The sequence below is a fragment of the Pseudomonas sp. L7 genome (assembly GCF_046605565.1).
GTDB classification, from domain to species: domain Bacteria; phylum Pseudomonadota; class Gammaproteobacteria; order Pseudomonadales; family Pseudomonadaceae; genus Aquipseudomonas; species Aquipseudomonas wayambapalatensis.
This window is the reverse complement of the sequence record NZ_CP176784.1, coordinates 3392502-3836139: the sequence shown is the minus strand read 5'-3', so window position 1 is coordinate 3836139 and position 443638 is coordinate 3392502. Positions and strand designations below refer to the sequence as shown.

General features: G+C 62.3%; 437 protein-coding genes, 6 tRNA genes, 3 rRNA genes and 4 pseudogenes (2 of these 450 only partly in view). 272 read left to right on the top strand and 178 right to left on the bottom strand.

Annotated elements, in window-relative coordinates:
- The 25 genes from ACK3BK_RS17660 to ACK3BK_RS17540 form a co-directional block, all read left to right on the top strand.
- On the top strand, positions 1-1523 hold the 3' portion of the coding sequence (locus ACK3BK_RS17660) for a fused response regulator/phosphatase (RefSeq protein WP_186666421.1). Its footprint begins 169 nt before the window's first position; 1523 of the gene's 1692 nt are visible here — the last part of the coding sequence; its start codon lies off the left edge, out of view; its stop codon occupies positions 1521-1523.
- A gap of 49 nt (positions 1524-1572) precedes the next feature.
- Positions 1573-1920 carry an Hpt domain-containing protein gene (locus tag ACK3BK_RS17655; RefSeq protein ID WP_411382988.1) on the top strand — a complete coding sequence of 116 codons (348 nt, stop codon included), beginning with the start codon at positions 1573-1575 and terminating at the stop codon, positions 1918-1920.
- Between the two features lie 72 nt (positions 1921-1992).
- Entirely contained in the window at positions 1993-3390 is a 1398-nt protein-coding gene (locus ACK3BK_RS17650) for a flagellar hook-length control protein FliK (protein ID WP_411382987.1), read from the top strand.
- A gap of 260 nt (positions 3391-3650) precedes the next feature.
- A complete protein-coding gene (gene fliL / locus ACK3BK_RS17645) occupies positions 3651-4148 on the top strand; it encodes a flagellar basal body-associated protein FliL (protein WP_186666417.1) in 498 nt (165 codons plus the stop codon).
- Positions 4149-4159: 11 nt separating this feature from the next.
- Positions 4160-5128 (top strand): flagellar motor switch protein FliM, encoded by a 969-nt coding sequence (gene fliM, locus ACK3BK_RS17640; protein ID WP_054891873.1) that lies wholly within the window; start codon positions 4160-4162, stop codon positions 5126-5128.
- A gap of 45 nt (positions 5129-5173) precedes the next feature.
- The gene (fliN, locus tag ACK3BK_RS17635) at positions 5174-5641 is read left to right on the top strand and encodes a flagellar motor switch protein FliN (RefSeq protein WP_186666415.1); all 468 of its coding nucleotides are present in this window, start codon (positions 5174-5176) and stop codon (positions 5639-5641) included.
- Complete coding sequence (gene fliO / locus ACK3BK_RS17630; protein WP_186709799.1) at positions 5642-6094, top strand: flagellar biosynthetic protein FliO; 453 nt, start codon at positions 5642-5644, stop codon at positions 6092-6094.
- Complete coding sequence (fliP, locus tag ACK3BK_RS17625) at positions 6094-6849, top strand: flagellar type III secretion system pore protein FliP (RefSeq protein WP_186666411.1); 756 nt, start codon at positions 6094-6096, stop codon at positions 6847-6849. The genes fliO and fliP overlap by 1 nt, the downstream gene beginning before the upstream one ends.
- A gap of 22 nt (positions 6850-6871) precedes the next feature.
- The gene (gene fliQ, locus ACK3BK_RS17620; protein ID WP_054891869.1) at positions 6872-7141 is read left to right on the top strand and encodes a flagellar biosynthesis protein FliQ; all 270 of its coding nucleotides are present in this window, start codon (positions 6872-6874) and stop codon (positions 7139-7141) included.
- A gap of 7 nt (positions 7142-7148) precedes the next feature.
- Positions 7149-7925 carry a flagellar biosynthetic protein FliR gene (gene fliR, locus ACK3BK_RS17615; RefSeq protein WP_186666409.1) on the top strand — a complete coding sequence of 259 codons (777 nt, stop codon included), beginning with the start codon at positions 7149-7151 and terminating at the stop codon, positions 7923-7925.
- Positions 7926-7927: 2 nt separating this feature from the next.
- On the top strand, positions 7928-9070 hold the full coding sequence (gene flhB, locus ACK3BK_RS17610; RefSeq protein ID WP_065862046.1) for a flagellar biosynthesis protein FlhB: 1143 nt from the start codon (positions 7928-7930) through the stop codon (positions 9068-9070).
- A gap of 162 nt (positions 9071-9232) precedes the next feature.
- Positions 9233-11362: a flagellar biosynthesis protein FlhA gene (flhA, locus tag ACK3BK_RS17605; protein WP_411382986.1), complete on the top strand. Its 2130-nt coding sequence runs from the start codon at positions 9233-9235 to the stop codon at positions 11360-11362.
- A gap of 11 nt (positions 11363-11373) precedes the next feature.
- Positions 11374-12684: a flagellar biosynthesis protein FlhF gene (gene flhF, locus ACK3BK_RS17600; protein ID WP_411382985.1), complete on the top strand. Its 1311-nt coding sequence runs from the start codon at positions 11374-11376 to the stop codon at positions 12682-12684.
- 75 nt (positions 12685-12759) lie between these two features.
- The gene (gene fleN / locus ACK3BK_RS17595) at positions 12760-13593 is read left to right on the top strand and encodes a flagellar synthesis regulator FleN (protein ID WP_016393812.1); all 834 of its coding nucleotides are present in this window, start codon (positions 12760-12762) and stop codon (positions 13591-13593) included.
- Entirely contained in the window at positions 13590-14330 is a 741-nt protein-coding gene (fliA, locus tag ACK3BK_RS17590; protein ID WP_411382984.1) for an RNA polymerase sigma factor FliA, read from the top strand. Before fleN ends, fliA begins: the two co-directional genes overlap by 4 nt.
- A gap of 104 nt (positions 14331-14434) precedes the next feature.
- Entirely contained in the window at positions 14435-14809 is a 375-nt protein-coding gene (locus tag ACK3BK_RS17585) for a chemotaxis response regulator CheY (RefSeq protein WP_104881405.1), read from the top strand.
- 18 nt (positions 14810-14827) lie between these two features.
- Complete coding sequence (locus ACK3BK_RS17580; protein WP_186666404.1) at positions 14828-15616, top strand: protein phosphatase CheZ; 789 nt, start codon at positions 14828-14830, stop codon at positions 15614-15616.
- A gap of 12 nt (positions 15617-15628) precedes the next feature.
- The gene (locus ACK3BK_RS17575) at positions 15629-17860 is read left to right on the top strand and encodes a chemotaxis protein CheA (protein ID WP_411382983.1); all 2232 of its coding nucleotides are present in this window, start codon (positions 15629-15631) and stop codon (positions 17858-17860) included.
- 45 nt (positions 17861-17905) lie between these two features.
- On the top strand, positions 17906-19027 hold the full coding sequence (locus ACK3BK_RS17570; protein WP_186666402.1) for a chemotaxis response regulator protein-glutamate methylesterase: 1122 nt from the start codon (positions 17906-17908) through the stop codon (positions 19025-19027).
- Positions 19027-19767 (top strand): flagellar motor protein, encoded by a 741-nt coding sequence (locus ACK3BK_RS17565; protein WP_186666401.1) that lies wholly within the window; start codon positions 19027-19029, stop codon positions 19765-19767. The genes ACK3BK_RS17570 and ACK3BK_RS17565 overlap by 1 nt, the downstream gene beginning before the upstream one ends.
- Before the next feature lie 3 nt (positions 19768-19770).
- Positions 19771-20658 carry a flagellar motor protein MotD gene (gene motD, locus ACK3BK_RS17560; RefSeq protein ID WP_186666400.1) on the top strand — a complete coding sequence of 296 codons (888 nt, stop codon included), beginning with the start codon at positions 19771-19773 and terminating at the stop codon, positions 20656-20658.
- Positions 20659-20708: 50 nt separating this feature from the next.
- Positions 20709-21497, top strand: coding sequence for a ParA family protein (locus ACK3BK_RS17555; protein WP_186666398.1), 789 nt, complete (start codon positions 20709-20711; stop codon positions 21495-21497).
- On the top strand, positions 21497-22396 hold the full coding sequence (locus ACK3BK_RS17550; RefSeq protein ID WP_186709802.1) for a CheW domain-containing protein: 900 nt from the start codon (positions 21497-21499) through the stop codon (positions 22394-22396). Before ACK3BK_RS17555 ends, ACK3BK_RS17550 begins: the two co-directional genes overlap by 1 nt.
- A 67-nt stretch (positions 22397-22463) precedes the next feature.
- On the top strand, positions 22464-22943 hold the full coding sequence (locus ACK3BK_RS17545; protein WP_016393802.1) for a chemotaxis protein CheW: 480 nt from the start codon (positions 22464-22466) through the stop codon (positions 22941-22943).
- A gap of 1 nt (position 22944) precedes the next feature.
- The gene (locus tag ACK3BK_RS17540; protein ID WP_186709803.1) at positions 22945-23340 is read left to right on the top strand and encodes a DUF2802 domain-containing protein; all 396 of its coding nucleotides are present in this window, start codon (positions 22945-22947) and stop codon (positions 23338-23340) included.
- Between the two features lie 39 nt (positions 23341-23379).
- Here ACK3BK_RS17540 and ACK3BK_RS17535 read toward each other — a convergent pair whose 3' ends face one another.
- Entirely contained in the window at positions 23380-26109 is a 2730-nt protein-coding gene (locus ACK3BK_RS17535) for a dermonecrotic toxin domain-containing protein (protein ID WP_411382982.1), read from the bottom strand.
- 128 nt (positions 26110-26237) lie between these two features.
- On the opposite strand from ACK3BK_RS17535, the gene ACK3BK_RS17530 reads away from it, so the two are divergent.
- Positions 26238-26612, top strand: a complete 375-nt coding sequence (locus tag ACK3BK_RS17530; RefSeq protein WP_411382981.1) for a hypothetical protein — start codon at positions 26238-26240, stop codon at positions 26610-26612.
- 58 nt (positions 26613-26670) lie between these two features.
- Here ACK3BK_RS17530 and ACK3BK_RS17525 read toward each other — a convergent pair whose 3' ends face one another.
- On the bottom strand, positions 26671-27015 hold the full coding sequence (locus ACK3BK_RS17525) for an EscU/YscU/HrcU family type III secretion system export apparatus switch protein (protein WP_186666388.1): 345 nt from the start codon (positions 27013-27015) through the stop codon (positions 26671-26673).
- Positions 27012-28568, bottom strand: coding sequence for a flagellar hook-length control protein FliK (locus tag ACK3BK_RS17520; RefSeq protein WP_411382980.1), 1557 nt, complete (start codon positions 28566-28568; stop codon positions 27012-27014). Before ACK3BK_RS17520 ends, ACK3BK_RS17525 begins: the two co-directional genes overlap by 4 nt.
- A 238-nt stretch (positions 28569-28806) precedes the next feature.
- Between ACK3BK_RS17520 and ccmA the strand changes: the two genes are divergently transcribed.
- From ccmA to ACK3BK_RS17435, 17 genes are all read left to right on the top strand, one after another.
- Complete coding sequence (ccmA, locus tag ACK3BK_RS17515; protein ID WP_186666384.1) at positions 28807-29439, top strand: cytochrome c biogenesis heme-transporting ATPase CcmA; 633 nt, start codon at positions 28807-28809, stop codon at positions 29437-29439.
- On the top strand, positions 29436-30104 hold the full coding sequence (gene ccmB, locus ACK3BK_RS17510) for a heme exporter protein CcmB (RefSeq protein ID WP_186666383.1): 669 nt from the start codon (positions 29436-29438) through the stop codon (positions 30102-30104). The genes ccmA and ccmB overlap by 4 nt, the downstream gene beginning before the upstream one ends.
- Positions 30105-30150: 46 nt before the next feature.
- The gene (locus ACK3BK_RS17505) at positions 30151-30918 is read left to right on the top strand and encodes a heme ABC transporter permease (protein WP_186666382.1); all 768 of its coding nucleotides are present in this window, start codon (positions 30151-30153) and stop codon (positions 30916-30918) included.
- The gene (gene ccmD, locus ACK3BK_RS17500) at positions 30915-31091 is read left to right on the top strand and encodes a heme exporter protein CcmD (protein ID WP_054895614.1); all 177 of its coding nucleotides are present in this window, start codon (positions 30915-30917) and stop codon (positions 31089-31091) included. The genes ACK3BK_RS17505 and ccmD overlap by 4 nt, the downstream gene beginning before the upstream one ends.
- Positions 31088-31543 (top strand): cytochrome c maturation protein CcmE, encoded by a 456-nt coding sequence (gene ccmE / locus ACK3BK_RS17495; RefSeq protein WP_411382979.1) that lies wholly within the window; start codon positions 31088-31090, stop codon positions 31541-31543. Before ccmD ends, ccmE begins: the two co-directional genes overlap by 4 nt.
- 11 nt (positions 31544-31554) lie before the next feature.
- Positions 31555-33528 (top strand): heme lyase CcmF/NrfE family subunit, encoded by a 1974-nt coding sequence (locus ACK3BK_RS17490; protein WP_411384489.1) that lies wholly within the window; start codon positions 31555-31557, stop codon positions 33526-33528.
- Positions 33525-34061 carry a DsbE family thiol:disulfide interchange protein gene (locus ACK3BK_RS17485; RefSeq protein WP_411382978.1) on the top strand — a complete coding sequence of 179 codons (537 nt, stop codon included), beginning with the start codon at positions 33525-33527 and terminating at the stop codon, positions 34059-34061. The genes ACK3BK_RS17490 and ACK3BK_RS17485 overlap by 4 nt, the downstream gene beginning before the upstream one ends.
- Positions 34058-34534 carry a cytochrome c-type biogenesis protein CcmH gene (locus ACK3BK_RS17480; RefSeq protein WP_186666379.1) on the top strand — a complete coding sequence of 159 codons (477 nt, stop codon included), beginning with the start codon at positions 34058-34060 and terminating at the stop codon, positions 34532-34534. The genes ACK3BK_RS17485 and ACK3BK_RS17480 overlap by 4 nt, the downstream gene beginning before the upstream one ends.
- Positions 34527-35711: a c-type cytochrome biogenesis protein CcmI gene (gene ccmI / locus ACK3BK_RS17475; protein WP_186710968.1), complete on the top strand. Its 1185-nt coding sequence runs from the start codon at positions 34527-34529 to the stop codon at positions 35709-35711. The genes ACK3BK_RS17480 and ccmI overlap by 8 nt, the downstream gene beginning before the upstream one ends.
- A gap of 12 nt (positions 35712-35723) precedes the next feature.
- A complete protein-coding gene (locus ACK3BK_RS17470) occupies positions 35724-36149 on the top strand; it encodes a hypothetical protein (protein WP_065862031.1) in 426 nt (141 codons plus the stop codon).
- Positions 36150-36252: 103 nt separating this feature from the next.
- The gene (locus tag ACK3BK_RS17465; protein WP_411382977.1) at positions 36253-37191 is read left to right on the top strand and encodes a 2-hydroxyacid dehydrogenase; all 939 of its coding nucleotides are present in this window, start codon (positions 36253-36255) and stop codon (positions 37189-37191) included.
- A gap of 38 nt (positions 37192-37229) precedes the next feature.
- A complete protein-coding gene (locus ACK3BK_RS17460) occupies positions 37230-38018 on the top strand; it encodes a PhzF family phenazine biosynthesis protein (protein WP_186719880.1) in 789 nt (262 codons plus the stop codon).
- A 118-nt stretch (positions 38019-38136) separates the two neighbouring features.
- Complete coding sequence (locus tag ACK3BK_RS17455; RefSeq protein ID WP_411382976.1) at positions 38137-38541, top strand: GFA family protein; 405 nt, start codon at positions 38137-38139, stop codon at positions 38539-38541.
- A 198-nt stretch (positions 38542-38739) separates the two neighbouring features.
- Positions 38740-39078, top strand: a complete 339-nt coding sequence (locus tag ACK3BK_RS17450) for an FKBP-type peptidyl-prolyl cis-trans isomerase (RefSeq protein ID WP_186666370.1) — start codon at positions 38740-38742, stop codon at positions 39076-39078.
- Between the two features lie 174 nt (positions 39079-39252).
- Positions 39253-39912, top strand: coding sequence for a hypothetical protein (locus ACK3BK_RS17445; RefSeq protein ID WP_054894750.1), 660 nt, complete (start codon positions 39253-39255; stop codon positions 39910-39912).
- A gap of 116 nt (positions 39913-40028) precedes the next feature.
- Positions 40029-40529, top strand: a complete 501-nt coding sequence (locus ACK3BK_RS17440) for a hypothetical protein (protein ID WP_411382975.1) — start codon at positions 40029-40031, stop codon at positions 40527-40529.
- The gene (locus tag ACK3BK_RS17435; protein ID WP_411382974.1) at positions 40516-40761 is read left to right on the top strand and encodes a hypothetical protein; all 246 of its coding nucleotides are present in this window, start codon (positions 40516-40518) and stop codon (positions 40759-40761) included. Before ACK3BK_RS17440 ends, ACK3BK_RS17435 begins: the two co-directional genes overlap by 14 nt.
- 79 nt (positions 40762-40840) lie before the next feature.
- On the opposite strand, the gene ACK3BK_RS17430 is transcribed toward ACK3BK_RS17435, so the two are convergent.
- The 3 genes from ACK3BK_RS17430 to ACK3BK_RS17420 all read right to left on the bottom strand — a co-directional run bounded on the left by ACK3BK_RS17430 (position 40841) and on the right by ACK3BK_RS17420 (position 43992).
- Positions 40841-41569, bottom strand: a complete 729-nt coding sequence (locus ACK3BK_RS17430; protein ID WP_411382973.1) for an aspartate/glutamate racemase family protein — start codon at positions 41567-41569, stop codon at positions 40841-40843.
- 17 nt (positions 41570-41586) lie between these two features.
- Positions 41587-43122: an NCS1 family nucleobase:cation symporter-1 gene (locus ACK3BK_RS17425; protein WP_186666365.1), complete on the bottom strand. Its 1536-nt coding sequence runs from the start codon at positions 43120-43122 to the stop codon at positions 41587-41589.
- A gap of 432 nt (positions 43123-43554) precedes the next feature.
- On the bottom strand, positions 43555-43992 hold the full coding sequence (locus ACK3BK_RS17420) for an Lrp/AsnC family transcriptional regulator (protein WP_063545655.1): 438 nt from the start codon (positions 43990-43992) through the stop codon (positions 43555-43557).
- A gap of 132 nt (positions 43993-44124) precedes the next feature.
- Between ACK3BK_RS17420 and ACK3BK_RS17415 the strand changes: the two genes are divergently transcribed.
- Complete coding sequence (locus tag ACK3BK_RS17415) at positions 44125-45015, top strand: DMT family transporter (protein ID WP_186666364.1); 891 nt, start codon at positions 44125-44127, stop codon at positions 45013-45015.
- Between the two features lie 41 nt (positions 45016-45056).
- Entirely contained in the window at positions 45057-45986 is a 930-nt protein-coding gene (locus ACK3BK_RS17410) for a class I SAM-dependent methyltransferase (protein ID WP_288376072.1), read from the top strand.
- Positions 45987-46018: 32 nt separating this feature from the next.
- Here ACK3BK_RS17410 and ACK3BK_RS17405 read toward each other — a convergent pair whose 3' ends face one another.
- From ACK3BK_RS17405 to hemN, 4 genes are all read right to left on the bottom strand, one after another.
- Entirely contained in the window at positions 46019-46567 is a 549-nt protein-coding gene (locus ACK3BK_RS17405) for an adenine phosphoribosyltransferase (RefSeq protein WP_411382972.1), read from the bottom strand.
- Positions 46568-46640: 73 nt separating this feature from the next.
- On the bottom strand, positions 46641-47174 hold the full coding sequence (locus ACK3BK_RS17400) for a hypothetical protein (RefSeq protein WP_411382971.1): 534 nt from the start codon (positions 47172-47174) through the stop codon (positions 46641-46643).
- A 174-nt stretch (positions 47175-47348) separates the two neighbouring features.
- On the bottom strand, positions 47349-48083 hold the full coding sequence (gene fnrA / locus ACK3BK_RS17395) for a Crp/Fnr family transcriptional regulator FnrA (protein ID WP_054894758.1): 735 nt from the start codon (positions 48081-48083) through the stop codon (positions 47349-47351).
- 190 nt (positions 48084-48273) lie between these two features.
- A complete protein-coding gene (hemN, locus tag ACK3BK_RS17390) occupies positions 48274-49656 on the bottom strand; it encodes an oxygen-independent coproporphyrinogen III oxidase (protein ID WP_186666358.1) in 1383 nt (460 codons plus the stop codon).
- A gap of 221 nt (positions 49657-49877) precedes the next feature.
- Here hemN and ACK3BK_RS17385 point away from each other — a divergent pair, with 221 nt between their 5' ends.
- A complete protein-coding gene (locus ACK3BK_RS17385) occupies positions 49878-51107 on the top strand; it encodes a hypothetical protein (RefSeq protein ID WP_411382970.1) in 1230 nt (409 codons plus the stop codon).
- Positions 51108-51130: 23 nt separating this feature from the next.
- On the opposite strand, the gene ACK3BK_RS17380 is transcribed toward ACK3BK_RS17385, so the two are convergent.
- The 17 genes and pseudogenes from ACK3BK_RS17380 to ccoN (ACK3BK_RS17300) all read right to left on the bottom strand — a co-directional run bounded on the left by ACK3BK_RS17380 (position 51131) and on the right by ccoN (ACK3BK_RS17300) (position 69129).
- Positions 51131-51814 carry a sulfite exporter TauE/SafE family protein gene (locus ACK3BK_RS17380; protein WP_411382969.1) on the bottom strand — a complete coding sequence of 228 codons (684 nt, stop codon included), beginning with the start codon at positions 51812-51814 and terminating at the stop codon, positions 51131-51133.
- Positions 51807-52028, bottom strand: coding sequence for a cbb3-type cytochrome oxidase assembly protein CcoS (gene ccoS, locus ACK3BK_RS17375; protein ID WP_186666356.1), 222 nt, complete (start codon positions 52026-52028; stop codon positions 51807-51809). Before ccoS ends, ACK3BK_RS17380 begins: the two co-directional genes overlap by 8 nt.
- A 54-nt stretch (positions 52029-52082) precedes the next feature.
- Positions 52083-54527 (bottom strand): heavy metal translocating P-type ATPase, encoded by a 2445-nt coding sequence (locus tag ACK3BK_RS17370; protein WP_411382968.1) that lies wholly within the window; start codon positions 54525-54527, stop codon positions 52083-52085.
- Between the two features lie 148 nt (positions 54528-54675).
- Entirely contained in the window at positions 54676-55206 is a 531-nt protein-coding gene (locus ACK3BK_RS17365; protein WP_186666353.1) for a FixH family protein, read from the bottom strand.
- Positions 55207-55221: 15 nt separating this feature from the next.
- Entirely contained in the window at positions 55222-56637 is a 1416-nt protein-coding gene (gene ccoG, locus ACK3BK_RS17360) for a cytochrome c oxidase accessory protein CcoG (protein WP_065862014.1), read from the bottom strand.
- A 290-nt stretch (positions 56638-56927) separates the two neighbouring features.
- The gene (gene ccoP, locus ACK3BK_RS17355) at positions 56928-57908 is read right to left on the bottom strand and encodes a cytochrome-c oxidase, cbb3-type subunit III (RefSeq protein ID WP_186666351.1); all 981 of its coding nucleotides are present in this window, start codon (positions 57906-57908) and stop codon (positions 56928-56930) included.
- Positions 57905-58102: a CcoQ/FixQ family Cbb3-type cytochrome c oxidase assembly chaperone gene (locus ACK3BK_RS17350; RefSeq protein ID WP_054894780.1), complete on the bottom strand. Its 198-nt coding sequence runs from the start codon at positions 58100-58102 to the stop codon at positions 57905-57907. The genes ccoP (ACK3BK_RS17355) and ACK3BK_RS17350 overlap by 4 nt, the downstream gene beginning before the upstream one ends.
- A gap of 5 nt (positions 58103-58107) precedes the next feature.
- Positions 58108-58716, bottom strand: coding sequence for a cytochrome-c oxidase, cbb3-type subunit II (gene ccoO, locus ACK3BK_RS17345; protein ID WP_054894766.1), 609 nt, complete (start codon positions 58714-58716; stop codon positions 58108-58110).
- Positions 58716-60158 carry a cytochrome-c oxidase, cbb3-type subunit I gene (gene ccoN / locus ACK3BK_RS17340; RefSeq protein WP_054894767.1) on the bottom strand — a complete coding sequence of 481 codons (1443 nt, stop codon included), beginning with the start codon at positions 60156-60158 and terminating at the stop codon, positions 58716-58718. The genes ccoO (ACK3BK_RS17345) and ccoN (ACK3BK_RS17340) overlap by 1 nt, the downstream gene beginning before the upstream one ends.
- A gap of 530 nt (positions 60159-60688) precedes the next feature.
- On the bottom strand, positions 60689-61810 hold the full coding sequence (locus tag ACK3BK_RS17335; protein WP_186666350.1) for a DUF6708 domain-containing protein: 1122 nt from the start codon (positions 61808-61810) through the stop codon (positions 60689-60691).
- Positions 61810-64473 (bottom strand): T6SS effector BTH_I2691 family protein, encoded by a 2664-nt coding sequence (locus ACK3BK_RS17330; protein WP_411382967.1) that lies wholly within the window; start codon positions 64471-64473, stop codon positions 61810-61812. Before ACK3BK_RS17330 ends, ACK3BK_RS17335 begins: the two co-directional genes overlap by 1 nt.
- Before the next feature lie 9 nt (positions 64474-64482).
- Positions 64483-65370 (bottom strand): DUF4123 domain-containing protein, encoded by an 888-nt coding sequence (locus tag ACK3BK_RS17325; protein ID WP_411382966.1) that lies wholly within the window; start codon positions 65368-65370, stop codon positions 64483-64485.
- An 89-nt stretch (positions 65371-65459) separates the two neighbouring features.
- Positions 65460-65708 (bottom strand): annotated as a pseudogene (locus ACK3BK_RS17320) (contractile injection system protein, VgrG/Pvc8 family); the annotation flags it as partial.
- 239 nt (positions 65709-65947) lie between these two features.
- Entirely contained in the window at positions 65948-66889 is a 942-nt protein-coding gene (gene ccoP, locus ACK3BK_RS17315) for a cytochrome-c oxidase, cbb3-type subunit III (protein ID WP_411382965.1), read from the bottom strand.
- On the bottom strand, positions 66886-67077 hold the full coding sequence (locus tag ACK3BK_RS17310) for a cbb3-type cytochrome oxidase subunit 3 (protein WP_054894769.1): 192 nt from the start codon (positions 67075-67077) through the stop codon (positions 66886-66888). The genes ccoP (ACK3BK_RS17315) and ACK3BK_RS17310 overlap by 4 nt, the downstream gene beginning before the upstream one ends.
- A 5-nt stretch (positions 67078-67082) precedes the next feature.
- Complete coding sequence (gene ccoO, locus ACK3BK_RS17305) at positions 67083-67691, bottom strand: cytochrome-c oxidase, cbb3-type subunit II (RefSeq protein ID WP_186666343.1); 609 nt, start codon at positions 67689-67691, stop codon at positions 67083-67085.
- 13 nt (positions 67692-67704) lie between these two features.
- On the bottom strand, positions 67705-69129 hold the full coding sequence (gene ccoN, locus ACK3BK_RS17300; RefSeq protein ID WP_054894771.1) for a cytochrome-c oxidase, cbb3-type subunit I: 1425 nt from the start codon (positions 69127-69129) through the stop codon (positions 67705-67707).
- Positions 69130-69178: 49 nt separating this feature from the next.
- On the opposite strand from ccoN (ACK3BK_RS17300), the gene ACK3BK_RS17295 reads away from it, so the two are divergent.
- Entirely contained in the window at positions 69179-69871 is a 693-nt protein-coding gene (locus ACK3BK_RS17295) for an alpha/beta family hydrolase (protein WP_411382964.1), read from the top strand.
- A 41-nt stretch (positions 69872-69912) separates the two neighbouring features.
- Here ACK3BK_RS17295 and ACK3BK_RS17290 read toward each other — a convergent pair whose 3' ends face one another.
- Both ACK3BK_RS17290 and ACK3BK_RS17285 read right to left on the bottom strand, forming a co-directional pair.
- Positions 69913-70197 (bottom strand): pyrimidine/purine nucleoside phosphorylase, encoded by a 285-nt coding sequence (locus ACK3BK_RS17290; protein WP_054894773.1) that lies wholly within the window; start codon positions 70195-70197, stop codon positions 69913-69915.
- Positions 70198-70271: 74 nt separating this feature from the next.
- Positions 70272-70811 carry an exonuclease domain-containing protein gene (locus tag ACK3BK_RS17285; protein WP_186666339.1) on the bottom strand — a complete coding sequence of 180 codons (540 nt, stop codon included), beginning with the start codon at positions 70809-70811 and terminating at the stop codon, positions 70272-70274.
- Positions 70812-71016: 205 nt separating this feature from the next.
- Between ACK3BK_RS17285 and ACK3BK_RS17280 the strand changes: the two genes are divergently transcribed.
- Positions 71017-71817, top strand: coding sequence for a substrate-binding periplasmic protein (locus tag ACK3BK_RS17280; RefSeq protein WP_411382963.1), 801 nt, complete (start codon positions 71017-71019; stop codon positions 71815-71817).
- Between the two features lie 64 nt (positions 71818-71881).
- Entirely contained in the window at positions 71882-72904 is a 1023-nt protein-coding gene (locus tag ACK3BK_RS17275) for a GNAT family N-acetyltransferase (protein ID WP_411382962.1), read from the top strand.
- A gap of 74 nt (positions 72905-72978) precedes the next feature.
- Here the strand turns inward: ACK3BK_RS17275 and ACK3BK_RS17270 are convergent, their stop codons facing one another.
- The gene (locus ACK3BK_RS17270) at positions 72979-73512 is read right to left on the bottom strand and encodes an RNA polymerase factor sigma-70 (RefSeq protein ID WP_186666333.1); all 534 of its coding nucleotides are present in this window, start codon (positions 73510-73512) and stop codon (positions 72979-72981) included.
- Positions 73513-73829: 317 nt separating this feature from the next.
- Here ACK3BK_RS17270 and ACK3BK_RS17265 point away from each other — a divergent pair, with 317 nt between their 5' ends.
- Positions 73830-86783 (top strand): non-ribosomal peptide synthetase, encoded by a 12954-nt coding sequence (locus ACK3BK_RS17265; protein WP_411382961.1) that lies wholly within the window; start codon positions 73830-73832, stop codon positions 86781-86783.
- Positions 86784-86831: 48 nt separating this feature from the next.
- Here ACK3BK_RS17265 and ACK3BK_RS17260 read toward each other — a convergent pair whose 3' ends face one another.
- The 5 genes from ACK3BK_RS17260 to ACK3BK_RS17240 all read right to left on the bottom strand — a co-directional run bounded on the left by ACK3BK_RS17260 (position 86832) and on the right by ACK3BK_RS17240 (position 95225).
- Positions 86832-89744: an RHS repeat-associated core domain-containing protein gene (locus ACK3BK_RS17260; protein WP_411382960.1), complete on the bottom strand. Its 2913-nt coding sequence runs from the start codon at positions 89742-89744 to the stop codon at positions 86832-86834.
- 111 nt (positions 89745-89855) lie between these two features.
- Complete coding sequence (gene dsbG, locus ACK3BK_RS17255; RefSeq protein ID WP_411382959.1) at positions 89856-90614, bottom strand: thiol:disulfide interchange protein DsbG; 759 nt, start codon at positions 90612-90614, stop codon at positions 89856-89858.
- A gap of 1 nt (position 90615) precedes the next feature.
- On the bottom strand, positions 90616-91452 hold the full coding sequence (locus ACK3BK_RS17250) for a TlpA disulfide reductase family protein (RefSeq protein WP_186708392.1): 837 nt from the start codon (positions 91450-91452) through the stop codon (positions 90616-90618).
- Positions 91452-93182 (bottom strand): protein-disulfide reductase DsbD, encoded by a 1731-nt coding sequence (gene dsbD / locus ACK3BK_RS17245; protein WP_411382958.1) that lies wholly within the window; start codon positions 93180-93182, stop codon positions 91452-91454. The genes ACK3BK_RS17250 and dsbD overlap by 1 nt, the downstream gene beginning before the upstream one ends.
- 114 nt (positions 93183-93296) lie before the next feature.
- Positions 93297-95225, bottom strand: a complete 1929-nt coding sequence (locus tag ACK3BK_RS17240) for a transglycosylase SLT domain-containing protein (protein WP_186708388.1) — start codon at positions 95223-95225, stop codon at positions 93297-93299.
- A 235-nt stretch (positions 95226-95460) separates the two neighbouring features.
- On the opposite strand from ACK3BK_RS17240, the gene ACK3BK_RS17235 reads away from it, so the two are divergent.
- Entirely contained in the window at positions 95461-97392 is a 1932-nt protein-coding gene (locus ACK3BK_RS17235) for an ATP-binding cassette domain-containing protein (protein WP_186666325.1), read from the top strand.
- A 60-nt stretch (positions 97393-97452) separates the two neighbouring features.
- Here ACK3BK_RS17235 and ACK3BK_RS17230 read toward each other — a convergent pair whose 3' ends face one another.
- Positions 97453-97893, bottom strand: a complete 441-nt coding sequence (locus tag ACK3BK_RS17230) for a universal stress protein (RefSeq protein ID WP_186666323.1) — start codon at positions 97891-97893, stop codon at positions 97453-97455.
- 109 nt (positions 97894-98002) lie between these two features.
- On the opposite strand from ACK3BK_RS17230, the gene ACK3BK_RS17225 reads away from it, so the two are divergent.
- The 7 genes from ACK3BK_RS17225 (at position 98003) to ACK3BK_RS17195 (ending at position 106202) form a co-directional block, all read left to right on the top strand.
- Complete coding sequence (locus ACK3BK_RS17225) at positions 98003-98440, top strand: hypothetical protein (RefSeq protein ID WP_186666321.1); 438 nt, start codon at positions 98003-98005, stop codon at positions 98438-98440.
- Positions 98441-98911: 471 nt separating this feature from the next.
- Entirely contained in the window at positions 98912-101059 is a 2148-nt protein-coding gene (gene fadB, locus ACK3BK_RS17220; RefSeq protein ID WP_186666319.1) for a fatty acid oxidation complex subunit alpha FadB, read from the top strand.
- Positions 101060-101089: 30 nt separating this feature from the next.
- Entirely contained in the window at positions 101090-102265 is a 1176-nt protein-coding gene (fadA, locus tag ACK3BK_RS17215; protein WP_186708386.1) for an acetyl-CoA C-acyltransferase FadA, read from the top strand.
- A gap of 79 nt (positions 102266-102344) precedes the next feature.
- On the top strand, positions 102345-102596 hold the full coding sequence (locus ACK3BK_RS17210; protein WP_186708384.1) for a DUF1653 domain-containing protein: 252 nt from the start codon (positions 102345-102347) through the stop codon (positions 102594-102596).
- A gap of 100 nt (positions 102597-102696) precedes the next feature.
- Positions 102697-105306, top strand: a complete 2610-nt coding sequence (topA, locus tag ACK3BK_RS17205) for a type I DNA topoisomerase (protein ID WP_186708382.1) — start codon at positions 102697-102699, stop codon at positions 105304-105306.
- 89 nt (positions 105307-105395) lie between these two features.
- Positions 105396-105917 (top strand): DUF6586 family protein, encoded by a 522-nt coding sequence (locus ACK3BK_RS17200; protein WP_411382957.1) that lies wholly within the window; start codon positions 105396-105398, stop codon positions 105915-105917.
- Positions 105918-105968: 51 nt separating this feature from the next.
- A complete protein-coding gene (locus ACK3BK_RS17195; RefSeq protein WP_186666313.1) occupies positions 105969-106202 on the top strand; it encodes a hypothetical protein in 234 nt (77 codons plus the stop codon).
- A 49-nt stretch (positions 106203-106251) separates the two neighbouring features.
- Here ACK3BK_RS17195 and sulA read toward each other — a convergent pair whose 3' ends face one another.
- Positions 106252-106728, bottom strand: coding sequence for an SOS-induced cell division inhibitor SulA (gene sulA, locus ACK3BK_RS17190; protein WP_186666312.1), 477 nt, complete (start codon positions 106726-106728; stop codon positions 106252-106254).
- A 13-nt stretch (positions 106729-106741) separates the two neighbouring features.
- Complete coding sequence (gene lexA, locus ACK3BK_RS17185; RefSeq protein ID WP_054894445.1) at positions 106742-107350, bottom strand: transcriptional repressor LexA; 609 nt, start codon at positions 107348-107350, stop codon at positions 106742-106744.
- A 241-nt stretch (positions 107351-107591) separates the two neighbouring features.
- Between lexA and ACK3BK_RS17180 the strand changes: the two genes are divergently transcribed.
- From ACK3BK_RS17180 to nagZ, 3 genes are read left to right on the top strand one after another with little or no spacing between them, the layout of a single operon-like run.
- Positions 107592-108305 (top strand): TetR/AcrR family transcriptional regulator, encoded by a 714-nt coding sequence (locus tag ACK3BK_RS17180; protein ID WP_186666311.1) that lies wholly within the window; start codon positions 107592-107594, stop codon positions 108303-108305.
- Positions 108306-108345: 40 nt separating this feature from the next.
- Positions 108346-108867 (top strand): L,D-transpeptidase, encoded by a 522-nt coding sequence (locus ACK3BK_RS17175; RefSeq protein WP_186719916.1) that lies wholly within the window; start codon positions 108346-108348, stop codon positions 108865-108867.
- Positions 108868-108892: 25 nt separating this feature from the next.
- A complete protein-coding gene (gene nagZ, locus ACK3BK_RS17170; RefSeq protein WP_411384488.1) occupies positions 108893-109891 on the top strand; it encodes a beta-N-acetylhexosaminidase in 999 nt (332 codons plus the stop codon).
- A gap of 31 nt (positions 109892-109922) precedes the next feature.
- Here nagZ and ACK3BK_RS17165 read toward each other — a convergent pair whose 3' ends face one another.
- The 3 genes from ACK3BK_RS17165 to mfd all read right to left on the bottom strand — a co-directional run bounded on the left by ACK3BK_RS17165 (position 109923) and on the right by mfd (position 117269).
- Complete coding sequence (locus ACK3BK_RS17165; RefSeq protein WP_411384487.1) at positions 109923-112823, bottom strand: DEAD/DEAH box helicase; 2901 nt, start codon at positions 112821-112823, stop codon at positions 109923-109925.
- Between the two features lie 411 nt (positions 112824-113234).
- Positions 113235-113810 (bottom strand): CsiV family protein, encoded by a 576-nt coding sequence (locus ACK3BK_RS17160; RefSeq protein WP_411382956.1) that lies wholly within the window; start codon positions 113808-113810, stop codon positions 113235-113237.
- Positions 113811-113819: 9 nt separating this feature from the next.
- Positions 113820-117269, bottom strand: a complete 3450-nt coding sequence (gene mfd, locus ACK3BK_RS17155) for a transcription-repair coupling factor (RefSeq protein WP_411382955.1) — start codon at positions 117267-117269, stop codon at positions 113820-113822.
- A 167-nt stretch (positions 117270-117436) separates the two neighbouring features.
- Here mfd and ACK3BK_RS17150 point away from each other — a divergent pair, with 167 nt between their 5' ends.
- From ACK3BK_RS17150 to sthA, 3 genes are all read left to right on the top strand, one after another.
- Positions 117437-118900 (top strand): glyceraldehyde-3-phosphate dehydrogenase, encoded by a 1464-nt coding sequence (locus ACK3BK_RS17150; RefSeq protein ID WP_186666302.1) that lies wholly within the window; start codon positions 117437-117439, stop codon positions 118898-118900.
- A gap of 132 nt (positions 118901-119032) precedes the next feature.
- The gene (locus ACK3BK_RS17145; protein ID WP_411382954.1) at positions 119033-120031 is read left to right on the top strand and encodes an FAD:protein FMN transferase; all 999 of its coding nucleotides are present in this window, start codon (positions 119033-119035) and stop codon (positions 120029-120031) included.
- Between the two features lie 202 nt (positions 120032-120233).
- Positions 120234-121628, top strand: a complete 1395-nt coding sequence (gene sthA / locus ACK3BK_RS17140) for a Si-specific NAD(P)(+) transhydrogenase (RefSeq protein WP_186666298.1) — start codon at positions 120234-120236, stop codon at positions 121626-121628.
- Between the two features lie 48 nt (positions 121629-121676).
- On the opposite strand, the gene ACK3BK_RS17135 is transcribed toward sthA, so the two are convergent.
- Both ACK3BK_RS17135 and ACK3BK_RS17130 read right to left on the bottom strand, forming a co-directional pair.
- Positions 121677-122393: a glycerophosphodiester phosphodiesterase gene (locus ACK3BK_RS17135; protein WP_125929357.1), complete on the bottom strand. Its 717-nt coding sequence runs from the start codon at positions 122391-122393 to the stop codon at positions 121677-121679.
- Between the two features lie 31 nt (positions 122394-122424).
- Positions 122425-123009, bottom strand: coding sequence for a PilZ domain-containing protein (locus tag ACK3BK_RS17130; RefSeq protein WP_186666294.1), 585 nt, complete (start codon positions 123007-123009; stop codon positions 122425-122427).
- A 93-nt stretch (positions 123010-123102) separates the two neighbouring features.
- Between ACK3BK_RS17130 and ACK3BK_RS17125 the strand changes: the two genes are divergently transcribed.
- Genes ACK3BK_RS17125 through ACK3BK_RS17115 form a run of 3 tightly spaced genes read left to right on the top strand, consistent with a single transcriptional unit; the run spans position 123103 to position 126345 of the window.
- Positions 123103-124353: a lipoprotein-releasing ABC transporter permease subunit gene (locus ACK3BK_RS17125; protein ID WP_065861986.1), complete on the top strand. Its 1251-nt coding sequence runs from the start codon at positions 123103-123105 to the stop codon at positions 124351-124353.
- A 7-nt stretch (positions 124354-124360) separates the two neighbouring features.
- A complete protein-coding gene (gene lolD, locus ACK3BK_RS17120; protein WP_186666292.1) occupies positions 124361-125044 on the top strand; it encodes a lipoprotein-releasing ABC transporter ATP-binding protein LolD in 684 nt (227 codons plus the stop codon).
- A 56-nt stretch (positions 125045-125100) separates the two neighbouring features.
- Positions 125101-126345, top strand: coding sequence for a lipoprotein-releasing ABC transporter permease subunit (locus tag ACK3BK_RS17115; protein WP_186708366.1), 1245 nt, complete (start codon positions 125101-125103; stop codon positions 126343-126345).
- Positions 126346-126368: 23 nt separating this feature from the next.
- Here the strand turns inward: ACK3BK_RS17115 and ACK3BK_RS17110 are convergent, their stop codons facing one another.
- Positions 126369-127706 carry a heavy metal sensor histidine kinase gene (locus ACK3BK_RS17110; protein WP_411384486.1) on the bottom strand — a complete coding sequence of 446 codons (1338 nt, stop codon included), beginning with the start codon at positions 127704-127706 and terminating at the stop codon, positions 126369-126371.
- Positions 127703-128383, bottom strand: a complete 681-nt coding sequence (gene cinR / locus ACK3BK_RS17105) for a two-component system response regulator CinR (RefSeq protein WP_186666289.1) — start codon at positions 128381-128383, stop codon at positions 127703-127705. Before cinR ends, ACK3BK_RS17110 begins: the two co-directional genes overlap by 4 nt.
- Before the next feature lie 207 nt (positions 128384-128590).
- Between cinR and ACK3BK_RS17100 the strand changes: the two genes are divergently transcribed.
- Together ACK3BK_RS17100 and queF are read left to right on the top strand one after the other, a co-directional pair.
- Positions 128591-129085, top strand: coding sequence for a plastocyanin/azurin family copper-binding protein (locus ACK3BK_RS17100; protein ID WP_411382953.1), 495 nt, complete (start codon positions 128591-128593; stop codon positions 129083-129085).
- A 67-nt stretch (positions 129086-129152) separates the two neighbouring features.
- The gene (gene queF, locus ACK3BK_RS17095) at positions 129153-129983 is read left to right on the top strand and encodes an NADPH-dependent 7-cyano-7-deazaguanine reductase QueF (protein WP_186666287.1); all 831 of its coding nucleotides are present in this window, start codon (positions 129153-129155) and stop codon (positions 129981-129983) included.
- Between the two features lie 82 nt (positions 129984-130065).
- Here queF and ACK3BK_RS17090 read toward each other — a convergent pair whose 3' ends face one another.
- Together ACK3BK_RS17090 and ACK3BK_RS17085 are read right to left on the bottom strand one after the other, a co-directional pair.
- A complete protein-coding gene (locus tag ACK3BK_RS17090; RefSeq protein ID WP_063545619.1) occupies positions 130066-130329 on the bottom strand; it encodes a DUF4404 family protein in 264 nt (87 codons plus the stop codon).
- A 123-nt stretch (positions 130330-130452) separates the two neighbouring features.
- Complete coding sequence (locus tag ACK3BK_RS17085) at positions 130453-131016, bottom strand: phosphonoacetaldehyde phosphonohydrolase-related protein (protein ID WP_186666286.1); 564 nt, start codon at positions 131014-131016, stop codon at positions 130453-130455.
- Between the two features lie 199 nt (positions 131017-131215).
- Here ACK3BK_RS17085 and ACK3BK_RS17080 point away from each other — a divergent pair, with 199 nt between their 5' ends.
- The 6 genes from ACK3BK_RS17080 to rssC all read left to right on the top strand — a co-directional run bounded on the left by ACK3BK_RS17080 (position 131216) and on the right by rssC (position 134986).
- Complete coding sequence (locus ACK3BK_RS17080) at positions 131216-131923, top strand: VacJ family lipoprotein (protein WP_186666285.1); 708 nt, start codon at positions 131216-131218, stop codon at positions 131921-131923.
- A 168-nt stretch (positions 131924-132091) separates the two neighbouring features.
- Entirely contained in the window at positions 132092-132280 is a 189-nt protein-coding gene (locus ACK3BK_RS17075; protein WP_411382952.1) for a LysR family transcriptional regulator, read from the top strand.
- Positions 132281-132300: 20 nt separating this feature from the next.
- The gene (locus tag ACK3BK_RS17070; RefSeq protein ID WP_186719934.1) at positions 132301-132564 is read left to right on the top strand and encodes a LysR substrate-binding domain-containing protein; all 264 of its coding nucleotides are present in this window, start codon (positions 132301-132303) and stop codon (positions 132562-132564) included.
- Between the two features lie 9 nt (positions 132565-132573).
- Positions 132574-132990: an aldo/keto reductase gene (locus ACK3BK_RS17065; RefSeq protein ID WP_411382951.1), complete on the top strand. Its 417-nt coding sequence runs from the start codon at positions 132574-132576 to the stop codon at positions 132988-132990.
- A 332-nt stretch (positions 132991-133322) separates the two neighbouring features.
- Positions 133323-134507 (top strand): two-component system response regulator RssB, encoded by a 1185-nt coding sequence (rssB, locus tag ACK3BK_RS17060; protein ID WP_186666280.1) that lies wholly within the window; start codon positions 133323-133325, stop codon positions 134505-134507.
- Positions 134504-134986 (top strand): anti-sigma factor antagonist RssC, encoded by a 483-nt coding sequence (rssC, locus tag ACK3BK_RS17055; protein WP_054894422.1) that lies wholly within the window; start codon positions 134504-134506, stop codon positions 134984-134986. Before rssB ends, rssC begins: the two co-directional genes overlap by 4 nt.
- A gap of 27 nt (positions 134987-135013) precedes the next feature.
- Here rssC and ACK3BK_RS17050 read toward each other — a convergent pair whose 3' ends face one another.
- The 3 genes from ACK3BK_RS17050 to dusA form a co-directional block, all read right to left on the bottom strand.
- A complete protein-coding gene (locus ACK3BK_RS17050) occupies positions 135014-136906 on the bottom strand; it encodes an alkaline phosphatase D family protein (protein ID WP_411382950.1) in 1893 nt (630 codons plus the stop codon).
- 202 nt (positions 136907-137108) lie between these two features.
- A complete protein-coding gene (gene tal / locus ACK3BK_RS17045) occupies positions 137109-138035 on the bottom strand; it encodes a transaldolase (protein WP_411382949.1) in 927 nt (308 codons plus the stop codon).
- Between the two features lie 195 nt (positions 138036-138230).
- Positions 138231-139169, bottom strand: coding sequence for a tRNA dihydrouridine(20/20a) synthase DusA (gene dusA / locus ACK3BK_RS17040; RefSeq protein ID WP_411382948.1), 939 nt, complete (start codon positions 139167-139169; stop codon positions 138231-138233).
- 174 nt (positions 139170-139343) lie between these two features.
- On the opposite strand from dusA, the gene ACK3BK_RS17035 reads away from it, so the two are divergent.
- Together ACK3BK_RS17035 and ACK3BK_RS17030 are read left to right on the top strand one after the other, a co-directional pair.
- Positions 139344-140465 carry a tyrosine-type recombinase/integrase gene (locus tag ACK3BK_RS17035; RefSeq protein WP_411382947.1) on the top strand — a complete coding sequence of 374 codons (1122 nt, stop codon included), beginning with the start codon at positions 139344-139346 and terminating at the stop codon, positions 140463-140465.
- A gap of 13 nt (positions 140466-140478) precedes the next feature.
- Complete coding sequence (locus ACK3BK_RS17030; protein WP_411382946.1) at positions 140479-141300, top strand: hypothetical protein; 822 nt, start codon at positions 140479-140481, stop codon at positions 141298-141300.
- On the opposite strand, the gene ACK3BK_RS17025 is transcribed toward ACK3BK_RS17030, so the two are convergent.
- The gene (locus ACK3BK_RS17025; RefSeq protein ID WP_411382945.1) at positions 141301-141576 is read right to left on the bottom strand and encodes a pyocin activator PrtN family protein; all 276 of its coding nucleotides are present in this window, start codon (positions 141574-141576) and stop codon (positions 141301-141303) included. It abuts the gene before it with no gap.
- A complete protein-coding gene (locus ACK3BK_RS17020) occupies positions 141573-141839 on the bottom strand; it encodes a hypothetical protein (RefSeq protein WP_411382944.1) in 267 nt (88 codons plus the stop codon). The genes ACK3BK_RS17025 and ACK3BK_RS17020 overlap by 4 nt, the downstream gene beginning before the upstream one ends.
- A 190-nt stretch (positions 141840-142029) precedes the next feature.
- On the opposite strand from ACK3BK_RS17020, the gene ACK3BK_RS17015 reads away from it, so the two are divergent.
- Positions 142030-143511, top strand: coding sequence for a hypothetical protein (locus ACK3BK_RS17015; RefSeq protein ID WP_411382943.1), 1482 nt, complete (start codon positions 142030-142032; stop codon positions 143509-143511).
- On the opposite strand, the gene ACK3BK_RS17010 is transcribed toward ACK3BK_RS17015, so the two are convergent.
- Positions 143489-144619, bottom strand: a complete 1131-nt coding sequence (locus tag ACK3BK_RS17010; RefSeq protein WP_411382942.1) for an acyltransferase family protein — start codon at positions 144617-144619, stop codon at positions 143489-143491. The two genes, ACK3BK_RS17015 and ACK3BK_RS17010, sit on opposite strands and share 23 nt — an antisense overlap.
- A 939-nt stretch (positions 144620-145558) precedes the next feature.
- Here ACK3BK_RS17010 and ACK3BK_RS17005 point away from each other — a divergent pair.
- Both ACK3BK_RS17005 and ACK3BK_RS17000 read left to right on the top strand, forming a co-directional pair.
- A complete protein-coding gene (locus ACK3BK_RS17005; RefSeq protein WP_186720091.1) occupies positions 145559-145744 on the top strand; it encodes a hypothetical protein in 186 nt (61 codons plus the stop codon).
- Between the two features lie 137 nt (positions 145745-145881).
- Positions 145882-147123 carry a M20/M25/M40 family metallo-hydrolase gene (locus ACK3BK_RS17000; RefSeq protein ID WP_186720022.1) on the top strand — a complete coding sequence of 414 codons (1242 nt, stop codon included), beginning with the start codon at positions 145882-145884 and terminating at the stop codon, positions 147121-147123.
- A gap of 153 nt (positions 147124-147276) precedes the next feature.
- Here ACK3BK_RS17000 and ACK3BK_RS16995 read toward each other — a convergent pair whose 3' ends face one another.
- From ACK3BK_RS16995 to ACK3BK_RS16985, 3 genes are all read right to left on the bottom strand, one after another.
- Complete coding sequence (locus ACK3BK_RS16995; RefSeq protein WP_063545600.1) at positions 147277-147516, bottom strand: DUF3077 domain-containing protein; 240 nt, start codon at positions 147514-147516, stop codon at positions 147277-147279.
- Positions 147517-147529: 13 nt separating this feature from the next.
- Positions 147530-147778 carry a hypothetical protein gene (locus ACK3BK_RS16990; RefSeq protein ID WP_411382941.1) on the bottom strand — a complete coding sequence of 83 codons (249 nt, stop codon included), beginning with the start codon at positions 147776-147778 and terminating at the stop codon, positions 147530-147532.
- 491 nt (positions 147779-148269) lie between these two features.
- Positions 148270-151587: a type III effector HrpK domain-containing protein gene (locus tag ACK3BK_RS16985; protein WP_411382940.1), complete on the bottom strand. Its 3318-nt coding sequence runs from the start codon at positions 151585-151587 to the stop codon at positions 148270-148272.
- Between the two features lie 475 nt (positions 151588-152062).
- Between ACK3BK_RS16985 and ACK3BK_RS16980 the strand changes: the two genes are divergently transcribed.
- From ACK3BK_RS16980 to ACK3BK_RS16960, 5 genes are all read left to right on the top strand, one after another.
- Positions 152063-152545: a formate dehydrogenase subunit gamma gene (locus ACK3BK_RS16980; RefSeq protein WP_411382939.1), complete on the top strand. Its 483-nt coding sequence runs from the start codon at positions 152063-152065 to the stop codon at positions 152543-152545.
- The gene (locus tag ACK3BK_RS16975; protein WP_411382938.1) at positions 152542-154092 is read left to right on the top strand and encodes a formate dehydrogenase beta subunit; all 1551 of its coding nucleotides are present in this window, start codon (positions 152542-152544) and stop codon (positions 154090-154092) included. Before ACK3BK_RS16980 ends, ACK3BK_RS16975 begins: the two co-directional genes overlap by 4 nt.
- The gene (fdhF, locus tag ACK3BK_RS16970; protein ID WP_411382937.1) at positions 154089-156977 is read left to right on the top strand and encodes a formate dehydrogenase subunit alpha; all 2889 of its coding nucleotides are present in this window, start codon (positions 154089-154091) and stop codon (positions 156975-156977) included. The genes ACK3BK_RS16975 and fdhF overlap by 4 nt, the downstream gene beginning before the upstream one ends.
- Positions 156974-157177: a formate dehydrogenase subunit delta gene (locus ACK3BK_RS16965; RefSeq protein WP_065861968.1), complete on the top strand. Its 204-nt coding sequence runs from the start codon at positions 156974-156976 to the stop codon at positions 157175-157177. Before fdhF ends, ACK3BK_RS16965 begins: the two co-directional genes overlap by 4 nt.
- A gap of 274 nt (positions 157178-157451) precedes the next feature.
- A complete protein-coding gene (locus ACK3BK_RS16960) occupies positions 157452-159263 on the top strand; it encodes an ABC transporter ATP-binding protein/permease (protein ID WP_186666248.1) in 1812 nt (603 codons plus the stop codon).
- Positions 159264-159330: 67 nt separating this feature from the next.
- On the opposite strand, the gene ACK3BK_RS16955 is transcribed toward ACK3BK_RS16960, so the two are convergent.
- The gene (locus tag ACK3BK_RS16955; protein WP_411382936.1) at positions 159331-160995 is read right to left on the bottom strand and encodes an electron transfer flavoprotein-ubiquinone oxidoreductase; all 1665 of its coding nucleotides are present in this window, start codon (positions 160993-160995) and stop codon (positions 159331-159333) included.
- A gap of 545 nt (positions 160996-161540) precedes the next feature.
- On the opposite strand from ACK3BK_RS16955, the gene ACK3BK_RS16950 reads away from it, so the two are divergent.
- From ACK3BK_RS16950 to ACK3BK_RS16910, 9 genes are all read left to right on the top strand, one after another.
- Positions 161541-162290: an electron transfer flavoprotein subunit beta/FixA family protein gene (locus ACK3BK_RS16950; protein ID WP_186711010.1), complete on the top strand. Its 750-nt coding sequence runs from the start codon at positions 161541-161543 to the stop codon at positions 162288-162290.
- Entirely contained in the window at positions 162291-163220 is a 930-nt protein-coding gene (locus ACK3BK_RS16945) for an electron transfer flavoprotein subunit alpha/FixB family protein (RefSeq protein ID WP_186666242.1), read from the top strand.
- Positions 163221-163303: 83 nt separating this feature from the next.
- Complete coding sequence (locus tag ACK3BK_RS16940) at positions 163304-164125, top strand: substrate-binding periplasmic protein (RefSeq protein ID WP_411382935.1); 822 nt, start codon at positions 163304-163306, stop codon at positions 164123-164125.
- Between the two features lie 9 nt (positions 164126-164134).
- Positions 164135-164488 (top strand): DUF4398 domain-containing protein, encoded by a 354-nt coding sequence (locus ACK3BK_RS16935; protein ID WP_411382934.1) that lies wholly within the window; start codon positions 164135-164137, stop codon positions 164486-164488.
- Positions 164485-165300, top strand: a complete 816-nt coding sequence (locus tag ACK3BK_RS16930) for an OmpA family protein (protein ID WP_411382933.1) — start codon at positions 164485-164487, stop codon at positions 165298-165300. The genes ACK3BK_RS16935 and ACK3BK_RS16930 overlap by 4 nt, the downstream gene beginning before the upstream one ends.
- Positions 165301-165479: 179 nt before the next feature.
- Complete coding sequence (locus ACK3BK_RS16925; protein WP_186666236.1) at positions 165480-166922, top strand: PLP-dependent aminotransferase family protein; 1443 nt, start codon at positions 165480-165482, stop codon at positions 166920-166922.
- Positions 166923-166982: 60 nt separating this feature from the next.
- Positions 166983-167435: a hypothetical protein gene (locus ACK3BK_RS16920; RefSeq protein ID WP_411384485.1), complete on the top strand. Its 453-nt coding sequence runs from the start codon at positions 166983-166985 to the stop codon at positions 167433-167435.
- 107 nt (positions 167436-167542) lie between these two features.
- Complete coding sequence (locus ACK3BK_RS16915) at positions 167543-167797, top strand: YkgJ family cysteine cluster protein (protein ID WP_186666234.1); 255 nt, start codon at positions 167543-167545, stop codon at positions 167795-167797.
- Positions 167798-167825: 28 nt separating this feature from the next.
- Positions 167826-168434: an START domain-containing protein gene (locus tag ACK3BK_RS16910; protein WP_411382932.1), complete on the top strand. Its 609-nt coding sequence runs from the start codon at positions 167826-167828 to the stop codon at positions 168432-168434.
- A 71-nt stretch (positions 168435-168505) separates the two neighbouring features.
- Here ACK3BK_RS16910 and gltA read toward each other — a convergent pair whose 3' ends face one another.
- On the bottom strand, positions 168506-169795 hold the full coding sequence (gltA, locus tag ACK3BK_RS16905; protein WP_054894257.1) for a citrate synthase: 1290 nt from the start codon (positions 169793-169795) through the stop codon (positions 168506-168508).
- Positions 169796-170146: 351 nt separating this feature from the next.
- On the opposite strand from gltA, the gene sdhC reads away from it, so the two are divergent.
- The 11 genes from sdhC (at position 170147) to ACK3BK_RS16850 (ending at position 184177) form a co-directional block, all read left to right on the top strand.
- Complete coding sequence (gene sdhC, locus ACK3BK_RS16900; protein ID WP_023628897.1) at positions 170147-170533, top strand: succinate dehydrogenase, cytochrome b556 subunit; 387 nt, start codon at positions 170147-170149, stop codon at positions 170531-170533.
- Positions 170527-170895: a succinate dehydrogenase, hydrophobic membrane anchor protein gene (sdhD, locus tag ACK3BK_RS16895; protein ID WP_054894255.1), complete on the top strand. Its 369-nt coding sequence runs from the start codon at positions 170527-170529 to the stop codon at positions 170893-170895. The genes sdhC and sdhD overlap by 7 nt, the downstream gene beginning before the upstream one ends.
- A gap of 3 nt (positions 170896-170898) precedes the next feature.
- On the top strand, positions 170899-172671 hold the full coding sequence (sdhA, locus tag ACK3BK_RS16890; RefSeq protein ID WP_054894254.1) for a succinate dehydrogenase flavoprotein subunit: 1773 nt from the start codon (positions 170899-170901) through the stop codon (positions 172669-172671).
- An 11-nt stretch (positions 172672-172682) separates the two neighbouring features.
- Positions 172683-173387, top strand: a complete 705-nt coding sequence (locus tag ACK3BK_RS16885; protein ID WP_012315348.1) for a succinate dehydrogenase iron-sulfur subunit — start codon at positions 172683-172685, stop codon at positions 173385-173387.
- A gap of 244 nt (positions 173388-173631) precedes the next feature.
- A complete protein-coding gene (locus tag ACK3BK_RS16880; protein WP_186666232.1) occupies positions 173632-176463 on the top strand; it encodes a 2-oxoglutarate dehydrogenase E1 component in 2832 nt (943 codons plus the stop codon).
- Positions 176464-176505: 42 nt separating this feature from the next.
- Positions 176506-177726, top strand: a complete 1221-nt coding sequence (gene odhB, locus ACK3BK_RS16875) for a 2-oxoglutarate dehydrogenase complex dihydrolipoyllysine-residue succinyltransferase (protein WP_186666231.1) — start codon at positions 176506-176508, stop codon at positions 177724-177726.
- Between the two features lie 95 nt (positions 177727-177821).
- On the top strand, positions 177822-179258 hold the full coding sequence (lpdA, locus tag ACK3BK_RS16870; RefSeq protein ID WP_054894251.1) for a dihydrolipoyl dehydrogenase: 1437 nt from the start codon (positions 177822-177824) through the stop codon (positions 179256-179258).
- A 170-nt stretch (positions 179259-179428) separates the two neighbouring features.
- Positions 179429-180595, top strand: a complete 1167-nt coding sequence (gene sucC, locus ACK3BK_RS16865) for an ADP-forming succinate--CoA ligase subunit beta (RefSeq protein ID WP_011534748.1) — start codon at positions 179429-179431, stop codon at positions 180593-180595.
- On the top strand, positions 180595-181479 hold the full coding sequence (gene sucD, locus ACK3BK_RS16860; RefSeq protein WP_016393102.1) for a succinate--CoA ligase subunit alpha: 885 nt from the start codon (positions 180595-180597) through the stop codon (positions 181477-181479). Before sucC ends, sucD begins: the two co-directional genes overlap by 1 nt.
- Before the next feature lie 388 nt (positions 181480-181867).
- Positions 181868-183181 carry a branched-chain amino acid transport system II carrier protein gene (gene brnQ / locus ACK3BK_RS16855; RefSeq protein ID WP_411382931.1) on the top strand — a complete coding sequence of 438 codons (1314 nt, stop codon included), beginning with the start codon at positions 181868-181870 and terminating at the stop codon, positions 183179-183181.
- Positions 183182-183427: 246 nt separating this feature from the next.
- On the top strand, positions 183428-184177 hold the full coding sequence (locus tag ACK3BK_RS16850; RefSeq protein WP_186707981.1) for a DUF599 domain-containing protein: 750 nt from the start codon (positions 183428-183430) through the stop codon (positions 184175-184177).
- 82 nt (positions 184178-184259) lie between these two features.
- On the opposite strand, the gene ACK3BK_RS16845 is transcribed toward ACK3BK_RS16850, so the two are convergent.
- Positions 184260-184535, bottom strand: coding sequence for a hypothetical protein (locus tag ACK3BK_RS16845; RefSeq protein WP_054894248.1), 276 nt, complete (start codon positions 184533-184535; stop codon positions 184260-184262).
- A 155-nt stretch (positions 184536-184690) separates the two neighbouring features.
- Between ACK3BK_RS16845 and ACK3BK_RS16840 the strand changes: the two genes are divergently transcribed.
- From ACK3BK_RS16840 to ACK3BK_RS16825, 4 genes are all read left to right on the top strand, one after another.
- A complete protein-coding gene (locus ACK3BK_RS16840; protein ID WP_186666228.1) occupies positions 184691-185167 on the top strand; it encodes a PaaI family thioesterase in 477 nt (158 codons plus the stop codon).
- Positions 185164-185622 (top strand): PaaI family thioesterase, encoded by a 459-nt coding sequence (locus ACK3BK_RS16835; RefSeq protein ID WP_186666227.1) that lies wholly within the window; start codon positions 185164-185166, stop codon positions 185620-185622. The genes ACK3BK_RS16840 and ACK3BK_RS16835 overlap by 4 nt, the downstream gene beginning before the upstream one ends.
- A gap of 88 nt (positions 185623-185710) precedes the next feature.
- Positions 185711-187618, top strand: a complete 1908-nt coding sequence (gene htpG, locus ACK3BK_RS16830) for a molecular chaperone HtpG (RefSeq protein WP_411382930.1) — start codon at positions 185711-185713, stop codon at positions 187616-187618.
- Between the two features lie 196 nt (positions 187619-187814).
- On the top strand, positions 187815-188540 hold the full coding sequence (locus ACK3BK_RS16825; RefSeq protein ID WP_151925645.1) for a dienelactone hydrolase family protein: 726 nt from the start codon (positions 187815-187817) through the stop codon (positions 188538-188540).
- Between the two features lie 125 nt (positions 188541-188665).
- Here the strand turns inward: ACK3BK_RS16825 and ACK3BK_RS16820 are convergent, their stop codons facing one another.
- Positions 188666-189529 (bottom strand): pirin family protein, encoded by an 864-nt coding sequence (locus ACK3BK_RS16820; protein WP_411382929.1) that lies wholly within the window; start codon positions 189527-189529, stop codon positions 188666-188668.
- 118 nt (positions 189530-189647) lie between these two features.
- Here ACK3BK_RS16820 and ACK3BK_RS16815 point away from each other — a divergent pair, with 118 nt between their 5' ends.
- Positions 189648-190652: an amidohydrolase family protein gene (locus ACK3BK_RS16815; RefSeq protein ID WP_411382928.1), complete on the top strand. Its 1005-nt coding sequence runs from the start codon at positions 189648-189650 to the stop codon at positions 190650-190652.
- 78 nt (positions 190653-190730) lie between these two features.
- On the opposite strand, the gene fabB is transcribed toward ACK3BK_RS16815, so the two are convergent.
- The 5 genes from fabB to ACK3BK_RS16790 form a co-directional block, all read right to left on the bottom strand.
- Positions 190731-191951, bottom strand: a complete 1221-nt coding sequence (gene fabB, locus ACK3BK_RS16810) for a beta-ketoacyl-ACP synthase I (RefSeq protein WP_028690472.1) — start codon at positions 191949-191951, stop codon at positions 190731-190733.
- An 11-nt stretch (positions 191952-191962) separates the two neighbouring features.
- A complete protein-coding gene (gene fabA / locus ACK3BK_RS16805; RefSeq protein ID WP_054894238.1) occupies positions 191963-192478 on the bottom strand; it encodes a 3-hydroxyacyl-[acyl-carrier-protein] dehydratase FabA in 516 nt (171 codons plus the stop codon).
- Between the two features lie 214 nt (positions 192479-192692).
- The gene (locus ACK3BK_RS16800; RefSeq protein WP_186666222.1) at positions 192693-194609 is read right to left on the bottom strand and encodes a response regulator; all 1917 of its coding nucleotides are present in this window, start codon (positions 194607-194609) and stop codon (positions 192693-192695) included.
- A complete protein-coding gene (locus ACK3BK_RS16795) occupies positions 194606-195496 on the bottom strand; it encodes an ABC transporter substrate-binding protein (RefSeq protein ID WP_411382927.1) in 891 nt (296 codons plus the stop codon). Before ACK3BK_RS16795 ends, ACK3BK_RS16800 begins: the two co-directional genes overlap by 4 nt.
- On the bottom strand, positions 195496-197607 hold the full coding sequence (locus ACK3BK_RS16790; protein WP_411384484.1) for a TonB-dependent receptor plug domain-containing protein: 2112 nt from the start codon (positions 197605-197607) through the stop codon (positions 195496-195498). The genes ACK3BK_RS16795 and ACK3BK_RS16790 overlap by 1 nt, the downstream gene beginning before the upstream one ends.
- Before the next feature lie 239 nt (positions 197608-197846).
- Between ACK3BK_RS16790 and ACK3BK_RS16785 the strand changes: the two genes are divergently transcribed.
- The 3 genes from ACK3BK_RS16785 to sixA are packed head-to-tail and all read left to right on the top strand — an operon-like array spanning position 197847 to position 199712.
- Positions 197847-198872 (top strand): NAD(P)H-dependent glycerol-3-phosphate dehydrogenase, encoded by a 1026-nt coding sequence (locus tag ACK3BK_RS16785; RefSeq protein WP_186666218.1) that lies wholly within the window; start codon positions 197847-197849, stop codon positions 198870-198872.
- 37 nt (positions 198873-198909) lie between these two features.
- Entirely contained in the window at positions 198910-199257 is a 348-nt protein-coding gene (locus tag ACK3BK_RS16780) for a DUF4389 domain-containing protein (protein ID WP_411382926.1), read from the top strand.
- Positions 199254-199712, top strand: coding sequence for a phosphohistidine phosphatase SixA (sixA, locus tag ACK3BK_RS16775; RefSeq protein ID WP_186720038.1), 459 nt, complete (start codon positions 199254-199256; stop codon positions 199710-199712). The genes ACK3BK_RS16780 and sixA overlap by 4 nt, the downstream gene beginning before the upstream one ends.
- Before the next feature lie 91 nt (positions 199713-199803).
- Here sixA and ACK3BK_RS16770 read toward each other — a convergent pair whose 3' ends face one another.
- Positions 199804-201756 (bottom strand): hypothetical protein, encoded by a 1953-nt coding sequence (locus tag ACK3BK_RS16770; protein WP_411382925.1) that lies wholly within the window; start codon positions 201754-201756, stop codon positions 199804-199806.
- 212 nt (positions 201757-201968) lie between these two features.
- On the opposite strand from ACK3BK_RS16770, the gene ACK3BK_RS16765 reads away from it, so the two are divergent.
- From ACK3BK_RS16765 to ACK3BK_RS16715, 11 genes are all read left to right on the top strand, one after another.
- Entirely contained in the window at positions 201969-202757 is a 789-nt protein-coding gene (locus ACK3BK_RS16765; protein ID WP_186666210.1) for an alpha/beta fold hydrolase, read from the top strand.
- On the top strand, positions 202754-203608 hold the full coding sequence (locus tag ACK3BK_RS16760; RefSeq protein ID WP_186666208.1) for an alpha/beta fold hydrolase: 855 nt from the start codon (positions 202754-202756) through the stop codon (positions 203606-203608). The genes ACK3BK_RS16765 and ACK3BK_RS16760 overlap by 4 nt, the downstream gene beginning before the upstream one ends.
- A gap of 107 nt (positions 203609-203715) precedes the next feature.
- Positions 203716-204510 carry a DUF4892 domain-containing protein gene (locus ACK3BK_RS16755; RefSeq protein WP_411382924.1) on the top strand — a complete coding sequence of 265 codons (795 nt, stop codon included), beginning with the start codon at positions 203716-203718 and terminating at the stop codon, positions 204508-204510.
- A gap of 12 nt (positions 204511-204522) precedes the next feature.
- The gene (locus ACK3BK_RS16750) at positions 204523-205569 is read left to right on the top strand and encodes an AI-2E family transporter (protein ID WP_186666204.1); all 1047 of its coding nucleotides are present in this window, start codon (positions 204523-204525) and stop codon (positions 205567-205569) included.
- A 182-nt stretch (positions 205570-205751) separates the two neighbouring features.
- Complete coding sequence (kdpF, locus tag ACK3BK_RS16745) at positions 205752-205841, top strand: K(+)-transporting ATPase subunit F (RefSeq protein WP_082421007.1); 90 nt, start codon at positions 205752-205754, stop codon at positions 205839-205841.
- A 9-nt stretch (positions 205842-205850) separates the two neighbouring features.
- Entirely contained in the window at positions 205851-207545 is a 1695-nt protein-coding gene (gene kdpA, locus ACK3BK_RS16740; protein WP_411382923.1) for a potassium-transporting ATPase subunit KdpA, read from the top strand.
- Between the two features lie 10 nt (positions 207546-207555).
- Positions 207556-209607 carry a potassium-transporting ATPase subunit KdpB gene (gene kdpB, locus ACK3BK_RS16735; protein WP_411382922.1) on the top strand — a complete coding sequence of 684 codons (2052 nt, stop codon included), beginning with the start codon at positions 207556-207558 and terminating at the stop codon, positions 209605-209607.
- 13 nt (positions 209608-209620) lie between these two features.
- Entirely contained in the window at positions 209621-210184 is a 564-nt protein-coding gene (kdpC, locus tag ACK3BK_RS16730; RefSeq protein WP_411382921.1) for a potassium-transporting ATPase subunit KdpC, read from the top strand.
- A gap of 147 nt (positions 210185-210331) precedes the next feature.
- Positions 210332-212986 carry a DUF4118 domain-containing protein gene (locus ACK3BK_RS16725; RefSeq protein WP_411382920.1) on the top strand — a complete coding sequence of 885 codons (2655 nt, stop codon included), beginning with the start codon at positions 210332-210334 and terminating at the stop codon, positions 212984-212986.
- Entirely contained in the window at positions 212983-213684 is a 702-nt protein-coding gene (locus ACK3BK_RS16720; protein ID WP_186666194.1) for a response regulator, read from the top strand. The genes ACK3BK_RS16725 and ACK3BK_RS16720 overlap by 4 nt, the downstream gene beginning before the upstream one ends.
- 139 nt (positions 213685-213823) lie before the next feature.
- Positions 213824-215176: a spinster family MFS transporter gene (locus ACK3BK_RS16715; RefSeq protein ID WP_411382919.1), complete on the top strand. Its 1353-nt coding sequence runs from the start codon at positions 213824-213826 to the stop codon at positions 215174-215176.
- A 95-nt stretch (positions 215177-215271) separates the two neighbouring features.
- On the opposite strand, the gene ACK3BK_RS16710 is transcribed toward ACK3BK_RS16715, so the two are convergent.
- From ACK3BK_RS16710 to gloB, 7 genes are all read right to left on the bottom strand, one after another.
- The gene (locus ACK3BK_RS16710; RefSeq protein WP_411382918.1) at positions 215272-216879 is read right to left on the bottom strand and encodes an ABC transporter ATP-binding protein; all 1608 of its coding nucleotides are present in this window, start codon (positions 216877-216879) and stop codon (positions 215272-215274) included.
- 1 nt (position 216880) lies between these two features.
- Positions 216881-217900: an ABC transporter permease gene (locus ACK3BK_RS16705; RefSeq protein ID WP_186666185.1), complete on the bottom strand. Its 1020-nt coding sequence runs from the start codon at positions 217898-217900 to the stop codon at positions 216881-216883.
- Position 217901: 1 nt separating this feature from the next.
- The gene (locus ACK3BK_RS16700) at positions 217902-218975 is read right to left on the bottom strand and encodes a microcin C ABC transporter permease YejB (RefSeq protein WP_186666183.1); all 1074 of its coding nucleotides are present in this window, start codon (positions 218973-218975) and stop codon (positions 217902-217904) included.
- 1 nt (position 218976) lies between these two features.
- The gene (locus ACK3BK_RS16695; protein ID WP_186708004.1) at positions 218977-220818 is read right to left on the bottom strand and encodes an extracellular solute-binding protein; all 1842 of its coding nucleotides are present in this window, start codon (positions 220816-220818) and stop codon (positions 218977-218979) included.
- Positions 220815-222644, bottom strand: coding sequence for an extracellular solute-binding protein (locus ACK3BK_RS16690; protein ID WP_186708006.1), 1830 nt, complete (start codon positions 222642-222644; stop codon positions 220815-220817). The genes ACK3BK_RS16695 and ACK3BK_RS16690 overlap by 4 nt, the downstream gene beginning before the upstream one ends.
- Positions 222645-222836: 192 nt before the next feature.
- Complete coding sequence (locus tag ACK3BK_RS16685; protein ID WP_186708008.1) at positions 222837-224270, bottom strand: lytic transglycosylase domain-containing protein; 1434 nt, start codon at positions 224268-224270, stop codon at positions 222837-222839.
- A 100-nt stretch (positions 224271-224370) separates the two neighbouring features.
- Complete coding sequence (gloB, locus tag ACK3BK_RS16680; protein ID WP_186708010.1) at positions 224371-225150, bottom strand: hydroxyacylglutathione hydrolase; 780 nt, start codon at positions 225148-225150, stop codon at positions 224371-224373.
- Between the two features lie 86 nt (positions 225151-225236).
- Between gloB and ACK3BK_RS16675 the strand changes: the two genes are divergently transcribed.
- The 4 genes from ACK3BK_RS16675 (at position 225237) to ACK3BK_RS16660 (ending at position 229663) form a co-directional block, all read left to right on the top strand.
- Positions 225237-225995: an SAM-dependent methyltransferase gene (locus ACK3BK_RS16675; RefSeq protein ID WP_186666175.1), complete on the top strand. Its 759-nt coding sequence runs from the start codon at positions 225237-225239 to the stop codon at positions 225993-225995.
- A gap of 46 nt (positions 225996-226041) precedes the next feature.
- Positions 226042-226488 (top strand): ribonuclease HI, encoded by a 447-nt coding sequence (gene rnhA / locus ACK3BK_RS16670; RefSeq protein WP_186666174.1) that lies wholly within the window; start codon positions 226042-226044, stop codon positions 226486-226488.
- A 148-nt stretch (positions 226489-226636) separates the two neighbouring features.
- Positions 226637-227338, top strand: a complete 702-nt coding sequence (gene dnaQ / locus ACK3BK_RS16665) for a DNA polymerase III subunit epsilon (protein WP_411384483.1) — start codon at positions 226637-226639, stop codon at positions 227336-227338.
- Positions 227339-227410: 72 nt separating this feature from the next.
- Entirely contained in the window at positions 227411-229663 is a 2253-nt protein-coding gene (locus ACK3BK_RS16660; protein WP_411382917.1) for an Orn/Lys/Arg decarboxylase N-terminal domain-containing protein, read from the top strand.
- On the opposite strand, the gene ACK3BK_RS16655 is transcribed toward ACK3BK_RS16660, so the two are convergent.
- Positions 229647-229865 carry a hypothetical protein gene (locus tag ACK3BK_RS16655; RefSeq protein ID WP_054894341.1) on the bottom strand — a complete coding sequence of 73 codons (219 nt, stop codon included), beginning with the start codon at positions 229863-229865 and terminating at the stop codon, positions 229647-229649. The genes ACK3BK_RS16660 and ACK3BK_RS16655 overlap by 17 nt on opposite strands.
- Before the next feature lie 156 nt (positions 229866-230021).
- On the opposite strand from ACK3BK_RS16655, the gene ACK3BK_RS16650 reads away from it, so the two are divergent.
- The gene (locus ACK3BK_RS16650; RefSeq protein WP_288375965.1) at positions 230022-230582 is read left to right on the top strand and encodes an NADPH-dependent FMN reductase; all 561 of its coding nucleotides are present in this window, start codon (positions 230022-230024) and stop codon (positions 230580-230582) included.
- An 84-nt stretch (positions 230583-230666) separates the two neighbouring features.
- On the opposite strand, the gene phnX is transcribed toward ACK3BK_RS16650, so the two are convergent.
- Together phnX and ACK3BK_RS16640 are read right to left on the bottom strand one after the other, a co-directional pair.
- Complete coding sequence (phnX, locus tag ACK3BK_RS16645; protein ID WP_186720052.1) at positions 230667-231494, bottom strand: phosphonoacetaldehyde hydrolase; 828 nt, start codon at positions 231492-231494, stop codon at positions 230667-230669.
- Positions 231495-231529: 35 nt separating this feature from the next.
- Positions 231530-232636, bottom strand: a complete 1107-nt coding sequence (locus tag ACK3BK_RS16640; RefSeq protein WP_186666168.1) for a 2-aminoethylphosphonate--pyruvate transaminase — start codon at positions 232634-232636, stop codon at positions 231530-231532.
- Positions 232637-232746: 110 nt separating this feature from the next.
- On the opposite strand from ACK3BK_RS16640, the gene ACK3BK_RS16635 reads away from it, so the two are divergent.
- The 10 genes from ACK3BK_RS16635 to ACK3BK_RS16590 all read left to right on the top strand — a co-directional run bounded on the left by ACK3BK_RS16635 (position 232747) and on the right by ACK3BK_RS16590 (position 254034).
- A complete protein-coding gene (locus tag ACK3BK_RS16635) occupies positions 232747-233610 on the top strand; it encodes a LysR substrate-binding domain-containing protein (RefSeq protein ID WP_411382916.1) in 864 nt (287 codons plus the stop codon).
- A gap of 85 nt (positions 233611-233695) precedes the next feature.
- Positions 233696-238168 (top strand): NEL-type E3 ubiquitin ligase domain-containing protein, encoded by a 4473-nt coding sequence (locus ACK3BK_RS16630; protein ID WP_411382915.1) that lies wholly within the window; start codon positions 233696-233698, stop codon positions 238166-238168.
- A gap of 69 nt (positions 238169-238237) precedes the next feature.
- Positions 238238-239275 carry an AraC family transcriptional regulator gene (locus ACK3BK_RS16625; RefSeq protein ID WP_411382914.1) on the top strand — a complete coding sequence of 346 codons (1038 nt, stop codon included), beginning with the start codon at positions 238238-238240 and terminating at the stop codon, positions 239273-239275.
- Positions 239276-239329: 54 nt separating this feature from the next.
- Positions 239330-243784: an NEL-type E3 ubiquitin ligase domain-containing protein gene (locus ACK3BK_RS16620; protein ID WP_411382913.1), complete on the top strand. Its 4455-nt coding sequence runs from the start codon at positions 239330-239332 to the stop codon at positions 243782-243784.
- 100 nt (positions 243785-243884) lie between these two features.
- Positions 243885-248339 (top strand): NEL-type E3 ubiquitin ligase domain-containing protein, encoded by a 4455-nt coding sequence (locus ACK3BK_RS16615; RefSeq protein WP_411382912.1) that lies wholly within the window; start codon positions 243885-243887, stop codon positions 248337-248339.
- A 139-nt stretch (positions 248340-248478) separates the two neighbouring features.
- The gene (locus tag ACK3BK_RS16610; RefSeq protein ID WP_186720058.1) at positions 248479-250125 is read left to right on the top strand and encodes an AMP-binding protein; all 1647 of its coding nucleotides are present in this window, start codon (positions 248479-248481) and stop codon (positions 250123-250125) included.
- 12 nt (positions 250126-250137) lie between these two features.
- Positions 250138-250905, top strand: coding sequence for an SDR family NAD(P)-dependent oxidoreductase (locus ACK3BK_RS16605; protein ID WP_411382911.1), 768 nt, complete (start codon positions 250138-250140; stop codon positions 250903-250905).
- Positions 250906-250917: 12 nt separating this feature from the next.
- Complete coding sequence (locus ACK3BK_RS16600; RefSeq protein ID WP_411382910.1) at positions 250918-252111, top strand: acetyl-CoA C-acyltransferase; 1194 nt, start codon at positions 250918-250920, stop codon at positions 252109-252111.
- Positions 252112-252119: 8 nt separating this feature from the next.
- The gene (locus tag ACK3BK_RS16595; protein WP_186666155.1) at positions 252120-253247 is read left to right on the top strand and encodes an acyl-CoA dehydrogenase; all 1128 of its coding nucleotides are present in this window, start codon (positions 252120-252122) and stop codon (positions 253245-253247) included.
- Positions 253248-253260: 13 nt separating this feature from the next.
- On the top strand, positions 253261-254034 hold the full coding sequence (locus ACK3BK_RS16590) for an enoyl-CoA hydratase (RefSeq protein WP_186666154.1): 774 nt from the start codon (positions 253261-253263) through the stop codon (positions 254032-254034).
- Between the two features lie 36 nt (positions 254035-254070).
- Here the strand turns inward: ACK3BK_RS16590 and ACK3BK_RS16585 are convergent, their stop codons facing one another.
- A complete protein-coding gene (locus tag ACK3BK_RS16585) occupies positions 254071-258600 on the bottom strand; it encodes a hypothetical protein (RefSeq protein WP_411382909.1) in 4530 nt (1509 codons plus the stop codon).
- A gap of 372 nt (positions 258601-258972) precedes the next feature.
- Between ACK3BK_RS16585 and ACK3BK_RS16580 the strand changes: the two genes are divergently transcribed.
- Together ACK3BK_RS16580 and ACK3BK_RS16575 are read left to right on the top strand one after the other, a co-directional pair.
- On the top strand, positions 258973-259377 hold the full coding sequence (locus ACK3BK_RS16580) for a TraR/DksA family transcriptional regulator (RefSeq protein ID WP_186666151.1): 405 nt from the start codon (positions 258973-258975) through the stop codon (positions 259375-259377).
- 187 nt (positions 259378-259564) lie between these two features.
- Positions 259565-259759 carry a hypothetical protein gene (locus ACK3BK_RS16575; RefSeq protein WP_411384482.1) on the top strand — a complete coding sequence of 65 codons (195 nt, stop codon included), beginning with the start codon at positions 259565-259567 and terminating at the stop codon, positions 259757-259759.
- Here the strand turns inward: ACK3BK_RS16575 and ACK3BK_RS16570 are convergent.
- The gene (locus tag ACK3BK_RS16570) at positions 259756-259953 is read right to left on the bottom strand and encodes a hypothetical protein (RefSeq protein ID WP_186666683.1); all 198 of its coding nucleotides are present in this window, start codon (positions 259951-259953) and stop codon (positions 259756-259758) included. The genes ACK3BK_RS16575 and ACK3BK_RS16570 overlap by 4 nt on opposite strands.
- Before the next feature lie 314 nt (positions 259954-260267).
- On the opposite strand from ACK3BK_RS16570, the gene ACK3BK_RS16565 reads away from it, so the two are divergent.
- Positions 260268-260738, top strand: a complete 471-nt coding sequence (locus tag ACK3BK_RS16565; protein WP_186666150.1) for a hypothetical protein — start codon at positions 260268-260270, stop codon at positions 260736-260738.
- A complete protein-coding gene (locus tag ACK3BK_RS16560; RefSeq protein WP_411382908.1) occupies positions 260735-260947 on the top strand; it encodes a hypothetical protein in 213 nt (70 codons plus the stop codon). Before ACK3BK_RS16565 ends, ACK3BK_RS16560 begins: the two co-directional genes overlap by 4 nt.
- A gap of 30 nt (positions 260948-260977) precedes the next feature.
- On the opposite strand, the gene ACK3BK_RS16555 is transcribed toward ACK3BK_RS16560, so the two are convergent.
- From ACK3BK_RS16555 to ACK3BK_RS16525, 7 genes are all read right to left on the bottom strand, one after another.
- Entirely contained in the window at positions 260978-261343 is a 366-nt protein-coding gene (locus tag ACK3BK_RS16555) for a Na+/H+ antiporter subunit G (RefSeq protein WP_186666148.1), read from the bottom strand.
- Entirely contained in the window at positions 261340-261618 is a 279-nt protein-coding gene (locus tag ACK3BK_RS16550; RefSeq protein ID WP_054894322.1) for a K+/H+ antiporter subunit F, read from the bottom strand. The genes ACK3BK_RS16555 and ACK3BK_RS16550 overlap by 4 nt, the downstream gene beginning before the upstream one ends.
- Positions 261615-262103 carry a Na+/H+ antiporter subunit E gene (locus ACK3BK_RS16545; RefSeq protein WP_186708040.1) on the bottom strand — a complete coding sequence of 163 codons (489 nt, stop codon included), beginning with the start codon at positions 262101-262103 and terminating at the stop codon, positions 261615-261617. The genes ACK3BK_RS16550 and ACK3BK_RS16545 overlap by 4 nt, the downstream gene beginning before the upstream one ends.
- Positions 262100-263776, bottom strand: a complete 1677-nt coding sequence (locus ACK3BK_RS16540; RefSeq protein WP_186666146.1) for a monovalent cation/H+ antiporter subunit D — start codon at positions 263774-263776, stop codon at positions 262100-262102. Before ACK3BK_RS16540 ends, ACK3BK_RS16545 begins: the two co-directional genes overlap by 4 nt.
- Positions 263773-264117, bottom strand: a complete 345-nt coding sequence (locus tag ACK3BK_RS16535; RefSeq protein WP_186666145.1) for a Na+/H+ antiporter subunit C — start codon at positions 264115-264117, stop codon at positions 263773-263775. Before ACK3BK_RS16535 ends, ACK3BK_RS16540 begins: the two co-directional genes overlap by 4 nt.
- Positions 264117-267029, bottom strand: coding sequence for a monovalent cation/H+ antiporter subunit A (locus tag ACK3BK_RS16530; protein ID WP_411382907.1), 2913 nt, complete (start codon positions 267027-267029; stop codon positions 264117-264119). Before ACK3BK_RS16530 ends, ACK3BK_RS16535 begins: the two co-directional genes overlap by 1 nt.
- Positions 267030-267179: 150 nt before the next feature.
- A complete protein-coding gene (locus ACK3BK_RS16525) occupies positions 267180-268130 on the bottom strand; it encodes a DMT family transporter (RefSeq protein ID WP_186708042.1) in 951 nt (316 codons plus the stop codon).
- Between the two features lie 83 nt (positions 268131-268213).
- On the opposite strand from ACK3BK_RS16525, the gene ACK3BK_RS16520 reads away from it, so the two are divergent.
- Complete coding sequence (locus ACK3BK_RS16520) at positions 268214-268777, top strand: helix-turn-helix domain-containing protein (protein WP_186666142.1); 564 nt, start codon at positions 268214-268216, stop codon at positions 268775-268777.
- A 9-nt stretch (positions 268778-268786) separates the two neighbouring features.
- Here the strand turns inward: ACK3BK_RS16520 and ACK3BK_RS16515 are convergent, their stop codons facing one another.
- Positions 268787-269335 (bottom strand): cysteine hydrolase family protein, encoded by a 549-nt coding sequence (locus ACK3BK_RS16515; RefSeq protein WP_186666141.1) that lies wholly within the window; start codon positions 269333-269335, stop codon positions 268787-268789.
- 85 nt (positions 269336-269420) lie between these two features.
- On the opposite strand from ACK3BK_RS16515, the gene ACK3BK_RS16510 reads away from it, so the two are divergent.
- Positions 269421-270404, top strand: a complete 984-nt coding sequence (locus ACK3BK_RS16510; RefSeq protein WP_186708046.1) for a GlxA family transcriptional regulator — start codon at positions 269421-269423, stop codon at positions 270402-270404.
- On the opposite strand, the gene soxR is transcribed toward ACK3BK_RS16510, so the two are convergent.
- Complete coding sequence (gene soxR, locus ACK3BK_RS16505) at positions 270374-270865, bottom strand: redox-sensitive transcriptional activator SoxR (protein ID WP_411382906.1); 492 nt, start codon at positions 270863-270865, stop codon at positions 270374-270376. The two genes, ACK3BK_RS16510 and soxR, sit on opposite strands and share 31 nt — an antisense overlap.
- 87 nt (positions 270866-270952) lie before the next feature.
- Here soxR and ACK3BK_RS16500 point away from each other — a divergent pair, with 87 nt between their 5' ends.
- Positions 270953-271333: an antibiotic biosynthesis monooxygenase gene (locus ACK3BK_RS16500; RefSeq protein ID WP_186666137.1), complete on the top strand. Its 381-nt coding sequence runs from the start codon at positions 270953-270955 to the stop codon at positions 271331-271333.
- Between the two features lie 159 nt (positions 271334-271492).
- Positions 271493-273301 carry an aminopeptidase P family protein gene (locus ACK3BK_RS16495; protein ID WP_186666135.1) on the top strand — a complete coding sequence of 603 codons (1809 nt, stop codon included), beginning with the start codon at positions 271493-271495 and terminating at the stop codon, positions 273299-273301.
- Positions 273302-273347: 46 nt separating this feature from the next.
- On the opposite strand, the gene ACK3BK_RS16490 is transcribed toward ACK3BK_RS16495, so the two are convergent.
- Positions 273348-273629, bottom strand: a complete 282-nt coding sequence (locus ACK3BK_RS16490; protein ID WP_054894309.1) for a hypothetical protein — start codon at positions 273627-273629, stop codon at positions 273348-273350.
- Between the two features lie 184 nt (positions 273630-273813).
- Entirely contained in the window at positions 273814-274701 is an 888-nt protein-coding gene (rhtA, locus tag ACK3BK_RS16485) for a threonine/homoserine exporter RhtA (protein WP_186666133.1), read from the bottom strand.
- A gap of 618 nt (positions 274702-275319) precedes the next feature.
- On the opposite strand from rhtA, the gene ACK3BK_RS16480 reads away from it, so the two are divergent.
- The 5 genes from ACK3BK_RS16480 (at position 275320) to rrf (ending at position 280455) form a co-directional block, all read left to right on the top strand.
- A 16S ribosomal RNA gene (locus tag ACK3BK_RS16480) occupies positions 275320-276856 on the top strand.
- Between the two features lie 77 nt (positions 276857-276933).
- Positions 276934-277010: transfer RNA gene (locus ACK3BK_RS16475), tRNA-Ile, on the top strand.
- Positions 277011-277016: 6 nt separating this feature from the next.
- Positions 277017-277092 (top strand) — tRNA-Ala (locus tag ACK3BK_RS16470).
- A gap of 221 nt (positions 277093-277313) precedes the next feature.
- Positions 277314-280206 (top strand): 23S ribosomal RNA (locus ACK3BK_RS16465).
- 133 nt (positions 280207-280339) lie between these two features.
- Positions 280340-280455 (top strand): 5S ribosomal RNA (gene rrf / locus ACK3BK_RS16460).
- The 16S, 23S and 5S rRNA genes sit together here with 2 tRNA genes alongside, the layout of an rRNA operon.
- A gap of 93 nt (positions 280456-280548) precedes the next feature.
- Here the strand turns inward: rrf and ACK3BK_RS16455 are convergent.
- Entirely contained in the window at positions 280549-281412 is an 864-nt protein-coding gene (locus ACK3BK_RS16455) for a universal stress protein (RefSeq protein WP_411382905.1), read from the bottom strand.
- 152 nt (positions 281413-281564) lie between these two features.
- Here ACK3BK_RS16455 and ACK3BK_RS16450 point away from each other — a divergent pair, with 152 nt between their 5' ends.
- Complete coding sequence (locus tag ACK3BK_RS16450; protein ID WP_411382904.1) at positions 281565-282182, top strand: tRNA-(ms[2]io[6]A)-hydroxylase; 618 nt, start codon at positions 281565-281567, stop codon at positions 282180-282182.
- A gap of 30 nt (positions 282183-282212) precedes the next feature.
- Here ACK3BK_RS16450 and ACK3BK_RS16445 read toward each other — a convergent pair whose 3' ends face one another.
- Positions 282213-282533 carry a YqjD family protein gene (locus ACK3BK_RS16445; RefSeq protein ID WP_411382903.1) on the bottom strand — a complete coding sequence of 107 codons (321 nt, stop codon included), beginning with the start codon at positions 282531-282533 and terminating at the stop codon, positions 282213-282215.
- A 128-nt stretch (positions 282534-282661) separates the two neighbouring features.
- Here ACK3BK_RS16445 and ACK3BK_RS16440 point away from each other — a divergent pair, with 128 nt between their 5' ends.
- A complete protein-coding gene (locus ACK3BK_RS16440; RefSeq protein WP_186668813.1) occupies positions 282662-282925 on the top strand; it encodes a hypothetical protein in 264 nt (87 codons plus the stop codon).
- Between the two features lie 3 nt (positions 282926-282928).
- Here ACK3BK_RS16440 and ACK3BK_RS16435 read toward each other — a convergent pair whose 3' ends face one another.
- Positions 282929-283417: an LEA type 2 family protein gene (locus tag ACK3BK_RS16435; RefSeq protein WP_186668815.1), complete on the bottom strand. Its 489-nt coding sequence runs from the start codon at positions 283415-283417 to the stop codon at positions 282929-282931.
- 185 nt (positions 283418-283602) lie between these two features.
- On the opposite strand from ACK3BK_RS16435, the gene ACK3BK_RS16430 reads away from it, so the two are divergent.
- From ACK3BK_RS16430 to ACK3BK_RS16415, 4 genes are read left to right on the top strand one after another with little or no spacing between them, the layout of a single operon-like run.
- Positions 283603-283923 carry a hypothetical protein gene (locus ACK3BK_RS16430; RefSeq protein ID WP_151926147.1) on the top strand — a complete coding sequence of 107 codons (321 nt, stop codon included), beginning with the start codon at positions 283603-283605 and terminating at the stop codon, positions 283921-283923.
- Positions 283924-283948: 25 nt separating this feature from the next.
- On the top strand, positions 283949-285097 hold the full coding sequence (locus ACK3BK_RS16425) for a PQQ-dependent sugar dehydrogenase (RefSeq protein ID WP_186668817.1): 1149 nt from the start codon (positions 283949-283951) through the stop codon (positions 285095-285097).
- Between the two features lie 54 nt (positions 285098-285151).
- Entirely contained in the window at positions 285152-286252 is a 1101-nt protein-coding gene (gene zapE, locus ACK3BK_RS16420; RefSeq protein WP_186722406.1) for a cell division protein ZapE, read from the top strand.
- An 11-nt stretch (positions 286253-286263) separates the two neighbouring features.
- Complete coding sequence (locus tag ACK3BK_RS16415) at positions 286264-286845, top strand: DinB family protein (protein ID WP_186668821.1); 582 nt, start codon at positions 286264-286266, stop codon at positions 286843-286845.
- A 78-nt stretch (positions 286846-286923) separates the two neighbouring features.
- Here the strand turns inward: ACK3BK_RS16415 and ACK3BK_RS16410 are convergent, their stop codons facing one another.
- The 6 genes from ACK3BK_RS16410 to yegQ all read right to left on the bottom strand — a co-directional run bounded on the left by ACK3BK_RS16410 (position 286924) and on the right by yegQ (position 292887).
- Complete coding sequence (locus ACK3BK_RS16410; RefSeq protein ID WP_411382902.1) at positions 286924-287922, bottom strand: alpha/beta fold hydrolase; 999 nt, start codon at positions 287920-287922, stop codon at positions 286924-286926.
- 75 nt (positions 287923-287997) lie between these two features.
- The gene (locus ACK3BK_RS16405; RefSeq protein ID WP_411382901.1) at positions 287998-288435 is read right to left on the bottom strand and encodes a YqaA family protein; all 438 of its coding nucleotides are present in this window, start codon (positions 288433-288435) and stop codon (positions 287998-288000) included.
- Positions 288435-288863 (bottom strand): DUF411 domain-containing protein, encoded by a 429-nt coding sequence (locus ACK3BK_RS16400; protein ID WP_288375260.1) that lies wholly within the window; start codon positions 288861-288863, stop codon positions 288435-288437. The genes ACK3BK_RS16405 and ACK3BK_RS16400 overlap by 1 nt, the downstream gene beginning before the upstream one ends.
- 12 nt (positions 288864-288875) lie before the next feature.
- The gene (locus ACK3BK_RS16395; RefSeq protein WP_411382900.1) at positions 288876-289682 is read right to left on the bottom strand and encodes a copper resistance protein B; all 807 of its coding nucleotides are present in this window, start codon (positions 289680-289682) and stop codon (positions 288876-288878) included.
- A complete protein-coding gene (locus ACK3BK_RS16390; protein ID WP_411382899.1) occupies positions 289675-291402 on the bottom strand; it encodes a copper resistance system multicopper oxidase in 1728 nt (575 codons plus the stop codon). The genes ACK3BK_RS16395 and ACK3BK_RS16390 overlap by 8 nt, the downstream gene beginning before the upstream one ends.
- Positions 291403-291552: 150 nt before the next feature.
- On the bottom strand, positions 291553-292887 hold the full coding sequence (yegQ, locus tag ACK3BK_RS16385; RefSeq protein ID WP_411382898.1) for a tRNA 5-hydroxyuridine modification protein YegQ: 1335 nt from the start codon (positions 292885-292887) through the stop codon (positions 291553-291555).
- Positions 292888-293019: 132 nt separating this feature from the next.
- On the opposite strand from yegQ, the gene ACK3BK_RS16380 reads away from it, so the two are divergent.
- Positions 293020-294081, top strand: coding sequence for an AI-2E family transporter (locus tag ACK3BK_RS16380; protein WP_186709855.1), 1062 nt, complete (start codon positions 293020-293022; stop codon positions 294079-294081).
- Between the two features lie 6 nt (positions 294082-294087).
- On the opposite strand, the gene ACK3BK_RS16375 is transcribed toward ACK3BK_RS16380, so the two are convergent.
- The 4 genes from ACK3BK_RS16375 to ACK3BK_RS16360 all read right to left on the bottom strand — a co-directional run bounded on the left by ACK3BK_RS16375 (position 294088) and on the right by ACK3BK_RS16360 (position 298870).
- Positions 294088-295017, bottom strand: coding sequence for a class I SAM-dependent methyltransferase (locus ACK3BK_RS16375; RefSeq protein WP_411382897.1), 930 nt, complete (start codon positions 295015-295017; stop codon positions 294088-294090).
- A 9-nt stretch (positions 295018-295026) separates the two neighbouring features.
- Positions 295027-296250: a YcaO-like family protein gene (locus ACK3BK_RS16370; RefSeq protein WP_186722415.1), complete on the bottom strand. Its 1224-nt coding sequence runs from the start codon at positions 296248-296250 to the stop codon at positions 295027-295029.
- A gap of 48 nt (positions 296251-296298) precedes the next feature.
- Positions 296299-296448 (bottom strand): hypothetical protein, encoded by a 150-nt coding sequence (locus ACK3BK_RS16365; protein WP_186668837.1) that lies wholly within the window; start codon positions 296446-296448, stop codon positions 296299-296301.
- 373 nt (positions 296449-296821) lie between these two features.
- A complete protein-coding gene (locus ACK3BK_RS16360) occupies positions 296822-298870 on the bottom strand; it encodes a TonB-dependent receptor family protein (protein WP_411382896.1) in 2049 nt (682 codons plus the stop codon).
- A 134-nt stretch (positions 298871-299004) separates the two neighbouring features.
- On the opposite strand from ACK3BK_RS16360, the gene ACK3BK_RS16355 reads away from it, so the two are divergent.
- Positions 299005-299625 carry a TetR/AcrR family transcriptional regulator gene (locus ACK3BK_RS16355; RefSeq protein WP_186668841.1) on the top strand — a complete coding sequence of 207 codons (621 nt, stop codon included), beginning with the start codon at positions 299005-299007 and terminating at the stop codon, positions 299623-299625.
- Between the two features lie 69 nt (positions 299626-299694).
- Here ACK3BK_RS16355 and preA read toward each other — a convergent pair whose 3' ends face one another.
- The 3 genes from preA to hydA form a co-directional block, all read right to left on the bottom strand.
- Positions 299695-300969, bottom strand: a complete 1275-nt coding sequence (gene preA, locus ACK3BK_RS16350) for an NAD-dependent dihydropyrimidine dehydrogenase subunit PreA (protein WP_186668843.1) — start codon at positions 300967-300969, stop codon at positions 299695-299697.
- Complete coding sequence (locus ACK3BK_RS16345; protein ID WP_411382895.1) at positions 300970-302337, bottom strand: NAD(P)-dependent oxidoreductase; 1368 nt, start codon at positions 302335-302337, stop codon at positions 300970-300972. It lies immediately after the preceding gene.
- A gap of 131 nt (positions 302338-302468) precedes the next feature.
- Positions 302469-303908: a dihydropyrimidinase gene (hydA, locus tag ACK3BK_RS16340; protein WP_186709863.1), complete on the bottom strand. Its 1440-nt coding sequence runs from the start codon at positions 303906-303908 to the stop codon at positions 302469-302471.
- Between the two features lie 618 nt (positions 303909-304526).
- Here hydA and ACK3BK_RS16335 point away from each other — a divergent pair.
- Together ACK3BK_RS16335 and ACK3BK_RS16330 are read left to right on the top strand one after the other, a co-directional pair.
- The gene (locus ACK3BK_RS16335) at positions 304527-306017 is read left to right on the top strand and encodes an NCS1 family nucleobase:cation symporter-1 (protein ID WP_186668847.1); all 1491 of its coding nucleotides are present in this window, start codon (positions 304527-304529) and stop codon (positions 306015-306017) included.
- 59 nt (positions 306018-306076) lie between these two features.
- Complete coding sequence (locus ACK3BK_RS16330; protein WP_186722418.1) at positions 306077-307360, top strand: Zn-dependent hydrolase; 1284 nt, start codon at positions 306077-306079, stop codon at positions 307358-307360.
- 130 nt (positions 307361-307490) lie between these two features.
- On the opposite strand, the gene sodC is transcribed toward ACK3BK_RS16330, so the two are convergent.
- Positions 307491-308009, bottom strand: coding sequence for a superoxide dismutase [Cu-Zn] SodC (gene sodC, locus ACK3BK_RS16325; protein WP_411382894.1), 519 nt, complete (start codon positions 308007-308009; stop codon positions 307491-307493).
- A 348-nt stretch (positions 308010-308357) separates the two neighbouring features.
- Here sodC and ACK3BK_RS16320 point away from each other — a divergent pair, with 348 nt between their 5' ends.
- Together ACK3BK_RS16320 and tagF are read left to right on the top strand one after the other, a co-directional pair.
- A complete protein-coding gene (locus ACK3BK_RS16320; protein ID WP_411382893.1) occupies positions 308358-308555 on the top strand; it encodes a hypothetical protein in 198 nt (65 codons plus the stop codon).
- A 40-nt stretch (positions 308556-308595) separates the two neighbouring features.
- Positions 308596-309393: a type VI secretion system-associated protein TagF gene (gene tagF, locus ACK3BK_RS16315; RefSeq protein ID WP_411382892.1), complete on the top strand. Its 798-nt coding sequence runs from the start codon at positions 308596-308598 to the stop codon at positions 309391-309393.
- A gap of 126 nt (positions 309394-309519) precedes the next feature.
- Here tagF and ACK3BK_RS16310 read toward each other — a convergent pair whose 3' ends face one another.
- On the bottom strand, positions 309520-309936 hold the full coding sequence (locus tag ACK3BK_RS16310) for a RidA family protein (RefSeq protein WP_411382891.1): 417 nt from the start codon (positions 309934-309936) through the stop codon (positions 309520-309522).
- 399 nt (positions 309937-310335) lie between these two features.
- On the opposite strand from ACK3BK_RS16310, the gene ACK3BK_RS16305 reads away from it, so the two are divergent.
- A complete protein-coding gene (locus ACK3BK_RS16305) occupies positions 310336-310656 on the top strand; it encodes a hypothetical protein (protein ID WP_186668856.1) in 321 nt (106 codons plus the stop codon).
- A gap of 189 nt (positions 310657-310845) precedes the next feature.
- Here ACK3BK_RS16305 and ACK3BK_RS16300 read toward each other — a convergent pair whose 3' ends face one another.
- From ACK3BK_RS16300 to ACK3BK_RS16290, 3 genes are all read right to left on the bottom strand, one after another.
- Positions 310846-311103 carry a DUF2790 domain-containing protein gene (locus ACK3BK_RS16300; protein WP_411382890.1) on the bottom strand — a complete coding sequence of 86 codons (258 nt, stop codon included), beginning with the start codon at positions 311101-311103 and terminating at the stop codon, positions 310846-310848.
- Positions 311104-311212: 109 nt separating this feature from the next.
- Positions 311213-311683 carry a cyanase gene (cynS, locus tag ACK3BK_RS16295; protein WP_054895305.1) on the bottom strand — a complete coding sequence of 157 codons (471 nt, stop codon included), beginning with the start codon at positions 311681-311683 and terminating at the stop codon, positions 311213-311215.
- Positions 311684-311722: 39 nt separating this feature from the next.
- Positions 311723-312382: a carbonic anhydrase gene (locus tag ACK3BK_RS16290; RefSeq protein WP_186668860.1), complete on the bottom strand. Its 660-nt coding sequence runs from the start codon at positions 312380-312382 to the stop codon at positions 311723-311725.
- A 110-nt stretch (positions 312383-312492) separates the two neighbouring features.
- Between ACK3BK_RS16290 and cynR the strand changes: the two genes are divergently transcribed.
- The 4 genes from cynR (at position 312493) to ACK3BK_RS16270 (ending at position 315437) form a co-directional block, all read left to right on the top strand.
- Positions 312493-313380, top strand: coding sequence for a transcriptional regulator CynR (cynR, locus tag ACK3BK_RS16285; RefSeq protein WP_411382889.1), 888 nt, complete (start codon positions 312493-312495; stop codon positions 313378-313380).
- 494 nt (positions 313381-313874) lie between these two features.
- Entirely contained in the window at positions 313875-314132 is a 258-nt protein-coding gene (locus ACK3BK_RS16280) for a hypothetical protein (protein WP_186709872.1), read from the top strand.
- Between the two features lie 188 nt (positions 314133-314320).
- Positions 314321-314692 (top strand): DUF3077 domain-containing protein, encoded by a 372-nt coding sequence (locus tag ACK3BK_RS16275; RefSeq protein WP_411382888.1) that lies wholly within the window; start codon positions 314321-314323, stop codon positions 314690-314692.
- 265 nt (positions 314693-314957) lie between these two features.
- Complete coding sequence (locus ACK3BK_RS16270) at positions 314958-315437, top strand: carboxymuconolactone decarboxylase family protein (protein WP_153773441.1); 480 nt, start codon at positions 314958-314960, stop codon at positions 315435-315437.
- Here the strand turns inward: ACK3BK_RS16270 and ACK3BK_RS16265 are convergent.
- A complete protein-coding gene (locus ACK3BK_RS16265; protein WP_186668864.1) occupies positions 315430-316866 on the bottom strand; it encodes a PLP-dependent aminotransferase family protein in 1437 nt (478 codons plus the stop codon). The genes ACK3BK_RS16270 and ACK3BK_RS16265 overlap by 8 nt on opposite strands.
- 89 nt (positions 316867-316955) lie before the next feature.
- Between ACK3BK_RS16265 and ACK3BK_RS16260 the strand changes: the two genes are divergently transcribed.
- The 3 genes from ACK3BK_RS16260 to ACK3BK_RS16250 all read left to right on the top strand — a co-directional run bounded on the left by ACK3BK_RS16260 (position 316956) and on the right by ACK3BK_RS16250 (position 318691).
- A complete protein-coding gene (locus ACK3BK_RS16260) occupies positions 316956-317438 on the top strand; it encodes a GNAT family N-acetyltransferase (protein WP_186668865.1) in 483 nt (160 codons plus the stop codon).
- Positions 317439-317466: 28 nt separating this feature from the next.
- Positions 317467-318132 carry an FMN-dependent NADH-azoreductase gene (locus tag ACK3BK_RS16255; RefSeq protein ID WP_411382887.1) on the top strand — a complete coding sequence of 222 codons (666 nt, stop codon included), beginning with the start codon at positions 317467-317469 and terminating at the stop codon, positions 318130-318132.
- A 109-nt stretch (positions 318133-318241) separates the two neighbouring features.
- Complete coding sequence (locus ACK3BK_RS16250; protein ID WP_012314951.1) at positions 318242-318691, top strand: carboxymuconolactone decarboxylase family protein; 450 nt, start codon at positions 318242-318244, stop codon at positions 318689-318691.
- 221 nt (positions 318692-318912) lie between these two features.
- Here ACK3BK_RS16250 and ACK3BK_RS16245 read toward each other — a convergent pair whose 3' ends face one another.
- The 9 genes from ACK3BK_RS16245 to ACK3BK_RS16205 all read right to left on the bottom strand — a co-directional run bounded on the left by ACK3BK_RS16245 (position 318913) and on the right by ACK3BK_RS16205 (position 327623).
- The gene (locus ACK3BK_RS16245; RefSeq protein ID WP_411382886.1) at positions 318913-319443 is read right to left on the bottom strand and encodes a PP2C family protein-serine/threonine phosphatase; all 531 of its coding nucleotides are present in this window, start codon (positions 319441-319443) and stop codon (positions 318913-318915) included.
- A 159-nt stretch (positions 319444-319602) separates the two neighbouring features.
- Positions 319603-319770: a hypothetical protein gene (locus ACK3BK_RS16240; protein WP_411382885.1), complete on the bottom strand. Its 168-nt coding sequence runs from the start codon at positions 319768-319770 to the stop codon at positions 319603-319605.
- Complete coding sequence (locus tag ACK3BK_RS16235; protein ID WP_186668870.1) at positions 319746-320303, bottom strand: hypothetical protein; 558 nt, start codon at positions 320301-320303, stop codon at positions 319746-319748. Before ACK3BK_RS16235 ends, ACK3BK_RS16240 begins: the two co-directional genes overlap by 25 nt.
- Before the next feature lie 402 nt (positions 320304-320705).
- A complete protein-coding gene (locus ACK3BK_RS16230; RefSeq protein ID WP_411382884.1) occupies positions 320706-322034 on the bottom strand; it encodes an OprD family porin in 1329 nt (442 codons plus the stop codon).
- 467 nt (positions 322035-322501) lie between these two features.
- Positions 322502-323854, bottom strand: coding sequence for a glycerol-3-phosphate transporter (gene glpT, locus ACK3BK_RS16225; protein ID WP_186668874.1), 1353 nt, complete (start codon positions 323852-323854; stop codon positions 322502-322504).
- A 289-nt stretch (positions 323855-324143) separates the two neighbouring features.
- Positions 324144-325436 (bottom strand): PQQ-dependent sugar dehydrogenase, encoded by a 1293-nt coding sequence (locus ACK3BK_RS16220; protein WP_186711431.1) that lies wholly within the window; start codon positions 325434-325436, stop codon positions 324144-324146.
- Positions 325433-325861 carry a DUF2231 domain-containing protein gene (locus ACK3BK_RS16215; protein ID WP_065861821.1) on the bottom strand — a complete coding sequence of 143 codons (429 nt, stop codon included), beginning with the start codon at positions 325859-325861 and terminating at the stop codon, positions 325433-325435. Before ACK3BK_RS16215 ends, ACK3BK_RS16220 begins: the two co-directional genes overlap by 4 nt.
- 101 nt (positions 325862-325962) lie before the next feature.
- On the bottom strand, positions 325963-326928 hold the full coding sequence (locus tag ACK3BK_RS16210; protein ID WP_411382883.1) for a ribonuclease Z: 966 nt from the start codon (positions 326926-326928) through the stop codon (positions 325963-325965).
- A gap of 77 nt (positions 326929-327005) precedes the next feature.
- Positions 327006-327623: a dihydrofolate reductase family protein gene (locus tag ACK3BK_RS16205; RefSeq protein ID WP_411382882.1), complete on the bottom strand. Its 618-nt coding sequence runs from the start codon at positions 327621-327623 to the stop codon at positions 327006-327008.
- A 199-nt stretch (positions 327624-327822) separates the two neighbouring features.
- Between ACK3BK_RS16205 and ACK3BK_RS16200 the strand changes: the two genes are divergently transcribed.
- A complete protein-coding gene (locus ACK3BK_RS16200; protein ID WP_186668879.1) occupies positions 327823-328635 on the top strand; it encodes a crotonase/enoyl-CoA hydratase family protein in 813 nt (270 codons plus the stop codon).
- Positions 328636-328671: 36 nt separating this feature from the next.
- Positions 328672-329502, top strand: a complete 831-nt coding sequence (gene nudC / locus ACK3BK_RS16195; protein ID WP_411382881.1) for an NAD(+) diphosphatase — start codon at positions 328672-328674, stop codon at positions 329500-329502.
- A gap of 8 nt (positions 329503-329510) precedes the next feature.
- On the opposite strand, the gene ACK3BK_RS16190 is transcribed toward nudC, so the two are convergent.
- The 3 genes from ACK3BK_RS16190 to ACK3BK_RS16180 form a co-directional block, all read right to left on the bottom strand.
- The gene (locus ACK3BK_RS16190; protein ID WP_186668882.1) at positions 329511-330290 is read right to left on the bottom strand and encodes a TSUP family transporter; all 780 of its coding nucleotides are present in this window, start codon (positions 330288-330290) and stop codon (positions 329511-329513) included.
- Between the two features lie 93 nt (positions 330291-330383).
- Positions 330384-332078: a P-loop NTPase fold protein gene (locus ACK3BK_RS16185; protein ID WP_411382880.1), complete on the bottom strand. Its 1695-nt coding sequence runs from the start codon at positions 332076-332078 to the stop codon at positions 330384-330386.
- Between the two features lie 74 nt (positions 332079-332152).
- Positions 332153-333052, bottom strand: a complete 900-nt coding sequence (locus ACK3BK_RS16180) for a LysR family transcriptional regulator (RefSeq protein ID WP_063545475.1) — start codon at positions 333050-333052, stop codon at positions 332153-332155.
- 106 nt (positions 333053-333158) lie between these two features.
- Between ACK3BK_RS16180 and ACK3BK_RS16175 the strand changes: the two genes are divergently transcribed.
- From ACK3BK_RS16175 to ACK3BK_RS16115, 13 genes and pseudogenes are all read left to right on the top strand, one after another.
- Positions 333159-334022, top strand: a complete 864-nt coding sequence (locus ACK3BK_RS16175; RefSeq protein ID WP_411382879.1) for a VOC family protein — start codon at positions 333159-333161, stop codon at positions 334020-334022.
- Positions 334019-334726 (top strand): class II aldolase/adducin family protein, encoded by a 708-nt coding sequence (locus ACK3BK_RS16170; RefSeq protein ID WP_411382878.1) that lies wholly within the window; start codon positions 334019-334021, stop codon positions 334724-334726. The genes ACK3BK_RS16175 and ACK3BK_RS16170 overlap by 4 nt, the downstream gene beginning before the upstream one ends.
- Positions 334727-334747: 21 nt before the next feature.
- Positions 334748-336208, top strand: coding sequence for a 2-hydroxymuconic semialdehyde dehydrogenase (locus ACK3BK_RS16165; RefSeq protein WP_411382877.1), 1461 nt, complete (start codon positions 334748-334750; stop codon positions 336206-336208).
- 10 nt (positions 336209-336218) lie between these two features.
- Positions 336219-337001, top strand: a complete 783-nt coding sequence (dmpE, locus tag ACK3BK_RS16160; protein ID WP_411382876.1) for a 2-oxopent-4-enoate hydratase — start codon at positions 336219-336221, stop codon at positions 336999-337001.
- A gap of 12 nt (positions 337002-337013) precedes the next feature.
- On the top strand, positions 337014-337817 hold the full coding sequence (gene dmpH, locus ACK3BK_RS16155) for a 2-oxo-3-hexenedioate decarboxylase (protein ID WP_411382875.1): 804 nt from the start codon (positions 337014-337016) through the stop codon (positions 337815-337817).
- A gap of 14 nt (positions 337818-337831) precedes the next feature.
- A complete protein-coding gene (locus ACK3BK_RS16150) occupies positions 337832-338029 on the top strand; it encodes a tautomerase family protein (RefSeq protein WP_411382874.1) in 198 nt (65 codons plus the stop codon).
- 16 nt (positions 338030-338045) lie between these two features.
- Positions 338046-338981, top strand: a complete 936-nt coding sequence (locus ACK3BK_RS16145) for an acetaldehyde dehydrogenase (acetylating) (RefSeq protein WP_402765084.1) — start codon at positions 338046-338048, stop codon at positions 338979-338981.
- Between the two features lie 4 nt (positions 338982-338985).
- Positions 338986-339999: a 4-hydroxy-2-oxovalerate aldolase gene (gene dmpG / locus ACK3BK_RS16140; RefSeq protein WP_411382873.1), complete on the top strand. Its 1014-nt coding sequence runs from the start codon at positions 338986-338988 to the stop codon at positions 339997-339999.
- A gap of 61 nt (positions 340000-340060) precedes the next feature.
- Entirely contained in the window at positions 340061-341416 is a 1356-nt protein-coding gene (locus tag ACK3BK_RS16135) for an MFS transporter (RefSeq protein WP_411382872.1), read from the top strand.
- 112 nt (positions 341417-341528) lie between these two features.
- A complete protein-coding gene (locus ACK3BK_RS16130) occupies positions 341529-342860 on the top strand; it encodes an OprD family porin (protein WP_411382871.1) in 1332 nt (443 codons plus the stop codon).
- 112 nt (positions 342861-342972) lie between these two features.
- A pseudogene (locus ACK3BK_RS16125) lies at positions 342973-343956 on the top strand (methyl-accepting chemotaxis protein); the annotation flags it as partial.
- 42 nt (positions 343957-343998) lie between these two features.
- A complete protein-coding gene (locus ACK3BK_RS16120; protein ID WP_411384481.1) occupies positions 343999-344862 on the top strand; it encodes a methyl-accepting chemotaxis protein in 864 nt (287 codons plus the stop codon).
- Positions 344863-345052: 190 nt separating this feature from the next.
- Positions 345053-345403, top strand: a complete 351-nt coding sequence (locus tag ACK3BK_RS16115; RefSeq protein ID WP_186668884.1) for a hypothetical protein — start codon at positions 345053-345055, stop codon at positions 345401-345403.
- Between the two features lies 1 nt (position 345404).
- Here the strand turns inward: ACK3BK_RS16115 and ACK3BK_RS16110 are convergent, their stop codons facing one another.
- Positions 345405-346103: a YoaK family protein gene (locus ACK3BK_RS16110; protein WP_186722285.1), complete on the bottom strand. Its 699-nt coding sequence runs from the start codon at positions 346101-346103 to the stop codon at positions 345405-345407.
- Positions 346104-346358: 255 nt separating this feature from the next.
- Here ACK3BK_RS16110 and ACK3BK_RS16105 point away from each other — a divergent pair, with 255 nt between their 5' ends.
- Positions 346359-348452: a TonB-dependent siderophore receptor gene (locus ACK3BK_RS16105; protein ID WP_186668886.1), complete on the top strand. Its 2094-nt coding sequence runs from the start codon at positions 346359-346361 to the stop codon at positions 348450-348452.
- Positions 348453-348483: 31 nt separating this feature from the next.
- On the opposite strand, the gene ACK3BK_RS16100 is transcribed toward ACK3BK_RS16105, so the two are convergent.
- Positions 348484-348855, bottom strand: a complete 372-nt coding sequence (locus ACK3BK_RS16100; protein ID WP_411382870.1) for a GFA family protein — start codon at positions 348853-348855, stop codon at positions 348484-348486.
- 84 nt (positions 348856-348939) lie between these two features.
- Between ACK3BK_RS16100 and ACK3BK_RS16095 the strand changes: the two genes are divergently transcribed.
- Positions 348940-349761 (top strand): class I SAM-dependent methyltransferase, encoded by an 822-nt coding sequence (locus ACK3BK_RS16095; protein ID WP_411382869.1) that lies wholly within the window; start codon positions 348940-348942, stop codon positions 349759-349761.
- On the opposite strand, the gene ACK3BK_RS16090 is transcribed toward ACK3BK_RS16095, so the two are convergent.
- The 4 genes from ACK3BK_RS16090 to ACK3BK_RS16075 form a co-directional block, all read right to left on the bottom strand.
- Positions 349762-350529 carry an SDR family oxidoreductase gene (locus ACK3BK_RS16090; RefSeq protein ID WP_186668889.1) on the bottom strand — a complete coding sequence of 256 codons (768 nt, stop codon included), beginning with the start codon at positions 350527-350529 and terminating at the stop codon, positions 349762-349764.
- A gap of 24 nt (positions 350530-350553) precedes the next feature.
- Positions 350554-351621, bottom strand: a complete 1068-nt coding sequence (locus ACK3BK_RS16085) for a phosphotransferase family protein (RefSeq protein ID WP_411382868.1) — start codon at positions 351619-351621, stop codon at positions 350554-350556.
- 201 nt (positions 351622-351822) lie between these two features.
- Positions 351823-352140 (bottom strand): SCP2 sterol-binding domain-containing protein, encoded by a 318-nt coding sequence (locus tag ACK3BK_RS16080; RefSeq protein WP_027920549.1) that lies wholly within the window; start codon positions 352138-352140, stop codon positions 351823-351825.
- A gap of 53 nt (positions 352141-352193) precedes the next feature.
- Positions 352194-352907: a histidine phosphatase family protein gene (locus ACK3BK_RS16075; protein WP_411382867.1), complete on the bottom strand. Its 714-nt coding sequence runs from the start codon at positions 352905-352907 to the stop codon at positions 352194-352196.
- Between the two features lie 199 nt (positions 352908-353106).
- Between ACK3BK_RS16075 and sohB the strand changes: the two genes are divergently transcribed.
- Both sohB and ACK3BK_RS16065 read left to right on the top strand, forming a co-directional pair.
- A complete protein-coding gene (gene sohB, locus ACK3BK_RS16070) occupies positions 353107-354132 on the top strand; it encodes a protease SohB (RefSeq protein WP_411382866.1) in 1026 nt (341 codons plus the stop codon).
- Between the two features lie 145 nt (positions 354133-354277).
- Positions 354278-354351 (top strand) — tRNA-Cys (locus ACK3BK_RS16065).
- Between the two features lie 101 nt (positions 354352-354452).
- On the opposite strand, the gene ACK3BK_RS16060 is transcribed toward ACK3BK_RS16065, so the two are convergent.
- Genes ACK3BK_RS16060 through ACK3BK_RS16015 form a run of 10 tightly spaced genes read right to left on the bottom strand, consistent with a single transcriptional unit; the run spans position 354453 to position 358408 of the window.
- Entirely contained in the window at positions 354453-355502 is a 1050-nt protein-coding gene (locus tag ACK3BK_RS16060) for a site-specific integrase (RefSeq protein WP_125929500.1), read from the bottom strand.
- A 1-nt stretch (position 355503) separates the two neighbouring features.
- Positions 355504-355749, bottom strand: a complete 246-nt coding sequence (locus ACK3BK_RS16055) for a DUF4224 domain-containing protein (RefSeq protein ID WP_411382865.1) — start codon at positions 355747-355749, stop codon at positions 355504-355506.
- A gap of 39 nt (positions 355750-355788) precedes the next feature.
- Complete coding sequence (locus ACK3BK_RS16050) at positions 355789-356340, bottom strand: hypothetical protein (protein ID WP_411382864.1); 552 nt, start codon at positions 356338-356340, stop codon at positions 355789-355791.
- Positions 356341-356393: 53 nt separating this feature from the next.
- Positions 356394-356591, bottom strand: a complete 198-nt coding sequence (locus tag ACK3BK_RS16045) for a hypothetical protein (RefSeq protein WP_411382863.1) — start codon at positions 356589-356591, stop codon at positions 356394-356396.
- A 43-nt stretch (positions 356592-356634) separates the two neighbouring features.
- A complete protein-coding gene (locus tag ACK3BK_RS16040; RefSeq protein ID WP_411382862.1) occupies positions 356635-356820 on the bottom strand; it encodes a hypothetical protein in 186 nt (61 codons plus the stop codon).
- Positions 356817-357233: a phage protein NinX family protein gene (locus ACK3BK_RS16035; RefSeq protein WP_411382861.1), complete on the bottom strand. Its 417-nt coding sequence runs from the start codon at positions 357231-357233 to the stop codon at positions 356817-356819. The genes ACK3BK_RS16040 and ACK3BK_RS16035 overlap by 4 nt, the downstream gene beginning before the upstream one ends.
- Positions 357230-357451: a hypothetical protein gene (locus ACK3BK_RS16030; RefSeq protein WP_411382860.1), complete on the bottom strand. Its 222-nt coding sequence runs from the start codon at positions 357449-357451 to the stop codon at positions 357230-357232. Before ACK3BK_RS16030 ends, ACK3BK_RS16035 begins: the two co-directional genes overlap by 4 nt.
- A gap of 56 nt (positions 357452-357507) precedes the next feature.
- Positions 357508-357762, bottom strand: a complete 255-nt coding sequence (locus tag ACK3BK_RS16025; RefSeq protein WP_411382859.1) for a hypothetical protein — start codon at positions 357760-357762, stop codon at positions 357508-357510.
- Positions 357759-358115 carry a hypothetical protein gene (locus ACK3BK_RS16020; protein WP_411382858.1) on the bottom strand — a complete coding sequence of 119 codons (357 nt, stop codon included), beginning with the start codon at positions 358113-358115 and terminating at the stop codon, positions 357759-357761. Before ACK3BK_RS16020 ends, ACK3BK_RS16025 begins: the two co-directional genes overlap by 4 nt.
- Positions 358112-358408, bottom strand: coding sequence for a hypothetical protein (locus ACK3BK_RS16015; RefSeq protein ID WP_411382857.1), 297 nt, complete (start codon positions 358406-358408; stop codon positions 358112-358114). Before ACK3BK_RS16015 ends, ACK3BK_RS16020 begins: the two co-directional genes overlap by 4 nt.
- A gap of 100 nt (positions 358409-358508) precedes the next feature.
- Between ACK3BK_RS16015 and ACK3BK_RS16010 the strand changes: the two genes are divergently transcribed.
- Positions 358509-358751, top strand: coding sequence for a hypothetical protein (locus ACK3BK_RS16010; RefSeq protein ID WP_411382856.1), 243 nt, complete (start codon positions 358509-358511; stop codon positions 358749-358751).
- Positions 358752-358891: 140 nt separating this feature from the next.
- Positions 358892-359224 (top strand): hypothetical protein, encoded by a 333-nt coding sequence (locus ACK3BK_RS16005; protein ID WP_411382855.1) that lies wholly within the window; start codon positions 358892-358894, stop codon positions 359222-359224.
- Here the strand turns inward: ACK3BK_RS16005 and ACK3BK_RS16000 are convergent.
- A pseudogene (locus ACK3BK_RS16000) lies at positions 359208-361040 on the bottom strand (DNA cytosine methyltransferase). The gene ACK3BK_RS16005 and the pseudogene ACK3BK_RS16000 overlap by 17 nt on opposite strands.
- Positions 361041-361169: 129 nt before the next feature.
- On the opposite strand from ACK3BK_RS16000, the gene ACK3BK_RS15995 reads away from it, so the two are divergent.
- Positions 361170-361994 (top strand): hypothetical protein, encoded by an 825-nt coding sequence (locus ACK3BK_RS15995; protein WP_411382854.1) that lies wholly within the window; start codon positions 361170-361172, stop codon positions 361992-361994.
- 144 nt (positions 361995-362138) lie between these two features.
- Positions 362139-362399 (top strand): hypothetical protein, encoded by a 261-nt coding sequence (locus ACK3BK_RS15990; protein ID WP_411382853.1) that lies wholly within the window; start codon positions 362139-362141, stop codon positions 362397-362399.
- 30 nt (positions 362400-362429) lie between these two features.
- On the opposite strand, the gene ACK3BK_RS15985 is transcribed toward ACK3BK_RS15990, so the two are convergent.
- The gene (locus ACK3BK_RS15985; protein ID WP_411382852.1) at positions 362430-363014 is read right to left on the bottom strand and encodes a hypothetical protein; all 585 of its coding nucleotides are present in this window, start codon (positions 363012-363014) and stop codon (positions 362430-362432) included.
- A gap of 153 nt (positions 363015-363167) precedes the next feature.
- On the opposite strand from ACK3BK_RS15985, the gene ACK3BK_RS15980 reads away from it, so the two are divergent.
- On the top strand, positions 363168-363500 hold the full coding sequence (locus ACK3BK_RS15980; RefSeq protein ID WP_411382851.1) for a hypothetical protein: 333 nt from the start codon (positions 363168-363170) through the stop codon (positions 363498-363500).
- Here ACK3BK_RS15980 and ACK3BK_RS15975 read toward each other — a convergent pair.
- The 11 genes from ACK3BK_RS15975 to ACK3BK_RS15925 form a co-directional block, all read right to left on the bottom strand.
- The gene (locus tag ACK3BK_RS15975) at positions 363481-363996 is read right to left on the bottom strand and encodes a hypothetical protein (RefSeq protein WP_411382850.1); all 516 of its coding nucleotides are present in this window, start codon (positions 363994-363996) and stop codon (positions 363481-363483) included. The two genes, ACK3BK_RS15980 and ACK3BK_RS15975, sit on opposite strands and share 20 nt — an antisense overlap.
- Positions 363971-364336: a hypothetical protein gene (locus tag ACK3BK_RS15970; RefSeq protein ID WP_411382849.1), complete on the bottom strand. Its 366-nt coding sequence runs from the start codon at positions 364334-364336 to the stop codon at positions 363971-363973. Before ACK3BK_RS15970 ends, ACK3BK_RS15975 begins: the two co-directional genes overlap by 26 nt.
- A 66-nt stretch (positions 364337-364402) precedes the next feature.
- Positions 364403-364921 carry a hypothetical protein gene (locus tag ACK3BK_RS15965; RefSeq protein ID WP_411382848.1) on the bottom strand — a complete coding sequence of 173 codons (519 nt, stop codon included), beginning with the start codon at positions 364919-364921 and terminating at the stop codon, positions 364403-364405.
- A 7-nt stretch (positions 364922-364928) separates the two neighbouring features.
- Positions 364929-365546, bottom strand: coding sequence for a lambda exonuclease family protein (locus tag ACK3BK_RS15960; protein ID WP_411382847.1), 618 nt, complete (start codon positions 365544-365546; stop codon positions 364929-364931).
- Positions 365530-366285, bottom strand: a complete 756-nt coding sequence (locus ACK3BK_RS15955; RefSeq protein ID WP_411382846.1) for an ERF family protein — start codon at positions 366283-366285, stop codon at positions 365530-365532. The genes ACK3BK_RS15960 and ACK3BK_RS15955 overlap by 17 nt, the downstream gene beginning before the upstream one ends.
- A 266-nt stretch (positions 366286-366551) precedes the next feature.
- Positions 366552-366728, bottom strand: a complete 177-nt coding sequence (locus ACK3BK_RS15950) for a hypothetical protein (RefSeq protein WP_411382845.1) — start codon at positions 366726-366728, stop codon at positions 366552-366554.
- Positions 366725-366916 carry a hypothetical protein gene (locus ACK3BK_RS15945; RefSeq protein ID WP_186720876.1) on the bottom strand — a complete coding sequence of 64 codons (192 nt, stop codon included), beginning with the start codon at positions 366914-366916 and terminating at the stop codon, positions 366725-366727. The genes ACK3BK_RS15950 and ACK3BK_RS15945 overlap by 4 nt, the downstream gene beginning before the upstream one ends.
- Entirely contained in the window at positions 366913-367224 is a 312-nt protein-coding gene (locus ACK3BK_RS15940; protein WP_411382844.1) for a hypothetical protein, read from the bottom strand. The genes ACK3BK_RS15945 and ACK3BK_RS15940 overlap by 4 nt, the downstream gene beginning before the upstream one ends.
- A gap of 317 nt (positions 367225-367541) precedes the next feature.
- Positions 367542-367820: a hypothetical protein gene (locus ACK3BK_RS15935; RefSeq protein WP_411382843.1), complete on the bottom strand. Its 279-nt coding sequence runs from the start codon at positions 367818-367820 to the stop codon at positions 367542-367544.
- A gap of 774 nt (positions 367821-368594) precedes the next feature.
- Complete coding sequence (locus tag ACK3BK_RS15930) at positions 368595-368780, bottom strand: hypothetical protein (protein WP_411382842.1); 186 nt, start codon at positions 368778-368780, stop codon at positions 368595-368597.
- On the bottom strand, positions 368777-368965 hold the full coding sequence (locus tag ACK3BK_RS15925; RefSeq protein WP_411382841.1) for a hypothetical protein: 189 nt from the start codon (positions 368963-368965) through the stop codon (positions 368777-368779). Before ACK3BK_RS15925 ends, ACK3BK_RS15930 begins: the two co-directional genes overlap by 4 nt.
- 884 nt (positions 368966-369849) lie before the next feature.
- Between ACK3BK_RS15925 and ACK3BK_RS15920 the strand changes: the two genes are divergently transcribed.
- The 3 genes from ACK3BK_RS15920 to ACK3BK_RS15910 all read left to right on the top strand — a co-directional run bounded on the left by ACK3BK_RS15920 (position 369850) and on the right by ACK3BK_RS15910 (position 371361).
- Positions 369850-370176, top strand: a complete 327-nt coding sequence (locus ACK3BK_RS15920) for a DUF1654 domain-containing protein (RefSeq protein WP_411382840.1) — start codon at positions 369850-369852, stop codon at positions 370174-370176.
- Between the two features lie 259 nt (positions 370177-370435).
- On the top strand, positions 370436-370813 hold the full coding sequence (locus tag ACK3BK_RS15915; RefSeq protein WP_127644207.1) for a helix-turn-helix domain-containing protein: 378 nt from the start codon (positions 370436-370438) through the stop codon (positions 370811-370813).
- Positions 370813-371361, top strand: coding sequence for an ImmA/IrrE family metallo-endopeptidase (locus ACK3BK_RS15910; protein ID WP_411382839.1), 549 nt, complete (start codon positions 370813-370815; stop codon positions 371359-371361). The genes ACK3BK_RS15915 and ACK3BK_RS15910 overlap by 1 nt, the downstream gene beginning before the upstream one ends.
- A 431-nt stretch (positions 371362-371792) precedes the next feature.
- Here the strand turns inward: ACK3BK_RS15910 and ACK3BK_RS15905 are convergent, their stop codons facing one another.
- Positions 371793-372635, bottom strand: a complete 843-nt coding sequence (locus ACK3BK_RS15905; RefSeq protein WP_411382838.1) for a helix-turn-helix transcriptional regulator — start codon at positions 372633-372635, stop codon at positions 371793-371795.
- Positions 372636-372731: 96 nt separating this feature from the next.
- Between ACK3BK_RS15905 and ACK3BK_RS15900 the strand changes: the two genes are divergently transcribed.
- From ACK3BK_RS15900 to ACK3BK_RS15845, 12 genes are all read left to right on the top strand, one after another.
- Entirely contained in the window at positions 372732-372980 is a 249-nt protein-coding gene (locus ACK3BK_RS15900; RefSeq protein ID WP_039615333.1) for a transcriptional regulator, read from the top strand.
- Between the two features lie 30 nt (positions 372981-373010).
- On the top strand, positions 373011-373199 hold the full coding sequence (locus tag ACK3BK_RS15895) for a hypothetical protein (protein ID WP_411382837.1): 189 nt from the start codon (positions 373011-373013) through the stop codon (positions 373197-373199).
- Between the two features lie 285 nt (positions 373200-373484).
- Complete coding sequence (locus tag ACK3BK_RS15890; protein ID WP_411382836.1) at positions 373485-374228, top strand: phage antirepressor KilAC domain-containing protein; 744 nt, start codon at positions 373485-373487, stop codon at positions 374226-374228.
- Positions 374225-375034 (top strand): hypothetical protein, encoded by an 810-nt coding sequence (locus ACK3BK_RS15885; RefSeq protein WP_411382835.1) that lies wholly within the window; start codon positions 374225-374227, stop codon positions 375032-375034. Before ACK3BK_RS15890 ends, ACK3BK_RS15885 begins: the two co-directional genes overlap by 4 nt.
- Positions 375024-375830 carry an ATP-binding protein gene (locus ACK3BK_RS15880; RefSeq protein ID WP_411382834.1) on the top strand — a complete coding sequence of 269 codons (807 nt, stop codon included), beginning with the start codon at positions 375024-375026 and terminating at the stop codon, positions 375828-375830. The genes ACK3BK_RS15885 and ACK3BK_RS15880 overlap by 11 nt, the downstream gene beginning before the upstream one ends.
- 169 nt (positions 375831-375999) lie before the next feature.
- The gene (locus ACK3BK_RS15875; RefSeq protein WP_112898639.1) at positions 376000-376221 is read left to right on the top strand and encodes a hypothetical protein; all 222 of its coding nucleotides are present in this window, start codon (positions 376000-376002) and stop codon (positions 376219-376221) included.
- Positions 376214-376612 carry a recombination protein NinB gene (locus ACK3BK_RS15870; RefSeq protein WP_411382833.1) on the top strand — a complete coding sequence of 133 codons (399 nt, stop codon included), beginning with the start codon at positions 376214-376216 and terminating at the stop codon, positions 376610-376612. Before ACK3BK_RS15875 ends, ACK3BK_RS15870 begins: the two co-directional genes overlap by 8 nt.
- Positions 376612-376914, top strand: coding sequence for a nuclease domain-containing protein (locus tag ACK3BK_RS15865; protein WP_411382832.1), 303 nt, complete (start codon positions 376612-376614; stop codon positions 376912-376914). Before ACK3BK_RS15870 ends, ACK3BK_RS15865 begins: the two co-directional genes overlap by 1 nt.
- Positions 376911-377270 carry an endodeoxyribonuclease RusA gene (locus tag ACK3BK_RS15860; RefSeq protein ID WP_112898636.1) on the top strand — a complete coding sequence of 120 codons (360 nt, stop codon included), beginning with the start codon at positions 376911-376913 and terminating at the stop codon, positions 377268-377270. Before ACK3BK_RS15865 ends, ACK3BK_RS15860 begins: the two co-directional genes overlap by 4 nt.
- Positions 377267-377389, top strand: coding sequence for a hypothetical protein (locus ACK3BK_RS15855; protein WP_411382831.1), 123 nt, complete (start codon positions 377267-377269; stop codon positions 377387-377389). Before ACK3BK_RS15860 ends, ACK3BK_RS15855 begins: the two co-directional genes overlap by 4 nt.
- Complete coding sequence (locus tag ACK3BK_RS15850; protein ID WP_411382830.1) at positions 377386-378075, top strand: hypothetical protein; 690 nt, start codon at positions 377386-377388, stop codon at positions 378073-378075. The genes ACK3BK_RS15855 and ACK3BK_RS15850 overlap by 4 nt, the downstream gene beginning before the upstream one ends.
- 160 nt (positions 378076-378235) lie before the next feature.
- On the top strand, positions 378236-378625 hold the full coding sequence (locus tag ACK3BK_RS15845; RefSeq protein ID WP_411382829.1) for a hypothetical protein: 390 nt from the start codon (positions 378236-378238) through the stop codon (positions 378623-378625).
- Positions 378626-378721: 96 nt separating this feature from the next.
- Here ACK3BK_RS15845 and ACK3BK_RS15840 read toward each other — a convergent pair whose 3' ends face one another.
- Both ACK3BK_RS15840 and ACK3BK_RS15835 read right to left on the bottom strand, forming a co-directional pair.
- Positions 378722-379426, bottom strand: coding sequence for a type II toxin-antitoxin system HicB family antitoxin (locus tag ACK3BK_RS15840; protein WP_411382828.1), 705 nt, complete (start codon positions 379424-379426; stop codon positions 378722-378724).
- A gap of 47 nt (positions 379427-379473) precedes the next feature.
- Positions 379474-379656, bottom strand: coding sequence for a type II toxin-antitoxin system HicA family toxin (locus ACK3BK_RS15835; RefSeq protein ID WP_411382827.1), 183 nt, complete (start codon positions 379654-379656; stop codon positions 379474-379476).
- A gap of 96 nt (positions 379657-379752) precedes the next feature.
- On the opposite strand from ACK3BK_RS15835, the gene ACK3BK_RS15830 reads away from it, so the two are divergent.
- Genes ACK3BK_RS15830 through ACK3BK_RS15815 form a run of 4 tightly spaced genes read left to right on the top strand, consistent with a single transcriptional unit; the run spans position 379753 to position 380832 of the window.
- Entirely contained in the window at positions 379753-380076 is a 324-nt protein-coding gene (locus ACK3BK_RS15830) for a peptidase M48, Ste24p (RefSeq protein WP_151924332.1), read from the top strand.
- A gap of 1 nt (position 380077) precedes the next feature.
- Positions 380078-380341 carry a hypothetical protein gene (locus ACK3BK_RS15825; RefSeq protein ID WP_411382826.1) on the top strand — a complete coding sequence of 88 codons (264 nt, stop codon included), beginning with the start codon at positions 380078-380080 and terminating at the stop codon, positions 380339-380341.
- Positions 380342-380389: 48 nt separating this feature from the next.
- Complete coding sequence (locus tag ACK3BK_RS15820; protein WP_411382825.1) at positions 380390-380581, top strand: hypothetical protein; 192 nt, start codon at positions 380390-380392, stop codon at positions 380579-380581.
- Entirely contained in the window at positions 380578-380832 is a 255-nt protein-coding gene (locus ACK3BK_RS15815) for a hypothetical protein (RefSeq protein WP_411382824.1), read from the top strand. The genes ACK3BK_RS15820 and ACK3BK_RS15815 overlap by 4 nt, the downstream gene beginning before the upstream one ends.
- 31 nt (positions 380833-380863) lie before the next feature.
- Here the strand turns inward: ACK3BK_RS15815 and ACK3BK_RS15810 are convergent, their stop codons facing one another.
- Positions 380864-381064 (bottom strand): hypothetical protein, encoded by a 201-nt coding sequence (locus tag ACK3BK_RS15810; protein WP_411382823.1) that lies wholly within the window; start codon positions 381062-381064, stop codon positions 380864-380866.
- Between the two features lie 403 nt (positions 381065-381467).
- Between ACK3BK_RS15810 and ACK3BK_RS15805 the strand changes: the two genes are divergently transcribed.
- Genes ACK3BK_RS15805 through ACK3BK_RS15785 form a run of 5 tightly spaced genes read left to right on the top strand, consistent with a single transcriptional unit; the run spans position 381468 to position 386324 of the window.
- A complete protein-coding gene (locus tag ACK3BK_RS15805) occupies positions 381468-382091 on the top strand; it encodes a putative metallopeptidase (protein ID WP_411382822.1) in 624 nt (207 codons plus the stop codon).
- A 31-nt stretch (positions 382092-382122) separates the two neighbouring features.
- Positions 382123-382584 carry a DUF2280 domain-containing protein gene (locus ACK3BK_RS15800; RefSeq protein ID WP_411382821.1) on the top strand — a complete coding sequence of 154 codons (462 nt, stop codon included), beginning with the start codon at positions 382123-382125 and terminating at the stop codon, positions 382582-382584.
- On the top strand, positions 382571-383866 hold the full coding sequence (locus ACK3BK_RS15795; protein WP_411382820.1) for a terminase large subunit domain-containing protein: 1296 nt from the start codon (positions 382571-382573) through the stop codon (positions 383864-383866). Before ACK3BK_RS15800 ends, ACK3BK_RS15795 begins: the two co-directional genes overlap by 14 nt.
- A gap of 2 nt (positions 383867-383868) precedes the next feature.
- Positions 383869-385248 (top strand): DUF4055 domain-containing protein, encoded by a 1380-nt coding sequence (locus ACK3BK_RS15790; protein WP_411382819.1) that lies wholly within the window; start codon positions 383869-383871, stop codon positions 385246-385248.
- Positions 385248-386324 carry a hypothetical protein gene (locus ACK3BK_RS15785; protein WP_411382818.1) on the top strand — a complete coding sequence of 359 codons (1077 nt, stop codon included), beginning with the start codon at positions 385248-385250 and terminating at the stop codon, positions 386322-386324. Before ACK3BK_RS15790 ends, ACK3BK_RS15785 begins: the two co-directional genes overlap by 1 nt.
- Before the next feature lie 43 nt (positions 386325-386367).
- Here ACK3BK_RS15785 and ACK3BK_RS15780 read toward each other — a convergent pair whose 3' ends face one another.
- A complete protein-coding gene (locus ACK3BK_RS15780) occupies positions 386368-386871 on the bottom strand; it encodes a hypothetical protein (protein ID WP_411382817.1) in 504 nt (167 codons plus the stop codon).
- A 174-nt stretch (positions 386872-387045) separates the two neighbouring features.
- Between ACK3BK_RS15780 and ACK3BK_RS15775 the strand changes: the two genes are divergently transcribed.
- Genes ACK3BK_RS15775 through ACK3BK_RS15745 form a run of 7 tightly spaced genes read left to right on the top strand, consistent with a single transcriptional unit; the run spans position 387046 to position 390694 of the window.
- The gene (locus tag ACK3BK_RS15775; RefSeq protein WP_411382816.1) at positions 387046-387792 is read left to right on the top strand and encodes a DUF6651 domain-containing protein; all 747 of its coding nucleotides are present in this window, start codon (positions 387046-387048) and stop codon (positions 387790-387792) included.
- 9 nt (positions 387793-387801) lie between these two features.
- Positions 387802-388770, top strand: coding sequence for a major capsid protein (locus tag ACK3BK_RS15770; protein WP_411382815.1), 969 nt, complete (start codon positions 387802-387804; stop codon positions 388768-388770).
- 42 nt (positions 388771-388812) lie between these two features.
- Entirely contained in the window at positions 388813-389109 is a 297-nt protein-coding gene (locus ACK3BK_RS15765) for a hypothetical protein (protein WP_411382814.1), read from the top strand.
- On the top strand, positions 389109-389480 hold the full coding sequence (locus tag ACK3BK_RS15760; RefSeq protein ID WP_411382813.1) for a hypothetical protein: 372 nt from the start codon (positions 389109-389111) through the stop codon (positions 389478-389480). The genes ACK3BK_RS15765 and ACK3BK_RS15760 overlap by 1 nt, the downstream gene beginning before the upstream one ends.
- Before the next feature lies 1 nt (position 389481).
- Entirely contained in the window at positions 389482-389868 is a 387-nt protein-coding gene (locus tag ACK3BK_RS15755) for a glutamate 5-kinase (protein ID WP_411382812.1), read from the top strand.
- Positions 389868-390284 carry an HK97 gp10 family phage protein gene (locus ACK3BK_RS15750; RefSeq protein WP_186668976.1) on the top strand — a complete coding sequence of 139 codons (417 nt, stop codon included), beginning with the start codon at positions 389868-389870 and terminating at the stop codon, positions 390282-390284. The genes ACK3BK_RS15755 and ACK3BK_RS15750 overlap by 1 nt, the downstream gene beginning before the upstream one ends.
- Positions 390281-390694 (top strand): hypothetical protein, encoded by a 414-nt coding sequence (locus ACK3BK_RS15745; RefSeq protein ID WP_411382811.1) that lies wholly within the window; start codon positions 390281-390283, stop codon positions 390692-390694. The genes ACK3BK_RS15750 and ACK3BK_RS15745 overlap by 4 nt, the downstream gene beginning before the upstream one ends.
- Here the strand turns inward: ACK3BK_RS15745 and ACK3BK_RS15740 are convergent.
- Positions 390663-391280: a hypothetical protein gene (locus tag ACK3BK_RS15740; RefSeq protein WP_186668980.1), complete on the bottom strand. Its 618-nt coding sequence runs from the start codon at positions 391278-391280 to the stop codon at positions 390663-390665. The two genes, ACK3BK_RS15745 and ACK3BK_RS15740, sit on opposite strands and share 32 nt — an antisense overlap.
- A 131-nt stretch (positions 391281-391411) precedes the next feature.
- Between ACK3BK_RS15740 and ACK3BK_RS15735 the strand changes: the two genes are divergently transcribed.
- From ACK3BK_RS15735 to ACK3BK_RS15650, 18 genes are all read left to right on the top strand, one after another.
- Entirely contained in the window at positions 391412-392572 is a 1161-nt protein-coding gene (locus ACK3BK_RS15735) for a phage tail tube protein (protein ID WP_411382810.1), read from the top strand.
- 69 nt (positions 392573-392641) lie between these two features.
- Entirely contained in the window at positions 392642-393115 is a 474-nt protein-coding gene (locus ACK3BK_RS15730; protein WP_411382809.1) for a hypothetical protein, read from the top strand.
- Positions 393116-393246: 131 nt separating this feature from the next.
- Positions 393247-393378, top strand: coding sequence for a hypothetical protein (locus ACK3BK_RS15725; protein WP_411382808.1), 132 nt, complete (start codon positions 393247-393249; stop codon positions 393376-393378).
- Positions 393379-393449: 71 nt separating this feature from the next.
- The gene (locus ACK3BK_RS15720; RefSeq protein WP_411382807.1) at positions 393450-393797 is read left to right on the top strand and encodes a hypothetical protein; all 348 of its coding nucleotides are present in this window, start codon (positions 393450-393452) and stop codon (positions 393795-393797) included.
- 56 nt (positions 393798-393853) lie between these two features.
- A complete protein-coding gene (locus ACK3BK_RS15715; RefSeq protein WP_411382806.1) occupies positions 393854-397237 on the top strand; it encodes a phage tail tape measure protein in 3384 nt (1127 codons plus the stop codon).
- Between the two features lie 18 nt (positions 397238-397255).
- On the top strand, positions 397256-397840 hold the full coding sequence (locus ACK3BK_RS15710) for a hypothetical protein (protein ID WP_411382805.1): 585 nt from the start codon (positions 397256-397258) through the stop codon (positions 397838-397840).
- A complete protein-coding gene (locus tag ACK3BK_RS15705; RefSeq protein WP_151924361.1) occupies positions 397840-398442 on the top strand; it encodes a hypothetical protein in 603 nt (200 codons plus the stop codon). The genes ACK3BK_RS15710 and ACK3BK_RS15705 overlap by 1 nt, the downstream gene beginning before the upstream one ends.
- A 2-nt stretch (positions 398443-398444) precedes the next feature.
- Positions 398445-398843, top strand: coding sequence for a DUF6950 family protein (locus ACK3BK_RS15700; protein WP_411382804.1), 399 nt, complete (start codon positions 398445-398447; stop codon positions 398841-398843).
- Positions 398840-401779: a DUF1983 domain-containing protein gene (locus tag ACK3BK_RS15695; protein ID WP_411382803.1), complete on the top strand. Its 2940-nt coding sequence runs from the start codon at positions 398840-398842 to the stop codon at positions 401777-401779. The genes ACK3BK_RS15700 and ACK3BK_RS15695 overlap by 4 nt, the downstream gene beginning before the upstream one ends.
- Positions 401780-401783: 4 nt before the next feature.
- Positions 401784-402179 (top strand): hypothetical protein, encoded by a 396-nt coding sequence (locus tag ACK3BK_RS15690; RefSeq protein ID WP_411382802.1) that lies wholly within the window; start codon positions 401784-401786, stop codon positions 402177-402179.
- Positions 402180-402908, top strand: coding sequence for a hypothetical protein (locus ACK3BK_RS15685; RefSeq protein WP_411382801.1), 729 nt, complete (start codon positions 402180-402182; stop codon positions 402906-402908).
- 21 nt (positions 402909-402929) lie between these two features.
- Entirely contained in the window at positions 402930-403754 is an 825-nt protein-coding gene (locus ACK3BK_RS15680; RefSeq protein ID WP_411382800.1) for a hypothetical protein, read from the top strand.
- Positions 403755-403756: 2 nt separating this feature from the next.
- The gene (locus ACK3BK_RS15675; protein ID WP_411382799.1) at positions 403757-404299 is read left to right on the top strand and encodes a tail fiber assembly protein; all 543 of its coding nucleotides are present in this window, start codon (positions 403757-403759) and stop codon (positions 404297-404299) included.
- 59 nt (positions 404300-404358) lie between these two features.
- The gene (locus tag ACK3BK_RS15670) at positions 404359-404841 is read left to right on the top strand and encodes a hypothetical protein (protein ID WP_411382798.1); all 483 of its coding nucleotides are present in this window, start codon (positions 404359-404361) and stop codon (positions 404839-404841) included.
- The gene (locus ACK3BK_RS15665; protein WP_411382797.1) at positions 404838-405200 is read left to right on the top strand and encodes a hypothetical protein; all 363 of its coding nucleotides are present in this window, start codon (positions 404838-404840) and stop codon (positions 405198-405200) included. The genes ACK3BK_RS15670 and ACK3BK_RS15665 overlap by 4 nt, the downstream gene beginning before the upstream one ends.
- A 155-nt stretch (positions 405201-405355) precedes the next feature.
- Entirely contained in the window at positions 405356-405613 is a 258-nt protein-coding gene (locus ACK3BK_RS15660) for a hypothetical protein (protein WP_411382796.1), read from the top strand.
- 710 nt (positions 405614-406323) lie between these two features.
- Positions 406324-406737, top strand: coding sequence for a hypothetical protein (locus ACK3BK_RS15655; protein WP_411382795.1), 414 nt, complete (start codon positions 406324-406326; stop codon positions 406735-406737).
- 17 nt (positions 406738-406754) lie between these two features.
- Positions 406755-406961: a hypothetical protein gene (locus ACK3BK_RS15650; RefSeq protein WP_186711818.1), complete on the top strand. Its 207-nt coding sequence runs from the start codon at positions 406755-406757 to the stop codon at positions 406959-406961.
- Here ACK3BK_RS15650 and ACK3BK_RS15645 read toward each other — a convergent pair.
- Positions 406955-407620, bottom strand: a complete 666-nt coding sequence (locus ACK3BK_RS15645; protein ID WP_411382794.1) for an SOS response-associated peptidase — start codon at positions 407618-407620, stop codon at positions 406955-406957. The genes ACK3BK_RS15650 and ACK3BK_RS15645 overlap by 7 nt on opposite strands.
- A 107-nt stretch (positions 407621-407727) precedes the next feature.
- Here ACK3BK_RS15645 and ACK3BK_RS15640 point away from each other — a divergent pair, with 107 nt between their 5' ends.
- Together ACK3BK_RS15640 and ACK3BK_RS15635 are read left to right on the top strand one after the other, a co-directional pair.
- The gene (locus tag ACK3BK_RS15640; RefSeq protein ID WP_411382793.1) at positions 407728-408021 is read left to right on the top strand and encodes a hypothetical protein; all 294 of its coding nucleotides are present in this window, start codon (positions 407728-407730) and stop codon (positions 408019-408021) included.
- Positions 407990-408229: a hypothetical protein gene (locus ACK3BK_RS15635; protein WP_411382792.1), complete on the top strand. Its 240-nt coding sequence runs from the start codon at positions 407990-407992 to the stop codon at positions 408227-408229. Before ACK3BK_RS15640 ends, ACK3BK_RS15635 begins: the two co-directional genes overlap by 32 nt.
- 1022 nt (positions 408230-409251) lie before the next feature.
- Here ACK3BK_RS15635 and ACK3BK_RS15630 read toward each other — a convergent pair.
- Positions 409252-410034, bottom strand: a complete 783-nt coding sequence (locus ACK3BK_RS15630) for an EAL domain-containing protein (protein WP_411382791.1) — start codon at positions 410032-410034, stop codon at positions 409252-409254.
- Between the two features lie 347 nt (positions 410035-410381).
- On the opposite strand from ACK3BK_RS15630, the gene ACK3BK_RS15625 reads away from it, so the two are divergent.
- Positions 410382-410675: a hypothetical protein gene (locus tag ACK3BK_RS15625; RefSeq protein WP_054892102.1), complete on the top strand. Its 294-nt coding sequence runs from the start codon at positions 410382-410384 to the stop codon at positions 410673-410675.
- Between the two features lie 233 nt (positions 410676-410908).
- Complete coding sequence (locus ACK3BK_RS15620) at positions 410909-411778, top strand: GyrI-like domain-containing protein (RefSeq protein WP_411382790.1); 870 nt, start codon at positions 410909-410911, stop codon at positions 411776-411778.
- A gap of 10 nt (positions 411779-411788) precedes the next feature.
- On the opposite strand, the gene ACK3BK_RS15615 is transcribed toward ACK3BK_RS15620, so the two are convergent.
- Together ACK3BK_RS15615 and ACK3BK_RS15610 are read right to left on the bottom strand one after the other, a co-directional pair.
- The gene (locus tag ACK3BK_RS15615) at positions 411789-412115 is read right to left on the bottom strand and encodes a DUF2388 domain-containing protein (RefSeq protein WP_411382789.1); all 327 of its coding nucleotides are present in this window, start codon (positions 412113-412115) and stop codon (positions 411789-411791) included.
- A gap of 63 nt (positions 412116-412178) precedes the next feature.
- Positions 412179-412499, bottom strand: a complete 321-nt coding sequence (locus ACK3BK_RS15610) for a hypothetical protein (RefSeq protein ID WP_411382788.1) — start codon at positions 412497-412499, stop codon at positions 412179-412181.
- 416 nt (positions 412500-412915) lie between these two features.
- On the opposite strand from ACK3BK_RS15610, the gene ACK3BK_RS15605 reads away from it, so the two are divergent.
- Positions 412916-413110, top strand: coding sequence for a hypothetical protein (locus ACK3BK_RS15605; RefSeq protein ID WP_054892098.1), 195 nt, complete (start codon positions 412916-412918; stop codon positions 413108-413110).
- Between the two features lies 1 nt (position 413111).
- Here ACK3BK_RS15605 and ACK3BK_RS15600 read toward each other — a convergent pair whose 3' ends face one another.
- The 3 genes from ACK3BK_RS15600 to ACK3BK_RS15590 all read right to left on the bottom strand — a co-directional run bounded on the left by ACK3BK_RS15600 (position 413112) and on the right by ACK3BK_RS15590 (position 414033).
- Positions 413112-413525, bottom strand: coding sequence for a DoxX family protein (locus ACK3BK_RS15600; RefSeq protein ID WP_411382787.1), 414 nt, complete (start codon positions 413523-413525; stop codon positions 413112-413114).
- A gap of 104 nt (positions 413526-413629) precedes the next feature.
- Positions 413630-413714 (bottom strand) — tRNA-Leu (locus tag ACK3BK_RS15595).
- A 106-nt stretch (positions 413715-413820) separates the two neighbouring features.
- Positions 413821-414033 (bottom strand): hypothetical protein, encoded by a 213-nt coding sequence (locus ACK3BK_RS15590; RefSeq protein ID WP_054892096.1) that lies wholly within the window; start codon positions 414031-414033, stop codon positions 413821-413823.
- A 136-nt stretch (positions 414034-414169) separates the two neighbouring features.
- On the opposite strand from ACK3BK_RS15590, the gene ACK3BK_RS15585 reads away from it, so the two are divergent.
- Genes ACK3BK_RS15585 through ACK3BK_RS15575 form a run of 3 tightly spaced genes read left to right on the top strand, consistent with a single transcriptional unit; the run spans position 414170 to position 417158 of the window.
- Positions 414170-415318: a two-component system sensor histidine kinase NtrB gene (locus tag ACK3BK_RS15585; RefSeq protein ID WP_411382786.1), complete on the top strand. Its 1149-nt coding sequence runs from the start codon at positions 414170-414172 to the stop codon at positions 415316-415318.
- Between the two features lie 22 nt (positions 415319-415340).
- On the top strand, positions 415341-416786 hold the full coding sequence (locus tag ACK3BK_RS15580) for an ATPase domain-containing protein (protein WP_186669029.1): 1446 nt from the start codon (positions 415341-415343) through the stop codon (positions 416784-416786).
- Between the two features lie 12 nt (positions 416787-416798).
- Positions 416799-417158, top strand: coding sequence for a response regulator (locus ACK3BK_RS15575; protein WP_411382785.1), 360 nt, complete (start codon positions 416799-416801; stop codon positions 417156-417158).
- A gap of 70 nt (positions 417159-417228) precedes the next feature.
- On the opposite strand, the gene csrA is transcribed toward ACK3BK_RS15575, so the two are convergent.
- The 7 genes from csrA to ACK3BK_RS15540 form a co-directional block, all read right to left on the bottom strand.
- On the bottom strand, positions 417229-417426 hold the full coding sequence (gene csrA / locus ACK3BK_RS15570) for a carbon storage regulator CsrA (protein WP_186669031.1): 198 nt from the start codon (positions 417424-417426) through the stop codon (positions 417229-417231).
- A 264-nt stretch (positions 417427-417690) separates the two neighbouring features.
- Complete coding sequence (locus ACK3BK_RS15565; protein WP_186669032.1) at positions 417691-418704, bottom strand: DNA topoisomerase IB; 1014 nt, start codon at positions 418702-418704, stop codon at positions 417691-417693.
- A gap of 56 nt (positions 418705-418760) precedes the next feature.
- A complete protein-coding gene (gene modC, locus ACK3BK_RS15560) occupies positions 418761-419852 on the bottom strand; it encodes a molybdenum ABC transporter ATP-binding protein (protein ID WP_411382784.1) in 1092 nt (363 codons plus the stop codon).
- A gap of 1 nt (position 419853) precedes the next feature.
- Positions 419854-420534: a molybdate ABC transporter permease subunit gene (modB, locus tag ACK3BK_RS15555; RefSeq protein WP_063545336.1), complete on the bottom strand. Its 681-nt coding sequence runs from the start codon at positions 420532-420534 to the stop codon at positions 419854-419856.
- Complete coding sequence (gene modA / locus ACK3BK_RS15550; protein WP_411382783.1) at positions 420534-421292, bottom strand: molybdate ABC transporter substrate-binding protein; 759 nt, start codon at positions 421290-421292, stop codon at positions 420534-420536. The genes modB and modA overlap by 1 nt, the downstream gene beginning before the upstream one ends.
- Before the next feature lie 167 nt (positions 421293-421459).
- Complete coding sequence (locus ACK3BK_RS15545) at positions 421460-421630, bottom strand: hypothetical protein (protein WP_172964765.1); 171 nt, start codon at positions 421628-421630, stop codon at positions 421460-421462.
- Between the two features lie 8 nt (positions 421631-421638).
- The gene (locus tag ACK3BK_RS15540) at positions 421639-421941 is read right to left on the bottom strand and encodes a DUF1883 domain-containing protein (protein WP_186669038.1); all 303 of its coding nucleotides are present in this window, start codon (positions 421939-421941) and stop codon (positions 421639-421641) included.
- A gap of 163 nt (positions 421942-422104) precedes the next feature.
- On the opposite strand from ACK3BK_RS15540, the gene ACK3BK_RS15535 reads away from it, so the two are divergent.
- From ACK3BK_RS15535 to ACK3BK_RS15480, 12 genes and pseudogenes are all read left to right on the top strand, one after another.
- Positions 422105-422464, top strand: coding sequence for a hypothetical protein (locus tag ACK3BK_RS15535; protein WP_411382782.1), 360 nt, complete (start codon positions 422105-422107; stop codon positions 422462-422464).
- A gap of 145 nt (positions 422465-422609) precedes the next feature.
- On the top strand, positions 422610-423260 hold the full coding sequence (locus ACK3BK_RS15530; RefSeq protein ID WP_411382781.1) for a c-type cytochrome: 651 nt from the start codon (positions 422610-422612) through the stop codon (positions 423258-423260).
- A pseudogene (locus tag ACK3BK_RS15525) lies at positions 423257-424168 on the top strand (c-type cytochrome). Before ACK3BK_RS15530 ends, ACK3BK_RS15525 begins: the two are co-directional and overlap by 4 nt.
- A gap of 95 nt (positions 424169-424263) precedes the next feature.
- Positions 424264-425625, top strand: a complete 1362-nt coding sequence (locus ACK3BK_RS15520) for a UDP-glucose dehydrogenase family protein (protein ID WP_411382780.1) — start codon at positions 424264-424266, stop codon at positions 425623-425625.
- 48 nt (positions 425626-425673) lie between these two features.
- Positions 425674-426513 (top strand): UTP--glucose-1-phosphate uridylyltransferase GalU, encoded by an 840-nt coding sequence (galU, locus tag ACK3BK_RS15515; RefSeq protein WP_013973181.1) that lies wholly within the window; start codon positions 425674-425676, stop codon positions 426511-426513.
- 101 nt (positions 426514-426614) lie between these two features.
- Complete coding sequence (gene gorA / locus ACK3BK_RS15510; RefSeq protein ID WP_186669048.1) at positions 426615-427970, top strand: glutathione-disulfide reductase; 1356 nt, start codon at positions 426615-426617, stop codon at positions 427968-427970.
- 221 nt (positions 427971-428191) lie between these two features.
- Positions 428192-428716: a fimbrial protein gene (locus ACK3BK_RS15505; protein WP_186669050.1), complete on the top strand. Its 525-nt coding sequence runs from the start codon at positions 428192-428194 to the stop codon at positions 428714-428716.
- 58 nt (positions 428717-428774) lie between these two features.
- Positions 428775-429527, top strand: coding sequence for a molecular chaperone (locus ACK3BK_RS15500; protein ID WP_411382779.1), 753 nt, complete (start codon positions 428775-428777; stop codon positions 429525-429527).
- 32 nt (positions 429528-429559) lie between these two features.
- Positions 429560-431983, top strand: coding sequence for a fimbria/pilus outer membrane usher protein (locus ACK3BK_RS15495; RefSeq protein WP_411382778.1), 2424 nt, complete (start codon positions 429560-429562; stop codon positions 431981-431983).
- Positions 431984-432135: 152 nt separating this feature from the next.
- On the top strand, positions 432136-432699 hold the full coding sequence (gene ahpC, locus ACK3BK_RS15490) for an alkyl hydroperoxide reductase subunit C (protein WP_004375926.1): 564 nt from the start codon (positions 432136-432138) through the stop codon (positions 432697-432699).
- 125 nt (positions 432700-432824) lie between these two features.
- Positions 432825-434387 carry an alkyl hydroperoxide reductase subunit F gene (ahpF, locus tag ACK3BK_RS15485; RefSeq protein ID WP_411382777.1) on the top strand — a complete coding sequence of 521 codons (1563 nt, stop codon included), beginning with the start codon at positions 432825-432827 and terminating at the stop codon, positions 434385-434387.
- Between the two features lie 196 nt (positions 434388-434583).
- Positions 434584-434775, top strand: a complete 192-nt coding sequence (locus tag ACK3BK_RS15480; RefSeq protein ID WP_186669057.1) for a hypothetical protein — start codon at positions 434584-434586, stop codon at positions 434773-434775.
- 1 nt (position 434776) lies between these two features.
- Here the strand turns inward: ACK3BK_RS15480 and ACK3BK_RS15475 are convergent, their stop codons facing one another.
- The 3 genes from ACK3BK_RS15475 to nhaR all read right to left on the bottom strand — a co-directional run bounded on the left by ACK3BK_RS15475 (position 434777) and on the right by nhaR (position 437730).
- Positions 434777-435424 carry a YceH family protein gene (locus ACK3BK_RS15475; protein ID WP_186722228.1) on the bottom strand — a complete coding sequence of 216 codons (648 nt, stop codon included), beginning with the start codon at positions 435422-435424 and terminating at the stop codon, positions 434777-434779.
- Positions 435425-435491: 67 nt separating this feature from the next.
- The gene (gene sstT, locus ACK3BK_RS15470; protein WP_411382776.1) at positions 435492-436703 is read right to left on the bottom strand and encodes a serine/threonine transporter SstT; all 1212 of its coding nucleotides are present in this window, start codon (positions 436701-436703) and stop codon (positions 435492-435494) included.
- 133 nt (positions 436704-436836) lie between these two features.
- Positions 436837-437730 (bottom strand): transcriptional activator NhaR, encoded by an 894-nt coding sequence (nhaR, locus tag ACK3BK_RS15465; protein ID WP_186722224.1) that lies wholly within the window; start codon positions 437728-437730, stop codon positions 436837-436839.
- A gap of 137 nt (positions 437731-437867) precedes the next feature.
- On the opposite strand from nhaR, the gene ACK3BK_RS15460 reads away from it, so the two are divergent.
- Complete coding sequence (locus tag ACK3BK_RS15460) at positions 437868-438107, top strand: hypothetical protein (protein ID WP_186669063.1); 240 nt, start codon at positions 437868-437870, stop codon at positions 438105-438107.
- Positions 438108-438122: 15 nt separating this feature from the next.
- Positions 438123-438875, top strand: a complete 753-nt coding sequence (locus tag ACK3BK_RS15455) for a TerC family protein (RefSeq protein ID WP_186669064.1) — start codon at positions 438123-438125, stop codon at positions 438873-438875.
- A 62-nt stretch (positions 438876-438937) separates the two neighbouring features.
- Here the strand turns inward: ACK3BK_RS15455 and ACK3BK_RS15450 are convergent, their stop codons facing one another.
- On the bottom strand, positions 438938-439117 hold the full coding sequence (locus tag ACK3BK_RS15450; RefSeq protein WP_186669065.1) for a hypothetical protein: 180 nt from the start codon (positions 439115-439117) through the stop codon (positions 438938-438940).
- A gap of 159 nt (positions 439118-439276) precedes the next feature.
- On the opposite strand from ACK3BK_RS15450, the gene ACK3BK_RS15445 reads away from it, so the two are divergent.
- The gene (locus ACK3BK_RS15445) at positions 439277-440014 is read left to right on the top strand and encodes a peptidase C39 family protein (RefSeq protein ID WP_411382775.1); all 738 of its coding nucleotides are present in this window, start codon (positions 439277-439279) and stop codon (positions 440012-440014) included.
- Between the two features lie 99 nt (positions 440015-440113).
- Here ACK3BK_RS15445 and ACK3BK_RS15440 read toward each other — a convergent pair whose 3' ends face one another.
- The gene (locus ACK3BK_RS15440) at positions 440114-441397 is read right to left on the bottom strand and encodes an NAD(P)/FAD-dependent oxidoreductase (protein WP_186710153.1); all 1284 of its coding nucleotides are present in this window, start codon (positions 441395-441397) and stop codon (positions 440114-440116) included.
- 204 nt (positions 441398-441601) lie between these two features.
- On the opposite strand from ACK3BK_RS15440, the gene ACK3BK_RS15435 reads away from it, so the two are divergent.
- The 4 genes from ACK3BK_RS15435 (at position 441602) to ACK3BK_RS15420 (ending at position 443245) form a co-directional block, all read left to right on the top strand.
- A tRNA-Val gene (locus ACK3BK_RS15435) sits at positions 441602-441678 on the top strand.
- Between the two features lie 138 nt (positions 441679-441816).
- A tRNA-Val gene (locus ACK3BK_RS15430) sits at positions 441817-441893 on the top strand.
- Positions 441894-442046: 153 nt separating this feature from the next.
- Complete coding sequence (locus tag ACK3BK_RS15425; protein ID WP_186669068.1) at positions 442047-442616, top strand: SPOR domain-containing protein; 570 nt, start codon at positions 442047-442049, stop codon at positions 442614-442616.
- 203 nt (positions 442617-442819) lie between these two features.
- Positions 442820-443245 (top strand): GTP pyrophosphokinase, encoded by a 426-nt coding sequence (locus tag ACK3BK_RS15420; RefSeq protein ID WP_186669069.1) that lies wholly within the window; start codon positions 442820-442822, stop codon positions 443243-443245.
- 49 nt (positions 443246-443294) lie between these two features.
- On the opposite strand, the gene ACK3BK_RS15415 is transcribed toward ACK3BK_RS15420, so the two are convergent.
- Positions 443295-443638, bottom strand: the 3' portion of a protein-coding gene (locus ACK3BK_RS15415; protein ID WP_186710151.1) for a MarR family winged helix-turn-helix transcriptional regulator. It continues 112 nt past the right edge of the window; the window shows 344 of its 456 coding nt (coding positions 113-456); its start codon lies beyond the right edge, outside the window — the gene reads right to left on this strand; it ends in the stop codon at positions 443295-443297.

Sequence of the window (443638 nt, the reverse complement as noted above, 5' to 3'; positions counted from 1 at the left end):
ATGCCTTGATGCCGGTGATGGATGGCTTCGAGGCGGCGCGACGGATCAAGGCCATGGCCGGTGAAGCGCTGGTGCCGATCATCTTCCTCACCTCGATGAACGAGGAGCAGGGGCTGGTGCGTTGCCTGGAGGCCGGCGGCGACGATTTCATGGCCAAACCCTACAGTGCGGTGATTCTGGCCGCCAAGATCGGCGCGATGGATCGCCTGCGCCGGCTGCAGGCCACGGTGCTGGAGCAGCGCGACGAACTGGCCCGTCACCACCATCACCTGCTTAACGAGCAGCGCGTGGCCAAAGCCGTGTTCGACAAGGTCGCCCATTCCGGTTGCCTGAGAAGCAGCAATATCCGCTACCTGCAGTCGCCCTACGCATTGTTCAACGGCGACCTGCTGCTGGCTGCGTTCACACCTTCGGGCGACATGCATGTACTGCTGGGTGATTTCACTGGACACGGCCTGCCGGCGGCTGTTGGGGCGATGCCCCTGGCCGAGGTGTTCTATGGCATGACCGCCAAGGGCTATGGCCTGGTCGAGACGCTGCGCGAGATGAACGCCAAGCTCAAGCGCATCCTGCCGGTGGACATGTTCTGTTGCGCGCTGCTGCTGAACCTGAGCTTCGAGCGTGGCACGGTCGAGGTGTGGAACGGCGGCATGCCCGATGGCTATCGCTTGTCGGCCGCCGGCGAGGTGCTGTCGGTGCTGCAATCGCGGCATTTGCCGCTGGGTATCCTTGCGCCCGAGCAGTTCGACGACCGCACCGACATACTGCCGCTGACGGCGGGGGAGCGAGTGTTCCTGCTCTCCGATGGCGTGGTCGATACCGGCGATGCAAAGGATCGATTGTTTGGCGTGGAGCGTTTGCGTGAGGTGTTGGCGGCCAACCGAGACCCTGGGCAGCTGTTCGATGAAGTGATGCAGGCACTGGAGCGTTTTGGCGGTGTGCCGCGAGACGATATCAGCTTGTGCGATATCCGCATGGCCGAGCCAGGTGGCCTGGCACCCGTGGCGCCGGTGTATTCCGACAGCGGTCGTTCCAGCCCACTGGACTGGTCGTTGTCCCTGGTGCTGCATGCCGACAGCCTGAAGCGGTTCAATCCGGTTCCCTATCTGTTGCAGTTTCTTCAGGAAATCCACGGTCTGCGCCCCAGCAGTGCGGTGTTGCACAGTGTGCTCGGTGAGCTTTACTCCAACGCACTGGAGCACGGAGTCTTGGGCCTGGACTCGCGGCTCAAGCAGGATGCCGCGGGATTTGCCGAGTACTACCGCGAGCGCGGCCGGCGTCTGACAGCTTTGTCCGAGGGCTTCGTGCGAATAGCGCTGAGAGTGGAACCGATGGCGGCAGGTGGGCGTCTCACAGTGGAAATCAGCGACAGTGGCACGGGTTTTGATATCGAGAAGGTGTTGGCACGCCCGGCGTCGGAAAAAGGTTTGAGTGGGCGTGGGCTGCATCTGGTACAGCGCTTGGGCGTCCGGGCTCAATGGCTCGACCAGGGGCGGCGGGCGCGGGTTGAGTTCGGCTGGTGAGCGGCCCCGGCGATTGAGGCATAATCAAGCTTGATCAAGGAGTGAGCAAGTGACAGACGAGCATATCGATCACAAGGTCCTGAGCGACCTGCGGGAGGTCATGGAAGATGGCTACCTGCAGTTGCTGGAAACCTTCCTGGAAGACTCCGTGCGTCGACTCAGCCTGTTGCACGAGGCCAAGGATGCCCACGAGCTGGGTATGGCCGCCCACAGCTTCAAGGGCAGCAGCAGCAACATGGGCGCAGTGGGCTTGGCAGGTCTGTGCCAACAGCTTGAGGAGCGTGTGCGGCAACAGCCTCTGTACGGCATCGAAGACCTGATCAATCAGATTGACCAGGAATTTGTCGAGGTCCAGCGCTTCTACCGCAGCGAGCGTGAGCGGGTTTCTGCAGGCTGATGGCAAAACTGGCGCGAGTTTTGCCTGTCTTCACCCAGATACTATTTCGGTTCACTGGCGTGGAGAGTTTCAATGCCTGTCGCATCCAATCCCTTGTTGCAAGCCGGCCTCGCCAATGCGAACTCGCGGGCGACCAGTTCCGCGACGGACAAAACCTCGCAGGCAGCAGGCAATCAGGGCGGCGGCTTCGATCAGTTGATGGCGCGCCAGCAGCGTGACACGACGCCGGTGCGCAACGACAAGGCCTCGCAACCTGCATTCAAGGATAAGCCTGACTTCAGCGCCGGCGGCAAAGTCGGCAATGACAAATCCCCGTCGGTTGCCGCCAATGGCAAGAATTTGCCAGCCAGCAGCAACAAGGCCGCGCCAACCAGTGACAAGAACACGTCGAGCGACAGCACCCAGCAGGCTGGTGGCGATGATCGACAGGTTTCCACGCCTGGCGACAGTGCGCAGTCAGGCAACTCGAACTCGCTGGATGCCAACCTGGTCGCAGGGCAGGTGACCGATGCCCTGGCGGGCGCGCAGCTGATCCAGGCTCAGGCCGAGGCTGTGGCGCCCGTGCTGCAGGCCGCGATCCAGCAGCCTGCAGCGCAGGCCGAACCCTTACCCCCTGCGCTCACCGAAGAGGCCGCCAGCGACAGCGACTTCGATCCCGAAGCCGATGCCTTGGCAAACATGCCGACACTGCGCCTGGCCCTGGAGCAGAACGCCCAGGCCAAAGGGACCACTTCGGCCCATTCGTCCACTGCGGGCGACAAGGCCGCGGCCCAGGATGACAGTGCCCAGGCCAACGTCAATACCTTGGCGAGCCTGGCGGTCAAGCCTGAGGGCGAATCCGAGCGCGGCCAATCACAGCCTGGCGAAAAAGGCTTCTCCGAGCTGTTGTCCAGTGGCCTGAGGGACGTCAAGCATGCTGACAGTGACACCCGTGTGGACGATTTCGCCAATCGCCTGGCCAACCTGACCCAGGCCGTCACACCCAAGACCGCGCACGCCGTGCCGCCGACCAACCCGCTGCACCAGCCGCTGGCGATGAACCAGGGCGCCTGGGCGGAGGGCCTGGTCAACCGGGTCATGTATCTGTCCAGCCAGAACCTCAAGTCGGCCGATATCCAGCTCGAACCTGCCGAGCTCGGCCGCCTGGACATTCGTGTCAATGTCGCGGCGGACCAGGCTACCCAGGTCACCTTCATCAGTGGTCACGCCGGCGTGCGCGATGCACTGGACAGCCAGCTGTACCGCCTGCGCGAACTGTTCGCCCAGCAGGGGCTGGCCCAGCCTGACGTCAACGTCGCCGATCAGTCGCGCCAGCAGCAACAGCAAGCCCAGCAGGGTGGGTCGAACCTGTCCGGTGTCGCAGCGCGTCGGGCCGGGGAGGCGGGGGAGGATGCCGAGCTGGCCGACGCTTCCCGGCCGGTGGAACAGCAGGTTGTGATCGGCGACAGTGCGGTCGATTACTACGCCTGATCGCTCGGGGGTTGCGTCTGACACCGGTGCGGGCTTTTGTGAGCAACTGTCTTGCTCAAAATCTAGAAGCCAGCCCAAATCCCTGTGGGAGCGGGCTTGCCCGCGAAAAATACACCGCGCTGCCTGGCACGGGCTACGCCCGTGTTCGCGGGCAAGCCCGCTCCTACCACCTCCTCAAGCCCCCTCGGCCAAATCTGGCATAACACTTGCTCAGCCACGTCATCCTTTCTTGAAACCCCGATGGACGACGGATTATTGGCATGGCGAAGAGCGACGCAGTCAAAGACCCCGCCACTAAAGGCAAACTGAAGATGATCCTGCTGCTGGTGCTGGCCTTGCTGCTGGCCGTGGGCCTGTCGGTGGGCGCCACCTGGTTCATCATGCACAAGAGCGAGCCTGCGCCTGCAGCCGATCCTGCCGTGGCCAGCGTCAAGCAAGCGGCGATCTACGAGCCCCTGGCGCCGGCCTTCGTGGTCAATTTCAACCAGAACGGCCGCCAGCGCTACATGCAGGTGAGTATCACCCTGCAGGGCCGCAACCAGGCTGACCTCGATGCGCTGAAGGTGCACATGCCGGTGATTCGCAACAATCTGGTGATGATGTTCTCCGGGCAAGGTTTCGACAGTCTGGCCAGCAGTGCCGTGGGCCAGGAAATGCTGCGCCAGAAGGCCACTGCGGTGGTCCAGGAAGTGGCGCAGAAGGAAGTCGGCAAGCCGGTCATCGACCAGTTGCTGTTCACCAATTTCGTATTGCAGTAGGAGCACACTCGATGGCCGTGCAGGACCTGCTGTCCCAGGATGAGATCGATGCCCTGCTGCATGGGGTCGACGATGGGCTGGTACAGACCGAGAGCGCTGCCGAGCCCGGTGGCGTCAAGAGCTACGACCTGACCAGCCAGGACCGGATCGTCCGCGGTCGCATGCCGACCCTGGAGATGATCAACGAGCGCTTCGCCCGTTACACCCGCATCAGCATGTTCAACCTGCTGCGTCGCTCCGCCGACGTGGCGGTGGGCGGTGTGCAGGTGATGAAGTTCGGCGAGTACGTGCATTCGCTGTACGTGCCGACCAGCCTCAACCTGGTCAAGATCAAGCCGCTGCGCGGCACCTCGCTGTTCATCCTCGACGCCAAGCTGGTGTTCAAGCTGGTGGACAACTTCTTCGGTGGCGACGGCCGTCACGCCAAGATCGAAGGCCGAGAGTTCACGCCGACCGAGCTGCGCGTGGTGCGCATGGTCCTGGACCAGTGCTTCGTCGACCTCAAGGAAGCCTGGCAAGCGATCATGCCGGTGAACTTCGAGTACATGAACTCCGAGGTCAACCCGGCCATGGCCAACATCGTCGGGCCCAGCGAGGCGGTGGTGGTCTCGACCTTCCACATCGAGCTCGATGGCGGCGGCGGCGACCTGCACGTGACCATGCCGTACTCGATGATCGAGCCGGTGCGCGAGATGCTCGATGCCGGTTTCCAGTCCGACCTGGACGATCAGGACGAGCGTTGGGTCAAGGCCCTGCGCGAGGACGTGCTGGACGTCAATGTGCCGCTCTCGGCCACCGTTGCCCGTCGTCAGCTCAAGCTGCGCGACATCCTGCACATGCAGCCGGGCGATGTGATTCCGGTAGAGCTGCCCGAACACCTGGTACTGCGCGCCAACGGCGTGCCGTCGTTCAAGGCGCGTCTGGGCTCGCACAAGGGCACCCTGTCGCTGCAGATCATCGACCCGATCGAGCGCCGCTGACGGCGAGCCGGTCGCACTAAGAATTGAAAGCCTGTCGAGGACTTTATGGCTAACGAAAACGAGATCACCTCCCCAGAGGAACAGGCCCTGGCCGATGAGTGGGCGGCAGCCCTGGAAGAAACCGGTGATGCGGGCCAGGCGGACATCGATGCGCTGCTGGCAGCCGACAGTGGCCGCTCCTCCGGCGCAGGTCGCCTGCCCATGGAAGAGTTCGCCAGTTCCCCGCGACCGAGCGAGAACGTCGGCCTGGAAGGTCCTAACCTGGACGTGATCCTGGACATTCCAGTGAGCATCTCCATGGAAGTGGGCGCCACGGAAATCAGCATTCGCAACCTGCTGCAACTGAACCAGGGTTCGGTCATCGAGCTCGATCGCCTGGCCGGCGAGCCCCTGGACGTACTGGTCAATGGCACGCTGATCGCCCATGGCGAAGTGGTGGTGGTCAACGAGAAGTTCGGCATCCGCCTGACCGACGTGATCAGCCCCAGCGAACGCATCAAGAAGCTGCGCTGAGTGAAGGGCCTGATACGCGGCGTCGCCGCCCTGGGCACATTGCTCGCCAGCGAGGTGGTGATCGCCGCGGCTGATCCCGCGCCGGTGCCGGCCAGCACGGCGACGCCGGGCGGCATGGGCGGGCAACTGGCGCAGATGGTCTTTGGCCTGCTCGTGGTGGTGGGCGCCATCTTCCTGCTCGCCTGGCTGTTGCGCCGCCTGCAGGTGGCGCAGCCGCGCGGCGGGCAGGTGATCGAGATCGTCGGCAGCCGTGCCCTCGGCCCGCGCGACCGCCTGCTGCTGGTGCAGGTGGGCAAGGAGCAGATCCTGATCGGCCACAGCCCTGGCAGCATCGAAGCATTGCACGTCATGGCCGAGCCCGTGGAAGTGCCTGCCGGCGCGCGCCAGGCGGCACCGGAATTCGCCCAGCGGCTGCTCGAGCTGATGGGCAAGGACCAGAAGGACAAGAAGTGATGAGCGGCGCGCTGCGCTTACTGTTGACCCTGGCGCTGCTTCTGGCCGCGCCCGTGGCCCTGGCCGCCGATCCGTTGTCGATCCCGGCCATCACCCTGTCCAATGGGCCGAACGGCCAGCAGGAATATTCGGTCAGCCTGCAGATCCTGCTGATCATGACGGCGCTGAGCTTCATTCCAGCGTTCGTCATCCTGATGACCAGCTTCACCCGCATCATCATCGTCTTCTCCATCCTGCGCCAGGCCCTGGGCCTGCAGCAGACACCGTCGAACCAGTTGCTCACCGGCATGGCCCTGTTCCTGACCATGTTCATCATGGCGCCGGTGTTCGATCGGGTGAATCGTGACGCCTTGCAGCCCTACCTGAACGAACAGATGACCGCCCAGCAGGCGATCGACAAGGCCCAGGGGCCGCTGAAGGACTTCATGCTGGCGCAGACCCGGCAAAGCGACCTGGACCTGTTCATGCGCCTGTCCAAGCGTACCGACATCGCCGGTCCCGACCAGGTGCCGCTGACCATTCTGGTGCCAGCCTTCGTCACCTCCGAGCTCAAGACCGCGTTCCAGATCGGTTTCATGATCTTCATCCCGTTCCTGATCATCGACATGGTGGTCGCCAGTGTGCTGATGGCGATGGGTATGATGATGCTGTCGCCGCTGATCATCTCGCTGCCGTTCAAGATCATGCTGTTCGTCCTGGTCGATGGCTGGGCGTTGATCATGGGTACGCTGGCCGGCAGTTTCGGCGGCGTCTGAGGCCGCTCAAGGAGAATTTTCGATGACCCCGGAAGTAGCCGTCGACCTATTTCGCGATGCGCTCTGGCTGACGGCCCTCATGGTGGCGGTGCTGGTGGTGCCCAGCCTGCTGGTCGGCCTGCTGGTGGCGATCTTCCAGGCGGCCACGCAGATCAACGAACAGACCCTGAGCTTCCTGCCGCGTCTGCTGGTGATGCTGATCACTCTGATCGTGGTCGGTCCGTGGCTGGTGCAGAAGTTCATGGAATACATGACCGGCCTGTACAGCGGCATTCCGCAGTTGATCGGATGATGAACCCATGCTCGAGCTGAGCGCCGCGCAGATCGGCACCTGGGTCGCCACTTTCATCCTGCCGCTGTTTCGCGTGGCAGCGGTGCTGATGACCATGCCGGTGTTCGGTACGCGCATGCTGCCGGCGCGGATCCGCCTGTACGTGGCGGTGGCGATCACCGTGGTGATCGTGCCGGGCCTGCCGCCGCTGCCCGAGTTCGAGCCGTTGAGCGTGCGCGGCGTGCTGCTGTGCGCCGAGCAGATCATCGTCGGTGCGCTGTTCGGGTTTTCGCTGCAGATGCTGTTCCAGGCCTTCGTCGTTGCCGGGCAGATCGTCGCGATCCAGCTGGGTATGGCGATGGCCTCGATGGTCGATCCGGCCAACGGCGTCAACGTGGCGGTGGTCGGGCAGTTCCTGACCATGCTGGTGAGTGTGCTGTTCCTGCTGATGAACGGCCACTTGGTGGTGATCGAGGTACTGACCGAAAGTTTCACCACGCTGCCGGTGGGCAATGCCCTGGTGGTCGCGCATTTCTGGGAGATCGCCGGGCGTCTGGGCTGGGTGCTGGGTGCGGGCCTGGTGTTGATCCTGCCGGTCATCGCAGCGCTGCTGGTGATCAACATTGCCTTCGGTGTGATGACCCGCGCCGCACCTCAGTTGAACATCTTCTCCATTGGTTTCCCGCTGACCCTGGTGCTGGGGCTGGCCATCTTCTGGGTCGGGCTTGCCGACATCCTCTCGCATTATCAGCAGCTGGCCAGCGAGGCCTTGCAGTGGCTGCGTGAACTGGCACGGGCGCCCTGAGCATGGCAGAGAGCGAGAGCGGTCAGGACAAGACAGAGGAACCCACCGAGAAGCGCAAGCGCGACGCACGGGAAAAGGGTGACATCGCCCGTTCCAAAGAGCTCAACACCTTTGCTGTGACCCTGGGCGGTGCCGGGGCCTTGCTGGCCTTTGGTGGGCACCTTGCCGAAACCCTGATGACGCTGATGCGCGTGAACTTCACCCTGTCGCGTGAAGTGATTGTCGACGAGCGGGCCATGGGCGCCTTCCTGATGGCCTCGGGCAAGATGGCCATCTGGGCCACCCAGCCGGTTCTGGTGCTGCTGTTCGTCGTATCGTTCGTGGCCCCGATCGCCCTGGGTGGCTTTCTGTTTTCCGGCTCCTTGCTGCAGCCCAAGTTCAGCCGGATGAACCCGCTGTCCGGGATCAAGCGCATGTTCTCGCTGAACTCGCTGACCGAACTGCTCAAGGCGGTGGCCAAGTTCTTCCTGGTGCTGGTGGTGGCGCTGGTGGTGCTGGCCAACGACCGCGAGGCGCTGATGGCGATTGCCAAGGAGCCGCTCGAGCAGGCGATCATCCACAGCGTGCAGGTGGTGGGCTGGAGCGCCTTGTGGATGGCGGCGGGTCTGCTGCTGATCGCCATCGTCGATGTGCCGTTCCAGCTCTGGCAGACGCACAAGAAGCTGAAGATGACCAAGCAGGAAGTGCGCGACGAATACAAGGATACCGAGGGCAAGCCAGAGGTGAAGCAGCGCATTCGCCAACTGCAGCGCGAGGCGTCGCAGCGCAGGATGATGGCGGCGGTGCCCGAGGCCGATGTGATCATCACCAACCCTACGCACTATGCCGTGGCGCTCAAGTACGACCCGGAGAAGGGCGGTGCGGCGCCGTTGCTGTTGGCCAAGGGCACTGACTTTTTGGCCTTGAAGATCCGCGAGATCGGCCAGGAGCACAAGGTGCAGATTCTCGAATCGCCGGCGTTGGCGCGGGCGATCTACTACTCGACCGAGCTCGAGCACGAGATTCCGGCCGGGCTGTACCTGGCGGTGGCGCAGGTGCTCGCTTACGTGTTCCAGATTCGCCAGTACCGTTCCGGCAAGGGCAAGCCGCCGGAGCCGTTGAAGAAAGATCTGCCGATTCCGCCGGACCTGCAGCGCGACAATTGATCCTGTGGGGTCGGGCTTGCCCGCGAAAAGACCACCGCGATGACCGCGAAAACACCGCAACAGAGCGCCTGGCCCCGCACCCAGGCAAAGTTGGAAAGCTTCTTGCAAAGCCACGCCCAAGCGCCGTCCAGGCGTCAAAGTTTTGCTTGAAGAGGATACCCGGTGGATCGCGCTCAGTTAATCAGCAACGCCCGTAACAACCTGGCCGGTCTCGGTCGGGGGAACCTGGGTGTGCCGCTGTTGCTGCTGGTGATGCTGGCAATGATGATGTTGCCCATCCCGCCGTTCCTGCTCGATGTGTTCTTCACCTTCAACATCGCGCTGTCGATCGTGGTCCTGCTGGTCTGCGTCTATGCCCTGCGCCCGCTGGACTTCGCCGCCTTCCCGACCATCCTGCTGGTGGCGACCTTGCTACGCCTGGCGCTCAACGTCGCCTCGACCCGCGTGGTCATGCTCCACGGCCAGGAGGGTCACGGTGCGGCGGGCAAGGTGATCCAGGCCTTCGGCGAAGTGGTGATCGGCGGCAACTATGTGGTCGGTGCGGTGGTGTTCGCCATCCTCATGATCATCAACTTCGTCGTGGTGACCAAGGGTGCCGGGCGTATCTCCGAGGTGAGCGCGCGCTTCACCCTCGACGCCATGCCCGGCAAGCAGATGGCGATCGACGCCGACCTCAACGCCGGCTTGATCGACCAGGCCCAGGCCAAGGCGCGTCGCGCCGAGGTGGCCCAGGAGGCCGAGTTCTACGGTTCGATGGACGGTGCCAGCAAGTTCGTGCGTGGCGACGCCATCGCCGGCCTGCTGATCCTGTTCATCAACCTTATCGGCGGCATGCTCATCGGCATGCTGCAGCATGGCATGACCTTCAGCGACGCCGGTAAGGTGTACGCTTTGTTGACCATCGGTGACGGTTTGGTGGCGCAGTTGCCCTCGCTGCTGCTGTCCACTGCGGCCGCGATCATGGTCACCCGCGCCTCGGGCTCCGAGGACATGGGCAAGCTGATCAACCGGCAGATGTTCGATTCGCCCAAGGCCCTGGCTGTTTCCGGCGCACTGATGGTGGTGATGGGGCTGGTGCCGGGGATGCCGCACATCGCCTTCCTCAGCCTCGGCCTGATGGCCGGTGGTGGCGCCTACCTGGTGTGGAAGAAACAACAGAAGGCCAAGCAGGTGGCTCTGCAGGAGGCTCAGCGCCAACAGGACCTGCTGCCATCGCCTCAGCGCGCCATGGAAACCAAGGAGCTGGGCTGGGACGACGTGACCCCGATCGACATGATTGGCCTGGAGGTCGGCTATCGCCTGATTCCGCTGGTCGACCGCAACCAGGGCGGCCAGTTGCTGGCGCGGATCAAGGGCGTGCGCAAGAAGCTCTCGCAGGACCTGGGTTTTCTCATGCCCACCGTACACATTCGCGACAACCTCGACCTGCAGCCCAGTGCCTATCGCCTGACGCTGATGGGGGTGATCCTGGCCGAGGCCGAGATCTACCCGGACCGCGAGCTTGCGATCAACCCTGGGCAGGTGTTCGGCACCCTCAATGGTATCGCCGCGCGCGACCCGGCCTTTGGCCTGGAGGCGGTGTGGATCGATGTGGCCCAGCGCGCCCAGGCGCAGTCCTTGGGGTACACGGTGGTCGATGCCAGCACCGTGGTCGCCACTCACCTCAACCAGATTCTGCAGAAGCACTGCCACGAGCTGATCGGCCATGAAGAGGTTCAGCAGTTGCTGCAGGTGCTGTCCAAGGCATCGCCGAAACTTGCCGAGGAATTGGTGCCGGGTGTCATTTCCTTGTCGGGGTTGCTCAAGGTCCTGCAGGCCCTGCTTGCCGAGCAGGTGCCCGTGCGTGACATCCGCAGCATTGCCGAGGCCATCGCCAACAATGCCGCCAAGAGTCAAGATACCGCCGCGTTGGTGGCTTCGGTGCGGGTCGGCTTGTCCCGCGCCATCGTGCAAAGCATTGTCGGCGTTGAGTCCGAGCTGCCTGTGATCACCCTTGAACCAAGGTTGGAACAGATCTTGCTCAATAGTTTGCAAAGGGCCGGGCAGGGTCAGGAAGACGGTGTTCTTCTTGAACCGAGCATGGCCGAGAAGTTGCAGCGTTCGCTGATCGAGGCGGCGCAGCGCCAGGAGATGCAAGGCCAGCCGGCCATCCTCCTGGTCGCCGGCCCGATCCGTGCCATGCTGTCGAGATTCGGTCGTCTGGCCGTGCCCAACCTGCATGTGCTGGCGTACCAGGAAATACCGGACAACAAGCAAGTCACCATCGTTGCCACCGTGGGCCCTAATGGCTGAGGTAGTGGGTTATGCAAGTTAAGCGTTTTTTCGCCGCCGATATGCGTCAGGCCATGAAACTGGTCCGTGATGAGCTTGGCGCCGATGCCGCGATCATCGGCAACCGGCGTATCGCCGGCGGTGTCGAACTGACGGCCGCGCTGGACTACAAGCTGTCCGCCCTGGCCCCACGCGTGCCGAATGTCGAGCTCGAGGACGAGCTGCGCAAGACCCATTCGCGCATCGCCACCGCCCAGGCCGAGCTGGACGGGCGTGGTGACGCCGAGCTCGGCAACCGGCAACTGTTTGCCGGCCTGTCGCTGACCGCGTCCGAGCCACTGGTCGAGCCGCATGTGGAAGCGCCGGTGCCTGCGCCGGCCCCGGCAGCTCCGGCGGTGGACAAGCGCGTATTCGATGCCATGCGTTCGGAGCTTTCGGGCCTGCGCGAGCTGCTCGAAGTGCAGCTCGGCTCGCTTGCCTGGGGCCAGTTGCAGGGCAGCAAGCCGCAGCAGGCCAACCTCTGGCGTCGCTTGCAGCGCCTGGGCCTGTCTGGCCCGATCGCCCGTGAACTGCTCGACCTGGCCGGTGAAATCGAAGACCCGCGCCAGGCCTGGCGCATGGTCCTGGCGCACCTGGCGCGCCTGATCGAGGTGCCTGAGGTCGAGCCGATCGAGGAGGGCGGGGTCATCGCCATGGTCGGCCCGGCCGGCATGGGCAAGACCACCACCCTGGCCAAGCTTGCGGCACGCTACGTGCTCAAGTACGGCTCGCAGCACCTGGCGCTGGTGAGCATGGACAGCTATCGCATCGGTGCCCAGGAGCAGCTCAAGACCCTCGGGCGCATCCTCAATGTGCCGGTGACCTATGTCGATCCGGGCCAGTCGCTGGCCCAGGCCCTGGAACCACTGCTGCGCAAGCGCGTGGTGCTGATCGATACCGCGGGCCTTCAGGCCAGCGATCCGGCCCTGCGCATGCAGCTCGAGTCGCTCGCCAGCCGCGGCATCGCCGCCAAGAACTACCTGGTACTGGCCACCACCAGCCAGAAGCAGGTGCTGACCGCCGCCTATCACAGCTACAAGCGCTGTGGCCTGGCCGGTTGCATCCTGACCAAGCTCGATGAAACGGGCAGCCTCGGCGAAGTGCTGAGCCTGGCCATCAGTCACGAACTGCCCGTGGCCTATCTCACCGATGGTCCGCGCATTCCGGACGACCTGCAGCTGCCGCGCAAGCACCAGTTGGTGAGCCGTGCGGTCAGCGTGCAGTTGCAGGAAGAGCCCAGCGAAGAGGCCATGGCCGACATGTTCGCTGATCTCTACCACAATCCCGATAAGCGGGCGGGTTGAAGATGAACGGCGCAGGGGGTCGACAGCGGCCCTTCAAGTGGGCGGGTCCCACGCGAGACAAGGTAAAGAACAGACATGGGTAGCATGCATCCCGTACAGGTGATCGCCGTCACCGGTGGCAAAGGTGGCGTCGGCAAGACCAACGTTTCAGTGAACCTGTCCCTGGCGCTGGCCGAACTCGGCCGCCGGGTCATGCTGCTGGACGCCGACCTGGGTCTGGCTAACGTCGACGTGCTGCTGGGGCTGACCCCCAAACGTACCCTGGCCGACGTCATCGAAGGACGCTGCGAGCTGCGCGACGTGCTGCTGCAGGGGCCGGGCGGCGTACGCATCGTGCCGGCGGCTTCGGGCACCCAGAGCATGGTGCACCTGGCGCCGGCCCAGCATGCCGGGCTAATCCAGGCGTTCAGCGAGATCGGCGACAACCTCGACGTATTGGTGATCGACACCGCTGCGGGTATCGGTGACTCGGTGGTCAGTTTTGTCCGCGCCGCGCAGGAGGTGCTGCTGGTGGTGTGCGACGAGCCTACCTCGATCACCGATGCCTACGCCCTGATCAAGTTGCTCAACCGCGATTACGGCATGAATCGCTTCCGCGTCCTGGCCAACATGGCGCAGAGCCCGCAGGAAGGGCGCAACCTGTTTGCCAAGCTGACCAAGGTCACTGACCGCTTCCTCGACGTGGCCCTGCAGTACGTCGGCGCCGTGCCCTACGACGAGTGCGTGCGCAAGGCGGTGCAGAAGCAGCGCGCAGTGTACGAGGCCTTCCCGCGCTCCAAGTGCGCCCTGGCCTTCAAGGCCATTGCGCAGAAGGTCGACAGCTGGCCGCTGCCGGCCAACCCGCGTGGGCACCTGGAGTTCTTCGTCGAGCGCCTGGTGCAGCCTACCAGTGCGGGGCCGGTGCTATGAACGCGAGCGGATTCAAGATGTACAGCAAGGCGTCCAAGGACGCCCAGTACGAGCTGGTCGAGCGCTATGCCCCGCTGGTCAAGCGCATCGCCTACCACCTGTTGGCGCGCCTGCCGGCCAACGTGCAGGTCGAGGACCTGATCCAGGCCGGCATGATCGGCCTGCTGGAAGTGGCCAACAAGTACGACGCCAGCAAAGGCGCGAGCTTCGAGACCTATGCCGGCATCCGCATCCGTGGCGCCATGCTCGACGAGGTGCGCAAGGGCGATTGGGCGCCGCGTTCGGTGCACCGCAACACGCGCATGGTCAGTGACGCGATTCGCGCCGTCGAAGCAAGAACCGGTCGTGACGCTAAAGATCACGAGGTTGCTGCCGAACTCCAATTGGGTCTCGACGATTATTACGGGATTCTGAACGATACCTTGGGCAGCCGCCTGTTCAGTTTCGACGACCTGCTGCAGGACGGCGAACACGAAGGGCTGCACGAGGACGGTGCCAGCGGCCAGGTCGAGCCGTGGCGGGATCTGGAAGACGAACGCTTCCAGGCCGCACTGACCGACGCGATCGCCAACCTGCCGGAGCGCGAGCGCCTGGTCCTGGCGCTGTACTACGACGAAGAGTTGAACCTCAAGGAAATCGGGGAAGTGCTGGGGGTCAGCGAGTCGCGTGTCAGCCAGTTGCACAGCCAGTGCGCAGCGCGTCTGCGCAGCCGGTTGGGTGAATGGCGGGCACGGTGAACCCGGGTTCGATGCAGTCGTTTTACGTGGTGCCGAATTGATTGAGCGCGCGCTTGCCAGACGAGCGCGTTTAAGACTGCTTGGAGGTCTAATTGAACAAAGATATGAAAATCCTCATCGTTGACGACTTCTCGACGATGCGGCGGATCATCAAGAACCTGTTGCGTGATCTGGGCTTCACCAACACCGACGAGGCCGACGATGGCACCACGGCCCTGCCGATGCTCGAAAGCGGTCATTACGACTTCCTGGTGACCGACTGGAACATGCCCGGCATGTCCGGTATCGACCTGCTGCGCAAGGTACGTGCCCACGACCGTCTCAAGGGCATGCCGGTGCTGATGGTGACCGCCGAGGCCAAGCGCGACCAGATCATCGAAGCGGCCCAGGCCGGCGTCAACGGCTACGTGGTCAAGCCTTTCACCGCGCAGGTACTCAAAGAAAAGATCGAGAAGATCTTCGAACGCGTCAACGGCTGAGCCATGTCTGGGGGCGCTATGGAATCAAGAAACGATTCTCTGGGGGAGTTCGAGTCGACCCTGAAGAAGCACGCCGAGCAGCTGGTGCAAAGCCTGGAGCGCGGCCAGTTCGGCGAGGCGGTGCAGCTGATCCACCAGCTCAACCAGACCCGTGACCGTGGCCTTTACCAGGAGGTCGGCAAGCTCACCCGCGAGCTGCACAGCGCCATCGTCAGTTTCCAGATCGATCCGCGCATGCCGCAGGCCGAGGAAGTGTCGCAGATCACCGACGCCACCGAACGGCTGTCCTACGTGGTCCGGCTGACCGAGAACGCGGCCAATCGCACCATGGACCTGGTCGAACAGAGCACGCCGGTGCTCAACGACCTGGCGAGCGAGGCCCAGACCTTGTCCGTCGACTGGCAGCGCTTCATGCGTCGCGAGGTGGCGGCGCCGGAGTTTCGTGAGCTGGTCAAGCGCGTCGACAGTTTCCTGACGCACAGCGCCGAAGGTAACCGCAAGGTGGCCGGCCACCTCAACGATATTCTCCTGGCTCAGGACTATCAGGACCTGACCGGGCAGGTGATCAAGCGGGTGACCGCACTGGTCACCGAAGTCGAAAGCAATCTGCTCAAGCTCGTGTTGATGGCCAGTCAAGTCGACCGCTTTGCCGGTATCGAACATGACCACGATCAATTGCGTGCTGAAAAAGATGAAGAAAAACATCCAACTCGGGGTGAAGGTCCGCAGATTCATGCCGATAAGCGTGAAGACGTCGTGTCCGGTCAGGACGATGTCGATGATCTGCTGTCCAGCCTGGGTTTTTAGGGAGCACGTTTAATGAGCTTCGGCGCCGATGAAGAAATCCTTCAGGATTTCCTGGTAGAAGCCGGCGAAATCCTCGAGCAACTGTCCGAGCAACTGGTCGAGCTGGAAAGCCGACCTGACGATGCGGATTTGCTCAATGCGATCTTTCGCGGTTTTCACACTGTAAAAGGGGGCGCCGGCTTCCTTCAGCTCAATGAGTTGGTGGAGTGCTGCCACATTGCCGAGAACGTCTTCGACATCCTGCGCAAGGGAGAGCGCAGGGTCGATGCCGAACTGATGGATGTGGTGCTCGAAGCGCTGGATACGGTCAACAGCATGTTTGGCCAGGTTCGCGAGCGCAGCGACATCACCCCGGCCACGCCAGAGCTGCTCGCCGCGCTGTCGCGCCTGGCCGAACCGGCCAGCGCCGATGCCGTGGCACCGGTTGTCGTGGCCGCGGCCGTCGTCGAGGCACCGGCTGCCGAGGCGGACATCACCGATACCGAATTCGAACAACTGCTCGATTCCCTCGACGCGGTCAAGGCCCAGGCCGAGGCGGCCGAGCAGTCGCAGGGCGAAGCCGTTTCCGGCAGCGCTGACGAGATCACCGACGCCGAGTTCGAATCGCTGCTCGACCAGTTGCATGGCAAGGGTCAGTTCTCGCCGGAAGTCGCGGCGAGCGAGCCGGAGGCTGCAGTCGCGGCGCCGGCCGGTGACGAGATCACCGACGAAGAGTTCGAGGCGCTGCTCGACCAGTTGCACGGCAAGGGCGCTTTTGCCGCCGATGCACTGCCGAGCGTCGAAGCCACCGCCAGCACTGCCACTGCACCGGCGGCCGAACCTGTCGGCGACCATATCACCGACAACGAGTTCGAGGCCCTGCTGGACCAACTGCATGGCAAGGGCAAGTTCAGTGGCGATGCCGTTGCGGCTGAAGCGCCTGCCGTTGCCGTGGCGGCCGCACCTGCTGCCAAGGCTGAAAACAAGCCCGTCGCCAAACCGGCGCCTGCACCCGCGCCAGCCGCCAAGCCTGCCGCCGCTGCGGCCCCGGCACGCGCTGCAGCCCCGGCTGCCGACAAGCACGGCGCCAGCGAGGCGGAAACCACGGTGCGGGTCGATACCGCGCGCCTGGATGAAATCATGAACATGGTCGGCGAACTGGTGTTGGTGCGTAACCGCCTGGTGCGCCTGGGCCTGAACAGCGGCGACGAGGCCATGTCCAAGGCCGTGTCCAACCTGGACGTGGTCACCGCCGACCTGCAGACCGCGGTCATGAAGACCCGCATGCAGCCGATCAAGAAGGTCTTCGGCCGCTTCCCGCGCCTGGTGCGCGACCTGGCCCGCCAGCTCAAGAAAGAAATCAACCTGGAGCTGGTCGGCGAAGAGACCGACCTGGACAAGAACCTGGTCGAGGCCCTGGCCGACCCGCTGGTGCACTTGGTGCGCAACGCGGTCGACCATGGCGTCGAGACCCCCGAAGAGCGCGAGGCCTCCGGCAAGGCGCGCACCGGTCGGGTGGTCCTGTCGGCGGAGCAGGAGGGTGACCACATCCTGCTGTCGATCTCCGACGACGGCAAGGGCATGGACCCGAACGTCCTGCGCGCCAAGGCGGTCGAGAAGGGCCTGATGGACAAGGATGCAGCCGACCGCCTGAGCGAGTCGGATTGCTACAACCTGATCTTCGCCCCGGGCTTCTCGACCAAGACCGAGATTTCCGACGTGTCCGGCCGCGGTGTGGGCATGGATGTGGTGAAGACCAAGATTTCCCAGCTCAACGGCTCGATCAACATCTTCTCGGCCAAGGGCCAGGGCTCGAAGATCATCATCAAGGTGCCACTGACGCTGGCAATCATGCCGACGCTGATGGTGATGCTGGGCAACCAGGCGTTCGCGTTCCCGCTGGTCAACGTCAACGAGATCTTCCACCTCGACCTGTCGCGCACCAACGTGGTCGATGGCCAGGAAGTGGTGATCGTGCGCGACAAGGCGCTGCCGCTGTTCTACCTCAAGCGCTGGCTGGTCCAGGACCAGCAGCATGAGGAGCAGCTCGAAGGGCATGTGGTGATCCTGTCGGTCGGCACTCAGCGTATCGGCTTCGTGGTCGACCAGCTGGTGGGCCAGGAAGAGGTGGTGATCAAGCCGCTGGGCAAGATGCTGCAGGGCACCCCGGGCATGTCCGGCGCCACCATCACCGGTGACGGTCGTATCGCGCTGATCCTCGACGTCCCGAGCATGCTCAAGCGTTACGCCGCCCGGCGTATTTGATTTCGGCGGCGCGGCCTGGCGGTTGCGCCGCCTAATGGAGTGTTTATGGCAGTCAAGGTCCTGGTGGTGGATGATTCCGGTTTCTTCCGCCGCCGTGTCTCGGAAATCCTCTCGGCGGACCCGACCATCCAGGTGGTCGGCACCGCGACCAACGGCAAGGAAGCGATCGACCAGGCGCTGGCGCTCAAGCCTGATGTGATCACCATGGACTACGAGATGCCGATGATGGACGGCATTACCGCCGTGCGGCACATCATGCAGCGCTGCCCGACGCCGGTCCTGATGTTCTCTTCGCTTACCCACGAAGGCGCGCGTGTCACCCTCGATGCGCTGGACGCAGGGGCGGTCGATTACCTGCCGAAGAACTTCGAGGATATTTCGCGCAATCCCGAGAAGGTCAAGCAGATGCTGTGCGAGAAGGTCCACACCATCTCGCGCAGCAATCGCCGTTTCAGCAGTTTCGCCAGTCACGCGCCAAGCCCGGTTGCCAGTGCCGCGCCCAGCACCAGCCATGCTCCGACCAGCACCCTGGGCAGCACTGCCCCGGTTCGTGCTGCGGCACCGGTGCGCGCCGCTGCCAGCCATTCGCCGACGCCCAAGCGCAAGCCCTACAAGCTGGTGGCGATCGGGACCTCCACAGGTGGCCCGGTGGCCCTGCAGCGGGTGCTGACGCAACTGCCCGCCAGCTTCCCGGCACCCATCGTGCTGATCCAGCACATGCCGGCGGCGTTCACCAAGGCCTTTGCCGAGCGCCTCGACAAGCTGTGCAAGATCAGCGTCAAGGAGGCCGAGGACGGTGATGTGCTGCGTCCAGGCCTTGCACTGCTGGCCCCGGGTGGCAAGCAGATGATGGTCGATGGCCGTGGCACGGTGAAGATCCTGCCGGGTGACGAACGCCTGAACTACAAGCCCTGCGTGGACATCACCTTCGGCTCGGCGGCCAAGACCTACGGTGACAAGGTGCTTTCGGTCGTGCTGACCGGCATGGGCGCCGACGGACGCGAAGGTGCTCGCCTGCTCAAGCAGGGCGGCAGCACCGTATGGGCCCAGGACGAGGCGAGCTGCGTGATCTACGGCATGCCCATGGCCATCGTCAAGGCCAACCTGGCTGACGCCGTGTACAGCCTGGACGAGATCGGCAAGCACCTGGTAGAGGCCTGTGTCTGATGGATGTTCTCAGCGTTATCGGCCTGATCCTGGCGTTCGTCGCCATCGTCGGTGGCAACTTCCTCGAAGGCGGGCATGTCGGCGCGCTGCTCAACGGCCCGGCCGGGCTGATCGTGATCGGCGGCACCCTGGCCGCAGCGCTGCTGCAGTCGCCGCTGTCGGCGTTCAAGCGTGCGTTGCAGATCCTGCGCTGGATCTTCTTCCCGCCACGGGTCGATCTGGCCGGCGGTATCGACCGTGTCGTCAACTGGAGCCTGACCGCGCGCAAGGAAGGCCTGCTGGGGCTGGAGGGCGTCGCCGATGCCGAACCGGACCCGTACGCACGCAAAGGTTTGCAGCTGCTGGTCGATGGCGCTGAGCCTGAGTCGATCCGCAGCATTCTGGAGGTCGATTTCCTCACCCAGGAGAGCCGTGACATCCAGGCGGCCAAGGTCTTCGAGAGCATGGGCGGCTACGCGCCGACCATCGGCATCATCGGTGCGGTGATGGGCTTGATCCATGTGATGGGCAACCTGGCAGACCCGTCGCAACTGGGTAACGGCATTGCCGTGGCCTTCGTCGCCACCATCTATGGTGTGGCCAGTGCCAACCTGATCCTGCTGCCGGTGGCCAACAAGCTCAAGGCCATCGTCATGCGCCAGTCGCGTTATCGCGAGATGCTGCTCGAGGGGCTGCTGTCGATCGCCGAAGGCGAGAACCCACGCTCGATCGAGCTGAAGCTGCAAGGCTTCATGGAGTAAGCCATGCGTCGTCGTCGCCATACCGAGGAGCACGAGAACCACGAGCGCTGGCTGGTCTCGTACGCTGACTTCATCACCTTGCTGTTCGCCTTTTTCGTGGTGATGTACTCGATCTCCTCGATCAACGAGGGCAAGTACAAGGTCATTTCCCAGGCGCTGATCGGGGTGTTCAACGACCCCGAGCGCAGCCTCAAGCCGATCCCGATCGGCGATGAACGTCCGCTGACGATCAAGCCGGCAGAACCCTTGATCAAGGACAGTGACCAGGTCGATGCGGGCCTGGGGCAGACCAGCGTCGATCCGCTCAAGACCATCACCGACCAGGTGGACGATGCCTTCGGCGACCTGATCAAGTCGAACCAGATGACCGTGCGTGGCAATGAGTTGTGGGTGGAGATCGAACTCAACTCGGCCTTGTTGTTCGGCAGCGGCGACGCCATGCCCAGCGATATCGCCTTCGAGATCATCGAGAAGGTGGCCAGGATTCTCAAACCCTTCGCCAACCCGGTGCATGTCGAAGGCTTCACCGACAATCTGCCGATCCGTACCGCCCAGTACCCGACCAACTGGGAACTGTCCTCGGCGCGGGCCGCGAGCATCGTGCGGCTGCTGGCGATGGAAGGGGTGAACCCGGCGCGCATGGCCTCGGTGGGTTACGGCGAGTATCAGCCGGTCGCCAGCAACGATACCGCTGACGGCCGGGCGCGCAACCGCCGGGTCGTGCTGGTGATTTCGCGCAACCTCGAGGTGCGCCGCAGCCTGACTGGCTCCGGCAGTGCCAATGCCACCCCGGACGCGGCGTTGCGCCGTGCTGGCACACAAAGTGCACCAGCTACGCCAGCCACGACGGTCGGGAGCAATCCCGTCAAATCTCCGTCACCGAATCTATAAAACCGTTCCCGGCGGGACATTTCGCCCATGCTGGGAGGAAGCAACGCACGATGAGAGTCTGGGCAGTAGCCAATCAAAAAGGTGGCGTCGGCAAGACCACCACTACCATCGCCCTGGCCGGCCTGCTGGCCGAGGCGGGCAAGCGCGTGGTCGTCGTCGACCTCGACCCGCACGGCTCGATGACCAGCTATTTCGGGCACAATCCCGACGCTCTGGAGCACAGCTGCTACGACCTGTTCCTGCACAAGGGCGTGGTGCCCGAAGGGCTGCCGGGGCAATTGCTGCTGCCGACCAGCCATGAGCGCATTTCGCTGCTGCCTTCAAGCACTGCACTGGCGGTGCTGGAGCGCCAGTCGCCGGGCCAGAATGGCCTGGGCCTGGTAATCGCCAAGAGTCTGGCGCAGCTGTGGCAGGATTTCGACTTTGCCCTGATCGACAGCCCGCCCTTGCTGGGCGTACTGATGGTCAACGCCCTGGCGGCCAGCCAGCAGCTGGTGATCCCGGTGCAGACCGAGTTCCTCGCGGTCAAGGGCCTGGAGCGCATGGTCGGCACCCTGGCGATGATCAACCGTTCACGCAAGCAGGCACTGCCCTTCCAGATCGTCCCGACCTTGTTCGACCGCCGTACCCAGGCCTCGCTCGGCACGCTCAAAGTGCTGCGCGACACCTACGGCGAGCAGGTCTGGCAAGGTTATATTCCGGTCGATACGCGCCTGCGCGATGCCAGCCGCAACGGTGTCACACCCTCGCAGTTCGACGGCAAGAGCCGCGGTGTGACCGCCTACCGGGCGCTGCTCAAGCACCTGCTGACGTACCGCAACGCATTGCAGGTGGCCTGATGAACCGCGCTCCGCAGATCACCAGCAAGCCGCAACTCGCCCTGCAGTCCTACCTCGACGGTCTGTTGCAGGAAGCCACTGAACCGGCCTCGGTGCCCGAGGCGCCGCTGCCGGTTGCGCAGGCAGAGGCACCTGAGCCCAGCGACGAATTCGCCGCGGCCGTGCGCGAAGAGCAGGCCCGTGATGCGCGCCGCGAACCCGCTCCGGTGGTAGCGCTCAAGCCGTTCGCCGAGCCTGTGGCCAATGTACTGCCCACGGTGTTGCCGCCGGTGCAGCCGGTGGTCAGCGTGGTCGACGACCAGGTGCTGGCCGAGGCGGCCATCCCGGTGCTGACCGAAGCACAGGCCATCGAGCCGGTCGCACCGCTGGTCGAAGTTCACCTGCCGGCGCCTGCTGCACCGGTTCCACCGGCCACCGCCGATGGTCGTCCGGCCTGGGCAGCGGAGCCTTTCGAATGCCTGCTGTTCGACGTGGCCGGGCTGACCCTGGCGGTGCCGCTGGTGTGCCTGGGCTCGATCTACAGCCTGGCCGGCCAGGAGCTCACGCCGCTGTTCGGCCAACCGGACTGGTTCCTCGGCATCCTCAGTTGCCAGGCCGGCAACCTGAAGGTGCTGGACACCGCGCGTTGGGTCATGCCAGACCGCTACCGTGACGATTTCCGTCAAGGCCTGCAGTACGTGATTTCCGTGCAGGGCTACGAGTGGGGGCTGGCGGTGCATCAGGTCAGCCGCTCGCTGCGCCTGGATCCGGCCGAGATCAAGTGGCGCAGCCAGCGTGGCCAGCGCCCGTGGTTGGCCGGTACGGTGATCGAACACATGTGTGCCTTGCTCGACGTTGCCGAGCTGGCCGAATTGATCGCCAGCGGTGCGGTCAAGCAGATGAATACCAAACACAACTGAATCGGCGCCGCAGCTGCCGCGGCGACAACGAGCACACCGCCAACGGCGGATTGAGAGGGCTAGGGGAATGAAAAAGTCGTCTGCACAGGGTTCCGAAGATCCGATCCTGCAGTGGGTCACCTTCCGTCTGGACAACGAGTCCTACGGCATCAACGTCATGCAGGTGCAGGAAGTCCTGCGCTATACCGAGATCGCTCCGGTGCCGGGTGCGCCGAGCTATGTGCTCGGTATCATCAACCTGCGCGGCAACGTGGTCACCGTGATCGACACCCGTCAGCGTTTCGGCCTGATGCCGTCCGATGTCACCGACAATACCCGTATCGTGATCATCGAGGCGGACAAACAGGTCGTCGGCATCCTGGTCGACAGCGTGGCCGAAGTGGTCTATCTGCGCCAGTCGGAGATCGAGACGGCGCCGAATGTCGGTAACGAAGAGTCGGCCAAGTTCATCCAGGGCGTCTGCAACAAGAACGGCGAGCTGCTGATCCTGGTCGAGCTGGACAAGATGATGACCGAGGAAGAGTGGTCGGAGCTGGAGAACATCTGAGGTGATCTTCGAGGCTGCGGTAATCCTTCTGGCGCTGCTGTGGGCGCTGAGCCTGTGGTTTTTCCTCAACTACAGCAAGCGCCAGCGCGAGATGGCCAGCCAGCAGGCCCAGGGCGATGCGCTACGTGACCAGCGCATCAAGGACCTGGCCAAACGTCTGGATGATTACCAGAACGTCACCGTGCGCATGGGCGAGGCCATTCACGAACTGCGCGCGGCGGTCTCGCCGCTGCCTGATAGGCTGCTGCAACTGGAGCAGCGCGATCCCAACAATGTCACCTTCTCCCAGGCCGCCAAGCTGGTGGGGATGGGCGCGAGCGTTTCCGAACTCACCGAAAGCTGCGGGCTGACCCAGGCGGAGGCTGAGTTGATGAGCAAGTTGCATCGTCGGGAATAACGGTAAAACAAGGCGATCAATCGATCGCCTTGTTTCATTTCACGTTCGTGCCCACGAGTTGCTGCCTCCCACCTTCGCCACACGACCCAGTGGCAGCAGTTCGTCGGTCAGTTTCTGAGCCTGCGGCAGGTCGACGAACAGGTACGAGTTGACCCGCGGGATACCGCACAAGTTGTTGATCTGGCGCAAGGTTGCCAATCCCGGCAGGCGTTGGTCGACGACTTGGGTGAGCAGGGCGGGGCCGGTGAGCTCGCTCAACTGCTGGGCGTAGCGGTAAAAGCCGAGAGGGTCTTCGGCCACGCTGGGTTTGCTGTCGTAGAAATCGGGGCGGGCCAGGTAGCGGGTGTGCATCTCTTCGCTGATCGCTTCCAGCGTCGGGTTGCCCGGATGGCTGCCGATCAAGCTGTTGTTGAAGAGGCAGTTCATGCCCATCTTTTCGTTGGACATCGCAGGTGCCAGCAACAGGCCGTCGGGGGTGGTGCGCAGCTCGACTTGATCGACGGCTGGTGCAGGCTTGCCATCGACGATCTCGCCAGGCGTGAATAGCGTATCGTCCACGTCAATGTATACGCCACCTTCGTGATAGAGCATCTGGTAGCGCAGCACATCTGCGGCCGAGGCATAGTTGCGCGCCACGCCGCCATTGCCGTCGAGGGCCGCCTGGTACTGCGCGTGGTACTTGCTCTGGCTGAAGCTGCGGAAGAACGCTTGCTCTTCCAGCGGCAGAACCTGTACGCCGGGAGCTTGTTCGTTGAGCAGGCGCAGATTTTCCTCGAAGGCCGCAGGGGACGCATTGGACAGGAACAGGCGTAGCCGATATTCGCTGTTCTGCAGGTGGCTGGCGTTGTTGGCCAGGTTGTGAATCAGGTCCTGGTCCATCACGTTGCCGCCGACCCATAGTGAAGAGAAGGTCTTGGGAATGGGCAGGCGATTCTCGGCAAGGGTCGGAAGTTGCACCGGCAAGGGAAGGTCGATACCCAGTGCGCGCAAGGTGCTGGTGCGCATGGCGTCGGTGACCTCGCGCGGACCTTCGACGGGCTCCAGGTCTTTGCTGTGGGGCAGGGCAACATGGCGGATCGGTTCAATGCTGTTCTCATCGCCTTCGATGATGAAGGCATTCTTTTCCATGTCATAGATCATGCGCACGTTGTAGCCGCCTATGCTGGCGTCCAGGTCGTCCAGCGAACCGTCGTACTTGGGGACGCGGATCACCGAGTCGGCGACGGTCTGATCGGCCCCCGGCAGTGGCGTGACCGAGCTGTGGTTGTGGAAGTAGGGGGCGGCATCCAGTTCCGGCAGGCGTGGCGGGGTGATCGGGCTCAGTGGGTAGCCGATCTGCTCGTTCAGGCGCCGAGGAGGGACGAAGCTTTCGCTCTTGACCTCGAACAAGGTCGTGCTCTTGGCCACACCCTGGGCAACCAGCGGCAGGGCATTGAACAGGCCCCAGGCAAGGTTGCTAACGCCTGCTTGCTGGTCCTGAAGATGCTTGCCGTTGATGACCTGGTCCAGGCCCAACCCTGCCTGTGCCAGCCCGCCGATGGCGATCAAAGGTGCCAGTCCGGGAACCACCAGGGTCAGGGGGGCGACCAGGTTCAGGGTGGTGTTCAGATAGCCTTGCCACCTTTTCTTCGTCACCTCGCTGTCGCTGGTGATGAGGAAGTCCGCATCGTCGTAGGTACGCTGGCGTTGGCGCTTGGCCAGGGCCTGGAACAGGTCGCCCTTGATCTTGGGATTGTACTTGCCGGGTCGGTAGTTGACGTAGGTCCGTGGCGGCCAGGTTCCGTCGTCGTTGAAAAAACCATGCTCCGGTGGCAGGTTGTGTCTGGCGGGGTAGGCGCCAAGCCCTTCCAGGGCAGTGTCCAGACCGCTGAAATCAATGCCCTGAGGGCCATCGGCGAGGCGGAAGTGGCGCTTGAGTGCGTTACGTTTACCGGCGTCCTTGCACTGTTCGCCGATCCAGTCCTTCATCGCCTCTTCGCTGGCGAATTCAAGCAGCGGCGAGCTGTTGCCAGGCATGTACAGCACGGTGAGGTCGCTTGCCACATCATTGATGTACAACAGGTCGGTGGAAGCATAGCCATAGATGCTCAGGGTGCTCAGGCGCAGCCTGCCGCGCGGTAGCAACTTGGCTGCGCGCCAGATCAGCCGCCTTGCCGGATCGCTTAGGCTGCCTTCGCTGACCTGCTTGTTGCAGGCGGCGATGAAGTTGAGCTTGCAGGATTGGCCATAGGTTTGCAGATGGGCGGCCCAATAGGTGTCGAGCAATGCCTTGTACTGCGTGTGGTAATCCAGGGCCTCGATATGGCTTTGCAGGGTTTCGGCGGAGATTGTCAGCAGCGTCGTGGAGTCGAAGCGCGAATCATCGGTGCGGCGGAACAGGCCATTGAAGACGCGGTACCAGTCACCGTTGTGGCCAATCGGTGGAGAAGGCAAGGTGTCGACGATGCGGATCTTGCCTGCAGGCAAGGTTCCGGCCCATGGGTGTTCGAACAGCGCGTCGAACACATTGTTGTTTGACTCACCCTGCCAATTCATCAGCACCGCTTCGATCAGACTGACGCGCTGGATCACCTGCGCCAGGGGTATGCCGGAACCTGGTTCACGGACATGCAGGGTCACGACCTCGATCTGATCGGGCGCCAGTTGCACGCCTTGGGCGCGCAGCCAGGTCTGTATGCTGCGGCCGACTTCATGGTCGGGACGCGGAAGGTTAGCCAGATGGTCGCGTACGTACTGCACGCCGGCGGGGTTGATTCGAGTCGAAAGCATGACATCACCTTTTGGGCAGGGGGAGACCCAGCGTGGCGCTTTCGTGGCGACGGCAGTGTTAGATATCTGCGACCCTGCCTGTGGACGGGCATGCCATCCGCAGGTGGGCAGCGCTTTGGCGCCAACGGTTGCAGGGCGAGGGCCTCGCTGGCTTCTTCCACGGGCTGCAGCATCTGGCCAAAGGTGACGAAGCCTGGCCGACCGTAGCTGAACAGTGCATCGGGCCGGAAACGGGCGTTGCCCAGCAATGGCAGCGCATTGAACAGACCAAAGGCTTGCGCCGTCACGCCAGCGGCCTTGTCCGCGAGCGTGTTGCCGTTGCTTGCCTTGTCCAGCCCCAGGCCGAACTGGGCCAGCCCTCCTGCGGCCAGCAGCGGGGTGAGTGCTGGAACCACCATGGCCACGGGGGCGAGCAGGGTCATGGCGGCATTGAGGTAGCTGCTCCAGCGCGCCTTGTCGATCTGGTGATTGCTGACGATCTGGCTGTCGGCATCGGCGTATGACCTTTGCTGCTGGCGCTTGCCAAGTTCATCGAACAGCGGTTCGGTAATGGGCGGGGTGTTAGATACTGCTGGCGTCGGGAAGGGGCAGGTGCGGTCCGGGGGTGATATCGCGCTCGCCTGGGGGCGTGTCGTCGAAATTCGCCGGTAGTTTGCCGCGCAACTGCCAGGCGAAGGCGATGATCTCGGCGATGGTCAGGTACAGGGCCTCGGGGATCTGTTCGCCCAGTTCCAGCCGGGCCAGCAGGCGCACCAGTTCGGCGTTTTCGTAGATCGGCACTTCATGTTCGCGGGCCAGGGCGAGAATCGCCTCGGCCAGTTCATCCTCGCCTTTGGCGCTCAAGGTCGGTGCCTGTGCACCGTCGTAACTCAGGGCGATGGCCTGGCGAGGGGCTTTGTTGTTCATGCGGTTTCGTCCACCCAGCGTTGTTCCAGTCGTGTGCGCGGGCCTTGCGGCGGGGTGCCGGGGTGACAGGCAAGGTCACCCACATCGAGGCCACGGGCGAGCAGGCGTGCGCGCAGGCTGCCGAGCTGGCTGTCGATCAGTTGTGCGGTCTGTGGACGCTCGGCCCACAGCTGGCCGCTGAGGCGGCCCTGGCTCAGTTGTGCCTGTACTTGCAGCGGGCCCAGTGGTGGCAGGTCGAAGGCCAGTTCGATGCGCCACAGCGACTGCAGCGGATCACGCTGCTCGCGCTGCGGGTCGGCCTGCTGCTGTGGGGTGTCCTCGCGTTGCAGCTTGGCCTGCAGCGGGATGAACTCCTGGCCGTGGCGCAAGGGGATCTCGGTTTGCCAGGTGGTCTGCTGGTTGCCGCTCTCGGTGGTGCCGGTCTGCTGCAGGCTGGCCAGTTGATGGCTTTGTACGCGCGAGATGGCGGCGGCGGCCAGGCGCAGCAATTGCTGCAGGTCGCCTTTTTCTTCCAGGCTCTGCAGCAGTCGCGAGGGCAGGGGGAAGGCACCAGGTTGAGGGCGGCTGCTGACCTGGTCGAGCATGCCCAGGGCACTGCGGGCCATGCCCGGCAGGACCTGAGCCAGGGCGGTGGCGGCCAGGGCCGGGTTGAAGGTCGGGTTGCTCGGAACACCTGGCAGGATCTGCGCCACCAGGCGCACCAGTTGTGCCTTGAGGTCCGGCGTGACAGCGGCGCCCAGCCCGCCGAGCAGCTTGGCTTCGAGAAACGCACCGCTGTTGTTCAGCGCCTGGGCGATGCTCTTGGCATCGCCCAGTTGCGTAGGGTCAGGCAGGCTGGCCAGCAGGCGTGCCGCCGTGGCACTCAGCTCGCTGTTGCCGGCAGGGGCACTGGCGATCTGCTGCAAGGCATTGAGCAAGGTTGGCAGCGAAGCCTGGCGGCTTTGTTGGGTCAGCAGCTGTTGGGCGATGGTCAGTTGATCCTGACGGCCACTCAGGGGTACGAAGCGCAGCGACTGGTCGCCTTGCACCAGCGCGCTGAGCAGGCTGCCGACCGCCAACGGGCGTGGGCTGTCGAGGGTCAGGGTGGCGCCGGCCTGGCTGCTGTTGAGCAGGCTCACCAATGAGCGGAACGCTGTGGCGCCCGGCAGCGCCTGGCTGGTCAGGACCTTGCCCTGCAGCAGGGTGCCGATCGGTATCTTGCCGGTGTCGAGCTGCGTGAGGGTAGCGATGTTGCTGGCGCTGGCCTGCTGCAAGACGACCGCCAGGCGGTTGCCGTCGGCTTGGCCGAGGGTGATCTGGCTGCCGGGGGGCAGCGGCTGGTTGGCGCTGGCCTGCACCTGGGCCTGGTTGCCGTTGGGCAGGCTCAGGCGCAACAGCATCATGAAGTCCTGGCCCACCTGGCGCAGGTTCAGCACTTCGGCCTGGGCAGTCTGGCCCGGGGGGATCAGGCCGGGTTGCGGTTGACTCAGGCGCAGCAGCTCACCGGTCAGGCTGGCCTTGGCCACCTGCGCCGCGAATGCGCTTTGTGCGCCGAGACTATTGATTTCCGTCATGATTGTATACAACCTGTCGAGCCAGCCCTCTTGGCAGCGGGGTGGCACATGTAATAATGCCGGGCGCGCTGCCACTGCCAGTATAACGGCCAGGGGCGGGGCGACTTGAGACAAGGGTGTTGATCTGCGGTGTTTCATTCGCGGGCAAGCCCGCTCCCACAGGGCCTCTGTGGGGGTGGGATTGCCCGCGAAGAAGGCGCCACCGCTCGACACGCCACGAACAGCATAAGGCGAAACCGTGACCCTCCACCTCCAAGCCGCGAACCTTGCCTGCGAGCGCGACTGGCGACTGCTCTTCGAGCACCTGGACTTCGAACTGCGCCCCGGCGACATGCTGCAGGTCAGCGGCCCCAATGGCAGCGGCAAGACCAGCCTGCTGCGCCTGCTGGCCGGGTTGATGCAGCCGACTGCCGGGCAGATCCTGCTTGACGGCCGTGCGCTGGGCGACCAGCGCCATGCCCTGGCCAGCATCCTGCTTTGGATTGGGCATGCTGCCGGGATCAAGGAACTGCTGACGGCCGAAGAGAACCTTGCCTGGCTCTGTGCCCTGCATCGCCCCGCGACCCGCGAGGGCATCTGGACGGCACTCGAGGCAGTCGGCCTGCGCGGGTTCGAGGACGTGCCTTGTCACACGCTCTCGGCCGGCCAGCAGCGCCGTGTCGCCCTGGCCCGCCTGTACCTGGACTGCCCGCCGCTGTGGATCCTCGACGAACCCTTCACCGCCCTCGACAAACAAGGGGTGGCCCAGCTCGAAGCGCACCTGGCCGCGCACTGCGAGCAGGGGGGCACGGTGGTGCTGACCACCCATCACAACCTCGAGCGCAGGCCGTCGGGCTACCGCGAACTCAACCTGGGGCAGTGGGCGGCATGAGCGTATTCCTTCTGTTGCTGCGCCGCGAAGCACGCCTGTTGTTCCGTCGCCCGGCGGAGTTGGCCAACCCGCTGGTGTTCTTTGCCATCGTCGTGGCGCTGTTCCCGCTGGCGGTCGGCCCCGAGACACAATTGTTGCAAACCTTGTCGCCGGGACTGGTCTGGGTCGCGGCCTTGCTGGCGGTATTGCTGTCGCTGGACGGCCTGTTCCGCAGCGATTTCGAGGACGGTTCGCTGGAGCAATGGGTGCTGTCACCGCATCCACTGCCATTGCTGGTGCTGGCCAAGGTGCTGGCGCATTGGACCTTTTCCGGGCTGGCGCTGGTATTGTTGGCGCCACTGCTGGCGCTGATGCTGGGGCTGCCGGTCGCCTGCCTGCCGGTGCTGCTAGGCTCGCTGCTGCTCGGCACCCCGGTGCTGAGCTTGCTGGGAGCGGTGGGGGCGGCGCTGACGGTCGGGCTCAAGCGCGGTGGTTTGCTGCTGGCGTTGCTGATTCTGCCGTTGTATATCCCTGTATTGATCCTGGGCAGTGGTGCATTGCAGGCGGCGTTGCAGAATATGCCCGCGACCGGACACCTGCTCTGGCTGGCCAGCCTGACCGCCCTGGCCGTGACATTGGCACCCTTTGCGATAGCGGCCGGCCTGAAGATCAGCGTCGGCGAATAACGAGTCCCGGGCACCGAAGCCCGGCAAAGACCCTGGATGTACCCTGATGAAAATGAGCTGGACGTGGTTCCACAAACTGGGTTCCCCAAAATGGTTCTATGCCATCAGCGGGCGCATGCTGCCGTGGCTGACCATCGCTGCCGTGCTCCTGTTGCTGGTGGGCATCGCCTGGGGCCTCGCTTTCGCGCCACAGGACTACCAGCAGGGCAACAGTTTCCGGATCATCTACATCCACGTGCCGGCGGCGATGTTGGCGCAGTCCTGCTATGTGCTGCTGGCCGTTGCCGGTGTGGTGGGGCTGGTGTGGAAGATGAAGCTGGCCGACGTCGCCCTGCAGTGCGCCGCTCCCATCGGCGCCTGGATGACCGCAGTGGCGCTGGTCACCGGGGCCATCTGGGGCAAGCCGACCTGGGGTAGCTGGTGGGTGTGGGACGCGCGCCTGACCTCGATGCTGATCCTGCTGTTCCTGTACTTCGGCATCATCGCCCTGGGCCAGGCCATCAGTAACCGCGACAGCGCCGCCAAGGCGTGCGCGGTGCTGGCCATCGTCGGCGTGGTCAACATCCCGATCATCAAGTACTCGGTGGAGTGGTGGAACACCCTGCACCAGGGCGCCACCTTCACCCTCACCGAAAAGCCGGCCATGCCTGCCGAGATGTGGCTGCCGCTGTTGCTGACGGTGCTGGGCTTCTACTGCTTCTTCGGCGCCGTGCTGCTGCTGCGCATGCGTCTTGAAGTGCTCAAGCGCGAAGCGCGTGCCAGTTGGGTGCGCGACGAAGTGCTGAACAGCCTGGGCCGGGAGACCGTGCGATGAGTTTCGCCTCTTTCAGTGATTTCCTCGCCATGGGCCATCACGGCCTGTACGTGTGGTCGGCCTATGGCATTTGCCTGACGGTACTGGCAATCAATGTCGCCCTGCCGCTGCAGGCCCGCCGCCGCTACCTGCAAGAAGAGGCGCGCCGTCTGCGCCGGGAGAACCACCAGTGAATCCGCAGCGCAAGAAACGCCTGTTGCTCATCCTCGGCCTGCTGCTCGGCGTCGCCGTGGCCCTGGGCTTTGCCTTGAGCGCCCTGCAGCAGAACATCAACCTGTTCTACACCCCTACCCAGATCGCCAATGGCGAGGCGCCGCAGGACACACGCATTCGCGCCGGCGGCTTGGTCGAGAAGGGCTCGGTGCAGCGCTCGGCCGACTCGCTCGACGTACGCTTCGTGGTCACCGACTTCAACAAGTCGGTGCCGATCACCTACCGCGGTATCCTTCCGGACCTGTTCCGCGAAGGGCAGGGCATCGTTGCCCTGGGCAAGCTCAACGCCGAGGGTGTGGTGGTGGCTGACGAAGTGCTGGCCAAGCACGACGAGAAGTACATGCCGCCCGAGGTGACCAAGGCGCTCAAGGAAAGCGGCCAGGCCGCCACTGCCGGCGAGGTCAAGCCATGAACGCTGCCCTGGTGATCCCCGAGCTTGGCCAGTTGGCGATGATCCTGGCGATCTGTTTTGCCGTGGTGCAGGCCAGCGTGCCGCTGCTCGGTGCCTGGCGCGGCGACCGCCTCTGGATGGGCCTGGCGCGCCCCGCGGCCTGGGGCCAGTTCGCCTTCCTCGCCTTTGCCTTCGCCTGCCTGACCCATGCCTTCATGACCGACAACTTCTCGGTCGCCTATGTCGCCCACAACTCCAACACCGCACTGCCCTGGTACTACAAGTTCAGCGCCGTGTGGGGTGCCCACGAAGGCTCGCTGCTGCTCTGGGCGTTGATCCTGGGGGGCTGGACCTTCGCCGTATCGGTGTTCTCGCGCCAGTTGCCGCAGGTGATGCTGGCGCGGGTGCTGGCGGTGATGGGCATGATCAGCACAGGTTTCCTGTCGTTCCTGATCATCACCTCCAATCCCTTCACCCGCCTGCTGCCGCAGGTGCCCACCGACGGTCGCGACCTCAATCCGCTGCTGCAGGACTTCGGCCTGATCGTCCATCCGCCGATGCTGTACATGGGCTACGTGGGTTTCTCTGTGGCATTCGCCTTCGCCATCGCGGCGCTGCTCGGTGGCCGCCTGGATGCGGCCTGGGCACGCTGGTCGCGGCCCTGGACCATTGTCGCCTGGGCCTTCCTCGGCATCGGCATCACCCTCGGCTCCTGGTGGGCCTACTATGAGCTGGGCTGGGGCGGCTGGTGGTTCTGGGATCCGGTGGAAAATGCCTCGTTCATGCCATGGCTGGTCGGTACTGCGCTGATCCATTCGCTGGCGGTGACCGAAAAGCGCGGGGTGTTCAAGAGCTGGACCGTGCTGCTGGCCATCGCGGCATTCTCGCTGAGCCTGCTGGGTACCTTCCTGGTGCGTTCCGGGGTACTGACCTCGGTGCACGCCTTCGCCGCCGACCCGTCGCGCGGTGTGTTCATCCTGATCTTCCTGCTGTTCGTGGTCGGCGGCTCGCTGACCCTGTTCGCCCTGCGCGCTCCGGTGGTCAAGAGCCACGTGGGCTTTGGCCTGTGGTCGCGCGAGACGCTGCTGCTGGCCAACAACCTGGTGCTGGTGGTGGCCGCCTCGATGATCCTGCTGGGCACGCTCTACCCGCTGGTGCTCGACGCCCTGACCGGCGCCAAGCTGTCGGTCGGCCCACCTTACTTCGATGCGTTGTTCCTGCCGTTGATGGCGCTGCTGATGGTGGTGCTGGCAATCGGTGTACTGGTGCGCTGGAAGGATACGCCTGGCAAATGGCTGTTCGGCATGCTGACGCCGGTGCTGATCGGCAGCGCGATCCTGGCGCCGGTCGCCGGGCTGATCGTCGACGACTTCGACTGGCCGGCGCTCAGCGTCTTCGCCCTGGCCGCCTGGGTGGTGCTCGGCGGTGTGCGCGACATCCTCGACAAGACCCGTCACAAAGGCCTGCTCAAGGGCCTGCGCGGCCTGCACCGCAGCTACTGGGGCATGCACCTGGCCCACCTGGGGCTGGTGGTGTGTGCCCTGGGCGTGGTGTTGTCGAGCAACAACAGCGCCGAGCGCGACCTGCGCATGGCGCCGGGCGAAAGCGTCGAGCTGGGCGGTTATCACTTCCTGTTCGAGGGCGCCAAGCACTTCGAGGGGCCGAACTTCATTTCTGACAGGGGCACCATCCGTGTGTCGCGTGAGGGGCGTGAAGTGACGGTGTTGCACCCGGAAAAACGCCTGTACACCGTCCAGCAATCGATGATGACCGAGGCCGGTATCGATGCAGGCTTTACCCGCGACCTCTATGTCGCCCTGGGCGAGCCATTGGAGAACGGTGCCTGGGCAGTACGGGTACACATCAAGCCCTACGTGCGCTGGATCTGGCTGGGCGGCCTGCTGACCGCGCTGGGCGGTCTGCTCGCGGCGCTGGACCGGCGTTATCGGGTCAAGGTCACGGCGCGGGTGCGCGAAACATTGGGCCTGTCTGGAGCGGCGGCATGAAGCGTTGGATCATGGTAGTGCCATTGGCGGTGTTCCTGCTGATGGCCGTGTTTCTGTACAAGGGGCTGTTCCTCAAGCCCGACGAACTGCCGTCGGCGATGATCGGCAAGCCCTTCCCGGCATTTTCGCTGCAGAGCGTGCAGGGCGACCGGACCCTGACCCAGGCCGACCTGCAGGGACGGCCGGCGCTGGTCAACGTCTGGGGCACCTGGTGCCCGTCGTGCAAGGTCGAGCACCCTTATCTGAACCAACTGGCCGAGCAAGGCGTGGTGATCCACGGGATCAACTACAAGGATGACAACGCCGCCGCGCTCAAATGGCTGGCCGAATTCCACAACCCTTACCAGCTCGATATCCGCGACGAGCAGGGCACCCTGGGCCTGGACCTGGGAGTGTACGGCGCGCCGGAAACCTTCCTGATCGACGCCAAGGGCGTCATTCGCTACAAGCATGTCGGCGTGGTCGATGCCACGGTCTGGCGCGAGCAACTGGCGCCGCTGTACCAGGGGCTGGTCGATGAGGGGCAGCCATGAAGCGTTGGCTTGCCGCCGCCGTACTCGGCTTGAGCCTGGCCGGCATGGCCAGGGCGGCTATCGATACCTATCAGTTTCGCGACGATGCCGAGCGCGAGCGCTACCAGCAACTGACCAAGGAACTGCGCTGCCCCAAGTGCCAGAACCAGGACATTGCCGACTCCAATGCACCGATCGCCGCCGACCTGCGCCGGGAGATCTTCCGCATGCTCGGCGAAAACCAGAGCAACCAGCAGATCATCGACTTCATGGTCGATCGCTATGGCGACTTCGTACGCTACAAGCCAGCGCTGACGGCGCGTACCTGGCTGCTCTGGTTCGGCCCTGGCGTGTTGCTGGCTGGCGGCTTCGTGGTGCTGGCGGTGATCGTCCGTCGGCGCCGCAGCCCGGTGGCGCAAGGCACCTGCGAACTCTCCGTGGACGAACGCGAACGTCTCGCCAAACTGCTGGATAAAGAACAGACCCATGACTGAATTCTGGCTGAGTGCGGGCCTGCTGTTGCTCGCCGCCCTGGCTTTCCTGATGATCCCGATCCTGCGTGGCCGCCGCCAGCAGGCCGAAGAAGACCGCACCGCGCTCAACGTGGCCCTGTACCAGGAGCGGGTCGCCGAGTTGACTGCACAGCAGGAGGCCGGGGTGCTCGACGCCGGGCAACTGGCCAAGGGTCGCGACGAGGCGGCCCGTGAACTGCTGTCCGACACCGAAGGGAGCGAGGCGCCGCGTCAGGGGCATCTGGGCAAGACCCTGCCGCTGGTGGCTGCCGTGCTGGTACCGGTGATGGCGTTGGGGTTGTACCTGCATTTCGGCGCCGCCGACAAGGTCGAGCTGACCCGTGAGTTCGCCGACGCGCCGAAAACCATGCAGGAGATGACCACGCGCCTGGAGCGTGCCGTGCAGGCCCAGCCGGACTCTGCCGAGGGCCTGTATTTCCTGGGCCGCGCCTACATGGCCGACCAGCGTCCTGCCGATGCCGCCAAGGCCTTCGAACGTGCGGTCGCCCTGGCTGGTCGTGAGCCCGAGCTGCTCGGGCAGTGGGCCCAGGCGCAGTACTTCGCTGCCGACAAGCACTGGAGCCCACAACTGCAGAGCCTGACCGACGAAGCGCTCAAGGCCGACCCGAACGAGGTCACCAGCCTGGGGCTGCGCGGCATCGCTGCCTTCGAGGGCGAACGCTATCAGGAAGCGATCGACTACTGGCAGCGCCTGCTGGCGCAACTGCCCGAAGGCGATGCCTCGCGCGCCGCCCTGCAGGGTGGGATCGACCGCGCTGCCGACAAGCTCAAGGCTGACGGCGGCAAGCCGGTGCAGACTGCGAGCCTGACCGTGCGCGTCGAGCTGGCCGCAGCGCTCAAGGACAAGGTCAAGCCGGACGACACCGTGTTCATCTTCGCCCGCGCCAGCAACGGCCCGCCGATGCCGCTGGCGGCCAAGCGAGTGACGGTGGCGCAGTTGCCGATCGAAGTGCAGTTGTCGGATGCCGACGCGATGATGCCGCAGATGAAACTGTCGGACTTCGCTGAAGTCCAACTGGTTGCGCGCGTATCGCGTGCCGGCCAGCCGACCCAGGGCGAGTGGATCGGCCAGAGCGCGCCGCTGGCTACCCGTGGCCAGCCAACCCAGCAGCTGACCATCGACCGCCCCGACCGATAAGAGATTGCCGCCATGAACCGCAGCGTACGCCTGACCTTGATCACCCTGGCCCTGGGGCTTTCCGCCTGTACGGTGCATCAGCCAGGCGAGCGCGAGTCGCTGCCACCGATCGAGACCACCCCTCCACCGCACCAGGGGCCGGTGGTCAAGCCGCTGCCGGGCGGCCAGCCCGCACCGCAGCCTGGTGCGCCGTCCGGTATTCCCAAGCCGATGCCACGCACCTCCGCGAGCTTCGCGCCGCCGCCGGGCGGTGCCAGCCATTGGGATCCGAAGCTTGGCGTCTATGTGCTGGAGAAGCAGCCCAACACCTTCTATCGTCAGCGCACCTACTACCGTTATGACAAGGGCTGGAGCTGGTCGCTGAGCCCCAATGGCCCCTGGCAGGAGACTGACAGCAGCGGTGTGCCGGGTGGGTTGGGCAGGGCCTTCGCGCAGTAAGCATCCTTCATGCCTCTGTCGTGGGCGCGTCCCCGCGATAGAGGCCCTCGCAGTCTCCAACCGAACTGGCATAATCCCCCTCTGAATCGAACCGGAGGGTGGCATGAGCAAGACAGTCCTGGTACTGGTGGAAACCGTCGACGATTACCTGCCGCTGCTGGAGCAGGCCGGTTACCACCTGATTCGTGCCCCATCCGCGCAACGGCGTGCGCAAGCCATCGCCGAGCATGCCGAACAGATCGACGCTGTCCTCACCCGTGGCCCGCTGGGCCTGACCGGCGCGGAAATCCAGGCACTGCCCAAACTCGAAATCATCTGCGTGATCGGCGCAGGCTATGAGCAGGTCGACCTGGCCGCCGCCAAGACCCGTGGCATTACCGTCACCAACGGTGCTGGCGCCAACGCAGGCCCGGTCGCCGATCACGCCATGGCCCTGTTGCTGGCGATGTTGCGCGACATTCCCCGGGCTGATGCGAGCACCCGGCGCGGTGAATGGAACCGGGTCATCAGCCCGTCGGTGAGCGGCAAGCGCCTTGGCATCATCGGCCTTGGTGCCATCGGCCAGGCTATCGCCAAGCGTGCGGCGCAGGGCTTCGACATGAGCGTCAGCTACCACAGTCGAACGCCGCGTGCCGATGTGCCCTACACCTGGTACGACAGCCCGTTGCAACTGGCCCAGGCCGTGGACATCCTGGTGATCGCCACCCCGGGTGGTGCCGGTACCTTGCACCTGGTCGATGCCCCGGTGCTCGCGGCGCTGGGGGGCGAGGGGTATCTGGTCAATATCGCCCGCGCGAGCGTGGTCGATACCCAGGCGCTCGTGCAGGCATTGCAGGCGGGCATCATCGCTGGCGCCGCATTGGATGTCTTCGATGACGAGCCTGCCGTGCCCGAGGCACTCAAGGTGTTGGGCAATACCGTGCTGACCCCGCATGTCGCCGGCCAGTCGCCGGAAGCGGCGCGCGATACCGTTACCCTGGTGCTGCGCAATCTCCAGGCATTCTTCGCTGGCGAGCCGGTGCTCACGCCAGTACTGTCGTAACCCCCAGCTTTCGATCCCGCCTGACAAGGAGTGTGTGCATGCAACTTGAGATCTTCCAGGTCGATGCTTTTTCGGCCAAACCTTTTGGCGGCAACCCGGCGGCGGTGATCCCGCTGGAGAGCTGGCTGCCGGACGATGTGCTGCAGCGCATCGCCGAAGAGAACAACCTGTCCGAGACGGCCTACTTCGTGCGTAACGGCGAAGGCTATGACCTGCGCTGGTTCACCCCGGCCGTGGAGGTCGACCTGTGCGGCCACGCCACGCTGGCTTCGGCCTGGGTGTTGTTCGAGCAACTGGGCGAACAGGCCGAAGTGCTACGTTTCAATACCCGCAGTGGCGAGTTGCGGGTCAGGCGCGATGCTGATGGCCTGCTGGCCATGGACTTCCCGGCCAAGCAACCGGCGAAGGTAGATTTCCCCGATGGCCTGCTCAAGGCCTTGGGCCTGTCGAGCGCCCGCGCGCTGTACCGCTCGGATGACTTCGTGGTGGTAATCGACGACGCAGCCTTGATCGATCCGCTCAAGCCCGATTTCGTCGCGCTGTCGGCTTTCGATGTGCGTGGCATTGCCGTGACCGCGCCGGGCCGTGGCTTCGACTTCGTTACCCGCTGGTTTGGCCCACGCGTAGGGGTCAACGAGGATCCGGTGACCGGTTCGGCGCACACGACGCTGGCGCCTTACTGGTCCGAGCGCCTCGGCAAGCGCAGCCTCAGCTGCGAGCAGGGCGGGGTGCGCAAGGGGCAGTTGCAGTGCGAGGTGCCGGGGAATGGCCGGGTGATCATCAGCGGGCGTGGGGCACTGTATATGCGAGGGACAGTGTTCATCTGAGGCGAGGATGGCTTTGCGGGCCTCTTGTGCGGCGGTTCGCCGCTGCGACTTGCCCGCCAAAAGGTCTGTAGCTGCACCGCTATACTTTGCAGCTTCCCCACCCGTCAGGAGCCCCCCCATGTCTCACACCAAGCACGGCGCCTGCCTCTGCGGCGCCATCCGCCTGGCCGCCACGGTCGACAACCTCGAAGTCAACGCTTGCCACTGCAGCATGTGCCGCACCTGGGCCGGAGGCCCGATGCTCGCGGTGCACTGCTCCCAGCCGCCCCGTTTCGAAGGTGCTGATCCCAGTGTCTACCGTTCCTCGGAATGGGCCGAGCGGTGCTTTTGCGGGCAGTGTGGCACCCACCTCTATTACCGGCTGATCGACAAGAATGAGTACGCCTTGCCGGTCGGCCTGCTCAAAGGCGATGACTGGCAGTTCACGATGCAGATCTACGTTGAACAGCGCCCGAGCTGGTATTGCTTCTCCAATGAGACCCAAGACCTCACCGGCGAGCAGGTCATGCAGCTGTTCAGCTAAGCCTGTGTCGCAACAACTCGGCGAAGCCGTGGGACTTCATGCCGGACTGCCCCTACCTGGCTGGAGATGGCAGCCATCGTGAAGGTGATCGGTGGCGTCCGGTGGTCGATGTGCCAGCACAACGTCACTCCCGGACTTGCCAAACCTTTGCATTCCTGAGAAAAGGGCGGCCTCGAAATCTGCCGCAAGGAAATGACCGTGACTCAGGAACTGCACATCACCGAGATCCAGGAAGGCGAGGGCAAGGCCGTGGTCAAAGGCGCCCTGATCACCACCCAGTACACCGGCTGGCTGGCCGACGGCAGCGAGTTCGACTCGTCCTGGTCGCGCGGCAAGCCGTTCCAGTGCGTGATCGGCACCGGCCGGGTGATCAAGGGCTGGGACCAGGGGCTGATGGGCATGCGCGTGGGCGGCAAGCGCAGGCTGCAAGTACCTGCGCACCTGGGCTATGGCGAGCGCTCCGTGGGCAGCATTCCGCCGAACTCGGACCTGACCTTCGAGATCGAGCTGCTCGAGGTGCTGACGCGGGATGATTGATGTCCAGTTGTTGCGAGGGTGACGTAATTCGGCAACATCGATGGTCCAACATGGCTGCTGCCAGGGAGGGCCAGCATGGAAGAGCCCATCAGGCGGCCGGTGCCTTGCACCGCCGCCGGCAAGGATGGTGCACAGGCAAGGATGCTCCCCGTCCTTAGCCGAACGAGCCCTGCCATGAAGTGGATGCAATACCTGCGACGCCGTCACCTGTTTCTCGGTCTCACCCTCGCTGCGGTGCTGATACCGCTGACCCTCGATGTGGTGCAAAGCCGCGACCAGCACGGTGACGGAACCCAGACACTGGTGTTCCTGCGCCATGCCGAGAAGCCCGGCGAGGGGCTGGGACAACTGAACTGCCAGGGCCTCAACCGCGCCATCGACCTGGCCACGTTGCTGCCTGAGCGATTCGGCGCTGCCGATTACGTGTTCGCCGCCGACCCCGGCCGACATGTCGAGGAGGGCAGCGAGGATAAACGCTACAGCTACATCCGCCCGCTCATGACCATCAGCCCCAGCGCCATCCGCCTCGGGTTGCCGGTCAATATCGACTTCGGCGCCAACGACTATGACGACCTCGCCGAAGAACTGCTGCGCGCCAAGTACCGCAACGCCACGGTCTACACCGCGTGGTCCCACGGCTACCTGCCCGACCTGATCAACGCCGTGGCCGGGAAGGCTCTGGGCGAGAAGCGCGTCATCACCTCGGACTGGGACGGCGACGACTTCGACACCCTCTATGTGATCACCCTGACCTGGCATGACGGCAAGGCCACGATGCTCAGTCGCAACGTACGCCAGGAGCTCGATGGCGGATCCGAAGTTTGCCCGACTTGATTCAGATGTTTCTGACTCGCTCGCGGTATCCGGGCTGACTTATTTCCAGATGACGACAAGGCACTGTCCACGGGTTTCCGGAAATCCGATTTCGGGCGTGGGGAGTGCGAGGTTGCATGGAAATCGATCGAGCTTATCGGTTTATCGGTCATCGCGGCGTGACCTTCGATGTCATCGAGTTCACTGTCAGGGCCGATAACTGCTGCTGGCTCAATACGCTGCATATTCCGACAGCGGGCCGACATCAATATCGCGTGGTCGGCAAGGTGAAGGAGGTGTACGAACGGATGCAGGCCGGGCAGTTGCCCTGTGTGATGGCGGTGGTGGTTTCATTGCCGTTGACGCGCGAGCAGGGGGATGCTCTGAACTCACAGCGCTGGACAGTCGCTGCTCTGGTGTCGGCAGGGGGGGCTGCAGTCACCGGGACGTTCGCCCCGGCGTTGGTAGTTGGTGCGGCAAAGATGGGCACATTCGCTTTTGTCTCCGACCGTCTGCCAACGTTTCACGCGGGGGATGTCTTGGTATCAGTCGAGGCCAAGGTCCAGGGCGGTATTGGTCCGCAACGCAGTTCTACTTCCCTGTTACTGAAAGCTGGGGTTGACCATGTCGTTCGATGATCTGCTGCAGCCGATTTTGATCATGATCGTCTGGTGGACACTGGATCGCTGGACCGTATCACCCTGGCGCGGATGGGTAGGGCTGGCCCTTCTAGCGGGTGGCTTGGCCAGCTTTTTCTGGACCGAAATGTGGAGAGTTTTTGGTCACGAAATAATCATGTGGAAGTCAACCGCTGTATCTATCGGCATTTTTCTCATGCTGCGCAGCAACCGGCATGTCGACAAGTCGTAAGCATCACTGGGAGAGTGGGTCAGCTTGTGACAAGGCCGCCGCGCCTTCAGGATGACGATACGGCGGCCTCGAGCTGAATTTATCGTCCCAACCGCATCGGCCAGCCCACCACCTTCTTCACCCGTGGCGTCGCATAGGTGCGCACTTTCGACGTGCTCAACCCCAGTCGCACCAGCGATTCGGCGATGGTCACCGCCGCACTCACGCCATCGACCACCGGCACGCCGGTACGCTGGCGAATATGCTCGTCAAGCCCGGCCATGCCGCCGCAGCCCAGGCAGATCACCTCGGCCTTGTCGTCACGCACGGCGCGCTCGGCCTCTTCGACGATGGCCTCCACGGCGCGCTGCGGATCAGCTTCCAGTTCCAGCACCGCCAGGCCGCTGGCCCGTACCGAGGCGCAGCGGTCATACAGCCCTGACAGCTTCAGGCGATCCTCGATCAGCGGCACGGTGCGGTCCAGCGTGGTGACCACCGAATAGGCATGGCCCAGGTACATCGCGGTGCTGGCGGCGGCATCGGTGATGTCCACCACCGGGACATTGAGCAGCTCCTGCAAACCTTCGCGCCCATGCTCGCCATAGCCGGCCTGGATCACGGCGTCGTAGGGCTGGTCGTAGGCCAGCACCCGATCCATCACGGCGATGGCGGCCAGATAGCTCTCGAAGTTTCCCTCCACCGACTCCGCGCCGAACCAGGGCGTCAGCCCGACGATCTCGGTACCAGGCGCTGCAACGCTGCGTGCCTGTTCGGCGATGGCCTCGGTGATGGCTTCGGTGGTGTTGACGTTGGCGATCAGAATACGCATGAACGAATGTCCCTTGATCAATGGCTGCTGTGGTCGACGGCGATGGCTTCGCCGCTGACGTCGAGGTATTGGCGATTGCGCGGCGCGATGAGCAGGTAGAGTGCGGCCGCGGTCCCTGCGCCGATCAACCAGGAGAACGGCGCGACACTGTGGAAGTGCGGTACCAGTGCCAGGACGATGGCCAGCAGGGCCGATGGAATGAAGGCCGCGACCGCGCGCAGGTTGACGCCGCGGGAGTAGTGATAGGCACCGGCCGGGTTCTCGCTGTACAGCTCCGGCACGTTGATCCGGCCTTTGCGCAGCAGCCAGTAGTCGGACATGATCACCCCGTACAGCGGGCCGAGCAGGGCGCCCAGGCCAGACAGGAAGTACACGATCACCAGCGGGCTGTTGTACAGGTTCCATGGCAGGATCAGCACCGCCACGGTGGCGCTGATCAGCCCGGCACGACGGAAGTTCAGGTGGCGTGGCGCCAGGTTGCTGAGCACGAAGGCCGGGGCGACGAAGTTGGCCATGATGTTCACCGCGACGGTGACGATCAGGAAGGCCAGGCAACCCAGCACCAGGAACAGCGTGTTGGGGATGGTGGCGACGATCTGCGTCGGGCTGTCGATTACCTGGCCGTTGATCTGGAACTGTGCGCCACACAGCACCACAGTGATCACCGCAAATACCAGGATGTTCACCGGCAGGCCCCAGAAGTTGCCGACGCGGATGGTCCGCCGGCACGGCGAGGAACGGGCGAAATCGCAGAAGTTGAGCACCAGGGTGCCGTAGATTGCCAGCCACAGCGCGCCGCCGGCAAAGATGTTGCGCCACATCTCGTAGCCGGTCAGTGGATCGGCCACCGACCAGGCGATGCGCGCATCGTTCTTGAAGAACATCCAGGCGGCGAGGCTCGCCACGGTCAGCAGGATCACCGGCCCGGCGAAACCTTCGTAGCGGCGCACCATCTCCATGCCGTAGGCGAGGATCACCAGTTGCACGATCCAGATTGCCACGAAGCACACCCAACCCAGGCTCGATAGCCCGAGAATACTGTCGTGGTCATAGGCGGCAACCTGTGGCCACACGGCGGTGAGCAGCACGCGTAGCACCACCGAGGCCAGGTAGGTCTGGATGCCGAACCAGGCGATGGCGATCACCGCGCGGATCAGCGCAGGAATCTGTGCGCCATGGATACCAAAGGCGATGCGGCTCATGACCGGGAACGGCACGCCGGTCTTCTGGCCCATGTAGCCGGAGAGGTTCATGAAGAAGTACACCAGCACAGCACCGATCGCCAGGGAGACGAGAATCTGCCAGCCGCCAAGGCCCAGAGCGAACAGCCCCATGGCGAAGGAATAATTGGCGATGTTGTGCACGTCGTTGGTCCACAGCGCGAAGATGCTGTAGCCACCCCAGCGGCGGCCCTCGATGCGGGTGGGCGCCAGGTCCCGGTTGTGCAGACGTGGGCTCAGCTCGTACGGCCCGGCGGGATTTTCCAGCGTGGTGGCGGTGGGGCTGGTGCTGGCAACGGAAAGTTCAGGGGCAAGGTCGAGACTGCTACTCATTCCGGCGGCTCCTGATGCGCTAGGACTGCGATGAGGCGGGCTTGCGCACGGGCTCGCCTTCTCGTCTGTGCAGCATTGGCATCACTGGGTTCTGGGCGCTAGCGGCCTGCGGGGCAGGCGCTGCGTGTTCTTGTGTATTTATGTTTTGTTCAAGTTGTATACAAAACACAAGTTCACTCAAGCCAGTTCCATGCCAGAGAGGGCACAGTTTCTGAGTTGCTATTACTTTGACTTTCTCCTTTTTTTTTCTAACGTTATGAAAATAAAGAACTATAAGTTGACCATTTGATCAGTATTTATTTTGCATTCACTTATTAGTTGATTTTAGAGTCAATTTTTATCGGCTTTCCGGTGTAACGTGTTGGGGCATGTCCGTAACCAGTGCACACAAAAATGGCACTCTAGGTGACATTCTTGTGTACAAGTCTTGGGTCATGCCATCGGCGGCAGGCGCCGCTTGACCGGTGTCTTCTTGATGATCGCGGTGTTGGTCTCGGCGAGGGTGTTGAGCCGGTCAAGAAGGGTGTCCAGCTGTTCCATCGAGCGCACATGCAGGCGGGCGATGAAGCAGTCCTCGCCGGTAACCTTGTCGCATTCGGTGAACTCGGGAATGGCAACGATCTGCCGCTCGACTTCCTGCAATTGCCCCGGCAGCGGCCGGATTCGCACAATGGCCTGTAACTGGTAACCGAAACAGCGTGGGTCGATTTCCACGGTGTAGCCGCGCAGCACGCCGCGTTCTTCCAGGCGGCGCAGCCGCTCGCTGACGCTGGGGGCGGAGAGGCCGCTGATCTGCGCCAGGGCCTTGAGCGAGCGGCGCGAATCCTCCATCAGGGCATTGATCAGCAGTTGGTCGATATCGTCGGTCATACTTGCCTCGTGAGGTAAAAGTGTAAAACTGCCTTGATAGTAAAGGCGATTGGTGATTCTGGCCTTGTTTATCCGCTGGAGTGCCAATATCCGCGCCAGCATACTGTTGCCATCTTCGACAGGAGGCATGAGATGGACAGTTCGATTCGTCGCGGCTCACTGGAAATGGTTGCCGCCATGCTGATATCCGGCACCATCGGCTGGTTCGTGCTGGTGTCCGGGCAGCCGGTGCTGGATGTGGTGTTCTGGCGTTGTGTCCTGGGCGCTGGCACCTTGCTGCTGATCTGCGCGTTCATGGGCTTTCTCAAGCCCGGCATCCTGACCCGCACCACTTTTCTGCTGGCGGTGCTCAGCGGGGTCGCCATCGTTGGCAACTGGTTACTGCTGTTCGCCTCCTATTCACGGGCCTCGATCGCTATCGGCACCGCCGTGTACAACGTCCAGCCGTTCATGCTGGTGGGCCTGGCGGCGGTGTTTCTCGGTGAGCGGATCACCGCAGCCAAGCTGACCTGGCTGGGGCTGGCCTTTGTCGGCATGCTGGCGATCGTCAGCGCTCACGGGCAAGGGCAGGGCGGCGATGAGTACCTGCTGGGCATTGGGTTGGCATTGGGGGCGGCGTTGCTCTACGCCCTGGCGGCTTTGATCATCAAGCGCTTGAGCGGGACACCGCCGCACCTGATTGCCTTGATCCAGGTAAGCACCGGGGCACTGCTGCTGGCGCCTTGGGTCGGGTTCGGCGGTCTGCCGGCAGCGCCTGCCGCGCTGGGTAGCCTGGTGACACTGGGGGTGGTGCATACCGGGTTGATGTACGTGCTGCTGTACAGCGCCATCCAACGCCTGCCCACGGCGCTGACCGGCGCCCTGTCGTTCATCTACCCGATCGCCGCGATCCTGGTGGACTGGGTGGCGTTCGGTCATCGCTTGGCGCCGCTGCAGTGGTTGGGCGTGGCGCTGATCCTGCTGGCGGCGGCAGGGATGCAGCAGGGGTGGTGGTTCAGGTCGCGCAGGGCGGCCCCGGCCTGACAAAGCAGGTAGAATGACGGTTTTTCGCTATGCGGCCCGCCATGACCTCCCCGATTCACACCCTGGAGCAGCACCTGCTCACCGCCCTCGACCCCGCGCCTGTCGAAACCCGTCGTTTGTTCCACGGCCGTGGCCGCTGCTGGCCGGGCCTGGAGCAGATCACCGTCGACTGGCTCGACGGGGTGCTGCTGGTCGCGCTGTTCCGCGAGCCGCCCGATGGCCAGTTGGCCGAACTCGAGGCGATGCTGCGCGCCCTCGCCGAGCGCCCGCAATGGAGCGGCCAGGCGATCCTGCTGCAGCATCGCTACCTGCCCGACAGCCCGGGCCAGTGGCTGCTCGGCGAGCCCTGCCAGCAGCGCGAAGTGATCGAGGACGGCTTGAAGTACCTGCTGGACCTGGGGGTGCGGCAGAACAACGGCCTGTTCCTGGACATGCGCTACGGCCGCCGCTGGGTGCGTGAGCAGGCGGCGGGCAAGCGGGTGCTGAACCTGTTCGCCTATACCTGCGGATTCTCCGTGGCAGCCATTGCTGGAGGCGCGCAGCAGGTGGTGAACCTGGACATGGCCAAGTCGGCACTGTCGCGTGGGCGTGAGAACCATCGCCTCAATGGCCACGATGCTTCATGTGTCGCTTATCTCGGGCATGAGCTTTTCAAGTCGTGGGGCAAGGTGCGCAAGTACGGCCCGTACGACCTGATCATCATCGACCCGCCGACCTTCCAGCGTGGCAGCTTCGTGCTCACCCAGGACTACGCCAAGATCCTGCGTCGTCTACCTGAGCTGTTGAGTGAAGGCGGGACGGTGCTGGCTTGCGTGAACGATCCGGCGATCGGCCCGGAGTTTCTCATCGACGGCATGGCGCAGCAGGCGCCGCAGCTGGTCTTTGTCGAGCGCCTGGAGAACCCGCCGGAGTTTCCCGATGCGGACCCGCAGGGCGGGTTGAAGGCGCTGGTGTTCCGCCAGCTGGGCTGAACCCGAGGGGGTCGGGTTCGGCCCGATGGCGATCAGTATTCGGACAGCGAAAACTCGGTCAGGCAGAAGGTTGGAACGCCGGCAGCTTGCAGGCGGCGCGAGCCTTCGAGTTCGGGCAGGTCGATGATCGCTGCGGCCTCGAACACCTTGGCCCCGGTACGTCGCACCAGGTTGGCGGCCGCCAGCAGGGTGCCGCCGGTAGCGATCAGGTCATCGAAGATCAGCACTGAATCGCCATCGCATAGGCTGTCGGCGTGCACTTCCAGGAAGGCTTCGCCGTATTCGGTTTGATAGGGCTCCGACAGCACGTTGGCTGGCAGTTTGCCCTGCTTGCGGAACAGGATCAGTGGCTTGTTCAACTGGTGGGCGATGATCGAACCGATGAGGAAACCGCGTGCGTCCATGGCCCCGATGTGGCTGAACTCGGCTTCGACATAGCGCTCGATGAACCGGTCGGCGACATAGCGCAGTCCGCGTGGCGACTGGAACAGCGGGGTGATGTCACGAAAGATCACACCTGGCTTGGGAAAGTCCACTACCGGGCGGATCAGGGCTTTGAGGTCGAAGGTGTCGCTGTGCATGGGGCGGGTATCCTGGAAAAACGTGGCGTCAGTATACCTTGCCAATCAATCCGCCACGTGCCCGGTTCTGGCGCTATTCCTTCGGCGATGCTTCATACCATTTGAACATATCGAAATGAACCGAACCTGCGAGCGTCGAGTGGAATTCGATTGCATCCAGCTCTCCCGGCAGATTCACGTGTGTGAGATCGCCAGGAGCGCCTCCATCGTAGATGACCACGGTATCGCCGTTGAAGACTTTGATCTGGACGAATGTAGTAAAGTTGCCAGGTGTCAACTTTTTGAGTTCGAAATCCAATGGGGTGTCAGGGTGCTCGATGGCAAAGTCCTCTTCGGTATAGTCGGTCACGACGTAATAATTCCATTCAAGATCTTTCACCTTCATGCCGAAGTCGATGCGCACGACGCTATCATCGCCGACCACGAGTTCTTTATTGCCCACTCTATCCAATTTTGCTTCCATGATCCCTGAGTCCTTGGCGTGCTTGCCACGCCGCGGCAAAGAAAACCAATGCGTTGAGTATTTGGTGGTCTTGTACTGGACATCGGTTTGGAAGACCATAAATTTCGATGATTCGAAGCTTTCAGAGGTCTTGACGGTGATCATTGTGGTACTTCCCTTTTGGATAAGCTGCAAGGATCATTTCTCGATCTCTAGCTTCTGGCAACTGACAAAGTTGATAGTTGGCTGTCAGGGAAATATGTGCTGCGGAGGGGCAAAAAAATCGAGTCCGCAGCGGGACTCGATTTGTTTCAAGTAATGGCAGTCTGCGCTTGAGCTTCAGACCTCCATCGCACCACCAGCCAGCGCACACAGCTGGATCGGGTCGAGGATGTGCACTTCCTTGCCTTCGGCCTTGAGCAGGCCGTTCTGCTGGAAGCGGGTGAACACGCGCGACACGGTTTCCACCGCCAGGCCCAGATAGTTGCCGATTTCGTTGCGCGACATGCTCAGGCGGAACTGGTTGGCCGAGTAGCCACGAGCGCGGAAGCGTGCCGAGAGGTTGACCAGAAAGGTGGCGATGCGTTCGTCGGCGGTCTTTTTCGACAACAGCAGCATCATCTGCTGGTCGTCACGGATCTCGCGGCTCATCACCCGCATCAGTTGGCGGCGCAGTTGTGGCAGTTGCACGGAGAGCTCGTCGAGGCGTTCGAAGGGGATTTCGCAGACCGAGGTGGTTTCCTGGGCCTGGGCCGACACCGGATAGGCTTCGGTGTCCATGCCCGAAAGCCCGACCAGTTCGCTGGGCAGGTGGAAGCCGGTGATCTGTTCTTCGCCCGCATCGCTGAGGCTGAAGGTCTTGAGGGCGCCGGAGCGTACAGCGTAGACCGAGCCGAAATTGTCACCCTGGCGGAACAGGAACTCGCCCTTCTTAAGTGGCCGGCCGCGTTTGACGATTTCATCCAGTGCGTCCATGTCTTCAAGATTGAGCGACAGGGGCAGGCACAGGGGGGCCAGGCTGCAATCCTTGCAATGGGCCTGGCTGTGGGGGCGCAGTTTGACTGGCTCGGACATTTCTTTCGATCCTTGTGATAAAGCACACATAAGCTGTAAGGGTAACCTACAGCTGGATTAGAGGCCAGCCTGCACTTTTTTGGTGCGGCTCGGCGGCGATCTGCGCAGGTGGGCGCGGATGCCTTCGACCATCCATGGTGTGCCTGACAAAGGCGAGCTGTCCATGCGGTGTAACGTCCCGGCAAATCGACTAGATGACCCGGGAAAATCGCTGGCGATTCTGCAGTGCCAGGTAGGCATCGAACACCATGCATACCGAGCGCACCAGCAGGCGGCCGGCCGGCAAGACCTTGATGCCTCGCGTGTCCAGCGTAATCAGGCCATCTCGCTGCATGGCCTGCAGTTGCGGCCAGACCTCATGGAAATATCCGCGAAAGTCCAGGGTGAATGCCTGCTCGATCTGCTCGAAATCCAGTTCGAAGTGGCAAATCAACTGCTGGATCACGGCCCTGCGCACACGATCATCCTGGTTGCACAACAGGCCGCGCTGGGTCGCCAGTTGGGCGCTGGAGAGGGCGTCCTGGTAGGTGTTCAGGTCGCTGCTGTTCTGGCAGTAGAGGTCACCGATCTGACTGATGGCCGAAACGCCCAGCCCCACCAGGTCGCAATGACCGTGGGTGGTGTAGCCCTGGAAGTTGCGCTGCAGGGTGCCTTCTTCCTGGGCGATGGCCAGTTCATCGTCGGGCAGGGCGAAGTGGTCCATGCCGATATAGCGATAGCCGGCGGCGGTGAGTTGCTCGATGGTGTTGTGCAGCATCTCCAGCTTGACGGCCGGGGCCGGCAGCTCGGTGGCGTCGATGCGTCGCTGGGGCATGAAGCGTTCGGGCAGGTGCGCGTAGTTGAACACCGACAGGCGGTCTGGCTGCAGGCGAATCACCTCCTCGACGGTGCGTGCGAAACCTTCCGGGGTCTGGCGCGGCAGGCCGTAGATCAGGTCGAGGTTCACCGAGCGGAATTGCAGGGTGCGTGCAGCTTCGACCAGGGTGCGAGTCTGTTCCAGGCTCTGCAGGCGGTTGATCGCTCGTTGCACGGCCGGGTCGAGGTCCTGCACGCCGAGGCTGACGCGGTTGAAGCCCAGCTCGCGCAGCAGCCCCATGGTCGACCAGTCGGCCTCGCGCGGGTCGAGTTCGATCCCGTAGTCGCCGGAGTCATCGTCCAGCAGGTTGAAGTGCTGGCGCAGGCTGGTCATCAGTTGGCGCAGTTCCACATGGCTGAGGAAGGTGGGGGTGCCGCCGCCGAAATGCAGTTGTTCGACGCGTTGCTTGGGGTCGAGGTGGCAGGCGACCAGCTGGATTTCCTGCTCCAGGCGTTGCAGGTAGGGGGCGGCGCGGGCGCGGTCCTTGGTGATGACCTTGTTGCAGGCGCAGTAGTAGCAGATGTTGGCGCAGAACGGCACGTGCACGTACAACGACAGCGGGCGCACCGCACGGCGGCTCTCGCGCAGGGCGTGCAGCAGGTCGAACGAGCCCACTTCGCCATGCAGTTGCACAGCGGTCGGATAGGAGGTGTAGCGTGGTCCGGCCAGATCGTAGCGACGGATCAGGTCGGCGTCCCAACGTAGGTCGTCGAGCATGTGGGCAGTCCCCGGATAGAGCAGCAGTGCCCGGAGTCTAGATATATCTGTAGTAAGGGGGCTTGACCTGTATCAAGCTGCTTGATTGAGGCAGGACTGTAACGTGATGGCAACTCGCTGAATTGGAGGTGATATCGTATCGCCATTTCGCAATGGTCGTTTCGATGGTCGAGGCAGTTTGGCCGATGCGGTTACACCACAGTAACAGGGAGCGGTAGTGCATGTCGGTAGATGGAATGAATGTGCCTGTGGACCTTCCACCGGGAGGTTTTTACGCCCAGCTGGACAAAATAGATGCTATTCAGGACTACGCTCCCGGGCGCAGATGTGCAAGGTTCGTGGGTATCTCGCCGAGTGACTTCAGTTCTGGTGCATTTCTTGGAGAGTCGGGTTGCCAGACGTATATTCTCGATGTTTCCTCGAAGGTTTTGGCGAAAGCGATGCGCTTCCCAGCGTTCAACCCTATCCCTAACCGGGCGTTGCCAGACGGGGCCTTCGACGTCCTGGAGGACTTCTGGTTCTACATCAAAATAGAACCGTCTACCGAGATCACCGACAGTTATGCCTATCCTGCCTTCACCGAAGCCAGTGCTTCCTACTTCAATGTGATGACTGTACAGATCGTGGGCGGGCTGAAGTTGCCGCTCCTTGAGGCGAGCCATCCAGAACACAAGGTCGTGCGTGCTAGCCGTGCAACGCTATCGGCTTTTCATGTTGGACAAGGCATGTGCTCGCTATACAGCTACGGGGATCAGCGTTATCTGCTGGATGCCGGCGCAGGCACACCGATCAAGCGTGAGGTGTATCGACGGCGCCGGTTTCAGGATGGCACGCCGTTCATCAACGAACTGCGCACCGCTCTAGGGGAGAACGAGGTGATCGTGATCATTTCCCATGCAGATTCTGACCACTGGCGTTTACTGGAGTGGGACCTCGATTTGCTGAATCAGGCGAAGGTGATCTATTTCCCGATGGGTGTGACTAACCTGATCAGCCGCTCGAAGCAATTGATGGGCAAATTGCAGGCGTTGGCCGATCACACTTTCCGTTTCGATTCGGTAAACGCATTGAGCGTCTACAGAACGTCCCGTGCCAACACCGACAACAATGGCTCCGCGTTGGTGGCTGAAGCCAAGTGCAATGGTCGCAATGCATTGGTTCCGGGTGATTATGTCTATGAGCGGATCAAAAGTGATTCGGGGGCCGACCTTGCAGCGTTGGCCCATCAGGCCTACCACGCGGTAGTCGTTCCTCATCATGGGGATAGCGCAAGCTCACGGGAGGTTCCGACTGCCCATAAGTCTGCAGGTCCGATTGCGTTTTTCTCTGCCGGGACTCATCCAACGTACCGGCATCCACGGCAGGTTTCCCTTGATGCACACACATTGGCGGGCTATCAAGTGGTTAACAACCCCGGATGCCCTCATATCCTGCGCCACCCACTTCTGTGACCAACCTTGCTCGCCCGCTTCAGTCAATGCCCCATCAGCCAGTGCTGGTGCGGCCCGGGCAGGGTCCACAGGCCGAACAGCATGACCATCACACCGCCCGCCAGGCGTACGCTACGCCGTCGCAGCAGGGCATTGACCCGTTCGGCGGCCAGGCCCGTGGCCAGCAGCACCGGCCAGGTACCCACCCCGAACGCCAGCATCAATGCTGTACTGTGCAGCGCATTGCCCTGGCTCGCTGCCCACAGCAGTGTGCTGTAGACCAGCCCGCAGGGCAGCCAGCCCCACAAGGCACCCAGCAGCAGGGCCCTGGGCAGGCTCGAGACCGGGAGCAGGCGCGACGCCACCGGCTGGATGTGCCGCCACAGGCCCCTGCCCAAGGCCTCGATACGGGTCAGCCCGCTCCACCAGCCAGCCAGGTACAGACCCATGGCGATCAGCAGCAGGGCCGCCACCACACGCAGCACCTGCGCCATCGGGCTGCTGGCCAGGGCCCAGCCGGCCAGGCCCAGCAGCAGGCCGGCGGCCGCGTAGCTGAGCACGCGGCCGAGGTTGTAGGCGATCAGCAGGCGCAGGCGGCGGGCGCGTTGTTCGGGCGGGATGGCCAGGGTCAGGGCACCCATCAGGCCGCCGCACATGCCCAGGCAGTGGCCGCCGCCGAGCAGGCCGAGCACCAGGGCAGAACCGAGCAAGGGGAGCAGGTCAGGCACGCGGGGCCGGATCCTTGTCGTCGGGTTGCTCGGGCGTGGTCGCTTCGGGTTTCACCGCGGCCTGGTGGCGCGGATCCTGGTCGTCGAACAGGATGCTGTGGGCAGGGCCTTCGAGATCGTCGTACTGGCCGCTGTCCACGGCCCAGAAGAAGATGTATACCGCCACGCCAACGAGCAGCAGGGCCGCGGGGATCATCACGTAGAGGGCGGGCATTGGGGTGTCCTCTTCAGACTGCAAAAGCCATGTCATGCACGATCGAACTCCTGCTCAGGCCATGACCGGACTGGGGGCAGCATTGGCCGCCTGCACTGTCGGCATACGCGTCAGGCGCAGGGCATTGAGCACCACGATCAGCGAGCTCACCGACATGCCGATCGCCGCCCACACCGGGGTGATCCAGCCCAGCGCGGCGAAGGGCAGCATGAGCCCATTGTACAGCGTTGCCCATAGCAGGTTCTCGAGGATGTTGCGCCGGGTCCGGCGCGCGAGTTCGAAGGCTTGCGCCAGGGCCTGCAGGCGGTTGGACAGCAGCACCGCGTCAGCGCAGGTCTTGGCCAGGTCGGTGGCCGAGCCCATGGCGATGCTGATGTCGGCCGCCGCCAGTACCGGGACGTCGTTGACGCCATCGCCGAGCATCAGCACCTTGCGTCCTTGCGCCTGCAGAGCCTTGACCCGCGCCAGCTTGTCGTCCGGGCGCAGGCCGCCGATGGCCTGGTCGATGCCCAGTTGCGCGGCGACTTCTGCGACCATCGGTGAACTGTCGCCCGACAGCAGCAAGGTCTGCCACCCGCGCGCCCTGCACACGGCCAGCAACTCGCTGGCATCGTCACGCAGGCGATCGTCAAGGCTGAACCAGGCCAGGGGGCCCATGCAGTTTCCCAGCAGCAGCCACTGCCCGCGTGGCTCGGGTACGGCCGGCACTTCGGCGCCGCTCAGGGCGCAGACGAAGGCAGCCTGCCCGATGCGCAGGCGCTGCTGCCCGACCTGACCTTCAAGGCCCAGGCCAGGTACGGCCTGGACATCGTCGGCAGGTTCGGCACTGCGCCCGAAAGCACGCGCGATCGGGTGTTCCGAGCGGTTCTCCAGGGCGGCGGCCAGGGCCAGGCAGCGGTCGGGTGCAAGGCTGCCCAGCGGGCGGATACTGCGCAGGGCCAGGCGTCCTTCGGTCAGGGTGCCAGTCTTGTCGAACACCACGGTGTCGATCTGGTTCAGCCCTTCGAGCACGTGGCCGCGGGTCACCAGCAGGCCAAGTTTGTGCAGGGTGCCGGTGGCCGTGGTCAGTGCCGTCGGAGTGGCGAGCGAGAGTGCGCAGGGGCAGGTCGCGACCAGCATCGCCAGGACGATCCAGAATGCGCGCTCGGCATCCAGGTGCCACCACCACAGACCGATGGCCAGCGCGGCAGCCAGGCTGAACAGCAGGAACCACTGCGAGGCGCGGTCGGCGATCTGTGCCAGGCGTGGCTTTTCCGATTGCGCGCGCTCGAGCAGGCGCACGATGGCCGACAGGCGCGAATCCTGGCCGAGGGCGTCGACCTCTACGGTCAAGGCGCTCTCGACATTGAGCGTGCCGCCGGTGACCCGGTCGCCAGCCCGTCGGGCCTGGGGCAGGTATTCACCGGTGAGCAGCGATTCGTCGATGCTCGAGCGGCCTTCGAGGATGCGGCCGTCAGCGGGAATCACGGTGCCCGGCAGGACCTGCACGCGATCGCCGCAGTCCAGCTCTGCCAGCAGGATACGTTCGGCACGGCCCTGCGCGTCGAGGCGCAGGCACGAGGCCGGCAGCAGGTTGACCAGTTGCGCAGTGGCCGCTGCCGTGCGCTCGCGGGCGCGCCGCTCCAGGTAGCGGCCGGTGAGCAGGAACAGGGCGAACATGCCCACGGTGTCGAAGTACAGCTCGCCGCTGCCGGTGATCGCGGTCCAGATCCCGGCGCCGTAGGCCAGGCCGATGGCCAGCGATACCGAGACATCCATCGTCAGGTGGCGGGTACGCAGGTCACGAGCAGCGCCTTTGAAGAACGGTGCACAGCTGTAGAACACGATCGGCGTGGTCAGGAACAGCGCGACCCAGCGCAGGATGGTGTGCAGTTCGGGCGACAGGTCGATGTTGAATTCCGGCCAGGTGGCCATGGTCGCCATCATCGCCTGGAACCACAACAGGCCAGCCACGCCGAGCCGGCGCAGCGCCGTGCGGTTTTCCCGGGCCAGTTGTTCGGCGGCCTGGTCGGGTTGATAGGGGTGGGCGGCGTAGCCGATGCCGCGCAGTTCGGCGATCAGCCGCGAGAGCGGCAGTTGCCCGTCGTTCCAGCTGACGTGCAGACGGTGATTGGACAGGTTCAGGCGCGCCTCGCCAACGCCTTCGAGATTGCGCAGATGCTTCTCGATCAGCCAGCCGCAGGCGGCGCAACTGATACCTTCGATCATCAAGGTGGTTTCGGCCAGGGTGCCCTGGTGCTGCACGAAGTTCTGCTGGACGTCGGCGCGGTCGTACAACGCCAGTTCGTCCTGCAATTGCCGTGGCAGTGCCTCGGGATTGGCGCTGGTCTCGCTGCGGTGCTGGTAGTAGTGCTCGAGCCCACCTGCGACGATGGCCTCGGCCACCGCCTGGCAGCCAGGGCAGCAGAACTGCCGGGGCTGGCCAAGCACCACGGCGCTGAAGCGGTTGCCGGCGGGGACGGGCAGGGCGCAGTGGTAGCAGGGGGTGGGTTGGGTCATTGGTGTCATACCTGACCTTGGGCAGCAGTGCAAAACCTGTGGGAGCGGGCTTGCCCCGCGATAGCGTGAGCCCAGGCAATGCTGTTGTCCGGGCGACCGCCATCGCGGGGCAAGCCCGCTCCCACGGGGTCGGAACTGATGTGGCCTTTCATTCTTGGTGCTCGGCGCCCTGCAGGGCTTCATCGCCCAACTCCAGGGGCACGCCGTGCTCGACCTTCTCTTCCTCGAACAACCGCCACACCTGGCCCTTCTCGTTGCCGAGCAGCTCGACGAAGCGCCGGCCCTCGACCTTGTCTTCGAGCTGACCGACATAGCGCCCGGCCTCGGCACGGGCGAGCTGGACCTTGCGGTCCTTGTCCGGCTGGGTCGGCGAGATCAGGTTCAGCTCCAGGGTCTGCGGATCGCTGTTGCCGGTCAGGCGCAATGCCACCTCGCCGGTCAGCTCGTCCAGGTGCACGCTGGCCTTGAGATTCAGCGTCTGGGCCAGCAGTTCGCGGTCCAGCGAGCGGTTGATGCCTTTGCCAGCCTCGTAGTAGTTGTCGTTGACCAGGTTGTCCGGGTTGCGCACGGCGATGCTCACCATGGTCAGGCTCAGGCACACCGAGGTGGTGAGGATGCCGATGATGATCCAGGGCCAGAGGTGCTTGTACCAGGGGCTGTTGGCGGTGGCGGCAGTCATTGTCGAACGTCTCTCTCAGCGGATCTGTGGGCCGATGAAGCGGCTCTTGGCTTCAACCTGTGTGCCGTTGTCGTCGGCATCCTTAAGGATGAAGGTGATGTCGTTGGTGCTCGAGGGCAATTTCTCGGGTGCGACCGACAGCTGGACCGGCAGGCTGACGATATCGCCGGCGGCCACGCGGATCTCGCGTTGCCCGGACAGTTGCAAGCCAGGCAGGCCGGCGGCGTCGAGCACGTAGACGTGGTCGCGCTGGTCCTTGTTCATCACCTTGAGGCTGTAGACGTTCTCGATCCAGCCCTGGGCGTTCTCGCGGTACAGCACGCGGTCCTTGCTGACGTCGAAGCCCACCAGCGAACGGGTGGCGAAGGCAGTGGCCAGGGCGCCGATCATCACCAGCAGCACCAGGGCGTAGCCAATCAGGCGCGGGCGCAGCATGTGGGTCTTCTGCCCGGAAAGGTTGTGTTCGGTGGTGTAGCTGATCAGCCCGCGCGGGTAGTCCATCTTGTCCATGATGCCGTCGCAGGCGTCGATGCACGCGGCGCAGCCGATACATTCGATCTGCAGGCCGTCGCGGATATCGATGCCGGTAGGGCAGACCTGCACACACATCGTGCAGTCGATGCAGTCGCCCAGGCCCTGGGCCTTGTAGTCGACGCCTTTCTTGCGCGGACCACGGGCTTCGCCGCGGCGTGGGTCGTAGGAGACGATCAGCGTGTCCTTGTCGAACATCACGCTCTGGAAGCGTGCATAGGGGCACATGTACACGCACACCTGTTCGCGCAGCCAGCCGGCGTTGCCATAGGTGGCGAGGGTGAAGAAGCCGACCCAGAAATAGGCCCAGCCATCTGCCTGGCCGGTGAAGAACTCGATGACCAGTTCGCGGATCGGCGAAAAGTAGCCCACGAAGGTCAGGCCGGTGACGAAGCCGATCAGCAGCCACAGGCTGTGCTTGGCCAGCTTGCGCAGGAACTTGTTGCCGCTCATGGGGGCCTTGTCCAGCTTCATGCGCTGGTTGCGGTCGCCCTCGGTGACTTTTTCGCACCACATGAAGATCCAGGTCCACACGCTCTGCGGGCAGGTATAGCCGCACCAGACGCGGCCGGCGTACACGGTGATGAAGAACAGGCCGAAAGCGGCGACGATGAGGATGCCCGACAGCAGGATGAAGTCCTGCGGCCAGATGGTGGCGCCAAAGATGTAGAACTTGCGTTCGGGCAGATTCCACCAGACGGCCTGGTGCCCGCCCCAGTTCAGCCACACGGTGCCGAAGTAGAGCAGGAATAGCAGGGCACCACCGACCATGCGCAACCTGCGGAATACGCCGGTGAAGGCGCGGGTATAGATTTTCTCTCGGGCGGCGTAGAGGTCGACGGAATCCTTTCCTTTATTGGCAGGCGGGGTGACGTCATGTACCGGAATCTGCTTGCTCATCATCAAGTCCCACGGCAGTGGAGAAATGCCAGGGCCAGTGCATGCCGGCCGTGGTCGCGCGCCTGTGTTGGCGCTCTGCGGCCCATGATACGCCTGTGATGGCAGGGTAGGGCTTGGCTGCGACGTTTAGTCGCGTTGGGTGGTCGTTTGAATCGTGTTATGGCGAGTGTCAATTGATCCAGGTCAGCCAGTGGTGCATTTGCCGGCCTCATCGCGGGCAAGCCCGCTCCTACAAGTACCGCACCCGCCTTGTGGGAGCGGGCTTGTCCCGCGATGAGGCCAGCCCAGGCTTACTCAGCCGGTTGAGCCGGCTCCGCCTGCTGCGACAGGCTGTACACATAAGCCGCCAGCAGGTGCACCTTGTCGTTGCCCTGGATTTCAGCCTGCGCTGGCATCTGCCCCTGACGGCCGTAACGAATGGTCTGCTGCAATTGGGCGAAGCTTGAGCCGTAGATGAACGCCTGCGGGTGAGTCAGGTTGGGTGCGCCCATGGCGGGGGTGCCCTTGCCTTCAGGGCCGTGGCAGGCCACGCAGTTGGCGGCAAAGATCTTCTGTCCGTTGGCCGCGTCGGCCTTGATGCCCTCGGGCAGGCTGCGCCCGTCCAGGTTGGTCAGCACGAAGGCGGCGACATCCGCCACGCCCTGCTCGCCGATCACCTCGGCCCAGGCCGGCATCACACCATGACGGCCATTCATGATGGTGGTCTTGATGGTTTCCGGCTCGCCGCCCCAGCGCCAGTCGCTGTCGGTCAGGTTGGGGAAGCCGTAGGCTCCCTTGGCGTCCGAGCCATGGCACACCGAGCAGTTGGAGGCGAACAGGCGTGCGCCCATCTTGAGGGCCTGCGGATCCTTGGCGACGTCTTCCAGCGGCATGGCGGCGAACTTGGCGAAGATCGGCCCGAAGCGGGCATCGGCCTTGGCCATTTCCTTTTCCCATTCGTGCACGCCGGTCCAGCCCGACTGGCCATTGCTGAACTCGGTCTGCTTGTCGTTATCCAGGTAGCTGTAGCCTGGCAGGATGCCTTTCCAGTTGCCCAGGCCCGGGTACAGCGCCAGGTAGCCGAGGGCGAAGACGATGGTGCCGACGAACAGCCAGAACCACCATTTGGGCAGCGGGTTGTCGTACTCCTCGATACCGTCGAACGCATGGCCGACGGTTTCGTCGGTGATCTCTTCGCGCTGGCCCTTGCGGGTCGACAGCAGTAGCCAGGTCAAGGCGAAGATGGTGCCCAGGGTCAGGACGGTGACGTACAGACTCCAGAAGGTTGTCATTGTTGTTTGCTCCCAGAAGCATTCTTTTGCGCGTGCTCGACATGCCGGCTGGCCTCGGGATCATCCGCGAAGGGCAACTGCGTGGCCTCGTCGAAATCCTTCTTGCGCCGCGGGCTGAACACCCACAGCGCCAGGCCCACGAAGGCCACCAGCACGACGACGGTGCCCAGGCCGCGAATCATCCCGATATCCATCAGCGTCACCGTTTGCTCTTGATGAGGGTGCCAAGGCCTTGCAGGTACGCCACCAGGGCGTCCATCTCGGTCTTGCCCTTGACCGCGTCGCGGGCACCGGCGATGTCTTCGTCGGTGTAGGGCGTGCCGAGGGTGCGCAGCACTTCGAGCTTCTTGGCCGTATCCTTGCCATCGAGGTGGTTTTCCACCAGCCACGGGTAGGCGGGCATCTTCGACTCCGGCACCACGTTGCGCGGGTTGTACAGGTGCGCGCGGTGCCAGTCGTCCGAGTAGCGCCCACCGACGCGGGCCAGGTCCGGGCCAGTACGCTTGGAGCCCCAGAGGAAGGGGTGGTCCCACACGCTTTCACCGGCCACCGAATAGTGGCCATAGCGTTCGGTCTCGGCGCGGAACGGGCGGATCATCTGCGAGTGGCAACCTACACAGCCTTCGCGGATGTAGATGTCGCGGCCTTCGACTTCCAGCGCGGTGCGCGGCTTCATGCCTTCGACCGGCTTGTTGGTGACGTCCTGGAAGAACAGCGGGACGATTTGCGTCAGGCCGCCGATGCTCACGGCAATGACCATGAAGAAGGCCAGCAGGCCTATGTTCTTCTCGACTGCTTCATGCTTCATCAGTGCGCTCCCACGACGACGATCTTGGCGGCTTCATCGGCCTGCGCCGGATTGGCAGCGCGTACCGTGCGCAGCACGTTGTAGGCCATCAGCAACATGCCCGAGGCGAAGAACGCACCGCCCAGTGCGCGGACGATATAGCCCGGATGGCTGGCCTGCAGCGCTTCGACGAAGGAGTAGGTGAGGGTGCCGTCATCGTTGATCGCACGCCACATCAGGCCCTGGGTGATGCCGTTGACCCACATTGAGGCGATGTACAGCACGGTGCCGATGGTTGCCAGCCAGAAGTGCGCGTTGATCAGGCCGACGCTGTGCATCTGCTCGCGGCCGTACAGCTTCGGAATCATGTGGTACACCGCGCCGATGGAGATCATCGCCACCCAGCCCAGGGCGCCGGCGTGGACGTGGCCGATGGTCCAGTCGGTGTAGTGCGACAGCGAGTTGACCGTCTTGATCGCCATCATCGGCCCTTCGAAGGTCGACATGCCGTAGAAGGCCAGGGAGACCACCAGGAAGCGCAGGATCGGGTCGGTGCGCAGTTTGTGCCAGGCACCGGAGAGGGTCATCATGCCGTTGATCATGCCGCCCCAGCTCGGGGCCAGGAGGATGATCGACATCACCATGCCCAGCGACTGCGCCCAGTCGGGCAGGGCGGTGTAGTGCAGGTGGTGGGGGCCGGCCCAGATGTACAGGGTGATCAGCGCCCAGAAGTGCACGATCGACAGGCGGTAGGAGTAGATCGGCCGCTCCGCCTGCTTGGGCACGAAGTAGTACATCATCCCCAGGAAGCCGGTGGTGAGGAAGAAGCCCACGGCGTTGTGGCCATACCACCACTGGATCATCGCGTCGGTTGCACCGGCGTAGGCTGAGTACGACTTGAACAGGCTGACCGGCAGCGAGATGTGGTTGACGATGTGCAGCATCGCGGTGACCACGATGAAGGCGCCGTAGAACCAGTTGCCCACGTAGATGTGCTTGGTCTTGCGCTTGACGATGGTGCCGAAGAACACCACGGCATAGGTGACCCAGACGATGGCCAGCAGGATTGCGATGGGCCATTCGAGCTCGGCGTATTCCTTGGTGGTGGTGTAGCCCATCGGCAGGGTGATCAGCGCGCCGAGGATCACCGCCTGCCAGCCCCAGAAGGTGAAGGCGGCCATGCCGTCGGAGATCAGCCGGGTCTGGCAGGTGCGCTGCACCACGTAGTAGCTGGTGCCGAACAGGGCACAGCCGCCGAAGGCGAAGATCACCAGGTTGGTGTGCAGCGGGCGCAGGCGTCCGAAGCTGGTCCAGGGCAGGTCGAAGTTGAGCTGCGGCCACACCAGTTGCGATGCAATGAAGACGCCGAGGCCCATGCCAAGGATCCCCCAGACCACCGTCATGATGGCGAACTGGCGGACGACCTTATAGTTATAAGCAGTCGGACTGATTGCTGTGCTCATGCTAAGGTTCCACGGTTTGGGTGTTCTTGTTGGTGGAAAAATCGGCGCCAGTCTCGATAGCCGCAATGGCTATGGCAACGCAAGGTACCCTGCGCCGACCCGTGTCCATACCCTTCCCACCACCGTCCCGTGGCGTTTCGGGTCGAACGATTGTACACAAATAAATATCTGTAATGTGTACCGTTTTTCACCTTTTTCTGATCGATCGGTCAAGCTTTTTTTCGGATGCCTTTTTGGCGCGCAGCGTCAGGCAATGCGCCGCGTCGATGGCATCGCTGCAACGCGAGGCCACTTTGGCAACAAGCTTAGTTCCGTTCGGAGGGGGTGCAAGGGAGGGGGAGTGGGGTAGGGGCGTTAGAGTCTGCGTAAGCATTGTTGTTTTCGAGCGCGGGTGCGATGGCTGTGGGGGCTTGCTCGCGAACACTCGCGTAGTCGGTGCCATCCATCAAGTAGCCAGCATGGCAGGGCTCGCCCCCACGTACCCGGATAGACCGATTAGCGACAGTAGCGCCCCATTGGGTGCAGTTCCCTTATTCAGGGGCTGTTTTGGCCTTGCGGGGTTTCTGCTCCGGGCGCTTGCCCGGCTTCAGGTGCCAGCGGTCGGCGTTGGCGAGCAGGCGCTGCTGAATGTCAGGCGGGTAGTCACTCAATGTGGTGAGCGGGGGCACCGGTTTACCCGGTAGCCCGGCCTCGCGGATGATCTTCGGCCAGCGTGGACGCCAGCAGAGCATCAGGCTGAGCCAGTGTGAGGTACCGATGATCACGAAGGCAGGCCAGACCAGCAGCAGGGCAACCTTGAAGGGCCACCTGCTATTGCGAAAGAAACGGCCCATGCCTTCGAACTGGGCACTGAAGGCCTGGATGGGCGATGGGAAGCGTGTGCTCAGGCGCGGGCGCGGGACGGAGTCGGGGCCTTCTTCCATGTAGCGGCGGATGAACTCCCATTCGTCCCGCAGTTCGCTGCCGCCTTGGCCTTGTTTGCCTAGCAGGGCCATTTCCATGTGAGGTAGTCCTGTCAAATGAGGGTGCCAAGCCAGAACGAGTCGCATACCCATGCTAAGACGATCATCCTTTGGGTTAGTGGCGGTGCTTCCTGTTGTTTTCCAGGCAAATGTAACAATGCCGCCGCAGTAGCCAGGGCGGTGCAAATGAACTTGCTGAGTTTTACGGTTGAACCGTATTAGTAAGTGGCGGCTTGTCAGCATTTCCAGGCGAGTCAGTCGAAAGCCGTACCGAGCGTAAAAATATCCTGTGCTGCCACCCAGTGCTAGTAGAAACGTAGTCAGTGATAGCGTCAGTACGCTGAAGTCTGGGAGCTGTGTGATGATGAGTGATATGAATCCGAAGGTTATTATTGACCATGCCCAAGCTGCAGGTGCCAACATTCCTAATGTAGCCATGGTTATTAAGCCACGTTTTTCCTCTGATCCGCCGCAGCGCATTTCCATGATGTTGTCGTCGAACTCGAATACCGGCCCGCGGCTGCTCGGATTATCACTGACGGGTCTAAGATGTAAGTCAGATGTAAAATCCTCTTCGTAATTATCTTTGGCAGCTCGCAATTGGGTGCGCGTTTGGATTGATTCCGCCATTTCGCGGTCCGCCGATGACTCGATGTGCATTCTCCAGAACATCCATTCAATTAGGTGCATTACATGACCTCATTGAGCGCTTTGTAGAGTTCTGAAAGTTCATGGGTGCTATCGAAAGGTTTTTTTTGTCTATCCCGTCGGTAGACGCTTTTTTTGCACCATTTCTCCAGTGCATCATCGTCAAAAATAAAAATGATCACTGTAATTGCAATGCCAATCCAGAATGTGCCGAGTACGAGTCTGGCCAATATGAGGCGAGCGGCTTGAGTTCCTAGCCTTGCGGAAAGCGCGCTAAATGAACTGGCTACGCTGCTTAAAAGTGTGTTGGAGGTGGTTCTGGCTAGATGTTGGAACAGCGGTTGGGCAATGGCTATGGCTGTGCCCATCTCAGCTAACGATAAACCCACGACGGCGAAAGCGCGCGTAAGGTATGCAGTAGCTAATATTTGGCTACTGCTTCTGGAAGTATTTGAAGGTTCTATAGACTTAGAGTGCTCAATCCCATCCGCAAAATCCCACCAGGCCAACACCAACCCCCCCATCCCCGCTAACCCTGCCCCCCACAACTTCAACCGCCCCAACGCCACCGTTGCCCCGCCGCCAGTCACGCTTTGTGCGCCATAGCGTGTCATGACCATTTCCAAATAACTAACCCCGATCTCGAACCCGGCAGCCGCCGTGCTCATCGCTGCTGCCAGTAGCTCGGTTTTCAGGCGCATGTCGCTATCTGGTAGCTGTCGCGCCTTGAAGGCCATCAACATCCCCTCGATCAGGGTGATGACCCCGGATACCCGAACCTTGTAGAAGTTACTCTTGTGCGCCTGCATCAGCCCTTCGGCCCAGGCCTGATCGAGGTAGCGGGTGATCTGGCCGGCACTGCGTTGTGGGTTGATGGTCTGGTTGAGCTCCGCTGCTTGCGCGAGGCGCACATTTACGGCGGCTTCGTGCACGGAGGCAAATAGCGTGACTCGCAGCCCTTGGTGCAAGGCGCGGTCCAGATTGTTCGGCGCCGCGGTGCGCAGCACTTGGCGCCCGAGCGCGACATACCAGGCATACAAGCCAACGCTAGCCCTGCCGTTTTGTGCCTGGCGCTGTTCGTACAGTGTGTTCAGTCGGGTAAAGGCGTTGGCCGCTGCATGGGCCTGGCGGGCGAGGGCTTCCGGCAGGTCGAAGGAGGTCTCTGAACCGGATGCGGCCTTGGCGGCGTCGCGCAACTGTGCCAGCTCCTCGCGCAGGGTCTGTTGGTTGAAGGCGATGCTGCGCATGGCCAGGTTGTCTCGCTCGGTGGGGTCGCTGCGCCACCAGTGGTCCAATACCTTGGTGCCGAGCTCGCTGAGTTCCATGCCGACCACGCACTGCCCGGTCTGTTCGGCGAAAGCCAGGCCGTCTGTAGGGTCTGCGTCGTCGTAACGGTCCAGGGCCTGGAGAAAACGCTCGTTGATCACCCAGCGCAGGTGGTCCAATGCGCGTGCCTCGGCGGCGTGCTTGGCCGACTGCGTGACCTTGTGGAAGTGTTCGATCTGAAGGCGCATGGCGGCGCGGTCCACCAGGGGGCCGTACTTCTCATCGAACTGCCGGTTGAATTCGCCCGCTTGCTGGCGGGCGTTTACCCGGGCTCGGGTGTCTCGCTCGAATTTTTCGAGAAGGGGCTTGAGCTGGGCATCGTGGGCATCCGCGTCTTTTCTCGCCTGCTCCGTGAAACCGTGGTACTCCGCAGGCATTACCGGTTGAAGACGCAGGGTTTCTGCCATGACCTCGCGTTTGACAATCTGTTCGGCGCGCATTTCGGGATAGAGCTTTTCGATTTTTAGAAACGACTGCGCCACCAACAGCCGGCGCTCATTGTCGACGCCCGGCTCCACGCTGCGCTGCAGCCAATCGCTGCGCACCTGGTCGACTGCTGCATTGCGCCAGGCGTTGAGTTCCTGGGTGATACCGATAATGTCATCGACCACCATGGCGGCGCCGCGGGGGTTGTTGCGGTTAGGTGACGGGGCGAAGGCCTGGCGCGTGGCCTGCAACGACAGTAGCTGGTCCTGGTTGAACGGCTGCTGCTTCAGCAGCGCCCGCAGTTGAGGGTCTTGTTGAGCCTTGAAGTCGGCGATGCACTCCAACTGGTCGTACTTGAGCACTGACGGTGGTGAGGGTAGCTCCACCGGCTGAACGAGAGTCTCGACGTCGATGCTCGGCAAGCTGTCGCGGTAACCATCCTCGATCAAGCGGTAATTGTCGAGCATGCGTGGTGTCAGCGGGGTGGGGCTGTAGAGTGGGCGCAGCTCCTGCATGCTGTCGAGGTCGTACAGGGTTATCGTCCAGCCAAAACTCTTGATCAGATCATCGAGGGTCGCGCTGGGCAGGACCTCCCAGGGGGCGTCAGCGCTGATCGCGCGCAGCGATCCGTTGGCCAAGACGCGATACTGGCTGTGCCAGTGATAGGCCGGGTCGCCATAGCGCTTGAGCAACAGGTACAGAAACCCTTCGCGCAACGGGCGCAGCGCGTAGCTGGAATGACTGAGAGGTTGTACGTCGGGGTAAGGTGTCAGCGGCGCTGTAAGCGTGGGTAGCCGGCTGCGTTGCGCAGCTTCGCCACCGACTGCTGCGAAGCGTAGCGGCAGCAGTTGGAAGCTGCGCGTGCATGAGGCCACCGGGCTGTTGCTCAGAGCAGGTTTGTACGTGGCATTGACCTGTTTGCAGAGTTCGAGTGTTTCCAGCAGGGTGCTCATCAATTGGCCTCAGCGCGTGGATGCAGGCAGGAGGGTCTGCAGGTTGTCGACAAGCGCGGTCTGTTGCTCACAGGTTGCGCTCAGGGCTTGCTGCCAGGCAGGTGTGTCGGCGAGGTTGTCACCGTTGCACGCGAGCATCAGCACGTAGGTGATCAGGTCCTTGTCCCGCGTCAGACCATGTTCGCGGGCTTGGCGCAGGTAGAGGTCGATGAGGCCGATCTGTGTGCCGGGGCAGGCCCGATCGAATGCCGGAGCGGTGTTTTCCTTGCGCAGCAGTTTGGCCAGGTGATAGCTCAGCGGGTCCCCGGCCAGCGCAGCCCAGCTATCGGCATCGAGGTGTATCGCAGGCACCGCGAGTGATTCTGGCTGATCGGCGCCAGTAAGCGACCTCCAGCTCTGTTCATTTGGATTGAGGGTAGGTTCCGGGAACCACCAGCGGTGAATGGGTGCGAACAGTTGCCTGACGCCGGGCAGGTCTCGGCGGTTGTCCAGCACCTTCAGCACCGTGGCGGTGTGATAGCGAAGCAGGTAGCGATGCCCGTCCGGCCCGGTCGCTACCGCGGCCTGGCTGAGGTGCCTGGCCAGTTGTTCGGGTGCAAGTGCGCTGATGATCCAGCCGCAAACCGCGCGCTCGGCACATTCATCGAGTGCTCCCAGAAAATCGTACTGTGCGGACACGTCGGCACCTGGCCTGGCCGAGAACAGCCAGGGCCCTGCTGCCTGCAGGTTGGCGAACTGTGCCTGTTGCAGCAGCGGCCAGCAGTACGTCGAGACGTGTTCCTGAACCTTGTCGCGCGCAGAGGGGGTGAGGGAGGCTATGTCGATAATGCCGCTGAGCCGATAGCTGTTGGACTTTCGCAGTGTCGTGACGATTGACTGGATGAACGGGCTGAGCATCAGGCACCCTCCATGGGGATCAGGCTGCGGCCCTCGGCGGTCGACTTGAGCGGTGTGCTGGTAGTGCGTGCCCTGGTCGGAGGCGGCTTCTCGCCTTGGCTGAAGCTGCTGACCAGGCCGTGAACGTGGCGTACCGGCCGTTCGCCTTTCCAGAGGGTGAACAGCACGGGCTTGTCGAGCAAGTGACCGAAGTCGACGTCGTTGTCGTGGCTGACCAGTTCCAGCAGCAGTTGGTGAGGTGTGCTGACTGCTTCATTCAGGGTGAATGACACCACCTCGAATTGGGTGTCGCCAAGTATTGGCGAGAAGGTGTAATGAATGTCGGATTGGTACGGCATGGAACTCCCTGTCCGGTGTTGTTCGAAGTGCCATGCAGCGCGCTTGAACCTGTTGAGCTCGGGGAGAGACCGTAAAAGATGAGTCCGGGGAAGTATTGTCAGTAGATTCCTAGATTGATGTAGGAGGCGTCGCTCCAGCAGCTTCTGAAGCGTGGGGACGGTTTGCCCCCGCAATGGCCTTGGCAAACAAGACACATCGCGGGGCAAGCCGCAGCGGCGTGCTGCCGCACCGGTGGGTGTTACTTGGCGGTTACTGTCTCTGGGACCTGGTCGTGCGACAGGCTATACACATAAGCCGCCAGCAGGTGCACCTTGTCGTTGCCCTGGATCTCGGCCTGAGCCGGCATCTGGCCCTGGCGGCCGTAACGAATGGTCTGCTGCAACTGGGCGAAGCTCGAACCGTAGATGAACGCCTGCGGGTGGGTCAGGTCGGGGGCGCCCATGGCGGGGGTGCCTTTGCCTTCCGGCCCATGGCAGGCCACGCAGTTGCTGGCGAAGATTTCCTTGCCCTTGGCCACGTCGGCTTTGATCCCTTCAGGCAAGCTGCGCCCGTCCAGGTTGCTCAGCACGAAGGCGGCCACATCCGCCACGCCCTGCTCGCCGATCACCTCGGCCCAGGCTGGCATCACGCCATGGCGGCCGTTCATGATCGAGGCCTTGATGGTCTCGGGTTCACCGCCCCAGCGCCAGTCCTTGTCAGTCAGGTTGGGGAAACCATAGGCCCCTTTGGCGTCCGAGCCATGGCACACCGAGCAGTTGGAGGCGAACAGGCGGGCGCCCATCTTCAATGCCTGCGGATCCTTGGCCACTTCCTCCACCGGCATGGCGGCGAACTTGGCGAAGATCGGTCCGAAGCGGGCATCGGCCTTGTCCATTTCTTTCTGCCATTCGTTGACCTGGGTCCAGCCGTTCTCGTAGCCGGGCAGGATGCCTTTCCAGTTACCCAGGCCCGGGTAGAGGATCAGGTAGCCCACCGAGAACACCAGGGTGCCGACGAACAGCCAGAACCACCATTTGGGCAGCGGGTTGTCGTATTCCTCGATCCCGTCGAAGCTGTGGCCCATGGTCTGGTCGCTGGTGTCGTGGCTCTGGCCCTTGCGTGTGGCGAGCAGCAACCAGGTCAGGCCGATCAGGCTGCCGATGGTCAGTACGCTGATGTACGTACTCCAGAAGGTGGTCATTGCCCGTTACTCCTCATGGCAGGTTCCTGCCCGGCAGGGGGCAGGCGGTCGTCGTCGAAGGGCAGCAGGCGCGCTTCGGCGAAATCACGGTCGCGGCGGCGGTTGAACACCCAGAGCGACAGGCCGATGAAGGCGATCATCACCACCAGGGTGCCGAGGCCGCGGATCATGCCGATGTCGAATTCCATCGTGTTCACCTCTTGTTCTTGATCGAGGTGCCCAGCACCTGCAGGTAGGCGACCAACGCATCCATCTCGGTCTTGCCCTTGACCGCGTCGCGGGCGCTGGCGATGTCCTCGTCGGTGTAGGGCACGCCGAGGGTGCGCAGTACACGCAGCTTGGTGTCGGTGTGGCTGTTGTCGACCGGTTGTGCGACCAGCCACGGGTAGGCCGGCATCTTCGATTCCGGTACCACGTTGCGCGGGTTGTACAGGTGCGCGCGGTGCCAGTCGTCGGAGTAGCGTCCACCGACGCGGGCCAGGTCCGGGCCGGTGCGCTTGGAACCCCAGAGGAAGGGGTGGTCCCACACGCTTTCACCGGCCACCGAGTAGTGGCCATAGCGTTCGGTCTCGGCGCGGAACGGGCGGATCATCTGCGAGTGGCAGCCCACGCAGCCTTCGCGGATGTAGATGTCACGGCCTTCCAGTTGCAGCGCGGTGTATGGCTTCATGCCCTCGACCGGCTTGTTGGTGACGTCCTGGAAGAACAGCGGGACGATCTGCGTGAGGCCGCCGATGCTGACGGCGAACACCATCAGCAAGGCCAGCAGGCCGACGTTTTTCTCGATGACTTCATGTTTCATCAGGCGTGTCTCCTCAAGCCAGCTGGGCGTTCGCAGGGGCGGCGTCGAGCGCTGGCGAACGCACGGTGCGCCAGGTGTTCCAGGCCATCAGGAACATGCCGCTGAGGAAGATCGCCCCGCCGACGAAGCGCACGATGAAGCCGGGGTGGCTGGCCACCAGGGTTTCGACGAACGAGTAGGTGAGCGTGCCGTCGCTGTTGACCGCGCGCCACATCAGGCCCTGGGCGATGCCGTTGACCCACATCGAGGCGATGTAGAGCACGGTGCCGATGGTCGCCAGCCAGAAGTGCGCGTTGATCAGGCCGATGCTGTGCATCTGCTGCTTGCCGAACACCTTGGGAATGGTGTGGTACAGCGCGCCGATGGAGATCATCGCCACCCAGCCCAGGGCGCCGGCGTGGACGTGGCCGATGGTCCAGTCGGTGTAGTGGGAGAGGGCGTTGACGGTCTTGATCGCCATCATCGGGCCTTCGAAGGTCGACATGCCGTAGAACGCCAGCGACACCACGAGGAAGCGCAGGATCGGGTCGCTGCGCAGTTTGTGCCAGGCACCGGAGAGGGTCATCATGCCGTTGATCATCCCACCCCAGCTCGGTGCGAGCAGGATCAGCGACATGATCATGCCCAGTGACTGGGCCCAGTCGGGCAGGGCGGTGTAGTGCAGGTGATGAGGGCCGGCCCAGATGTACAGGGTGATCAGCGCCCAGAAGTGCACGATGGACAGGCGATAGGAATACACCGGTCGCTCGGCCTGCTTGGGCACGTAGTAGTACATCATCCCCAGGAAGCCTGCGGTCAGGAAGAAACCTACGGCGTTGTGGCCGTACCACCATTGCACCATGGCGTCGGTGGCCCCGGCGTAGACCGAGTACGACTTGGTCAGGCTGACCGGCATCTCCAGGTTGTTGACGATGTGCAGGATCGCCACGGTGAGGATGAAGGCACCGAAGAACCAGTTGCCCACGTAGATGTGCTTGGTGGTGCGCTTCATCAGCGTGCCGAAGAACACGATGGCGTAGCAGACCCAGACGATGGTGATCAGGATGTCGATCGGCCATTCCAGTTCGGCGTATTCCTTGGAGCTGGTGTAGCCCAGTGGCAGGCTGATCGCTGCCAGCAGGATCACCAGTTGCCAGCCCCAGAAGGTGAATGCGGCCAATTTAGGCGCGAAGAGGATGGTCTGGCAGGTGCGCTGCACCGAATAATAGGAGGTGGCGAACAGGGCACAGCCACCGAAGGCGAAGATCACTGCGTTGGTGTGCAGCGGTCGCAGACGGCCGAAGCTGGTCCAGGGGAGGTCGAAGTTGAGGCTCGGCCACACGAGTTGCGCGGCGATGAAGACACCGAGCCCCATGCCGACGATGCCCCACACCACCGTCATGATGGCGAATTGGCGGACCACCTTGTAGTTGTAGGCGGTACTGCTGGTTGTGTTCATGTATGGGTTCCCATCCACGGTTATAGGCAGGCTAAACAGCGAGGCAAGCATGAAAGATGGGCAATGTGCCGGTATTGACGGGGATCAATGGGCCCAAGTGGGAAATGTCCCAGGCTTGCGCGTCGATCCTCCGCAAATCCGGGGCGATCATGGGCGTTCCTGCACACTGATCCTGGCCCACGGCGCGGGGGCGCCGATGGACAGCGCGTTCATGGACGAGATTGCGCAAAGGCTGGCGGGGCTTGGGGTCGGGGTGATCCGCTTCGAATTTCCCTACATGGCCGAGCGCCGCATAAACGGCGGCAAGCGTCCGCCCAATCCGCAGAAGGTGCTGCTCGAGTGCTGGCGCGAGGTGTATGGGCAGGTGCGACCATTGGTCACGGGCACCTTGGCCATTGGCGGCAAGTCGATGGGCGGACGGATGGCCAGTTTGCTGGCCGATGAGTTGGAGGCGGATGCGCTGGTGTGCCTGGGGTATCCGTTCTATGCCGTGGGCAAGCCGGAGAAACCGCGGGTCGAGCATCTGGCCGGGCTGAAGACGCCCACGCTCATCGTCCAGGGCGAGCGGGATGCGCTGGGCAATCGCGAGGCGGTTCAGGGGTATGAACTGTCAACGGCGATCGAGGTGAACTGGCTGGTGGCGGGGGATCATGATCTGAAGCCGCTGAAAGCTTCAGGGTTCAGCCATGAGCAGCATCTGCAGGCGGCGGCTGAGAAGGTGGCGGGGTTTCTGAAGGGTTAGCGCTGGATTCTTCGCGGGCAAGCCCGCGAAGAGCCTGATGCTTAGTCGCGATACTCGCACAGGTAAGCGGTATCGACCTTCACCTGCAGCTGGAACTTGCTGTCGGCCGGCACATTGAACTTGTCGCCTGCGTTGAAGGTTTCCCAGTTGTCGCTGCCCGGCAGCTTGACGATCAGGGCGCCGGACACCACGTGCATGATCTCGCGCTTGGCGGTGCCGAACTCGTATTCGCCCGGGGCCATCACGCCCACGGTGGCCGGACCTTCTTCGCCTGCGAAGGCGATCGACTTGACGGTGCCGTTGAAGTACTCGTTGACCTGGAACATGGGCGACTCCTGAACAGAAGGGCTGAAAAAAGGCTGGCCAGTATGCCCAAGCCCTGCGCGGTCGTCATCTGCTTTCAGGTGAGGCTCAAGGGCAGCAACCGTGCGGTATTGCGTGCATCCTCCAGCGCCCGGTGCTGTTGCCCGACGAACTGCATGCCGGCCAGTTGCAGTGCACCGTTCAGGCCGGTGGGACGCTGCAGGTGACGGGCCTTGGCGAAGCGCTGCTTGAGATTGATGTGCGGCAATTGCGCCAGCAGGCTGTTGACCTGGTGCTGCTGCCATTCCTGCAGCAACTGCTGGCGGTCGTAGTCGCCCCAACTGACCCAGGCCTGCAACTGCGCCCGATGATGGCCCAACCAGCGCTCGAACTGCTCCCAGATCTCGGCGAACGACGCCGCGCTGTCGATACTGGCCTGGCCGATGTGCGTCAGCTCACGGCAGAAGGGTGTCAGTTGCGGACGCCGCCGCGGCTTGACGAAGCGCTGGAAGTGATCGACCTCGCGACCTTCGCGGGTGACCAGGCTTGCGCCGATTTCAATGATTTCCATCTCGGTGACCGGCCAGCCACCGTCGTCGGTGGTGGCTTCCAGGTCGATGACCAGCCAATGGCCCATACCAGGCTCCCTTGCAAGACGCTGTGGTCCGCGGCGTCGGACGAGAGAGCAGGGCCGCGGGCCCCTAGAGCGTAGCCAATCCAGAAACCTTACGGCATCCCCTGGCAGAATGCCGCTATTTTGGCATAACCAGCGGTTGTGCCCTGACAGGAAAACGCCTAGCTTAGGCGCATCAAGGTCCAAACCCGTTATTTGAGTGCCTCACTTGACGCCACCGCCCGCCCTCAAGGCCCTGTCATCCCTGATGATGCTCGCTGCACTGTGGCTGGCCGGGCCGGCCTGTGCCGCCGACGTGGTGGAGGTGCGGATCGGGGCCGCGCATTTCCCGCCTTACACGGTGCGTCCGGAGCAGGGTGCCGATACAGGGTTGCTGCCGCAGTTCGCCGAGGCGCTGAACCAGCTCCAGGCTGGTTACCGTTTCGTTCTGGTGCCAACCTCGATCCCGCGCCGCTTCGGTGATTTCCAGCAAGCGCGCACCGACATGGCGATCTTCGAGAACCCGCAATGGGGTTGGCAGCAGATCCCGCACACGGCGGTCGACATGGGCCTGGAAGATGCCGAGATCTTCGTCGCCCATCGTCAGGCCGGGCGTGACCAGCATTATTTCGATGACCTCAAAGGCAAGCGCCTGGCGTTGTTCAACGGCTATCACTACGCGTTTGCCGATTTCAATCCCGACCCCGAATACCTGAAGAAGACCTTCCGGGCCATCCTCTCCTATTCCCATGACAGCAACCTGTCGATGGTGCAGCGCGAGCGTGCGGACATTGCCCTGGTGACCCGCTCGTACCTGAGTGACTACCTCAAGCGCAACCCGGCCAAGGACAGCGAGCTGCTGGCCTCGGAGCGGGTCGATCAGGTCTACCATCACTACGCACTGCTGCGCCCTGACGCGCCGATCCGCGCCGAAGCCTTCGCCCAGCTGATGCAGCGCCTGCGCGACAGCGGTGAGCTGGCGGCGCTTTTCGGCCCTTATCGGATCACCGTGCAAACGCCGCGCAATTAAATTCCCGGGCGGCGATCACGTTCAGACACTTGAGTGTGATCCCATTTTTCCGTGAGCCATGACCATGCCTTTCGATGCCGCTTCGACGCCGCTTTCCCTTCCGCGATGGCACAGCCTGCAAGGTGACGAGACCGCTTCCCGGTTGAGTCTGACCCTGGAGGGCCGCCCGCTGATCCAGGTGCGCCTGGTGCCCGCCGACCCCGTGCAGGTTCACCTGGAAACCGTCTGCCCGGATCGCGGCGCCCAGGCCCTGTGGGCCGCCTGCTACTGGCTGCTGTCGCGCGATCCCGCCTGCCAGCGCCTGGCCTGGCATTTGCCGAAGACGCCAGCGTGGCTGCCGGCGCTGCTGGCGAGCGGCTTGCTGGTCGCCAGCGAGCAAGCGGACGTATTGATCTGCGAGCGAGCGCTGTTCTGGCAGTTGCCGCAGCCCTGGCTTGGCGAGGTACAGAGCGGTGTCTACCCGCAGCAGATGCAGATCAGCAACGGCAAGCGCCATCCGCGCCGCGCGCCCAAGCCCCGGGGCGAGGTGTATCGCCGTTTCGATGCGCGCCTGGGGGCGTGGGTGTCGCTGCGCACCCTGGAAGTCGAGCAGGACCTGGCGCGCTTCAACCGTTGGCAGAACGAGCCGCGGGTCGCGCACTTCTGGCAGGAACAGGGCAGCCTGGAGCAGCACCGCGAATACCTGAGCAAGCTGGATGCAGACCCGCACACCCTGACGCTCATCGGCTGTTTCGACGATGAGCCGTTCGCCTACTTCGAAGCCTATTGGGCCAAGGAAGACCGCATCGCGCCGTTCTATCCGGCCGATGACTACGACCGCGGTATCCACATGCTCGTGGGCGAACAGGCGCACCGTGGCCCGCACAAGGTGGCGAGCTGGATGTCGGCGCTGGTGCACTACCTGTTCCTCGACGACCCGCGCACCCAGCAGGTGGTCGCCGAGCCGCGCGCCGACAACGGCAAGATGATCGGCTACATGCACGATCAGTGCTTCCACTGCGAGAAAGAGTTCGATTTCCCGCACAAGCGGGCGGCGTTGATGATCCTGGGGCGTGAGCGATTCTTCGATCGCTGCGCGCTGGTCTAGCGGCACGCAGGGCGTGGGCCGCTGGGCGGCCCGGCCACGCTGGGCAGGTGCTGTGCGCTGTACCTGTGAGGCGGTCAGCCCTCGGCCTGGCGGCTGTTCTTGCGGCAGTGGATCAGCGCGTCGCGGATCATGAAGTTGACCAGCGTCGGCGAGACCCCGAGCTCCTTGGCGATGTCTTTTTGCGGCACGCCGTGCAGGCGGTACATCTCGAACGCGTAGCGCGTGCGCTGGGGCAGCTCGTTGAGCGCTTCGGCGATGTGTTCGAGGGTCGCAAGGTTGATGTGGGTGGATTCTGGCGAGGCATTCTGGATCACCACATTCATGCCTTCTTCCTCGCTACCCGAGTACTTCAGCTCCATCGCCTGCTTGCGGTAGTGATCGATGGCCAGGTTGCGCACGATCTGGAACAGATAGCTGAGCTGGGCCTTGAACGAGGACGTGATCTGCGGCGCGGAACCGAGCCGGAAGAAGGCATCCTGCACCACATCCTCGGCGCGCGACCGACAGCCCGTGATACGGGCGGCAATCTTGACGAGGATGCTGCGATTGTCGACGAACGCCTGGAGTAATGGTGAATCGCACTTACTTGTGGATAGTTGTTCCGCCATGGAAATCACCTTGTCTCTGTGGGGAAAGGGAGCACACCGTTTGGCGATGCTTCCTACGACGTGCGACAAACTATTCATAATGATAATGATTGTCAAATACAGAAGTAAGTGAGTCTCTATTCGATTGCGGTCTAAGCTCCACCCCCTCCATGACCACTGTGTGAACGTCGTCCGCAGGCCAGCGACGTTTCTAATTATTTCTCCGGCCCATCCGTTCCCCTGTGTACATCCGGCCGCCGACTGCCGCCCGCCCTGCGTGCCTGGCGCACCTGGCCCGGCCCCGGCCCGACTTACCCAGACACTGGCAGGAACACTCCATGACGGACGCCTTCGAACTCCCGCTCACGCTGGTCCAGGCCCTGGCGCAACGCGCCGCGGCGACCCCGGACCGGATCGCCTTGCGCTTTCTGGCCGACGATCCCCGCGAACAGGCGGTGCTCAGCTACCGCGAGCTGGACCAGCGCGCCCGTACCATCGCCGCCGCCCTGCAGGCCCGTGCCGCATTCGGCGACCGCGCGATCCTGCTGTTCCCCAGTGGTCCGGACTATGTCGCGGCGTTCTTCGGCTGCCTGTATGCCGGGGTGATCGCAGTGCCGGCCTATCCGCCGGAGTCTTCGCGCCAACACCATCAGGAGCGCCTGCTGTCGATCATCGACGATGCCCAGCCGCGTCTGCTGCTGACGGTAGAAGCGCTTCATGACAGTTTGCAGGGCCTCGACGCCCTGGCGACGGACGCAGCCCCAGGCCTGCTGGCGGTGGACCGCCTGGCCCCGGAATTGGCCGACGACTGGCGTGAGCCGGCGCTGGCCGGCGAGCACATCGCCTTCCTGCAGTACACCTCCGGCTCCACCGCACTGCCCAAGGGGGTGCAGGTCAGCCATGGCAATCTGGTGGCTAATGAGCAGTTGATCCGCCAGGGCTTCGGCATCGACCTCAACCCCGACGACGTGATCGTCAGCTGGCTGCCGCTGTACCACGACATGGGCCTGATCGGCGGCTTGCTGCAACCGATCTTCAGCGGCGTGCCCTGTGTGCTGATGTCGCCGGGCTACTTCCTTGCCCGGCCCCTGCGTTGGTTGCAGGCGATCAGCGAATACGGCGGCACCATCAGCGGCGGTCCGGATTTCGCCTATCGCCTGTGCAGCGAGCGGGTCAGCGAAGCGGCCTTGGCCGGGCTCGATCTGAGCCGCTGGCACGTGGCCTACTCTGGTTCCGAGCCGATCCGCCAGGACAGCCTCGAAACCTTCGCCAGCAAGTTCGCCGCCTGCGGCTTCCAGGCGAGCAGCTTCTTCGCCAGCTACGGGCTGGCCGAAGCCACGCTGTTCGTCAGCGGCAGCCGACGCGGCCAGGGCATCGGCGCGCTGGAGCTCGATGCCGAGGCCTTCGCCGCCAACCGCGCCGAGTCTGGCAAGGGCAGCGTGCTGATGAGCTGCGGCTATCCGCAGCCGGGCCATGCGGTGCGTATCGTCGAACCGCAGCAACTCGCTGTGCTGGGCGATAACCGGGTGGGTGAAATCTGGGCCGGTGGCCCAAGCATTGCGCTGGGCTACTGGCGCAACCCCGAGGCCACGGCGCGTACCTTTGTCGAGATGGACGGCCAGACCTGGCTGCGCACCGGCGACCTGGGCTTCATGCGCGATGGCGAGGTGTTCGTCACCGGGCGACTGAAGGACATGCTGATCGTGCGTGGCCAGAATCTCTATCCGCAGGATCTGGAGAAGACCCTCGAACGTGAGGTCGAGGTGTTGCGCAAGGGGCGCGTGGCGGTGTTCGCCGTGGACGACCGGGGCGAAGAGGGCATCGGCGTGGCGGTGGAAGTCAGCCGCAACGTGCAGAAGGCAATGCCCCCCGAGGCGCTGATCAAGACCCTGCGCCAGGTCATCGCCGACGCCTGCCGCCAGGCGCCGGCGGTGGTGTTGCTGCTCAATCCGGGGGCACTGCCCAAGACCTCCAGCGGCAAGCTGCAGCGCTCGGCTTGCCGCCTGCGCATGAACGACGGCAGCCTCGATTGCTACGCCCGCTTCCCGGCCGATGAAGCATCCGCCGAGCAAGGCACCTCAGGCGATGCCCTGCAGGCGCGCATCGCGACAGTGTGGCGCGAACTGCTCAAGGTGGAGGCGGTGGCGGCGGACGATCACTTCCTGCTGCTGGGCGGCAACTCCATCGCCGCCACCCAGGTCACCGCGTGGCTGTCCGACGAGCTGGGCATCACGCTCAGCCTGCGTACCTTGTTCGAGGCGCCGGTATTGGCCGACTACAGTGCCGCGGTGGCTTGCGTGCTGGAGCAGGGCGGGCAGGGCACCGGTGCCATCGCCATCCTCGACCGCGCCAAGGCATTGCCGCAGTCGCTGGCGCAGAACCGCTTGTGGTTGCTGTGGCAACTTGAGCCCCAGTCCGCTGCCTACAACATTCCAGCCGGCCTGCACCTGCGTGGCGAGTTGGACGAGGCGGCGCTGCAGGCGAGCTTCCAGGCGCTGGTCGAGCGCCACGAGTCCCTGCGCACCCGTTTCAGCGAATTGGATGGCGAGGCCCTGCAGCATGTGCTGGCGCACGCCGAATTTACCTTGCAGCGTGCCGATCTCGAGGGGCTGGACGCCAGCGAGATCGCCAACCGTCGCGAACATGAGGCCCGCCAGCCGTTCGATTTGCGCGAGGGCCCGCTGCTGCGCGTGACCCTGGCACGCCTGGGCGATGAGGAGCACCAACTGTGGGTGACCCTGCATCACATCGTCGCCGACGGTTGGTCGCTGAATATCCTGCTCGAAGAGTTCGCCCGACTCTACGCCGCACACTGCCAGGGCCAGCAGGCCAGCCTTGCGCCGCTGGCGCTGGGTTACGCCGACTACGGCACCTGGCAGCGCCAGTGGCTGGCAGAGGGCGAGGCTGCGCGCCAGTTGGAATACTGGACGGCGCAACTGGGCGACGACTTGCCGGTGCTCGACCTGTGCACCGACCATCCGCGCTCGGCACTGCGCGAGCAGCGTGCCGCGCGCCTGAACATGAAAGTGCCAGCCAAGCTCGGCGAAGCGCTCAAGGGCCTGGCCCGTGACCAGCAGGCGAGCCTGTTCATGGTCCTGCTGGCGGGCTGGCAAGCCTTGCTGCAGCGATACAGCGGCCAGTCCGACATCCGCGTCGGCGTCCCCAACGCCAACCGCCCGCGCCTGGAGACCCAGGCCATGGTCGGCTTCTTTATCAACACCCAGGTCATGCGTGCCGAGTTCGACGGCCGTACGCCGTTCGACCAGTTGCTGGCCCAGGTGCGCGAACGCACCCTTGGCGCCCAGGCGCACCAGGACCTGCCATTCGAACAACTGCTCGAAGCACTGCCACAGGCTCGCGAGCAGGGCCTGTTCCAGGTCATGTTCAACCACCAGCAGCGCGACCTGTCCGCGCTGCGTCGCCTGCCCGGCCTGCTTGCCGAACAACTGCCCTGGCACAGCCGCGAGGCCAAGTTCGACCTGCAACTGCACAGTGAGGAAGATCACCAGGGCCGGCTGACACTGGCCTTCGACTACGCCGCCGAGCTGTTCGAAGCCAGCACGGTCAAGCGTCTGGCCCAGCACCTGCTGGCGCTGCTCGAGCAGGTCTGCGCGCAGCCGCAACTGGCTGTGGGCGAGGTACAACTGCTGGATGAGCCAGCCCGCGCACAACTGCTCGCCTGGGGCCAGGCGCCGGTCGAGCCCGCCAAGACCTTGCTGGTCGAGCAGCTCAACGAACAGGCACGCCTGACACCGGAGCGCATCGCCCTGGTGTGGGAGGGCGGTCAGCTCGACTACGCCAGCCTGCACCAGCAGGCCAACCGTCTGGCCCACTACCTGCGTGACAAGAGTGTCGGCCCGGACACATGCGTGGCCATCGCTGTAGAACGCTCGCCGCAACTGCTGGTCGGCCTGCTGGCGATCCTCAAGGCGGGCGGCGCCTATGTGCCGCTGGACGTCGACTACCCGGCCGAACGCCTGGCCTACATGCTCGCCGACTGTGGCGCGGGCCTGCTGCTGAGCCAGAGCAACTTGCTCGAGCGCCTGCCCCAGGTCGAGGGCGTCAGTACCATCGCGCTGGACCAGTTGCACCTGGACACCTGGCCCAGCCAGGCCCCAGGCCTGCACCTGGAAGGCGAGCACCTGGCCTATGTGATCTATACCTCCGGCTCCACCGGCCAGCCCAAGGGCGTGGGCAACACCCACGCGGCCCTGGCCGAACGCCTGCAATGGATGCAGGCCACCTATGCGCTGGACGAGCACGACGTGCTGATGCAGAAGGCACCGATCAGCTTCGACGTGTCGGTGTGGGAATGCTTCTGGCCGCTGGTCACCGGCTGCCGCCTGGTGCTGGCCGGCCCCGGTGAACATCGCGATCCACAGCGCATCGCCGCGCTGGTGCAGCAGCATGGCGTGACCACGCTGCACTTCGTACCGCCGCTGTTGCAGGTGTTTGTCCAGGAACCGCTGGCCGCAGGCTGCACCAGCCTGCGGCGGCTGTTCTCCGGTGGCGAGGCGTTGCCTGCCAGCCTGCGCGACCGAGCCCTGGCGTTGCTGCCCCAGGCGCAGTTGCACAACCGTTATGGCCCGACCGAGACCGCGATCAACGTCACCCACTGGCACAGCCAGGGCGAGGATGGCGAGCGCTCGCCCATCGGCCGTCCGCTGGCCAATGTGCTGTGCCGTGTGCTGGATGATGAATTCGAACTGACCGCACCGGGCGTGCCGGGCGAGCTGTGCCTCGGTGGCGCAGGCCTGGCCCGTGGCTACCTCGGGCGCCCGGGCCTGACCGCCGAGCGCTTCGTGCCGCAGCCCGATGGCGACGGCCAGCGTCTGTACCGCAGCGGCGACCGCGCGCGCTGGCTGGTGCACGACGGTGCGCTGGAATACCTCGGGCGCCTCGACCAGCAGGTCAAGGTGCGCGGCTTCCGCGTTGAGCCTGAAGAGGTCCAGGCGGTGCTGCTGGCCCAGCCAGGTGTCGAGCAGGCGCTGGTGCTGATCCACCGGGACGCCGTCGGCGCGCAGTTGGTCGGCTACTACAGCGGTGTCGAGCAGAGTGCCGCCTTGCTCGCTACCCTCGGCGCGCAACTGCCTGCCTACATGGTGCCGGCGCAGTTGATTCACCTCGCGCAGATGCCACTAGGCCCGAGCGGCAAGGTCGATCGCAAGGCGTTGCCGACGCCGGTCTGGCAGCAACGCCAACACGTCGAACCGCAGTCCGCGCTGGAGCAGCAGGTGGCGGCGATCTGGCGCGAGGTGCTGAACCTGCCCCGGGTAGGCCTGCAGGACGACTTCTTCGCCCTTGGTGGCCACTCGCTGCTGGCCACCCAGATCGTTTCGCGCTGCCGTCAGGCCTGCGACGTCGAACTGCCGCTCAAGGCGCTGTTCGAGGCCAGTGAGCTGGGCGCCTTCTGCGCCGAGATCGCGCGGATCCGCGCCAGCGGTGGGTGCAACCTGCAGGGCGAGATCGCCCGTGTCGACCGCCGTCAGGCCGTGCCGCTGTCGTACTCGCAGCAGCGCATGTGGTTCCTCTGGCAGATGGAACCGGACAGCCCCGCATACAACGTCGGCGGCATGGCGCGTCTACGCGGCGCGCTGCATGTGGACGCCTTCGAACGTGCCCTGCAGGCGTTGATCGTACGCCACGAAACCCTGCGCACCACCTTCCCCAGCATCGACGGCAAGCCCTACCAGTGCGTGGCCGACGACAGCAGCCTGCACCTGGACTGGCAGGACTTCAGCACGCTGCCGGCCGACAATCGCCAGCAACGCCTGCAGCAACTGGCTGACGAACAGGCGCACCAGCCGTTCGACCTGGAGCGTGGTCCGTTGCTGCGCGCCTGCCTGGTCAAGGTGCAGGAGCGTGAGCACTATTTCGTCCTGACCCTGCACCATATCGTCACCGAGGGTTGGGCGATGGACATCTTCGCCCGCGAGCTGGGCGAGCTCTACGAAGCCTTCGTCGACGAACGCGAATCGCCGCTGCCTCCGCTGCCAGTGCAGTACCTGGACTACAGCGTCTGGCAGCGCCAGTGGCTTGAAGGCGGCGAGGGCGCGCGCCAGCTCGACTACTGGAAAGCACGCCTGGGCGACGAGCACCCGGTGCTGGCACTGCCGACCGACCGCCCGCGCCCGGCGGTGCAGAGCCATCGCGGCGAGCTGTACCGCTTCGACCTCGACCCGGCGCTGGTCGAGCGTGTGCATGCGTTCAACAGCCAGCGTGGGCTGACCCTGTTCATGACCATGACCGCCTCGCTGGCCGCCCTGCTGCACCGCTACAGCGGCCAGCGCGACCTGCGTATCGGCGCGCCGGTGGCCAATCGCATCCGTCCGGAAAGCGAGGGGCTGATCGGTGCCTTCCTCAACACCCAGGTGCTGCGTTGCCAACTGGATGGGCAGATGAGCGCCGCCGCGTTGCTCGAGCAGATGCGCCAGACCATCATCGACGGCCAGTCGCACCAGGACTTGCCGTTCGAACAATTGGTCGAAGCCCTGCAGCCGCCGCGCAGCAGTGCCTACAACCCGTTGTTCCAGGTGATGTGCAACGTGCAGCGCTGGGTTTTCCAGCAAAGCCGCACACTGGCGGGCATGCAGGTGGATTACCTGGTCAACGACGCCAGCGCCACCAAGTTCGACCTGTACCTGGAAGTCACCGACCTGGACGGCCGACTGGGCTGCTGCCTGACCTACAGCCGCGACCTGTTCGATGAGCCGCGCATCGCGCGCATGGCCGAACACTTGCAGCAGTTGCTGGCTGCGATGCTGGACGATCCGCAGCAGCGCCTGTGCGAACTGCCGATGCTGTCGGGCGCCGAGCAGCAGGAGCTGGTCGGTCAACTTCAGGGCGAGCAGGACTTCGACCTCGACCAGACCCTGCACGGGCTGTTCGCCGCCCAGGTCGAGCGCACGCCCCAGGCACTGGCGCTGACCTTTGCCGGCCAGCACCTGAGCTACGCCGAACTCGATCAGCAGGCCAACCGCCTGGCCCGTGCCCTGCGTGAGCGGGGTGTCGGCCCGCAGGTGCGGGTGGGCCTGGCGCTGGAGCGCTCGACGCAGATGGTGGTCGGCCTGCTGGCGATCCTCAAGGCCGGTGGTGCCTATGTGCCGCTCGATCCGGAATACCCGCTCGAGCGCCTGCACTACATGATCGAGGACAGCCGCCTGGGCCTGCTGATCGGCCAGCGCGACTTGCTCGCGACCCTCGGCGAGCTGCCGGCCAGTGTGCTCACCTGGAGCCTGGAGGACGACGCCGCATCGCTGTCCGCCTACAGCGATGCGCCACTGGACAACCTCAACCTGCCGCAGCACCAGGCGTACCTGATCTACACCTCCGGCTCAACCGGCAAGCCCAAGGGCGTGATGGTCAGCCATGGCGAGATCGCCATGCACTGCCAGGCGGTGATCGCCGACTTCGGCATGCGCAGCGACGATTGCGAGCTGCATTTCTATTCGATCAACTTCGATGCGGCCAGCGAACGCCTGCTCACGCCGCTGCTGTGCGGTGCACGGGTGGTGCTGCGTGCCCAGGGGCAATGGGGCGCAGAAGAGATCTGCGACCTGGTGCGCGAGCAGCAGGTGAGCATTCTCGGTTTCACCCCGAGCTACGGTAGCCAGTTGGCGCAATTCCTGGCCGCGCGTGGCGAGCAACTGCCGGTGCGTCTGGTGATCACCGGCGGCGAGGCGCTGACGGGCGAACACCTGCAGCGCATCCGCCAGGCCTTTGCCCCGCAGCAGTTCTTCAATGCCTACGGCCCGACCGAAACCGTGGTCATGCCGCTGGCATGCCTGGCACCCGTAACCTTGTCAGCCGATGCGGGCAGCGTGCCGATTGGTCGCATGATCGGGGCGCGCACCGGCTACATTCTCGACGAGGACCTGGCGCTGTTGCCCCAGGGTGGCATTGGTGAGCTGTATGTCGGTGGCGCGGGCCTCGCCCAGGGCTATCACGACCGTCCGGGGCTGTCGGCCGAACGTTTCGTCGCCGACCCCTTCAGCCATGGCGGTGGCCGGCTGTATCGCACCGGCGACCTGGTGCGCCTGCGCGCCGACGGGCTGGTCGAGTACATCGGCCGCGCTGACCAGCAGGTGAAGATCCGTGGTTTCCGCATCGAGCTGGGCGAGATCGAAAGCCGCCTGCAGGAGCACGCCGCTGTCGAGGAGGCCGTGGTCCTGGCCCTCGACCTGCCGGGCGGCAAGCAACTGGTGGGCTACCTGGTCTGTGATCAGGCCAAAGGTGGCAGCGAGGCCCAGGCGCACCTGCGCGAGGCGGTGAAGGCCCATGCCCGCCAGCACCTGCCTGACTACATGGTGCCTGCGCACCTGGTGCTGCTCGAGCGCCTGCCGCTGATGGGCAATGGCAAGCTCGACCGGCGGGCGCTGCCAGCGCCGGACCTCGCGCAGGCACACCAGCTTTACCAGGCGCCGACCAATGAGCTGGAGACACAGTTGGCGCAGATCTGGTGTGAGGTGCTCAACGTTTCCCGCGTGGGGGTACAGGACAACTTCTTCGAACTGGGCGGTGACTCGATCCTGTCGATCCAGGTGGTCAGCCGCGCCCGTCAGTTGGGCCTGCAGTTCACCCCGCGCGACCTGTTCCAGCACCAGACCATCCAGACCCTGGCAGCCGTGGTCACCCATGGCGCGGCGCCGACGCATGTGGAGCAGGGGGCGCGTCAGGGCCGTATCGGTCTGACGCCGATCCAGCATTGGTTCTTCGACAGCGAGGTGCCACAGCCACAGCACTGGAACCAGGCGGTGCTGCTGCAAGCACGCAAGCCGCTGCACGCCGAACGGCTGGAGACTGCACTGGCGGCGCTGGTGCAGCATCACGACAGTCTGCGCCTGCGCTTCCTCCAGGCCGCAGATCGCTGGCAGGGCGAATACGACCAGGCGAGTGCCCAGCCGCTGCTGTGGACGGCGACAGTCGCTGACTTCAGTGATTGCCAGGCGCTCTATACCGACGTGCAGCGCAGCCTCGACCTGCAGCAAGGGCCCCTGTTGCGCGGCCTGCTGCTGACCGATGGCGCAGGCGAGCAACGCTTGCTGCTGGCCATCCACCACCTGGTGGTCGACGGCGTGTCCTGGCGTGTGTTGCTCGAAGACCTGCAGGCGCTGTATCGCGGTGAAACCCTGGCGGCCAAGACCCATGCCATGGGCGACTGGTCGGCGCGCCTGGCCAGCTATGCCGGCAGCGATTCGCTGCGTGACGAGCTGGACTGGTGGGAGGGGCAACTGGGACGTGTGCGCCGCGAACTGCCGTGCGATCACCCGCAGGGCGGCAACCTGCACCGCCATGCCCGCACCCTGGCTATCGAGCTCGACACCGAGCAGACCCGCCAACTGCTGCAGCAGGCACCAGCGGCCTATCACACCCAGGTCAACGACTTGCTGCTGACCGCCCTGGCCCGCACCCTGAGCCACTGGAGCGGCGATGAGCAGGTGCTGGTACAGCTTGAGGGGCATGGTCGCGAAGGGCTGTTCGAAGACATCGACCTGACCCGCAGCGTCGGCTGGTTCACCAACGCCTATCCGCTGAGCCTGAGCCCGGCAGCCGGTAACGACGATGCCGCGCGCAGTGCTTCGATCAAGGGCATCAAGGAACAACTGCGCCAGGTGCCGCACAAAGGGCTGGGGTATGGCGTGCTGCGCTACCTGGCCGATACTGCGGGGCGTGAGCGCATGGCGGCGTTGCCACAGGCACGCATCACCTTCAACTACCTGGGGCAGTTCGATCAGCAGTTCGACACCAATGCCGTGTTCCAGCCGCTGGATACCCCGGTGGGCCTGGCCCATGACCTGGATGCTCCACTGCCCAACTGGCTGAGCGTGGATGGCCAGGTCTATGGTGGTGCCTTGCAACTGCGCTGGACCTTCAGTGCCGAGCGCTACGACGAAACGACCATCGCCGAGCTGGCCGAAGCCTATCGCCAGGAACTGCTGGCGCTGGTCGCCCACTGTCTGGGCGAGGGCAACGGTAGCTTCACGCCGTCGGACTTCCCGCTGGCCCAACTGACCCAGGAGCAGATCGATACCTTGCCGGTGCCGGCAGCCGAAATCGAGGATGTCTACCCGCTGACGCCGATGCAGGAGGGGCTGCTGCTGCACACCCTGCTCGAGCCGGGCACCGGCATCTACTACATGCAGGACCGCTACCGCATCAACAGTGCGCTGGACCCCGAGCGCTTCGCCCAGGCCTGGCAGGCGGTGGTCGCACGCCATGAGGCGCTGCGCGCATCGTTCAGCTGGAACGCGGGTGAAGCGATGCTGCAGATCATCCACAAGGCGGGCAAGACCCAGGTGGACTACCAGGACTGGCGCGAGCTGGACGACGCCAGCCAGGAGCAACGCCTGCAGGCCCTGCACAAGCAGGAGCGCGAAGCCGGATTCGAGTTGCTGCGCGAGGCACCGTTCCACCTGCGCCTGGTGCGCGTGGCCGATGAGCGCTACTGGTTCATGATGAGCAACCATCACATCCTCATCGATGCCTGGTGCCGCTCGTTGCTGATGAACGATTTCTTCGAGATCTACCAGGCGCTGGGCGAAGGCCGTGCCGCGCAGCTGCCGGTGCCGCCGCGCTATCGCGACTACATCGGCTGGCTGCAGCGCCAGGACCTGGACGAAGCACGCCAGTGGTGGCAGGCCAACCTGGCCGGCTTCGAACGCGCCACGGCGATCCCCAGCGACCGCCCGCTGCGCCATGACCACGCCGGGGACGGCATGATCGTCGGCGATTGCTACACCCGCCTCGAGGTGAGCGAGGGGGCGCGTCTGCGTGAACTGGCGCAGGCTCATCAACTGACCGTCAACACCTTTGCCCAGGCGGCCTGGGCACTGGTACTGGCCCGCTACAGCGGCGAGCGCGACGTGGTGTTCGGGGTGACCGTTGCCGGGCGCCCGGTGAGCATGCCGCAGATGCAACGCACGGTCGGCCTGTTCATCAACAGCATCGCCTTGCGTGTGCAGTTGCCGGCAGCCGGCGAGCGCCAGAGCGTGCGTCAGTGGCTGCAGGGCTTGCTCGATCGCAACATGCAGTTGCGCGAATACGAGTACCTGCCGTTGGTGGCGATCCAGGAATGCAGCGAGCTGCCCAAGGGGCAGGCGCTGTTCGACAGCCTGTTCGTGTTTGAAAACGCGCCGGTCGAGAGCAATGTGCTCGACCACGCCCAACACCTGAACGCAAGCTCCGACTCGGGCCGTACCCACACCAACTTCCCGCTGACGGCGGTGTGCTACCCGGGCGATGACCTGGGCCTGCACCTGTCGTTCGACCAGCGTTACTTCGACTACCCGACCGTCGAGCGCCTGCTGGCCGAGTTCAAGCGCCTGTTGCTGGCGCTGGTCGAAGGTTTCGAGGGTGAGGTGCAGGCACTGCCACTGCTGGGGGCCGAGGAGCAGCGCTTCCTGCTCGAGGACTGCAACCGTACCGAGCACGCCTATACCCTGGAGCAGAGTTACGTCGAGCTGTTCGAGGCGCGCGTCGCAGCGCACCCCGAGCGTATCGCTGCCCGTTGCCTGGAGGCGTCCTACGACTATGCCGGGCTCAACCTGGCCGCCAACCGCCTGGGGCATGCCCTGGTCGCGGCCGGTGTGAACATCGATCAGCCCGTCGCCTTGCTGGCCGAGCGTGGCCTGCCGCTGCTGGGCATGATAGTTGGCAGCTTCAAGGCCGGTGCGGGGTACCTGCCGCTGGATCCGGGCCTGCCCTCGGCGCGTCTGCAGCGTATCGTCGAGCTCAGCCGCACGCCAGTACTGGTGTGCAGCGCCGCCTGTGCCGAGCAGGCGGGTCAGTTGCTCGACGAGCTGAGCGGGGCGGTACGGCCGAAGCTGCTGGTGTGGGAGGATATCCAGGCCAGCCAGGTCGCGGGCCACAACCCCGGTATCTACAGCGGGCCGGACAACCTGGCCTATGTGATCTATACCTCAGGCTCCACCGGGCTGCCCAAGGGCGTGATGGTCGAGCAGCGCGGCATGCTCAACAACCAGCTGAGCAAGGTGCCGTACCTGGCGCTGGACGAACACGACGTGATCGCCCAGACCGCCTCGCAGAGCTTTGACATCTCGGTGTGGCAATTCCTGGCAGCACCGCTGTTCGGGGCCAGTGTCGAGATCGTGCCGAATGCCATTGCCCACGATCCACAGGGCTTGCTGGCGCATGTCCAGGCCCGTGGCATCACTGTGCTGGAAAGCGTGCCTTCGTTGATCCAGGGCATGCTGGCCAACGACCACCAGGCGCTGGATGGCCTGCGCTGGATGCTGCCGACCGGCGAGGCGATGCCGCCTGAGCTGGCCGCCCAGTGGCTGGAGCGCTATCCGCAGATCGGCCTGGTCAACGCCTATGGCCCGGCCGAATGCTCTGACGATGTGGCGTTCTTCCGCGTCGATGCCGATTCGACCCGCGGCAGCTACCTACCCATCGGCACCCCGACCGACAACAACCGCCTGTACCTCTACGGCGAAGAGCAGACCCTTGTGCCGCTGGGCGCGGTGGGCGAGCTGTGCGTGGCTGGCACGGGCGTCGGTCGCGGATATGTCGGCGATCCGGTGCGCACGGCCCTGGCGTTCATCCCGCATCCACACGGTGCTCCGGGCGAGCGGCTGTATCGCACCGGCGATCTGGCGCGGCGCCGTGCCGATGGTGTGCTCGAATATGTAGGGCGCATCGACCACCAAGTGAAGATCCGCGGCTACCGTATCGAGCTTGGCGAGATCGAAGCCCGCCTGCACGAGCAGCCGCAGATTCGCGATGCGGCAGTCGGTGTCCAGGAGGGCGTCAATGGCAAGCACCTGGTTGGCTACCTGGTAGCCCATCAGGGCGTGGTGACCGATGCCGGCCTGCTCGAGCAGATCAAGCAGCGCCTGCGCGCCGAGTTGCCGGAGTACATGGTGCCGCTGCACTGGGGCTGGTTCGATAACCTGCCGCACAACGCCAATGGCAAGCTCGACCGCAAGGCACTGCCGGTCATCGAGATCGGTGGCCAGCACAGCCAGGATTACCTGGCTCCGCGCAGCGAGCTGGAAGAGACCCTGGCCGCTATCTGGGGCGAGGTGCTCAAGGCTGAGCGGGTCGGGGTGCGCGACAACTTCTTCGAACTGGGCGGGCACTCGTTGCTGGCCACGCAGATTGCCTCACGCGTACAGAAGCGTCTGCAACTGAACGTGCCACTGCGGGCGATGTTCGAGTGCGGCACCGTGGAAGAGCTGGCGGCGTATGTCGAAGGGTTGCAGGGCAGTGCGTTGAATGAGGATAAGGTGGATCGGTTGAGTGATCTGATGGCGGAGTTGGAAGGTTTGTAACAGGCCACGACACCAGCGCGGGCAAGCCGCTCTGGTGTCGTGCTGTATTTAACGCGGTGCGTTGTTGATGCTCTTTCTACGCATGCTACGCCTGGAATCGCCCAGTCTTTTTCTTACCGTCGAAGAGTTACTTGACAGCGTCGAAGAGTTACTTGACCGCGTTGAAGAGCTACTGGATAGGCTTGAGCGCCGACTGGAGTTTGAATCATCGTTGGGGGTGTCAGGAAATAGTGTCTCCAGGTTGAGAGTATTCTCTTCGCTCGATGTGCTGTGCGTGCGAGCCAGTGTCGTCCCTTGTTGAGTATCATTTGTATCGGGGTCGTCAATATTGATGGCGAGGTGCTGCGGTGCAGAGAAGTCCTCTTCTGCGTTGGTATGTGCCGATGGAGCAGGCAGGGCGGCCATCTCTATAGCGTCGTGCGTATTCGGGCGCTGTTCCCCATGTCTGGGAGAGTGTGGTCTGCTAATGGCGTTCTGGTGAACGAAGTTTTCGCCCCCCGCGGGGTTTTGATTATCGGGTGATTGAGCATCATTTTCGAACGGGGGAGCCTCGTCAGATTCCAACTGAGTACGGCGAATTTGTTCAGCTTCACGTTGTTTCTTAAACAGCCGATATTGTGCAGAATGTTGGGTCCCGATCGCTGTCATGGAGGAAAACAAGGTTAAATATTGCACGGAGGAATCATTGGGGGAGATCCAGCCTAAGAACATTAAAGTAATCACAATAAAGATGTTAAGCACCCTTAGTCCGCTGGATGCAACATGGAGGCGGCCACCCGATTCTCTCCAGTGCTTCCATAAGGGAGCTGTCAGTGATGTTCCGTTTCTCTCTGCATCTTTGAGTTGGTAGTAGAGGGGTTGGTTGTTCGTAATAAGCGTCGCTATGTTCAGCAGAAGCAGCCAGATGGCAAATATTTCTAAGAGTACAGTCATAAGGGTCTCTGCTGGAGACATCCCCGTAGCGTCACGAAAGCGCAGTGGATTATTTCTATTCGTCCGATACAGATTCGGGCCATCAATAAGCCCACCGGGATCGGCACTCAGCCATCGGCCCAACCCCGTCTGATAGTATCGCCAGCCGTAGTAGTAAAGACCGCTGGCATCGAGCCCCTTGCCGGCATGACGCGACGTACGTTGGGTTAATCCGTCGACTTCCGCTGCTTGCTCATCCAGACCAGCTGTTTCGCCATAGGGGGTGTATTCCTCACGCGAGACGATGTTTCCCACCTCGTCCGTTTCTCCCGCACTGCTGCCCAGATGGTCGCTAAACCCATAGCGCAGGTTAACATCGGTATTCAGGCGATTTTGAATCCAACGCACCTGCTCTATTTCGATGATTACCACATGCTTGAGTGCCAGGGGCTGGCCTTCGAGCGTGCGCAGGCGTACTTCGCAGTCATCGACGTAGGTCGTCAGGGTGGTCTGAATTCCGTTGGCCGTGTGCACAGTACTGATCTTGCGACGTCGGGTGCCGCCATTGGCGTATCGGTATTGCTCGATATCATCTGCCGCACCGCTGGCGCGTTTGACCAGCGGCACCTGGCCCAACTGGTGATCGGCCAACCAAGCCAGTGCCCGGCCATCGACCAATTGTTTCTGCAGGCCGCCAGGCAGGAAGCCGTTGTCTGGTGTCAGTCCGTGGCTCTGGGGCATTGCGCGGTTGCTCTGGGTCGACACACGCAGGTGCTGGGTGCGCTGGCCGGCACCACCGTTGTGACTCAAGGTGACCAGGTTGTCACCGTCGTCGTATTCATAGCGTTCGCTGTAGGGTGTCCAGACTTTGCCGCCCTGGCGGTCGGACGGTCCGAAGGAGGGGGACCAGTAGGTGCCGACCGGGCTGCGCTCGCGCCCGCTTGCCTCGATCAGGCGGTAGAGGGTGTCGTAGGTGTATTTGCGCAGGCCGTCGGCCTGCTGGTTGTCATGCCACTGAGGGTCGGCACCTTGGTCATCGAGGGCGAGGATGTTGCCTGCGGGATCGTAGCCATAGTGCAGGTCGCTGATCAGCAGATAGCCCAGCGCATGGTTACTTGGGCGCTCCGTGCGATGTTGAATCAGGCGCTGACTGGTGGGCGAGTAGTCGTAGAGGTCGACCACACCATTGCCAGACATCTGCGCCACGACCAAGCCATCGGCCCTGCGTGTGACAGCCGCGAGCGCCACGGCCTCCTTGGCACCCTGACGCAAATGCATCTGGCGTACTGCGCCACTGACGTCCAGTGTCTTCGAGCTCGTTACCCCGGCCGCGTTGGTGCGTACCAGCATATCGCCCGCTGCGTTGTATCGGTTAAGGGTAATCAGTACGTCCTCTTCCAGATCATCTTCACTGCTGCCCGCCCAATCGGGTTGTTCAGCTTGAGGCTGCAGCAGTTGTTGCCGGGTTTCGAGAGGTGCGCTGGTCAGTGATAGCAAGGCTGTGAGAGTCAGGCCTGCGTTGTCGAAATGCTTGAGCGTCGCGCCTGCCAGGTTGCGCTGGCGTTCGGGGGCAGTGGCGGGTGCATACACCAGGCGCTCGCGCATACGGGCGATGCCAGCGGCCGGATGTTCGAAGATCGCGCTTTTGCGCCCGCCTTGTTCAGGGGCTTCGTAGGTATGTCTGTGGTGGGTGCCCTGGGCGTTGCAGGTCCACAGCGGCCGACCAGTGGCATCATCAAGCGACAGTGAGGTATCGCCGTCGGTCGTATGCAGCTTCAATTGTTGGCCGCCGAGGCTGGTTACCGTCGTAGCATCGGCCAGCGTCGGTGCCCCTGCCGATACCTGCAGCGCTCGGGCACCGAACTGGCGGACGGTGCGGGTCAGTGGGTCTGCATGGGTGCGGCTACGCAGCAGTTTTGCTGCGGGTATGTCTGCTCCATCCTGTGGGGAGCGCAGCAGGCGCAGCGTCACCGTAGCGCCTGCGGCACTGGACAGCACCGTTACGTCCGGTGTTTCGGCATGGTAGCGCGCAGCGTTGATGGCAGGCATCGGCAATCCCTCGTCTCATCGCCTCCAGTTCACCGATCGCGCAGACGCGAGCGTTCGATAAGGCGAGTCTAGGGAGGCTGCGTCGGTCTTGCACCTGACAGATTTATCAGGTCAACGCTTGCCCAGAATCTTGCCGAGCATTTCCGGGCGCGGCGCGCCCTGTTGGCTCTGCAGTTGTCCGTGTTCATCCTGGTAGAAGATCGCGGGCGTCGCACCCAACCCCATTTCTTCCATCAACGCCTGGTTGGCTGCGAGTTGCTTCTGTGTGGCTTCGGGAATTGTGTCCAGTGCCTTGAGCGTGCTGGCCTTGCCGGCGCTTTCGTGGTCTTGCAGTGCCTTGGCAGGGTCTTTTGCCGACAACAGCGCTGCGGATTTGCCCGGGCTGTCCGGGCGGATGATGCCGACCATGATATGGCGCAGTTGCACCTTGCCCGACTCGACCCAGGGCCGCGCCTGTTGCCAGAACATGTTGCAGTACGGGCAGTTGGGGTCGCTGAACAGGTAGACGATACGTGGCGCATCGGTCTTGCCGTCCTGGATCCAGGCGGTCTTTTCCATCTTCGCCCAGATTTCCTTGCTCATCGGTGTGTAGACCAACTTGTCCAACGGTTCGGCGCTCAGGTCCTGGCCTTGTTCATCGAAAAGGCTGCCAACCAGCACGTGCTTGCCGTCGGGCGTCAAGTACAGGGCGATGCCGTTGTTGTGGTACTCGGCGGCATAACCGCGCAGGCCATTGGGCGCGTCGAAAGTACCCTTGATTACCGCGCCCTTGGCTTCCATCTGCTGGATCGCCTTTGGCCAGGGCTCGGCCTGCGCCAGGGGCGCGACGAGCAGGGCCAGGGAGAGGGGCAGGAGAGCAGTCAGTCGCATGTCATTTTCCTTGTACGGCGGGGGCGGGCGCTACGGCCCGCTCTAAAGGCTCCAGGGCGTTGTGCAGGCTGGCGCGGGATAGCTCGCCGAGGTGGCTGCCGACCAGGCGTCCCTCGGCGTTGTAGAACAGGGTGGTGGGCAGGGCCATGGAGCCGACCCGTTGCGCCAGTTGCCCGCTGCCGTCGAACAGCACGTGATTCAGGCTCAGACCGGTCGTGGCCAGGAAGGTACTGACGCTCTCTGGTGTTTCGCCTTGGTTGACGAACAGGAAGGTCACGTCGGGGTAGTCGCTCTGGGCCTGTTGCAGCACAGGCATCTCACGCCTGCACGGTGGGCACCAGGTGGCCCAGATGTTGATGACCAGTGGTGTGCCGCGGTAGCTGTGCAGGGCCACCGATTCGCCGCTGGCGTTTTGCAGGCTCAGTTCGGGCAGCTCGGTGCCTTTGCTGTACAGGTGGCTGCCCAGGCTCGCCAGCCCCCAGAACAGTGCGCCGCTGAACAGCGCCCAGCCCAGCGGGCGGCGCAGCCCCGGTCGGCGGCGACCCTGCCACAAGGCAGCAGCGATGAGTCCCGCCAGGCCACTCCAGAGCTGGAAGCCGCCATCGCGAATGTCGATGATCTGCACAGGGTCATCGCGGTACATCGCCCAGTACTCCAGGACGAAGCCCGCACGGGCGCAGAGGAGCCCGACCAGAAACAGGTTGAACAGCGCCGATTCGGGGCTCTCGCCGCCACGGCGAGCGACCCACCAGCCGACCAGGCAGGCGATGCCCAAAGCTGCAAGCAACAGCAGGTGGTTCAAGGCCATGGTCAGCGGCCCCAAGGTTACCGTCAGCATCAGCCTTGACTCCTGGTCTGGGCCCAGTGTTGCAGGAATGCAGCGGCGTCGATTTCACCGGTGATGCGTCGGGCGCGCCGCTCGTCACCTTCCGGGCCGATCCAGATCAGGCTGGGCGGGCCTGGAACCTGGTAGCGCTGCAGCAATTCGCGGCTGGCAGGGGTGTCGGCGGTGACGTCCAGGCGCAGCATTTGCACGCCGTCGAGGCTGGCCTGGACATCGCCGCGGGCGAACACCTGTTTCTCCATCACTTTGCACGATACGCACCAGTCGGCGTAGTAGTCGACCAGCACCCACTGGTTGCGTGCCTTGGCGGCATCCAGTTCACGCTGCAGGTCCTGTGGGGTGTTGACGGTGATGACCCGTGCATCGTGGACATTACCGGCGGTTGTCGTGCCGCCGCCGGTGAAGGGCTGCAGCGGTTGCCAGAGATCGTTGCCTCCTGCGGCGGCACCGACCAGCAGCAGGCCACCCCAGAGGCTACCGAGTAACGGTAGGGCGCGCAGCGCCGGTAGACGCTGCAGGGCAGGCCAGGCCGCCCAGGCCAGGGCAATCAGCCAGGCGCCGACCAGTGCCAGCAGCAGCGGCTCGGGCAGCAGGCTGCGTAAGGTGTACAGGGCCATGGCCAGGAAGACGAAGCCGAACACGCCCTTGACCAGGTTCATCCAGGCTCCGGGGCGTGGCAGGTAGCGGTTGCCCAGGGTGACCAACAGCAGCAGCGGTACGCCCATGCCCAGCCCCAGGCTGAACAGCACCAGTGCGCCTTGCACCACATCGCCGCTCTGGGCGATATAGAGCAGGGCACCGGCCAGTGGCGCGGTCATGCACGGCCCCATCAGCAGGCCAGAGAGCGCGCCAAGCAACGCTGCGCCATACAGGTTGCCGCCACGTGTTCCCTGACCTGCACGATCGAGGCGATCACGCACGGCGGCGGGCAGTTGCAGTTCGAAGGCGCCGAACATCGGCAGGGCGAGCAACACGAACAGACCCGCCAGGCTGCCCAACAGCCAAGGTTGTTGCAGCCACGCCTGGAGGCTCGCGCCGAGCAATGCCGCGACCACACCCAAGGCGGCGTACACCAGCGCCATGCTCAATACATAGACCCCGGCCAGCACCCAGCCGCGTCGGGCACTTGCGCCATTGCCCATGACCAGTCCGGCGAGGATGGGCAGCATCGGCAGGGAGCAGGGGGTGAACGCCAGCAGCAGTCCCAGGCCGAAGAAGGCCAGCAGGCTCCAGGCCAGGCTGCTGTGTTGCAGGCCGCTGGCCAGGGCCTGGTCGCTGGCTTGTCCGCTGTCGGCTGCGGCTGGCGCAGAGAGCGCAGGCTGGCCGCCCAGGTCGATCACCGTAGTTTGCGGTGGATAGCACAGCCCGGCATCGGCGCAGCCCTGCCAGCCCAGTCGCAGTTCTCCAGTGGCATTGGCGGGCAGCAGCAATTGGAGTTCGGTGCGGTAGACGGCGCTATCACCGAAGAACTCATCGTGATGGTTGAGGGCAGGAGGCAGTTGCGGTTGCTGATCGACGGGAATGCCGTCGAATTTGAGGCGCTTCTGGTAGAGGTAGTAGCCGTCCTTGATCTGGAAATAAAGGCGCATCTGCCCGGAGGGCAGGCGATCCTGACTCAGGACGAAAGCCTGGTTCACCGGCAGGAAATCCGACTTGGGAGCGAAGGGATTGGCCTGGAGCGGGCCGGCGAGCAGGAATGTCAGGAAGAGCAGGAGAACACGCATGTCGACGCCTTGGCAGTGCATTGAGTGCACCATGCTGGAGCAGGCTGATTAACCGAAAGTTAACCCGGTTCGACATGAGGCCCTGCCGGTTGTTCCGGCAGGGCCTTGGTCGGGTCACATGTCGTCGAAGTAGCGCTCGTGCCAGTCCACCAACGGTTGTGGTGCGTTCAGTTTCTGGCCATAGATCACCGAGTAGGACAGCACGTTCTGCACATACTGACGTGTCTCGTCGAACGGAATCGACTCGACCCAGACATCGAAGCTCAGGTGCTTGGCGCCCTTGAGCCACTGACGTACGCGACCGGGGCCTGCGTTGTAGGCGGCCGACGCCAGCACGCGGTTGCCGTTGAACTGGCCGTGTACCTGGCTCAGGTAGGCGGCGCCGAGCTGGATGTTCTTGTCCGGATCGAGCACCTGCGCAGGTGAGGCCAGGGGGATGCTGAACTTGCGCGCGGTCTCCTTGGCGGTTCCTGGCATCAGTTGCATCAGGCCGCTGGCGCCCACCGGCGAGCGGGCATCGTCCATGAAGGCACTTTCCTGGCGGGTGATGGCGAACACCCAGCTGGAGTGCAGGCCGCGGACCTTGGCTTCACGTACCAGGGTATCGCGGTGAGCCATCGGGAAGCGGATGTCCAGGTCGTCCCAGTACTTGGCCTGGCTGATGGTGCGAATGGCCGGGAAGTACCAGCGCAGGTCGTAGGCCAGGCGGGCCTGGGCGACCATTTCGTCACGGTTGAAGTGGCGGCTGACGTGGTACCACTCGCGGCGCCCTTCGACGATCTGGCCACGGGCGTGGAACTCCAGGGCGCGGCGCACGCCGGGGGTGTTGCGCACCTTGTTGATCAACTGCTGGCTTAGCACCAGAGGCTTGTTGTTGAGCTGGTAAGGTGTCTGCGCGCGGTCGGCAGCAAGGAAGCCATAGAAGTCGCGCTCACGCGAGACATTCTTGTAGAGCAGTGGGATCTGCGGGTTGTTCGGTTGTGCCAGCTCCAGGCTGCGCGCCTGCCAGTAACGCCAACGGCTGCTGTCGGCCAGATCCTGGGGCAGGCGGCGGCTCAGTTCGTAGGCTTCTTCCCAGCGCCCGAGACGCAGGAGCAGGCGCATGCGCCATTCGCTGACGGTGTTGTCGCGCAGTTCCGGGTCGTAGCGGGTCATCAGGTCGAGGGCGCGCGGATCGTAGCGCCGCGCTAGCGTGAGGCCGATCTCGCGGGCGATGGCGACCTTCTCGTCGCGGGAGAAATGCATGCGTTGTGCGTAGTCGTCGAGCAGTGCCATGGCTTGCTCGGGATCCTGCCGCGCCAGGCGGCGCAGGCCGAGGCTGACCACATCGGACATCGCCTCGTTGACCGGGGTGAAGCGCGAAGGCTGCTTGAGCAGCTCGGGCTTTTGCGCCACGTCGACCAGCAGCTTGCCCTGTGGGCCGAGTGTGGTGAGCGTTTGCACCAGGTTGTTGGCCAGGCTGTAGTTGCGCGCCTCGGCCGCCAGTTTGGCGCGCTGCCAGCGGCGAGCCTCGGTGAGCTGGCCTTCTGCGGCCCACAGGCCGAACAGGGTATCGCAGGCCGCAGGTTGCGACTTGCCGACGTTCCACAGTTTTTCGGCGGTGGCGAAGCCTTCGGCGCGCAGCCCGTTGGTCAACTGGTACTGGCCGTTGAGGCAGTCCAGTTCTGTGAAGTTCAGCTTCGGGTCATAGTATTTGGCGAAGGTCTTCCAGTCGCCGCGTTCGGCCTGCCAGCGCAACCAGCGCAGTTTCATCCAGTTGGCCTGGGGCAGGTCGCCGTGCTTGGCGAGGAAACCTTCGATTTCCTCGTTGCTGGCAGTCTTCAGCCGCGCGGTGAGTTCGTCGTAGGCCAGGTAGGGTGTGAGCGGATAGTCGCTGAGCGCTTGGGCATAGCGCAGGTAGGGGCCCTTGTCGCCTTTGGCGAGGGCACGCTTGGCCTCGTCGTAGTACTGGCGCTGCTGGGTGATGTCGATGGCCTGTGCAGCACTCGCGGTCGTGGCGGTGAGCACCAGGCAGGAAACGAATTGGAACAGGCGGCTGCGCATGATACGTCCGGGCAGTTGAACCATGAAAAGTGACGGCGAAGCCAGCACTGTTGAAATCTTGTTTCCTTAGCTTAGCCGTTTGCCGGCGGTGGATGAAAGCATTGGGCTTGTATCGAATCGTTAACGCCGACCACGCGTCGCCAAGCGCGCGCCGTCATCGCATCTGGAATGTCACGCAGGGGCGAAGTAGGCGTGAAAGTCAGGTAGAATGCGCGCCCGGTTTTTGGAGATGATCATGACCCTGCTCAAATTCAGCGATGTGTCCCTCGCGTTCGGCGCCATGCCGCTGCTGGACAAAGTGTCCTGGCAGATCGCCCGTGGCGAGCGGGTGTGCATCATCGGCCGCAACGGCACCGGCAAGTCGAGCATGCTGCGCCTGGTCAAGGGTGAGCAGAAACCCGACGAAGGGGAAATCTGGCGTGCGCCGGCACTGAAGATCGGTGAGCTTCCGCAGGAGTTGCCGGTGGCCGACGATCGCAGTGTGTTCGATGTGGTCGCCGAGGGCCTCGACGGCGTCGGTGCGCTGCTCGCCGAATATCACCACCTGAGCCAGAACATCCAGAATGATGCCGACCTGGACAAGCTGATGCATGTCCAGCACGAGCTGGAGGCCCGCGACGGCTGGCGTCTGCAGCAGGTCGTGGAGAGCACCTTGAGCCGCCTGCAGTTGCCGGCCGACAAGACCCTCGCCGAGCTGTCCGGCGGCTGGCGCCGTCGCGTGCTGCTGGCTCAGGCCCTGGTGTCCGAGCCTGACCTGCTGCTGCTCGACGAACCGACCAACCACCTGGACATCGGTGCCATCGCCTGGCTCGAAGAGGCCCTGAGCGGCTTCAACGGCGCCGTGTTGTTCATCACTCACGACCGCTCGTTCCTGCAGAACCTGGCCACGCGGATCCTCGAGCTGGACCGCGGCGGGCTGATTGACTGGAACGGCGACTACGCCAGCTTCCTGGTGCACAAGGAGGCTGCGCTGGCCGCCGAGGAAACCGCCAATGCGCTGTTCGACAAGCGCCTGGCCCAGGAAGAGGTCTGGATCCGCCAGGGCATCAAGGCCCGGCGTACCCGTAATGAAGGTCGTGTGCGTGCCCTCAAGGCCCTGCGCGTGGAGCGCAGCGAGCGTCGCGAGCGCCAGGGCAGGGCGAACATCCAGATCGAGGTCGCCGACAAGTCCGGCAAGCAGGTGATGGTGCTGGAAAACGTCAGCTTCGCGCACCCTCAGGGGCCGAAGCTGGTCAAGGATTTCTCCATGGTCCTGCAGCGCCAGGACCGCATCGGCCTGCTCGGCGCCAACGGCACCGGCAAGACCACCCTGCTCAAGCTCATGCTGGGTGACCTGGAGCCGACCGCCGGCAAGGTCGATCGCGGCACCAAGCTGGAGGTGGCCTACTTCGACCAGATGCGTCACCAGCTCGACCTCGAGAAGACGGTGATCGACAACCTCGCCGAAGGTCGCGACTTCATCGAGATCGATGGTCAGAATCGCCACGTGTTGAGCTACCTCGGAGACTTCCTGTTCAGCCCCCAGCGTGCACGCACGCCGGTCAAGGCGCTGTCTGGTGGTGAACGTGCGCGTCTGTTGCTGGCCAAGCTGTTCAGCAAACCGGCCAACTTGCTGGTGCTGGACGAGCCGACCAACGACCTGGACGTCGAGACGCTCGAGCTGCTTGAGGAAGTGCTGTCCAACTTCAAGGGTACGGTACTGATGGTCAGCCACGACCGGGCCTTCCTCGACAACGTGGTCACCAGCACCCTGGTGTTCGAGGGTGAGGGCAAGGTGCGTGAGTACGTGGGTGGCTATGAAGACTGGATCCGCCAGGGGGGCTCGCCGAAGCTGCTGGGCGTGACCGAGAGCAAGGGCGGCAAGTCCGAGCTCAACAGTGCGGTGGTCGAGAAGGTTGCGGTCGAGGTCGCCCCGGAGCCCGTGGCGCCTGTGGTGGCCGACAGCAGCAAGAAAAAGCTGAGCTACAAACTGCAGCGTGAGCTGGAGATGCTGCCTGGGCAGATCGATGCGCTGGAGCAGAAGATGGCGGTGCTGCAGGAAGAGGTGAATGCGCCTGGCTTCTATCAGCGGCCGATTGGCGAAACGTCGGACGTGCTGGCCAAGCTCGAGACGTTGCAGGCTGAGCTGGATGTGCTGGTCGAGCGCTGGGCCGAGCTGGAAGGTTGAGTCGATCGAGCCGGCCCTATCGCGGGACAAGTCGCAGCGATAGGGCCGGCTCGGGCTATATCATTCTTTCTTCTGCAACCGCACCGCCAGCACATCGCACGGTGCTCCATGCAGGACGTCATTGGCCGTGGAGCCCAGTAGCAGCGCCAGGCCATGGCGGCCATGGCTGCCGACCACGATCAGGTCGCACTTCTGATCCTTGGCCAGTTGGTGGATTTCCTGGCGCGGCTGGCCGTAGGTCAGGTGCGAATCGCCGCGATTGATGTCTGGATATTTGTTGAACAGGCGATCCATGCGTTCCTTGGCCTGGTCGAACTGCTGTTGCTGCAGTTGCGACAGGTCCATCGGCACGTCGCCACCAAATGCCATGGCCATCGGCTCGACGATATGCACCAGCGAGACCTTGGCGTTCGACGGTTTCGCCAGTGCCATGGCACGTTTGATCACTGGGTCGCATTCTTCGGTCAGGTCGACGGCAACCAGAAGATGTTCGTAGGACATGAGCGGCACTCCTGACAATCGCAATAGTGAAAGTATGGTCGCTTTCTGGCAGGCCTTGCGTGAAAAAGACTAACCCGCTCATTTGCAACGCTTTATGGGAACTACAGATATGACGGTATGGCTGGTGGTGTCAATCCTTGCGCTGATTCTCAGCCCGCTGGCCTGGTTGCGACCGTCGCGCAAGCAGAGCGAACAGATGAGCCTGCGCCTGGAGGGGCGGCGCATGGGTCTGGCCATGCAGCTGGCGCCCCAGGAGTGGCCGCACTGGCTGGAAAACCAACCGCCAAGCCCGTGCCCACAGTACTACCGCGGGCGGCGCAAGGGGCGAGAGGATAGCTGGTGCTACTGGCAGGTCAGCCCGGGCGTGTGGTGGAACAAATGGCGCGAACCCTGCCAGGAGCCACGTCTGGCGGAGTGTTTTGCGCGGTTGCCGGCCAGTGTCTACAAGGTGGAGGCCGATACCCGCATGATCGCCTTGTACTGGAGCGAGCGCGGCGAAAAATCTGTATTGCAGGATATTGCCCACACCCTCGAAACCCTCGCCTGAGGCATGCGCAAAAAAAAGTGGGAGCAGGGCAACCCTGATCCCACAGTGGTGAAGCTGGCCAGGCAGGCCGGGAAAACATTCGATTCGAGGGCAGTGTAGACCCTTGTCTCCAATGTGCACATGAAAAATCAGCAGGCTGGCAGCGCAACTGACCCCACCAGCCATTGGCCGATCGTCGTCATGAATGATCGACAATCACTGTCATCATGTTTTATCCCCTGGTGTTACAAAATGACTGGAAAGTCGCGTTTTCCGGGTGCTTTCGAGCATTTGACAACGCCGACCTTTTCGGAGAATGTGTGCGTACCCAAATCAAACGGGCGTATGAATTGAGCGTTTGTATGTTCACATCGCTCGTACAGAATCCCGACTAGCGCGCTGACGGGTGTGCCTGGGGGAGGGGCGTAAAGCCGGCCTTCCTGCCAGTGATCGGCGTGTACAGTTCAGCTTCCATATCGTGGAGATCAGTTGATGATTTACGAAGGTAAAGCCATCACGGTTAAGGCTCTTGAAAGCGGCATCGTCGAACTGAAGTTCGACCTCAAGGGTGAGTCCGTCAACAAATTCAACCGCCTTACCCTGAACGAGCTGCGTCAGGCCGTAGACACCATCAAGGCCGACGCCTCCATCAAGGGTGTGATCGTCAGCAGCGGCAAGGACGTGTTCATCGTCGGTGCCGACATCACCGAATTCGTCGACAATTTCAAGCTGCCCGAAGCCGAGCTGGTGGCCGGCAACCTGGAAGCCAACCGTATCTTCAGCGACTTCGAAGACCTCGCGGTGCCAACCGTCGTGGCCATCAACGGCATCGCCCTGGGCGGCGGCCTGGAAATGTGCCTGGCGGCGGATTACCGCGTCATGTCCAGCAGCGCCAAGATCGGCCTGCCGGAAGTCAAGCTGGGCATCTACCCGGGCTTTGGCGGCACCGTTCGCCTGCCGCGTCTGATCGGCTCGGACAATGCCATCGAGTGGATCGCCTCGGGCAAGGAAAACCGCGCCGAAGACGCCCTGAAAGTGGGCGCCGTCGATGCCGTGGTCGCCCCTGAGCTGCTGCAGGCCGGTGCCCTGGACCTGGTCAAGCGCGCCATCAGCGGAGAGCTGGACTACAAGGCCAAGCGTCAGCCCAAGCTCGAGAAGCTCAAGCTCAACGCCATCGAGCAGATGATGGCCTTCGAAACCGCCAAGGGCTTTGTCGCCGGTCAAGCCGGCCCGAACTACCCGGCTCCGGTCGAAGCCATCAAGACCATCCAGAAGGCCGCCAACTTTGGCCGTGACAAGGCCCTGGAAGTCGAAGCCGCAGGCTTTGCCAAGCTGGCCAAGACCTCGGTCGCCGAGAGCCTGATCGGCCTGTTCCTGAACGATCAAGAGCTCAAGCGCAAAGCCAAGGCCCATGACGAGATCGCCCGTGACGTGAAGCAGGCTGCCGTACTCGGCGCCGGCATCATGGGTGGCGGTATCGCCTACCAGTCGGCGGTCAAGGGCACGCCGATCCTGATGAAGGATATCCGTGAAGAAGCCATCCAGCTGGGCCTGAACGAAGCGTCCAAGCTGCTTGGCAAGCGCGTCGAGAAAGGTCGCCTGACCCCGGCGAAGATGGCCGAGGCACTCAATGCCATTCGCCCGACCTTGTCGTATGGCGATTTCGCCAACGTCGACATCGTCGTCGAGGCCGTGGTCGAGAACCCGAAGGTCAAGCAGGCGGTGCTGGCCGAGGTGGAAGGGCAGGTCAAGGAAGACGCGATTCTGGCGTCGAACACCTCGACCATTTCGATCAACCTGCTGGCCAAGGCCCTCAAGCGTCCGGAAAACTTCGTTGGCATGCACTTCTTCAACCCGGTGCACATGATGCCGCTGGTCGAAGTCATTCGTGGCGAGAAGTCCAGTGAAGTGGCGGTCGCCACCACCGTGGCCTACGCCAAGAAGATGGGCAAGAACCCGATCGTGGTCAACGACTGCCCGGGCTTCCTGGTCAACCGCGTACTGTTCCCGTACTTCGGCGGCTTCGCCAAGCTGGTCAGCGCAGGCGTCGATTTCGTGCGCATCGACAAGGTCATGGAGAAGTTCGGCTGGCCGATGGGCCCGGCCTACCTGATGGACGTGGTCGGCATCGACACCGGCCACCATGGTCGCGACGTGATGGCTGAAGGCTTCCCGGATCGCATGAAGGACGATCGCCGCTCCGCCGTCGACGCCCTGTACGAAGCCAATCGCCTGGGGCAGAAGAACGGCAAGGGCTTCTATGCCTACGAAACCGACAAGCGCGGCAAACCGAAGAAAGTCGCCGACGCGTCCGTGCTGGACGTGCTCAAGCCGGTGATCTTCGAGCAGCGTGAAGTCAGTGACGAGGACATCATCAACTGGATGATGGTGCCGCTGTGCCTGGAGACCGTGCGCTGCCTGGAAGATGGCATCGTCGAAACTGCAGCCGAGGCGGACATGGGCCTGGTCTACGGCATCGGTTTCCCTCCCTTCCGCGGTGGTGCGCTGCGCTACATCGATTCGATCGGTGTTGCCGAGTTCGTTGCCCTGGCCGACAAGTACGCCGATCTGGGTCCGCTGTACCACCCGACTGCGAAGCTGCGTGAAATGGCCAAGAACGGCCAGCGCTTCTTCAACTGAACGGCCACGAGCTAGAGCGAGATTATTGATATGAGCCTGAATCCAAGAGACGTGGTGATTGTCGACTTCGGTCGCACGCCGATGGGCCGTTCCAAGGGTGGCATGCACCGCAACACCCGCGCCGAAGACATGTCGGCGCACCTGATCAGCAAGCTGCTGGAGCGCAACGACAAGGTCGATCCGAAGGAAGTCGAGGATGTGATCTGGGGCTGCGTCAACCAGACCCTGGAGCAGGGTTGGAACATCGCGCGCATGGCGTCGCTGATGACCCCGATCCCGCACACCTCCGCCGCCCAGACCGTCAGCCGGCTGTGCGGCTCGTCGATGAGCGCGCTGCACACCGCTGCCCAGGCGATCATGACCGGCAACGGCGATGTATTCGTGGTCGGTGGTGTCGAGCACATGGGGCACGTCAGCATGATGCACGGCGTCGACCCGAACCCGCACCTGTCCTTGCACGCCGCCAAGGCTTCCGGGATGATGGGCCTGACTGCGGAGATGCTCGGCAAGATGCACGGCATCACCCGTGAGCAGCAGGACCTGTTCGGTCTGCGTTCGCACCAGTTGGCTCACAAGGCCACCGTCGAAGGCAAGTTCAAGGATGAGATCATCCCGATGCAGGGCTATGACGAGAACGGCTTCCTCAAGGTCTTTGACTACGACGAAACCATTCGTCCCGAGACCACCCTCGAGGGCCTCGCTGCGCTCAAGCCGGCGTTCAACCCCAAGGGTGGCACTGTCACCGCCGGTACCTCGTCGCAGATCACCGACGGTGCCTCGTGCATGATCGTCATGTCCGGCCAGCGTGCCATGGACCTCGGTATCCAGCCATTGGCCGTGATTCGTTCGATGGCAGTAGCCGGTGTGGATCCGGCGATCATGGGTTATGGGCCGGTGCCTTCGACTCAGAAAGCCCTCAAGCGCGCGGGTCTGACCATCGCCGACATCGATTTCTTCGAGCTCAACGAAGCCTTCGCCGCACAGGCCCTGCCAGTGCTGAAGGATCTGAAAGTGCTCGACAAGATGGATGAGAAGGTTAACCTGCACGGCGGCGCCATCGCCCTGGGCCACCCGTTTGGTTGCTCCGGTGCACGGATTTCCGGCACCCTGCTCAATGTCATGAAGCAGAATGGCGGTACGCTGGGTGTGGCGACCATGTGTGTCGGCCTGGGTCAGGGCATCACCACTGTCTTCGAACGCGTCTGATCGCTTCGCGGGACAGCAGCCGGGGCCTAGTGCCCCGGTTTTTTGTTTTTTACAGGATTTGTTCAAGAGGGTGGGCGGCATGCAGATACAACCAGGCGTATATCGGCATTACAAAGGGCCTGAGTACCGTGTCTTCAGCGTTGCGCGGCACTCGGAGAGCGAAGAGTGGATGGTGTTCTACCAATGCCTGTATGGTGACTATGGGTTCTGGGTGCGTCCACTTTCGATGTTCCAGGAGTCGGTCGAGGTTGACGGCGAGCAGGTGCCACGCTTTGCTTTGGTCAAGGCCGAAGAGGGGCTCGCGGCACTGGCCGGGAAGCCCTGCGAGTGATCGACCGCGCTTGACCTCACTGTTTTGCCACTATATATAGCGGTGCCGCGTCCGGCACCTGACGCGTTTTTCATCTTCAGATTCAGGAATACTCCGATCCATGGGCAAATCGCTGGTCATTGTGGAATCCCCGGCCAAGGCCAAGACCATCAACAAGTACCTGGGCAGCCAGTACGTGGTGAAGTCGAGTATCGGCCATATCCGAGACCTCCCCACCAGCGGTTCGGCCAGTACGGCCAAGGAACCGGCGGCCAAGCGCGGCAAGACCGCGGGTGAGGCTCCGGCGCTGACGCCAAAGGAGAAAGCCCGGCGCCAGTTGGTGGCGCGCATGGGCGTCGACCCGGAGGCCGGCTGGAAAGCCAAGTACGAGATCCTTCCCGGCAAGGAGAAGGTGATCGATGAGCTGCGCCGCCTGGCCAAGGATGCCGACACCATCTATCTCGCAACCGACTTGGATCGCGAGGGGGAAGCCATTGCCTGGCACCTGCGCGAAGCCATCGGGGGAGATGACAGCCGTTACAAGCGCGTGGTGTTCAACGAAATCACCAAGAAGGCCATCCAGGAGGCGTTTTCGCAGCCTGGCGACCTGGATATCGCTCGGGTCAACGCCCAGCAGGCGCGGCGCTTCCTCGATCGCGTGGTGGGCTACATGGTTTCGCCGCTGCTGTGGTCCAAGATCGCCCGTGGCCTGTCTGCCGGTCGTGTGCAATCGGTAGCAGTGAAACTGGTGGTCGAGCGTGAGCGCGAGATCCGTGCGTTCAATCCCGAGGAGTATTGGGAGGTCCATGCTGACCTGGGTACTGCGAAGAACGCCAAGGTGCGCTTCGAAGTGGCGCGCGAGAACGGCGAAGCCTTCAAGCCGTTGAACGAAGCGCAGGCCATGGCGGCGCTGGAGAAGCTCAAGGCTTCCAGCTACAGCGTGATCAAGCGTGAGGATCGCCCGACCAGCAGCAAGCCGTCGGCGCCCTTCATCACCTCGACCTTGCAGCAGGCGGCAAGCAATCGCCTGGGCTTCGGGGTAAAGAAGACCATGATGATGGCCCAGCGTCTGTATGAAGCCGGTTACATCACCTATATGCGTACCGACTCGACCAACCTGTCGACCGATGCCGTTGAAATGGCGCGCAGCTACATCGAAAGCGAGTTTGGCAAGCAGTACCTGCCGGCCGCTCCGGTCGTCTACGGCAGCAAGGAAGGGGCACAGGAGGCGCACGAAGCGATTCGTCCGTCCGACGTCAACACCCATCCGACCAAACTCAGCGGCATGGAACGCGATGCCGAGCGCCTGTACGAGCTGATCTGGCGCCAGTTCCTGGCCTGCCAGATGCCACCGGCGCAGTACCTGTCCACGAGCGTCACCGTGGCGGCTGGCAACTTCGAGTTGCGTGCCAAGGGGCGTATTCTCAAGTTCGACGGTTACACCCGCGTATTGCCTCAGCAGGCCAAGCCGGGCGAGGACGACGTGCTGCCGGAAATGGGGCAGGGCGAGACGCTCAAGTTGATCCAGCTCGATCCGAGCCAGCATTTCACCAAGCCGCCAGCGCGCTTCACTGAAGCGAGCCTGGTCAAGGAAATGGAAAAGCGCGGTATCGGTCGTCCGTCGACCTATGCAGCGATCATTTCCACCATCCAGGACCGCGGTTACGTGACCCTGCACAACCGCCGCTTCTACTCCGAAAAGATGGGCGACATCGTCACCGAGCGTTTGTCGGAAAGCTTCTCTGATCTGATGGACTACGGTTTCACCGCCGGCATGGAGGAGAACCTCGATGATGTGGCCCAGGGTGAGCGTGACTGGAAGAACGTGCTCGATGAGTTCTACGGCGATTTCAGCAGAAAGCTGCTGGCGGCCGAGTCCGCCGAGAATGGCATGCGTGCCAACCAGCCGACCCTGACCAACATTCCATGCAAGGAATGTGGTCGCCCCATGATGATCCGTACCGCGTCCACCGGAGTGTTCCTCGGCTGTTCGGGCTATAGCCTGCCACCGAAAGAGCGCTGCAAGGCTACTGTGAACCTGGTGCCGGGCGACGAAATCGCGGCGGATGACGAAGGTGAGTCCGAGTCGTTGGTGCTGCGCGGCAAGCACCGCTGCCCGATCTGTTCGACGGCGATGGACGCCTATCTGCTCGACGAGAAGCACAAGCTGCATATCTGCGGTAACAACCCGGATTGCGCCGGCTACGAGATCGAGGAAGGCAGCTACCGTATCAAGGGGTACGAAGGGCCGAGCCTTGAGTGCGACAAGTGCGGCAGCGAGATGCAGCTCAAGACCGGCCGCTTCGGCAAGTTCTTCGGTTGCACCAACCCGGCGTGCAAGAACACCCGCAAGCTGCTCAAGAGCGGTGAGGCGGCGCCACCGAAGATGGACAAGGTGGAGATGCCGGAGCTCAAGTGCGAGAAGGTCGATGACACCTACGTGCTGCGTGACGGTGCCTCGGGCTTGTTCCTGGCGGCAAGCCAGTTCCCGAAGAATCGCGAGACCCGTGCGCCATTGGTGCTTGAGATCATCCCGCACAAGCACGAGATCGACCCCAAGTACCACTTCCTCTGCGATGCGCCGCAGAAGGATCCGGACGGTCGTCCGGCGGTGATCCGCTATAGCCGCAAGACCAAGGAGCAGTACGTGCAATCCGAGGTAGACGGCAAGCCGACAGGCTGGAAGGCGTTCTACGACGGCAAGGCGTGGAAGGTCGAAGACAAGCGCTGATTCTTCGGTGTTTTGATCAGGGCCGCTTTGCGGCCCTAATCATTTATGATGCAGCTATTCGTCTTGCTGCCTATGGGAGGTCATCCGAAATGGCCCAGGAACTCTACACCCGCACCAACCAGAAACTGTTCTTTGCAGGCCTGGCCCTCGAGTCCATGACCAAGGCAGGGCAGAGCCAGGCCATGAACGCCCAGGGCCTGATCCAAGCTGAGCGCGAAGCGGCGTTGTTCCATCTGTATGGGGCGTTGCTCGGGCTGTGTCACGAGATTGCTGGTTTCTATCGCCTGCCGCAGGCGAAGGCGTCCCGTGCGGAGCTGTTGCTTGACGATGAAACGCTGAAGACCGTTGCCATTCCGGAAATGGCCGAGATGCTTGAGCTGGCACGCCAGCCGCAAACCTGGCTGGCGCAGTTGATCAAGGCTTATGCCGATTTGTTCCAACCACCGGTCGCGAAGAAAGTCGCCAAGACCGATGTCACCCAGCCGTTGATTCAGGCCGTCAATCTCGATGAAGTCGAGGAAATCGTGCTGTCTCGGGAACAGTTGGAAGAATGGCGGCAGAACCTCAAAGGGCTTGTAAGACGTTTCCGAGAAGCGTTGAGTGAGTGCTGACAATCTGCGCGGCTGGTACACTACTCGCCTTTCGTGAACAGCAGGCCCTTTATGTCAACGTCCTTTCTAGAAATTGTCGAATTGCCTGATGGCCGGATCGAACTGCGCCGTGCCGAGGACGAGGGTTCGCTGGTTACCCTGGATTTCTCCGAAGATGCCAAGGCATTTCTTCAAGGGCAGCATGTAGAAGTGGCCAAAGCCATGCTCAGCGTTGGTGTGCAGATGGCAGGTAAATTGATCGAAGGCGACTTCGAGCGTGATGAGGGGCCGCGTGTTCTGCATTGAGCACGCCAGTTGAGCCATCATTGCAGATCGTACAGGCAAAGCCTGAACATCAGCCGAGGCGGATGTTCAGGCTTTGTGCGTTTCCGCAGGTGGCGGCACGAACGAGCTGTTGGCGGATGCTGGTATTGACGTTGCCGAGCCAGCTGACCACGGTGTGACTATGGCCCAGGCGTAGCGCTTCGCAGGCCAGTTGCAGGGCGCTTTGGTTGCTTCCGGGGTGCAGCAGCAGGATGCGTTCGCGATTCAGGCCCGCCTCACGCAGCCAGGTTTGGGTGAGGCTGGCCGGCGGTGCGATCAGTGTCAGCCAGCGCGCATCATCTTCTTCGCTCAGCTCGCGCAGGATAGGGGCCAAAAGGCTCTGGCAGTGCCCTGGCGCGCCGCGCAGGGACAGTTCACTGAACAGTTCAGGTTGGCCGGGCTTGCGCGGTTCCTCTCGACTTTTCAGGCCTGGCAGTACCGGCTGTGCGAGAAAGGCTTCGAACAATGGCAATTGTGCGGGCTGCGATAAATGGGCGGACTGCTGCATGACGCCTCCTGGATCAGCGGCGAATGACGCCGACGCTCAAGCCCTCGATCACCAGCTCCTGATCTTTCAGGTCGACTTCGATGGGGGCGAATTCGGGGTTTTCGGCAATCAGCCAGACCTTGCTGCCCTCGCGCTTGAAGCGCTTGACGGTAACTTCGTCACCGATGCGGGCGACCACGATCTGGCCGTTGCGGGCTTCGCGGCAGGTGTGCACGGCGAGCAGGTCGCCGTCGACGATGCCGATATCCTTCATGCTCATGCCGTGGACGCGCAACAGGTAGTCGGCGCGGGGATGGAAGAAGGCTGGATTGATGTTGCAGGATTCCTCGATGTGCTGCTCGGCGAGGATCGGGGCACCTGCTGCAACACGACCGATGATCGGCAGGCCGCTGTCGTCAGGCTTGGCTTCGAGGCCAGGGATGCGAATGCCGCGGGAGGCGCCAGGCGTCATCTCGATGGCGCCTTTGCGCGCCAAGGCCTTGAGGTGCTCTTCGGCGGCATTGGGCGACTTGAACCCTAGCTCTTGTGCGATTTCTGCGCGGGTAGGCGGGAAACCGTTGTCTTCGAGGCAACGTTTGATGAAGGCCAGGATCTCGGCTTGGCGTGGCGTCAGTTTCAGCATGGCGAGTGGCTCTGTCTTTTTATACAGTGACTGGGATTATATACAGTACAAGGGCTGCTGCAAGCTCCACGCTTCAAGAAAATCGCCGCGATCTGCCAGGCGTTGTGCCCAGCCCTTGATATTTGTGGCTTGCAGCTTGAGCCCCGGCGCTTTAAAAAGGGCGACCGTCGGGTCACCGAACCTTGACATGCGCGTGCTTGAAACGTATGTTTCAAACAACTGTTTGTCAGGCGGATAAGTCATGGCCCAATCGGAAACCGTTGAACGCATTCTCGATGCTGCCGAGCAGCTGTTCGCGGAAAGAGGTTTCGCGGAAACTTCGTTGCGTTTGATCACCAGCAAGGCCGGGGTCAACCTGGCGGCGGTGAATTACCATTTCGGCTCCAAAAAGGCGCTTATCCAGGCGGTATTCTCGCGCTTCCTCGGTCCTTTCTGCGCCAGCCTGGAGCGTGAGCTCGAGCGCCGCCAGGCGCGCCCGGAGCAGAAGCCGACGCTCGAAGAGCTGCTGGAGATGCTGGTGGAGCAGGCCCTGGCCGTGCAACCGCGCAGCAACAACGACCTGTCGATCTTCATGCGTCTGCTGGGTCTGGCCTTCAGTCAGAGTCAGGGCCACCTGCGCCGCTACCTTGAAGACATGTACGGCAAGGTGTTCCGGCGCTACATGCTGTTGGTCAACGAAGCTGCTCCGCGCATTCCCCCCATCGAGCTGTTCTGGCGCGTGCATTTCATGCTGGGTGCCGCGGCGTTCAGCATGTCCGGTATCAAGGCGCTGCGCGCCATCGCTGAAACCGATTTTGGCATCAACACTTCGATCGAGCAGGTCATGCGCCTGATGGTGCCGTTCCTCGCCGCCGGCATGCGTGCCGATACCGGGGTGACCGACGAGGCCATGGCGGCCGCGCAACTGCGACCACGCAGCAAGAGCGCAGTCAGCGGTACGCCAGCCAAGGCTTGAGCACTGGGCGCAGCAGGGCGCTTCGGCTAAGCTAGCGCCCATGCCCGACCTTGATTTCCTGCACATCTCCCTCGCAGACCAACGCCTTTACGGATTTTTCCGGGGGACGTTGTGCGTGCGCCTGGATGTTTCCACTGCGCGTCTGGGAGCGGGTGAACTCAAGGGTTCCGGCTGCACACCGCGTGGCCTGCATCAGGTCAGGGCGAAGATCGGCGCTGGATTGCCGCAAGGGGCTGTGCTCCGCAGCCGACGCTGGACCGGCGAAGTCTGGTCGTGCGCTCTGCATGAGCAATTTCCAGGCCGAGACTGGATTCTCACCCGAATCCTCTGGCTCAGTGGCTGCGAACCGGGCGTCAACCGCCTGGGTCGAGTCGATACCTTTAGTCGTTACATTTACCTGCACGGCACGCCGGACAGCGAACCGCTGGGCGTGCCGTTGTCCCATGGCTGCGTGCGCCTGCGCAACCGCGAGCTGTCGGATCTGTTCGAGCGCGTACCGCTCCATTGTCCGGTGCGCATAGACGAGGCTGCCTGCCCGCAATGGGCCTCTCTGGATATTTAATGAAGGACACCCTATGACTGCCAGCCTGCAAGGCTCCCTGATGGTGGATATCGCCGGTCAATGGTTGACCCCCGAGGATCGTCACCTCCTGCGCCAGCCCGAAGTGGCCGGTCTGATCATCTTTGCCCGTAACATCGACAGCCCACGCCAGGTGCGCGAGCTGTGCGCCTCGATCCGTGCTATTCGTCCTGACCTGATCCTGGCGGTCGATCAGGAAGGTGGTCGGGTCCAGCGTCTGCGCCAGGGCTTCGTACGTTTGCCCGCCATGCGTGCCATCGCCGACAACGCCAACGCCGATTACCTGGCCGAACAATGCGGTTGGCTGATGGCGACCGAAGTTCTCGCGGTCGGCCTGGACCTGAGCTTTGCGCCGGTGCTTGACCTCGATCACCAGCGCAGCGCGGTGGTTGGTAGTCGTGCCTTCGAGGGCGATCCACAGCGCGCCACGCAACTGGCCGGTGCTTTTATTCGTGGCATGAACGCCGCAGGCATGGCGGCCTGTGGCAAGCACTTCCCGGGGCACGGTTGGGCCGAGGCCGACTCGCACGTGGCGATCCCGACCGATGAGCGCAGCCTGGCGCAATTGCGCGAGGCTGACCTGGTGCCGTTCACCCGTCTCAGTGGGCAACTGGCAGCGGTGATGCCGGCCCACGTGATCTACCCCCAGGTCGACAACCAGCCGGCAGGTTTCTCGCGGCGCTGGCTGCAGGACATCCTGCGTGGTGAGCTGGGCTTCGAGGGGGTGATCTTCAGTGACGACCTGTCCATGGCCGGTGCGCATGTGGTGGGCGATGCGGCCAATCGCATCGAGGCGGCGTTGAGCGCCGGTTGCGACATGGGCCTGGTGTGCAATGACCGGGCGGCGGCGGAGCTTGCACTGAGCGCGGCGCAGCGCTTGAAGGTGCGGCCTTTGCCACGTATCGCCGGCATGCGCGGGCGGGGCTTTGCGCGCACCGACTACCGGCAGCAGCCGCGTTGGCTCGAGGCGCTGGGGGCTTTGAAGGACGCGCAGTTGGTGGATTGACCGGGGTGTCTGCGAAGTAGGCGCCCCGTATTCAGCGCCCTCGCTTGCCCGGCAACGGCGCGAACAGTGCTTCGATCTCGTCATCCCCGAGCCGCCACTGACCGGCCTGCTCACCATCGAGCAGGCCGGCCGCGAGGGCGGCTTTCTCTTGCTGCAACTGCTGGATCTTTTCTTCCACCGTGCCGCGGGTGATCAGCTTGTAGACGAACACCGGCTTGTCCTGACCGATGCGGTAGGCGCGGTCGGTTGCCTGGTTCTCGCTGGCCGGGTTCCACCAGGGATCGTAGTGAATCACCGTGTCGGCAGCGGTCAGGTTCAGGCCAGTACCGCCGGCCTTGAGGCTGATCAGGAACACTTCGCTGTCGCCGCTCTGGAACTGTTGAACCGGCGCGCGGCGGTCGCGGGTGTCTCCGGTCAGCAGGCTGTAGCGAATGTCGCGCTTTTCCAGCTCCTGTTCGATCAGTGCGAGCATCGAGGTGAACTGGGAGAACAGCAACACTCGGCGGCCTTCACTGAGCAGTTCCTCGAGCATTTCCATCAAGCTGCCCAGCTTGCCCTTGTCGGCTTGATTGCCCTTGGCTTCCACGCCCTTGACCAGGCGCAGGTCGCAGCACACCTGGCGAAGCTTGAGCAGGGCATCGAGGATGACGATCTGGCTGCGTGAGGCGCCGTTACGGGCGATTTCATCGCGCACCTTCTTGTCCATCGCCACGCGCACGGTTTCGTAGGTGTCACGCTGTGCATCGCTGAGGTCCACCCAGTGAACCATCTCGCTCTTGGCCGGCAGCTCGCGGGCCACCTGCTCCTTGCTGCGGCGCAGCAGGAAAGGGCGGACCCGGCTGGCCAGGTGGGCCAGGCGCTCGCGGTCGCCATGACGTTCGATGGGGGTGCGGTAATCCTGGTTGAAACGTTTCTGATCGCCCAGCCAGCCGGGCATCAGGAAGTGGAAAATCGACCATAGCTCACCCAGGTTGTTCTCCATGGGCGTGCCGGTCAGGCACAGGCGCTGGTTGGCCTGCAGCTCCCGGGCGGCCTGGGCGGCCTTGCTGGTGCTGCTCTTGATGTTCTGTGCTTCGTCCAGCACCAGCACGTGCCAGGCTTGGGCCTGCAGTTGCTCGAGGTCGCGTGGCAGCAGGGCGTACGTGGTCAGGATCAGGTCGTACTCGTGCAGTGCGCCGAAGAACCGGGTGCGGCCCGGGCCGTGAAGGGCCAGGACACGCAGGTCGGGTGCGAAGCGCTGGGCTTCGTCCAGCCAGTTGGGCACAAGGCTGGTGGGCATCACTGCCAGGGCGGGATGGGCCAGGCGCCCGGCTTCTTTTTCCAGCAGCAGGTGGGCAAGGGTCTGCAGGGTCTTGCCCAGGCCCATGTCGTCGCCGAGGATGCCGCCGGTGCCCATCTCGCGCAGGGCATGCAGCCAGTTCAGGCCCTGCTGCTGGTAGGGGCGCAAGGTCGCGGCCAGGCCTTTGGGTGGCTCGACCTCCAAATCGCGCGCATCGCGCAGGCGTCGACCCAGGTCACGCAGTTGTTCGCCACCTTCCCATTGCAGGGGCAGGTGCTCGATATCGTTAAGGCGTGCGGCATCGGCGCGTTCCATGCGCAGCGTCGGGCCGGTGGCATCCTCGTGCAGGTACAGCTCGCCGAGGGTGCCCATGACTGCCTTGATCCGCCCGTAGGGCAAGGCAACACGCATGGCCGGACTGTCCAGGCGGCCGCGGTTGAGGTCGATCAACAGGTGTTCATCGTCGCCGCGCCGCGCAAGTTCGCTGGGGCGCAGCAGTTCGGGGCTGCTGCGCAGCAACTGCAGGACAATCGGCAGCAGGCTGTGGCGCTGGCCGTCGACGACGATGCCCAGTTCCAGGTCGAACCATTCGTGGCCGGGGGCTTCCTGAATGTTGGCGTACCAGTCTTCCACGTCGTGGAGGTTGAAGGCGAAGTCGCGGTGGACATCCACCTTCCAGCCTGCCTCGCGTAGTCGCAGCAGCTCTTCGCGGGCAAAACGCAGCCAGGTTTCGTCGTCGGGCAGTTGGAACATCTCGCCGGCGCTGTCGGGCAGGGCCTTGCTCTGGCGCGTGGCAGGCTTGAAACCGAGCTTGCGCAGGGTGTCGCGCAGGCGTTTTTCATGCTGCGGCTGGCGGCGAATGCGTTGGCTGGTGCTGTCTACCAGGCGGCTCAGCGGCTTGTCGTCGGGGCCGCTGGTGCGCAACCCGTCGTAGTCGAACGAGAGCGCGGCGCGGTGTTGCATCTGGCGCTGCATGCGTCCGGTCTTGGGCATGTAGGCGCTGAATTCGAGGCTGCCAAGGGTCAGGTGGGGGATGGGCTCGATGTTGTCGAGCAGTTCCTGCTTCACCGTTGTCGGGGTTGGCAGTTGGTGGTTCAGGGCGTTGAGTTTGTGGCTGAGTGGCACGATCAGGTGTTCCGGTACATCGGGTGCGAGCGAGAGCTGGATGGCGGTGTGCGGGTCGAGACTGTGGGCGACGGTACCGACTTCTCTGGTCATGACATCGAAGTAAAACAACGGCACCAGCGGCAGGACGCAAAGCAGCGGTTTGTCGGCGCTGTACCACATGCCGCGGTATTCGCCGCTGTCCAGGCGCACCCAGCGAAATTCCGCCTGGCGCTCCTGGCCGCGGCGCAGCAGCGGCAATTCTTCCATGAACATCAGGCGTCCGGTTTCCAGCACCCGTTGCAGTAGCTCGCCGCCTTCCTGGCCCTTGAGCACGTAGCCGCGCTCCTGGCCGTAGGGTGCGTTCTGTGCCGACAACTGGCGCAGGATGCGCAGATCTTCTTCCTTGACGAACTTGGGCGGCTCGTAGAGCAGTTCGTACAGCGAGTGCACCCGGCTGTAGCGTATGCCGTCATCGCTGCGAGTGCCCTTGCGAACGCGCAGGGCGCAGCCCTGATCGCCCAGCAACATGAGCTGGTAGCAGACCATGCGTCCGCGTTTGTCTTCGCCAGGCTGGTGGGTGCTGGGGCGTTGCTCAAGGCCCTGCAGCCAGTGTTGCAGGTGATGGGGCAGGTGATCGCTGGCCGCCGGTTGTGCCGTATGGCGGTGGGCGAGCGTGTAGAGCACGGCGGCGCAGTGCTTGCAATTCTCGCCGACCGGGCAGGTGCACTGACCGCGAACATGGCAGTGTCCGGCGGAGGTGAAGGTGATGATGATCCGTTGACGATAACGGCTGTCGCCGCTGCCGCTGCAGGTTGCCTCGATGCGCGCATCGCCGTGGGAGAGGATCTCTACCCTGCCTTGCTCGGCATAGCGTTCACCACGCTGCAGGGCACCGGCGTCGAATTCGCGCTTCCAGCTTGGATTTTCCGCAACCTGCTTCTGCACGTCACTCACGTGTCACTGCTCCATCATTTCCGGATCCAGTGTCGGCAGCTTGCGCATCCCGGCCGGTGCAACCTTGATCAACAGCGCCAGGTGCCCGCCGTCGAGGAAGGTCAGCTGGCCGTTCTTCACATTGCTGTTGCTTTGCTTGAATTGCTCGCTGCGCAGCACGCTGCCGTTGCCGTCCAGTTCGTTGACCCAGAAGTTGGCCTCGATGCGCGTGAAGCGGCCCTCGGCGATGCTCAGGTTGCCCTCGATGGGGAAGTGCCCGAACTGCTCTTCGCCTGCGCCCACGGCAATGCGGCTGGGCTCGCTGCCCACCTGCTGCTGCCAGGCCTTGTGCAGCAGCACAGTGTAGTCGGCAGTGGCTTGCAGGCGGGTGGCTTCGTCAGCCAGTGCCAGCGGGCGCTCGGCGTCCTTGGTCAGGCGCGGCGCGTCGGCGCTCCAGTTTTCGGGGGCGAACGGGCTGGTCACGGCAGGCACGGCGTTCTGCCGCAGGAGGAGGATTTCCACCTGATAAGGGCCTTCGGCGAAGGCCGTTACTGGCGCGATGAGCGTCAGCAACAAGGTCAGGCAACGAATGGCGCGCATGGAGCTTCCTTAATTTGACTGTGGGGCCAGGCGCTCGAACAGCGCCTCCAGGGTATTGAAGCGTTCTTCCGGGCGTTCCATCGGCACCAGGAAGCGGAACTGGGTCGCGCCTTCGAACTTATAGCGCTTGGGCTGGCCCTGGATCAGTTTGATCAGGGTCAGCGGATCGACCGGTGTTTCGGCCTCGAACTCAAGCTTGCCGCCATTGGGGCCGGCATCGACCTTCTTGATGCCAAGCTTCTCGGCCTGCAGCTTGAGCAGCGTCAGGCGCATGAGGTTCTTGGTCGGCTCGGGCAGCAGGCCGAAGCGGTCGATCATCTCCACTTGCAGGTCCTTGAGCCCTTCTTCGTCGGCCGCCGAGGCGATGCGCTTGTACAGGATCAGGCGGGCGTGCACATCGGGCAGGTAGTCTTCGGGGATCAGCGCCGGCAAGCGCAGGTTGATCTCCGGGCCGCCGCCCAGTGGTTGCTCGAGATTGGGTTGGGTGCCCTTGCGGATCGCCTTGACCGCACGTTCGAGCATTTCCATGTAGAGGGTGAAACCCACTGCCTGGATCTGCCCGCTCTGGCCTTCGCCGAGCAACTCGCCGGCGCCGCGGATCTCCAGGTCGTTGGTGGCCAGCACGAAGCCTGCGCCCAGGTCCTGGGTGTTGGCGATCGCCTCCAGGCGCTTTTCGGCATCGCCGCTGATCTGTTGGCGTGGCGGGGTGAGCAGGTAGGCGTAGGCCTGGTGGTGGCTGCGTCCGACCCGGCCGCGCAGCTGGTGCAACTGGGCCAGGCCGAACTTGTCGGCACGTTCGATGACGATGGTGTTGGCGCTCGGGACGTCGATGCCGGTCTCGATGATGGTCGAGGCGATCAGCACGTTGAAGCGCTTGTGGTAGAAATCGCTCATCACCTGTTCGAGTTCGCGCTCGCGCATCTGCCCGTGGCCAATGCCGATGCGGGCCTCGGGCACCAGTTCGGCGAGGTCGGCGGCGCATTTCTCGATGGTCTTCACATCGTTGTGCAGGTAATAGACCTGACCGCCACGCAACAACTCACGCAGCAGCGCTTCCTTGACCGTGCTCTTGTTCTGCTCCATGACGAAGGTGCGCACCGACAGGCGTCGCGCCGGCGGAGTGGCGATGATCGACAGGTCGCGCATGCCGGCCACGGCCATGTTCAGGGTGCGCGGGATTGGCGTGGCGGTGAGGGTGAGGATGTCCACCTCGCTGCGCAGCGCCTTGAGCTGTTCTTTCTGGCGTACGCCGAAACGGTGCTCTTCGTCGATGATCGCCAGGCCCAGGTCCTTGAAGCGTACGTCGTCCTGCAGCAGCTTGTGGGTGCCGATGAGGATGTCGATCTTGCCTTCGGCAAGGTCTGCGGCGGCGGCGGCCACTTCCTTGGCGGACTTGAAGCGGCTCATCACTTCGACCGTCACCGGCCAGTCGGCAAAGCGATCACGGAAGCTGTTGTAGTGCTGCTGGGCGAGCAGGGTGGTGGGGACCAGGACCGCGACCTGGCGACCGCTGTGCACCGCGATGAAGGCTGCGCGCATGGCCACTTCAGTCTTGCCGAAGCCGACATCGCCACAGACCAGTCGGTCCATGGGCTTGGCCGCAAGCATGTCGAGGCGCACGGCCTCGATGGCGGCCTGCTGGTCGGGCGTCTCCTCGAACGGGAAGCCGGCGCTGAAGGTGGCGTAGTCGGCGGCCGGGTCGGCGAAGGCGTAGCCCTTGCGCGCAGCACGGCGGGCATAGATGTCGAGCAGCTCGGCGGCCACGTCGCGCACCTGTTCGGCGGCCTTGCGCTTGGCCTTCTGCCAGGCTTCGGAGCCAAGTCGGTGCAGTGGCGCCAGGGCGTCGTCGCTGCCGGTATAGCGGGCGATCAGGTGCAGGTTGGCCACCGGCACATAGAGCTTGGCGCCCTCGGCGTATTCCAGGGTGAGGAACTCGGCGGCCTGGCCGTCTATTTCCAGGGTGGCCAGGCCCAGGTAGCGGCCCACGCCGTGATCGATGTGCACCACAGGGGCGCCTTCGCGCAGCTCGGTGAGGTTCTTGATCACTGCGTCGTTGGCCGCTTCGCCGCGCTTGTCGCGACGTCGGCGCTGCATCACGCGCTGGCCGAACAACGGGCTTTCAGCCACAAGGGCCAGGCTCGGGTCATCCAGCAGCAGGCCGTCATCGAGCGGGGCGATGGTGATCGCCAGGCGCTCGCTGCCAGTGATGAAATCGTCCCAGCCCTCGACGGTGTGCGGGCGCAGCTTCAGGCGTTCGAGCAGCTCCAGCAGTACCTCGCGGCGGCCTGCCGATTCGGCGGTGAACAGCACGCGGCCGGGGAACTGGTCGAGGAAGTTCGACAGCTCAGCCAGCGGCTGGTTGGCCTTGGCCTCGATGGCAAGGTTGGGCAGGGCGCGGGCCGGGAAGCGCTCGCGGCCAGCGCCTGGCTCGAGTTCGTCGGCGCTGACCACCACGCGCGGCCATTGCTTGAGGCGGGCGAAGCAGTCCTCGACCGGCATGAACAGCTCGGCCGGTGGCAGCAAGGGGCGGCTGAGGTCGCCGCGGCGCTCTTCGTAGCGCCCGCGTACGTCGTTCCAGAAGTGTTCGGCGGCCTGCTCGACACCGGGCAGGGAGAATACCTGGGTGTCTGCCGGCAGGTAGTCGAAGAGTGTCGCGGTCTCTTCGAAGAACAGTGGCAGATAGTATTCGATGCCGGCCGGGATGATGCCGCTGGTCAGGTCCTGGAAGATCGCACTGCGCCGGAAGTCGACGTCGAAGCGCTCTCGGAAACGGGCCTTGAAGCGTGTCACCTCATCCTTGTGCATAGGGAATTCGCGGGCCGGCAGCAGGCGGATCGAGTCGACCTTGTCGACCGAGCGCTGGGTCTCCGGGTCGAAGGTGCGCAGGGTCTCGATCTCGTCGTCGAACAAGTCGATGCGATACGGCGCCTTGCTGCCCATGGGGAACAGGTCGATCAGCGCGCCGCGCACGGCAAATTCACCATGCTCGTAGACCGTGTCGACGCAGCGGTAGCCGCTGGCTTCCAGGCGGGTGCGCATCTGCTCGACGTCGATCTTCTGGCCTACGTCCAGCACCAGGCTGCTGCCCAGCAGGAAGCGGGTCGGGGCCAGGCGGTGCAGGGCGGTGGTGATCGGCACCACGAGAATGCCGTGGTCCAGCTCTGGCAGTCGATAGAGGCTGGCGATGCGCTGGGAGATGATGTCCTGGTGCGGCGAGAACAGGTCGTAGGACAGGGTTTCCCAGTCGGGGAACGGCAGCACCGGGAGCTGCGGGGCGAAGAAACGCAGCTCCTGTTCCAGGCGGTCGGCGGCCTGGCTGTCGGCAGTCAGCAGCAGGGTGAAGCGCCCGGCGCTGCTGGCGGCCTCGGCGATGGCGAGACTGAGGGCGGCACCGGGCAGGTTGCCCCAGGTTTGTTTGCCGGCCGTGGCCGACAGTTGCGGAAGGCGCAGAACTGACACGGAAGATCCGACTCCAAGCGTTGCGGCAAAGAGGTCAATTGTACCGGCGACGCTGCTCGCTGTCAGGCTCGAAAGGCCATGGCGGCTGGCTTTGCGGGTAGCGACAGGCGCTCATTGCCCGATACGCATCGGGGCGTCATAATGTAGCCCCTTTTTTCTGTCCCTACATGTGGAAGGTTCCCGTGACTCAGAAGCCCGACCAGTGTCTTGGTGAGTGGATCGATCGTGAAGCCCTGGCTGAAGCGATGATCCCGCTTATCGGTCAGCTCTACCGCAACAACAATGTGGTGAGCTCGATCTATGGCCGCAGCCTGATCAACCGTTCGGTTATCTCGATCCTCAAAGCGCATCGCTTTGCACGTCACCGTCAGACCGACGAGACCGAACTGTCCGTACACGAGACATTCCCCCTGCTCAAAGCCATGAGCGAGCTGAAACTGGGCGCCGCCTCGGTCGACCTGGGCAAGCTGGCCAACAAGTTCAAGCAGGAAGGCAACGGTCGCACTGCCGAGCAGTTCGTCCGTGAAGAGCTGGCTGATGTGGTTGGCCAGCAGAACGCTTCGGCGCGCAAGGGCACCGACGTCGTCCTGTACGGCTTCGGCCGCATCGGCCGCCTGCTGGCGCGCATCCTGATCGAGAAGACCGGTGGCGGCGACGGCCTGCGCCTGCGTGCCATCGTCGTGCGCAAGGGCGCCGAGAACGACCTGGTCAAGCGTGCCAGCCTGCTGCGCCGCGATTCGGTCCACGGCCCGTTCGATGGCACCATCACCATCGATGAAGCCAACAACACCATCACCGCCAACGGCAACCTGATCCAGGTCATCTACGCCAAGAGCCCGAGCGAAGTCGACTACACCCAGTACGGCATCGAAAACGCACTGATCGTCGACAACACCGGCGTCTGGCGTGATGCCGACGGCCTGGGCCAGCACCTGGCCTGCCCGGGCGCTGCCCGTGTGATCCTCACCGCTCCTGGCAAGGGTGCGCTGAAGAACATCGTGCACGGCATCAACCATGGCGATATCGCCGCCGATGACAAGATCATCTCCGCGGCGTCCTGCACCACCAACGCCATCGTGCCGGTGCTCAAGGCCATCAACGACCAGTACGGCATCGTCAACGGCCACGTCGAGACCGTTCACTCGTTCACCAACGACCAGAACCTGATCGACAACTTCCACAAGGGCAGCCGTCGCGGTCGTGCCGCGCCGCTGAACATGGTCATCACCGAAACCGGCGCCGCCACTGCCGCTGCCAAGGCACTGCCAGTGCTCAAGGGCAAGTTGACCGGCAACGCCATTCGCGTACCGACACCGAACGTGTCGATGGCCATCCTGAACCTGAACCTGGAAAAGGCCACCAACCGCGAAGAGCTCAACGAGTACCTGCGCCAGACCGCCATGCACTCGGAACTGCACAAGCAGATCGACTACGTCAGCTCCCAGGAAGTGGTTTCGACCGACTTCGTCGGCTCGCGCCACGCCGGTGTGGTCGATGCCGAAGCGACCATCTGCAACGATAACCGTGTTGTCCTGTACGTCTGGTACGACAACGAATTCGGTTACAGCTGCCAGGTCGTTCGCGTGATGGAAGAAATGGCCGGTGTGAACCCGCCAGCGTTTCCACGCTGATAGGCTTGTAAGGCGATGAAAAAACGGGAACCTTCGGGTTCCCGTTTTTTTTATGTTGTGTCTGTGCCGGCCCGGCAAAGGTAAACGTTCGTCCCGCCACAGAGGCGGCACAGGCAACCGAGAATCTGAATCTTGCGCAAAGCCTTCCTGCTTATCCTGATGCTGCTATCGGCCTGCGACCAGCAACCCACGCTGGAGCGCCTGGGCGGCCCGACCATGGGCAGCAGCTACAGCATCCAGTATGTTCGCAGCCCCGGCGGCCCGGCGCCGAGCCAGGTGCGCGAGGCAGTCGAAACCATCCTGCATGGCATCGACGCGTATTACTCCACCTACCGTGACGACTCCGTTGTCAGCCGTTTCAACCAATTGCCGGCCAATCAATGTCTGACCATCCCGCAGGGCATGCTCGAGCTGGTCACCTTCGGCCAGCACCTGGCCGATGTGAGCGAGGGGGCGTTCGACCTCAGTGTCGAGCCACTGCTCAACCTGTGGGGTTTCGGCCCGCAGGCGCGTCAGGAGCAGGTGCCCGACCCTCAGGCGCTGGCCTTGGCCCGTCAGCGCGTAGGTTATCGTCACCTGCACATCGATGGAGAGCGCCTGTGCAAGGATGTCGCGCTGGAGCTGGACTTCAACAGTATCGCTGCCGGTCACGCAGTCGATCTGATCGCCGAGCGCCTGCGGACGATGGGTATCGACAGCTTTGTCGCCGAAGCCACCGGGGAATTGCAGGCCGCAGGCCGCAAGCCTGATGGCAGCCCCTGGCGCATTGCACTGGAGCTGCCGCGCGAGGATCGCCAGATCGCTCGCCAGGTGATAGCCATCGATGGCCTGTCGGTGTCGACCTCGGGTGACTACCGCAACTATTTCGAGGACAATGGCCGGCGCTATTCGCACACCTTCGATGCCCGCCTGGGGCGTCCGGTGGTGCACGATCTGGCTGCGGTCACCGTGCTGGACCGCTCGGCGCTGATCGCCGACGGTTACTCGACGCTGCTGTTGATTCTCGGGCCCGAGCGCGGCTGGGATTTTGCTGTGGCCCACGGCATCGCTGCCGTATTGGTGACCCGGGTCGAGGGTGGTTTCGTCTCCCGTTCCACGCCAGGTTTCCAGCGGGTGTTGAAAGGCGGGTGAAAGGCAGGGCACGGATGATCGCGGCCACGGAAACGGCGAAATGACATGTAGTGCAGGCAAAGATGGCCTACGACGCGACCAAGGGTTAATGTGCGCGGCGTTCACGCTTGATTAGACTGCACCCGAATTTTTTCATGGCGCCCCGGCGGCATGATGAGCCCCGCGGCCAGCCGGCCGGCGGGCCAGTTCTGAAGGAGTACGCATGGCTGTCTACAACTACGACGTAGTGGTGCTGGGTTCCGGCCCGGCCGGAGAAGGCGCGGCAATGAACGCCGCCAAAGCGGGGCGCAAGGTCGCAATGGTCGACAGCCGTCGCCAGGTCGGCGGCAACTGCACCCACCTGGGCACCATCCCGTCCAAGGCACTGCGTCACTCGGTGCGGCAGATCATGCAGTTCAACACCAACCCGATGTTCCGCGCTATTGGTGAGCCGCGCTGGTTCTCCTTCCCCGACGTGCTCAAGAGCGCCGAGAAGGTGATTTCCAAGCAGGTTGCCTCGCGCACCGGCTACTACGCGCGCAACCGCGTCGACGTGTTCGTCGGCACCGGCAGCTTCGCCGACGAGCAGACCGTCGAAGTGGTCTGCCCCAACGGTGTGGTCGAGAAGCTCAACGCCAAGCACATCATCATCGCCACCGGCTCGCGCCCTTATCGCCCGGCCGACATCGACTTCCACCACCCGCGCGTCTATGACAGCGACACCATCCTCAGCCTGAGCCACACGCCGCGCAAGCTGATCGTCTATGGTGCCGGGGTGATCGGTTGCGAATACGCCTCGATCTTCAGTGGCCTGGGTGTGCTGGTCGAATTGGTCGACAACCGTGGTCAACTGCTGAGCTTCCTGGATTCGGAAATCTCCCAGGCGCTGAGCTACCACTTCAGCAACAACAACATCACCGTACGCCATAACGAGGAGTACGAGCGTGTCGAGGGCCTGGACAACGGGGTGATCCTGCACCTGAAGTCGGGCAAGAAGATCAAGGCCGACGCCTTGCTGTGGTGCAACGGCCGTACCGGCAACACCGACAAGCTGGGCCTTGAGAACATCGGCATCAAGGTCAACAGCCGCGGCCAGATCGAGGTCGACGAGAACTACCGCACCAGTGTGCCGAACATCTACGGTGCCGGTGACGTGATCGGTTGGCCGAGCCTGGCCAGCGCCGCCCACGACCAGGGCCGTTCGGCGGCAGGTAGCATCGTCGACAACGGCAGCTGGCGCTTCGTCAACGACGTGCCGACCGGCATCTACACCATTCCGGAGATCAGCTCGATCGGCAAGAACGAGCAGGAGCTGACCCAGGCCAAGGTGCCATACGAAGTGGGCAAGGCGTTCTTCAAGAGCATGGCGCGTGCGCAGATCGCCGGCGAGCCGCAGGGCATGCTGAAGATCCTGTTCCACCGCGAAACCCTGGAAATCCTTGGCGTGCACTGCTTCGGTTACCAGGCTTCGGAGATTGTCCACATCGGCCAGGCGATCATGAACCAGCCGGGTGAGCTGAACAATCTCAAGTACTTCGTCAACACCACCTTCAACTACCCGACCATGGCCGAAGCCTATCGGGTAGCTGCCTACGACGGTCTGAACCGGCTTTTTTGAGCGGCTCCGGCCGGTGGCCTGAGCCGGTCGGGGAGACCGATTTCAGCCCTACCCGAGGGTGGTCTTGGCCAAACCGGGAAAGTCTGTAATCAGGCTGTCCACGCCAAAATCGGCGAGTCGGCGCATCAGCGCCGGCTCGTTGACCGTCCACACCGACACATGCAAACCCTGCTTCTGCGCCTTGAGCAGGCGTTCGGGGGTGCACAGTGTCCAGTTCAGCGCGAGCATCTCGCAGCCATAGTTCTGTGCGACTTTCAGCGGGTCGAGCCAGGCGTACTCGGCAACCAGCCCGCGCGCGATGTCGGGCACCAGTTCCTGCGCTGCCCCCAGCACTTCCCGCGAGCTCGAGGTGATGGTCACCTTGTCGAGCAGGCCGTATTGTTGTGCCAGCTCGCGAATGGCCAGCACCGTGCTTGCTGCACGGGTGCGCGAAGCACTCTTGACCTCCAGCTGCCAGTGGGCAAAGGCGCATTTCTCGAACAGTTCTTCAAGGCGCGGAATAGGGCAGGGCTGCACATGTCCGGGGCCGCCCTTGCGCGCGTCGTAGGTAACCAGGTCCGCTGCCGAGTGTTCGACGACCTTGCCGCGTCGCCCAGTCGTGCGCTTGAGGGTCGGGTCATGGATCACCATCAGCTCGTTGTCGGCCGACAGGTGCAGGTCCAGCTCGCAACGGTCGACGCCGTGCGACAGGCACTGGCGGAAGCTGGTCAGGGTATTCTCGGGCGCTTCGCCCTTGGCGCCGCGATGGCCGTAGATCAGGGTCACGTTCGTTCCTTCAGGTCAAAAGGGAAAAGGCTCAGGATTGCGGATTGTTCTGTTCGATCTGCTGACGCCGCTGCTGTTGCTGGCGCTGCAGGATGTAGCGGGCCAGGAGCTGGCGCTGGGCATCGGTCATGTCGATGAACTCGGTGCCAACCTCGAAATCGCCTTCGGGGCGCGGGTCGCAGTGGGTGACGCGGCCACGCAGCAACAGGCCGTGGGCGCGTGGCATCAGCACCATCTTCACCTTGACCCGGGTGCCGGGCGCGATCTGCTGCGCCTGGGCGAACTCGACACCGCCTTCGGAGATGATCACCCGCTGCGGCTGGCCGATCTCGCCGATCAGCGTGTGCGCGACTACCGCGCTGAGCAGGTCGAGGCGTTTGTTCTGGGCGCGCAGGAAGGCAGCCAGGGTACGGTCCTTGTCGCTGAGCTGGCGCAACAGGTGCTGGGATTCGAAGTCCGACAGGTGCAGCTCGCTGAGCAGGTTGAACAGCGGTGAATCATCCTGCAACAGTTCTGGCTCAAGGGCTTCGGCGGCGCTCAGGGGGCTGATTTCCAGTGCGATCCTGTCTTCGATGCGGTAGTATTCCCGGCGATCTTCTTCGTCTAATGTCGTCATGGCGAACCCATGGTTGCGGCGGTGGTCCGAGTGTAAAGCCGCCGTAGGCGCCTCGCCACCAGGACGTTCCCTTTCATCCGAACAAGCCCCGACATGTTCAGACCTCTCTTCGTATTCATCGGTACGCGCTACACCCGTGCCAAGCGACGCAACCATTTCGTCTCGTTCATTTCCCTGACCTCGATGATCGGCCTTGCCCTGGGCGTGGTAGTGATGATCGTGGTGCTGTCGGTGATGAATGGCTTCGATCACGAGATGCGCACCCGCGTCCTTGGCATGGTTCCCCACGCCACCATCGAGGGCGACCAGCCCATCGGCGACTGGCAGGCCCTTGCTCAACAAGTAAAGCAGAATCCGCACGTGCAGGCGGTCGCGCCCTTCACGCAGATGCAGGGGCTGCTCACCCATGACGGCAAGGTGCAGAAGATGCTGCTCAACGGCATCCAGCCGGATCGCGAGCGTGAGGTGTCGATCATCGACAACTTCCTGCAGCAGGGCAGCCTCGACCAGTTGGCGCCCGGCGAATGGGGCATCCTCATCGGTGACAAGGCCGCCACCAAGCTGGGTGTGAAGGTCGGCGACAAGGTCACGTTCGTCGCGCCCGAGGTGAGCATCACCCCGGCCGGGATGTTCCCGCGCATGAAGCGCTTTACCGTGGTCGGCACCTTCCATGTCGGCGCCGGCGAGATCGACGGCTACCTGGGGCTGACCAACCTCTCCGACCTTTCGCGCCTGCACCGCTGGAAGGCCGACCAGGTGCAAGGCCTGCGCCTGAAGTTCGATGACCTGTTCAAGGCGCCGCGTGAGGCCTGGAGCATCGTCCAGCAGCTGGGCGAGCACCAGTATTACGCCCGCGACTGGACCCGCACCCAGGGCAACCTGTACCAGGCGATTCGCATGGAGAAGTCGATCATCGGCCTGCTCCTGCTGCTGATCGTCGCGGTGGCAGCGTTCAACATCATTTCCACCCTGGTGATGGTGGTCAATGACAAGCGTGGCGACATTGCCATCCTGCGTACGCTTGGCGCCACGCCCCGGCAGATCATGGCGATCTTCATGGTCCAGGGCACGGTGATCGGCGTGGTCGGCACACTGATCGGCGCGGTGGTCGGGATCATCGCCGCGCTCAACGTCAGTGCGGCGATCGCTGGCGTCGAGACCCTGATCGGGCACAAGTTCCTCAATGCCGATGTGTACTTCATCGATTACCTGCCGTCGCAGATCATCGCCCAGGACGTGTGGATGGTCTGCGGTGCGGCGCTGGTCCTGAGTTTCCTCGCCACCCTGTATCCGGCCTGGCGTGCAGCGCGCACCCAGCCTGCAGAGGCGCTACGTTATGAGTGAGTCGCGCATGAGTGATAAAGCCGTACTGAGTTGCCGCAACTTGGGCAAGTCCTATGACGAGGGCCCGGAGTCGGTGCAGGTGTTGTCGGGCCTGAGCCTGGAACTGCACCCGGGTGAGCGGGTGGCCATCGTCGGTAGCTCCGGCTCTGGCAAGAGCACGCTGCTCAACCTGCTGGGCGGCCTCGATACGCCAACCCAAGGCAGCGTCTGGCTAGCCGGGGAAGAACTTTCGGCGCTTGGCGAGCGTGATCGCGGCTTGCTGCGCAACCGCGCCCTGGGTTTCGTCTATCAGTTCCACCACCTGCTGGCAGAATTCACGGCACTGGAAAACGTCTGCATGCCGCTGCTGATCGGTCGTACACCCATCCCGGAAGCACGTCAGCGGGCTGAGGCGCTGCTCAAGCGTGTAGGCCTTGGCCATCGACTGAATCACAAACCTGCCGAGCTGTCCGGCGGTGAGCGCCAGCGCGTGGCGATTGCCCGTGCGCTGGTCAACCAGCCGGGCCTGGTGATGCTCGACGAACCCACCGGCAACCTCGACCACCACACCGCCCTGGGGATCCAGGAACTGATGCAGGAACTGTCGACGGCGTCGCGCACGGCGTTCCTGGTGGTGACCCACGACCTGAGCCTGGCACGCAAGATGGACCGTGTGCTGAGCCTGGAAGACGGTCGTCTGGTCTCGATCTGATTGCATGGGGCCGCCTGCGCGGCCCCGATCCACTGTTCAACTGGGTGTTCGCGTACATGTTCAGACCCTTGCCCTTGTTCATCGGTGCCCGCTACACCCGTGCCAAGCGCCGCAATCACTTCATCTCGTTCATCTCCATGACCTCGATGATCGGCCTTTCCCTGGGCGTGCTGGCGATGATCGTGGTGTTGTCGGTGATGAACGGTTTCCAGCGTGAGATGAGCTCGCGCGTGCTGGGGCTGGTGCCCCATGCCAGCATCCTTGGCGTACAGCCGCTGGATAACTGGCAAAGTGTTGCCGAAACCGCGCTGAAGAACCCGGCGGTTATCGCCGCGGCGCCTTTGACGGAAATGGAAGGCATGCTCTCCTACAAGGGCGCGATGCAGCCGATCCAGGTCAGCGGTATCGACCCGGCGCAGGAGGGCAAGGTCTCCATCGTCGGCCAGCATATCGTCCAGGGGGCCTTGCAAGCCCTGCAGCCGGGTGAGTATGGCGTGGTGCTCGGGGAACTGACGGCCCGTCGCTTTCGTCTGAACACCGGCGACAAGGTCACCCTGATCGTCCCGGAGGTGAGCAGTGCGCCTGGTGGTATCACCCCGCGCATGCAGCGCCTGACCGTGGTCGGCATCTTCAAGGTCGGTGCCGAGCTGGATGGTTCGCAGGCCTACATCCACATGGCCGACGCCGGCGAGATGCAACGCTGGGCGCCGGGCCAGGTGCAGGGCGTACGCCTGAAGCTGCACGACCTGTACGCTGCACCGCAGGTGTCCAAGGCGATCGCTTCGGGCCTGGGCGATGCCTACCGCGCCGATGACTGGTCGCACACCCAGGGCAGCCTGTTCAGTGCGATGAAGATGGAAAAGACCATGATCGGACTGCTGCTGCTGATGATCATTGCCGTGGCAGCGTTCAACATCATCGCCACCCTGGTGATGGTGGTGAACGACAAGGGCGCCGACATCGCGATTCTGCGCACCATCGGGGCGACGCCGGCGCAGATCATGGGCACCTTCATGGTCCAGGGCAGCCTGATCGGTATCGTCGGCACCCTGATCGGCGGGGTGTTGGGCGTGATCGGTGCGCTCAACGTCAGCGCCATCGTCGGTTGGCTGGAACGCACCAGCGGCCAGCATATCTTCACCTCCGACATGTACTTCATCAGCAGCCTGCCGTCGCAGTTGCAGTGGGGCGATGTCGCGATCATCTGTATCGCGGGCTTGGTGATGAGCTTCCTGGCCACGTTGTATCCGGCCTATCGCGCGTCGCAGATCGAGCCTGCAATGGCATTGCGCTACGAGTGACGTGTGGCCCACGCCAGCCTGCCTCAGCCTGTCTGGGGCAGGTCGATCACAAAGCGTGTCCATCCCCCTTCAAAGCGAGCCTGAATCCCCCCGCCATGGGCCAGTACGGTGGATCGGGTGATCGCAAGTCCCAGCCCGGCATGCTCGCTGCTTCCTTCATGGCGCATCGGATCCTCCCGATAGAAGCGGTCGAACAGGCGCGGCAGCGCCTGCGCTGCTATCGCGGGGCCGGTATTGGCGATCTCTATGTGCAATCCCGGTGACAGCGTCACCTCGATGGTCCCACCAGGCGGGGTGAAGCGCAGCGCGTTGTCCAGCAGGTTGGACAGGGCTCGGCGCAGCATGTGCCGGTCGCCCGCTGTTTGCGCTTCGCCGCGGCGCAGCAGGGTGATGCCGGCATCCTCGGCCAGTGGCGCGTAGTACTCCAGCAGTGCGTCGGTCTCGGTCGCCAGGTCCAGGGCCTGTCGGCTGGGCATCAGCAGACCGTGGTCGGCCTTGGCCAGGAACAGCATGTCGTTGACCATCTGCGCCATGTGCTGCAGTTCTTCGAGGTTGCCGTGAAGGGCTTCGCGGTATTCCTCCAGGCTGCGGGGGCGGGTGAGGGTGACCTGGGTGTGGGTCAGCAGATTTGACAGCGGCGTGCGCAGCTCATGGGCGATGTCGGCGGAAAACGCCGAGAGGCGCTGAAAGGCATCATCCAGGCGTTGCAGCATGGCGTTGACGGTCTGGCCGAGCTCGGCGAGTTCTTCAGGCAGTTGCGCCACTGGCAGGCGTGTGGTGAGCGAGCGCGCATTGACGCTGGCGGCCACCGCGCCCATCTGGCGCAACGGTCGCAAGCCTCGGCGTGCAGCCCAGGCGCCGAGGAGGGCTGTGGCCAGCGCGCAGAGCCCGACGGTCAGCCAGATCAACTGCTGCATGCGTTGCAGAAAGTGCTGATGGTGGGTGATGTCGAGAAACAAGGTGATCTGAGCGTTTGGCAAGGCCTGGCACAGGCTGCGGTAGTCCATGCCGTCACTGTGCAGGGTGGCCAGGCCCGGCTGGCGGGGCTCCTGCGGCAAGCCTTCGCGGCTGTCGAACCACAGCGTACCGTCGTTGCCGCGAATGCGCAGGGCCAGGTCCGACTGGTGGCTGAGCTCGCTGCGCAGCGCCGGCAGGTGGTCGTCCAAGGCTGCGCGGGAGTCGACATCGGCCAGGTGCGCACGCAATTGCGAGAGGCGAGCGCTGAGCAACTGCTGGTCGAGTTCGATGAAGTGGCGCTCACTGGCATGGCTGAACAGCAACCCGGCGCTCAGCGAAACGGCGGCGGTGCAGGCCGCGAACAGCAGGGCCAGGCGCCCGCCGAGGGAGAGTCGGGGCATCAGTCGTGGCGCTCCTCGAGCACGTAGCCCATGCCGCGCACGGTATGGATCAGCTTGTTGGCGTGGTTGTCGTCGATCTTCAGGCGCAGGCGACGGATCGCAACTTCGATCACGTTGGTGTCGCTGTCGAAATTCATGTCCCACACCTGCGAAGCGATCAGCGATTTGGGCAGCACCTCGCCCTGGCGCCGCAGCAGCAACTCGAGCAGGGCGAATTCCTTGGCGGTCAGGTCGATGCGGCTGCCGGCGCGCTCGGCGCGGCGACGGATCAGGTCCAGGCGCAGGTCGGCCAGGGCCAGGGTGGTGTCCTGGGAGGGGCTGGCACCGCGGCGCAGCAGGCTACGTACCCGGGCCAGCAGTTCGGAGAAGGCAAAGGGTTTGACCAGATAATCGTCGGCACCCAGCTCCAGGCCATGGACGCGGTCTTCGACAGCGTCACGCGCGGTAAGGAACAATACCGGCGTGTCCAGCCCGGCCTGGCGCACAGCCTGAAGGATCTGCCAGCCATCCCGGCCCGGCAGCATGACATCCAGGATCAGCAGGTCGTGGTCGCCGGTGAGCGCGAGGAATTGACCCGTTTCGCCGTCGCCGGCCAGCTCCGTGGCAAAACCGGCTTCGCTCAGGCCCTGGCGCAGGTATTGGCCGGTCTTGGCCTGGTCTTCGACGATCAGCAGTTTCATGCACTGTCCATTGTCAAAAAGGTAAGCGCACAAGCACTCCAGTTTTCATAGAACAGCCCGGAGTGTCGTGCCGCAGCATTGGCTCAAATGATACGTGACGATCGGCAAGCGCGCCCAAGCTGACAAACTTGTAATCTGCCTGTCAGCTAGCCGCCAGTCCTATGGCCCTAGAGTGGCTCCATCTCTAGCGCACAAACCGGAGTTGCCATGAAACACCTGATTCTCGCCGCTACCCTCGCCGTGGCCAGCCTGCCGGTCTTCGCCGATGCCGCCAAGACCTTCGGCTTCGGCGAGCCGGCTCCGGCCTCCAAGGCCACCCGTACCGTCGATGTGGTGCTCAAGGATATCGCCTTCGAGCCCAAGAGCCTGCAGGTCAAGGCCGGCGAGACGGTGCGCTTCGTGGTGATCAACGAAGGCAAGCTGGCTCATGAGTTCAACCTGGGTGACAAGGCCATGCACGTCGAGCACCAGAAGGAGATGGCGGCCATGGCGGGCATGGACCATGGCAACATGGCCGGGATGGACCACAGCCAGATGGGCCATGGCGGCAACGGGCATGATCAGGGCAACACTGTGCTGGTCCAGCCCGGGCAGCGCGCCGAGCTGACCTGGACCTTCCGCAAGTCGGCACCCATCGAGTTCGCCTGCAATGTGCCGGGCCACTATCAGGCGGGCATGGTCGGTCAGTTGACCATCGAGTGACTTCATCCCCAAGGCGGGCTGCAAAACCGGTAGAATGGCGCCATTCCCGCGCTTTCAGGTCAGATACATGCATCCCGCCGCCGAACACTCCCCGCTGGGCAAGTCCAGCGAATACATCGCCACCTACACTCCGTCGCTGCTGTTTCCGATCCCACGCACGGCCAAATGGGCCGAGCTGGGTGTGACCGCGCAGACCCTGCCGTGGCAGGGCGTGGACTACTGGAACTGCTTCGAACTGTCGTGGTTGCTGCCCTCCGGCAAACCGGTGGTGGCCATCGGCGAGTTCGCCATTCCGGCCGACTCGCCGAACATCATCGAGTCCAAGTCGTTCAAGCTCTACCTCAACTCGTTGAACCAGACGGTGTTCGCATCGATCGGCGAGCTGCAGGCATGCCTGGAGAAGGACCTGTCCGCTGCGGCAGGCAAGCCTGTGAGTGTTCAGGTTCGAACGCTGGGTGAAGTCGAGCAGCAGGGGGTGGTGGCCTTGCCGGGCCAGTGCATCGATGCGCTGGATGTGAGCATCAGCAACTACGAGCAACCCCAGCCTGAGCTGCTGAGCTGCAACTCGGAGCGTATCGTCGAAGAAACGCTGCACAGCCACCTGCTCAAGTCCAACTGCCCAGTCACCGGCCAGCCTGACTGGGGGAGTGTGGTGGTCGAGTACAAGGGCAGCGCGCTGGATCATGCCAGCCTGCTGACCTATCTGGTGAGCTTCCGCCAGCATGCCGACTTCCATGAGCAGTGCGTCGAGCGGATCTACCTGGACCTGTTGCGCCTGCTGAAGCCTGAGCATCTGACGGTGTATGCGCGTTATGTGCGCCGGGGTGGGTTGGACATCAACCCGTACCGCAGCAACGGGCCGATCAGTGCGCGCAACGGGCGGTTGGTGCGGCAGTAAGGTCAATGCTTGGCGCCCCAACCAGCGCGAGGCCGCTCCTGCAGAGCGTGCGCTGACTGCAGGGCGGCGCCGGGCGGTGAAATCAGATCCCCATGCTGTGCAGCGAGTTGGCAATGCTGCGCAGCGTCGCCGTGAGGTCCGGGTGATCGGCTTCGAAGCGCTCGATGGCCAGGTTCACGCCATCGACCAGGTTGTTGTCTGGCGTGGCCTCTTCGAGCTTCAGTTGCGCTTCGATCTGTCGCGCTTCTTCATGCAGGCTGGCGAGTTCTTCTTCCGACAGCGGTACGTTTCGATCCAGTTGCTCGCGCAGGCTGTTGAGGCGCTCTTGCAATTCGCGGGCGGGCATTGGCTGTTCTCCATCAATGACTTGGCAAGCCATGGACCTCGGCGAAGCGGCAAAGGTTCTGGCCTGACTTCAAGCGTAATCCACTTGCCGGCGCTTTGCATGACCGGCATCAACGACGCTGTGTCAGGGTTTTTCACCCTTGCGCCGCCGCTGAGCGATGTCCGCGAGGCAGGTTTCCAGTGATTCCAGGTGGTCGATCACCGAATGCACGCCCAGGCCGAACAGCTCGAGGGTGGCTTTGCCGCGGGCCAACTCCTGCTCCTGTACGCTCATGGCTTGCCACAGATTCGATGCCTGGTCGCACGACGGGCTGCAGGCGGCGAGGCCGACCGTCCACAATCCGGCGTTCAGGCCCGACTGCAACAGGCGCGGCTCGCCACTGACCAGTACGCAGCCGTCGAGGCGATCACTGTTCAATGACATCAAGGCATGCCAGCAGGCATTCGGTGAAGGCCATGGCGAACCGTTGGCGACCTGGCCGGGCAGCCAGTCCGGGAGCACGCTGGCCAGACGCTCGCCTTGATGGTTGTGCAGATCGTCCAGCCAGATGCAGGGTACTTGCTGGCGCCGCAGCTGTTCTAGGGTGTCCAGGGCGCCAGGGGCGGGCAGGGGGCTGCCGTTCGCGGTCTGGACCAGGCAGCCGCGCAGGCCGAACAGCACAGCAGTGAGGGCAGGTGCTTCGTGCATGGCAACATCCCTGAAATACACCGCAGGCTAAACGCCCTTCATGACGGTCGGATGACAGTTGGAAGATGAAACTCTTGTTCACAAAATGTTGAACAAAGGTGTGTAATGCTGGCTGCCTGCCAGATTGCCTTTATACTGGCGCACTATCCAGCAGCGCCTTCAGGCGGCTGCCACCGTGAAATCCGATGGAGAAACATCTATGCAGAGGATCGGTGCCGGTGTGATCGAGCGAATCACCCAGGCCTGTGTCTGTGCCAGCCTGTTGCTGGCGCCTGTGGCCGCCACCCAGGCGGCGACCGAGGAAGATCCTTGGGAAGTGGTCAATCGACCGATCTTCAGGTTCAACGACACCATTGATACCTACGCCCTCAAGCCGTTGGCCCAGGGCTATCAGGCCGTCACCCCGCAGTTCCTCGAGGACGGCATTCACAATGTCTTCCTGAACCTGGGCGACGTCGGCAACCTGGTCAACAATGTCCTGCAGCTCAAGCCTCGCGCCGCAGGCATCGACACGGCGCGGCTGATCGTCAACACCACATTCGGCCTGGGTGGCTTCATCGACGTCGGCACCCGCATGGGGCTGCAGCGCAACGACGAAGATTTCGGCCAGACCCTCGGCTACTGGGGCGTGCCCAGCGGGCCATACGTGGTCATTCCGCTGCTTGGGCCAAGCACGGTGCGTGACGGCCTGTCCAAGTACCCGGACTCCTTCACCGAACCCTACCGCTATATCGATCATGTACCGACCCGCAACTCGATCTTCGCCCTGAACGTGATCGATACCCGCGCCAGCCTGCTGTCGGCAGAGAAGCTGATGCAGGGCGACAAGTACATTTTCATCCGCAACGCCTACCTGCAGAACCGCGAGTTCAAGGTCAAGGACGGCGAAGTCGAAGACGACTTCTGAGTCAGGCGAACAGAAGAAGGCGACCGCAAGGGTCGCCTTCTTCGTTTTGGCGCAATGTGAGAATGGGGCATTGGGGGCACTGAATCCTTTTCACGCCTGGTGCGTTCAGCTTCTCTCCGATTGGCGGCACAATGGCGGTCGTTCTCATTCTCAAGGGTGGCTGGCCCCATGGCGGCATTCAAGCGCTCCGATCTGGCGGACCTGAACGTGTTCTTCACCATTGCTCGCCGCGGCAGTTTCGTCGATGCCGCCAACGAACTCGGGCTGACCGCCTCGGCGTTGAGCCACACGATGAAGAAGCTCGAAGATCGCCTCGAAGTCCGCCTGCTCAATCGTACCAACCTTCAGTGGCACTGACGGCCGCCGGCAGCGATCTCATGCAGTCCCTGGCCCAAGGCTTCGAGGCCATCGGCCACGGCCTCAATACCCTCGAAGACTACCGCAAGGCGCCAGTCGGCCGCCTGCGTCTGAACATTCCCCATGACGCCGGGCGCCTGCTGATCCTGCCGGTGCTTGATCAGTTTTTGTCGCGCTTTCCCCAGGTGCACCTCGACCTGGTGATGGACGACCGCATGCTCGACATCGTTGCCGAAGGCTTCGATGCCGGTATCCGCTTCGGTGCAACCGTGCCCAGGACATGATCGCAGGGGTTGCTCGGCACGCTCGACGATCTGGGCGTGGGTTGCATCGCCTTCTCGCCGTTGGCCCAGGGCATGCTCACCGACAAGTATCTGCAGGGCGTGCCGAGTGAATCGCGCGCCACCCGTGGCGGTTCGCTGCCCTCGCGCATGCTCGGCGATGACAACCTGGCGCGCATCCGCAGCCTCAATGATATCGCCCAGGCCCGCGGCCAGACCCTGGCGCAGATCGCGATTGCCTGGGTGCTGCGTGACTCGCGGGTGTCCTCGACGCTGATCGGCGCTCGCACACTGGCGCAACTCGACGACTCCCTCGATGCGGTGGGCAATCTGCAGTTCACCGCCGACGAGCTGGCCGCCATCGACCGTCATGCCACCGATGGTGGTGTCGACCTGTGGAGTGTGTCGTCGAACATCGGTCGTCGCTGAACCCTGATCCTTTCAAGACTTGCCCTCGAGTGGCTCCAGGCATTTACATCCTGTAATTGTCTGGCCGCTCAAGGGCTTTTCTATGCCCAACCGTACGCCAAACGGCCCCGCCAAATAACCGCTGGTGATTAGCACAGCGAACTCGACCCTCGTATGCTTGAAACGCCCCGCGGATGGGAGTACCGTCTGCGCCTTACAGGGCACCACTGCGATTTGCTGGACAGGTTTTCTTGTCCTACACCTCAAAGAGAAGTGGTCACAGAGTATTCCAGTAGCCGTCCGTCGCCCTTGCCGATGCCCGCTACGCCAACCAATCGGCGCCGTTCGCCCACATGCAGAAAACCAGTGCAACGCTGCTGATCATCGATGACGACGACGTGGTTCGTGCAAGCCTCGCCGCCTATCTGGAAGACAGTGGCTTCAGCGTCCTCCAGGCCGGTAATGGCCAGCAGGGGCTCCAGGTCTTCGAAGAACACCAGCCCGACCTCGTGATCTGCGATCTGCGCATGCCGCAGATGGGCGGCCTCGAACTGATCCGCCGGATCACCGAGCACGCTCCGCAGTTGCCCGTGATCGTGGTGTCCGGTGCCGGCGTCATGAGCGATGCGGTCGAGGCCTTGCGCCTGGGCGCGGCCGACTACCTGATCAAGCCGTTGGAAGACCTTGCCGTGCTCGAGCACTCGGTGCGCCGTGCGCTCGACCGTTCGCGCCTGGTGCTCGAAAACCAGCGCTACCGCGACAAGCTCGAAGCTGCCAACCGGGAGCTGGAGGCCAGTCTGCACCTGTTGCAGGAAGACCAGACCGCCGGCCGCCAGGTGCAGATGAACATGCTGCCGGAAAAGCCGTGGACCGCGGGCGACCTGTCGTTCGACCACCAGATCATTCCCTCGCTCTACCTCTCCGGCGATTTCACCGATTATTTCCGCGTCGACGAGCGCCGCATTGCCTTCTACCTGGCCGACGTATCCGGCCATGGGGCGTCCTCGGCATTCGTCACCGTGCTGCTCAAGTTCATGACCACCCGCCTGCTGTTCGAATTCAAGCGCAACGGCAAGATGCGCGAGTTCAAGCCGTCGCAGGTGTTGGCGCACATCAATCGTGGCCTGATCAACTGCAAGCTGGGCAAGCATGTGACCATGGTCGGCGGGGTGATCGACGAGGAGACCGGCCTGATGACCTACAGCGTCGGCGGCCATCTGCCGCTGCCGGTGCTCTACACCCCGGGCCAGGCCCGCTACCTGGAGGGCCGTGGCCTGCCGGTGGGGCTGTTCGATGAAGCCACCTACCAGGACCATGTGCTCGAGCTGCCGCCGCGCTTCAGCCTCACGCTCATGTCCGACGGCATTCTGGACCTTTTGCCCGGGGATACACTCAAAGATAAGGAAGCGGCCTTGCCGGAAATCGTCAAGACCGCGGGGGGCAGCCTGGACGGGCTGCGCCAACGATTCGGATTGGCTACGCTTGGGGAGATGCCGGATGATATCGCCCTATTGGTGTTGAGCAGGAACCTTCAATGAGTACCGGTAGAATCCAGTTCGCCGAGCAGAGCGGTACCTTCGTACTGAAATTCGTCGGTGAAGTGCGCCTGACCCTGTGTTCGGCGCTGGATGCGACGATCGAGAAGATCTTCACCGCACTGAACTTCTCGGCCATCGTCATCGACCTGACCGAAACCGAGAGCATCGACAGCACCACCCTGGGCCTGCTGGCCAAGTTGTCGATTCTGTCGCGGCAGAAGGTCGGCCTGTTGCCGACCGTGGTCACCACCAATCCGGACATTTCCCGGTTGCTGCAGTCGATGGGGTTCGACCAGGTATTCAACATCGTCGACCGTCCGCTGCCATGCCCGGATTGCCTGAGCGACTTGCCATCGCAGGATCAGAACGAAGAAGTGGTGCGCTCCAAGGTGCTGGAAGCGCACAAGATTCTCATGGGGCTGAACGATTCCAACCGCGAAGCGTTTCGTGACCTGGTGAGTGCGCTGGAGCGTTCCTGACTCGGCGCCAACGGCGCCCTGTATCCGCTAGCGCTCCACCTCATGGCTGTGCACGAACTCCGTCGCTTCACCTCCTTCGGCACTCAGCTGGACAACCCGCACCGGCCGCCCCTGCTCGTCGAAGAATACCTGCCCCAGGCCCGCGCCATTCCACAGCCGCTCCCCGGCCTTGCTTCGGCTTGGCACGCGTGGCACCACCTCCATCGATCGGCGCTTTGTGAACCAGTTGAGTGGCGAGCGTGGTGAGTACAGCCAGCGGTTCAGGCGGTCGAGCACATCCAGCAGGCGCACTGGAAAGGTGTTCTTGATCCCGCTGCTGGTGACCTGCCACAGGTGTGGGCTGCGTTGGCGGTGGCGGATCAGCACCTCGTAGACGAATGAATAATGCACATCCCCGGACAGGATCACGTAGTGCCCTGGCGTGCGGGAATGACGGAAGATATTCAGGATCACCTGCGCGGAGCCGCGATGGGCCATCCAGTTCTCGGCGTCCACCAGCAGCGGGTAGCTCAGCGCAGTGAACACCCGCTGCACCGTCTCGATCAGCTTGACCCCGAAAATCGGCGCCGGTGACACGATGATTGCCGATGGATGATCGAGCAGGGCCTGCTGCAGTTCGCACAGCGCCTCCCAGTCGAGCAGCCCGGACGGTTTGCCCAGCTTGCTTTCGCTGCGCCAGCGCCGGGTGCGGGTGTCCAGCACGCGCAACGGTGGGTTGCTGGGCAGGTCGTACTGCCAGCCCTGGAAACGCAACAGGTCGCCGATCAGTGTATCCAGGGCCTCACCGTCCAATGCGCCCTGCGGTGCATTTGCAGTCAGTGCCTGCAACCCTTCGACCAGCGTCGTACAGCCCTCGGGGTCATTGCCCCAGCCTTGGCACAGCAGGTAGCCGAGCAGGGCGTTGCCGATGATCCGGCGCGAGAAGGGGTGGCCATAGGCGGTCTGTTCCCATTGCGCCGACAGGTTCCAGTCATCGGTGATGTCGTGGTCGTCGAAGATCATCAGGCAGGGCAGGTGGGCCATGGCGCGCGCCACTTGACCCAGGCCGTCGCGGAACGCCTCGATCAGCGGCAGTTCGTTCTGATAGCGCTGCTGGCGCGCGGCAGTGAGCCCCTCGGGCGCCTCCAGCTCCACCAGTGTCCAGGGCGTGGGCGACCAGACCAGCAGGTACATGGCCATGACCTCGGCAAAGGTCACCAGGTGGTTGTCGGCATTGCTCGACGAGAAGATCGGCTTGCGCTTGCCCCGGAAGAAGCGTTGGCGCAGCGGCTCATTGCCCTGCTGGGCGGGCAGCAGGTCGGCGCGATGGTAGTAGCAGGCGGGGTGACGATAGAGCGCCTGGCTGCTGTCGACCAGCGCGCCGTCGAGGGGCTCGTCGAATAGCTTCAGGCGTTCGATCAACCCGTGGATGGCCTTGAGCGTGGGGCCGGCGACATCGTCTGCATAGACCTGGTCGCCGGTCATCATCAGCAGTGCCGGGCGTTGTTCGGGAGGGGGATTGTCGAGCAGCAGGCGGTCGGCGCAGAGCAGGCCGTCGGCGGCGGGGTGATGGGGTTTGCGGCACGAGCCGTGCAGCAACGGATCGATACGTTTGCGCAGAACGAAGCTCGGGCGGCAGGCACCTGGGTAGAGCAGGTGCGGTGCCCAGTCGGCGATGCCCTGGCCATTGTCCAGGTGCAGGTCGTAGCCCAGCGCGACGTCCTCGGGCAGTGCCTGGTCGATGTGCACTTCCAGCAGATGGACGAAGGCATGCTGGCCGATCGGAACGACCCGACACTCCAGGTGGGTACTGACCTGCGCGCCGTCCAGCACGAATCGAGGGTTCAGCGGGCGCGAGCCGACCAGCCAGATGGCCAGGCGTTGCGGCTCCAGGCGGCGCAGCACGGGGCCGGCGAGGACGAGGGGGAGGGTGGTGGTCATTGCTTCCATCTGTTGGGAGGCTGCCGGCCCCATCGCGGGACAAGCCCGCTCCCACAGCGGCACCTATCCCATGGCAGGGAACATGCTTCTGTGGGAGCGGGCTTGTCCCGCGATAGGCCGGCAGCCTCTTTTTCGAATACACAAACGCAAACGGGCGGGAAATACTCAGTACTTCCCGCCCGTTCCACAACTCGGATATGTATCAGCCTTTGTCGGCCATCAACGCCTCGAGCTTCTCCTGGTCGCGCGCAAACTGGCGAATGCCTTCGGCCAGCTTCTCGGTGGCCATGGCATCTTCGTTCATCGCCCAGCGGAACTGGCTCTCGTTCAGCACCTGCTTGGCTTCGCCAGCATTGCGTGGTGTGAGGATGCGCGGCAGCTCGCCTTGGTCGTCGCTCAACTGCTGCAGCAGTTCAGGGCTGATGGTCAGGCGATCGCACCCGGCCAGTTGCTCGATCTGCCCGACGTTACGGAAGCTTGCGCCCATGACCACGGTGTCGTAGCCGTTGGTCTTGTAGTAGTCGTAGATGCGTGTCACCGACTGCACGCCTGGATCCTCGGCGCCGACGTACTCCTTGCCGGTGCTCTTCTTGTACCAGTCGTAGATCCGGCCCACGAACGGCGAGATCAGGAACACCCCGGCGTCGGCACAGGCCTGGGCCTGGGCGAAGGAGAACAGCAGCGTGAGGTTGGTCTGGATGCCTTCCTTTTCCAGCTTCTCGGCGGCGCGGATGCCTTCCCAGGTAGAGGCCAGCTTGATCAGTACGCGATCCTTGGAAATGCCGGCAGCTTTGTACAGGTCGATCAACTGGCGAGCCTTGTTCAGCAACGCCGGCTCATCGAACGACAGGCGTGCATCGACCTCGGTGGAGATACGGCCGGGGATGACCTTGAGAATGCCCGCGCCCACGGCTACCGCGAACTTGTCGCAGGCCAGGTCGACGTTGCCTTTGGCGTCGGCCTTGACCTGTTTGAGCAGGTCGGCGTAACCCGAGATGGCCGCGGCCTTGAGCAGCAGCGAAGGGTTGGTGGTGGCATCGACCGGCTTGAGACGGGTGATGGCATCCAGGTCCCCGGTGTCGGCGACCACGGTGGTGAACTGCTTGAGTTGTTCCAGCTTTGAGGTCATGGGCGTGCTCTGTCCTGATGCTCTGTCCTGTGAGTGTCTTGACATTACCCGAGCCCTGACGGCCACTCAAGGCCAAACACAGGCTAAGGCAATCCTGCGTCATGCGGGCGCGGGCTGGCCCCGTGCTGGCCACATGGCAGCCCCAGGATGGGGCCGTCGAATCCCCCTTCGAGTCCAACCCCCGCCCAGGGTTCCCTAGCGTCCGACCAGCAACTCTGCCGCCTGCTCGACCACCTTCAGCGGCTCGGCCGCCTTGTGAATGTCTGCCGACAGCAACTGGCGGAACCGGCGCGCCCCCGGGAAGCCCTGGCCCAGGCCGAGGATATGCCGGGTGATGTGATGAATGGCCCCGCCACTCTCCACATGCGCCACAAGGTACGGCATCAGCCGCGCCATCGCCTCGCTGCGCGTCACGACGGGGACGTCGCTGGCGAACAGTTGTTGATCCACCTCGGCCAGCAGGTACGGGTTGTGGTAAGCCTCGCGCCCCAGCATCACGCCGTCGAAGGTCTGCAGGTGGGTGCGGCATTCGTCGAGGGTCTTGATCCCGCCGTTGAGCACCAGCTCAAGGTCCGGGAAGTCCTGTTTCAACTGCGCCGCCACCTCGTAGCGCAGCGGCGGCACCTCGCGGTTCTCCTTTGGCGACAGGCCTTCGAGGATCGCGATCCGCGCATGCACGGTAAAGCTGCGACAGCCGGCGTCGCGCACCTGGCCGACAAAGTCGCACAGCTCGGCATAGCTGTCGCGGCCATTGATGCCGATGCGGTGCTTGACCGTCACCGGAATCTCGACCGCATCGATCATCGCCTTGACGCAGTCGGCCACCAGCGCCGGATGGCCCATCAGGCAGGCCCCGATCATGTTGTTCTGCACCCGGTCGCTGGGGCAGCCGACATTGAGGTTGACCTCGTCGTAACCCGCTTCCTGGGCCAGGCGAGCACAGGCGGCGAGTTCAGCCGGGTTGCTGCCGCCCAACTGCAAAGCCAGCGGGTGCTCGGACTCGTCATGACGCAGGAAACGCGCGGCATCGCCGTGGAGCAGGGCGCCGGTGGTGACCATTTCGGTGTAGAGCAGGGCGCGTTGGGAGAGCAGGCGCAGGAAGTACCGACAGTGGCGGTCGGTCCAGTCCATCATGGGTGCAACGCTGAACCGGCGGGACGGCTCAGGGGGCGTGATCTGTGGCTTATGGCCTGGTTTTGCTGTGTTTGCGTTCAACGTGTTTCGTACCGATTTTCGGGGGTTTTGAGGCGTTTTTACCAAGCGCTTGGTGCAATGTACCAATCGACACTACACGTGTACCAATTCCCTATGGCAACGATCAGACTGCGCAAGAAAGCCGATGGCACCACCAGCTACACCGTCCAGATTCGCATCAACCGCGACAAGGTCACAGTCTACCAAGAGAGCCAGACGTTCGCCCGCAAACAGGCGGCTGTGGCATGGGTGAAGCGACGCGAGACCGAATTGTCGGAGCCGGGCGCAATCGAGCGGGCGAACCGTGTGGGGCGTCCGATTGCGGCGATGATTGACCGGTACCTGGTAGAAGCGGAGAAAGCCCGGCCGCTAGGCGTGACCAAGCGACAGACACTCAGAGCCATCCAGAAAACCTACCTCGCTGAAGTAGTCGACTCCAATATCACCCAGCAGGTGCTGGTCGACTACGCATTGTGGCGAATGAGTCCCGAGGGTGGTGGAGTCAAACCGCAGACGGCAGGTAATGACTTGGCGCTCCTTGGGTCGGTTCTGTCGCTGGCCAGGGCAGCGTGGGGTTACGAGATCGACGCGCGAGCTATGCCTGATGCTCGTCTTGTCCTCAAGCAATTCGGCTACAACATGCGTAGCCGCGAGCGGGATCGACGTCCGACAATGGATGAGCTCGACAAGGTACTAGAGCATTTCTTCGAGATGCTGAAGCGTAGGCCAACCGCTATTCATATGCCCAAGGTGGTAGCGTTCGCGATCTTCTCGACACGAAGAATGGATGAGATCACCCGTATCCGCTGGGAGGATCTGGACGAACACCGTCAGGCGGTGAAGGTGCGTGACATGAAGAACCCTGGCCAGAAGATCGGCAATGATGTCTGGTGTCACTTGCCAGATGAGGCATGGCAGATCTTGCAGAGCATGCCGCGTCGGTGTCCTGAGATATTTCCGTTCAACACGGACTCAGTCGGCATGTCTTGGGCGAGAGCTTGCAAGGTGGTCGGGATAGATGGGCTCCATTTTCATGACCTTCGCCATGAAGGAGTGAGCCGGTTGTTTGAAATGGATTGGGATATCCCGAGAGTATCGAGTGTTTCCGGACATCGTGATTGGAATTCTCTTCGTCGGTATACTCACTTAAGAAGCCGAGGTGATAAATACCGGGGCTGGGTGTGGTTGAAGGAAATCATTGAAAGTGAGGTAGTGCTCGGTGCTAGGTCTAGATGACAAGGAGAAAGTGGTGAAGGTAGCTAAGCAATTGTTCAGGGAGTTTTCATTGCCTTTTAGTGTTGCGCTGGCATGGACGGTATATTCGTCGTGGGGGAAATCTTTTGAGTTGGTGTCCGCCGTTTCGATATTCGGTCCGGCATTTTTTCTTGCTAGTTGGCTAGTTGGTCAAATATTCAGGGTTCGCAAACAGGCAGGGGTTGAGCGGAGTTTAGGTGATGTTGAGTCGCGGCTTATTAATTTAACGACGAGCTTAGGTGGCGTGGAGGGAAGGCTAGAAAATATCTCTACAGGTCTAGAGAAGAATGTGCAGGAGTTGGTCGGGCATATCAATGGTGGCGACAGTTTTTGTTGTGTTATGCCTAATGGTGTTAAAGATGGTAAGCGTCAATGGCTTGTGCGGCAGTGTGGTGTGTACCCATTGTTTAATCTTAGGATGAGAATTGTTGATATTGAAGATTTAACAAAGCAAATAGAGGAGACGTTTGTTTGGGATGAGTTCTCTGTGGGCGGAACTGCTATAGTCAACAGTATCCCAAGGGCTTCAGGGGATCGCCAAGAAATTAATGTTTTCTTCCATTCTAGGAATGGTAGGGTTGCGCAAGAAATTCGATTTGATAGTGTCGCGGGGCAACAGGTCTATGCTTATCGACTGTCGCGCGACTATGAGACGCTGATTCAATACCTTCCGGATGGCTTTGCATTACGTGAGGAAGATAAACGTGACTGGCTGCCTGATGTAGGGGTCAGTGGCTCCCAGAAGGAGTGGGCGATTGAATATGCGTTTCAGAGGATTAGGGAAGGCGCCGGTCAGTCCGACGCCTTGGGCGAATGATCAGCTTGCTCTCACCGGCTTGTGCAGTTGAGATATTTCCTTGAGGGCGGCCTCGCGTTGGTGATCCAGATATTGCGCCAGGTCATATAGGTGGACACCTCTGGCGCTCTTCTGGCTGCTTTCGAGACGAGTGATAGGTAGTTTAATCTGGCCAGCCAGAACCTTCCTTTGGAACATGTCAGCGGTCAAATGGGTGAAGTAATCTTTGCAGACTTGGTCAAGTGGGATGATTGCGAGCCCGTTGTACTGGGCCATCAAAACAAACGCTGTATTCATGCGCGCCTCCCAGAGTTCCGGAAACTGTGGTACGCCTCGCCCCGTTCAATAGTTGGGATCGGAAGCCAGCCAATGGGTGTTACAAGGCCTTCGGTAGAGCGATCCTGTTCCCGATCCATGCTGGCGAATTGCCGGTTGTCGAATTCGGTATGGTCAAAGCCGCTGGCGCCGACCGTGGTTTCATAATCGGCATCTGCGGTTGGGTGGCCGGTTAAGTAAACGTACAGAAATACGAGCGTTTCGTCTTTTGGTGCGGTCGCCATATTGCGCCACTCCCACGGCTCGGCCTGAGTCACGGTAGGTGGGAGCAGAATGTTGCTGTCGGGCTTGCAGCCCTTGGCGTTTACAGGGCGGTGGCTCTGGAAAAGAGGCAATCTTCAGCGAGAGATATCGACCGTTGGAGGCATGTTGTCTGCGCAACACATTAATGTGTGGGAATTTGCGAGCCTGATCGTGAATAAGCCTGATCCTAATAGTCCCGACACGTGGGATTGGACTCCCGCAGTACAGGCCGCGGCTGATAGTATCCCATTTGATGATATTGCACCTTCAAATAAGTCCTTGTTTTTGTTTTTTCCACCAGGTCAGTACCGGATAACTTCTGTTGTTTTCCCAGAAAAGGTAAACGTTACTACGGGTGGTGCTGTTTTTCGACCATTTGATAGACAGGCATCATTATCGCATCTTATGAAATTCATGGGGCACAACACCTGCTACGATGTGACTATAGATATGGAGTTCGCCGTTGACTATGCTTCAGCAATTTGGATTAGAGGCCGCTACACTCAGTTCTTCGGATGCGTAATTTGGAAAGCAAGATATGCATGGATGACTGGCGACATTGCTTGGTCGTCAGATCCTAGCCAAGGCCATCTAGGCGATTCTGAAAATATTCTTCACGGATGTAATACAATTTGGAGTATTACTGTTATCAGGGCGTATGGGCAAAACACAATACTGCACTTGAATGATTGCCTTATGTATACACTCATATCTGCGATGGGGCAGGTAGAGCCTGACCACCCTGATTTACCCTATTGGAATTCTACGCCTGAATACACCATTATAAATTGCGGTGCGCTAATATATTTTAATGGCGGCGCTGTTTGTAATTTCAGTGGGGTTAGTCCGATATTCCTATCTCAGATTCAACCAGTGAGCAATCCTGCCTACAAGAACTCGTTCGGCAGGTTTTATTCCAAGAATACCCACATGGAAATAGGCGTTCTATTCAGGTGCGATTCTGTCGGGTCTTATACTGCTGACGACAATTCAACAAGATGTCTGGAGTTGAGTGGTTGTCATGGATATATGGCTTCTACTGGCGGAAACAGGATTGACTTAGGGTCTGCTTGCAAGCAATCAGTTTGGGTTTCGGATGATTGCAATTTTTATGGTAATATAGGAAACAATATAATCTATTCTGCCAATGCTTCTGCAGGTGTTCATGTTGGAGCAAACTCGTTCAGTAACTATGATGTGGATTATTTCCAGGCCCTTCACATCGCGCGACCTGTAGGCTACGAAAATTTTTGCCCTGTTAATGTCACAAGCTCAGGTCAAACTATAAACTCGACATCTTCCCCTGTTATCATGACTAGCCGAGACTCATCAGATCTTTGGATATCGTTTGAGGTAGATTGGTACTCGACATCAAGCGGATCGTTCACGCCTAAATCAAATATGCGTAATGTGTCATTCATCATAAGTCTTCTGTACCCTTCGGGTGCACAAAGCGATATGACGACTTACTTTCTGATTGTGGACGGTGTGGAGGTTGATGTTTGCACTGTTTATGGTGCTACACCAAGGGCTACGCTCAGGGCTAGGTCAATTCGTGCTGGCTCGATCGTAACAGTTAATGCCACTTGCACCCCGCCGAGGGCCGCAAGTGGCAGTATTAGCTCAAGGCTCACTGTGTTTGGGAATGTCTGACCTGATTCATGGAGAGCTTCTTAGGCTTCAAGAGCTCCCCAATCGGGAGCTCTACATACTTATAAGTCAGTATGGCCGCCGCTTGGCAAATTACTAAATTCAATGCAAGAAGAACTATCAGGTTAATGCTGTTAACTATTCCTGACGTTGTTACAATGTACGATATCCAAGGAAGAAGCATCCAGTGGACTAAGTAGAGGCTGTAAGAAGAATTCCCTAAAATGTCTAGGGCCCTTGGTGTGGATATATATTTTTCCAGGCTTATCGCCGACCACACTAGTAGGAATGCAAATGTTCCCCATATAATTGACCTGTGGTAAGCGCCACCAAAACCTGAAAATACGTCTTGCATTTCAGAAGCTAGGAAGCTTGGTATTGTTGTGAGAAGAATCACAATCGACATTTTCTTTCCAAGCAAGATTTCATTTCTAATGATTCGATAAAGTAGCATCCCAATAAGGAACTCTATCATCATTGGGTTAGCCATTATCATTAATGGTCTAAGTGTTGCGTGGTCGCTTGTCATTCCATATTTTGTCATCGAAGCCACGGCTAAGCTTGATGTAAGAAGAATTGAGGCAAAAGCAAGTATTAGGGAGTCGCACTTTCTAATTCCTATTGCCAAAGACGATGCAATTGTAATATAAAATGCAAACTCAAACTGTAGTGTCCATCCTACATCTAGCACTGGTGCAATAAATGCATGCGAAAACGTCAGTGATTGTAGGGCTAAGGATGTATCTACTTTGCTGCTATTGTACGCTCGCGAAATTTCTACATCGCTTGAGATTGGACTGCCGTTGATTATTGATGCGACAATAAATACCAGCACTGTTGCTACAAAGTAAAGAGGCCAAACCCTATATAGTCTTTTCTTTATAAATTGAGTCCATGACATGGAAGGGGTGTTGGTGTTTGATGTTGATGTGGGGTACAGAATTAGCAGCATTATGAAGCCGCTTATTACAAAAAATATGTCTACTCCAAATCCACCGAGCTTAAGGAGTGAAGGGTTTGCGCCTAACTCAGTTACAGCGACAAGAGGGTAGTGCGCGAATACAACCATTGCCGCAGCTATGAAGCGCAGAAACTGAACATTTCTGATCACTGAAATTTTCCTTTACCTTGAAGGTTTCCTTCTGCCGCGGATCATACAGTGCCTCTAGGTGGTTCGGGAAATTTGTAGGGGCGTGATGGGTGCGCTGCAGCGCGAGCAGGCATAGCGCTCGGCAACCAGTGCGACCTTTCCACCGATCCCGAGAACCACGCGGCCAAGCTTGTGAGCATGGCTTTTGAGTGTCGGCGCCGGAGTCAGGTCGACGATGTGCAGCTGTCTGACATGCTGGAGATGGCCGAGGCGGCCAGGTGGTTCGGCTTGAGCGAACACGAGGAGATGTATGCGTGTGGTTTGTTTGGCAGCCACGATGTGCCTGACTATGCGTGGGGGTGTGGATTGTCCCCGGAGTTTCGAGAAGAACCGGCAGTGGCAAACCGGAGTGCTGCCTTTTTCCTGCCCAAAAAATAGCCACTTACGCGGCTATCCCATCACCCTTGCTTAATTTTTGTTACAGCAAAAACTCGGCATACCTACAAGCCCCGGAAATACTGGGCCTTTTCAATTAATCGACCCGATCCATCATGGGTGCAACGCTGAACCGGCGGGAGGGTTCAGGGCGCGTGGTTTGTGGGTTTGAGGCTTGTGATGCAGTCCGTTCGTTCAACGTATTCAGTACCGATTACCGACAATTTTATGGCGTTGTACCATTCGCTCGGGACCCTGAACCAACAGAGCCGCGACAGGAGGCGTTCAAGACGCCAGTTTACCAAGAGCACCAGGTATTGGCCTGTAGAGCCTTGCTTGCCGCGGCCCCGATGGTCAGTCCGTCAGGGAAACATTGCCCGCGAAACCCCCTACGGCCTGGATAGCTTCCCGCTGACTTTGCCGAGCATCCGCCTTACGATAGATTGTTCGCCTCAATCAACTCGCGCCATGTCGAAACCCACAAACAGCCGGCATCCGAAGGGAAGACTCATGCATCCATACGACATGCCCCAAGCCGAAGCGGAGAAGATTCACGTCGAGATTGCCAAACTGATGGCAGAGACTCGCAAGCTCAATACCGAAGCAGGCAAATTGACCCGAGAAACCTTCTGGTACCCGATCGGCATCGCCACCGGTCTGGTGACAGCAGTGGCGGGCATCACCGCACTGACAATCAAGGTCTTTGCCTGAATTCCCAGCCCCGCAATCGCGGGGCTTCGTGGATCAAGGCCAATGGCCTGCACTTCATCAAATGGTCTACAAAGCTGGCGCCAGCGCCATCGATGGTCAAAGCTGCAGGTTCCCCTTGCATTGATAAAGGACTTCGCATGCCCATCCGACGCTCATCGATCGCCGCTGCCATCGCCTTGTCATTCCTGTCGTTTTCCGCACTCGCCGCCAACCTGGCTCCCGACGCGCTATTGAAAAAGGCCGAAGCCGAGCAGAAGGCCTATCTCGCCACCGTCAAGCAACTGGTCAATGTCGATACCGGAACCGGCCAGGCGCCGGGGCTGAAAACCGTCAGCGCCCTGCTGGTCGAGCGGCTCAAGGCGTTGGGTGCCGAGGTCAAAACCAGCCCGGCCAGCCCGTCGGCGGGTGACAACATCGTTGGCACCTTCAAGGGCACCGGCAGCAAGTCGTTCTTGCTGATGGTCCACTACGACACGGTGTTCCTGCCCGGCACTGCGGCCAAGCGGCCGTTCAAGGTCGAGGGCGAGCGTGCCTATGGTCCTGGCGTGGCCGATGCCAAAGGGGGTGTGGCGATGATCCTGCACTCGCTGAAGCTGCTGCAGGACGAGAAGTTCAAAGGCTTCGGCACCTTGACCGTACTGTTCAACCCGGATGAGGAAACCGGCTCCAGCGGCTCGAAGGCGATCATCGCGGAACTGGCGCGCAAGCATGACTACGTGTTCTCGTACGAGCCGCCGGACAAGGACGCGGTAACAGTCGCGACCAATGGCATCAATGGCGTATTTCTCGAAGTGAAAGGCAAGTCTTCCCACGCAGGGTCCGCACCCGAGGCTGGGCGTAATGCCGCCATGGAGTTGGCCCACCAGATGCTGCAGTTGAAGGACCTCGGCGACCCGGCCAAAGGCACCACGGTCAACTGGACGATGGTCAGGGCGGGCGACAAGCGCAACATCATTCCCGCCAGCGCCACGGCCGAGGCGGACATGCGCTACTCGGACCTGAGCGAGAGCGACCGGGTGCTGGCCGACGCGCAACGGCTCGTACAGAAGAAACTCATCGAGGGCACCGAAGTGACGGTGCGCCTCGACAAGGGCCGCCCGCCGCTGGCGAAGAACGCCGGCTCTGAGCAGTTGGCGAAAACTGCCCAGACGCTCTACGCGAAGATCGATCGCAATATCGAGCCGATTGCCATGCGTTTCGGGACTGATGCGGGCTATGCCTACGTGCCCGGCAGCGAGAAGCCGGCAGTGCTTGAAACCATGGGCGTGGTGGGGGCGGGATTGCATGCCGATGACGAGTACATCGAGCTGTCGAGCATCGCGCCGAGGCTTTATCTGACAGTGGCATTGATCCAGCAATTGTCCGAGGCGGCGAAGTAAGCGCGCGTAGGATCAAGTGGATATTGTCCTGCGATGACCAGCATGCCGGTTCCATTTGCCGAGGTGTCTGCTTCGTGGGCAAGTCGGGGCGCCGAACCGCCGCCCCTACAGGGGCGGGCAGTGTATTGCAGGCTTTGTGGCCGCGGCGGTTACTCAAGGCGACTGATTTCTGGCGACTTCCAGGTCGTTCATCAATGCTTTGGCCATGGCGCTCAGATACCTCAGGGCGACCATGGCCGCAGGCGTGATTGATTCATCACCCATTTCGCTCAGGTCGCGCACGCATCCCAGTAGTAGCGAGACTTCGTCGAAAGCCTGGCCGACGGGAATGCCGGGTTGCACGCGGAAAATCCCTAGCGCAGTGGCGATGCCGGGTGTGGTGCCTTCATTCATCGGCAAACCTCTTTCACATCCGCCTCAGTGCATGTTCGATCAAGGCGCGAGCCGTTTCTGCGGCGTGCGCTGCGTTGGCGAGCATGTTCAGGCCAGGAGTACCGGCCAGGGCCCGGCAGTGTTCGTCGAGGGTTTCGCTGACGCCGCGCAACAGTTCGCTGGCGTGAGCCAAGGCGTCGGGCGGAATGAGGTCGGAATGGATGGAGAAGTAGAGGTTGTTGACGAGTCTGAGGCGGGGTGGATCGGGGACGATCTTTTTCATGGCTAACTCCCATTAAGCAAAGTAGCCACCTTCATCATCCCTCTCACAGGACAAGGGTGGCAGCGGTGCGTGGGGTGAGAGACCGGCGAGAGTTAGCAAAAACCGGCCAGGCAGAAGCCTGCCCACGCACTGCTGCCATAGCAGTGCCGCCAACTCTTCAGTAAAGCCGGGCTCTCACCCCCCCCGGTCACCATAAGGGCGACCCGGGGAAATTAGCCCTGATGCTTATCTTCAACAACAGAGAAACGGCTGCGTGCTGCGTAGGCTAGTTCCCAGGCGGCGTTGAGCTGAAGTATTGGCGGGTAGACTCCGAATTTTCTGGGTGTAGTGGAGGGCAGCGGCGGTTCGGCGGGCCGATTTGTCCCGGGAACACGGGTGTAGTCCGTGCAAGGGCGCGCGGTGTCTTTTTCGCGGGCAAGCCCGCTCCCACAAGGCCCGCGCAGGTTTTGAGAACCCTGTATCGCGGGCCTGCAGGCGCGGGCAGCCTTGCCTCAGCCGTAGGCGAAGTTGTACTCCTCGTCGCGATCTTCCTTGGTGATCGGCCCGCCGGTGAGGTCGTACTTGTCCAATACCGGCTTGAGTTCGCCGAAGAACTGGTCCTGCATCTTCTCGCGCTTGGCCACTTCGATGATCGGCAACACGATCCCGGCCACCAGCCCGATACCCGCCGTGGCCCAGCCCAGCACGCCGGAGAAGGCACCGGCGATGGCGCCGACGTCGGCCAGTCCGAACAGGCCCGCACCGCCTTCGATGATCGAGGTGATCGCCGCACCGGTACCCAGCGCGCCGGTGGTCAGCGAGAAGCCGGCACCGACCTTGTCACCGGCGAAGGCACTGTTGACGCCGCTGATCAGGCCCAGCACGCCGCCGATGAAGCTGCCCGCACCGCCGATGACCTTGCCCAGGTTGCCCAGGCGGTTGATACCATCGGTGTTCTGCACCATCTTGCCTGTCGGGAACTCGCCGATCGGCGCGGGTTTGGACGGGTCTACCGGGGTGGGTTTCCAGACCATGCCATAACCGGCTTCCTTGGCGTACTTGGTGCCGCCCTCGATGATCAGGCCAGCGAACTGCATGCCTGCCGAAACGCGCGAGGCGTTGTCAGTCGGGCTGTTGCCACCAGTAGAGGAACGTGCGGCAAGCACGCCGCCGGCGAGCAGGGCGCTGCCAATGTGCAGCAGGCCTTGCTTGTAGGACTCGCTGACATTGAGCTTCAGACCGTCGATCGACTTGGGCAGGACGTCGCTGATCTTCTCGCCCTGGCGGTTGGTATCCCACACCGAGCGCAGCATCGAGATTACGTCCTGCGGACGGATCGGCGTACCGCTGGAGTCCTTGAACATGTCAGGGTCGTCGGCCATGGCCTTGTCGATGATGGCCTTGGCCTTGTTTTCATCGAAGTTGCCGCTACCGTCGCCAAAGATATCCTTGAGCGTGGTGTTGTCGGCACCGTCGATCAGCGAATCGGACACGGTCTGGTTGATGCGTTGGCCGACTTCGGAGGCTTCCTGCGGCGTCACCTTGTCGCCGAGGAACTCTTTGAACAGCGCGGCGTTGGAGGCGTACTGGCCGATGACGGTCATCGGGTCGCCGCCCTTGGACAGGCCATCCTCCAGGTCCTTGCCGTTGAGGATGTGCTCGCGGAAATATTGCTCGATATCGCCGGACTTGCCTGACTTGTCGGCGATCGATGCCAGGTCGACGCTGCCGTCGCCACCCAGGGCCAGGTCGGTCAGGGTGGCATCGGTACCGGCCAGGGCGAGGGCGTCAGGCAGCGAGAGCGGGTTGCCGTTGGCATCCTTGGTGGCCAGGGCGGTGTTGATGATGTTGCCGCTGTTGATCTGGCTGTCCTGGCTGTGCTGCAGCGCCTTCTTCATCGCCGGGTCGGCGTTGATGATGTCGCGCATGCCCGGGCCTTGATTTGCGGCCATGTAGGCCTTGACGTCCGCGTCGTTGCCCAGCTTGGAGATGGCATCGTCCAGCTGCTTCATGACCTTGGACTTGGTCGGGTTGAGGTGGTACTGGCTGTCGGCGGTGATACCGGCATACAGGTCGCCGTCGACCTTGTCGCTGGCCTGCAGGCGCGCACGCGCGTCCGTGATCTCCAGCATGGCCGCGGCCTTGGTCTTGCCGTCGTAGTTCTCGGGATGCTCGAGCACGTCCTTGGTCAGCTTGGAGGTGTCCACGTCAGCCAGAGAGCCGCGAATCGAGGCGTTGCTGAGCATCATCAGCACGCCGTGGTCGTCCTTCGGTGCCTGGTTTTCCAGCCAGGCGCCGATGTTCTTCTGCTGGACGATGCCGTCGGAGGAGGCGGTGGCGGGGTGGTCGCCGGCCGAGTCCATCACATGCCACATGCCCGGGTTGGACCAGTAGCCTGCGGCGCCGGTCAGTTCCGGGCTCAGGCCGCTGTCGGACTTGATCGCGTTGAGGTTGTCGGTGGTCAGGCTGCCGTTGTTGGCACGCTGGTTGGCGCCTTCCATCTGCGGGCCGGCGCTGCTGACCAGCGAGATGTTGGCCATGACGATGGCTGCGGACTTGGCGTTTTCCTTGGCCAGGTCGGAGGCACCCGGGTTTTTCGAGAGGAACTTCGAATACGCAGACGAGGCAGCCGACAGGTCCTTGTTCTGCTGGCTGATGAACTTGTCGACATCGGCGTGGGTGATGACCCCATCGCTCTTGCCCAGGCCGCCGCTGTCCAGGGCGTTCATCAGGCTCGGGCTGCCTGCCAGGTACTTGAGCGTGGCCTGCGCCTCGGGCGGCAGGTCGCTGGGTGGGTTGGCGAAGTCGATCTTGCGGTCGTGCAGGCCCCATTTGTCCCAGTTGTCGCTGAGCATCTTGGATGCGGCGCGCGGACGCTCCAGGTCTTTTTCGGCCTGGGTGGGCTTGTCGCCGCCCTTGTTGCCGGTGATGGTGTCCCAGTCGCGTACGCCGCTGGCGTACTTGGAGTTGTCGATCCAGCTGGTGTCGACTGCGCCGCCGACACCGAAGATGCCGTTGGACTCCTTGCTCATCGAGGCATAGAGATCCGGGCTGATGCCTTGGGAAACGATGATCTTCTCGCCGCTCTCGGTTTCGTAGCGGATCAGGCCGTGGCCCAGCTCCTCGGGCGTACCGATGGCGTTGATGCCGTCGGCGGGCTCGTCTGCCCTGGCCAGGCGATAGCCTTCCTGCTCGCTCTTGTTGATCAGGGTGAGGGCTTCGCCATCGGACTTCACCTGGTCGAACAGGGCATGGTTGGTCTCGTTGGCGACGATCACCTTGTCGCCGGACTGCGTTTCATAACGAATCAGGCCGGGGCCAACTTCGTCGGCAGGGCCGATGAACTTGTAGTCGTCCATGCCTGGGGGCACATCGCCGGACTGGGCGATGCGATAGCCCTCGGCCTTGCTCTTGTTAAGGGCGTCCACGGCGTCGGTCTTGCTGGCCATGCCTTCGAACAGGTAGGGGGTCATCTGCTTGATGATGATGATGTCGCGGCCGTCGCGGGTCTTGAGGTCCAGGACGTTGTCGGACAGCTTGGTGATCGAGGCGATGTTGGCCAGCGGGATGCCAGTGTTGCCGATATCGGCAAGGTTGGGGTCGTTGAGGTGCTTGATGACTTCCGGGTCGTTGGTGGCCAGTGCGGCGGCGATCTCTGCTTCCTTCTTGTTGTCGACCGCAGCGGCGACGATGAAGCGCTTATTGCCAGCAGGTGGGGTATCTGAAGTTTCCTTGAAGTTGGAAAGCGAGCGAGTGACTGCGGTTTCGAAGCGGGCCAGGGGGTTGTCGGAAGAGGCTGAGCCGGGGGCGTCGGTGTTGGTGGTTTTCATGGTGCCGGACCGTATTGATGCGGGAGGCTTCCGACGATAGGCAGGCAAGAAGTCATATTTGTTTCAAGTTGTAAAAGAACATTGCGAAGTGTGATTTTATTATCGTTTTAACGCGGCTGTGAAAGAGTAAGTGTACGCGTGGCCAAGTTGTGAAAGAGCCATGGGGTGTGGGTCTTGTAGTATTTGACAATGTTAAAAGTTGTGAGATTTTGAAATTTTATACTTGGTAATTACACAGTCTCATGGCCCGAGCGTCGGTTTCAGGACGCGCCCTGTCGTTTGCACGCTACCGTTTCCCGGCAACGGTGCCATCCTTATCAGGATGTCCGACGACCGAGTGCGCACAGACGCACCGGCTTGGACGAGGAAGGCGACCGTGATCCTGTGACCGTGACAGGCCCGGAACGCCACAGCAGAACACCGCCGGACACCTGCCCGCACCCTCGGGCGGATCCGGGTTGCCGAGGTCCGCTGTATGCCTGAAGAGACGCTTGACCTGCCCTTGATCCAGCGTGTGCTGGACAACCACAAGGAGGTGCCCGGTGCGCTGTTGCCGATCCTCCACGCCATCCAGCAAGGCCTGGGCCATGTACCCGATGAAGCAGTCCCCGAGATCGCCCATGCGCTGAACCTCAGCCTCGCCGAGGTGCGTGGGGTGATCAGCTTCTACCATGATTTCCGCACTTCGCCCCCGGCACGCCACACCCTGCGCCTGTGCCGCGCCGAGTCGTGCCAGAGCCGCGGCGCCGAAGCCCTGGCCGCGCAACTGCGCGAACAGCTCGGGCTGGACGACCATGGCACCACTGCCGACGGAGCATTGAGTCTGCGCCCGGTGTACTGCCTCGGCGCTTGCGCCTGCTCGCCAGCGCTGGAGCTGGACGGCCAGGTGCATGCGCGGCTCACGCCCGAGCGTCTGCACGCTTTGGTGAAAAGCTGCAGGGTGGAGGCGGGCGCATGATCAAGCTGTGTATTTCCTGCGATTCGCTGGCTCGCGCAGTGGGCGCCGACCAGGTCGCCGAGGCGTTCGAACGTGAGGCTGCACAGCGGCAACTGCCGCTGCAGATCCAGCGCACCAGCTCGCGTGGCCTGTATTGGCTCGAGCCATTGCTGGAGCTGGAAAGCGCCGAAGGGCGCCTGGGCTTCGGGCCGGTCATGCCGGAAGATGTGCCGGACCTGCTGGAGGCTCTGGACAAGGGGGGCGAGCATCCACTGGCATTGGGCCCTGTCGAACAGATCCCCTATCTGAAGACCCAGCAGCGCCTGCTGTTCGCCCGCGCCGGTATCACCCGCCCGTTGTCGCTGGACGACTATCAGGCCCATGGCGGCTTCGAGGGCTTGCGCAAGGCTGCATTGATGGACGGCGATGCAGTGGTTGCCGCAGTGCTCGATTCCGGCCTGCGTGGTCGGGGCGGGGCCGCGTTCCCGGCCGGCATCAAGTGGCGCACCGTGCGCCAGGCGCCGGCCGGGCAGAAGTACATTGTCTGCAATGCCGACGAAGGCGACTCCGGCACCTTCGCCGACCGCATGCTGATGGAGGGCGATCCCTTCCTGCTGATCGAAGGCATGATCATCGCCGGCCTCGCTGTCGGCGCAAGCAAGGGCTACATTTATGTGCGCTCCGAATACCCGGACGCCATCCGTGTGCTCAACGAGGCCGTGATGCTGGCCCGCGAAGCGGGTTATCTGGACGTCACTGGCAGCGGCGTGGCGTTCGAGCTCGAGGTGCGTGTGGGCGCTGGCGCCTATATTTGCGGCGAGGAGACGGCGCTGCTGGAGTCGATCGAAGGCAAGCGCGGCATCGTGCGCGCCAAGCCGCCACTGCCGGCGCTCGAGGGCCTGTTCGGCCAGCCGACGCTGGTGCATAACGTCCTGACCTTGGCTTCTGTGCCGATCATCCTGGCAAAAGGTGCCGCGTTCTATCGCGACTTTGGCATGGGCCGTTCACTGGGCACCTTGCCGTTCCAACTGGCGGGCAATGTGCGCCAGGGTGGGCTGGTCGAGCGGGCTTTTGGCCTGACCCTGCGTGAGCTGGTCGAGGGGTATGGCGGTGGTACCGCCAGTGGTCGTCCGTTGAAGGCCGCGCAGGTCGGCGGCCCGCTGGGCGCCTGGGTGCCGCCGTCGCAGTTCGATACGCCGCTGGACTACGAGGCCTTCGCTGCCATCGGCGCGATGATCGGCCATGGCGGTGTGGTGGTCGCTGACGACACACTGAACATGGCTGGCATGGCGCGCTTCGCCCTGCAGTTCTGCGCCGAGGAGTCCTGCGGCAAGTGCACGCCGTGCCGGATCGGGTCGACCCGCGGGATGGAAGTGGTGGATCGCCTGATCGCCAGCAGCGATCCTGCTGCGCGCGAGGATCAGGCCCACCTGCTGCGTGACCTGTGCGACACGATGCAGTACGGCTCGCTGTGCGCCATGGGCGGGATGACCGCTTACCCCGTGGCCAGCGCCCTCAAGCATTTTCCTGCCGATTTCGGTCTGGCCAGCCCGGAGGCCGCCCAATGATCCATTATTTCGACCCCGCCAACAGCGATATCGACCTGGGCACGCCTGCCCGCGACAGTGAAGTACAGGTCAGCCTGAACATCGACGGCCGCGCGATCAGCGTCCCAGCAGGCACCTCGGTGATGCGCGCTGCCGCGCTGCTGGGCACCAGCATCCCCAAGCTGTGCGCCACCGACAGCCTCGAAGCCTTTGGCTCATGCCGCATGTGCATGGTCGAGATCGACGGCATGCGCGGCTATCCGGCTTCATGCACCACGCCGGTCAGCGAAGGCATGGTGGTGCGTACCCAGACGCCGCGGCTGGCCGACCTGCGGCGCAATGTCATGGAGCTGTACATCTCCGATCACCCACTGGACTGCCTGACCTGCTCGGCCAACGGCAACTGCGAGCTGCAAACGGTCGCCGGCCAGGTGGGCCTGCGCGAAGTGCGCTATGGCTATGACGGGGCCAACCATCTCAACGAGGCCAAGGACGTCTCCAACCCGTACTTCGACTACGAGCCCAGCAAGTGCATCGTCTGCAGCCGCTGCGTGCGTGCCTGCGAAGACATTCAGGGCACCTTCGCCCTGACCATCAGTGGCCGAGGTTTCGAGTCGCGGGTGGCGGCGGCCGGGGGCGAGAATTTCCTCGCCTCCGAGTGCGTGTCGTGCGGCGCCTGCGTGCAGGCCTGCCCGACGGCGACCCTGACCGAGAAGAGCCTGGTCCAGCTCGGCCAGCCGGAGCGCGCGGTGATCACCACCTGTGCCTATTGCGGGGTGGGCTGCTCGTTCCGCGCCGAGATGAAGGGCGATCAACTGGTGCGCATGGTCCCGGACAAGAACGGCGGCGCCAACCACGGCCACGCCTGCGTCAAGGGGCGCTTCGCCTGGGGCTACGCCACTCACCCGGATCGCATCACCACGCCGATGATCCGCAAGCGCCTTGAAGACCCGTGGCAGGAAGTCAGCTGGGATGAGGCGCTGGCCTATGCCGCCAGTGAGTTCCGACGCATCCAGCTCAAGTACGGGCGCGATTCGATCGGCGGTATCACCTCCAGCCGTTGCACCAACGAAGAAGCCTATCTGGTGCAGAAGCTGGTGCGTGCCGCCTTTGGCAACAACAACGTGGACACCTGCGCGCGGGTCTGCCATTCGCCGACTGGCTATGGCCTGAAGCAGACCCTGGGCGAGTCCGCCGGAACCCAGAGCTTCGACTCGGTGATGCAGGCCGACGTGATCCTGGTGATCGGCGCCAACCCGACCGACGCTCACCCGGTGTTCGGTTCGCAACTCAAGCGCCGCCTGCGCCAGGGGGCACGGCTGATCGTCATCGACCCGCGCCGCATCGACCTGGTCGACTCGCCCCACGCCCGCGCCGAGTTGCACCTGCAACTGCGTCCGGGCACCAACGTCGCCATGCTCAATGCCCTGGCCCATGTGATCGTCGATGAAGGGCTGCTCGACCAGGCATTCATCGATGCGCGCTGCGAGAGTGCCGAGTTCACGCGTTGGCGTGAGTTCGTCGGCCTGGCCGAGAATTCACCCGAGGCGGTTGGGCCGGTGTGCGGCGTGCCTGCCGAGCAGATCCGCGAGGCGGCGCGGGTGTATGCGGGCGCCGGCAATGCGGCGATCTATTATGGCCTGGGCGTCACCGAACACAGCCAGGGCAGCACCGCGGTGATGGGCATCGCCAACCTGGCCATGGCAACCGGCAACATCGGTCGCGAAGGCGTGGGCGTCAATCCGTTGCGTGGTCAGAACAACGTCCAGGGCTCGTGCGACATGGGCTCCTTCCCCCATGAATTGCCGGGCTACCGGCACATCTCCAACGAAGCGGTGCGCAGCGAATTCGAGCAGGCCTGGGGCGTGACCTTGCAGCCCGACCCGGGGCTGCGTATCCCCAACATGTTCGAGGCCGCGCTCGACGGCAGCTTCAAGGCGCTGTACTGCCAGGGCGAGGATATCGCCCAGAGCGACCCGAACACCCAGCACGTCACCGCGGCACTGATGGCCATGGAGTGCGTGGTGGTGCAGGACATCTTCCTCAACGAAACCGCCAAGTTCGCCCATGTGTTCCTGCCGGGCAGTTCGTTCCTGGAAAAGGACGGCACCTTCACCAACGCCGAACGCCGTATCTCGCGGGTGCGCAAGGTGATGGAGCCGCTGGCCGGCAAGGCCGACTGGGAGGCGACCGTGGCCCTGGCCAACGCCCTGGGCTATCGCATGGACTACCGGCACCCGTCCGAGATCATGGACGAAATCGCCCGCCTGACGCCGAGCTTCCACCGCGTCAGCTATGCCGAGATCGACCGCCGCGGCAGCCTGCAATGGCCGTGCAACGAGGCCGCGCCCGACGGCACCCCGACCATGCACATCGACCAGTTCGTGCGCGGCAAGGGGCGATTCATGCTCACCGGTTATGTGCCCACCGACGAGAAGGTCAATGCCCGTTATCCGTTGTTGCTGACCACCGGCCGCATCCTCAGCCAATACAACGTTGGCGCCCAGACCCGTCGCACCCACAACGTTGCCTGGCACGATGAGGATCGCCTGGAGATCCACGCCAGCGATGCCGAAAGCCGCGGCATCCGCGACGGCGACTGGGTTGGCGTGGGCAGCCGTGCGGGGCAGAGCGTTTTGCGTGCGCGGGTCAGTGCGCGGGTGGCGCCGGGCGTGGTGTACACCACCTTCCACTTCCCTGAGTCTGGCGCCAACGTGATCACCACCGACAACTCCGACTGGGCCACCAACTGCCCCGAGTACAAGGTCACGGCGGTTGAGGTGGTGCGAGTCTTCCAGCCCTCGGAATGGCAGAAGCGCTACCAGCATTTCAGTGACGAACAGCAGCGCCTGCTCAAGGAGCGGCGTAAGGCCGAAGGCCAGGAAAAAGCCGAGGTGCGCCAATGAGCAGTGACAACCTGGTCAAGATGGCCAACCAGATCGCCCACTATTTCGACAGCGAGCCTGATCGTGCGCTGGCGGTGCAGGGGGTGAGACAACACCTGAACAGCTTCTGGACCCCGGCGATGAGGCGTCAGTTGAGCGAGTGGATCGAGGCCCACGCGGGGGAGGGGCTCGATTCGAAGGTGCGGGAGGCGTTGGGGTAACTGTGGGAGCGGGCTTGCCCGCGAAAAAGACACCGCGCTGCCTGGCACGGGCTACGCCCGTGTTCGCGGGACAAGTCGGGGCGCCGAACCGCCGCTCCCACAGGGGGATTGGGCTGGCCTTTAGATTTTGAACAAGACAGTTGCCCCTACACGGATCGAGTCGGATTCGTTGCATGTGCGATCGGGCTGGCAAGCCCAACATGAAACCTCCGTCATCTTCGCCAACCCCGGCCGGTGCTAGGCTCGAGTAAATACTCGCCACGGAAACCCCACCATGGAAATGAACTGGCACCAGGCCCTGCAAGAGAGCCTGAGCTGGCTTGCAGTCGCTTCATTGATCACACTTGTCGGCTTCACCGCCGCCGCTTTCCTGGCGGTGCGCTTCACCCGCTGGGGCCAGCAGTTCTGGCAGTTGGCGGGTGAGTACTTCAGTTTCAGGCGCAGCTGGCGCCCGCTGCTCGTATTTGCACTGTTGTTGTTCCTGGCGCTGTTCTCGGTGCGCATGAACGTGCTGTTCTCGTTCTGGTACAACGGTTTCTATAGCGCCCTGCAGGGCCTGGACCAGACGGCGTTCTGGTACCTGCTTGGGGTATTCGCGGTACTGGCAACCATTCATGTGCTGCGTTCACTGTTCAACTACTACGTCACCCAGTCGTTCAACATCCACTGGCGGGTCTGGCTGACCGAGCGCCTGACTGCCGACTGGATGCATGGCGATGCCTACTACCGCGGGCAATTCTTAGATGAGCCGGTGGACAACCCTGACCAACGTATCGAACTGGACGTCAACGCCTTCGTTACCGGCTCGGTGTCGCTGGCCCTCGGGGCAGTGAGTGCGTTGGTCTCGCTGGTGGCGTTCACCGGCATTCTCTGGGGGCTGTCGGCACCACTGGCGGTTGCCGGGGTGGAGGTGCCGCGGGCGATGGTGTTTGCGGTCTATGTCTATGTGCTCATCGCCACCTGGATCGCTTTCCGCCTCGGGCGGCCGTTGATTCGCCTGAATTTCCTCAACGAAAAGCTCACGGCGAACTTTCGCTACGCACTGATGCGCTTGCGCGAGAATGCCGAGAACATTGCCTTCTACCAGGGCGCGCAGGTCGAGCGGGGCACGTTGCTCGGGCGCTTCTTCGCCTTGATCGGCAATGTCTGGGCGTTGGTCTGGCGGAGCCTGAAGTTCAATGGTTTCAACCTGGGTGTCAGCCAGGTCGCGGTGGTGTTCCCGTTCATCCTGCAGGCGCCGCGTTTCTTCAGCGGAGCGATCAAGCTGGGTGATGTGATGCAGACGTCGCAGGCGTTCGGACAAGTGCAGGATTCGTTGTCGTTTTTCCGTGAGTCCTACGACACCTTTGCCAGCTACCGCGCGACCCTCGATCGTCTCACCGGTTTTCTCGATGCCAACCACCAGGCCAGCGAGCTGCCGCACGTGGCTACCCGCGAGCTGCCGCGGGCCTTGGATATCGCCGGCCTGCAGGTGCTGCGCCCGGATGGCCACCGCTTGATCGCCGACCTGAGTCTGAAGCTGCAGGCCGGGCAGGCCTTGCTGATCAAGGGGCCTTCGGGCAGCGGCAAGACCACGCTGCTTCGGGCCCTGGCGGGATTGTGGCCTTATGCAGAAGGGGCGGTCGCGCGGCCGTTGGGTGAGCAGGCGCTGTTCCTGTCGCAGCGGCCGTACCTGCCGTTGGGGGATCTGCGCACCGCCATCGCCTACCCGGCCCAGGTCGGCCAGGAGCAGGATGCGCGGATGCAACAGGCATTGCGGCAAGTGAACCTGGCGCATCTGGCTGAGCGCCTCGAGGAAAGCCGCGACTGGACGCGCATCCTGTCGATCGGCGAGCAGCAGCGCCTGGCGTTTGCGCGAGTATTGTTCAACCAGCCGCATGTGGTGTTCCTCGACGAGTCCACCTCGGCGATGGATGAAGGCTTGGAACATGCCTTGTATTCGCTGCTGCGCAACGAAATGCCGGAAACCTTGCTGGTGAGTGTCGGGCATCGCAGCACGCTGGCCGGGTTCCACAGCCACCGGCTGGAGGTCGATGGCCAGGGTGGATGGGCGTTGTTCGAGCAGGACGCGGTGGTGCTGTCCTGAGCATCAGCCGTAGACGAAAAAGCCCCCTGGCATCGCTGCCAGGGGGCTTTTTCATATGGCGCAGGCCTTACATGTTGGGGTAGTTAGGGCCGCCGGCACCTTCTGGGGTGACCCAGGTGATGTTCTGCGACGGATCCTTGATGTCGCAGGTCTTGCAGTGCACGCAGTTCTGCGCGTTGATCTGGAAGCGCTTGCTGCCGTCTTCCTGGGTGACCACCTCGTAGACACCGGCCGGGCAGTAACGCTGCGCGGGTTCGTCGTACAGCGGCAGGTTGGTGGCGATCGGCACGTTCGGATCGGTCAGCTTCAAGTGGCAGGGTTGCTCTTCTTCATGGTTGGTGCTGGAGAGGAACACCGAGCTGAGTTTGTCGAAGCTGAGCTTGCCGTCGGGCTTGGGGTAGTCGATCTTCTTGGCGTCGGCGGCCAGCTTCAGGCAGGCGTAGTCCGGCTTGGTGTCGTGCAGGGTGAAGGGCATCTTGCCGCCGAACCAGTTCTGGTCGATATAGTTGAACGCTGCTCCGAACAGCGGGCCGAACTTGTGCATGGCCGGGCCGAAGTTGCGGCTGGCGTACAGCTCCTCATACAGCCAGCTGGCCTTGAATGCCTCGACGTAGCTGTTGAGGGCGTCGCCGCCTTCGCTGCCGGCGAACAGGGCGTCGGCCACTGCATCGGCGGCCAGCATGCCGGACTTCATTGCAGTGTGGCTGCCCTTGATCTTGGCGAAGTTCAAGGTGCCCAGATCGCAACCGATCAGCGCGCCACCGTTGAACACCATCTTCGGCAGCGAGTTCAGGCCGCCCTTGCAGATGGCGCGGGCGCCGTAGCTGATGCGCTTGCCGCCTTCCAGATATTGGCTGATCACCGGGTGGTGCTTCAGGCGCTGGAACTCGTCGAACGGCGACAGGTAAGGGTTGGCATAGGAGAGGTCGACGATCAGGCCGACCACCACCTGGTTGTTCTCCAGGTGATAGAGGAACGAGCCGCCGGTGTTCTCGGCGCTGACTACATCCAGCGGCCAGCCGGCGGTGTGCACCACCAGGCCCTGTTCGTGCTTGCTCGGGTCGATCTCCCAGATTTCCTTGATGCCGATACCGTAGTGCTGCACATCGGCTTCGCTGTCCAGGTCGAAGCGCTTGATCAGCTGCTTGCCAATGTGGCCGCGGCAACCTTCGGCGAACAGCGTGTACTTGGCGCGCAGCTCCATGCCGGGGGTGTATAGGCCGTCCTTGGGCTGACCTTCGCGGTCGACACCCAGGTCGCCGGTGACGATGCCACGGACCACGCCGTTTTCGTCGAACAGCGCTTCCTGGGCGGCGAAGCCGGGATAGATTTCCACGCCCAGGTTCTCGGCCTGCTGGGCCAGCCAGCGGCACAGGTTGCCCAGCGAGATGATGTAGTTGCCCTGGTTGTGCATGGTCTTGGGCACGAACAGGTCCGGCACCTTGACCGAACTGCCCTGGTCCTTGAGCACATAGATGTCGTCGCGCTTGACCTCGGTGTTCAGCGGCGCGCCGAGTTCTTTCCAGTCGGGGAACAGCTCGTTCAGCGCGCGGGGTTCGAAGACCGCACCGGAGAGGATGTGGGCGCCGACCTCGGAGCCTTTCTCGACCACGCAGACGCTGATCTCGTTACCGGCTTCGGCGGCCTTCTGCTTCAGGCGGCAGGCGGCAGACAGGCCCGCCGGGCCTGCGCCGACGATGACCACGTCGAATTCCATGTATTCGCGTTCCACAGGTTCTCTCCTACTCAAGGCTCATCGCGTTGCTTGTCTTATCTTATGGGTGTCGGATGCCCGCTCACGGTCGGGGCAGCTGTAGCCGTGCCGGTGGCGGACTACACCGTTTTGTCTTGGCCGCGCATTATATCTACACCACTTGGCGGGTCCAATACAAACGTTTGTTTGAATTTGCCGCAGCCCAGTAAAATCACAGGAGGGCGGCTGGAGGCTGGCCAATTTGCCGTATTGACCGGATTGGGTGTTACGGTCAAGATACGAGCGGTTTTACGCTCGCCGTAGGCTGACCGTCGGGCGCAGGTGCACCTCTAAAAACCAGGCGTAGAGCAGGGAATACAGGCCGAAACCCTTTTTGTAGTGGAGTCTACACGCCACGACAGAAAATGACCCGCGGGTTTTGCCCCGCCAGTCCGCACAGGACTGATCGGTCATGGCAAATTTCGCTCGACCCGGAACGTTTTCAGAGGTGTCCTTGTACCCACGCGCATTCGCCGGGCACGCCCCAGGCGACATTCTTTTCACCGGAGAGTAACGAGGAATCCATGAAGGTTCTTGTAGCTGTCAAACGAGTGGTCGACTACAACGTCAAGGTTCGCGTCAAGGCGGACAACTCCGGCGTCGACCTTGCAAACGTCAAGATGTCCATGAACCCCTTCTGCGAAATCGCCGTGGAAGAAGCCGTACGCCTGAAAGAGAAGGGCGTTGCGACCGAGATCGTCGCCGTTGCCGTCGGCCCGACCGCTGCCCAGGAGCAACTGCGTACCGCCCTGGCACTGGGTGCCGATCGTGCCATCCTGGTCGAGACCGCCGAGGAGCTGAACTCCCTGGCCGTGGCCAAGGCGCTGAAGGCCATCGTCGATAAAGAGCAGCCACAGCTGGTCATCCTCGGCAAGCAGGCCATCGACAGTGACAACAACCAGACCGGCCAGATGCTGGCTGCGCTGACCGGCTACGCCCAGGGCACCTTCGCCTCCAAGGTCGAAGTGGCTGGCGACAAGCTGAACGTCACCCGCGAGATCGATGGCGGCCTGCAGACCGTCGCGCTGAACCTGCCGGCGATCGTCACCACCGACCTGCGCCTGAACGAGCCGCGCTACGCGTCGCTGCCGAACATCATGAAGGCCAAGAAGAAGCCGCTGGAGACTGTGACTCCAGACGCGCTGGGCGTATCCACCGCCTCCACCACCAAGACCGTGAAAGTCGAAGCGCCTGCTGCACGCAGCGCCGGTATCAAGGTTAAGTCGGTGGCCGAACTGGTCGAGAAGCTGAAGAACGAAGCGAAGGTAATCTAAATGACTATCCTGGTTGTCGCTGAACACGAGAACGGTGCCGTTGCCCCGGCTACCCTGAACACTGTCGCTGCTGCCGCCAAGATCGGTGGTGATGTGCACGTGCTGGTCGCAGGCCAGAACGTCGGTGGCGTCGCCGAGTCCGCTGCCAAGATCGCGGGCGTTGCCAAGGTGCTGGTTGCGGACAACGCCGCCTACGCCCACGCCCTGCCTGAAAACGTAGCGCCCCTGATCGTCGAGCTGGCCAAGGGCTACAGCCACGTGCTGGCTCCGGCCACCACCAACGGCAAGAACATCCTGCCACGCGTTGCTGCGCTGCTGGACGTCGACCAGATCTCCGAGATCGTCTCGGTCGAATCCGCCGACACCTTCAAGCGCCCGATCTATGCCGGTAACGCCATTGCTACCGTGCAATCGAGCGCTGCGGTCAAGGTCATCACCGTGCGTACCACCGGCTTCGACGCCGTGGCCGCCGAAGGTGGTTCGGCTGCGGTGGAAGCCGTGGCTGCTGCCCATGATGCTGGCAAGTCGGCCTTCGTCAACGAAGAGCTGGCCAAGTCCGATCGTCCCGAGCTGACCGCTGCCAAGATCGTCGTCTCCGGCGGCCGTGGCATGGGCAACGGTGACAACTTCAAGCACCTGTACGCCCTGGCCGACAAGCTCGGTGCTGCGGTCGGTGCTTCCCGTGCCGCCGTCGACGCGGGCTTCGTGCCGAACGACATGCAGGTCGGCCAGACCGGCAAGATCGTCGCGCCGCAGTTGTACATCGCCGTCGGTATCTCCGGCGCGATCCAGCACCTGGCGGGCATGAAGGACTCCAAGGTGATCGTCGCGATCAACAAGGACGAAGAAGCCCCGATCTTCCAGGTGGCCGACTACGGCCTGGTTGCCGACCTCTTCGAGGCGGTGCCTGAGCTGGAAAAGCTGGTCTGATCCGAGCGCTTCACTTATAAAGAAGCCCGACCCTCGTAACAGGGGTCGGGCTTTTTTTTGCATGGCTGGCAAGGAGTAGGGTAATGGCGTTTGGCAGAACGGGTCGGTTGCTGGCCTGCATGGTGGCCTTGGCATCCTCGCAGGCGATGGCCGCCGGCAAATGTGAAAAGCTGGTGGCCACCGGCAGCCCGGATGCACCGCCGTACTCCTGGCAGGACCCGAAAGACTCTCGGCACCTGATCGGTGCCAACGTCGACCTGCTGCGTCAGGTGGCGGACGAGTTGGGGGTGCGGGTCGAGGTGCTGCATGCCGGGCGCCGCGAGCAGGCGCTGGAAGAGGTGCGCAGCGGGCGGATGGACCTGTTGCTGGATACGCCGATGCAAGTCGGCCAGTTGACCGCGCTGGACTACATCCATCCACCCCTGCAGCTCAACGAGTACTTGGTCTGGACCCGCCACGACTCCACACTGGATTTCGAGGGTCCTGCGGATCTGGCCCGCTATCAGGGCAGCCTTTCGGAGAAGGCCCGGCTGACCCCGGCGTTCGAAGCGTTCGCCAAGTCCCAGCTTAAGCTGGTGCCTGCGCAGAATCTTACCCAGGCCTTCCAGAAGTTGGTGCTGGGGCAGGTCGATTACGTATTGGCGGGGCGCTATTCGGGGATGGCCATGACCCAGAGCCTGGGCATGAGCAACGACCTTGTCGCGCGCGGCCTGCCAGTGGATCGTCCGGGGCTGTACCTGGCCGTGTCGCACAATTCGGCCTGTAACGATGCCTGGCTGCGTGGGCAACTGGCTAAAAAGCTGACAGAATTGCCGATCTCTGGCGCCTCCGAGTCGGTGCTGCAGCGGAATGTGGAGCGCTGGAAAGCGCAGATGCAGATGACCGGGGACGCCCCCAAACAGTAGGAAGAATGCGTGAGAACCCAACCACTGATCCTGGTCCTGGCTTTAGCAGCCCTGGCCGGTTGTGCCAACGATCCGGCTCCTCATGAGCAGATGCGCCTGTCCGAGCAGGCGCTGGAGCAGGCCAAGGCTGTCGGCGCGACTGAGCAGGTCGAGGCGTTCAAGCTGGCCGAAGACAAGTTCGCTCGGGCCAAGACCAACATGGCCAGCGAAGATTTTCGTGATGCGCGCATGCGCGCCGAGCAGGCCGAGCTGGATGCACGCCTGGCCGAGGCTCAGGTGTTGACCCAGAAAAGCGAAGAGCAGTTGAAGGTGACCGAGTCGCGGATCAAGCGCCTGCGCAAGCAGCTGGAGGTACAGCCATGAGCCGTACATTCAAGCCCGGCGCCGCCTTGGTCGTGCTGGCGTTGGCCGTCGGCCTGCAGGGTTGCGCGAGCCAGCGCAGCGAGTCGGCGCTGGACGATGCCACGGCTGCGTTCCAGAAGGTCAAGGACAACTCCGACGTGCTGCGCAGTGCGCCGCGTGATGTGATCCGTGCAGGTGAGTCGCTGGCGCGAGCAGAGCGCCTGGCCAGTTATGTAGGCAGTGGCACTGACGTACGCCACTATGCCTACCTCAGCCAGCGCTACAGCGAGATCGCCCGCGAGCACGCCAATCTGGCGCTGAACCAGGAACGCCTGGCCAAGCTCGACCTGGAGCGCCAACGTCTGCAGTTGGCGCTGCGTGAAGCGAAGCTGGCCAGCGTGCAGCAGCAGGGCAAGTGGGTCGAATCGCAGATCGCCGCCCTGGCATCGGAGCAGGCCGATCGCGGCCTGGTGATGACGCTGGGGGACGTGCTGTTCGACACCGGCGAGGCGGAACTCAAGAACTCCGCCAGTCGCACGGTGCTCAAGCTGGTGCAGTTCCTGCAGCTCAATCCGCGCCGCGTGGTACGAATCGAGGGCTACACCGACAGCACCGGGGCGGCTGAAGACAACCTGAAGCTGTCCCGTGACCGCGCGCAGTCGGTGGCTGACATGCTGGTCGACCTGGGCATCGACGAGAAACGCATCGAGGTCGAGGGGTATGGCGACCAGTACCCGGTCGAGGTCAACGCCTCGGAGCGGGGCAGGGCGCAGAACCGCCGTGTGGAGATCGTGTTCTCCGATGAGAAGGGCAAGCTCGCGCCGCCGCGCTGAGGGCTGTTCGGGTGCTGCCTGGCACCCGTGCTGACGGTTCGTCTGTTCGCCGCTGTCAAGCAAGTGTAATGTCGACTATTCTCGGAACTGTCCCAGTACACTTTGCAACTGTTACGGTATTCTGTCTCGACTGTGAGTCGTACAAGAACAACGAACCCGTCCGCGCTTCGAGAATCACCATGACCAACCTGCTGTTGTATCAGCGCATTGCCCAGCAACTGGCCGATGACATCCGTCGCGGTGTCTACCAGCCAGGCGAGCGCGTGCCCTCCGTGCGCAAGATGAGCGCCCAGCTCAATGTCAGCCATGCCACGGTGCTGCAGGCCTACGCCAACCTCGAGGATCAGGGCCTGATTCGCGCCCGTCCGCAGTCTGGCTACTATGTCCACCAGACACCCGCCCTGACCGCGCAGACCCCGGATATCGCCCGGGTCGAACGCCCCGGGTTGGTTACCCGTGCCAGTATCATCCAGCAAGTGCTCACTGAAGCACGCCGCGACGGTGTGTTCCCTTTCGGGGCTGCTGTTCCGCATGTGGACTACCTGCCGGTTCGAGCGCTGCACCAGCAGATCGCCAAGGTGACGCGGTTCCACAGCCCGCGTGCCTTCAGCTACATGTTCAGCCCGGGGTTCGAGCCGCTGCGTCGGCAGATCGCCATTCGCATGCGTGACGCTGGCGTGCTGGTCGACCCGCGCGAGGTGATCGTCACCCATGGCTGTGTCGACGCCCTGCAGATGGCGCTGCGCGTGTTGACGCGTCCTGGCGACCTGATCGCCGCAGAGTCACCGACCTACTATGGGCTTCTGCAGTTGGCGGACCTGCTGGGTCTGAAGGTGATCGAGATCCCCAGCGACCCGTCCACCGGCATCAGCCTCGAGGCGCTGCAACTGGCCGCCAACCAGTGGTCGATCAAGGCCCTGGTGCTGACGGCGCGCCTGAGCAACCCTCTGGGCGGGACCATTCCGGAAGAGCGGCAGAAACAGTTGCTGCGCCTGGCGTCAGACTTCGATATCCAGATCGTCGAGGACGATATCTATGGCGAGCTGATGTTCGAGCAGGGGCGAACCAAGGCGCTGAAGGCGTTCGACCGGCTGGATCGGGTGATTTACTGTTCGAGTTTCTCCAAGACGCTGTCGCCAGGGGTGCGCGTCGGCTGGATGATTCCTGGGCGCTACCAGGACGAAATCCAGCGCCTGCAGACCTTCACTACGCACTCGGCCTGCAGTGTCACCCAGATGGGCGTAGCGGCCTATCTCGAGAACGGCGGCTACGACCGTCACCTGCGCTTCATCCGTCAGGAGTACCGCAAGAACCTCAGCGCCTATCAGCTGGCGGTGCAGCAGCACTTCCCGGAAGGCACGCAGATGACTCGGCCTACGGGTGGGTTCATTCTCTGGGTCAGCCTGCCGGGGCGAGTCAATACTCAGGAGCTGCATGTGCGGGCGCTGGAGCAGGGCATCAGCATCGCGCCTGGCCTGATCTTCAGCAACACCGAGCAATTCAATCACTGCATCCGCCTCAATTGCGGGATTCCCTGGAGCAAGGAGGCAGAGCGGGCGGTGATGACCTTGGGGTTGCTGGCCCAACAATTGTGTCGAGAGTCTGCTGTCTCGATTTTGTAGCTTGTCATAAGGGCAGGGAACAGGGAGCATAGGCATTTTGATGCCATGCTCTTGATGCCCATGAATGCGTTTCGCCCTACTGCCCTGATGCTGTGTCTTGCGCTGTCCTGGTTGCCGGGGGCATCTGTGCAGGCTGCGCAGACGCATGCAAAGAGCGAAGTGTCCCAGGGCAAGACCGCCAAGCAAGCGGTAAAAACCCCGGCGAAGGCGGTCAGCAAGCCGGCAAGCAAGCCTAAGCCAAAGAGCAAGCCGGTCAGCAAGCCACTGCCCAATCCCAAGCTCGATCTCAGCCTGCCGAGCGAGATGGTGAAGAACCTCAAGCCGGATGTCGGCAATGCCCCGTTGACGCGCAAGCCCTTGCTGCCGTCGATGTTCCCCGACAAACCCGCATCCGATGACAGCCCGTTTCAGCTCAATGGCCGGCTGATCAGCAACGAGATGCAGCTGCAGTTGCGCAACGACAGTCGCCGTGATGTCGAGGGTGCTGCCATCGATTTCGAATTTCGCAACTGACTACCGAGTCACTTCGGATTTCATCGGCTCGGTAATTTCAAACATATGTTTGAGCGGTTAGTATCCAGGGATGTCCGTCCCGTTCAGCTCCAGGGAGTCCAGTTGTCATGAAATGCCGTGAGGGCTGCGGTGCCTGCTGCATTGCCCCGTCCATCAGTTCGCCGATCCCCGGCATGCCCCAGGGCAAGCCGGCGGGTGAGCGTTGCCTGCACCTGTCCGTGGACAATCTTTGCGCCTTGTTCGGCAAGCCCGAACGGCCAAAGGTCTGTGGCGGGTTCAAGGCGGAGGTGGATGTCTGCGGTAGCGATCGCGACGATGCGATCAGGATCATTGGCTGGCTGGAGCAGATGACGGCGGCGTGACGTTTGGATCTTCGACAAAAGGAACAAGATGATGAGATCGATCAAGCGCGTTGTACTGCTGTGTGGCATGGGGGTCTTGCTGGCGCCGACGGCCTGGGCCGAGAATTGGCAGGTGGCCAAGGACGAGGCGGGCATCAAGGTGTCCCTCAGCGAGGTGGCGGGCTCCAAGTACAAGGCCTATCGCGGGGTGACCTTGATCAAGGCGCCACTGGCCAAGGTCAAGGCGTTGCAGGAGGATGTAGTCGGCGCCTGTGCCTGGGTGCATGAGTGCAAGTCGCAGAAGTTGCTCAAGCATGAAGGTGACCAGAGCTGGACCTACACCCAGTTCAATACGCCATGGCCTGTGACGCCGCGCGATTCGATCCTGCATGTCACCACGGTGCAGGAGGCTGATGGCAGCCTTACCCGCAAGCTCGAGGGTGAGCCGAAGTACCTGCCGGAGGAAAAGGGCTTCGTGCGCGTGGCGCAGGTCGAGGGCTTCTGGAAGCTGGTGCCCAAGGGTGACAGCACCGAGGTGACCTACCAGGTGCACACCGAGCCGGGTGGTAGCGTGCCTTCGTGGTTGGCCAACAAGTTCGTGGTGGATGCGCCGTTCAATACGCTGAAGGGCTTGCGTGAGCGGGCCGAGAAGAACTGAGGTTCTTTCGTCTAATGGCCCAATGAAAAAGGCTGCCCGAGGGCAGCCTTTTTGCGTTCAGCCTGGGCGGCTTACTTGCGGTCTTTCAGTGCGGTGATGTCGCGCTGCGGCTCGCCGGTGTACAGCTGGCGCGGACGGCCGATCTTGTACGGGCCAGAGAGCATTTCCTTCCAGTGCGAGATCCAGCCCACGGTACGTGCCAGGGCGAAGATCACGGTGAACATGCTGGTTGGAATGCCGATCGCCTTGAGGATGATCCCCGAGTAGAAGTCGACGTTCGGGTACAGCGAGCGCTCGATGAAGTACGGATCGGTCAGGGCGATCTCTTCCAGGCGCATCGCCAGTTCCAGTTGCGGGTCGTCCTTGATGCCCAGCTCGCGCAGGACTTCGTCGCAGGTCTGCTTCATCACGGTGGCGCGCGGGTCGCGGTTCTTGTAGACGCGGTGACCGAAGCCCATCAGCTTGAACGGATCGTTCTTGTCCTTGGCCTTGGCGATGAACTTGTCGATGTTCGAGACATCGCCGATTTCATCGAGCATGGTCAGGACCGCTTCGTTCGCGCCGCCGTGGGCAGGGCCCCACAGTGCAGCGATACCGGCGGCGATACAGGCGAACGGGTTGGCACCCGAGGAGCCGGCCAGGCGCACGGTGGAGGTGGAGGCGTTCTGCTCGTGGTCGGCATGGAGGATGAAGATCCGGTCCATCGCCTTGGCCAGCACCGGGCTGATCGGTTTGATCTCGCACGGGGTATTGAACATCATGTGCAGGAAGTTTTCCGCGTACGACAGGTCGTTGCGCGGGTACATCATGGGCTGGCCCATGGAGTACTTGTACACCATCGCTGCCAGCGTCGGCATCTTCGCGACCAGGCGCACGGCGGAGATTTCGCGGTGCTGCGGGTTATTGATGTCCAGCGAGTCGTGATAGAACGCCGACAGGGCGCCGACCACGCCGCACATGACGGCCATCGGGTGGGCGTCGCGGCGGAAGCCGTTGAAGAAGGACTTCAGCTGCTCGTGGACCATGGTGTGGTTCTTCACGGTGCTGACGAACTGGGCTTTCTGCTCTGCGTTCGGCAGTTCGCCGTTGAGCAGCAGATAGCAGGTTTCCAGGTAGTCCGATTGCTCGGCGAGCTGTTCGATCGGGTAGCCGCGGTGCAGCAGCACGCCCTTGTCGCCGTCGATGTAGGTGATCTTCGACTCGCACGAGGCGGTCGCCATGAAACCAGGGTCGAAGGTGAAGTGACCGGATGCCCCCAACCCGCGGACGTCGATAACATCGGGACCAACGGTGCCGGTTAAAATGGGCAGCTCTACGGGGGCTGCGCCCTCGATGACCAACTGCGCTTTTTTGTCAGCCATGTGGCCTCCTATTAATGCTTGAAATCATCAGACAGACCCCCCACGCAGGGCCCGCACCACTATAGAGGGATAAATTCGAATGTCAATTTGCCTAAAGGCTGGTTGAAACACCCTCCAAGCCCATGATTTTCACGAAATTGCCGCCCATTTACGCCTTTTGTTCGCTAAAGGCAATGCGCTATTCGGGCGAGCCCCTCACGTTGTCATAAGCAGCCTAACTGTCTATACTCGGCAGCCGACTCCCAGGGGCTTTCCAGCCCGCCCTGCTGGGTGTCGTGTTCTCTTCGGTGGTGGGTACCTGACCAGTACACTTACCAACAACTTTGCCCTGTTCGCTAGGGGCTCTTCAGTGTGAAAAAAGCCGTGAAAAGCCAACGACCTGTAAACCTAGACCTAAGGACCATCAAACTCCCGATCACCGCGTACACGTCCATTCTTCACCGTATTTCCGGCGTCATCCTGTTCCTCGGCCTTGCCATCATGCTGTACGCATTGGGCAAGTCGCTGGGTTCCGAGGAAGGCTTTGCCGAGGTGAAGGCGTGTCTGACCAGTCCGCTGGCCAAACTGGTGACCTGGGGCCTGCTGTCCGGCCTGCTGTATCACCTCGTCGCAGGTGTTCGCCACCTGATCATGGACATGGGTGTCGGTGAGACGCTGGAAGGCGGCAAGCTGGGCTCGAAAATCGTGATCGTCATCTCCGTGGTGCTGATCGTTCTGGCGGGAGTTTGGGTATGGTAACTAATGTCACGAACCTGTCGCGTTCGGGCCTCTATGACTGGATGGCGCAGCGCGTCTCGGCGGTCGTTCTCGCGGCTTACTTCATCTTCCTGATCGGCTACCTCGCGATCCACCCGGGCATCGACTATGCCCAGTGGCACGCTCTGTTCTCCAACAACGCGATGCGGATCTTCAGTCTGCTGGCACTTGTCGCGCTGGGCGCTCACGCCTGGGTCGGCATGTGGACCATCGCCACCGACTACCTGACGCCGATGTCGTTCGGCAAGTCGGCGACTGCGATTCGTTTCCTGTTCCAGGCGGTATGCGGCGTTGCGATGTTCGCTTACTTCGTCTGGGGTGTGCAGATTCTCTGGGGTATCTGATTCATGGCTAACATTCCAACCATTTCCTTCGACGCCATCATCATCGGTGGCGGCGGTGCGGGCATGCGCGCCGCACTGCAGCTGGCTCAAGGCGGCCACAAGACCGCAGTAGTCACCAAGGTGTTCCCGACCCGTTCGCACACCGTTTCCGCCCAGGGCGGCATCACCTGTGCTATCGCTTCGGCCGACCCGAACGACGACTGGCGCTGGCACATGTACGATACCGTCAAGGGTTCCGACTACATCGGTGACCAGGACGCTATCGAATACATGTGTCAGGAAGGCCCGGCTGCGGTCTTCGAGCTGGACCACATGGGCCTGCCGTTCTCCCGTACCGAAACCGGCCGTATCTACCAGCGTCCGTTCGGTGGCCAGTCCAAGGACTTCGGCAAGGGCGGCCAGGCCGCGCGTACTTGCGCCGCGTCCGACCGTACCGGCCACGCCCTGCTGCACACCCTCTATCAGGGCAACCTGAAGGCGGGCACCACCTTCCTCAACGAGTACTACGCCGTTGACCTGGTCAAGAACCAGGACGGCGCTTTCGTCGGTGTGATCGCGATCTGCATCGAAACCGGCGAAACCATGTACATCAAGTCCAAGGCCACCGTTCTGGCCACTGGCGGTGCGGGCCGTATCTACGCTTCCACCACCAACGCCCTGATCAACACCGGTGACGGTATCGGCATGGCCCTGCGTGCAGGCGTACCGGTACAGGACATCGAGATGTGGCAGTTCCACCCGACCGGCATCGCCGGCGCCGGTGTACTGGTCACCGAGGGTTGCCGCGGTGAGGGTGGCTACCTGATCAACGCCCACGGCGAGCGCTTCATGGAGCGTTACGCGCCGAACGCGAAGGACCTGGCTGGCCGCGACGTGGTCGCCCGTTCCATGGTCAAGGAAATCATCGCCGGCAACGGCGTGGGCCCGAACAAGGACCACGTACTGCTGAAGCTGGACCACCTGGGCGAGGAAGTGCTGCACAGCCGCCTGCCAGGTATCTGTGAACTGTCCAAGACCTTCGCCCACGTCGACCCGGTGGTCGCGCCGGTTCCGGTCGTACCGACCTGCCACTACATGATGGGCGGCGTTGCCACCAACATTCATGGCCAGGCCATCACCATGGACGCCGAAGGCAAGGATCAAATCATCCCAGGCCTGTTCGCTGTGGGTGAAGTGGCGTGCGTATCGGTTCACGGTGCCAACCGCCTGGGCGGCAACTCGTTGCTCGACCTGGTGGTCTTCGGTCGCGCTGCCGGCCTGCACCTGGAAAAAGCACTGAGCGACGGCGTCGAGTACCGCGACGCGAGCGACACCGATGTCGACGTTGCCCTGAACCGCCTGAACAAGCTCAACGAGCGTACCACTGGCGAAGACGTTGCAAGCCTCAAGCGCGAGCTGCAGAGCTGCATGCAGAACTACTTCGGTGTATTCCGTACTGGCGAATACATGCAGAAGGGTATCGAGCAGCTGGCCGGCCTGCGTGACCGCATTGCCAACGTCAAGATCAACGACAAGTCCCAGGCCTTCAACACCGCGCGTATCGAAGCGCTGGAGCTGCAGAACCTGCTGGAAGTTGCCGAAGCGACCGCCATCGCGGCCGAAGCCCGTAAAGAGTCCCGCGGCGCTCACGCCCGTGAAGACTTCGAAGACCGTGATGACGAGAACTGGCTGTGCCACACCCTGTACTACCCGGGTGAGAAGCGCGTTGCCAAGCGCGGCGTCAACTTTGCGCCGAAGACAGTTCCTGCCTTCGAACCAAAAGTCCGGACTTACTAAGGGTGGCCGCTATGTTGAAAGTCGAAGTTTATCGTTACAACCCGGACACCGACTCGGCGCCCAAGATGGAGTCGTTCGACGTCGATACCGGTGGCAAGGACCTGATGGTGCTGGACGTACTGGCACTGATCAAGGAGAAGGACGAGGGCTTCTCGTACCGTCGCTCCTGCCGTGAAGGCGTTTGCGGTTCCGATGGCATGAACATGAACGGCAAGAACGGCCTGGCCTGCATCACCCCGCTGTCGGGTGTGGTCAAGGGCAACAAGCTGGTCCTGCGTCCGCTGCCAGGTTTGCCAGTCATTCGTGACCTGGTCGTCGATATGAGCATCTTCTACAAGCAGTACGAGAAGGTGAAGCCATTCCTGCAGAACGACACTCCGGCTCCGGCCATCGAGCGTCTGCAGTCGCCGGAAGATCGCGACAAGTTGGACGGTCTGTACGAGTGCATCCTGTGCGCTTGCTGCTCGACCTCCTGCCCATCGTTCTGGTGGAACCCGGACAAGTTCCTGGGCCCCGCCGCGTTGCTGCAGGCCTATCGTTTCCTGGCCGACAGCCGTGACACCAAGACGCAAGAGCGTCTGGCGTCGCTGGATGACCCGTTCAGCGTATTCCGCTGCCGCGGGATCATGAACTGCGTGAACGTCTGCCCGAAGGGTCTGAACCCGACCAAGGCGATCGGCCACGTACGTAACATGCTGCTGCAAAGCGGCACCTGATTCGAAAATGTTGCACCAGCAGTAAGCCGAAGCGCGGGTGGTGAGCCCGCGCCGAGGTAAAACCCGAGCAAGGGCCCAAAAAGCCCGCGCTCATTACCTATGAAGATATGAGACCAGCAGGGGCTTCCGGGCTGGTACCCGGAAAATCTGCAGGATCCAGGTGGCGTGGTTAGTCGCTGTGTTCGGACTTTTCCAGGTTTGCGTGGCTCTTGCCGATCCGTCCCCTAACCGAGGGTGACCAAGCATGCAAGAAAGCGTGATGCAGCGCATGTGGGAAAGCGCCCACCTTTCAGGTGGTAACGCTGCATATGTGGAAGAGCTCTACGAGCTCTACCTGCACGACCCTAACGCTGTGCCAGAAGAGTGGCGCACCTACTTCCAGAAGTTGCCCGCCGACGGCAGCACCGCTACCGACGTATCGCACTCTACGATCCGCGACCATTTCGTACTGCTGGCAAAGAACCAGCGCCGCGCCCAACCGGTTTCCGCCGGGAGCGTGAGCAGTGAACACGAGAAGAAGCAGGTTGAAGTGCTGCGACTGATCCAGGCCTATCGTATGCGCGGCCATCAGGCTGCCCAGCTCGACCCGTTGGGGTTGTGGCAGCGCCCTGCGCCCGTAGACCTGTCGATCAATCACTACGGCTTGACCAATGCCGACCTTGATACGACCTTCCGTGCCGGCGACCTGTTCATCGGCAAAGAGGAAGCGAGCCTACGCGAAATCTTCGAGGCGCTGCAGAAGACATATTGTCGCACCATTGGCGCCGAGTTCACCCACATCGTCGATTCCGAGCAACGCAGCTGGTTCCAGCAGCGCCTCGAAAGCGTTCGTGGCCGTCCTGACTTCTCCGTTGACGTGCAGACTCACCTGCTCGAGCGCGTTACCGCGGGCGAAGGCCTGGAAAAATACCTGGGCACCAAGTACCCGGGTACCAAGCGCTTCGGTCTGGAAGGCGGCGAAAGCCTGATTCCGATGCTGGACGAAATGATTCAGCGTTCCGGCTCCTACGGCACCAAGGAAGTCGTGATCGGCATGGCCCACCGTGGCCGTCTGAACGTGCTCGTCAACACCTTCGGCAAGAACCCGCGCGAGCTGTTCGACGAGTTCGAAGGCAAGAAGATGAACGAGCTGGGCTCCGGTGACGTGAAGTATCACCAAGGCTTCTCCAGCAACGTCATGACCCCTGGTGGTGAAGTCCACCTGGCAATGGCGTTCAACCCGTCCCACCTGGAAATCGTCTCGCCAGTGGTAGAGGGTTCGGTTCGTGCCCGCCAGGACCGCCGCAACGACACCGTTGGCGACAAGGTCCTGCCGATCTCGATCCACGGCGACGCGGCCTTCGCAGGCCAGGGCGTGGTCATGGAAACCTTCCAGATGTCGCAGACCCGCGGTTTCAAGACCGGCGGTACCGTGCACATCGTGATCAACAACCAGGTCGGCTTCACCATCAGCAACCCGCTGGACGCGCGCTCCACCGAGTACGCCACCGACGTGGCCAAGATGATCCAGGCGCCGATCCTGCACGTGAACGGCGACGATCCGGAAGCTGTGCTGTTCGTGACACAACTGGCCATCGACTACCGCATGCAGTTCAAGCGTGACGTGGTGATCGACCTGGTCTGCTACCGTCGTCGCGGCCACAACGAGGCCGACGAACCGAACGGCACCCAGCCGCTGATGTACCAGCAGATCACCAAGCAGCGCACCACCCGTGAGCTGTACGCCGACGCGCTGATTCAAGCCGGTCGCATCGACGCCGAGCGCGCCCAGGCCAAGATCGACGAATACCGCAACGCGCTGGACAACGGCCTGCACGTGGTCAAGAGTCTGGTCAAGGAGCCGAATCGCGAGCTGTTCGTCGACTGGCGTCCGTACCTGGGCCATGCCTGGACTGCGCGTCACGACACGCGCTTCGACCTCAAGACCCTTCAGGAACTGTCGGCCAAGCTGCTCGAGCTGCCAGAAGGTTTCGTCGTCCAGCGCCAGGTCGCCAAGATCTACGAAGACCGTCAGAAGATGCAGGCCGGTGGCTTGCCGATCAACTGGGGTTATGCAGAGACCATGGCCTACGCCACCCTGCAGTTCGAAGGTCACCCTATCCGCATGACCGGCCAGGACATCGGCCGTGGCACCTTCTCGCACCGTCACGCGGTGCTGCACAACCAGAAGGACGCCAGCACCTACGTTCCGCTGAAGAACCTGTTCCCAGGCCAGCCGAAGTTCGAACTGTACGACTCCTACCTGTCGGAAGAAGCCGTACTGGCCTTCGAATACGGCTACTCCACCACCACGCCGAATGCGCTGGTGATCTGGGAAGCCCAGTTCGGTGACTTCGCCAACGGTGCGCAGGTGGTGATCGACCAGTTCATCACCAGCGGCGAGCACAAGTGGGGTCGTCTGTGCGGCCTGACCATGCTGCTGCCGCACGGCTACGAAGGCCAGGGCCCCGAGCACTCCTCGGCCCGTCTGGAGCGTTACCTGCAGCTGTGCGCCGAGCACAACATCCAGGTGTGCGTGCCGACCACGCCGGCGCAGATCTACCACCTGCTGCGTCGTCAGGTCATCCGCCCGCTGCGCAAGCCGCTGATCGTGCTGACGCCAAAGTCGCTGCTGCGCCACAAGCTGGCCATCTCGACGCTGGAAGATCTGGCAGAAGGCTCGTTCCAGACCGTGATCCCGGAAATCGATGCCATCGATCCGGCCAAGGTCGAGCGCCTGGTGCTGTGCAGCGGCAAGGTCTACTACGACCTGCTGGAAAAACGTCGTGCCGAAGGCCGCGAAGACATCGCCATCGTGCGTATCGAGCAGCTGTATCCGTTCCCTGAGGACGACCTGGTCGAGATCCTGGCGCCTTACACCAACCTCAAGCATGCAGTGTGGTGTCAGGAAGAGCCGATGAACCAGGGTGCCTGGTACAGCAGCCAGCATCACATGCGCCGTATCCTGGGCCGCCACAACAAGGCGCTGGTCCTGGAATACGCCGGTCGCGACGCTTCTGCCGCGCCAGCCTGTGGTTACGCATCGAAGCACGCCGAGCAGCAGGAAAAACTGCTGCAAGACGCGTTCACTGTCTAACGCCTTCGCGCACCTGAAACCGAATTTAAGGAAACACTGATAATGGCTATCGAGATCAAAGCCCCAACCTTCCCGGAATCGGTTGCCGATGGCACCGTTGCCACCTGGCACAAGAAGCCGGGCGAAGCCGTCAAGCGTGACGAGCTGATCGTCGACATCGAGACCGACAAGGTCGTCCTGGAAGTTCTGGCCACCGCTGATGGCGTGCTGGGCGACATCGTCAAGGGCGAGGGCGACACCGTCCTGTCCGACGAAGTCCTGGGTTCGATCGTTGAAGGTGGCGCCGCTGCTGCTGCGCCTGCTGCTGCCGCTGCTCCGGCTGCCGCTCCGGCCGCCGCCGCCGATGCAGGTGAGGACGACCCGGTTGCCGCGCCTGCCGCGCGCAAACTGGCCGAAGAGAACGGTATCGACCTGGCCACCGTTTCCGGTACAGGCAAAGGCGGTCGTATCACCAAGGAAGACGTGGTGGCTGCAGTCGCCAACAAGAAGTCGGCCCCTGCCGCACCTGCTGCCAAGCCGGCTGCCGCTGCCGCTGCTCCGGTTGTCGTCGCTGCTGGCGATCGCACCGAGAAGCGTGTGCCGATGACCCGTCTGCGCGCCAAGATCGCTGAGCGTCTGGTCGAAGCCCAGTCGAGCATGGCCATGCTGACTACCTTCAACGAAGTCGACATGACCGAAGTCATGGCCCTGCGTTCGAAGTACAAGGACCTGTTCGAGAAGACCCACAACGGCGTACGCCTGGGCTTCATGTCGTTCTTCGTCAAGGCCGCCACCGAGGCGCTGAAGCGCTTCCCGGCAGTCAACGCTTCGATCGATGGCAACGACATCGTTTACCATGGCTACGCGGACGTCGGCGTTGCCGTCTCCAGCGACCGTGGCCTGGTGGTACCGGTGCTGCGCAATGCCGAGTCGATGTCGCTGGCCGAGATCGAGAACGGCATCGCCACCTTCGGCAAGAAGGCCCGTGACGGCAAGCTGTCGATCGAAGAGATGACCGGCGGTACCTTCACCATCACCAACGGTGGTACCTTCGGTTCGATGATGTCGACCCCGATCGTCAACCCGCCGCAGGCCGCGATCCTGGGTATGCACAACATCATCCAGCGTCCGATGGCGATCAATGGCCAAGTGGTCATTCGCCCGATGATGTACCTGGCGCTGTCCTATGACCACCGCCTGATCGACGGCAAGGAAGCGGTAACCTTCCTGGTGACCATCAAGAACCTGCTGGAAGATCCGTCCCGTCTGCTGCTGGACATCTAATCACGCAGCTGCACGCTGCAGGCGACAGGCTCCCGACCGGAGCAGGTCGCCTTGCCGCGTGCGGCTTGTAGCTTGAAGCTGATAAGGAATCTTTTATGACCCAGAAATTCGACGTAGTGGTGATTGGTGCGGGTCCTGGCGGCTATGTTGCTGCCATCAAGGCTGCCCAACTTGGTCTGAAGACTGCCTGTATCGAGAAGTACACCGACGCCGAGGGCAAGCTGGCCCTGGGCGGCACCTGCCTGAACGTAGGTTGCATTCCTTCCAAGGCGCTGCTGGACAGCTCCTGGAAATACAAGGAAGCAAAAGAGAGCTTCAACGTCCACGGCATCTCCACTGGCGAAGTGAAGATGGACGTCGCCGCGATGGTTGGTCGCAAGGCCGGCATCGTCAAGAACCTGACCGGTGGCGTTGCCACCCTGTTCAAGGCCAACGGCGTTACTTCGATCCAGGGCCACGGCAAGCTGCTGGCTGGCAAGAAAGTCGAAGTCACCAAGGCTGACGGTACCACCGAAGTCATCGAAGCCGAGAACGTGATCCTGGCCTCCGGCTCGCGTCCGATCGACATTCCGCCGGCTCCGGTCGACCAGAATGTGATCGTCGACTCCACCGGCGCCCTGGAATTCCAATCGGTACCCAAGCGCCTGGGCGTGATCGGCGCTGGCGTCATCGGCCTGGAGCTGGGCTCGGTCTGGGCTCGCCTGGGTGCTGAAGTGACCGTGCTGGAAGCGCTGGACACCTTCCTGATGGCTGCCGACACCGCCGTGTCGAAAGAAGCTCAGAAGACCCTGACCAAGCAAGGCCTGGACATCAAGCTGGGCGCGCGCGTCACCGGCTCGAAAGTCAACGGCGACGAAGTCGAAGTGACCTACACCAACGCCGAAGGCGAGCAGAAGATCGTCTTCGACAAGCTGATCGTTGCGGTCGGCCGTCGTCCTGTGACCACCGATCTGCTGGCTGCCGATAGCGGTGTGAACATCGACGAGCGTGGCTACATCTTCGTCGACGACTACTGCGCCACCAGCGTGCCGGGCGTCTACGCCATCGGCGACGTAGTTCGCGGCATGATGCTGGCACACAAGGCCTCGGAAGAGGGCATCATGGTCGTCGAGCGCATCAAGGGCCACAAGGCTCAGATGAACTACGACCTGATCCCTTCGGTTATCTACACCCACCCGGAAATCGCCTGGGTCGGCAAGACCGAACAAGCATTGAAAGCCGAAGGCGTTGAGGTTAACGTGGGCACCTTCCCGTTCGCGGCCAGCGGCCGTGCGATGGCTGCCAACGACACCGGTGGCTTCGTCAAGGTCATCGCCGATGCCAAGACCGACCGCGTCCTGGGTGTTCACGTGATCGGCCCATCGGCTGCCGAGCTGGTTCAGCAAGGCGCGATCGCAATGGAATTCGGCACCAGTGCCGAGGACCTGGGCATGATGGTCTTCAGCCATCCGACCCTGTCCGAAGCGTTGCATGAAGCAGCGCTGGCTGTGAATGGCGGTGCCATTCACGTGGCCAACCGTAAGAAGCGTTAATTATAAAAACCACGGCGGGCTGCCCGTCGTGGGTCTTGCGTGCAAGATCCACCGCGGAATGTCCGCCGGACCGGGCCACCGGAAAAATCCGGGGTTAACGGTCACAGGTGGCGCGGCTCTGGAAACAGCGCAGCGCCGAAGCGCAGTACCTAACGAAGACGGTAAAAAGCATGAATCTTCACGAGTATCAGGGTAAACAGCTGTTCGCTGAGTACGGCCTGCCAGTTTCCAAGGGTTTCGCTGTCGATACCCCTGAGCAAGCCGCAGAAGCCTGCGACAAGATCGGCGGTTCCGAGTGGGTTGTAAAAGCCCAGGTCCACGCTGGTGGTCGCGGTAAGGCGGGCGGCGTCAAGCTGGTTCGCAGCAAGGAAGACGCCAAGGCGTTCGCTGCGCAGTGGTTGGGCAAGAATCTGGTGACCTACCAGACTGACGCCAACGGTCAACCAGTCTCCAAGATCCTGGTCGAATCCTGCACTGACATCGCCAAAGAGCTGTACCTGGGCGCTGTAGTGGATCGTTCGAGCCGTCGTATCGTGTTCATGGCTTCCACCGAAGGTGGCGTGGACATCGAGAAAGTCGCTCACGAAACTCCTGAGAAGATCCTCAAGGCTACCATCGACCCGCTGGTCGGCGCTCAGCCGTTCCAGGGTCGCGAGCTGGCTTTCCAGCTGGGCCTGGAAGGCAAGCAAGTACAACAGTTCGCCAAGATCTTCGTAGGTCTGGCCAAGCTGTTCAAGGACCATGACCTGGCCCTGCTGGAAGTGAACCCGCTGGTGATCAAGGCCGACGGCGACCTGCACTGCCTCGATGCCAAGATCAACATCGACGCCAACGCCATGTACCGTCAGCCTAAGCTGAAGACCTTCCACGACCCGTCCCAGGACGACGCCCGTGAAGCCCACGCTGCCAAGTTCGAACTGAACTACGTAGCGCTGGAAGGCAACATCGGCTGCATGGTCAACGGTGCCGGTCTGGCCATGGGTACCATGGACATCGTCAACCTGCACGGCGGCAAGCCAGCCAACTTCCTCGACGTTGGTGGTGGTGCTACCAAGGAACGCGTTACCGAAGCGTTCAAGATCATCCTGTCCGACAGCAATGTCGCGGCCGTTCTGGTCAACATCTTCGGTGGTATCGTTCGTTGCGACATGATTGCCGAAGGCATCATCGGTGCAGTGAAAGAAGTCGGCGTGAAAGTACCGGTCGTTGTCCGCCTCGAAGGCAACAACGCCGAACTGGGCGCTAAAGTACTGGCAGAAAGCGGTTTGAACATCATTGCGGCAACCAGCCTGACCGACGCTGCTCAACAAGTTGTCAAAGCTGCGGAGGGCAAGTAATGAGCGTCCTGATCAATAAAGACACCAAAGTCATCTGCCAGGGCTTCACCGGCTCGCAGGGTACTTTCCACTCCGAACAAGCCATCGCCTACGGCACCAAGATGGTCGGCGGCGTCACCCCAGGCAAGGGTGGCACCACCCACCTGGGCCTGCCGGTGTTCAACACCGTCAAGGAAGCTGTGGAAGCTACCGGCGCTGACGCTTCGGTCATCTACGTTCCGGCTCCGTTCTGCAAGGACTCGATCCTGGAAGCGGCCTTCGGCGGCATCAAGCTGATCGTCTGCATCACCGAAGGTATTCCTACCCTCGACATGCTGGACGCCAAGGTCAAGTGCGACGAGCTGGGTGTCACCCTGATCGGCCCTAACTGCCCAGGCGTCATCACTCCGGGCGAGTGCAAGATCGGCATCATGCCAGGCCACATCCACTTGCCAGGCAAGGTCGGTATCGTTTCCCGTTCCGGCACCCTGACCTACGAAGCGGTCAAGCAGACCACCGACGCCGGCTTCGGCCAATCGACCTGCGTCGGCATCGGCGGCGACCCGATCCCAGGCTCCAACTTCATCGACATCCTGAAGCTGTTCCAGGAAGACCCGAAGACCGAAGCGATCGTCATGATCGGTGAGATCGGCGGTTCGGCTGAAGAAGAAGCTGCTGCCTACATCAAGGCCAACGTCACCAAGCCTGTCGTTTCCTACATCGCTGGTGTTACCGCTCCTGCGGGCAAGCGTATGGGCCACGCTGGCGCCATCATCTCCGGCGGTAAAGGCACTGCAGACGAGAAATTCGCTGCACTGCAGGACGCTGGCGTGAAGACCGTGCGTTCCCTGGCTGACATCGGCAAGGCCCTGGCCGAGCTGACTGGCTGGGAAGCCAAGAAGTAAGTAACACGCTATACCCCCCACGCGCACAAAGGCCACCTTCGGGTGGCCTTTGTCGTTCTGGGTCGTCCTGCGATGGGCCCGGAAATGACAACTCAGATTATTCGATCGGGCCCATAGGATTTTTCCAGCAGACGATGGTTTCAATCCGAGGATAATCCAGCCATCCTCGGTCACGCAGACGACAAACACATACGCACATCGGACAACCAGCACCATTGCAGTGCGTTTGCCCGGCAAATTCTGTAACCTACGCGCTCACTCTGTGCCCGTACCCCAAAAGGGAACGACACGCTAAACGGGTCTGGCTCATCAAGCCGGGCAGCATTTCCCTCATCCATGTGGAAATCCCTTCTCGAATCCCGATTTCAGCAGTGTGGTACTTCCTTAAATGAAAGTGTTAAAAGGCCAGGATATCCTGGCGCTTGGCTTTATGACGTTCGCGCTTTTCGTCGGTGCGGGCAATATCATCTTCCCGCCTATCGTTGGCCTGCAGTCCGGTCCGCACGTGTGGATGGCGGCGCTGGGCTTCCTGGTCACCGCCGTGGGTCTGCCAGTCATTACCGTGGTTGCCCTGGCGAAGGTCGGTGGCGGGATGGATGCCCTGAGCAGCCCGATCGGCAAGTTCTTCGGCGGCCTGTTGGCGGCAGTCTGCTACCTCTCGGTCGGCCCGCTGTTCGCTACCCCGCGCACCGCCACCGTTTCGTTCGAGGTGGGTGTGGCGCCACTGACCGGTGAAAGCCCGCTGGCGCTGTTCATCTACAGCCTGGTGTACTTCGCTGTGGTGCTGGCCGTGTCGATGTATCCGGGCAAGCTGCTCGATACCGTCGGTCGCTTCCTGGCACCGCTGAAGATCATCGCCCTGGCGGTGCTCGGCATTGCTGCCTTCGCGCTGCCAGCGGGCTCGATTGGTGACGCGCAGCCGGCTTACGTCGCAGCTCCGTTCTCCCAAGGCTTCATCAATGGCTACCTGACCATGGATACCCTCGGTGCCCTGGTGTTCGGCATCGTCATCGTCAACGCCATCCGTTCGCGCGGTGTGGAGTCGCCCAAGCTGATCACTCGCTACGCCATCATCGCCGGTCTGATCGCCGGTGTCGGCCTGGCGCTGGTGTACATCAGCCTGTTCCGCCTCGGCGCCGGCAGCCATGAGATCGCTGCGAACGCGAGCAACGGTGCTGCGGTTCTGCATGCCTACGTGCAGCACACCTTCGGCTCGCTGGGCAGTGGTTTCCTGGCCGTGCTGATCGCGCTGGCCTGCCTGGTCACTGCCGTGGGCCTGACCTGTGCCTGTGCCGAGTACTTCAGCCAGATCCTGCCGCTGTCGTACCGTGCCCTGGTGGTGATCCTGGCGGGCTTCTCGCTGCTGATCTCGAACCTGGGCCTGACCAAGCTGATCATGTTCTCGATCCCGGTGCTGACCGCCATCTACCCGCCTTGCATCGTGGTCGTGGGCCTGAGCTTCGTGAAGGACCTGTGGAACTCGCCGGTACGCATTCTCGCGCCGGTCATGCTCGTTTCGCTGCTGTTCGGCATGGTCGATGCGATCAAGGGCAGCGGCCTGGCGCACATCCTGCCGGACGCGGTGGCGCACTTGCCGCTGAGCGAGCAGGGCCTGGCCTGGCTGGTGCCTTCGGTGATCGCCCTGGCCGCCGCGGTGGTCTGTGATCGTCTGCTCGGCAAGCCACGCGAGGCGCTGGCCTGATGGGTGAAGCCTGCAGCAGGTGCTGGCCACAAGCCTATTGGCACTTGCTGGATGTTTGAACCCGAAGCCCCGTATCCGAAAGGATGCGGGGCTTTTTGCTGGCTACTGTTTCTGTAGGAGCGGGCTTGCCCGCGAACAGGCCCGCCCTGGCAAGATGGTTTTCACAACCTCAGTGTGCCTTTCATCGATAGCCAGCGTCGAATCCGCAGGCCAATCTCTTTATGCCCCGCCTTACGGAAACCCTGCATGACCTTCATCCAAAGCAATCTCCACAACCTGCTGGCCGTCGCCTGGTTTGCGCTGTGCTGGGGCGGCTACACCCGCTACGCCACCTGGAAGGGGCGCGACACTGCGTGCCTGGCCAGCGTCCTGCATCTCTACCGGGAAGATTGGATGCGTCGCATGCTGCTGCGCGACAACCGCATCGCCGACGCCAGCGTGATCGGCAACCTGGAGCGCAACGCGTCTTTTTTTGCCTCGAGCACTCTGATCATCCTGGCAGGCATCCTCACCGTGCTCGGCGCCTCCGATCGTGCGCTGTCGCTGTTAGCCGACCTGCCGCTGGTGCAGCAGGCCTCGCAGGGGATGTCGGAGATCAAGCTGCTGTGCCTGGCGCTGGTGTTCGTCTATGCCTTCTTCACCTTCAGCTGGTGCATGCGCCAATACAATTTCGCTGCGGTGCTGGTGGGGTCGGCGCCGATGATTGGTGAGCGGCAGGTCAGCGAGCTTGAGCGCAAGGCCTTCGCCTCGCGGGCGGCGCGGGTACTGTCGCTGGCGGCCAACCAGTTCAACCTTGGATTGCGTTCTTACTATTTCGGCATGGCCATGCTGAGTTGGTTCGTCAGCCCGTGGATGTTCATGCTGCTGAGTATCGGTGTCGTATTCATTCTGTACCGACGGGAGTTCCACTCCCATGTACTGGAAGTGATGGTCTTCACTCCCACCGAAAGTGTGCAGAGTGAAGCGGGCAAGGACACTTCGGTGAATATGAATTGATCAACGCTGACTGAAGCGTTTCATCAGTTAATTGCAGGTACAAAAAAACCCGACGCAAGTCGGGTTTTTCCGTTCAGCATAATTACTGCTTGGCAGGTTCGGCCGGAGCAGTGGAAGGCGCCGGGGTGGAAGGCTGGGCTTCCTCGGCGGCTTTCTGCTGCGCTTCGGCCTGATCTTTGGCGGCTTCGGCGTTTTCCTTGGCGGCCTCGTTCACTTTATCCTGAGCCTCGCCCATCTTCTCCTGGGCTTGCTCGGCATGTTGCTGTGCGTCCTGGGCTTTGTCTTCGCTCGCCTTGTCGCAAGCAGCCAGGCCCATGGCAGCGGCCAGCATCAGAGCAAAAGCAAAAGGTTTACGCATGGGGTGTTTCTCCTTGGTGGAATAACTTACTTGAAACCTTCGAGTCCATCCGCCAGCCATAAGTTCAACGCAGGTTGCAGATATATAACACCCCGTTCTATATCGACTTTTCCCAGGGTTTGTGAAATGTCGAGTCGGCAAGGAGTACGCGGACCATGAGTGAGACGGCCTTGATGGCGATGGCTGGACGTTTTCTTTCAGCGCTAAGGCATTGCCAGGTGTTGCAGATGCGTGTCCATCACGCTGATGCCGAGGGCATGACCCTGATACTGCCCTGGTCGGAAGCGATCGTTGGCAATCCACAGACTGGCGCCGTCCATGGCGGCGTGCTGACCACGCTGATGGACACCACCTGCGGCATGGCCACCCTTTGTGTACTGCCGCAGTTCGAAGTCTGCCCGACCCTGGACCTGCGTATCGACTACATGCATCCTGCGCAGCCTGGCAAGGACATCCATGGCCATGCCCAATGTTATCGCGTCACCCGTGATGTGATCTTCACCCGCGGTACGGCCTATCAGGACGACCCTGCTCAGCCGATCTGTCAGGTGGTCGGCACCTTCATGCGTCTTGGGCAGGAGGCCCGAGGTGGTATCCGTTTCGGCAGCGGCCTCAAGGAGGGCAGGGCATGATTCCCGAGGATGTTCGCAAGCAGCTGATTCAGGCCCATGCCCGCGGCGACTATGCGCCGTTGCTGGCGCTGATTCCCTACGCCGCGCTTATCGGCATCGAATGCGAGCGCCAGGGCGATGACCTGCTGTTCCGCCTGCCGGCCAATCAGGACAACATCGGCAACCCCTTGCTGCCGGCCATCCATGGAGGTGTCATTGCAGGTTTCATGGAGCTTTCGGCGGCGCTCTATTTGTTGATCTTCAGCGAAAGCCTCAGTATTCCCAAGATCATCGACTTCTCCATCGACTACCTGCGCGCCGGGCACTACCGCGACACTTATGCCCAGTGCCAGCTATGGCGCCAAGGCCGTCGAGTGACCAACGTGGCGATCACCGCCTGGCAAGGCGATCGCGACTCGCCCATCGCCACCGCTCGGGCGCATTTCAAGATCGAACCGCATAAGCCCTTGAAATAGTCGGACATGCCCCCATCTGTTGAGCATCTGCCCGGCCATGCGCAATTGCCGTCGGGTGCAATGACCAACAGATCGGAGTTTGAAGACGATGAGTGTGGAGACTCAAAAAGAAACCCTGGGCTTCCAGACCGAGGTCAAGCAACTGCTGCACCTCATGATCCATTCGCTGTACTCGAACAAGGAGATCTTCCTGCGCGAGCTGATCTCCAACGCTTCCGACGCTGCTGACAAACTGCGTTTCGAAGCCCTGGCCAAGCCTGAGCTGCTCGAAGGCGATGCCGATCTGAAGATTCGCGTCAGCTTCGACAAGGACGCTGGCACCGTGACGCTGGAGGATAACGGCATCGGCATGAGCCGCGCCGATGTCATCGCGCACCTGGGCACCATTGCCAAGTCCGGCACTGCCGACTTCATGAAGAACCTCACCGGTGACCAGAAGAAGGATTCGCACCTGATCGGTCAGTTCGGTGTGGGCTTCTACTCTGCCTTCATCGTCGCCGACAAGGTCGATGTCTTCAGCCGTCGTGCCGGCGCACCCGCAGCCGAAGGCGTGCACTGGTCGTCCAAAGGCGAGGGCGACTTCGAAGTCGCCACCATCGACAAGCCGCAGCGCGGCACTCGCATCGTCCTGCACTTGAAGAAGGACGAGCAGGAGTTCGCCGACGGCTGGCGTCTGCGCAACGTGGTCAAGAAGTACTCCGACCACATTGCCCTGCCGATCCAGTTGCCCAAGGAGCATGCTGCTGCCGCCGAAGGCGAAGAACAGCCGGCCGAGGAATGGGAAACCGTCAACCGCGCCAGCGCCCTGTGGACCCGTTCGCGTACCGAGATCAAGGACGAGGAATACCAGGAGTTCTACAAGCACATCGGCCATGACTTCGAGAACCCGCTGGCCTGGAGCCACAACAAGGTCGAAGGCAAGCTTGAGTACAACTCGCTGCTGTACGTACCGGCCCGCGCCCCCTTCGACCTGTACCAGCGCGAAGCGCCGCGCGGCCTGAAACTGTATGTGCAGCGCGTGTTCATCATGGACCAGGCCGAGTCGTTCCTGCCGCTGTACCTGCGCTTCATCAAGGGTGTGGTCGACTCCAACGACCTTTCGCTGAACGTGTCGCGCGAAATCCTGCAGAAAGACCCGATCATCGACTCGATGAAGTCGGCCCTGACCAAGCGTGTATTGGACATGCTGGAGAAGCTGGCCAAGAACGAGCCCGAGCAGTACAAAGGCTTCTGGAAGAACTTCGGCCAGGTGCTGAAGGAAGGCCCGGCAGAAGACTTCGCCAACAAGGAGAAGATCGCAGGTCTGCTGCGCTTTGCCTCCACCCACGACGACAGCGGCGAACAGAGCGTCAGCCTGGCGGACTACCTGGCCCGCGCCAAGGAAGGCCAGGACAAGATCTACTACCTCACCGGTGAGTCGTATGCGCAGGTGAAGAACAGCCCGCACCTGGAAGTCTTCCGCAAGAAAGGCATCGAAGTGCTGCTGCTGACCGATCGCATCGACGAGTGGCTGATGAGCTACCTGAGCGAGTTCGAAGGCAAGGGCTTCGTTGACGTCGCTCGTGGCGACCTGGACCTGGGCAAGCTGGATTCCGAAGAGGACAAGAAGGCCCAGGAAGAAGTCGCCAAGGACAAGGAAGGGCTGGTCGAGCGTCTGAAGAGTGCGCTAGGTGACAGCGTGGCTGAAGTCCGCGTTTCCCACCGCCTGACCGACTCGCCGGCGATCCTGGCCATTGGCGAGCAGGACCTGGGCTTGCAGATGCGCCAGATCCTCGAGGCCAGCGGGCAGAAGGTGCCGGATTCCAAGCCGATCTTCGAGTTCAACCCGACTCACCCGCTGATCGAGAAGCTCGACAACGAGCAGAGCGAGGACCGCTTCTCGGAGCTGTCGCACATCCTGTTCGACCAGGCGGCCTTGGCTGCCGGTGACAGCCTGAAGGATCCAGCGGCCTATGTACGTCGCTTGAACAAGCTGCTGGTCGAGCTGTCTGCCTGAGTTCGAGCTTCATGAAAAAACCCGCTTCGGCGGGTTTTTTTGTGCCCGTTCACACTTATCAATTGCAGGCTCGCTTTTTTCTAATGTGACCTTTCTGGCAATCATGAAGATCGTCCGCATCGGCTAGCCTTTTGCACCGGGGTCCGTACACACTAGGGTCGTGATACCGAACAGTTCCAGGTTCAGGAGGAGTTTGATGAGCAAGGTAATCGTCGAGTCGCTGGTCTATCACGTTTCCGGCAAGGGCTATGAAAGCCGTCTGGTTTATGAGCCGGGGGCGCTGGGGCGGCCGGGGCTGGTGATGGCGCCGAATTGGATGGGCATCGGTGAAGGCGCCGAGCGAATCGCCAAGGAAGTGGCCGAGAAGGGCTATGTGGTGCTGATCGCTGATCTGTACGGCCAGGGCGTGCGTCCGTCGAACGCCGATGAGGCGGGTGCGGCGATGATGCCGTTGAAGAATGACCGGGCCGAGCTGCGCAAGCGCATGCAGGAGGCCCTGGCGCAACTGCTCGGGCAGTCCAAGGCGCTGTTGGCGCCGGGCAAGGTCGGTACTTTCGGTTTCTGCTTCGGTGGCTGCTGCGCCCTGGAGCTGGCGCGTACTGGCGCCGACCTGAAGGCGGCGGTGTCGTTCCACGGCACCCTGGACACGCCGAACCCTGAAGACGCCAAGCGCATCAAGGGCTCGGTGCTGGTGCTCCACGGTGCTTCCGACCCGCTGGTGCCCCGAGAGCAATTGCCGGCGTTCGAGGCTGAAATGAACGCGGCCAAGGTCGATTGGCAACTGTTGAGCTATGGCGGCGCGGTGCATTCGTTTACCGACCCGAATGCCAACGTGCCGGGCAAGATGCAGTACGACCGTCGTACCTCGGAGCGGGCCTTCCGCGCGATGCACAATCTGCTGGAAGAAGTGTTTACACACTGACAGCGTATTGGGGCTGCTATGCAGCCCTTCGCGGGCAAGCCCGCTCCCACGGGTGCGGCGCTGCTTGTCAGGGTTGCTCCATCCTTGTGGGGGCTTGCCCGCGAACGGCCGCAAAGCGGCTCAACCTATCGAGGTAGCTCGATCCGGGAGGTCTCCCCCGGCACCTGTGGCCAGTCACCTGCCGCCCAGCGTGCCCGGGCCTGTTCGATCAGCTGCGGATCGCTGGCAACGAAGTTCCAGTTCATCCGCCGAGGTCCGTCCAGCGGTGCGCCGCCTATCAGCACCAGCTGGCACTCGCCTTCGGCATACAGCTCCACTTCTTCGCCCTCCGGCAACACGACCAGGCTGCACGCCTCCACCTCCTTACCATTGAGCACCAGCTCGCCATCGAGCAGGTACAGTGCCCGTTGTGCGTGCTCGTTCGGCACGATCAACGAGGTTGCCGCCTGCATCTGCACCTGGGCGTAGAGGGTAGGAGAGAGCACCGGTACTGGCGACTCCAGACAGAATCCGGTGCCGGCGATCAGGCGGATGCGTACCCCGAGGTTGTCACTTACCGGCAAGCTGCTTGCGGGGTGGTGGCTGTAGCTGGGATCGCCCTGTTCGTGGGTCTTGGGTGATGCCAGCCAGACCTGCAGGCCGTGCAGTCGCGAGCCTTTGGCGAAGGCTTGTGCCGGCGTACGCTCTACATGGGCCACGCCGCGCCCGGCAGTCATCCAGCTGACGTCACCGGGTAGCACGCGCTGGTCGGAGCCCAGGCTGTCCTTGTGCAGGATCTCGCCTTCGAACAGGTAGGTCAGGGTCGACAAGCCGATATGCGGGTGCTGGCGGATGTCCATGCCGCTGCCGGGGACAAAGTCAGTATCCAGCATGTGGTCGAAGAATACGAAGGGGCCGACGCTGCGGCACTGAGCCGAGGGTAGCGGGCGCAGGATCGGTTGGCCCTCCACCGATTCGGCGCGTGGGCGGATGATCAGGGGGCTGCTCATGGTCGGGCTCCGGACGGGCAGGGGGTGCGCCTAGCATAGCGGGTCGCGGCGGCGTGCTGAACCGTCTTGCAGGCGCGCGGGTCTACCCTGTTCCTGACTGGAACAAGGAAGCTGCTCCATGATTGCCAGAGTGCTGGCCTGCATTGTGTTATCCGGGTGCCTGTGCCAGGCGGCGCAAGCGCGCGACTATCGCTACAGTGACGCCCATCTGCATTACGTCGACTTCTTCCAGGAAACCGAAGGCATGCCTGCACTGCTGAAAGCCATGGATGAAGCCGGCGTCGAGCACACGATGATTTCCGGTATTCCGGTGGCGAAGAAATGGCATGAGGATGAACCCAAGCGCCCACGCTATTACGCGGGTGACGACGCTGATGCCTACTGGTTCAGTGCTACCGATATCCATGTAGTGGCAGCGGTGCAGAAGTTGCCGGCCGAGCAGCAGAAACGCTTTCATCCGTTCCTGTCGGGTTTCAACCCGGTGGACAAGAACGCGGTCAGCCACATCGAGCGGATGCTCGAATTGCACCCAGGGTTCTGGCAGGGCATCGGTGAGGTGTTCACCCGGCATGATGACCTCACGGCGCTGACCAGCGGTGACACGCCGCGGGCCAACAACGAAGCAATGGCGCGCATTTACCATCTGGCGGCCGAGCGAGACTTGCCGGTGCTGGTGCATTCGAACATCACCTCCAAGCGCGAGCGTAACCCGCTGTACCTGGCGGAGATCGAAGAGCCGCTGCGCAATCACCCGCATACGCGTTTCATCTGGGCCCATGCCGGTACCAGCATGGAGATTCATCGTCACCAGACGCAGATGGACTTCATCCTGCCAACGCTGGAGCGCATGCTCGAGGCTTATCCGAACCTGTATATCGACCTCTCGTGGAGTGTGCTGCGGCCTTACCTGCTGGATGAGCGAGGCGCCCCGCGCAAGGCGTGGCTGGCGTTGGTCGAGCGCTTCCCGGAGCGGTTCATGCTGGGTTCGGATGTGGTCGGCAAGTTCGGCAGTGTCGGTGAGCAGATGCACGGATTCGAGCCGTTTCTGGACGCGTTGCCTGAGGCGGTTGCGCGCAAGGTGGCGCGGGATAATTTCCTTGCGGTACTGCCCAAGCAGCGTTGAGCTACCGGCTTTTTCGCGGGCAACACAAATGAAAACGCCCCGAATCAGTCGGGGCGTTTTTGTTGTCGCAGCAGCGTCTTACTTGCCAGTCCAGCGCTTGAGCACCAGGGTGGCATTGGTGCCGCCGAAGCCGAAGCTGTTGCTCATGACCGTATCGATCTTGGCGTTTTCTTCGGTTTTACGCAGTACCGGCAGGTCAGCGACCTCTGGGTCCAGTTCGTCGATGTTGGCGGAGCCGGCGATGAAGTTGTTTTCCATCATCAGCAGGCAGTAGATCGCTTCGTGCACGCCAGCGGCGCCCAGCGAGTGGCCAGACAGGCTCTTGGTCGAGCTGATCTTGGGTGCCTTGTCGCCGAACACTTCGCGCACGCCTTTCATTTCAGCGACGTCGCCGACCGGCGTCGAGGTGCCGTGGGTGTTCAGGTAGTCGATCGGGGTGTCGACGGTGGACAGCGCCTGCTGCATGCAGCGGATCGCGCCTTCGCCGCTTGGAGCGACCATGTCGTAACCATCGGAAGTCGCGCCGTAGCCGACGATTTCGGCGTAGATCTTGGCGCCACGGGCCAGAGCGTGCTCCAGCTCCTCGACCACCACCATGCCGCCACCGCCGGCGATGACGAAGCCATCACGGTCGGCGTCGTAGGCGCGCGAGGCCAGCTCAGGGGTTTCGTTGCGCTTGGTCGACAGGGCGCCCATGGCATCGAACAGGAACGACTGGCTCCAGTGCTCTTCTTCACCGCCGCCGGCGAAGACGATGTCCTGCTTGCCCCACTGGATCTGCTCCAGCGCGGTGCCGATGCAGTGTGCGGAGGTGGCGCAGGCCGACGAGATCGAGTAGTTGATGCCCTTGATCTTGAACGGGGTGGCCAGGCACGCCGATACGGTGCTGCCCATGGTGCGGGTGACACGGTATGGGCCGACACGCTTGACGCCTTTCTCGCGCAGGGTGTCCAGTGCTTCCATCTGGTTCAGGGTCGAAGCGCCGCCGGAACCTGCAACCAGGCCGGTGCGCGGGTTGGACACCTGCTCTTCGGTCAGGCCTGCGTCCTTTATCGCGTCTTGCATCGCCAGGTAGGCGTAGGCGGCGGCGTGACCGACGAAGCGATAGACCTTGCGGTCGATCAGCTCCTCCAGGTTCAGGTCGATGGAGCCGGAAACCTGGCTACGCAGCCCCATTTCCTTGTATTCCGGGTTGTAACGGATACCCGGACGGCTGTTGCGCAGGTTTTCGGTGACGGTAGCTTTGTCATTGCCCAGGCACGAAACGATGCCCAGACCAGTGATAACGACGCGGCGCATGCGAATAACCCTTAGAAATTGTCAGTGGAGGTGAACACGCCGACCCGCAGGCCTTCGGCGGTGTAGATCTCGCGACCGTCGACGCTGACCGAGCCATCGGCGATGGCCATGTTCAGCTTGCCCTTCAGGACGCGCTTGATGTGGATGTTATAGGTGACTTTCTTGGCGGTAGGCAGCACCTGGCCGAAGAACTTCACTTCGCCCGAACCCAGTGCGCGACCGCGGCCCGGCAGGCCCTGCCAGCCGAGGAAAAAGCCAACCAGCTGCCACATGGCGTCAAGGCCCAGGCAGCCCGGCATCACCGGATCGCCTTCGAAGTGGCAGGCGAAGAACCACAGGTCTGGAGTGATATCCAGCTCGGCGACCAATTCACCTTTGCCGAACTTGCCGCCTTCCTCACTGATGTGGGTGATGCGGTCTACCATCAGCATGTTCGGGGCGGGCAGTTGCGCATTACCGGGGCCGAACAGCTCACCGCGACTGCAGCGCAGCAGGTCTTCCCGAGTAAAGGCGTGTTGTTTGGTCATGCGAGCTCCTCAATAACCCCCTGTGGCAGGGGATGAATCTTCCCGGCCGACCCAAAATCCTACGGATTCCAGGGCAGCAGCCTACAGGTAGACTATTGCGTTGTGGTGAAAGTCACAGCGCACCTGGCAAAAGAAGTACAGGTGTGCACTGAAAGTTTTATTCTCAAGGCCAACGACGGCCCTGTCCAGTCTTTAAGACTGCCGCACTTTATCATTAATCGCCAGTCGCGGCTGTCCGCCCGGGCAACCAGCGCTGCAGAATACGTTGCAGATCGGTGCGTTTGAACGGTTTGCTCAGGTAATCGTTCATTCCTGCCGCCAGGCAGCGTTCACGATCGCCCTGCAGGGCATTGGCGGTCAAGGCGATGATCGGCAGTTGTGCGCCGTGCTGGCGGATGCGGCGTGTGGCTTCGTAGCCGTCCATCTGCGGCAGGCGACAATCCATGAGGATTGCCGCAAAACTTTGCTGGCCCGCCATTTCCACCGCCTGCGCGCCGTCCAGTGCCACGCTGACCTCGAAGCCCAGACTGCGCAGCATGGCTTCGATGACGCTCTGATTGACCGGGTTGTCTTCCACCAGCAGGATCCGCTGGCCTTCGCCACCCGGCAGTGCGTCATGCTCGTGACCGAGCAGGCGCGCTGCTGGCTTGCTCGACAGCATCAGAGGGACTTCCAGGGTGAAGGTCGAACCCATGCCCTCGCGGCTTTCGCCGCGCAACTTGCCGCCCATGCGCTCGGCCAGGGTACGGGCGATGGACAAGCCCAACCCGGTGCCGCCGTAACGCCTTGAAATAGAACTGTCGGCTTGCTGGAAGGCGACGAACATCGTTTCCAGGCGATCGCTGTCGATTCCTATGCCGGTATCGCGCACCGCGCAGGTCAGCCAGAGCAGTTGGCGGTCGAGCATTTGCCAGCGGCTCTCGATCTCCACTTCGCCGCGCTCGGTGAACTTCAGCGCGTTGCCCACCAGGTTCAACAGGATCTGCCGAATGCGTGTCGGATCGCCGATCACCTGCAGGCGGTCCATGCCTGGCGGCAGGTGCAGGCGCAGGGCCAGGTTGCGCTGTTGGGCGCTGTGCTGGAACGACTGCACGCTGCTGGCAATCAGCTCGCCAAGGTTGAAATCGATGTGCTCCAGTTCCAGGCTGGTGCGTTCGATTCGCGAGAAGTCGAGGATGTCGTTGATCACCTTGAGCAGGTGGCCGGTGGACTCGCTGGCCACCGCCGTGTATTCGGCCTGCTCGTCGGTCAGTGTAGTGGTTTCCAGCAGCTGTAGCATGCCGAGTACGCCGTTCATCGGGGTCCGCAGCTCGTGGCTCATCATCGCCAGGAAGTCCGACTTGGCGCGGTTGGCCTGCTCGGCCTCTTCACGAGCCTGAGTCAACTGGGCGATGGCCTGTTTCTGCTCGTGGCTGGCCTGGTCGAGGGCGCTGGCAAGGTTGTTGATGTGCCGTGCCAGGTGACCCAGTTCGCTGTCGTCGACCACCGGCAATGGCGCGTTGAATTCACCCTGCTGGATGGCTTCGACCGCATGGCCCATGTCACTGATCGGCTTGGACAGGCTTCTGGCCAGGCGCCGGGCGAGGAGGAAGGTAAACAGCAAGGCGAACAGGGCGAGAATGCCGGCCTTGATCACGATCTCCTGCTGGCGTTCGCTGAAGGCGTCGTCGGACATGCCGACGATCACTCGCCCCAGGTAATCGTCGCCAATGCTGGGTGGCGTCTTGCCTTCCTGCAGGAAGTCGTTGTCCAGGCGGATCTGTTGCAGGCGAATGGGCGCCTGGAACACTTCGACGCGCTGGGCGCGGTTGATGCTTTCACCCGACTGCTCGACGTAGACCAGGATGTGGTTGCGGCTGTCCTGCACCTCGAGGAAACGCACGTGCGGGATGCTCAGGGTCGCCCGCATCAAGCTTTCGAGCACCTCGTTGTTGCCTGAGATCACCCCGTATTCGGAGGCTGGCGCCAGTTGGTTGGCGATCAGTTGACCGGTGTGGTTGAGCTCCTGCCGCAAGTCCTGGATACGCACGAAGGTGAAGAAGCTGATCAGCAGCAGGGTCAGCAGCAGCGCGGGGCCCAGGCTGATGATCTGGGTGCGTGTGTGGATATCCCAACTCAGGCGCTTGGTCATGGGGTGGATTCTCCTTCGGCCAGGGCCAGGGCGGCGGCGTTCGGATCGATGGGTTCCAGGCCCAGGGCGCGGGCTACCTGCTGGTTGCCGCTGACCCCGTAGTGTTTGGGGTAGAGGCTGCGGGGCCAGTGTGTCGGCGGCTGGTCGAGCAAGTCGTCGAGCACCGCCAGCCAGTCGTTCTGATCGCTGTAGGTGCTGGCAAGGGCGCCAGCGCGAACGAAGCCGGCGTTGGGGCCAATCAGCGCCATCTGTCGGCCATAGCTGCTGAGCAGGACGTTCTTGGCGGTCTTGGAGTTGTACAGGTCGGGGTCGTCGATTCCCAACAGGACGTCGCTGCTGCCCAGCAGGTGCTGCAGCGGGCGACTGTCACGCAGGTCGGCCCAGTCCTGGGCGACGATCTCCAGGCCCAGGCCACGCGCAGCCTGGCGCAATTCGTCGATCAGAAAGCGGCTGCCGGGGCCGTACAGTACGCCAATGCGTCGCGCTTGCGGCATCAGGTAGCGGGTCAGGCGCAGTTGCCGTGGTAGCGGCGGGTCGCTCCACAGCAGGCTCAGGTAGGAGGGGCGCGACTTTCCCAGGCGCTGCTCGGCCTGAACGCGACTGACCCGCATGGCCAGCGCCGCGGGACCTGCGGTTTCGCCCATGCGCCAGTCGAGTGCGGCGTTGTCCAGCAGGATCAGTCGGGTCTCGGGTTTGACCAACGCTGGGCGGGGCAGTTGCGCCACGGTCTGGAACCGCACATGGTCGTGAGGGCGGCGGGCCTCCAGTGCGGCAACGAAACTGCGCACACCGGGCTGGTCTTCGGCACCCACCAGCAGAATTTCGCTGGCCGAAAGCGCGCCCATCGGCCACAGGCACAGCAGCAGCAGGCGCAACAGGCGCAACATCAGAACTCCAGCTCCGCGCTGAAACTCAGGCGGTGGCGGCTGTCGTAGCGGTTCTGCTCGACGGTGGTGGGCTGGTCATCCAGGCGTTGCTGCCACAGCGCCGCCAGCTCCAGCGAGCTGCCATACACCCGCAGGCGCTTGGCCACGCGCAGGTCGACACGCTCGTAGCGATACTGGTTGAGGGCGTCGTCGCCATAATAGAAGAGGGCACTCGACCATCCCTGGCCCCAGTCGCGCATCCACCCGGCCGAGCCACTGTTGCGAGCGCTGAGGCGGCGGTCGTCGGGGTTGCTGGCCCAGGCGTCGACGTAGGCATAGGTCAGGCGCAGGCGGTCGCGCATGCCCAGGCGCCAGTCCAGTTGCGTCTCGGTGCCGCTGAAGCTGGCCTTGTTGGCGTTGCTGGCGATGTACTGGTTGTTTTTCAGTGGCTCGCTGATCATCCCGGTGATTTCGTCGTAGAACAGCTTGACGTCCAGGCTCAGGTCGAGGTCGGCGAAGTAGCCGTTGTAGCCCAACTCGCGTGAACGCATGCGCTCCTGGTCGAGGTTGCCCGGGCCACGGGTCTTGACGAAGTATTCACCATTGTGCAAACCCAGCACGTTGGGCGTGAGGTTCTTGACCGTGTAGCTCCAGTTGACGTTGTTCTCGAACATGTCAGGCGAACGTACGGCCTCGGAGTACACCGCGCGCAGGCCGTGGCGCGGGGTGATCAGGTAGTTGACCGCCACGCGCGGGGTCAACGAGCTGCCGGACAGCTCGCTGTCCTCGAACATGGCCCCACCCTGGAGGATCCAGTGTTCGTCGGCGCGCCATTCGAGCTGCCCGAACAGGCGCCAGGTGCGGTCGTCGAGGCTGCCGTTGAAGTAGGTCTGCGAGTCGGCGCGGTCATAGCGGTAGTTGAAGCCGCTGAGCAGGCGCAGGGTGTCGGTGAGGCTGAGGGTATCCTGGATTTCCAGGTCGTAGCGGGTTTCGCGGGTGCTCTGGTCGACATCACCGCAGACCTCACGGTTACCGCCGCTGTCCCATTGACTCTTGATCTGGTTGCGCAAGCCCTGCAGCACTGGGTCGCTGTTGTTGGGCGGATTGTTGGCGTTGCGCGCGACCTGTTCGGCGTAGTCCGGGTTGAGCTGCCACAGCCGGGTCAGCTCGGGGCTGAAGGCCAGCGTCGCATCGCAGGCACGCCATACTTGCTGGCGGTCGAACTGTTGCGCCGAGCCCTGTACGTACAGGCTGTGTTCGGGGCTGAAATCGATGTTCCAGCGCACTGAGCCTGCGTAATCCTTGGCGTTGAGGTCGGCGTTGTCGCCGCGCCCGGTGACGAAGGGGAACACCGGGGTATAGGTGTAGGGGCGTTGGTTGCTGCCTTCCTTGGCCGCCAGTTGCCATTCGAGCGTCTGGTCGGGCGCCAGGGTGTGGCTGGCGCTGAGGTTGAAGCGCGTCAGCCGACGGCTGTCGCGGTAGTCCTGGCCGTATTGGTTCTTGTCGAAGCCATCGTCCTGCATGCCGGACATCGACAGGCGCAGATCGCCGCCTTCCCAGCCGAGGCCCTGGCTGGCGTAGAAATCATTGATGCCATCCTGGCCCTGGGTGATCTTCAGTCGCGTGCCGTGGCTGTCGGCGGGGCTGCGGGTGAGGATGTTGACCACGGCCATCAGGGCGTTGGCACCATAGCTGACGGTATTGGGGCCGCGGAACACTTCGATGCGTTCGATATCCTCGATCGCCAGCGGGATATCGCTCCAGTCCACGGTGGCGAGGCCTGCTCGATACACCGAACGGCCGTCGATCAGCACCTGCATGCGCCGGGCGTCGTTGACGTTACTGCCGTGGTAGTTGACGGTCGGCTGGTTACCGGCGCCGTAGCCGATCATCATGCCGGGCACCAGGCGCAGCAGCTCGGGGATGTCTCGTGCACCGCTGGCGCGGATCAGTTCGCTGTCGAGCACGGTCATGCTGCCGGGCACTGCCGCCGGGGATTGTTTCAGGCGTGTGGCGGTCAGAACCTGCGGCAGGTTCTGGTTGTCGATGAACAGGTCATCGGCCATGGCCGAACCACCGAGCAGGACGGTCAGCAAGAGCAGGCGAGGGGCAGGAGGCGTGCCTGGGAACACGTGACGGCCTTGTTTGCGGGATAAACCAGGCATGGTAACCGACCGTGGGGGTTTTTCCAGTGATCTGCGCTGGATTTGCCGCCCTCTTCTCGGATGAATCCCCTCTTGCGGGGCATACGTTCGTGCGCCATGCCGGCGGGTTTACCCGTGAAGAGGCCGGTGCTGACACTGGTTCTGTCGCAGACGAGCCGTATAATGCCCCCGTCGCCACTCAACTTAATGGCTTTAACGGATTGAATATGACTGAACAGCAACCTGTTGCAGTTCTGGGAGGCGGGAGCTTCGGCACCGCCGTGGCGAACCTGCTGGCGGAAAACGGCAATCCAGTACGTCAATGGATGCGCGATCCCGAGCAGGCCGAGGCCATGCGCACCAACCGCGAGAATCCTCGCTATCTCAAAGGCATTCGCCTGCATGACGCTGTCGAGCCGGTCAATGACCTGCTGGCGACCCTGCAATCGAGCGACCTGGTCTTCGTTGCGCTACCGTCGAGCGCCTTGCGCAGCGTACTGGCGCCGCATGCCGAGTTGCTGCGCGGCAAGTGCCTGGTCAGCCTGACCAAGGGTATCGAGGCGCAGACATTCAAGCTGATGAGCCAGATTCTCGAAGAGATCGCCCCCCAGGCGCGTATCGGCGTACTGTCCGGGCCGAACCTGGCCCGTGAGATCGCCGAGCATGCGTTGACCGCTACTGTGGTTGCCAGTGAGGACGAGGCGCTGTGCCAGCGCGTGCAGGATGTCTTGCACGGGCGTACCTTCCGCGTCTATGCCAGCGCCGACCGATTCGGTGTGGAGCTTGGGGGCGCGCTGAAGAACGTCTACGCGATCATCGCCGGCATGGCCGTGGCGCTGGAGATGGGCGAGAACACCAAGAGCATGCTGATCACCCGGGCGCTGGCCGAGATGACCCGTTTCGCCGTGAGCCAGGGCGCCAACCCCATGACCTTCCTGGGTCTGGCAGGGGTGGGCGACCTGATCGTCACCTGCTCCTCGCCCAAGAGCCGCAACTACCAGGTCGGGCACGCCCTGGGGCAGGGGTTGAGCCTGGAAGAGGCGGTCAGCCGCCTGGGCGAAGTGGCCGAAGGGGTGAACACCTTGAAAGTACTCAAGGCCAAGGCCCAGGAAGTGCAGGTCTACATGCCGTTGGTGGCCGGGCTGCACGCGATCCTGTTCGAAGGGCGAACCCTGGCCCAGGTGATCGAGCACCTGATGCGGGCCGAGCCCAAGACCGACGTCGATTTCATTTCCACCAGCGGTTTCAACTGAGCCTTAAGCGGCCTCTAATCAGAGCAAGGAGCGACACATGAACGATACGCCTGAGCGCGCCCAGCGCGAGTCGATCATCCTGCGGGTGCTGTGGATGCTGGTGTTCCTGGTGGTCTGGCAACTGGCCGAGTTGCTGCTTGGCGGGCTGGTGCTGGTGCAGCTGATCTACCGCCTGGTGTATGGCGCGCCGAGTGCCAGCCTGATGAACTTCGGCGACAGCCTCAGCCAGTACCTGGCGCAGATCGGCCGCTTCGGCACCTTCCACACCGACCAGAAGCCCTGGCCGTTTGCCGACTGGCCGACGCCCCGCGCGCCTGAGGGCGAAGCGCCCCACACAGTGGCTGCGGCGCCGCACCCGGTGCGTGACGAGGAGCCGAAACTGTGAAGCTGTGGATTCTGCGCCACGGCGAAGCGGAGCCGCGGGCCAATACCGATGCCGAGCGTCGTCTCACGGCCCATGGTCGCGAGCAAGTGCTGCACAGTGCTGCACATCTGCTGGGCCAGCCGCTGCAGGCGATCATCGCCAGCCCCTATGTGCGCGCCCAGCAGACCGCCGCCCTGGTGCACGACACCCTTGGCTTTGCCGAACCGGTGCGCACCGTGCCGTGGTTGACCCCCGAGAGCAATGTTCGGCAGGTGATCGGCGAAATCGAGCGGCTGGCGCTGGAACATGTATTGCTGGTCAGCCATCAGCCATTGGTGGGCGCGCTGGTGGGGATGCTGGAGCATGGGCATTTGCAGCAGCCGGCACGGATGAGCACTGCGGACCTGGCAGAACTCGAGGGGGAGTTGTCACCTTTCGGTGTGATGACATTGCTGAGCCCGAGCTTCAACCCCTGAGTTCATCTGCAGCTCCTGCGCTTGCGTGGTGGGAGGCCGATCGCGATGATGCGTTCGGCCATCTTCGTATGCAGCATGGACCTGGTGAGCCTCAGCGATTGAATATTCCCCAGCCCACAGCCGTATCTCCACCGATATTCGTTGCACGCAAGGAAACCCTGTTGCCGTTGGCAACGTCTATCGCATAGCGTCTGCCTGTTCCCGCCGAGTCCGCACTCCACGCCCGATCACCGATGCCTGGGTTGTTGTTGTAGCTAGCGCGCATTGCATCCCATTCTCCAAGCGTAGGTAATGCTCCGCCTCTCTGTGTGGCCAGATCTCGGCACCAATACCACACATTGACTGAGCCCATGCCTTCAATCCGTCTGACATTGGATACGGTCACCGGATAGCTGGCACTGGCACCAGCGGTATCGGTCACGATCACATTGGCCGTCCCGCTGCCATAAGACACCGCTCGCCCAGTGGAAGGGTTGACCTCGATCACGTTGCCGTTGCTCGTCGAGTAGGTGTAGGGCGGTTGGCCGCCGCTGGCGGTGCGCTGCACGAAAGCGTTGGCGGGGGGGTGGGTCACCGGGTTGCTGTTGCGGTGGATCACGCCATTGAGTGTTGCCGTTGAGGTATCGATGGTCAGGGGCGGCGTCAGTGCGTTGATCCGCAGGTTCACGACAGGCGAGGGGACCGCAGCCCCTCCCGAGCCTCGGGTGACCAGGTACTGCACGGTTACCGTTCTGCCAGCATTGGCGTCTACCTGAGTCTTGGGAACAGAAAACGTGAGCCGACTTACGCTGCCGACAGTCTGTGGGGAGCCAGCGATTCCCGCAAAAGTCACCGACACCACATCACCGATGGCCATACCGCCGTAGACCTCGACCAGGACGGGCAGGCCGGTGGACGGGACATCTCCAGGTGGTAGTACATCGCCTGGTGCCAGGGGAATCACCGGTTTTGCAAGGACCAGCTCCTGGACCCTGTGTACAGTCCATACATCGGATTCAGGATTGTCTGCGTAGCGCCCTCGGACTTTGAAATCGTAGGTTTTCACGCTCAAGTTTGTCCGAGTGCTCGTCCAGCTGCCGTTCGCTGCGACAGGCTCGGTACTTATCACGCTAGCGCCATCAAGTACCTCGACCTGCTGGTTGGCTGATGCCTGACCGCTCAACACCAGGCTTGGCGAGGTTGTCGAACTGCCGTTTGGCACCTCTGTTCCCTTGTCGTCTTTTACGGAAACGATAGTGGGCCTGACCACAATGATCTTCTCGAGCGTGTAGAGCGCGTTTGGGAATACTCGGGCCTGCCCCTCGTTACTGGTGGCGTCGAATGCTACCGAAACTGTCGCCGTGAGGCTGGAGGCGCTGCTGAGCTTCTCCAGCTCGGTGCGCGGCAAGACCAGGTCCAGCCCTGCTGTTACCTGTTCAGGGACGACCTCTTCGCCTCGGGCCAGGTAGACCGTATGGGCCGAGCCATTTTCGAGGGTCCCGTCCACACGGATCCACACCCGTTGACCCACCGCTATCAATGGCCATGGTTCAACCTTGACCTGTGCATTGCCGGTGAAATTGTTGAGATCGAGTACCCTGGTGGTCGCGTTGGCCTGGGGAATCACAGGGGCAGGCAAATCGCTTTGCGCCAGGGTTCCCACCGCCAGCAGCATTGGCAAGGATAATCTTGCAGCCTGGCCACTGCGTGCTACTGCGTAGCGGAGGGTGACCGTCTTGCCCTGGCTGGCAGCCACCACGCTGACAGGCGCCTGGAAATCGACATAACCAAAGAGGCTTCCGGGTTGTTGGTCGCTCTGCCAACTGTCCGTAGCAGTGCTCCCGGACCAGTCTGCCGCCAGAGTGTCGCTGGGCAGCATGGCCGGATACTGTGCTCTTACGGTAGCGCCGTTGAGCGCGTCGATGGGGTCGAGCCTGTCGTCCGTTGCCTGCAGTACGGAAGGTGCGGGGTAATCTGTCTCAGCCCTGCGTGTGACCTTGAAAGTCAAAGGCTTCGAGACCAGGCCTTGTGCATGCAGTTGCTGCTCGTCCTCAGCGGTTGACATCGTCGACTCCTCAGGTTTCCAGCGGTTCATGGCGCAGTCTGAACGAGGCAGGAAACGAGTGAAACTGACAGAAATACCAGGTATCGCGCTGGCTCAGCGGGGTGTTGCGTCGCCTTGACCTGATTGCCCTCGCCGATGACCTTTCCGAACGTTGCCGCCAACCGGCAGGTTGCTGACAATGGGCTATCACTCTCCAGTCGGACCAGGCGGTCATGTCGCAGCAGATCTTCTTCGCCCATGCCAACGGTTTTCCTTCGGCCACCTACGGCAAGCTGTTCGCGGCCCTGGCCCCGGACTACCAGGTCTGCCACCTGGAGCAGCACGCCCACGACCCGCGCTTTCCGGTGGATGACAACTGGCAGAACCTGGTCGACGAGCTGCTGCATCATCTGGCGCAGCAGCCGGCCCCGGTCTGGGGCGTCGGTCATTCCCTCGGTGGTGTGCTGCACCTGCATGCCGCCCTGCGCCGACCCGAGCTCTACCGCGGTGTGGTGATGCTCGACTCGCCCGTGCTCACTCGCGCCGACCAATGGCTGATCCGCACTGCCAAACGCTTCGGTTTCATCGACCGCATCACGCCGGCCGGGCGAACCGAAGGACGGCGCGAGGCGTTTCCTGATCGCGACAGCGCGCGCAGTTACTTCGCCAGCAAGGCGCTGTTCCGCCAGTTCGATCCCGATTGCCTCGAAGCCTATCTCGAGCACGGTTTGCAAACAGTGGATGAGGGGGTGCGTTTGCGCTTCGACCCCAGCACCGAAATGCGCATCTACCGCAGCATTCCCCATGTCAGTCCGGCCCCTGCGCGCCAGTTGCAAGTACCGCTGGCCATGGTGCGTGGCGATCGCAGCCGGGTGATCCGCAAGCACCACGCCCTGGCGGTGCGGGCGATGCCACGGGGGGAATATCACAGCGTCCCCGGCGGGCATATGTTTCCGCTGGAGCGGCCCACCGATACTGCCAGTCTGATCAAGGGCCTGTTCGATCGCTGGAGCCAGGCATGAGCGCGCAGGTCGAGGAGATTCGTCTGAGTCTGGGCCATATCGAACTGGCCGCACACCTGTTCGGTCCTGCCGACGGCCTGCCGGTGATCGCTCTGCACGGCTGGCTCGACAATGCCAACAGCTTCGCCCACCTGGCCCCGCGCCTGAAAGGCCTGCGCATTGTCGCGCTCGACCTGGCCGGGCATGGCTACTCACAGCATCGTCCGGCCGGGGCGAGCTACAACCTGGCCGATTATGCCCATGATGTGCTGCGGGTTGCCGAGCAACTGGGCTGGGAGCGCTTTGGCCTGCTCGGGCATTCGCTGGGGGCGATCATCTCGGTGCAGTTGGCTGGCGCACTGCCCGAACGGATCAGCCATCTGGCGTTGATCGATGGCGTCATCCCGCCCACGGTCGCCGAGCAGGATGCCGCCGAGCGCCTGGGCATGGCGCTGCAGGCGCAGTTGCGCCTGGAGGGCAAGCGCAAGTCGGTGTACCCGACCCTGGAGGCGGGGGTGCAGGCGCGAATGAAAGGCATGGTTGCGGTCAGTCGCGAAGCTGCCGAACTGCTGGCCCAGCGTGGGCTCATGCCAGTGCCGGGTGGTTACAGCTGGCGCAGCGACAGCCGTCTGACCTTGCCGTCGCCGGTGCGCCTGAACGAAGCCCAGGCCATGGCGTTCGTACGGCGGGCGAGCTGCCCGGCCTGCCTGGTCGTCGCGGGGGATGGCATGTTGGCGCGCCACACAAGCCTGCTGGAGCAGCTACCCTTCGAGCAGGTGACCTTGCCCGGTGGCCACCACCTGCACTTGAATGACGAGCAGGGCGCGGCCCTTGTCGCAGACTGTTTCAATCGCTTCTTTGGCTTTGCTTGACTTGCACCGGACAAGTGTCGAGGCTTGGCGGGTTGAACAGGGAGACAACCATACATGCCAGACATTCACGATCTTCGCCACGGCGCCCGGCGCCGCAAGGATGGCCGATGAGCGCGCCGTTTTTCCTCCGCAGCGCCATCGCCGCCTGCTTCACACTTGCCAGCCCGCTGTTGTGGGCCGGCAGCCTGCCGGTGCCGGCTGACGCCAAGGTGGTCGACCAGCGCCCTGCCGTTGAGCAGGAACGGGTCTACCCGATGGGACCGATGCGCAAGATCAGCGGCCGCCTGCGGGTCGAGGGCAAGGTCGAAAGCCGTGGCCAGGTCAGTTCGGTCACCTATGAACTGCCGGTGGAGCGCACTGCCCGCGAGGCCTTTACCAGCGCCCGTGAAGAGCTGCAGCGCGACGGTGGTTATCCACTGTTCTGGTGCCAGGGCCGTGACTGCGGCGAGGCCAGCATCTGGGCCAACGATGTGTTCAACAACGCCCGCCTCAATGGCGGCGACGAGCAGCAGGCCTTCATTCTTTTGCGCCGCTCGGCCGAAGAGGCCGACACGCTGGTCGCCCTGTACAGCGCCACCCGCGGCAACCGCCGCGCCTACCTGCATGTCGAAGAGTTCGTCGCTGACAGCCCGCTGGGCGAAGTACTGCCGACGGCCGCCACGGTGCTGCGCGAGATGCGCGATACCGGCAAGCTCGACTACCCTGACCTGAGCGCGCCACAGCCTGCCTGGGTTTCGCTGTTGGCCCGCAGCCTGAACCTGGACAGCACCCTGCGCGCCAGCCTCAGCGGCCAGGCGGCGGAAGCCTGGCGCGAGCAACTGGTCAAGGCCGGTGTACGCAGTGCCCGTCTCGAAGTGGGTACGGCGCCTACCGATGGTCTGCATCTGGAACTGATTCGTTGAACGAGGGCCATCATGGCCAACAATGACCGTCTGCTGATCCAGATTCTGTTGCTGGCGCTGTTGGGCGCCGCCCTGTGGGTCATGGCGCCGTTCATCTCGGCGTTACTCTGGGGGGCGATCCTGGCCTTTGCCAGCTGGCCGCTGATGCGCTTGCTGACGCGTTGGCTGGGCGGGCGCGAAACCCTCGCGGCCAGCATCCTCACGACGGTGTGGATCCTGGTGGTCGCGCTGCCGCTGGTGTGGCTGGGCTTCAACCTGGCCGACCATGTGCGCGACGCCACCAACTTCGTGCGTGACGTACAGGTGGAGGGTTTGCCGGATGCGCCGGACTGGGTGCGTGGCATTCCCTTCATCGGCGAGCGCCTGGTCAACTGGTGGGAGTCCCTCGACCAGCAGGGCGCGGCCTTGATCGCGTCGGCCAAACCGTACTTCGGCCAGGTTGGCAATTGGTTCCTGGCGCGTAGCGCGCAGATCGGCAGCGGCGTGCTGGAACTCACGCTCAGTATCGTCTTCGTGTTCTTCTTCTACCGCGACGGTCCACGCCTGGCCGCGTTCGTGCAGCGCTTGCTGCAGCGCCTGGTCGGCGAGCGTGCCGAGTACTACATCGACCTGGTGGCCGGCACCGTGCAGCGGGTGGTCAACGGCGTAATCGGTACCGCCGCGGCGCAAGGGCTGCTGGCTCTGATCGGCTTTCTCATCGCCGGCGTGCCCGGGGCGATCGTGCTGGGCCTTGTGACCTTCATGCTCAGCCTGATCCCGATGGGCCCGCCACTGGCCTGGATTCCGGCCACCGGCTGGCTGGTGTGGAAGGGCGAGTACGGGATGGCGGTGTTCCTCGGGATATGGGGCACCTTCATCATCAGTGGCGTGGACAACGTGCTCAAACCGTACCTGATCAGCCGCGGTGGGAACCTGCCGCTGGTGATCGTGCTGCTCGGCGTGTTTGGCGGGTTGATCGCGTTTGGCTTCATCGGCTTGTTCATCGGACCGACCTTGCTGGCCGTCGGTTACAGCCTGTTGCTGGACTGGAGCCGGCATTCGGGGCAGGTCAAACCGTAAGCTGTTGCGGTCTCTTCGCGGGCAAGTCCGGGGCGCCGCGAAAAGGCCGCGACAGGCAGTCCGAAACCTGATCTTTACGCATTCTTTATGCCCTGACCCGCCCCCCGATCTCGTCTCTTTACGCCCCTCCCTCCGACAATTCCTCCAAAGCGGCCGACGCCGCAAGACGGGGAGATTCACAGATGAACATGCTCGACGGAGTGTCACTGCTGCTGGCAGTGGCGTTGTCCATTTACCTGCTGGTGGCGCTGCTGCGCGCCGATCGCAGCTAGGGAGCGGCCATGCACAGCTACGACTTCGCATTGCTGCTGGCGTTCCTGGCCCTGGTGCTGCTGCCAGCACCCTGGCTTGGGCGGTTCTACTACAAGGTCATGGAGGGCCAGCGTACCTGGCTGTCGCCGATCCTCGGCCCGGTAGAGCAGGGTTGTTACCGGTTGTCCGGGGTACGCGCCGAACAGGAGCAGAACTGGAAGCAATACACCCTGGCGCTGCTGGCCTTCAACCTGATGGGCTTCCTGGTGCTGTTCGCCGTGCTCCTGCTGCAGGGTTCGTTGCCGCTCAACCCGCAGCATCTGCCGGGCCAGGAATGGTCGCTGGCATTCAACACCGCCGTCAGCTTCATGACCAACACCAACTGGCAGGCCTACAGCGGTGAGGCTTCGCTCAGCTACCTGAGCCAGATGATCGGCCTGACCGTGCAGAACTTCGTCAGCGCTGCCACCGGCCTTGCCGTGCTGGTCGCCCTGTGCCGTGGTATCGGCCGGCGCTCAACCCACAACCTGGGCAACTTCTGGGTCGACATGACCCGTGCCACCCTCTACGGCCTGCTGCCACTGTGCATCGTGCTGGCGTTGCTGCTGGTGTGGCAGGGTGTGCCACAGACCTTCGCCGACTACGCCCACGCCGTCACCCTGCAAGGTGCCGACCAGAGCATCCCGCTGGGCCCTGCCGCCAGCCAGATCGCGATCAAGCAATTGGGCACCAACGGCGGCGGCTTCTTCGGCGTCAACTCGGCGCATCCGTTCGAGAACCCCACGGCCTGGAGCAACCTGTTCGAGGTGGCTTCGATCATTCTGATTCCGGTGGCACTGGTGTTCACTTTCGGCCACTACGTCAAGGACCTGCGCCAGAGCCGCGCGATCCTGGCCTGCATGTTGGGCCTGTTCCTGATCGGCGGTGCGGTCGGCCTGTGGGCCGAGTACCAGCCCAACCCGGCCCTGGACAGCGCTCAGGTGCAGCAAAGCGCGCCGATGGAAGGCAAGGAAAGCCGCTTTGGCACCACCGCTAGCGTGCTGTGGGCCGTGACGACGACCTCCGCCTCCAACGGTTCGGTCAACGCCATGCACGACAGCCTCAATCCGCTTACCAGCATGGTGGCGATGGTCAACATGATGGTTGGCGAGGTGATCTTCGGCGGCGTCGGCTCGGGCCTCTACGGCATGCTGCTGTTCGTGCTGATCGCGGTGTTCCTGGCCGGGTTGATGATCGGTCGCACACCCGAATACCTGGGCAAGAAGTTGCAGGCCCGTGAAGTGCAATTGTTGGTCGCGACACTGCTGGTGATGCCGGTTGGCGTGCTGGTGCTCGGCGCCATCGCCGCCAGCCTGCCGGGGCCTGCAGGCGCGGTGAGCAACCCGGGGGCGCATGGCTTCAGCCAGTTGCTGTATGCCTACACCTCCGGCACCGCCAACAACGGTTCGGCCTTCGGCGGCTTCGGTGCCAACACGGTGTTCCACAACCTGATGATCGGCCTGGCCATGCTGATCGGGCGCTTCGGCTACATCCTGCCGGTGCTGGCCCTTGCAGGCAGCCTGGCTGCCAAGAAAAGCGCGCCGCAGGGCCAGAACAGCTTCCCCACCCATGGCCCGCTGTTCGCCGGCCTGCTGTTGGTGACCATCCTGCTGGTCGGTGGGCTGACCTTCCTGCCGGTGCTGGCCCTGGGGCCGATCGCCGAACAGCTGAGCCTGGGTTTCTGAGGATCCGAACATGAACATGCCCATTTCTGAAGTGAAAGCTACCCGCGCCGTCGACCAGACCCGCTTCGCCGCGCTCTGGCGCACGGCCCTGGTACAGGCCTTCGTCAAGCTCGATCCGCGCCAGCTCAGGCGCTCGCCTGTCATGCTGGTGGTCGCCCTGACGGCTGTGCTGACCACGGTCCTGTGTCTGGTGCCCGGCAGTGGTGTGAGCACCGGCGTGGCGGTGCAGATCGCCCTGTGGCTGTGGTTCACCGTGCTCTTCGCCAACTTTGCCGAAGCCTTGGCGGAAGGCCGGGGCAAGGCCCGTGCCGATAGCCTCAAGGCCGGCAGCCATGGCCTGATGGCCCAGCGCCGCCTGGCCAATGGCAGCTTCGAAACCGTCGCTGCCACCGCATTGCGCAAGGACGATGTGGTGCGCGTGGTGGCCGGTGAGCTGATCCCGGGTGATGGCGAGGTGCTCGAAGGCATCGCCGCCGTCAACGAGGCGGCGATCACCGGCGAGTCGGCGCCGGTGATCCGCGAGTCCGGTGGCGACCGTTCGGCGGTGACCGGCAATACCCGGCTGGTTTCCGACTGGCTGCTGATCCGCATCACCAGCAACCCTGGTGAGTCGACCCTGGACCGCATGATCGCCCTGGTCGAAGGCGCCAAGCGCCAGAAGACCCCCAACGAGATTGCCCTGGATATCCTGCTGATCGGCCTGACCCTGATTTTCCTGATCGTAGTGGTGACCTTGCAGCCGTTCGCCCATTTCGTGGGTGGCAGCCTGCCACTGATCTTCCTCGCCGCGCTGCTGGTGACGCTGATTCCGACGACCATTGGTGGCCTGCTGTCGGCCATCGGTATCGCGGGTATGGATCGCCTGGTGCGCCTTAACGTCATCGCCCGCTCCGGGCGTGCGGTGGAGGCTGCGGGCGACGTGCACACGTTGATGCTCGACAAGACCGGCACCATCACCTTCGGTAACCGCCGCTGCAGCGCCCTGCACGCAGCGCCCGGTGTTACCGCCAAGGAGCTGGGGGAGGGAGCCTTGCTTGCCTCGCTGGCCGACGATACGGCCGAGGGCAAGTCCATCGTCGACTACCTGCGCCAGTTGCACGATTTCGACGAACCCGCTGCCGCGCAGTACAGCGCCATCGCTTTCAGCGCCGAGACGCGTCTTTCGGGTATCGACTTCGGGCAGCGCCACTACCGCAAGGGTGCCGTGGACGCGGTGCTGGCGTTCGTCGGCCTGCAACGCCTGGAAATGCCGGCTTCGTTGGCCCGTGAAGTCGAGCGCATCGCCCAGAGTGGTGGCACACCCTTGCTGGTATGCGTCGACCGCCACCTGCTGGGGGTGATCCACCTCAAGGACGTGGTCAAGCCCGGCATCCGTGAGCGTTTCGCCGAGTTGCGCAAGCTGGGTATCCGCACCGTGATGGTGACCGGTGACAACCCACTGACCGCCGCAGCCATCGCCGCCGAGGCCGGTGTCGATGACGTGCTTGCCGAGGCCACCCCCGAGAAGAAGCTGGCGCGCATTCGCCAGGAGCAGAATGACGGCCGCCTGGTCGCCATGTGCGGCGACGGTGCCAACGATGCTCCGGCCCTGGCCCAGGCGGATGTCGGCATGGCCATGAACGACGGTACCCAGGCGGCGCGCGAGGCGGCCAACATGGTCGACCTGGACAGCGATCCGACCAAGCTGCTGGATGTGGTCCAGGTCGGCAAGGAACTGCTGGTGACCCGTGGTGCACTGACAACGTTCTCCATCGCCAACGACGTGGCCAAGTACTTCGCCATCCTGCCGGCGCTGTTCGCCTCGATCTACCCGCAACTGGGTGTGCTCAACCTGATGCGCCTGACCAGCCCGCAAAGCGCGATCCTTTCGGCGATCGTCTTCAACGCGTTGATCATCATCGTGCTGATCCCCCTGGCCTTGCGCGGCGTGCGCGTGCAGGCGGCAAGTGCCGCGCACCTGCTGCGACGCAACCTGCTGATCTACGGCGTGGGTGGCATCCTGGTGCCGTTCGCCGGGATCAAGCTGATCGACATGCTGCTCACTGCCCTGCACCTGGTCTGAAGGAGAGACGAACATGAGCACCTACGTACGCCCGGCCGTGAGCCTGGTCCTGCTGATGACCCTGGTCACCGGCGCGTTGTACCCGCTGGCGGTGACCGGTATCGCCCAGGTCGCCTTCCCCGATCAGGCCAATGGCAGCCTGGTGCGCGATGAGCAGGGGCAGGTGCGCGGCTCGGCGTTGATCGCCCAGGAGTTCAAGGGCGACGGCTGGTTCCAGTCGCGTCCTTCGGCCGGCGCCTTCGCTACCGTCTCCAGCAGCGCGAGTAACCTGGCGCCAAGCAACCCGGCGCTGGCCGAGCGGGTCAAGACCGATGCGAGCGCGCTCTACCAGCCTGAGCTGGGGCCGGTGCCGCAGGCCCTGCTGACCACCTCCGGCAGCGGGCTCGACCCGCAGTTGCCGCCGGAGGCGATCGCCTACCAGCTGCCGCGTGTGGCGGCGGCCCGGCAGATCCCTATCGAGCGCTTGCAAGCGCTGGTGGATGAGGCCACTCTGCGGCCATTGGTCGGCCCGCCCGTGGTCAATGTGCTGGCCTTGAACCAGGCGCTGGAGCGGTTGGCGCCTGTTACTGAACGCTGATATCCAGACCATGTCGCGGCCATCGCGGGGCAAGCCCGCTCCTACAGGTTCACCGGTGTTCACGAGAACGGCGCAGTACCTGTGGGAGCGGGCTTGTCCCGCGATGGCCTGCGAAGCAGGCCCCGGCCCCTTACCAAAGGATCAAGCATGAGTGATTCCGCCCGCGCCGATGCGCTGTTGGCGAGCCTGCCCCGCAACGGTCGCGGCAGGCTTAAAGTATTTCTGGGCGCAGCTCCCGGCGTGGGCAAGACCTTCGCCATGCTCCAGGCCGCCCATGCCCAGCAGCGCCAGGGGGTGAAGGTGCTGGCGGCGGTGGTGGAGACCCATGGTCGTGCTGAAACCGAGGCGCTGCTCGGTGGCTTGGCGCAGCAGCCTCTGCTGCGCAGCGAGTACCGTGGCGTCACCCTCGAAGAAATGGATCTCGACGGCCTGCTCAAGGCTGCACCGCCCCTGGCGTTGGTCGACGAGCTGGCGCATACCAACGCCCCAGGTAGCCGCCACGCCAAGCGCTGGCAGGATGTTCAGGAACTGCTCGCTGCCGGTATCGATGTGTATACCACGGTCAATGTCCAGCACCTGGAAAGCCTCAACGACAAGGTTCGCGACATCACCGGCGTGCAGGTGCGCGAAACCCTGCCCGACTGGGTGCTGCAGGAAGCCTTCGAGCTGGTGCTGATCGACCTGCCGCCCCGTGAACTGCTCGAGCGCTTGCGCGAAGGCAAGGTCTACGTGCCTGAGCAGGCACGGGCGGCGATCGATGCGTTCTTCTCCCAGACCAACCTCACCGCCTTGCGCGAACTGGCCATGCAGACCGCCGCGGCCCAGGTCGATGCCGACCTTGCCCATGGCTACCGCCAGCGCGGCGAGCAGGCGCCGACCTTGCGAGGGCGCCTGCTGGTCGGGGTCGATGGCGATGAGCAGGCCGAGCGCCTGGTGCGCCATGCCAGCCGCGTCGCCCAGCGGCGGCATTTGCCGTGGAGCCTGGTGCATGTCGACAACGGCAGGCTGCGTGACGAGGGCGCGCGTCAGCGCCTGCAGGCTGCGCAGCAGTTGGCCGAGCGCCTGGGTGGCGAAGTCGTGGTACTCAGGGCCGGGGAGGTGGCGCGCACGCTCATCCAGCATGCGCTGGAACGGCGGGCGAGCCTGGTGCTGGTCGGCCAGTCTCGCGATCGCCTGCGCCGTCGCCTGTTCGGTGCGGGCGTCGCCGCACGCTTGCTGCGCGACAGCCGGGGGTTGGAGATCAACGTGCTCGACCGCGACGCTCAACCCGCAGCGACACGGGCGGTGGTCAAGCGCGCCTGGGTCTGGCGCCACTATTGGCTGGCGCTGCTGGCGACCGTACTGGCGGCGGGGCTGGCCTGGGCCGTGTCCAGCGTGCTGGCATTGCCGAACATTTCGCTGGTGTTCCTCGCGGCGGTGCTGCTGGTCGCGGTGCGCAGCAGCCTGGGGCCTGCGCTGGCCTGTGCGGCGCTGTCGTTCCTGACCTATGACTTCCTGTTCATCCCGCCGAACTTCTCGTTCAGCATCCAGCGTGAAGAGGATGTGCTGACCCTGGTGTTCTTCCTGCTCATGGCCGCCCTGACCGGCAACCTCGCCGCTCGCCAGCGCCGTCAGTTGCAGGCGCTGCGCGAAACCCAGGGCGAGACCCGGCAACTGCTCGACCTGTCGCGCCGCCTGACCGTGGCCACGGATCGCCAGGCGGTGTTCAGTGCCGCTGGCCAGCACCTGGACGATTGGCAGGATATCCAGATCTGCCTGCTCGAACGCGATACCGAGGGTTTGTTGCAGGTCGCCAGCGGCGGGCCGCAGGCTTTTACCGACAACGAGCGCGCCGCTGCCGAATGGGCCTGGCAACATGGCCAGGCGGCAGGGCATGGCAGCGATACCTTGCCCCATGGTCGCTGGTGGTGGTGGCCGCTGGCGGTCGACGAGTCTCCCATGGCCTTGCTGGGTGTGCAGCCCGCCGCGGGCGAGCCCTTGAGCGCACAGCGCCGACGCTTGCTGACGGCGCTGGCCGAGCCGCTGGCCCAGGCCCTGGCCCGCGCACGCCTGGCCGAGCAGCTCGAAGCTGCGCGCCTGCATGGCGAAACCGAGCAGTTGCGCAGCGCCTTGCTTGCCTCGGTGTCCCATGACCTGCGCACCCCGCTGACCGCCATGCGCGGCAGCATCGACAGTTTGTTGGCGCTGGGCGATGCGATCCCGCCGGATGATCGTCGTGAGCTGCTCGAAGGCACCCGCAACGAAGCCGAGCGCCTGGATCGTTACATCCAGAACCTGCTCGACATGACCCGACTGGGCCATGGCGGCCTGAAGCTTGCGCGTGACTGGGTGTCGCCCGGCGATATCGTCGGCAGTGCCCTCAACCGCCTGCGCGCGGTGCTTGCACCGCTGCGCGTGGTCACCGAGGTGCCCGCCGAGCTGCCACTGCTGTTCGTGCATGCAGCGCTGATCGAGCAGGCGCTGGTCAACGTCCTGGAGAACGCTGCGCGTTTCTCGCCGACCAATGGTCGCCTGGCGCTGCGGGTGGCGGTGCAGGACGAGCGCCTGTGCTTCTCGGTTGCTGACCAGGGCCCGGGCATCCCGGTGGCCGAGCGCGAGAAGATCTTCGACATGTTCTACACCGCTGCCCGTGGCGACCGCGGCGGGCAGGGCACGGGCCTGGGGCTTGCGATCTGCCAGGGCATGATCGGCGCCCATGGCGGCAGCATCCTGGTCGGCGAGGGCATCGATGGCCAGGGCACCTGCATCACTCTATGCTTGCCATTGCCCCCTCAACCCGACAGCGACAGTGAAGCCCCATGAGCCAAGCCGCCACCCTTCTGGTCATCGACGACGAACCGCAGATCCGCAAGTTCCTGCGCATCAGTCTCGTGTCCCAGGGCTACAAGGTGATCGAGGCTGCGACCGGTGGCGAAGGCCTGGCCCAGGCGGCACTGAGCAAGCCTGACCTTGTGGTGCTCGATCTCGGCTTGCCGGACATGGACGGCCAGCAGGTGCTGCGTGACCTGCGCGAGTGGAGCAGCGTGCCGGTGATGGTGCTCTCGGTGCGTGCCAGCGAGGTGCAGAAGGTCGATGCATTGGATGGCGGCGCCAACGACTACGTGACCAAGCCGTTCGGTATCCAGGAGTTCCTTGCCCGAGTGCGCGCGCTGTTGCGGCACAAGCCCCAGGCGGGCTCCGGGCAAGCGGCCAGTGCCAGCTTCGGTGCGCTGGTGGTCGATTTCGCCTATCGCAAGGTCACCCTCGACGGTGTCGAGGTGGCATTGACGCGCAAGGAGTATGCGCTGCTGGCGCAACTGGCCGGACATCCGGGGCGGGTGATCACCCAGCAGCAGTTGCTCAAGGATATCTGGGGCCCGACCCATGTCGACGACACCCACTACCTGCGTATCGTGGTGGGGCATCTGCGGCACAAGCTGGGTGACGATCCGACCGCCCCGCGGTACATCATCACCGAGGCGGGGGTGGGGTATCGGTTGGTGGCGCCGCCATCGGTTTAAATGTTGCGGGCGATGCATCAGGCCGCAGCCCATCGAGGGATATAAGCCCGGTCAATGGTGGCAGACGTCTTGCACCTTACCCTCTAGATTTCGTCAGGCGTGCTGGAAGCCCTGAATAACGATAACGAGGGACCCGACCATGACCACCGCCACCCAAGCGTCCAACGCCTGGCGCATCTTGTTCCTGCTGTTCCTGGCCAACCTGTTCAATTTCTTCGACCGCACCATCCCCGCGATCATCATCGAGCCGATCCGTCTGGAGTGGCACCTGAGCGACTTCCAGATCGGCCTGATCGGCACGGCCTTCACCTTGGTGTACGCCATCGCCGGCTTGCCGCTGGCGCGGATGGCCGATACCGGTTCGCGCGCCAAGCTGATGGGCTGGGGCCTGGCGGCCTGGAGCGGGTTGACGGCAGTCAACGGCATGGTCGGCAGCTTCTGGAGCTTTCTGCTGGTGCGCATGGGCGTGGGCATCGGCGAGGCCAGCTATGCACCCGCCGCCAACTCGCTGATCGGCGACCTGTTCCCGGCCGAGCGGCGCTCGCGTGCGATGGGCATCTTCATGCTCGGCCTGCCGCTGGGCTTGTTGCTGGCGTTCTTCACCATCGGTGCCATGGTCCAGGCGTTCGACAGCTGGCGCGCGCCGTTCTTCATCGCGGCGGTGCCCGGCCTGCTGCTGGCGCTGTTCATCTTCATGATCCGCGAACCTGCGCGCGGCGCTGCGGAAACCGTGGCCATCTCCCAGGCGCCGGTTGATCGTCCGCTGCGGCGGGTGCTGAGCGTACCCACGTTCGCCTGGCTGGTACTGGCGGGGTTGACCTTCAACTTCGCCTCGTACGCCTGCAACTCGTTCATGGTGCCGATGCTGCAGCGCTACTTCGCCTTGCCCTTGCACGATGCGGCCGTGGCAACGGGGATGATTGTCGGTCTGAGTGGCCTGGTGGGCCTCACGCTGGGTGGCTGGGTGGCCGACAAGGTGCATCAGCGCTTTGCCAATGGACGCCTGTTGTTCGCCGCACTGAGCATGTTGGTGGCCACCCTTGCCACCGCCTGGGCACTGCACGCCGGGCGTATCGAGCTGGGGCTGTTCGTCGCGGTGTTCGGTGTCGGCTGGCTGTTCTCCTACAACTTCTACACCTGCGTGTACACGGCGATCCAGGATGTGGTGCAGCCACGCCTGCGTGCGACTGCCATGGCGTTGTACTTCGCCGGGCTCTACCTGCTCGGCGGTGGCCTGGGCCCGGTGGTGGTCGGCGGGTTGTCGGATCATTTTGCCGTGTCGGCCATGGAGGCGGCGGGGCAGGGGGTGATGAGCGAGGCGTTCAAGGCCCAGGGGCTGCATGACGCGATGTACCTGATCCCGGTGGCGCTGATGTTGACCTTGGTGTTTCTGCTGGCGGCATCGCGGTGCTTTGTGCGCGACGCGCAGAAGATGCGCGAGGGGATGGTGCTCGAAGGCGAGGCAGTGACTGCCCGCGCCGCCGAAGCCTGAGCTCTAGCCGACTTGAGCCTGCTCACTCCTACCAGGGCTGAGCGGGCTCTTGGGTTTTGAACGAGTTAGTCGCTCTTTGTCATTGCACAAAGGCATTAACTGTTCGTCGCCTCCAGAAACGCTGCCTCCAGCAACTGCCGGGTATATGGATGTTGCGGCGCATGGAAGATCTCCTGCGCATCGCCTTGTTCCACCACGTGCCCGTGCTTGATCACCATCAACTGGTGACTCAACGCCTTCACCACCGCGAGGTCATGGCTGATGAACAGGTACGTCAGGTTGTACTTCAACTGCAAGTTGCGCAGCAGTTCCACGACCTGCCGCTGTACGGTCCGGTCCAGCGCCGAGGTTGGCTCGTCCAGCAGGATCAAGGCCGGCTTCAACACCAGCGCCCGGGCGATCGCGATCCGCTGGCGCTGCCCGCCAGAGAACTCGTGTGGATACCGGTGCCGTGTGCGCGGATCCAGCCCCACTTCCTCCAGCGCCGCAATGATTGCGGCTTCCTGCTCGGCGGGGGTGCCGATCTTGTGAATCCGCAAGCCCTCGCCAACGATATCGGCCACGCACATGCGCGGGCTCAGGCTGCCGAACGGGTCCTGGAACACCACCTGCATCTCGCGCCGCAGCGGCCGCACTTCCTGCTGGTTCAGCCCTTCCAGCGACTGTCCGTGGAAGCGAATCCCACCCTGGCTTGCGATCAAGCGCAAGATCGCCAGCCCCAGCGTTGATTTGCCTGATCCGCTCTCGCCGACGATCCCCAGGGTTTGCCCCTGCGGGAGGCTGAAATTGATCCCGTCGACGGCTTTCACATGATCGACAGTGCGACGCAGCAGGCCCTTCTTGATCGGGAACCACACCTTCAGGTCGTTGACCTCCAGCAGCGGTTTGCCGACCGCGTTCGCCGCCGGGCCGCCGCTGGGCTCGGCATTGATTAGCATCTGCGTATAGGGGTGCTGCGGGGTCTTGAACAGCGTCTCGCAGTCGGCCTGCTCGACGATCTTGCCGCACTGCATCACGCACACGCGGTGGGCGATACGCCGCACCAGGTTGAGGTCGTGGCTGATCAGCAGCAGCGCCATGCCCAGGCGTGCCTGCAGGGATTTGAGCAAATCGAGGATCTTGAGCTGCACGGTGACGTCGAGCGCGGTGGTGGGCTCGTCGGCGATCAGCAGTTCGGGTTCGTTGGCCAGGGCCATGGCGATCATCACGCGCTGGCGCTGGCCGCCGGAGAGCTCGTGGGGCAGGGCCTTGAGGCGCTTCTTCGGGTCGGGAATGCCGACCAGTTCGAGCAGCTCCAGGGTGCGGGCGGTGGCCTGCTTGCCGGTGAGGCCTTTGTGCAGCAGGAGGATCTCGTTGATCTGCTTCTCGATGCAATGCAGCGGGTTCAGCGAGGTCATCGGCTCCTGGAAGATCATCGCGATGCGGTTGCCGCGGATGCGCTGCATGGGCTTTTCGCCCAGGTGCAGGAGGTCCTTGCCGCCATAGTGGATGGTGCCGCCGGGGTGGCGGGCGAGCGGGTAGGGCAGCAGGCGCAGGATCGAGTGAGCGGTGACCGATTTGCCCGAGCCGCTCTCGCCGACCAGGGCGAGGGTCTCGCCCTTGCGGATGTCGAAACTGATGCCATCGACCACACGATTGACCTGTTCGCCGGTGACGAACTCCACCGCCAGGTCGCGCACTTCGATCAGGGTGTCTTGGTTCATGTCATTTCCTTGGGTCGAAGGCATCGCGGGCGGACTCGCCGATGAACACCAGCAGGCTCAGCATCACTGCAAGCACGGCGAAGGCGCTGATACCCAGCCATGGGGCCTGCAGGTTGGACTTGCCCTGGGCGACCAGTTCGCCCAGCGACGGGGAGCCGGCAGGCAGACCGAAGCCCAGGAAATCGAGGGCGGTGAGGGTGCCGATGGCGCCGGTGAGGATGAATGGCATGAAGGTCATGGTCGAGATCATGGCATTGGGCAGGATGTGCCGGAACATGATCGGGCCGTTGCGCATGCCCAGTGCGCGTGCGGCGCGCACGTACTCGAGGTTGCGCCCGCGCAGGAATTCGGCGCGCACCACGTCCACCAGGCTCATCCACGAGAACAGCAGCATGATGCCGAGCAACCACCAGAAGTTGGGCTGTACGAAGCTTGCGAGGATGATCAACAGGTAGAGCACCGGCAGGCCCGACCAGATTTCCAGGAAACGCTGGCCAGCCAGGTCCACCCAGCCGCCATAGAAGCCCTGCAGGGCCCCGGCGATGACGCCGACGATGGAGCTGGCGATGGTCAGCGTCAGGGCGAACAGCACCGAGATGCGGAATCCGTAGATCACCCGGGCGAGCACGTCGCGACCCTGATCGTCGGTACCGAGCAGGTTGTCGGTCGAGGGCGGCGCGGGGGCAGGGACCTTCAGGTCGTAGTTGATGCTCTGGTAGCTGAACGGGATCGGCGCCCACAGCACGAAGCTGTCCTTCTTTTCCAGCAGTTCGCGGATATAGGGGCTCTTGTAGTTGGCTTCCAGCGGGAATTCGCCGCCGAAGGTGGTTTCCGGGTAGCGTTTGAACGCCGGGAAATACCACTCGCCGTCGTAGCGCACGGCGATGGGCTTGTCGTTGGCGATCAACTCGGCACCCAGGCTCAGGCCGAATAGGATCAGGAACAGCCACAGCGACCACCAGCCGCGACGGTTGGCCTTGAAGCGCTCGAAGCGCCGGCGGTTCAGGGGAGAGAGGGCCATGTCAGTGCTCCCGGCTGGCGAAGTCGATGCGCGGATCGACCAGGGTATAGGTGAGGTCGCCGATCAGTTTCACCACCAGCCCCAGCAGGGTGAAGATGAACAGGGTGCCGAACACCACCGGGTAGTCGCGGTTGATGGCCGCTTCGAAACTCATCAGGCCCAGGCCGTCGAGGGAGAAAATGACCTCGATCAGCAGGGAACCGGTGAAGAAGATGCCGATGAACGCCGAGGGGAAGCCGGCAATCACCAGCAGCATGGCGTTGCGGAATACATGGCCGTAGAGCACGCGGTTACGGCTCAGGCCCTTGGCCTTGGCGGTGATCACGTACTGCTTGTTGATCTCGTCGAGGAAGCTGTTCTTGGTCAGCAGGGTCATGGTGGCGAAGTTTCCGATCACCAGCGCGGTGATCGGCAGCACCAGGTGCCAGAAGTAGTCCATCACCTTACCGGCAGTGGACAGTTCGTCGAAGTTGTTCGAGGTCAGGCCCCGGAGCGGGAACCAGTCGAAATAGCTGCCACCGGCGAACAGCACGATCAGCAGGATGGCGAAGAGGAACGCGGGGATGGCGTAGCCGACGATGATCGCCGAGCTGGTCCAGACGTCGAAGTGGCTGCCGTGGCGCACTGCCTTGGCAATCCCCAGCGGGATCGACACCAGGTACATGATCAATGTGCTCCACAGCCCCAGCGAAATCGACACGGGCATCTTCTCGGCGATCAGGTCGATGACCTTGGCATCGCGGAAGAAGCTGTCGCCGAAGTCGAGCTGGGCGTAGTTCTTGACCATGATCCACAACCGCTCGGGGGCTGATTTGTCGAAACCGTACATACGTTCGATTTCAGCGACCAGCGCCGGGTCCAGGCCTTGGGCCCCTCGGTAGTTGGAGCCGGCCACCGACACTTCGGCGCCGCCACCGGCGATGCGGCTGGTGGCGCCATCGAAACCCTCGAGCTTGGCGATCATCTGCTCGACTGGGCCGCCGGGGGCGGCCTGGACGATGATGAAGTTGATGATGAGGATGCCGAACAGGGTCGGGATGATCAGCAGCAGGCGGCGCAGAATGTAGGCAAGCATGTCAGTTTGCCTCGTCCACGAGTGGCACGCGTGCTTCGCTGATGGCAGGGGTCACGTCGGGCTTGATCCACCAGGTGTCGATGCCGATATCGTATTTGGGTGACACCTTCGGATGGCCAAGGTGGTTCCAGTAGGCGACGCGCCAGGTCTTGATGTGCCAGTTGGGGATGACGTAGTAACCCCACAGCAGCACACGGTCCAGCGCACGCGTGTGGGCGACCAGGCTCTGGCGCGAGTCGGCGTTGATCAGGTCTTCGACCAGTTGGTCGATGGCCGGGTCACGCAGGCCGATGGTGTTGCGGCTGCCCGAGCGGTCGGCGGCGGCGCTGGTCCAGTATTCGCGTTGTTCGTTGCCCGGCGAGTTGGATTGCGGGAAGCCGCCGACGATCATGTCGAAGTCGCGCGAGCGCAGGCGCGTGATGTATTGCGAGACATCGACGCGGCGGATGGTCAGGTCGATACCCAGGTCGGCCAGGTTGCGCTTGAACGGCAGCAGGATGCGCTCGAACTCGGTCTGTGCCAGGAGAAACTCGATCGACACCGGCTTGCCCTGGGCATCGACCATCTTGTCGTTCTCGATCTTCCAGCCGGCGTCCATCAGCAACTGGTAGGCCTTGCGTTGCTGCTCGCGAATCATGCCACTGCCGTCGGTGACGGGGTTGTGGAACACCTCGGTGAAGACCTGCTCGGGAATCTTGCCGCGCAGCGGTTCGAGGATCTTCAGCTCGTCGGCGGAGGGCAGGCCTGTAGCGGCCATCTCGGAGTTTTCGAAGTAGCTGCCGGTGCGGGTATAGGCGCCGTTGAACAGCTGCTTGTTGGTCCATTCGTAATCGAGCAGCAGGCTCAGGGCCTGGCGCACGCGGATGTCCTGGAACACGGGTTTGCGCAGGTTGAAGATGAAGCCCTGCATGCCGACCGGGTTGCCGTTGGGCAACTCTTCCTTGATCAGGCGCCCGTCGCGCACCGCCGGGACGTTGTAGGCGGTGGCCCAGTTCTTCGCGCTGACTTCCAGGGCATAGTCGAACTGCCCGGCCTTGAGTGCTTCGAGGGCGACGGCGGTGTCGCGGTAGGAGTCGAAGGTCATGGCGTCGAAGTTGAACATGCCGCGGTTGATCGGCAGGTCCTTGGCCCAGTAGTCCTTGACCCGCTCGTAACGGATCGAGCGTCCGGCCTTGACCTCGGCGACCTTGTACGGGCCACTGCCCAAGGGGATCTCGAGGTTGCCGCGGGTGAAGTCGCGGGTCTCGTACCAATGCTTGGGCAGCACCGGCAATTGGCCCAGGATCAGCGGCAGCTCACGGTTGTTGCTGTGCTTGAACTTGAACAAGACACGCAGCGGGTCCTCGACGATCACCTCCGAGACATCACCGTAGTACTGGCGGTACAACGGCGCACCTTGCTGGGTGAGGGCGTTGAAGCTGAACACGACATCTTCGGCGCGCATGGGATGGCCGTCATGGAAGCGTGCTTCAGGTCGCAGGTAGAAGCGTACCCAGCTGTTGTCGGGGGCCTTTTCGATCTTTCCGGCGACCAGCCCGTACTCGGTGAAGGGCTCGTCCTGGCTCTGGCGCATCAGGGTGTCGTAGATGATGCTGATGTTGTCGGCCGATACACCCTTGTTGATGAAGGGGTTGAGGCTGTCGAAACCGCCGAAGCTGGACTGGCGGAAGGTCCCGCCCTTGGGGGCATCGGGATTGACGTAGTCGAAATGCTTGAAGTCGGCGGGGTACTTGGGCGGTTCGTCGTAGAGCGTCAGGGCATGTTGCGGGGCGGCCAGAGCGGGCAGGCTCAGGCAGGCGAGCAACAGGCTGCAGGCCAGGCGCAGGCGAGGCGTCGGCATCATTTGGCTTTCTCCGAAGTCTTGAGCCACCAGCTGTTCAGGCCCAGGGTATAGGGCGGCGTGGTGACGAAGGCGAACCGGTTGCGGTAGGCCAGGCGATGGTTGTCCAGGTACCAGTTGGGAATCATGTAGTAGTGCCACGACAGCACCCGGTCAAGCGCGCGCGCAGCGGCGACCTGGTCATCGCGGGTGCGGGCGGCCATGAGCGTATCGAGCAGGTGATCGACCACAGGGTCCTTGATGCCCGCGTAGTTCTTGCTGCCCTTGACGGTGGCCTGGCTTGAGTGGAAGTACTGCCACTGCTCGAGTCCGGGGCTGAGGGTCTGGTTCAGGGTCATCAGGATCATGTCGAAGTCGAATTGGTCCAGCCGTTGTTTGTACTGGGCTCGGTCTACCGTGCGCAAGCGCGCGTCGATGCCGATGCTGGACAGATTTTCGACATAAGGTTGCAGGATGCGTTCCAGATTCGGGTTTACCAGCAGCAACTCCAGGCGCAACTGGCGGCCTTTTGCATCGACCAGGCGCTGGCCGTCGAGCTTCCAGCCGGCTTCGCCGAGCAGGCCCAGGGCTGTGCGCAAGGTCTGGCGGTCGATGCCGCGCCCGTCGGTCTGGCTGACCTGGTAGGGCTCGGTGAAGAGCTTGGCGGGCAACTGTTCGCGAAACGGTGAGAGCAGCAGCCATTCCTTGCCGGTGGGCAGCCCGCTGGCGGTGAATTCACTGTTGGGGTAGTAGCTGGTCGAGCGACGGTAGGCGCTGCTGAACAGGGCGCGGTTGGTCCACTCGAAATCGAGCATCAGCCCCAGGGCCTGGCGCACCTTCGGGTCGGCGAAGGCCTCGCGTCGGGTGTTCATGAACAGACCCTGGGTCTGGGTCGGAATCCGGTGCGGGATCTGCGCCTTGATCACATCGCCACGGCGGATTGCCGGGAAGTTGTAGCCATTGGCCCAGTTCTTGGCCTGGTGTTCGATGTAGATATCGAACTCGCCAGCCTTGAAGGCTTCGAAGGCCACGGTAGCGTCACGGTAGAACTCGAACTCCACGCGGTTGAAGTTGTACTTGCCGCGGTTGACCGGCAAATCCTTGCCCCAGTAGTTCTTCACCCGGCTGAACACCAGGCGCCGACCGGGCTGCACTTCGGTGATGCGATACGGACCGCTGCCCAGCGGAGGCTCGAAGGTGGTGGCCTTGAAGTCACGGTCTTGCCAGTAGTGCTTGGGCAGCACTGGCATTTCGCCCAGGCGCAGGATCAGCAGCGGGTTGCCGGCGCGCTTGAAGACGAAGCGGATACGCAGAGGCCCCAGAATGTCGACGCGCTGCACTTCCTGCAGGTTGGTGCGGTACAGCGGGTGACCTTCCTTGAGCAGGGTGCGGTAGGAGAAGGCCACGTCGGCCGAGGTGATGGGGTGTCCGTCATGGAAACGCGCCTCGGGACGCAGGTTGAACACCACCCAACTGCGGTCTTCGCTGTATTCCACCGAGCGGGCGATCAGGCCGTAGCTGGAGGTCGGTTCGTCGCCTGAAGGATCGTACTGGCCGGTGCCGACCATCAGGGTCTCGTTCAGCTCGTTGACGCCGTACTGCTGGAAGTTCGGCGTCGAAACAGGGCTGGTGCCCTTGAAAGTGTAGGGGTTGAGCGTGTCGAAGGTGCCGAATGCCATGGCCCGCAAGGTTCCGCCCTTGGGCGCCTGCGGATTGACCCAGTCGAAATGGGTGAAAGTGGCCGGGTACTTGAGCGTGCCGAACTGCGCATAACCGTGGCTTTCGGTCACGGTGGCGGCTGCGGGGAAGCTCAAGGCCAGGCTCAGTGACAGGAGGAGGGGTCTTATCAAGTCTGGGATCCGGTCAAGGCGGCGTTGGGCTTGGTCCGGCGTACAGTAACAGCTTGTCTGGAATGGAAAAAGGGTGGGGCGGGGGCGGTTGTGGGAGCGGGCTCGCCCGCGAAAAGTACACCGCAATGCATGGCGCCTGCTCTGCCGGTGTTCGCGGCGGTTCGCCGCCCTCCCAAGTCCGTGCCTACACAGTCAGCGCGTCAGGTAGACGGTGAGGGTCTGGCCGGGCTTGAGTGCCTGGCCGCTGCGCGGGTTCCAGCGCTTGAGGTGTTTCATCTCGACATTGAAACGTTTGGCAACCAGATAGTACGAGTCGCCCTTGCGCACCTTGTACTGGGTAGAGCGCTGCTTGGCTGCCGCGACACGGTTGGCCGCGGCGCTCGGGGCATTGCCACCGCGCAGGGCCAGGACCTGACCGACCTTCAGGCTGCTGCCCGAGAGACGGTTCCAGCGCTGGATGTCTTTGACCGACACACGGTTGGCCTTGGCGATGGCGCCCAGGTTGTCGCCGCGCTTGACCCGGTAACTGCTGGTCGCGGCCGGTGCCTTGGCTTCGGCGAGGGCAGCCTGGAACACGGCCTTGTTCGGTTGCAGGCTGACCAGTTGCTCGGGCTTGAGATTGGACAGGCTGCTGGTCAGCAGTTGCGCCTTGGCGGTGGGGACGAGCAGTTGCTGCGGGCCATCGACCGTCATGCGTTTCTTGAACGCGGGGTTGAGCTGGATGAGTTCGTCTTCGTCGATGTTGGCGAAGGCGGCGACGCGGGTCAGGTCGAGGCGATCGTTGATGGCGACGGCTTCGAAGTAGGGCTCGTTGGCGATGGGGCTGAGGTTGACGCCATAGGCCTGTGGCGTCAGGACCACCTGCGACAGCGCCAGCAGCTTGGGCACATAGTCGCGGGTTTCCTGGGGCAGCGGCAGGTTCCAGTAGTCGGTCGGCAAGCCGAGGCGCTCGTTGCGCTCGATCGCCCGGCTGACGGTCCCTTCACCGGCGTTGTAGGCGGCCAGGGCAAGCAGCCAGTCGCCATTGAACATGTCGTGCAGGCGGGTCAGATAGTCCAGCGCGGCGTTGGTGGAGGCGGTGATGTCGCGACGGCCGTCGTAGAAGTTGGTCTGGCGCAGGTTGAAGTGGCGCCCGGTGGACGGAATGAATTGCCACATGCCCGCCGCGTGGGCGCGGGAGTAGGCCATCGGGTTGTAGGCGCTTTCAATGGCCGGCAGCAGGGCCAGCTCAAGCGGCATGTCGCGTTCTTCGAGGCGCTCGACGATGTAGTGCAGGTAGAGGCTGCCACGCTCGCCGGCGTTCTCGAGGAAGCTCGGGTTGCTGGCGAACCACAGGCGCTGTTGCTCGATGCGCGGATTGACGTCGATGCCATCTTGCAGGGCAAAGCCCTGGCGCATGCGTTCCCAGACATCCTCGGGGGCTTTCTGCTCGGCCGGCTTGATCATCAGCGGCGCCGGTTTGTGCTTGATCCGGGCCTGGTAGTTGTGCGCGCGAACGCTGTCGGATTCGTCGACCTGACGGGTGCTCTGGCAGCCCACGAGGGTGGCAGCCAAAGCGAGTGCGCTGACCTGGGCCAGGCGCGTCAGGGCGGCGGAATGAGCGGTGCGGCGGCTACGGGAAGACATCGGCGGACACGGTTTTCCGGGCAAAAAATTTCGGCGATTCTAGAAACCGCATCCGGTTGGGTCAACCTTGGATGTCCTCCTGCGATATATCGTGAGGTTATCAGAAGCCGTCTTTCCAAGACCTCAAGGCAGCAAAAACAGCGGGTTGGGATTCGTTTGAATGTCCCTTCCATTCGTCTGCTTTTTGTTTAACGGATGTTTCAGTTGTGCGAAGAAACGGATTGGTCAGCCGCTCCAGGCCGATGGTCGAGGGCAGGGTGATGCGATTGTCGGCACGCAGGCGGGTAACCTCGTTGAAACGCTGGAGAACATCCTGGTTCTCCGGCTCTACGGCCTTGGCAAAACGCAGGTTGCTCAGGGTGTATTCGTGGGCGCAGTACACCTCGGTCGCCTCCGGCAGCTCGGCCAGGCGCTGCAGGGCAGGTTGCATCTGTTCGGGTGTGCCTTCGAACATTCGCCCGCAGCCGGCGGCGAACAGGGTGTCGCCGCTGAACAGCAGCGGGGTCGGATTCTGTGCGCTGTAATAGGCGATGTGGCCGAGGGTGTGGCCAGGTACGGCGAGCACCTCGAAGGTCAAGCCCAGTGCCGTCACGCTGTCGCCGTCGTCCAGGGCCACGTCACGGGCCGGAATGCGTTCGTTGGCCGGCCCGTAGACTTTGGCGCCGGTCGCCTGCTTGAGCTTCTCGACGCCGCCGACATGGTCGTTATGGTGGTGAGTGATGAGGATATCGGTGAGCGTCCAGCCGGCATGGGCCTCGAGCCATTGCAGCACCGGGCCGGCGTCGCCGGGGTCAACCACCGCGCACTGGCGTTTGGCAGTATCCTGTAACAACCAGATGTAGTTGTCGGAGAAAGCGGGAAGGGCATCGATCTGTATCATGGCGCGGATCCGAATCATCTGGCGTGGGACATGAAGGCATCTTAGCCGCGATGGCGTGGCCGGAGAAACCTTCGAGGGAGAATGCAATGACCGACCAAGCCTTTGCCCAGGCCGACCCCGAGTGGTTGGAGCTGATCAGCCTGGCCCGCGACTGGTTCGCCGGGCCCATCGGGCAACTGATGCTCAAGGAAGAAGAGAAACTGCTCGAAGAGGAGCTGGGCCGCTTCTTCGGTGGTTTTCTCGTGCACTATGGGCCGAGCGCCGAGACGCCGCCCAGTGCCCCGCAGGTGCAACGCACGGTACGCCTCGGCGCGCCATTGCCCGGAGTGGAGATCGTCTGCGAGGAACAGGCCTGGCCGCTGTCCGAGCATGCGGCCGATGTGGTGGTGCTGCAGCATGGCCTGGATTTCAGCCTCTCGCCCCACGGTCTGTTGCGCCAGGCTGCCAGCGCAGTACGCCCGGGTGGGCACCTGTTGATCGTTGGCATCAATCCTTGGAGCGCCTGGGGCGCGCGGCACTTTTTCGGCCGTGGAGCGCTACGCAAGGCGCGCTGCATCTCGCCGTCGCGGGTTGGCGACTGGCTCAACCTGCTGGGGTTCGCGCTGGAGAAACGCCGCTTCGGGTGCTATCGTCCGCCGCTTTCCTCCCCTGTCTGGCAACAGCGCCTGGCGGGGTGGGAGCGGATGGCCGGGGGATGGCAGACCGCAGGCGGGGGTGTTTACCTGCTGGTGGCGCGCAAGATGGTAGTAGGCCTGCGACCTCTGCCCATGGAGCGTCGCGAGCCGATGGGCAAGCTGTTGCCCCTGCCGCTGGCCAAGGTCAATCGTCGTCACAGCGAGCCCTGACCACGCCGTCCGCGATCGATAACCTGCAAGCGAACGAAGGCGGTACATGAGCGATAGCGTCGAGATCTACACCGATGGTGCCTGCAAGGGCAATCCTGGCCTGGGTGGCTGGGGCGCCCTGATCGTCTATAAGGGCGTCGAGAAGGAACTGTGGGGCGGCGAGCGCGACACCACCAACAATCGCATGGAGCTCATGGCCGCGATCTGCGCGCTGATGGCGCTCAAGCGCGAATGCGACGTGGTGTTGACCACCGACTCGCAGTACGTGATGAAAGGCATCACCGAATGGATGGGCAACTGGAAGAAACGTGGCTGGAAGACCGCCGCGAAGGAACCGGTGAAGAATGCCGACCTGTGGAAGTTGCTCGATGAACAGGTCAACCGGCACAAGGTGACCTGGAAGTGGGTGCGCGGGCATATCGGGCATCCGGGTAACGAGCGGGCCGATCAGCTGGCTAACCGCGGGGTCGATGAGTTGCGCGCGCAGGGGTGATGCAGCCTCACCTTGAACGCATCCCGCGCGCTGGAAAGTCTGAAACCCGTTTGATGTATACTCGTCCCCTTTCCCAGAAGTCGCTTGGAGCCCCCGCGTGGAGCAGCAGAACACCCGACTGATCGTCCTCGATACCGAAACCACCGGTATGCCGGTCAGCGAAGGCCACCGGATCATCGAGATCGGTTGCGTCGAGGTCATCGGCCGGCGCCTGACCGGGCGCAACTTCCACGTCTACCTGCAGCCGGACCGCGAGAGCGACGAGGGCGCCATTGGCGTTCACGGCATCACCGACGCCTTCCTGCTCGACAAGCCGCGCTTCGCCGATGTCGCCGAAGAATTCTTCGAGTACATCCAGGGCGCGCAACTGGTCATCCACAACGCGGCGTTCGACGTTGGCTTCATCAACAACGAATTTGCCTTGATGGGCCGGCAAGACCGCGCCGACATCTCCCAGCACTGCACCATCCTCGACACCCTGATGATGGCGCGCTCGCGCCATCCGGGCCAGCGCAACAGCCTCGATGCGCTGTGCAAACGCTACGGCATCGACAACTCAGGCCGCGACCTGCACGGCGCGCTGCTCGACTCGGAACTGCTGGCCGACGTCTACCTGGCGATGACCGGTGGCCAGACCAGCCTGTCGCTGGCCGGCCAGGGCGCTGAAGACAACGAAGGGCAGGGCGGCAATGGTAGCGAGATCCGCCGTATCGTCGGGCGTCAGCCGGGGCGGGTGATCATGGCCAGCGAAGAGGAGCTCGAGGCACATTCCGAGCGTCTGGCGGCGATCGCCAAGTCGGCAGGGGCACCGGCAATGTGGCAGGCACTGACCGAAACGCCAGCAGGCTGACACTGCCCATACAGTTGCCCTGAGGCTCGACTACCCTGAAATGGACACGCGTCCTTCGGAGGTAGCAGCCTGATGTACAAGGACCTCAAGTTCCCCATCCTCATCGTCCACCGTGCGATCAAGGCCGACAGTGTCGCCGGTGAGCGCATACGGGGTATCGCCGAGGAGCTCAAGCAGGATGGCTTCGCCATCCTCGCCGCCGCCGACCATGCCGAAGCGCGTCTGGTCGCCGCCACCCACCACGGCCTGGCCTGCATGCTGATCGCCGCCGAAGGCGTCGGTGACAATATCCATCTGCTGCAGAATATGGCCGAGCTGATCCACCTGGCGCGGCTGCGTGCACCGGATCTGCCGATCTTTGCCCTGGGCGAGCAGGTTACCCTGGAAAATGCACCTGCCGAGGCGATGAGCGAGCTGAACCAGTTGCGTGGCATCCTCTACCTGTTCGAAGACACTGTGCCGTTCCTGGCCCGACAGGTGGCGCGGGCTGCGCACAATTACCTCGACGGCCTGCTGCCCCCTTTCTTCAAGGCGCTGGTGCAGCACACTGCGCAATCGAACTATTCCTGGCACACGCCCGGCCACGGTGGTGGCGTGGCGTATCGCAAAAGCCCGGTGGGCCAGGCCTTTCACCAGTTCTTCGGCGAAAACACCCTGCGTTCGGATCTCTCGGTCTCGGTGCCGGAGCTGGGGTCGTTGCTCGATCACACCGGGCCGCTGGCCGAAGCCGAGGCCAGGGCTGCGCGCAATTTTGGTGCCGATCATACGTTCTTCGTCATCAATGGCACCTCGACCGCCAACAAGATCGTCTGGCACGCCATGGTCGCGCGTGACGACCTGGTGCTGGTGGACCGCAACTGCCACAAATCGGTGGTGCATGCGATCATCATGACCGGTGCCATCCCGTTGTACCTGTGCCCGGAGCGCAACGAACTGGGCATCATCGGGCCGATCCCGCTCAGCGAGTTCAGCCGCGAGTCGATCGCGGCCAAGATTCAGGCCAACCCCCTGACCCGTGGTCGTGCGCCGCGCATCCGCCTGGCGGTGGTGACCAATTCCACCTATGACGGTCTGTGCTACCACGCCGGCCAGATCAAGCAGGCCCTGGGCGCGAGTGTCGAAATACTGCATTTCGACGAGGCCTGGTTCGCCTACGCTGCTTTCCACGATTTCTTCAGCGGGCGCTATGCCATGGGCACCGCCCGCGAGGCCGACAGCCCGCTGCTGTTCAGCACGCACTCTACCCACAAGCTACTGGCTGCCTTCAGCCAGGCCTCGATGATCCACGTGCAGGACGGCGCCCTTCGCCAGCTTGACCGCGATCGCTTCAACGAGGCGTTCATGATGCATATATCGACCTCGCCCCAGTACAGCATCCTGGCATCGCTGGATGTTGCCTCGACCATGATGGAAGGCCCGGCCGGGCGATCACTGTTGCAGGAGATGTTCGACGAGGCCCTGAGCTTTCGTCGCGCGCTGGCCAACCTGCGCGCGCACATTGCGACCGATGACTGGTGGTTCAGCATCTGGCAGCCGCCGGCGGCCGAAGGTATCCAGCGCCTGGACGCGCAGGACTGGTTGCTGGAGCCCGGCGCCCAGTGGCACGGCTTTGGCGACGTGGCACAGGACTATGTGCTGCTCGATCCGCTCAAGGTGACCCTGGTGATGCCAGGGCTGACCGCCGAGGGCGTGCTCGGCGAGCATGGGATTCCAGCGGCGGTGGTGAGCAAGTTCCTCTGGGAACGTGGGTTGGTGGTAGAGAAGACCGGGCTGTACAGTTTCCTGGTGCTGTTCTCCATGGGGATCACCAAGGGCAAGTGGAGCACGCTGCTGACCGAATTGCTCGAATTCAAGCGCCACTATGACGCCAATACGGCCCTGCAGCTGTGCCTGCCCAGCGTCGTGGCCGTCGCACCGTTACGATATCAGCGGCTGGGCCTGCGCGACCTGTGCGAGCAATTGCACGACTGCTACCGTGCCAATGCCACGGCCAAGCAGCTCAAGCGCCTGTTCACCCGCTTGCCCGAAGTGGCCATGAGCCCGGGGCAGGCGTACGACCGGATGGTCAAGGGGGAGGTCGAAGCCGTGCCGATCGAGCAATTGCTCGGGCGCATCTCGGCGGTGATGCTGGTGCCTTATCCGCCAGGTATTCCGCTGATCATGCCGGGCGAACGCTTCACCGAGGCGACCCGTTCGATCCTCGACTACCTGGCCTTCGCCCGAGCCTTCGACAGGGGCTTTCCCGGCTTCGTTGCCGATGTCCATGGCCTGCAGCATGAAGGCGAGGGGCCCTACACGGTGGATTGCCTCACGGAATGCGGATGATCTCGACGCCGCTCTGGGCCAGTTCGAAGCGGTCTTCACCCAGGTAATTGACCCGGTCGCCGATGGCCAGGCGATAGGTGGTGATCGGCGCGCCAAGGGTGCTGCCGTCCGCCTGCAAGGTCGACTCCTGGAATTCATGCACCGGGTAGATGCGGCCTTCGGCGTCGCGGGCGTGGAATTGGCCGACCAGTACTGCTGCCATGTAGGTTGAAACCTCTGAAATATGGAGAAATATCTGCAGACATAGACCAGCGAAGGGGGCGGGAAGTTTTCTTGTTACGGAAAAAAACCTCGAGGGTGAAGAAGGGTCATCTATAACTACACAGTTCCCCTTTCCCAGCAGAGGATGCAAATCGCCATGAGCCAGGTCTATTCGGTAGCGGTCGTTGTCGGCAGCTTGCGCAAGGACTCCTACAACCGCAAGGTGGCCCGCGCCCTTTCGGAGCTGGCGCCGTCCAGCCTTAGGTTGAAAATCATCGAGATCGGTGATCTGCCGTTGTACAACGAGGATGTCGAGGCCGCGGGTGTGCCGGCACCCTGGCAGCGTTTTCGCGACGAGATCCGCCGCAGCGATGCAGTGCTGTTCGTCACCCCGGAGTACAACCGCTCGGTGCCGGGGGCGTTGAAGAACGCCATCGATGTTGGCTCGCGACCTTACGGGCAGAGTGCCTGGGGCGGCAAGCCGACGGCGGTGGCCAGTGTGTCGCCGGGGGCGATCGGTGGCTTTGGTGCCAACCATGCATTGCGCCAATCGCTGGTCTTTCTCGACATGCCCTGCATGCAGATGCCCGAAGCCTACATCGGAGGCGCGGAGACACTGTTCGACGAGGCGGGCAAGCTCAGCGACAAGACTCGGCCGTTCCTGCAGGCATTCATTGACCGGTTTGCCGCGTGGGTGAAGCTGAATCGGGCGGTCTGATAGCGCTCGTTATCCTTTTCGCGGGCAAGTCGCAGTGGCTGTTCGCCGCTGCGACGTGCCCGCGAATGCGTCATTGCCCATCCATCACACGCCTTGCGGCATTTCCCCCTTGGCCAGCCGCCGATTGATATCGGCAACCACCTCCGGCAGCTCGTTGATGGTGTCGATCAGGTAGTGCGGTCGCGAACCCTCGAACAGCGTATGAATGCGCTTGCGCTCCTGCTCCAGTTGCTCGGCACTCAGCGCCTGGTATTGCTCCCAAGTCAGCCCCAGCGCATTGCCCGAGCACACCAGCGCCACTGTCCACATCCCGGCACGACGGCCTTCCAGAATGCCTGGTACGGTGTCGTCCACCTTCACGCACGCGGCGACATCGTCGATGCCCAGGGCAATGACGTTGGCCAGGGCCTGGGCCGGCCATGGGCGACCGTTGGGCGTTTCGTCGGTGGCCACCACGTGATCGGCGACATAGCCATTGCGTGCTGCCAGCTCTACCACCTTGTCCATCACCACTTTCGGGTAGCCCGAACACGAGCCGATCTTCAGGCCCTCGTTGCGCAGCCCGGTGAGAGTGTCCAGTGCACCGGGAATCAGCGCCGAGTGCACGGCGATCTTCTCGATCTGCAGGGGCATGAAACGTTCGTAGATGGCCGTGACGTCATCATCGGTCGGGGTACGGCCAAATGCCTTGCGGTAACGCTCGGCGATTTCCGGCACATCGCACAGGGTGCGGATATGGTCCCATTTGCCCATGCCCATCGGGCCGCGGGCCTCATCGATGGATACCTCGACATCGAATTCGGCAAAGGCCTCGACGAAGATCTGGGTCGGGGCGAAGGAGCCGAAGTCGACGACGGTGCCGGCCCAATCGAGGATGGCGGCTTGCAGCTGGGTGGGGTTGCTGTAGTTCATGTGCGCGATTTCCTTCAATGAGGTGGGCAAAGGGGTCAGATATCCAGCACTTCCATTTCCCGCAGCACCTGTGCCACGGCATCGACGGCGGCCTGCATGCCCGCCGCACCGACCACACCGATGCAGCCGACGCGGAAGGTCTCGACCTGGGTCAGCTTGCCGGGATAGAGAATGAAACCCTTGGCCTTGACCCGCTCGTAGAAGTCCTTGAACTGGTAACGGGCGTCCGTGGGGGCGTGGAAGGTGACGATGATCGGTGCCTGGATGTCGGTGGGCAGGAAGCTGCGCAGGCCGATCCTGGCCATGCCGTCGAGCAGGGTCCGGCAGTTGTTGGCGTAGCGTTGATGGCGCGCTGGCAGGCCGCCTTCTTCAGCGTACTGTTGCAGTGCTTCGTGCAGTGCCGCGACCACGTGGGTCGGCGGGGTGAAGCGCCACTGGCCGGTCTTGGCCATGTAGGTGTGCTGGTCGTGAAGGTCCATGGCCAGCGAGTGGGCGTTGCCTTCGGCAGCGGCCAGGGCATTTTTCTCGGCGAAGACGAAGCCCATCCCGGGCACACCCTCCAGGCATTTGCCGGAGGCGGCGATCAGTGCTTCGAACGGCACTTCACGGGCATCGATGGGTAGCGCGCCGAAGGAACTCATGGCATCGATGATCAGGCGTTTGCCGTGGTGCTTGACGACCTGGGCGATTTGGTCGAGCGGATTGAGAATGCCGGTGCTGGTTTCGCAGTGAATCAGTGCCACGTGGGTCACGGCCGGGTCGGCGGCGAGCAGGCGATCGACGTCGGCGGCGGTGGTCGGTTGGTCTTCGGCGGTTTCGAAGGTGCTGTAGTTGCGGCCCAGCACCTTGCAGATCTTCGCCAGGCGCTGGCCATACGCACCGTTGATCAGTACCAGGACCTTGCCATCACGCGGCACGAGGGTGCCGATGGCCGCTTCCACGGCAAAGGTGCCGCTGCCTTGCAGGGGCACACAGTGGTGGCTGGCGCTGGCGTCCAGAATCGCCAGCAATTGCTCGCAGACGCTGGCGGTCAGTTGGTTGAAGTCACGGTCCCAGGAGCCCCAGTCCACCAGCATGGCCTGGCGGGTGCGGATCGAAGTGGTCAGTGGGCCGGGGGTCAGCAGAATCGGGGCGCTGGTCATTGCGGGGCTTCCTCGCAGGCAGTGGGCTGAAACGACGGGGCTAGGTTGCAATTCGCTCAGTCATCAATCAAATTGTTTGTTGTTATGCCAGCCATAAGTCAGGCCGATAAATGAACCTGTTCCAACTCCGTGCCTTCGATGCCGTTGCCCGCGAGGGCAGCTTCACCCGTGCTGCGGCGCGCCTGTTCATCAGCCAGCCGGCGGTGACCGGGCACGTCAAGGCGCTCGAGGAGCATTACCAGATCACCCTGCTGCGCCGCACCGCACGGCGTGTCGAGCTGACCGAGGAGGGTACGCGTCTGGCGGCCATTACCCGGGCCATGTTCGGCCTGGCCGAAGAGGCCCAGGCGATGCTCGAAGCGAATCGTCAGTTGCTGACCGGGCGTCTGGAGGTCGCAGCAGACGGGCCGCACCGGGTCATGCCGATGCTGGCGCTATTGCGCGACCGCTACCCTGGCATCACCGTCAACCTGCGCCTGGGCAATGCCCAGGAAACCCTGGCGGCGTTGCTGTCCGAGCATGCCGATGTGGCGGTGCTGACCGAGGTGGAGCCGCGCAAGGGCCTGTATCTGCAGAGCCTGGGCGAGTCGCGTCTTTGCGCCTTGCTGCCGGTCGGTCATCCCTGGGCCGCCGAGCTGGGGGAGCTGGCGCTGAGTGCCCTGGACAAGCAGATCATGGTGCTGCGTGAGCCTTCGTCGATCACGCGGCAAACCTTCGACCAGGCGTGTGCCCAGGCCGGGGTGCAGCCGCGCGTGCTGCTGGAGCTGGACAGCCGAGAGGCTGTGACCGAGGCTGTGGCGGCCGAACTGGGCATCGGTATCGTTTCGTCGGTGGAAGTGGCGCACGATCCACGGGTGGTGGCGCGGCCCATGCTTGGCGAGGGACTGCTCAACCGGCACATGATCGGCTGTCTAGAGCGTCGCCATGAGTTGCGCCTGATTCAGGCATTTCTAGGATTGGCCGTAGCGATTTGAGGACGAGCATTTGCGGTAGCTTTTCCTGCTGAACCTTGAGTGGCGTCTTGTCGATGGTATGGCCTTTACCCAAGGAGTCATGCCCATGCCTGCTGCTGAACAGAGCGTCGATATGCTCGACGAATTCATCGCGGAAAACCTTCCTGATTGGCTAAGCAAGGCGTCTGTGGAGGAGATCACTGCGCTGCGCGCAGCCTACGCAGAGCACCGGGCCAGCGAAGAGTTGCTGGTCCAGTCCTTTGCCGATGTGCAGCCACCCCATACATTCGCCAAGACGTTGCTGCAGGATGCAATCAGGGAGAGTACCGGAAAGACGCTAGATCTGGACCATGCGCTGTGGCGGGAGCGCTGGCAGAACTACAGCCTTCTGGGCGGTGAGGAACTGATCGTTCACCACAGCTTCGAACCGGCGCTTGATCACCTGATGCAGAATTTCGTCGAGAATCAATCCTTCGATGGCCACAGCGGACTGATCCACGCCGCGCCGGGTCAGCCCCTTGACACGGCGCCATTGTTGATCGACAGCAAGACCCTGTCAGGTATTTGCCGCAGCGTAGACGTTGGCAAACACTACCAGGCACTCCTCGACAAGGTCGTGGACGGTGCGCTCAGCCTGGAACTGCGCGAAGAAAAGCGCCAACGGTTGGCGCTTGCAGTGGCGCTTGCCGTCGTCAAGAAACAGTTGAGTGCCGCAGACGTGGCCATGCTGCGCCAGGTGCTGGCTGGTGTGTCACCTTCCCATCCCGACAGCGCTTCAGTAAGTGTGAAACGCTTGCGGATACTGGGTTGCAGCTTGGCCACGGGCGTGACGTTCGAGTTGCTAGGCACCCCGCCGGGCAGTTTGCCTGCCGATGCTACGCGCACCGTTGGCATCATCCTGTACTTGGCCCATCGGCCCCTGCAGCGGTTCGCCTCGTGGGGCGACCTCAATACCTACTGCCAACAATTGCTGGCAGACCCACAGGGCCTGACACAGATACTGTACAGCCTTCAGATGAAGGATCGTGCCTCCTTCCTGACCTTGTTGCGCAAACGTCTGAAAGATCCCAAGCCCGACCTCGAAGTGACAGGCCATGCCCTGAGCAATGGGTTGTTCAACGACCTGACCTCATTGCACATCGCACAGTTACGGGCCGATTCGGCGTACCTGCTGGTATCGAACGCTACTGCGGATGAAAACAACAAGCGGTCGCGCTTGGATACCTTGGAGTCGGTGGGTAGCAGCCTGCTGCAAATGGCCAGCTTCTTCGTGCCTGGACTCAACGAATTGCTGCTGGCGCAGATGGTGGTCGAAACCCTGACGGAGGCCTATGAAGGCGTCACGGATTGGCATCGGGGGCATCAGCACGAAGCGCTCGAGCACTTGCTCGGGGTCGCCGAGACGGTGGCGGTCAACGCCGTCCTCGTCGCTGGCGGTAAGGCAGTGGCACAGGGTTTCAAGCGCAGCGCCTTCGTTGAAGCGATGGTGCCTGTTCAAACCAGCGCCGGTGGGCGTCTTTGGGTACAGGATCTGGAGCCCTATCGCAGTACAGACAAACCGGCGAACACCAAGTGCGGTCACGACGGTCTGTATCGCCATGGTGACCGTGCGTGGTGGCGGTATCAGAACCACGATTATGAAGTGCGCAACGATCCTCAGCGCGCGCAGTGGCATATGGTGCACCGTGCCGGCAACCGCAGGTTCAACCCTGGCTTGCAGTGGAATGGCGAGTGTGGCTGGCGGCTTGCCTGGCAAAAGCCGCAGCAATGGCAGGGCGCGCGGGTGCTGCTGGAGCACCTGTGGCCTCAAGCCTCGGAGTTGGATGCACAACAGTGTTCACAGGTCCTGACCATCGCCGACATCGACGAGGACGGCTTGTACGAGCGTGTCGCGCAGCAGCAGCGGCTCCCGGTGGCGCTACGCGATACCCTCGAGCGCTATGTGCTGGATAAACGTATAGACACCTTCTTCGCGGCCCTGCACAAGAATCAGCCGGCAGGTGACGAAGCGCTGATGCAGGCGTGTATCGATCAGCTGCCTGCCGAGGACCGAGTGGCTGCACGTCGTCGGCAGTCCATTCTGGACCGGGAGCACGAGTTGCGTGCCTGGGTGATGGACAAGCTTTCTGGCGATTATCTGCAGCGCGACGCCTTGATGGTAATCGTGACCAAGGATTTCCCGCGGTTGCCCGATGTCTATGCCCACGACATCGTGCAGCAGGCAAGCGTCGACCAGCGGCAACACATGGCGTTGAAGCTCGCCTTGCCGCTGGCATTGTCCGAGCAGGCGCGACAAGCGCTGGTAACGTCGCGTGTTTGCCGAATGCTGCAGGGCCTGTATCTGAAGAATGCCTATTCCGACCACTTGCCGGATCTGGTGTTCGCGTTATTGCGACGTGTCACGACATGGCCGTCGCGGACCAATTTCGAAGTGCGCCGCGACTCGCTGAGCGGGCATGTGCTCAGTCGCATGCACACCCTCGACCCTGCCTACCCGCCTAAGGTTCTGGTCCACCACCTTGGCCAGATGCAGGTGTACGAGGGTGGCCGTCGTCTGTTCACCGACGGGCAGCCGGCGCCTGGCGGCCTGCTGGAGACCTTGCTGCACTTCCTTCCCAAAACCGAATGCGAGCGCTTGGGCTGGACCGGCAGCGAGGCCATCGCCAAGATGCGCGCCGATCTGCAGGCCCGCTTGCCAGAAGGCCGCGGCCACCTGCTGGCGATGATGGGTATCAGCACCACGAAGCCCCGTTTCACAGCGCCGCGGCGCGTGTCAGGGGGGCGCTTCGGTTATCTGCTCAGTGGCCGGGGCGATGCCAGCCGTCTTGTCGAGCGCACGCTACAGGACCGTTTGCGCAGCTTGTACCCAGGCTTCGATGCCCAACAGCTCATGGCTCACTTGAGCTCGCTGGAGCGTCAGCCCGGTTCGACGTTCAGTGCTTTGCTGCGTGAGGAGGAAAGCTTTCGCCAGCTCGACCAGACACTGAATATCTGGTCCGAGGCAGCGAGCAGTGCGGTGCAAAGGCCGATTCGTCGCGTCGTTGCCGATGAACTGCGTCGTTGTTGGCGCAGGCAGGGTGTGGTGGCTCGCAACCGTGCAGATGGCCAGCCAGGTATGGCGCTGGTGCTGACCGGCCTCGGCGTGCGGGAGCTCCCTGCGCTGGCGACACAGACGGGTTTTCTCCATATAACCGAAATGACGCTGGTGAACATGCAGTTGCAGACGGTGCCTGCCGAGTTCCTACGACCGTTTGGCGAGCTATTGACCTTGAACCTGGACAACAACAACCTGACGACCTTGCCGAGCGGGCTTGCGCATCTGGGACAACTGCGTGAACTGACCATGGCCGGCAACCGCTTGCAACTCACTGCGGATGACTACACGACGCTGGCCGGCCTGCAGCAGTTGCGCGTCCTGGACCTTGGCAACAACCCGTTGTCGACGTTCTCTCTCGGCCTGGCAGGCCTGCCGCGCCTGCGTCAGCTTGGCTTGCGCGACACCTCGTTGACTGAGATCCCCGAATCGCTGGGCCTGGGGGTCTCGTTAGACTATGTCGATCTACGCGATAACTTGATCGATACCTTGCCACAAGGGCTGGTCGACTCTCGTATTTCGCTGCGTCGTGGGCTTGCCTTGCATGGCAATCCATTGCCGCTGGACTACCAGCAGCGTTGGTTGGGAATCCAGACCCCCTCTGAAAGCGATGCGAGCCTGGAGGGCGAGCCTGGCTCGATGCAGGTCTGGCAGGATGGACTCTTGGGGCCTGAGCGTGTGTCTCGCGCCATACAGTGGGACAGATTGAGCGACGAGCCGGGCAGCGGCGATTTTTTCCAGTTGCTGCATGATTTGGCGCGTACCAGTGATTTTCGCGTGGCGCGCTCGAATCTGCAGGAGAGGGTCTGGTCGGTGTTCGATGCGCTGGAGCAGAACACAGCGCTACGAAGGGAGTTGTTCGAATTGGCAAGCCTGCCGCGCTCCTGCGCCGACAGCGTCATTTCCTCGTTCGGGGCCTTGGAAGTGCTTGCACTGTCCTCCACGGCCGTGAGTGATATGACCAACGTTGGCGAGGCGCAATTGTTGAGTCTGGCTCGCCGCCTGTTTCGTCTGGACCGCGTCGAGGCCTATGCCCGCGAAGATATGCAGCGCCGCCGCAACGATGGGCGCGATGTCGATGAGGTGGAGGTCAGCCTTGCCTACCGGGTTGGCCTGGCGAGTGCGTTGGATCTGCCGGGACAGCCGAGCAGTATGCAGTTCGAAACGGTCGCTGGAGTGTCAGAGACCGATCTGGCTGCTGCACGTACGGCGGTCCAGGAGTCCGAGGCAGGCGAGGCGCTGATCACCTACATCAGTGAACGGGACTTCTGGTCCCGCTATCTGCGCCAGCAACACAGCGATAGCTTCGACGCGCTCGAGACGCCGTTCTGGGAGCGCATGGAAGCGCTGGATGCCCAGCGAAGTACCATGGACGACCAGACGTACCTGACGAATGTCAGCAAGCTTGCGAGCGAGCGTGAGCAGGTCGTGATCGGCGAGGCCAAGCGCCTGACCCGCGAGGCTCTGGCCCGGCTGGCAAACTGAGTGGCGCCCGGCACTGGCGTTTTTCGCCTGGCGGCCTAAGATGGCCGCTGGGCGAGCCCGGGACAACTGATGACCGAGAAAGACACCATCTCCATGCAACTGGTGCGCGAAGCACTCTTGCAGACCTGCCCGCAGGGCAGGGGCGATCCTGTGTTGCTGGCGCGTGCTGGCATCGACCCGCAGCAACTCGACCAGCCTCATGCTCGGGTCGGTGCCGACGCCTATGCGCGCCTGTGGCGCCTGCTGGCGCGGCGCTGCAACGATGAGTTCTTCGCCATGGACCCGCGTGGCCTGCGCAGCGGCAGCCTGGCCTTCCTCTGTCGGGCAAGCATGGCGCAGCCCACGCTCGGCGCCGGGCTGGAGACTGCCTTGGGGTTTCTCTCGTTGATGCTCGAAGACCTGCAGCCGGGGTTGGTGCGCCAGCAGAGCCTGGCCGAGATCGCGATCAACGAACCGCGCGATGAGCCCCGGCGTGCCTTCACCTATTTCACGTTCTGGATGATCGTCCATGGCGTCGCCTGCTGGCTGGCGGGCCGCCGCATCCCCATCCTCGCCATCGACCTGCGCTGTGCCGAGCCGCCGTTCTGCGACGACTATCGGGTGATGTTTTCCGAGAACCTGCAGTTCGAGCGCCCGCGCACGCGCATGATCATTGCCGCCGATTGCCTTGACCTGCCCCTCAGGCGCACGCCCGAGGAATTGCAGAAGTTTCTCGCCGAGGCTCCGGGCAACATCCTGGTCAAATACCGTGACCCTGAAAGCCTCGCCCGGCGCGTGCGTCGCATCCTGGGCCAGCTCGACCCCGGCCAGTGGCCCGACGCCGAACGCATGGCCCGCGACTTGTGCCTGTCGTTATCGACCTTACGCCGTCGTTTGGCAGAGGAAGGGCAGACTTATCAGGGGCTCAAGGATAGCGTACGCCGACAGCTGGCGATCGACTGGCTGAGCGAGGGCTCGCTGGCGATGAGCGATATTGCCGAACGCCTGGGGTTTGCCGACGCCAGTTCGTTCTATCGCGCGTTTCGTAAATGGTTTGGCTGCAATCCTGGCGGGTATCGAGCCTTCGTATTGGGGGGCGCGCAGGTACAAGGCAAGGATTCCGGCTGAATACCGGGTGTCGCCTGCACCAAGGTGGAGGTTCCCAACATGAGGACACCTTCGATGACCACCCCTCTGGCGGCACCCAAAGCAGACCCTGTCGATGAGTTCATCGGCGAAAACCTGCCCGAATGGCTAAGCAAGGCGCCGCCGGCGCGGATCACGGCTCTGCGAGAGGGTTTCGCCGCCCATCGTCGAACCGAGCAAGGCCTGGCAACAGCCTTGCAGCGCCTGGTGCCTCTGCAAGCGTTTGCCCTGCCATTGCTGCAGCAGGCACTGGAGCGCGATCTGGGCCTGAAGATCGACCTGCTGTCGGTGTTGTGGCGTGAGCGTTGGACCAAGTTTTCGTTGCCGGGAAACCAGGCGTTCGATACCTACCAGTCTCATCACCCGGCCCTCTACCACTTGTTGCAGAATTTTCCCGACGATGCCGAGTTTGGCGAGGGCAGTGGGTTCGTCGCCAAGCAGTCCGACGACCGCAATGTCCCGCTGTTGTTCGCTGACGCCAAGGGAGTGGCTCAGGCTTGCAACCGCTTGGACATCGGCAAACGCTATCAGGCCCACCTGACGGAGGTGTTCGACCCGTCCACCCTTGCGCTGTTGGTCGAAGACAAGCGCCAGCGCTTCGACCTCGCCATCGAAATTGCCGCGTTGAAAAAATCATTGGTGCGAGCCGACCTGGATCTACTGCGCTTGGTCAGTGCCGGCAAGCCCGTTTTTCACGTCAGCTACGACATCGTCAAGGTGCGGCAATTGGCATTGCTCGGCTACCCGCTGGAGGGAGCCTTGACCGTCGAATTGGGCAACGTCTGGCCGCCACGGGTGGTGCCGGCGAGCTTGCGCGTCGAGGCTGTGTTGCTGTACCTGCCAGACCAGCCGCTATGCCGATTCGACTCTTGGCGTGCATTGCAGGATGCACTGGTGACGCGCCTGCAGAGCCCCACGATCCAGGCGAAGCTCATCGAACGCATGGCCCTCAAGGATCGGGCGAGTTGTCAGCAACGCCTGAGTGTCCGTCTGAAAGATGCCAAACCCGACCTGGAGCCCAAGGGCGAGCTACTGACAGGCAATGTCTTCGTCGCCCTGGCCGACGCGCAGGTGAAAAGGCTGCGCAGCGATGCGCGCTATCTTGCGGTTCCGACCCAGCACGTCAATGACGATCGCAAATGGGCCAAGCTCCGAGCCCTGGAGCGCGTGGGTGAAACCTTTGTGCAGTTGGCGGGGTTGTTGGTTCCGGCGCTCAATGCGGTGTTGATCGGCACACTGGTGGTGCAAGTGCTCGAGGAGGTGTTCGAAGGTGTCGATGACTGGACACGCGGTCACCAGCATGAGGCACTGGAGCACCTGTTCGGGGTGGTCGAAAGCGTGGCGGTCAATGCCGCGCTGGCGGGTGCGGGGCATTACGTCGCGCGGACCTTCAGCCGCAGCGCTTTCGTCGATGAGCTGGTGCCGGTGTCTACCCAGGCGGGCACCCACCGCCTGTGGCATGAAGATCTGTCACCTTTTCGAGTGCAGACGTTACCCGCCGGGGCGGTGCTGGGCGAGATCGGTCTGTACAGCGATGGGGTGAATCACTGGTGGCAGCAGGAGGGATACTTCCATTCAGTGCATCAGCCCGAAACGCTCGGTGAGTGGCAACTGCGCCGTATCGATGGTCATGCGGGTTTTGCACCTTCCCTGCTCGGTAATGGCAAAGGCGCCTGGCACCTGGCTTGGCAACGACCAAGAGAGTGGCAGGGGGCGCGCACCCTGCTGACGCACTTGTGGCCTTGGGCAGTGGAGCTCGATGACCTGAAGACCGCGCAGGTTCTGCGGATCTGCGGTATCGACGAGGCCGCTTTGCGAGGGTTCGCCGTGGAGCGGCGACCTCTGCCCGCTGTGCTTCGCGATACGTTGCTGCGCTTCACGGCCAGTGCACGCATCGATACGTTCTTCAATGCGCTCGAGCAAGATGTCGCACACGGCGCGGACACGTCGTTGTTCGACTACTGCCTGGAGCAATTGGCGGATCCGGCGCTGGACGTCGAGAAACATGCTGGACAGATGATCGACGATGCGCCGCGGCTGCGTCAGGCGCTGATGACGCACCTGTCTACGCCAGCGTTGCCGGACGGTGCAGACCTGAGCCTGATCCGACGTGACTTTCCCGGATTGCCCGAGGCCTATGCGCTCGATCTGCTGTCTCAGGAAAATGCCGCGCTCGTCGAGCAGATGAACAGCCGCAAGCGCATTCCGCTGGCTCTCGCCGAGCAGGCGCGTGAAGCCTTGCAGTCGGCACGTATTGCCCGGGCGATCGAGGCACTGGTGCTCGGCAACAGCTACAGCGATGATTTGCCTGAGCTGGTGTTTGGCCTGCTGCGTCGCCATGCAGGGTGGCCTATGCAGATCAACTTCGAGGTGCGTGAGGGCAGCGCCTTCGGCCGCTTGACCAGTCGCCTGTTTCCCTCCGCTGCGACGGGTGAACTGAGGACGCTGGTCTGGAAAGAGGGGGCGCTGCGTGTCTACCAGGATGGCATCGAGGCGGACGGGGCACCTGAGCCGCCCAGCGATCTGTTTGCCAGCCTCCTGGCCTTCCTGCCCGGTGAGCACCTCGAGCGCCTGGGGTGGTCTGGCGAGACCGGGACCACAGTCATGCGCACCGATCTGCTCGGCTGGTTGCCTGCCTCGCATGACGAGGTGGCGACCCTGTTGGGAATGACGGCTATTCGTCCCAGGTTTCGTCCTGGCAGACGTATGCCGGATGGTCGTTTTGGTTATCCGCTCAGTGGTCGCGGCAGCGCTGGCTCGCCGGCGGCGCGAACCTTGCGCACCCGTATACGGGCACTGTATCCGGGCTTCAGCGACCAGCAGGTTGAAACCTATGCCGAGCTGCTCGAGGGCCAGGGTTCCGCATTCGCAACCCTGCTTGGCGAGGAGCTGGAGTTTCGACGCTTGGACCGAGCCTTGCGAACCTGGATTCAAGTTCCGGGGCTGGCCCCGGCGAGGGCGGCACGACAGGTGGTAGCCGATGAGCTGCTGCGGATCTGGCGTACAGAAGGCCCGGTCGTACACCACGGGGGCGATGCAGGTATGCGTTTGAGCCTGGTTGGAGTACCGGTCGGTGAGCTGCCGACCTTACCCGTGAATACCAATTTCCGGCATGTCCAGGAGTTGGACCTGGTCAACCTGCGACTCTCTTCATTGCCTGCAGGGTTCCTCAGGTATTTTGGCCGACTGCGCAGCCTCAACCTCGCTAACAATTCACTCTCCAGTCTGCCGGGGGAGTTGGAGCGTTTGAGCAGCTTGCGCATTCTCAACCTGTCACGCAACAACTTGCGGTTGGGGGCGTCGGCGTACGGGGCGCTGGGGGGGCTGCGGCATCTGCGCGTCCTGGACCTCAGCCGTAATCCGCTAGGGTCGTTCGCCCTGTCGCTGCGCTCCTTGCAGCGGCTTCACGAGCTCGATCTGCGTGCGACCCAGCTGACGGTGTTTCCTGCGGGGCTGGAGCAGGCCGAATTGCTGGAGAGTGCCGATTTGCGTGACAACGAAATCAGCGCACTCCCCGATGGCGTGCTGCAAGCGCCCACTGTGCTGCGCCAGGCTTTGCGGCTTGAAGGCAACCCCTTGCCCGACGATTACTCCCAACTTCTATTGGGAGCACAGAGCCAGGCCGGGGCGTCGGCTCTGGATGCTCGCACGCTCTGGCTTGAACACTTCGAGGATACCGAGCGTGAGCGTCGCGCGGCACAGTGGGACCGGCTGCTCGAGGAGGACGGCAGTGAGGAACTGTTCGCGTTGCTCGGGCGTTTGGTGCAGAGCAGCGACTTCCGCTTGGCCCGAACCAACCTCGAACAGCGTGTCTGGACGCTGCTGGACGCGATACAGGGCGATACGCAACTGCGTGAAGACATCTTCAACCTTGCGGCAAACCCTACCACTTGCGTCGACAGCGTGGCTTCCTGCTTCAGCGCCCTGCAGGTCCGGGCGTTCGTTGCCAGCGGTTTGCGCGATGTGCCCGCAGCGCAAGCGCAAAGTACCCGACTGATGCTGGGGCGCAGGCTGTTTCGTCTCGACAGGGTCGAGCAGTACGCCCGTGCCGACATGATGCAGCGAGTCGCGGATGGGGCCGGGGTCGACGAGGTCGAGGTGAGTCTGGCCTATCGGGTGGGGTTGGCCCGCGACCTGGACCTTCCCGGTCAGGCTCGGAGCCTGCAGTTCGAGACGATTGCCGGCGTGACCCGCGCGGATCTCGATGCCGCGGCGGCACGGGTACGTGAAGCCGAGGCCAGTGACGAGCTGGCCCAATTCATCAGCGAACGCGACTTCTGGCTCGATTACTTGCGAACAACCGAGCCTGCACAGTTCGCGGCCATCGAAGAACCCTCGGACGATCAGATGTCGGCACTCGACGACCGCAGGGACGGGCTGACCGACCTGGAGTACCTGGCCGAGGCCAAATCGTTGAAGCAGTCGCGTGAAGCCGAGTTGCAGGCATTGGCGTTGCGCTTGACCCGCGATGCTCTGGGCGCGGGTCGCTAGATCGCTCGGTTGCAGGCCATGGTTGGAGTTCATTCCTCCTGCCGTGGCTTGAGGGGGCCGGCGATAGTGCATGGCGAAGTTTGCGAAAGGAGCTTATCCCATGACATCTGTTTCTCCCCCGACCGTCGGCAAACCCAGCGTTGCCGAGGCAGTCGATGACTTTATCCGCACCGGGTTGCCCGACTGGCTCAAGCGCGCCTCGCCGGCCCAGATCAACCGCCTGCGGGACCGCTTCAAGAGCAGCCGGGCCAGCCAGGACAAGGTACGTGCGGCAACGCTCGACCTGATCCCGCTGCACACCTTCGCACTCGAGCAGTTCACGGCCTTGCTCGGCGGCCGGTTGCCGAAGGGCAGTACGCTCGATCAGTTGCAATGGCTGGATGTCAGGCGCGAGTTTGGCCTGGTTCCGGGCGTGCATTGGCCGTTCTATCGACCGGATTACAAGCGCCAGCCAGGGTTGTTGCGACTGATGCAGAACTTCCACGCCGATGACGCCGTACTCGAGGGCAGCGGGCTTGTGCATCCGGGGGCCGATGCTGTGCTGTCAGGCCCGGCGAGCGATCTGGCACGCGACTGTCGCAAGAAAAACGTCGGCAGCCTTTACCAGGCGCAGTTGGAAAAGGTTTTCAGTGCGTCGAACTGCGCGCTGCTGGCCGAGGACAAGCGCTCGAGCTTGAGCCTTGTGATCGAGATTGCAGCGCTCAAGGGGGAGATATCGGCGCTTGAGCAGGTCGCCCTGCAGGATATCGCCCAAGGTCGACCCGAGCAGCACGAGACGCTGCTGCGAGGCTATCCCGGCATGCTGACGGTGTTGGGATACCGTATCGTCGATGGCTTGACTATCGCTCTGCGCGACGCTGCAGGTGTGAGCAAGGGCATCATCCTGTACCTGCCCAGCGACCCACAGCATGCCCTGCGTCGCTACGACTCGTGGGAAGACTTGTGTGCCGCCCTGATCACTGCGCTTGGGGACAAGACCTACCTGGTGTTCTTCAGTGGCCTGATTGCGCTTGAGCAGCGCCCGGCGTTCCTGCAGACACTGGGCAAACGCTTGGCCGATGCCAGCCCGGACTTGCAGATCGAAGGCAGTACAGCGCAGGGCGAGCTGTTCGCGGAACTGGTGGCACAGCAGGTCCGACGGGTGAAGTCCGACGCGCGTTACCTGTTGGTGCCGACTGCTGATGCTGATCATGCTGCGACCCAGTCACGCCTGCAGGCGTGGCAGTCGGTCGGGCTTGGCCTGGCCAATCTGGCGGGGCTGTTCATTCCAGCGATCGGGGCGATGCTGTTTGGCCAGTTGGTGGTGCAGACCCTTTCGCAGGTGTTCGAAGGGGTGTTGGACTGGACCCGTGGTCATCAACACGAAGCCCTTGAGCATCTGTTCGGGGTGGCCGAGACCGTTGCTGTCACGGCTGCGATGGCGGGAGGCGCAGCGGTGGTTGCGCGCGGGTTCACCCGCGCCAGTCATGTCGATGGCCTGGAACCTGTCGCTGTGCCGGGCGTCGGCATGCGTCTGTGGTCAAACTCGCTGGCCCCTTATGTTGCCGAGCCGCAACAGCCGCGCCTGCAGGATGATGGGCTTTATAGCAGTGCCGACACGCGCTGGCTGCGGGTTGGCAAACGTTTCTTCGCAGTGCACCAACCCTCGGCTGAAGGTGGCTGGCGCGTGCGTCATCCGCTGCGTGTGGCTGCCTATGGGCCGGCACTGGAAACCCTTGGCGAGCGTGGCTGGCGGCTGCACCTGGAGCGACCGCTGGAGTGGTCGGACGAGGCACGGATGCTGCAGAGCCTGTGGCCCCAGGAGCCGCTGTTGACCCGCACCGAGGCCATGGCCGTTCTCGACATGGCGGACATGAGCGTCGAAGAACTGCGTGGCTTGCTGGTGGACAACCGTGAGCTTCCGGCCAATCTGCGTGAAACGTTGCGACGCTTCGACGCGGACCGGCAGGTCTCGGCATTCTTCACGGCGCTGGCCGCGGATCAGGCACCCGCGGACGATGCGCGCATCGAGGCGTGGTGCCTGGCGTTGCCAGGTTCGCGCAAGGCGGACAAGGCCACGCTGCGCACTACCTTGCTGGCGCAGGCATCCGCGCTGCGCCACGATCTGTTCCGGTATCTGGTGGCCGAGAACCTGCCTGCAGACCCGCTGTGTACGCTGTTGCAGCGCGACTTTCCCGGGTTGCCTGCCCGCTATGCCCAGCAGGCAACTGCCAGGGTGTCGAGCCATCTGCGCAAGATCGCCCTGGCTGAATCACGTGTGCCGTTGGATGTGGCGAACGACGCCCGCGGCCTGTTGCAGCTGGCCCGCCTGAACCGCGCTTGCGAATCGCTGTACCTGGACAATGTATACAGCGACGAGGGCGCCGAGCTGATCCTGGCGCTGGCGGCACGGCTACCCGGGTGGCCACAGGCGTTACGCCTGGTGCTGCGCGAAGGAGCCCTTGATGGGCGGGTGGTCAAGGCTATCGGACCGGTTGCCGACGCTGCCTCCCAGGTCACATTGGTGCACAAGGACTGCCAGTTCCAACGCTATGACCATGACGCACGGAAGCAGGGTGAGCCCGCGATGTCCCTGGGACAGGCGCTGATCGACGCGCTGTCGGTCGAGGTGCGGACCGAACTGGGACTGGCAGGTGCAAATGCAGATTTGCTGTTGCGCACGGCGTTGCGTGCACAACTGCCGGGCACACGCAGTGAGCGTGTGCAACTGCTGGGCTGGACCCTGGGGAAACCATGGTTCAACCCCGCACGGCGCATGGCCGATGGGCGTGTCGGGTATCCGCTCAGTGGGCGTGGGCAGCCCGGCTCGTCCTGGCAGGCGCTGCTGGATCGTCTACGCGCGATCTACCCGGATCTCTTGCCCGCCCAACTCGAGGCACGGCTGAGCCAGATGCAGCAGGCGTCCGGGTCTGTGTACCGGCGACTGGCCGAGCTTGAGCACGATTACGAACGGCTGGAGAGTGCACTCACGGGGTGGCTCAGCGCCGGGCTTGGCGGCAGCAGCCACGCCGCTCGCGTCCAAGCTGCCGAGCGCATGCGCCAGGCCTGGCGCCTTCAGGAAGGGCAGCAGACCCTGGTGCTCAGTGGCGCACAATTGCAGACCTTGCCCGCTTTCGCCCAATCCACTACGTTCGACAACGTTACCACGCTGGTGATCAGCGACACCTCGCTCAACCATATACCGTCCGATTTCCTGCGTTGCTTCAGTGCCCTGCGCGAGCTGGACCTGGGGGGCAATCATCTGCTGGCGGTGCCGCGAGGTATCGCCTGTCTGGTTGAGCTGCGTCGCCTGCGCCTGGCAAGCAACGCCATTCGTCTCGATGAGGCGGGTATCCAGGCGTTGACCGGCCTGCCACATTTGAGCCAGTTGGACCTGAGCAACAATCCGCTGGGGGCGTTGGTCCTGCGCTTCAATCACTTGCCGCAACTGCGCGAGGTCAGTGTGCGCCATTGTCGATTGGGCGCCTGGCCGGACGGTCTGGAGCAGTGCGGGTTTCTCGAGCGCGCCGACCTGCGCGACAACCAGATTCGTGTTGTGCCAGCGGCCGTCCTGCAGATGCCGAATGTTTTTCGCCGCGGCTTCATGGTCGACGGCAATCCTTTGTCGAACAGTGAGCTGCAAGGGCTCTATGGCCTCGACACGATCCAGGAGCACCTGCACCTTCCCGAGCGAATGGCCCGGCAGAATGTCGACACCGTGCGCGCCGCGTGGTTGGACAGGGGCGATGCGGAGTTGCACAACGCGCGGCTGTTCCAGTGGAACACGCTGCAGGCGATGCCCGACAGTGACGGGTTCTTCCAGTTGCTGGGTTGGTTGACGCTCACCCAGGACTACGCCCAGGTGCCTGAGGTGCTGTCGACGCGGGTGTGGTCGGTGCTCGATGCCATCAGCGCCGACGCTGACCTGCGCAACCGGCTGTACGCGCTGGCCGATGAGAACCTGACCTGCCTGAATGCGGTCAGTGACCGTTTCAGTGACTTGCAGCGCTATGTAGCGATTGCCCGTGCCGATGCCAACACCTTGCATGAGCGGGGCATTGAGCTGATCACGCTCGGTCAGGGGCTGTTTCGCCTGGACCGGCTGGACCTGTTCGCCCGTGCCGACATCCGTCGCCGGGTCGAGGCCCGTGACAGTGTCGACCAGCTTGCGGTGCGCCTGTACTACCGCGTGAGCCTGCGGGAACGCCTGAGCCTGCCTTTCACTTCGCGGTTCATGGCCTATGCCTCGGCGGCCGAGGTGACAGATAGCCAGCTTCAGGATGCGTTGGTGGCGGTGAGGACCGCGGAGTCGATCGAAGCCTTGGGTGAAAGCCTGAGCCAGCGTGCGTTCTGGCGACGCTATATGCTCGAGCGCCATGCTGCGGTCTTCGACGGCGTCGAAACGGCCCATCAGGCGCGGTTGGTGGCGCTGCAGGCCAGGGCTGACCAGCTTTCGGCCGAGGACCTTGCCCTGGAGATCGAGGCGCTGGGGGGGCAGCGGGACGTCGAGGAACTCGAGATGATCCGTGAGATGACCCGGCAAATGCTGAAGGGCAGGGAGCGAGGGCTTGGCTGAATGCTCGGGGCGCTGACGCCACAGTGACCAAACCGATCATGCCTGATGAGCGCTTTTGCCATTGTCCGCAAGCTCAGGCAGCGCGACTATCGTCGGACCAAGGGTTCAACTCCAACAACAAGAAACCAGGAGTCCGACGATGCGTGATTACGCCGAGGCCGCGCGAGCATTCGAATATGCCCGGGTTGCCGCAGCCGCCTTGCAGGGCAACCTGCAGGCACTCAATGCCTGTGTCGAGTGCTGTGACCGGCATGTAGGCGGCAACCTGCCTGCGCTGATCTGTGAAGACCAGGAAGGTAACGGTGCACGCTACAGTTTCGAGCAACTGCAGGCCATGGCGGCACGCATGGGCAATGTCCTGAAGGATCAGGGCGTGGGGCCCGGGGACCGGGTCGCCGGCCTGATGCCACGTACCGTCGAACTGCTGGTGACGATTCTGGCGACCTGGCGCCTGGGGGCGGTGTACCAGCCGTTGTTCACCGCGTTCGGCCCCAAGGCCATCGAGCACCGCCTGGAGCAGTCCCATGCCCGGGTGGTGGTCACTGATCGCAACAACCGCCCCAAGCTGGACGATGTCAGCGGATGCCCGACGATCATCACGGTCGGTGCCGCAGCGCACGAGCTGGATTTCCAGCAGGCGTTAGAGGCAGCGAGCGATCACTGCGAGCCGGTAATGCGCAGCGGCGACGACCCCTTCCTGTTGATGTTCACGTCCGGCACCACAGGGCCGGCCAAACCGCTCGAGGTCCCGCTGCGCGCGATTATCGCCTTTCAGGGCTACATGCGCGATGCCATCGACCTGCGCCCCGACGATACCTTCTGGAACCTGGCCGATCCGGGTTGGGCCTATGGCCTGTACTACGCTGTCACCGGCCCACTGGCGCTGGGACATGCCACCACCTTCTACGATGGTCCGTTCAGCGTCGAGAGCTGTGCACGGATCATCGACAAGCTGGGCATCAGCAACCTGGCCGGCTCGCCTACCGCCTATCGCCTGCTGATCGCAGCCGGTGAGGCGTTCTCGGCACCGATCCAGGGGCGCCTGCGGGTGGTCAGCAGTGCCGGTGAGCCGCTCAATCCCGAGGTGATCCGCTGGTTCGCCGAGGCCTTGAACGTGACCATCCACGATCACTATGGCCAGACCGAGTTGGGCATGGTGTTGTGCAACCACCATGGCCTGGTGCATCCGGTGCACTTGGGATCGGCTGGTTTCGCCATCCCCGGGCATCGCATCGTGGTGCTGGACGAAGCCGGCAACGAGCTGCCGGCCGGTCAGCCAGGGATACTGGCAGTCGACCGCGAGCAATCGCCGCTGTGCTGGTTTGGCGGTTACCACGGCGTCCCCACCAAGGCGTTCATCGGCAAGTACTACCTTTCCGGCGATACCGTCGAGCTCAACACCGACGGCAGCATCAGCTTCGTCGGTCGCAGCGACGATGTGATCACCACCTCCGGCTACCGCGTCGGCCCGTTCGATGTGGAGAGCGCGCTGATCGAACACCCGGCGGTGATCGAGGCGGCGGTGGTGGGCAAGCCTGACCCGCAGCGTACCGAGCTGATCAAGGCCTTCGTGGTGCTGGCTGCAGACCATAGCGCCAGTCCCGAGCTGGAAGAGGCCCTGCGCCAGCATGTGCGCCAGCGCCTGTATGCCCACGCTTACCCGCGTGAAATCGAATTCGTTGGCGAGCTGCCCAAGACTCCGAGCGGCAAGCTGCAACGCTTCATCCTGCGCAATCAGGAAATCGCCAAGCAACGCGCTGCGCAGGCCACCCCTGCTGGCGCCTGAAGGAAAACCTCCATGAACGTTCAACGCAAAAGTTTCATCGTCACCGGCGCCGCCTCTGGGCTGGGCGCCGCTACCGCACACATGCTGGTCGAGGCCGGCGCCCGTGTGATGCTGGTCGACCTCAACGCCGAGGCGGTCGAAGCCAAGGCGCGGGAGCTGGGTGACAACGCCCGTTTCGCAGTGGCCGACATCAGCAACGAGCAGGCCGCCCAGGTGGCGGTCGAGGCTGCCGTCAACGCCTTCGGCGGCCTGCACGGGCTGGTCAACTGCGCCGGTATCGTCGGCGCCGAGAAGGTCTTGGGCAAACAGGGACCGCATGGCCTCGCAAGCTTTGCCAAGGTGATCAACGTCAACCTGGTCGGCAGCTTCAACATGCTGCGCCTGGCCGCTGCGGCCATGGCTGAAGGGCCTGCGGACGAGGGGGGGGAGCGGGGCGTGATCATCAATACCGCCTCCATCGCCGCCTATGACGGGCAGATCGGCCAGGCGGCCTATGCCGCCTCCAAGGGCGCGATTGCCAGCCTGACACTGCCGACCGCCCGTGAACTGGCGCGCTTCGGTATCCGCGTGATGACCATCGCCCCCGGCATCTTCGAAACACCGATGATGGCGGGCATGACCCAGGAGGTGCGTGACTCGCTCGCCGCAGGCGTTCCCTTCCCACCACGCCTTGGGCGCCCGCAGGAGTACGCCGCGCTGGCCCGCCACATCATCGAGAACAGCATGCTCAACGGCGAGGTGATTCGCCTCGACGGCGCACTGCGCATGGCTGCCAAGTAAGGAGAAATACCCATGACCCTCGCCAACGATCCGATTGTCATCGTCAGTGCCGTGCGCACGCCCATGGGTGGCCTGCAGGGCGACCTGAAAAGCCTCACCGCACCGCAACTGGGCAGCGTGGCGATCCGTGCTGCAGTCGAGCGGGCCGGCCTCGATGCCGGCAGTGTCGAGCAGGTGCTGTTCGGTTGCGTGTTGCCCGCCGGACTCGGCCAGGCACCGGCGCGTCAGGCGGCGCTGGGTGCAGGCCTGGACAAGCACACCACCTGCACCACCCTGAACAAGATGTGCGGTTCCGGCATGCAGGCGGCGATCATGGCCCATGACCTGCTGCTGGCCGGCAGTGCCGATGTGGTGGTGGCAGGTGGCATGGAAAGCATGACCAACGCCCCGTACCTGCTGGACAAGGCTCGCGGTGGCTATCGCATGGGCCATGGCAGGATCATCGACCACATGTTCATGGACGGCCTCGAGGATGCCTACGACAAAGGCCGCCTGATGGGCACCTTCGCCGAAGATTGCGCCCAGGCCGGCGCCTTCAGTCGCGAGGCCCAGGATAACTTCGCCATTGCCTCGCTGACCCGCGCCCAGGACGCGATCAAGAATGGCCGCTTCAGCGCCGAGATCGTGCCGGTTGAGGTCACCGAGGGCAAGGAGAAAAGGGTTATCAAGGACGACGAACAGCCGCCCAAGGCCCGTCTGGACAAGATTCCCCAGCTCAAGCCGGCCTTCCGCGAGGGGGGCACGGTGACCGCTGCCAACTCCAGCTCCATCTCCGACGGCGCCGCGGCCCTGGTGCTGATGCGCCGCAGTGAAGCCGACAAGCGTGGCGTAAAGCCGCTGGCGGTGATCCACGGTCATGCGGCCTTCGCCGATACGCCCGCGTTGTTCCCGACCGCGCCTATCGGCGCCATCGACAAGCTGGTCAAACGTACTGGCTGGAGCCTGGCGGATGTGGACCTGTTCGAGATCAACGAAGCCTTTGCCGTGGTCACCCTGGCCGCGATGAAGCACTTTGACCTGCCCCACGACAAGGTCAACATCCATGGCGGCGCCTGTGCTCTGGGCCATCCGATCGGCGCTTCCGGCGCGCGCATCCTGGTGACGCTGCTGTCGGCCCTGCGCCAGAACAACCTGCGCCGCGGTATCGCGGCCATCTGCATCGGCGGCGGCGAAGCCACGGCGATCGCGGTCGAATGCCTGTACTGAGGTGAGCCATGCTGGTAACTGACGAGCAACAACAGATCGCCGATGCGGTGAAGGACTTCGCCCAGGAGCGCCTCAAGCCGTTTGCCGAGCAATGGGACAAGGCGCATCGCTTCCCGCGCGAGGCCATCGATGAGATGGCCGGGCTTGGCCTGTTCGGGATGCTGGTGCCGGAGCAGTATGGCGGCAGCGACACCGGCTATGTCGCCTACGCCATGGCCCTGGAAGAGATCGCCGCCGGCGACGGGGCCTGCTCGACCATCATGAGCGTACACAACTCGGTGGGTTGCGTGCCGATCCTGAAGTTCGGCACCGAAGCGCAGAAGCAACGTTACCTGGTGCCGTTGGCCAGCGGCGCGATGCTCGGTGCCTTCGCCCTCACCGAGCCCCAGGCGGGCTCCGATGCCAGCAGCCTGAAGACGCGTGCGCGCCTGGAGGGCGATCACTACGTGCTCAATGGCAGCAAGCAGTTCATCACTTCCGGCCAGAACGCCGGGGTGGTGATCGTCTTCGCGGTCACCGATCCCGAGGCGGGCAAGCGCGGGATCAGTGCGTTCATCGTGCCCACCGACACGCCGGGCTATCAGGTGGTGCGGGTTGAAGAAAAACTCGGCCAGCACGCCTCCGACACGTGCCAGATCGTCTTCGATGATGTGCGGGTACCGGTGGCCAATCGCCTGGGTGAAGAGGGGCAGGGCTACAAGATCGCTTTGGCCAACCTCGAGGGCGGACGTATCGGCATCGCTTCGCAGGCCGTCGGCATGGCCCGCGCGGCGTTCGAGGTCGCGCGTGACTACGCCAAGGAGCGCCAGAGCTTCGGCAAGGTACTGGTCGAGCACCAGGCCGTGGCCTTCCGTCTGGCCGACATGGCCACGCGCATCGCCGTGGCAAGGCAGATGGTGCTGCATGCGGCAGCCCTGCGCGATGCCGGGCGCCCGGCATTGGTGGAAGCGTCGATGGCCAAGCTTTTCGCCTCGGAAATGGCCGAAAAGGTCTGTTCGGATGCCTTGCAGACGCTCGGCGGATATGGCTATCTGAAGGACTTCCCGCTGGAGCGCATCTATCGCGATGTGCGGGTTTGCCAGATCTACGAAGGCACCAGTGACATTCAGCGCATGGTCATTGCGCGCAATCTTTGAAGGAGCAGCTTGCATGGCATTCGAAACAATCCTGCTGGACATCCACGGCAAGGTCGGCCTGATCACCCTCAACCGTCCCCAGGCGCTCAATGCCCTGAACGCGCAGATCGTGGCCGAGATCAACCAGGCCCTGGATCAGCTCGAGCGTGATCCGAACATCGGTTGCGTGGTCCTGACCGGTTCTGCCAAGGCCTTCGCCGCGGGCGCCGACATCAAGGAGATGGCCGAGCTCAAGTACCCGCAGATCTATGTCGACGACCTGTTCAGCGACGCCGACCGCATCGCCAATCGGCGCAAACCGATCATCGCCGCGGTGTCGGGTTTTGCCCTGGGCGGTGGCTGCGAACTGGCGATGATGTGCGACTTCATTCTCGCCGGGGACAACGCCAAGTTTGGCCAGCCGGAGATCAACCTCGGCGTGCTGCCGGGCATGGGCGGAACCCAGCGCCTGACCCGCGCCGTGGGCAAGGCCAAGGCCATGGAGCTGTGCCTGACTGGCCGTCTGATGGGCGCAGAGGAGGCCGAGCGGGCAGGGCTGGTGGCGCGCGTGGTGCCCCAGGCCGAGCTGCTGGAAGAGGCGCTGAAGGTGGCGGCGACCATCGCCAGCAAGTCGATCCCGGTGAGCATGATGGTCAAGGAAAGCGTCAATCGTGCTTTCGAGGTGAGCCTGAGCGAGGGTGTGCGTTTCGAACGTCGCGTGTTCCACGCGGCGTTTTCCACGGAAGATCAGAAGGAAGGTATGGCAGCGTTCATCGCCAAGCGCGAGGCGCAGTTCAAGGACTGTTGAGGTCGAGGGGCAGCGCCAGGGCGCTGCCCTGCTGTTTCAGTCCGTGAAGAAGTATTGTTTCGCGTCGGCCAACGAGATCGGGCTGCGGTACACCTCTTCCTGATTCAGCGTCTGCGGGCTGGTGACCGTCTTGCCCTGGGCAAAGCGTTGACTGGCCAGCTTCAGATGGCCGGCAACGAAATCCACCTTGGCGGCGGTTTTCGAACGATAGTGAAAGTGGGCGTACCAGATCGCCTGCTCGTCGTGCTGCACGACATATTCGTCGAGGAAATCAGCAGGCCTGCCCTTGACCTTGGTCAGGGCTTTGCGCGTGCCAACAGGACTGATCGTCACCTGGTTCTGCTTGATCAGGAATTGCAGCTCACCCATGCGCGGTTTTTGCTTGAGTGCCGCTTTGGTACGCAGCCTGAGGCTTTCGGTCGTGAGCTGTGCCGCAAGGTCCTCGATCTCCTTGATGACGATCGCCGCGTCGCTGTCTGCGCTGGCCTCATCGGTGGCATTGTCCGCAGTGAGACGGCGTTCTATGGCCTCGCGGGCGCTGTCGAGGCTGGCGCGATGGTCGGTGAGAATTTCCTCTATCTCCACCGGCAGGTAGTTATTCGAGTACGACTTGCCTAGGCGTACCAGCTCCGTGCGTGCCGCAGCCATGCAGGACTTGCCGCTCTTGAGCAGGCGCTTGAGGTTGGGCGGTTGTGCCGGAACAGGTGCTGCCTCGGGCGCTGCTACTTCCAGCTCGACCCAGCGATCGTCCTGGAGTGTGTAGCTGCGAGAGGGTGTCTCACTTGCGGGGGTGGGGATGTCGACGATGTTCGGATTGCCTTCACGTACTGTACCTAGCAGGATGCCATGCTCCTGTGTCTCGATCAGCCCGGGCAGTTGCGCTCGCAGTTGCTGGACCGTGCTGACCGGGATGAACTCAGGCAGCTCGTCGGCCTCCTTGGTCACGTCGTTCGTGAACGCATCGAAATCCTGCTCCATGCGCTTTAATTCATCATGGCTGCGCTCTGGGTCCATATGGCTGATCAGATTGTTCAGTTGTCGCCGAGCCGTTCTGAGCTGGCCGGTGATGCTGTGCAGAACCCTGGCGATAACTTCCTCTCCAGGGCTCTTCAACCTGGCCAGTTGCAGGTGCTGGGTGATGCTCATCTGCAGGTTGTTCCAGGCGCGCTTCATCCAGAAGGAGCCTTCCTCATCCAGTTGCTGGAGCATGGTCAGGCGGTTGGTGCAGGCCTCGATACGCATCCAGCGCAGTACCAGGTTAGAGGCAGGCTTGATGCCACCTTTGTCCACCACCTCGATGTAGCCACTAATCTCGGTCTGGTGTTCGCTGCGCAGCTTTTCGAGTTGTGCTCTTTGCTCGGTGAGCAGGGAGCCGTGCTCTACCATCTGGTCCAGCAGCAACAGTATCTTCTCAATGCATTCGGTAAGGGTGGTGGCCTCTGCAGGGGTTATCTCATGGCCACTGTTCTGCCGATCGTACATTTCGAGCATTCGAGCGCGTAGTGGTTCATGCAAGCGATTCAGTGCACGGAAGACCTCCTGTTCGCAGCGCACATGCTGGCTGAGGGCAAACGCTCGGCGGATCTTGTACTTCTCCAGTACTGCGCGCTCGTTGCGTTGTCTGAGGTGCTCCAGGTGTTGCTCCCAGAACGTCGAGCATTCCTTGGCGGTCCCCAGGTACTTATGCAACGACGCTTCATCCTCCTTGCCCCCGACTTCCTTCACTGCATCGACCAGCATCTGCTGACGGCTTTGAGATTGCGCGCGTTCCTCGATGATTGTCGCGTTCAGCGTTGCCAGGGCCTTTGCGTTTTCGGCCCTGAGCTGTGTGATTCGCTTGCCCAGGGGCATGCCACCCTTGAGGTGCAGACGCAGGTCCAATCCCCAGCGGCCATCCTCCTCGCGGCGAATCCAGGGGCCCAGCTTGTCCGGGTTGGCGGTGTCGATGATGCGCTGACGCTGTGCGACAGGATCCAGTTGTACCTCGTAGACACTGCCGCCGAGTGAGACCCAGGTGCGTGCGTCATGCAGGAACAGGCCCTGCAATGCACCCTGAGGTATCGGAGGCCCCAGTTCGTCGATCTCATAGGGCGCCCGCAGCGCCAGCAGCGACTGACGCTGGGCACTGTCGAGCTTGAACAAAGGATTGCTCCAGGAGAAATCGGCCAGAGGATCGGCGCTCCCGTTTACCAGCGTCGGCAACTGATCGCGGTTGGGCGTGGCCAGCGGGTCGACGATAGGGGGCTCCAGCGGTCGTTGTAGGTCGATCCTTCGACGAGCATGGGCGAACAGCAGTGTGGCGAGGTTCAGCAACAGTTCCACCAGGCTGGCGGCACGGTCACTGGTGTCCTGTGGCCGGTCGCTGGTTGCCTGGAGGAAAGTGGTTTCCATCTGCACGATCCAGCCCGCAGTAGCCACGGACTCGGGCGCGAAAGGCAGTACCGTATTGAGCAGCAGCCAACCCAGTGTCTGCCAGCGTGCCCAACGTGCCTGTTCGCTGCTTTGCGCATGGCTGCTGAATTGCGCAATGGTTTCCTCTACGCAGGCCTTGTACAGCGCTGATGCGGGGTCTGGGCAGGGTGGTTCGATCGACAGCGACGCAGGGGCGGGCTTGCCGAACGGCACCGCCCAATCGTCCTCTCCTGGATGAAACAGGTGCGGTTCGCGAAAACCGCCGTAGGCGTATACCTTGCGCGCCTGTTCCGGGAGCCGTTGCAGGATGTCGTCCTGCAGGTCGCCAGGTGTGGCGAGCGCCTCGAACAGCGCCATGCGGTCCTGGAAGTACGACAGGGGGGTGGCCAGCAGCGGGCGATAGAGCAGGCATGGGCCACCATTGTAGGCATTCTGCTCGATCAGCCATGTATTGCTCACAGGATCAGGGCTGGCATCGAGGCTCGACAGCAACGCGAAGGGTCGAAGGTACCACTGAGCCGACTGGGTCGGCGGGGTGGCAAACACTTCGGCGATCTCTCTGGAGAGGTCGGGGCCCGAGGTCAGGCCGCGCAGGTTCAGGTCCATGACCAGCAGCGGCAACTGGCTGCGCAACTGTTTGCGCAGCAGCGCTGTGCGACGCTGTGCGGCTTGCGGGTCCTCGAGCAACTTGGCGCGCAGCATTTGCGGGTAGTGCTTTGCGATGTCCGCCTGGGTGATCAGTGCGCGTAGGTAGGATTCGTCGAACCATGCCGGCACGTCACTGCCATCGATGGATTCGACCACCACTTTGCCAGGTTGCAGCAGGCCCAGGTTGGCAATGGCCAATTGCGCGAGATCGAATCGTTCGACGTGAATGCTGCCACTGGTTACCAGGGAACCTGCCCCGGGTATTGCGACGGCAGTGACCTGATGGTTCGCGACGCGCAGTTGCTTGAGGTCAAGGTCGAAATCGGGATGGTTTTTCAGGATGCATTGGTAAAGCTTGGCATAGGCAAATGCCTGTGCGTCGAGAATACCGTCCAGCCAGCCCTTCCTGCCGGCGCCTTCGTAGGTCTGTGCGATATCGGTCAGTACCAGGGCATAGCGCTGCAGTTGCTCCGGTTGTGCGTTGCGTAACCACACCGGCAACTCCGCGGCCAGGCGGTCATGGGCTGCAGTGTCGTCGATACCGCACAGGCTCAGCATCGAGGTGATGCGGTCGAGCGCCAGTGCGAGTTCGTTGGGGCGTTGAAGTCGGTCGGGTATCGAAGTGACAGTGAGTGAGCCATGCAACTGTTGCTGTAACAGGCCGCTGGCCTGGTTGTCGAACGGTCGACCGGGGATTCCGATCAGGCGCATCATTGTCAGTGCAGGCGGTAATACGGCGGGTAGACGCCGCCTGGCCCGGGCCAGCATCGCGTTACGGCTTTGATACTGCAGTAATCGACCACTGGTGGTGAACAGCAAGGTGACCGCCTCTTTATCTTCAGAGGCCGGGCTTTCGATCAACAAGGCACTGGCAAGGTCCGGGTCGAGTTGCCAATTGTCCAGCATATCCAGGCGCACGTTGTGCAGAACGGGATCCTGAGTATCCGAGGTGCCGTCCAGCAGTTGTTGGGCAACCGCCAGCGTCCTGTCGTCCATCCACTGCTCCTTGCGGTGCTCGTCCAGTGCTTTTTTGTAGCGCTCACGCAGGTATTGGCTGCACCATTGCCAGGGCGACTTGCCGTCATGTTTGTCTGCATCCACCCAATAGTCAGTCAGCGCCTGGCGATATTCCTTTAGTAGAAACGGTGCGGTTTCGTTGATCAGGGCCTCGATCGGGTGCAGTGGGGTTTCCAGTGTCTTGTCGTCAAGGCCTGGCTGAGTTTGGACCAGTGTGTCTTGCAGTGGTGTGAGGTTGAGGGTCGTCTTGAGGATGTGGCGCTGTATCAGCATGCTGGTCAGGGAGTGCTGGTAGGGGGCTGTACCGGCCTTGCCTGTGCTGCGAATGGACAAGGTCGCAGGATCGAGTGAGGGATCCAGTTTGCAGGCCAGCCATTGCTGCTTGAGCATACGACTGGCTACATCCTGAAGCGAGGGTCTTGTCTGGAAGTGCTTGGCAATCTCGCAATCCAGGTCACCGACCTGTGGGTGGGGGCTAGAAAGGCTCATGGCCGAGGTTCCTTTATGAAGGGGAACCCCAGATGATCATCGTCGACAGGTGGGGTAGAGGTAGCTTGTCACTACCTGGAGCGGGGGTGTTCGGCGTTGCAGCTGCAGGCTGACAGCATGGCGCTGTTGTTGCATATTATCGGGGCGTGCGTTGCCATCCGTGCTGGTGCCCACCCCCGGGTATGATCCTGGGGTAATCCGTCCGATTCGGCAGATTCCTCTGTCATTTCTGTTGCCCCACGGGGCCGCGCACCTTAGACTGCCGCCCCCTGTAAAAGAGTGCCGGTTGGCGCTTGAAGAATTCCGTTGCCTGCGAGCCATCGCCGGTGGCACCCGAATCGCCCAAATGCACATTTTTTCATAGAGAAATCGATGACCAAGGAACAGTTGCTGGCCATGTCGGCCGATGACTACATGAATGCCGATCAGCTCGGGTTCTTTAGCGCGCTGCTGCAAGCGATGAAAGTCGAGACCCATGAGCGCATCGAGCTGAGCCGCGCCACCATCGAAAGCTTGGACACGCCTTCTGATCCGGCCGACGTGGCCTCGGTCGAAGAAGAGCGTCATTGGCTGGTCAATGCCATCGAGCGCGATCAGCGCCTGCTGCCGCAGCTGGAGATGGCCCTGGGCCGTATTGCTGACGAGAGCTTTGGCTGGTGCGATGACAGCGGCGAGCCGATTGGGCTGCAACGCTTGCTGATCAGCCCGACCACCAAATACTGCATCGAAGCCCAGGAGCGTCACGAGCAGCTCGACCGCCACCAGCGGCAGATCTGAACGGACACACTCGGCGCAAGGCCCTGCGGAGCAATCCGCGGGGCCTTTCGCGTTTCCGTAGGGGCTGAAAACATGTCGATTTGTTGCGATTGATGCAATACAGCTCTACGGGCGAGTGCTTTTTCTCGGCTTTGGAGGATCGTATTCTATCCATGTAGTTAGCTTGCTAATTAAGTGGAGAGAAATGATGCAATCCCGGGTCAATGTGGCAGTGATGATAGGTTCCGGCGTACCTGCGACGCTGCGGGCCCGAGGGCAACGGGCGTGCTGGGTGGTGTTGGTCGATGGCGAGCGTCGTGGTACTGCCTTCGCCAGCCGGGCTGAAGCGTTGGAGTGCCAGGCCGCCTGGTTGCAGCAACTGGCGAAGGGATATGCGGCTTAGCGGTCCAGGCTTCGCGCCAGCTCGCAGGCTGCCAGGTGGCTGCGGCGAAACCCCATGACCCGGCCAGTGGTACGCTCGGTGATGTGGAAGAACGCGACGCCGGCGGGAATTACCACGAAACGTGCGACGTTGCGTAGAGGTCGGATGTAAGAAATGTTCGAGACCTCTCGACGGATTTCGGTGTTTTCGTGCATATTCTTTCCCCTGTAAATGCATGGACGAGTATCGGACCCATTCTGCCGAGGGGCCTGGCTTTATCTATTGCATCTTTTCTGGCGGCATTGTTGTCAGACAAAACTGTTCCCCATGCGGGATCTATGCCGAGTGTTCTCCAGGGGTTTTGTTGGCGTGCGAGTGTAAAAAATCCTACTTGCCGTATCGATGAGCCCCGCAGACGCTTCAAGCATTGTGTCACTAACCTTTCAGACATCACTTTGAAATGGCCGCCGCGTCACGCCTTCACGACTTCGTGTGGCGGCGGGAAACAACCGGTTCGAGGATCACTTCATTGGCAGTCAGTACTCTGGATACCCACGCCCTGTTCGCTTTGGGCGACTTGCGGGCCAAGTTGGTCAAGCTCTTTCAGGGCCGTTTCATCTACGTCACCGAGCAGAACCCCGATGGCCTTTACATGGCCGAGATCGATACCGACAACGCGATGGTTGTCGATGACAAGCAACGTCTGGAACTGAAGGTCGGGGATCACTTCCGTGCCGCCGTCCTGCCCAGCCGCGAAGGTGGCAAGCTCGAGCTGCGTTTTCGCGAGATCAAGTTCAATGTATATGGGGTGGGTGACTATGCGTTCGTCTCGGTGCCCGAGGGCGACGGCATTGTCTTCCGTGACGGGCAGGGCGTGATGCTTGTGTTCGCTGCCCAGTCCCAGGTGGCGGAAGGCCTGGGCAAACTGCTCAAGGCGGTGACCGGCAAGGTCGCCAAATGGCGCAAGGGCGAGCTGACCACTTTCAAGGCCAGTGAATGAGTGGCGACGATGCGTTGCCTGCGGGGCGCGCCGAGTTTCACCAGCGTCACAAGGCGCAAGCCTTTCGGGACGCCGAGCGCCTGATCGCCCATCGAGCACAGTTGAAAGAAGGCTGGCTGGCCTGGGTAGCGGGTGAGCTCTATCGGCTCGGCCCGCCTCCTTATGTGGCCATGGTGCGGCGCGAGCTGCAGCGCCTGACCCAGCACTGACAGCGTTGACCATTCAGATCCGACTGGCGCTCAGTTGCCCCGGTCGCCACCGCTGCTGACCTCATCCGGCACCTGCTCTCCAGACATGCGTTTGCGGAACAGGGCGGCCCGCGCGAGCAACAGCGTAGTCACGGGCACGGTAATCGACAGCAGGATCGGTATCAGCCAGGCATGCAGCACCGGCCCCTGCTTGAGACCGGAAAAGTACAGGATTGAGGCGAGGCTGACGCACCAGGCGCCGATGGTCGAGGCCAGTGCCGGAGGATGCATGCGTTGGAAGTAATCCTTCAGGCGCACCAGTCCGATTGCACCGACCAAAGCGAACAGGCTGCCTGTAAGCAGCAGTACGGCCGTGGCAAGCTCCAGCCAGAACGGTAGTTCGACAGTCTGGATCATTCGATCACCTCTCCGCGCAGCAGGAACTTGGCCAGGGCAAAGGAGCCGACGAAACCGAACAGGGCGATCAGCATCGCGCCTTCGAAGTAGGTATCACTGGCATAGCGGATGCCCAGTACCAGCATCATCAGCATGGCCAGGATGTACAGGTAGTCCAGCGCCAGGACCCGGTCCTGCGCCGAAGGGCCGCGGAACACCCTGACCAGCGCCAGGGCCATGGCGATGATGAAGATGAACAGGCTGGCGAGAATGGCGTTGGCGAGCAGGCCAGTCATTCGAAGATCTCCATCAGCGGGCGTTCGTAGGTGTGCTTGAAGTGTTCGATGAAGGCGGCTTCGTCGTCCAGGTCGAACACATGCAGCAACAGGATGCTGCGATCCAGGGCCAGCTCTGACCAGACCGTGCCGGGCACCACTGTGGTGATCATCGACAGGGCGGCCAGGCCATGGGCGTCGCGCAGCGACAGGGGGATGTGCACGAAGGCAGAACGTGGTGGATGGCTGCTGGCTCGCAGCACGCCTCGGGCAACCTGCAGGTTGGAGAGGATCACATCCAGGCCCACACGGCCGATCAAGCGTGCAATCACCAGCGGGCGGCGGATATGGGCGTGTTGCGGGCGCAATGGCGCCATCAGCACGGGTGCAAGGATGCCGAGGGCGGCGCCAAGCAGCAGATTGCCAGGGCTGACGGAAAGGTTCAGCACCAGCCACAGCACGAACAGCGCCAGTGACAGTAGCGGGGCGGGGAACAGCCGGTTCATGGTTGTACCTGCGTCATGGTGGTCGGCCCAGGCACGGGGCGGGTGGACATCACCGCTTGGATATAGGCGTCGGGTGCCTGCAGGCCAGCGGCGGTGTCCTGGGTGTAGCGCAGCAGCGGCTCGGCCTGGATGCTGAGGGCAATGCACAACCCCAGCAGTAGCACGATCGGTACGCATTCATAGCGGCGCAGCAATGGCGATGGCCGCTCCTCCGGTTTCCAGAAGCGCTGGATGCCCACGCGGCCGAAGGCGATCAGCGATGCCATGCCCGATAGCAGCAACAGGGCTACCAGGCACCAACCCGCCGCTGACAGGGGCTGCTCGGGTGGCATGCCCAGGCCTTGCGGGTTGAACAGTGCGCTGATCAGGTTGAGCTTGCCGATGAAGCCGGACAGCGGCGGCATGCCAATGATCAGCAGTGCGCAGGCGATGAAGCTCAAGCCTAGGAAGGCCATGGTCCAGGGAATGATCTGACCGATCACTGCCTTCTGCTCGTCGTCGAGGTTGATGCCCTTGGGTGGGTGCAGGGACTCGAGCGGCGGCGGGATGGCGTCCTCTTCGTCGTCCAGGGGCGCTTCGTTGGCCGAGCGCGAGCGCTCGATCAATTCGGCCAGCAGGAACAAGGCGCACAAGGCCAGGGTGGAACTGGTGAGGTAGAACAGTGCCGCGCCGGTGAGGGCCGCCTGACCAAAACCGACCGAGGCCAGCAACGTGCCAGCCGAGACCAGGATGCTCAGCGCGGCGAGACGCTCCAGGCGCTGGGCGGCGAGGATCGAGACGGCAGCCACCGCGAGGGTGACGAGGCCGCCATACACCAGCCATTCCCCACCGAAATTCGCCGAGGCGCCTGCCTGGCCCGAGAACAGTAACGTCCACAGACGCAGCACTGCGTACAGGCCGACCTTGGTCATGATGGCGAACAGTGCAGCGACCGGTGCGCTGGCCGAAGAGTAGGCAGGCACCAGCCAGAAGTTCAGCGGCCAGACACCGGCCTTGACCAGGAATGCCATGGCCAGGATCGCCGCTCCGGCGTGCAGCAAGCCGCGATCGGCCTCTGCAACCAGCGGGATCTTAAGTGCCAGGTCGGCCATGTTCAGTGTGCCCGTCACGCCATAGAGCATGGCCGCGCCGACCAGAAACAGCGACGAGGCGAACAGGTTGATGGCGATGTAGTGCAGCCCGGCCCTGACCCGCGCGCGTCCCGAACCGTGCAGCAACAGACCGTAGGACGCCGCCAGCAGTACCTCGAAGAACACGAACAGGTTGAAGAGATCGGCGGTCAGGAACGCGCCGTAAAGGCCCATCAGCTGAATCTGGAACAGTGCGTGGAAGCTGGCGCCGGCACCGTCCCAGCGGGCACGGGCGAACAGCAGGGCGCTGACGCCGATGACTCCGGTCAGGGTAAGCAGCAGTGCGGACAGGTGATCGAGTACCAGCACGATACCGAACGGCGCCGGCCAGTTGCCGGGCAGGTAGACGCCGATGGACTCGGCCTGGCCCTGGCCGCGTACCCACATCAGCAGCGTCACGGCGATACCCAAACCGATCAGGCTCGACAGCAGGTTCAGGCGCGCCTTGAACTGGCGGTGCTTTTCGCCGATCAGCAGCATGATCGCAGCGGTTACCAGTGGTAGCAGGATCGGGGCGACAATCAGTTGATTCATCCAGCTCATTCCTCACGCTCCCGGCCATCGACATGGTCGGTGCCGGTCAGGCCACGCGAGGCCAGCAGGACCACCAGGAACAGGGCAGTCATGGCGAAGCTGATGACGATGGCAGTCAACACCAGTGCCTGCGGTAGCGGGTCGGTGTAGTTCAGCAGGTCCTGTGGGACGCCGTCCTTGATGATCGGCTCCTTGCCGATGAACAGGCTACCCATGCTGAAGATGAACAAATTGACGCCGTAGGAGAGCAGGCACAGGCCCATGATGACCTGGTAGGTCCGTGGGCGCAGTACCAGCCAGACTCCGGAGGCGGCCAGTACGCCGATGGCGACTGCGATGACTTCTTCCATCAGGCGGCTCCTGTCTGGCTGGATTTAGGATGGCCTGGGCGATAGGCACGTACCGATTGGTGTGCCAGGGCGGTCAGGATCAAGAGCGTGGAGCCGACAACCACGGTGTACACGCCGATATCGAAGAACAAGGCGCTGGCGACATGGATGTCACCGAGCAACGGCAGATGCAGGTGCGCAGTGTGGGTGGTGAGGAACGGATAACCCAGCAACATGGCACCCGCGCCGGTGAGCGTGGCGCACAGCAATCCGGTGCCCATCCAGCGCAGCGGCCGTAGGCTCATCTGAGCCTCGACCCACTGGGTGCCCGCGACCATGTACTGCAGGATGAACGCCACCGACATCACCAGCCCGGCGACGAAGCCGCCGCCTGGTTGGTTGTGGCCACGCATGAACAGGTACATCGAGACCAGCAGGGCGATCGGCAGCAGCAGACGTACCAGCACCGCAGGCACCATCATGAAACCCAGTGCGGTGTCGGTCACATGCCGTGGGTTGACCAGGTCGGTGATCACGTCCGGCGCCAGTTGGCGCTGCTGTGTCGGCAACTGCATGCTTTCTTTCGGCGGGCGGAAGCGGCGCAGCAGGGCGAAGACCGTTAGCGCCACTGCAACCAGCACAGTGATTTCACCCAAAGTATCGAAGCCGCGGAAGTCCACCAACATCACATTGACCACGTTGGTGCCGCCGCCTTCGGGGAGTGCGCGGCTCAGGTAGAACGATGAGATGTCGTTGGGCGTGGGGCGCGTCAGCATGGCGTACGACAGCAGCGCCATACCGCCGCCGACCAGCACTGCAAGTAGCAGGTCGCGCAGGCGTCGCAGGCGTGCACGCTCCTGGCTACCAGGCAGGGGCGAGACACCTTCGATTCGGCGCGGCAGCCAGCGCAGGCCCAGCAGGATCAGCACCGTGGTGACGACTTCGACCACCAGCTGCGTGAGTGCAAGGTCAGGAGCAGAGAACCAGACGAAGGTGATGCAGGTCATCAAGCCGCAGACGCTGACCATGATCAGCGCCGCCAGACGGTGGTACTTGGCCTGCCAGGCTGCGCCGATGGCACAGGCAATTGCTATCAGCCACATGGCGACGAATACACCGGACCCGGGGATCTTGGGGCGGTCCCCCCAACTGATGCCGCTGTACAGCATGGGCGTCAGCCCGGCGAGGAAGGCGGCAACGACCAGCATGAACAACTGGGTCTGCAAGCGGCGGCTGGTCAACAGCCCTTCTAGGTGCCGGGCCAGCAGCATCAAGCGTACCAGTCCATGCTCGAACAGCCGCTTGCCATTGAAGCGTTCGATCAGCGGCGGGTAGGGGAAGCGGCCCAGGCGCAATTGTTTGCGCAGTAACAGGTAGAGCACTACGCCGCCGCACATGGCGATCAGGCTCATGATCAAAGGCGCGTTCCAGCCGTGCCAGATGGCCAGGCTGTATTCTGGCAGGGTGCCGCCTACCACCGGCAACGCTGCGGCAGCCAGCAGCGGGCCGACCGACTGGGCAGGGAAGATGCCAACTACAAGGCAGGTCAGGACCAGCAACTCGACCGGAGCGCGCATCCAGCGCGGTGGTTCGTGCGGTGTATGCGGAAGGTCCTGGGCGGTCGGACCGAAGAATACGTCGACCGTAAAGCGTAGGGCGTAGGCAACACTGAACGTGCCTGCGAGGGTGGCGATCACCGGCAAGGCGGCCTCGACCCAGGCACTGGAAGTAATGAATACGGTTTCGGCGAAGAACATTTCCTTGGAAAGGAAGCCGTTCATCAGAGGCACGCCGGCCATGGAGGCACTGGCGACCATGGCCAGGGTGGCGGTATAGGGCACCAGGCGTATCAGTCCGCTGAGACGGCGGATGTCGCGGGTGCCACTTTCATGGTCGATGATGCCGGCGGCCATGAACAGCGAGGCCTTGAACGTGGCGTGGTTGAGAATGTGGAACACCGCCGCAACTGCTGCAAGCGGGCTGTTCAGGCCAAGCAACAGGGTGATCAGGCCCAGGTGGCTGATGGTCGAATAGGCCAGCAAGCCCTTGAGGTCATTCTGGAACATCGCCGCGAAGGCGCCGAGCAGGAGGGTACAGGCGCCTGCCCCGCCGACGATCCAGAACCACTCCTCGGTGCCTGACAGCGTTGGCCATAGGCGTGCCAGCAGGAATACCCCGGCCTTGACCATGGTCGCCGAATGCAGATAGGCCGAGACTGGCGTGGGAGCAGCCATGGCATGCGGTAGCCAGAACTGGAAGGGAAATTGCGCACTCTTGCTCAGGGCACCGATCAGGATCAGCGGTAGCAACACAGGATAGAGCGCGTGCTGGCGGACGGTTTCGCCAGCGGCCAGGACCTTGTCCAGGTCATAGCTGCCGACCACATGGCCGAGCAGCAAGGCGCCGACCAGCAGGCACAAGCCACCTGCGCCCGTGACCATCAGCGCCATGTAAGCGCCGCGGCGAGCATCGCTGCGGTGGTGCCAGTAGCCGATGAGGAGGAAGGAGAACAGGCTGGTCAGCTCCCAGAAGAACACCAGCTGAATCAGGTTGCCGGAAATCACCAGCCCGAGCATTGCGCCCATGAAGGCCAGGAAGAAGGCGAAGAATCGGGGCACGGGGTCTTGGGGCGACATATAGTAGCGCGCATACAGCGACACCAGCGTACCGATACCCAGCACTAGCAGCGAGAACAGCCAGGCGAAGCCATCCATGCGCAGCACGAGGTTGAGCCCGAGGCTGGGCAGCCAGAGGAATTCTTCGCGGATCACGCCGCCATGGGCGATCTGCGGGTACAGCAGCGCTACCTGGACAGTGCCGACCAAGGCCACGAGCCCGGCGAGAATGGACTCGGCGTTACGCGCATTGTGCGGCAGCACGGCTGCCAGGCAACTGCCGATGAAGGGCAGAAGCAATAGCACTATCAAAGACATAGCGTTCTAATCTACAGAGGTTTGCCATGGATCATACGTGCCACGCTGGTGATCACCAACACGCAAGCTGTGGCAGAATCCTACAAAAGCGCTGTGACAAGCTGTTTTTTTATAACAGTTTTTTTCAGAGCATAGCCGCTGATCAGGAGTTCAACGCCCTGTCTCGCTTTCGCTTGGCGTCAGGCCTTGCGGCTCTGGAAGGGGATCGCGATCGCGGCGAATCTTCAGTTCGCTGACGACTACGGCGATCACGATCAGCAGGCCACCAATAAGCGCCACACCTGGCAAGCGGTCCCCTGCGATACGGCCAACGATGCCGGCCCAGACGGGTTCGCCGGCATAGATCAGTGTGGCGCGGGTTGGCGAGACGGATTTCTGCGCCCAGTTCATCGCTACCTGGATTACCGCGCTCATGGCACCCAGGCCAAGGGCACTGGCCAACAGCAGCCAGGAAAAGTCCGGAATGCGTTCCTGGGTCGGAACGATCATCAGGAATGATAGCGCCGAGGCAGTTGCCAGTTGCACCACCGTGACCCGGCGCACGTCGACCTTGCCGGCATAACGACTGATCAGGATGATCTCGCCGGCGATGGCCACGGCGCTGACCAGGGTCACGATTTCGCCTTCGCTGAAATGCAGCGCACCGCCCTCAGGGCCGGCCAGCAGCATCAGTCCGACGAAGGCCAGGCAAATGCCGATGCTTGGCATCAGGCCGGGCCGACGCCCCAGCACCAACCACTGCAGCAGCGGCACAAAAGGCACGTAGAGTGCCGTGATGAAGGCCGATTGGCTGCTACTGATGGTTTGCAGGCCCATGGTCTGCAAGCCATAGCCGAGCATGATCGATACACCGATCACCACGCCAGCTTTCAACTCGGTGAACGTCAGGCCCGAGAGCGCTCTCGCCGATACCAACCCGACGAAAAATGCCGCTGCCGCAAACCGCAGGCCGACGAAGAACATCGGTCCGCTCACGGCCATGACGTTGTGCACGATCAGGAAGGTGCCGCCCCAGAGCATGGTAATGAACACCAGCACCCATTCGGCTTTGCTCAGGCGAAAGGATACGGACGGCCGTTGGCTGCTGGTGGTTTGGGTCATGGTCTTGCGCACTCGGAAGGGGCGGCGCACAATCGCCGCAAAGTGGGCAGTATACTGCGCAATCCCTACCAGTGAGCAATATAGTGCACAAAGATTCTTCGCACCGTGCTTCGGTGCTGCAGCACGTCAGTCAGAACATTCGCCGCTTGCGTAACGACAAAGGGCTTAGCCAGACTGCTCTGGCCGAACACTCTGGTGTGAGTCGGCGCATGCTGGTCGCCATCGAGGCGGGCGAGAAGAACGTCAGCCTCACCACCCTCGACCTGATCGCCGAAGCGCTGGGGGTGGCGTTCAGTACGCTGATCCAGGCGCCCGAGCAGCGCGATCCTGCACGCATCAACGAGCTGGCCTGGGCCGGCGAGCAGCCTGATAGCCGCGCAGTGCTGCTGGGTAGCAGCCCGGCGCGGCGCGAGGTCGAGCTCTGGGAATGGACCCTGGCACCGGGCGAGCACTATGCCAGTGAGGCTGACGCCGAGGGTTGGAGCGAGCAGATCTATGTGGCCGAGGGCTGCCTGACGCTGTTGATCGAAGGGGGTGAACTGCACCTGCGCGCTGGGGAGTTCCACATCTTCCCCAGCGACTGCCGCTATGCCTACCGCAACGACGGCGACCAGCCCACGCGCTTCGTGCGCAATGTGGTGATCTGACTCCCCCGCCTACCTGGCCAGCAGCGTGTCGGTACTTTCGACAGTGGCAAAGGCGAAGGCCAGCGCTGCCATGGCTGAGTCGTGCACATGCGATGCGGGCACCGTCTGTCCATTGAACTCCAGGGCCAGCGTAGCGCAGGCGTCGTGCGCCACCGAGACCTGGTAGCCGAAGTCAGAGGCGGCGCGGGTGGCCGAATCGATGCACATGTGGCTCATGGCGCCGACGATGGTCAGTGCTTTCACCTCATGCTTGTCGAGCAGCGATTTGAGCTCGGTGTCGCGAAACGCGTTGACCTGATGCTTGAGCACCACCGGCTCGTTGCTGACCGGCAGCACCTTGGCGTGGATCTCGGCGCCTGGCGAGCCGGGGGCGAAGAACGGCGCATCGGCTGATTCGAACTCGTGACGCACATGCACGACCAGGTCGCCGCGCTTGCGGGCAGCGGCGAGCAGGCGGGCAGCGTTGTCGGCCGCCGCGTCGGCGCCATCGAGAGTCCATTTGCCACCGGGGAAGTAATCGTTCTGGATATCGATGAGAATCAGGGCCTGTTTGTTCATGTCGCGTGCCTCCTTGGGCGTGGTCGTGGTGTGACGATAGTTATAGGCTTGAACGAACTACATGAGGATTGGCGCGATCGACACAATGAAGGCAAAAACTGACATCGGCGTAGGCCTGGAAATCGGCGTGCTGGTCTATCCCGAGGCGCAACGTGCCGCCGTGCATGGATTGACGGATCTGTTCACGGTCGCCAGTCGGGTCGCCTGCGAACTCGGTGGTGGGGAGCAGCTGCGGATCCGCGTCAGCCACTGGCAACTGGATCAGGCCGGCGAACTCTGCGAGGTTTACGACAGCCTGCCGGGCGTGCCCCATGATCTCAAGGTGTTGGTAGTGCCGCCCAGTCTTGGTCCGGCACCTGCACCTGCGCTGCTCGAGCGGCACCGCGCGCACTTGTGCCAATGGCATGCACGCGGCACGGTGCTCGCGTCGGTGTGCATCGGCGTGTTCTTCATCGCGGCCAGTGGCCTGCTGGACGGGCGCTCGGCGAGCACCCACTGGAACTACGCCCAGACCTTGGCCGAGCGCTATCCCCAAGTACGTGCCGACGCCAGCGTATCGGTACTGGACGACGGTGACATCATGACGTCGGCCGGCCTGATGGCCTGGACCGAACTTGGGCTGCGCCTGCTGGAGCGTTTCCTTGGTGCGACTCTGGCGCGCGAGACCGCCCGCTACCTGGCGGTCGATCCGGTACCGACCCCGCTGCCCGGTGCGTTGTTCGCGCCGAGGCTGGATCACGGCGATGAAGCCGTGCTGAAGGTGCAGCACTGGCTGCAGGGGAGTGGCGCGCAAGAAGCCAATCTGGCAAGCATGGCCGGATGTGCCGGGCTTGAAGAGCGTACATTTCTGCGACGCTTTCGCGCGGCGACTGGGCTGCGTCCTACGCAATACTGCCAGCAGGTCCGGGTAGGGCGTGCCTGCCGCCTGCTGGAGTTCACCCGGCGCAGCGTCGACCAAATTGCCTGGGGCGTGGGCTACCAGGACCCCGGTGCCTTTCGTAAGGTGTTCCAGCGCATCACTGGCCTTACACCCAGTGACTACCGGCGACGTTTCGCTGTGGTTGCCTGAGCGTCCGCGCCTAGCGGGTGAGGCCCAGGACCTTGCGCGGCGAGACGGTCGTGGTGGTTGCGCAGCGGACATTCCTTCAAAGACATACAGCCGCAGCCGATACAACCATCCAGCTGGTCGCGCAGCATCATCAGTTCTTCGATGCGTTGGGTCAGGTCTTCTCGCCATTGCGCGGAGAACCGCTGCCAGTCTTCGGCGGTCGGTGTGTGCCCTTTGGGCAGTGTATTGAGCGCCTCGGCGACGTGTGCCAGCGGCACCCCGAGGCGCTGCGCCATCTTGATCACCGCTACCCGGCGCAGCATGGCCCGTTCGAAGCGGCGCTGGTTGCCGTTGTTGCGGGTGCTGTGGATCAGTCCCTTGCTTTCATAAAAGTGCAGCGCGGTCACCGCGACGCCGCTGCGCGCCGCCAACTGACCTACGCTGAGCAGGCGCTCCGGTGCCGCCACAATCTGGCTGGGCATGTCGAAATATTCCTTGACCTTGACTTAACTCGAGGTTTTACCCTGCTCGCCATCACGCTGCAAGTACCCCGAGCAAGGAGACTGTTCATGGCGGCCACCCCCCATTCCCTATGGTTTACCCAGATGATCGAGTACGAAGTGCCGGCGATTCGGCAACAGGCCCTGGCCGAGGCTTTGGTCCTGCGGGCCGAGGAGATCGCCAGCCGTTGCGATGGTCTGCTGGGTGTCAGCATTCAGGCCAGTGTCGATGGCAGCCGAGTGCTGCAGTACCTGCAATGGCAATCGCGCCAGGAGTGGGCGGCTGCCGCGTCCTGTTTCGTCGAAGAGCCGTTCCTCGACCTGTTGCAGCGTCACCAGGCGCGCGGCGTCAACTTCACGGCCTACCAGACCCTGCGTAGCCTGGTGCGAGGCCTCGATGGCGGCTTGCACTGCGAGGTTGGTGAGGCCCAGGTTCATCAAGGGGCGTAGTACTGCATGCCATTACCGGCCAATCCTGTTGTTCGCGGGATTGGCAGGGGGCAGTCCGGGCAATCGCAAGGCTGTTGCGGACGATCCGATTGCGGGCGCTGACGGCGTGTTCCATTATCCCGATCTGGAACCGTCCAAGATGTGATCGCAGGAGAGCGCATGAACAGTCTGAACCCCCTTCAAAAATCCATACCGGCACGCCTGGCGCGTGTGCGCGAGGTCATGGTCAGGGAGGGTATCGATGCCCTGTTGGTGCCCTCAGCCGACCCACACTTGTCCGAGTATCTGCCCGGCCATTGGCAAGGGCGCCAATGGCTGTCTGGCTTCCAGGGCTCGGTCGGCACGCTGGTGGTGGCCGCGGGGTTCGCCGGGTTGTGGGTCGATAGCCGCTATTGGGAGCAGGCAGAGAAGGAGTTGGCGGGCAGTGGCATCGAGCTGATGAAGCTGCTACCGGGCCAGCCAGGTGCATTGGACTGGCTGGGTGAGCAGGTTGCCAGCGGCGGTGCTGTGGCAGTTGATGGTGCGGTCATGGCGCTGGCCTCTTCCCGTCAATTGGCAGAGCGCCTGAGCGCGCGCAATGTGAGGCTGTTGACCGATCGGGACCTGCTTGGTGAGGTCTGGAGTGATCGTCCGGCCCTGCCCGGCAACCCCGTCTATCAGCACCTGCCTCCCCAGGCTACGGCCAGTCGCGCGCAGAAGCTCGTTGAGCTGCGTCAGGCCCTCGACAGCAAGGGCGCTGACTGGCATTTCATCGCTACTCTGGACGACATCGCCTGGCTGTTCAATCTGCGTGGTAGTGATGTTTCGTACAACCCGGTGTTCGTTTCCTTCGCCCTGATTAGTCGTGATCAAGCCACGCTCTTCGTCGGTCAGGACAAGATCAATAGCCATCTGCGTCAAGTACTGGCTGCCGACGGTATCCAGGTGCGTGATTACGCGGAAGTTGGTCAGGCACTTGCGGGCCTCGTTGGCGGCACTCGCCTGCTGGTCGATCCGGCGCGTGTCACCCATGGCCTGCTGGACAATCTCGACGAGCGAGTCGTGCTGGTCGAGGGCATCAATCCGACCACGCTGAGCAAGTCGCGCAAGAGCGAGGCGGATCTGGTTCATATTCGCCAGGTGATGGAGCAGGACGGTGCAGCCTTGTGCGAGTTCTTCGCCTGGTTCGAGGCGAACCTTGGGCGCGAGACCATCACCGAACTGACGGTCGATGAGCAACTGAGCGCGGCACGTGCACGGCGTCCTGACTTCGTCTCGCTGAGCTTCTCGACCATCGCGGCGTTCAATGCCAATGGTGCCATGCCCCATTACCGCGCCACCGAGCAATCGCATGCGGTGATCGAGGGTAATGGCCTGCTGCTGATCGACTCGGGCGGCCAGTACCTGGGCGGGACCACCGACATTACCCGGATGGTGCCCATCGGTACACCCAGCCTGGAGCAGAGACATGACTGCACGCGGGTGCTCAAGGGAGTGATAGCGTTGTCGCGGGCGAGTTTCCCGCGGGGCATTCTTTCGCCGTTGCTCGATGCCATCGCCCGGGCACCGATCTGGGCCGATCAGGTCGACTACGGCCATGGCACCGGGCATGGCGTGGGCTACTTCATGAATGTGCACGAGGGGCCGCAGGTCATTGCCTATCAGGCGGCAACTACGCCGCAGACGGCCATGCAGGTCGGGATGATCAGTTCGATCGAGCCGGGCACATACAGACCTGGAGCCTGGGGCGTGCGAATCGAGAATCTCGTAGTCAATCGGGAGGCGGGCAGGAGCGCTTTTGGCGACTTCCTGGCCTTTGAAACCCTGACGCTTTGCCCGATCGACACACGGTGCTTGCTGCCCGAGCTGCTCGATGTTTCGGAGCGCCTATGGCTCAACCGTTATCACGAGACCGTGCGTGAGCGATTAGCGCCCCTGTTGCAAGGCGACGCACTGACTTGGTTGAGACTGCGTACGCAACCGGTCTGATCGACCGACTCGAACGAGAAAGGGCAGCCTGAGGCTGCCCTTTCGTTTATTTGCAGATGACGATCATGCTTCGGCTGGTGTAGCCGGCGGGGTTGATCCCGAACACGTAGTCGCCCGGTTCTTCGTCGCTGTCGCTGGAGCGAGCGATCACCTTGTACCCCTTGCTGCCGCAGGACGCCTGTGCATTGGCGTAGCACTTGTCCCAGGATGATGAAAGGCCGGAGCAGTTGATGTGCAGGCCTTTCTTCCCCCGCTTCACCTCGGTCTTGGCTGTAGCGGCACACCCAGCAATGGCCAAGATGGCCAGGATGAGAAAAATACGTTTCATTCCTGTCCTTATCTGGGCGGTGAGTAGTGTCCGCCCTTCTAGTGATGACTCGTTCTTCCTGAAATTCCCCTGCTTCCGTGCCCGGTTCAGTAGATCGTCTGAAGATGATGATGCCGTGACAGCTTAAACAGCCTGGCAGACAGGTACAAGGCTGAAGCTGTTCCAAATGAAAGTATTTCTCAAATCAGTCAGCCGCTACGGGAGGGCTGCTTTCCTTGCGCATCGAGAGTGTGGCCCCTACCGAGGCAGTAATGATTGCCAGGATCGCCAGCCACTGGGTCAGGCTGAGAACTTCACCAAGGAACAAAAGCCCCGACAGTGCGCCGAATGCGGGCTCGATACTCATCAGTGTGCCGAAGGTTCGCGCGGGCATCCGCGTCAGTGCGACCATTTCCAGGCTGTAGGGCAGGGCGGTAGAAAGGATTGCCACCGCAAGTGCGACCGGAATCAGCGCAGGGGTGAGCAAGGCGCTGCCGGCATGGGCGATGCCGATGGGAGCAACGAACAGCGCCGCGATCAATACGCCCAGGGCCGCAGTCTGAATGCCGTTTTCCGCGCCGGCTCGCTGGCCATATAGAATGTAGAGCGCCCAGCAGACGCCGGCACCCAAGGCGTAGGCCGCGCCGGTCAGGTCGAGGGATGCTCCCGTCTGGCCTGTCGGGATGAGCAGTAGCAGGCCGACGATGGCGAGCGCGATCCAGAGAAAGTCCAGGGCCCGGCGCGAAGCGAAGATCGCTACTGCCAGCGGGCCGGTAAACTCCAGTGCTACGGCGATGCCTAGCGGAACGCTGCGCAATGACATATAGAAGAGGAAGTTCATCCCGCCCAAGGCCAGCCCATAGATGATGACGCTGCGCAGGGTGCTGGCATTGAACCTCGCGCGCCACGGACGCAGCAGCGCGAGCATGATGATGCTCGCAAAGATCAGGCGCAGTGTTGTGGTGCCCTGGGCGCCGACAACCGGAAACATGCTCTTGGCCAGTGATGCTCCGGACTGGATGGAGGCCATGGCAATCAACAGCAGGCCGATAGGGAACAGCGTAGCGGCCAGGCTGCGGGGCTGGGTGTTCATTTGGGGGAGACTGTCCTAATAAGAAGAAAGGGTGATCTGCGCAATATAGTGCGCAAATCCCGGTGGCGGGTGCAACTGCTCTTGAGGTATGCGCAGGCTAAGCCATTCATTCTGATTAAGATTTTGTGAAATAAAAGGTTGACGGCCTCTCAGATCCCCTTATAATGCGCCCCACTTCCGCAGCAAACGGAACGCAAAACTCCTTGTTAATCAACGAGTTAAGCGAGTTCGATGCAGTGTGAAGGGCTTCGATCGTCTGATCGATAGCGGTGAAAAAGGCAGTTGACAGCATCTTCGAGTGCTGTATGATTCGCCTCCCGCTACGAGAGATCGCAGCGAGTCAAGTGTTTGAAGCTAAACGAGTTTCTCGCGAAAAACTTCAAAATAAACGCTTGACAGGCAATGAGGAAAGCGTAGAATGCGCGCCTCGGTTGAGGCGAAAAGCTCTTAACCAAACGCTCTTTAACAAATTGAATCAAGCAATTCGTGTGGGTGCTTGTGAGTATGGACTGATAGTCGCCAAGATTATCAGCATCACAAGTGGCCATGCGAGAAATCACATAGTCATTTGAGATTGCTGAGCCAAGTTTAGGGTTTCTTAAAAACCCAAGCAGTATTGAACTGAAGAGTTTGATCATGGCTCAGATTGAACGCTGGCGGCAGGCCTAACACATGCAAGTCGAGCGGATGACGGGAGCTTGCTCCTTGATTCAGCGGCGGACGGGTGAGTAATGCCTAGGAATCTGCCTGGTAGTGGGGGACAACGTTTCGAAAGGAACGCTAATACCGCATACGTCCTACGGGAGAAAGCAGGGGACCTTCGGGCCTTGCGCTATCAGATGAGCCTAGGTCGGATTAGCTAGTTGGTGAGGTAATGGCTCACCAAGGCGACGATCCGTAACTGGTCTGAGAGGATGATCAGTCACACTGGAACTGAGACACGGTCCAGACTCCTACGGGAGGCAGCAGTGGGGAATATTGGACAATGGGCGAAAGCCTGATCCAGCCATGCCGCGTGTGTGAAGAAGGTCTTCGGATTGTAAAGCACTTTAAGTTGGGAGGAAGGGCAGTAAGTTAATACCTTGCTGTTTTGACGTTACCGACAGAATAAGCACCGGCTAACTCTGTGCCAGCAGCCGCGGTAATACAGAGGGTGCAAGCGTTAATCGGAATTACTGGGCGTAAAGCGCGCGTAGGTGGTTCGTTAAGTTGGATGTGAAAGCCCCGGGCTCAACCTGGGAACTGCATCCAAAACTGGCGAGCTAGAGTATGGTAGAGGGTGGTGGAATTTCCTGTGTAGCGGTGAAATGCGTAGATATAGGAAGGAACACCAGTGGCGAAGGCGACCACCTGGACTGATACTGACACTGAGGTGCGAAAGCGTGGGGAGCAAACAGGATTAGATACCCTGGTAGTCCACGCCGTAAACGATGTCAACTAGCCGTTGGAATCCTTGAGATTTTAGTGGCGCAGCTAACGCATTAAGTTGACCGCCTGGGGAGTACGGCCGCAAGGTTAAAACTCAAATGAATTGACGGGGGCCCGCACAAGCGGTGGAGCATGTGGTTTAATTCGAAGCAACGCGAAGAACCTTACCAGGCCTTGACATGCAGAGAACTTTCCAGAGATGGATTGGTGCCTTCGGGAGCTCTGACACAGGTGCTGCATGGCTGTCGTCAGCTCGTGTCGTGAGATGTTGGGTTAAGTCCCGTAACGAGCGCAACCCTTGTCCTTAGTTACCAGCACGTCATGGTGGGCACTCTAAGGAGACTGCCGGTGACAAACCGGAGGAAGGTGGGGATGACGTCAAGTCATCATGGCCCTTACGGCCTGGGCTACACACGTGCTACAATGGTCGGTACAGAGGGTTGCCAAGCCGCGAGGTGGAGCTAATCTCACAAAACCGATCGTAGTCCGGATCGCAGTCTGCAACTCGACTGCGTGAAGTCGGAATCGCTAGTAATCGCGAATCAGAATGTCGCGGTGAATACGTTCCCGGGCCTTGTACACACCGCCCGTCACACCATGGGAGTGGGTTGCACCAGAAGTAGCTAGTCTAACCTTCGGGAGGACGGTTACCACGGTGTGATTCATGACTGGGGTGAAGTCGTAACAAGGTAGCCGTAGGGGAACCTGCGGCTGGATCACCTCCTTAATCGAAGACATCAGCCTGCTGATGAGCTCCCACACGAATTGCTTGATTCATTGTCGAAGACGATCAAGACCCTATATAGGTCTGTAGCTCAGTTGGTTAGAGCGCACCCCTGATAAGGGTGAGGTCGGCAGTTCAAATCTGCCCAGACCTACCAATATGCGGGGCCATAGCTCAGCTGGGAGAGCGCCTGCCTTGCACGCAGGAGGTCAGCGGTTCGATCCCGCTTGGCTCCACCACTTTCTGCTGTACCTTGATCAAACTCAGAAATGAGCATTCGCATCGAATGTTGATTTCTGGCTTTTGTCAGATCGTTCTTTAAAAATTCGGATATGTGATAGAAATAGACTGAATGCCAGTTTCACTGCTGGTAGTTCAGGCTAAGGTAAAATTTGTGAGTTCTCACGAATTTTCGGCGAATGTCGTCTTCACAGTATAACCAGATTGCTTGGGGTTATATGGTCAAGTGAAGAAGCGCATACGGTGGATGCCTTGGCAGTCAGAGGCGATGAAAGACGTGGTAGCCTGCGATAAGCTTTGGGGAGTCGGCAAACAGACTGTGATCCAGAGATCTCTGAATGGGGGAACCCACTCAGCATAAGCTGAGTATCTTGTACTGAATACATAGGTGCAAGAGGCGAACCAGGGGAACTGAAACATCTAAGTACCCTGAGGAAAAGAAATCAACCGAGATTCCCTTAGTAGTGGCGAGCGAACGGGGACCAGCCCTTAAGTTGATTTGAGATTAGTGGAACGCTCTGGAAAGTGCGGCCATAGTGGGTGATAGCCCCGTACACGAAAGTCTCTTTTCAATGAAATCGAGTAGGACGGAGCACGAGAAACTTTGTCTGAACATGGGGGGACCATCCTCCAAGGCTAAATACTACTGACTGACCGATAGTGAACCAGTACCGTGAGGGAAAGGCGAAAAGAACCCCGGAGAGGGGAGTGAAATAGAACCTGAAACCGTATGCGTACAAGCAGTGGGAGCCTACTTTGTTAGGTGACTGCGTACCTTTTGTATAATGGGTCAGCGACTTATATTCAGTGGCGAGCTTAACCGAATAGGGGAGGCGTAGCGAAAGCGAGTCTTAATAGGGCGCTTTAGTCGCTGGGTATAGACCCGAAACCGGGCGATCTATCCATGGGCAGGTTGAAGGTTAGGTAACACTGACTGGAGGACCGAACCGACTACCGTTGAAAAGTTAGCGGATGACCTGTGGATCGGAGTGAAAGGCTAATCAAGCTCGGAGATAGCTGGTTCTCCTCGAAAGCTATTTAGGTAGCGCCTCATGTATCACTGCTGGGGGTAGAGCACTGTTTCGGCTAGGGGGTCATCCCGACTTACCAAACCGATGCAAACTCCGAATACCAGCAAGTGCCGAGCATGGGAGACACACGGCGGGTGCTAACGTCCGTCGTGAAAAGGGAAACAACCCAGACCGTCAGCTAAGGTCCCAAAGTCATGGTTAAGTGGGAAACGATGTGGGAAGGCTTAGACAGCTAGGAGGTTGGCTTAGAAGCAGCCACCCTTTAAAGAAAGCGTAATAGCTCACTAGTCGAGTCGGCCTGCGCGGAAGATGTAACGGGGCTCAAACCATGCACCGAAGCTACGGGTATCACCTTTGGTGATGCGGTAGAGGAGCGTTCTGTAAGCCTGTGAAGGTGAGTTGAGAAGCTTGCTGGAGGTATCAGAAGTGCGAATGCTGACATGAGTAACGACAATGCGAGTGAAAAACTCGCACGCCGAAAGACCAAGGTTTCCTGCGCAACGTTAATCGACGCAGGGTTAGTCGGTCCCTAAGGCGAGGCTGAAAAGCGTAGTCGATGGAAAACAGGTTAATATTCCTGTACTTCCAGTTATTGCGATGGAGGGACGGAGAAGGTTAGGCCAGCCTGGCGTTGGTTGTCCAGGTTTAAGGTGGTAGGCTGAAATCTTAGGCAAATCCGGGATTTCAAGGCCGAGAGCTGATGACGAGCGCTCTTTAGAGTGCGAAGTGGTTGATACCATGCTTCCAAGAAAAGCTCCTAAGCTTCAGATAACTGGGAACCGTACCCCAAACCGACACAGGTGGTTAGGTAGAGAATACCAAGGCGCTTGAGAGAACTCGGGTGAAGGAACTAGGCAAAATGGCACCGTAACTTCGGGAGAAGGTGCGCCGGCGAGGGTGAAGGACTTGCTCCGTAAGCCCATGCCGGTCGAAGATACCAGGCCGCTGCGACTGTTTATTAAAAACACAGCACTCTGCAAACACGAAAGTGGACGTATAGGGTGTGACGCCTGCCCGGTGCCGGAAGGTTAATTGATGGGGTTAGCGCAAGCGAAGCTCTTGATCGAAGCCCCGGTAAACGGCGGCCGTAACTATAACGGTCCTAAGGTAGCGAAATTCCTTGTCGGGTAAGTTCCGACCTGCACGAATGGCGTAACGATGGCGGCGCTGTCTCCACCCGAGACTCAGTGAAATTGAAATCGCTGTGAAGATGCAGTGTATCCGCGGCTAGACGGAAAGACCCCGTGAACCTTTACTATAGCTTTGCACTGGACTTTGAGCTTGCTTGTGTAGGATAGGTGGGAGGCTTTGAAGTGGGGACGCCAGTTCTCATGGAGCCATCCTTGAAATACCACCCTGGCAACCTTGAGGTTCTAACTCAGGTCCGTGATCCGGATCGAGGACAGTGTATGGTGGGTAGTTTGACTGGGGCGGTCTCCTCCCAAAGAGTAACGGAGGAGTACGAAGGTGCGCTCAGACCGGTCGGAAATCGGTCGTAGAGTATAAAGGCAAAAGCGCGCTTGACTGCGAGACACACACGTCGAGCAGGTACGAAAGTAGGTCTTAGTGATCCGGTGGTTCTGTATGGAAGGGCCATCGCTCAACGGATAAAAGGTACTCCGGGGATAACAGGCTGATACCGCCCAAGAGTTCATATCGACGGCGGTGTTTGGCACCTCGATGTCGGCTCATCACATCCTGGGGCTGAAGCCGGTCCCAAGGGTATGGCTGTTCGCCATTTAAAGTGGTACGCGAGCTGGGTTTAGAACGTCGTGAGACAGTTCGGTCCCTATCTGCCGTGGACGTTTGAGATTTGAGAGGGGCTGCTCCTAGTACGAGAGGACCGGAGTGGACGAACCTCTGGTGTTCCGGTTGTCACGCCAGTGGCATTGCCGGGTAGCTATGTTCGGAAGAGATAACCGCTGAAAGCATCTAAGCGGGAAACTTGCCTCAAGATGAGATCTCACTGGGATCTTGAATCCCCTGAAGGGCCGTCGAAGACTACGACGTTGATAGGTTGGGTGTGTAAGCGCTGTGAGGCGTTGAGCTAACCAATACTAATTGCCCGTGAGGCTTGACCATATAACACCCAAGCAATCTGCTGTGCAGATTGTGGTGGTGAAGACGACACGAACCGAAAGTTCGAAGCGACTCACAAAGATCACATATCCGAATTGGCTGGCGTGTCTGCAAAGACGCACTGGCAACCGAATTTCTTGACGACCATAGAGCATTGGAACCACCTGATCCCATCCCGAACTCAGCAGTGAAACGATGCATCGCCGATGGTAGTGTGGGGTTTCCCCATGTGAGAGTAGGTCATCGTCAAGATTCATTTCGCAAAACCCCTATCTGCGTGAGCAGGTAGGGGTTTTGTCTTTCTGGCTGTCCAATACAGCGACTGAAAAGCCGATCTGGATCGCATCAGCCCCGCGCCAATTCGGCCAGGTGCGCCGTCGCTTCTTCGCTCTTGAGCACCAGTACATCCCCCTCAAGCGAATCAAGCACCACCTCGGCGGTATTGCCGATCAAGGCGCCAGATATCCCCGTGCGCGCCACGGTGCCGACGATGGTGACCACCGCATCGATCTGTTTCTCGGCATAGGGAATCAGTACATCGGCCGGCCCTTCGGCGACATGCAGGCGTTCTTCGCTGATATCGAACTCCGCCTGGAATGCCGAGCACGCTTCGCGGTAGCGTTTTTCGATGGTTTCGCTGAGCTGATACACAGGGTCTGACGCCGAGAGCATCGGCGAGGGATGAGCGCTGATGACGTGCAACTCGCCTTTGGCCAGGCTGGCGATCGCATAGCCATGGTCGATGATGCTGGCATGTAGTCGCCGATGATCCCCGTCCTGATTCCCCACATCCACCGCCGCGAGGATCTTGCCGCCGGTCCAGGGCCGTTCGCTTTTGACCATCAGCACGGCGCAGGGGCATTGGCGCAAGAGTTTCCAGTCGCTGGGTGTAAGCAGTGCCTTGCGCAGCGGATTGTCCGGACGATGCTCCTTGATCACCAGTTCGCACCCTTCGGCTTGCTGCACACTGACAATCGACTCGTGCAGCGTGTCATGCCAGGCCTGCTCATGGGTAACATTGTCGTAGCCATCATCATGCAGCTGGCTACTGAGCAGGCTGAGCAAGGCGCTGTGGTCCTGCTTCTTGTCGCACATCAGCAGATGCAGGCGTGCGCCGGTTACCCCGGCGATCAGCTTGGCCCGAGTCAAAGCCCGGCTGTGGGCGTGCTCGGGGTCGAGTACGACAAGGATGCTGCGAACGGCTTGCATGGGCATGACTCCCTTGGGATATGAAGACCAATGCCTGACTATAGTCGGCGGTCTGTGTCGCGCCGTTTGACGTGTATCAAGCATAGTCGCTGGCGATCAGCATCGCCCTCGGTATAATCCGCGCTCCTGTGATGTCACCCAGCTGTGAGCCTATGTCCCTGACCCCTGAAATCGACGCCTTCCTTGGCTGCCCTACGCCTGACGCCTGGATCGAAGCGGCGCTCGCCGACCAGGAAACCCTGCTGATCGACCACAAGAACTGCGAGTTCAAGGCCGCCAGCACTGCGCTCAGCCTGATCGCCAAGTACAACACCCATCTGGACTTGATCAACATGATGTCGCGCCTGGCCCGTGAGGAGCTGGTGCACCACGAACAGGTACTGCGCCTGATGAAACGTCGCGGCGTTCCCCTGCGACCTGTTTCGGCAGGACGTTATGCCTCGGGCCTGCGCCGCGTTGTGCGTGCCCACGAGCCGGTCAAGCTGGTCGATACCCTGGTAGTCGGTGCTTTTATCGAAGCGCGCAGCTGTGAGCGTTTCGCGGCGCTGGTGCCGCACCTGGATGAGGAGCTTGGCACCTTCTACCACGGCCTGCTCAAGAGTGAGGCACGTCATTACCAGGGCTACCTGAAACTGGCGCACCACTATGGTGAAGAAACGGATATCGCGCGGGTGGTGGAGAAGGTGAGGGCAGTGGAGGCTGAGCTGATCAGCTCGCCGGACATGGAGATGCGCTTTCACAGCGGCATCCCGATGGCCCAGCCTGCCTGAGGGCGGCCGGGCCTGTGGAGGTGGGTCAGCTCACTGGCGACGGCCGAGCAGCAAGCCGACCACCAACCCGAATCCTGCGGAGATCGCGACGGTCTGCCACGGGTGGCCACCAATATATTTCTGCGTGGCATCTACCACCGGCTGTGCCTTCTGCCCCAGACGACTGGTGGCCTGGCGAGCCTGGCGCAGCTTCAGGCCGAGCTGGGCGCGCAAGGTATCGGCTTCTTCGCCCACCAGTGAAGCGCTATCGTCGAGGAGCTTTTCGGACTCCTCGATCAAGGCCTGCAGCTCGCTGAACACCTGGTCCTTGATCTGATCGCTATCGGCTGTTGCGGTGGATTTCCTGGCCATGAACACGTCCTCGTAGGTGGATTGACTTGTACAGTGGATAACGGCGTGCGTCGAAAGTTGCAACGGCATACCGGCGGCTCGCCGCTACAGTGTAAGATAGCGCTCATTTTCAAGCGGCAGGAAAGACCATGAGTTTCAATCTGGCCAACAGAGACTTCGCCGAACGTGCACAGATCGAGGCGGAAAAATCACGACTGTTCCAGTTTTGGCAGAACAATCTCGGCAAGGCCAAGGGCGAGGCGGCCCGCATGATCGCCGAGAAGCCTCGACGCAAGGGCAAGTGGGCCGAATGGGTCCGTGCCGAGCTGGAGGGTATGTCGCCTCCGGAGTTCGCCGACATGGTGCGCAGCGAAGTCAACAGGATGATGGCGGCGGCCAGCGCCAACCGTTGATCCTCACCAGCCAGCACGCCCAGGCTGCGGTAAATCGAGCTTGCCTTTATCGGTGAAACGCACCGTGCCCAGCGGCCCACCGGCCAGCTTCCCGCGCAACACATAGGGCAATCCTTGTAGCGACTGGGTCTGGCTCAGGCCGTACGCCTGACGCAGGAACGAAAACGCGGTGATACTCACCGGGACCACGATCACCGCCTCGTCATATCGGCCGATATGCCCACGCTGGTCACTGACACCTGCTGCCAGCGGTTGATCGTTCACCTCCAGGTTCAGTGCAATACCGTTGAAGTCCACCGGCGTCTCGTTGGGGTTCTGCACGCGTATCTTCACGGCCATGCGCAACTCCAGGTCCTGTCCGGGCAGGGGCTCGATGCCTATGACATTGATGTTCAGCGGATCGCGGTTGTGCAGCAGCGCACAGGCATTGAGCGCCAGGGCCAGCAGCAGGGCCAGGCAAAGTCGGGCGGTGTTGCGCAAGCAGATGGTCATCGCAAGGGCCTTGGCTGGAGACGGCCTTTGAGTGTGGCAAATACGTCCCATCGTTGAAACCCTCGCTATCGGCCTGAAGGAAACATCGCGAATCAACTCCATTGGTTTTCATGCTTTTGTCGCGAACCTGAAGCGCCTTAGGCTATCCAACGCTTGGGCGCGATTTTTCGTACCGGAGATGAAGGATGAAACCTACACTGCCTTTCCTGGCCATCAGCCTGCTGCTGTGCCTTCCCGCTCACGCGGCACCCGTGCAGATGCCCTTGCTTGCTGCCAGCGACCGCAATAACCCCTACAACAGCCCAATTCAGCGCGCCAACCCCAACAGCCGCCAAGGCAGTGTGCCAGCGACGCCGCCGGTGCGCGGCCCCTCGACCCAGCCCATTGTGCGGCCACCGACGCTGGACAACCGCGGCATCGGCAACGGTGACAACCTGCGCCGTCAACAACAGACCCCGAACCTGGAACCCACTCGGCCACCGCGCGACTCACAACGTGCGCCCTGAGCCTCTTGATTGGAAGGATCCCCGCATGACGCCACGTATCTGGATGACCACCCTGGTTGCTGCCGCACTGTTCCCGTTATTGGCACAGGCTGCCGACGACAAGCAGTTTGCGAGCGAAGAAGGGCAATTGACCGTCAGTACCGTCGCTGATGGTCTGGCCTACCCGTGGGCTCTGGCATTCCTGCCGGGGGGCAAGGATATGCTGGTCACCGAGCGCACGGGTAACCTGCGCATCGTTGGTGCCGAAGGCAAGGTCGGGCCGCCGCTGTCAGGGGTGCCCAAGGTCTGGGCGCAAGGGCAGGGCGGCCTGCTGGACGTGGTGCTTTCGCCGGAGTTCGCCAAGGATCGCACGGTCTATCTGTCGTATGCCGAGGAAGGCGCGGACGGCAAGGCGGGGACGGCGGTCGGACGTGGCCAGCTGTCGCAGGATCGCGCGCGTCTGGAAAATTTCACCGTGATCTTCCGCCAGCAACCCAAGCTGTCCGAGGGTAACCACTTTGGCTCGCGCCTGGTGTTCGACCGCGAGGGCTATCTGTTCATTGCCTTGGGCGAGAACAATCAGCGCCCCACCGCCCAGGATCTGGACAAGTTACAGGGCAAGCTGGTCCGCATCCTGCCCGATGGCGAGGTGCCCAAGGACAATCCCTTCGTCGGCCAGAAGAATGTGCGCCCGGAAATCTGGTCGTACGGGCACCGCAACCAGCAGGGCGCGGCGCTCAACCCCTGGACAGGCAAGCTCTGGACCCACGAGCACGGCCCGCGCGGCGGCGATGAGATCAACATCCCCGAGGCAGGCAAGAACTACGGTTGGCCGATCGCGACCCATGGCATCAACTACTCGCTGCTGCCGATCCCCGAAGCTAAGGGCAAGCATGTAGAGGGTATGGAAGATCCGCACCATGTGTGGGAGAAGTCCCCAGGCATCAGTGGCATGGCCTTCTACGACAGCCCGACCTTCAAGGCCTGGGATCACAACCTGTTCATCGGTGCGTTGGCCACTCAGGAGCTGATTCGCCTGCAACTCGATGGTGACAAGATCGTCCATGAAGAACGGTTGTTGGGGGAACTCAATGCGCGTATTCGCGATGTGCGGGTGGGGCCGGACGGCTACCTGTACGTGCTGACTGACGCCAAGGACGGGGCGCTGCTGAAGGTGGGCCTGCGCGAGGGTTGATGGCGGATCCGGGAAACCCCCATTACCATGGCGTTTTGCCTGCGATCCAACGCCATGACGCCCTACGCCCTTTATCAGCAAGCCATCGAGCAGCAAGGCTTTGCCGCCGACCCTGCGCAGGCCGAGGCCGTTGCCGCCCTGCAGCAGTGCTTCGAGGCGCTGGAGCAGGGGCGCGGCGGCCAGGGCGTCTATCTATGGGGGCCGGTCGGGCGCGGCAAGACCTGGTTGATGGATCAGTTCCAGCAGTGCCTTGCGGTTCCTTCCCGGCGACAGCATTTTCATCACTTCATGGCCTGGGTGCACCAACGCCTGTTTCTGCTGGCTGGCACCGCCGATCCACTGCACGCGTTGGCCCGGGAGCTGGCCAGGGATATTCGCGTACTGTGCTTCGATGAGCTGTTTGTCAGCGATATTGGCGACGCGATCATCCTCGGTCGCCTGTTTCAGGTGCTGTTCGACCAGGGCGTGGTCATCGTCGCTACGTCCAACCAGCCGCCCGATCAGCTGTACCTCGACGGGTTCAATCGTGAGCGCTTCTTGCCGGCCATCGCCGCGATCCAGCGGCACATGCAGGTCATCTCCGTGGCCGGCGAGCAGGACCACCGCCTGCACCCCGGCGAACAGCGTCAGCGTTACTGGATTGCCGAGGCGGGCAAGCCCAGCGCATTGGCCGAGGTATTCCGGCAACTGAGCGCGGATGACCCCGGCACCGACCAGCCGTTGCAGGTCGGTTCGCGGCAGATCCAAGTGATTCGCCGCAGCGAGCAGGTGATCTGGTGCCACTTCGCCGACCTGTGCGAGCAACCGCTGGCGGCGACTGAGTTCATGGCCCTGTGCGACCGCTATACGGCCATCCTGCTGGAGGGGCTGCCTGCACTGGGCGGGGTGCAACGTGCCGGGCGCATCGCCCGCGGAACCGAGGACGGCGCCCAGCGTGTAGTGGCCGGCGATCGCCAGCTACCGGCGCTGTCGCCCCGCGATGACAGTGTGCGGCGCTTCATCGCGTTGGTCGACGAATGCTACGACCGTCGGGTCGCCTTGTACCTGGAAGCCGAGGTCGCGCTCGAAGCGCTCTACACTCAAGGGTATCTGGCGTTCCCGTTCAGGCGGACCCTGAGCCGGCTGCGGGAGATGCAACTGCAACGCTTCGCCTGAAGGAGCCGACCATGGAGCTGCTGTCGCACCATCTGCTGACCCAGGCCTACAACAACGGCTGGGCCAACCATCGCCTGTACAAGGCATGCCTGCAACTGACCCACGACGAGTTCGTCGCCCCCCGTTGCAGCTTCTTTCCTTCGATCAAGGCCACGCTCAATCACCTGCTGACGGTGGACTGGTTCTACCTCAATGCCCTGGAGTGCGAGCAGCGCGGCGAAGCCCCCGAGGCCGATGGCGAGCGCTTCTTCGAGCCTGAGCAGCCGTTTGCCACCTGTACCGACCTGCATGCCCAGCAGGCCCAGGCCGACCAGCGCCTGATCGCGTATTGCCGGCTGTTGCGTGACGACCAGTTGCGGCGCTATGTGAGTATCGTGCGGGCTGACCGGGTCCAGCGCGAGCAGCGCCTGCGCCTGCTCTCGCACCTGTTCGAACACCAGATCCATCACCGCGGGCAGGTGCATGCGATGCTCAGCGACACCTCGGTGCGCCCGCCGCAGCTGGACGAATTCTTCTGCGAGGAGGAAGCGCCCCTGCGCGCGGATGATTTTGCCGAACTGGGGTGGAGCGAAGGGCAGGTCTGGAGGGCGTGACAGCTTCGTTCACAGAGTCTGTTCAGGAGCGGCCTTGTGGCCGTAAAAGACCGCTCCCAGCCTGCAGCAAGGCGAGTGCTACTGCTGCAACCAGTTGATCAAGGCTTTGTGGAACGCCTCAGGTTCCTCGATCTGCGGGGCATGCCCCATGCCTTCGAAGGTGACCAGTTGCCCTTGGGGGATCAGCTTGGTCACCTGCGGTCCGAGCACTGCGTATTTGCCCAGGCGTGCCTTGACCTCTGGCGGGGCGATGTCGCTGCCGATGGCGGTGGTGTCTTTGTCGCCGATCAGCAACAGCGTCGGCATCTTCAGGTCCTTGAACTCGTAGACCACCGGCTGGGTGAAGATCATGTCGTAGATCAGCGCCGAGTTCCACGCCACCGCTTCGTGCCCAGGCCCTTTGTTCAGGCCTACCAGCATCTGCACCCAGCGCTCGTATTCCGGCTTCCAGCGCCCGGCGTAGTAGGTGTTGCGCTCGTAGTTGCGCACCCCTTCGGCATCGAGCTTGAGTTCACGCTGATACCATTGATCGACACTGCGATAGGGCACGCCCAGGGCTTTCCAGTCCTCCAGGCCGATCGGATTGACCATGGCCAGGCGCTCCACCTGCTGTGGGTACATCAGCGCATAGCGGGTGGCGAGCATGCCACCGGTGGAGTGGCCCAGCACGCTGACCTTGTCGATGCCAAGCTGTTGGAGCAGTGCATGGGTGTTGTCGGCCAGTTGCTGGAAGCTGTATTGGTAATGCTCGGGCTTGCTCGAGGTGCAGAAGCCGACCTGGTCCGGGGCTATGACCCGGTAGCCGGCTTTGCTCAGGGCCTCGATGGTGGTTTCCCAGGTGGCGGCGCAGAAGTTCTTGCCATGCATCAGCACCACGCTGCGACCATTGGCCTGGCCCTGCGCAGGGACGTCCATGTAGCCCATCTGCAGGGCCTGGCCCTGTGAGGTGAAGGCGAAGTGCTGGAGTGGGTGAGGGTAGGTGAAACCTTCGAGCTGTCTGCCATAGGTGGGCGACTCGGCGGCGATGGCCGAGCTGCCGACGAGGCAGGCCAGGGCCAGGGCGGTTGCGCGCAGCATCGGGGTACTCCGTGTAGGTTCAAGTAGGAAAAGGCGACTGTAGCAGTCAGTTGACCTTCGGAACCGTGAAAGGTGTTACCCGCTGTGAAACCAGCCCAGGGTGATCATCGCGACCACCAGGTAGCGCCCGGCCTTGGCCAGGGTGACCAGCAACAGGAAGCGCCAGAACGGCTCGCGCATGATCCCGGCGATCAGGGTCAAGGGATCACCGATCACGGGCATCCAGCTCAACAGCAGCGACCACTGGCCCCAGCGCTGGTAGCGCCGTTGTGCACTTTGCAGCTGACTGGCGCTGAACGGAAACCAGCGTTTGTCACGAAAGCGCTCGATCGCTCGGCCCAGCAGCCAGTTGACCAGCGAACCGAGCACGTTGCCCAGGGTCGCAATCAGCAACAGCACAAGCCAGGCGTTGGGGTCGCGCAGGAGCAAACCGACCAGCACCGCCTCGGACTGCAGCGGCAGCAGGGTGGCTGCGCCAAAGGCGCTGAGAAACAGCGCCCAGAGACTGAGCATCAGTATTCGGCGACCACAGTGTCCTGGCCGTCCCGGGTCAGGCCGATGACCTGATAGGCATCCTTGTGGTCGCCCATTTCCATGCCGGGCGAGCCCATGGGCATACCCGGCACGGCCAGCCCCTTGAGATCGCTGCGTTTGGCCAGCAGGCGCACCTGTTCGGCGGGCACATGCCCTTCGACGAACTTGCCGTCGATCACGCCGGTATGGCAAGACGCCAGACGTGGTGCGACGCCCAGGCGCTGCTTGACCGCGCTCATGTTCGGCTCGACATGGTCGTTGACCGTGAAACCGTTGTCGCGCAGATGGCTGATCCACTGTTTGCAGCAGCCGCAGTTGGGGTCGCGGTAGACATCGATGACCTCGGCGGCCTGGGCCAGGCCACTGATGGCCAGCAGTCCAAAGGCCATCAGGTGTTTGCGTAGCATGGTCGAACTCCTTCAAAAACGCAGGCGCACACCTGCGACCAGACGGGTCTGCGCGGGGTCGTCGCCGTCTTCACGGGCCTGGTCGGCGCGGGTGCCGTGCAAGCGGTTGAAACTGACGCCGACATAGGGCGCGAAGCTGCGGGTGATTTCATAGCGCAGGCGCAGGCCTGCTTCGCTTTCGGCCAGCCCCGAACCTTGCTCGCGCCCGGCATCGTTACGGCCGAAGAAGTTGGCTTCGAGGGTCGGTTCGAGGATCCAGCGATTGGTCAGCAGCATAGCGTAACTGGCCTCCAGGCGCAGCGCGGTCTGCTGTCGCTCACCGGCATAGGCGGTGGCCTCGAGCTCCAGCCCATACAGCGGCGTCCCTTGGATGCCGAACGCTGCCCAGGTCTGGCCGCTGGCAGGCTTGAAGTCCTGGCGTATACCGCCGACCAGCTCCCACCAGGGGCTGATGGCATGGCCCCAAAGCGCCTGCAGTTCGGCCTTGTGAGTGATGCCCTGTTCACGTTCACCTTCGCTGCGTAGCCACAGGCGATCGATGTCGCCGCCGATCCAGGCAGTGGCATTCCAGTTCAGCAGCCCGCTGTTGTCGAAGTGCTGGTATTCGAGTTGATCGACAATCACCGCCGCGTTCAGCGCATTGTCATGCACCTGGTGGCCCGGCAGAGGGGGAAAGGCTGCGCGGCGGTCGGCATCGGTGATGACGGGCAACGCCGTGGTGGGCTGGGTCGGGTTTTGCTGCGCGCGCACCTCTTCGCTGGCCAGCAGCACCAGCAGGGTCACACTGGCCAGGAGCCAGCGGTTGTTGAGCTCATTCATCGACCCGTACCTCGCGGAACATGCCGGTCTCCATGTGGTAGAGCAAGTGGCAGTGGTAGGCCCAGCGGCCCAGGGCGTCGGCACTGACCCGATAGCTGCGCCGGGTTCCGGGCGGGATATCGAGGGTGTGCTTGCGCACCATGAAGTTGCCCTGTTCATCCTCCAGGTCGCTCCACATGCCATGCAGGTGAATGGGGTGGGCCATCATGGTGTCGTTGACCAGTGTGATGCGCACCCGCTCGCCATAGGTAAGGCGCAGTGGTTGGGCGTCGCTGAACTTCACGCCGTCGAATGACCAGGCAAAGCGCTCCATGTGGCCGGTCAGGTGCAGTTCGATGTCGCGTGAGGGTGGGCGGCCGTCGGGGTCTTCGAAGCGGCTGCGCAAATCGGCGTAGGTCAGCACCCGGCGGCCGTTGCTGCGCAGGACGATACCGGGATCACCCAGGTTCGGGCGCGGCGCCATGGTCTGCATATCGACCAGCGGGTTGCCGCTCTCGCTGGCCGGGTGGCGCTGCATGGCGACCATTGCCGCGTGATTCATGCCGGCCATGTTGGCGTGGTCCATGCCAGGCATGTCTGCCATTGCGGCGCCGCCCATGCCGCCGTGCCCCATGTCGTTCAAGGTCAGCCGGGGGCGTGGGTCCGTTGGCGGGATGGGCGCCTGCTGGCCATGAGCATGGGCCAGGGTGCCACGGGCAAAGCCGGTGCGGTCCATGCTCTGGGCGAACAGGGTGTAGGCTGGGGCATCGCCCGGCTCGACCAGTATGTCGAAGGTTTCGGCCACGGCGATGCGCAGTTCGTCTACCGTCACCGGCACCACAGGCAGGCCGTCTGCGGCGATCACCGTGAGTTTCAGGCCGGGGATGCGGAAGTCGAAGTAGGTCATGGCCGAGGCGTTGATCAGGCGCAGGCGTACCGTCTCGCCGGGGCGGAACAGGCAGGTGAAGTTGCCCTCCGGTGGCTGGCCGTTGAGCAGGTAGCTGTAGGTGGCCGCGCTGATGTCGGCAAGATCGGTGGGGCTCATGCGCATGTCGGCCCACATCAGGCGCTCGTCGACGGTCTTGCGCCAGCCGTCGCGCGCGACATCCTCGATGAAGTCACCCACAGTGAGCTTGTGGTAGTTGAAGGCGTCGGACTGCTTCTTGAGCGTCGCCAGCAGTGCTTCGGGGGCCTGGTCGCTCCAGTCGCTGAACAGCAGCACATGGTCGCGTTGGTAAGCGTGAGGCTCGGCCTCGCGGGGTTCGATGACGATCGCCCCATAGACCCCCGCCTGCTCTTGCAGCCCGGAATGGCTGTGGTACCAGTAGGTGCCACTCTGGCGCAGGGTGAAGTGGTAGAGGTAGTCGCCGCCAGGCTCGATGCCGGCGAAGCTCAGGCCGGGAACACCGTCCATGTTGGCGGGCAGGATGATGCCGTGCCAGTGGATCGAGGTGGGTTCGGTCAGACGGTTGCGCACGCGCAGGGTCACGCTGTCACCTTCGCGCCAGCGCAACTGCGGGCCGGGCAGGCTGCCGTTGACGGTGAGGGCCGTGCGCGGGCGGCCGGTGATGTTGACGGGAGTCTGGCCAACGTACAGTTCGAAGTCCTGGCCCTGCAGCGGTTGGCCTGGGCGATGGCCTTCGGCGGCGCTGGCCAGTGGGCGCCAGAGACCCAGGCCGGCCACCGCGGTGGCGGCGCCGAGGCCTTTGACGAAGGTACGACGGGAGGGGCTGTGGGGCATGAATGGGCCTCAGGCAGGGCATGGGTAGAGGCCTTGTCGCGATCGGGCGCGCCTTTCGAAGCCGCGGGCTTGCCTGCGAACGGGCCATGGAATAGCCCGATGATCCACCGCCATCCCTGTCAGCCAGCTGAGGCTGTCATTACAGCGCTGTCAGCTTAGGGCCTGCTGCGCAGGCAGGTCACGCATCAGCAACCCGAACTCGAGCGATACCTGTTCGGGAATCGGCAGGTACACCAGGTGCCCGTCGCCTGGCGCCACCTCGATGGCCTGGCCTTGGCGATCACCCAGCCGGTCGAGTTCGAAGTGGTAGTTGCCGCGAGGGGTCATCAGTTCGAGGGTGTCACCCAGTGCGAAGCGGTTCTTCACCTTCACCTCGGCCAGCCCGTCGATACGCAGCCCCGTCAGTTCGCCAACGAACTGTTGGCGCTCCGAGACCGAGTTGCCGCGCTGGTAGTTCTGGTACTCGTCGTGCACATGGCGGCGCAGGAAACCTTCGGTGTAGCCGCGCTGGGCCAGGGACTCGAGGTTGTCCATTAGGCTGCGGTCGAAGGGCCGACCGGCGACGGCGTCGTCGATCGCCTGGCGGTAGGACTGCACGGCTCGGGCGCAGTAGAAGTGCGACTTGGTACGCCCCTCGATCTTCAGCGAGTGCACGCCCATCCGAGTCAGGCGCTCGACGTGCTGTACGGCGCGCAGGTCCTTGGCGTTCATGATGTAGGTGCCGTGTTCGTCCTCGAATGCGGGCATCTCTTCACCGGGTCGATTGCCCTCCTGCAGCAGGAACACCTGGTCGGTTGGGGCGCCAATGCCCAAGTTCGGTTCGCACTCGCGCACGATCTCGCCGGTGGCGTTTTCCCCTGCCGGGGTCGCCTGGTACTTCCAGCGACAGGCGTTGGTGCAGCTACCCTGGTTGGCGTCGCGCTTGTTCAGGTAGCCCGACAACAGGCAGCGCCCGGAGTAGGCCATGCACAGTGCGCCGTGGACGAAGACCTCCAGCTCCATGTCAGGCACCTGTTGGCGGATTTCCTCGATTTCTTCCAGCGACAGCTCGCGCGACAGAATCACCCGGCTCAGGCCCAGTTGCTGCCAGAACTGCACGCTGGCCCAGTTCACGGTGTTGGCCTGCACCGACAGGTGCACGGGCATCTGCGGGAAATGCTGGCGCACCAGCATGATCAGCCCCGGATCGGACATGATCAACGCATCGGGCGCCATCTCGATCACGGGCGCCAGGTCCTTGAGGAAGGTCTTGAGCTTGGCATTGTGCGGCGCGATGTTGACCACCACGTAGAAGCGCTTGCCCAGGGCGTGTGCTTCCTGGATGCCCTGTGCCAGGTTGGCGTGGTCGAATTCGTTGTTGCGCACCCGCAGGCTGTAGCGTGGCTGGCCGGCGTAGACCGCATCGGCGCCATAGGCGAAGGCGTAGCGCAGGGTCTTCAGGGAGCCGGCAGGGGCCAGCAGTTCGGGCTTGGCGAGAAGGTTCATGGGTGCACCAGGGCAAAAGGTGCGGATGCTAAGGCGCGGCTGGCGAAGCAGTGTTGATCTGGGTCAAACGGCGTTGATGGCACTTTTGCCGCTTCGCTACGCACTAACGTCCAGGACAATCGAGGAATGCCCATGAATCAAACCGCTCTCCAGAACAGAGCCCTGGCCGTATTGCTGGCGCTGGTCACCGTCGCCTTCGTCTGGATCCTGTTGCCTTACTACGGCGCCATCTTCTGGGCCGTGATCCTCGGCATCCTGTTCGCGCCGTTGCAACGCAACCTTCTGCTGCGTTTCAACCGGCGGCGCAACCTGGCAGCCGGGGCCACCTTGGCCACCTGCCTGATGATTGCGATCCTGCCGGTGATCATCATCAGTGCCCTGCTGGTGCAGGAGGGCGCCACCCTGTACCAGCGCATTGAAAGCGGCCAGCTGGATATCGCCGGCTACATCGAGCGCGGCAAGGACATGCTGCCGCACTTCGTCCAGAACGGTCTGGACCGCATGGGCATGGGCAACCTCGATGGCCTGCGCGACAAGATCACCAAGTGGGCGACACAGGGCAGTCAGTTTCTGGCCGGGCAGGCATTCAGCTTCGGCCAGGGCACCTTCGACTTCCTGGTGAGTTTCGGCATCATGCTCTACCTGCTGTACTTCTTTTTGCGTGAGGGGCCGGAGCTGGCGCGCAAGGTGCGCCAGGCCGTGCCGCTACCCGAGCAGCAGAAGCGCCGCTTGCAGCTGAAGTTCAACCGGGTGGTGCGGGCCACGGTGAAGGGCAACCTGTTGGTGGCGATCACCCAGGGGGCTCTTGGTGGTTTGATTTTCTGGGTGCTGGATATTCCCAGTGCGCTGGTGTGGGCGGTGCTGATGGCGTTTTTGTCGCTGTTGCCTGCGGTGGGGGCCGGGATCGTCTGGGGGCCGGTCGCAGTGTATTTCCTGCTGACCGGCGCTATTTGGCAAGGCATCGTGCTGACGGCGTTCGGCGTGCTGGTGATCGGGCTGGTGGACAACCTGTTGCGCCCGATCCTGGTGGGCAAGGATACGCGCATGCCCGACTACCTGATCCTGGTGTCGACCCTGGGCGGTCTGGCGGTGTTCGGCCTCAACGGTTTCGTGATCGGGCCGCTGATCGCCGCGTTGTTCATCTCCAGCTGGACGATCTTCACCGAGAGCACGCCACAGGTGCAGTTGCCGTGAGGCTGTTCAGTCACGCTCCAGGATGAAGAACTGAAACAGCGCCTGGGTATCAGGGCAGGCGGCGATCGTACCGGTGACCTTCAGGCCCAGACGCTTGGCTTCGGGCTCGATGGCGACCAACACCGGGGTATGGCCGAAGACGATGATTACACCGGCTCGTCGCACACGTCGGCTCAATGCCTGGAAGAGGCGGGTGGCCTGCTGGCGGACCATGACCTCGGCATTCAGGAAGCGCAGGATCAGCACGTCGCAACTGTCGGCGGCGGCCGAATAAGTGGCGTCGGCAATATCGAACTTCAGGTTGGGCAGTCGCTGATGCATGCGGGCATGGGCGATCATGGCAGGGGATACGTCGCTGCCCAGGCACTGCGCGTCGGGCAGCCCTTGTGCGAGCGTTGCGATGAAGGTTCCGGTCGAGCAGGCGGGGTCGTGTATCACGGCGCCGGGAGCAAGGCGCTTTTGCAGTGTCGCCAGGCAGTGCTCGCGAAAATGCCGTTCCTGTGCGTCCAGGCGCCGGGCTAGCTGCGGGGTGTCATTCCAGAATGATGCAGGTGCTACTAGCTCTTGGCCCTGTTCGTCCACGACCGGAAAGGGGAAGTGGATGCTGGTGTCGTTGCTGCGCCGGGCCTGGGCGAACACCTGGTGTTTTTCGTCGGTGGACAGCGTCCGATAGTGCATCTGCAGGCGGTTGCCACACTGTCGGGTTCTGAGCAGCGGCCCCAGCAACATGGCCGGTGTCAGTCGGCTTCCCAACTGCCCCTGTTCATCCAGCAGCTTGCGCCCCAGGTATTCGAGGTTTTGCAGGCGGAGTATGAACAGGTTGTTCAGACCATGGCCAACAGGTTCTTCCAGCGTAGCGACCCCGCCTGGAGTATGGGCGCGCGAGGGCAGGTGCCGGGCCAGCCAGCGTTCGTGTCGGGCGTGTTCTGGTTGCATGGCGACCCCTCAAGGTTGCTGACTTCGGTGGGCGAGGCCCCTGGGCCCGGGGCAGACGACATTCCCGCTGCAGACGAGGTGGAAACGTTCGAGTCCGGGAACCACGACGTTCACCAGGCTGATGCCTTCGTGGCCTTGGAACAGCTGGCAGATACCGGCTTGCCTGCCATGGCGTTGAAGGTCTGCGTACAGATATCGCAGCTGTTGACGCACACTGCATCGAGGGCCTGGGTCAGGCAGCGCCACCGTGTGTCCTGCTTTTTCCAGCAGTACGTCGAGGTCGAACTGCAGGCACGATTGCAGGCGAGGAAAAGGCCGCAGCAGCCGTTCGGCCAGTTTCAGCTCATCCAGCGCACCGGGGGGGCGACTGTTGAGCTGTACCTGAACCAGTTCGGTGACCGCGCGGCGCACGGCATGCCAGGGGTCGAGCGAGGCGCCTGCGCCGAACAGCGCGCCATGCAGGCGTGATGCTTGCGACATGCGCAGTGCCAGATAGGTGCTGCTGGCAAACTCGCTGCTGATGTCCAGAACACCAATTGGCGCTTCCAGGCAGTCCTCGGCATGCTGCCAGATGCGTCCGAGCTCGGTGTGCGTGCCGGGTTTGCTTACCCAGCGCAAGGGGGAGGGTTGTCTGTAGTAGTAATGGCGCAGGAAGAACAGCGACAGCGCATCTCGTTCGATGCTCTGGTTCAACGCATGCAGTATGGCTTCCTGGAGGGTTGCGCCGATGGCTGACCCATCATTGCTGCTGTAGCGTCGGAGCCCACGAAGGTCGAAGGTTTCGCCGGCAGCCGGGTGATCGGCGTAATCCGGCCGCGTGAGGCACAATGGATAGTCGAACAGCCATTGGCCGTCCAGGTCGTGGTAAGCCTGGCACGCCAGTTTCTCGTGGGGCTGTGCCGCAAGCCAGGGTTGCAGCATGTCATCTTGCAGGGTAGGCATTCGGGCCAAGTCGCTGGCCTCGTTGAGGTGAGCATTACGGGTAAGGTGTTCATCGAGAAAGTGCTCCAGTGCCTCGAAGCGTGCGCCGACCCGAGCTTCTTGCTCCAGGCCTTTTCCGCAGCCTTGGCTGGTAGCCCCGGTCTGTGAGCTGAGGCCTATGCGGGCCGAGCCGACCCATGTGCCTTCCCAGTGCTCTTCAACGTTCAGCGCCAGTTGTGCGAGTTGTTCATCGATGCGTTGCCTTGCCGTTGCCAGGGGGAGTTCACGTTCAGCCACGTACGTCATATGCATGCTGACTCCTGGGAGCAAGGCGGCTTGAGGGCCGCCTTGCAGGCTGGATTATTCGCGTTCGAGCTCGACGTGCTCGTGCTCGGCCAGTTGCATTGCGTCTGCGTGCTCGGTAGTCAGTTCGCCAGCCGCCTGATCAACCACGACCTCTGCTTCCAGCTCGTTCAGTTTGTTGCTCATGCCACGATAAATGTATCCCATGGTGAAACTCCTTCTTGAACTCTGAGGGTTGTTGGCGGCGTTCTAAGGCCGCCGACGCAGTGTTCGTCAACAAGACGGTCTACGGAAAGGGAGGGTGCGCGGGGAGCCGTGTTAATGAAATGTGCGGTCACTGTTATGGCAGTTGACTGCATGCTTTCGCAGATCAATCCGCCCACACAGAGGGCTCAGGAGAAAGGAGGCGAGCTTTTGACAGCGGTCTGAGGGAAGGAATGAAGCAGTACCTTCGCGCAGTATCTGTAGGCGCTTTCTATTTGAATGGCGATAACTGCTTTTTGGTCATGCTTTCATACTGCCTTCGATGTTTTTTCCGCATGGTCGAAGGCAATATGCTTGGCCGCCAGGCGCTTTTGTATTATTTCAGCGTGTAAGAAACACCGATGTAGGCTGCAAAGCCCTCCCCAGGGGTCGAGCGCGCCATGTCGCTACCCTGGTCGTCATAGCCTGGGGTTACCGTGGCCGCATAGCGTTCGCCCGTCAGATTGCGCAGATCGATCCAGGTCTGCCAGTCCTGCTTCGGTGAGTCCCAGCCCAGGCGCGCGCCAAGCAAGGCGTAGTCGTCAGCGTGATAGCTGTTGGCGTAGTCAACCTGCACCTTCGAGGCCATCTGTGTATTCACACCGGCGTAGAAACCGCTGGGCCAGTCGTAGCGCAACTCGGCCTGGTAGTAATGCATCGGGATACCGGGCAGGCGGTTGTCGCCGAAGCGGTCATCGTCGCGGTAATGGAAGTCGCTGAAGGTGTAGGCCTGGCGCAGCGACAGCTTGCCGACGCCCTGCTGTTGCCACAGTGTGCTGTCCAGGCCTGCTTCGACGCCCTGGTGCACAGTGGGGCTGGCGTTGTACTCCTTGAACGGCTGGCCCGGCACGATTTCGACCGCCAGCAGTTCATGGCGCACCTGCGAGTAATACCAGGCCAGATCCCAGCGCCCCAGGATCGACTCGCCACGGGCTCCCAGCTCCAGCGTGGTGGCTGTCTGGTTCTGCATCTCGATGGGTTGCGTCGCGACGGTCGAACTCCAGATCAACGACCAAGGATGCGGTGGCTCGACGGAGCGGCTGAGGTTGCCGTAGACCTGGGTCTGCGGGTCGATGTCGTAACGCAGGCCCAGGCGCGGTGCATAGTCCCAGTCGTGCTGGCTGACCTTACCGCCGTTGGCAGGGAAGGTGACGGCACTTTCGCGGCGGGTGTAGATCATGGCAAGGCCGGTGGTCAGCCACAGGTTCGGCACCAGCTCCAGGTCGTTGCCCAGGTGCAGCACGGTGTCCGAGCCCTGGTAGCTGAAGTCGCGGCTGCGTGGGCCGAACACATCGCCATTGCGCACGAACTGCGAGGCGCCGCTGTTGGGCAGGTGCTTGGTAGTGCGCCAGCCAACGGTGGTCTTGCTCTCGTGGCCGAACAGGGTATCGCGACGCAGGTAGTTGAGCGTGCCGCTGACATCGGTGTAAGCCACTTTCAGGCGCATCGGGCCTTCGCGCAGGTCCATTGGGTAGTCGTGGTAGACCAGCCCGGCCTCCAGACGTGAGTCATCATCGAGGAAGAAGGTGGTCTTGTTGCCCACCCAGGTGCTGCCAGGCTGCGGACGGCTGTCATCGCGGGCGAGATAGGCCGGGTTGGCGGCGCGCGGGTGGTGCTTGATCTGGTCCTTGGTCAGACGCCCGGCCAGATCGTTCTCGGTTTCCCGGTAGCGCAGGTAGAAGCGTGTTTCCAGATTCGGGTTGAAGCGATAGCCGACGTTGGCGGCGATGCCCTTGGCACTGCCGCTGCTGTGTCGCTGGTAGCCGTCGTACTCGGCGTCGGTCAGCGCCACGTAGTAGTCGAGATTGCCCAGCACCTGGCCAGAGCTGATGTGCCGGCGCTGGTAGCCGTGGCTGCCGGCCTCATAGCGCAGTTGCAGGGGCGCGGCGTCGTGGCCGGTGTGGGTCACGTAGTTGATCGCGCCGCCGAGGGCCAAGGCGCCCTGGTCGAAGCCGTTGGCACCGCGCAGCACCTCGGCACGGTTCAGCCACAAGGGCTCGAACAGCTCGTACGGCGTACCGCCGGGGCCGGTCAGCGGCAGCCCATCGAACATCGTGTAGACCCCCGAGCCATGGGCGCCTGGCGCGCGGTTGATACCCGAGCCCCGGATCGACAGCTTGATCCCGTCGTTGCCCGCCGACTGGGCGAATACCCCCGGCTGGTAGGCCAGTACATCCTGGTTGCTGGCCACACGCCCCTGGCCGACGCTGTCCATGTCCACCAGGTTGCTGGCGCCGGGTATCTCACGCAGTCGTTCGGCAGCGGCTTCCTGCTCGGACTGCTGGCGGTCCTGGATCAGCACCTGTTCGAGCTCGATGCGCTCGGCGGCGTGGGAGGCGGTGCCGGCCAGCAGGGCCAGCAGCGAGAGGGGGAGGTTCGGACGCATGGGCAGGGGGTTCCAGATCGGGTGCGGGTGTGTGACGCTGCAACTGTCAGACGAAGCACAGTTGTCGATCTGCAGAGCGCAGCGATGGCTCGTGCGTGTTAGCCTTGAGCGGTTCCTGCCGTTTCGGACGCCCTATGGCCAACCACAAGATCGAAATTCGCCGTCGCAATATCGAGAAAATTCTCCAGGCCGCCGAGCAGGTGTTCGCCGAGCAAGGCTACGGCGTCACTTCCATGGGCGACATCGCCGAGCGCGCGCAGTTGCCGCGTTCCAACCTGCATTACTACTTCAGTACCAAGGATGAGCTCTATCGTGCGGTACTGCAGGACTTGCTGGACGTCTGGAAGCAGGATGCCCTGTGTTTCGAGCGCTTCGAAGACCCACGCGTCGTGCTGACCAGCTATATCCGCGCCAAGATGGGACACTCGCGCTCGCGGCCGCTGGGCTCGAAAGTCTGGGCCGAGGAAATCCTCCACGGCGCGCCGCTGCTGGGCGACAGCCTGGACGATTCTCTGGTGCCCTGGGCGCAGTTGAAGGAAGCCAAGATCCGTCGCTGGGTGGAGGAGGGGCGCATCCTGCCGGTCGAGCCGTCGGCGCTGCTCTACATGATCTGGGCTTCGACCCAGCATTACGCCGATTTCGGTTACCAGGTGGCTTTGCTCAATGACGGCGAGCCGCTGTCGGACATGGCGTTCGAGCGGGCGGTGCAGACGGTGACCAGCGTGATTCTGCGGGGCATCGGGCTGGAGCCTTGAGCCTGCCGGGGTGCCTGACAACCCCGGCGAGGGATCTTGCAGGGTTCAAAATCTGAAGGCCAGCCCAGGTCAGCTCGCTTCACGATAGGGGTTGCGCGGATCCTGGGTCCAGTTCAGGTACGGCTTGCCGGTCTCCTGGGCCACCATGTCGATGCAGTTTTCAACCGGGCAGGTGATCTGGCACAGGTTGCAACCCACGCATTCGGCCTCGATCACGCTGTAGACATGCGTTCCATCGGCCTGCAGGGTGTTGGCGATGGCCTGGTGCGAGGTGTCTTCGCAGGCGATGTGGCAGCGTCCGCAGCCGATGCAGGCATCCTGGTCGATATGCGCCACCGACTTGTAGTTGATGTCCAGGTACTTCCAGTCGGTGGTGTGCGCCACGGCCTGGCCGCGGAAGGCTTCCAGGCTGCGGTGCCCGTGCTGGTCCATCCAGCGCGCCAGGCCATCTTTCATGTCTTCGACGATGCGAAAACCGTGCAACATCGCCGCCGTGCACACCTGCACCGCGCCGCTGCCCAGTGCGATGAATTCCGCGGCATCGCGCCAGTTGCCGATACCACCGATGCCGCAGATCGGCAGGCCCCGGGTTTCAGGATCGCGCGCAATCTCGGCGACCATGTTCAGCGCGATCGGTTTGACCGCCGAGCCGCAGTAACCGCCGTGGGTGCTCTGGTCTCCGACGATGGGGTGGGCGACCATGCGGTCCAGGTCGACACTGGTGATCGAGTTGATGGTGTTGATCAGCGACACGGCATCGGCGCCGCCTCGATGTGCGGCGCGGGCCGATTGGCGGATGTCGGTGATGTTGGGCGTGAGCTTGACGATCACCGGCAGCGAGCAGTGCGTCTTGCACCAACGGGTGACCATTTCCACGTATTCCGGCACCTGACCGACCGCCGCGCCCATGCCGCGCTCGGGCATGCCGTGGGGGCAGCCGAAGTTCAGCTCGATGCCATCGGCGCCAGTGGCTTCGACCAGCGGCAGGATGAACTTCCACGATTCCTCCACGCACGGCACCATCAGCGACACCACCAGCGCCCGGTCGGGCCAGTCCTTCTTCACCTGGGTGATTTCACGCAGGTTGATCTCCAGCGAGCGGTCGGTGATCAGCTCGATGTTGTTGATGCCCTGCACCTGGCGGTTGGCGCCGAAGTGCGCGGAGTAGCGCGACGACACGTTGACCGCCGCCGGGTCCTCGCCAAGGGTCTTCCAGACCACGCCACCCCAGCCCGCCTCGAAGGCGCGGACTACGTTGTAGGCTTTGTCGGTCGGTGGCGCGGACGCCAGCCAGAAAGGGTTGGGTGCCTTGATACCGGCGAATTCGATGGACAGATCGGCCATTTACGCTGCCTCCACATTGAGCATGAGTTGGGCATGGATGGCTTCGGCGGCCAGCTTGCCATGTTGCACGGCCTGGACGGTGAGGTCCTGGCCCAGGGCGGTGCAGTCGCCACCGGCATAGATGCCGGGCAGGCTGGTGCGCATCTGCTCGTCGACGCGGATACGTTCGCCATCGCGCGCCAGTTGCGCCGCTACCGGGTCCTTGAGCGCTGCGTCATCGAAGCATTGGCCGATGGCCTTGAAGATCGCGTCGGCGGGCAGCTCGAAGGTTTCGCCGGTATCGGCCAGTTTGCCTTCGACCTGTTCGGTGCGTACGAAACGCATCCCTTTCACGCGGCCCTGGTCGTCCAGCAGCACAGCATCGGGCCGTGCCCAGGTGTGCAGGCGCACCTGGTTGGCCTTGGCGATGTCCTGCTCGTGGCCGGTGGCGCCCATGTCGGCGGCACCGCGGCGATACACCAGGTTGACGTCGCGCGCACCCAGGCGGCTCATCTGCACTGCCATGTCGATGGCGGTGTTGCCCGCGCCGATCACCAGGCAGCGGTCGGCCAGCGGCAGTTGGCTGAGGTCGTCGGCCTGGCGCAGTTCACGGATATAGTCGGTGGCGGCCAGCACCCCAGGGGCCTCCTCGTCAGGCAGGCCGAGCTGGCGCACGGCATTCAGGCCAAGGCCCAGGAACACCGCGTCGTACTGGTCACGCAATTCGCCCAGGGTGAGGTTGTCGCCCAGGCGTTGGCCATGGCGGATCTCGATGCCACCGATGCCGAGCAGGAAATCCACCTCACGCTGGGCATAGTCGTCCACCAGCTTGTAGCGCGCGATGCCGTACTCGTTGAGGCCGCCAGCCTTTTGCTGTGCCTCGAAGACCACCACGTCATGACCATGCAAGGCCAGGCGGTGCGCACAGGACAGCCCGGCGGGGCCGGCCCCGACCACGGCGATGCGTTTGCCGGTGCTGGGCGAGCGTTTGAACGGGTGCTCGCTGAAACCGGCGTTGTCCAGGGCGTAGCGTTGCAACTGGCCGATCAGCACCGGCGCGCACTCCTGGGCGTTGTTGCGCACGCACGCCTGCTGGCAGAGGATTTCGGTCGGGCACACGCGGGCGCAGCTGCCACCGAGGATGTTCGCCGACAGGATCCGCTCGGCGGCGCCCTGCAGGTTTTCATCACTGATGCGGTGGATGAATGAAGGGATGTCGATTTCGCTCGGGCATGCATTCACACAGGGGGCGTCGTAGCAGTACAGGCAGCGCGCGCTTTCCACGGCGGCCTGGCGTGCGGTGAGGGGTGGGGCGAGGTCGGTGAAGGCGTCGGCGAGCTGCTCGGCGCTGGCCCTCGGGCGCGGCAAGTGGTTCAGGGTGTCGATCACGGTTGTAGCCTCTCTCTTTTTTATGGGTACAGGCGGCGGTTACTCGCCCGTCCGTTCTGGGATGGCAGTCAACAGGTGTCTCTGGATTGTTATTGCCGGAGGCGCTGCGGCCCCCGGCTGTTATGGGCTGCTCAGCGGCTGACCGGGATCGGCCGCTGCTGCTCGGCCCGTCGCCCGAGGACCTCGTACACCGAGGGGTAGGCGGGCCTTTCCACATAGCGCCCCGCGCCCGGCTCGGCGCGCAGGTCGCCATCGGCCCAGAGCACTCGCCCCTGGCTGATGGTGTGGCTGGGAATGCCGCGCACCGTGCGACCTTCGAAGATGTTGAAGTCGACCTTCTGGTGATGGGTGCTGGCAGAAATCGTGCGTGTGCCCTGCGGATCCCAGAGCACCAGGTCGGCGTCGGCACCCACGCGGATGGCGCCTTTGCGTGGGAACAGGTTGAAGATCTTGGCCGTATTGGTCGAGGTCAGTGCCACGAACTCATGCATCGACAGGCGCCCGCTGTTCACGCCAGCGTCCCACAACACCGCCATGCGGTCCTCGATGCCGGCGGTGCCGTTGGGGATGCGGCTGAAATCATCGCGGCCCATGGCTTTCTGCTCGGCGCAGAAGCAGCAGTGGTCGGTGGCGGTGGTGTGCAGGTTGCCCGATTGCAAGCCGCGCCACAGGGCTTCCTGGTGTTCGCGCGGACGGAATGGCGGGCTCATCACATAGCCGGCAGCGGTGGACCAGTCGGGGTTGCGATAGACGCTGTCGTCGATCAGCAGGTGCCCGGGCAGTACTTCGCCATACACCGGCTGGCCCTTGGCCCGAGCGTAGGTGATCTCATCCAGCGCTTCTTTGCTCGAGATGTGCACCAGGTACAGCGGTGTGCCCAGCGTTTCGGCAATACGGATGGCGCGGCTGGCCGCCTCGCCCTCGACCTGCGCCGGACGCGACAGCGGATGGGCCTCGGGGCCGGTGATGCCCTGGGCCAGCAGTTTCTTCTGCAGGTGGAACACCAGCTCGCCGTTCTCCGCATGCACGGTCGGTACCGCACCCAGTTGCAGGCAGCGCTCGAAGCTGGCGACCAAGGTGTCGTCGGCGGCCATGATCGCGTTCTTGTAGGCCATGAAGTGCTTGAAACTGTTCACGCCGTGGTGGGCGACAAGTTCGCCCATTTCCTCGGCGACCTGCTCGCTCCACCAGGTGATTGCGACGTGAAAGCCATAGTCGCTGGCCGACTTCTGCGCCCAGCCGCGCCAGGTGTGGAAGGCCTCCAGCAACGACTGCTGCGGGTTGGGGATGACGAAGTCGATGATCGAGGTGGTGCCGCCGGCCAGGCCTGCGGCGGTGCCGCTGAAAAAGTCCTCGCTGGCCACGGTGCCCATGAATGGCAACTGCATGTGAGTGTGCGGGTCGATGCCGCCGGGCATCAAGTATTGGCCGCTGCCGTCCAGGACCTGGCAACCGCTGGGCACTTCGAGGTCTTTGCCAATGGCGCGGATCAGGCCATCGGCACACAGGACATCGGCGGGATAGCTTTCTTCGTGGGTAACCACGGTGGCGCCACGGATCAACAGGGACATACCGTCTTCCTCGCAGGCTGACCGGTCGTTTTGCCGGTTCTTGAAATTGTTTTTTGCCAGCGGTTGGAGGTTGCGTTGCAATCCTGTCAGTGCTGACAAGATTGGAATCTAGATGCTGATCAAGGATTGATCAAGAAAAAATTTTATGAGTTTACATCTTCAATAAATAATTGAAATTTAAGGCTTTTTTGAATAAATCACCAAAATGGACAGGCTACTCACCATTTTGACGCACTTGACAAGAAGCAGATTTGGTCAAGATTTTCCATGCGAAATCAGCCGTTTGAAACCTGGCTTGCCGGCGCGAACCACGCCGCGCAGAAACCAGGCTGCACCAGATTGAAACCCGGTGCGCAGGCCAGGGCGGGCCTCCACCAGCAAAACGTCAGGGCAGGGCATGACCGTACCTTTCCCTGGCGCGACTCAATGCCTTGCAAATCAGTGAATTACCTCCAGTCGGCGGTAGCCGGCAGGGTTGGCCTGGGCCAATCCGGCATGCAATTTGAGTGCGGCCACAACCGCCAGGCCGGACCGGAGGTGCAGTACAGGTGAGATGTGTAACTCCGGCCATCGATTCAGCCGATGAGCGAATAACTAGAACAATCTGGAGAAGGCCCCATGCAACAGAGCAGATCGCAAGTGATCGAGCAGCACGGGCTGTACGAGCTGTCCGAAGGCACTGACGTCCTCGACAGCCCTCGCTACAACCACGACATCGCTCCGACCAAGGTGCACCAGCGTACCTGGAACAAATGGCACATCACCGCCTTGTGGGTCGGCATGTCCATCTGCGTCCCCACCTACACCCTCGGCGGGGTACTGACCGCCTACTTCGGCCTGAGCGTCGGCGAGGCGCTGCTGGCGATCTTGCTGGCCAACCTCATCGTGCTGATTCCGCTGACCCTCAACGCCTTCCCCGGCACCAAGTACGGCATTCCCTTTCCGGTACTGCTACGCGCTTCGTTCGGCATCCTAGGCTCCAATGTGCCGTGCCTGATCCGCGCGGTGGTGGCGTGCGGCTGGTTCGGTATCCAGACGATGTTCGGCGGTCTTGCCATCCACCTGTTCCTGGGTTCGCTGTTCGATGGCTGGAAGAGCCTGGGCGGAACCGGCGAGGTGATCGGTTTCATGCTGTTCTGGCTGCTCAACCTGTGGGTGGTGCTGCGCGGCTCGGAGTCGATCAAGTGGCTGGAAACCCTGTCGGCACCGCTGCTGGTGGCGGTGGGCGTCGGCCTGCTGTTCTGGGCGCTGCCGCACATGTCGATGAGCGAACTGCTGGCCCAGCCGCCCAAGCGCCCGGAAGGCGCCAGCGTGATCGGCTATTTCTGCGCGGGGCTGACGGCGATGGTCGGGTTCTGGGCCACGCTGTCGCTGAACATTCCCGACTTCAGCCGCTACGCCAGAAGCCAGAAGGACCAGATTCTCGGGCAGATCTTTGGCCTGCCACTGACCATGTTCCTGTTCGCAGCCCTGGGTGTGGTCATGACCGCCGCCTCGGCATCGCTGGTGGGGGAAACGGTGTCGGACCCGGTGAACCTGATCGGACGTATCCAGAGCCCGGGCTGGGTGGCGCTGGCCATGGCGCTGATCATCATCGCCACGCTGTCGACCAACACGGCGGCGAACATCGTCTCACCGACCAATGACTTCCAGAACATCGCCCCGCGCCTGATCGGGCGCAGCCGTGCGGTGTGGCTGACCGGTTTCATCGGTTTGGCGCTGATGGGCCACGAACTGCTGAAAAAGCTTGGCTGGATCGTTTCCGACCTGAGCCTCGAGAGTGTCTATTCCAACTGGCTACTGGGCTATTCGAGCCTGCTCGGGCCGATTGCCGGGATCATGGTGGTGGACTACTTCCTGATCCGCCGCCAGCAACTGGACCTTGCCGGGTTGTACCGCGATGACGTGTACCCGGCCTGGAACTGGGTCGGGTTCCTGGCGTTCGCGGTGCCGGTGGCGCTGACCGTAATGTCGATCGGCAACAGCCGCTTCAGCTGGTTCTACGACTATGGCTGGTTTACCGGTTCGCTGCTGGGGGCGGGGCTGTACTACGTCCTGGGCCGCGTCGCGGTGCGTGGAACGGCGCGCCTGGCCAAACCATCACCCTGAATCTGGCTGGCCGCTACAGCCGAATCACCAGAACAAGAAATCGCCTGAGGAGAGTCCCGATGAAACCGATCAAGGAAGTGCTGCACTCCACCGACCGCCATGTCGACAGCGCGCGCCTGTGGCAATCGCTGATGGACCTCGCGCGCCTGGGCGCCACGCCCAAGGGCGGGGTCTGCCGATTGGCACTGACCGACCTGGACCGCCAGGCCCGCGACCTGTTCCGGCAGTGGTGCGAGGCCGCAGGTTGTAGCGTCAGCGTCGATGCGATCGGCAACATGTTCGCCCGGCGTCCCGGACGCAACCCCAAGCTGCCACCGGTGATGACCGGCAGCCACATCGACACGCAGCCTACTGGCGGCAAGTTCGATGGCTGCTTCGGGGTGATGGCCGGCCTGGAGGTGATCCGCACCCTGAATGACCTCGGCGTGGAAACCGAAGCGCCGCTGGAGGTGGTGGTGTGGACCAACGAAGAAGGTTCGCGTTTCCCACCGTGCATGATGGGATCAGGGGTGTTCGCCGGCAAGTTCACCCTCGAAGAGACGCTGGCCAAGCGCGATGCCCAAGGGACCAGCGTCGGTGAGGCGCTGCAGGCCATCGGCTATGCCGGCCCGAGGGCCGTGCTGGGGCATCCGGTCGGGGCGTATTTCGAGGCGCATATCGAGCAGGGGCCGATTCTGGAGGATCAAGGCAAGACCATCGGCGTGGTGCTCGGCGCCCTCGGCCAGAAGTGGTTCGACCTGAGCCTGCGCGGCGTCGAGGCGCACGCCGGGCCGACGCCGATGCACCTGCGCAAGGATGCCCTGGTCGGCGCGGCGGCAGTGGTCGCGGCAGTCAACCGCACGGCACTGGCGCATCAGCCCCATGCCTGCGGCACGGTCGGTTGCCTGCAGGCGTATCCGGGGTCGCGCAATGTGATTCCGGGTGAGGTACGCATGACCCTGGACTTCCGTCACCTTGAAGGGGATCGGCTCGATTCGATGATCGCCGAGGTGCGTGAGGTGATCGACAGTACATGTGCCAAACACGGGCTGAGTTTCGAGCTGACGCCAACGGCGGACTTCCCGGCGCTGTACTTCGACCGTAACTGTGTCGATGCCGTGCGTGAGTCGGCCAAGAGCCTTGGTTTGGCGCACATGGATATCGTCAGCGGGGCTGGGCACGATGCGATCTTCCTGGCCGAGCTGGGCCCGGCAGGCATGATTTTCGTGCCGTGCGAGAACGGCATCAGCCACAACGAGATCGAGAACGCTACGCCCGAGGATCTGGCGGCGGGTTGTGCAGTGTTGCTGCGGGCGATGCTGGCAGCGTCGGAGGCCATTGCCCAAGGGCGATTGGCGGCCTGACTGCGAGCGGTGCCTGGCATCGGCTCAGCCGGTGTCAGGCATTGGACATGCCCCTTGCCGACGTGACCGTGCTGGCCGGGCGCTGGGCGTTGCACAAGCGCGGCGATTACTGACGCCCGGCCTGCCTGGTTCAGATCACGCCGCAGGCCACGCGGTCGCCGCCACCGCCCAGGGGCATGGGCATGTCGGCGTGGTTGTCGCCACCGGCATGGATCATCAAGGCGTGGCCCTTGATTTCGGAAATCGTCTTCAGGCGCGGCGCCAGGACCGGATAGGTGGAGGTGCCGTCGGCGCTCACATAGAGTGCCGGCAGGTCGCCCAGATGGCCATCGCCATAGGGGCCCAGGTGCTTGCCGGTCTTGGCCGGGTCGAAGTGCCCGCCCGCGGCCAGCGCCGCGACTGCCTTGCCATCTTTCATGCCGGGCGCACAGCTGCCGTTCTCATGCACGTGGAAACCATGCACGCCTGCGGGCAGGTTGTTCAGCTTGGGGGTGAAGATCAGTCCGTAGGCCGACTCGCTGATGCTGACCTGACCGATGGGTTGTGCTTTGCCATCGGCGCTGACCAGATTGACCGGTACATCAAGGGTCGCGGCGTGGGCGCCGATGGACAGGGTGCCCAGCAGGGCGAGCCAGAGGTGTCGTTTCATGTTTGCCTCTTCAATTCAATGACGGGAAAGCGTGGTGGCAGGAACCTGAAAGTTGTTCCGGCGGGGCAAGAATAGAAAGGGCTGAGCGCGAGAGTCCAACTAAAATTGGTAATTAAAAAAAACAGAAAAAGCTATGGAATAAACGACGCAAGACAAGTGTTATGGGGGCTATATCGTCAAGAAGTGCTGTTTCATGAAACAAGGGCGATAAATAACAAGATGAGTTCCCTTCACTTGTAGAAATAATTCGTTCGGCGCACTGTATGAAAAAACATCAAGCCGGAAGTTGCGCAGCAGTGCGATCCGGTAGCCCTGTGCGTGATGAAGGGGCCCAAGCCCGAACAGTCCATGGTCCAGTTGAACGTCGCGGGCATGGATGTTGTGGTCTGGCGTCAGTCTCAGCTAGGCTACGCGCTGATCGGCGCCCCGGACGGCGTCGACCTCGATGCCGTGGCCCGCGTGGTCGCGGACCGCAGTTCAGGCCAGTTGTATACGGCCAATGCCAGCCTGCCATCGCTGTTGTGGTTCGCCGGTATCCGCCAATAAGGCCCCTGGGGGTGGGCGACCGGATTCTTGGATCGCCTGAATGCCCGCACAGTACCGCCACCACTTCCTCGTTGCCTTCTTCCCGACCCTGTTCACCGGCCTTGCCTGTGCGCTGTTCGTCGAGCGCAATAGCTGGACAGCCCCTCCATCACTGTCCTCTGCGGCCGGCGTTGCCCGCGTCGTCGATGCGTTCGAAGCGGTGTCCGGCCCGCAGCCGGGCTTTCACCGCAATCACGCCAAGGGCCTGCGCGCCAGCCGCGAGCGCCTGGGCGCGGAGTGGGAGCAGGCCTACCGCTGCAGCCCGATCCGGCATTTCGCCTTGGCTGCCGGGGTGTGCGGCGAGGTCGCCTGGGCCGGCGTGATGATGCCCAGTGTCGACCGGGTGGGGCGCTATTTTCCCCTGACCCTGGCCTATGGCGGACCGGACATACCAGTGCTGGAGCGCCTGCGGCGCGATGGCGCGTGGTACGCCGAAGTGGAGCGCCTGGCATTGTCGACCCTGGAGGCGGGATTCGTGCTGGAGCGCTTCGACCGCGACCTCAGCCAGTTGCCCGCTCCATCCCGGCCCGAGCCCGCAAGCATCGCGCCTGTGTGGGGGCAGCCAGCGATGGGCGCGATGTGGCTGACGTTGCCGGAGCAGGACGGGATGGCGCAGGCGGTCGAACAGTGGTTGATGCAACTGGACGGGCTGGCGGGGCAGCGGTCGTTGGCCGGGCATGCCTTGTTCTGGACCGAAGGCGGGCCGCAGGTGGCGCCGACGCTGTTGGTGAGCCGGGGCTTGCCGGGGGCGGGGTGGTTCGTTGGCATGCTGGGCGGGGAGGGTGGCGGCGCGGCGTGAGCTTGATACCGGCACCGCCCTCATCGCCGTACCTGTGGGAGCGGGCTTGCCCGCGAAAAAGACACCGCGCTGTCTGGCACGAGCTACGCCCGTGCCATGCGCCGCATCGAGGCGCAGCGGGTTGCATCAGCAGCAAGCGGCCACCGCATCAATCTCCACCAGCATGCCATCCAGCGCCAGCCGTGGAACGGGGATCAGGGTGCAGACCGGATGCCCGCTTTCCCAGACCCGATTTGCTTCGCTGACCCATTCACGCAAGCGATGCTCATCATGATCGACGATCAACAAGGTCAGCTTGAATACCTGTTGCAAGCTCGCGCCTTGCGACCGCAGTGCCGTGTCCAAATTGGCGAGTGCCTGCCTGGCCTGCGTGGCAAACTCGGCGGGCAGTCGCCCGTCGACATCCTCGCCACCTTGCCCGGCAATGAACAACAGCCTGGCTCCAGGTGCTACTGCGGCGACGTGGGAGTACCCGTTGCTGCTCGGGTCGTACAGCCCGGGTGGATTGGACAGCGCGAATGCGGGGCGGGAATCTGTGGACATGGGATTGCTCCAGAGGAAGGAGCGGGCAGTCTGCAACCTCGAGTCAACTTGAGGTCAAGCGTGTTTGTGGCCGAGAGAAGAAATCTCCTGGACGCAACCCAGTCACTCAATCAGGCGCAAATCCCCCGCCACGATCATGCTGCGCTCGATGCCGTGCATGCACCGCATCGCCTGCTTCGCGGGTAAACCCGCTCCCACGGAGTGGGCGTCGCACTTACGAAACGCGATTTTTCAGTGTCCGAAATGGGTCGAAAGCAGTCACCCGCTACCGCCAGCTTCGCCTCCTAAGGCGGTGGGGAATTTCAGGAATGAGGGTGAGTCGTTGATTGCACGATACCCAACCAAAACCATCAGGGTCAGCTAGAGTTTTGATGAGTACAACGCCGCGAGACAACGATCATGCTAAAACAAGAAGCAGAGAACGTGATTGAGCGTATTCGGGAAGATCTGAAAAGGCACGGTGTGCTGATCGGCTACGATCCCGAGTTTACTACTGCTGAATTCGGGTGCGACCTCGACCATCACGTTGCTCAGGTCAGAGAGGATCCGAACAACCGTGTGTTGCAGATTGCGATACATGACGAAGGGCTCTGGAACCAGATCCAGCAGGGAAATGTGTATCGGTGTAGCGTCAGTGATTGTCGAGGAAAGCTCTTCGGCATTCCTATTACGATAGAACCGAGAGACGATGAGTCCTACACCATTGAGTACAGGCTCTGAAGTTTCAGGAGGGTAGTCTGCCGTCCAGATTCCCGTCCCGCAGACGAGTCGGCAGATCACCCTCTGTCGGAAGCAAAAAGCCCCCAGCGATTTTCGCAGTGGGCTTGCGTCTATACAGGATGCCAAGCCTCGATCCCATCTGCCCTGATGCCCAGGAACTGCCTGTCGAGCTGGAGTATGGACGGCGCATCAGTTGTTGGCACAGCCATTCCCCACGATTCTGTACTCCATGATATGCCGCTCGCCATTGGAGTCGTCGTAAGTCAGCTGCATCGGCACAACTTCGCAGACATTGGGCACCGGGGTAACAGCCACAACGTGCGCGATATCCAGTTTCTGAGAGTAGCGATAGGGTTCAACCGTCATTGGTGCAGTTCGAGTACCTTGGTCATCGGCCATGGCAACAGAACCAAGGCCGCCTAGGAACAAAACGAGTAAGAGTTTCATGGTGATCACCTGTACTGAGGGCGTAAGAAGGCCTGAGCATCCGATCGGCGCTCAGTCGTCATGAATGTTGGAGATGGCCCGGCGCGGTATGGCGCCGGGCTGAGTTACATCAGAAAGGCTTGGTAGGCAGATACTTGCCGTCCAGGGTGATCACAGCACGGTGACCACCGTCTGGATCTTCGACCTTCTTGATGTCCAGCTTGAAGTTGATGGCACTAATGATGCCGTCGCCGAACTTCTCGTGGACCAGCGCTTTGAGGGTGGTTCCATACACCGACATCATTTCGTAGAAGCGGTAGATGGTAGGGTCGCTCGGCACCCCGTCGAAGAAGCTGCCGCGGATCGGCATCGATTGCAGCAGTGCGACTTGATCAGCATCGAGATCGAGCTTTTCGCCTACGACCTTCGCGGCGCTTTCAGGCAGCGGATGCTGGCCAAGCAAGGCTGCGGTGACAAAGGCCTCGGACAGGCCCGTACCGTCAACGATTTGCGCGAAGGACAGGTCCTTGCGAGCCTTGGCCTGGATGATGACTTCGGTCAGTTCCTGGCGAGCGGTGCGGGTGGCTTGAGTCTGGATCATGGTGAGTCTCCTGGGTAAGAAAAGGTGCAGATACAGGCTTCAGGCGACGTGCCTGGCCGGCTGGGAAACGGCGTGGACTTCTGGGTTTTGCGCGAGAGACACGAAGGTGCCGGTGCTGCCATCAAAAGCGTCGATACGTCCGGTCTCGATGTCATAGATCCAACCGTGCAGGGTCACGCGGCCTTCTTCGAGCGCCAAGCGCACGGAGGGGTGGGTCTGGATGTTGGCCAACTGCGCGACCACGTTTTCGCGCACCATGGAAGCAACCTTGCTTGGGCCGTCCGCATGCTGACGGGCCTCATTGACTACCTTGGCTGAGTCGGCGTACCGCAACCAGCTGGCTACGGCGGGCATGTGATCCAGGCATTTGCAGGTGGCGATGGCGGTCATCGCGCCGCAGTCGGAGTGGCCGCAGATCACGATGTCTGCAACCTTGAGTCCGGCGACCGCGTATTCGACCGACGCCGAAACCCCACCCGGCTCTGGCCCATACGAGGGCACGATATTGCCGGCGTTGCGGATTACAAACAGATCGCCTGGCTCGCGTTGGGTGACCAGTTCAGGCACCAGTCGGCTATCAGAGCAGGAGATGAAGAGAGCCTTTGGCGCTTGCTGATTGGCAAGGTCCTTGAACAGTTTGACCCGCTCAGGAAAGGCGTTTTTTTGAAACTTCAGAAATCCGTCGATGATCGCTTTCATGGTTGCTGTCTCGATGTCGCTGGGTGTGAGACGGAGATTAAGCAGCGCATGACATAAGGTAAAAGTCTCATTTATTATGAGTTGGATCAGATTATCTTATGGGTTTAGGCATGCTCGCTCGCCACATCCAGTATTTCCTGGCCGTTGCAGAACATCTCAGTTTCACGAAGGCCGCAGCAGCGCTGCATGTCTCTCAGCCGGCGCTTTCTCAGCAAGTAAGGCAGTTGGAAGAGAGCCTGGGAGTCCAGTTGTTCGACCGATCAGGCCGCACGACGCGTTTGACTGACGCGGGGGATGTCTACCTTCTCTATGCGCGCCGTGCGTATCAGGAACTGCAGGAAGCCAAAAGGGCTATACATGATGTCAGCGACCTCAGCCGTGGCTCATTGCGTGTTGCCGTAACGCCGACGTTCACGACCTATCTGGTGGGGCCGCTGATCGAGGCATTTCACTCCAGATACCCCAAGATCACCGTCAACCTGAAAGAGATCTCCCAGGAGCGTATCGAGGAGTTGCTGTTGGCGGGAGAGCTGGACGTAGGGATCGCATTTGATGAAATACATGCGCCGGATATCGAAGCCATCCCCTTGCTGAACGAAACGCTTGCTTTGGTCATGAACCGCAGACACCGCCTGGCCGAGGAACGCTCCATTACCTCGCACGGCCTGAGTGCAGAGTCTTTGGTCTTGCTCAGCACAGAGTTTGCCACTCGCGAGCAAATCGACCGCTACTGCCGCAAACATGAGATTCGTCCCAAGGTGCAGATGGAGGCCAATGCCCTCGGCGCAGTGATCGAGATCGTTCGCCGGACGAATCTCTCGACCTTGTTGCCTGCCAGAATTGCGTTGGCCCATGACGACCTTGTAGCCATCACACTGGAGCCGGAGCGCTTGCAGCGACGGGCCGTTCTGATGCGGCGCAAAGACGCTTTTCTGAGTGCGGCGGTGCGTGTCTTCATCGAGCTGGCTAAAGAAATATCCAGCGATCTTGATCAGTGAGGGTTTGCGCGACCGCAGGATGTGCGTGTGCGCAAGTGCAACGATGATGGCCTAGCCGACCTGCGAAGCGGAGACTGGCAGGGGAGGGAAGCCCCTATTGCTTTCTAGCTGCTGACGGCGCACTGATGTGTACTACATAACCTCCAGCAAGCAACTCACCCCAAAATTAGATGGCTTCCTACACGAACGAATCAGATTTTCGCTATTTGATGTAGGCCCTTTCCCAAGCATCCTCTGTCCGCTTTTGCATCATCCAGATGACGACTAGTCTCGCCGGGTCGTTGCCAAATCAACGACCGGGCCTGCAAGCCCGAAGATGAGACTACCTTCGCTGGCCGAGCCTACTCGGTCACGCCGTCTATGGTGGCTACGTGCGGGAGATCTTCGGATCTGCCGGTTTTCTCGTCTTCCGGTCTTGCAGACCTGTACGTAGCCGCCACCCATCAAATGCAAGTGGTGTCGTGGTGGTTCAATCTAATAGACGAGATCACGCCATGCTCAAGATAGTCCCCGACCCACCGCACACCACCGAAGCCCCCGATTACCTCGAAGACACCCTGGTCGAAGCCATGGAATACACCCTGTGTGGCCTGGCGGTAGCCAACCAGTCGATCACCTCCCTCCCCAAATCCCCCGCCACGATCATGCTGCTTAGCGTGATGCACGAGCTCGACGCCGTGCGCTCGCTGTTGGAGTGTGCGTTGGCGCAGGTGCAGCTCAAGAGTCGAGCGCGGCCGCTATCCCTGCATTAGTCCGTACTCATTTCCAAAAGGCTTGCAGGGCCTCTGTGGGAGCGGGCTTGCCCCGCGATCACGGGCAACGCCCGTGCCATATACCGCATCGCCTGCTTCGCGGGTAAACCCGCTCCTACAGGTACCCCGCTGTACTCAAAATCAGCGGAGTACCTGTAGGAGCGGGTTTACCCGCGAGGAGGCCAGCAATGGTTCAGCACAGCCAATTGCCCATACCATCACCGGTGCCCTCGCTCACCCACCCCATTCACAGCACCTCGAAGGACTTCCCCATGGACAAGGACTCACCAGACCACCTCGGCAAGCTCGGCTGGACCGTCGGCACCACCACCTGCCTGGAAAGCGAAGCCAAAGGCAAACACCTGTTCCGCGTTGAACCCGGCAACTGTGCCGACCATGCGCTGCAACAGGCTTCGGAACTACTGGCTAGCGCGCGGCGGGCGTCGTTCATCGGGGTGATGGACGACGAACCGGTGCTGGTTTGGGCGGCGCATTACCTCAGCGAGATGGCCAAGGCGTTGATGGATGATGCGCGTAGGGGGATGCATAAAAGCGATTGAGGTGGAGGTTGGGCGATTCAGAGTTGTCCGTTCGGATCTACGGCTACGTCTTCGGATGACAGCTTCCGACCCAAAGCTGCCGTCCGCGAAAGAGCAGCAAGAGGCCTGTAGCGCCTCTCCGCCTCTACTGCTCGACGGGATCATCATGGCGCACTTCGCCACAGGCATGGTCTAGTTCGAAATCACCATCTTGGCTCTGTGTGGCTAGTCCAAGCATGGCTAGAGTGGGCTCCAACGGACACTAACCCACTGCGAGTACCTGCCCATGAACAACCGCCTTGATTACTTCAAGCTGTCTCCCCAAGCGTCCAACAAACTGGTGGAGTTGACCCTGCAACTGAGCAAGAAGCCGTTGATGGTCGATCTTGCCCACCTGATCATGTTGCGGGCTTCGCAGCTCAACGGCTGTGCGTTCTGCGTGGATATGCATGTGAAAGAGGCGAAGATCCATGGCGAGCGCGAGCTGCGTCTTCACCACGTCGCCGTCTGGCGTGAGTCGCAGCTGTTTACGCCCGTAGAGCGAGCGGCGCTGGAGTGGACCGAAGCCCTGACCCAGTTATCGCCTCATGGTATCTCCGACAGCCTCTATGCGCGTGTGCGCGAGCAGTTTTCTGAGCACGATCTGTCGGATCTGTCGTTCCTGATCGTCGCCATCAACGGCTGGAACCGCCTCAACGTAGCTTTCCAGGCCATCCCGGGCTCATCCGATGAACTGTTCGGCCTGAGCAAGGCCAACCTCAACTGAGTAACGTGCTGATCACTGCGCCAAGCTGCTCGCCAGGAGCAGCTGTGGCGCAGTTGGTAAAGCTCAGGAGCAGACCCGACTGACGCTGCGACGAGGCAGCCCAGCGCGACAACGCCTGTACCGACATGCCCCTGCCCAGCAACTGCTCGGCCAGGGCGGTGTCGTTTACGTCGTTCGGCAAACGCAGTACCAGGTGCATGCCGCCCGGCGAGCGCTCCACCTGCATACCCTGCGGCAAACTTCGCTCCAGTGCTTCGATGGTCAATGCTCGTCGCTCGTTGTAGATGCGGCGCATGCGTTGGATATGCCGGGCAAAGTGTCCTTCGGCAACGAACTCCGCCACCATGGCCTGGGTAATTGACGGTGACCCGGCAGCGAACAAGGCCCGGCCGACGCGCTCGAACGCTGCCACCTGCGCCTGCGGCACCACCAGATAAGCCAGGCGAAGGCTGGGAAACAGCACCTTACTGAAGGTCCCGGCATACAGCACGCGCCCATGGCGATCCAAGCTGGCCAGCGCTGGGAGTGGACGGCTGACGTAGCGATACTCGCCGTCGTAGTCGTCCTCGACAATCCACCCCCCGGTGCGGGCAGCCCAATCCAATAGCAGTTGTCGGCGTGGCAACGACAGTGCCATCGACAGCGGGCTCTGATGCCCCGGTGTCACCATGGCGACCTGCGTAGCCCGGCCACCCGCGATGGCATGCTCTACATTCATGCCATCGGCATCAACCGGCACCGCTTCCAGCTCCAGTCCGAATTGGCGAAGCACCTGGCGCGTGGGGGGATAGCCCGGGTCTTCCACCCAGGCTCGCGCCCCTGGCTGCAACAAGGTGTGCGCGATCAACGTCAGGCTATTGCGCCAACCGCTGGTGATAAACACCTGGTGGGCACCGCAATCGATGCCTCGGGATACCTGAAGATACGAGGCGATGGCGCTGCGCAACGCTGGCAGGCCGTGGGGTGCCGGATAGTCCAGATCTCCCACACGCATCCCGCGTAGATACCGGGCACCCAGACGCGCCCATATCTTGCGCGGAAAAGCATCCAGCGCCGGCACCCCCATCTGGAATGGCAACAGCTGCGGTGGACGCCAGAGCGAATCAGGGGAGTCTTCGATCACCCGGCTGCTGACGGGTGCTGTGCTGGCCGCCAACGCGGGCTTCTGCAGTTCAGGATTGATCACGGTGCCTTTCTGCCCGAGCGCAAGGATGTAGCCCTCGCTGGCTAGCAGTGAATAGGCCAGTTCGACGGTCCCACGGGCCACACCCAGCTCCTTGGCCATGGCGCGCGCCGACGGCAAGCGGTCACCGGCGGACAACGTGCCGGCGGCAATGGCGGCCAGCACGCGGTCGTAGAGTTGGCGATACAGAGGCAGCGCGGACTGCTCTTCCAAGGGGGCGAAAGGCGGTTTTGGCGAAGTCATCATGGACTAGTTCGTATCCCATTTCTTGGCTCAATCAAGTGGGTCAATGGTAGTCCAATATAGCGCCATCACTTAAGCATGAGGCCAATCCCATGACATCTACGTTGACCAACTTCATACCCAGCGTGCTCGACCTGGCCGACACGGCCCTGCGTCCCCTGGACAACATCCATGACCTGTGCGGCGCATTCCCGGTAATGCAGCAATTGCGCCCTCATCTGACCAGCGAAGCCGACTTCACCAGCCGCATCGAGCGTATGCGTGTTGAAGGCTATCACCTCATTGGCGCGTATGACTCAGGCGTCCTTGTGGCATTGGCTGGTTACCGCCTACAGGAAAACCTGGTCTACGGCGCATTCCTGTATGTCGATGACCTTGTCACCGCCGAGGCTCATCGGGGTGGCCAGTGGGGGGCGCGCTTGTTGCAAGCCTTGGAGCGACTGGCCCGCGCCAGCGGCTGTGCGCGCCTGGTGCTCGACACAGGTTTGGCCAACGCCCGAGCGCAACGTTTCTACTTCCGTGAAGGCCTGTTGACTGGGGCAATGCGCTTTCAAAAACAGTTCGATACGCCATAACCCGCACACATCCAAGGAGGCAAACATCATGACATCGTCCCGACCGCTACTTGCTCCTTTGCGCGTTCTTCGCCTGGTCGCCAGCCCCAACGCAAACCATTCGGAAAGTCTGAAGCTGTCCCAGCAGATCCTGTTTGGCTTGGCCACCGTGGCCGGCAGAAGGGGTATCCAGTTGACCGATCTAGATCTCAACGCCTTGGCACCCGTCGATGCGCCTTACGCCCAGGCATTAGCCAATCAGCGCATAGTCGCGGTAAGCGGGCGGGACAGTACGTTGAGCCGTTCCAACGAATTGATCGACCAACTGCAAGCATGCGACGTACTGCTGATTGCCACGCCGATGCACAACTACAGCGTGCCCGCCCCACTCAAGATGTGGATCGACCAGGTGGTACGCGTGGGTAAAACCTTTGTTGGCACCGCCAAAGGTAAAGTCGGAAAGCTGACGGATCGTCCGGTCTACGTCGCAATCGCTAGCGGGGGCCACATCAGCGGTCCACAGGCCCGTCAACCGGACTTTCTGCGCCCCTACCTGTCGGCCGTCCTCGCCACCATTGGTCTCACTCAGGTGCATTATTTCACCGTTGAGGGTACCGCCAAGGGGGGGGAGTCACTGAGTACTGGAAGGGCAACAGGGTACGGTGATGTGCAGGCGTTCTTTGGTAGGCATAGCTGTCGAGTAGGTCAAGCCTAAAGTCCGCTTCAAGGCCGACATCTACTCCAAGCGCTTAGGTTTGCATCTCAACTGGGCCGTATGCGAACAAGCGGCCACGCTCTTCATCGCTCATACAAAGGAAAAAATCATGAATCGTCTCAATTGGTTTGAAGCTTCGCCTGGTGCAGCTAAGGCCCTCGGCGGCCTGCATCATTTCGTGACCACCGCGACAAATTTGCCAGCCTCGCTGATCCACCTCGTGTTTCTCAGGGTGTCTCAAATCAACGGCTGCGCTCATTGCATTGATCTTCACTCACGCGATCTGATCAAAGCAGGTATGTCAGTGGACAAGGTGCTGTTAGTGCCGGTATGGCATGAAGCGCAATATTTGTTCTCGGATCAGGAGCGCTCAGCACTGGCTTGGGCGGAAGAAGTCACCAGGGTAAGCGAGACACAGGTATCCGACGAAGCTTATGCAGCCGCATCGGCGATGTTTGCAGAAAAGGATCTTGTTGACCTGACAGCGGCCATTGCCGCGATGAATGCGTTCAACCGTATGGGCGTCAGCTTCCGACTCAAACCTGCGGCTAGGGCTTGATGACCTAGTGACTCGGCCTGGAGAGGTAGTACTTCGGAGACGGCACATCGCTTGTATCGCGTACCGTCTGCTTCAGGCCAATTGCTGCCCTTTCCGAACGACCGCTATGGCTCGGATACGGTCGTTCGCTAATGAAAAGCCTTGGGGGCCCAACTCGGCCCCAGGTAACGCACCATTTTCGAAAATGCCAGCAATCCTGTGAGGCCAGCCCCTACCATCTCTCACTCAAACTTCACCAACACCACCGTAGCGTTATCCCGCCCGCCATACTCCGCCGCCAACCGAATCAACCGCTGACTACTCCCCTCCAGACTCTCCCGCCCGGCGCCCTCCAGCACACGCGCCATCTCATGATGTGGCACACACCCATGAACCCCATCACTGCACAGCATCAGCAAGTCCTCCGCCTGCACCGCCTGCACCCACACCTGCGGCTCCACCCGCGGCGCTGGTCCGATCGCCTGCAACAGCACGTTGCGCGCCGGCAGCCGATCGAAATGCCCGGCATCCAGCGCCTGCTGGTACCAGGTCTGGTCGCGACTCAACTGCTCCAGCTCACCGTGGCGATAGCGATACAGGCGACTGTCACCCACATGAAACGCCAACAACGGCCCGCCGGCCTGGGGGCGCCAGATGCCGGTGAGGGTGGTGCCCATGCCGCGCCCCTCGCTGAGCTGACGGGTGTGGTTGTGCGCGTACAAGCGGGTGTTGACCGCTTCGAGCGCCTCGTGCAGCGCGCCCAGGGCCTGCATCGAGGGCACCTGGCAGGTGGCGTCGGGGTCGCTGGAGGCGTGGGTCGATCAGGAAGTGGTCTTCGTTGTGCTGGCGCACCGGGCCGGTGTCGCTGTGACCGAAGGCGATGCCGCCGCGCAGCAGGCAGGGCGCGGTGGCCATGTGGTTTTGTGGCGCGCTCATGGCTGCTCCTCGAGAAAGGCGCTGCGTTGGGCGGCGTCGGGGATGTGTTCGGCCAGGGCCTGCAACAGCGCCTGGCGGGTGCTGGCGTGGGGCAGGGCGCGGCGCATGACGATGCGGGCGATCGGGCCGATCAGGTAGGTCAGGCGCGTTTCGCTGGCCTGCACGAAAGCGGGGTCCAGCTCGGGGGCTGGGTGTCTGTCGTATCTGTCTGGTGGGGCAGGCTGTCGTCTTGCGGCGGGGTTTCGGTCGTGGCCAGCAGCGCTTCGGTGGCGGCGACGAACTGTTCGCGGCCACGCTCGGAGGGAATGTGCGGTAGCAGGGCGCTGCGCAGGCTGGCGAAGTCGTCGGCGCTGGCCAGGCTGCGCTTGACCAGCAGGCGCGCCAGGGGGCCGATCTGTTGCGACAGCAAAGATTCGAGCTGCGGGCGGAGCTGGCGTTGGCGGGCTTCACGTCGCGGTGCACTGCCTTGGGGTACGCCAGTCAACGGTTGCAGCTTGAGCCAGCCTTGCAGCAGGTTGAGATGGGTGGTGTTGCCCGTGTGTTCCAGATACAGACGGGTGTGCGGGCCAAGGGCAATGCGTGTGCCGGCCAGTTGGTCGATGAGCACGCCTGTGCTGCCGGCTTCGAGGTAGTCGGCACTCTGCAGGCGGGTGCCGGCGTTGGCTTGGTAGACGCTCGTGGCACGCAACAGTTGCACGGGCTTTTCCGCTGCGCTTATCACTCCGATCTCTGCCGGGGCGGCGAGCAGAGGCGAGAGTTGGAGCAGGCCAGCCAGGAGGGGGAGGAGCGCGGTTCTGTTCACGGTTCGGTCATCGTGTGTACGGAAGGGGTAACCCCGGGATGAGCGCAGGCTACCGATTCACGGGGTGCGATGAACGTCAATTTTTTCTATGTATTTCAAGGGGATGAATTGAATGAAATCATGGAATAAAACGGCGGCGGCGGGTGTTTTCGTCATGGGCGCGCGGGTTATTCGTTGGCCTTGCTGGCCCTATCGCGGGACAAGCCCGCTCCCACAGGAACTCCGCCGATCTTGAAACCAGCGGAGTTCCTGTGGGAGCGGGCTTGTCCCGCGATAGGGCCGGCACTGACGTCGCGATCAGAGAATCGACAGCGGGTAGTCGACGATCACCCGGAACTCGTTGACATCCCCTTCGGCCTGGTCGGCATTGCCCCGGTGGATCGCCTCGCGCAGGCGCACCGACAGGTCCTTGGCCGGGCCGGACTGCACCACGTACTTGGCTTCGAGGTTGGTCTCATGATGCTTGCCATCCTCGCCATAGCCATAGCCCAGGTACTTGCTGTCCGCGGCCATCTTGCTGCCGTCGATGCCATGGCCGTTGACGTAGCGGGCCATGAAGCTCAACCCCGGCACGCCGAAGGTGTTCATGTCCAGGTCGTAGCGCACCTGCCATGACTTTTCCTCCGGGCCGTTGAAGTCCGAGTACTGGATGGAGTTGGCCAGGAAGATTCCGTCACCGGTGTCTCCCGGGCCGTTGATGCCGAAGGCGACGTAGTCGAACGGGGTGTCGCCGTGCACTTTCTGGTAGGCCAGGGTGATGGTGTGCGCCGAGAGGAAGTTGTACGCGGTGGAGAACGACCAGGTGGTGTTGTTGATCGAGCCGGCGTCGGCGCGGCCATCGTCGTTGGTGCGGTAGAGGTTGAAGTCGAAGTTCAGCGACTGGTCGTCGGCCAGCGCCAGGATGTAGTTGGCGTTGCCGTAGTACTGGCGCCAGATGTCCTGCAGCTTGGAGCCATACAGCGACACCGACAGGGCGTCGTTGACCGCGTATTTGCCGCCTATGTAGTCGATGCTGTCGGCCTGGATGTTGGCGTAGGAGGCCCACAGGCCATGGTCGCCATTGGTGGTGACCGGGCCGTTGCCACCAGTGAAGTGGCCCGCCTCCAGGTCCAGCCCCTTGATCTCGCTGCTGAGCAGGTTGAAGCCAGTGGCCGTTTGCGGCAGCAGCCGTGTACCGCCGGCAGCGAACACCGGCGCGGTGGGTTGCAGGTCGCCCCAGCGCAGTTCGGTCTTGGAGATACGCAGCTTCAATGCGCCCCCGGCGCGGCCATAGTCGTCTTCGGGGGCGCCGTTGTCCCTGACGGGCAGGTTGCCGGTGCCGGAGGTGCCCTTGCCGCCGTCGAGCTTGACTGCCAGGTGGCCGAACGCTTCGACGCCAAAGCCCACGGTGCCCTGGGTGAAGCCGGAGCTGTAGTTGAGGATGAAGCCTTGGGTCCAGTCGCGGCGATCCGGGCCTTGCGACTTGCCATCACGGTTGAAGTAGTAGTTGCGCAGGCGTGCGTTCAGCTCGCTGCCTTCGAAGAATCCCTTGGCTTCGGACTGGCTCGAAACGGCTTCGGCGAACGCGGCTTGCAACGGCGCGCACAGTAGCGCCGCGCTCAGCATGGAGAGTCGCAATGGCGACATGTCATACCCCTTGGTTGGAATTGTTGAGGCAGGTGTCTGAATAAAGGAATGTAATTGTTGTAAGGGTGCAGCCGGTATTGATGCCGGGCTACTAGTAACAAATGCCGCGCCGCGCATGCCATTTCGTTTCGTTGATAATCGAAATCACGGTTTTTGATTGCAGTATCGAGTGGCCAAGGGGTTAAAGTCGGCCCCGATAAAGTATTCGTGCACTCAGGACATCCCCCGTGCTAGAGCACCTCCTGGGTGGGCTCCACTTTATCGCCCTTTGGTTGTTTGCCGCCTGATCTCAGGCGGCTTTTTTATGCCTGGTATTTAATGATCTGTGGCGAAGAGCCATCTTTTCGCGCATTGATTTCAGTGCGCCTGGAAGGGCAGGGGGCAACTTTCCTGGCGCTGAAACAACAAGGCCGGTGACAAAAAATGTCACCGGCCTTGTTGTTTGCCGCAGGCGTTATATCAGTTGATCACGCCACCGCTTCGCGCCGGCTGCTGGCAACCTGGGTGTGGCGCAGTGTCGGCAGCAGGAAGGCGATCGACAGCAGGCAGGCACCGACCAGCAGCACGAAGCCGCCGTCCCAGCCGAAGTGGTCGACGGTGAAGCCCATCGCGGCACTGGCTGCGACCGAGCCGCCCAGGTAGCCGAACAAACCGGTGAACCCGGCAGCGGTGCCGGCGGCTTTCTTCGGCGCCAGTTCCAGCGCCTGCAGGCCGATCAGCATCACCGGGCCGTAGATCAGGAAGCCGATGGAGAACAGCGCGATCATGTCGACAGTGGGGTTGCCCGGTGGGTTGAGCCAGTACACCAGGGTGGCGACGGTGACCAGGGCCATGAACACGATGCCGGTCAGGCCGCGGTTGCCACGGAAGATCTTGTCCGACATCCAGCCGCACAGCAGGGTGCCGGGGATGCCTGCCCACTCGTAGAAGAAGTAGGCCCAGGAGGTCTTGTCGACGGTGAAGTGCTTGGCTTCCTTGAGGTAGGTCGGCGCCCAGTCGAGCACGCCGTAGCGCAGCAGGTAGACGAAGACGTTGGCCAGGGCGATGTACCAGAGCATCTTGTTGCGCAGCACGTACTTGACGAAGATCTGCTTGGCGCTGAATTCCTGTTCGTGGCTGGCGTCGTAGCCTTCGGGGTAGTCGTTCTTGTATTCCTCGATCGGCGGCAGGCCCACCGATTGCGGGGTGTCGCGCATGGTAACGAAGGCGAATACGGCCACCAGCACGGCCACGGCGGCCGGTACATAGAAGGCGGCATGCCAGTCGTTGGTCCAGCCCAGGCCGAGGATGAACAGCGGGCCAATCAGGCCGCCACCCACGTTATGTGCCACGTTCCACACCGACACCACGCCGCCGCGCTCTTTCTGCGACCACCAATGCACCATGGTCCGCCCGCTCGGCGGCCAGCCCATGCCCTGGGCCCAGCCGTTGATGAACAGCAGGATGAACATGATGGTGACGCTGGAGGTGGCCCAGTGTGCGAATCCGAACACGAACATCACCGCTGCCGACACCAGCAGGCCGAAAGGCAGGAAGTAACGGGGGTTGGAGCGGTCGGACACCAGGCCCATGAGGAACTTGGACAGGCCGTAGGCAATGGCGATGGCCGAGATGGCCAGGCCGAGCTGACCGCGGGTGTAGCCTTCCTCGTCGATCAGGTAAGGCATGGCCAGGGAGAAGTTCTTGCGCAGCAGGTAATAGCCTGCATAACCGAAGAAGATGCCGGCGAAGATCTGCCAGCGCAGGCGGCGATAGGTACTGTCGACCTGTTCAGCGGGCAGCGGCGCCCGGTGCACGGCGGGGCGGAAGAAGGCAAACATCGGGGTACTCCAACGTTGTTGTTTTATCTGCGAAAGCGAATATTACATTTTCGTTACAGAAAAAAATATCGCTTTCAGAGGCTGGAGTGTTGCTTTGCGAACGTTCCGTCAGATCGTGATCAGGGGCGGGGTCTGGCTGTTGGGGTGGCGATGTCGCTGCGTTTGCTGGAGGCATCGGTGGTGGTGCTGGGCGGGGTAGGCTTGGCGGTTTCGGGCCATGGCGGGTGCGATTCAAAACATCAAGGCCAGCCATCCCCCTTTGGGGGCGGGCTGGCCTTGATTTAGCGCATCACTGATTACGCGTCACCCGCCACACGGTATTGGCCAGGTCGTCGGCGATGATCAGCGCGCCTTTCGGATCCACTGTCACCCCCACCGGGCGGCCGCGGGTCTTGCCATCCTCACCCCGAAAACCGGTAGCGAAGTCGATTGGCTCACCCGCTGGCTTGCCATTGCTGAACGGCACGAAGATCACCTTGTAGCCGACAGGATTGGGTCGGTTCCAGCTGCCGTGCTCGCCCACGAATACACCGTTGGCGAACTTTTCGCCCATCGCCGGCAGAGAGAAATCCACGCCCAGTGCGGCGACGTGCGAACCCAGGCTGTAGTCCGGCTTGATCGCGGCGGCGACTTTCTCCGGATTCTGCGGTTGCGCGCGGGTATCGACGTTCTGCCCCCAGTAGCTCCAGGGCCATCCGTAGAAGGCGCCTTCGCGCACCGAGGTCAGGTAGTCGGGCACCAGGTCCGGCCCCAACTCGTCACGTTCGTTGACCACCGCCCACAGTTGCCCCGAATCAGGCTGGATGGTCAGCGCCGTCGGGTTGCGCAGGCCGGTGGCGTAGGGCTTGTGCGCGCCGGTCTGGGCGTCGATCTGCCAGACCATCGCGCGGTCGATCTCCACTTCCATGCCGCGCTCGGTGATGTTGCTGTTCGAGCCGATGCCCACATACAGGTAGCGACCGTCCGGGCTGATGGTCAGCGCCTTGGTCCAATGGTGGTTGATCGCCGAGGGCAGCTCGGTAAGCGTGGTCGGCGGGCCATCGGCCTTGGTCTGGCCGTCCTGGTAATCGAAGCGCACCAGGGCATCCTGGTTGGCCACGTACAGCTTGCCATCGGCAAACGCCAGGCCGTAAGGGGCGTTGAGGTTGTCGGCGAACACTGTCTGCACTTCGTAGCGGCCGTCGCCATCGGCATCGCGCAGCAGCGTGAGGCGGTTGCCGCTTTTGACCTGGGTGTTGCCCTTGGCCTTGATCTGGCTGGCGATCACATCCTTGGGCTTGAGCTTGGCGGCATTGCCGCCACGGCCTTCTGCCACGATGATGTCGCCGTTGGGCAGGATCAGGGTCTGGCGCGGGATCTTCAGGTCGGTAGCGATGGCCGTGATGCTGTAGCCGTCCGGCACCTTGGGTTTCTGCTCGCCCCACAGTGCCGGTTCGGCGATCTTCATGCTCGGCAGCAGGCCACGTTCGGGGGCCGGAAGTTTCGGGTCGGGGCCGCGGGCCTGGGTGGCATCGCCGTCACCACCGCAGGCGGCCAGCAGCAGGCTCATGCTCAGGATCGACAGGGCAAGAGGCGTCTTCATGCGGCACCTCCCGAGCGCAGGTTGGTCAGGCCGACCCAGGTGGCGATGCAGGCCAGCACGCTGACGATCACCGACAGCACCAGCCCCGAGGGCATGACCGCCCAGGCGTCCTTGGCATGTTCGAAGGCGTTGACCAGCCCCAGCAGCCAGGTCACCACCAACAGCAGCACGTACAGCACCGGGCGACCGGCCTTGCGCTCGGCGCGCACCAGGTTGGCCAGTGCGAACAGCACGGCCAGGCCGCAGAACAGCAGCCCTCCGGCGATCAGCCAGGCGGCGAAGTTGCTCCACTGGATCTGGAAGGTCTGGTAGTAGGCGATGTCACTGATCAATGCCCCGAGAAACAGCGGCACGGTGCCGGCCAGCAGGGTCGCATGCAGCGGCCCGGGCGTGCACCGGTAGGGGTCGTGGACGGTCGTGGTCATGGCGGCTCCTTGTCGTTGGCGATGAAAGCCAGCGCGTTTACGCTGGCTGCGCCTAGGGAAGGATCACGCCGCAGGTCGGTTGGTTCAGTGCAATTTCGCGCTCAAGTATTTGGTTCGTGCAGCAAGTCCCCGTTCCGGTCCAGGTGATAGCGCTGAAGATCGCGCGCCAGAATCAAGCTGCCGTCGTAGTGGGCCTGGGCTTCGGCGTGGAGATCATCGATGCACGGGCTGCGCCGTGGATCGCCCTGGTAACGGGCGCTGAAGTGAGTCAACACCAGGTTCTTGACCCCAGCCGATTGGGCGAATTTCGCCACCGCCTCGGCACTGCTGTGTCCGAAGCTGATGCCGGTGCGCTCGATCAGTGGCTGGGTGAAGGTCGCTTCGTGCACCAGTACATCCGCGCCCTTGGCAACTTCTGCCAACAGCTCGGGGCGATCGTTGTCGCCACAGACGATGACCCGTCGCGCTGGCCGGGAGGCGCGCAGGTAGTGCCGTGGATCGAGCTGGCGGCCCTGGTGAACCACGGCAATGCCCTTGGCCAGTTCGCCCCACAGCGGACCGCGCCGGATGCCGTCTGCCTCCAGGCGCGGGATGTCCAGGCGCGGCTCGGGATTGATCTCGGTGAACACATAACCACGGCTCGGCACTCGGTGGGACAGCTCGACCGCATTGACCTGCAGGCTGGCGTTGCTCCAGTTGCCGAAGGTTTCGGCAGCGTGCAGGCGCAGTTCGAAGGGCAGGTAGGTGTCGCTGACCGAAAGGCTCTGGCGCACCCAGTCGTGCAGGACAGTTGGCAGGATCAGCTCGAGTGGCTTGCTGCGCCCGGACATACCGGCGCTGGCCAGCAGACCGGGCAGACCGAAGCAGTGGTCGCCATGCACGTGGGTGATGAAGATCGCGCGAAGGTCGCGGACCGACAACGGCGTGTGCAGGAGCTGGTGCTGGGTGGCCTCGCCGCAATCGACCAGATACCAGCCGCTGCCGCTGGTGTCGATGACGGCCGTGGCGCTGACATTGCGCGCCTTGGTAGGCGCCCCGGCGCTGGTGCCCAGAAACAGCAGGTCCATGTGAAATGCTTCCAGAGAGTGTCGGCCTATTCTAAGGCGCGACACGCCTGTGGGCACAACTCGCGGTAGGCAGCGTGTCAGGCAAAGCTACCTGTCTGCACCTCGCCACTGCGCCGGTAATGGGCGAGCAGTACCCCGCGTGGCGAGCTCAAGGACTCGACCAGGCTCAAGGCCGCCGGTTGCGCGTTGTCTGCGAACAGCCGTTTGCCGTGCCCGAGCATCACCGGGTTGATCAAAAGGCGCAGCTCGTCCACCAATCCGGCTGCCAACAGTTGCTGCACCAGTTCGGCGCTGCCTTGGGTGAGCAGTGCCGGGCCGTCCTGCTGCTTGAGCGCGCGCACGGCCTGGATCACGTCAGCGCCCAAGGCGCGGCTGTTTTGCCAGTCGAGGGTGTCGGGTTGATGGGTGGCGACGTGCTTGGGCACCTTGTTGAACAGCTCGGCCATGGGCGCGTTGTCCGAATCCGCGCCGACCTTGGGCCAGTAGCCGGCAAAGATGTCGTAGGTCCGCCGCCCCAGCAGCAACTCGAAAGGCTGGCTGAACAGCGCTTGCATGACATGGCCAAAGGTTTCGTCGGCGTAGGGTACGAGCCAGCCGCCGAAACCGAAGCCTTGGCTGGTGTCTTCCTGCGGGCCGCCGGGGGCTTGCATGACGCCGTCCAGGCTGACGAACGCGGCAACGATGAGTGTGCGCATGGGTATGTCCTCGCGAGGGGTGTTCGGGGCAGTGGAAGAATAGGTCACTGCGGTGCCTGAACATTGGTCGAACGGGCAGGGCGCGAATCGACAGCCTGTTCTTTACCACTGGCAATCAGTCCCGCCTTTGGCACAAGCATCGCCTTGCAGGTGCGTTATAGTCCGGCGCGTGAACCCTTTCCCCACAGGAGTGCCGCCCGTGACCGAGTACACCGCGTTCAAGGTCGAACTGACCGACAACATCGCCCATGTGCAGATCAATCGCCCGGAAAAAATCAACGCGATGAACGCTGCCTTCTGGGAGGAAATCGTAGAGATCTTCCAGTGGGTCGACGACACCGAGGCGGTGCGTGCGGTGGTTGTCAGTGGCGCGGGCAAGCATTTTTCCTCGGGGATCGACCTGATGATGCTGGCCTCGCTGGCCGGCCAGATGGGCAAGGACGCCGGCCGCAATGCGCGCCTGCTGCGCCGTACCATCCTGCGTCTGCAAAGCTCGTTCACGGCCGTCGACAAGTGCCGCAAGCCGGTGCTGGCGGCGATCCAGGGCTATTGCATCGGCGGTGCCATCGACCTGGTGTCGGCCTGCGACATGCGCTATTGCAGCGCCGATGCGCAGTTCTCGATCAAGGAAATCGACATGGGCATGGCCGCCGATGTCGGCACCCTGCAACGTTTGCCACGTATCATCGGCGACGGCATGATGCGTGAGCTGGCCTACACCGGGCGTATGATCGATGCCAACGAGGCGTTGCGCATCGGCCTGGTCAACCGGGTCTATGACGACCAGGCGGCATTGCTCGACGGAGTCTTTGCCATCGCCCGGGAAATTGCAGGAAAATCGCCCATCGCCGTGGCCGGCACCAAGGAAATGATCAGCTACATGCGCGACCATCGTATCGACGATGGCCTGCAGTACATTGCCACCTGGAACGCTGCCATGCTGCAGTCAGAAGACCTGCGGGTCGCGGTGGCGGCCCATATGAACAAACAGAAACCGACGTTCGCCGACTGACCTCCTGACGGCGCACGCGCCTGAAGAGAGCCGAACATGTCAGCACGCTGGACTACCGCAGTACTCGACCCGCAGACCGCTGGCGGCCTGGCCGTCGCGCGCAGCCCTGCGGGGTTCCTGGTGGATGACAACGGTGCGTTGTTCCCGCGTGACTGGCTCAAGCGCCAGGAGCTGGACGTGCTCTGCGAGCACGGTATCGGTCATTTCGACGGCGAGCCGGTGTTCCTCCTGGAGCTGCGCACTGCCAGCGAACTGCCGGGCATGAGCTGGCGCGGCCTGCGCCAGTTCATGCTCGAAGGCGACTTCGACACCTACAAGCTGCTGGGTTATGCCGCACAGATCGGCACCTGGGCGCGCGAGCATCGTTTCTGCGGCAGTTGCGGCCGGCCGATGACGCAGATCCGCTGGGAGCGGGCGATGTACTGCCAGGCCTGCGACCTGCGCAGCTACCCGCGCATCTCGCCCAGCATGATCGTGCTGGTGACCCGTGGCGACGAAATCCTGCTGGCGCGTTCACCGCGCTTCGTCACCGGGGTGTACAGCACCCTGGCCGGCTTTGCCGAACCGGGCGAGTCGGCTGAGGATTGCCTGGTGCGCGAAGTGCGCGAGGAAGTGGCGGTGCAGGTCAAGAACATCCAGTACGTGGGCAGCCAGTGCTGGCCGTTCCCGCATTCGATGATGCTGGGCTTCCACGCCGAGTACGCGGGCGGCGAGATCGTCATGCAGCCTGACGAGATCGAGGATGCCCAGTGGTTCAGCGTACACGACCTGCCGCCATTGCCCGCCGGACGCTCCATCGCCCGTTACCTGATCGACCTGTACGTGGCGCGGCGGCTGGGGTTGGCGGAGCCGGTGCTGCCGACCTGACTCAGCCCTCAGGCCTGGCCGAACCAATGCTGCCAGGCCAGGCGCACGGTCAGCGCCAGCACCACGGTGATGAACACCGGGCGAATGAACTTGCTGCCGCCGCTGATCGCGGTGCGGGCGCCGAAGAACGCGCCGATCATCACCGACACGCCCATGGCCAGGCCGACGATATAGTCCACTTGCCCGGAAATCACGAACACCGTCAGCGCCGCGATGTTGCTGACGAAGTTCATGCTGCGCGCCACACCACTGGCACGTACCAGGTCGATGGGGTAGAGCAGCAGCGTGCTTACCGTCCAGAACGCACCCGTGCCGGGGCCTGCCACGCCGTCGTAGAAACCTAGGCTGAAACCCTGGGGGAACTGCCATTTTTTCCTGATCGGTGCATCGGCATCCAGCGGCGCCTTGGGGGTGCCGCCGAACAGCAGGTACAGGCCACAGGCGAAGACGATCACCGGCAGCATCTTGTTCAACCATTCGGCGGGCATGTAGTGGGCGATCACCGCGCCGATCAGCGCGCCGCTCAAGGTGCCGACGATCGCCAGGCGCCACTGGGCCGGGTGGAACAACTTGCGCCGGTAGTAGGTGAACCCGGCGGTGGCCGAGCCGAAGGTCGAGCTGAGCTTGTTGGTGCCCAGCACCAGGTGCGGCGGCATGCCGGCGGTGAGCAGGGCGGGGGTGGTGAGCAGGCCACCACCACCGGCAATGGCATCGATGAAACCGGCGACGAAGGCCACTGCGGCGAGGATCAGCAGGGTAAGCGGTTCTACGGTGAGTTCGAAGGGCATGGGACGGCATTCAGGCTGCAGGCGAGGGCGCGGCAAAAGGTCGCGCCAGAGGCTGCACATGGTAGTCCTCGGGGCGCGCCCTTGCCAGAGTCGCTAGCGTGGGTAGAGCTCGGGTATCCGTTTCTTGTTGATCTCAGAGTCGGCGGTGAGACGATCCAGAGCAGCGTTCGTGCGCTCAAGGATCTGCGAAACCTTATGTGCGTCCTCCTCATCGGCGCCCATTGCTTTGAGCCCTAACAGCCCCTTGTTGATGAGCGTGAGAGGGTCCTTGGGGTCGGATTTCATCCAGTTGTAGAAATCATCGGCGGTGTGCGACGCCAGGAACTGAAGCTGGGCTGCGCTCCAATACCCGCTGATTGCCAACATTTTCAGTGTGTCTGTCAGTTCGAGGGGAATGGCTTCCTTAAGCCGTGGGGCCTGTATGGCCGCCGCCAATGTGGCATTTTTCGTGTTCTTCCAGGCATCGAAATCACCTCGTGCGATCAACTCCTCATGCCGCTCGATAAAACCCTGCACCCACGGCTCTACGGTTTCTCCCATGTCCTCAAGAAATTCGATAGCCCTCATGAAATGAGAAAGGTTATAGGCGGTGAAGTACTCAGAATCGAGCAAAATCACTAAGTTGTTTCTGATCTGCTCATAATTGTCGCTGAGCGAGTTTGTATAGTGCTCCCAAGTTTCTCGCCACAGCCTCTCGGCATCCCGGGCCCGTGTGTTTTTTTCTTCATCACACAATAGCGCCTCGAGTGCGTCGGTGTCGGGGTAGCCCTGGATCAAATAACGCGCCAAGGGGTTGTGAAATTTCGAATCCATTATCAGCAGTTTGTTTTTCGCGAAATTCAACAACTTGTGATGCCGGGTGTAGGTTTCACCCTCCTTGAGTTTCAATGCGTCACTCAATGGAGCGTGGAGCAGGCGCTTCTTCAGGGCGGCTTCTTCCTCCTCTGCACCGGCAGAGAAATAAGCCCATGTCATGAGTACCGCGCAATGGACGAACTCACGGATGACCGACTCGCGGCTACGTTCAATGAGGTCTCGGTGATTCTCCAGCGTCTGCCAGACTTTCTCCAGAATGCGGATATTCTTGATCTCCAAGGCACAGGACAGCGCTTGGGCGTCGGCAAATCCAAAGTCCGCCTCATCGAAGACTTTTCCGAAGTTTTCGGCGGGTGAGGGGTCGTAGAGAAATTCGGCGTCAATGACTTTTTCGCGGTAGTTATTGTATTCCCGGATGTCCGCGTCCTCGAGTGTATCCTCGTTGAGGATGATCAGGATCGCGCATTTTCTTTGCGTGCGGAGTTCATCGATGAAACCCATGATCTCCTTGATCTTCAGATCCTTGCCTTTGCGCTCCAGGTCATCAATGCAGATCAGGTAGTTGCTGATTGCCGCGTTGCTGGCGCTGTCGATCGCTTTTGCGGCACGGTTCAGTATCGGGGCGTTCTTCAGCTGATCGTTGTAGTTGAGCAGGCGTTGTTTTGAGCGCTTGACCAGTGCATGGGTCTTGTGCACGAACTGCTCTCGAAAGTCACCAGGCTGTGCGTGTGGTTGGGTATAGAACCGGGTGCTTTGGTGCAGTTTTGTCTTTACCTGCTCTATGGAGTTGACGCCAAACAGCGAGATATAACAGTAGGCGTTCAGTGTCCCTGCCGCCCCCGGCGTACTGTCCAGCTTGGCAACGTAGGTGTTGAAGAAATGCGTTTTCCCTACCCCCCAGTCACCTTTCAAAACGGCGACGTCGAGCTGGCGGTGTACAAGGTTATCAAGGTGCTTTTCCAGCGCTTGCATGGTGTCTTCCTATATGACGTATGAACGACGATTCAGGGGCCGTGAAGAGGGCCCTGTATCCAGGTCTTTCGTTTCTAGCCCTGCGCAAACAACTCGCTGATCACCCGGCGCAACCACACACTGCGTGGCGCCTGCTGGAAGCGTGCGTGCCAGAACTGCTTGAGGTCGTAGCAGGGGATCTCTACCGGCGGCTCGACGATCTGCACGTTCACGGTATCCAGGTACAGGTTGGCCACGGTGCGCGGCAACACCACCACCAGGTCGGACTGCTCGATGATCGAGGGCACGCTCATGTAGTGCGAGGTCTCGAGCACGATGTTGCGCTTGATCCCCGCTTCGTTCAGGTGCGCTTCGAACATCTCCTGGCGGCGGCTGCCGTCGCGCACCTGCAGGTGCTCCATGCGGGCGAAATCCTCGAGCGCCAGGCGCTCGCGGGCCAGTGGGTGGCCGCGGCGCAGCATGCAGGTGAGGTCGTGGGAGAACAGCCGTTGCTGGTAGATGTTGGGGGCCGTCAGGTCGGGGAAGTAACCCAGCACGGCATCGACCTTGCCGTCATGCAGGCTGTCGGTGAGCGCATCGGGCGCCAGGCTGAGCGTACGCAGGCGAATGCGTGGCGCGAGCTGGCGCAGCTTCTGGAACAACGGCGGCAGGAACACCACCTCGCCGATCTCGCTCAGGCAGAACACGAACTCGTCTTCGGCGGTGGCGGGGTCGAAGGTCGGGCTGCTGAGGATGTCACGGTCGATGATTTCGATGACTTCGCGGGTGCGCTCGATGATGCCCTGGGCTCGTGGCGTGGCCTCCATGCCGGCACCGGAGCGGATGAACAGCGGATCCTGCAGCGAATGGCGCAGACGGGCGAGGGCGGCGCTGGCGGCGGGCTGGCTGATGCCCAGCTGTTTCGCCGCAGCGGTGACGTTGCCGGTTTCGTAGACGGCCAGCAGGACGCGTAGCAGATTGAGGTCGGTGCGCATCTCTATAACCAAATCAAATAGTGCGAATAAAGAGAATTAGCTTCTGCGATTAAGCGCCGGTTGCGAGGATGAGTCCAGACAAAAATAAAACCAAGGGACTCCACCCATGATCAACCTGCACGATATCCGCTACGTGCGCCTGGGGACCGCCAACCTGGACGACGCACGCCGCTACGCGACGCAGATCCTCGGTTTGCAGGTGGCCCGCGAGGCCAACGGTGCGGTGTATTTTCGCTCCGACAGCCGCGATCACACCCTGTGCTACTACGAGGGCGACCCGCGTGAAACCACCACCGCCTTCGAGGTCACCAGCAGCGACGAGCTGGAGCACGCTGCCGTGCTGCTCGAGCGCAATGCCTTCAAGGTGGTGCATGGCTCGCGTGAAGACGCCGAGGTGCGCCATGTCAACGAGCTGATCCGCTTCAAGGACCCCAGCGGCAACAACATCGAACTGGTGCTGCGCCCCCATGCCAGCGGCAGCCGCTACTTCCCCAGCCGCGACGCCGGCATCACCGGTTTCAGCCATATCGGCCTGCGCACCACCGACGCCCGTCGCGACGAGGATTTCTGGACGCGCCTGGCCAACGCCCGGGTCAGTGACCGCATCGGCGAGGCGCCCCTGCTGCGTATCGACGAGGTGCACCACAAGATCGCGCTGTTCCCCTCCAGCCACGCCGGGGTGCAGCACATCAACCATCAGGTCGAGAGCATCGACGACGTGATGCGCGCCTACTACTTCCTGCGCGAGCGCAACATCAAGATCCTCTTCGGCCCGGGTCGGCATCCGACCTCGGGTGCGGTGTTCCTGTACTTCGAAGGGCCAGACGGCATGACCTACGAGTATTCCACCGGGGTCAGCCACATCAGTGCCGAAGACGACTCCAGCCACCAGCCACGGCAGTTCCCCGGCGTATCGTCGTCGTACTGCGCCTGGGGTTCGAAACCCGATATTCCGGAGTTCAAGTCATGAGTCGCGCGCCGCTCGCCAGCGAGGCGCAGCAACGCCAGGTGCGCATGGCAGCCCGCGCCCTGGGTCGCGCCGGGCTGGCGCATGCCTACGGGCATTGCAGCCTGCGCCTGGACGCCGAGCACTTTCTGGTCTGTGCAGCGCGCCCGATGGGCCTGATCGGGGTGGGTGAGCCGGGCACCGTGGTACCGGTCCATGGGCCGCTGCCGGACGGCGTGCTGGGCGAGGTGCGTATCCACCAGCAGCTCTACCGCCGCCGCGCCGACCTGGGCGCAGTGATCCGCAGCATGCCGGCGCAGGTAATGGCGCTGTCCTGCGCCGGCCTCACCCCACAACCGCGGCACGGCATGGGCAGTTACTTCCAGCCGTCGATCCCGCTGTGGGACGACGTCCAGTTGCTGCGTGACGATGCCCAGGCCAGCGCCTTGGGTGAGCTGTTCGGCCAAGGCAAGGCCCTGGCCATGCGCGGCAACGGTGCCATCGTCGCTGGCGATTCACTGGTCGAGGCCCTGACCCTGACCTGGTACCTGGAGGATGCCGCGCGCATCGAACTGCAACTGCGGGCCGCAGGCCTGGCCGAGCGCGGCCCGTTGCTCGATGCCCAGGCCTGTGTGCAACGCGCCACCCGTGGCGGGCGGATCTACGAGCGGATGTGGGAATACCTCACTGCCGGCGATCCGGAAGCCAGCGACACCGAATTCGAATAAAAAAACAGAGGACTACCGATCATGCCTGCGCAAGCGTTTCGCCATTTCATCAATGGCGAGTGGGTCTCCAGTGCCCGCACCTTCGAAAACCGCAACCCTGCCGACAACAGTGTCATCGGCCTCGTCCACGAAGCGGGGCGGGCCGAAGTCGATGCCGCCGTGGCCGCTGCCCGTGCCGCCCTCAAAGGACCTTGGGGCACGATGACGGTCGCCCAGCGTACCGCCTTGCTGCACAAGGTCGCCGAGGGCATCGAGCGCCGCCATGCCGAGTTCGTCGCCGCCGAAGTGGCCGACACCGGCAAGCCTGCACACCTGGCCGGGCATCTCGACATCCCGCGCGGTGCGGCCAACTTCAAGGTGTTCGCCGACCTGATCCGCAACGTACCGACCGAAAGCTTCGTGATGGACACCCCGGACGGCGGCAAGGCAGTCAACTATGCCGTGCGAGCGCCGCGCGGGGTGATCGGCGTGGTCTGCCCGTGGAACCTGCCGCTGCTGCTGATGACCTGGAAAGTCGGCCCGGCCCTGGCCTGCGGCAACACCGTGGTGGTCAAGCCGTCCGAGGAAACCCCGGCCACAGCCACGCTGCTGGGCGAGGTGATGAACGAGGCTGGTGTGCCGCCGGGTGTGTACAACGTGGTGCATGGCTTTGGCGCCGATTCGGCGGGGGCCTTCCTGACTTCGCACCCGGATGTCGATGGCGTGACCTTTACCGGCGAGACCGGCACTGGCGAGGTCATCATGAAGGCTGCGGCCAAGGGCATCCGCCCGGTGTCGCTGGAGCTGGGCGGCAAGAACGCCGGCATCGTCTTCGCCGACGCCGACCTTGAAAAAGCGGTCAAGGGGCTGGGGCGCGCGGTGTTCGAGAACAGTGGGCAGGTGTGCCTGGGGACTGAGCGCATCTATGTGCAGCGGCCATTGTTCGAGCGCTTCGTCGAGGCGTTCAAGGCGCATGCCGCGAGCATCGTGGTGGGCGATCCGAACGCCCATGGCACCACCATGGGCCCGCTGATCTCCCTCGGCCATCGCGAGAAGGTGCTGTCGTACGCCCGCCAGGCTGTCGCCGATGGCGCCACCGTGGTGTGCGGTGGCGGCATTCCCCAAGTGCCGGCGCACCTGGCCGAAGGCGCCTGGTTCGAGCCGACCATCTGGACCGGCCTGCCGGAAACCTCGGCGGTGATCCGCGAAGAGATCTTCGGCCCGTGCTGCCATATCGCGCCGTTCGACACCGAGGAAGAGGCCGTGGCCCTGGCCAACGACACCCCTTACGGCCTGGCCGCCAGTGTCTGGACCCGCGACCTGCAGGTCGCCCACCGCCTGGGCAGCGCGCTGGATGTCGGCATCTGCTGGATCAACGCGTGGTTCCTGCGTGACCTGCGCACCGCTTTCGGCGGCGCCAAGCAGTCGGGCATCGGCCGTGAGGGCGGGGTGCACTCGCTGGAGTTCTACACCGAACTGCGCAATGTCTGCGTCCGCCTGTGAGGAGCACAGCATGAACCTGAACGATATCCAGCACGCCGGCCTGCAGCTGCACCAGGCCCTGACGTCCCGCCAGGCCCTGGCGCCGCTGACCGAAACCTACCCCGACATCACCCTGGAGCAGGCCTACCAGGTGCAACTGGCGATGATCCAGCCGCGCCTCGATGCCGGCGAGCGCGTGCTGGGCAAGAAGATCGGCGTCACCAGCCAGGTCGTCATGAACATGCTCGGCGTCGACCAGCCCGACTTCGGCCACCTGCTCAGCGACATGCTCCACGCCGATGGCACGGCTATCGCGATCGACGGCCTCATCGCGCCCAAGGCCGAGGGTGAGATTGCCTTCGTGCTCAAGGAGTCGCTGCAAGGCCCGGGCGTCACCGTGGCCGATGTGCTGCGCGCCACCGCCTATGTGATGCCGTGCTTCGAGATCGTCGACTCGCGCATCCGCGACTGGAAGATCCGCATCCAGGACACCGTCGCCGACAACGCCTCGGCCGGTGCCTTCGTGCTGGGCGATCGCGGCGTCGATCCGCGTGACGTGGACCTGGCCTGTATCGGCATGACCCTGGAAAAGAACGGCGAGATCGTCGCCACCGGCGCCGGTGCCGCCGCGCTTGGCCATCCGGCCAACGCCGTGGCCTGGCTGGCCAACACCCTCGGCCGCCTCGGCATCGCGCTGAACAAGGGCGAGGTGATTCTCTCCGGTTCGCTGGCGGCCATGGTGCCGGTGCAGGCCGGCGACCAACTGCGTATCAGCCTCGGCGGCATCGGCTCGGCCGCTGTCCGCTTCGTTTGAAGGAAAACCCACATGAACCTGTCCCAAGCCACCATCGCCCAACTGGCCGAACACCTGGAAAACGCCGAACTCAAGCGCGAGGCGGTGGCCAAGATCACCGACGCCCACCCCGACATGGACTGGGACGACGCCTATGCCATCCAGGACGCCATCCGCGCCCGCAAGCAGGCCCGTGGCGTGCGTATCGCCGGCCTGAAGATGGGCCTGACCTCGTTCGCCAAGATGAAACAGATGGGCGTCACCGACCCGATCCACGGTTTTCTCACCGACTACGGCTCGAGCCTCGACGGCGCGGCCATCGATGTCGACAGCCTGATCCACCCCAAGGTCGAGGCCGAGATCGCCTTCGTCCTCAAGCACCCGCTCAAAGGGCCGGGCGTGCATGTTGGCAACGTGCTGGCGGCCACCGATTTCATCGTGCCGGCGGTCGAAGTGATCGATTCGCGCTACGAGAACTTCCGTTTCGACCTCAAGAGCGTGATTGCCGACAACACCTCGTCGGCACGTTTTGTCACGGGCGGGCGTATGTCCGGGGTCGAGGGTATCGACCTCAAATGCCTGGGCGTGGTGCTGGAAAAGAACGGCGAAGTGGTCGCCACCGGGGCCGGCGCGGCGGTGCTCGGGCACCCGGCGCAGAGCGTGGCGATGCTCGCCAACATGCTCGGTGCCAAGGGCCGCGAGCTGCCGGCGGGCACCTTCATCATGACTGGCGGCATCACCGAGGCCATTGCAGTGCAGGCGGGCGACAACGTTACCGTGCGCTACCAGCACCTGGGCAGCGTGTCGATGCGCTTCACCTCGTCCGGCCAACGCTGACAGGAGTACCTGACATGCCTATTGCCATCATCCATATCGCCGAAGGCCGCACGCCCGAGAAGAAGCGCGCGCTGCTGGACAAGGTCACCCTGGCCATCGCCGACAGCCTCGAAGTACCGGTCCAGAGCGTGCGCGTCCTGTTGCAGGAAATCCCCGAGACCCAGTGGGCCGCCGGTGGCCAGACCCTCGCCGAACGCCGCGCCAAAGCCTGAACACAGGACCACGACAATGAACGACAAGATCAGCGTTGCCATCATCGGTTCGGGCAATATCGGCACCGACCTGATGATCAAGATCCTGCGCAACGGCCAGCACCTGAAGATGGGCGCCATGGTTGGCATCGACCCGGCCTCCGATGGCCTGGCGCGGGCCGAGCGCCTGGGCGTGGCCACCACCGCCAAGGGGGTCGAGGGCCTGCTGGCGCTGCCGGGTTTCAAGGATATTCGCATCGTTTTCGATGCCACCAGCGCCGGCGCCCATGCGCGGCACAATGCCCTGCTGCAGGAACATGGGATCAAGGTCATCGACCTGACGCCCGCCGCCATCGGCCCGTTCACCATTCCGGCGATCAACCTGGATGCCGAACTGGCCGCGCCGAACATCAACATGGTCACCTGCGGCGGCCAGGCCACCATACCGATCGTCGCCGCCGTGTCGCGCGTGGCCAAGGTGCATTACGGTGAAATCGTCGCCTCGATCAGCAGCAAGTCGGCAGGCCCCGGCACCCGGGCCAACATCGATGAGTTCACCGAAACCACCTCCCACGCCATCGAGAAACTCGGCGGGGCACAGAAGGGCAAGGCGATCATCGTCCTCAATCCGGCCGAGCCGCCGCTGATGATGCGCGACACCGTGTTCGTGCTTTCGGAGCCGGCGGATCAGGCGGCGGTCGAGCGCTCGATCCTGGCCATGGTCGAGGCCGTGCAGGCCTATGTGCCCGGCTATCGTCTCAAGCAGCAGGTGCAGTTCGAGGTGATCCCGGCCGACCAGCCGGTGAATGTCCCGGGGCTGGGGCTGCGCAGCGGGCTGAAGACTTCGGTGTTTCTCGAGGTCGAGGGCGCCGCGCACTACCTGCCGGCCTACGCCGGCAACCTGGACATCATGACCTCGGCGGCCGTGGCCTGTGCCGAGCGCATCGCCGCTACCCAGTTCGTGGAGGGTTGAACACATGAACGCCGGCAAGAAACTCTATATTTCCGATGTCACCCTGCGCGACGGCAGCCATGCCATTCGTCATCAGTACACCTTGCAACAGGCCCGTGACATCGCGCGCGCGCTGGACCAGGCCAAGGTCGATTCGATCGAGGTCGCCCATGGCGACGGTCTGCAGGGCTCGAGCTTCAACTACGGCTTTGGCCGGCACTCGGACCTGGAGTACATCGAGGCGGTGGCCGAGGTCATCAGCCACGCGAAGATCACCACGCTGCTGCTGCCTGGCATCGGCACCGTGCATGACCTCAAGGATGCCTACAACGCTGGTGCCCGGGTGGTGCGCATCGCCACCCACTGCACCGAAGCCGATGTCTCGCGCCAGCACATCGAGTACGCCCGCGAGCTGGGCATGGACACCGTGGGCTTTCTGATGATGAGCCATATGCTGGCGCCCGAGCAGTTGGCGCAGCAGGCGAAGTTGATGGAAAGCTACGGCGCCACCTGCGTGTACATGGCCGACTCGGGCGGCGCGATGAACATGCAGGATGTGCGCGAGCGCTTCGAGGCGTTCAAGGCGGTGCTCGACCCGTCCACCGAGACCGGCATGCACGCCCACCACAACCTCAGCCTGGGCGTGGCCAACTCGATCACCGCGGTGGAGGCGGGCTGCGACCGCATCGACGCCAGCCTCGCCGGCATGGGTGCCGGTGCCGGTAACGCGCCGTTGGAGGTGTTCATCGCGGCCGCCGAGCGCCTGGGCTGGAATCACGGCACCGACCTGTATCGGCTGATGGACGCGGCCGACGATATCGTTCGGCCCTTGCAGGATCGCCCGGTGCGGGTCGACCGTGAAACCCTGGCGCTCGGCTATGCCGGGGTGTATTCCAGCTTCCTGCGCCACGCTGAGGTCGCTGCTCGCCGCTATGGCCTGAACACCGTGGACATCCTCGTCGAGCTCGGCCGTCGCAAGATGGTGGGCGGTCAGGAAGACATGATCGTCGACGTTGCCCTGGACCTGCTGCGACCCTGAAACCACAACGCCTTGCCAATGCTTTGCCCCAACCACAAGCCTAATAAAAAGGGGAAATACCATGAGCCAGCACACTGCCCGAATCGGCGAGATCATCGATAACGCACGAATCTCGCCTTACCAGATCATCGTTCTTACCCTGTGTTTCCTGATCGTACTGGTCGACGGCTTCGACACCGCCGCGATCGGCTACATCGCCCCGGCCCTGCGTGAGGAATGGGGCCTGCTACCGGCACAATTGTCGCCGGCCTTCGGTGCCGGTCTGTTCGGCCTGTTGGTCGGCAGCCTGGTGTTCGGGCCCATCGCCGATGCCATCGGGCGCAAGCGCGTGCTGCTGGTGTCGGTGCTGGTGTTCGGCGTCGGCACCCTGGCCTCGGCCTATGCCCACTCGATCGAGTCGCTGACCGTACTGCGTTTCGTCACCGGTATCGGCCTGGGTGGGGCGATGCCCACCTGCATCACCCTGAGCTCGGAGTACTCTCCGACGCGGCGGCGGATGATCATGGTCACCCTGAGCTGGAGCGGCTTCACCGCCGGCCTTGCGCTGGGCGGTATGCTTGCGGCCCATATCATCCCGCTGTTCGGCTGGCGTGGCGTGCTGATGATCGGCGGTATCGTGCCGCTGGCCATGCTGCCGCTGCTGGTCTGGCTGATGCCTGAATCGGTGCGCTTCATGGCTTCGAGCCCCAAGCATGGCGATGCCTTGCGCAAGGTGGTCGAGCGCATCACCGGCAGTAGCTATGCCGGGGTGACCATCCTCGACGACGAGCGCCCTGCGCAGGTGCGTTCGCCGATCTCGCACCTGTTCATCGAGGGCCGCGCGGTGCGCACCCTGCTGTTGTGGCTGGCGTTCTTCTGTTCGCTGTTCGTCTTCTACCTCCTGACCAGCTGGCTGCCAAGCCTGCTCAAGGACGCCGGCTACGACATCGCCCATGCCGCACGCATCGGGGCCATGGTGCCGCTGGGCGGCACGGTCGGCGCGATCCTGCTGGCGCTGCTGATGGATCGTGTCGGGCCGTATCGCGTGCTGGCCTGTTCCTATCTGGGGGCGGCGGTGGTGATCGCGGTCACCGGTTACCTGATGGGCGATATCTATGGCCTGGCGGCGGCGGTGTTCCTGATCGGTTTCGGCGTGGCCGGTGCGCAGAACGGCCTGAACCTGGTCTCGGCGACCATCTACCCGACAGCGGCCCGCGTCACCGGGGTCAGCTGGGCCATGGCCTGCGGGCGTTCCGGCTCCATCGTCGGCTCGACCCTGGGGGCCTGGCTGATCGCCGCGGCCGGTACGCCCGTGGTGTTCTTCCACTGGCTGGCCATCCCGGTGGTGGCAGGTGCGGCGGCGATCTTCGTGCTGTACCGGCTGAGCATCCGGCCATCTGCGCCCTGGCCGGCTGAAGCGCCTCCCGCGCACTCCTGATCCCTGAACCAACACCAGCGCCCGCTTCCTGACAGAAGCGGCGTCGGGCGCGGCTTGCCTGCGCCCGGTGTTCGGCGCTGCACATAACAACAAGAATCGAGGAACACACAGTATGTCTTGCAAACGGTCTTCTTTCGCTCCCGGGCTGATCGCCCTGGCGCTGGCCCCCCTGACCACCCAGGCCGCCGGCCTGATCGAGGATTCACACGCGCGCCTGGAAATGCGCAACATCTACTTCAACCAGGACAACCGCAGCGGCAGCGCCAACCCGTCCAAGCAGGAGGAGTGGGGCCAGGGCTTTCTGTTCGACTTCACTTCCGGCTACACCGAGGGCGCCGTCGGTGTCGGTGTCGATGCCCTGGGCATGCTTGGCATCCGTCTGGATTCGGGCAAGGGCACCCACTACAACCCGCAGAGTACCAATCGCGGTGGCCTGGCGTTTCCCACCGACAGCGATGGTCGTGCGGTCGATGAGTTCAGCACCCTGGGCGTGACCGGCAAGCTGCGCGTTGCCAAGACCGAGGCGCGGCTCGGCACGTTGCGCCCGAAGATGCCGGTGCTGACGCTCAACGACGGTCGCCTGTTGCCGGAAACCTTCGAAGGTTTGCAGGTCACCTCGCGTGACCTGGACAACTTCACCTTCACCGGCGGGCAGATCCAGCGGGTCAAGAGCCGCAACTCGTCGAACAACGAAGGCATGGCGATCGCCGGGGCGGGCGGGCCGTTGGGCAAGCGCAGCAATGCGTTCAACTTCTTCGGCGTCGACTACGCCGTGAGCCGCGACCTGACCTTGCAGTACTACTACGGCGAGCTTGAGGACTTCTACCGCCAGCACTTTGTCGGCCTGGTGCACCAACTGGCCTTGCCGGTGGGCAGCCTCAAGACCGACCTGCGTTACTTCGACAGTGGCCCGTCGGGGCGCAACGGCAGTGTGGCCGGGCGCGCCGAGGGCTATCGCAGTGCCGGTTTCGGCAACAACGGCAAGGTCGACAATCAGGCGTTCGCCGGGTTGTTCACCTACAGCCTCGGTGGTCATGGATTCAGCCTGGGTTACCAGCAGCTCGAAGGCGACAGCGATTTCCCCTTCGTCAACCAGGGCGATGGCTCGGCCACCTACCTGATCACCGACCGCCAGACCGGCGCACGTTTCCAGAAAGCCGGGGAGCGGACCTGGGTGGCGCAGCACACCTACAACTTCGCCTCTGTGGGCATTCCGGGTCTGACGACGCTGCTGGCCTACCAGCGCGGCGACAACATCAAGTCGGCGCAGGGCGACCAGCATGAATGGGAACGCGATTTCTGGGTGACCTATGCCGTGCAGGGCGAGACCTTCAAGGGCCTGTCGTTCTCCTGGCGCAACGCCAGCTTGCGCAGCACCTACGCCAACCAGCGTGACCTGGACGAGAACCGTCTCTACATCACCTACAGCCTGCCGTTGTTCTGAGGCACAGCCGACCGCTTCGCGGCCCCATCGCAGCAAGCCCGCGCCTGTGAGGGCGGGTTTGCCTGCAAGGGGCCGGCACCGTCAACCCCTATCATCGACTTCGAGACTCCCCATGACCCACTGGCTCGGCAACCTGGGCATCAAGCTCAAACTGGCGCTGGGCTTTGCCCTGGTGCTGGCCCTCACTCTGGTCCTCGCGCTGCAGAGCGGGTCCAGCCTGGGCAAGTTGATCGGCAGCAGCGATCACCTGGAAGACATCGCGCAACTGAACACGTTGTTGAACAAGGTTCGCGAAACCCGCCTGCACTACATGATCAGCCAGGGCGAGGAGACTGCTGCACAAGCCGTCCAGGCCAGTATCGCGGCTTTCATCGCCCGTCAGCAGCGGCTGATCGGCAGCCTCGACAACGCGGACAGTATCAAGCTGCTCAAGGAGCAGGCGCTGTACATCGGCAGGTTCCAGCAGTTGTTCAGCGTCATGCGCGTGGCGTTCCAGGCCGCCGGCGAGGCGCGTGAGGCGCTGGACACCCATGGCGGGCACAGCGCCACCCTGCTCGAGACGCTGGAGGCCGTTCCAGGTGGTGCGCTGGCCGTCGGCCGCGCCCGTGGCGAGTTTCTCCAGGCACGCTACCTGCTGGCCGTCTACCTGGCCAACCCCGCTGCCGAGCACGAGCAACGCGCCGCCGCCCAACTGCAATACACCTTGCAGGTCGTGAAGCGCCTGGCCGGGCAACTGGGCGACGGGCAGCAGGACAGCCTCGCGCAGTTGCAGGCACTGCTGGGCGAGCAGGTCAGTGCCTTGCAGGCATACACCCGCGCCGTAGAGACAATTGCCAGCAGTGGCAGGGACATGATCGCCCAGGGCGCGCAAATGTGGACACGCAGCGAGGCGCTGCACCGAGAGCAACTGCAGGCGCGCGACGCCGAAGGCGCCCAGGCGCGTACCCGACTATGGCTCAGCACGGTGCTGGCATTGTTGCTCGGTGCGCTGGCCGCAGCGGTGATCACGCGCCAGATCACTGGTCCGGTGCGCGCGGTGTTGGCGCGGATCGAGCGGATTGCCGCAGGCGACCTCACGGCCTTCGAGGCGAGTGTCCGTGGCGATGAACTGGGCCAGTTGCAGCGTGGTGTGCAGCGCATGACCCAGACCTTGCGCGGGTTGATCGGTGGTATTCGCGACGGTGTGGCGCAGCTCACCGACGCTACCGGATCGCTGGCGGCCGTGGCCGAGCAGACCAGCAGCGGCGCCAACCATCAACGACTGGGCACCGACCAGGTGGCCAGCGCCATGCAGCAGATGGCCGCCACCGTGCAGGAAGTGGCCGCCAACGCCGAACAGGCCTCCCACGCCGCCGCGCATGCCGACGACCAGGCCGGCGAGGGCGATCGGGTCGTGGCTGCGGTGATCGTCCAGATCGAGACACTGGCCGCGCAGGTGGCGCGCTCCACCGAGGCGATGAACCGCATGCGCCAGGAGAGCGGCAAGGTCGCCAGTGTCACCGATGTGATCAAGGCCGTGGCGCAACAGACCAACCTGCTGGCCTTGAATGCCGCCATCGAGGCGGCACGGGCAGGGGAGGCGGGGCGTGGTTTTGCCGTGGTGGCCGACGAGGTGCGCAGCCTCGCCCAGCGTACACAGCAGTCCACCGAGGAAATCGAAGCGCTGGTCGAGGGCCTGCGCAGTGGTGCCGAACAGGCGGCTACGATCATGGATGCCGGGCGTGGCTTGACCGATCGCAGTGTCGAGCTTACGCGTCAGGCCGGGGTGGCGCTGGGCAGCATCACCCAGGCGGTGTCGAGCATTCAGGGGATGAACCAGCAGATTGCTGCTGCCGCCGAACAGCAGAGCCTGGTGGCCGAGGAGATCAGCCGCAATGTGCTGGGTGTGCGCCAGGTGTGTGAGCAGACGGCAGCGGCCAGTGAAGAAACAGCGGCCTCGAGCGCCGAGCTGGCGCGGTTGGGGGAGCAGTTGCAGGAGATGGTCGAGCGGTTCGTGGTGTGATTGCGGGTAAGCCGCGCCTCCCCACCTTAGCTGTGGTCAACGCCGGCAAGGGCGATGGTCGTCCGGGCCTCAGGCGCAGCACGGCAGGAGGGCCAGCGGAACCCTGGCATGATGCACTTCGCTGCCCGAGCATTCACGCGCGATCACCGCCAGTGCTACAGTCGCTTCTTTTTTGCCCCGAGGATGGAACATGCGAGCACTACTGCCGATGGCTGCAGCCCTGATGTTGATTGGCTGCGCTTCGTCGACCATGGAGGCCGCGCGTAACGGCCAGCCGAGCGCGCGCCTCGACTCGCAGAAAGCGCCGGAGCTGGTGGCCCAGTGCATCCAGTTCAGTTGGCAGGAAGAGTCGCGCTTCGGCGTTGACGCCAGTGGTTACCTGGAAACGCGCAAGGGCGGTGGCTTGACGGTGTACACCCGCGAGGCGGAGTCCTTCGTTGACGTCTACCCGCAGGCCGGCGGGACCCGGGTCGATTACTACGCCCGCAAGAACGACATGGTTGCACTGCAGCGCAAGGCTGCGGCGGCGACCTGCCTGTGAGTCAGCGTGGCATGTAGCGCAACTGCCAACGCCGTGGAATCTTCCACGAGACCACGGCAAGCAGCAGGGCGGTCAGCGCGCTGGCCAGCAGTGCCGCACGCTCGAAGCGCTGTTCCAGCAACACCCCCAACACCGCCCCGATGAACATGCCGCTCCAGGGCACCAGTTGCACGCGCCACCCGAGCCGTTGTTGACCCAACAGGGTGCGGCCCAAGCCGCGACCGAAACGCGACAGCGCGCCGGTGACGTAGGTCAGCCCGATCGGCAGGCCGTTCACTTCCTCGACCACCGCATTGATCATGCCCATCGCGGTCACCGCCGCCAGTAGCGCGAGCAGTTGCATGGGCTCTGGCAGCATGCCGGCGACCGCCAGCAGCAGGGCGATCACACCCAGCAACGGCCAGTGGCGCCGACCGCTTCTGGCGGCAACGACCACCCCCAGTGCGTTGCCCAGCACGAACGCCGCGATCACCAGCGCCAGGCGCAGCACCGGCCCCAGATCGGCGCTGCCCAGCGAGGCCGCCAGGCGCGTGGTGTTGCCGCTCATAAACGAAACGAAATCGCCGGTGGCCATGAAACCGATGGCATCGGTCATGCCGGCGAGTACCGACAAGGCGGCAACGAAGTACAACCCCACCGTGCCGCGGCGCTGTACCCGCTGTTGACGCTGGCTGTCGAGTGACGCAGTTCCCGGTAGCATCGCAGCTCTCTCCCTGAATCAGCCCAACCGCCCCTCGGCTTGCAGGGTCAGCTTGTGGTGTTCGAGCAATGCCTGGAAGCGGAAGGCAAAGCTGTTTTCAACCATGGGGCGGTTCCTGGAAGCGGGCCGGAAGCGCGAGTATACCCGAGCCGTAAACTACAGGTTGACGGGCAAATGCGGTTTTTTCTCATCCGGGTACTCCTCGCATCGTTCATAAATTGTTATGTTATTACATGAAATTTAGGAGCGTCGTTGATGAAACTTTCCCCCGCCCGGCTCTGCCTGGGTTTTTCCCTGTCTGTGTTCGGCCTGCCCGGCAGTGCTGCCGAACCTGTAATACTCGAGGCCCTGACCGTCAGCGACAGTCATCTGCAGGAGCGCGCGGACGGCCCGGTGCAGGGCTACCGCGCCACCCGCTCGAGCACCGCGACGCGCACCGATACCGATGTGCGCGACACGCCGCAGAGCATCGCCGTGGTGCCCAGCCAGGTGCTTGAAGACCTCAACAGCACGCGCATCGACCGTGCCCTGGACTTTGCCGGTGGCGTCACCCGGCAGAACAACTTCGGTGGCTTGACCTTCCTCAACTACAGCGTGCGCGGTTTCACCACCGGTGAGTTGTACAAGAACGGCTTTGCCATCAACCGCGGCAGCTACAGTGCACCGGACACCTCGACCATCGAGCGCATCGAGGTGCTCAAGGGCCCGGCCGCCAGCCTCTACGGGCGCGGCGATCCGGGCGGCCTGGTCAATATCGTCAGCAAGCGTCCGCAGGAAGAGGCGTTCACCCGCCTGAAGGCCAGCGCCGGGACCTGGGATCGCTACCGCGGCAGCCTGGACGTCAACACGCCGCTGGACGAGGAGGGGCGCCTGCTGTCGCGCATCAACCTGGCAGTGGAGGACAACGGCAGCTTCCGTGATCACGTCGACAGTCGCCGACAGATCGTCAGCCCCTCGCTTATCTGGCAACTCGACCCTGACACGCGCCTGTTGCTGGATGCCGAGTTCTCGCGCACCGAATCGGTGTTCGACCGGGGCATTCCGGCGGTCAACAATCAGTTGGGTTCAGTGAAGCGCTCGACCTTTCTCGGCGAGCCCAACGACGGCCACATTCGCAACGACAACCAGACCCTTGACCTGGCCCTGGAACGTCACCTGAACGACAACTGGAAACTGCGCCTGGCCAACCACTACACCCAGGGCCATCTGCGCGGCAACAGTTCGGAGCCGTCGCGGGTAGTCGGCCAGACGATCAGCCGTTTCTACCGCGAACGCAATTTCGAGTGGAACGACAACATCACTCAGGCCGAACTGCACGGGCAGTTCGATTTTCTCGGCTGGCAGCACCAGAGCCTGATCGGCCTGGAGTACGAGAACTACCGCAACAGCCAGAAATACCCACAGAGCGCCACGTCGCTCGGCTACGGGCTGGACATCTACCAGCCGGTCTACGGGCAGCCCAAGCCGCCGCTGATCAACCCCAACGACTTCTTCGAACGCACCGAAAGCCAGGCCCTCAACCTGCAAGATCAGATCATCTTCGACGAGCGTTGGCGTGGCCTGCTCGGTGTGCGCCTGGAGCGGGTCGAGCAGACCGCGCTGAACCGCGCCACCGGGGTAAGCAACAGCCAGGTCAAGGAAGTCGCAACACCGCGTGTGGGGCTGCTGTATCAATGGACGCCGGAAGTAGGGGTGTTCGCCAACGCCTCCACCTCGTTCAAGCCCAATGCCATCGGCACCCAGGGCCAGGTGTACAAGCCTGAGAAAGGGCTGGGCTATGAGACAGGTCTGAAGCTCGACCTGTTCGACAGTCGGCTGGGTGCGACTGTCGCGTTGTTCAGCATCGACAAGGAAAACGTCGTCACCACCGATGCCTTTGGTGAAAGCATCGCTGCGGGCAAGGCGCGCAGCCAGGGGCTGGACGTGCAGTTCAGCGGGCAGCTCACCGAGGCCGTGCGGGTGATCGGAGCCTATGCCTACATCGATGCCGAGGTCACCAAGGGCGATGCAGCACTGCCCAAGGGCAGCGACCTGTTGGGCATTCCCCGGCACAGCGGCAGCCTGATGGTGGTGCACGAGTTCCAGAATGGCTGGCTGCGGGGCTCGGATGTCGGCGCCTCGGCCAACTACGTGGGCGAGCGTTCCGGGCAGGCGGGCGGCGACCTGCGCCTGCCGGCGTACAGCACGCTGGACTTGCTGGCGCACTACAAGGCCAGCGAGCAGTTGAGTTTCGGGGTGAACCTGAACAACGTCTTCGACCGCAAGTACTACGAGCGCGGCTACAACGCGGCGTGGAACATGCCGGGCGAGCCGCGCAACCTGAGTGTGAGCATGAGTCTGTCGCTGTGACCTGAGGGACCGCACAGCGGTCCCAACCTCATCAACCTTGACGCATCCACTCCGGGCAGCGGTCCTCGAACGAATGCCCGGTCGGCACCAGCTGCTCGTCCTCGATCTCATCGAAACACCCCAGCAGCAACGCCACCGTTGGCGCATCGTCAATTGCCCCGATCGAACTGCCGCAGAACCGGCAGAACGCCCGACTGGAATAATCCGAAGAGCGCCAGGTGTCGGGTGCTCCGCCAGCACCCACCCAGCGCACCCGCGCACGATCGAACTCCACCCAGCTCGCCACCAGAGCCCCGGTATGCTGCTGACACCAGCGGCACGAGCAGTGGTGAGGATTGCCCGCTGGCCCCTCGGCCTCGAAGCGGATCGCGCCGCACAGGCAGCCGCCCTTGTAGGTCTTCATGCTGACGCTCTCTCCTTGAATGACAGGTTGTCGGCCTGCACCCTGGCCGGTTAACGTGGCGGTTTTCCGCACAGGGAAGTGTCCATGAATCCGTCACTGGAACTCAACCGCGCCAACTGGGACGAGCGGGCGCCGTTGCACGCCGCCTCGCCGGGCTATGAAGTCGAATGCTTCGTGCAGTCTGCCACGCATCTTTCGGAAGTCGTGCGCTTCGACCTGCCGCGCCTGGGCAATATCCAAGGCCTCAAGACCTTGCACCTGCAATGCCATATCGGCACCGACACCTTGTCGCTCGCGCGCCTGGGCGCGCAGGTCAGCGGGCTGGACTTTTCGCCGGCATCGCTGGCGCAGGCGCGGTTGCTGGCCGAGCGTTGTGGCGTGGAGATCGACTATGTCGAGGCGGACGTCTACCGCGCCAGCGAGGTGCTGCCCAAGGCGAGCTATGACTTGATCTACACCGGGATCGGCGCACTGTGCTGGCTGCCGGACATCCAGCGCTGGGCGCAGAATGTCGCGGCGTTGCTCAAGCCGGGAGGGCGGCTGTTCCTGCGTGAGGGCCATCCGATGCTGTGGACGCTCGACGAAACCCACGCCGATCGCCTGCAGGTCGACTTTCCGTACTTCGAGCACGAGGCCCCGGTCATCTTCCACAGCGACCAGACCTACGTCGAAAGCGAGCATCGCCTGGCGCAGACCGAGACCCATTCCTGGAACCGCGGCCTTGGCGAAATCATCACGGCGCTGCTTGAGCAGGGCATGCAACTGACCGCCCTGGTCGAGCACCGGAGCATCCCGTGGGAGGCGTTGCCCGGGCAGATGCTCAAGGGCGAAGACGGCGAGTGGCGCCTGGCCGAGCGGCCCGAGCGCCTGCCGTTGAGCTACACGCTGCAGGCGCGCAAGGGCTGATCAGGAAAGGAAGCCGCCGTCGACATTGAGCGCCGTGCCGGTGGTGTAGCTCGACGCGTCGCTGGCCAGGTACAGCACCGCGCCGGCCATCTCGCTCGGGTCGGCCACGCGCTTGAGCGGGATTTGCTGCAGGGCGGCGTTGAGGATGGCGTCGTTCTTCACCAGCGCCGAGGCGAACTTGGTGTCGGTCAGGCCCGGCAGCAGGGCATTGCAGCGGATGCCGAATTGCGCGCACTCCTTGGCGAAGACCTTGGTCATGTTGATCACCGCAGCCTTGGTCACCGAGTAGATGCCCTGGAACAAGCCTGGTGTCACGCCATTGATCGACGCCACGTTGATGATGCTGCCACCGCCGTGCTCGCGCATCAGCTTGCCGGCTTCCACCGACATGAAGAAGTAGCCGCGGATGTTCACGTCGACGGTCTTCTGGAAGGCACTGACGTCGGTGTCCAGTACGTTGCAGAACTGCGGGTTGGTGGCGGCATTGTTGACCAGGATATCCAGGCGTCCGAACTGCTCGCGGATGCCGGCGAACACCTGCTGGATCTGTTCCAGCTCACCGATATGGCAGGCCACCGGCGTAGCCTTGCCGCCGGCTGCGATGATGGCGTCGGCGACCTGCTGGCAGCCGTCGAGCTTGCGGCTGGAGACGATCACATGGGCCCCTTGCTGGGCCAGCAGGTGGGCGATGGCTTCGCCGATGCCGCGGCTGGCGCCGGAAACGAAGGCGATCTTGCCGTCAAGGTCGAACAGTTGGGTCTTGGACATGCTGGATTTCCTTGTTGTCGCCGGTTACAGGGTGGATTTGCCGATCAGTTGCAGGCTCATCTGCTCCAGCAGCCGGTTCATGTGGATGAACTGGGCGAAGCGCTTGTCCTGCGTCTGGCCGTGGAAGAAGCGGTAGTAGATCTGCTGCACGATCCCGGCCAGGCGGAACAGGCCGTAGCAGTAGTAGAAGTCGAAGTTGTCGATGCGAATGCCGGCGCGCTCGGCGTAGTAGTCGACGAACTGGCGGCGAGTCAGCATGCCCGGGGCGTTGCTCGGCTGGCGGCGCATCAGTTGCACCGGTGCCGGGTCGTCGGCCTCGATCCAGTAGGCCAGGCTGTTGCCCAGGTCCATCAGCGGGTCACCGATGGTCGCCATCTCCCAGTCCAGTACGCCGATGATGCGCATGGGGTTGCTGGCATCGAGGATGACGTTGTCGAAGCGGTAGTCGTTGTGCACGATGCCCGGGCGCGGGTGGTCGGCGGGCATCTTCTCGCGCAGCCAGGCGATCACCTGTTCCCAGCGCGGCGCATCCGGGGTCAGGGCTTTTTCGTAGCGGCTCGACCAACCTTCGATCTGGCGCTGCACGTAGCCTTCGGGCTTGCCCAGGTCAGCCAGGCCGCAGGCGTTGTAGTCGACCTGGTGCAGTTCCACCAGACGGTCGATGAAGCTCTTGCACAGCGCCTCGGTGCGGCCGGCGTCGAGGTTCAGTTCGGGCGGCAGGTCCGAGCGCAGGATGATGCCCTTGACCCGCTCCATCACGTAGAACTCACCGCCGATCAGCGATTCGTCGGTGCAGTGCACATAGGCCTTTGGGCAGAACGGGAAACCGTCGTTGAGCTGGTTGAGGATGCGGAACTCGCGGCCCATGTCATGGGCCGACTTGGCCTTGTGCCCGAAGGGCGGGCGACGCAGCACGAACTCGCGTTCGGGATAGGCGACCAGGTACGTGAGGTTGGATGCGCCGCCGGGGAACTGGCTGATGCTCGGAGTGCCTGCGAGGCCCGGGATATGCGCCTTGAGGTAAGGATCGATGATGGCTGCATCGAGTTCTTCGCCGGGGCGGACCTGGGTGGACTGGTCGGTGAGCGTCATGCGTTTTCCTTATTCTCGGTCGCAAGGATCATTGGCTAATCTAATGGCCAACCTGGGTTGGGACAAGCGTGCCAGACGTCATATCGACGCGAGTGTTGCCGGTCGATCACTGCCCCTGATGAATGGCGGATGCAGGCTGCGGGCAAAAAAAAACCGAAGCCGGTCAGGCCTCGGTTTTTTTCATGCACGTGTTCGCATCACTCAGGACGGGAACAGCTCGCTCAGCTTCATCGACAGCATCATGTCGCCTTCGACGCGCAGCTTGCCGCCCATGAAGGCCTGCATGCCATCGGTCTCGCCACTGACGATGCCTTTGAGGGTTTCGCTGTCCAGAACCAGGGTGCAGTTGGCGTCAGGGTTCTCGCCTTCCTGGATCTCGCAGGTGCCGTCCTTGACGAGCAGGGCGTAGTGCTTGTCTTCGTCGGTGATGTTGAAGCCGAACACCAGGTCCAGGCCGGCGGCGGCGGCAGGGTTGAACTTGGCTTTCATCGCTTCGACTGCTTTAGCTACGTCGCTCATGGTGTATTCCTTGTTGGGTGAAAGTCGCGTGCACGGGGCACAACAGGCCGGGCTCATCGATAGGTGAGAAGCTCCGGCATCCGCAACAGCTGCACGTGGGCCTGGCTGTTGAAGGAGGTCAATGCCACGTCGCGGCCACGGAACTTCAGGTGGCTGAGCGACGTGTTGATGATCTGCCAGTTCAGCGCGAACGCCTGGGCTGGGGTGATTCCGGTGACCTGGTGGAGCAGGGCGGCGATGCTGCCGCCGGAGGTGAAGATGGCAATGTTGTCGCGGCTTGACGCTTGTGCCAGGACGCGTTGCAGGCCGGCACCAACGCGCGCGGTGAACGCGGCCCAGGTCTCCAGGCCATCGCGAGCCTCGTGCTCGCCGTCATGCCAGCGCTGCACCATCAGCGCGAACAGGCGCTGGAACTCGCTGCGATTCTGCGCAGCATTGCGCAGCACGTGCAGCGCCTCGGGCTCGTGCGGCAGCAGGGCAGGAAGCAGGGCGCGGATCACACCGTCGGCATCGAACTCGTTGAAGGCTGCGTCGGTCTCTATGGCCGGGATCGCGTAGCCAGCAGCGGCCATTGCGTCGAGTGTCAGTCGTGCGGTGTCCTGCTGGCGCCGCAGGTCGCCGGCCAGGCAGCGGTCCAGGCGCATGTCCAGTTGGGCCAGGTGCTCCCCCAATGCCTGACTCTGGCGCACACCCAGCGGCGACAGGACATCGTAGTCGTCGGCGCCGAAGGAGGCTTGGCCATGTCGGATCAGGTAGATATTGCCCACTGGAATGTCCGGCCGGGATGGAGGTTGCTGCGAGGTTAGGATGCGCCAGAGAGGCTGTCAATGAAAAAACATACAAGCGTTTGAAAAGGTTGTTTGAACTGTGTTGCCAGCATTTTCCCATGCTGGCAGCCGCCCAGGCGCACCGGTATGCTTGCATCAGTTACGCGTCGTGCAGGCGCAGGTCTATTAAGGAGTCAATGTGGAGTTTCTTGCCGAATACGCAAGCTTTCTCGCCAAAACCGCCACTGTGGTGATCGCCATCCTGGTCATCCTTTCCGGTATCGCCAACCTGCGTGGCAAGGGTCGACGCAAGCCCGGCGGGCAATTGCAGGTCACCCGCCTCAACACCTTCTACAAGGAGCTGCGTGAGCGCCTGGAAGCTGGCCTGCTCGACAAGGCCGAGCTCAAGGCCCTGCGCAAGCAGCAGGCCAAGACGGAAAAACAGAAGAAGAAAGGCAAGGCCAAGCCCGAGGAAAAGGGTCGGATCTTCGTGCTGGACTTCGACGGCGACATCAAGGCCTCCGCCACCGAGAGCCTGCGCAACGAAATCACCGCGCTGCTCACCCTCGCCACCCCACGTGACGAAGTGGTGCTGCGCCTCGAGAGCGGTGGCGGGCTGGTGCACAGCTACGGCCTGGCCGCCTCGCAGTTGGCGCGTATCCGCCAGGCCGGCATTCCGCTGACCGTGTGCATCGACAAGGTCGCGGCCAGCGGCGGCTACATGATGGCCTGTATCGGCGAGAAGATCGTCAGTGCGCCGTTCGCTGTGCTTGGCTCGATCGGCGTGGTCGCGCAGTTGCCCAACGTCAACCGCCTGCTGAAAAAGCACGACGTTGACTTCGAAGTCTTCACGGCCGGCGAATACAAGCGCACCGTGACCGTATTCGGCGAGAACACCGAGAAAGGCCGGGAGAAGTTTCAGGAAGACCTGGATATCACCCACCAGCTGTTCAAGGACTTCGTCGCCCGCTACCGCCCGCAACTGCACATCGACGAAGTCGCCACCGGTGAAGTGTGGCTGGGCATTGCCGCACTCAACCGCAAGTTGGTGGACGAGCTGCGCACCAGCGACGAGTACCTGAGTGATCGCGCCAATGACGCCAATCTGTTCCACGTCCGCTATGCCGAGCGTAAATCCCTGCAGGAGCGCATCGGCGTGGCCGCCAGCGGTGCTGTGGAGAACACCTTGGTAGGGCTTTGGAGCAAGCTTGGCCGCTTGCGCTAACACCTTGAACCCCTTGAAGATTTTTTTCTTCAAGGGGGTTGCAAGGTGAGGGGAATGCCGACATAATGGCGTCCATCGAAACGCAGCTCACTTGAAAAAGTCGAGCGGTTTCAAGGAGATAGCGAAAGCTGGCTCCGAACTTTGAGGCCGAGTAGCAAAGTGGTTATGCTCCGGATTGCAAATCCGTCTACGCCGGTTCGATTCCGACCTCGGCCTCCACCATTCGAAAGCCCCGCAGATTAACGTCTGCGGGGTTTTTATTTGTGCGCCTGAAAATCTCGATAGTCCCAAAACTATTTGGGTTCAGTCCCAAAACTTTCCTATTTCGAGGGCTTCGCGATAGCCCCAACACGGCGATAGACACGCTCCGTGATTCCCTCTTTGGAGTGCCCCAGCAGCACGCTTGCCTCGCCCAGATCGTTTATCTCCGAGGCCGCCTTCGGTCGGATATCTCGGAACTGGAACTGGGCGATTCGGTTTGCGAGGTCTGGCTTCTTCTCGACTTCAGCTTTCACCCTGGCGGCCTCTCGGGCGTCCGCCCACCGGTTGCGCAACATCGGCCAGCTCATGCGCTTGCCGTGCTCGTTGATGATGAAGAACGGCGACAGGTGCTCGCTGGTCCTGCGCATAATCCGCTCCAGCAGCAGACCAAGACTGTTCTTCGCCCCGTCTACCTCAAGGACGATCCTCAGTCGCTTGCCGGTCTTGCCTTGGCTGACCTGCAAGTAAATCCCCTCCATATCGTCCTTTCGCATGGACAGAACGTCTGATGGCCGCTGGCCGGTTAGGTACGCCAGGTCCATCGCATCCTGAAGCTCCTGTGGGGCCTCCTCATATACCGCCTGCCACACCGCTTCGTTGGCATAGAAGTCGCGCGGTTTCTCCTTGTTCTTCCTCACGCCCAGGCACGGGTTGTCCCGGGTGGTGAGCCCCCATTCCCTTGCGGTGTTGAAAACGTGCGAGAGCAGTGCGATCTCCCTGTTCGCTCTAGTTTTGGCCGACCTTGAGTCGCGGTACTGCGCGATCATGGCCGGCGTGATTGCATCGATCGGCGCCGAATCGAACACAGTGCGCAGTTGCTTAAGCTCGTAGATGTTGTCTTTCTGGGTCCTGGCGGCCTTGCCTGGGATGATCTTCAACAGGTACTCGTCGAAGATCCCTTTCATCGTTGTCAGTTCTTTCGGTACCGACTTGGCTTCGAGCTCTGCCCACATCAGCTTGGCCTTCACCAGGTCACTGCCAAGGAAAATGTCCTTGCCCGACTTGTCCCTGTAGTACAGAGCCTCCCACACCTTGCCATTGGCTTTTTGTCTCTTGCGGCGATACATGCCTGGTGGCAGGTCGCGATTCTCGGTCTTCCTTGGGCGCATTTCACTTTACTCGGGAAAAATCAGGGGTCCAGGCTGGCGATGGCGGCGGAGCTGCAGCGACCGGCATAGTGTCGATCACCAGACCGCTGAGCTTCTGGCGGGCGTACAGGCGGCCAACAAGAGGCCGGCCACCGCGGCTTTCGACGAAATGCCAGCCTTTTTCTTTCAACCAGCGGCGCTGCCACGCCCGGGGTTTGTAGCCGGTGATCACCACCAGCTCTTCGTCCGAAAGGATCTCGGTTTCCATGGGATGGTCTCCACGCCGCCGGTGGCGGCAGTATGGTGGTCAGGCCAGCAGCACTTCACGCACGACTTCCCAGAGTCGGGCGGCGGGCCATTGGTAGCGATCGAAGTCAGTGTCCGGCTGCACGCCATAGCGGCAGGTGGAGTGGGCGCCGGCTGGGTATTCGCCGCGCTTCTGCATGATGGTGGCCACTCGGCCGTCACCGCCCGGCTCGGTCCGGTGGTACTCGTAGGCCCTGGTGGCGTAAACATCGCCCGCGGCAATGGTGCAGGTCGAGTGGTGCACCATGTTGGCCCTGCCGTCTGGGGTCCACGGTCTACCGCCGCCAGCCTGCCGCGCGCCTTCGTGCAGATAGAGAACGAATTCACCGTCATCCAGGCGGCGCATGTCGTAGCAGTGGTTGATCTGTTTCCCGACCAAGATCCGCGATACGAAGTTGAAGCGGTGGTCGTGGATTGCCGAATGCTCGAAGCAGGAGCGGCGGGGAAGTTCTGGGTGCCACACATGCAGGCGCTGTTCGCCCTGCAACTGGACCTGTACGAAGCCCAGGCCGTGAAGCGTGATTTTGTCGGTCATCACGTCATCGATGATCATGGCAATAGCTCTCCATGCCCGCAGTCGGCGGGCTTGAGTAGTTGGGGTAGGGGTTAGGCGAGCTCGGCTTCGAAGGCGTCGACGAGGGCCTGGCTGGTAAAGCTGAGGGGCAGTGCATCGCTGCTTTTGCCGTCGCTGATCCGCACCCATCCGTTTTTGTAGAGGGTGCAGGTGTTGCGTCCATGTTTGACGCGAGCAATTGGCAGGCCGCCGAATGGAAGCCATCGATTGATGCGGTAGATCATCTTCATCGCGGCGCCTTCCAGATCAGGTAGGCCATGTAGGCGAGGGCGATCATAGAAGGTGTCCTCCCTGCTCGAGCAGGCCGTCGCGGTCTTCCAGGAGGCCGTCTCGCTCCTTTGCAATCCGCTGGATGCCGCGATGGAGGTACTGCGCAATGCTCTCGCCGGCGCGCATGTCGCTGGGCTTGACGCCCTGCAGCACGGCTTCGAGCTGGTGGATGGTAAATTGCTCGATCACGGCATCAGCTCCTTGGGCACCTGGACTGTTTCGCCCAGCTTGTAGCGCACGAATCCTCGGCAGAACGCGACCAGGGCGGTGGGGCCGTAGCACCAGACGTCGGCGCCCTCTGGGCCGCCGCAGTAGCAGACATCCTCGGCAAGGCCTGGGCGGTGCTGGGCGCTACCGCGGTGCTCGTCGATCAGCAGACCTCCGTCCTTCCAGTCGATGGATGGCTTCCAGTGGTGACGGGTCTTATCGTGGAAATCTGCATACCCTTCGCGCTTGATGACGAACGGTTCGCACCAGACCACGCAGGTGCGGCTGCGGAACGCTGATGGCAGTTCCAGGTCGCGCCCATCAGCGATGCCAACAGCCCAGTCCAATGCCAAGCCGCTCAGGTTGGATACCCTCACTTCGATCAGGTCGGTCATGGCTGCACCTGCGCAGGGTAGGGTGGCTGGGTGGAAATGGAAAACGAGCCGATCAGCGGAAGCCGAGCCCAGGCGCCGAAGTGACCATGGCCGATGTAGTACCGGGTGCCGGCCGCCATGGATGGCCCGAAGGCAGGAAGGCACAGCACTTTCTTTGGCTTGCGCCACCAGACCGCCCAGCGCCAGTAACCGCAATTCAGCGCCCAGCTCAAGATCACGGCCTGGTCTTTCGCGCCGTAGCACCAATTCAGACCGACAAAGAGTCTTCCGATTTTCACAGCTGATACCTCTCATCAATCCAGCGCCCAGGCGCCGTAGCGGGTGTAGGTTCGTTGTCTTCTTGCTCGTGCGGGGAGAGCTGGCGCTGGTTGCCGGCCTGCAGCTGGCTGTCGGGGATGCAGCTGATGCCGACCCCATTCAGCAGGTAGCAGGTGACGCCGCGCTGGCTGTCGTGCTGCACGTCGATTACGTTCTCGGTTGCGCTGGCGCTGGTGGCCAGCAGCGCGAGGAGGAGGGCGAGGCGGGTCATGGAGTCACCTCCACGCTGGGCATAAGCTCTTCGGCCAGAGCCTCCGCCATGCCCACGGGCCACCAGTAGAGCGGACGCTGATATCGCGGGTTTCGCGTCTCGCGGATGATCAGACCCTTGCTCTCCAGCGTCTTGAAGGTGCTGAGCACCGAGGACGCGCCAAGACCCAACCGACCACCTACCTGCCAGGTCAAGCCACCGAGGCCGAATACACAGGCCTCGTCGCCTTTCAGCAGCTTTTCGCAATCCCGCTGGTACAGGTATGGCGTCCTACCCCGGTGGCGGACCGCGTTGTCTCGGCCGATATCTCGCAGGGTTTCGAGAACCTCTTGCTGGCGCTCAGTGAGCTTCATGGCTGCACCTCGGCGTTGTAGCGCTTGTAGTCCTCGCCGAACTCCCAGCAGTAGGTCGCCGGCCATGCGCCTGGCGTGCCTTCCTCGACGAACACGTATCGGTGCGCAAACTCGCCCGAGCGATCCGGCACGGTCTTGCACCATTTGTGCTGCGGGCCACCCAGGAACCAGCCCGGGCATCCCTTCACGGCTTCAGCCATGAATGCCTCGAGGTCGTGGTGACCCTTGCTCATCGCGATGTAGGTGTCGCTGCCGACGCTTTGCACCTCCAGCGGATACTGTTTTGCAGGCATGCGGATTCCTTGGCCGCAATATTGCGGCTGTGAATAGAGGGGAGAGGGGTTACAGCTGGAGCGTTTCCGGGTACGTTCAGCCTTTTCAGGAGGACACCCGGTGATAGTTCATGGAATTGAGTACGCGTTTTGCCGAGCCTCAAGCGTCACCGAAGGGCACGATGGTTTGGGCCTTGAGTGCTCGCGCGGCGACCAATTCATCTTCGAGATTTTCCGAAACGATGAGACGCTCAAGTTTGAAGTGACGCTATTCGAACGTGATGTCCCTTTGGAGCTGCTCGAGTACGCCGTGCCTGCCGCTCGCGAGCTGCTCGGTGACTTCATGCCCTACGTTCCTAAGTGATCGGTGTTGCTGGATCGGTTTTCTGTGGGTATGGGGATACCTTGCGGGAGATGGCGTTTTGCCTCTATTGAGGTTAGGGTGGAACTTGTTTTGCTGTATGCGGACCGTTGTAGAAATTGAGATTACGCTGGAGAAAACGAATGTTCGAAGCTGTAGATGTTAAGCGGGCAGTGACTAACCTGCCTGGTCAGCAGCTTCTCACTCTTGGGAACAGCATCATCAATCTTGATGATGTCTCAGAGATTTTGAGAGACCCACAACCGCCAAGTTACAAGGTTGTGTTCATTTTCAAGAATGGAAGGGAGCGAGAATTTGTCTACGAAACCAGGAGTGAGCATTCTTTCGCTCTGCGCTTTTTGGATCATTGCATCGAAAGTAACCTGCTCAGCTTGCAGCTCACTTCAGAGTGTTATGCGAAGTGGGATCAATATCGAATTGATGAAATCGATAACCGAACTAAGCCGCAGCAGTAAGTTGCCCTGACATCCAGGGGTCGTTGGCGCGGGCTAGGGCGGCCATGGGCGGCGGGCTGACGCTATTGCCGCACATGTGCACCTGCTCGGTTTTGGTGAACGGCTTGCCGTCGGCGCCCTTGTCGATGATGTAGCTGGCCGGGAAGCCCTGGGCCCGGTAGAGCTCGTGGGGCTGCAGCATGCGCAGGCAAATGTCGACGATCACATAGGGCGTGTCCTTCACGAAGACAGTTACCAGGCCCAGGCGGTCCTTGGTGGTCACTGTCGGCGCCGGTGAGTCGCAGCCGCTGATGTTCTCTGTGCCGTAGTAGCTGATCAGGAACGCGGCGACGCGCAGGGCGCCCTCCTCGTGCTCTGGCGACAACTTGTACTCAACCAGTGCGTGATGCTCGGCGCCGGCGGTCATTGTTGGCACCAGATCATCCACTGCGCGCCCCACGCAGTTACGGCGCAGGGTGGCCAGGCTGGCCGTTACCAGGCGCTGTTGGCTGCCTGTATTGGTGACCGTGCTCATGGGCTCGTCCATGCCTCGGGCTGGCGTGGTATTGAATCCGCCGTTTGCCTGCTCAATGAAGGCAGTGCACACGCCCATCGCATGCGCTGCACCCGCTGGGCGCTTGTAGTTGCCGCCGCTGGTGATGGTCGGCACCGGGTCCGTGATGGGTGAGCCTTCGCTGTTGAAGCGGAACTTGACCAGGTGCGCCGATGCCAGGGCGCGGTGGCTTTGGGTCATCAGGGTGCCCATGGGCTGGTCAGCTGGTACAGGCTTACCGGCATACACCGGGCCGCCGGCCCCAACTATTACCGGGGTGGCCATTGCGAATGATCCGCCGCGCGGCCAGGACGTCACTGTGCGCAGCGGCTCCTTTGCCGACTGGGCCAGCTCACCCGACCAGTTGGCAATCGGCACGATGAAGGGCTGTGGGTTGTCCAGCACGAACTTCTTCATGCCCTTGGCCACCCGGCGCAGCGTTGCTGCAGCCAATTCCTTCTTGCGCCCGAAGATGCTCTTGCTCGGCACGCTCCAATCGATACAGTCGGCGGCTGTGCGCCACTTCTGCTGGCCCTTGGTTGGGTTCTTGGCGTGGGTCGGCTCTGGCCACACGATTGGCTGCCCGTCGCAGCGGGCGATCATGAACAGGCGCTCGCGACTGGTCGGTGCGCCAAAGTCGCAGGCCTTGATGATTCGCCATTCGACCTGGTAGCCCATGCCTTCAAGCAGGTGGACGAATCTGCGCCAGGTGATGCCGCGGCGTTTCGGGTCGGGCACTAGGAACTGCTGGTGCACCGGCACGCGCTCGCCGCGCTCGGCGACAGTGCCGTCCAGCTTCATCACCCGGCCTGTGGCCTTGTCGCGCTTTGCGATCAGTGGACCCCACTGCAGGATCTGCTTCACGTTCTCCAGGCTGATCACCCGGGGCTTCTTCTTGCCCGCCCACTTCAAGCCGATCCACGAAAGGTTGCGGATCTCGCGCTTACGCGGCTGTCCGCCTGCGGCCTGGCTGTGGTGAGTGCAGTCGGGGCTCATGTGGAACCAGCCAACCGGCCGGCCCTGGCATTCTTCGTCCGGGTCACCCTAGACCACGTCTGTGGTGAAGTGGCGCGCCGCCGGGTGGTTGGCAGTGTGCATGCTGATGGCCGCTGGACTGTGGTTCTTGGCCACGGTCACCGGCCGGCCCAGGCCCATTTCCAGCCCGGTACCGGCGCCGCCGCCACCGCAGAAGAAGTCGACCACTATTTCATCGTCCTGAGGGTCGAAGCCAAGGCCGTACTGGGTTTTGAAGTCGAGGGGGTTCTTTTTCTGAAACGCAGACATGGGCGGTCCTCGCCTGGTGGGCGTGAGTCGTTATCGTTGAGTAGGGGGTGTAGGGTGAGCTTTTTGTGGATTTACCCGTAGTGGCCGTGCGACATTACTCGCAACGCAACCCTTGGGGGGAGATTCTGTATGAAAGTTTTTGTTAGTTGGTCGGGGCAGCGCAGCAAAGCCGTGGCCGAGTTGATTAGTGACTGGATTAAGTGTGTGTTGCAAGCTTCGCAGCCTTGGATATCCACTCGAGACATTGATAAAGGCGCAATATGGTTCTCCGAAATATCGGACCAGCTTAAGGATACTGCAGCTGGTATTGTGTGTTTAACTCAAGAAAATAAGAATAAGCCATGGATACTGTTCGAGACTGGCGCGTTAGCAAAAGGGCTAAGCACTAATCGAGTCTGCACATTCTTAATTGACTTGCAAAGCAGTGAGATTGAAGATCCGTTGGCGCAATTTAATCACACCTTTCCAGAACGCACTTCGATGTGGGGGCTAATATGCTCGTTAAATTCCTGTTTGGATCACAATCGTCTAGATGAAAGAATTCTTCGTCAGGTTTTTGATACGTACTGGCCGCAATTTGATCAGCGGTTTAAGGAAGCGATCAAAAACACCCCTCAAGCAGAAAACGTAGAGCCTCGGTCTGAGCAAAGCATTCTGTCAGAAATACTTTCTAATACGAGGTCTCTATCCAGCAGAGTTCGAGACTTAGAAAGTAGGCAGTCGATCCCAGTTGATTTGCAGGCTTTCGCTAGGCCATACAAGAGTGCTGAGGAATTTATCATTGAGCTTGCCAGTAATGATTCTTATAGTATTCAAGATATCTTGCGTAAGGGAAGCGAATTTGGCCTTGATCAAGACTTTGTTGAGAGCATTCTAGAAAAATATCGACTGCTGAAACTCAAACATCCACTCAAGTCGCACAGACCTACGAGCAAGGACAATAAATCTAATTGACCTAGCTGAATTCAGGCGCCGCCCTCGCCGGGGAGGCGTTATCGTTGAATAGGGGAAGGCGCTGGCGGGCAGCGCGGGGTGGCGTGATTCGCTGAAGTGGGATATTGATATTCGGCCCGGCATGGAGCCGGAGAGGTGAATCAAATGGTTGACGTGATCAATGAAGATCAGATCGCTACATCGGAAATCTGGCGCTATGACGACGTACTTGCCGTCCGCCCTGGAGAGCGTGAGTCAGGGGTGGAAATCTGGCACGCCAGGAAAATTGCTGAGTTATGCTCACCAAACGCCCCAGCAAAGGCGAACGTTCACCGCGTGCTGCTGGTTGAAGTAGATGATCCGGAAGACCCTGTCGTTCAGGACAGGCTACGCGTGGCGTGTACTGATGCTTGGAGGAACCGTTAGTTATTGAGGGTGCTGGCGAGCAGCTGAGGGTCAGGCTGCCAGGCGCTTCTTCTCGGCGCGGCCCTCGGCCAGGTGGAGACGAAGCGCCTCTTTGTAGCTGGCTTTGGCCGCCTTCATGGTCGCAGCCCACTCACCAGCGATTTCAAGAGTCTCGTAGGGCGACCAGTGCGCGAATCGGGTAGGTCGTCGATGCTCGTTGTAAGCGCTTCCTCGTGGGTAGCGAACCATCCGGTATTGGTAGTTGCCCCAGGTGCCGCGGTGCTGGATCTGCGGTTGGTTGATCCCAAGGAAGTGGGCGAAGCCGTCATAGCATTCGCACTCATCGAGGTAGGCATCGAACCTGGTGTACTTTCGCGGAGGCGGAGGCGGTGGCAGCTTGGACAGGGCAAACTGCTTCCCTTCTGGCGTTGCCCGGTACACCACGTCATCAGCATCACAGAAGGGCGGCGCCTTGCCACGTGTCATCAGGCCTGCTTCGACCAGCACATCCAGGTTGTTGGCATCGTCATAGCCAGGACTGGTTAGGAAGTAGTTTCTTCCGCCAGTCCGGCAGCCCGGACTCAGGCCCAGGGTGTGCCAGAGCAGGTTGAGCTGCTTCTCGGTGGCTTCGATCATGGCTTTCTCCATGCATGCGCCGCCCTCCGTGGCCGGATGCGGCATGGTGGCAATTTGGTTTGGGATGGGGTATTACGGGTGACCGGCATGGGGCCGAGAGGTATTGCTATGGACGCTACAATAGCTGGTCTCGTGGGCGTTGGAATTGGTGCCGTGACGACTCTCGTGGGTCAGTGGATACAGGCTCATTACACTACGAGAAGGGAAAAGCAAAAACTGTTGCTGGAGGCAGCCATACAGAATCGGGCTCAGGACATCAGCGTTATTCTTGGCCGAGGCGAAAGGAAGAAAGCTGCGCCTATGGCCGCCTATATCCTGCACCAGCAAACAATGAACAAGCTGGCCGAATCAGGAAAACTGTCAGGGCCTGACGTTGAAAAAGCTTTTGCACAGCATCTGCTCGATTCTGAGAAGCTAATTCACCTTGACTCGAAGTGGGTCTCCACCGCAGCCATTGAAGAAGCCGCTAGTGTGAAGGAGAGATAACTTCATCCCCCGGATCCTGCTGAATCATCAGCATGCTCTTCCGATCGAAGGCCAAGGCCAGCCTGGGCGAGATGCTGATCTCATGTCGCGGCGGGGTGAGAAACTTGGCCGCGTGCAACCTGCCGAGGGCATGAATTCCATGAATCAGCGCCTCGATCATCTGGCTGTAGGTGGCTTCAGCCCAACCGCAGATCGCGCGTAGGTGCTGGCCGGTTCGCTTCCTGGCTGACAACCGAAGTGGCTCAGTCCGCGCCACAGATCGGTGACCTTCTATTTCGTGGCGCGCGATCCTGAACAGCGCGTGGTGGCCAAGCGCCTCGATGTGATGAATCATCAGCGTCATCGCCTCGCCCTGTTCCTCGATACCGGCCCACTCCATCAGCTCCAGCAGGGCCTGTTTAGTCCCTGGTCGAACCTTCAAGCGCAGGTCTTCTTCCTGAAGGCGCTCGGCCTTGGCGCGGCGCTTCTCGTCACGCTGCTGCTGCGTCAGGGCCATCATCGCCTCCATTGCGCACAAAGCGGGTGCCCGGTGCGTAATCAAGCAGATCGCACACACGATTTATGATCTTGAGCGCGGCGTCGAACACCTTGGCATCATCAGGCTCGCGGGCCAGGCGCTTCATGTTCGGCTGGTGCTCGAGGCAGACTTTGTCGACCAGACGCCGCGCCAGCCTGCGCAGGTGATCGGCGCTGTCGTGCACTCGAAGGCTCAGGGCAAAGGCCAGGGCCACATCATCAGGCCGGTACCGACCGCCGCTGCGTGTGTTGTACAGCTTCTTCACCGGCCGATTCAGCCAGGCCGGCAGGCTTACCACTCCAGAAGGTGCTTTCTGCATGTCTGTGCTCCGTGAGACCGCTTGGCGGTAGGTGGAACTGGTCTAGCCGTCGGCGCTGGCGAACCCTTAGATTGGTCCGTCGCATCGTTTGCCCTCGGCTTTTGGGTAGTCCACGCTGAAAAGGTGGATGAGGCGACAGAACTTTCGATCTGAGATGCCCAGTCTTGCCTTGGCCTGGGACCGATTTAGGCCCTCATCGCGCAGCGCGGCGATCTGCTGGGCGAGCGCCCGATCCACGGCAGGGTCGGTGTAGGTTCGAGTAGTCGGCGCCCGTTCGCTTCTCGGCTCAACCTGGAAGGAGAATCCGCCATCCCTCGAAGCCTGGTATAGCGCGCTCTGGCTCATGCCCGTGTGGGCTCGGGCCTGGGAGTAGGTCATGGTCTTGGCCAGGCCTCGCAAGTAGGAAAGCTGCTCAAGGCGCCGTTTCTTTTTCGGGCATTCCGGCTTCGGCGCCACAGCTTGAACCTTCTCGATGTCACGGTGTGGCCGGTGGGGAGCGTACTGGAAACCCTCCAGCACGATGATCTTCCCGCCAGATGCAAAGAAGGCCGCTTTTGCTGCCTCGAGGTCGATTGATTGGTTCATGCTCACCTCATGCTGCGATTCCGAGCACGCGATTCATGCGCTCGTCGAGGATTTCGTAAAAAGTTTTCACCCGCTCTGAGAGCTTGCGGATCATCTCTTCGTCCCGGTAGGCACGCTTCACGAACAGCGGCATTCCCGGCCAATAGCAGATGAAGTCGATCCACTCGCGCTCTGATACCCAGAGGCCGCCCTGGCACTGGGCGACATGCTCTTTCGGTATCTCTCCGCCCAGGATCACATCGACCTGCAGCTTCGGTAGCTTGGTCTTGATCTCGGTCAGGCCCTTTTCGCCGACCAAGGCGTCTGGTGAGTAGCCAATGCCGTGATTGAGGATGATCCCCACCTGGTGGGTCTGGACGTCCTCTCGGTCGCAGTACAGGCCACGGGCGGTGCCTTCTAGTTCGTGCCCGCGCTCGGTGTGGCGGTTGCCGGTGAACGGGTCGGCCGCCTCGCCGGTGATGCGCTCGCCGATCAGGGTGTTCATGTAGGTGAAGGCCCCGGCGCCGAAGCCTGCCTCGCCTTTGCCGTTCACCAGCAGGCAATCCAGCTCGCTGCAGGTGATGATGCCCAGGCGCAGGTCCAGCCAGGCCTGAGTGCCTTGCTCGACGTCACTGATGATCTGCATTTGCAGCCTCCGCGGCCCTGATGGCCTTGTTCAGTTTCGCGACCAAGATGTCGTGGCGACCCTTCGGCACGCATTCGGCTGTTCCGTACTCACTGGTGAACCAGTCGCGGGTCTTCTGTGTGCAGCGACCGAGCAGGGAAGTGATGCCTGCCGCCTGCACGCTGGTGACGTTTGCTGTTGGTACAGCGGCATGGCCGTCGTCGTCCTCGCCCCTGGTCGTGAGGTTCAGTAGGGCGTTCATGACGTAGCGCTTGCCGTAGCTGGTGGACGACCCGACCGCCTGGACAGCGTTCTTGCTGCCGCTGGTGTCGAGCGGCAGGAGCATGGTCGTGCTTTCACGGTGGCCTGCCCGATGCATCAGGATACCAGTGACGCTTAGGCCGGCCTGCACGTTCTCGACCTTGAAGGTGATCGCGAAGCCGTGGGTCTGCATGATCGGCTTGATGACATCGTTGATGTCTTCGAAGGTGGCGTAGTCGCTGCGCTTCTGCCCGTTTACGACGATGGCGCCGCGCTCGGCGATGCTCGGGATGTCGCTCTGCATGGCAGCCATGGCGGCGTTGAATTGAGCTTCTGCGTCACGCGCCTGCATGCGCTCATGCATTGCCATCAGGCGCTCCATCTTGTCGATGTCGCAGGCTGGGTCTGCGGCTGCACGGCTGATTACCTGAAGAATGGTTGCTGATTCGCCCACGATTGCGGGCGCCTGGTCCTGTTCAACGCGGGCGACGGATTTCATTTTGAACCTCGATATGGAATGGAAATGCCAGGTCACCCAGGCACGGAGGTACGCCCCAGGCCCTGGCTGCGACGGATGGTTGCGCGCTCTCGCCGCTTACGCTCCCGAAGGGGTACGGTTATCCCGAAGGGCCGCCGTGCTCGGCTACGTGATTCAGGAAGTGATGCTGCCAGCCAGTGCGCTGGCGAGCATGAATGCGGTACAGGCGAAGGGGGCAGAGAAGGAGCCGCGCCAGATGACTAGGCGGCGGGCGCGCTGATAGCTGGTCATGAGCATGGCCTCGGCCGTGCGATCGGCCGGCGCTTCAGCCAGTCGGCCTTGATCGGGTACGGAAGATCGGCGACACGCATGCCAACCGGAAACTTGAGGGTGCCGCGCACCTGGGCGTCCTTCGCCTCCTCGACCTGCTCGTCGATGAGCGTCTTCACGATTGGTGTGGTCATGCAACCTCCTTGCGCCCATCAACGATCTTGTTGAGGCGCCCGCAGTAGTGGTTGAACTCTTCAATGGTGATGCGTCCGTCACGGAGCATTTCCGTCAGCTGATGGCTGATGATTGTTGAGTAGCTGATTGGCGTACCCGGGTGCACCAAGGCATCCAGCTGCTGATCAATCAAGACATGCGGGCTCATGGCTCCCATGCCTCGTAGGCCTGGGCCTGTACTCCGGCGGCGGCGAATGGCGTCAGCAGATCGCGCGCCAGCCGCTCTAGTACTGCGTCAGGGCAGGGCGCGGCCATCACCTCGTGGTACACGTTGTGCGCATCGCTCGCGTCGCGGCGCCGTGCGGCCAGAAGAAGCCTGCCCACGGCACTTGGGCTGGTGATGCCTGGCGATGCGTGCTCGTCCACGGCCTGGGCGAAGCGCTCGTAGGTGACACCGCGGATCTCGCTGCCAACCTGGAACGTCGCATCGGCGCCACGCAGAAGCTGATGGAACATATCCTGAATCCAGATCTCGCCCGCCCCGGCCTGATCACTCACCGCCGGCGGCGTCCGGTTGTCGTACTCAAACTGTGCTGCTCGAAGTGCGCCCATGGTCGCCTCCAGGTGGTGGGTTACTCGGTGGGAAGGTCTGGCAGCTCATGCCAGTGGGTGATCGAGATATCGCAGCGGTCGCCGTCGATGTAGCGCCACGGGCGAAGCTCGTTACCGCAGGTCATCGCAAAGAAAGGGCCGTATTTACGCTTCTTGCCGATGCGGCAGGCCAACGTGCTTGCGAATCGGTGGGAGCGAATCTTTCACATTGATCCAGCCGCTCATGCTGCCTCCGGCCAATGGCGATTGATGCTCTCTTTGGCGTAGGGCGAAAGGCGCTCGAAGCTGTTCACGCCGCCGCACCCGGGCATGGTTCCTTCCAGCTCGACGCAGGCCTTGATGTCACAGCGCCGCGAGCAGACCCAGCCACCGTAATGGCAGCGATGTACTTCGCCTTTCGGGTCGGGGTGAAAGGCCAGCCCGCCTTTCCAAGAAGGCGACCCGCGCAGCTTGAGACCGCAGCCCCGGCACACGGCCTGGGTATCGGTGCAGTTATGCATTTAATGATCCTCTGGACCGCATTGGCCAGGAGCCAGGCGCGGGTGACCAAACCCACCGTGAAAGGTGGCCTGGCGCCTGCCGATGCGGTCGAAGTGAAGGGAAGGGGTGATGCAGATGCCGGGCGCTACCCCGGCAGCTGGCTTGGCGTGGACCCATCCAGCGGCGCAATTCGTATACCCCCGGAGCGAGGGAAGGGACGTCCACAGGTACTTCGGTAACCGCGCCCGGAGCTGGGCGCTTCTCTGCATCGGGGTGTGATCTGGCCGGCGCTGATCTCCGGCTTGCGTGAGAAGTGTCAGGTTCAACCGAGCCGGTCAGCTTTCGCCCGCCCGCGCCGCGCTTGTGAGCCTGCATCGCTGCGCATCAGCCTGCGCATTCAGATCACACTCCGATGCAGCCTGCGATGGGGAGCAGGGCATCGGGCAGTTAACGTCAGGCGGACGGGGCACAGGCCCATGCATTCCGTTTCAAGCGCTGCCAAAGCAGCTACGCGGTTTGCAGCGTGACCTGCGCCGCCAACTACAGCATCAGCCCATTTTCGCGGCAGAACTGAATCTCTGCGTCGTATCCAGCGCGATTCAGAACCTGCTGGCCGGTACGGTCGTAAACCGCTCGGTGAAAGCAAGATCCGGTTTGGCTTGGAGTTCGCACGACCGTATACCCGTGCCGCTGAAAGCAGCCGTTGGGGCTGTTTGGCTGAGGATTCATTGTCTTGCCTCCAGGGCGGTTGATTTCCCAGCAGCCACTCGTGGGAATGGCTGCGAGTGAAATCGTCATGCTGCGAACAACTCTTGCTGCTGTGGCGCCGGCATCAGAAAGGCAACCAACTGCTCGGTCGGCCATTCCGTTACGTCGGTCCAGTCGGGATGCATGACCTTGAACACCGTTGGGTGCAGCCACTGGCCCTGCTTCTTGTCCGGGCTTATGCAGAACTTGAAGCCTTGGTCGCGCAGGTTCATGCCGCTGCGCTGCTGTAGTAGTGGGCTTGCAAGCCCCAGTGCACAACGTCTTGCTGAGCCAGGCGATGCTGCGTCCAGTCAGCTTCGTCACCGCTGACTTGCGCCTTGAGCTGCCAGCGACGGGATTCGGCCTGGGCCAGGTCGCGCTGGTGGTTGGCATTGCGGAGTGCTTCACGGTTGGTCATTTCGGTGATCTCCAGTGGATTCCCAATGCCGCCTCATCGAAGCGGCATCAGTGAATCTCGTGGTGCGCCGCGACCCGCTACTGGCGTCGGTCGCTGGCTCAAATCGAATGTGCCCGGCCTCGCTACTGGCGACAGGCCGGGGTGTTGCGTCAGCTGTGATCCCTCTACGCTAGGGTGGCGCCGCGTCTGCCGCTGCTGATTGCAGCTCAGCGGTTCGTCATGGTTGCGGGCGTCGAGCTTCCTCCTCATGGCGTCAAGCAGCATCTGTCCGCCATGGATCGCAGGTCCTTACAACATGCACGCTACAGCTCTGAATGCCCTGGCTGAATGGGGCAGGGTGCATGAGGTCCGGCGCCCCTCAATGCCGAAGCTCGGGGCGCTAATTCAAATCGGTCTTGCTGGGCTCCGTTACTCGCCACGGTGGCCTGGGCGATTGCTTGCTTGCTGCAACCTCCACCGGTTCCCCGGCGTGGCCCGCTGTACCAGTGCATCAGCCCGTTCTGAGGGCTACCCGGCAGGGAGCGTTACAGCTCAACCCTTGGCCCGCTTGACGCTTTCTGTGAGGGAGCGCGCCGCATGGCTTCGAGCTGGCCAGTTCCAGAGCTGGCATGGGGATCGAAATTTATTGCTCGCGCTGTGCCGTTGCCGGGATCGATCCGCGAGGTTCCCATCGATGTGTAAAGAGCGGTGAGGCTTGAGGACCTCCGCAGTCCCTCGTGAGCGACTGCTTGAGATGAAAGATAAGTCAATGCCTAATTCTTGTAAATAGGTAATGCCTAACTTTTTTTCATACATGCCTCATCTGCTATCCGGGCTTGCATCATTCGATGGCTCGGGTAAGCTCTGCCTAATACTGGATGGATGTACAGTTAAAGGAGGAAGGAATGGCCAAGCGGCAGAAGTCGGCGCCGCCGGCGCGTCAGCAAATGACCGGGTTGGAGCGCCTGGGCCTGCGGGTTTCGTCAATGATCAATCACCCAATAGCGCAGACACAGCGCTGGGTAACGATCCATCGCCTGGATACGGACGGTGACATGGAGTGGGAGGAGGTGATGGGCCTGCTGGCCGAGACGCCGGAGCTTGACCTTACGTTCAATGACGACGCTAGCGTGACCGTTCGATGGGAGCCGCAGAGCGCAGACGATCGAGACGACCTGGTCGCAGAAAGGGATCGGGAGGAGGAGAGGGTGGAGGAGGAGGCGCCCTTCTGACATCAAAGCCGGCCGGTCATGCACTCGCTATAAAGCGGCCCGAGCAATCTAGCGGGGCCGAGCGCGATTCTGCCGATGAAAACGAACCTCGCCTTTAAGGGTAGCGTCCACTAGCTGTTCAGCCTTCGGTCTCCACTGCTGGGGGGCTAGGCAGAGCAAATCAAGTGAGCAATGTGAGGTAGCAACACATGCTTGACGAATTAGCAGAAAATGCTAATCTACATTTCAGCGGGCTAAGGCGGCCCGCTTGGAGGGCATCATGTTAACTGAAATCGGGAAATACCTTCGCAAGGCCCGTATCGATAGGGGCTTGCTCCTGAAAGATATGGCCGAGGGGGTTGGCGTCTCGTCGGCGCATCTCTCGACTATTGAGACAGGTAAGAGACACGTCACTCCTGACCTGATACGCAGACTCGGGGATTTTCTCGGCCTTCGGGTTGGTGGCGTGGAGCGGGCAGAGCTTGAGAAGGCTGCTGCGTTGAGCCGCGGACAAGTAGAAATCGATACCCGTGGCATGTCAATGAAGCATCAGGAGGCTGCTCTTGCATTTTCCAGGCAATTCAAGGAAATGGATTCCGATGATCTGGATAAGATTTTGAAGATGCTTAAATCAGGGCCTAAGAAAGGTAAAGCCTAATGAGCGGACCATCGGTTGAGGTGCCACCGCTGAGTAGCGACGATATCTTCAAGCTCACGGCATCAATGCGGAGAGATCTGCAGCTAGAAGCTGATGAGTTTCCGATCATCGAGTTTCTCGAGCTTGGCATGCCATCCTTCTTCAAAGGTTTCGTATTTGAGGTTAGAGACTCCACGTTCATGGGGAGTAACCACGGGCTTACGATTCCGTCAGAGAATGCGATTGTCCTGCGTGAGGATGTCTATGAAAGGGCTTGTGAGGGGCGGGGGAGGGATCGATTTACTGCCGCTCATGAGCTGGGTCATTACATAATGCACCGCAATGCTCCATTCAAATTCCACCGAGCGGAGTCCGGACGACTACCTGCTTACAAGGACAGCGAATGGCAAGCAAATCGATTTGCAGGGGCATTGCTCATGCCAGAAGCCAAAATGATTGGCTGCCGATCTCTAGCAGAGGTTTCAGAAAGGTTTGGTGTAACGCTGGATGCAGCCAAGGTACAAAACAATGTGTTGGCTAAGCAAAACAAGATGAGAATTTTGAGCTGATTGGAGTTGCAGCTCCAATCAGCTCGGTGAGCTTTGGTGAGGGGGCTCGCCCTTGCAGTGCGACTGCGAACGAAATGTTAGTCATTTCCCAGCAGATAGCAAGAAAAAAATATCCCTCTGCTGAGGAGGTGACTATGAACAGTGCCTAAAAAACCTGCCCCGAAAGGCTTCCGCTGGGTCTTCTGCCGCTATCGCCGCGTCAGAAATTCGGACCGCGTGCTGGACGCTTGGGAGTATGGCCATGAAGCTTGGTGCTTCCTGGTTCGCTCCAAGTAAGCCTTAGCAAGAACCGCCCTTCGACTAACGATAGGCGGTTTTTGTCTTGCGTGCGTAATCTAAAGACTTAAGGGACCTCACCAGGCGACTCCCGAGCCCTTCTCCCGTGGGTAAAGTCCTAATTCTTACACTGCTAGGATTGATGGGTACCTTGATTACACTAGGTGGGCATTCCACACCAGCAGCACCCGAGCCTGGATGTAGGTCATGTCCCTCCGGATCAGTCGATCCTTGTGCCGCGGGTTGTCCGAAATCATCTCGAAGTGCTCCTCATCAGCCACCTGCAGGCGCTTGATGTAGAGCAGGTCATCCCAGACGAAGAGGTAGATCCCGTCGCCCACGAATTCGCGGATGTTGACGTTCACGATCAACGGGTCGCGGTGCTTGATTGTGGGTTCCATCGACTGGCCCCATCCGGTGACCACCTTCAAATGGAAGTGCTCTTCGAATTCAACGCCCAGCTCACGCAGATGGCTCGGGCTGACGCGGATGTCCTTGAGCATTTCCGGGTAGTCATGCGTGGCCTGGCCGTTGCCCATGGCCGCGCGCACATCGTAGTGAGCAATCCGAACCTCATCGCCGATGAGCCCTGGGCGGGAGAAGTCGACGGTGATTACGTTGCCCTGGTCGGAAGCTTCGGCGGCTGTCATTAGCTGCGCGCGGGCACTTTCCGGCAGGTTTTTGCCCTGCTTGGCGAGCATGTTGCGAACCATATCCGCAGCCGAGGTGGGCGCCGGCTCTTCAACCGATACTGAAGCGACGTCCGGCAGGCTCTCGTAGGTAAAGCCTGGGCGCAGCCCCCAATGCTCAGGGCCTACAACATTGGCGAAGTAGGCGATGACGTCCATCAGCTTCGACTTGTCGATTCGGCCGTTTTTCACCCAGCCCTGTACCGACGGAGGCTTCACTTGGAAGTCGTCTGCGAGTTGTTTCTTCGATACGCCCTTGGCGATCCGCGCTGCCTCAATGGCTGCGCCTAGTTCAGGTCCGGTAAGCATTGCCTAATTAGGCCTATCACGGCGGTGATTAGGCAATGGCTTGTGCAAGATAAGGTAATGCCTTATATTCATCGGTAAATCTCCAGGAGAGAACTCATGAAATCAGCAGAAGCAGCCAAAGAAGCATCCCGCGTGCTGGGCAGCCAGGCGGAATTGGCGCGCCGGCTGAATGTGGCGGCGCCGACCGTCAACCAATGGTGTTCCGGAGAGCGCGCAGTCCCAGCCAAGCGCGCGTTGCAGATCGAAGCGCTCACCAACGGAGCAGTAGGGCGCGCAGATCTTTGCCCTTCGTTCCCGTGGAACCAGGTTGACAACCAGTCCAGCCAGTCGCTTTCCGCTGCCTAACCAATTCCAACTGCAAGGAGCTACTCCCGCATGTACGCCAACCCCAAGCACCTGCATGACCGTGAGATCAAGGTCCGGGTCGATGAGGACACATTCAACCTGATCCAGGCGATGGCTGTGTATCACCGCACCCAGCGCGCCGTGCTATGCCGCGAAATGTTGGAAGCGCAGCTGGCTGCCCTGTCCTCGGAGAATACCGGCGATCAAACCGCAGCCTGAAGGCCGCGAGGAGGCCCTATGCCGACCGAACAATTCGGTCTGGACCCGGGATCGATGGAGTTGCTTGAGCGAGAGGCGCGAAAGCGGGGGATCACCCCTGAAGCGCTAGCAGCCGAGCTGATTGATCGAGAGCTGGCCAGCCGAACGAAACCTCGAAACGCGAGGGGAGCGGTACTTCCGTTCCAGCGCAAGGCCTGAATAGGCCCTGATAAGCCCGAATTGCGGGCACAAAAAAGCCGGGTTCGCGGCCCGGCTCTCTGCAATACACAACTTGTGAAGGGAATTATGCATATGCAGACCCAAAGTGTACAGGCCCTCATCCGGCCCGCGCCACAAAATGCGAACCATGATTCTGTGGCGCGCACGATGTCTTCGCGTGAAATCGCCGAGCTGACCGGCAAAGCACACAAAAACGTGCTGGCAGACATCCGGGCCATGCTCGACGAGCTGGAATTGAACTGGGCTGACTTTTCAGCCCAGTACAAGGACAGCACCGGGCGCAGCCTTCCGTGCTTCAACCTTGACCGCGAAATGACCGACACCCTGTTGACCGGCTACAGCGCCAAGATGCGGCTGGCAGTCGTCAAGCGCTGGCGTGAGCTGGAGGAGGGCTCCGGCAGGGTTATCGCAACCTTGCCCGACTTCTCCAATCCAGCCGCAGCGGCACGCGCCTGGGCCGAGCAATACGAGCAGCGCCAAGTCGCCCAGCAGGCCCTGGCCATCGCCGCTCCCAAGGTTGAGTTCGTCGACAAGTACGTCGAATCGACCGGCCTTAAGGGCTTCCGCCAAACCGCCAAGCTACTGAGGGCCAATGAGGCCCGCTTCCGAGAATTCCTTCTCGACAAGAAGATCATGTACCGCATGGGCGGCGAATGGCAGGCCTACCAGCAGCACATCGACGCTGGCCGTTTCGAAGTAAAAACCGACACCGCCGAGAATGGCCACGCCTTCAACCAGACCAAGTTCACCCCCAAGGGCGTCACCTGGGTGGCCGGCCTGTGGGCGCAGTACAACCTGGAGGTCCAATGATGGCCAGATCCCGAAACATCAAGCCGGGGTTCTTCTCGAACGAACACCTGGCAGAGCTGGACTTTGCCACACGCCTGCTGTTCATCGGCCTGTGGACCGAGGCAGACCGCGAGGGTCGTCTCGAAGATCGCCCGCGCCGCCTGAAGATGGCCCTGTTCCCGGCTGACAATGTCGACCTCGATCGCATGCTCGATGACCTGGATCATCTGGGGTTCATCAAGCGTTACACCGTGGGCGACGTGAAGGCTATTCAGGTCATCAACTGGTCGAAGCACCAGAACCCGCACGTCAAGGAAGCAAAGAGCACAATCCCTGAAATACCTGTCGTAGACCAGAGCCAGGGAAAGCATGAGGAAAGCACGGTGCAAGCACCAGACTCGCACAGTTCTTTCCCTGCTGATTCCCTCTCTCTTGATTCCGGATTCCTGATTCCTGATTCCCTCACTTCGTCGCCCGCTCCGGTGGATTCGGCGGAGCTGTTCTCGCGGTTCTGGAAGCTGTATCCGCGCAAGGTCGGGAAGGACAAAGCGGAGAAGGCCTGGGCGAAGCTCAAGGTCAGCCAAGCTCTGTTCGACAAGATCGTCTCAGCCCTGGCCAAGCACCGGCAGTTGCCTGGCTGGACCAAGGACAACGGGCAGTTCATCCCACATGCCTCGACGTGGCTCAACGGGAAGCGCTGGGAGGATGAGGTCGAAATCCCTGCTGACAACGTCCACCACTTGCCCGCCAGCCGCCACCACGGCTTCGCTAACCGCGACTACAAGCAAGGCCTGAAGCAGCGGGAGGACGGCAGCTATGCGCTCTGAGAAAGTGACCCCGATCAGCCAGGCATCCGTCGCTAGTCGCATCGAGCCTGCCGAGTGCGAGAAGCACGGCGCCTTCGAGCAGAAGGTCACCATGCTGATGGGCAAGGCTCTGCGCAGCCAGTGCCCTGAGTGTGCCCGCATCGCCAAGGAGCAGCGCGACGCGCGCGCAGAGGCCGAGCAGGCCCTGAACATCCGCCTGGCGATCTCCCGCAAGCTGGGCGACTCGCTGATCCCAAAACGCTTCGCGGATCGCTCCCTGGCGAACTACAAGGCCGAGCACAAGGGCCAGGCCGAGGCGCTGCGCTTCTGCCGGCACTACGTGAAGACCTTCGACCAGATCGCGGAGACTGGCCGCTGCATGGTGCTGCTTGGCAAGCCTGGCACCGGAAAGACCCACTTGGGCGCCGGCATGGCCAACGACCTGATGCGCAACACGTCGCACTCGGCGGTGTACCGCACTGTCGGTTCGGTCCTGCAAGCCATTCGCGCTACCTACGATCGAGCCAATGAGGCGACCGAGGCAAGCATCCTGGCCAGCCTGATCGAGCCGTCACTGTTGGTGCTGGATGAGGTAGGCGTGAGCAAGGAGCAGCCGAGCGATTTCGAGCTGACGACCCTGTTCGCAATCATCAACGGCCGATACGAGCAGGTGAAGCCAACCGTGGTGATCTCCAACCTGAGTCCCGAGCAGTTGCCGGGGGCGATGGGGGAGCGCTGCGTCGACCGCCTGCGCGAGGGAGGGATGATCGTGGTCCCGTTCGAGTGGGAATCGCATCGCGGCAAGGAGGGCGTGTGATGACCAGCAGATCGAAGAAAGAAAGTGGTCGGCCTCTCGTCCGCACTGACACATCTCCGCAAGGTTCATGCGTGCTTGAGGCCGGTGCCCGAGATTTTATGAATCCGAAAAGTGTTGATCAAGGGGTCTGCATGGCTGTGTTAACCGCTCGCATGGAAGGAGGCCGTCCATGACCATCGACAAGCAAAAGCTCCAGCCGCTGTTGTGGTCGGTAGTCGCCTCCTGGCGAGCTGGCAGTGATGCCCTCGAGCGCCACACGGACGCCTTGGACGAGTTCCTCGACCAGACGACAGTGGAGGAGGTGGCGTTGGAGCTGCTGGATGAGATCAGCCAGCTCACCGCCAGGGTGCGTGCCGCGGAGAAGCAGCTGCAGGAGGTGGCCAATGCCTGAGTTCGCCATCCGCAGCAGCCAAGACCTCAACCGCCTGTACGGCGCTCTGCACGCCATCGACCTGACCAAGCCCAAGGTTGTGGTGATCAAGGACGAGAAGCGCCCGGACGTCTGCAACCGGAAGATGTGGGCCATGCTCCGTGACGTCTCCCAGCAGGTGGAGTGGTACGGCCGCAAGCTCACTGACGAGGCCTGGAAGCACATCTTCAGCGCGGCGGTGCAAAAGCAAGACGCAGTTCCGGGGATCGACGGCGGCTTTGTCGTCCTGGGCGTCTCGACCCGCAAGCAGTCGCAGAAGTGGTTCAGCGACCTGTTCGAAGTGATGCATGCCTTCGGCGCCGAGCATGGCGTGCGCTGGACTGAGCCGGATCGGTGGGGAGGGAGGTACTGATGCGCGTCGTATCCAAGAAGGTGCGCGAGAGCGCTCGCGGCCAGGACTGCACCGTGCGTATCCCTGGCGCCTGCAATTTCAACCCGGAGACCACCGTGCTGGCCCACCTGCCTTGCGGGCAGAAGGGCATGGGCATGAAGGGCTTCGACACCGTGGCGGAATACGCCTGCAGCGCCTGTCACGACGTCCTCGACGGTCGCGGGAAAGGCGAGGTGGACTGGTCCGATATGCCTCGGGCGATCGCTGAGACTCATGAGGCCCTTATCCGGGCCGGCATTCTGACCATCAAGGGGGCCGCCTGATGGAACTGACACTACCGTGGCCACCGGCCGCATGCAGCCCAAACGCTCGGGTGCACTGGTCCAGGAAGAGCAAGGCGGCGAAGACCTATCGCTATGCCTGCTTTCTCCTAGCCAGGCAAGCAGGCATCCAGACTCCGAAGGGTGACGCGCTGCTCATGCTCGAATTCGTGCCGCCGGATCGCCGCCGGCGCGACGACGACAACCTGTTGGCGATGTTCAAGGCTGGCCGTGACGGGCTGGCAGATGCTCTGGGCATCGACGACAACGTGTTTACGACCCTCTTCCGGGTGAGCAAGGAAACGATCAAGGGCGGCGCCGTGCGCGTCCGTATACAAGCACAGGAGACAGCAGCATGACCTGGACTATCGCAGATTCCGCCGGCCTGTTGCTGCTGGCAATGGCAGTCGCTTCCACCTGGTGTGTGGGGCGCGGCCAGTTGATCGGAAAACGCCGGAAGAAGGAGCAAGGGCAATGAAGTACCAAAGCGTGTTGGCCGCAGTCGTGCGGGCCCTTGCAGCAGAAACCATGAGCGGCGTGGGTGGCGGCGACTTCGAGCCGAAGGTCCAGGCCTCGAAGCTGAAGGGGGAGATCGCCGGCAAGGATGCGGCGATGCTGGTGGACTGCTGGGTGCATGCGCGCCTGCACAGCAAGCTGATCCCGCGGCACTGGAATGCCCTGACGGCCAGGTTCTCGACCCACAAGGGCAAGAAGGTCGAGGCGATCGGCAAGTTGGTGCCGTTGATTGCAACCCAGGCGCCGAACCTGTTCCGGTACAAGGCGGTGACCGCCTGGGCAATCCCGCCTGTGAAAGGCGTGCAGGCGCAGTCTGGGCAAGAGGTTGCCAGCCGGGCCGCCCGCGAGCGTGCAGAGTTCGATTCGCTGCACGCTGGAGTAGTCCAGCACCTGGCGGGGGGCGAGATGCCCGAGGACGCCGGACAGGCGCGGCGTGAGCAGTACGTGAAACGCTCCACCGACATGATCGTCCTGCCTGCCGAGTTCTACGACATCAACACCTGGGATGGCCAGGGCCTGAACAGGACCACCTACTGGCGCTGGAAGAAGGCCATCGAGAAGGTGCTGGACGAGATGGTGGCAGAGGCGCTTGAGGCGTCTGGCAAGATACTTAAGCAGGAAGGCGTTTTGATGGCAGATGCCGCTTGACACCCGTGCAACGATGCAACATTATTTGTTCATCCTGTCATTCCTGCGTGTGTTGAGGATTGGCGAACAGAACCCGGCCATCGTGCCGGGTTTTTTGCACTTGAAATGTATCGCGTGGACCCCAATGTACGGCGCTACCACCTAACTATGGATGGCCACAATGCGAGTCACGCTTAGCAACATCGTGAATAGTGTGATGCGAGACCCTCACACGACGTTCTTGCCAGAACAAGAAACTGCATTTCTAGCTCGTGTAGAGCTTTCGAACGGCAGCAAATATGAGTACTTCCATGAACGCATGGCTGAGCAGGGCTTTTCTCAGACCATCAAAGACATGGCAGGAGGAACGAAGCAGCTTCCTCATGCAACGTACTTCATATCTGGCTTGACGGAAGAAACCAGTCCGGAAGCTGTCTTCAAACGGGCAAGGAAAGCCGTTGAAAAGCACAAAAAGCTATCGGACCAGATGAGCATCCAAGGGCACATCATTGTGGTGAAGGCTTCGGACGTATGGTTCGAGCTCGAAGATCATCAAGAAAAGAAAGACTGAGAAAGATCAGTAAAATAGACCCGGCCAAGCGCTGGGTTTTTTTATTGCCCGAAGAGGGCCTCAAGAGTCCCGGCCCTGCGGCCGGGAGATGAGATGTCATTTCAGCCGGATGAAACCAGCCGGAACCCCGGCTTGTCTTGGGATGTGCTCAATTGTTCCGGTATCGACAAGAGCCTGGATCACCCCCCGTACCGCCTGCATGATGTTCGGGTTTTTTGCGTAACGAGTGCGAAGAAAATAATCCAGCGACTCTGGCTTCACCTGGTCCAGGTTTTCGGTTACTGCACCTACCACCATCTCCATGTTTTGACGCGCTTTGAGTTCGTCAAGCAGGCGTCCAACATAGAAGCCTGCTTGCCCGCCGCCATGGGGGAGGGTGATCCATTCGGGATCTGCAGGAACGATGCGCACTCCAGCGCTCAGAGCGCTCAGGGCTTTTTCAAGCTGCTCCATCTTCGACGTGTGCTCAAAATCCACCAGTCTAGCTGCGGCAGTGGGAGAAATTTTGAGAGCGTTCGCGAGGTCGGCTTTGGTTTGGCCTTTGGCCAATAGCTGGTTCCAGAGCACTATTTTGGAGACCGTTACACTCGGAAGCTGGACCTCATAGTCACCGTCTCCGGATGCTTGCGGAATTGGCTTTCTACGGTCTACATAGATCGATAGCGCCAAGGTGATCCCCTCAACTGCATTCGCGAGAAGTTCTTCCAGGGTATCGCCCGCGCTGTGCGCCTCGGGGATGTCAGGGCAAGACGACCAGAAGTGATCGTTTTCTTCGTGAGCCACGATTTTGAAGTCGTACATGTTTCCTCTCTTGGGGCTGACTTGTTTCGCGATCAGGTGGAAGGGCCTCACTTGAGGCCCAGTTGCTTGATGATCTCCTTCCTGAGCCCTTCGCCTATCTCTTTGGCTCCGTGGCTCGGGAAGATCGTTTGGCGGTCCTTGTAGCGAATCTTGAAGTGGCTGCCTTTGGCTGACTTCGAGAACTCGACCCCTTGGGCCTCCAACCACCTCCTGAACTCGCTGTACTTCATCAACCCTCCGTTGTGTGTTGGTGGGTTCATTATATAAACATTTATGTTCAGTGTAAACACAAGTGTTCAGTTAATTTGTTGCACTGAGGGTTAGCCATGGCAGAACCAACAAGCACTGCCGTCAGCGTGGTGCTGGGCAAATATGGGGTGGTGATGGCGGCCTTCATCGGCTCGATTCTGTCGCTCGGTTTCCTGAAAGATCTGACCCGGTTCCAGGCCGCAACAGCGGTCGCCACCGGATTTGGTTTCTCGGTCTACCTGACCCAGCCCGTCACTGCCTGGCTTGCTCCCAAGCTCGATCTTGCTGTCACCGATGACCTTCTGTGCGGGGTAGCCTTCGTGCTGGGTCTGACAGCGATGAACATCATCCCGGCAATCAAGGCTGCCATGGGGTCGTTCGTCACGGCGCGAGGTGCCTGATATGAACAGCATCCTGGTTTCGGCGATGACTGCCCTAGACGTGTTCCTTTGCGTTCTGGTGGTGGTCGCTGCCTGTGACTACCTGCGCAAGGTACGCCCGGTGGATAAGCCGCTGCTAAGCGTTGCGTTCTACCTGGTCGCTATTGGCGGGTTCGGGGCATTCGTCACCGCACTGCAAGGTCACTGGGTAAACCCATTCGGCGTGATGCTGCACGCTGGGGTGGTTACCTATGCCTGGGCGCGTCGCGGCCACGTATTCGGCTGATCCGCGCCACAAAATTTAGATGCGCCGTTTCGTGGCGCGGGAGTAGCAATGAGCAACGTCACCCGCATTCGCCATGAGCTTCCGGTAAGCAAGGATATCGCCCACGCAGTCGCACAGCTCGACGCCACCCTGGTGAAAGCGATTGATGCCGCCAAGGATGCCGGGCTTCCGCAGGGGCTACTGGTTGGCCTGCTGCACGGGCATGCGCATGCGCAAACTCATCAGATGGTGATCGAATGACCGTCAAGATTCTTGAATTCAAGCGGGAAGACTGGCGCGATGCCGCCAAGACCCTGCGCAAGATTGCCGATGACCTAGATGCCGGCGAGCATCCCGAATGCTCCGTCGGAACGCTGACCATGATCGGTCCGAATGGCGAAGTAACCGTTTTTGGGCTCGGACCTAAGTGCGACGATCTGCAATGTCTGGGCGCGATGCGTCTGGGAGAGCAGAAGCTGATCGGCGTTCTGCTGGATGGCGGGGAAGGGTAGGTGTGCCGCAGGTGAGTGCGGCACGGCTGTGTCACTTGACCTTCAGCGCTTGCTGGATCTGGTCGGCGTAGGTCGAGAGCATCTTCATGTGAGCGCTCAGGCTGAACTTCTGATTGCCGCTCCCTGCATATGCATGGATCAAATCTAGTGCCGCAGCAACCGCCGCAGCGCGCTTTGCTTCGCTTTTCAGGACTGAGTTGTTTTCAACAATTGGGGCGAATGTTTCAGACATAACTACTTCCTTGCATTGATTGATCCTTACCAATACCGGCAACCAGCCATCATTTCAAGTATCCGGATTTCCGCATGACAACCAAGCGACCCGACTGGGAGGCGATCGAACGAGCCTTCCGAGCCGGGTTTCTTGTTGACTAAGCCTTAACCATTTTCCAGAGGACGACCCCTCCAAGGGCGAGTATCAGTGCTGACTTCCAGGTGAAGAGCTTTTTTAGCCATGGCCAAGCCGCGACCGTGCTGAGAATCAAGACCAAGGCAATTTCTGTTTTTTGCATGTCGTAACTCCACTTACTGTGTGAGCCTCCTATCCTCCGCGGTTAACTCTTCCGTGAGGGCCGTATTCGCCCCGCTTTGCGGTCTGAAATTGATTCGTGTGCGTTTTGAATGTCAGGTGACCGATGGAAAGACCTATTCCTCCTCAATCACTGCTTGGGCTTTCAGAGCTCTCTGATTTCGGAATACGTCTGGTGCCAGCTCCTGAAGTGTGGGATTGGGTCAGCCGCCAGATCCTGGCTAACACTGGCAGCATCCACAACGAAGACCACTCTCACCTGATCGACGCCAACATTGGAGTGCTTTGGGCATCCTCTGGATTCGCCAAGCAGGGAAGGGTGGTGCTAGGCCAGGCCGAGCAGCTGATGTTCCGCGCAGGTGGATGGCAGAAGGCCCGGCAAGAGCAACAGATGCGGGATTGGTTCGGCGAGGAGCCGGTCTACCTGATCACCTTGGCGGCCGACTACTGCGCCCAGTGCACCGACGCCGAGTTTTGCGCCCTGGTAGAGCACGAGCTGTACCATATCGCCCAGGCGACCGATGAGTACGGCGCACCAAAGTTCACCCAAGACGGGCTGCCCAAGCTCTACCTGCGCGGACATGACGTCGAAGAGTTCGTCGGCGTGGTGCGGCGCTACGGTGCCAGCGAAGACGTACAGCAGCTAATCGACGCTGCAAGCCGGCCGCCCGAGGTGGCCAAGATCAACATTTCGAGGGCCTGCGGAACCTGTCTGCTCAAGTCGGCGTGATTCTGGACAGGCTCTGGACGGATGACAGCCTATGGCAGCCCTCAGCAACGACGTGAAGGCCTTTATCGTTCAGGCCTTGGCGTGCTTCGACACGCCGTCACAGGTGGTAGAGGCCGTCCAGAAAGAATTCAGCATCACCGTGACCCGTCAGCAGGTGGAAACACACGATCCCACGAAGTTCTCGGGTAAGGGCCTAGCCAAGCGCTGGGTAGCCCTGTTTGAGGACACCCGCAAGCGATTCCGTGAAGAGACAGCCGACATACCCATCGCCAACCGAGCCTATCGCCTCCGTGCGCTGGGCAGGATGGCTGAGAAGGCCGAGTCGATGAAGAACATGGCTCTGACCGCCCAGCTTCTGGAGCAGGCAGCCAAAGAGGTCGGCGACGTCTACGTGAACCGCCAGACCAAGAACGAGAATCCGCACGACAACGTACCGCCCACCCGGGTGCAGGTCGACGTGGTGGATGCGAGGAAGTCGGATGCCGTCACTTAACGTGCCCCAGGCCAACTTCCTCCGCATGGAGAACAAGTTCCGCGGCTTCGTGGCCGGGTTCGGTTCGGGCAAGACCTGGGTTGGCTGCGCGGCGCTGTGCAAGCACGTGTGGGAGTGGCCTCGGATCGACTCCGGCTACTTTGCCCCGACCTACCCACAGATTCGTGACATCTTCTTCCCGACCATCGAGGAGGTCGCCTTCGACTGGGGCCTGAAGGTCAAGACGAAGGAGAGCGACAAGGAGGTCGAGTTCTACAGCGGCGGTCAGTACCGCAGCACGACCATCTGCCGCTCGATGGAGAAGCCGCAGACCATCGTGGGTTTCAAGATCGGGCACGCCCTGGTCGATGAACTCGACGTTTTGCCCGCGCTGAAGGCTGAGCACGCCTGGCGCAAGATTATTGCCCGGATGCGTTACAACGTGCCCGGGCTGAAGAACGGCGTAGACGTGACCACGACCCCCGAGGGGTTCAAGTTCGTCTACCAGCAGTTCGTGAAGCAGCTGCGCGAGAAGCCAGCGATGCAGGGCATGTACGGCCTGGTGCAGGCCAGCACGTTCGACAACGAGTTGAACCTGCCGCCGGACTACATCCCATCCCTGATGGACTCCTACCCGGAGCAGCTGATCCTGGCCTATTTAAACGGTCAGTTCGTCAACCTGAATTCCGGTTCTATCTACACCGCCTACAACCGCAAGCTGAACGGCAGCCATGAGTCTGTGCAGCCCGGCGAGCCGATCTTTGTGGGCATGGACTTCAACGTCGGCAAGATGTCGGCCATCGTCCACGTCAAGCGCCTGGGTATGCCCCATGCAGTGGGCGAGATCATGAACGGCTACGACACGCCTGACATGATCCGTCAGATCAAGGAGCGCTACTGGCTGTACGCCGAGGGCAATTACCACAAGACGCGCGAAATTCTGGTGTTCCCCGATGCCTCGGGCAAAGGCCGGAAATCGGTCAATGCGAGCACCACTGACCTTGAGCTGCTGCGCCAGGCCGGATTTACAGTGATGGCGCCAGAGGCAAACCCTCCGGTGAAAGACCGGATCAATGCCATGAACGCCATGTTCTGCAACTCGGCCGGCGAGCGCCGCTACCGGGTCAACACAGATCTCTGCCCAACCTACGCAGACTGCCTAGAGCAGCAGATCTGGGCGCCAACAGGTGAGCCGGACAAGAGCCAGAGCAACGACCACGCCAACGACGCTGGCGGCTACTTCATCCACCATGACTATCCGATCGTCAAACCAGTGATCGTGACCCAATCCTTGAGAATGTGACCATGAGCGATAACCCAAGCATCACGCTTCCCGCCGTCGACGAGATGCGCGGGTACTGGGCTGTGATCACGCCGCTCATGGGTGGGACTATGGCGATGCGGGCAGCGGGCAAGAAGCTGCTGCCGCAGTACCCGGCCGAGTCGGACGAAGGCTACCGGGAACGCCTGCGCCTCTCGACGCTACTGCCGGCCTACTCTGAGACGATCAGCAACATGACTGCCAGGGTGTTCGCTGAGCCCCTGCAGCTTGGCGATGGCGTGCCCGAGGACATCGTCGCGATGGCAACGGACATCGACCGGGCCGGCAATGACCTGAACTCGTGGGCGGTAGAGTTCTTTCGCGAGGGACTGGGGTTCGGCCTCTGCCACGCATTCGTCGATCACCCGTCAGTTGATGGGCTGAAGACGAAGGCCGAGGAGCAGGCCGCCGGCGTCCGCCCATATGTGGTGATGGTGAAGCCATCCCAGGTGCTGGGCTGGCGCTCCAAGGGCGGCGTGCTGACCATGGTCCGCTACCGCGAGGTGGTAGAGGAGGAGGATGGCGAGTTCGGCGCCAAGTGCGTCGAGCAGATCCGCGTTCTGATCCCCGGCGGGTGGCGAACCTACCGCCGCGCAACGTCGAAGGCGGTCTGGGCGCTCCACGAGCAGGGCACCACTAGCCTGGGCCGCATCCCATGGGTGACTTTCTACACCGGGCGCACCGGTTTCATGACGGCCAAGCCGCCGCTGCTGGAGCTGGCCCACCTGAACGTCAAGCACTGGCAGAGCCAGAGCGACCAGGACAACATCCTGCACGTCATCCGCGTGCCGATCCTGGCCCGCATCGGCGTGCAGATGCAGTTCACTGATCAGGGCAAGCCGGTGCCGCCCGAGTTCAAGGTCGGCACCGGGTCTTTGACCGACCTGCCGGCCAGTGGCGACCTGAAATACGTGGAGCACACCGGCAAGGCCGTGGAAGCCGGCCGCACCGCGTTGAAGGACCTGCTCGATGAGATGCGGATGGCCGGCGGCAAGCTGCTCACGCCGGAGAAGGCCGCGACCAAGACCGCGACCCAGGCTGAGGAGGAGGCGGCGCAAGAGCTGTCACCCCTGCAGCGGATGTCGAACCATTTCGGCGACTGCCTGGCGCAGCTGCTGCAGTTCATGGCCGAGTACCGCAGCCTCGGCGACGGCGGCACAGTCGAGATGCGTGGCAACTACGACGTTGACTACATGCCAGAGGTTTCTCTGCCGACGCTGGTCTCGATGGCCAATGCCGGCATGATCTCCAAGGAGACGCTGTTCACCGAGATGCAGCGCCGCGGCGTGATCAGCGACGAATACGACTGGGGCGATGAGCGGGCGAAGATTGACGCCCAGGGCCCGGCCCTCGGTACGCTGTGATGAAGACGGCCAACGAGAAGCTGCTGAACGAGCTGATCGGGCATGAGGTCGACCTGTCCAGGCTGAGCAACAGCCAGGTGATGACGATCATCAAGATCCTCAACAGCAAGGATGCCGACCTGCGGGCTGCGCTGATCGAGGCGATCGACAACCTCGGCACCGACCTGTCGGCTGCGGCTGTCGATATCGCCCTGTCGGCGGTGCTGCGGATCAACCAGCAAACCTTCATTGAGATCCGCCTGGCCATGGACCAGGTGACCGATGGGCTGATCAGTTACGAGCTGGCGTTCCAGCAGAGCGCGTTGCGGGCCGTTCTCCCGGCTCTGGTGCAGGAGGCATACCCGGTCGTCTCCCCGGCGTTCAGCGCGGTGAAGGCGATAGCCCAGGCCCGACCATTCCAGGGGCGCCTGCTGAGGGAGTGGATGGCCGGCATCGAGTCCAGCCGCGCTGCCACAGTACGCGACGCTGTGCGCTCGGGCGTTGTCGAGGGGCGCACCACTGCGGATATCGTCCGCACGGTCATGGGCACCAAGGTGCAGCATTACGCCGATGGGGCCCTCCAGAAGGCCAGGCGCGACGTTGAGGCGGTAGTGCGGTCTGCGGTATCCCATACTGCCGAAACAGCCAGCGACGCAGCGTATGAGGCCAACAGCGACATCATCAGCCACATGGAGTGGCTCAGTACGCTGGACAACCACACATCGAGCGACTGCCGGATCCGCGACCGGTTGCCCTACACCCTGGGCACCTACAAGCCCATTGGCCACACGATCCCGTGGCTGGCCGGGCCGGGCCGCATCCACTTCTGCTGCCGTTCCTCCAAGGTACCGGTGCTCAAGAGCGCCAAGGCCCTTGGCTTCAGCGACGGCGCTACGCGGGCGAGCATGGACGGCCAAGTTCCTGAGTCGACCACCTACGCCGAATGGCTCAGCAGGCAGTCAGCTGCGCGCCAGGACGAGATCCTTGGACCTGAGCGCGCCCGGCTGATGCGGCAGGGTGGGTTGAAGCTAGCCGCGTTTTACAATGACAAGGGGAAACTTCTGACCCTCGATGAGTTAAAGCAACGGCTTAACTGAACCCGCGCCACGAAATAGAGATGGTCAATGCTGTGGTGCGGGTTCATTTGAAGCAGTCTTTTCTCCGGCTTTCAAATTTTTCCATCAGAGAAAAATACTGTTTTGGCCAATCCTTCATTGCTGTAGGGGCCAGCGATAGCGATTCGAGCTTCTCTTCGGTGGTCTCTGCCATAAGCCCAATTTGAACAGTAGCTGCAAGCTTGAGTGTCGGAACGACGAGCTCTTCTGGTGCATACGCAACGAGGCGCATTGAGCTTTCCACCACTGCCTGACCAAGAACGTGGAAAAGTGCTTGCTTGTCTTCAGTGCTGTCGGGCGCCTGGATTTTGCTGCCGAAGGCCGCTATTGAACCCAGCACAGCTTCGGACTTTTCTCTGATGACCGCTTCCTGTTTGTCGACTCGCCGCATGCAAGTCTCGATGGTGGCCTGGTGGGTGGAGAGATAGCTGGCGTAGTACGCCAGCGCCGCTGCGCAAATGCTGGCAAATACTCCAAGAAATCCAATTGCAATCGTCCATCGCGCGGTCGTGGATGCGCCTAAGTCCATTTCAAGCTCCAAGGTTCTCTGGTAAGCGAGCTGCGGATCCTACCTCTAGCTTCTAACTTTGCAACCAACAGCCCTGGCCAATGCCGGGGCTTTTTTCTGCCTGCGGTTCGGATGGACGGGGCGCAACTAGGGCCGGATGGCTCATCAACTGGCCGGATGGCCCAGAGAGACGACATGAAACTCAAGACCGTTGAAGTGGATGGCAAGCATTACGCCGTGATCGAAGATGGCAAGCCGGTCTACGTTGAAGACGATGGCAAAGAAGTCGCCTTCGATGCCGTAGGCACCCGCAACACCATCACCCGGCTGAATGCCGAAGCCAAGTCGCACCGCGAGCGCGCCGACGGCTTCGAGAAGACCGCCAAGGCGTTTGAAGGCATCGAAGATGCTGCGGCCGCCAAGAAAGCCCTGGAGATCGTCGCCAACCTCGACGCCAAGAAGCTGGTGGATGCCGGCGAGATCGAGAAGGTGAAGGGCGAGATCAGCAAGGCCTTCCAGACCCAGCTCGACGAAGCCAACACCAAGGCGCAGGGCTTCGAGCAGCAGCTGTATGCCGAGAAGATCGGCGGCAGCTTCGCCCGTTCGCAGTTCATCGCCGAGAAGATGGCGGTGCCGGCTGACATGGTCCAGGCCACCTTCGGCAACAGCTTCAAGATCGAAGAAGGCAAGGTGGTCGCCTACGACGCCCAAGGCCAGAAGATCTTCAGCCGCAGCCGCCCGGGTGAGCTGGCCGACTTCAACGAAGCGCTGGAAACCCTCGTCTCGCAGTACCCCCATCGCGACCACATCCTGAAGAGCTCCGGTGCCAATGGCGGCGGCGCCCCGAACGGCGGTGGTGGCAACAAAACCACACAGGGCAATTTCGGTGGCACCAAGGCAGAGCGCCTGGAAGCCATGAAAGGCCTGATCGCAAGCGAATAAGGAGGCCCAATGGCCCTTTCGAACATGAAGGTGTTCAACGAATACCTTCGCCACGCCACCATCGAAACCCTGACCCAGGACGTCGACAAGTTCAACGCCGCCTCGGCTGGATCGATTCGCCTGACCACTCAGGGCATCGACGGTGACTTCCTGCAGGAATCGTTCTGGGCGGGCCTGCACGGCGCTCAACGTCGCGTTGACCGTTACGCCGCGAACGGCAGCCAGGCGGCGACCCCTCTGTCGCAGAAACAGTACGACTCGGTGAAGATCGCAGGCGGCTTCGGCCCGATCCTGTGGGAGCCTGCGCAGTTGTCCTGGGTGCAGAAAAACCCCGAGGAAGCGCTGGAGGTCATCAGCCGCAACCTGTCCGAAGCCATCGTCTCGGATCAGCTGAACACTGCCATCGCCGCCCTGGTCGCGGCCATCGGCAACCAGCCGGGCGCGCTCAACGACGTGTCGGCAACCGCTGGCGTCGACTACATCGCCATCAACGGTGCCCACGCGCTGTTCGGCGACGCCTCGGCACGACTGATCGCTCAGGTCATGACCGGCGCCCAGTACCACGCCCTGATCGGTAAGAACCTGGCCAACAACCAGCAGCTGTTCCAGGCGGGTGGTGTTCTGGTCGTCGACGTTCTGGGCAAGGCGGTGATCGTTACCGATGCCCCGGCGCTGTACGAGGCTGGCACCCCGAACAAGCAGAAGGTGCTCAGCCTGGCCGATGGCGCAGCCATGGTGATGGATGGTTCCGACCTGATCACCAACATCGAGACCTCCAACGGCAAGGAGCGTATCGAGACCACCATGCAGGCCGACTACACCTTCGGCCTGGGCCTTAAGGGCTACACCTGGGACACCGCCAACGGCGGCAAGTCGCCGACCAACTCCGAGCTTTCCACCGGCGCCAACTGGGATCTGGTGGCGAACAGCATCAAGGCCTCGGCCGGCGTGCTGACCATCGGTGACGCTACCAAGTAACAGGTACCGCGCCCTCCGGGGCGCATTCCCCAGGAGATTGCCATGAGCGAGAAAGTGATTTACGAGAAACACCCGGTCGGCACTGAGCGTAAAGCCGAACTGCGGCAGAAGGGCTACAAGATCATCGATGCGCGCTTCGCGCCTGATGGCTATGAACACCCGGAGCCGCTGAAGGAGGCCAAAGGCTCGAAGGCTAGCAAGTCTGCTGCCGAGAAGAAGGCAGCCGAAGAAGCCGAGCTGAAGACCAAACTGCAGGCCGCTCTGACTGAAAAGGGTGTTCAGTTCGCGACTGATGCCAGCGTGGAAGACCTGCAGAAGCTGCTGGGCGAGGCCAAGTAATGACCATCTACATCACCGTCGAGCAGGTAGACGCCCTGCTTGGGCCGACCTGGGCGCCCGACGACCAGAAGGCCCGGGCGGTGCTGATGGCCAACACCTGGCTGACCAATCTCGGCTTGCCTGAGTTAGATCCGGTTCCGGATGACGTGATTCAGGCCGGCGCCGAGATCGCCCGAGAGGCAGCAGCGGGCAATATCTACGACAGCAAGGAGACCGGCGTGCTCAGCAAGTCGGTCAACGCTGACGGGGTTTCCAGCAGCAAAACCTACTCCGAATCCTCCCGCACCATCAGCGCTGGCGAGTCGTTCGCCTTGGCGCTGCTGGCGCATTACTTGAACAGCAGCGGCCAGACCAAGATCGTGAGAGGGTGATATGGGACTTCGCGATGAGCTGCAGGCCGATTTGGCCCAGGCGTTCAATACGGACCTGGCTGATGCGGTCGTGAACTTCACGGGCGAGTATATGGGGCCTGGCGATTGGGATCCGGTCGATGAGGTCAGCACGGCGCAGCCAGTGACGTATACGGGCCGTGGCGTGCTGTCTCGCTACGAGGACCGGCGGATCGACAACATCAACATCTTGGTCGGCGATCTCCGCCTGACGGTCCTCGCCAATGAGATAACCGATGTTCCTGATGTTGGCCATAAGGTAACCGCGCCTGATCTGATGGATCGTGCGCAGCAGCTCACCTACGAAGTCAGGACCGCCCGGGCTGACCCAGCATCGGCCACATACCGCCTCCAGCTCAGGAGGTCGTGATGGCCGGCTGGTCGCTGTCGCCGACCCTGTTTGCCGACCAGATCGAGGAAGATCTGACCGACATGCAGCGACAAATCGTCATTGAGCTGGTGCGCGAGGTGCTGACCAATGCCCCGGTGGACAAGGGCGGGTATATGGCGAGCAACATCGTCACTATCGGCACGCCGTCCTACGAGATCAGCGAGGCGCTGGACCTGACGGGCGAAGCTACCTTTCAAGCCGCGGTCTCGGCCATCTCAACGCTCAAGCCGTTCAGCACCGTGTACCTGCAGAACAACCAGCCATATGCCGAGCTACTCGAATTCGGCGGCTACGAGGGTCCAACCGAGAAGGTCACCTCGGCTGGCTACAGCCGCATGTCGCCCATGGGCGTGTACGGCATCTCATTCATCGCTGTCACCGAGAAGTGGATATGACCGTACCCTTCGAGACCGTCCGCAAGACGCTCACGGCGCGCATGGCCAGCTTTGGCGGCATAGGCCAGGACCGGATCGAGTACGCCAACAGCCCGACCCCTGGCGGTGGCTCTTTCCAGCCGCCAGCCGACGGCGTCTGGTGCGCATTCGAGATCCAATATGCCACCGCGGCGTTCGCCGGCATGGCCGACCGACCGCACTTCAGGCGCCCAGGTCAGGTCGTGATCCAGTGCTTCTGCCGCAAGGGCGCCGGGCTGTCCGCCATCAATACGCTGGCCGACGGCCTCTCTGACCACTTCCAGGCCTGGCAGCATGGCCATATCGAGTGCCTGGAGGTATCCCAGCACGTTGTGGGCACCTTCAACGACTACTACCAGATCAACGTGAACGTCCGGTTCCGTGCGGGTTAGGTAGGGTTCCGCAGTATTGGTGAAGGATAAACCACCGTGCCATAGGCTTTAGTTTTGCTACGGCGTCCTTCTCGTCACGGTATTTTCGTAATGGATCTTTCTTTCCCTCTGGCCAGTCGGCGAATGCATGAATAATCACGGCGGAAACTGGATTTATGCATTCGATACTTCCATTCTTGCTGTAGTAGTTAATGTCTCCGCCGGACAGATTTTTGAGTTTCAGGTAAAACTGATGCCGCCAATGTTCTTCATGGCTCTCGCATTCCTGACGGATCAGGGCGCTTGAAATCCTCTTCTTTGCGCTTTTGTATTCTTCTATGAGGCGCGCGGACGTTAGCCAAGCGAGCCTGTCCGCTACTGGAATCTTCCCATCTTGAGAGTTTCCAACCAGAGACGAATATGCCCGTTCAAGGGTTTCTATCGCGTGCTCTAGTAACCGCTCATTGGATCTCGCGCGAGCCGTTGAAATGATTGTAATTGCAGCAAATAAAGCTGATGCAGATGCTGCAATTGCAGCTATCGCAGCGATTATCTCAGTCGGGGGCAATGCACCGACCACATCTTTGTAAATCTCCATAATTTCCATAGAAATCCCTTTTAGTGATATCGAATGTAGGGGCGTAATAATGGGCCTCCTACTATTTTTTGGATAGCTTTTCGGCATCCCCCGCCCGCGCTTAGCGGGCTTTTTTATGCCCGCACAAAGGAGACATCCGTATGTCGTCTGGCGCAAAGCAAACCAGCTACCTCATTCCCGAGGTAACACCCGGCGTCACCCCCACCACAGGCAACTGGGACACCCTGCGCCTGACCAGCAACACCCTTTCGCCGACCGTGAACACCCAGGTCAGCGACGAGATAACCGAGTCTCGCATCAGCCAGGGATCGGTGGCCACCAGTGCCGATATCCAGGGCGACCTGGTCGGAGAGCTGTCCTTCGGCTCGTTCGACAAGCTTTTCGAGGCTGCCTTCTACGGCACATGGGCCGGAAACGTTCTGACCGTTGGTGACACGCGCCACACCTTCACCATCGCGAAGAACTTCAACGACGTGGGCGTCTACACCCTGTTCAAGGGCATGCACGTCTCGACCTTCGCGCTGGAAGTGCCATCGGACGGCAAGATCACCGCCACCTTCGGCATGGCTGGCCTGGACTACGCCGACGGTGAGAGCAACACCGTCGCCGCGACCAACCCGCCGACCACCAGCCCGTTCATGTCGAACATCAACGTTGGCACCCTGACCATTGACGGTCAGTCCATGGAAGGCATCGCTTGCGTCTCGGCGCTTACCATGAACCTGGACAACAGCCTCCAGGCGCAGCGCTGCATTGGCAACAGCAAGCTCGGACCTGGCGCACAGATTGCCACCGAGGCGGCGATCACAGGCACCATCACCATGGCCTGGTCAAAGCGCGCCTGGCAGATCTGGAAGAACACCTTCACCCGGCTGCCGATCGCACTGACCTTTCCGATCACCGACAGCCTGGGCAATAGCTACACGCTGAACTTCCCTGCGCTGGAGGTGGACGGCGACCTGCCCAACGGCGGTAAGCGCGACCTGATCGAGGTATCGCTGAACTACACCGTGGCCAAGGTGGCGCCGACCATTACCCGCGTGCAGGCCGCGCCGGTCGCAAGCATCGATGTCACCCCGGCCACCGCCACCCTGGACGTGGGCGACACCCAGCAGATGAGCAAGACCGTCTCTCCGGCGGGTGCGCCGCAGAACGTGACGTGGTCCACCAGCGCCCCAGGCGTGGCCACCGTCAGCAGCAGCGGCCTGGTGACCGCGATCAGCTCCGGCACCGCGATCATCACTGCGACCAGCGCAGTGGACGGCACCAAGACCGACACCGCGACCATCACCGTTTCCTGATCTTTTTGGCTGCCCCGGCTACAACGCCGGCCGGGGCGGTCCTTTTATGGCGTGGCGTGAGGAATGCCCATGGCTCTCCAACTGAAGAAAATCGACACCGCCAAGAGCGCCGAGGCGCGCTGGGAGGAGTTCGACAAAGACACCAAGGTACTGCTGCTCCCGCTGGACAACCAGCAGTACCAGATCGCCCTCGAGCGTATGCGCCGCCGCCTGGCGCGCAACGACGCTCAGTTCGGAGAAGGCTCCATTGGCGTGCTAGACGGCGAGAAGTCCGAGCACGATAACCACTGTCTGCTCCTGGCCTCCTTCATCGTGAAGGACTGGGAGGGCGCCCAGGACGAGCAGGGCAAGCCGTTGGCGTACAGCGAGCCGGTCTGCGCCGAGATGCTGCAGGCCAGCCAGGAGTTCTTCTACTTCGTGCTGGGACGCGCCTCCAGGATCGCCGCCGAGAACCGCGAGGAGCTCGAGGAAGTGAAGGGAAAGCCATCGCCCGCTTCGAATGGGAGCGGGAATGGGGGCAAGCGTCGGAAAAGCGGAGCCTGATCTACCAGAAACTGCGCATCGCGGTTCCTGAGGAGCCCACTCTTGACCCAATCACCGGCAGTCTGCTCAGCGCCTTCCGCAACGCGGCGCGCGGGCGGCGCTATCTGGTGGGCGCGGCGTCGGTCCATCCGTTGCGCCTGTCCGTCAGGGAGATCAGCGACTGGCTGGAGGCTCACCCGTTGCCGCTTCCTCGACGGCTGGTGGATGAGGTGTTGTTCGCGCTGGATGAGCTGGCGCTTGAGGAAGATGACGAAGAGGGCTAAGTCATTCGTTCAGAAATTTCTAATCAGCTGTTTTATGCTTGGTTGAAATCTCAGATGCCAGGAATGTGAACATGAGAAGTTTTGCTGCGTTTGTTATGGCCTCTTCCATCTGCTGTGCAGCCATAGCGGACGAGGCCAGGGACGCCTATCAGCAAGCCTACACCTCGGTGCAAGGCGCTTTGGCGCTTCAGCTGAAATGCGAAGAGTCAGTGAGGCAAGGGGACATGGCGCCCTGCAAAAAGGCCGAGAAGGCCTACGATGAATTCAAGGCAAAATCCTCTAAATTCCTGGCATCGGTCAAGCCCGAAGAGCTGTTCCAGCATGTCACCCCGGAAGAGATGAGCGGTTTAACACAGGCAAATACACAGATCGGCGAGTCTATGGATAGAACCACCGCCTATCTCAGTAGAAAAAAGTAGAAGATCGAAACCAAGAAACCGGGCGATGCCCGGTTTTTTTACGCCCGGAGAATGCTATGGCCTTGAAATCCCGCCTTGAACTTGAAGTCGATGGTCGTAGCGCCGAGCAGCAGGTGAATGACATCCGCGCCGCGCTGGAGGCTCTGGAGCAGGCCGGCGTCCGCGCCTCATCGACGCTGCGCAAGTCAGGCGGCGAATTCACGAATCTGGCGATGTCTCTGGCCAAGGTTCAGGCTGCCAACGACAAGACCGCATCCGCCACAGATACCGCAGCCAAGAGCGCCGACTTCGCAGCGAAGGCGGCCGCGAACCAGCGCAAAGAACTGGACGCGCTGCTTGGCAAGATTGATCCTCTGACCAAGAAGCTCAACGAACTGGCAGCGCAAGAAGCCGCACTGGCCCAGGCTCGCAGTTCTGGCCAGATAAATACGGCGACCTTCGATGCCTACAGCCTGAAACTTCAGGACTCGCTGAACGCTCTGGCAGGAGTTTCCCGCGCACAAACTGCCGTGGGCGAGACTGCCGAGCAGGCCCGGCAAAGAATCCTCGGCGTTGCAGAGGCGGCGGTCAAAGCGGCTCAGGAACAGCGAAACCTTGCGAACGTTGCCACCGGCCTTTCCGAGGCCGAGCAGGGCCTCCTTTCAGGCAACATGGTTTTGGCGGCGAACCAGGGAAAGCTGGCCCAATCCAGCCAGAAGGTCGCAGAAGCCAACCGTCAGGCCCAAGCAGCCATTGGCGGCCAAACCGACAGCCTGCAGGAGCTTCTGGCAAGCATCGATCCAACCACTCGCGCACTGAATCGCCTCGATGAGCAGGAACGCAAGCTGGCTCAGCAGAAGAAGATTGGAGCACTCGACGCTGAGACCTTTGCCCATTACCAGGGGAAGATCGACCAAGCACGCGCGGCGCTCTCGAGCTTTGATGATGGACTGAATCGCACCGGCAACACTGCGAAGCAAAACGCTGCTGCACTCAGAATGCTTCCAGCGCAGTTCTCCGACATTTTCATCAGCCTTCAAGGCGGCCAGGCCCCGCTCACTGTCTTCCTGCAGCAGGGCTCCCAGATCAAGGACTCGTTCGGCGGCATTGGCGCCGCAGCCAAGGCAATGGGCGGATATGTCCTGGGGCTGGTGAATCCTTTCACGATTGCTGCCTCAGCGGTGGGCCTTCTGGGTGTTGCCTACTACCAGGGCTCCAAGGAGGCAGACGCCTACAAGGTGTCCATCCTCGAAACTGGCAACGCCGCCGGAACTAGCGCAGGTGAGTTGACCGCAATGGCAGAGCGGCTTGGGGCGATTTCAGGATCTACGTCATCCGCTGCTACCGCATTGGCGCAAGTGGCCGGATCCGGAAAGGTAGCCTATGGGATGCTCGAGCAGGTGGCAAACGCTGCAATTAGCTATCAGAAGGCCACAGGGAAAGCAGTCTCAGAGACCGTGGCAGACTTCTCTCGTCTTGGTGATGATCCAGTCAAAGCCGTTGCGGATCTGAACAATAGGCTCAATTTCCTCACCGCATCTGTGTACGAGCAGGTTCGATCGGCACAGGAGATGGGGGATAAGGATCTTGCAGCCAGTATTGCACAAGAGGCTCTTGCCAAAGCTTTGACGGAAAGAGCGAAGAAGGCGAAGGAGGATCTTGGTTACATCGAAGCGGCGTGGGATGGAATCGCCAGGACAGCAAAGCAAGCCTGGGATGCAATGCTAGCCGTAGGCCGTGATGATTCACTTGAGAAACAGATATCTGACCTTCAGCAGAACATCGCCAGAAGGGAGAAGAACGGATTCACAGTGGAGCCGTATCTTGACCAGCTTGCCGTGCTCAAGCAGCAATTGGCCGTGCGCAATGCCAATGCTAAAGCAGAAGCGGACGCGGCCAAGCTGCAGCGCGATGGCCAGGCGGCTTACGAACTGTTTCAAAAGAGCATCGAAAAGAATTTCACCAAACAGCAGAAAATGAACAAGGCTCTGGAGGATGAGCAGAAGCGTATCAACGTCGCCAGAGCTGCCGGCTACACGATTACCAAGCAGGAGGAAGAGGCGGCGCTGAAGTCCATCAGGCAGAACTCGATCTATAAGGAGGCAAAAACCCCTGCAGTTCGTGAAGACGCCGGCCAGAAGCTGCTAGACAGCGCCCGCCAGCGCTACGCCGTGCTCCAGCAGCAGAGCCTGGCAATCTCCGGCGAGCTTGGCCAGACCCTGAAGCTGGGCGCCGAAGCGCGCAAGCTGGTGGAGCTGGAGACCGAGATAGCCAACCTGAAGGAGAAGAAGACCCTCACCACGTCGCAGAAGCAGATCCTGGCCATGGCCGAGATGAACGTGGCCCAGCAGAAGCAGAATGCGGAACTGGAGCGTGCGAACGAGCTGACCAAGGAGCGATTCGAGACTGAGGCCAAGCTCAGGGCCTTCCGGGAGAATCTGCAATCCCAGCTCAGCACCGCCCGCGAGGGGCAGGCCGTAGAGCTCGAAGGGTACGGCCAGGGCGATAAGCTTCGCCAGCGCCTGCAGGAAGACCTGAAGATCCGCCAGGAGTACCAGCGCGAGCTGGACAAGGTCACCCGCGACTACAACCGCATCAGCAACCCTACTGCGAACGACACGGCCCTGTACCAGGGGCAGACGGAGGCGCTGCGCTCTGCGCTGTCTACTCGGCTGTCCGACCAGCAGGCGTATTACGCCCAGGTCGACCGGTTGCAGTCAGACTGGACAGTTGGCGCATCGCAGGCGATGAACACCTACGCCGAGCAGGCCGCCGATGTGGCTTCGCAGACACGCAACCTGTTCTCGAACGCCTTCGGCAACATGGAAGACGCGGTGGTCAACTTCGTGAAGACCGGGAAGCTGTCTTTCAAGGATTTCGCCGACCAGGTTGTGGCCGATCTGATCCGCATCCAGGTGCGACAGGCCGCGGCTGGTTTCCTCAACATGGCAATCGGCGCGGGTATCAGCGCGTTCGGCGGCGGCGCGGGCGCTGCGTCCAGTGCGTTTGCGCCAGGCAGTGCTGGTGCCATTTCTTCGAAGCTGGGAGCCTCGGCCGCTGGGTACTCGGCCAAATACGGTTTCTCGGAGGGTGGTTATACCGGCCCGGGCGGCATCAACGAGCCAGCGGGAATTGTCCACAAGGGCGAGGTGGTGTGGTCGCAAGACGATGTGCGCCGCTTTGGTGGCGTCCAAGCTGTCGAGGGGCTGCGCACCGGTAACGTGTCGCCGACCGGCGGTGGCAAAACCACAACTTCAAGCCAGGCTGCCGGCGCATCAACTGGCGCTCAGTCTGGTGGCCTGGTGATCAAGCAAGAGATCACCGTACAGGGCGCCGCAGACGAAGCCACCCTGGCTCGCATCCAGCAGGCAGCACAGAAAGGCGCGCAGGACGGCTACAACCTGGTCCTTCGGGACTTCAAGCAGAACGGCCCAGCCCGTCAGCTCATCGCCCGTAGGTGATAGATCAAGGAGTACTGCATGGCACTCGAATGGCCGGCATCACTGCCCGTGTCTGAAATGACGTGGGGCATAGTCAACAACAGCCGGGCATTCACTTCCTCGCTGTCCAACGCACAACAGATCGTTGGCCACCCTGGGGCGTACTGGCAGTGCACCTTGACCTTCGGCCTGCTCACCAGGGTGCAGGAGCGTCAGCTCTCGGCGTTCCTTGGTGATCTGGATGGAATGTTCGGCACCTTCAACATGCCGGCGATCACTCGTCGGCGGTCGAACAGTGTCGGCATCCTGACCGTGGTCACCGGCGTGGCGCAGTCGCGGTCAATGTTGGTCGCCGGCGCTGCTCCGGGTGTTCAGGTGTTCGCCCCAGGCGACTACCTGACGGTGGCTGGCGAGATGTTCGAGGTGGTGCGCCCGGTTACCGCGAATGCGCAGGGCCAGGCCGTGGTCCCTCTCAACAAACGCATCAGGCGCACGCTGACCGCAGGCGCTGCGATCGAGTACCTCAACCCCTACTCAGAGATGCGGATGACCCAGGACACCTGGGCCATGACCGTGCGCCAGGTCGTGGCCAGCGGCAGCTATCAGTTCAGGGAGGCTTTCTGATGCCCTCATCGTTTCCATTCAGCCAGAGCGTGGTGGACATCATTGCCACGGGGCGCTTCCTGACGGTGTACGCCTGCCAGCTCGACTTCGAGGATGGCCCGGTGTACGCCCACACCGGCACCGGTGACCTGGTGATCGACGGCATCACCTACTTGGGTGTCGGCCAGTTCGGCGAGGTCGGCCAGTCGCAGGAGAGCGACAACTCGAACTCGCCCATGTCCGTGGAGCTGAGCCTGAACGGTCTGGACAGCTACATCATCACCGAGACGAACATCCGCGGTTGTCGTGGGCGCTCGGGCAAGCTGCTGTTCGTGGTGTTCGACGAGGCGGGCAACTACGCCGTCGACATCTTGTTCTCCGGGCGCATGGACGCGGCGAGTTTCTCCTACGCCGGCAATGGCGAGGACGGCAACAAGATCATGGTCCCCATCGTAGATCGCATGGCCGAGTGGAGCCGCACCGGCACCGAGCGGTTCACCGATGAGAACCATCGAGCCCGGCACCAGGGTGACCGCTTCTTTTACGCCGTCGCTCAGCTTTCCGAGTGGCCGATCTACTGGGGCTCCAGCAAGGACGCGCCGACCTTCAACTACGAGAAATAGCGATGCGCAATCGAGACTGGACGATACGTCTGACCGAAGTGATCAAGGCCGCCTCCGAGCGGCCTTTTTCATGGGGCGAATTCGACTGCTGCTTGTTCGCGGCTGACTGCTCGGTAGCGGTCTGCGGGGTTGATCCGGCGGCGGCGTACAGGGGCAAGTACAAGACCGAGGCGGGGGCGATGCGGGCGCTGAAGAAGAACCACGGCAGCCTCGAGGCGGCTTGGGACGCCTGCTTCAACCGGGTGGCGCCGGCGTTCATCCAGCGTGGCGACATCGCCATGTACGACGGCCCGCAAGGAAAGGCGATCGCGGTGTTCTGGGCGGGTGAGTTCTGGGCAGCGACCGAAGAAGGCGCCGCGCGGGTGGTGTGCGAACCGACAGCAGTGTGGAGAGTTGAATGAGCGGCGGGGTCAGGAAGATTGCACAGATCGCCGTAGGTGCGGTCATCGGCTTCGCTCAGGGCGGCCCAATCGGTGCCGCGATCGGCGCAGGCCTGGCGTTCTACGCCTCGGAGCAGCAGGAGAAGCTCAACACCAAGTCGCCGCTGCGCGATAACGAACCTTCGGCGCAGACTGTGCGCTCGTCCAAGGCGCCGGCGCGGTTCATCCTGGGCCGGGTCAGCACTGGCGGCGTGCTGGTATGGGCTCAGGAAGAGGCCGGCGAGCAGCGCGAGGGCGAATGGCTCCACTTGGTGTATGTGCTCTGTGAGGGTGCCGTCGATGCGCTCGAGGAGATCTACCTCGGCGAGGAGCTGATCAATACCTACGGCGCCGATGCCACCTATGAGCTGGTGGTCAACCCAACCCAGGTGAATGCCTTTCTCAAGGCCAATTGCCCGGACTGGAAGGACGAGCAGATCGGCCGCGGCCTGTCGTTCGTGCGCCTGTCCCTGCGGTACAACGCCGAGAAATTCCCATCTGGTATTCCGGATGCGCGCTTTGTCGTGCGCGGGCGCAATGATCTCTACGACCCCCGCACCGGCATGGCCGGGTACAGCGAGAACACTGCGCTGCACATCCTGTGGTTCCTGCGCACCCGTTGCGGCGTGCCGGACGATGAGATCGTGTTCGAGACCTTCGCCAGCGGCGCGAACGTGTGCGATGAGTCGGTGGCCAACCCTGACGGCACCACCAGCCCGCGCTACCGCAGCAGCTGCGTGATCGGCGCCGACGAGCAGCGCACCAATGTGCTGCAGAAGCTCGAGGCGGCGTGCGGTGGCAAGGTCATCCGTGTGGGCGGCCGCTGGATGTTCCAGGCTGGCGCCTACTACGGTCCCTGGGACTTCGAGATCACCGAGGACATGGTGATCGGCACCATCACCGGCAGCACTGAGCCGACGAACGACGCGGCCATCAACACGATCCGTGGCACTTTCACCGACACGACCCAGTCCTGGACGGAGACGGACTACCCGGAAGTCAGCGTGGCCGAGTGGGTGGTTGCGGATGGTGGCGAGGCGGCGGAGACGCTTACCTTTTCCTACGTCACCAACCCTTACCAGGCCCAGCGCCTGGCCAATATCGAGCTACGCCGGCGCCGCGCGGGCGGGGTGATCAACGTCCCGCTCAACCTGCGCGGCTACAACTGCCGTCCAGGCCGCGCGGTGCGTGCGAACCTGCCATCGCTGAACATCCTTGGCGAATTCATCGTCACCGGCTGGTCCATGGGCACAAGCGAGGGCTGCACCGCGTCCCTGCAGGTCTACGACCCGGCGATCTTTGACGATGCCGTGGGAAAACCCTACAACCCGATCGGATTCATCAACCTGCCATCTGGAGGCCTGGGAAGTCCGACCGGTTTGGCTTGGACCGTGGACGATACCGCCGAAGTGACTCAGGGTGTGCTGAGTTGGGATGCGCCGGTCGGCATCGTGACTGGCTATGCAGTGACCGTGCGACAGGCCGGGGTGGCCGTGCAGGCCCAGCAGGTGCCAGAGACCACGCTTCAGTTGCCCCTGGCCGGCCTGCCGTCGGGCAACTACACGATGAGCGTTGCCGCACTCGGGCCGCAGGCGCGGTCGGGCGAGGCAAGCATCACGGTCAACATAAACGGCCCAGCGGTGCCCGAGGGTTGCACCGTCACCTCGACCATCGAAAGCATCAACCTGGCGCCGAGCAACATTCAGCACGGCCTTAACGGCGGCACCTACGAATACTTCTTAAGCATGGATCCGCAGGCGACTGCGGCGCAGGCGGAGTACTTGGGCCAGGGCCTGAGCCTGACTCACACCGGGCTGGCCTTCTTCACCAACTACTACTACTTCATTCGCTCGAAGAATGCCTACGGGGTGAGCGGGTTCCTGAAAGTCGCGGCATCAACCTCCACCGACGTGAGCACAATGCTCGAGGCGCTCAAGGGGAAGATTGAGCGCGGTCAACTTGGGCCTGTGCTGGGCGAGGAGATCGACGGCCTGCAGGACCAGATCGACGCTCTGGACGGGCTCAAGGGCTACAACAAGGATGAGGCATACGAGAAAGGCCAAATGGTCGTTGTCGACGGGCGGATCTACCAGGCGCGCGACCCAGTTCCCGCCGATCCATCGGGCGCGAACGCGCCGCCGAACGCAACGTTGTGGGATGACGTGGGGCAGTCGGTTGAGTCTGCCAACGGCCTGGCCCAGCAGGTGGCTACCAACAGCGCAAGGATCGAAGATGTAGACGGCAGGGTCACGTCAACGGCCGAGAGCGTGCAGTTGCTGCGGGCCTCGTCGAGAGACGATAACGCCGATGGCGATCTTGCTGGCGCCCTGAAGCTTTGGGATTCAACGGCTGCCATCTCGCGCGAGCAGATGGTCAGAACCACAGAGACCACTGCGCTTGCCCGAAGCGACGAGATCTTGACCGCGAAAGTTGGGGAGACGAATGCGTCGATCCAGCGAACGGACGAGGTTGTTGCAGGGCTGGACGGCAAGGTTTCAGCCATTTCCTCGTGGAAAACCGAGACCAACGTCAACGGCAAGAAGGTCGCGACCGGCATCGTCCAGGGCAGCAACGGCGAAGTCGGGCAGATCATAATGTCCGCTGACCAAGTCGTCATCGCCAATGGACTGAATGGCCCGGAGGCCAATCTCTTTGTGTTCCAGAACGGGCAGATGTTCGTCAACACGGCCTTCATCAACAAGGCGTTCATCCAGGAGCTGATCCTCGGCATGACGCTGCGATCTCAGGCCGTGGATTCGCAGGGGAGGCCTCTGGTCGAAATCGACTTTGTGACCGGCAAGTTTGCGCTACGCGGACAGGAGGCTGATGGTCGAATCCTGCTCAATAACTATGGCTTCTACACGTACGACAGAAACGACGTGCGTCGGACGGCTCAAGGCAATCTGAGCAAAGGATAAATCCATGGATATCTATGGCTTTGAAGAGCGCGACGAGATGAACAGGGTGACCCTGTCAATGGATGACTTCACCCTGTTCAAGTTGGCATCCATGCAGATACCTGCGTCGAGCAATTACGGCCTCGGGGTTCGCACTGACTACATCCTTATGGACGTTCCTGGATACGACCCAAGCAACTGCTTTGTACTTATTACGCCAAGCCAATACGCGCCGTATGAGCAACCAGGCTACGACGATGGGTGGGGCATGATTCCGACATATAGGGAGCTCGGAGGAACTCGCATTGCAATCTACACATACGTCAATAGACGAAGGCCAACCGGAGTCGGTAACAACTATGAGGATGAATGGTGGGAGAACGTATGCGCCTCTACCATCGAGGCCGTGAGGTTCAGATAAATGGATGGGCATGGTTTTCTGGCAGTAAATAATCAGCTTTCTGTTGTTGTCTCCAATATCTATAAGGTTTTGGTTTTTTCTGAGCGGTCAGTATTTACAATTACATCCTCGAAGACAGATAGAAACGGCTACGGGGCGGCGGCTTTCACCAAAGTTGTACGGACAGTTGAAGCACCGCAGATATTTATTCGAGTCGCATCAGCCAGTCACTCAACCCTCGGGCTCTACATAACCATTCAGGGCTCGCCTGGCGCTTGGACGGGTTTTCAGGTTACATCGGCTGCTCGCGGCGGCTCAACCCTCCAGAACTACACCGTTGAGTTTGTAGTGTGCAAGTTCACGGATTCATACAATAGCCAGGTGTACGGCTCTGAGGTTAGAGGTGAGAGTAATGAGCCGGTGTTTTCATCTGCGGATAAAGTTGTCAAATATAGCCGCTTCACTAAGTCATGGACAAAAGTGATTGGCACATTTGTTGATGAGTATCGGAGCGGCATGGTTCTTGATGCGGATGACTTCGTTAGTATTTCTGCGTTTGACAGAGGGGTGTCATGGTTTATTAAAGGGGCTAGGTATGCGGGCTTAACTGTCTATAATAACAATGCGCCGTCTCTTACCGTGTTTGTGACAAAAGAGACCGGAGGTGGTTATTGGTACTATCAAGGCGCCAACGATACCTTTCTGTCTATCCCAATATGTAAATTTCCGGCCTCTCGTTATGGCACCTAAATAGATAATTGGAGGTTATGAATGCCTTGGTATAGAGAAGGAACCGTTACAGTAACTGCCGGTCAGACGACCGTAACCGGTGCCGGCACAAACTTTTCACTCAATGCCCGCGTGGGTGATGCTTTCCAGGGGCCTGACGGGCGCTGGTACGAAGTCGCCAACATTGCCAGTGCCACGGTGATGGGCATCTTGCCTGCCTACCAGGGCGCCACTGTTGCCGCAGGCGCTTACGGCCTGGCCCCCATGCAGGGTTACGTCAAGGAAGCTGCTGACCGGTTGCGCCAGATCGTCGATCAGTTCGGCGGTACGCTGGCCCTGTTCGGCGGGGCGACTGACGTCGCAACACTGCGGCAGAACATCGGCGCTGCCGCACGCGGTGAGAACAGCGATATCACGAGGCTTTCGGGACTTACCACCGCGCTGAGTGTTGCCCAGGGCGGCACTGGATCTACAGCGGCAGCAGGCGCCCGCGCAAATCTCGGACTGGGTGATTCTGCGACCAAAAACGTTGGCACCTCAGCCGGCCAGATCATGGGTGTTGGAGCAGGCGGACTGCTTGGGGTGGCCCCACAAACCAATAATCTGCACAACGTGTTCAATACCGAGTTCCGCAGTTCTGCAGTTGCATCGAACTCGCCGCCTGGTGGGGATGGTTACTACAACCTAATGCATATTCGGGCCGGTGTGGATTCCCGGTGGACTACGGTCCTGGCCCAAGAGATCAACGGCTATAGGCTGGCGTTCAAGACCGTGGCTATTGATCAGTCCGCAGCCACCGCCTGGTCGACGCTCTACCACTCCAATAACACCACCCGCGCCGCTGACGGCACACTGAAGGCGATTTGACCATGGCGAGAGCAGCAATCAACATCCTGGGCAACGGGTCGCTCCTCGACATCACGTCGCTCGGCAAGGCAGATATCACCGTAGAGCACCCTGGCCCCGGCCAGTACCTGGTACGCGGCACGCTTGGCATGTGCCCGCCGCCGGAGGGCTGGGGGTATGTGATCAACCAGATTGACGCGGGCGCCTCGGTTGCCACCAGCTTTGCCGATGACGTGCTGCTTGTGAGCGTTGCCAAGGAAGGCGAGCCGGCGGACCTGCTGCACAGCATCACTCTGCATGTGTCGGTGGAAGAGGCACCCGTGCCGCTGCCGCCAGAGCCGGTACCGGCCGATCCGCTGCAGCAAGCACAGGAGGAAGCGGGCAGGCTGCGGGCGATAGCCGATGCTGCCATCGCGCCGCTGCAGGATGCGGTCGATCTGGAGGATGCGACCGAGGCAGAGACCGCGCTGTTGAAGGAGTGGAAGCGCTATCGCGTCGCGCTCAACAGGCTGCCTGATCAGCCTGGCTACCCGCAAACCATCGACTGGCCCGCGCCGCCGGCATAAATCTACACATCCGACAGACAACCGCCGCATGGCGGTATTTTTTTGCCTGGAGAAAACCCATGTCGATCGACAACGACATCCGGCAGGGCCTGGCCCTGCTGCCGCCACAGATGCGCACTCGCCCGGCTCGAGTACTGCTGCATGCGATCAATCTTCAAGAGAACCCAAAGCGCCTGGAGCAGCAGGTGAACGGACCTGCCCGCGGCGACTACCAATTTGAAAAGGGCGGCGGTGTGGTCGGGGTTGTGACCCACGGATCGGTAAAGGCGCGCACCCAGGAAGTTTGCCGAGCTCGGGGCGTGGGCTTCAGTGCCGAATCGATCTACCAGGCCATTGGCCGTGATCCGGTGCTGGCTGCCGCCCTGGCCCGCCTTCTGCTGTGGACTGACCCAAAGCCCTTGCCGTCTGCTGAAGATGAGCATGGCGCCTGGGAGCTGTACCTGCGTGTGTGGCGACCTGGGGCTCACACCCGTCAGCCGGAGGAACTGCGCGCCAAGTTCAAGAGAAATCACGCAGCAGCACTCAAGGCGGTGCCGGCATGAGCGCCTGGGCATTGCGCCTCGCCGGCGCCGGCCTGCTGATCCTGCTGGGTATCGCCGTCGGCACATGGGCCACCACCAGCCACTTCCGGCCATTGCTCGACCACCAGCAGGACCAGGCCGCCCAGTGCGCCGCCGCGCGCGACAACTTGGCCGGCCTGGCGCAGGAGCAGGGTAAGGCCCTGGGCGACCTGACCCTGGCCGCGAATGAGCGCCAGGCCAGGGCAGAGCAAGTGGTGAAGGAGGCCAAGGCCAGCACCCAGGCCGACTACGCCGCGGCGAACCGCTTGCAGCAGGAGCGCACAGGTGGCGACCAATGCGCAGCCGCGACCTCGATCATCGACAAGGAACTGGACCTATGAGGCTGGTGGGCAAAGCACGTTCCTGTGGGAGCGGAATTAGCCTTTTTCGGGCTACAGGCTGCGTAATTCGTGGCGTTTCCCGTAGGAGCGGGGTGGTGGGCCTAACCGGCCTGTTGTGCTGGTTAATCCAGCCTGTACGCCGTGTGGTTACTGGATTGACGGCCAGCCTGCTGGTGGGCCTGCTACTCGCCGGATGTGCTGGTCGAACGGAGCCCGAGATCCGATACGTGCGCGTCGAGGTTCCGGTGCAGGTGCCGTGCCGGGCGCCGGAGGTGGCGGTACCACCCTGGGCGGCCGTCGGCCTGCGCAAGACCGACAGCCTAGAGGTGAAGGTGCGGGCGCTGCTTGCTGAGCGAAGGCAGCGGATCGGCTATGAGCGACAGATTGAGGCGGCTATCCAGGCGTGCAGATAGGGCCACGCAGCAGCAATGAACTGGCAGACGAATCCAACGAGAATCAGAGCGAGTGCAGCCCAAGCTATACGCTTGGCGTTCTGCCTTTTACGCCTCGCTTCTGCGCGATGCTCACCAGCGGTTCTTCCATCTTCCATTGGCGTGCCATCTTCGACTATGCGGCCGGTGCCCGCATCAGCAGATGCTTGCGGGAGAGACCAGAAGAAAAGGAGAATGACGCCGATAATATTCAGGCACAGCCCGAGAAGGTTGATTAATTCCATGTAATCACAGGCTTATATAAATGGAGTAGTTCCGGCCGCCGGAATCGCACGCGTCAGGCGGCCTAGCTTTACACTACCGACAATACGACAGTGACGATTAGACCCAGCGCAACAGCGGTCACCGGGTCGAGCCCGAAGGTGCAAAGCCCCCAGACTACGCCACCAAACGCCGTGAGGCGTTTAGGTAAAGCTGCTGAACCAGCCTGATTCAAAACACCCATGGGGCGCCCTCCTCTAGCTGTTTCTCCAGGTCTCATGTAGCAGTTGGCGAGGAGGTTCAGACTTCGCCGCATTTCCCTGTTTCCCAGCTACGGGTTTTTCCAGCGAGGATGGCGCGGCGGCCCAACTGGCTTGATGTGACCAGTTTTCACTTGGTCAGCGTCTCGAAGTGGCCTAACGATAGCACCATTTTCAGAGATCTCGCCACGAAAAAAGCGTGGGGGAATTTTGGGGGAATTGATCCCCCAATGGTGTGGAGGTGTGTTTTGTTATGCTGCGTCGAACCTCTTGATTTTAAGGGGTTTTTACAAATTAGCCGCAAAAAAATTGATGCCGAAAACGGATTCGAAATCCGTTATGCGTTTAATTTTGGGGTTAAGCATGCTTGTGGCATATGCTTATAATCCTGTGATTAAGCTCCGAGACTGGGAAGTGACGCGAACTCTTGAAGGGATGGTTGCCGCAGGAGAGGAGTTGCTTCGTCAGGCTCTCGATGCCAATCGACGCCTGCAGCAGGCCGTGGCTGATGGTGAGCCCCCCGAGGATGTCGAGCGGCACCGAGTATTGGCCGATCGGCTTTACCGCCAGGTGACCGAGCATCAGCTCATCACTACCGGCAAGGCACCTCATATCATCCACTGATCGCCAGGGAGGCGAGCATGAAGGACAAGCGCGAAGTCGTGATGCCAGACCATCAGGTCTATAAGGATGTCGAGGAGGCTATGAGGCGCCATCTTGAGGCGCAGGAGGCCGGTCTGCCTGCGGAGGAAGTGGAGCGCTTGCGGCTGATCTTGGAATCGCAGATCAAGGCGGCTCATCAGTACCATTCAGATGCCATGGGGCGAGCTCCGCTGAATCGTCACTGAAGTGGCGCTATAAGCTCAGGCCCCTGGTTCCGCACATTCCCTACGGCTGTGCTGACCTTGTACCACTCGAATGCCTCAGACGGTTCTCCCAGGTTCAGTACCATCTGTTCTGCGTGCTCGCTTGGCATCCCTGCTGCAATCCACTCTCGAGCCAGTTCCGGCTCAAACACAACTGGCCGGCGATCGTGCACGTCAACAAGCCCGCCCTGGGCGTCTGCTGTGATGATGACGAAGCCGTCGTGCTCACTGCCGGTGAACTGGCCCATGCTGGCGCATAGCGCCGGCTGACCGTCCCTCCGCCGGATGTAGTAGGGCTGTTTCTTCGGCCCGCCCTCATCAACCCACTCGTACCAGCCGTCGATGGGTGTGATTGCACGGTGTGGCCAGATAGCACGGAAGAACGGGCCGTGAGCGACCTTCTCGACGCGGGCATTGATTGGCGCGGCGCGATCTTTCGCCCAGTGCGGCCGCCACCCCCACCTCACCAGGTCCGCCCGCGGGCCTCCGTCATCAACGCGCAGCACAGCAACTGGCGTAGTAGGCGCAACGTTGTACTGCTGCAGATCCTGTTCCCCGACGGTATTCCTCCAGACCTCCGGCATGCTGAGCACTTCGACGAAGTCGTGAATGCCCCGGTACTGAGTCAGCCGTCCACACATTTCCCATCCCTCCTGCTCGAGCACAAAGCATAGTCCGCCAGGCGGTACTGGTGCTGTCTGCGCATGCAATGCTCAAATACTGTATCGATATACAGTATTGGTGCCGTATGTACTTCCTCCTTGTTCGCCGCCGAGTGCGCGGCGTTGCGATCCCCAATGGACAGCTCACGAAGATCCAGCCGATTCGCGCTGACGTTCACATCGAGTACGGACACAGTACCGTGCTCGGTCGGCAGTGCCTGGGCGCCTGGGTGTTCAACCCAACCCCAGGGCCCGACGTTATCCCGTCGCTACACGACGCGCGCGTGACCGGGATGGCTCAAGGCGGTATGAACATCACCGGCGTGGAGGAGGTGGACGGCGTCCTCTATGCACAGTCTTGGTGGTGTCGTGCGCAGTAGCGCGGCGGGCATACCGCAGCCCTGGATGGATGAGCTCAACGACCAGATGGCGATGATCACCGATCCAGACGGGCGCTCTGCAGTGATGGCGGAAATGGCCGTTTCCGCTCATCGCCGACGGGATGTTGATGCTGGGGCGCTGGCCGAGATGCTGGAGCTCGCCGAGGCGGCCAGGCTATGGGCTCATGCTGAGCGTGAAGCGGAGTGAGAATGACGCCAGCCAGGACGGCTGACGGGGTGGCAGAACGCCAAAGAAAGGGGTGAAAATCGGTTCCAAAACTAAAACGGCGACCCTTGTAGAATGCGGCGTGCAGGACGTTAAAAACTCTTTAGTTTTGGAACTGATATTGCATTGCAACCATTGCGGGGTGGGGATTCTTGGATCGGTTTGCAAATCCGTCTACGCCGGTTCGATTCCGACCTCGGCCTCCACCATTCGAAAGCCCCGCAGATTAACGTCTGCGGGGTTTTTCTTTATGGGCCCAAAAAGCCAAGAGTTCCGAAACAAAAGGCATGGGGCATGCGCTACACCGGACCCGCAACAGAAGGCCATATCGCGGCAGTTGAAAAAGTTTGTGAGAGAGGGAGATTGCGTCAGACCATGACTCCTGCCATGGCGTGGGGGCGGCAGCGCGCCCTGGACTGGATCACCGAGAGCTTTTCGCCTGCGCCTACCGGCCTTGAAGTTAAACCCTCTGGACGCAGGCCTTCACGTACTTCCAGATAAGGATGCTGGAAAACGGAACGCTCTTGAAAAGCCATCAGTCGTATCTCCATCGGAGGCGCATTTGAGGCGCACAATTGGAGAAAATGATGAGCCTTCAGTCCATAAGCCATAACCTGTACGAGCACACCTACCTTGGGTACCAGGCATCTATCTACGTGCTGTGGGAGGCTAGCCTTGATTTTCCCACTGGGATGCTGGTTGAAGTAGGGAGACCAGGCACTACGGCGCGCACCATGCGTGTGAATCGCCCATTCTCCTCCCCGTTTGAAGCAGTTATCGAAGGAAAGGTAATGGTCGAACAGTACGTGCAGAGTCAGAACGGCTGAGCATGATTGACGCGCACAGCTTTCAGGCCGCTGTTTTGGGCCGAACCGCATTCAGGTGAAAGCCGTTTGCTGTCGCATCCGGCTCTCTCAGGTCCGCTAGATGGCATTACCAACCCTCGAGCCTCGAAGGCTCGGGGTTGGGCTGCGCTGAATGCCTTCTGCTACAAGCAGGTCAAACTAAGAAAGTCGTTCGACCAATGGCAGTGCATTTACCTGTGGTCGAGCGAAGAGAAATCCTTGCATCAAATCAATCCCCAATGCTGCCAATGCTTGGCACTCTGCATCTGTCTCGATCCCCTCGGCGATCAGCGTGATGCCCAGCCGTTCGGCTACCAGAACGATACCCGCGACGATGGCTTGCCGAACCGGATCCTGGCTTATTCTCCGCGTGAGTGCCATATCCAGCTTCAGCACGTCTGGCTGAAATTCTGCGAGGAGATTCAAGCCTGAGTAACCCGAGCCGAAGTCATCTATCGCAGTGGTGAAGCCCTGTCGGCCGTATTCCTTGAAGATTGCTTTCAAGTGCTCGGTATCGTCGATCCGCTCACCTTCGGTCACTTCGAACATGAGCTGATTGGCAGGGAAATCGAATGTCCGGGTGGCTTCCAGGGTAGCTCGGATACAGGTACTGGCACGGTAGACGGCGTTGGGCAGAAAGTTGATGCTCAATTTACAGTCCGCATGCCGTCCCAGTCCTAGTGCTGCCGCTTGCTCGATGGCCTTCACTCGGCAGGCCTGATCGAAACGGTACAGATTATCGGGCGACACCTTGGCCAGGATTTGCGCAGCGCTTTCACCGCTTGGACCGCGAACCAATGCCTCATAGGCAAACGGCCTACCTGAAGGAACGTGAATGATGGGCTGGAAGGCCATCGTAATGTCGAAACCCAGGCTCGCAAGGTCGCGACATTGGGAGCAGCCAATCGCTAGAAAGGGCTGGGGGAAAACGGGCTTGCTCATGGGTTATCGCCGAGGTGCGTGAGTACGATGTTGAGAATGTTTGAATCCACAGTAAGTTCCAATTTGCACCCACTCGCCCTGGCTCATGGGCAGTCTGCCGTGAGGCTCAGTCTGTAGACGCGTCCACCTGGCGTTAGGGCGAAATGTGTTCTAACGGCGTCGGACCTTCGGGAGTTTATTTGTGGGCTAGAAACCTGTTTCTTATACATGGTCGTCGCTGGCGTACAAGATTCAGGGCCGCCTGTCAGACTGCGACGGATTTTGACGCCTATTTTATGAATGTCGCCGGAGGCAGCGCTAATGTGGGTACGTCACCTACATAAACGCGTATGTCGAAGGAGGCCGACATGATTATCAGAGGAGAGGTGTTTTGGGGCTGGGCCGACCCGACCCTGCATCACCGCGATCACGTAGAGGCGCTGGATGACGGAACCGTGATCGATGTTCAGGCGAGGCTATCTCGAATAGGGGGCACGCAACTGTTCATCGGCGTTTACTCGTCTTCAGGCGCCAGGCTTCTTGAAGAGGCCTACGATGAACGTCCTGGAGAGTCGATGACCCGCGCTCTTGCATGGGGTGTGGGACGCGCCAGAAGGATTGCGATGGAGGGTGCGCCCAGGAAGATTGCAGCCAGGGCATGACCCTTGAGGTTAACCACGAAGCCCAGCTCCGTGCTGGGCTTTTTGCATCTGGCGACACTACGCCCCCCACAGTGCTCTCTCAAAGGGGGGAGACATGAAATACTGCGCGCATTGCTAGCCATGCCCGGCGTGGTTGGATGCTCTTCGCCGGATGCATTGAGCAAACCTGGCTAGGTCCGCTTTCCGAGCATCGACGATCCTTGCCTCACCGCAACCACTGGGCCTTGCCACCGATGTCCTGCATACCTCCCAACGCGATCTACGCCACGCGCTTCGAAGCGGTGCTCACCCATATCCAGGCCAATCTCGAAGGTGACCTGTCGGTGAATACCCTGAGCGAGATCGCGAACTTCTCGACCTTTCACTTCCATCGGCAGTTTACTGCGTACGTCGGCGTGCCCGTCGCGCGATACGTGCAGCTGATGCGACTGCGTCGGGCTGGGCAACGACTGGCGGGGGATGACAGCCATTCGGTACTGGACGCTGCGTTGGACGCCGGCTTCGAAAGCCCTGAGGCGTTCAGCCGTGCGTTTCGCCGGGCCTTTGGCATGTCGCCGAGCACCTTTCGCCAGGCGCCGAGCTGGCAGCTGTGGAATGCGGTATTTGCCATTCCTCATTTTTCCAGGAGTATCGTCATGCAAGTTCGGATCGTGGACTTTGTCGAGGTCAAGGTTGTAGCGCTGGAGCACCATGGTGCACCGGCATTGCTGGACCAGACGGTCGGGCGCTTCATCGATTGGCGCAAGCGCACGGGCCAGTCGCCGGTGGAGAGCAGTCGCACATTCGGCATCCCATACGGCAACCCCGACACCACGCCAGCGCAGGATTTTCGCTTTGCCATCTGTGGCGAGATCAATCAGCCGCTGGTGCCTAGTGACGAAGCGGTGCGAGAGCTCATCATCCCTGCCGGGCGTTGTGCGGTGGTGCGTCATGTCGGCTCGCCGCATGCCATTGGCGAGACTATCTATCCGGTCTATCGCGACTGGTTGCCGGGCAGTGGTGAGGAACTGCGCGACCATCCGCTGTTCTTCGAGTACCTGAGCGTCTATCCCCATACGCCGCTCGAGCAGTGGCAGACGGATATCTACATCCCCCTGCGCTGAGTGGCGCTGTTCAATAGGTAGCCGCAATCACCTGCGCCAGTTGCCGGTCGCTCATGAAAGGAGGGGCGGCGCTGGCGCGGTAATCCCGGCGCGCCTGCTCGAAGCGCACTCCGCGGATGGCGCCGTCCGAGCCGATGAAGGCGAGCGCATCGTCCTTGGCTGACTTCATCGAATCAGTGGCGTTCGAGGTGAGTGCCGTGGTGCCGGCCAGAACGATGGTCGGTGCCAGCGTGGTGATCATGAGCGCCGCCTCGAAAGGGTTGGCGTTTTCATTGGCTGCGGTCGTATGGCTGACGCTGGCCAGAAGGGCGATGCCAATGACGGTCCATGCGTTCATGTCTGCTGTTTCCGTTCTTTTACAGGTGCGGCGCTTCGAGTCCTCAGCGCTAATGCCTGCGCGTTACAGCAGCGCGCGACACTCGCTGTCGTGCTTCTGCCTGAATGGCCCGATGTCTTCCTGAGAGATTCGCCCCGGAATCTCTTTCGCCAGCACCACCATCTGCTGTGCAACGGCTTCCTGATTCTCTGGGTTGTAGCCTGCTTTTTCCAACAGTTGATAGAACGCGCGCGAGGCCTGCGGTCGGCTGATATCCGGCTGGTCGCCTGCCACCGACAGTATCTGGTAGTAGGCGGAGCATTCGATCAGCTTTTCATTGTCGGCATGGGCCTGAAGGGCGAAGGCGGCGGTGGAGCAAAGGGAAAGAAGCGGGAGAAGACGCATGAATCCATTCCGGCGGAGAGGGGCTGGGGCTGCGAACGTCGTGTTCGGCAGTATCGGTTCACGCTGATCGTACCCGAGATGCCTGGGAGGTGCACCTGATCCGCAGGAGTGTGGTGACGGTTTCATGAACCCTAAAAAGAAAACCCGCCACATGGGCGGGTTGAAGAACGTATCGAAGCCCGATCACTTTGCCCCGAAGAATGTCGGCATTTCGTGAAAGCCATGTCGTCAGACTGTTTCTGAATATGGCCGAGTTTGTGTCAGGCAAAAAAAGCCCGCCATGGCGGCGGGCAAGACGTTCTGAAGGGAGCAGCGCAAGATTAGGGCTTGCGGGGTTAAGCGAGTGTTAACCCTGTCCAATGGTTGACCGCGACATCCGATAAGCCTATACAGGCCCCCCAACACGGAGCTGCGCGATGCACGAAGAAGACGATCTCCCCGAACCTGAGCACGATCACTTGCTCGATCACGAATTTCTCTACGAGGACTTCGACCCTGAGGCCGATGCCCAGGGCGCCGAGGATGAGATCGAGGAAGACGAGGCGCTACAGGATGATCTCGACGATGACGAGCAAGACCATCCTGCCTGGCATGACCACCCTGACGACTGAGTCAGCGCCGGTCCAGTGAGAAGCGTCCGGCGCCTGTCACAGCCAATAGCAGCAGCCCGCCGATGATGCTCATGTTCTTGAAGAACTGGGTCATGTTGGCTGCGCGCGCAGGCTCGACCATGTTCCAGAACGGGTGACCGATCAGCGCTGTGCCGAGCACGAACAGGGCGAACAGCAACGCCAGCGGCCGTGTGTAGAAACCGAGTATCAGGAGGATGGCGACGAAGAACTCCATGATCACTGCGACCGCCGCCGCGACCGTGGGGGCAGGGGCGCCCAGGGAGGCGAGATAGCCCACGGTGCCTTCGAAGCCGGTCAGTTTGCTCCAGCCAGAGAGGACGAAGAGGATCATCAGGAGGATGCGCGCCAGAAGGATGATGGCATCGCGTTGACCGTCGAAGAGGGTGTAGCGCATGTCAGTGCTCCGGTGGACAGTGTCAGCATCCACTCTAGCAGCTGCGCAAGCCTTTGCTGCACGAACGAAAAAGGCGCCTGTTCAGGCGCCTTGGACGAGGAATATGGTGCGAGTGGTGGGACTCGAACCCACAAGGCTTGCGCCGACAGATTTTAAGTCTGCTGTGTATACCAATTCCACCACACTCGCACACTTGATCGGGTCACCGGGACCGGCACGCTTCAATGCTGAAGGGCAACACAATCAAGCGCGCTTTATAACCCATCGTTATAGGTGAGTCAACCGCACTGCCGGTTCAGGGGCGAATCAGCTGGGCAATTTCGCGCATGTCATCGGCGCTGTGGCGAAGGTCCTGCACCTGTTCGCCCATGGCGGTGGCATCGTCCTGATGCACCGAGTGGCGCAGAAAACGGGTATGGCCATCGAGTGCCTGGCACAGGTGATCGATCTGCCGGGCGGTGTGGCGTAGGTCGTCCTGCAGGCCCAGCAGACGGAAATTGATGGCCATATAGGTTCCATGACAAGTGGGGGGCTGGGGTACTATAGGGTAATCCCCGGCTTGCTGTCATTGCGCCATATATCCGACAGTGATGCCGTGCACTAAGCTCTTCTACAGTTCCTCTTGTCGTGCTCGTGGAGCCCGCATGGTTTCGACCGATCGTCCTGCCCCGCCGCTCATGACCGCCAATCGCTACGAACAGCTGGTGCAGGCGGTGGTGGATTACGCCATCTACATGCTCGATCCGACCGGCCACGTCGTGTCCTGGAACCCAGGGGCCGAGCGGATCAAGGGCTATTGTGCCGACGAGGTGATCGGTCGGCATTTCTCGTTGTTCTTCACGCCACAGGATTGCGCCGACGGCCGCCCGGCACGCCTGTTGCGCCAGGCGCTGGAACAGGGCGTGGCACAAGACGAAGGCTGGCGGGTGCGCAAGGACGGTACGCAATTCTGGGCTCTGGCGGCGCTGGACGTGGTGCGCGATGAGCATGGCGAAATCATTGGTCTGGCCAAGGTGACGCGCGATATCACGGATCGACGGGATTCGGCGTTGCAGCTCGACTCGATGCGGGTACAGCTGTTCCAGGCGCAGAAGCTCGAAGCACTGGGGCAACTGACCGGTGGTCTGGCCCATGACTTCAACAACCTGCTGACCATCATCCTCAGTTCGGCGCGCCTGGCGCGTGCCAGTGGCGATTCGCAGCGGATAGAGCGCCTGCTCGAGCATATCCTCGATGCCGGGGAACGTGGCGCGCAATTGACAGGCCAGCTGCTCAGCTTCGCTCGCCATCGGCAACTGGACATCAGCACAATCTCCCCTGAGGAGTTGGTTGCGTCCACCCGTAGCCTGGCGGAGCACGCCCTGCCTGATGGCATCGAGCTGAACGTGCGCGTGGCGCCGGAGTTGCCGGAAATCGAAGTGGATGCCGGACAGTTGCAGATGGTCCTGCTCAACTTGCTGTTCAATGCCCGTGATGCCATCAGCGGCAACGGGGCAATCGGCCTGGACGTGGCAGTCGTCGAACTGGCGGGTGAGGTGGAAGCGTTGCACGGGCGTTTCCTGCGTTTCGATGTGCAGGACAGCGGGCACGGGATCGATGCGCAGGTGCTGCCGCGGATATTCGAGCCTTTTTTCACCACCAAGGCCTTTGGTAAGGGAACCGGACTGGGGCTGAGTCAGGTCTATGGTTTTGCCAAGCAGAGCAATGGCGCGATCTGCGTTGCAAGTTCGGTCGGTGAGGGCACGTGCATGAGCCTTTACCTGCCGGTTTCATCGAATGTGCCTGAACCCTGAGACACGAGGTGCACAGTACGTCATGGTAGAAACACTCAAGCGACTGGCGACCGGTATCGAAGGTCTGGACGCGCTGCTCAAGGGCGGCCTGGTGGCAGGGGCTTCCTACATCGTCCAGGGGCCGCCCGGGGCGGGCAAGACCATCCTCGCCAACCAGTTGGCCTGCGGTCATGTGCGTGACGGTGGGCGGGTGCTGGTGGCGACGCTGCTCAGCGAATCGCATGAGCGTCTGTTCAAGTACCTCTCGACCCTGGAGTTCTTCGACCCGGCGCTGGTGGGTGACCAGATCCAGTTCGTCAGTGCCTTCGATACGCTGCAGGACGAAGGGCTGGAGGCTGTGGTGCGTCTGTTGCGCCAGGAGATCGCCAGGCAGCAGGCCAGCCTGTTGATCGTCGATGGCCTGCTCAATGCTCGGGCACGGGCCGAAACCAGTCTCGATACCAAGAAATTCGTCGCCGAACTGCAAGGGCACGCGGCCTTTGCCGGCTGCACGGTGCTGCTGCTGACCAGCGCCCGCCTCGATGAGGGCAGCCCAGAGCACACCATGGTCGATGGCGTCATCGAGTTGGGCGAACAGCTCGAGGGCAGCCGCGCCGTGCGTCACATACAGTTGCGCAAGACCCGAGGCAGCGGCGCGTTGTCTGGCGTTCATGAATGCCTGATCAACGAAGCGGGGCTGCAGGTCTATCCGCGCCTGGAGGCGTTGTACAGCCACCCGAGCAACCTGGGTTCTGACACCCTGGTGCGTATCACTACGGGTGTGAAAGCGTTGGACGAGATGCTTGATGGCGGCCTGGCCGAAGGGTCGGTGAGCCTGCTCATGGGGCCATCGGGAGCGGGCAAGTCATCCCTTGGGCTCGGCTTTCTTGCGGCGGCCACGCCTGAGGCGCCAGCGCTGCATTTTGGTTTCTACGAGCCGCCGGCGCGCCTGAGGTTGAAGGCGGCTTCGCTGGGCTACGATTTTGCCGAAATGGAACGCCAGGGTGCCTTGCGACTCAGTTGGCAGCCGACCACCGAGGGCCTTCTCGATCAGGTTGGGGCACGCTTGCTGGCGCAGGTGCAAGCCTTGGGGGCGCGGCGTGTAGTGATTGACAGCCTGGGCGCCTTCGGGCGACTCGCTTTCGATCAGGCGCGGCTCAATGGCTTCTTTCGGGCCCTGACCGGCGAGCTGCGGGCGCGGGGTGTCAGCGTGATGCTGACCTGGGAGATGCGCGACCTGTTCGGCTCGGAAATCACTTCACCGGCGCCGGACCTCTCGAGCATCGTCGACAACCTGTTCCTCATGCGTTTTGTCGAGCTGGACTCGCAGTTGCGGCGCGTGTTGTCGATTCTCAAGGTACGTGACAGCCACTATGATCCGGCACTCCACGAGCTGGCTATTGGCGCCGATGGCATTACCCTGCGCAATGCATTCGCGGGGGCCAGCGGTGTGCTGTCGGGAACGGCCGTACCCCAGGGGGACCGCTGACGGTACCGTGCAATGAACACCATCCTGATCGTCGATGACGAATACCTGATCGCCGACATCCTCGGATTCGCCCTGGAGGATGAGGGGTTTCTGGTAGAAAAGGCCAGCAACGGGCGCAAGGCGCTCGAGGCCCTGAGGGACAAGCGGGTGGACCTGGTGATCACCGACTACATGATGCCGGTGCTCAATGGCGAGGAGTTGGCGCGGGCGATCCGCGACGAACTGGAGCTGGTCGACCTGCCGGTCATTCTCATGAGTGGCGCGCAAGCCAGCCAAGGGCGCGACAGCCCGGGGTTGTTCGAGGCGGTGTTCGACAAGCCGTTCGACATGGACAGAATGATCGCCAAGGTACGCGAGCTGCTCCGTACCTGAAATGCAGGCGGTATCCCGCTGGGACGTGCCGGATTATCAAGCGCGTCCGTGCGGCTTGAGGCGAGGGTGGTCAGTGTTGGTCGTCGGCTTTCTCCGGGGCGGGGTTGCCGGCCTGAATGCGCTTGAAAATCTCTTCACGATGGACCTGGACATCCTTTGGCGCATCGATGCCGATCCTCACTTGCATCCCCTTGACGCCCAGAATGGTGACTTTGATGTCATCGTTGATGACGATGCTTTCGCCAACCTTGCGGGTGAGTATCAGCATTTAGTTCTCCTTGGTGATGTAGAAATCCGTTGGGCCATGTGCCGCAGCGGTGGGAGCCTGTCCCTCTTCCTTCTCATTAAAGACGCTTTCGGAAGATATTAATTCCTGAGCGGACAAAATCTGTTGGCGGTCTTCAGTTGCAGGTGCCGAAATCAACCGGGTCAGGTCAATCGGCGAAGGTGCTCGGTGGCAAGGATAGGGGGCTGGAGCGAATATGGGAAATTTCTCTGCTTTATGTTGTAAATAGCCCTGGTCAATGAAACTTCAGAGCGCTTCCAGTGCCTGCAGAAAACGTAGCAAGGCCACCTCTTCCTGTTCCAGGCCCTTGCGTGCCCGGGCTCGCGGAAGTTCGGCGAGACGGCCCAGGTGGAAGTGTTCGAGCAGCGCTGGATGGATGTAGCAGCGTCGGCACACCGCCGGCGTATTGCCAAGACGCGTGGCCACCTCGCGGACGATGGCCGCGACCTGGCGCCTGGCCTCGGCCTCCGGCTCCCAGGCCAGCGGGCGCAGCAGGCTCAGGGCCAAGGCGCTGCCGCCCCAGGTACGGTAGTCCTTGGCGGTGAAGTCGGCACCTGTCAGTTGCTGGAGGAACAGGTTGATGTCACTGGAGCCGATGCGATGGCGCTGGCCGTCCTCATCCAGGTACTGGAAGAGTTCCTGGCCAGGCAACTCCATGCAGCGCTTGAGCAGTTGCGCCAGGCGCCGGTCGCGCACGGTGATGCTGTGCTCGACGCCGCGTTTGCCGCGAAACTGGAAGCGAATGGTGCTGCCCCTGACCTCGACATGCCGGTTGTGCAGGGTGGTCAGTCCGTAGGACTGGTTGTCGCGCAGGTATTGACGGTTGCCGATGCGGATCAGGGTGTTGTCGAGCAGGCTGACCACCAGTGCCATGACCTTTTCCCGGTCCATCCCGGGGCGTGCCAGATGCTGGTCCAGGTGTTGGCGCAGCTTTGGCAACGCCTGCGCGAAGGCCAGCATGCGCCCGTACTTGTGCTCGTCGCGTAGCGTGCGCCACTCGGCGTGGTAGCGGTACTGCTTGCGCCCACGGGCGTCGCGACCGGTGGCTTGCAGGTGGCCCTGCGGGTCGAGGCAGATCCACACATCGGTGTAGGCGGGCGGGATGACCAGTGCGGCAATGCGTTCCAGCGTATTCGCGTCGCGCACCCGCGTGCCATCAGGGGTCAGGTAGATGAAGCGTCCGCGCCAAAGGCGTCGGCTCAGGCCAGGTTGGGTGTCGTCGACATAGTGCAGGGTGCGGGGCAGGGTGATCTCGGGCATGGCGCAGTCCATCGACCAGTTGTCTTATCGGTGGACAACGACAGCGCCTGAGTTGCTCAGGCCAACAGTGCCACCGACTTGATCTGCGCCCACAACGCCTGGCCTGGCTGCAGTCCGAGCTGGTCTGCCGAGTACCGGGTGATGCGCGCGAGCAAGGCGCTGCCGGCAGCGTCGAGGCTGACCAGCACGTGCGCCGGGTTGTCGGCCGGGCGGCATTCGCGCACGGTCACCGGCAAGCGGTTGAGGATGCTCGAGGTGCCGTCGTGGGTGAGGGTGAGGCTGACGTCGCGGGCCTGGACCTTGAGGCGCAGGGTGCTGCCGACATGCAGGGCGGGATGGGCGATGCGCAGCAGCGCACCGTCGCTGCCCGGCAGGCGCAGGTCGAACAGTTCGTAGTCGGGCTGGTGGCCGATCACCACACCTTCAAGCACCACGCCCGCTTCCTCGCTCTGCGCCAGCGAGAGGTCGAGGCGCGCAAGCGTCTGGCCGATCGGACCGCTGGCCATGACCTTGCCCTGCTCCAGCAGCACCAGGTGATCGGCCAGGCGTGCGACCTCGTCCTGGGAGTGGCTGACGTACACCACGGGGATGTCGAGTTCGTCGTGCAGGCGTTCGAGGTAGGGCAGAATCTCGCGCTTGCGCGGGCCGTCGAGGGCGGCCAGGGGCTCGTCCATCAGCAGCAGCCGGGGGCTGCTGAGCAGGGCGCGGGCGATGCCGACACGCTGCGCTTCGCCGCCGGAGAGAGTGATGGGCTTGCGTTCGAGCAGGTGCCCGATCCCCAGCAACTGGCAGGCTTGGTCCAGTCCGACCTTGCGTTCGCTGGCCGAGACCCGTCGCCAGCCGAATTCCAGGTTACCGCGCACCGAGAGGTGCGCAAACAGGCTGGACTCCTGGAACACATAGCCTACCGGGCGTCGATGCGGGGCGAGGAAGGAGCCATTAAGACTGTCTTCCCACACCTCGCCGTTGATCTCGATGTAGGCCTCGCTGGCGCGTTCCAGGCCGGCCAGGCAGCGCAGGCAGGAGGTCTTGCCTGAGCCCGAATGGCCGAACAGTGCGCTGATCCCGCGGCCCGGCAGGTCGAGGTCGACGTCCAGGGTGAAGTCGTCGCGTGCCAGTTTCAGGCGCGCGTGCATGCGTGAACTCATCTCAGCTCCAGCCAGCCTTGCCACGGCGGCCAGCATAGAGCATCAGCAGCACCAGGAAGGAGAACACCAGCATCGCACCGGCCAGCCAGTGCGCTTGCGAATAGGCCATGGCTTCGACGTGATCGAAGATCTGTACCGAAACCACGCGGGTCTTGTCGGGAATGTTGCCACCGATCATCAGCACTACACCGAACTCGCCGACGGTGTGGGCGAAGCCGAGGATGCTGGCAGTGATGAAGCCGGGCCGGGCCAGTGGCAGCACCACGTGGATGAAGGTATCCCAAGGGCTGGCCCGCAGCGTTGCGGCCACTTCCAGCGGGCGCTGGCCGATGGCGCTGAAGGCGTTCTGCAGTGGCTGGACCACGAAGGGCATCGAGTACACCACCGAGCCGATCACCAGCCCGGTAAAGCTGAACACCACGGTGCCCAGCCCCAGCGCCTGCGTGGCCTGACCAAGCCAGCCGTGGGGGCCGAGCGCGATCAGCAAGTAGAAACCGATCACTGTCGGTGGCAGCACCAGGGGCAGTGCCACGACTGCCCCGACGGGCCCGCGCAGCCATGAGCGGGTGCGGGCCAGCCACCAGGCAATGGGCGTGCCCACCACCAGCAGGATCAGTGTGGTCAGGCTGGCCAGTTTGACGGTCAGCCATATTGCCCCCAGGTCACTGGCGTCGAGTGGCATCAGATTTCATAGCCGTACGACTTGATCACCGCAGCGGCTTTCGGGCCCTTGAGGTACTCGACCAAGGCCTTGGCCGCCGGATTGTCCTTGCCCTTGTTGAGAATGACGGCGTCCTGGCGGATCGGCTCGTGCAGGCTGGACGGGACGATCCACGCGGAACCGTTCTCGACCTTGCCATCCTTGTAGATCTGCGACAGGGCGACGAAACCAAGCTCGGCGTTGCCGGTGGAGACGAACTGGAAGGCCTGGGTGATGTTCTGGCCTTCGACGATCTTGCCCTTGGTGGCGTCAGTCAGCTTGAGCTTGTCCAGCACCTGGGTGGCGGCCAGGCCATAGGGGGCGGCCTTGGGGTTGGCGATGGACAGGTGCTTGAAGTCGTTCTTCTTCAGTACTTCACCCTTGTCGTCGACATAACCGGGCTTGGCGGACCACAGGGCGAGGGTACCGATGGCGTAGGTGAAGCGCGAGCCTTCGACGATTTCCTTTTCCTGCTCAAGCTTGGCAGGCGTGCTGTCGTCGGCGGCGAGGAACACTTCGAACGGCGCGCCGTTCTTGATCTGTACGTAGAACTGTCCAGTGGCGCCAAAGGCTGCAACCAACTTGTGCCCGGTGTCTTTCTCGAAGTCCTTGGCGATCGCCTGGATCGGCGCGGTAAAGTTGGCCGCCACGGCGACCTGAACTTCATCGGCCCAGGCGCTGTTGAGTGAAATCAGGCTGGGCAGGGCGGTGGCGGCCAGGTGGGACAGGCGAATACGCATGAAGACGACTCCTCGGAGGCTTATCGTTATATTGCGAAATATATAGCGATAAGTCGTTCGCCGGGAAGAGGTGAAATCATGGCAGGGTGCTATCGACGCGCCAAGCCTGTTTCAACGATGCAGGCGTACAGGGCGGCGAGCGCGCCCTGAGCGGTGTAGCTGTTGGGTTACAGCGCCTTGCTGACCTGAATGTCGCTGATTTTCTCGGCGTCTTCGCCATGGATCTTGCGCAACGCCTCCAGGGCTTGCTCCTGAGAGGCATCGGGCATCACGGCAAAGTCCCAGCGGCGTTGGCCATCGAGCTTGTACTTGATCACGTATTTGAGGTTCTGGGTCATGGCAGGGCTTATCCGAGTTTCGACGACGAGCGACGGATGATCTTGATCTTGTGGGTGAAGCTTGGCTTGCGCGTCACCGAGATCGGGCGGGTGGTCACGGTATCGAGCGTGATGTTCCAGAAGCCGGTGCTGGGGACGGTGATCTTCGCCGGGAAGCGCTCGAACAGACCGCCGTGGTAGGTGTGGCGGCCGCCGTTCTTGAAACTGCGGAAGTTGGCGTCGTTCATCAGGCGGATGTTGCAGCGCTGAGAGCACTCGATAACGACGATGTCATCCTCGTTGAGGTGCTCGCGCTGGTGGACGAATTTCATGTGGGGCTCCGCGAGGTTGGAATTCTGCAAACGCCCAAGATACCACGATGTCAGGGTACACTGGCGGGCTGGACGGCCGGGCCAGGGAGAAATCTGCCAAAGCAGGGAGCAAAACCGCCCGGACGTTGTCGAACGATTTCTTTGATTGGCAGAGGTGCAACGGATGAAGTGGGTGATGGCGGCGGTGACGCTGGTACTGGGTGGTTGCGTCAGCGTCTCGGAACTGGAGCAGTCGCGAGAGACGCTGGACGTAATCTCCGGCAAGACGCCGCGTGCGTATGCCGATTGCGTCAAGCAGAAGCTGGCCGACAGCCGTGATCCGCTGGTGGAAGAGTCACGTGGTGAAGGTCTGCGTCTGATCGTGCCGCAGAAGCTCAGTGCCGGTGTCGGCCCGGCAGCCCTCGTCGATATCGACAAGCGTGGCAGCGGTAGCGCCATCAAGCTGCATGAACGGTTGAACAACTTCCCCCTGCGCCTGGGTGATGTGCGCAGCGCAGCCACCCAGTGCATCTCCGGTTCTTGATCCAGCGCAAGCAATACCTCGTTAGGCGGGCAATCAAGGCCTTGTGACTTGTAGGGACATTGTTCCGGTTTACCTATCCGGACTAGTATCCATTTCCTTATGTCTTTTAAGACTAAGCTTATAACAAGGAAATGGAGTGTCCCTGATGAACCCGATGAGTCGCGTCATGATCGGCAGCCTGCTGATCCTGGCCTGGCCCGCGGCGCATGCCGTCGATGGCCAGAAAATCTTCACCCAGGGCGGGCAGAATCCTGCCGCAATGGCCTGTCTTGGTTGCCACGGCCCGGACGGCAAGGGTATCGCCGCCGCCGGTTTTCCCCGCCTGTCCGGCTTGTCTGCCGGGTATCTGAGCAAGCAACTCGATGACTTTCGTTCGGGCAGCCGCAAGCAGCCGGTCATGGAGCCGCTGGCCAAGGCGCTGAGCGACGAGGAAATTCGTGCGGTCAGCGCTTGGCTGTCCACTCAGCCTTCCGACCCGGTTACGGGGGCGCGCCGTCAGCAAATAGCCAGCAATCCCACCGAGCGCCTGGCCTTGTATGGCGACTGGAATCGGGAGATTCCTGGTTGTGTGCAGTGTCATGGCCCAGGTGGTGCGGGAGTTGGCGAGCACTTTCCACCGCTGGCCGGACAGCCGGCGGCTTATCTGGTTGCACAGCTCAATGCCTGGCGCGACGGCAGCAGGCGCAATGACCCCAACCAACTGTTGGTCGGTGTGGCCAAGGCCATGACCGATGCCGAGGTGACGGCAATCGCCGACTACTTCGCCCACGCCGCCCACCAGGAGGTCGCGCCATGAAAGCCCTGATCGCAGTATTGTGGCTCAGCGCAGGCGTCACCCAGGCGGCGGAGATCGCCATGTCAGACCAGTCGCAGCTCAAGGTGCCCGGCAGCCAGGCCAAGCCGGTATTCGTGCCGCTCGCAGAAAGCGAGTTGCCGGACAACGCGTTCGGCCAGATGGTCCGCCAGGGGCATGCGTTGTTCGTCGATACCCGCCGCTTGATGCCTGAGGCTGTCGGCAATGGCATGAACTGCAGCAACTGCCACCTCGACCAGGGTCGCATGGCTCACTCCGCGCCGCTGTAGGGCGCTTATCCGATGTATCCCGCCTATCGCAAGAAAAACGACAAGGTCAACACTTACGCCGAACGTATCCAGGGCTGTTTCCAGTTCAGCATGAACGGCAAGCCGCCGGCCGCCGACAGCCCGCAGATGACCGCGCTCAGCGTCTATAGCTACTGGCTGGCGACCGGCACCCGCACGGGAGTGGAAACGCCCGGTCGTGGTTATCCGGAGGTGCCGCAACCCAAGGACGGCTATGACTTCAAGCGCGGCGAACAGGTGTACAGCGAGCAATGTGCGATCTGCCACGGTGGCAAGGGCGAGGGGCAGAAGGTCGCGGGTGAATACGTCATGCCGCCGTTGTGGGGACGTGATGCCTACAACTGGGGGGCCGGGATGCACCGGATCAACACCGCCGCGTCCTTCATCAAGCACAACATGCCGCTGGGCAAGCCGGGCAGCCTGAGTGACCAGCAGGCGTGGGACGTCGCGGCATGGATCAATCGCCATGAGCGCCCGCAGGATCCGCGTCTGGTGGAGGGCTCCATCGAGAAGACCCGGGTGAAGTTTCATGCCAACGACGGCGTCAACCTGTATGGGCAAAAGGTCGAGGGTGTATTGATCGGGCAGGGCACGGGCGGCTGAACACCGCGCACCTGTCATATTCCCGCCGTGCCGCTGTCACTGCCCTGCAATCGCCTGCAGGTTGCAATGTCGCATCTTCCTGAAGGAGTGCGGCCATGGAACTCTGTGTGATCGGGGCGGGGTATGTGGGGCTGGTCACGGCGGCCTGTTTTGCGCAAATGGGCAATCGCGTGGTCTGTCTGGAGCATGATCGCGCGCGCCTGGCCCAGTTGCGTCAGGGGCAGTGCCCGATCTACGAGCCCGGGCTTGCTACGCTCGTGCAGGAGGGCCTGCACAGTGGCCTGTTGAGTTTCACCGAGCACTGGGATCATGCGGTGGCGCGGGTCGATGTGGTGTTCATCGCCGTGGGCACGCCCAGCCATGAAGACGGCTCGGCGGACCTGCAGCACGTGCTGGCGGTGGCCGACAGCCTTGGGCGGCACCTGCTGCGCCCATGCCTGGTGGTGAACAAGTCGACCGTGCCGGTGGGAACGGCCGAACGGGTCGCGCGCCAGGTCAACAGTGGCCTGCGCGAGCGAGGGGCCAGTTTCACGGTGTCGGTGGCGAGCAATCCGGAGTTTCTCAAGGAGGGCAGCGCCGTCGAGGACTTCATGCGTCCCCAGCGCATCATCATCGGCACCGACAGTGATGCCGCCATTCAATGCTTGCAGCGCCTGTACGCGCCCTTTGTGCGTAATCGGGAGCGCGTGCTGGTCATGAGCCCGCGTGCCGCCGAATTCAGCAAGTATGCTGCCAACGCCTTCCTGGCCACCAAGATTTCCTTCGTCAACGAACTGGCGGGCCTGTGTGCCGAGCTGGATGTGGATATCGAGCAGGTACGTCGCGGGATCGGCAGCGACCGGCGCATCGGCAGCGATTTCATCTACGCGGGCTGCGGCTATGGCGGTTCATGCTTTCCAAAGGATGTGCGTGCGCTGATCCATACGGCCGAGCAGCACGGCTACCAGCCGGCGATCCTGCGTGCGGTCCAGGCGCGCAACGCGCAGCAGAAGACCTTGTTGTTCCAGGCGCTGCAGCAGTACTTCGGCAGCAGCTTGCGCGGGCGCAATGTGGCGTTGTGGGGCTTGGCGTTCAAGCCTGGCACCGATGACCTGCGCGAAGCACCCAGCCTGGTGCTGCTCGACGCCCTGCTGGCAGCCGGGGCACGGGTCCGGGCCTGTGACCCGGCCGCGCTGGCAGGGGCGGCGGCGGCTTATCCGCAGGCGCTGGCCAGTGGTCAATTGCAGTTGGGCGATGATCCCTATGCTTGCGTGGAGGGCGCGGATGCACTGGTTCTGGTGACCGAATGGAAGCAGTTCCGCCAGCCAGATTTTCGTCGGATCAGGGGCCTGATGCGTATGCCGGTACTGTTCGACGGGCGTAATATTTACGATCCGTCGGAACTATCTACACTGGGTTATCTCTATCATGGCATCGGTCGGCCACAGGTGGGGCATTGTAAGGTGACTGCCGCCTGATTAGACTGCGCCGAATACCACAGGCCCAGCCCTTGTTTAAGGATGTATATGATCAAAAAATGCTTGTTCCCGGCAGCCGGTTACGGCACCCGCTTCCTGCCCGCTACCAAAGCCATGCCCAAGGAAATGCTGCCGGTGGTGAACAAGCCACTGATCCAGTATGGCGTTGAAGAGGCCTTGGACGCCGGTCTGAACGAGATCTCCATCGTCACCGGGCGCGGCAAGCGCGCGCTGGAAGACCATTTCGACATCAGCTATGAGCTGGAAAATCAGATCAAGGGCACCGACAAGGAAAAATACCTGGTCGGTATCCGTCGTCTGCTCGACGAGTGCTCGTTCTCCTACACCCGCCAGACCGAAATGAAGGGCCTGGGCCACGCCATCCTCACCGGTCGTCCTCTGATCGGCGATGAGCCGTTCGCCGTGGTCCTGGCGGACGACCTGTGCGTCAACCCTGAAGGTGACGGTGTACTGACGCAGATGGTCAAGCTGTACAACCAGTTCCGCTGCTCGATCGTCGCCATCCAGGAAGTCGATCCGCAGGAAACCAACAAGTACGGCGTGATTGCTGGCGACATGATCCGCGACGACATCTTCCGCGTGACCAACATGGTCGAGAAGCCCAAGCCTGAAGATGCGCCATCGAACCTGGCGATCATTGGCCGCTACATCCTGACCCCGGATATCTTCGATATCATCGCCAACACCGAGCCGGGCAAGGGTGGGGAGATCCAGATCACCGACGCGCTGATGCAGCAGGCACAGAACGGCTGTGTCATCGCGTACAAGTTCAAGGGCAAGCGTTTCGACTGCGGCGGCGCCGAAGGCTATATCGACGCCACCAACTTCTGCTTCGAGAACTACTACAAGACTGGCAAGGCCTACTGAGTCCGAGCCTGCGCTGCAGCGCCATTTTCTTGTTGTCTGGCGCTTGCAGCGCGTCACGAAAAGAGCCACCCTCGGGTGGCTTTTTTTGTGGAGTCTGGAAAGTGGCCTACGATTTTGATCTGTTCGTGATTGGTGCCGGTTCCGGCGGTGTGCGTGCGGCGCGCTTCGCAGCGGGTTTCGGCGCGAAGGTGGCGGTAGCCGAGAGTCGCTACCTGGGGGGCACCTGTGTCAACGTCGGCTGTGTGCCGAAGAAGTTGCTGGTGTACGGTGCACATGTCAGCGATGAACTGGAGCAGGCGGCCGGTTACGGCTGGACTCTCGAAGAAGGTCATTTCGACTGGGGCACCCTGATCGCCAACAAGAACCGTGAGATCGAGCGTCTCAACGGCATCTACCGCAACCTGCTGGTCAACAGCGGCGTTACCTTGCTGCAAGGCCATGCACGCATGACCGGTGCCCATGAGGTGGAGGTCGAAGGTCAGCGCTACAGCGCGGCGAACATCCTCATCGCCACAGGCGGCTGGCCACAGGTGCCTGACATCCCGGGCAAGGAATTGGCGATCACCTCGAACGAGGCGTTCTACCTCAAGCAGCTGCCACGCCGGGTGCTGGTGGTGGGTGGAGGCTACATCGCCGTCGAGTTCGCCGGCATCTTCCAGGGCCTGGGCGCCGACACCACCTTGCTTTACCGCGGTGACCTGTTTCTGCGCGGCTTCGATGGGTCAGTGCGCAAGCACCTGAAGGAAGAGCTGGAAAAACGCGGCCTGGACCTGCAGTTCAATGCTGATATCCAGCGCATCGACCAACAGGCCGATGGCAGTCTGAAGGCTACCCTGAAGGATGGTCGGGAGCTTGTGGCCGACTGTGTGTTCTACGCCACCGGTCGCCGTCCGATGCTCGACAATCTGGGGCTGGAAAATACCGGTGTGGAGCTTGATGAGCGCGGTTATATCCGGGTCGACGACCTGTACCGTACCACCGAACCTTCGGTGTTCGCCCTGGGGGATGTGATCGGTCGGGTGCAGCTTACTCCGGTCGCCCTTGCCGAAGGCATGGCGGTGGCCCGTCATCTGTTCAAGCCTGATCAGTATCGTGCGGTGGACTACCAGAACATTCCAACGGCGGTGTTCAGCCAGCCACCGATCGGGACCGTGGGCCTGACCGAGGAGCAAGCGCTGGCAGCCGGGCACAAGGTGCAGGTTTTCGAGAGCCGCTTCCGCGCCATGAAGCTGACGCTGACCGACCTGCAGGAAAAGACCCTGATGAAGCTGGTGGTCGACGCCGAGACCGACAAGGTCCTGGGTTGCCATATGGTCGGGCCGGACGCGGGCGAGATCATCCAGGGGCTGGGCATTGCGCTCAAGGCTGGCGCCACCAAGCAGCAATTCGACGAAACCATTGGTGTACACCCCACAGCGGCCGAAGAGTTCGTCACGATGCGCACCGCAACGCGCTGACACTCAGGCAGCACCGGCATCTGCTGGGTTTGGCATTGCCTAGCCCGGCGATGTTTCATTCAAAATTAGGAATCAAATCCTACGCTTGTGATACCTGAATCCGGTATTTGATCCTTTATTTCCGACAGTGTCGCAGTACCCCCCGTGACAATACTGTGGCCGTGCCGTTCTACGGCACCGGTCAGGCATGTGCCTGACCGCTGGTTTGAAGGAAGAAGAATATGAGCAAAACTTCTAAGGTTGTGTTCGGGCTCTGTGGCTCGTTGCTGATGGCGGGTGTCGCCCACGCCGACCACGGTGAAATCACGTTCCAGGGACGTGTACTGGCGCCGACCTGCGTCGTCAATGGTGGCGATGGCAATCTGCCCGTCACTCTGCCGGATGTCAATGCTTCGAGATTGGTTCGCCCTGGTGACGTAGCGGGTGAAACTCCGTTCCAGCTGCACCTGAGCAACTGCACCCATGTAGGCAGCGTTTCGACCTTCTTCGAGCCAGGTCCAAGCATAGGTGATGCCGGGCGCCTGATCGTCGATGAGGGTGGCAGCCGCAATGTCGAGCTGGAACTGCTCAACAGTGCCAAGAGGCCCATCAACCTGGCGGCAGCCAAGGGTTCCCAGAACTCCCAGACCGTAACCATCGTCGACGGTAACGCCACGCTGCGCTACTACGCTCAGTACTACTCGACTGGGAACACCACCCCAGGCCTCGTCAGCTCCAAAGTCCGCTACTCGCTGGACTACCTCTAAGCCGTTATGAAAAGCCGCCCTGTACAGGGCGGTTCCTTTTCCTTTCGAGTAAAACGTCATGAAGCTTTCACTGAGCACCTTGGGGTGCGCAGCGCTGCTGGCTGCGTGTTTCGTGTGCGCGCCGGCAAGTGCCAGCGTGGTGATTGCCACCACGCGAGTTATCTATCCCGCCGAGAGTCCCGAAGTCACTGTCAGGTTGAGCAACGAGGGGCGTCATCCGTCGTTGGTACAGGTCTGGGTCGACGAGGGAGGCCCAGAGGACCCAGAGGGCGAGCTGCAAGGGCCGTTCAGCCTGACACCACCACTGTTTCGACTCGATCCGGGCAAGCGTCAGAGCCTGAGGTTGTTCCACGACGGACGCCGCATGCCTGAGGATCGGGAGAGCCTCTACTGGTTGAATGTGCTGGACGTTCCCCCAAAGGGTGGTGGCGGTAACAGCCTGCAGATCTCCCTGCGCACCCGAATCAAACTGTTCTATCGGCCACAAGGGTTGTCAGGCAAGGCTGAACAAGCCCATGCACAGGTGACCTGGCGACTGGTCAAGGACGCGCAAGACTGGGCTTTGCAGGCTGACAATCCTACCCAGTACCACGTCAACCTGGCCGTGCTCGAAGTTGCCCGCCCGGACTCGACCTTGGCGGCGGAGGTTGGGCACATTCCACCTCGTGACAGCGCGCGTTTCGCTTTGCAAGCGGCACCATCGGGGTTGGGGCCGGTTTCCGAAGTGCGCTATCAATATCTGGACGACTATGGCGCCTTGCAGAAGGCCACTTCCGTCGTGCAACCCTTCAATGGTCCGTTAGTCCCATGATCGCTGTTCGATGGTGGTGGGTTGCATTGGGGATGGCCGGTGCACACGCCGAACTCGTCAGTGCCGTGGAGTTCGACCCAGGGTTGCTGCGTCAAGGAAGCACGGTCGATCTGGGGCGTTATCAAGTCATCGACGCTGTCCCTGAAGGCAACTATACCCTGGACGTCGTTCTCAACCAGCAATGGGTAGGACGCCGTGCGGTTTCCTTGCGCACCTTTGGCACGTCCGGCCAGGCTGTACCCTGTTACGACTCGTCGTTACTCGAAGGGTTGGGGTTGAACATGGAGGGGCTGGCGAAGGACGTGCGTGAGCGACTGGCCGAGCCCGGCAGTTGCCTGAGCTTGGCGCAGTTGCAGATGACTGCCAGCGAAAACCTGGATTTCGGCGCTTTGCAACTGCACCTGGAGATTGCCCAGTCTGCCTTGCGTCGCCAGCCTCAGGATCATTTGCCGCCGCAAACCTGGGATTCGGGTGTCACCGCGGGTTTTGTCGATTACCGACTGAATGCCTATGAATACCAAGACCTCCGGCGAGGCGGCCAGCGTCGGCAAGGGTTTCTGGGCGTGCGCGCCGGTTTGAACACCGGGCAATGGTATTGGCGCCACGAAGGCAGCGCGCAGATAAGTGATGAGCGGGCGGTTCGCTATCAGGCCGGCGCGACGTCGGTGCGGCGGGACCTGCCTTCATGGGCGGCCCAGCTTACCCTGGGTGATGGGCATGCAACTGGCGATGTCTTCGACAGCAGCGCTTTTCGCGGGGTACAGCTGTCCACCGATGAGCGCATGTTGCCCAGGTCCCAGCGCGGTTTCGCACCGGTGGTCAGAGGTGTCGCCAACAGCACTGCGTTGTTGAGCATTCGCCAGCGAGGGGCGCTGCTGCATGAGTCGACGGTGCCGCCGGGGCCGTTCGAGATCGACGACCTGTATGCCAGCGGGCTCAATGATGATCTGGAGGTCACCCTGGAGGAGGCCGACGGCAGCGTACGTCGCTTTACCTTGCCCTATCAAGCCGCACCACTGGCCTTACGAGAAGGGGCGAGTCGCTTTGACCTCAGTGCAGGGGTGTGGCGCGACGACCTTGGTCGTCCTGGCCCAGGCCATGTGCAAGGCAGCTGGCAACAAGGGTTGGACAACACCTTCAGCGTGCATGGAGGCGTCTGGCTGGCAGAGGACTATCTGGCCAGCGCCATGGGTGGCGCGATCAACAGCCGCTTCGGCGCCTTTGGAGTGACCGGATATCATGCCCAGGCATCGCTTGGCCAGGGCCGCTCCGCGCAGGGGCAGGCGCTGCGCTTCAGTTGGCGCCAGCGGGTGGAAACGACGGGCACCGACCTGAGTGCCAGCCTTACCCATCGTAACGACGCTGACTACTACAGCTTTGACGAGTTCGCCCGCATCAGTCAGCAAACTCAGCGCATCAATCCGCGTTCGCCTCAGCGCTGGCGGGCGGCGATGGCACTTCAGCAGCGGCTGCCCGGGACCGGTCGTCTTAGCCTTAGGGCCAGCGCTGGCGAGCAGTGGGGATCTGCGGTGGGCAACCGTGAGTACAACGTGGGGTACTACAACAATCTGCGCTCGCTTTCCTACGGCGTAACACTTGGGCGCGAGTATCGTGGCAACGGACAGGCAGTGAGCACTTTGACACTGACGGCCAGCCTGCCGTTGGGGGTACAGCGTCGCGGTTCGCTGAGCACCAGCATGAACCGCGACTCCGAAGGCAGGGCAACGACGAATGTGCGCTGGAGCGCAACGGCCGGCGAGGATGGGCAGTGGGGTTATGGCCTGTCCAGTGTGTACCAGGAGGGAGTGCAAGGTGGCGCAGGGTTTGACGCGAACCTGGTGCATCGCAGCTCGAGTGGGGAGCTGAGCGGGGCTGTGGCCCAACGCCAGGAGTCCCGTCAGTTTGCAATCGGCGCGCGCGGCTCGGTGGTCGGTCATCCGGGGGGCGTGCTGTTGGCGCAACCGTTGGGCGAGAGTTTCGCCATCGTTCATGCCCCCTTCGCCGAAGCGGCGCGTATTCAGCAGCACCCGAGTGTACGGTTGAATGCCAAGGGCTTTGCGGTCGTCCCCTCGTTGAGCCCCTACAGCGTGAATACCGTCGACATCGACCCCAAGGGCATGTCGCAGGATGTGGAGCTGCAGATCAGCGGTCAGTCGGTGGTGCCCCGGGCCGGTGCGGCGACGCTGTTGCACTATCCGACGCGCAGCGGAAAGCTGCTGTTAATCGAGGCTCGAGGCGGTCAAGGGCAGACGCTGCCCTTCGGTGCCCAGATATTCGATGTTCAGGGAGAGGAAGTGGGCATGGTCGGGCAGGGCAGCCGCCTGCATCTTCGCTCAGCCGCTGGCCAGGGGCGGGTGAAGGTCTCCTGGGGCACGCGTGCCGATACATCGTGCTGGCTGGATTATGCAGATGGAGCCGCGTCAGCTTGTGTCGCCTCGCAGGACGAAGAAGCATAGGAATGAAAAAATCTATCGGCTGCGCAGCTTATAGCCAAAACCAATCACCAACATGAGGTTTACCAATGAGCCATTGTCGAGGTCATTGGATAGGATTACTCCATCGAAAGTTACCCACCCCAAGTTAACTAACCCTCGAAGGAGCGTTTCTGATGCCAATCATCAACAGCCAGGTCAAACCGTTCAACGCCACTGCCTACCACAAAGGCGAGTTCGTTCAGGTAAGCGAAGCCGACCTGAAAGGCAAATGGTCCGTCGTGTTCTTCTACCCGGCCGACTTCACTTTCGTCTGCCCGACCGAACTGGGTGACCTCGCTGACAACTACGCCGAGTTCCAGAAGCTGGGCGTCGAAATCTACGGCGTGTCCACCGACACCCACTTCACCCACAAAGCCTGGCACGACACTTCGGACACCATCGGCAAGATCCAATACCCGCTGATCGGTGACCCGACCCACGTCATCTCGCGCAACTTCGACGTGCTGATCGAGGAAGCCGGTCTGGCTGATCGCGGCACCTTCGTGATCAACCCGGAAGGTCAGATCAAGATCGTCGAACTGAACGACGGTGGCGTAGGCCGCGATGCCGCCGAGCTGCTGCGCAAGGTCAAGGCTGCCCAGTACGTTGCCGCTCACCCAGGCGAAGTTTGCCCGGCCAAGTGGAAAGAAGGCGAGGCCACTCTGGCGCCATCGCTGGACCTGGTCGGCAAGATCTAAGGTCATGCATCAATCGCGGGCGGTGAGCAGCCGCCAAAGCTGAAGTACTCACTGCCCCGTCAAACGCCCGGGCGACCTCGCCTGGGCGTTTTTGTATCCGAGTTTTAAAAAAGGAATCGCCCCGTATGTTGGACGCCACGCTTAAATCGCAACTGAAAACCTACCTGGAGCGGGTCACCCAGCCGATCGAGATCGTTGCTTCTCTCGACGACGGCGCGAAGTCCCGTGAAATGCACGACCTGCTGGTTGAAATCGCCGGCCTGTCGAGCCTCATTACCCTGCGCGAGGACGGCAGCGATACCCGTCGCCCCTCGTTCTCGCTCAACCGTCCCGGGGGCGATATCAGCCTGCGTTTCGCCGGCATCCCCATGGGCCATGAATTTACCTCCCTGGTACTGGCGTTGCTGCAGGTCGGTGGCCACCCCTCCAAGGCCAGCGCCGAAGTGATCGAGCAGATCCAGGCCCTGGAAGGCGAGTTCAGCTTCGAGACTTACTTCTCGCTGTCTTGCCAGAACTGTCCCGACGTGGTCCAGGCCCTGAACCTGATGGCGGTGCTCAACCCCAATATTCGTCACGTCGCCATCGATGGTGCGCTGTTCCAGGATGAAGTCGAATCGCGCAAGATCATGGCGGTACCGAGCATCTACCTGAACGGTGAAGTGTTCGGCCAGGGCCGCATGGGCCTGGAAGAGATTCTCGGCAAGATCGACACCAGTGCCGGCAGCCGCCAGGCGGAAAAGATCAATGCCAAGGACGCTTTCGACGTGCTGGTGGTCGGCGGTGGTCCTGCTGGCGCTGCCGCGGCCATCTACGCTGCGCGCAAAGGCATTCGTACCGGTGTTGCCGCTGAGCGTTTTGGCGGCCAGGTGCTTGATACCCTGGCGATCGAGAACTTCATCTCCGTGCAGGAGACCGAAGGGCCGAAGCTGGCCAGTGCGCTTGAAGAGCACGTCAAGCAGTACGACGTCGACATCATGAATCTGCAGCGCGGTGAAGCGTTGATCCCGGCCACCGAGGGCGGCTTGCATGAAGTACGCCTGGCCAGCGGTGCATCGCTCAAGGCCAAGACCGTGATCCTCGCCACCGGTGCCCGCTGGCGCGAGATGAATGTCCCCGGTGAGCAGGAGTACCGCGCCCGTGGTGTGGCCTACTGCCCGCACTGTGATGGCCCACTGTTCAAGGGCAAGCGCGTGGCGGTGATCGGTGGTGGCAACTCTGGCGTGGAAGCGGCCATCGACCTGGCCGGTATCGTCGCTCAGGTGACGCTGATCGAGTTCGACAGCCAGTTGCGTGCCGATGCGGTGCTGCAGCGCAAGCTGCACAGCCTGCCGAACGTCAAGGTGATCACCAGCGCCCTGACCAAGGAAGTGCTGGGTAATGGCGAGAAGGTTACCGGTCTGCGCTACGAGGACCGGACCAGCAACGAGATCCATGAGCTGGCGCTCGAAGGTATCTTCGTGCAGATCGGCCTGCTGCCGAACACTGATTGGCTCAAGGGCACAGTCGAGCTGTCGCCGCGTGGCGAGATCATCGTCGACGCCAAGGGCCAGACCAGCATCCCTGGTGTGTTCGCGGCCGGTGACGTGACCACGGTGCCATACAAGCAGATCGTCATCGCCGTGGGCGAGGGCGCCAAAGCTTCGCTGGCGGCCTTCGATCACCTGATCCGGACATCGGCGCCGGCGTAAGTCAGCGCGCGCCTCATCGCGGGACAAGTCGGGGCGCCGAACCGCCGCTCCCACCGGTGTAGCGCACAGCTTTTGAAGCTGTTACCGGTGGGAGCGGCGGTTCGGCGCCCCGACTTGTCCCGCGATGAGGCCCGCAGAAACAAAGCATTCTCTGAGGGTGTCTATGCTTGAAGAAGACGCTCTCAGGAATCGCGCCATGACCCCGATCAGTCGAGAACCCTGGTGGTTGGTGCCACCCAAGCCTGGCCAACAGGAGCAGGATCTGCACTGGGGCTACCTGGAAATCTACCCCGACGGTCGTACCGTGTTCGTCGACCAGCGCCCCAGCGACCAGGAACTGGCCGAGCGCAAGAGCTGCCGTAACTTCCCCGAGCCCGACCAGACCTGACTCAGCCCTCGAGCTGAGCCAGCCGCGCCTCCAGTGCCGAGATCCGCGCTTCCAGCGCTTCGATTCGATCCTCCGAAACGCTGCCTGCACCACTGCGTGGCCCGCTGTCCTGCTGACGCGCGGCAAGAATCGCTTCGATCTCGGCCGGATCGCCCAAGGCATGGGTGTAGCGGTCCTCGCGCTGGCCTGCCTGACGCGGTAGATGCAAGGCCAGCCCGCGCGAAACCAGGCGCTCCAGCTGATGCTGGACCTGATCGACGTCTTCGAATTCGTGCAGACGGTTGCTGCGGGTCAGCAGTTCGTTGAGGGTCTGCGGGCCCCGCAGGAACATCAGCCCCATCAGTACCAACTGCGCCGGTACCAGTTCCAGCGCCTTGTCTACCCGATGTTCCCAGCGGTCGGCGCGGCTACCCATCTGCAGGCGGGCCATGTCCTGGCCTTCGAGCGCACGCAGGGCCTGGCCGACCTGACCGGGGGAGAGGTTCATCACCGGCTCCCGGCTGGTCTTCTGGTTGCAGGCCAGGACCAGCGCATTGAGTGTCAGTGGGTAGCTTTCCGGGCTGGTGGCCTGCTTTTCGATCAGCGCGCCGAGGATACGGACCTCGATACTGTTGAAGCGGCCTTCGCCTGCGGTTTCGTGTTCTGACATGGCCCTGTCTCGTTACTAGGAAAAGGCCATTAGCCTAGGCCTTGCGTCTGGCTTAAGCAATTGCGGCTCAGGCAGTACGCCGCTCCATGGCCTCGCACGCAGCCGCAGTGAACAGTACGTCGGTCGATGAATTGAGCGCGGTTTCCGCCGAGTCCTGCAACACACCGATGATGAAGCCGACGGCAACCACCTGCATGGCAATCTCGCTGGGAATGCCGAACAGGCTGCAAGCCAGAGGAATCAACAGTAGCGACCCGCCGGCCACGCCCGAGGCGCCGCAGGCACAGACCGCAGCCACCACGCTGAGCAGCACCGCGGTCGGCAGGTCGATGGCGATCCCCAGGGTATGCACCGCCGCCAGGGTCAGCACGGTAATGGTGATCGCGGCCCCGGCCATGTTGATGGTCGCACCCAGCGGGATCGACACTGAGTAGGTGTCTTCGTGCAGGCCCAGGCGCTCCGACAACGCCAGGTTTACCGGAATGTTCGCTGCCGAGCTGCGGGTGAAGAATGCGGTGATACCGCTTTCACGCAGGCACAGGAGGGTCAGGGGGTAAGGGTTGCGGCGAATCTTCCAGAACACGATCAACGGGTTCATCACCAATGCTACGAACAGCATGCAACCGATCAGCACCCCCAGCAGATGCAGGTAGCCGAGCAGGGCATCCAGGCCCGCCTCGGCCAGGGTCGAGCTGACCAGGCCGAAGATCCCCAGTGGAGCGAAGCGAATCACCACGCGAACCAGCTGCGTGATGCCTTTGGACAGGTCGTCGATCACTCCGCGGGTTGCCTTGCCGGCCTTGCGCAGCACTATGCCCAGGCCGATGGCCCAGGTCAGGATGCCGATGAAGTTGGCATTGACCAGGGCACTCACTGGATTGTCCACCGCGCTCAGGAGCAGGCCCTGCAGCACTTCGGTGATGCCGCCGGGGGCGCTCAGCGTTGCTTCGTGTGGGTTCAGTATCAGAGTCGAAGGGAAGGCCATGCTCGCCACCACGGCGACCACGGCGGCACTGAAAGTGCTCAGCAGGTAGAGCCAGAGGATAGGGCGGATATGGATCTGCTGACCTTGTTGATGGTTGGCGATGGAGGCAATCACCAACACGAACACCAGGATCGGTGCCACGGCCTTGAGGGCCGAGACGAACACCTTGCCGAGGAATGCAAGATCCAGGGCCAGGCTCGGGGCGACCAGCGCCAGGGCGATACCGGCAGCCAGGCCAATGATGATCTGGGTCACCAGGCTGGTGCGGCTGAGAAGGCGAAAAACAGGGGTCATGTGCAGCGGGGTCTCGGGTTTGAACGAACCGCGGACTGTAGCACAGGAGCTGTAATACATGGCTGACGGTATTGTTTCCCGCATTTACGCTAGGGATGGCAGTGCTATTGGCCCGATAAGGGCCAGTATGGACTCACCAGTTGAACAGCTCCCTGCGCGCGCCTTCGGTAATCGCCACGATCCCCGGATGCTTCACCTTGCGCTCCACAGAGATCGCATAGAACGACTCATGCACCGCCTCGGTCTGTCCGATCAGTTCCACGCCGTACTGCCGACACACCTCATCGGCGATCACGCTGGGCGCCACGAAGATGCCGCTGCCCGATTGTCCGAATGCCTGCATCAAGGCGCTGTCGTCGAATTCACCGACGATGCGCGGTTGCACCTGCTGCTCGGCCAGCCAGCGCAACAGGCGGCTGCGCACTACCGTTTCCTGTCCGGGGATCAGTAGCGGTGCGTCGTCGAGGCAGCCGGGGAAGGGCTGCTTCAGCCGAGTGGCAAGGGCTGCGGTGGCGAAAAAGCTCAGGCCGCACTCACCCAGTTTCTGGCTGTACCCCTTGATGTCCAGATGGCTGGGCATGGGGCTGTCGGAGATCACCAGGTCAAGGCGCTGGATCGCCAGGTCCGCGAGCAGGCGCTCCAGCTTGTCTTCACGGCAGTTGATGCGCAGTACTTCGTCAAGCTCCATGGTCGGTGCCAGCAAACGATAGACGATGGACTTGGGCACCACGTCCGCGACCCCTACGCGGAACAGGATCTGTTCCTGGGGGCCGGCGCGCAACAGGGTCTCGAGTTCGCTGCCAATCTGGAACATCTGCTCGGCATAGGCGAGGGTCTGGCGGCCGGTTTCGGTCAGTTCCAGTTGTCGACCGACGCGTTGGAACAGCTCCAGGTTGTAGGTCTGTTCAAGCAGGCTGATCTGCCCGCTGATGGTCTGAGGCGTGAGGTTCAATTGCTCGCTGGCGCGGGTGATGCTGCCAGTGCGGGCCACTACCCAGAAATAGTGAAGCTGACGGTAGTTGAGCATGGAGAGATGACTCGATTCGTAAAAGCCGAAGTATAACCGCTGAAAATACGAATTTTCCTGAACTATCGGTCTCTCTAGAATTCGACTCCATCAGGCGCGCTGCGTGCGCCAGCCGAACATCGATAAGCGAGGACCTTATGCTACAACTGAAATCCATCGGCACCCCGTTGGTACTGGTGCTGGCGCTCTTGGCCACGGCGGGTTGCGACCAGGCCGAGAAGTCGGCCCAGCAGGTGCTGAACCAGGCCGCCGAGTCGGCCAAGCAGGCGATCGACAAGACCAACGAAGCCGCCCAGCAAGCCTTGAACGAAACCCTCGGTGGCAGCGAGCCAAAAACCGAGAGCAAGCAAGACAAGAACGACACCCAGGACATTTGAGCGAAGGAACACTAAATGGAATACTTGCTGGAACTTGCTGCGAGCCCCACCGCCTGGGTCGCCCTGGCCACACTGGTGGCAATGGAAATCGTGTTGGGTATCGACAACCTGATCTTCATCTCGATTCTCACCAACAAGCTGCCTGAGGCCTACCGCTCCAAGGCTCGACGGATCGGTATCAGCATGGCGTTGATCATGCGCCTGGCACTGCTCTCGACGGTGGCCTGGATCGTCCAGTTGACGGAGCCGGTGATCGAGGTATTCGGCCACGCCTTCTCCTGGAAGGACATGATCCTGATCGCCGGTGGCCTGTTCCTGCTGTGGAAGGCAACCAAGGAGATTCACGAAAGCGTCGATCCGCATGGTGCGAAGGAAGAATCCAAGGCCGGCACCACCGTGACCCTCGGCTTTGCTGCGGCGATCGGTCAGATCCTGTTGCTCGACATCGTCTTCTCGGTGGACAGCATCATCACCGCCGTGGGCATGACCGAGCACTTGCCGATCATGATCATCGCCGTGATCAGTGCAGTGATCGTGATGTTGGTGGCCGCTGACCCGCTGGCCAAGTTCATCAACGACAACCCTACCGTGGTGATGCTGGCGCTGGGCTTCCTGATCATGATCGGCATGACGCTGATCGCCGAAGGTTTCGGCGCCCATGTACCGAAAGGCTACGTGTACGCAGCGATGGCCTTCTCCACGGTGATCGAGATCCTCAACATCATGGTTCGCCGGGCACGCCTGAAGCGCGAGGCGGCTGAAGGCTGACACCGGGCTGACGCAAAAGAGAAGGGGCTGCCAGGCAGCCCCTTGTTCTTTTGCGGATCAGGTCAATGTGCCCCGGCGTGCCGGCGGGTGCGATGCAGCGGCTGAGGCTTGGGCGCGGTGGCGGCTTGGGTGTGATGCGGTCGGGCATGGCGTCGCGCGATGCGCAGTACCCCCCAGAGCATGGCGGCGGCGACGCTCAACCACATCGCGACCAGCATGAAGATTGCCATTGTCAGGCTCATGTGCGTGCCTCCTTCTCTCGGGACAGCTGTGGGCTGTTCCCTCCAGACACTTCCTTAGTCTAGCCGCACGCGTGTGACGTTCCATTGACCGAAGGTCTATTGCTTGGGCCATTTCGTTCCAAGCCCGAAGCGGGCTATACCCGGGCCGCGCAGGCGCCTATGATCGGAGCCCAGTGCCGGGCGCTGTCTGCCGGGCGTCGAAACAAGCGAGTGTCCATGTCGCAGCATTTCTTCACCTCCCTGAGCCCGCGCCGCCTGCTGGCGGCCTGCCTGGTGGTCGCCAGCCTTGCCGGTTGCGCCGGTTCTCCACCGGCGGCGCTCGACAAACTGCCGCAGCGGGTCGAGATCAGCAGCGTGCCGTTCTATCGCGGTAATGCCAATCTGAGTGGTTCGATGGCTCTGGCGGCCGTGCTTTCGCAGCAGGGCGCGCCGATCACGCCTGGCCTGCTGGACAAATCGCTGAATCTGCCGCAGGGCGCGGCGTCGCTGGAAACCGGCATTCCCCGGGTGGCCCGCGAGTACGGCATGGTGGTCTATCCGCTGGACAAGCGCCTGGATGCCTTGCTCACCCAAGTGGCGGCCGGTCATCCGGTGTTGTTGCGCTATCACGATGGTTCGGCGCTGTGGGGCGAGCCACGCTATGCGGTGCTGATCGGCTACGACCGTTACAAGCAGCGTGTATTGCTGCGTTCAGGGATGGCGCGGCGGCATCTGCTGGACTTCGGAACCTTCGAGAGCGCCTGGGCCAAGGAGGGGAGTTGGGCGGTGCTGGTGCAACCGCCGCAGCGCCTGCCGGCCCAGGTCGACCGCCAGCGCTGGATGAAGGCTGCCGACGAGCTGGCGCGCGATGGCCAGGAGGTTGCCGCGAAGCAGGCGCTGCGTAGCCTCGGGCAGTAGCTGCGGCGGTACTGATTACATTTCGCGGGTAAACCCGCTCCCACAGATGCTCGCTTGTGGAAGCGGGCTTGCCCGCGAAATGAACAATCCGGTGCTACATCAGAACCCCAGGCGATCCCGCAGGCTGTAGTACCACGCACCAATGGCGCTGAATGGCACACGCAGCAACTGACCACCCGGGAACGGATAGTGCGGCAGGCCGGCGAAGGCGTCGAAACGCTCGGCCTGGCCACGCAGTGCTTCGGCCAGAACCTTGCCCGCCAGGTGGGTGTAGGTCACGCCATGACCCGAGCAACCCTGGGAGTAGTAGATGTTGTCGCCGATACGACCGACCTGCGGCAGACGCGATAGGGTCAGCAGGAAGTTGCCGGTCCAGGCGTAGTCGATCTTCACGTCCTTGAGCTGTGGGAAGGCCTTGAGCATCTTCGGACGAATGATCGCCTCGATGTTCGCCGGGTCACGTGCGCCGTAGACCACGCCGCCGCCGAAGATCAGGCGCTTGTCGCTGGTCAGGCGGTAGTAGTCGAGCAGGTAATTGCAGTCCTCGACGCAGTAGTCCTGCGGCAGCAGGGTGCGGGCCAGTTCCTCGCCCAGTGGCTCGGTGGTGATCACCTGGGTGCCGCAAGGCATGGACTTGGCGGCCAGTTCCGGCACCAGGTTGCCCAGGTAGGCGTTGCCCGCGACGATGATGAACTTGGCGCGCACTTTGCCCTGTGGGGTATGCACCACAGGGTTGGCGCCACGCTCGATGCGCACGGCAGGGGTCTGCTCATAGATGACGCCGCCCAGCGACTCGACCGCAGCGGCCTCGCCCAGGGCAAGGTTCAGCGGGTGGATGTGGCCGCCGCTCATGTCGAGCATGCCGCCGATATAGTTGTCGCAGGCGACCACTTCACGGATGCGCTTCTGGTCCATGAGTTCCAGCTGGGTGTGGCCGAAGCGCTCCCACAGGCGCTTCTGCGACTCCAGGTGGCCCATCTGCTTGCTGGTCAGGGCCGCGAATACGCCGCCGTCCTTCAGGTCGCACTGGATGTTGTACTTGGCCACGCGCTCACGGATGATACGGCCGCCTTCGAAAGCCATCTCGCCCAGCAGTTGTGCCTGCTTGGGGCCGACGGTGCGTTCGATGACGTCAATGTCGCGGCTGTAGCTGTTGACGATCTGCCCACCATTGCGGCCCGATGCGCCGAAGCCGACCTTGGCGGCTTCGACGACGGTCACCTTGAAGCCGTTCTCCAGCAGGAACAGTGCGCTGGAAAGGCCGGTGTAGCCGGCACCGATGATGCATACATCGGTCTCCACCTCACCCTGCAGCGCCGGACGTGGCGGCACCGGGTTGGCCGAGGCGGCGTAGTAGGACTGGGGGTAGGGGGTGTTAGCCATGCTCGGAAAACCTCGTGTTTTATATTTTTAACGAATGTACCGATGCTATCAATAATAATAAACACCCGCTAGTCGTATGGTGAAAATCCTTTACAGGGGTGTTGTCTGCTAGTCATGGGCGCAAATATTTTTAGAATCAGTAGGTTAGCTCGAAAAAAACTGTTGACAGGGATTTTCTAGCGCGTAGAATGCGCCCTCATCGACAGGCACATAGCTCAGTTGGTTAGAGCACCACCTTGACATGGTGGGGGTCGTTGGTTCGAGTCCAATTGTGCCTACCAAATCGAAAAAAAGGGCGATCCGCAAGGATCGCCCTTTTTTGCGTCCGGGCTTTGATCCGGTCTGCAAAGTTTTTGATTTTTTTGAGAAAAAACGCTTTACAGGTGTGCGATCGATCACTAATATGCGCACCACACGACAGGCACATAGCTCAGTTGGTTAGAGCACCACCTTGACATGGTGGGGGTCGTTGGTTCGAGTCCAATTGTGCCTACCAAATCTGCAAAAAGGGCGATCCGAAAGGATCGCCCTTTTTGCATTCGCCTCAGGAAACACCGGCCTGGGCGTGACACGCCCTGCGACAGCCTGGCCGTCGGCGCTCCCGACCCGCCATGCTAGAATCCGGCCCTTCGAATCGGGAGATGAACGCGTGCGCAAACTGGCGGTGGTAATGGCGGTGCTGGCCCTGGCGGGCTGTGAAAACGAGGTCGAGGGTGTGCACAAGCAGGTGGCCGAACACCTGCACAACCCCAAGACGGCCAAGTTCGCCAACGTGCGGATCGACACCCAGGGCTCCATCTGCGGCCAGGTCCGCGGCAAGGACGACGCCGGCCAGTTCGAAGCCTATCGCAGCTATGTGGCAATCAAGCACGATGGCCAATACGAAATCCTGGTCGACGACAGCGGCAACAACCTGCGCATCCGCGAGATCTGCGGCGGTGCTGAGTTGCAGCGTCGTGCCGATGCCCTGGCTGGCGAGCCGGCCCCGGAAGGCTGGGATGTCGAGGTGGTGCAGGGGCCCAATATGGGCGCACTCACCGACATGACCGCTCGCCTGATCGAGAAGGGCATTCCCTCCTGGGTCGAATACCGCGACGGCAAACCTGTGGTGCTGATGGGGCCGTTCCCTACAAAGGGCGAAGCGGATGCACGCAAGGCTGATGTCATGGCGCGCCTGGGGACCGACTCGATCGTCATCCAGCATGGCGCCAAGCGCTGACGGCTTCTCCCTCATGCAAAGGTTGCAGGCATTGTGGTGTGCATGCCTGTGATGACAAGGATCTGGCGCTGAACATTCATTGGCGCCAGGGCTTTGAACTCGAACGGTATTTTTCCGACTATGCTTCAGGTGACGGTGTATTTGCCGATGCGCCTGCCATCGGGCATCGTCGGTACCCAGAGGGTTGAGTGGGGAGAGGGAGCATGTCCAACCTGGAACGAGCGATCGTAGTGGCGACCAGGGCCCATGAAGGGCAATTCGACAAGGGGGGCGCGGCTTATATCCTGCATCCGCTACGGGTGATGGAGCGGGTCTCGACGCCCGAGCAGCGGATCGTCGCGGTGCTTCACGATGTGCTGGAGGATACGCCGCTGACCCTGTCAGACCTGGCTCGTGAAGGCTTCACCCTGAAGATCCTGGCGGCGCTGTTGGCGTTGAGTCGGCGTGAGGGTGAGCGCTACGAGGATTTCGTCGTGCGCCTGGGCAGTGACCCGCTGGCGCGCGAGGTGAAGCTGGCTGACCTCGCCGACAATAGTGACCTCTCGCGAATCCTGTGTCCGGGGCCCGCGGACATCGCCCGGTTGAGTCGTTATCGTGAGGCCAGCGCCTATCTGCTGGCACTGGCGTGATGGCACCACGCCCTTCGCAGGAGCGCCTGGTTGCGCTACGGGGCCGATTCTACAGGGGGTGAGCTTCAGCCTCCGGATCATTGAGCGTGGTCATGCACGCATCCATCAGTACATGCAGCGCGCTGATGCGTTCCAGCCCCAGCGCATCCTGTAATGAATCCTGTGCCGCCTGCCACGCCTGATTACCTTCTTCGCGTTTATCTATCCCTGCCTCGGTGATCTGCACCGCACGGCTGCGCGCGTCGCCGCCTGCCGAAATCGTCAGCCAGCCCTGAGCTACCAACGGTTGCATGTTGCGCGTCAGGGTCGAAGGCTCCATCTGCATGGCCTTGGCCAATTCGCCCGGGCGCAACGGGCCGAGCCGCAGCACGTGGGACAGCAGGGCGTACTGGG

Excerpts from the sequence above, each read along its gene's own strand:
- ACK3BK_RS17180 (WP_186666311.1), top strand. The coding sequence starts at position 107,592 with ATGGCCCAATCGGAAACCGTTGAACGCATTCTCGATGCTGCCGAGCAG.
- ACK3BK_RS16080 (WP_027920549.1), bottom strand. The coding sequence starts at position 352,140 with ATGAGCGACGTAGCTAAAGCAGTCGAAGCGATGAAAGCCAAGTTCAAC.
- glpT (WP_186668874.1), bottom strand. The coding sequence starts at position 323,854 with ATGTTTGCCTTCTTCCGCCCCGCCGTGCACCGGGCGCCGCTGCCCGCT.
- cynR (WP_411382889.1), top strand. The coding sequence starts at position 312,493 with ATGCTCGCTCGCCACATCCAGTATTTCCTGGCCGTTGCAGAACATCTC.
- ACK3BK_RS17460 (WP_186719880.1), top strand. The coding sequence starts at position 37,230 with ATGCAACTTGAGATCTTCCAGGTCGATGCTTTTTCGGCCAAACCTTTT.
- ACK3BK_RS15915 (WP_127644207.1), top strand. The coding sequence starts at position 370,436 with ATGTTAACTGAAATCGGGAAATACCTTCGCAAGGCCCGTATCGATAGG.
- ACK3BK_RS15680 (WP_411382800.1), top strand. The coding sequence starts at position 402,930 with ATGCCTTGGTATAGAGAAGGAACCGTTACAGTAACTGCCGGTCAGACG.
- ACK3BK_RS15760 (WP_411382813.1), top strand. The coding sequence starts at position 389,109 with ATGACCATCTACATCACCGTCGAGCAGGTAGACGCCCTGCTTGGGCCG.
- ACK3BK_RS16375 (WP_411382897.1), bottom strand. The coding sequence starts at position 295,017 with ATGCAACCAGAACACGCCCGACACGAACGCTGGCTGGCCCGGCACCTG.
- ACK3BK_RS16055 (WP_411382865.1), bottom strand. The coding sequence starts at position 355,749 with ATGGAAACCGAGATCCTTTCGGACGAAGAGCTGGTGGTGATCACCGGC.
- ACK3BK_RS16190 (WP_186668882.1), bottom strand. The coding sequence starts at position 330,290 with ATGCCCTTCGAACTCACCGTAGAACCGCTTACCCTGCTGATCCTCGCC.
- ACK3BK_RS16885 (WP_012315348.1), top strand. The coding sequence starts at position 172,683 with ATGTTGAAAGTCGAAGTTTATCGTTACAACCCGGACACCGACTCGGCG.
- kdpB (WP_411382922.1), top strand. The coding sequence starts at position 207,556 with ATGAACATGCCCATTTCTGAAGTGAAAGCTACCCGCGCCGTCGACCAG.
- ACK3BK_RS15755 (WP_411382812.1), top strand. The coding sequence starts at position 389,482 with ATGGGACTTCGCGATGAGCTGCAGGCCGATTTGGCCCAGGCGTTCAAT.
- ACK3BK_RS15450 (WP_186669065.1), bottom strand. The coding sequence starts at position 439,117 with ATGAGCCTGACAATGGCAATCTTCATGCTGGTCGCGATGTGGTTGAGC.
- ACK3BK_RS16785 (WP_186666218.1), top strand. The coding sequence starts at position 197,847 with ATGACTGAACAGCAACCTGTTGCAGTTCTGGGAGGCGGGAGCTTCGGC.
- ACK3BK_RS17585 (WP_104881405.1), top strand. The coding sequence starts at position 14,435 with ATGAAAATCCTCATCGTTGACGACTTCTCGACGATGCGGCGGATCATC.
- ACK3BK_RS16595 (WP_186666155.1), top strand. The coding sequence starts at position 252,120 with ATGCTGGTAACTGACGAGCAACAACAGATCGCCGATGCGGTGAAGGAC.
- ACK3BK_RS16780 (WP_411382926.1), top strand. The coding sequence starts at position 198,910 with ATGAACGATACGCCTGAGCGCGCCCAGCGCGAGTCGATCATCCTGCGG.
- fadB (WP_186666319.1), top strand. The coding sequence starts at position 98,912 with ATGATTTACGAAGGTAAAGCCATCACGGTTAAGGCTCTTGAAAGCGGC.
- tal (WP_411382949.1), bottom strand. The coding sequence starts at position 138,035 with ATGACCTCAAAGCTGGAACAACTCAAGCAGTTCACCACCGTGGTCGCC.
- sodC (WP_411382894.1), bottom strand. The coding sequence starts at position 308,009 with ATGAAACGACACCTCTGGCTCGCCCTGCTGGGCACCCTGTCCATCGGC.
- dmpG (WP_411382873.1), top strand. The coding sequence starts at position 338,986 with ATGAACGCCGGCAAGAAACTCTATATTTCCGATGTCACCCTGCGCGAC.
- ACK3BK_RS16965 (WP_065861968.1), top strand. The coding sequence starts at position 156,974 with ATGAGCAGTGACAACCTGGTCAAGATGGCCAACCAGATCGCCCACTAT.
- ACK3BK_RS16685 (WP_186708008.1), bottom strand. The coding sequence starts at position 224,270 with ATGTCTTCCCGTAGCCGCCGCACCGCTCATTCCGCCGCCCTGACGCGC.
- ACK3BK_RS15730 (WP_411382809.1), top strand. The coding sequence starts at position 392,642 with ATGGCTCTCCAACTGAAGAAAATCGACACCGCCAAGAGCGCCGAGGCG.
- ACK3BK_RS17575 (WP_411382983.1), top strand. The coding sequence starts at position 15,629 with ATGAGCTTCGGCGCCGATGAAGAAATCCTTCAGGATTTCCTGGTAGAA.
- ACK3BK_RS16640 (WP_186666168.1), bottom strand. The coding sequence starts at position 232,636 with ATGACCAGCGCCCCGATTCTGCTGACCCCCGGCCCACTGACCACTTCG.
- ACK3BK_RS17505 (WP_186666382.1), top strand. The coding sequence starts at position 30,151 with ATGAAAATGAGCTGGACGTGGTTCCACAAACTGGGTTCCCCAAAATGG.
- ACK3BK_RS16120 (WP_411384481.1), top strand. The coding sequence starts at position 343,999 with ATGACCCAGACCTTGCGCGGGTTGATCGGTGGTATTCGCGACGGTGTG.
- ACK3BK_RS17070 (WP_186719934.1), top strand. The coding sequence starts at position 132,301 with ATGCAGTCCCTGGCCCAAGGCTTCGAGGCCATCGGCCACGGCCTCAAT.
- preA (WP_186668843.1), bottom strand. The coding sequence starts at position 300,969 with ATGGCCGATCTGTCCATCGAATTCGCCGGTATCAAGGCACCCAACCCT.
- ACK3BK_RS16085 (WP_411382868.1), bottom strand. The coding sequence starts at position 351,621 with ATGACGCTCACCGACCAGTCCACCCAGGTCCGCCCCGGCGAAGAACTC.
- ACK3BK_RS16095 (WP_411382869.1), top strand. The coding sequence starts at position 348,940 with ATGAATCCGTCACTGGAACTCAACCGCGCCAACTGGGACGAGCGGGCG.
- ACK3BK_RS16915 (WP_186666234.1), top strand. The coding sequence starts at position 167,543 with ATGAAATGCCGTGAGGGCTGCGGTGCCTGCTGCATTGCCCCGTCCATC.
- fliL (WP_186666417.1), top strand. The coding sequence starts at position 3,651 with ATGGCGAAGAGCGACGCAGTCAAAGACCCCGCCACTAAAGGCAAACTG.
- rssC (WP_054894422.1), top strand. The coding sequence starts at position 134,504 with ATGAGTACCGGTAGAATCCAGTTCGCCGAGCAGAGCGGTACCTTCGTA.
- ACK3BK_RS15945 (WP_186720876.1), bottom strand. The coding sequence starts at position 366,916 with ATGAGCCCGCATGTCTTGATTGATCAGCAGCTGGATGCCTTGGTGCAC.
- ACK3BK_RS16920 (WP_411384485.1), top strand. The coding sequence starts at position 166,983 with ATGAATGCGTTTCGCCCTACTGCCCTGATGCTGTGTCTTGCGCTGTCC.
- ACK3BK_RS16985 (WP_411382940.1), bottom strand. The coding sequence starts at position 151,587 with ATGAAAACCACCAACACCGACGCCCCCGGCTCAGCCTCTTCCGACAAC.
- sdhA (WP_054894254.1), top strand. The coding sequence starts at position 170,899 with ATGGCTAACATTCCAACCATTTCCTTCGACGCCATCATCATCGGTGGC.
- ACK3BK_RS16330 (WP_186722418.1), top strand. The coding sequence starts at position 306,077 with ATGAAACCGATCAAGGAAGTGCTGCACTCCACCGACCGCCATGTCGAC.
- ACK3BK_RS16250 (WP_012314951.1), top strand. The coding sequence starts at position 318,242 with ATGAATCGTCTCAATTGGTTTGAAGCTTCGCCTGGTGCAGCTAAGGCC.
- nudC (WP_411382881.1), top strand. The coding sequence starts at position 328,672 with ATGTCAGCACGCTGGACTACCGCAGTACTCGACCCGCAGACCGCTGGC.
- rnhA (WP_186666174.1), top strand. The coding sequence starts at position 226,042 with ATGAGCGATAGCGTCGAGATCTACACCGATGGTGCCTGCAAGGGCAAT.
- ACK3BK_RS15645 (WP_411382794.1), bottom strand. The coding sequence starts at position 407,620 with ATGTGTGGACGGCTGACTCAGTACCGGGGCATTCACGACTTCGTCGAA.
- ACK3BK_RS16430 (WP_151926147.1), top strand. The coding sequence starts at position 283,603 with ATGAAACCTACACTGCCTTTCCTGGCCATCAGCCTGCTGCTGTGCCTT.
- cinR (WP_186666289.1), bottom strand. The coding sequence starts at position 128,383 with ATGAAACTGCTGATCGTCGAAGACCAGGCCAAGACCGGCCAATACCTG.
- ccoO (WP_186666343.1), bottom strand. The coding sequence starts at position 67,691 with ATGAAACATGAAGTCATCGAGAAAAACGTCGGCCTGCTGGCCTTGCTG.
- ACK3BK_RS16335 (WP_186668847.1), top strand. The coding sequence starts at position 304,527 with ATGCAACAGAGCAGATCGCAAGTGATCGAGCAGCACGGGCTGTACGAG.
- ACK3BK_RS16110 (WP_186722285.1), bottom strand. The coding sequence starts at position 346,103 with ATGCTACCGGGAACTGCGTCACTCGACAGCCAGCGTCAACAGCGGGTA.
- tagF (WP_411382892.1), top strand. The coding sequence starts at position 308,596 with ATGCCCGCACAGTACCGCCACCACTTCCTCGTTGCCTTCTTCCCGACC.
- ACK3BK_RS16370 (WP_186722415.1), bottom strand. The coding sequence starts at position 296,250 with ATGCATATGACGTACGTGGCTGAACGTGAACTCCCCCTGGCAACGGCA.
- ACK3BK_RS16045 (WP_411382863.1), bottom strand. The coding sequence starts at position 356,591 with ATGAAGATGATCTACCGCATCAATCGATGGCTTCCATTCGGCGGCCTG.
- ACK3BK_RS17160 (WP_411382956.1), bottom strand. The coding sequence starts at position 113,810 with ATGCGCGCCATTCGTTGCCTGACCTTGTTGCTGACGCTCATCGCGCCA.
- dusA (WP_411382948.1), bottom strand. The coding sequence starts at position 139,169 with ATGATGGACTGGACCGACCGCCACTGTCGGTACTTCCTGCGCCTGCTC.
- ACK3BK_RS17285 (WP_186666339.1), bottom strand. The coding sequence starts at position 70,811 with ATGGGCCATTGGCTGGTCATCGACCTGGAAGCCACCACCGACGACGGT.
- ACK3BK_RS17430 (WP_411382973.1), bottom strand. The coding sequence starts at position 41,569 with ATGCGTATTCTGATCGCCAACGTCAACACCACCGAAGCCATCACCGAG.
- fadA (WP_186708386.1), top strand. The coding sequence starts at position 101,090 with ATGAGCCTGAATCCAAGAGACGTGGTGATTGTCGACTTCGGTCGCACG.
- lolD (WP_186666292.1), top strand. The coding sequence starts at position 124,361 with ATGAGTGATAAAGCCGTACTGAGTTGCCGCAACTTGGGCAAGTCCTAT.
- ACK3BK_RS15865 (WP_411382832.1), top strand. The coding sequence starts at position 376,612 with ATGCGCGTCGTATCCAAGAAGGTGCGCGAGAGCGCTCGCGGCCAGGAC.
- ACK3BK_RS16260 (WP_186668865.1), top strand. The coding sequence starts at position 316,956 with ATGACATCTACGTTGACCAACTTCATACCCAGCGTGCTCGACCTGGCC.
- ACK3BK_RS17435 (WP_411382974.1), top strand. The coding sequence starts at position 40,516 with ATGTCGTTCGATGATCTGCTGCAGCCGATTTTGATCATGATCGTCTGG.
- ACK3BK_RS17400 (WP_411382971.1), bottom strand. The coding sequence starts at position 47,174 with ATGATCACCGTCAAGACCTCTGAAAGCTTCGAATCATCGAAATTTATG.
- ACK3BK_RS16360 (WP_411382896.1), bottom strand. The coding sequence starts at position 298,870 with ATGCGTCCGAACCTCCCCCTCTCGCTGCTGGCCCTGCTGGCCGGCACC.
- ACK3BK_RS17325 (WP_411382966.1), bottom strand. The coding sequence starts at position 65,370 with ATGCTCAGCCCGTTCATCCAGTCAATCGTCACGACACTGCGAAAGTCC.
- ACK3BK_RS16635 (WP_411382916.1), top strand. The coding sequence starts at position 232,747 with ATGAACCTGTTCCAACTCCGTGCCTTCGATGCCGTTGCCCGCGAGGGC.
- ccoP (WP_411382965.1), bottom strand. The coding sequence starts at position 66,889 with ATGACCACCTTCTGGAGTACGTACATCAGCGTACTGACCATCGGCAGC.
- dmpE (WP_411382876.1), top strand. The coding sequence starts at position 336,219 with ATGAACCTGAACGATATCCAGCACGCCGGCCTGCAGCTGCACCAGGCC.
- ACK3BK_RS16950 (WP_186711010.1), top strand. The coding sequence starts at position 161,541 with ATGAAGGTTCTTGTAGCTGTCAAACGAGTGGTCGACTACAACGTCAAG.
- ACK3BK_RS15635 (WP_411382792.1), top strand. The coding sequence starts at position 407,990 with ATGCACAGTCTTGGTGGTGTCGTGCGCAGTAGCGCGGCGGGCATACCG.
- ACK3BK_RS17100 (WP_411382953.1), top strand. The coding sequence starts at position 128,591 with ATGAAACACCTGATTCTCGCCGCTACCCTCGCCGTGGCCAGCCTGCCG.
- dsbG (WP_411382959.1), bottom strand. The coding sequence starts at position 90,614 with ATGCGACTGACTGCTCTCCTGCCCCTCTCCCTGGCCCTGCTCGTCGCG.
- ACK3BK_RS15475 (WP_186722228.1), bottom strand. The coding sequence starts at position 435,424 with ATGTCAGAACACGAAACCGCAGGCGAAGGCCGCTTCAACAGTATCGAG.
- ACK3BK_RS15985 (WP_411382852.1), bottom strand. The coding sequence starts at position 363,014 with ATGATCGAAGCCACCGAGAAGCAGCTCAACCTGCTCTGGCACACCCTG.
- ccmI (WP_186710968.1), top strand. The coding sequence starts at position 34,527 with ATGACTGAATTCTGGCTGAGTGCGGGCCTGCTGTTGCTCGCCGCCCTG.
- ACK3BK_RS15800 (WP_411382821.1), top strand. The coding sequence starts at position 382,123 with ATGGCAGCCCTCAGCAACGACGTGAAGGCCTTTATCGTTCAGGCCTTG.
- ACK3BK_RS15625 (WP_054892102.1), top strand. The coding sequence starts at position 410,382 with ATGATTATCAGAGGAGAGGTGTTTTGGGGCTGGGCCGACCCGACCCTG.
- ACK3BK_RS16185 (WP_411382880.1), bottom strand. The coding sequence starts at position 332,078 with ATGCAAGCGCTGGAAAAGCACCTTGATAACCTTGTACACCGCCAGCTC.
- ACK3BK_RS15975 (WP_411382850.1), bottom strand. The coding sequence starts at position 363,996 with ATGGCCCTGACGCAGCAGCAGCGTGACGAGAAGCGCCGCGCCAAGGCC.
- ACK3BK_RS16800 (WP_186666222.1), bottom strand. The coding sequence starts at position 194,609 with ATGACCAAGCGCCTGAGTTGGGATATCCACACACGCACCCAGATCATC.
- ACK3BK_RS16825 (WP_151925645.1), top strand. The coding sequence starts at position 187,815 with ATGAGCAAGGTAATCGTCGAGTCGCTGGTCTATCACGTTTCCGGCAAG.
- ACK3BK_RS16570 (WP_186666683.1), bottom strand. The coding sequence starts at position 259,953 with ATGCACGAAAACACCGAAATCCGTCGAGAGGTCTCGAACATTTCTTAC.
- ACK3BK_RS17090 (WP_063545619.1), bottom strand. The coding sequence starts at position 130,329 with ATGCCCGCCCGCGAATTGCAAGAGCGCCTCAACAGCCTGCGCGAGCAA.
- ACK3BK_RS16015 (WP_411382857.1), bottom strand. The coding sequence starts at position 358,408 with ATGCCTGCAAAACAGTATCCGCTGGAGGTGCAAAGCGTCGGCAGCGAC.
- ACK3BK_RS16945 (WP_186666242.1), top strand. The coding sequence starts at position 162,291 with ATGACTATCCTGGTTGTCGCTGAACACGAGAACGGTGCCGTTGCCCCG.
- ACK3BK_RS15615 (WP_411382789.1), bottom strand. The coding sequence starts at position 412,115 with ATGAACGCATGGACCGTCATTGGCATCGCCCTTCTGGCCAGCGTCAGC.
- ACK3BK_RS15775 (WP_411382816.1), top strand. The coding sequence starts at position 387,046 with ATGAAACTCAAGACCGTTGAAGTGGATGGCAAGCATTACGCCGTGATC.
- ACK3BK_RS17445 (WP_054894750.1), top strand. The coding sequence starts at position 39,253 with ATGAAGTGGATGCAATACCTGCGACGCCGTCACCTGTTTCTCGGTCTC.
- ACK3BK_RS17550 (WP_186709802.1), top strand. The coding sequence starts at position 21,497 with ATGAACCGCGCTCCGCAGATCACCAGCAAGCCGCAACTCGCCCTGCAG.
- ACK3BK_RS15960 (WP_411382847.1), bottom strand. The coding sequence starts at position 365,546 with ATGCAGATCATCAGTGACGTCGAGCAAGGCACTCAGGCCTGGCTGGAC.
- ccoN (WP_054894771.1), bottom strand. The coding sequence starts at position 69,129 with ATGAACACAACCAGCAGTACCGCCTACAACTACAAGGTGGTCCGCCAA.
- ACK3BK_RS17150 (WP_186666302.1), top strand. The coding sequence starts at position 117,437 with ATGTGGAAGGTTCCCGTGACTCAGAAGCCCGACCAGTGTCTTGGTGAG.
- ACK3BK_RS15610 (WP_411382788.1), bottom strand. The coding sequence starts at position 412,499 with ATGCGTCTTCTCCCGCTTCTTTCCCTTTGCTCCACCGCCGCCTTCGCC.
- ACK3BK_RS15825 (WP_411382826.1), top strand. The coding sequence starts at position 380,078 with ATGAACAGCATCCTGGTTTCGGCGATGACTGCCCTAGACGTGTTCCTT.
- ACK3BK_RS17260 (WP_411382960.1), bottom strand. The coding sequence starts at position 89,744 with ATGCCTGCCATCAACGCTGCGCGCTACCATGCCGAAACACCGGACGTA.
- ACK3BK_RS17440 (WP_411382975.1), top strand. The coding sequence starts at position 40,029 with ATGGAAATCGATCGAGCTTATCGGTTTATCGGTCATCGCGGCGTGACC.
- ACK3BK_RS15565 (WP_186669032.1), bottom strand. The coding sequence starts at position 418,704 with ATGCCCGAGATCACCCTGCCCCGCACCCTGCACTATGTCGACGACACC.
- ACK3BK_RS16585 (WP_411382909.1), bottom strand. The coding sequence starts at position 258,600 with ATGAGCCTTTCTAGCCCCCACCCACAGGTCGGTGACCTGGATTGCGAG.
- ACK3BK_RS15855 (WP_411382831.1), top strand. The coding sequence starts at position 377,267 with ATGACCTGGACTATCGCAGATTCCGCCGGCCTGTTGCTGCTGGCAATG.
- kdpF (WP_082421007.1), top strand. The coding sequence starts at position 205,752 with ATGAACATGCTCGACGGAGTGTCACTGCTGCTGGCAGTGGCGTTGTCC.
- ACK3BK_RS15900 (WP_039615333.1), top strand. The coding sequence starts at position 372,732 with ATGAAATCAGCAGAAGCAGCCAAAGAAGCATCCCGCGTGCTGGGCAGC.
- ACK3BK_RS15780 (WP_411382817.1), bottom strand. The coding sequence starts at position 386,871 with ATGGACTTAGGCGCATCCACGACCGCGCGATGGACGATTGCAATTGGA.
- ACK3BK_RS17370 (WP_411382968.1), bottom strand. The coding sequence starts at position 54,527 with ATGACCCAACCCACCCCCTGCTACCACTGCGCCCTGCCCGTCCCCGCC.
- ACK3BK_RS17545 (WP_016393802.1), top strand. The coding sequence starts at position 22,464 with ATGAAAAAGTCGTCTGCACAGGGTTCCGAAGATCCGATCCTGCAGTGG.
- ACK3BK_RS16105 (WP_186668886.1), top strand. The coding sequence starts at position 346,359 with ATGAAACTTTCCCCCGCCCGGCTCTGCCTGGGTTTTTCCCTGTCTGTG.
- ACK3BK_RS17520 (WP_411382980.1), bottom strand. The coding sequence starts at position 28,568 with ATGACGGAAATCAATAGTCTCGGCGCACAAAGCGCATTCGCGGCGCAG.
- ACK3BK_RS15580 (WP_186669029.1), top strand. The coding sequence starts at position 415,341 with ATGGTAGAAACACTCAAGCGACTGGCGACCGGTATCGAAGGTCTGGAC.
- ACK3BK_RS16455 (WP_411382905.1), bottom strand. The coding sequence starts at position 281,412 with ATGCAAGCCGTTCGCAGCATCCTTGTCGTACTCGACCCCGAGCACGCC.
- ACK3BK_RS17525 (WP_186666388.1), bottom strand. The coding sequence starts at position 27,015 with ATGAACAACAAAGCCCCTCGCCAGGCCATCGCCCTGAGTTACGACGGT.
- zapE (WP_186722406.1), top strand. The coding sequence starts at position 285,152 with ATGACGCCCTACGCCCTTTATCAGCAAGCCATCGAGCAGCAAGGCTTT.
- ACK3BK_RS16255 (WP_411382887.1), top strand. The coding sequence starts at position 317,467 with ATGACATCGTCCCGACCGCTACTTGCTCCTTTGCGCGTTCTTCGCCTG.
- ACK3BK_RS16960 (WP_186666248.1), top strand. The coding sequence starts at position 157,452 with ATGGAAATGAACTGGCACCAGGCCCTGCAAGAGAGCCTGAGCTGGCTT.
- ACK3BK_RS17330 (WP_411382967.1), bottom strand. The coding sequence starts at position 64,473 with ATGAGCACCCTGCTGGAAACACTCGAACTCTGCAAACAGGTCAATGCC.
- ACK3BK_RS16795 (WP_411382927.1), bottom strand. The coding sequence starts at position 195,496 with ATGTTGCGCCTGTTGCGCCTGCTGCTGCTGTGCCTGTGGCCGATGGGC.
- ACK3BK_RS15495 (WP_411382778.1), top strand. The coding sequence starts at position 429,560 with ATGGCCGGTGCACACGCCGAACTCGTCAGTGCCGTGGAGTTCGACCCA.
- ACK3BK_RS15695 (WP_411382803.1), top strand. The coding sequence starts at position 398,840 with ATGAGCGGCGGGGTCAGGAAGATTGCACAGATCGCCGTAGGTGCGGTC.
- ACK3BK_RS15790 (WP_411382819.1), top strand. The coding sequence starts at position 383,869 with ATGAGCGATAACCCAAGCATCACGCTTCCCGCCGTCGACGAGATGCGC.
- ACK3BK_RS16355 (WP_186668841.1), top strand. The coding sequence starts at position 299,005 with ATGGCCAACCACAAGATCGAAATTCGCCGTCGCAATATCGAGAAAATT.
- flhF (WP_411382985.1), top strand. The coding sequence starts at position 11,374 with ATGCAAGTTAAGCGTTTTTTCGCCGCCGATATGCGTCAGGCCATGAAA.
- ACK3BK_RS17385 (WP_411382970.1), top strand. The coding sequence starts at position 49,878 with ATGTCGGTAGATGGAATGAATGTGCCTGTGGACCTTCCACCGGGAGGT.
- ACK3BK_RS15970 (WP_411382849.1), bottom strand. The coding sequence starts at position 364,336 with ATGCAGAAAGCACCTTCTGGAGTGGTAAGCCTGCCGGCCTGGCTGAAT.
- ACK3BK_RS17535 (WP_411382982.1), bottom strand. The coding sequence starts at position 26,109 with ATGCTTTCGACTCGAATCAACCCCGCCGGCGTGCAGTACGTACGCGAC.
- ACK3BK_RS16425 (WP_186668817.1), top strand. The coding sequence starts at position 283,949 with ATGACGCCACGTATCTGGATGACCACCCTGGTTGCTGCCGCACTGTTC.
- ACK3BK_RS16280 (WP_186709872.1), top strand. The coding sequence starts at position 313,875 with ATGCTCAAGATAGTCCCCGACCCACCGCACACCACCGAAGCCCCCGAT.
- dsbD (WP_411382958.1), bottom strand. The coding sequence starts at position 93,182 with ATGCGTGTTCTCCTGCTCTTCCTGACATTCCTGCTCGCCGGCCCGCTC.
- ACK3BK_RS16660 (WP_411382917.1), top strand. The coding sequence starts at position 227,411 with ATGTACAAGGACCTCAAGTTCCCCATCCTCATCGTCCACCGTGCGATC.
- ACK3BK_RS16620 (WP_411382913.1), top strand. The coding sequence starts at position 239,330 with ATGACCACCCCTCTGGCGGCACCCAAAGCAGACCCTGTCGATGAGTTC.
- ACK3BK_RS17650 (WP_411382987.1), top strand. The coding sequence starts at position 1,993 with ATGCCTGTCGCATCCAATCCCTTGTTGCAAGCCGGCCTCGCCAATGCG.
- ACK3BK_RS17290 (WP_054894773.1), bottom strand. The coding sequence starts at position 70,197 with ATGTTCCAGGTCAACGAGTACTTCAACGGCACCGTCAAGTCGATCGCC.
- ACK3BK_RS16440 (WP_186668813.1), top strand. The coding sequence starts at position 282,662 with ATGAGTTTCAATCTGGCCAACAGAGACTTCGCCGAACGTGCACAGATC.
- sthA (WP_186666298.1), top strand. The coding sequence starts at position 120,234 with ATGGCTGTCTACAACTACGACGTAGTGGTGCTGGGTTCCGGCCCGGCC.
- fabB (WP_028690472.1), bottom strand. The coding sequence starts at position 191,951 with ATGCGCCGCGTCGTTATCACTGGTCTGGGCATCGTTTCGTGCCTGGGC.
- ACK3BK_RS15540 (WP_186669038.1), bottom strand. The coding sequence starts at position 421,941 with ATGAAATTCGTCCACCAGCGCGAGCACCTCAACGAGGATGACATCGTC.
- ACK3BK_RS16020 (WP_411382858.1), bottom strand. The coding sequence starts at position 358,115 with ATGAAGCTCACTGAGCGCCAGCAAGAGGTTCTCGAAACCCTGCGAGAT.
- ACK3BK_RS15875 (WP_112898639.1), top strand. The coding sequence starts at position 376,000 with ATGACCATCGACAAGCAAAAGCTCCAGCCGCTGTTGTGGTCGGTAGTC.
- ACK3BK_RS17410 (WP_288376072.1), top strand. The coding sequence starts at position 45,057 with ATGACCTCCCCGATTCACACCCTGGAGCAGCACCTGCTCACCGCCCTC.
- ACK3BK_RS15845 (WP_411382829.1), top strand. The coding sequence starts at position 378,236 with ATGCGAGTCACGCTTAGCAACATCGTGAATAGTGTGATGCGAGACCCT.
- ACK3BK_RS15935 (WP_411382843.1), bottom strand. The coding sequence starts at position 367,820 with ATGCATAACTGCACCGATACCCAGGCCGTGTGCCGGGGCTGCGGTCTC.
- ACK3BK_RS16575 (WP_411384482.1), top strand. The coding sequence starts at position 259,565 with ATGCAATCCCGGGTCAATGTGGCAGTGATGATAGGTTCCGGCGTACCT.
- fliA (WP_411382984.1), top strand. The coding sequence starts at position 13,590 with ATGAACGCGAGCGGATTCAAGATGTACAGCAAGGCGTCCAAGGACGCC.
- ACK3BK_RS15840 (WP_411382828.1), bottom strand. The coding sequence starts at position 379,426 with ATGTACGACTTCAAAATCGTGGCTCACGAAGAAAACGATCACTTCTGG.
- ACK3BK_RS16880 (WP_186666232.1), top strand. The coding sequence starts at position 173,632 with ATGCAAGAAAGCGTGATGCAGCGCATGTGGGAAAGCGCCCACCTTTCA.
- ACK3BK_RS17240 (WP_186708388.1), bottom strand. The coding sequence starts at position 95,225 with ATGCGCAGCCGCCTGTTCCAATTCGTTTCCTGCCTGGTGCTCACCGCC.
- ACK3BK_RS17425 (WP_186666365.1), bottom strand. The coding sequence starts at position 43,122 with ATGAGTAGCAGTCTCGACCTTGCCCCTGAACTTTCCGTTGCCAGCACC.
- ACK3BK_RS15835 (WP_411382827.1), bottom strand. The coding sequence starts at position 379,656 with ATGAAGTACAGCGAGTTCAGGAGGTGGTTGGAGGCCCAAGGGGTCGAG.
- ACK3BK_RS17230 (WP_186666323.1), bottom strand. The coding sequence starts at position 97,893 with ATGTCCTACGAACATCTTCTGGTTGCCGTCGACCTGACCGAAGAATGC.
- ACK3BK_RS16515 (WP_186666141.1), bottom strand. The coding sequence starts at position 269,335 with ATGAACAAACAGGCCCTGATTCTCATCGATATCCAGAACGATTACTTC.
- kdpC (WP_411382921.1), top strand. The coding sequence starts at position 209,621 with ATGAGCACCTACGTACGCCCGGCCGTGAGCCTGGTCCTGCTGATGACC.
- ACK3BK_RS17165 (WP_411384487.1), bottom strand. The coding sequence starts at position 112,823 with ATGGTCTGCTACCAGCTCATGTTGCTGGGCGATCAGGGCTGCGCCCTG.
- ACK3BK_RS16115 (WP_186668884.1), top strand. The coding sequence starts at position 345,053 with ATGCGAGCACTACTGCCGATGGCTGCAGCCCTGATGTTGATTGGCTGC.
- ACK3BK_RS15670 (WP_411382798.1), top strand. The coding sequence starts at position 404,359 with ATGTCGATCGACAACGACATCCGGCAGGGCCTGGCCCTGCTGCCGCCA.
- ACK3BK_RS16395 (WP_411382900.1), bottom strand. The coding sequence starts at position 289,682 with ATGAATGAGCTCAACAACCGCTGGCTCCTGGCCAGTGTGACCCTGCTG.
- ACK3BK_RS15745 (WP_411382811.1), top strand. The coding sequence starts at position 390,281 with ATGACCGTACCCTTCGAGACCGTCCGCAAGACGCTCACGGCGCGCATG.
- flhB (WP_065862046.1), top strand. The coding sequence starts at position 7,928 with ATGGCAGAGAGCGAGAGCGGTCAGGACAAGACAGAGGAACCCACCGAG.
- ACK3BK_RS15995 (WP_411382854.1), top strand. The coding sequence starts at position 361,170 with ATGAAAGTTTTTGTTAGTTGGTCGGGGCAGCGCAGCAAAGCCGTGGCC.
- ccoO (WP_054894766.1), bottom strand. The coding sequence starts at position 58,716 with ATGAAGCATGAAGCAGTCGAGAAGAACATAGGCCTGCTGGCCTTCTTC.
- ACK3BK_RS15640 (WP_411382793.1), top strand. The coding sequence starts at position 407,728 with ATGTACTTCCTCCTTGTTCGCCGCCGAGTGCGCGGCGTTGCGATCCCC.
- lexA (WP_054894445.1), bottom strand. The coding sequence starts at position 107,350 with ATGCTGAAACTGACGCCACGCCAAGCCGAGATCCTGGCCTTCATCAAA.
- sucC (WP_011534748.1), top strand. The coding sequence starts at position 179,429 with ATGAATCTTCACGAGTATCAGGGTAAACAGCTGTTCGCTGAGTACGGC.
- ACK3BK_RS15990 (WP_411382853.1), top strand. The coding sequence starts at position 362,139 with ATGGTTGACGTGATCAATGAAGATCAGATCGCTACATCGGAAATCTGG.
- ACK3BK_RS15740 (WP_186668980.1), bottom strand. The coding sequence starts at position 391,280 with ATGGAAATTATGGAGATTTACAAAGATGTGGTCGGTGCATTGCCCCCG.
- fliQ (WP_054891869.1), top strand. The coding sequence starts at position 6,872 with ATGACCCCGGAAGTAGCCGTCGACCTATTTCGCGATGCGCTCTGGCTG.
- ACK3BK_RS15480 (WP_186669057.1), top strand. The coding sequence starts at position 434,584 with ATGACCCCGATCAGTCGAGAACCCTGGTGGTTGGTGCCACCCAAGCCT.
- ACK3BK_RS17075 (WP_411382952.1), top strand. The coding sequence starts at position 132,092 with ATGGCGGCATTCAAGCGCTCCGATCTGGCGGACCTGAACGTGTTCTTC.
- rhtA (WP_186666133.1), bottom strand. The coding sequence starts at position 274,701 with ATGAACACCCAGCCCCGCAGCCTGGCCGCTACGCTGTTCCCTATCGGC.
- ACK3BK_RS16750 (WP_186666204.1), top strand. The coding sequence starts at position 204,523 with ATGGCCAACAATGACCGTCTGCTGATCCAGATTCTGTTGCTGGCGCTG.
- ACK3BK_RS15890 (WP_411382836.1), top strand. The coding sequence starts at position 373,485 with ATGCATATGCAGACCCAAAGTGTACAGGCCCTCATCCGGCCCGCGCCA.
- ACK3BK_RS15820 (WP_411382825.1), top strand. The coding sequence starts at position 380,390 with ATGAGCAACGTCACCCGCATTCGCCATGAGCTTCCGGTAAGCAAGGAT.
- gltA (WP_054894257.1), bottom strand. The coding sequence starts at position 169,795 with ATGGCTGACAAAAAAGCGCAGTTGGTCATCGAGGGCGCAGCCCCCGTA.
- ACK3BK_RS17025 (WP_411382945.1), bottom strand. The coding sequence starts at position 141,576 with ATGAATACAGCGTTTGTTTTGATGGCCCAGTACAACGGGCTCGCAATC.
- ACK3BK_RS15575 (WP_411382785.1), top strand. The coding sequence starts at position 416,799 with ATGAACACCATCCTGATCGTCGATGACGAATACCTGATCGCCGACATC.
- ACK3BK_RS16600 (WP_411382910.1), top strand. The coding sequence starts at position 250,918 with ATGACCCTCGCCAACGATCCGATTGTCATCGTCAGTGCCGTGCGCACG.
- galU (WP_013973181.1), top strand. The coding sequence starts at position 425,674 with ATGATCAAAAAATGCTTGTTCCCGGCAGCCGGTTACGGCACCCGCTTC.
- ACK3BK_RS16755 (WP_411382924.1), top strand. The coding sequence starts at position 203,716 with ATGAGCGCGCCGTTTTTCCTCCGCAGCGCCATCGCCGCCTGCTTCACA.
- ACK3BK_RS16135 (WP_411382872.1), top strand. The coding sequence starts at position 340,061 with ATGAGCCAGCACACTGCCCGAATCGGCGAGATCATCGATAACGCACGA.
- ACK3BK_RS17115 (WP_186708366.1), top strand. The coding sequence starts at position 125,101 with ATGTTCAGACCCTTGCCCTTGTTCATCGGTGCCCGCTACACCCGTGCC.
- nhaR (WP_186722224.1), bottom strand. The coding sequence starts at position 437,730 with ATGCTCAACTACCGTCAGCTTCACTATTTCTGGGTAGTGGCCCGCACT.
- ACK3BK_RS16765 (WP_186666210.1), top strand. The coding sequence starts at position 201,969 with ATGTCGCAGCAGATCTTCTTCGCCCATGCCAACGGTTTTCCTTCGGCC.
- ACK3BK_RS16840 (WP_186666228.1), top strand. The coding sequence starts at position 184,691 with ATGAGTGAGACGGCCTTGATGGCGATGGCTGGACGTTTTCTTTCAGCG.
- ACK3BK_RS16980 (WP_411382939.1), top strand. The coding sequence starts at position 152,063 with ATGCCTGAAGAGACGCTTGACCTGCCCTTGATCCAGCGTGTGCTGGAC.
- ACK3BK_RS16590 (WP_186666154.1), top strand. The coding sequence starts at position 253,261 with ATGGCATTCGAAACAATCCTGCTGGACATCCACGGCAAGGTCGGCCTG.
- fleN (WP_016393812.1), top strand. The coding sequence starts at position 12,760 with ATGGGTAGCATGCATCCCGTACAGGTGATCGCCGTCACCGGTGGCAAA.
- lpdA (WP_054894251.1), top strand. The coding sequence starts at position 177,822 with ATGACCCAGAAATTCGACGTAGTGGTGATTGGTGCGGGTCCTGGCGGC.
- ACK3BK_RS16305 (WP_186668856.1), top strand. The coding sequence starts at position 310,336 with ATGCTAAAACAAGAAGCAGAGAACGTGATTGAGCGTATTCGGGAAGAT.
- ACK3BK_RS17225 (WP_186666321.1), top strand. The coding sequence starts at position 98,003 with ATGACGGTATGGCTGGTGGTGTCAATCCTTGCGCTGATTCTCAGCCCG.
- ACK3BK_RS15530 (WP_411382781.1), top strand. The coding sequence starts at position 422,610 with ATGAACCCGATGAGTCGCGTCATGATCGGCAGCCTGCTGATCCTGGCC.
- ACK3BK_RS16380 (WP_186709855.1), top strand. The coding sequence starts at position 293,020 with ATGAATCAAACCGCTCTCCAGAACAGAGCCCTGGCCGTATTGCTGGCG.
- ACK3BK_RS16760 (WP_186666208.1), top strand. The coding sequence starts at position 202,754 with ATGAGCGCGCAGGTCGAGGAGATTCGTCTGAGTCTGGGCCATATCGAA.
- ACK3BK_RS16530 (WP_411382907.1), bottom strand. The coding sequence starts at position 267,029 with ATGTCTTTGATAGTGCTATTGCTTCTGCCCTTCATCGGCAGTTGCCTG.
- ACK3BK_RS16050 (WP_411382864.1), bottom strand. The coding sequence starts at position 356,340 with ATGATCATCGATGACGTGATGACCGACAAAATCACGCTTCACGGCCTG.
- kdpA (WP_411382923.1), top strand. The coding sequence starts at position 205,851 with ATGCACAGCTACGACTTCGCATTGCTGCTGGCGTTCCTGGCCCTGGTG.
- ACK3BK_RS16715 (WP_411382919.1), top strand. The coding sequence starts at position 213,824 with ATGACCACCGCCACCCAAGCGTCCAACGCCTGGCGCATCTTGTTCCTG.
- ACK3BK_RS17210 (WP_186708384.1), top strand. The coding sequence starts at position 102,345 with ATGCAGATACAACCAGGCGTATATCGGCATTACAAAGGGCCTGAGTAC.
- ACK3BK_RS17035 (WP_411382947.1), top strand. The coding sequence starts at position 139,344 with ATGGCAACGATCAGACTGCGCAAGAAAGCCGATGGCACCACCAGCTAC.
- ACK3BK_RS17085 (WP_186666286.1), bottom strand. The coding sequence starts at position 131,016 with ATGCACGAAGCACCTGCCCTCACTGCTGTGCTGTTCGGCCTGCGCGGC.
- yegQ (WP_411382898.1), bottom strand. The coding sequence starts at position 292,887 with ATGAACCTTCTCGCCAAGCCCGAACTGCTGGCCCCTGCCGGCTCCCTG.
- ACK3BK_RS17175 (WP_186719916.1), top strand. The coding sequence starts at position 108,346 with ATGCCCGACCTTGATTTCCTGCACATCTCCCTCGCAGACCAACGCCTT.
- ACK3BK_RS17350 (WP_054894780.1), bottom strand. The coding sequence starts at position 58,102 with ATGGATATCGGGATGATTCGCGGCCTGGGCACCGTCGTCGTGCTGGTG.
- ACK3BK_RS15750 (WP_186668976.1), top strand. The coding sequence starts at position 389,868 with ATGGCCGGCTGGTCGCTGTCGCCGACCCTGTTTGCCGACCAGATCGAG.
- ACK3BK_RS16995 (WP_063545600.1), bottom strand. The coding sequence starts at position 147,516 with ATGAATGAAGGCACCACACCCGGCATCGCCACTGCGCTAGGGATTTTC.
- ACK3BK_RS17270 (WP_186666333.1), bottom strand. The coding sequence starts at position 73,512 with ATGGCGGAACAACTATCCACAAGTAAGTGCGATTCACCATTACTCCAG.
- hemN (WP_186666358.1), bottom strand. The coding sequence starts at position 49,656 with ATGCTCGACGACCTACGTTGGGACGCCGACCTGATCCGTCGCTACGAT.
- gloB (WP_186708010.1), bottom strand. The coding sequence starts at position 225,150 with ATGATACAGATCGATGCCCTTCCCGCTTTCTCCGACAACTACATCTGG.
- sstT (WP_411382776.1), bottom strand. The coding sequence starts at position 436,703 with ATGACCCCTGTTTTTCGCCTTCTCAGCCGCACCAGCCTGGTGACCCAG.
- ACK3BK_RS16300 (WP_411382890.1), bottom strand. The coding sequence starts at position 311,103 with ATGAAACTCTTACTCGTTTTGTTCCTAGGCGGCCTTGGTTCTGTTGCC.
- ACK3BK_RS16990 (WP_411382941.1), bottom strand. The coding sequence starts at position 147,778 with ATGAAAAAGATCGTCCCCGATCCACCCCGCCTCAGACTCGTCAACAAC.
- dmpH (WP_411382875.1), top strand. The coding sequence starts at position 337,014 with ATGAACCTGTCCCAAGCCACCATCGCCCAACTGGCCGAACACCTGGAA.
- ACK3BK_RS16550 (WP_054894322.1), bottom strand. The coding sequence starts at position 261,618 with ATGACTGGCCTGCTCGCCAACGCCATTCTCGCCAGCCTGTTCATCTTC.
- ACK3BK_RS16145 (WP_402765084.1), top strand. The coding sequence starts at position 338,046 with ATGAACGACAAGATCAGCGTTGCCATCATCGGTTCGGGCAATATCGGC.
- dnaQ (WP_411384483.1), top strand. The coding sequence starts at position 226,637 with ATGCCGGTCAGCGAAGGCCACCGGATCATCGAGATCGGTTGCGTCGAG.
- brnQ (WP_411382931.1), top strand. The coding sequence starts at position 181,868 with ATGAAAGTGTTAAAAGGCCAGGATATCCTGGCGCTTGGCTTTATGACG.
- ACK3BK_RS16150 (WP_411382874.1), top strand. The coding sequence starts at position 337,832 with ATGCCTATTGCCATCATCCATATCGCCGAAGGCCGCACGCCCGAGAAG.
- ACK3BK_RS17080 (WP_186666285.1), top strand. The coding sequence starts at position 131,216 with ATGCAGAGGATCGGTGCCGGTGTGATCGAGCGAATCACCCAGGCCTGT.
- ACK3BK_RS16615 (WP_411382912.1), top strand. The coding sequence starts at position 243,885 with ATGACATCTGTTTCTCCCCCGACCGTCGGCAAACCCAGCGTTGCCGAG.
- modC (WP_411382784.1), bottom strand. The coding sequence starts at position 419,852 with ATGAGTTCACGCATGCACGCGCGCCTGAAACTGGCACGCGACGACTTC.
- ACK3BK_RS15700 (WP_411382804.1), top strand. The coding sequence starts at position 398,445 with ATGCGCAATCGAGACTGGACGATACGTCTGACCGAAGTGATCAAGGCC.
- ACK3BK_RS17365 (WP_186666353.1), bottom strand. The coding sequence starts at position 55,206 with ATGACTGCCGCCACCGCCAACAGCCCCTGGTACAAGCACCTCTGGCCC.
- ACK3BK_RS16290 (WP_186668860.1), bottom strand. The coding sequence starts at position 312,382 with ATGAAAGCGATCATCGACGGATTTCTGAAGTTTCAAAAAAACGCCTTT.
- ACK3BK_RS16770 (WP_411382925.1), bottom strand. The coding sequence starts at position 201,756 with ATGTCAACCGCTGAGGACGAGCAGCAACTGCATGCACAAGGCCTGGTC.
- fliN (WP_186666415.1), top strand. The coding sequence starts at position 5,174 with ATGGCTAACGAAAACGAGATCACCTCCCCAGAGGAACAGGCCCTGGCC.
- ACK3BK_RS16630 (WP_411382915.1), top strand. The coding sequence starts at position 233,696 with ATGCCTGCTGCTGAACAGAGCGTCGATATGCTCGACGAATTCATCGCG.
- csrA (WP_186669031.1), bottom strand. The coding sequence starts at position 417,426 with ATGCTGATACTCACCCGCAAGGTTGGCGAAAGCATCGTCATCAACGAT.
- ACK3BK_RS16060 (WP_125929500.1), bottom strand. The coding sequence starts at position 355,502 with ATGCGCCCAAGGAAGACCGAGAATCGCGACCTGCCACCAGGCATGTAT.
- ccmD (WP_054895614.1), top strand. The coding sequence starts at position 30,915 with ATGAGTTTCGCCTCTTTCAGTGATTTCCTCGCCATGGGCCATCACGGC.
- ACK3BK_RS16725 (WP_411382920.1), top strand. The coding sequence starts at position 210,332 with ATGAGTGATTCCGCCCGCGCCGATGCGCTGTTGGCGAGCCTGCCCCGC.
- ACK3BK_RS15785 (WP_411382818.1), top strand. The coding sequence starts at position 385,248 with ATGAAGACGGCCAACGAGAAGCTGCTGAACGAGCTGATCGGGCATGAG.
- ACK3BK_RS17130 (WP_186666294.1), bottom strand. The coding sequence starts at position 123,009 with ATGACGACATTAGACGAAGAAGATCGCCGGGAATACTACCGCATCGAA.
- ACK3BK_RS16835 (WP_186666227.1), top strand. The coding sequence starts at position 185,164 with ATGATTCCCGAGGATGTTCGCAAGCAGCTGATTCAGGCCCATGCCCGC.
- ACK3BK_RS16245 (WP_411382886.1), bottom strand. The coding sequence starts at position 319,443 with ATGCAGGCCCTGGGCGCGCTGCACGAGGCGCTCGAAGCGGTCAACACC.
- ACK3BK_RS17275 (WP_411382962.1), top strand. The coding sequence starts at position 71,882 with ATGCCTTTCGATGCCGCTTCGACGCCGCTTTCCCTTCCGCGATGGCAC.
- hydA (WP_186709863.1), bottom strand. The coding sequence starts at position 303,908 with ATGTCCCTGTTGATCCGTGGCGCCACCGTGGTTACCCACGAAGAAAGC.
- ACK3BK_RS15895 (WP_411382837.1), top strand. The coding sequence starts at position 373,011 with ATGTACGCCAACCCCAAGCACCTGCATGACCGTGAGATCAAGGTCCGG.
- ACK3BK_RS16180 (WP_063545475.1), bottom strand. The coding sequence starts at position 333,052 with ATGCGCACCGACCTCAATCTGCTACGCGTCCTGCTGGCCGTCTACGAA.
- ACK3BK_RS16025 (WP_411382859.1), bottom strand. The coding sequence starts at position 357,762 with ATGACCCGCCTCGCCCTCCTCCTCGCGCTGCTGGCCACCAGCGCCAGC.
- ACK3BK_RS16265 (WP_186668864.1), bottom strand. The coding sequence starts at position 316,866 with ATGATGACTTCGCCAAAACCGCCTTTCGCCCCCTTGGAAGAGCAGTCC.
- phnX (WP_186720052.1), bottom strand. The coding sequence starts at position 231,494 with ATGAACTACAGCAACCCCACCCAGCTGCAAGCCGCCATCCTCGATTGG.
- ACK3BK_RS15930 (WP_411382842.1), bottom strand. The coding sequence starts at position 368,780 with ATGAACCTGCGCGACCAAGGCTTCAAGTTCTGCATAAGCCCGGACAAG.
- ACK3BK_RS17565 (WP_186666401.1), top strand. The coding sequence starts at position 19,027 with ATGGATGTTCTCAGCGTTATCGGCCTGATCCTGGCGTTCGTCGCCATC.
- ACK3BK_RS17200 (WP_411382957.1), top strand. The coding sequence starts at position 105,396 with ATGGCCCAGGAACTCTACACCCGCACCAACCAGAAACTGTTCTTTGCA.
- odhB (WP_186666231.1), top strand. The coding sequence starts at position 176,506 with ATGGCTATCGAGATCAAAGCCCCAACCTTCCCGGAATCGGTTGCCGAT.
- ACK3BK_RS15420 (WP_186669069.1), top strand. The coding sequence starts at position 442,820 with ATGTCCAACCTGGAACGAGCGATCGTAGTGGCGACCAGGGCCCATGAA.
- ACK3BK_RS16175 (WP_411382879.1), top strand. The coding sequence starts at position 333,159 with ATGATCAACCTGCACGATATCCGCTACGTGCGCCTGGGGACCGCCAAC.
- ACK3BK_RS16165 (WP_411382877.1), top strand. The coding sequence starts at position 334,748 with ATGCCTGCGCAAGCGTTTCGCCATTTCATCAATGGCGAGTGGGTCTCC.
- ACK3BK_RS15620 (WP_411382790.1), top strand. The coding sequence starts at position 410,909 with ATGTCCTGCATACCTCCCAACGCGATCTACGCCACGCGCTTCGAAGCG.
- ACK3BK_RS15705 (WP_151924361.1), top strand. The coding sequence starts at position 397,840 with ATGCCCTCATCGTTTCCATTCAGCCAGAGCGTGGTGGACATCATTGCC.
- ACK3BK_RS16710 (WP_411382918.1), bottom strand. The coding sequence starts at position 216,879 with ATGAACCAAGACACCCTGATCGAAGTGCGCGACCTGGCGGTGGAGTTC.
- ACK3BK_RS15505 (WP_186669050.1), top strand. The coding sequence starts at position 428,192 with ATGAGCAAAACTTCTAAGGTTGTGTTCGGGCTCTGTGGCTCGTTGCTG.
- ACK3BK_RS16610 (WP_186720058.1), top strand. The coding sequence starts at position 248,479 with ATGCGTGATTACGCCGAGGCCGCGCGAGCATTCGAATATGCCCGGGTT.
- fdhF (WP_411382937.1), top strand. The coding sequence starts at position 154,089 with ATGATCCATTATTTCGACCCCGCCAACAGCGATATCGACCTGGGCACG.
- ACK3BK_RS15925 (WP_411382841.1), bottom strand. The coding sequence starts at position 368,965 with ATGACCAACCGTGAAGCACTCCGCAATGCCAACCACCAGCGCGACCTG.
- ACK3BK_RS15850 (WP_411382830.1), top strand. The coding sequence starts at position 377,386 with ATGAAGTACCAAAGCGTGTTGGCCGCAGTCGTGCGGGCCCTTGCAGCA.
- ACK3BK_RS17050 (WP_411382950.1), bottom strand. The coding sequence starts at position 136,906 with ATGACCACCACCCTCCCCCTCGTCCTCGCCGGCCCCGTGCTGCGCCGC.
- ACK3BK_RS15735 (WP_411382810.1), top strand. The coding sequence starts at position 391,412 with ATGTCGTCTGGCGCAAAGCAAACCAGCTACCTCATTCCCGAGGTAACA.
- ACK3BK_RS16415 (WP_186668821.1), top strand. The coding sequence starts at position 286,264 with ATGGAGCTGCTGTCGCACCATCTGCTGACCCAGGCCTACAACAACGGC.
- ACK3BK_RS16975 (WP_411382938.1), top strand. The coding sequence starts at position 152,542 with ATGATCAAGCTGTGTATTTCCTGCGATTCGCTGGCTCGCGCAGTGGGC.
- ACK3BK_RS15885 (WP_411382835.1), top strand. The coding sequence starts at position 374,225 with ATGATGGCCAGATCCCGAAACATCAAGCCGGGGTTCTTCTCGAACGAA.
- ACK3BK_RS16410 (WP_411382902.1), bottom strand. The coding sequence starts at position 287,922 with ATGCTGCGCGCAACCGCCCTGGCCCTGGCCTGCCTCGTCGGCAGCTCG.
- ACK3BK_RS15715 (WP_411382806.1), top strand. The coding sequence starts at position 393,854 with ATGGCCTTGAAATCCCGCCTTGAACTTGAAGTCGATGGTCGTAGCGCC.
- ACK3BK_RS16580 (WP_186666151.1), top strand. The coding sequence starts at position 258,973 with ATGACCAAGGAACAGTTGCTGGCCATGTCGGCCGATGACTACATGAAT.
- ACK3BK_RS17125 (WP_065861986.1), top strand. The coding sequence starts at position 123,103 with ATGTTCAGACCTCTCTTCGTATTCATCGGTACGCGCTACACCCGTGCC.
- ACK3BK_RS16405 (WP_411382901.1), bottom strand. The coding sequence starts at position 288,435 with ATGCTCAGTCTCTGGGCGCTGTTTCTCAGCGCCTTTGGCGCAGCCACC.
- ACK3BK_RS15770 (WP_411382815.1), top strand. The coding sequence starts at position 387,802 with ATGGCCCTTTCGAACATGAAGGTGTTCAACGAATACCTTCGCCACGCC.
- ACK3BK_RS16495 (WP_186666135.1), top strand. The coding sequence starts at position 271,493 with ATGAACAGTCTGAACCCCCTTCAAAAATCCATACCGGCACGCCTGGCG.
- fnrA (WP_054894758.1), bottom strand. The coding sequence starts at position 48,083 with ATGTCCGAGCCAGTCAAACTGCGCCCCCACAGCCAGGCCCATTGCAAG.
- ACK3BK_RS16510 (WP_186708046.1), top strand. The coding sequence starts at position 269,421 with ATGAAGGCAAAAACTGACATCGGCGTAGGCCTGGAAATCGGCGTGCTG.
- ACK3BK_RS16130 (WP_411382871.1), top strand. The coding sequence starts at position 341,529 with ATGTCTTGCAAACGGTCTTCTTTCGCTCCCGGGCTGATCGCCCTGGCG.
- rssB (WP_186666280.1), top strand. The coding sequence starts at position 133,323 with ATGCAGAAAACCAGTGCAACGCTGCTGATCATCGATGACGACGACGTG.
- ACK3BK_RS16545 (WP_186708040.1), bottom strand. The coding sequence starts at position 262,103 with ATGAACCGGCTGTTCCCCGCCCCGCTACTGTCACTGGCGCTGTTCGTG.
- ACK3BK_RS16400 (WP_288375260.1), bottom strand. The coding sequence starts at position 288,863 with ATGCTACGCAAACACCTGATGGCCTTTGGACTGCTGGCCATCAGTGGC.
- ACK3BK_RS15440 (WP_186710153.1), bottom strand. The coding sequence starts at position 441,397 with ATGGCTAACACCCCCTACCCCCAGTCCTACTACGCCGCCTCGGCCAAC.
- ACK3BK_RS16100 (WP_411382870.1), bottom strand. The coding sequence starts at position 348,855 with ATGAAGACCTACAAGGGCGGCTGCCTGTGCGGCGCGATCCGCTTCGAG.
- ACK3BK_RS16310 (WP_411382891.1), bottom strand. The coding sequence starts at position 309,936 with ATGTCCACAGATTCCCGCCCCGCATTCGCGCTGTCCAATCCACCCGGG.
- ACK3BK_RS15600 (WP_411382787.1), bottom strand. The coding sequence starts at position 413,525 with ATGCGCTACACCCTCTTCGACGGTCAACGCGATGCCATCATCCTTCTG.
- fliR (WP_186666409.1), top strand. The coding sequence starts at position 7,149 with ATGCTCGAGCTGAGCGCCGCGCAGATCGGCACCTGGGTCGCCACTTTC.
- ACK3BK_RS15950 (WP_411382845.1), bottom strand. The coding sequence starts at position 366,728 with ATGACCACACCAATCGTGAAGACGCTCATCGACGAGCAGGTCGAGGAG.
- ACK3BK_RS16230 (WP_411382884.1), bottom strand. The coding sequence starts at position 322,034 with ATGTCGCCATTGCGACTCTCCATGCTGAGCGCGGCGCTACTGTGCGCG.
- ACK3BK_RS15965 (WP_411382848.1), bottom strand. The coding sequence starts at position 364,921 with ATGAACCAATCAATCGACCTCGAGGCAGCAAAAGCGGCCTTCTTTGCA.
- ACK3BK_RS16490 (WP_054894309.1), bottom strand. The coding sequence starts at position 273,629 with ATGAAACGTATTTTTCTCATCCTGGCCATCTTGGCCATTGCTGGGTGT.
- ACK3BK_RS17235 (WP_186666325.1), top strand. The coding sequence starts at position 95,461 with ATGACCCTGCTCAAATTCAGCGATGTGTCCCTCGCGTTCGGCGCCATG.
- ACK3BK_RS16170 (WP_411382878.1), top strand. The coding sequence starts at position 334,019 with ATGAGTCGCGCGCCGCTCGCCAGCGAGGCGCAGCAACGCCAGGTGCGC.
- ACK3BK_RS16700 (WP_186666183.1), bottom strand. The coding sequence starts at position 218,975 with ATGCTTGCCTACATTCTGCGCCGCCTGCTGCTGATCATCCCGACCCTG.
- ACK3BK_RS17295 (WP_411382964.1), top strand. The coding sequence starts at position 69,179 with ATGAAAGATGGGCAATGTGCCGGTATTGACGGGGATCAATGGGCCCAA.
- ACK3BK_RS16005 (WP_411382855.1), top strand. The coding sequence starts at position 358,892 with ATGTTCGAAGCTGTAGATGTTAAGCGGGCAGTGACTAACCTGCCTGGT.
- ccoP (WP_186666351.1), bottom strand. The coding sequence starts at position 57,908 with ATGACAACCTTCTGGAGTCTGTACGTCACCGTCCTGACCCTGGGCACC.
- ACK3BK_RS16560 (WP_411382908.1), top strand. The coding sequence starts at position 260,735 with ATGAGTGGCGACGATGCGTTGCCTGCGGGGCGCGCCGAGTTTCACCAG.
- ACK3BK_RS15520 (WP_411382780.1), top strand. The coding sequence starts at position 424,264 with ATGGAACTCTGTGTGATCGGGGCGGGGTATGTGGGGCTGGTCACGGCG.
- ACK3BK_RS16705 (WP_186666185.1), bottom strand. The coding sequence starts at position 217,900 with ATGGCCCTCTCTCCCCTGAACCGCCGGCGCTTCGAGCGCTTCAAGGCC.
- ACK3BK_RS15630 (WP_411382791.1), bottom strand. The coding sequence starts at position 410,034 with ATGAGCAAGCCCGTTTTCCCCCAGCCCTTTCTAGCGATTGGCTGCTCC.
- ACK3BK_RS17465 (WP_411382977.1), top strand. The coding sequence starts at position 36,253 with ATGAGCAAGACAGTCCTGGTACTGGTGGAAACCGTCGACGATTACCTG.
- ahpC (WP_004375926.1), top strand. The coding sequence starts at position 432,136 with ATGCCAATCATCAACAGCCAGGTCAAACCGTTCAACGCCACTGCCTAC.
- ACK3BK_RS15455 (WP_186669064.1), top strand. The coding sequence starts at position 438,123 with ATGGAATACTTGCTGGAACTTGCTGCGAGCCCCACCGCCTGGGTCGCC.
- ACK3BK_RS17020 (WP_411382944.1), bottom strand. The coding sequence starts at position 141,839 with ATGGCGACCGCACCAAAAGACGAAACGCTCGTATTTCTGTACGTTTAC.
- ACK3BK_RS16540 (WP_186666146.1), bottom strand. The coding sequence starts at position 263,776 with ATGAGCTGGATGAATCAACTGATTGTCGCCCCGATCCTGCTACCACTG.
- ACK3BK_RS17405 (WP_411382972.1), bottom strand. The coding sequence starts at position 46,567 with ATGCACAGCGACACCTTCGACCTCAAAGCCCTGATCCGCCCGGTAGTG.
- ACK3BK_RS16275 (WP_411382888.1), top strand. The coding sequence starts at position 314,321 with ATGGTTCAGCACAGCCAATTGCCCATACCATCACCGGTGCCCTCGCTC.
- ACK3BK_RS16845 (WP_054894248.1), bottom strand. The coding sequence starts at position 184,535 with ATGCGTAAACCTTTTGCTTTTGCTCTGATGCTGGCCGCTGCCATGGGC.
- ACK3BK_RS16625 (WP_411382914.1), top strand. The coding sequence starts at position 238,238 with ATGACCGAGAAAGACACCATCTCCATGCAACTGGTGCGCGAAGCACTC.
- ACK3BK_RS16365 (WP_186668837.1), bottom strand. The coding sequence starts at position 296,448 with ATGGGATACATTTATCGTGGCATGAGCAACAAACTGAACGAGCTGGAA.
- ACK3BK_RS15590 (WP_054892096.1), bottom strand. The coding sequence starts at position 414,033 with ATGGCCATCAATTTCCGTCTGCTGGGCCTGCAGGACGACCTACGCCAC.
- ACK3BK_RS17335 (WP_186666350.1), bottom strand. The coding sequence starts at position 61,810 with ATGCACCTAATTGAATGGATGTTCTGGAGAATGCACATCGAGTCATCG.
- queF (WP_186666287.1), top strand. The coding sequence starts at position 129,153 with ATGCATCCCGCCGCCGAACACTCCCCGCTGGGCAAGTCCAGCGAATAC.
- ACK3BK_RS15445 (WP_411382775.1), top strand. The coding sequence starts at position 439,277 with ATGATCGGAGCCCAGTGCCGGGCGCTGTCTGCCGGGCGTCGAAACAAG.
- ACK3BK_RS15765 (WP_411382814.1), top strand. The coding sequence starts at position 388,813 with ATGAGCGAGAAAGTGATTTACGAGAAACACCCGGTCGGCACTGAGCGT.
- ACK3BK_RS16720 (WP_186666194.1), top strand. The coding sequence starts at position 212,983 with ATGAGCCAAGCCGCCACCCTTCTGGTCATCGACGACGAACCGCAGATC.
- fliP (WP_186666411.1), top strand. The coding sequence starts at position 6,094 with ATGAGCGGCGCGCTGCGCTTACTGTTGACCCTGGCGCTGCTTCTGGCC.
- ACK3BK_RS16035 (WP_411382861.1), bottom strand. The coding sequence starts at position 357,233 with ATGACCGACCTGATCGAAGTGAGGGTATCCAACCTGAGCGGCTTGGCA.
- ACK3BK_RS15910 (WP_411382839.1), top strand. The coding sequence starts at position 370,813 with ATGAGCGGACCATCGGTTGAGGTGCCACCGCTGAGTAGCGACGATATC.
- modB (WP_063545336.1), bottom strand. The coding sequence starts at position 420,534 with ATGCCACTCGACGCCAGTGACCTGGGGGCAATATGGCTGACCGTCAAA.
- ccoS (WP_186666356.1), bottom strand. The coding sequence starts at position 52,028 with ATGCCCGCCCTCTACGTGATGATCCCCGCGGCCCTGCTGCTCGTTGGC.
- ACK3BK_RS16605 (WP_411382911.1), top strand. The coding sequence starts at position 250,138 with ATGAACGTTCAACGCAAAAGTTTCATCGTCACCGGCGCCGCCTCTGGG.
- ACK3BK_RS16655 (WP_054894341.1), bottom strand. The coding sequence starts at position 229,865 with ATGGCAGCAGTACTGGTCGGCCAATTCCACGCCCGCGACGCCGAAGGC.
- fliM (WP_054891873.1), top strand. The coding sequence starts at position 4,160 with ATGGCCGTGCAGGACCTGCTGTCCCAGGATGAGATCGATGCCCTGCTG.
- ACK3BK_RS16205 (WP_411382882.1), bottom strand. The coding sequence starts at position 327,623 with ATGCGCACACTCATCGTTGCCGCGTTCGTCAGCCTGGACGGCGTCATG.
- htpG (WP_411382930.1), top strand. The coding sequence starts at position 185,711 with ATGAGTGTGGAGACTCAAAAAGAAACCCTGGGCTTCCAGACCGAGGTC.
- ACK3BK_RS17480 (WP_186666379.1), top strand. The coding sequence starts at position 34,058 with ATGAAGCGTTGGCTTGCCGCCGCCGTACTCGGCTTGAGCCTGGCCGGC.
- ACK3BK_RS16850 (WP_186707981.1), top strand. The coding sequence starts at position 183,428 with ATGACCTTCATCCAAAGCAATCTCCACAACCTGCTGGCCGTCGCCTGG.
- ACK3BK_RS15805 (WP_411382822.1), top strand. The coding sequence starts at position 381,468 with ATGGAAAGACCTATTCCTCCTCAATCACTGCTTGGGCTTTCAGAGCTC.
- sulA (WP_186666312.1), bottom strand. The coding sequence starts at position 106,728 with ATGCAGCAGTCCGCCCATTTATCGCAGCCCGCACAATTGCCATTGTTC.
- ACK3BK_RS15535 (WP_411382782.1), top strand. The coding sequence starts at position 422,105 with ATGAAGTGGGTGATGGCGGCGGTGACGCTGGTACTGGGTGGTTGCGTC.
- ACK3BK_RS17580 (WP_186666404.1), top strand. The coding sequence starts at position 14,828 with ATGGAATCAAGAAACGATTCTCTGGGGGAGTTCGAGTCGACCCTGAAG.
- ACK3BK_RS17265 (WP_411382961.1), top strand. The coding sequence starts at position 73,830 with ATGACGGACGCCTTCGAACTCCCGCTCACGCTGGTCCAGGCCCTGGCG.
- ACK3BK_RS15710 (WP_411382805.1), top strand. The coding sequence starts at position 397,256 with ATGGCACTCGAATGGCCGGCATCACTGCCCGTGTCTGAAATGACGTGG.
- ACK3BK_RS15815 (WP_411382824.1), top strand. The coding sequence starts at position 380,578 with ATGACCGTCAAGATTCTTGAATTCAAGCGGGAAGACTGGCGCGATGCC.
- ACK3BK_RS16450 (WP_411382904.1), top strand. The coding sequence starts at position 281,565 with ATGTCCCTGACCCCTGAAATCGACGCCTTCCTTGGCTGCCCTACGCCT.
- ACK3BK_RS16925 (WP_186666236.1), top strand. The coding sequence starts at position 165,480 with ATGACCAACCTGCTGTTGTATCAGCGCATTGCCCAGCAACTGGCCGAT.
- ACK3BK_RS15955 (WP_411382846.1), bottom strand. The coding sequence starts at position 366,285 with ATGAAATCCGTCGCCCGCGTTGAACAGGACCAGGCGCCCGCAATCGTG.
- ACK3BK_RS15870 (WP_411382833.1), top strand. The coding sequence starts at position 376,214 with ATGCCTGAGTTCGCCATCCGCAGCAGCCAAGACCTCAACCGCCTGTAC.
- ACK3BK_RS15585 (WP_411382786.1), top strand. The coding sequence starts at position 414,170 with ATGGTTTCGACCGATCGTCCTGCCCCGCCGCTCATGACCGCCAATCGC.
- ACK3BK_RS16675 (WP_186666175.1), top strand. The coding sequence starts at position 225,237 with ATGACCGACCAAGCCTTTGCCCAGGCCGACCCCGAGTGGTTGGAGCTG.
- ACK3BK_RS17420 (WP_063545655.1), bottom strand. The coding sequence starts at position 43,992 with ATGACCGACGATATCGACCAACTGCTGATCAATGCCCTGATGGAGGAT.
- ACK3BK_RS16820 (WP_411382929.1), bottom strand. The coding sequence starts at position 189,529 with ATGAGCAGCCCCCTGATCATCCGCCCACGCGCCGAATCGGTGGAGGGC.
- ACK3BK_RS15795 (WP_411382820.1), top strand. The coding sequence starts at position 382,571 with ATGCCGTCACTTAACGTGCCCCAGGCCAACTTCCTCCGCATGGAGAAC.
- ACK3BK_RS16695 (WP_186708004.1), bottom strand. The coding sequence starts at position 220,818 with ATGATGCCGACGCCTCGCCTGCGCCTGGCCTGCAGCCTGTTGCTCGCC.
- topA (WP_186708382.1), top strand. The coding sequence starts at position 102,697 with ATGGGCAAATCGCTGGTCATTGTGGAATCCCCGGCCAAGGCCAAGACC.
- ACK3BK_RS15880 (WP_411382834.1), top strand. The coding sequence starts at position 375,024 with ATGCGCTCTGAGAAAGTGACCCCGATCAGCCAGGCATCCGTCGCTAGT.
- ACK3BK_RS16500 (WP_186666137.1), top strand. The coding sequence starts at position 270,953 with ATGGCGGCCACCCCCCATTCCCTATGGTTTACCCAGATGATCGAGTAC.
- ACK3BK_RS16910 (WP_411382932.1), top strand. The coding sequence starts at position 167,826 with ATGATGAGATCGATCAAGCGCGTTGTACTGCTGTGTGGCATGGGGGTC.
- ACK3BK_RS15940 (WP_411382844.1), bottom strand. The coding sequence starts at position 367,224 with ATGTTCCATCAGCTTCTGCGTGGCGCCGATGCGACGTTCCAGGTTGGC.
- ACK3BK_RS15665 (WP_411382797.1), top strand. The coding sequence starts at position 404,838 with ATGAGCGCCTGGGCATTGCGCCTCGCCGGCGCCGGCCTGCTGATCCTG.
- ahpF (WP_411382777.1), top strand. The coding sequence starts at position 432,825 with ATGTTGGACGCCACGCTTAAATCGCAACTGAAAACCTACCTGGAGCGG.
- ACK3BK_RS15460 (WP_186669063.1), top strand. The coding sequence starts at position 437,868 with ATGCTACAACTGAAATCCATCGGCACCCCGTTGGTACTGGTGCTGGCG.
- ACK3BK_RS17470 (WP_065862031.1), top strand. The coding sequence starts at position 35,724 with ATGAACCGCAGCGTACGCCTGACCTTGATCACCCTGGCCCTGGGGCTT.
- ACK3BK_RS16650 (WP_288375965.1), top strand. The coding sequence starts at position 230,022 with ATGAGCCAGGTCTATTCGGTAGCGGTCGTTGTCGGCAGCTTGCGCAAG.
- cynS (WP_054895305.1), bottom strand. The coding sequence starts at position 311,683 with ATGATCCAGACTCAAGCCACCCGCACCGCTCGCCAGGAACTGACCGAA.
- ACK3BK_RS17195 (WP_186666313.1), top strand. The coding sequence starts at position 105,969 with ATGTCAACGTCCTTTCTAGAAATTGTCGAATTGCCTGATGGCCGGATC.
- ACK3BK_RS16090 (WP_186668889.1), bottom strand. The coding sequence starts at position 350,529 with ATGTCCAAGACCCAACTGTTCGACCTTGACGGCAAGATCGCCTTCGTT.
- ACK3BK_RS17250 (WP_186708392.1), bottom strand. The coding sequence starts at position 91,452 with ATGCTGACGGTAACCTTGGGGCCGCTGACCATGGCCTTGAACCACCTG.
- ACK3BK_RS15500 (WP_411382779.1), top strand. The coding sequence starts at position 428,775 with ATGAAGCTTTCACTGAGCACCTTGGGGTGCGCAGCGCTGCTGGCTGCG.
- ACK3BK_RS15905 (WP_411382838.1), bottom strand. The coding sequence starts at position 372,635 with ATGCTTACCGGACCTGAACTAGGCGCAGCCATTGAGGCAGCGCGGATC.
- ACK3BK_RS16445 (WP_411382903.1), bottom strand. The coding sequence starts at position 282,533 with ATGGCCAGGAAATCCACCGCAACAGCCGATAGCGATCAGATCAAGGAC.
- ACK3BK_RS17310 (WP_054894769.1), bottom strand. The coding sequence starts at position 67,077 with ATGGAATTCGACATCGGCATGATCCGCGGCCTCGGCACCCTGGTGGTG.
- ACK3BK_RS15810 (WP_411382823.1), bottom strand. The coding sequence starts at position 381,064 with ATGTCTGAAACATTCGCCCCAATTGTTGAAAACAACTCAGTCCTGAAA.
- ACK3BK_RS17570 (WP_186666402.1), top strand. The coding sequence starts at position 17,906 with ATGGCAGTCAAGGTCCTGGTGGTGGATGATTCCGGTTTCTTCCGCCGC.
- ACK3BK_RS15690 (WP_411382802.1), top strand. The coding sequence starts at position 401,784 with ATGGATATCTATGGCTTTGAAGAGCGCGACGAGATGAACAGGGTGACC.
- soxR (WP_411382906.1), bottom strand. The coding sequence starts at position 270,865 with ATGCCCAGCCAGATTGTGGCGGCACCGGAGCGCCTGCTCAGCGTAGGT.
- ccoN (WP_054894767.1), bottom strand. The coding sequence starts at position 60,158 with ATGAGCACAGCAATCAGTCCGACTGCTTATAACTATAAGGTCGTCCGC.
- ACK3BK_RS15605 (WP_054892098.1), top strand. The coding sequence starts at position 412,916 with ATGCACGAAGAAGACGATCTCCCCGAACCTGAGCACGATCACTTGCTC.
- fabA (WP_054894238.1), bottom strand. The coding sequence starts at position 192,478 with ATGACCAAACAACACGCCTTTACTCGGGAAGACCTGCTGCGCTGCAGT.
- ccoG (WP_065862014.1), bottom strand. The coding sequence starts at position 56,637 with ATGAGCAAGCAGATTCCGGTACATGACGTCACCCCGCCTGCCAATAAA.
- ACK3BK_RS16555 (WP_186666148.1), bottom strand. The coding sequence starts at position 261,343 with ATGATCCAGACTGTCGAACTACCGTTCTGGCTGGAGCTTGCCACGGCC.
- ACK3BK_RS16940 (WP_411382935.1), top strand. The coding sequence starts at position 163,304 with ATGGCGTTTGGCAGAACGGGTCGGTTGCTGGCCTGCATGGTGGCCTTG.
- ACK3BK_RS17005 (WP_186720091.1), top strand. The coding sequence starts at position 145,559 with ATGCCCCAAGCCGAAGCGGAGAAGATTCACGTCGAGATTGCCAAACTG.
- ACK3BK_RS15650 (WP_186711818.1), top strand. The coding sequence starts at position 406,755 with ATGAAGGACAAGCGCGAAGTCGTGATGCCAGACCATCAGGTCTATAAG.
- ACK3BK_RS17485 (WP_411382978.1), top strand. The coding sequence starts at position 33,525 with ATGAAGCGTTGGATCATGGTAGTGCCATTGGCGGTGTTCCTGCTGATG.
- ACK3BK_RS16215 (WP_065861821.1), bottom strand. The coding sequence starts at position 325,861 with ATGACCACGACCGTCCACGACCCCTACCGGTGCACGCCCGGGCCGCTG.
- motD (WP_186666400.1), top strand. The coding sequence starts at position 19,771 with ATGCGTCGTCGTCGCCATACCGAGGAGCACGAGAACCACGAGCGCTGG.
- ACK3BK_RS16525 (WP_186708042.1), bottom strand. The coding sequence starts at position 268,130 with ATGACCCAAACCACCAGCAGCCAACGGCCGTCCGTATCCTTTCGCCTG.
- ACK3BK_RS17415 (WP_186666364.1), top strand. The coding sequence starts at position 44,125 with ATGGACAGTTCGATTCGTCGCGGCTCACTGGAAATGGTTGCCGCCATG.
- ACK3BK_RS17555 (WP_186666398.1), top strand. The coding sequence starts at position 20,709 with ATGAGAGTCTGGGCAGTAGCCAATCAAAAAGGTGGCGTCGGCAAGACC.
- ACK3BK_RS16210 (WP_411382883.1), bottom strand. The coding sequence starts at position 326,928 with ATGGACCTGCTGTTTCTGGGCACCAGCGCCGGGGCGCCTACCAAGGCG.
- ACK3BK_RS16930 (WP_411382933.1), top strand. The coding sequence starts at position 164,485 with ATGAGCCGTACATTCAAGCCCGGCGCCGCCTTGGTCGTGCTGGCGTTG.
- ACK3BK_RS17455 (WP_411382976.1), top strand. The coding sequence starts at position 38,137 with ATGTCTCACACCAAGCACGGCGCCTGCCTCTGCGGCGCCATCCGCCTG.
- sucD (WP_016393102.1), top strand. The coding sequence starts at position 180,595 with ATGAGCGTCCTGATCAATAAAGACACCAAAGTCATCTGCCAGGGCTTC.
- ACK3BK_RS16220 (WP_186711431.1), bottom strand. The coding sequence starts at position 325,436 with ATGAAGACGCCTCTTGCCCTGTCGATCCTGAGCATGAGCCTGCTGCTG.
- ACK3BK_RS16320 (WP_411382893.1), top strand. The coding sequence starts at position 308,358 with ATGGTCCAGTTGAACGTCGCGGGCATGGATGTTGTGGTCTGGCGTCAG.
- ccmB (WP_186666383.1), top strand. The coding sequence starts at position 29,436 with ATGAGCGTATTCCTTCTGTTGCTGCGCCGCGAAGCACGCCTGTTGTTC.
- ACK3BK_RS15685 (WP_411382801.1), top strand. The coding sequence starts at position 402,180 with ATGGATGGGCATGGTTTTCTGGCAGTAAATAATCAGCTTTCTGTTGTT.
- ACK3BK_RS16535 (WP_186666145.1), bottom strand. The coding sequence starts at position 264,117 with ATGGAAGAAGTCATCGCAGTCGCCATCGGCGTACTGGCCGCCTCCGGA.
- ACK3BK_RS16270 (WP_153773441.1), top strand. The coding sequence starts at position 314,958 with ATGAACAACCGCCTTGATTACTTCAAGCTGTCTCCCCAAGCGTCCAAC.
- ACK3BK_RS16815 (WP_411382928.1), top strand. The coding sequence starts at position 189,648 with ATGATTGCCAGAGTGCTGGCCTGCATTGTGTTATCCGGGTGCCTGTGC.
- ACK3BK_RS16390 (WP_411382899.1), bottom strand. The coding sequence starts at position 291,402 with ATGCCCCACAGCCCCTCCCGTCGTACCTTCGTCAAAGGCCTCGGCGCC.
- ACK3BK_RS15920 (WP_411382840.1), top strand. The coding sequence starts at position 369,850 with ATGGCCAAGCGGCAGAAGTCGGCGCCGCCGGCGCGTCAGCAAATGACC.
- ACK3BK_RS15545 (WP_172964765.1), bottom strand. The coding sequence starts at position 421,630 with ATGACCCAGAACCTCAAATACGTGATCAAGTACAAGCTCGATGGCCAA.
- ACK3BK_RS15675 (WP_411382799.1), top strand. The coding sequence starts at position 403,757 with ATGGCGAGAGCAGCAATCAACATCCTGGGCAACGGGTCGCTCCTCGAC.
- modA (WP_411382783.1), bottom strand. The coding sequence starts at position 421,292 with ATGCGTATTCGCCTGTCCCACCTGGCCGCCACCGCCCTGCCCAGCCTG.
- ACK3BK_RS15830 (WP_151924332.1), top strand. The coding sequence starts at position 379,753 with ATGGCAGAACCAACAAGCACTGCCGTCAGCGTGGTGCTGGGCAAATAT.
- ACK3BK_RS16435 (WP_186668815.1), bottom strand. The coding sequence starts at position 283,417 with ATGACCATCTGCTTGCGCAACACCGCCCGACTTTGCCTGGCCCTGCTG.
- sdhD (WP_054894255.1), top strand. The coding sequence starts at position 170,527 with ATGGTAACTAATGTCACGAACCTGTCGCGTTCGGGCCTCTATGACTGG.
- ACK3BK_RS17000 (WP_186720022.1), top strand. The coding sequence starts at position 145,882 with ATGCCCATCCGACGCTCATCGATCGCCGCTGCCATCGCCTTGTCATTC.
- ACK3BK_RS15720 (WP_411382807.1), top strand. The coding sequence starts at position 393,450 with ATGAGAAGTTTTGCTGCGTTTGTTATGGCCTCTTCCATCTGCTGTGCA.